The sequence below is a fragment of the Stenotrophomonas genospecies 5 genome, assembly GCF_054473825.1.
The window spans coordinates 57,672-504,229 of sequence record NZ_JBTMUW010000001.1 but is presented as its reverse complement, the minus strand read 5'-3'; the positions used below and the strand labels follow the sequence as shown (position 1 = coordinate 504,229).

Here is a 446,558-nt window from a genome sequence, read left to right as displayed (position 1 = left end):
TGGCGCCCGTAGCTCAGTTGGATAGAGTACCTGGCTACGAACCAGGCGGTCGGGAGTTCGAATCTCTCCGGGCGCACCATTACACCGAAACAGCAGGCCTCGGCCTGCTGTTTTTTTATGTGTGTTCTTCGGCAGGGCTGCGCCCTGCACCCGCCGAAGCCAAAGCCGGAGCAACAGCAACAGCGCGCGTTCCGTGGGATGGTGGGGTGGGTCCGGTTGCGGGAGTGTCCGCGGCATGGATGCCGCGGCCAAGCCCCCAGGGACGGGTTTACGGCGTCTCCCGCAACCGGACCCACCCCGTCCTGCCCCGGCAAGCCCGCTTCAGCTGTTGCTGTTGCCGTGTTCCCGCCCGTAGCGGGTGCAGGGCGCAGCCCTGTCGCACACCTACCCCCCGGCCATTGCCTGCCACCACTGCGACAGCAGCTCCGGCCTGCGCAGGCGCTCGCGCCACCAGCGCAATGCCGCGCCATCCTCACCGGTCCGCCAGGCCAACCAGAAGGTCTCCTCCGGCTTGTGTTCCTCGACCTCACGGATCACCAGTTCGCCTCGTGCCACGGCCGCGCGCGCGCACGGCTCGGGCAGAAAGCCGAAGCCCACGCCCTCGCATTGCAGTTTCAGCTTGCTGGCCATGTCGGGCACTGTCAGCATCTCCTGCCCCATCAGCAGGCCAACCGTACGGGGCAGCAGGCGCCGCGCCGAATCGGACACCGCGATCGCACAGTGCTCGACCAGCTGCTCACGTCCCAGCACGCCCGGCACTGCCGCCAAGGGATGATCCGGGGCAACCGCGAACACAAACTCGACCGTACCCAACGGCTCGACCACGTAGCCACCACCGCTCGGCCCCTCGCCCGGCGCGCCCACCAGCAGATCGGCACGCCGGTCCAGCAGCGCCTCCCAGGTGCCGGACAGCGCCTCGCCGATCAAGCGCAGGCGGGTCGGCGCCTCAGCGCCGCGAAATGCGGCGATGTCCGGACCCAGCAGCCAGGTGGGAAACACCGAATCCACTGCCAAGGTCAGTTCGGTTTCCCAGCCGGAGGCCACCCGGCGCACCCGCAGTTCCAGTTCGCGGGCCGCACGGAGCAGATGCCGGCCCTCATCCAGCAGCGCGCGACCGGCCTCGGTCGGCTCCGCACGCGGGCCCACCCGGTCGAACAGCTGCACGCCAAGATCCTCTTCCAGCTTGGCCACGGTGTAGGAAATGGTGGACGGCACCTTGTGCAGGGCCTTGCCGGCGCCCGCAAACGAACCACGGCGATCGATGGCGTCCAGGATCTGCAGGGCTTCGAGGCTGAGCTTGAGCATTCGAATTTTTCGATGATGGCTTTCAAAACTATCCGTTTTTCAAAGCACCGGCGCAAGCGGATACTTCTCTCCAACAGGGAAACACGGCGATCAATGCCCTGCCCCGCCCCATCGAAAACATCGAACAAGGAGATATCCCATGCTGCAGATCCGCAAGAGTGCTACCCGTGGCCTGGCCGAACATGGCTGGCTGTCCTCGCGCCACACCTTCTCGTTCGCCAACTACTACGATCCGCGCTATGTCAGCTTCGGTCCGCTGCGGGTGATCAACGAGGACAAGGTGATCGGCGGCCAGGGCTTCGGTACCCACAGCCACAGCAACATGGAGATCGTCTCCTACGTGCTGGGCGGCGCACTGGAACACAAGGACTCGATGGGCACCGGTTCGGTACTGCGCTACGGCGATGTGCAGCGCATGAGCGCCGGCAGCGGCGTCAGCCACAGCGAGTTCAACCACTCGGCCACCGAACCCGTGCATTTCCTGCAGATCTGGATCTTCCCGTACACGGAGAACATCACCCCGTCGTATGAGGAAACCCACTTCACGCCGGACAGCAAGCGCAACCAGCTGCGCCTGATCGCCTCGCCCGACGGTGCAGATGGTTCGCTGCGCATCCACCAGGATGCCCGCATCTTCGCCACCCTGCTCGACGGCAGCCACAAGCTGCACCACGCCCTGGGCAGCGGACGCGGTGCCTATGTGCAGGTCGCCCGTGGCCAGCTGCAGGTCAACGGCATCACCCTGGAAGCCGGTGATGCGCTGCAGATCAGCGACGAAGCGCAGCTGACGCTGGAGAACGGCAACGACGCCGAAGTGCTGGTGTTCGACCTGCCGCTGTGAAGTCACGCCCGCGGTGCCGACCGGTACCGCGGGCGACCTCTGGCCTCAACCGCCGACGGCGGCGCAGGCCTCCAGAATCAACGCAGTCACCTCGGCCGGTCTCGACGCCAGCGATGCATGGCTCGCATCCAGTTGCAGAAGACGCCGGGGCTGGATCCGATCGGCCATCATCTGCGGGTTCTGAACAGAAGCTCTCGTGGGGTCTGTCCATACGCGGCCACAGATCACCGTCGCGGTGCGGGGCGGGGTTCGATGCCGCCTCGCCCTTGTCGCGCTGCAATCGTATGCATGTCGGCCCCCCTCCGTTGGCACTTGCCGAACCGCCATGAAATCGCTTCCATGTCGGTTCACTGGAGCTTCCTACCGCGCATGACGCCTTCTTCCCCACGTGCCCAGCAGCACGCCACCCGCGCCGCCTTCTTCATTCCCGGTTTCGCCACCGCCGCGTGGGCACCGATGGTGCCCTTCGCCAAGGCCAGGCAGGGCTGTCCGACGCCGGTCTGGGCGCCGTGCTGCTGTGCCTCGGGCTGGGCTCGCTGCTGGCCATGCCGCTGGCCGGTGCGCTGACCGGTCGCTTCGGCTGCCGTCGGCTGCTGGTGGTCACCTGTGCACTCGTGCTGCTGGCACTGCCGCTGCTGGCGGTGCCGCCTTCGCCCTTCGTGCTCGGTGCGGCCCTGTTCGTGTTCGGCGCGGGCGTGGGTGCGATGGACTGCACGATGAACATGCAGGCAGTGGCCGTCGAACGCGAAGCCGGCCGGGTGATGATGTCCGGCTTCCACGCCTTCTACAGCATCGGTGGCTTTGTCGGCGCCGGCTGCATGACCGGTCTGCTGATCCTGGGCACACCGCTCTGGCTGGCCGCGCTGCTCGCGGCGGCGGCACTGCTGCTGGTAGCTGTGCTGTCGGCACCGCACTGGCGTCCGCAACGGATCCTGCACGAAGGCCCCTTGCTGGCACTGCCACATGGCGTGGTGCTGTTCATCGGCGTGCTGGCATTCGTGGTGTTTCTCGCCGAAGGCTCGATGCTGGACTGGAGCGCCGTGTTCCTGGCCGAGGTACGGCAGGTGCCTCGCGACCAGGCCGGCGCGGGCTTCGCGGTGTTCACTCTGGCGATGACAGCCATGCGCCTGTTCGGCGATGGCATCGTCGAGCGTCTCGGCCGCACCCGCACCCTTGTCATCGGCGGCATCACCGCTGCGGCCGGCTTTGCCGTGGCCACCCTGGTGCCATCGTTGCCGGTTGCCCTTGCCGGCCATGCGCTGGTCGGCCTGGGCTGCGCCAACATCGTGCCGGCACTGTTCTCGATGGCTGGCCAGCAGCGCGCGATGCCCGAGAACATCGCCATCACGGCTGTCACCACACTGGGCTATGCCGGCATTCTCGCCGGCCCGGCCGCGATCGGCGCACTGGCCCATGCCAGCAGCCTGGGCTTCGCGTTCCTCTGCGTGGCGGCACTGCTGATCGGTGTCGCGCTGTCGGCGCCCGCACTGGCGCGCCGGCTGTCCTGACGATGCATCAACCGCGTGCCGGCTCCGCTGCCGGCACATCGTGCACCAGCCACTCGGCCTGTGCCGGCAGCTGCGGCGCCGGGCAGGTGGACGGGGGGTGCCGTTCGTCGCGCGCCATCCAGTCGTCGACCACACCGGCCAACAGATCCAGCCGCAGCGGCAGGGTGATATGGTCCTCGCCGCGCATCTCGATGTAGTGCGCCCGCGGGTTGGCCTGCGCGAGTTCGCGCCCCTGGCTCACAGGAATGTGCTGGTCGCCCTGCCCGTGCAGCAGCAGCACACAGGCGCGCGTGTCGGCCAGCGCACGGGCCACATCCACATGGTCAAGATCGACATCGATGCGGCGGCTGGCCGCAGCAATCACCTGGTCGATGTCCTGTCCGCCATAGCGCCACCGCGCATATGAGGCCACGGCCTGTGCTTTCCACCCTTCCGGCTGCAGCGCCATCAGGTGCGGAATCATCGTGCGGATGGCTACGCCGGCATTGGCGAACGACTCCATCGCGACGACGCCGGCAACCTGGTCACCGAGCTTTTCAGCGGTGAACACCGCCGTCGCCGCGCCATAGGACACGCCGAACAGATACAGGGGCCCGGTGACTTCGCCGCGTGCGCGCAGCTCAGCGATCACATCGACCACGTCGTCCGATTCGTAGGTGCCATAGCCGGAGGGTCCAGCCCCGGACTGACCGTGGTTGCGCAGGTCGAGCGTGACCACGCGATAGCCCGATCCGGCCAGCTGCAATGACCACGGCAGCATCGAATCGCCGTTCATCATCCAGCCGTGCAGGAGCACCACGGTGCCACGCGGCGCCTGTGCCCGGAACGGCTGCGGCACCGACAGGCTGAGTCCGGTGTCCAGCGGCAGGCCATTCTCATGCCGCTGCGGCAGATAGCGATAGCGGGCGCCGTAGTTGCCCGGATCGAAAACGCGCCAGAAGATCGGCACGCCATCACGGCCCGGCGCGAAACCATGGCGATTGGGAATCCCGGCAATGGCCGCAGCGATGCGCGGCTGGTCAAGCAGCGTCGACACGCCGCCCGGCGCGACCAGGCGGTCGGCGAGCGAGGTGGATGCGGCATTCATCGAGGAAGAGCATGCAGCCAGCCACAGGCCGGCGCACGCCAGCAACAGCAGCAGCGGGCGCTTCATGGGCGATCAAGGAAGAAATGCGACAGCGTGGCAGCCTAGCGGGCACCGCGCTTGCCATCTATCGCGGCTCGATGACGGCTTGATGACAGCGCAGCATCGATTCAGCTTGGTGCAGGGCGCCTCCCGCGCCGCGGGTGCAATGAAGGCTGCATCTGCACGTCACCGTCACGTCACTGCCGCTGCCGACACTCCGGGGCTTCCCCCACTCGTGAAGGTCTGGTTTCGATGCCAACGCATGCGCGTATTCCCCGTATCTCGTTGCTTGCCCTGCTGATCGCGCCCACACTGGACGCCCTCGCCGAAGCACCGCAGGGAGAGGGTGACACGACACGTCGCAGCGACGCCCGCACGCTGGACCAGGTCCAGGTGATCGGCCAGGCAACCAGTTACGCCAAGACTGCGGTGCGCACGGAAACACTGAACCGGCAGCTGGTGATGAGCAGCGTCAACGACGCGCTCAACGAAGTGCCCGGCGTGGTCGTCAGCGAGGCCGATGCCACCGGTTCGTCGGTGTGGGGCACGCAGATCAGCATGCGCGGCTTCGTCACCAACCGCGATACGCAGCAGATCGGCACCACCATCGATGGCCTGCCCAATGGTGGCTCGGGCTACGGCGGTGGCTCCCTGGCCAATCGCTACATCGACACCCTGGACCTGGAAACGGTGGAGGTCAGCCAGGGCACGGCTGACATCTCCTCGCGCTCGAACGAGGCGCTGGGCGGCACCCTGAACTTCCTCACCGGCGATCCGCTGCAGGACAGCCGGCTGCGCTTCGTCGTCGGTGCCGGTGACAATGAAGCGCGCAAGTACTACGTGCGCTATGACACCGGCGTGCTTGGCGGCCACACCCGTGCCTGGGTCAGTGCATCCTCGGCGCGCGTGCACGATTGGATCGACGGCAGCGGCCGCACCCGCAACGACCATATCGCCGGCAAGTTCGTCACCGAACTGGACCGCTGGACACTCACCGGCTATCTGTCCTACAACGATGCCGACGAACCGGAGTACACCAGCGTTTCGCCACAGGGATTCGCCACCAATCCGGACCGCGACAACCTGGTCGGCACCCTGACCGGCATTCCCTATCTGGACCAGAACTTCCGTTCCGGTTCCCGTGCCCTGCGCGAGAACACCTTCGGTTACCTGCGCGCGGCCTTTGACGGTGGCAACGGCTTCAAGGCCTCGATGGCGGCCTACGGTCATCGCATGCAGGGTCGCGGCGACTGGCTGCCGCCGTACCTGGCGCAGGTCAGCGACGATGGCAGCGGTCGCCCCGAGTCGGAGTACACCGGCGGCAGCACCGTGTACGGCGGCAGCAACCGGGGCCAGATCTACTTCGTCAATCCCGATGGCAGCGCCGCCCAGCGTCTGGCCACCTGCACGCCGCGGCTGGGCTTCACGGCCGAGTATGATCCGGGCTGCTACGCCGGAAATGTGCTCGGCGCCCAGTCCTACCGCCACACCCACTACGACAACGACCGCATGGGCGTCACTGCCGACGTCGAGTGGCGGCAGACCTTCGGCAGCATCGACAACACGGTCCGCGGTGGCCTGTGGGTGGAAAAGCTGGACCGCTCCGCACGCCGCGACTGGCACCGGCTGCTCAACGTCGGGCAGGACATCGCCTTCGATCACCAGCCGTACTGGGTCCAGTTCGAAGACCGGTACAAGGTCGATGAGCAGATGTACTACATCGAGGACGTGGCCCGCTTCGGCCCCTTCAGCGCGCGCCTGGGCGTGAAGCAGTTCTTCGTGGACCAGTCCCGCCGGCGTGTGATCGGCGCCGCCGAGAACGTCACGTCCGATTCAAAGTCCGATCCGCTGCTGTCCACCGGCTTCACCTGGGCACCCGGTGTTCAGGGCATGGAACTGTTCGCAGGCTTCTCGCAGAACTTCGCGGCCATCCCCTCCGGCGTACTGGGCGAGACCGATCCGCAGCGCTTCCGCAACGTCGAGCCGGAGACCGCCGACAACATCGAACTCGGCATGCGCATCAGCCGCTGGCCGTTGACCGCCTCGGTCACCCTGTACAACATCAAGTTCGACAACCGCATCGTCTACCTGCCGGCCGGTTTCGTCAGCGGCATCGATTACCTGGGCGAGACCGACGGCGTCTACGAGAACTTCGGGGGCGTGGAGAGCAATGGCCTGGAAGCGGCGCTCGGATACGGCTGGGACAACGGCTGGCGGATCAACGCGGCCTATACCTACAACCGCTCGAAGTACCTCGGCAGCGGCGATTCCGCGCGTGACGCCCAGCTGGGCATCGTCGATGGCGCCAAGGTGATCGGCCAGCCCGAGCAGATCCTGGTGGTCTCGGCTGACTGGCAGGGCGAGAACTGGAACTTCGGCCTGTCAGGTCGCTATCTGGGAACGCGCTACCTCGATGCCGCCAACGCCAGCAGCCTCCCCTCGGCCACGGTGTTCAATGCCAACATCGGCTTTGATCTGCAGGGCCTGTCGCCACGCCTGAAGGGCATGGGTGCGAACCTGGTGGTGAGCAATCTCACCGACAAGCGGTATCTTGCAGGTGTCGACGGCCGCGACAGCGCCTTCATCGGCGCTCCGCGCACCGTCGGCATCTCCTTCCGCGTGGACCTGTGAGTGAACCCGTGACCGATATCGGCCGTCGCCGACTGTTGCAGGCCGGCCTTGCCGCCGGCCTTTCACCGCTGCTGCCGAGCATCGCCCGGGCCGCCGCGATCGCCCCCGATGCACGCACCCGGAGCCTGCAGGACCTGCAGCACATCGTGGTGTTCATGCAGGAGAACCGCTCGTTCGATCACTACTTCGGCACCCTGCCGGGCGTGCGCGGATTCGGTGATCGTTTCGTGGCCCCCGCCGCCCCCCTGGCGGGCGGTGGCGCTGCGCGCACCCTGTGGCTGCAACCCGATGCCAGCGGCAGCCGCGCGATCGCACCGTTCCCGCTGGATACCGCCGCGCACTTCGGCTACATGCGCGTCGAAGGCACGCCGCACACCTGGCCTGACGCGCAGCGTGCCTGGGACCATGGGCGCATGGGGCAGTGGCCCAAGGCCAAGCAGAATCACTCCATGGGCTACTTCCAGCGCAGCGACCTGCCCTTCCAGTTCGCACTCGCCGATGCCTTCACCGTCTGCGATGCCTATCACTGCGCGATCCAGGCCGGCACCAACCCGAACCGGGTGTTCCTGTGGACCGGCCACAACGATCCCTTTGCCCGCGCCGGCGGCCCGGTGATCGCCAACTCCCACGACAACTTCCCGGAGCACGGCGGCCATCCGGCGTCCTACCAGTGGACCAGCTACGTCGAGCAGCTGCAGCAGGCAGGGGTGTCCTGGCAGATCTACCAGGACATGGCCGACAACTTCACCGACAACCCGCTGGCCGGATTCGAGACCTTCCGGCAGGCGTACCGCGCTGCACCGGGCCACGATCCACAGCTTCGCGCCCGCGGGGTCAGCACGCGCGGGCTGGCACAGCTGCGCCAGGATGTGGTCGACGGGCAGTTGCCACAGGTCAGCTTCATCATCGCCGACGCTGCCGGCAGCGAACATCCCGGCCCCTCCAGCCCGGCGCAGGGCGCGGCCTACACCGCGCGCGTGCTCGACGCGCTGACCGCCGACCCGGAGGTCTGGAGTCGTACCGCCCTGCTGTTGATGTTCGACGAGAACGACGGCTTCTTCGACCACGTGCCGCCGCCCGCCCCGCCTTCACCGCTGGCGGATGGCTGGGCCGGCGCATCGTCGGTCGGCACCGAAGGCGAATACCATCGGCATCCTGCGCCTGGCGACGAGAAGTACGACGCCGCCGAGCTGCGTGGCCGCCCCTATGGACTGGGCCCACGCGTGCCGTTGTATGTGATCTCGCCCTGGAGCCGGGGCGGCTGGGTCGATTCGCAGGTGTATGACCACACCTCGGTCCTGCGTCTGATCGAACGCCGCTTCGGTGTGCCCGCACCGGGCATCTCACCGTGGCGGCGCGCGGTCTGTGGCGATCTGACCCACGCGTTCGATTTCGCCCAGCGCGATACCCGCCCCTTCGTGCAAGCGTTGCCTGACGTCGATGCGGTGGCCGCGCGCGCGGCGGCCCTGCCGGGCCGGACCGTGCCTGCCCTGCCGGAGGGGTTGCACCCTGCACGCCAGGAAGCCGGGGTAAGACCGGCACGCGCCCTGCCCTATCGGCCGCAGGCCCGGATCACCGCATTGGCCGCCGGAAGCATCGATCTGCAGCTGGCCTGCGAAGGAGCGGCAGCGGTACTGCATGTCTACGACCGGCTGCGCCTGGACGCGATTCCGAGGCGTTACACGCTGGTGCCGGGCACGCCCGTGCAGGCGCGCTGGCCGCTTGCTGCCGATGGCCGCTTCGACCTGTGGCTGCTGGGCCCCAATGGATTCCATCGCCACTTCCGCGGCGATGCCACCTCCCCGATGTTGCTGGCGGATGTGGAGCGCGCCGATGGTCAGCTTCGCCTGCGTCTGCGTAACCCGGGCAATGAACCCTGCCGGGTCCGCGTGCAGGGAGGCGCCTATGCCGGGCACATGCCCGACCAGACGCTGGACATCCCCGCGCGCTCGGAAACATCGCTGGCCTGGGATGCAGCCCCCACCGCAGGGTGGTACGACCTGCATGTCAGCGCTGGAAGCGGTGCGCTGCGCCTGGCAGGGCGCGTCGAGGATGGCCGCCCCGGCACCAGCGATCCGGCGATGGGCAGTGAACCCTTGCGGTTCCAGCACGATTGAGGTCGAGGACGAAACCCGGCAGGCCGCGTCCTGCCCCATCGAAACCGACGGAATCGGGACTGCGCGTCATTGATCTGCGATGCAGCAGTCCGCGTACACCTGCGTCGCCCGCTCGCGCGCAGCCTCGCGCTGTGCGGGGCTCAACTTCGCCTGCAACTCCTGCAGGCTCCTCGCCGGCATATGTGCCGGATTTGCCTTGGCAGCGGCCAAGGCATATGCATAGGCATTCACGCCATCGTAGGCGGTGATTCTTCCCTTGTCGTACGCGCTGGACAGGTGACTGACCGCATCGAGGCTTCCCGTTGCCGCAGCATCATGGAGATGGCGCATCGCACTCTCCCGCCATCTGACCAGGGATTCCGGATTCGCAAGCCACTCCGACGGAGGGCCGATGACGGTCTCGGGATCGGCCGCGTAAAGCAGCTTGGCTTCGATTGAACCCTGCGAGGCGGCCCTGGCAAGCCATGCTCCATGATAGAAGGCAGGCGCAGCTACCAAAGACGCACACTCGCCCAGACGACGCTCATCATTGACCAACGAGGCAGGATCCGGCGTCATGCCCGCATTACGAAGGAAATCGAATGACGCGACCGGATCGTGCTTGATCAGGTTCCTGCACTCGCGCACCGTCAACTCCATCAGATAGCTCGCATCCGCATCACCGGCGTCGGAACGCCGCTTCATCACCCTCATGTACTCAAGCGCATCGCCCGGCGGCCGCCGCTCACGGTTGCCGGCAATCTCGTATGCCTTCGGACCTACCCGGCGGAAGACCTGGGGATTCGGCGGCTGCGGACCCGTTCGCGCAGCGGCACGACTCTGCTTTGAAGGCACGGGTGCGACGTCAGTGCGGCCTTGCGTGTGAGGCGTGTGAGGCGCGTGCGCCGCAATCGCCTGCGGCATGGAATCCGCGCGGCCCCACAGGACATAACCGCCGGTCAACACGACAGCTGCCACGCCGCCCACGATCAGAGCGCGCTTCAAGGAAATCTGCATCCGCACTTCCCGTCCCATCGATCGCCGATCCGTCGGCGTACCGGCTCAGCACATCAGAACCTGCAATCCAAGTCCAGCAATCAGCGCAGACTCGATTCCTGCGGGTGATGGGCAACGTGCTGCACGGGAGAATTCCGGCCACAAAAAAGCCCCTGTCTCCAGGGGCTTTTCTGAGTATCTGGCGGAGTGAGAGGGATTCGAACCCTCGATAGAGCTTTTGACCCTATACTCCCTTAGCAGGGGAGCCCCTTCGGCCACTCGGGCATCACTCCGGGGATTTCACCGCAGGGGTGCGTCGCACCTCAGCGGGGCGTGAATCATAACGTTAATCACGCGCGAAGGTAAAGCCTTATTCCGCAGAATTTTCACCACCGGCGCTGCCGGCTTCGTCACCACGCTGGATGCGCTGGTAGATCTCTTCGCGATGCACAGCGACGTCCTTCGGCGCAGTGATGCCGATACGTACCTGGTTACCCTTGACGCCGAGCACGGTGACGCTCACCGAGTCACCGATCATCAAGGTTTCGCCGACGCGGCGAGTCAGGATCAACATTTTTGTAAGTCTCCATGGAACCGTGTGGAAGGGTATCCCCCACCGGCTTGACGCTTCGTCAAGAAGCGCTACCACGACAAAGGGAAAAGATTCGCAATGGTACCGTCAGCCGTCCCGCTCCTACAAGAAGGGGGACGGCAGGCTTCATCACAGGCGGGGGCTGACCCATTCGACGACGGCAGCCAGTGCAGTGGCAAGGGCGGGCCCGTCCTCGCCACCACCCTGGGCGAGGTCCGGGCGTCCGCCGCCCTTGCCCCCGATCTGACCGGCGATATGCGACAACAGTTCCCCGGCCTTGACCCGGCCCGTTGCACTGCCGTTCACGCCGGCGACCAGGGCGGCCTTGCCGTCCTGGGCACCTGCCAGCACGATCACCGCGTCTCCCAGCTGCTGCTTCAGGCGGTCCACGGCATCGCGCAGCGCCTTGGCGTCGAAGCCCTCCAGGCGGGCCGCCAGTACCTTCACGCCCGCGACCTCGACCGCCTGGCTGGAAAGGTCGGCGGTCGCACCCGCGGCAACCTTGGCCTTCACCGCTTCCAGTTCACGTTCCAGCTGCTTCTGGCGCTGGCCAAGCGCCCGGATCTTCTCGACCACGTCGGCAGCACTGCCACCCAGCAGCTCGGCCGCCTCGGACAACCGCGCCTCTTCGGCATCGACGTAATCCAGGGCGCCCTGACCGGTGACCGCTTCGATGCGACGCACGCCCGCGGAGACACCGCCTTCCGAGGTGATCTTGAACAGGCCGATATCACCGGTGCGCTTGACGTGGGTGCCACCACACAGTTCGGTGGAATAGTCGCCCATTTTCAGTACCCGGACCTGTTCGCCGTACTTCTCTCCGAACAGTGCCATTGCGCCGAAATCGAGTGCTTCCTGCATGCCCATGGAGTGCACTTCGGCAACATTGTTGGCACGCACCTGCTGATTGACCTTGCGCTCGATCACGGCCAGTTCTTCGGCACTGATCGGCTGGAAATGCGAGAAATCGAAACGCAGGCGGTCCGGCGCCACCAGCGAGCCCTTCTGCTGCACGTGCGTACCCAGCACTTCGCGCAGGGCCGCGTGCAGCAGGTGGGTGGCCGAGTGGTTGAGGATGGTGGCGCCGCGGCGCTCACCGTCGACCTCGCCAGCCAGCACATCGCCCACCTTCAGGTCGCCTTCGGTCAGGGTACCGACATGGCCGTGGAACTGGCCCGCGAACTTCTGGGTGTCTTCCACCGCCAGCCGCAAGCCGTTGCCGGTCATTACGCCGGTATCGCCGACCTGGCCGCCGGACTCGGCATAGAACGGCGTCTGGTTGGTGATGACGATGACGGCATCGCCGGCACTGGCCGACTGTACCGGACGCCCCTCCTTGAGCAGCGCCAGCACGGTCAGGTCACTGGCCTGCAGGCGGTCGTAGCCCAGGAACACGGTCGGGGTGAGCGTCGCCACCAGCTCGGCCGGCAGGGTCACGCCACCGCCGAACTTGCCCGCGGCACGCGCGGTCTCGCGCTGCTGTTCCATCGCCGCATCGAACCCGGCGATATCGACCGTCAGGTCACGCTCGCGGGCGATGTCCTGGGTCAGGTCCAGGGGGAAGCCATAGGTGTCGTAAAGGCGGAAGGCGTCACTACCCGGGATCACGCCATTGCCGGCCCTCGCCGCAACGTCTTCGAAGATTTTCATGCCGGCGTCGAGCGTCTCGGCGAACCGCTCCTCCTCAGCCTGCAGCGCGCGGGTCACGGTGTCCGCTGCCGCCGGCAGCTCCGGATAGGCCTCGCCCATCTGTGCAACCAGCGTCGGCACCAGCTTGCTGAAGAACGGCTGGCGCACACCCAGCATCCAACCATGGCGCAGCGCGCGGCGGATGATACGGCGCAGCACATAGCCCCGTCCTTCGTTGGAAGGCAGGACGCCATCGACGATCAGGAACGAGCAGGCGCGGATGTGGTCGGCAATCACGCGCAGCGACTTGTTCTCCAGGTCGGAGGTACCGGTCAGCTCGGCGGCCTTGCGGATCAGAGCCTGGAACAGGTCGATCTCGTAGTTCGTGTGGACATGCTGCAGGATCGCCGCAAGACGTTCCAGGCCCATACCGGTATCCACGCACGGCGCCGGCAGCGGCACCAGAGTGCCGTCCGGCTGGCGGTCGAACTGCATGAACACCAGATTCCAGATCTCGATGAAGCGGTCGCCATCCTCATCCGGCGACCCCGGAGGACCGCCGGCAATGTGGTCGCCGTGGTCGTAGAAAATCTCGGTGCACGGACCACACGGGCCGGTGTCGGCCATCTGCCAGAAGTTGTCCGAAGCGAACGGCGCGCCCTTGTTGTCGCCGATCCGCACGATGCGCTCTTCCGGCACCCCCACCATGTCGCGCCACAGTTCGTAGGCTTCGTCGTCGGTCTGGTAGACAGTCACCAGCAGGCGCTCGGCAGGCAGCTTCCAGACCTGGGTCAGCAGCTCCCACGCCCACGCAATCGCGTCCTTCTTGAAGTAGTCACCAAACGACCAGTTGCCCAGCATTTCAAAGAAGGTGTGATGGCGGGCGGTGTAGCCGACCTGGTCAAGATCGTTGTGCTTGCCACCCGCGCGCAGGCAGCGCTGGACATCGGCCGCGCGCACGTAGCTGCGCTTCTCGGCACCGAGGAACACGTCCTTGAACTGCACCATGCCGGAGTTGGTGAACAGCAGGGTCGGATCGTTGCCAGGCACCAGCGGTGCCGACGGCACGATGGTATGGCCTTTGCCCTTGAAGAATTCAAGGAAATCGCTGCGGATCTGGGAGGTCGTGAATTTGGCGGGTGCGTTCATTGGGGGCTGGCAGTCTGCGGGCCGGCGGACCCGGACCACCGGCCGCCTGGGCCAGGGTCGCGACGGACCGCCGAAAACCTAAAGGGTATCAGGCCCGGCGCCGCCAGTCTCAATCGTCAGGGTCGTAGCGGGTCGCACGGCGGATGCTGTCACCGTCGAAGCCCCGCCGCGCCAGCAGATCTGCCGCTTTGCGGCGCTGCGCCAGGTCCTGTGGGCCGGCCTCGCCAAAGCGGCGGCGGACCAGATCACGGGCGTTCTCCTGCCAGTCGCCCTCGTAGCTGTCCATCGCTGCGGCAATCGCGGCACTGTCCAGCCCATGGGTCCCCAGTTCGGCACGCACATGGATGGGGCCGTAACCGGTGTTGGCCCGCATGCGTACCAGGTTCTCGGCAAACCGGGTGTCGTCCTGCCACCCCGCCTCGGTCAGCTTGGCGACCGCTGCCTGCGCGGCTTCGTCTTCGATACCCCGCGCAGTCAGTTTGCGGGTCAATTCCTTGCGTGAATGCTCCCGGCGGACCAGCAGGCCCAGTGCCCGCTGCACCGGAGTCTGCTCGCGAGGCCGGCGCTTTCGGCCTGTCGAGGTAGGTTCGTCGCTGTCGGACATCAATCCCTCCAGGGGTGGCGCCGTCCCTGGCACCCTGCCCATCCTGGGCGGTTCGAACCTGCGGGGTAGAGCGACGTCACTGACGGCGTCACCCTACCCCACAGCAAGACTTACTCGTCGTCGCCTTCGTCGTCGCCTTCCTCGCGGACGGCCTCGGACGGCTGGAATTTCTCGCGCAGCTCGGCTTCGAGCTTGGCGGCGACGGTCGGGTTGTCACGCAGATAACCGCGGGCGTTGTCCTTGCCCTGGCCGATGCGCTCTTCGCCATAGCTGTACCAGGCACCGGCCTTCTCGACCAGCTTGGCATCCACGCCCATGTCGATCAGTTCACCTTCACGGCTGATGCCTTCGCCATACAGGATCTCGGTGATTACCTGCTTGAACGGCGGGGCCAGCTTGTTCTTGACGACCTTGATCTTGGTCTGGTTACCGATGATTTCATCGCCCTTTTTGATCGCACCGATGCGGCGGATGTCCAGGCGGACCGAGGCATAGAACTTCAGCGCGTTGCCACCCGTGGTGGTCTCCGGGCTCTGGCCCGGCATCATCACGCCGATCTTCATGCGCAGCTGGTTGATGAAGATCACCAGCGTGTTCGAGCGCTTGATGTTGCCGGTCAGCTTACGCAGCGCCTGGCTCATCAGGCGGGCCTGCAGACCCGGCAACTGGTCGCCCATCTCGCCCTCGATCTCGGCCTTCGGGGTCAATGCCGCGACCGAGTCGATCACCAGGATGTCCACCGAGCCGGAACGGACCAGCATGTCGGCGATTTCCAATGCCTGTTCACCGGTATCGGGCTGCGACAGCAGCAGGTCGTCCACGTTCACGCCAAGCTTGGCGGCATAGATCGGGTCGAGAGCGTGCTCGGCATCGATGAAGGCAGCGGTGCCTCCCATCTTCTGGCACTCGGCGATGGCCTGCAGCGTCAGCGTGGTCTTGCCCGAGGACTCCGGTCCATAGATTTCCACCACGCGGCCCTTCGGCAGCCCCCCGATGCCCAATGCGATGTCGAGCATCAGCGAACCGGTCGGGATGGCTTCGACGGGCTCGACCACACGGTCGCCCATGCGCATCACCGAGCCCTTGCCGAACTGCTTTTCGATCTGGCCCAGAGCAGCAGCCAATGCGCGCTTCTTGTTCTCGTCCATCGTATTGGTCCTTGCAGAGGTCATTTCGTTGGGGGTGCTGTCTTTGGGGGTCTTCTTTGCCATGGGTTCACTTTAAAGCGGACGTATCGCACAGGCTGAGATTCTGCCCGGCGCTTTGAAAAGAATTATCGGACATCCGTACCAACCTCGGTGGAACCAGAGAATCGCCACAAAAGACCGCGGGGTAACGCACCTTCGAACACTTCAGCGATTCGGCCGCAACAGGCCGCAGTACAGGCCTTCGATCGAAAAGTCCTGGTCGGGAAGCACTTCGATCGGCTTGTAATCGGGGTTCCGGGGCAACAGCCGGATACGGTCCTTCGCGATCTTCAGCAGCTTGACGGTGATCTCATCATCGATGCGCGCCACCACGATCTGCCCCGAATGGGCGTCTCGGGTGCGGTGCACGCCGATCAGGTCACCATCGAAGATGCCTTCGTCGATCATCGAGTCACCCTGCACCTTCAGCAGGTAATCCGGCGCGGGCGAAAAGAACACCCGGTCCAGCACCACGAAATCGTCCGAGCCGATATCCGCGCCGATAGGGAGGCCGGCGGCGACCCGCCCCAGTACTGGCAGCCGCAGCACGCTGTCGGGCAGCCCGGGCTCGGCCAGGGTCTCCACGGGGGGAGCCTGCACCAGGCGGATGCCCCGGGCCTGGCCGGGAATGCGGCGGATCGCTCCCGCCTGCTCCAGCGCCTCCAGGTGGTACTGGGCCGCGCGTACGCCCTTGAAGCCGAACGCACGTGCGATTTCAGTCTGCGACGGCGGCGCGCCTTCGCTCTCGATACGCTCGGCGATCAACTGCAGGATCGCCTGCTGGGTGTCGGTCAGGTCCATGGTTAGTAGTATTACTACTAACCGCGGGAACTGCAAGTGCCGGACACGACAGGGCAAAGCATGCCGGGCGATACCGCGGCGAACGACACTCAGTCGTGCCTGCCACTTCTCCAGATGGAAAACAGGATCCAGACGCCGCAGATACCGGCCCCGACGAATCCGGAGACCCCGAGTGCCAGCAGCCAGCGGCTGGAAACCCCACCGACGCTGTGCATGACGATCGATGAGCCGATGATCAGCGCTGCAGTCACGATGCCCATCACCATGCGATTGGCCGCACGGTTCACCTGCTCGCCAAAGCCCTGCAGCGCACTGGTCTCGACCTTCAGCTGCAGGCGCCCACGGCGCGCCGCCTGCACCAGCTTGCGCAGATCGCGCGGCAGATCGCCGGCGAAGTCGATCATTCCCAACAGGCTGCGCCGGCCGCGTTTGAGCAATGCCCGCGGCGCGTAGCGCTGCAGTACCACCCGCTCCAGGAAGGGGCGTGCGGCACTGGCCATGTCGAAGTCCGGGTCGAGCTGCCGGCCCATGCCTTCCAGGGTGAGGAACGCCTTGATCATCAGTGCGAGGTCGGCCGGCAGGGTCAGGCTGTAGCTGCGCAGCAACTGGGTGATGTCGCCCAGCATCAGGCCGATGCGCAGATCCTTCAGCGGCACGCCACGGTACTGGTCAACGAACTGGCTGATGTCGTGCTGCAGCCGGTTCTCATCCACCTCCACGCCCCCGGCCCAGTCCAGCAGGACGTCGGCCACCCCCTGCGGGTCCTGTTCGACCAGCCCGTGCAGCAGTTGCGCAACCTGGAAGCGACGCACTTCGGACAGTGCCCCGACCATGCCGAAGTCGATCACGCCGATGCGGCCGTCACGCAGATAGATGATGTTGCCCGGGTGTGGATCGGCGTGGAAGCTGCCGTCCTCCAGCACCATCTTCAATACGATGTTGGCACCGCGCCGCGCCAGTTCGCGACGGTCCAGCCCTGCTGCGTCCACGCCGGCAAGATCGCGGCCCGGAATGCCGTCCACGAAGTCCTGCACGTTCAGGCTTTCACAGGTCCACTGCCAATGCACGCCGGGAACAAGGATGTCGTCGCGACCTTCAAAGTTGCGTGCGATGCGCTCCGCGTTGCGGCATTCGGCCGCGAAATCGAGTTCGCGCCGCAGCGATACGGTGAACTGCTGCACCACCTCTGCCGGCCGGTAACGGCGCAGATCCGGAAGACGCGCCTCGACGATTTCGGCCAGCCGTGCCAGCAGGCGCAGGTCGGCTTCGACCACGTCACGGATGCCGGGACGACGCACTTTCAGCACCACTTCGCGGCCGTCCAGCAGGCGCGCGCGATGGGCCTGCGCCAGCGAGGCCGCCGCCATCGGTGTTTCGTCGAGGAAGGCGAATACCTGCTGCGGAGGCGCGCCCAGATCGGCCTCCAGCTGCGCGCGGATCTGCGCATAAGGAAGGGCCGATACCGCATTCTGGAGTTCGGAAAGCTCGGCGATCCACTCCGGCGGCAGCAGATCGACACGGGTCGCCAGCACCTGTCCGAGTTTGACGAACGTCGGACCGAGGTCCTGCAGGGCGCTGCGCACCCGCACCGGCGCGGTCATCCGCAGCAGATGCTGGCGGTCCTCGTTCCAGTGCAGCAGGCGCCCGGCACGCTCCAGCACCGTGGCCAGGCCGATCCGGCGCACCACGTCGCCGAAGCCATAACGGATCAGGACCGCTGCAATTTCCTGCAGCCTCCCCAGGTCACGGACGGTGCCCAGCGTTTCCCACATCATGCGTGCTCCGGACGATTACCGCAGCAGCATGTCACAGCTGGGCGTCGATACCGTGCAATGCCGCAGCGACGGTTTGCCTGCGGATGGCTTCGCGGTCGCCATCGAACTGGAACAGTTCCGCCCGGGCGTATCCGCCGCGGCGCTTCCAGCCGATCCAGACGCTGCCGACCGGCTTGTCCGGGCTGCCGCCACCAGGACCGGCAATGCCGGTAACCGCCACCGCGATGCCGGCACCAGAGTTGATCAGGGCGCCGGACACCATCTCCAGCACCGTTTCGCGGCTCACCGCACCGAACTGCTCCAGCGTCTGCGCACGTACCCCCAGCAGGCGCTGCTTGGCTTCGTAGCTGTAGACCACCATGCCGCAGTCGAAAAACGCCGAGGAACCGGCAATGTCGGTCATGGTCTTGGCGATCCAGCCGCCACTGCAGCTTTCAGCCGTCACAAGCTGCAGCGAGGCCTGCTGCAGGCGCTGCCCGAGTGCGGCAGCTTGGGCGTTGAGGTCGGCGTCGGTAGGGATGGACATCGAGATGACAGTGGGGTGAAGAACCCGCCTGTTGTACCGCAGATCGCAGACGCGTGTCGCGTCCCGGCCGGTACGCGCCCGACTACGCAGCGGCGCGCACCGGGATTGTGCGGCGCTATCTCACCATTCCGGCAGCTTTTCCGGCAGCAGGGCACGGATCGGCCCGCCATCAATGCCCGCCGCGAGTTTTTCGGCTTCGGCAATCGGAAGATCGACCTGCAGCAGCCAGCCCTCCTCGTCTGCCTGCTCGCTGCGGATCACTTCCAGCTGATGCAGGCGCGCGCGCAGGCGGCCCGCATCCGGCGGCAGGCGCAGCTCCCCGGTCACATGCTGCAACCCCAGGCGCTTGCCCAGCACCGTCTGCAACAGCTCCAGGCCCTGCCCGTCACGCGCGGAGATCCAGACCCGCTCGCGGCGCGACTCGTCCGGCACGCCATCCTGACCATCGTGGCGCACTTCGGCGCCCTCGATACGGTCGATCTTGTTGAACACCAGCAGCTGCGGCAGATCACCCGCACCGACCGCAGCCAGCACCTCGTCGACCTGGGCGATGCGCTCCTCGCGGTGCGGATCGGCCGCATCGACCACGTGCAGCAGGAAATCGGCCTCGCGGGCCTCGGACAGGGTCGAGCGGAACGCGGCCACCAGGTCGTGCGGCAGGTCACGGACGAAGCCGACGGTGTCGGCCAGCACGACGTTTCCACCCGGCACAGCGATGCGGCGCACCGTCGGGTCCAGGGTCGCGAACAGCTGGTCGGCCGCATAGGCCTCGGCGCCGGTCATCGCGTTGAACAGGGTCGACTTGCCGGCATTGGTGTAACCGACCAGGGCCACACGCGGCAGTTCGCTGCGCACGCGCGCACGGCGCATCTGGGTGCGCTGGACTTCGACCTTCTCCAGCCGCTTCTGCAACTGCTCCACCCGCTTCTGCAGCAGACGGCGGTCGGTTTCCAGCTGGGTTTCACCCGGGCCGCGCAGGCCGATCGAACCACCGCGCTGGCGCTCCAGATGGGTCCAGCCGCGCACCAGCCGCGTCGCAAGGTGACGCAGCTGCGCCAGCTCGACCTGCAGCTTGCCTTCGTGGCTGTGAGCGCGCTGCGCGAAGATGTCCAGGATCAGCCCGGTACGGTCGATCACCCGGCGCTCCAGGAAGCGTTCCAGGTTGCGTTCCTGGCCGGGGCTCAGCGCATGGTTGACCAGCACCAGATCGGCGCCGGTGGCGTCGGCTGCTGCCTTGATCTCATCCAGCTTGCCGCTGCCGATCAGGGTCGAGGGATTGGGACGGTCCAGGCGCGCGGTGATCGTGGCAGCGATGCTGGCCCCTGCCGAGCGGGCCAGATCACCGAACTCTTCCAGCACGTCGTCTTCCAGCTTGCCGAAGTGCGGCTGGATCAGCAGGGCATGTTCACCCTTTTTCGAGCGGTCAAACATTCACCGCTCCGGTCTTACTCGTCTGCTTCATCACCTGCCTGACCACCTTCACCCGACTGCACATAACCACCGCCCGGCCCAACCTTCACATTGCGTGCCGGCACCACGGTGGAGATCGCATGCTTGTAGACCATCTGGCTGACCGTATTGCGCAGCAGGACCACGAACTGATCGAACGACTCGATCGTGCCCTGCAGCTTGATGCCGTTGACCAGGTACACCGAAACCGGCACGCGCTCGCGCCGCAGTGCATTCAAGAAAGGATCCTGCAGCGATTGCCCCTTGGACATTGCTCACTCCTGATTATTGTTCTTATTGGGTTGCCGGCGGCCGCCGCGGCCCCCGAGCCGCCCGCCGGACAGTGATGTTACACGGCTGGCGGCGGTTCAGCGTGCGACGAAGGTCGACACTGCGTCGGCCAGCCGCTCGTGGTCGATATGGGGGTCGAACCAGCGCGCGTCAAGCTCACCGCGCAGCCAGGTCAGCTGCCGCTTGGCCAGCTGGCGGGTGGCGAAGATCGCCTTGTCGCGGAAGCCGCCGGCATCGATCCGGCCGTCCAGATGCTCCCAAGCCTGGCGGTACCCGACCGCACGCACCGCCGGCAGGTCCAGCGGTGCCGCGACAGCGGCCATTTCCGGCATCGCGCGCAGATCGCGCACTTCGTCGAGGAAGCCCTGGGCCAGCATGGCATCGAAGCGGGCCTCGATCCGCCGGTGCAGGATTGCCCGGTCGTGCGGCGCCAGGACCAGCTTCAGGGTGCGTACCGGCAGCGGCGCCACGCCGGGCCGGCGCTGCCACTCGCTGATCGGCGTTCCCGTCAGCCGATAGACCTCCAGCGCCCGCTGGATCCGCTGTGGGTCTGTCGCATGGATGCGGGCAGCAGCGGCGGGGTCCACCTTCGCCAGTTCGGCATGCAACGCGGCCCAACCGCGCTCGGCGGCCTCGGCTGCCAGCGTGGCGCGCAGGGCCGGGTCGGCCTCCGGCATGGGCGACAGTCCCTGCAGCAGGGCGCGGAAGTACAGGCCGGTGCCCCCGGCCAGGATCGGCATCCGTCCACGCGCAACGATGTCGGCGACGACGCGGCCGGCGTCGGCGGCGAACTCCGCCGCTGAGTAGGTCTGCCACGGATCACGCAGGTCCAGCAGGTGATGCGGCGCCTGTGCGCGCTCGGAAACGTCGGGCTTGGCCGAACCGATATCCAGATGGCGATAGACCAGCGCCGAGTCAACGCTGACGATCTCGCCATCCAGCTGCCGGGCCAGGGCGATCGCGGTGGCCGTCTTGCCACTGGCGGTGGGCCCCATCACGGCAATCGCCAGCGGCCGCCGGTCAACCCCCATCAGTCTTCGTCCGGCCAGCTGATCGTCGGCCGGGTGTCATCGCGTGGCGCCGGCACGGCGTCCACCGCCTGCCAGATCTTCAGTGCATCGACGGTGGCGGCGACGTCATGCACACGCACGATACGCGCACCGCGCTGCACGGCAATCAGGTGCGCGGCCACCGACGCCGCCACCCGCTCGGCCGGCGCGTCACGCCCGGTCAGCTCGCCAAGGCTGCGCTTGCGCGACAGGCCCGCCAGCATCGGCACACCCAGTTCCAGAAAACGCTCCGAACGCGCCAACAGGGTCATGTTGTGCGCGGTGTTCTTGCCGAAGCCGAAACCCGGATCGATGACCAGATGCTTCTTCGCGATGCCGGCCATCTCGGCGGCGAACAGGCGCTGCACGAGAAACCCGTGGACTTCGGCAACGACGTCGTCGTAGTGCGGATCGGCCTGCATGTTGCCCGGCTCGCCCTGCATGTGCATCAGCACCACCGGCACGTTGGCCGCAGCGGCCGCTTCCAGCGCGCCGTCCTGGCGCAGGCCGAAGATGTCGTTGATCATGCCGGCGCCGGCGGCCACCGCCGCGCGCATCACCTCAGGCTTGAAGGTATCGATGCTGATCGGCACGGAGGTACGCGCTGCAAGCTGCTCGATGACCGGAACGATGCGGCGGAGCTCTTCCTCCACCGATACCGGTACAGCGCCGGGACGGGTCGATTCACCCCCGATGTCGAGCAGGTCGGCGCCCTCTTCCACCAGCTTCAGGCCATGCGCGACTGCGGCCTCCGTGGTGTCATGGTGCCCCCCGTCAGAGAACGAATCCGGGGTGACGTTGACGATGCCCATGACCCGGGCACGGTCCAGGCGCAGGATGCGACCGGCGCAGTCGAGCTGGGGCGAGGTATCGAACATGGGCAATCCTGCAGGGACAACGGCGGGTAGTTTAGTTCGGCAGGGCTGCGCCCTGCACCCGCAGAGGCCAGGGCGACAACAACAGCCAGAGCAACAGCTGGTTTGCTGATGAAAGGCGGGGCCGGTCCGGTTGCAGGGCGTCAGCCCTGCGGAAACCCCTCAACGGCGGCGGCGCTTGCGGTCCACGTACAGGGTCCTGGCAATGCTCAGGACGATGCCGATCGCAATACCCACCACGCAGCCCAGCAGCAGATTGTCGGCCCCCAGGCCCACACCCACGCCGACCACGGTGGCGATGACCATCTCGACGGTGTGGGAAATCGGTTCGGGCTTCGGGGCGGACATGCGGGCTCCAGCGTCAGATCGGTTCTTCGGGGTGGGCCGAGGGCCCGGAAACGACAAAGCCGGGTTGCCCCGGCCTCGTCTGATGTCACGTGCGGCGGGGCCGTCAGTGCGATTCGGCCGGACCGGCGATCGGCGGCAGCGGACGGGCATCACCGCCCTTGTCGTTGCTGCCACCGTCCTTGTTCGACTTGTTCCAGCCCGCCGGCGGCGGCGGCTCGCGACCTTCCATGATGGCGTCGATCTGCGGCGCGTCGATGGTCTCGTACTGCAGCAGCAGCTGCGACATCGTGTGCAGCTTGTCGATGTTGTCGGTCAGCAGCTGGGTGGTGCGGGCGTAGGCCTTGTCGAGGATGTTGCGCACTTCCTCGTCGATGCGGCGCGCGGTGTCGTTGGACACGCTCTTGTGCTGCGTCACCGAGCGGCCCAGGAAGACTTCGTCGTCCTCCTCGCCATAGGCGATCGGACCGAGTTCTTCGGACAGGCCCCACTTGGTGACCATGTTGCGGGCCATCTTGGTGGCGCGCTCGATGTCGTTGGACGCACCCGTGGTGACCTTGTCGGTGCCGAAGATCAGCTCTTCGGCGACGCGGCCGCCGTACAGCGAGCACAGCTGCGACTGGATCGCCACGCGGTTCATCGAGTACTTGTCGCCCTCAGGCAGGTACATGGTCACACCCAGGGCGCGGCCGCGCGGAATGATCGTGACCTTGTAGACCGGGTCGTGCTCGGGCACCAGGCGGCCGACGATGGCATGGCCGGCTTCGTGGTAGGCGGTGAGGGTCTTCTCCTCCTCGCTCATGGCCATCGAACGGCGCTCGGCACCCATCAGGATCTTGTCGCGGGCACGGTCGAAGTGGTCCATGCGGACTTCCTTCTCGTTGCCACGCGCAGCAAACAGGGCTGCCTCGTTGCAGAGGTTGGCCAGGTCCGCGCCGGAGAAGCCCGGGGTACCGCGCGCGATCACCAGCGGCTCGACGTCGTCGGCCAGCGGCAGCTTGCGCATGTGCACCTTCAGGATGTGCTCGCGGCCCTTCACGTCGGGCAGACCGACCACCACCTGGCGATCGAAGCGACCCGGGCGCAGCAGCGCCGGGTCCAGCACGTCCGGACGGTTGGTCGCGGCGATCACGATCACGCCTTCGCCACCCTCGAAGCCATCCATCTCGACCAGCAGCTGGTTCAGGGTCTGCTCGCGCTCGTCGTGACCGCCGCCCAGGCCGGCACCACGGTGGCGGCCGACGGCATCGATCTCGTCGATGAAGATGATGCACGGGGCGTGCTTCTTGGCCTGCTCGAACATGTCACGCACGCGGCTGGCGCCGACACCGACGAACATTTCCACGAAGTCCGAACCGGAGATCGAGAAGAACGGCACCTTCGCCTCACCGGCGATGGCCTTGGCCAGCAGCGTCTTGCCGGTACCCGGCGGGCCGACCATCAGCACGCCACGCGGAATCTTGCCGCCCAGCTTGGTGAACTTGGACGGGTCGCGCAGGAAGTCGACCAGTTCGCCCACTTCCTCCTTGGCCTCGTCGCAGCCGGCGACATCGGCGAAGGTGACCTTGATCTGGTCCTCGCCCTGCAGCTTGGCGCGCGATTTGCCGAAGGACATCGCGCCCTTGGCGCCGCCGCCGCCGCCCTGCATCTGGCGCATGATGAACAGCCAGAAGCCGATGATCAGGATGACCGGCAGGAAATTCATCAGGATCGCGCCCAGGGAGATGCCGCTGGAGGGCTCCTCCTGCACGATCTCGACGTTCTTGGTGCGCAGCACGTTGATCAGGTCGCGATCGAACGGCGCGGTGATGGTGGACGACTGTCCACCCCGGGTGGTGTAGGTGATCTGGCTGGTGCCGCCGCGCATGTCGCCGCCGAAGGCGACCTTCTGCACGTTGCCGCTGTCCACCTGGTCCAGGAACTGCGAATAGGACGCACCCTGCGCACCGGCCCCGGAGGACTTGGGCGAGAAGCTCTGGAAGACCACCATCAGCACGACGGCGACGACCACCCATAGCAGGAGGTTCTTGGTCAAGTCGTTCATCCTCATTGGCTCCGGTGTTCCTCTCAGTGCGGGCGTTGCGTTGGGGTTGAAACTTACGTTGCGAGCTTACTTCATGTGGGCGCGTTTGCCCTGACCCAAGGCGTACACCTCGGGAGAGCGTTTGCGCGACGCTTCCGGCTTGCGGATGGAGACCTTGTCGTAGCGACGGCGCATTTCACGCACGTAGTCGTCAAAGCCCACACCCTGGAACAGCTTGATCAGGAACGCCCCGCCGGTCTTCAGGTGGTTGTCGGCGAAGTCCAGCGCCAGCTCCGCCAGATGCATCATCCGCGGCTGGTCGACCGCGTCCATGCCACTTTTATTGGGGGCCATGTCCGACAGCACAAGGTCCACCGGCTCGTCCCCGAGCATGGCTTCGAACTGAGATAGGACGGCTTCTTCCCTGAAGTCACCGTGAAGGAACTCCACACCCGCCAGCGGCGGCATCTCCAGGATGTCCAGCGCCAGCACGCGGCCGGTGTCTCCCATCTGTCTCCGAACCTGCTGAGACCATCCGCCAGGGGCGGCACCGAGGTCCACCACGACCATGTTCCGCTTCAGCAGGCGGTCACGTTCAAGCAACTCTTCAAGCTTGTAGGCCGCCCGCGAGCGCATGCCTTCGGCCTGCGCCTTCTTCACGAAGGGGTCGGAGAAGTGTTCCTTGAGCCAGCGCTGGCTGCTTTTGCTGCGGGTTGCCATTGGAAATAGGGGCTGATGGGGCCGTCATGATACCCTGATCCCCCCATTCAACCGTCTTTTCCTGCATGTCCATCGCCCTGACCGCCTCCCAGACCCGTTTCCTGCGCGGCCAAGCCCACGACCTGAAGGCCCTGCTGCAGACCGGCGGCAAGGGAGTGACCCCGGCCTTCATCGCGGAGCTGAACGAAGTGCTGGAGCGCCACGAGCTGGTCAAGGTCAAGGTCGCAGCCGAGGACCGCGAGGCCCGGGACGCGATGATCGGCGAGATCGTCGAAGCCACCGACAGTGCGCTGGTGCAGCGCATCGGTCACGTTGCCGTGCTGTATCGCCCGAGCAGGGAGCAGCGCCAGATCGTGCTGCCGCGCGGCTGATCGCGCTACCGCCATGCAGCTGAACCACGAGCCGCCCGATTACGCCTACAGCCTGCGCGCTGCCGATGGCCGCTCGGCCAAGGTCAATGACACGGTGCTGGCCAGCAGCTTTCTGCTGACGCCGGACCAGCTGGTCGAACATTGGCCTGTCGCCGATGCGGCGGCGCTGACGGTGGCCGACCTGGAACCGGTGCTGGCACTGAGTCCTGCATTGATCGTGCTGGGAACCGGCGAGCGGCAGGTGTTTCCGTCGGCTGCGGTGATGGCCGCCTGCCTGTCGCGCGGGATCGGCCTGGAAGTGATGAACAACCCTGCCGCGGCGCGCACCTTCAACATCCTTGCCGGCGAAGGCCGCAAGGTGGCGGCCGCGTTCATCCTGGAAGGTTGAGGACCACCGCCGGGCATGGCCCGGCGCTACCTTGATGCGCATACGCCGGGCATGGCCCGGCGCTACCTTGATGCGCATACGCCGGGCATGGCCCGGCGCTACCTTGATGCACGTACGCCGGGCATGGCCCGGCGCTACCGTACCTGCCTGCGCTAGCGCGCTGGCAGGTACTGCTGCGGATCGACCGGCTTGCCGTTGTAGCGGATTTCAAAGTGCAGCATGTCGCGATTCGCGCCGGTGCGCCCCATCTCGGCAATCTGCTCACCCGCCTTCACGCTCTGTCCCTCGTTGACCAGGCGCTTGCGGTTGTGGCCGTAGGCCGACAGCCACTGGTCGCTGTGCTTGATGATGATCAGCTCGCCATAGCCGACCAGTCCGGCGCCCGAGTACACCACCACACCGTTGGCGGTGGCCTTGACGGCCTGCCCGCTGGTGCCGGCAATGTCGACGCCCTGCTTGGTTGCGTCGCCTGCCACGTAGCGGCCCACGATCGCGCCATCGGCTGGCCAGCGCCAGGCGATGTTGCTCTTCACCGGACCGGCCGGTGCCGTGGCCGGTGCCGTGCTGCCGCCGCTGCGCGGCGCGGTGACCACGGTGGTCGGTGCGCGGCCGCTGCTGGCCCCCGGCGGATACAGGCGGATGACCTGCCCCGGATAGATCGTCGACGGGTTGTCCAGGCTGTTCCACGCGATCAGATCGGCCGGGGTGATGTCGTGGATGCGGGCCAGCGCGTAGATCGTGTCGCCCTTGCGCACGACCACGGTCTGCCCCGGCTTGGCCACCGAAGTCTTGGGCGTAGTGACCGCCGCCCCGCCACCACTGCCATTGGGCCGCACCACCGTGGCAGTGCCACAGGCAGCCAGGCCGGAAACCAGCAGCACCAGCGCGCCGACGCGCACTCCCTTGCTCAGACGATCAGCACTCATGCGAACTTCGACCTCCATACAAGCCAGGCGATCAGCACCACCACCAACGCGGTGGCGATCCAGCCCAGCGGTTCAATCCAGCGACGCAGCGCCGCTTCGGCGCGCGCTCCACCGATGCGGATCACGGCAGCGAGCACATACACGCGCTTGCCGCGTCCGATCAGCATGCTCAGCAGGTACTGTGGCATCGGTACGCCGACGATACCCGATGCCCACGTGAAGACCTTCATCGGGATCGGCATGAAGCCGCCCAGGACCAGGAACGTGAACACCGCCCACGGCGATTCGGCCATCTTCTCCTGCACGGTGGTGATGCCCTGTTCGATTGCCGGCAACATGCCCAGCACTTCGAACAATGGCTTGATCGCCTCGAATGCGAAGTGACCCAGCGCATAGCCGACCACGGCACCGACCATCGAACCGGCCAGGCTGAGGGTCGCGAACCACCAGCCGCGCCGGGGTTGAGCCACGCACATCGGCGCCAGCATCACTTCCGGCATCACCGGAAAGATGATCGCCTCGAAAAAACTCAGCACCGTCAGGTAGGTCGGCGCGCGTTCGTGCGCCGCCCACTTCATCGCCCGCTCGTACAGCGGTCCGAAAATCTTCATGCAACCCTGCTCCGTGGATTCAATCCAGCATGCCAGACAGCAGCGGCACGAAGGTGACCGGTGCCAGCACGCGCTGTTCGACGCTGCCGTCGGCCCTGCGGTCCAGCTGCACCAGCGACTGTGCACTGGCACCGCCGACCGGCGCCACCAGCCGGCCACCTTCGGCCAGCTGCTCGATCAGTGCGTCGACCAGCGCCGGGGCCGCAGCTGTGACGACGATGGCATCAAACGGGCCGTGCTCGGCCCAGCCGACACGGCCGTCATCGTGCTTGGTGCGGATGTTCATGCCGAGTGCGCGGAACCGCTTGCGGGCCTGCCGCAGCAGGTCGCCGATGCGCTCCACGGTGTAGACCTCCAGACCCAGTGCACCAAGCACGGCGGCCTGGTAGCCGGAGCCCGTCCCCACTTCCAGCACCCGCTTGGGCGCCACCTGCACGACCGCTTCGGTCATCCGGGCCACCACCCAGGGTTGCGAGATGGTCTGGCCGTGGCCGATCGGCAGCGCGGTGTCTTCATAGGCCCGCGAGGCCAGGGCCTCGTCGATGAACAGATGGCGGGGCACCACCCGGATCGCGTTCAGCGTGGATTCGTCGACGATGCCGGCTTCGCGCAGGCGATCGACCAGACGATCGCGGACGCGCTGTGACGTCATGCCGATGCCGACGGCTTCCGGTTGCAGGCGCAGGCGTGGGCTCATGCCGGCTGGTCCAGCGCGGCGCTGAGACCGCCGACCCAGCTGGCCACTTTCTCAAGCGCCTGATAGCGGGTCAGATCCACCTGGATCGGGGTGATCGAGATATGCCCGGTACGCACCGCGTGGAAGTCGGTGCCGGGGCCGGAGTCCTGCTCGCGGCCCGCCGGACCGATCCAGTACACCTCGTTGCCGCGTGGATCCTTCTGCGGGATGCAGCCTTCGGCGCGATGGCGGTTGCCCAGCCGGGTGACTTCGAAACCCTTGACCTCGGTCCACGGCAGGTCGGGCACGTTGACGTTGAGGATGGTGTCCGCCGGCAGCGGGTCGGCCTTGAGGCGGGCGACGATTTCCACGGCGGCACGCGCCGCGGTCTCGAAGTGACGGGGATCGTGATTGCGGGTCACCAGGGACACCGCCACCGCGGGCAGGCCGAGGAAGCGCCCCTCCATCGCCGCCGAGACGGTTCCGGAATAGATCACGTCGTCACCCAGGTTGGCGGCGTTGTTGATGCCCGACACGACAATGTCGGGTTCGAACTCCAGCAGGCCGGTCAGCGCCAGATGCACGCAGTCGGTGGGCGTGCCGGCCACCGACACGGTGTAGTGATCGATGCGCTTGAGCCGGATGGGCAGGTCCAGGGTCAGTGAATTGCTGGCGCCTGAGCGATCGCGGTCGGGTGCGACCACCGTCACTTCGTGGCCGGCGTCACGCAGTACCGAGGCAAGCATCCGGATACCTGCGGCGTCGACGCCATCGTCGTTACTGACCAGAATTCGCATCTTCGATTTAACCGCTTGATTTTCCAAGAATTCGATTCCGTCACCGTGCGGTGTTGGCGGGACCGTCGTGCTTCCCTGCGGAAGCCGACGACCCTGCAGGGGCATCGTCTATTGTGCCGCATGCGAGCCGCAGGTCCTACCCTGCCGGCGGTCACGACTGGCCTCGCATTGCGATAGGCAGGCCCGCGTCACCGGTTTACCCTGTGCGCATGTCGCATCCAGAAGACGAAGACCCTGCCGCGCTCTTCCGCGCGGCCATCGGCGAAGTGACGCCGCTGCGCAAAGAGGCCGAACCCGCGCCGGCCGCTGCCCGGCCGAAGCCGCGCGCGCGCATGGCCGAACGCGACGAGGCCGAGGCCGCCGGCGAGTTCGCCCGGCTGTTGCGCGACAGCGCACCGCTGGAAGCCGGGGATGTGGCCAGCTACCGGCGCGACGCCCTTCCGCCGCGGCTGTTCCAGCGTCTCAAGCGCGGCCAGTACTCGGTGCAGGACGAGCTGGATCTGCATGGCGCGACCGCAGCGCAGGCCGAGGCCATGCTGCGCCAGTTCCTGCTGGAGGCGCACGCACATGAGTATGGCTGCGTGCGCATCATCCACGGCAAGGGACTGCAATCCGACGGTGGTGCGCCGGTCCTGAAGAATCTGGTCGACCGGCTGCTGCGCCTGCGCAATGATGTGCTTGCCTTCCATTCGGCGCCGACCAGCCAGGGCGGAACGGGTGCCGTACTGGTGCTGCTGTCCCGGCGCTGATGCAATCCGCTCAGGACTGCGCCGCGTCCTCGACCGGCCCGAGCTCGTGCAGGACCGCGGTGGCGTAGCAGCCCGGCGGCAGCGCGAACGACAGCTCAAGCACATCTTCCGCCAGCCACTGGTGCTGCAGCAGCGCAGGACGCAGGCGCAACGCGCGGCGCTCCTGCTTCAGCCGTGCCTCTTCCAGTCCGGCACGCAGCGCCTTCGATTCCTCGTCGTCGAGCGCGCGCAGTTCGAGCTCGCGGGCGGCGCCGGTACTGCGCAGCTCGCCCTCTCCCCACAACGGCGCGCTGGGATGGATATCGAACCCGGCCAGCCGCGCTGCCAGTGCATCGGTGTAAGGCTCCGGACCAAACACGCTGCGGCTGCCATCCAGCATCCACACCTCACCGTCCAGCGGCTGGTCCCAGACACCCTGCTCCACGCGTGCGGCAAGCACGCGATTGAACAGTGCCGAACGCGCAGCCGACAGCAGCAGCGAGCGCTGGTCCTTGCGCATGCGGCGGCCACCGAACATCGCCAGCGCTGCCGGAACGTTGCCGCCATCGCGGCCGAAACGCTGCTCGCCGAACCAGTTCGGCAAACCACGATCGGCAATCTGCTGCAGGCGTTCGCTGATTGCGACCGCATCGCCGTGTACCTGGCGCAGCACCAGCCTGAAACGATTGCCGGCCAGCGCGCCACGCTGCAGCTTGCGGTTGTGCCAGGTTGCATCGAGCACTTCGATATCATCGCTGGCCAGCAGCGCCAGATCCGGCGCGACGCGCTTGGGCAGATGCACACTGAAGCGCTGGGTGGTGACCGCGTGGCGATCCTTCATCCCGGCATAGCTGACCGCCATCTCCGGCAAGCCAGCCCACTTGGCCAGCACCTTGGCCACATGCACGGTGTTGGCACCGCGCTTGCGGACATGCAGCAGCAGATGCTCGCCCTCGCCCGTGGCCTCAAAGGCCGGCAGCTCGTCGACCTGGAAATCCTCCGGCGTGGTGCGGATGCGCGCCTGCAGCAGCGGCGCACCGAACGCGAGCGGCAGCGGAATCATGCCGCCACCAGCAGGACCACAGCCTGTGCCGCGATGCCTTCACCGCGACCGGTGAAGCCAAGCTTCTCCGACGTGGTGGCCTTTACGCTGACCGCATCCAGTGGCAGCTGCAACAGTGCCGCGATGCATTCACGCATTGCCAGCGCATGCGGCCCGACCTTCGGTCGTTCACAGATCACGGTGACATCGCTGTTGCCGACGCACCAGCCACGCTCACGCAGGAGAGCGTCGCAGTGGCGGACGAAGTCGCTGCTGTCGGCTCCCTTCCAGCGATCATCGCTGGGCGGAAAGTGCTGGCCGATGTCGCCCAGCGCCAGCGCGCCGAGCATGGCGTCACACAGCGCGTGCAGGATCACGTCGCCATCGCTGTGCGCGAGCACACCGTGGCTGTGCGGCACGCGCACGCCTCCCAGCATGATGTGGTCACCCTCACCAAAGGCGTGGACGTCGTAGCCCTGGCCGATGCGGACGGGCGGGAACGGAGCAGTGCTCATGGATGCAACCCTTGCAGCAGGGCCGCGCGGGCGTTCAGCCAGCGCGGCGGGAAAGTACGAATTCGAAGCGGTCCAGGTCGGCGGGCGTGGTGACCTTGAAGTTGTCCTCGCTGCCTTCAACCAGCAGCGGGCGCTGGCCCTGGCGTTCCATGGCCATGGCTTCGTCGGTGACGTCCACGCCGGACGCAGCGGCGTCGGTCAGCGCACGGATCAACTGATGGCGGCGGAACAGCTGCGGGGTCAGCGCGCGCCACAGGCGCTCGCGGGGCTCGGTGCCGTCGATGCCACCATCGTCACCGGCCCGCTTCAGGGTGTCGCGTACCGGCGCGGCAAGAATGGCCCCGACCGGATCGGTACGGCCAACCTCCAGCAGGCGACCCAGGTCGGCCAGCGACAGATTGGGCCGCGCGGCATCGTGCACCAGCACGAACTCATCGGCGCGGACGCTCTCCGGCAGCGCAAGCAGGCCGGCCAGCACGGAGGCGGCGCGGGTCGCCCCCCCCGTGCAGGTCAGCACCGGCTTGCCGGCCCATTCGCTCCAGCCCGGCCAATCCGCGTCATCCTCGCCGATCACCACCATCGCGCCGGCAACGGCCGGGTGGGCCAGCAGTGCCTGCAGGGTGTGGGCCAGCAGCATCTGCCCGCCCGCCTGCAGATACTGCTTGGGCAGTGGCGCACCGAAGCGGGCGCCACGACCGGCAGCGGGAACGACCACCCAGATCGCCGCGCTCATGGCACGTCCGCCGGGTGGTCGCCCGCCTGTTCGGGCATCGGCACCGGCGGCTGCGCCGGACGAACCGGCGCGTCGTCGACCACCCGGTAGAACTTCTCGCCGGGCTTGATCATGCCCAGCTCACTGCGTGCGCGCTCTTCGATGGCGGACTGGCCTTCCTTGAGGTCCTTCACTTCCGCAGCCAGCGCATCATTACGCTGCTGCAGACCTTCGTTGTCCCGTTCCTGGCCGGCAACCTGGGCTTCGAGCATCATCACTTCCCCCGAATTGCCCGGGCCGAACCAGAAACGGTACTGCAGCCATGCCAGCAGCAGGGCCAGCACCAGCAGCAGCCAGCGCCAATCGCGCATGGCCTCAGCGCTTCAGCGAAACGAACGCGTCACGACCGGCGTAACGCGCGCCGGCACCGAGGGCTTCCTCGATGCGCAGCAGCTGGTTGTACTTGGCCACGCGATCGCTGCGGCACAGCGAGCCGGTCTTGATCTGGGTGGCAGTGGTCGCCACGGCGATGTCGGCGATGGTGGTGTCTTCGGTTTCACCCGAACGGTGCGACACGACAGCGGCGTAACCTGCGCGGTCAGCCATCGCAATCGCTTCCAGGGTTTCACTCAGGGTGCCGATCTGGTTGACCTTGATCAGGATGGCATTGGCAGTACCGGAGTCGATGCCCTCCTGGAAGATCTTCGGATTGGTCACGAACAGGTCATCGCCCACCAGCTGCACCTTCTTGCCGATGCGATCGGTCAGCAGCTTCCAGCCCGCCCAGTCGTTCTCGGCCAGGCCGTCTTCGATGGTGATGATCGGGTACTGCGCGGCCCAGTCGGCAAGGAAGTCGACGAACTGCTCGGAGGTCAGGCGCTTGTTCTCGCCGACCAGGTTGTACTTGCCGTTCTCGAAGAACTCGCTGGAGGCCACGTCCAGACCCAGCAGCACGTCCTCGCCCGCGGTGTAGCCGGCCTTGCCGATCGCTTCGAGAATGGTGTCCAGCGCCTCGACGTTGCTGCGGAAGTCAGGTGCGAAGCCGCCTTCGTCACCGACCGCGGTGCTCAGGCCATGCCCCTTCAGCACCGACTTCAGCGAGTGGAAGATCTCGGTGCCGGCGCGCAGCGCTTCGGAGAACGAGGTGAAGCCGACCGGCAGCACCATGAACTCCTGGAAATCGACGTTGTTGTCGGCATGCGCGCCGCCGTTGATGATGTTCATCATCGGCACCGGCAGCGACGGGGTCACGCCGGTCCTGCCGGCCAGGTACTGCCACAGCGCCTGCTTACTGGATGCTGCGGCGGCGTGCGCGGCCGCCATTGAGACACCGAGCAGCGCGTTGGCGCCCAGACGGCCCTTGTTCTCGGTGCCATCAAGGTCGATCAGGCGGCGGTCCAGGCCTGACTGGTCGGTGGCCTCGAAGCCCTTCAGCGCGGCAGCGATGGTCGTGTTGACGTTGTCGACGGCCTTGCGCACGCCCTTGCCCAGGTAGCGGGTCTTGTCGCCGTCACGCAGCTCGACCGCTTCCTTGGTGCCTGTCGAGGCGCCGGAGGGAACCGCGGCACGACCGAACGAACCGTCCTCCAGGGTGACTTCGGCTTCCAGCGTGGGGTTGCCACGGCTGTCGAGGATTTCACGGGCGTGGATGCTGCGGATCGTACTCATGGTCGGGCCGGTTACCTGTATGGAGAGGGGGCGACAAAACGAATGCCGCGTGATTATCCCCGGCTGCCCGCCCGTTGCCAAATGGCGTGAACGGCGTCAGCCCCGGCTGGCCCCCGCCCCGGCAGCAGCAGCGATACCAGGAGCACCCGCAAAGCAGCGGCCATGGCCGGACAGACGGCGCCATGCCTGCGCCGCCAGCCTGAGCGCGATCAGGCCCCAGGGCCAATCGCGTGCAGACGTGCTCACATTCATCAGAGCACCCCGTAGGACAGCGCACCGAGCCACAGCGAAAGCAGGACAACCGCCAGCCCGGCGGCCACCCTGCCGCGATTCAGGCGCCAAGCCAGCACGGCGGCAGCGATGCAGCCGCCGGCAGTCAACAGCTCGCCGGCCAGCAGCGCCATGAAGTACGCCCGCAGATTGAGCACGCTGCTGCCATCACCCGGTGACCGCACGGACGCTGCGCCGATCAGCACCAGACCGAACACGCCCACCGTGAACAACCCCGCCAGGCCCAGTGCGATCAGGCCCCACGGCCACTGTTTCCAGTGCCGGCGGCGACGCTGGGTTTCCAGCGCCGTCCATGGGTCAGACTTCACGCGAAGCGTGAGAAACCGTGCTTCTTGGTCACCGCATCGAGCTCCATCAGCGTTTCGAGCAGTGCTTCCATCTGGTCCAGCGGCCATGCGTTGGGACCGTCGGAGAGGGCCTTGGACGGGTCAGGATGGGTCTCGGCGAACAGACCGGAGATACCCACCGCCACCGCGGCCCGGGCCAACACCGGCACATGTTCGCGCTGGCCGCCGGAGCTGGTGCCCTGCCCACCCGGCAGCTGCACCGAATGGGTGGCGTCGAACACCACCGGGCACCCGGTCTCGCGCATCACCGCCAGCGAACGCATGTCGCTCACCAGATTGTTGTAGCCGAAGCTGGCACCGCGTTCGCAGACCATGATCTGATCGTTACCGGTCGCCTTGGCCTTCTCCACGACCGGCTTCATGTCCCAGGGCGCCAGGAACTGGCCCTTCTTGATGTTGACCGGCTTCCCGGCCGAGCACACCTTGCGGATGAAGTCGGTCTGGCGAACAAGGAATGCCGGGGTCTGCAGCACATCCACGACCGAAGCCACTTCGTCCATCGGGGTGTACTCATGGACGTCGGTCAGCACCGGCACGCCGATCTGCTTCTTGACCTCGGCCAGGACTTTCAGCCCCTCCTCCATGCCCGGGCCGCGGAAAGCGGTACCAGACGTGCGGTTGGCCTTGTCGAAGCTGGACTTGAAGATGAAGTTCACACCGAGCTTGCCGGTGATCTCCTTCAGCTTGCCGGCGGTATCGAGCTGCAACTGCATCGACTCGATCACGCAGGGGCCGGCGATCAGGAACAGGGGCTGGTCCAGCCCCACTTCGAATCCACACAGTTTCATGGCGTTTCCTTAGAGTTGTCCGCTACATCGAACGGGCCGATGCACTTGGTTCAAGCGAGCAAGATGGGGCCTGGCGGGCCCCATCGCAAGTCAGGCGCGCGCTTCCTGCAACAACTGGCCACCGGCCTTGCGCTCGCGTGCCGCGCGGATGAAGCCGATGAACAGCGGGTGGCCGTCACGCGGCGTGGACAGGAACTCCGGATGCGCCTGGCAGGCCAGGAACCAGGGATGCGCATCGCGCGGCAGCTCGACCACTTCCACCAGGGTGTCGTCCATCGACTTGCCGGCGATCACCAGGCCGGCGTCTTCCAGCTGGGTGCGGTAACGGTTGTTGAACTCATACCGGTGGCGGTGGCGCTCGGCCACCACGTCCTTGCCGTACAGCTCACGCGCCAGCGTGCCCGGCTTCAGGCGCTGCTCCTGCAGGCCCAGACGCATGGTGCCGCCCAGGTCGCTCTTGTCGTCGCGCTTCTCGACGTCACCGGCAGCGGTGCGCCACTCGGTGATCAGGCCGATCACCGGATTTGGCGACTGGCGATCATTCTCGGTGCTGTTGGCACCTTCGAGGCCGACCACGTTGCGCGCGTAATCGACCACGGCCGCCTGCATGCCGTAGCAGATGCCGAAGTACGGCACCTGGTTCTCGCGGGCGAACTTCGAGGTCAGCACCTTGCCTTCGAAACCACGGTCGCCGAATCCGCCCGGCACCAGGATGCCATCGACATCGGCCAGCGCAGCCATGTCTGTGCCTTCCAGGTCCTGCGCTTCCAGCCACTTCAGATTGACCCGGGTGCGCTGGCGCAGGCCACCATGCTTGAGTGCTTCGCCGACCGACTTGTATGCATCCTGGTGGTCGACGTACTTGCCGACCACGGCGATGGTCACCTCGTCGAGCGGATGCAGCGTGGCGTCGACCGCGTCCTCCCACACCGACAGATCGACAGGACCGGCCTTGTCAGCGAGCTTCAGCTGGTTGACGACAATCTCATCCAGGCCCTGCGCATGCAGTCCCGAAGGGATGCGATACAGCACATCCACGTCCGGCACGCTGATCACGGCGCGTTCGGAAACGTTGGTGAACTGGGCGATCTTGCGACGCTCCGAATCGGGCACGGCCTGCTCCGAACGGCACAACAGCACATCCGGCTGGATGCCGATCGAACGCAGCTCCTTCACCGAGTGCTGGGTCGGCTTGGTCTTCAGTTCGCCGGCCGCGCCGATGTACGGCACCAGGGTGAGGTGCATGAACAGCGCCTTCTCCGGACCACGCTCGGTACGCACCTGGCGGATCGCCTCCAGGAACGGCAGCGATTCGATGTCGCCGACGGTGCCGCCGATCTCGACCAGGGCGACGTCATAGCCTTCGGTGGCTTCGTCGATGCAACGACGGATCTCGTCGGTAATGTGCGGAATGACCTGCACGGTCGCGCCAAGGTAATCGCCGCGACGCTCCTTGCGGATCACGTTCTCGTAGATGCGACCGGTGGTGACCGAATTCTTGCGGCTCAGGCGCGTCCGCACGAACCGCTCGTAGTGGCCCAGATCGAGATCGGTCTCGGCACCGTCGTCGGTGACATAGACCTCGCCGTGCTGGAACGGGCTCATGGTGCCCGGATCAACGTTGATGTAGGGGTCGAGCTTCATCATCGTGACCTTCAGGCCACGGGCTTCGAGAATGGCGGCCAGCGACGCAGCGGCAATGCCTTTGCCGAGCGAGGACACCACGCCGCCGGTTACGAAAATCAAGGGAGTCATGGCTGCAAGCATCCTGTCTGGAAATGGAAAACGACAGCGCCACGCACGCCCTGGGGGCGGACATGGCGCTTGAAGGGGGTTTTCCGGTTCGCTGGGGCAGCGAGGGAGGTGCCGATCCGTGCGGCGGCTGGCGCCAGACGGTAACCATCGCGCGAGGTCGGGGCAACCGCGCCGGTCACATCGACCGTCACCTGCGACCCGCATTGCTGGAGGCCACGCATGGCCGTGCCAGCCCATTCGCAAATGGTGGACACGCACTACTCCCGGAAAGCCATAGTTTACAGATAGATGGCCGCCAACCCAAGAGGCTTGTGCAGGCCGACCGAACGAAAAACGCCCCCTTGCGGGGGCGTGGCGTCGCCAGAAGCCCGCTTCTACAGGGCTTCCGTGGGAAAGGGAGGGTGCGCGTGCGCTCAGCGCTTCTTGCGCGCCTCTTCCTCTTCTTCCTGCTGCGGAACCGGCTGGCCCTTGGCCTTCAGCTCCGCATTGGCCTGCGCGCGGCGCTTGGCCTTGGCGTCGGCTTCGGCCTGTGCCTTGTCGGCCTGGTCACCCTGCTGCGGGGCCGGCTGGCCGGCGTTCTGCGCCATCACCAGCGGCACCGCAACGGCGGCAGCGGCCAGGATCGCAATGGTCAGCAACTTCTTCATGGAGTCCTCCTCGCGGTATGGCTGGGACATGGGGACGCTGGCGTCCGGATTCCAGCGGCTGCCATTTTACCCCCTCCCCGGTGGCGAGGCTGAACCGCAGGCGTGCAAATTCGCCGCCCAGACCGCACACTTGCGCGTCGCTCCGCGCTTTAGAACATAGATGAACGCCCGCTATAACGCCGCCGATATTGAAGTCCTGTCCGGCCTTGACCCGGTCAAGCGCCGTCCCGGCATGTATACCGACACCGCGCGCCCCAACCACCTGGCGCAGGAAGTGATCGACAACTCGGTGGACGAGGCCCTCGCCGGCCACGCCCGCTCGATCGAGATCACCCTGTACAAGGACGGCAGCGTGGAGGTCAGCGATGACGGCCGTGGCATGCCGGTGGACATCCATCCGGAAGAGAAGATCCCGGGTGTCGAGCTGATCCTGACCCGCCTGCACGCGGGCGGCAAGTTCAGCAACAACAACTACACCTTCTCCGGCGGCCTGCACGGCGTCGGCGTCAGCGTGGTCAACGCGCTGTCGACCCTGGTGGAGGTGCACATCAAGCGTGAAGGTGCCGAACACCGCATCACCTTCCGTAACGGTGACCGCGCCACGCCGCTGGAAGTGGTGGGCACGGTCGGCAAGAAGAACACGGGCACCCGCGTGCGCTTCTGGCCCGACCCGAAGTACTTCGATACGCCGAAGTTCGCGGTGCGCGCGCTCAAGCATCTGCTGCGCGCCAAAGCGGTGTTGTGCCCGGGCCTGACCGTGAAGCTGACCGACGAAGCCACCGGCGAAGTCGACACCTGGTACTACGAGGACGGCCTGCGCGACTACCTGAAGCTGGAGCTGGGCGAGCGCGAAATGCTGCCGGCCGACCTGTTCGTCGGCAACCTGAAGAAGGACACCGAAGTGGTGGACTGGGCCGTGGCCTGGCTGCCGGAAGGCGAGCTGGTCCAGGAAAGCTACGTCAACCTGATCCCGACTGCCCAGCACGGTACCCACGTCAACGGCCTGCGCACCGGCCTGACCGAGGCGCTCCGCGAGTTCTGCGACTTCCGCAACCTGCTGCCGCGTGGCGTGAAGCTGGCGCCGGAAGACGTGTGGGACCGCGTGTCGTTCGTGCTGTCGCTGAAAATGACCGATCCGCAGTTCAGCGGGCAGACCAAGGAACGCCTGTCCTCGCGGCAGGCCGCCGGTTTCGTGGAAGGTGCCGCGCACGATGCATTCAGCCTGCTGCTGAACCAGAACGTGGAACTGGGCGAGAAGATCGCGCAGATCGCCATCGAGCGCGCCAGCGCACGCCTGAAGACCGAAAAGCTGGTGGTCCGCAAGAAGGTCACCCAGGGCCCTGCCCTGCCGGGCAAGCTGGCCGACTGCATCAGCCAGGACCTGTCGCGTACCGAACTGTTCCTGGTGGAAGGTGATTCGGCAGGCGGCAGCGCCAAGCAGGCACGCGACAAGGATTTCCAGGCGATCATGCCGCTGCGCGGCAAGATCCTGAACACCTGGGAAGTCTCCTCCAACAGCGTGCTGGCCTCGGAAGAAGTGCACAACCTGGCCATCGCCATCGGCTGCGATCCGGGCAAGGATGACATCAGCGGCCTGCGCTACGGCAAGGTGGTGATCCTGGCCGACGCCGACTCGGACGGCCTGCACATCGCCACCCTGTTGACGGCGCTGTTCCTGAAGCACTTCCCGGCGCTTGTCGACGCTGGCCACGTGTTCGTGGCAATGCCACCGCTGTTCCGCATCGACGTGGGCAAGCAGGTCTTCTACGCACTGGACGAGGAAGAAAAGCGCTCCATGCTGGACAAGATCGAGCGCGAGAAGATCAAGGGCGCGGTCAATGTGACCCGGTTCAAGGGCCTGGGCGAGATGAACCCGTCGCAGCTGCGTGAGTCCACCATCCACCCGGACACCCGTCGCCTGGTGCAGCTGACCGTGGACGATCGCGAGCAGACCCGTTCGCTGATGGACATGCTGCTGGCCAAGAAGCGGGCGTCTGACCGCAAGGGCTGGCTGGAGACCAAGGGCGATCTGGCGTCGCTGGAAGTCTGACCCCAGCGCGGGCCGGGGCCGTTTCCTGTCGGGAAACGGCTCTGGCTGCATGGCCTGGCAGTACCGCTTCAGGCCGCCCACCGGGGCATTACACCCCCATCGGCAAACCCTGCGGGTCCATAATGCGCGCTCATCCGCGTGGACCACCGCATTGCCCAGCCACTCGCTGCTGTTCCCCGGCCTGCCGCTGCACAGCACGCGGCTGGTCCTGAGCCCGATCCGTCGTGATGACGCTGCTGCGTTGTTCACGCTGCAATCCAACCCGGCGGTGATGCGCTGGTGGAACCATCCTGCCTGGACACGGCCGGGCGAAGCCCGCGAACAGATCGACGACGACCTCGCCGCACACGCCATCGGCACCCAGCTCAAGCTGGCCGTGCGCGAATCGCTGGAAGGGCCGTTGCTGGGCATCTGCGTGGTGTTTGCCGTCGATCGCGATGCTGCGCGTGCCGAGATCGGCTATCTGCTGGCACCTGAGGTCCAGGGCCGGGGCTACATGCATGAGGCGTTGCAGCAGGTGCTGGCCTACCTGTTCCGGACGCTGCGCCTGCATCGCGTCGAAGCCGAGATCGATCCGCGCAATGCGGCCTCCGCGCACGTGCTTGAACGCCTCGGCTTCCATCGTGAGGGCCTCCTGCGCCAACGCTGGCGCATCCAGGGCGAGTTGGCCGACTCGGCTGTGTACGGGCTGCTGGCCGATGACGAAGCCGCGAGCGCCCTGCCCACTTGACCCAATCTGGCCGCAACCGACGACAACGCCCGGCCATGGCTTTGGACACATACGGCGCGGCACCCTGGAGGCCTAGCATCGAAACCCCCTTCCGCTGCCGATCCGGTGCCATGAAGTCCCTGCTGCACACTGCCGCGCTCTGCGTCGGCCTGCTCATTGCTCCTGCCAGCGTGCTGGCCGCCCCCGCCGCCGAATCCAAGCCCGACGCCAGGGACGACAAGATCGAAGCACCTGCGCTGCCGGCCGACGCCTCCACCCGCCAGAGCATCCGCCTGGCGGGCCGCACGCTCGACTACACCGCCACCGTGGGGACCCTGCCGGTACGTGACGAGAAGGGCAAGGTGATCGCCGATGTGGTGTTCACCGCCTACACGATGCCCGGCAAGGACCGGCCGGTGACCTTCGCGCTCAACGGCGGGCCCGGCGCGTCCTCGGTGTATCTCAATCTGGGCGCCATCGGCCCGAAGGTCGTGACCTTCGGCTCGGAGGGCGACAGCGCGTCGGCGCCGGCCACGCTGCACGACAATCCGGGAACGTGGCTGGACTTCACCGACCTGGTCTTCATCGACCCGGTCGGCACCGGCTTCAGCCGTGCCCGCATCGGCGATGACGAAGCCAAGAAGGCGCTGTACAACCCCAGTGCCGACATCGAGTACCTGTCGCGATCGATCTACGACTGGTTGCTGCGCAACCAGCGCATGGCGTCGCGCAAGTATCTCACCGGTGAGAGCTACGGTGGCTACCGCGGCCCACGCATCACCCACTACCTGCAGACGCGGCTGGGCGTTGCGATGAACGGCCTGGTGCTGGTCTCGCCGTACCTGAGCCCGACCCTGGAAGACAACGCCGACGTCTCGCCGATGGCGTGGATGCAGACGCTGCCGTCGATCGCAGCGGCGCACCTGGAGCGCCAGGGCCGCCTGACCGACGCGGCGATGCGTGAGGTGATCGAGTACACCCGCGGCGATTACGCCACCGCCCTGATGAAGGGCCGCAGCGATCCGCAGGCCACCGAAGCGATGCTGCGCCGGGTCACCGAGCTGACCGGGCTGGACCCGCAGTTCGTGCGTCGTGCCGGCGGCCGCCTGGAAACCCAGGCCTATCTGCGCGAAGTGTTCCGCGACAAGGGCACGCTGGGCAGCCGCTACGACTCGAACGTGACGGCGTTTGATCCGTTCCCGAACGATCCGGAACAGCGCGCCAACGATCCCCTGCTCGACAGCATCATCGCGCCGACCACCACCGCGATGGTCGACTTCGTCACCCGCGTGGTGGGCTGGAAGGTCGATGCGCGCTACCAGGCATTGAACTACGAGGTGAACCGGCTGTGGGACCGCAACGGCGACCTGCGCCAGGGTGCGGTGACCCAGCTGCGCCAGGCGGTGGCGATCGATCCGAATCTGCAGGTGCTGATCGCGCACGGCTGGAATGACCTGTCATGCCCGTTCATGGGCTCGATCCTGACCGTGGACCAGATGCCGGCGATGGGCAGCAACCCGGACCGCGTGCAGGTGCGCAGCTACCCGGGCGGGCACATGTTCTACAGCCGTGCCGACAGCCAGGCGGCATTCCGCAAGGATGTGCAGGCACTGTTCCAGCGCAACTGAGGGGTTCGGCCGGGTCGCGGCCCGGCGCCCGCTGACGGCAACGGCAACGGCAAAAGCCGGGTTTCCGTGGGCTGGCGAGGTTCCTGCTGCTGTTGGTGGGTGTCGACCTTGGTCGACACGCTGGATACGGAAAAACGATCTGCCCATGAAAAAAGCCCGCCGGAATCCGGCGGGCTTTTTCATTTCCGGGGTCAGATCCCTATCTGCAGGGAAAGGGCTCTGACCCCAGGGTTGCTGGCATCAGGTCCAGCCGAACAGCTCGAACAGCTTCAGGATCAGGTACGCACAGCCGCCTGCCGCCGGGATGGTCAGGATCCAGGCCCAGACGATGCGCTCGATCACGCCGAACTTCAGCGAACGCGGATTCTTGGCAAAGCCCACGCCCATGATCGCGGTGGAGATGCTGTGCGTGGTCGAGACCGGCATGCCGAAATGGGCGGCCAGGGTCAGGATGGTGGCCGAGCTGGTCTCCGCCGCGAAGCCGTGGATCGGATGCAGCTTGACCATCTTGTGGCCCAGCGTCTTGATGATCTTCCAGCCACCCGAAGCCGTACCGGCGGCCATCACCACCGCACAGGTCAGCACGATCCACATCGCGATGCCGTCACCGGCCTGCGCATCCGGGTGCATGAAGGCCAGCCAGGACGGCAGGTTGTCCAGTGCACCGGTGGCTTCGGCACCGATCAGGGTCATGGCGATGATGCCCATGGTCTTCTGTGCGTCGTTGTGCCCGTGTGCGAAGCCCATGTAGGCGGCCGAGACGATCTGCGCCTTGCCGAAGAAGGCATTGACCCAGCGCGGACGGGCCAGGCGGCCAATCGCACCACCGATCCTGGCCAGACCCGCAATCAGGCCCCACAACAGCACCATCACCACGATGCCCAGCAGGAAGCCGGCAATCGGCGAGGTGATCATCGGCACGAACACCTTCCACAGCAGGCCCTTGTTCTGCGCCCAGCTGCCGAGCCGCTCGGACCAGATCAGCGCATCCCAGTTGTTGTGGGCGGCCGCCAGGCCGGCGCCGCACAGGCCACCGATCAGGGCGTGCGAGGACGAGGACGGCAGTCCCTTCCACCAGGTGATCAGGTTCCAGATGATGCCGCCCAGCAGGGCGCACAGGATCACCTGCGGGGTGACATCGACCACGTTGGTGTTGAGCAGGCCCGACGCAATGGTCAGCGCGACCGCGGTACCGGTCAGGGCACCGATCAGGTTCATGAAGGCGGCGAGCATCACCGCCCAGCCGGGCGAGAGCACCTTGGTCGCCACCACGGTGGCGATGGAGTTGGCGGTGTCGTGGAAGCCGTTGATGAACTCGAAGACGAGCGCAGCCAGGATCACCACCAGGACGAGGGTCAACATGCGGCGGCGTCCGTCAGCTGTTCTTCAGCACGATCTGGTACGCCACCACGCCGGCCTCGCGGCAACGGTCGATGGCTTTTTCCAGGATCTCGAAGAATTCCTTGAGCAGGAACATCTGCAGGTTGTCCAGGCGCCCGGAATAGATGTCACGGTACAGCTCCAGCATCAGCCGGTCGGCCTCGTTCTCCAGCGAGCGCAGCTTCTCGTTGAGCGCGGTCATCCGGTCCAGGTTCATGTGGCGCAGGTCGGCCACCATCTCCACCACCACGCCGGCGGCTTGCTCCAGCATCGCCGCGCGCGGCGCGAAGTCGATGTGCTCCAGGTGGGTCGTGGCCAGCGAATAGCGATCGGCGAACTTCTCGATCTGCTTGGGGATCTTGTACAGCGCCGACCCCAGCGCTTCGATGTCTTCACGCTCGATCGGCGTCATGAAGCTGTCCACCAGCGCCTGGCTGATCTTGTCCGACGCCGCGCGCTCGCGCAGGCGGGCCAGCTTGAAGGCGTCCAGCGCGGGCTGGCGGTCGGCCTCGCGCAGCATGGAATGCAGCGCCTTGGCGGCGTCGGAGGCCGCGACGGCAGCCTCATCGAGCAGGGTGTAGAACTGTTTGCCGGAACCGAAAATGGTCTGCAGAGAGAACATTGAGAAACCTGTCAGCCGTCGCGGGAAGGACGGCACCGGACGGAATTATGACGGCTAGATGACCATCTCGGGTATCCCCGCCCCCTTTCCGGGGGTGGAACCCGCCAACCTGAACAGGCAGTTGCCACCTTGCCACGGCCCTTTGCTAAGATGCCACCGCGCCCTCGGGCGCACCTTATGGACGACGACCCTTATCCCCCAGCGCCGCGCCGGACTCTGCTCCTGAGCGCCTGCCGCCATCGCAAGCACCCGCCCTCCCTGCCACCAACCGGGGACGACGCCCGTGTTTGAAATGATCCTGATTGTCTTCGCGCTGGTTCTGTTGAACGGCTTCTTCGCCATGTCCGAGATGTCGGTCATGACCTCGCGCAAGAGCCGTCTCAAGCAGATGGCCGGCAGCTCCAAGCGCGCCGCCAAGGCCCTGGAGCTGTCCGAAAAGCCCGAGAGCTTCCTGTCCACGGTCCAGATCGGCATCACCGTCATCGGCGTGCTGACCGGCTACCTGGGCGGCGACGCCATCGGCGACGCCATTGCCGGCTGGCTGCAGGGCCTGATGCCCGGCTTCACCTACGCCTCCCAGGTCGGCACCACGCTGGCCGTGACCCTCATCACCTTCGTGACCCTGATCTTTGGTGAGCTGGTGCCCAAGCGGCTGGCCCTGACCCGCTCCGAGGCCATTGCCAGCCTGGTGGCCATGCCGATGAGCTGGCTGGCCAAACTGGCCTTGCCCTTCGTCTGGCTGCTGTCCAGGACGACCCAGCTGGTGCTGAAGGCACTTGGCCTGGGCAAGGACGAAGCCGCCTCGGTGACCGAAGAGGAGATCCGCATGCTGGTGGCCGAAAGCCACGAGGCAGGTGTGATCGACACCCATGAGCGCGACATGATGAACCGCGTGATGCGGCTGGGCGATCGCACCGCCGACAGCCTGATGACGCCGCGCAACCGGATCGCCTGGCTGGACACGCAGGCCGGCCTGGACCGCAACCTGGAAATCATGGCCGAGCATGAGTTCTCCCGCTATCCGGTCTATCGCGACAACGACATGGATGTGGTTGGTGTGCTTGAACTGAAATCGCTGGCGACCCGCATGGCACGCGGCGACAACGCGCTGTTCCAGACCCTGCGCGAGCCGTTGTACGTTTCCGAGTCCACCCATGCGATGAAGCTGCTGGAGATCTTCCGGGAAGAACAGCAGTCGATGGCGCTGGTCGTCGACGAATACGGCGAGATCCAGGGACTGGTCACCATCAGCGACCTGATGGGCGCAGTGGTCGGCCGCCTGCAGGCGGTGGAGAATGCCGACGAGGACGCACTGGTGGTGACCCGTGAGGACGGCTCGCTGCTGGTGGACGGCTCGCTGCCGGTGGACGACCTCCGCGAGCTGATCGGCAGCAACGAGCTTCCCGACGCCGAAGAGGGCGACTACTACACCCTGGCCGGCATGTGCATCCACTACTTCGGCCGCATCCCGCACGCGGGCGAGTACTTCGACTGGGCCGGCTGGCGCTTCGAGATCGTCGACCTGGACGGTGCACGTGTGGACAAGCTGCTGCTGCGCACGCTGTCGGACGAGCAGGCCGATGAGCTCACCGCCTGAGTCCGGCCCGCGCGACGCAGCACCTGCCTATCGCAACGAAGGCATCCGCACGCTGCTGGAAATGTTCGCCTGGGGTGATCCGGCCCAGCACATGAAGCTGGGCCAGATCCTGCAGGATCTGCAGCAGAGCGCCTTCGGCGTTTTCCTGTTCGTGGCGATCCTGCCGTCGTTCATCCCGATTCCGGGGCTGGGCGGTGCGGTCAGTGGCCCCCTGGTGATCCTGATCGGCCTGCAGATGCTGTGCTGCATGCGGCGCCCCTGGCTGCCGGGCTTCATTGCCCGCCGCGGGCCGAAGCGCGGCACCATGCACCGGTTCCTGGACCGCATCGACCGCCCGCTGCGGCGCTTGGACCGCATGCTCAAGCCACGCCTGCCACAGCTGCTCAAGCCGCTGCCGGCCCACGCGTTCACCGGCGCACTGCTGGTCCTGCTGGGCATCCTGCTGTCGCTGCCGATCCCGTTCACCAACTATCTGTTCGGCTTCCAGCTGCTGTTGTTCTCGCTGGCCCTGCTCGAGCGCGACGGCGCGCTGATGCTGGTCAACTGGATCGGATCATTGGCGGCAATCGCGTTCTTTGGTTTCAGTTCCGGCCAACTCGTGAGCTACACCGTCGAACTGTTCCAGCGCTGGTTCTGAACCGGGCCCATCAACGCAGGTCGACGAAACCGTTGTCGGCAAGCTGGCCTGGCTCATCCTGTACCGCAGACAGCACGAACGTCAGCGCCCTGCCCAGCAGCGTGCCCGGTCCATCCCAGTACTCGGCCGATTCAGCCTGCACGTGGATGAGCCGAAGGTTCGGATCGTCCTTGCCGCCGGGGAAGAACAGCTTCATCGCTGGCGACCACAGCGCTTCCACCTTGGCTCGATCGTCGACGATGCGCGCATTGCCCGCCACCGACACATAGGTGTTCTTCGACGTCGAGGCGTAGGCCACGTTGACCCGCGGATTGAGTGCGATCTCCGCCACCTTCGGGCTGTCGGCTGCGGTAGCGAACCAGAGGTCACCATCGAAGGCGACCTGCTGGGTACCAAGCGGACGGCTGTACAGGCGACCATCGACACCGACCGTGGTGAACATCGCCACCTCCACGTCCTTGATCAGTTCGGCCAGTTGGGCGATGTGTTCTGCGCGGGAATCCGACATGGGGAGCTCCAAGGGTAGGGAGCCCCCATCAGACGCGGAAGGTCTGCAATGCGCCGTGATGCAATCGTTCAGCCCGCGTGGCGATCGTGCCACGCCCGCATGGTCAGCTCGAACGAGCGCAGCCTCGCGCGATGGTCATACAGATTGGCGGTGAGCATCAGTTCGTCAGGTCGATGGCGTTCGACGAACGCGGCGATACCCTCGGCCACCTGCTGTGGATCACCCAGCACCGTGCACGCCAATGCCCGCTCGACACCCAGTTTCTCGTGCGGCTCCCAGAACGATTCGATGTCGTCGATCGGTGCCGGGATCTTTCCGGGACGCCCCCGGCGCAGATTGACGAAGCTCTGCTGCTGGCTGGTGAACAGGCGGCGCGATTCGGCTTCGCTGTCGCTGGCCACCACGTTCAATGCCAGCATCGCGTGCGGTTGCTTCAACGTGGCCGAAGGACGGAATTCGCGGCGGTAGACTGCCAGCGCCTCATCCATCGCGTCCGGGGCGAAGTGCGAGGCGAAGGCGTACGGCAGCCCCATCGATGCCGCCATGCGCGCACCGAACAGGCTGGAACCCAGGATCCACGTCGGCACCCGCAGGCCGCCGCCAGGCACGGCCTGCACCGCCTGACCGGGCTGGACCGGCTCGAAGTAATGCAGCAGCTCACGCACATCCTGCGGGAACTGGTCAGCGCTGTCGAAATAGCGCCGCAGCGCGCGGGCGGTCGGCTGGTCGGTGCCGGGCGCCCGCCCCAGCCCCAGATCGATGCGGTCCGGATAGAGCGAGGCCAGCGTGCCGAACTGCTCGGCCACCTGCAGCGGCGCATGGTTGGGCAGCATGATGCCGCCTGCACCGACACGGATGCGCTGCGTGCCACCGGCAACGTGCCCGATCAGCACGGCGGTGGCCGCGCTGGCGATACCGGGCATGTTGTGGTGTTCGGCCAGCCAGTAGCGGCGGTAGCCCAGCGCATCGGCATGCTGGGCCAGTTCCAGCATGTTGGAGAAGGCGGCGGTGGTATCGCTGCCCTCGCAGACCGGGGCCAGGTCGAGGATCGACAACGGGATCATCAGGCGGTTTCCGTCAAAAGATCCCCTCTGCATGGGGTCGGCCCGGCACGGCGGCCAGTGCCGGTGGCGGGACGCTGATTCCTGCCGGGCGGGTCAGCTCCCCAGGTGGACCGGACAGCCGTGCACGACCGGCGCCCGGGACAGCCGCTCAGAAGGCGCTGGGGCGTGGTTCCGGCAGCGGCTCATCCACCAGCGGCCTGAGCTCCGCATCCAGCGCCACCCGTTCGTCGAACACGAAACAGCGCCCGTCGTAGCCCTCGCCGCCCACCTCTTCGAAGTAGCCGAGAATGCCGCCATCGAGCTGCAGCACGTTGTCCATGCCGTCATTGAGCATCCACAGTGCGGCCTTCTCGCAGCGGATGCCGCCCGTGCAGAAGCTGACCACGGTGCTGTCCTTCAATGCGTCGCGGTGCGGCGCCAGGGCCTCCGGCAGATCGGTGAACTTGTGGATCGGCAGCACCAGCGCGTCCTTGAACGTGCCGTACTCCACCTCCTGCAGATTCCGGGTATCGAGCATCACCACCGGCTTTCCCGCATCGTCGTGGCCCTGCCGCAGCCAACGCTGTACGGTGGCCGGATCGACCGCCGGCGCGCGTGGATAGGCCAGCGGCTGGCCGTCATCGCGGCGGAAACTGATGATCTCCGGCTTCACTCTGGCCTTGAGCCGCGCGAAGGGCTGATGCTCGCTGAAGCTGGTCTTGACCCGCATTCCGGCCAGACGCGGATCCTCACGCAGTGCCGCGTAGAAGCCCTCGATGGCGGGCGGGGCGCCCGCCAGGAACAGATTCAGGCCCTCGCCCGCCACCAGGATCGTGCCGCGCAGCCCAGCCGCTTCGGCACGCGCCAGCAGTTGGTCGCACAGAACCTCGGGGGCGTCGATGGCAGTGAAATGATAGGCGGCGGTATTGGCGATCATCCGCGCATTTTAGCGCCTGGCCGCCATCGGGTCAGGACCCGGGGTCGATGATCGGCGGCTGGAGCGCCCTACCCCCGCAGCAGCATGAACGGCAGCAGCACCAGGGCAGCAGCGCCCAGCATCGCCAGCAGTACCAGCACGACATACAGCGGCCGGCGCCGCAGCAGGCTGCCGAAGGTCTCGGCCGTGCCATCACGCAGGGCCTGCTCACGCTCGGCCCGGATGCGTGGCGCGCGCTCGGCCTGGTACTCGGCCATCAATGCCTTGGCGCGCGCATGATCGCCGTCCTCGCGGAGCCACAGCCCGCCATTGGAAATGCCCCAGGGACTGGGCTCGGTGCGGTACCAGGCGATGCCGTGGCGATCCAGGAGCGTGCAGACGTCGGCGTATTCGTCATCGCCGACATTGCGCAGATTGAGCAGGAGTTTGGCCATGGCGCCATGATACCCGGCGCCGATGCGCTACCCTTGCCGCCCTCGCCCTGCGCCCGACGGAGATGCCCGATGCGCCGACTGCTGCTTCCCCTGTTGCTGTCCCTTGCTGCTGCCGGCTGCTCGATGGAGCCGTCCGGCCCACCACCGGGAGGCACGCTGACCACCTTCGAGCGCATCGACACCCAGCCCGGTACCGGGGCCGAAGCGGTGGCGGGCCGGAAGGTCACCGTGCACTACACCGGCTGGATCTACGACAACCGCACCGAGAGCAAGCATGGCAAGACATTCGACAGCTCGGTCGGACGCGGCCAGCCGTTCACCTTCGTGCTCGGTGCCGGCCAGGTCATCCGCGGCTGGGATGAAGGTGTGGCCGGCATGAAGGTCGGCGGCAAGCGCACCCTGATGATCCCCCCGGACCTGGGCTACGGCAGCCGTCGCGCCGGCCCGATCCCGCCGGGCTCCTCGCTGGTGTTCGATGTCGAGCTACTCGATGTCCAACCCTGATCGACATGCGCCGCGCCGCGTGGCTGTCGTCGGTGGCGGCCCGGCAGGGCTGTTCGCTGCCGAGCGCCTGCGCGCCGCCGGCCTGGAGGTGGACCTCTATGAAGCCAAGGGTTCCCCAGGTCGCAAGTTCCTGATCGCCGGCAAGGGCGGGCTCAACCTGACCCACTCCGATGAGCGCCCGCTGTTCGACAGCCGCTATCGCGAGCAGGCCGGTGAAGTCGGCGGATGGCTGGACGGGTTCGACGCGCAGGCACTGCGCGACTGGGCCGCCGATCTCGGCGTGGAGACCTATGTCGGCAGTTCGGGCCGCGTGTTCCCATTTGATCGCAAGGCTGCGCCCCTGCTGCGCGGCTGGGTGCGCCGCTTGAAGGAGCAGGGCGTACGCCTGCACGTGAATCACCGCTGGTGCGGATGGGCCAGCGACGGCGCGCTGCGCTTCAACACCGAAGACGGCCACCTCGACGTGCACGCTGATGCCACCGTGCTGGCGCTGGGCGGCGGCAGTTGGCCGCATCTCGGCAGCGACGGTGCCTGGGTGGCACCGCTGCAGGCGCGCGGCGTGGACATCGCGCCGTTACAGGCCGCCAACTGCGGGTTCGACGTCGACTGGACGCCCCTGTTCGCCCAGCGCAATGCCGGTGCCCCTTTGAAACCAGTGGTGGCGCATTGGATCGACCTGACAGGCCAACCACGGTCACTGCAGGGCGAATGCGTCGCCAGCGACTATGGCATCGAAGGCAGCCTGATCTACGCGCTGTCGGCCGACCTGCGCGAAACCATCAACCGCGAGGGTTGTGCGCCATTGTGGCTGGACCTGGCACCGGGCCGCGATGAAGCACGCCTGCTGGCCGATCTGTCGCGTCCACGCAAGGGCCGCAGCTTCGGTGAACACCTGCGCCGCCAGGCCGGGGTGGACGCAGTGAAAGCGGCACTCGTGTTCGAGCACCTCGGCAAGGATGCGGGCCACGATCTTGCTGCGGTCGCAGCGACGCTCAAGCGCCTGCCGCTGAAACTGCTGCGCCCGCGGCCGATGGCCGAGGTGATCAGCACGGCCGGAGGGGTAAGGCTGGACGCGCTCGATGCAGGGCTGATGCTGCGTGCCCTGCCCGGCGTGTTCTGCGCTGGCGAAATGCTGGACTGGGAAGCGCCGACCGGCGGCTACCTGCTGACGGCCTGCTATGCCAGTGGCCAGCGCGCCGCCGAAGGCGTGATCCAGTGGTTAGCCACACGCTGAATCGCCTGCGGTAGCAGCGGGCGTGGCTCGGCGCTACCGGAAGCAGCGCCTCACCACGGCCTTCGCATGCGTACAGAGGCGAGTGGTACCCCGCTGGGATGGGGATAGCTTTCCTCGCGTTCGCGGATGAAACCCTGCCGCTGATAGAAGGACACGGCATTGAGCGAGGCCGACAGCACCACCTCGCGCCCCGGATCGGCCAGCGCCAGCAGACGCTGCATCAGCGCCTGGCCGATACCCTGTCCGCCACGATCCGGATCGACGAACAGCGCATCCACCTCATTGCCATCGATATCCAGCACGCCAAAGCCGAGCAGCTCGCCCTGCCCGCCTTCGGCCACCACACAGCCGCCCTGCGACAGCAGCCGCGGATACTGCGCCGGCGGCAGCGACGCCGCCCAGGGTGCGATCACCTCCGGCGGATAGTGACTGCTGCAGGTCTCGCGCACGCACCGCGTGCGCAGGGCCCACAGCGGCGCGACATCGTCGATCGTACCGGTCCTGAACTGCATGCAACCTCCGTATGGAACTTCATTACCGCGACTTGCTGGCCCTCAGCGCCTGGATCCGCGCCGGCGGCTGGAATGAATCACTGCGCGCGTCTGCCCAGAACGCATGGAATACCGCGTGATCCGGCACCCGCCGCAGCAGTTCTCCCGGCTCCAGATAGCGATACAGCGTCGCCAGCGAGCGGATCTCCACCGGCGACACGCGGCGCAGGATGTGCTCCGGCCCCAGTTCGGCCGGATCATTCAGGCCGGCCGCGCACAACAGCTCCTTCAGGGCATGCAGCGTGTGCTCGTGGTAGCTGTGCACGCGCGTGGCCTTGTCAGGCGCGTCGAGGTGCTTCCAGCGCGCCGGGTCCTGCGTGGCGATGCCGGTCGGGCACTTGTCGGTGTGGCAGCTCAACGACTGGATGCACCCCAGTGCGAACATGAAGCCACGACCGGCATTGCACCAGTCCGCGCCGAGCGCGATGGTCCGGGCAATGTCGAATGCGCTGGTGATCTTGCCGGCCGCACCGATGCGGATGCGCTCGCGCAGGTCCAGCCCGACCAGGGTGTTGTGGACCAGCAGCAGCGCCTCGTGCATCGGCACGCCCACATGATCAACGAACTCGGCCGGTGCCGCGCCCGTGCCGCCCTCGGCGCCATCGACAACGATGAAGTCCGGCAACAGGCCGGTCTCCTGCATCGCCTTGGCGATGCCGAACCACTCCCAGGGATGGCCGATGGCCAGCTTGAAGCCGACCGGTTTGCCACCGGACAGTTCGCGCAGGCGGGCGACGAACTGCAGCAGTTCGACCGGCGTGGAAAACGCCGAGTGCCGCGACGGAGATACACAGTCCACCCCCATCGGCACGCCACGGGTCACGGAGATCTCGGCCGTCACCTTCGGCGCGGGCAATACGCCGCCATGACCGGGCTTGGCCCCCTGGGACAGCTTGATCTCGATCATCTTCACCTGGTCATGGGTGGCGTTGGCGACGAACCGCTCTTCGCTGAAACCGCCCTTCTCGTCGCGGCAACCGAAGTAGCCCGAGCCGATCTCCCAGACCAGATCGCCGCCCATCTCACGGTGGTACGGCGAGATCGAGCCTTCGCCCGTATCGTGATAGAAGCCGCCACGGCGTGCGCCTTCGTTGAGCGCGCGGATCGCGTTGGCCGACAGCGAGCCGAAGCTCATCGCCGAGATGTTGAACACACTGGCCGAATAGGGCTTGGCGCAGCCTGCGCCGATCAGCACACGGAAATCGTGCCGGGCGATGGTGGTCGGTGCCAGCGAATGGTTGATCCATTCGTAGTCCACCGCATATGCACTACGCAGCGTGCCGAACGGCACCGTATCCATCTCGTTCTTGGCACGCTGGTAGATCAGTGCACGCTGCTGGCGCGAGAAGGGCACGTCTTCCAGATCACTCTGCACGAAATACTGGCGGATCTCCGGGCCGATCGATTCCAGCCCGTATCTGAAGTGCGCCATGACCGGATAGTTGCGGCGCAGGGTGCTGCGCTTCTGCAGCAGATCCCAGGTCCCCAGCGCCACCATCGCGGCGGTCAGACCGACGCCCCAGTACCAGGCAGGCCATATCGTGGCCAGCCACAGGCAGACGGGGAACATCAGGATGGCGAGCAGGTAGACGATATACCGGTGCATGGCGTTCCTTGGTTGCAACTGCAGCCGAGTCTACCGCGCCCGCCATCATCAACGCCTACAGGCGATCGTCGACCACGCTGCGCGGCCAGGCCGATTTCACGTCATACACCAGGCCGCCGGGCGCCAGCAGGCCGCGGATGCGGGCTTCATCCATCGCCTTGAAACTGGCATGCGCCACTGCCAATACGACCGCGTCGTAACAGCCGGCCTTCGGCTCGGCCAGCCACCGCACACCGGCATCGGCCAAGGCCGCCGGGCCCACCCATGGATCGCTGACATCGACCTGGGCGCCTGCGTCTGCCAGGCGCTGCGCCAGCTCCAGCGCACGACTGTTGCGCAGATCGGGGCAGTCTTCCTTGAAGGTGACGCCCAGCACCAGCACGCGCGCCTGGGCCGCGGTCCGCCCGCGCTCGGCCAACATGGCCAGGACGCGCATGGCCACGTGCTCGCCGACACGGTTGTTGACCTGCCGCGCGGTGTGGATGAGGTCCGGGTGGTAACCCACACTTTCCGACTTGTGCAGCAGGTAGTAGGGATCCACGCCGATGCAGTGGCCACCGACCAGACCGGGACGGAACGGCAGGAAATTCCACTTGCTGCCCGCGGCGTCCAGCACGTCCTGGGTATCGATGCCGAGACGGTCGAAAATCAGCGCCAGCTCGTTGACCAGGGCGATGTTGACGTCGCGCTGGATGTTCTCGACCACCTTGGCCGCTTCGGCCACGCGCATCGATGGCGCCGGGAAGGTGCCTGCGTCGATGATGCGGCGGTACAGCCCATCGACCACCGACGCCACCTCCGGTGTCGAACCCGAGGTGATCTTGCGGATGTCGGCCAGACGGCGCTGGCGGTCCCCCGGGCTGACCCGCTCCGGACTGTAGCCGCAGTAGAAATCTTCGTTGAATCGCAGGCCCGAACCCTGCTCCAGCAAGGGCACGCAGACTTCCTCGGTCGTGCCGGGATAGACCGTGGACTCGTAGATCACCAGATCGCCGGCGCGCAGATGGCTGGCGATCAACCGCGTCGCCGAGCGCAGGGGTTCCAGATCGGGCTGCTCGTAGGCATCGATGGGCGTCGGCACGGTGACGATGTACACGTTGCACTCGTCCAGCCGCGCAGGGTCGCTGCTGTACTCCAGCTGGCGTGCAGCGGCGAGTTCCCCGGCCTCCACCTCCAGCGTGTGGTCCTGGCCCGCGCGCAGCTCGGCGATGCGTTCGGGGTCGATGTCGAAGCCGAGCGTCGGCTGTTCCCGGCCGAATGCCACGGCCAGTGGCAGGCCCACGTAACCCAGGCCGATCACCGCGAACCGGGGCGCTTCCGCCGCCGACACCGGCACGCTCATCAATGCACCCGCCATGCCGGCAGCGGCGGATCGCCCACTGCCGCCGCTTCGGCCATCACGCTCATTCGCTGCCCACTCCGGGAAGTCTTCGCAAGAGGGCTACAGCGTAACGGTGTCAGGACCTTGTCGCCAAGGTCAGGAGCCCAGTGCGACCGCGGCAGGCTCCAGCTCGCCATCGGCCCCGGTCCAGGCCTGCAGCAGGTGCTCGAACCCCACGCTGCCCAGCGTCAACCCCGGCCACGCCTCACCGACGATCTGTGCCAGCAGCTCCGCCTCGATGCGTCGCGTCCCCATGTTCCAGCGGGGGAACGCCCGCTGCGGCACGGGCGCCCGGCACAGCACCTTCAGCTGGGTATGGCTGCGGGCATTGAGGATGCGCGGGAACACCGAATCGATACCATCCTCCGGACCTTCGAGATACTGCAGGAAGCGTGCACCGTCGAACATCAGCACCCCGGTGACGCCAGCCACGCGATTGAACGCCGTGGCATCGGCCAGCAGGCGGTCAAGATCGGATGTCCGCAGATCGGCGCGGGCATCGCTGACGTAGGCGATCGCGTAGAGCGACATCAGGTGGCTCCCCCCCTGGGGACGATGGTCGGGACTATGGCATGAATGGGCGATACAGTTAAGCACGCCGTGCGATGCCCGGCCGCCGGTGCTGGAGCCCCCGCTGGGCTACAATCGGCGCCGCACTGCAGGCCCGGATGGCGAAACTGGTAGACGCATCGGACTTAAAATCCGCCGACCGCAAGGTCATGCCGGTTCGATTCCGGCTCCGGGCACCAAGGCTTTCGCGACATTCGGTGGCCTCCATTTCGCTCCGCAATTTTTTCGTCGCTCCGCAATCAGCTCAAACCGCATGATGCCAATCGACCAACGCATGACGCATGCGTCTGGATGTCGCGGGTAGATCAGACACCCCGCCGCAGCTGCTGCAGCGCCGCCCTCACCCGCGCCTTCTGAGGATCCCTCGCCCTGGGCTTGATCGCTGCCGGCGGCTTGCGCGGCTCCAGCGCTTCCTTGATCCGTGTCAGATCCAGCGCCCCAGACTCAGCCAGGCGGCGCGCCTGTTGCTGCTGCGCACGCGTTGGCGGCAGGCCAGGCAATGGCGGCGGCAGTTGGATCGGAGTGCTGTCCGTCAACCGGGCGACGGCCTCGCGCAGAGGCAGATCGGGATAGAGCCTGGCCGCGCACCAGCGCTCGGCGTACCGCTTCGCCTGGCGGACGCTCGCGGCGCGCACTTCCTTCACCTGCCACATCTTTTGGCCTTCCATCCACAGGCGCACGCCAGCACCGCCATCGGGGGCAACGCCGGCCGTTTCCCGGCCGTTGTACCAGAGCGCCCAGCGCTCACCTGTCTGGACCCATCCGCACGGGATTGGGGCGGTGCGGAAACCATGGTGGCCGTGCGAGGGAAGCATGGCCGCAAGGATACGACCGGTGGTCGCAGATTCTGCGAACGCGGCCGACATCTGCCTGAATCGTTCGGGCTGCCAATTGTTAAGGCCTGCATCGGCAGTTTGACGAAATCGTCAATTTCCCCGAACTGCAGGGCCGAGCAAGGTTCGGCCCTCTCCGTAATCCGTCACTGCTTGCGCGGCTCAGGCTTGCAGCACCTGTCGCGCCCGGTCCAAGAAGTATTCGCGGACGGAAGGGTCATGGATCTTGTCAGCGGCATGGAAGCTGGCATCTGCCAACCGGGCCTCGTCCGCGACCAGGCTTGCCAGGAACTCGTCAGCGATTTCGCGACTGTGGATTTCGAACTTTTCGATCATCTGCATGCTCCGTTGTTGGGAGCGCAGAACGTAGACCTAGCGGACTCGCGAGTCAACGAAAAATCTATTATTTCGCTATATTTTTCAATAGCTTGTAACACAACCATACCAGCAGTGTTATGCGCACAGGACGAGACCGTAACGCCGGCGCTGGAAGCTCTGCACGCCATGAGCACGACCGGCCGGGCTACGCTCCGGCCATGTGCGGCCGATTCGTCCAGCTCCCCGTCGTCAACTTCGGCCAGGCCGAGCTGGCTGACCTTGCCCCGGGCCTGGCCGAGATCCAGCCCACCTACAACCTCGCCCCGACGCAGCGGGCGTCGGTGATCCTGGACCGCGGCGAAGGCCGGCAGGTCACCCGGCTGGCGTGGGGCCTGCTGCCGTTCTGGGCCAAGGCCAAGGGCCTGCAGGGCTCGACCATCAACGCCCGCATCGAGACCGTGGCCACCAAGCCGGCCTTCCGCACGGCGTTCAAGAAGCGCCGATGCGTCATCCCGATGGCCGGCTACTACGAGTGGTCGGTCAGCCCGATCGATGGGAAAAAGGATCCATGGTTCATCCACGCGACCGAGCCGCTGCTGGCTGCCGGCCTGTGGGAGGACAGCAGCCCGCTGCTGCCCGACGGCAACCTGGGAACCTTCACCGTCATCACCGGGAACAGCAGCGGCGTGTCGGCCGACATCCACGACCGCATGCCGGTGTGGCTGCCGGCCAGCCAGATCGATGAGTGGATGGCCGCCAGTCCCGACAATGCGATGGCGATGCTACTGGCCAGCGAGCCCCCATCCATGGAGGCGTACCGCGTCAGCCGTGAAGTGAACACTCCCAGGAACAACCGTGAGGACCTGCTACAGCAGGTCGCTTAGCCAAATCGGGGGGAACCTCTGCACCTCCTGAGACTCGTTCCTTTTCTCACGGGCCAATATGCATGATAGTCTTCGTATTTTCACGAACCCATAACACCTAGACACGGGGACAAGGAAGTGAAGGTTCTCATCAGCAGTGCTGTTGCGCTTTGCATTGGCGTATCCGGCGGCATTGCCGCGCCAGCGATAATCTCAAAGGCAAAAAGTGCCCGCGACCAGTGGGACAATACCGTAGCGAAGGAATGGCCAGCCGAGTTCGTTGTCCAAACAACCAGTAAAGGTCAGAAGCTCTTTGCTCACGCACCAAAGGAGTTAGGAAAGCGTCCTTTGGTCATAAGCCTTCACACTTGGTCAGGCAGCTATGATCAACATGATCAGCTCGCGCCTTACGCAGCCGCTAACGGCTGGAACTATGTTCACCCTCAGGTGCAAGGGCCCAACAATCATCCCGGGGCTTGCCTGAGTGACGCCGTTCTGGCTGACATTGAAGATGCATACGACTGGGCGATTGGCAACATGGATGTAGATGTTTCCAACGTCGTAGTCGTAGGCGTGTCAGGCGGCGCGTATACCGCCCTAGGATCGATGCTGAAAAGCAAAATTCCTGCAAAAGCTTATTTTGCCTGGGTGCCAATTACGGACTTAGCCGCTTGGAGGAACCAATCCGCCAAACGTAACCAGAAGTATTTGGCAGATATTGAGGCATGCGCAGCGGTTGCTGGTGCATACTCATTGGATGAGGCAAGGCGTCGTTCACCAATGAACATACCACTGGTTGAAGGACGCAAGTACCCCCAGCTGCATCTGTTTGCTGGACTTCATGATGGATTCAACGGCTCGGTTCCTACGTCGCACTCAATTCTTTTCTACAACCGACTAGCCAAGCACTATGGTGCCAGTGAGAGCGATCTCGTCAACGCGGAGCAGATGGCCGCAATTACCACCTTGGCATCAGAAGTCGAATCAGAAGATTTAATTGGGGATCGAGACATCCACCTCCGTCGCACGGTGCCAGGCGTTTCTTTGACAGTCTTCGATGGAGGCCACGAAATGCTAGTGGCCTACACCGCTGAGACAATTGCGCGAACGATCTCAAACTAGATTTCGATCCCGCTGGTCGCGAGCGATGCCTTGACCGAGGCGTACATGTTCTGGATCGTGACCTGCGCCAGCACCCGGTCGAACCAGTACGCCGACAGCGCGCCGCGCACGCTCTGGTTCAACGTGCCCGCCGAAGCGCCCAAGATTCGGTGCGTGGCGATGCTGGCCGGCAGGGTGGCGTTGGTCACCTCCGCCATGCTGCCCGTGCGCGGCCGGTACAGCCGCAGGATGCTGGCACCTGCACCGGGACGGTTGTCGAAGGTGCCGACCACCATTTCCCAGCGGTCACCGCCATCCTTGGGCAGGCTGGCCGCGTAGTTGGTGCTGCCGGCGCGCGCCAGGGCGACCAGGTTCCCGCCGCTGCTGACACCGATGCCGGCGGAGTCACCGCCCGAAGTGTTGGCGTTGCCCATCAGCGTCTGGTTCACGCCGCCAGCGGTCTGCCGGAACACCGACATGAACGACAGCGGCAGGTTGGCGGCCGCAGGCACGTACAGCGCGGTGCCGGTGGCCACCGAGACTGATTGCGAGTCGACCTCGTAGGAACCCCCGTTCGAGAGCTGCGCATCCAGCCCTGCCGCGATGCGGTTGTTCAGTGCGAAGTTCAGCGTCTTGGCCAGACGGAAGTGGCCGTCCGGCACCACGCCACCCCAATCGATCGGCGGTTCCAGGTCGAGGATGATCGTGTCCGGGAACGAAGCGGGCGCGGCGTACTGGCGAATGATGGTGGGCATTGGGTCGTCCTCACAGATAGTTGTACTTGCAGGCCAGGGCCAGCGGCGGGTTGGCGGAAAGGTGGAAGCCGCCGTCGTTGACGGTCAGTAGGCTCCTGGCGTCTGGGTCGTACCAAATGCCCTCAATTGCCTGAGATCCCTTCAGCGTGTGCGTTTCCAGCAGGGCCATCGTGTCGGCGTCATAGACCAAGGCCTGGCCGTCGACGCCGTTGGCGCCCACCGTGGCCCACAGGCGATTTCGCCCCTGTTCGTAGTGCAGCTGGTCGGCCTGCGGGTGGATGCCCGTCTGGGTGCGAAGCACCGAGCCGTCCGCGCACGACACCAGCCGGATCGTGCTGGTGCCCTCGTCCGGGGTGTAGATCGCATCCAGGTCGGGCCGGTAGGCGATGCCGTTGAGGGTGTGCGACACCACGATCTCGTCCAGCAGCTTCACGCCCGCCAGGGTGATGTGGCGGATGATCTTGTTCGTCTTGTCGGCAAACCAGATCGTGTCGTCCGAGGTGTCCCAGGCCACGCCCTGAATCGACTCGATGCCCGGGAAGGCAGCCGTGTTGCAGGGAAGCTCCCAGAGGATCCGCCGCATGTCCGGCGAGGTGCACACGATCGAGCACAGGAACGGCGCCGTCTGGCCACCCGAGCTTCCCTCATAGGCGCGACCGTCGTTGCCGACCAGCCTGCAGCCCAGCCACTTCCCCGTGCTGATCACATCCAAGCCGGTGCAGGTCCAACCGCCGCTGGGATTCTCGCCGTGCGCGCCGTTGGGAAGCGATGTCTGGTCCACCAGCACGAACTGCGTCGGCTCGGGCGTTCCGCTCGGCCACTGCGACCCGTCGGCCCAGAGAATCCGGCCCACTCGCCCTACGCTGTCGATCTCCACCAGCAGCGCGTTCTCCAGGGAGCCCGCAAGCCCCTGCGCCCACTCCTGGTAGTTCCCGTGCCAGTCGATGCGACCGTCCACCGCCGCGGTGCTGGAGTCCACCATTGCCACCGTCATGCCGCCCACCTTCGTTCGCAGAAATTCCCGGGTGCCATCGGCATGCACGGCAAAGGCGACGTTGCCAGCCATATCGCTATCGATCTCGATGTATCCCCCTGTGATGGTAGACACGAGCCGTCCGGCAACCTCAGCAACTTCCTGTTTGTCAGCCTTTTGCGTCAGTACATCCTCAGAAACCCACTGCAGCCCAGCCTCGACCATGATGTAGCGGCCGCTGTTCGGCACCTCCTGGCCCGATACGGGGTCGGTGTGGCTGCCGGTGTCACCGATCACCGCTACCTGGCGGTTCAGGGGGATGCTGCCCGCTCCCGCCGCAGCGCTGGCCGCAGCCCAGGTGGGGAACTCGATGGTGCTGCCGTTGGCCAGGAACTCATTGAAATCCGCCTCAATCCCGTTCCAGCTGCGGCGGGTCACGCCCCGACGGTCAACCCACGTCCGAGCTGATCCGTTGATGCCGGCATCCAGGTTCTCGGCGTTGTCGTACAAATCCAGGGGCGAGGGCGAGCCCACCGGATTGCCGGTGTTGTACTTGGTCATCTGGGTGCGTCTCCAGGAGTGCTACGGCGCGGTGGCGTCGTCGTATTGGTAGAAGGCGGGGTCGTACTGCAGGGCGGTCAGCTCTACCGAGCCGTCCTCGCCGGGCGTGAGGTCGGCCAGAACGGCGTCGTACCCAGCGCGCGTGCTGTCGCAGAAGATCAGCTCCGGCGGGTCAATCGTCGGGTCGTCCATGATCCAGGTGTTGAACGCGTGTTCACCTGGCAAAGCGGAGGCGGCGATGGTGAGGCGGTGGTCATCCACGCGCGTCGGGACGATCACATTCGACAGCGTGCCGTCCTGGAAGCGCACCAGGCACCGCGGGGCCGGCAGGCTCCAGTCCAGGTATTCGCCCACCTCGATCAGCAGTTGGGTTCCCTCGAGCCGTGCCGATTCGATCATGGCGCTGATGGTGCTCGATCCCGGAATGTCGTCGAACAGCTTCACGCGATCGCCGTACTGATAGACCAGGCCCATCATTTCCGTCTTGGTCTTGTACGTGAGACGCTGACCTTGGTGCTTCATCAGGCGCCGCATACCGATCCGATACGCGCGATCGCGTGTTCCAACGCCCTGCAGCTCGTAGGTCTCCACCTTCCACGGCTCAGTCACACCGGGCAGCCGGCATTGCACCGTCTCGGCCGCCCACGTCACCTCATCGATGTAGGTCACGTCCACGCCGTCATAGTCATCCGGCCCAGGCGCGATGAAAGACGTGGTCAGCGGCTCCAGCTGGCGCTGCGGCGAGATACCGCCGCGCCAGGCCTTGACCCCTTCCCTGCCCGCCGAGCACATCGAGTCGATCAGCAGGAAGTAGCCCATGCCGGCCTGCGCTGCCAGCTGCAGCATGTCCAGAGCGCTGGTCCCGGACTTCTCCGCGCTCAAGTCGAAGAACTCTCCCCGCGGCGTCCAGTAGGTTTCCTCCAGGTGCTGCAGCGTGTCCATGTCGATCTGGTCACTCGGCAGGCCCAGGGAGCGCATCACATGAATCATCGCGCCACTGATGCTGCGCGCGGCGCCTTCGTCGTACAGGCGCGTTGCCTCCACGTTGAACCGCCTGTCCGTCTGGGCAGCCAGCTTCGTGCCGGTGGTCACCGTAAGGCCAATGGTGGTCAGGTCGTCGTAGCGTGTCGGCCGCTGCGAGAGCCGCGCGCGCAGCCCCTGCCAGAAGCACGCGTCCCGGGCCGAGTTGCCACCACGCTCGGTGACGCGCCGCACGCGCACCTCGATCTGCCCCGGCGTCACCAGTTCGATCCGCTCAGTGAAGCCCAGCGCGTCCTCGGACGTGGCCGTGTAGACGTGAGTGCGCACAGACCATGCGTCGCCAGATCCGAACACCCGCCAGGCCACCCGCACCGTCACGGTGAACGTGCGCTTGTTGCCCTTGTCCGTGTACCAGATCAGGCCGCCCGGAAAGTTGAAGTCGTACTCAAACGCGTCGGTGGTCTCCCCACTCGGGCACACCAGGAACGGCCCGAGCCATTCCTCTCCCTCCTGGAATCCGGTCGCCCGGTAGTCGGTTGCCGTGCGGGTGGTCCAGCCCGGCCAGCCGGTATCGATTACGCCCCCCTCGGTCAGGCGCTGCACTGTCAAGGTGAGGCCGGACACTGAGTCGATGCGGTACTCACTCTGACCCCGCGACATTGCCAAAGACACAGTGCCCGGAGGCAGACCACCGAACGCGGTGCCGGCGGCGCTGTCATACGCCAGCGTCACCCGCGGGAACGTTGCCGGTGTCCCGCCCGTGGTTGCCTCGCCAGACGTGGCGGTCGGGCTGCTGCCAAACACGGCCGCCGGCAGGCCGCTGTAGGTGATGCTCCCACCGACATAGGGGCTCGACGCCTCGGCAATGGTCACCACACCGCCAGACTGGGTTGCCACCAGGCCGCTGTCCACGAGCTGGTCGTTGATTGCAGTCAGCAGCACGCCGATGGTGATGTAGTCGGCCACCAGGGCGATGCTGTAGGTCGTACCGCGCCAGGTGATTCCGAAGGTGACAGGAGAACCGCTGAAATCGAAGCTGCTGGCTGCCGCAGATCCTGTCACCCGCGCCGGGCTGCCACCTTCACCGGGAACCGCCGGAGACCCGGGAACGTAGCTCGCTACGAACAGCGCATAGTCCGCGCTGTTGTAGGTCAGCAGCACCGGCATCCCCACGTAGGGAGCCAGCTCATCCACCGCACTGCCGGCGATGATCGAATACAGGCCGCTTGTGGTTGCCGTAAACGTGGCAGCCACCTTCAGGGTCAGCACCGCGCCAACCGTCCAGCTGGCAGGCACGGACGTCGCAGGGCGCTCCTTCCCGTCCGCGTCGGTGACGGTCGCGTTGTTCAGAGTGATCACATTGCCGGACACCGTTACCGAGTCCGCGTTGATACCCGTGGCCACGTCCGCTGTGTCGCTCAGATCCAGACCCGCCGTTCCCGAAGCCGTCGCGCCAACCTCGGTGGAGTTGACCCAGTTCTCAGAGCGAACGTCTCCGCCCACGTCGGCGCCCGGTGGATAGATGGTCATCTCGACATCGCTCCCGAAGGAGCTGATCGGCGTGTTCCCCAGCCGCGCTGATCCCACCGGGATGATGTGGCTGCCCTTGCCGACGCAGACGAACATGTGGGTTCGGTAGGTGTTGCCGCCGACGAACCGGGAGACCGGCTGCACCAGATAGTCGGCCCACACCCGGCAACGACCCATCACCTCGCGGATGGGGCTACCCAACCGCGCGGAATTCGCCCGCGCCGTGTCGAGGCTGAGGCTGTCGCCTTGCCCGAACCGGCTTCCTGATGGCAGGTTTGACGCCATGTAGATGGCGTAGGCCGCCACGACGGCCACCACGACCCAGTACACCACTGCGGCGGCACCCTCGTAGTGAGGCACTGGGTAGATGCGGACATCTGCATCCGCATCGATCCATGTCGAGCCCCATGCCTCTACGGGTACGGTGGCACCGTAAACTTCCACCTCGATTGGCTGCTCACCATCGCCGGTGTATCCGCGCACCTTTGACCGCAGCCAGCTGTCGACGGTTACCCGGCCGTGCTGGTGCGTTTCCAGCGCCTCGCCGGGCATCCGCGAAGGGAACACCCGGATCACGCGTAATACTCCACCCGGTTGAACCGGCGTTCGAAGCGCGCCACCGGCAGCACGGTCACGTTCCGGCCATCGTTGCACTCCAGCGTGCACATTCGGCCCTCAACCTCCACCAGCACGGCCACATGCGTCACCATGCTGCCTTCGTAGCAGAACGCCACAGCGCCCTCCACAAGGTCGCTGCCGGCGTGCTGCAGGACGGCCTGCTGCGCCAGCTCGGGCAGGTCCTCACGGGTCGCGCCGGGATGCTCGTCCCAGGCCGGGAGGCCAAGGTCGCGCCGGACCTCGTTGACCACGCCATAGCAGTCCAGCTCGGGAAACACGCGGCCACCGCTGACCCAGACCACATCCAGGTACTTTTCCAGATCGATGCTCATGAGATGTAGCGAAGCCCAGGATGTTGGGACAGGTTGAAGCGATCGCGAGGCCACGCGGTGTCCAGGATGTTCATGAACCCGGCGGTCACCTGGACCTCCGTGGCCGACCACTGCCCACCCTTGATGACCATGGACAGAGGCCGCTTGATGGGGGCCAGCAGATCGCTGCTCAGGTAAACCCGCAGGGTGACTGTCATCGCTTGCTTCGACGCCAGTGCTGCACGGATCCTGCTGCTCACCACACCGTCGATGTTGGTCAGCGCAAAACGCAGATCCTGAACGCCGTCCGCGTTTCGGGCAGGCTTTGCCACGTCCATGCCGCAGGCCTTGAACGTGACCGTCTCGCCTGTCTCCAGCACCGCCCGCAGATCCTCCCAGCCCTTTGTCAGGTAGTAGGTATCGCTGCCCGCCGAGATGGCCAGAGTCTCGTGCTCGATCTCGATGCCCCCGGAGGCATACAGCCGTTCCAGAATGCTCATGGCTGTGGCCACTCCCTGTTTGCTGCCAGATCGATCACGCTGGCCCGCAGGAATCCGTCCGGGAACTCCGTCCACCCGTCCGCAAGAAGTGGACGCAGGTACAGCTCGAGCGGTGCGGTGAACATCCAGAGGTTGCCGTTGGTCAGCGTGGGCCCGTCGTAGATGTCAGTGAACCGGGCTTTGTAGTAATCCATGCCCAGAGGACTGCGAAGCCGGCACGCGAACCACGCGACACCATCTGACAGCTGTTCCTGAAACCACTTCTCGAACAGAGCCGCCTGCTGGTCGTTGAGTAACCAGCGCACTTCGGCCTGGCTTGGCGTCGCAGTGTACGCGCGCCGCGGCAGCGAGCGCCCGCTCACAAAGGTTGATCGGATCAGTGGAGACACGTGGCGCAGGCCGTACCCCTCGCGCAAAGGCTCCGGCAACCACTTCGGCTGCATGATCAACGCCATTAGCCGACCTTCCTTCTGACGTTCCAGTTCGACCGCATCGCCCGTGACTGGGGACCTGTGCCGGACGTGGTGTCGGCAACGCGGTCCTGACGCGCCAGCATCACCGCCCGGGTTACTGTCTGCTCCTGCATCAGCCTCTCCCGCTCGCTGATGGAGCCGTTCACATTGAAGTTGAACTCGTAGTTGTCGCCGCGCCCGCCACTGACTGAATCTCGCGACACCCGATCCAAGGTCGCATCCAGCTTCGCGCTGGTTGCTGCGGTGGTAACCCGCTCGCCCTTCTGCAACAACCAGGTGCCTGTCTCGGGCACGCTATCAATACCGTCGTGAGCCATACCCACGGCAGATACCTCACCGACGAGATTGGCAACAGCCGCAGCTGCGGCGGCCATTGCAGCCAGGTTTGCGGGGAACGGGAGGCCGCTCGAAAGCGCCGAGCTGACAGCATCCTTTGCGGCGAGGGCAGCCTTGGCCACCGAGAACGCCTTGCTGATCGCGAAAGCAGCTCGGTAGATGCCAGACTGCTCGCCGAAGCCAGCGCGCATCACACCCGCGACGGCAGACAAACCCTGCTCCGCAGCTGTCAGGCCAACCTGCCACCTAGCCTTGTCCAGTTCGTCCAGCCTTGCCTGATGCGTGGCAGCCAACGCCGCCTCTTGGCTGTCCCATTGATCATTCAGATCAGCACGGGCCTTCCTGTACTCATCCAGGGCCTCAAGCTGCGCAGCGTAACGCTTGTTCTCCTCCTCGACAGCCTTGTCGATCTTGGAGAACTCACCGCTGGCGCCACCGTACAGAGCGTCCGGGCCGCGGTACTCGCTACCCACCGATCCGCCCACCTGCTCGATCGCCTTCCCGGCTACCTTCGCGAACTCCGGGTCGTTTGCGGCGCCCACGGCAGCGGCAGCCTGGAGAACCTTCAGTCTGTCGCGCGCCAACTCAACGCCCAAGGAATCCTTCTTGTTGAGCTCTTCCTTCAGCTTGACGAACGCCTCAGTTGCCTTAGCAGCTTCCTCGTTCGCTGACTTCACCCCTGCCAGCCTATCGATCTCCGTCGCCAGCGCGCGCAGTCGCCCCTGCTGGGCAGCGTTCAGGCCCTGGAGGCTGCCCTGGACCATTTCAAAGTTCAGGCGCTGCAGCTCGGTGGCCCGCCCCGAACGATCTGCACTGGTATCGAACAGCTCGATCTGACGCCGCAACTGCAACCCGGTTGATTCATAGGCCTGCTGCAGCTGCTTCTCAGCGGCAAGACGCTTCTTCGCGTTCTCAGCGTCGGCTGCGGCCGCAGTGGCCGCAGCGCGAGCGGCGGCATCGCCGGTGACTCCATCCGGAACAGACGCAGCAGCAGTAGCTATTTTAGCGGCCTGCTCCATCATTCGCTGGCCCTCGGCCAGCTTCCTCTGCTCCGCCTCAATCTCGCCACGCAGGCGCTGAATCACCGTCTCTGGACGCGACAAGAGGTCCGATGGGATCAGCTCACTGGCGTTGAGCGTCGACAGGCCAAGCGTTCGCCGCCCGTTCTGCACGGCATCGATCGTCCGTTGCAGGCGCTCGATACGCTCCTGAACGCGAATCACATCGGTGGCGTCGGGGCCATTAAAGCGGGCCGCCAGCTCTTCGGCGACGAATTTCGCCACATTGCCGGTGGTGGCTGCGAACTGCGCCAGCGTTCCGATTGCCTCGACCGCACCGGAGATCAGGTTGTTGAACCCCTCCCTCGTGGCGGGATCGTTCAGCGTGGCGATCAGCTCGTTGACCGCATCGGTTGCGCCACGGAGACTGCCGTCGCCGGCAGTAGTGATGTCGTTGAGGGTATTCCCCAGCGCCTGCAGTGCGCCTCCGAAGGTGTCCCGAGCGGCCTGCGCGGCGCCAGCGTAGGACTCTTCGAGGATCTCCAGGATCATCACCTGGGCCTCGCCTTCCTTGCCGGCCTTCACCAGCTCGTCGATCGTGCCGCGCACTTCCTTCGTGAAGGCCGCGCCGAACCCCTGCTGCGCCAGCGCGGCGGCGGCCTTGCTGGGCGATTCCAGCGCGCGGCCGATGGTCTCGGCGGACTGGGTGACGCTGATGCCAAGTCGTGCTGACTGATCGATGACCGCCTGCATGGCGCGGGGGATGTTGGAAGCCAGGATGCCCGAGTAGGACAACAGGCGGGTCTGAGCCTCCACGATCTCGCCACCACTGAACGTGGACTTGCTGGACAAGGTATCAGCCATGTCCAGCAACTGCTGGCGGGTGTATCCGGCCGCCCCTCCCGTAGAACGGATGATGGCGTCAAGCTGTGCCACTTCTCGCTCGGCCGCAATGGTATTGCGGCCGATCATCACGACCGCCGCTGCGATCGCCGTGCCCAGCGCAACACCAGCGAGCTTCGCCTCTGCTTCGACCTTCTTGCGCCACTTCTCTGCCCGGCGCTCGGACTTGTCCAGGCCGGACGCAAAGCCGCCGACCTCGGCGATCACGTCGATGGTCAGCGTACCAAGGGACCGGGACATAGCTCTCTCTGCTGCAGGGGCTGGCCGGCGGCCAGCCAGGTTGATGCGCACCCGATGGCGTGGCTACCACTGCTTCATCGCCTCCTCGAGGCTGATGGGCTCGGCATCCACGTGGGGCATGAAGTCAGTGGGCTTGAATGCAGCGCTGCCTGGCTTGCGGTTCGAGTTGGCGAACAGCGCCGCCATCATCCCTGTCGCTGCATCCATCCGGCTGCCCAGGTTCAGGCTGCCGCGCCGGGCTCGATAAACGCTCCAGAGCTGGAACTCCCGGATGGAGAGGCGCTCCTTCGCCTCCCCGATGCTGCGGCCGCCAATCCCGTTCAGGACCAGCTCGCACCACAGCTCATCCTCCGGGGTCAGCTCGTAGCTTTTCCCAGGTTGTTCACCTCGCCGATGGCCATCAACAGCGCCACCGACAGGTTGCCGTCCAGGGCACCGCGCTCCGGATCGGCCTCTCCGGTGATATCGGCAACGGTGAACACTGCCTTGCCGTCCTGGTCGCAGATGCTGGCCGCGATGCGGCCGGCCACGCCGTCGTGCTTGTTCGTGGCCGACAGCACGTCCGACACGGCCGCCTGGAAACCCAGCGGGCGCACGTACACCGTGGCGGTCAGTTCCTCGTCGCCCTGTTTCCAGCGGATTTCCTTCTCCACCGGGCGGCCGGTGAACGCGCCGACCTTCTGCAGGCCGGCCACGCTCAGGTTGACAGTGCGTGCGGCGGCCGGCTTCTTGGCTCCCCGGCTCACGGCGTTTCGGCCTTACGCAGCCAGACGCCCGAGCCGCTTCGCTGCATGGTCGCCGCGGTGGTGACCACCGCATTGCCCTGGAAGTCGAACGGGAAGTCGCTCACGTAGGCCTGGAAGGTGTACCAGGTGCGGGTGTTAGGCAGGACCAGTTCGGCCACGGTGGAGCGCTCCGCCGTGGCCGCGGCGCCCGTGCCAGCGCCGCCGCTGAATGCAACAGTGGGGACACTGGTATAACCGGTGCCGGGGTTGGTGATGTTGACGCCGATCACCGAGCCCGAATCGACAATGGCCGTGGCCGTTGCACCGCTGCCGCCACCACCGGTGATGGTCACGGTCGGTGCCGACGTGTAACCGGTGCCGCCGTTGGTCACTTCGATGGTCGAGATGCTGCCGACCTGCTGAACGGTGGGTTCGATGTCCACCCCATCGGACCAGCCGATGGCCCACTGGATCGGGTCGCCGCCGTCCACCTGCTCGGCCAGCTGCCAGAACAGGTAGTGGCTCTCGTTCTTCGGATCGGCGTTGATGGTCACCGACGCCTGGCCAGGCGTGCGCAGGCCCTTCTTGTAGGTGCGCGTGTTGGTCTCGGACAGGCAGGTGTCGTCGATCTGGTCCGCCGGCGCGGTGCCGGGGTTGAAGGCCGTGATGCACTCGATCTCACGGACAGTGCCGTTGATCAGGCCGTACAGCTGGGTTCCTTGGGTCAGGATGCTCATCGTTTCTCCTGCGGGCAATAAAAAGCCCCGCAGTGCGGGGCGTGGGTGGGGATGTAGCGGGCGTTACCGAGGGACCAGCCAGTCCACATCGAATGACAGGCGCAACAGCTTAGTTTCGGGGTCAAGCACCTGGCTGCCCCAGCGGGTGATGTACCCGCGAGGTTCGAAGGCATCGCGCAGGGCGGTAGCGCCCTCGACCAGTGATGCTTCGTCCTTCGCATACACGTCGACCTGCGTGGTCAGCGCGTCCACGTCAGGGCGCTGGGCCAAGTAGTTCTCGGGGCTACCGCCTACCGTCTGCCAAACCGCATAGGGCAGCGCAGGCGGCTTTTCGATCAGGCCGAACGGGTAGACACGGGTCGGTGCGTCCCCAAATGCCAGCCGCACCGCTGTGGAGGCGATGCACAGCGGAAAGATGGGGGGGATCATGCCGCCCCCTGCTTCGCCAGCACGCGGTCCAGCGCCTGGTTGAAGCTCCGCGCGAACACGTCGACGGCCTTCTGGCCGGCCTGATACGGCACCGGCCTGAAGATCGGCTGCGCAGCCATCTTCGAGGTGCCGAACTCCAGCAGGCGCCAGTACCAGGTGATGCCGCCGGGGTTGCTCGTTCCCTGCTGAGCGGCGCGCCCAGCCTGTGCGCCGCCCAGAACGCCGACACGGAACGCCAGCACACCGTCCTGCTTGAACGCGCGTGCATTCCAGCGCACCGCGACGTTCTTCCAGATGGCGGTCTCGGTCTCGTGGTCATCCACGCGTCGGGCGTTGCTCTGCGCCTGGTCGCGAAGCACGTTGGCAGCGCGGCGCAGGGCGGCGCGGCCGCCTTTGTAGTTCACCTCTCGCTTCACCTGCGCCATCTTGTTGCGGATGCCGTCCAGGCCGCTCACGTCGAATCGGATGCCATCAGCCATCGTTGACACCCTCGCTGCACGGAAGCGTGAGGTACTCCAGGCCACTGACCGGGTCGGGCAACACACCATGGATGTTCAGTATCTTGCCCCGGAACAGCACCCGGCACTTGTCGGTCACGTCATTGCGGTGGCGGATGGTCACCCGCAACGTGACCTCGCTCTCGACCGCCTTCCCTGCCACGAATTCGCGGGCCGACAGCGGCGACACTTCCGCCCACACATCGGCCAGCAACTCCCAGCTGACGGTCTGCGCGCCGGTCGCAGGCGACTGCCCGTAGACCTGACGCTGCAGCTGCACCCGGTGGCGCAGCCGGCCGGCGGCGATCATCGCGGCTTCCCGCTCAGGTAGTTGCCCGAGCCCGCCTGTTCCGCCTCGGCGCCCTCACTGTCGCAGAGGTAGTCCACCAGCCGGTTAACCGCCATGGCGTTCTCCATGTCGGCCTTGGTCTTTTCCTGCAGCGCCGCCACCAGCTGGTGCGTCGCCTCGGTCTGGGCTCGCAGCGCGGCCAGCAATTCGCTTTGCTCGTTCATTCGCTTCTCGCATCCATTTCATGAGCCAGGCGCGACGCCGCGCGCAGCCGGAGCAGGCCACTTCAGACGCCGAGCCCGACCCGGTACGGCCACAGCAGGCTCCGGGGACCATCCTTCATCTCGGAGACGATCGTCCCGGTGATGACGCTTTCTCGGTTGGCGTAGAGATGGCCGAGCGTGAGCAGGATCGCCGCACGAATGGAGTCGTTCACCACCATGGGCTCACAACCGGCCGTACCGGCCAGAACAGCGGCCGCCATGCTGGCGGCGTCAGGGAACACCTTCCGGTTCATGAACTCCTGCGCCGCCTCCTCGGCCGCGCCGCCGTATAGCTCCAGCATTGCGTCGTCGGCGCTATCGGCCCGGCAGTGCTGCCGGGCCTGCTCGATGGTGATCAGCTGCATGGCTCAGGCCTGGGCTGGCGTCGCCGCCTTGATGGCGGTTTCGATGGCATCAATCACGGTGGCACGGGCCTTCTCGCCTTTGGCCCGCTCAGCAGCGAGCGCGGCTTCGAGGGTGGCACGATCCGTGACACCGGCCAGCGCGGCGATGACCTTCTCGACCTTCTGCCGCACCAGGGCTGCGCCAGGTTCAGGTGCCGTCGGAGCCACCTTGTTGGCCGGCGCGGGAGCCATCTTGTTCGACGGCAGCGGTGCGGCCTTCCCTTCGGCTCCTTGCGGAGCGATCAAGCCCAGTATCAGCAGCTCCTTCGCACGCGTATCCGGCCCGGTCCAGGGCTTACCGCGCTTCTGGTATCCCCCCTCGGCGTTGGGGTCATTGAACCCCTTCTTGGCGATGTACTTCATGGAATTCTCCTGTGGCGGGCCCGAAGACCCGCCACTTACTTGCACCAGCAGAGGTGCCCTATTTACGGGGTCGGATCTTCGAAGGTGCCGTGCACGAAGGATTCCGGGCGATAGACAGCCAAGGCCAGGCGCTCCTCAGCGCGGATGGTCACCATGTTCTTGCGGAAGTTGTCGCCGTCCTCGGTGGAGACTTCGACGGCAGCATCCTCACGGTCGAAGACCTGGGCTGCGATATCGAACGCACCAACCAGGAATTCGCCCTCCGGCACTGCGGTGGAGTCCACCACCGGAAGCTTCCACATGCGCGGCTGACCACCCTCCACCACGTTCACCCAGATGTAGCGGCCCTGCTCGTCCTTCTGCAGCTCGATGTCCGCCCAGTCCACCGGGTTCAAGGCGATACCGCTGGCGCGGTACTCCGCCACGCGGACCTGCAGGATCGCGCGACGCAGGATGTCAATCTTGGTGTCGCCGGCCTTGCGCAGTGCCTCGTTGAACGCCGTCGCCTGGGGGATCAAGCCGAGCAGGTTCTGGCCGGTGCCGTCGCCTGCCAGCAGCTGGGCTTCTTCCACGTACTTCAGGCCGTAGATGGCGCGGCCGTTGATGTAGCTCTGCAGCAGCGGAACATCGGCCAGAACCTGCTTGGAAGCCAGGAACCAGTGGGCCAGGGTCTTGACCGTGGTGGTCTTCAGCTCGAACGACAGGTCGGACTGCGGCTTCAGCGCGGTTTCCGCCACCGGTGCCGCCATGTTCTGGAAGCCCGATTCCTGCACGAACTCGATCGCGTTGGAGCCCGTGCGACCCGGCATGATGAGGTCGCGGATGGTGAAGGGACGATCCGGGCCGGCAATGATTCCCGGAACCCGCGTCGGCTGAATGGCGGCGCCCACGCCACCGGTGCCAGTGGTGGCGCTGGTGATCGCGGTTACCGCCTTCAGGTTCATACGGGCGATGCCACGCCCCTTGGCAACCAGGTCGTTGAAGCCCTCCTGCTCGGTGAACTGCTCACCGATGCTCTTGAGGTCAACGGGATCGTTGGCCGAGAAGCGACGCGCCAGCTTCTGTTCCACTTCGAGCAGGCGAGCATTGATCTCGATGCCACCCTTGGAAAGCAGTTCCAGCACGCCCTTGGTGTCGTCCAGGATCTTGCCGTGCTCCTTGATCTCGTTGCTGGCCTTCTCGGCAAACACCTTGATCTCGTTGTCGCGTTCGTTCAGCTGGTTGATGAGGCCCTTCAGTTCAAGCGTGTCGTCCAGGGTCTGGGCGTTCTTCATTTCGCGGCCAATCGAGTTGGCCAGTGCGGTGTAGCGGGACATATGTGTGTTCCTCAGAAAGTCGGGAGGGTGAGCCGCCCCAGAACTGGGACAGCCGTGTAGTCTTCAGTCGCCTTGCTCCCGGACTCGCTCCGGTCCAGCAGATGCTTCAACCCGCGGTTGGCGATCACCGCAGATTGGCTTTTCGAGAACCCTGCCTCACGCAGGATCTGCTCAAACTCAGGCATGGTCGGCAGCGACCCATGTGCCAGCTTCGACTTGATGGCATCGATGCGGGCGTCATCGTTTGCCGGGAAGGTGACCAGGCTGATTTCCACCAGATCAACCTTCTTGAGCGTGCGGACGCGCTCCTTTTCATCCCAGCTGTCCTCACGGACGTAGTAGCCGATGGACAGGCCCGACACCGCGCCGGCCTTCATCAGCGCGTGCGCCTCCTTGGCGCGAGCCACCCCGTCGATGATGAGCTGGCCCTCGACCTTGAGCCCGTGCGCATCCTCCACCAGGCCGGTGTACACCCCGATTGGCTCACCGCTGCGGTGCTGCCACAGCACCGGCACTGGCCGGCCCTTGGATTTGATCTCTGCCAAGCTCTCGCTGAATGCTCCAGGCGCAACCACCTCGCGGTAGGAATCGACCGTGCCGAACACCGAGCCGTAGCCAGAGAAAAGGCCGCCATCGCTGACGGCCTTCACGGAGAGATCAAAGTCCCTGATCTTCAGGGCTGCGCTTTTTCGATTCATGTCGTCTTCCCGTCGTCAGATTGCAGCCAAGCCATCAGTGCCGATCGGGCCTGCTGGTCACCTGTGTTGGAGCCCAGCATGTCGATGGGCAGAAGGTTGGATTGCACAGTCAGTTCAGCGGCCTTGCCACCCTTACGCTCGAGGTTCTCGCGCTCACGACAGTCGTCTCGCGAGTAGATGCCGTTCTGTACCATCGTGCTGTAGAAGGAGGCCCTGGCCGCACTATCGGCCCGCAGGAGGCCCTCCACCGCGAACTCGGCGAAGTACTTGGCTCGTTCGACAGGAGCCATCAGATCCTTGCGAATCGACTGTTCGATGCGCCGCAGCCACGGCGCAAGGGAGAAGGTCAAGAACCCGATCATCTGTTGCTCGATTCCAGTGCCCCAGCTGGTGGATTTCTCCGCGTGCCCTACCATGAACGGGGGAACGCCAAACCACCTGCAGATTTCCTCAACGTTGAACGCCCGGGTAGCCAGTAGCTGAGCATCTTCCGGATTCATGGGAACCTGCTGGTACTTCATGCCAGCCTCAAGCAGCATGGTCTTACCGGCATTCATCGCCCCCGCAAACTCGGCTTGCATGTTCTCGCGGAAGGTGGCCCTGTTCTTTTCGCTTAGGATCTGATCGGTGGTCAGCACGCCCCCAACGTTCATCCCGTTGGCGAACACCTTCGACGACGCCTCGTCTGCGGCCATGGCCGCGCCGAAAACTTGGGCGCCGGCTTGGATGGAAGAGATCCCCATCGACCCGTCCGTACTGAAACCACGGATGTGCCACATTCTTTCTTCGGAGATCACGCGCTGACGACCATCGGTGCCCGAGTACCGATACTCAAGCTCACCGGTTGAAAGTCGCCTAACAGCCATTCGCTGTGGCTGCAGAAACTCCAGATTCACCAAGCGTCCGGAGCTGAGCGTCTTCTCTGCGTAAGCATTTCCCCAAAGTAGCAGGCTCACCATGACGACCTCCCAGAACTGCACAGCTGTCATGTCAGCATTTGGCTGGTTGTGCAGGATCTCGTAGAGGGGGTGGTTGTTGGCTGCCACCCTGGTGCCGTCGGGCTTTCGTTCAAAGAACCCAACCGGAAGTGTTGCAATGACCTGGGCAAGTAGCCGCACACATGCCATGGCCGCAGACAGCTGCAGAACCGTGCGCTGGTTCACGGTCTTTCCAGCGCTTGAACCACCGCCGGACCATGCAGCCCAGAACGCTTCATCGGCGAGGCCGGTAGGCACCCCGAGCCACCGGAGAACCGATGACTTGATCTTGCCGGGACCCTTCTGCTTTGCGTCCTTCGTCATCTTCACACCACGATTGGATTTGAGAAGAAGCCGTCCAGGTCGCCCTGGCCATCTTCAGGAGTAATGGATAAGCCAATCGCCATCAGCAGCGCGGTCATGTCGTCGATCTTTTCGCTCGATCGCTTCTTGTCGGGAGCCATATTCATGTTCTGGTCCCGCCGCGCCACCAGGTTCGACGCACACCAGGTCAGAACCGGGTCTCCGTCATGGACCAGGCGCTTGCTCACATAGGCGCGCTCAAGCTCCTGCATGGCTGGGTGGTATGACTTCGGCCCCTGAATGAACTGGACCATCGGAACACCGGCGGCTAGCAGCCGGCCGACAACCTCTGTCGCGTTCCAGCTATCGAAGGCGATCGACTGCACGTTGAAGCGAGCAACAACGTCCAGGATCGACCTTTCGATGTGAGCGTAATCGGTGACCTCTCCCTCAGTGGTTTCAAGGTGCCCCGAGGCGACCCAGCCCGCGTAGGGGACAGTTCCTCGCTCAGTCCGCTGCTTAACCGCCTCCTCTGGAACCCAGCGACGGCCCCAGGTGATGATCTTTCCATCCACGCGCCAGACCAGCCGGAACGATGTCAGGTCGCTGGTGCTGGCCAAGTCCAGGCCGCCCCAGCATGGAACGTCCTTCAGCGCCTCTAGGTCGACAACTCCAGTGCAGGCCGCCCACTTGCGGAGCGCCACCCAGCCATTTGCCGCGGAGGCCGGCCGATTCAGCCGCTTGATCTGGAACTCAGCCAGCTTGGAAGGCATGGCCTTGGCCTCGACCGCCTCCTTTCGGATCGCGCCCAAGAGGTGAGGATTTACCTCGATCAGAGGGTTGGCCTTTCGCCAACTCGCCTCGTCGAAATCCTCGTCCTCTTCGTCGACCGCGTAGAAGACAGCCAGATAGTGATCGGCGGTGTGCTTGAACACGCCGGCGAGCAGCTGCTTCACGAACTGCCTGATCTCTGCCCAAGGGCCGGGATTGGTGTAGCCCTCAGTAGTGGTGAACAGCCAAAGCGGATTGCGGCGTGCACCCGCTGCAGACTGGAGAACGTTCAGCAGGTCCGGCGTCTTGTGAGCGTGGATCTCGTCCAGTCCAACGTGGGATGGGTTCAATCCGTCCTGCGTGCTTGCCTTCGCGTGGATAGGCTTGAAGCTGGCGCCAATCTCCATGCGGCTGATCGACTTGGCCCAGGTCTCAAGGCCATAGGCCTCCCGAAGGTCCGGCGTCTTCTCCACCATCCGCTTGGCAACGTTGAAGATGATCGACGCCTGCGGAAAGGTCGTAGCGGCCGAAATGACCTGGGCGCCTTCCTCGTTCTCGCAGCACTGGCAGTACAGGAGAATCGCCGATGCCAGGGTGGACTTGGCATTCTTTCGTGCCACCGCGAACAGCGCCGACGTGAAGCGTCGCGTGCCATCAAGCTTCCTGAAACCGAATAGCTGGACCACGAAGAAGACATGCGACCTGTGCAACCGGATCTCTGCCGTCTCCCACGATCCCTCTACGTGAGGCAGCAGCTCAATGAAGCCGCAGGCATGGGCTGCATGCTCCGATGAAAACGTGAACGGAGCGCCTCGCTTCTTAGCTCGGTTCAGGTCATCCAGAAACCGCTTGGCTGCTTGACGAATCAGCAGCCCGAACGCTTTACCCTTTCGGTCCTCCACTGCCTCCTGTGCATAGTCGATGGCCACCGCAACGTAGTCAGACGGGTCCGGCCTTGGCCGACGCCGAGGGCGCGCGGCCGCGGTAGGCTTCGCCGGCTTCTTCCTACTTGCCGGGCGTCGCGAGGGCGCCGAACTTGTTGCCGGGCTTTTTCTCGACACCACCAGAACTCACCTTGCGTCTGCTCGCCGGCGTCATCCCGAACTCGGACATCAGCGCCTTCAGCGCGGTCTGTTCAGCGGCTGTGATATCCACCCCTGCCATCTGCTTGGCGACTTGGACCTGCCAGGCGTAGCAGAGCTGCTGCAGTGCATACAGGTCCACGGTCTGGAGAACCTTGGCTGCCACCAGCTGGGGTCCCAGGTCATTCCACATTGCAGCCCCGTTGACGTTCAGGTGCTGCGGCGGGTCGGGGAACACGTCGATCAGGTCGAACTCGGGAGCGTCCGGCGCCTCACGGTCCGGCCGGGCGGTTCCGGCAATCACCTTGAGGGCCGGAGCGGTCGGCTTCCGTCCTCTCATTTTTCAAATCTCAATTTTGACGGTGCGAAAAAAACGTTGGGCGCACGGTCAGGGAGGCGTACCGCCCCAACTTTTGACCCTCCCCCCGACCCTTCTACGGTTGTTGCGATTCATTCGCGTCTACGCGCGCATTTCGGAGTCGGCTTGGCGCCTCGGTGCCAGTTGCCGAACCCGCCATCGTCGGTCGCGGTCTTGCGGTCGTGGCAGGTCTTGCAGAGGGGCTGCCAGTTGTCCGTGTCCCAGAACAGCGCCTGGTTGCCCTTGTGCGGGGTGATGTGGTCGACCACCGCCGCGACAGTTACGTGGCCCGACCGCTGGCACTCAGCGCAGAGCGGGTGCCTGAGCAGGAACGTCGCGCGGGCGCGCTGCCATCGGCTGCCATAGCCTCGCTCAGCCGTGGTCTGCCTCACTGCCTCTGGCGGCACGTGCACCGCCGCCTGCCGTGGCATGGCGTTGTGCTTCGGCGCGCGGCGTGGCATCAGCCTGGTCCGGGGCTTCGGTCCGCCTCGATCACCGCTTGGCAGGCACGGACGTGGTCGTCGGCGTCTCGTCCGATTTGAACAAGAGCGCCCGCGACCTCTGCTCGTAGTTGGGCGTGCGCATCACGTTCGACGGCGCCGGCGACGGCTTGGGACAGGAGGCTGGTACTGCAGGTGGCGAGGTCGTCGCGCAGCTGGAGGCTGCCATCACGCACGCCAGCAGCAACAGCAGCAGGGACGGCCGTGGCCGTGGTGCGGTCTTCTTCATACTTGGCTCCGATGCTGGACAGCGCTTCGGCCTGGCTGTGCTCGATGGCACGGGTCTCGGTGAGCTGCTTGACCTGCCCGGCACTGGCCCCTGCCGCCTGCCGGGCTTCCTTGGTCTCGGCCCGGTCACCGCGCCAGGCCCAGCCGACACCGAACATGCCGGCGGACCAGGCGACAAACACCAGCAGATAGATGGCGTTGCGGTTCACGTCAGGCCCCTGGACCCTTGCGGGTCATGCCGAAGAAGTAGCCAATGACCATGCCGGTAGCGTTGTTCAGCCCACCGATCAGCATGCCGAACGAGTCCTTGTTCTCCGGCGGGATGGCCACCGCAATCAGCGCGGCCATGGCCATGCCCAGCAGAAACAGCACTAGCACGGCGATGCCGACGCGCGCAGCGCCGATGTTGCGAGTCGCGAAGGTCATGCAGCGCCTGCCAGTGAATGGATTTCCTCCAGCGCCCAGTGGTAGAGCTGCTGGTCGATGATGGTCACGCGGGTCAGGCGCTTGCCGCGCACGACCTTGACGGCCACCTGGGTGGACTGCTGCACAGCGAGCAGCACGAACGCAATGCGCTGCTTGGTCGGGTCTGGCTCCTGCAACACCGCCAACGCATCGCTGACCATCTCGCGGATCGCCAGCAGCAGCTCGGCGGTCGGGCTCTTGGCCTTTTGGTTCTCCAGCACCACCAGCACACCCTGCAGCTGACTGACCGGCGAGAGCCGGGCGGCCTTCTTCTTCGAGGTCATGCGGACAGAGCCTTCAGCGCGCGTGCGTAGCGGGCCCTTCTGTCGGCGGCACCGATCTGCCCACCGTTGACTCGCTCCGTGATCTCATCGAAGCGGCTAGCGTCCGCCAGCTTGTTCAGGGATCGGGCATCCCAGAATGCACCCGCCGCTAGAGCGCCCCATTTCGGCTGCTCCAGCGCCTCGGGTTGCGCTTCAAAGTCTGGCACGCCCTTGATGCCCTTCGCCCGCAAAGCGTCGCGGATGGCCGCGTAGTTGGCTCGGCCGGTGTTCTGGATAGGGCCTCGACCACGATAACGGTAGCCATCGCCACTCGCCTCAGAGCCGTTGCCCAGGCGGTTGGCATACGCGTTGTTGCCGATCGCGACCGGCTTCCGCTCCAGCGCGCGCGCCAGTTCGTTCGGCTTCCTCGGCTTGGCCTTGGGGTTGACTGCGTAGCGGCTGGGCCAGGTGTCGGCCATGCCCTGCGCACCGTAGTTCAGGTTCTCGACGGTCCGCGTCAGGCTGGCCGATTCGTGACCTACCTGCGCCAGGAACGCTGCCACCCGCTTCGGGGTGCTGATGCCGAACGCCGTGCAGGCGTCGGTCAGGGGCTGGGCCCATTGGGCGGCGACGGCGGCGCTGCAGCCGACCGCCTGCTGGATTGTCGAGGCGGTCAGAATCATGGCTGGTCCGGAAACAGAAAGCCCGGCTCAGGGGCCGGGCATGGTCGCGTGCGATGGTAGGAATTTACGGCCGTTTATGTGGAGCGCGCAACTCCACAGCTACTCGATGCTTCTCAATCGCCGCGGCGAGCTGTCTGGCGCGCGCCTGCTCGGCCTCCCTTCTCCTTTCCAGGACCGAGCGAGAGACGGTAGACAGATCGATCTGGCGCAGGTTTCTGCCGTCGACCTGTTCAATCAAGTCGTTCATAGCCGTCTCAAGCACCCCCTTGCTTTCCTCGCCCCATTCGAATCGGAACCACTCGCCGACTGTCGAGTACTCGCGCAGGTGCAGATGCATCGCCCCCTCAGCCGCCCGGGCCAGAGCTGTTGAACGGCAGGTGAAGGCCATTGCTCGCAGCAGCGGCAGCGGACAGGCCGTCTGGATGGAAACCAGCCTCGACTCAGGATGGCTGCTCATCCCAACCTTTACGTACATAGGCCCTGAGCCATCACGCGCCATGACGATGTACACATCGCACGTAGAGTCAGGCTTCTTCCGCCACCCCGGATTCGGTTGCACCGAGAAATTCACGTGCAGCGGGTTCATCACGCCGCATCCCTTGAAAGAGTCATCACAAACTGCCTCTCAGCACCCGCCATCGCATCGCTCATCTTCACGAGAATCCATTCATACACCACGCGCCACCTGCGCGGATAGTCCGATGGGTCGCAGCCGATTGCCAGGGCACGGCGCCTGTCGGGGTTCGGTTCAAGCCCAGTGCCACGGCACTCCTTGCACATCGTAACCTTTGCCTCTTCCATGCTGTATTGCCGTCCGCCACAGGCCATGCACTTGTTGCCGCCCGATAGCTCAACGATGGCTGCCCGAGCGATGGCTGGTAGATGGTCAGCAGTGTTCTTGGGCCAAGTCGCTGCCCGTGCCATGGCCAGCTCCGAACGACAACGGGCCACTTCGTTCCGCTGAGCCGTGGTCGGCGACCTGCCAGCGAATGACACGGCTGCCTCGGCCAGCTGAAGATCCAGGTGCACCTCCGTCAGCTTCCGGGCCTGTCTCGCAAGCTCGGGCATGACGAGCGAAAGGATGGCGTCCCTCAAAGCGCCCTGCCTGAGTGCCGCGCCATCCGGCCACCAGCACGCCTCCAGCAGCTCCCGGCCAAGGCCGGCAGGCACCATCCCCAGCGCCGCGGCAATGTCCTGGTTCGTCAGGTCGGGCTTCCCGCCGCCCCGGCCGATGTCGAACTTCACCGTGCTCGGCCCCAGCCGCGCCATCGTCTCTCGTGGATTCATGCCCGTTCCCCTGTTGTTGATTGGCCGGCCGCCGCCGGCCCGCCCGTAATCCGCACCACCACCTGGCCGCCTGGGCGGCGCTCGTCATGCACGAACAGGTGCGCCTGGAATCGCCCGTCGTTGATGCCAAGCAGCTGGGCGATCCCGTCCCGGTACGGCTTGCACCGTCCCGTCATGTTGTCGTCGTCCGGCAGCTTCTTGCCCGGCGCCTGGTAGCAGTCGATCCACAGGTGCAACTTGCCGGGCGGCAACTGCAGCGCGCGCCACCCAGCCTCGTGCGCCAGCACCACCGCCGTCTGTCGGGCGTGCTTCGTCGCCCGGGCCTTCACGCGGAAGTGGACGCGCGCGTTCGGCGACAGATCCTTGCTTGGCCAAGGCAGCGCCAACTCCAGCGCGCGTGCTTCAGTAGCCATTTCGGTTCGGGTCCAGTGGGAGGATGGCAAACCCCCTGCTCTCCAGCTCCCTCAGCAGGACAAGGCCACGATCGATGTGGTCCCCAGCCGACGCCTTCGACGCTGTTGAGCAAGCCTCACCGATTCGCCACGCGTCCAAGTTACCTGGCTGCCGCTGGGTGTAGGTATATGGCTGATCTCGGCTCACGCGCTCACCCCGGCCTGGCCCTGCATCTGTAGTGATTCCCGAAATGCGGCTCGCCAGCGAAACGCCGTTGCCCGGCTGATCCCGAAGTCCGCCCTAAGCTGGGCAATCGACGGGAGGCGGTCGCCGTACATGCGGACCATCCGCAGCGCGGCAGTAAGCGTGATGTTCTGTCTGCCCCATTCCGGCCAACCGGGCTCGCGGTTGTGGTGGTGATCAGCTGGCTGGCGGTTCATGGCACCTCCGGGCGAGCGGCGAGCATGGCCGTCCATATCTCCGCAAAGGATCCGTCGGCGGCCAAAGTCGCCCAGGCGGCTTTCGCCATCGAACTCGACAGATGCACCGGCACCAGCACGTAGCCCTCGGGCGGCGGCAGGGCCGCAGCTTCGCGACCGCTTCCGGTTTCAAAGCCGAAGCGCAGCAGCTGCCCGATGATGCGCAGCTCAAGCTCGTAGCTCTCCAGGTCCTCACCCTCCCGAACGTTCTCGGCTTCCTGGTGGTGACCCCACTCGTCCAGGCAACTGGCCAGCAGCTCCCGCGCCCGCTTCTCGATGGCGTCCATCACTTCACCCCCAGCGCAGCGCGCGCCTTGGCATACTTCGAACGCAGGCGAGCCGCTGTCTCCGGGTCCAACAGAGCCAATCGCGACTCGTCGCTGTTGTCGGCGATATCTGCCAGCTTCACCTTGAGCGACAACGGGTTGTGTCGAATGTTCCAGTAGTAGAACGCCTCGCTCTTGTTCACGCCGCGCGTCAGATCGAACACAGCCTCCACCACTGCCTGCGGGAACAGCAGGACCTGAGTCGCGAAGGCCGGCTGGTCCTCTAGTACGTCGTGGAGCCAAGCCACCATTTCAGCGACGTCATCGCCGGCGACCGCAGCCGCCACCCGACGCACATGCTCGATGTATGGCCGGCCGGCCTTGTCCGTTTGGGTGGCATGTGCCTCTTCCGCGAGCCAGCGCGCCTCATTCACCAGTGCGTTTTCCATTAGGGCACCACCGGTCCGGCCGGCTCGGCCGCATAGTGCGTGATCTTGGGGTTGCCACCCCGCCAGCTTCCGAACACCGGTCGCTTGCTTACCGAATCCCACAGCATCAGCCGCTTGCCGCCCAGCCGTGCCTCGGCGATGGGTCTCCAGTCGATACCGGACGTGGCGCGCTGGTTCCACGAGGCGCTCGCTGCAGGTCGAGGATCGTCCATCAGCGGGAGGTGAGGGGCTCCGTTGCAGCCGCACCCTTCGCAGCCGACTGCAACCACGCGGTCACCCTCGCCGTCCAAGAAGTCGACAATGTGGACGCGAGCGGAGCCGCAGAACGGGCAAGGCTTCAGCGCGGAACCGGTCATACTCGCTGCTCCCAGCTGGCCGTCAGGCGCTGCACCTGCCCGCCGCGCGCGACGAACTGCTCCACCGTCTCGGCCGGCCGCTGGCCCGCCTTCTCCTTCCCCCACGGCTTCGCCGGGGCCAGGTCCGCAAGGAGCGCCACACGCGCTCGGTTGATGGTCATCTTGTCCGGCGCTCGCGGCCCAGCGGACTCGGCGGCCCGCAGCCGCTCCTTGTACGCCTTGGCGATCTCCCGATCCCGCTCCCTTCGCCGCTCCGGGCTCATTGGCAGTCGCCGCATCTCGGCGCCGGTGCGCTCATAGACCCCGGTCCTTCCCTCCCCGATCTTGCGCAGGTAGCCCGCGTCGACCAGATCCAGCAGCGTGCGGCGGACCTTGCCCCGCTCAACGTGGCCCACCACGCCCAGACGGTCGGCCACCTGGACTCCGGTGATCTGCAGGCCGGGAGCGGCTTCGAACAGCGCTCTGGAGCGGCCGGCGTATGTCTTGCTCCTGTCCATCATCGTCATGCCCTCAGTTCGTTCACGTAGGTCTGATTCGCGATCAGCTCGTCGTCGGAGCCGTACGTCTCGTGGAAGGTCCGCGAGCCATCCATCAGGCTCGGGCCGTAGATCTGGCGCATCGTCGCGAAGGTGTTGCCCTCCATCGGATGCCGCATGTGGTGCCACTTGCAGAGGCCGTAGCCCTCCATGTGGCCGCGCCGCACGTTCCCGCTTTTGGCGTGGTTGTAGTCGCAGCCGTAAACCACCAGCTCCGGCTCCAGCAGCCCCTGCATCTGCAGCGCCAGGCAGGCCATGCACGGGCCGGTCTTGGCCAACTCGATGCGGGCGCTCTCTTCCCTCGTCGGTGGCGGTGCCTTCGACCACATCAGCGCGCGCCTTTCTCGCCTTGGTCGGCCATGCGCCAGCCGTGCTGCCATGCCTCGGCCTTTTCGGTGAAGTGACCGATCTGCTTGGCCAGCCCACCCTCCGGCTGGTCATGCCAGACCAGGTGCGGGTTGTCGCTCAGGCGCTGACCGTTGAGCCGCGCGGAGTAACCGGCGTTGATCTCCCTAGCGAACCTGCTGCGCGTGCTGTAGTTGGAAAAGTCCATCAGCGTCTGTTCCTCGTCGTGCTGCGGCGTGCCGCGCTCAGTTCCCGGTCCTGCTTGTCCCACCCGGCCTGCCAGCGGCGCCGCCGCGTCAGGCCATCGATCCCCATCTCGTACCGTGGTGCTGACTCCCGGCCGCGGCAGGCGCACCGCGCCCAGCGGCCGGCCTGCTCGGCCTGGGCCAGCTCCGCCTCAGTCACCATCGAAGTTCAGCTCTGCCGCAGCCCGCTCCATCGCAGCGCGCGCCGATTCCCGATCACGCACCGGCCGCACGCCGTGCTTCTCCTGCTCGATAGCCAGCACCGGTTCCGGCACCGGCTTGCCATCCACGACGTGCTGCACAGCGCGCGTGTAGGCCTCCTCCAGCATCCGCCGCTGCTGCGATCCGTGGTCGGCCGATGCGTAGACGTGCAGGTCCAGCAGCGAACGCACCAGCACGGTGAAGCCGCTCTGCGGCCGGCCCGGCGCCATCTCCCGCTCCACGGCCGCCATGACCGGAATGTCCAGACACATCGTCAGGAACCTCGGCGGGTTAGGCGGCCACTCGCGGCCCTCGGTCAGGCAGCAGGCCATGCCACGCGCGTGCTGTGCCCGGCTGCGGCCCTTCAACACCTGGAACCACGTACCAGCGGCGATGGTCAGGCTGCCGTCCTTCTTGAACGGCGCCGCGCCGTTCTCGCGCTCCCACTTCCCCGGGAACATGGCCGTCATCTGCTTCCAGAACTCCCACAGGTAGGCCGACTGCTGCTCGCTCAACGGCTCAGCCGACGACAGCGAACTCGGCGTCGACAACATCGCCTGACCCGAACCCAGCGCCGCCACCGTGGCCACCGTCTCCGCGTTGGGCGTAGAACTGCTGCTCGAGCTGCTCGGTGCGGTCGGCAGAACCGTGTTGAGGGCTTGCATGGGTTGCTCCGGAGTTGCGGGTTGTGGTCGACAGATCGCGTTGAAGCCAAGACGCCTCGAAGCCTCGCCAGCCGCGGGTGCAGCACTTGCTGAGGCAGTCGTCGACGGTGAACCCCATGGCGGCTGCCCGATGCAGTTCGCGGCCGAAGTTGGCCAGCACCGTCGGGGTCACCGACGCGCGGCAGGTCCGACGGTGGTGCAGCCAGTCGGCCAGAACCTGCGGCGACGGCTCGGACGGCCAGGTGGTGAAGTCCAGCGGCGCGGCGCTGGCGGCAGACGCGCTTGCGCGCCGCTTTTGCTTCTTAGGTTCCTTTCCTGGTTCTATTCCTGGTTCGTGTGCAGCTGGTGCACTACCCTGGTGCACCTCGTTCACCACCGGAGGAACGTCCTTCACTACCCCGTGGTGAACGTCCTTCACCACCAGATAGGGGTCGTTCTCTGGCTCCTTCGGCTGGGCTTGCACGCCAAAGTGGAAGTTGAGCAGGTACTGATTCGCCAGCCGCACGTTGCCGTTGGCTCGCGCCAGGATCGTGATGTAACCGGCCTCGGCCAGCTTCTGGATCTGGTCAATCACCGAACGTCGGGAAAGCCCGCAGTCCTCAGCCAGCTTGTCGTGGCTCGGTCGGCAATGCCCCGTGTCCTTGTTGTGGCGCTCGGCCAACATCAGCAGCACCAGCTTCTGGGTGCTGGTCACCTTCTGACGTGCGGCCCAGGCGAACGCTTCGAAGCTCATCTCATACCGCCAGCTGAAGGTTCTGACCCGGAGCCACCGGCCACCAGGTGCACGCAGTGCGGCCACTGACCGAGTACGGCTTGTTCGGGCCGCGCCAGACGCGCCCCTCTTTCATCAGCTCCGGCAAGCGGCGGGCGAGCATGTAGCGGTCAAGGCTCGTGGCCTGAGACAGCTCGTTGCTGGTCATGCCAGGATGGGCAGTGACCGCGCCGGCAGCCTGGTCCTGCTGGGCGGCCTGCAGGCCGCTCCTTACCACGTATGCAGCGGCGGCGTGGCTGGTCTCGATATCGGTGGAGCGAGCAGGGGTGTTCATTGGCTAGCCTCGAGGAAGAGGCTGTCGATGATGAGGACAGAGAACGCTTCGTTTGTCGCGTAACTGGCTCGAATTGGACCGGGGTTAGACATCAGCGGCCCCTCCCCTTCCGACCCTTCGAGGCCGCGCGAGCGACGTTCCGCTCCAACCGGTGCGCCATCGTGCGCAGAGCCCGCACCTCGCTCACCATCAGCTCGGCTTCGTCGCTATCGATCCGGCGGTCCAGCATCGCCTCGACGGCAGTCCCCGACAGACGGCCAACGCGAGAAGTGATCTCCAGCAGCTTCGTCTGGATGGCGCCGATCTCATCCGACCAGCCACCCTCCGGCGGCGGCGGAACCGCGTCGACGGCCATGCCGAACTGGCCGGCCAGCGCCTGCATCCACTCTAGTGCGTACTCGCAGCCGCCCGCCTTCTCCTGCATCCACTCGGTCAGCAGTTCGGCGTGTTCGATCGTCAGCGATTCGCCCTCCAGGCCGCGCAGCTTCGCGCGCAGCGTCTCCGGGTGCATCGACTTGCCGCGGCGGTCGGCCAGGTAGGCAGCCGCGTCGGCCACACCGCCGGGCGTCTTGCGCACGGAGTTGTAGAGCACGTCCAGCCAGTTCAATGAGGAGGTTCGGCAAGTCATGGGTCACCTTGGGATGACTGGTGTTTCAAGGTTTTTCAGAGAATTGCGGCGGCGCATCATGTGCGCCATGGAGATCAACAACTCACGGACGACGGGCGTCGCCCTCCTTGCGCTACGCTGGCGTTTCCACACGAACAGCCCGCAGGGAGGGCGACATGATCGATATCAAGGAACTGCACACGGACGTTCTGGCACTGAAGGTGGTCGTTACGGCTCTGGCCACCCGGCTGAATCACGACGACGAGTTCATTGCGACGGCAAAGGCGGAGTTGAAGCGCCTGAGCGCATTCGCCGCAGACGACCGGCAACGCGAACTGCTCACCGAGTCGGTCAAGAACCTCATCTACGGGTAACCACTTCGGCCCGGGAGTTCTTCGAGAGTTCTTCGAAGAACTCCCGGGAAGCGCGCTCACCACGGGCACGCGCTTCCAGTTCTTCCAGCGACGGACGATTGATCCAGTTCCGCAGCCACAGGCGCGGATTCCACTTATCGGGCAAAGAGCGCATATCAGGCAGCCTCCACGGGGATGATTCGGTTCTCGTCCGGGTCCTGCGGCGCGCTCGGCGCCTGCGGTGGTTCCTGGACGCCCAGCAGGCGCTGGATCTCCGGCAGCGCCGGCAAGACGCTCTCCTCCGGCCAGCCCTCCACCTGCTCCAGGGGCAGGCCCAGCACCTTGGCCAGCTGCTTGTCAGACTGCAGGCCGAGCTTCGCGCGCAGCGCGCGCTTGCTCATCCGGGTGTCCACCTCGCTGCGGATCTGTTCGGCCACCGTCGGTTGCGGCTCGTCTCCCGGCCAGATGTCAGGCCGCAGGTCGGTCAACGACACCGAGCCGGCGCTTTCGAGGTGCAGCTGGCGAACCAGCGCGCCGTCAAAGCGTTGACCGGCGCTAAGCGCCTTCCGGAGGTAGCCAATCGTTGTGCCTGCACGACGGGCGAATTCCGCTTGTTCAAGCGGAACGAGGGTTTTCAGGTAGGCGCGCAAGGTCTCCATGCAGGCCAAATTACCATATGGTAAAGCCATGTCAATACCGTTTGGTAAATTACCTTTCGGTAACTGAAACTCCACGGATGAAGACAGACACCGCCACAGTGGCGTTGCGCAGGCGCCGCCTGAAGCAATGGATCGACGAGCGCTACAAGGGCGTCCAGGCCGCCTTCGTTGCGGATTCGGGTATCAACCAGGGCGAGGTCTCTGGGCTGCTTAAGAACAAATCGTTCGGCGAGAAGCGCGCTGCCAGCCTTGAAGCCGCCGCCGGCATGCCAGCTGGCTACCTCAGCGAAGAGGGAAGCTCGAGCGACGACACTCCAGTCGCTGAGCCTGAGACCACATCCGGGTACGTTCGCTTCGACTTGTTCGAGGGGGGCGCGGGGATGGGTGCAGGGATGATCAATCAGGATTACCCGGAGGTCGTCAGGACCTTAGAGGTCGCGGAGTGGGTTGTCCGGCGCCAACTGGGCTTCCTGCCGGCCGCGGGCCGAATCCGGCTGATCACTGGTCGTGGCCGCTCGATGCAGCCGAAAATTGAGGACGGCGACATCGTGTGGATCGACACTGCTTGCGACTACTTCGACGGCGACGACTACTACCTCATCAACATCGGCGGTGAAACGCAGATCAAGATGCTGCAGAAGCGCGGCGACGGTCTCTACGTCGTGAGCGCGAATCCCGACTTTCCGCCGTATCGAACCGATCCGAGCGAAGTTAGCATTCTGGGACGAGCCTTGATCCACGCTGGCCTTCGCAGCTTCTGAATCACAAACGTCAAGGACGATCACATGGCATTGGTAAGGTGCGGGGAGTGTGGGAAGGAAGTCAGCAGCCAAGCGGCCGCCTGCCCAGGCTGCGGATGTCCATTGCAGCAGACGCACCCGTTCAAACGCGGCGCTAAAGGAAGTCCGAAGCACTATGGGTGCGGGACGCTGATCGTCGGCATCATCATGCTCTGGGCTGTCGTGTCGTGCTGGCGATCAGTAACGGACGACACTCCCTCGCCTGCGCGGCCCAAGGCTCTGAATGCAGCCGATCAACCGGAGAACCGAGCCGTGCGGGAGCGCGCGGTTAAAGAGATCCGCCAGCTCGGACCGGTCAGCAATGTTGAATGGGTAGATGGCGACCTGACGATTGCCGTGCCTCCCGGCGGTGAGGGCTGGGACGCCCTGGCCGACAGCGCGTGCACCTGGCTTCGCGCCGGCGGATTTGTTGGTGCAACTCACGTTGTGGTGCTCGATGCCATGGCACTGCGGAACAAGCGCTGGAAACAACTCGCCCGAGTTACCTGCGGCTAAGCCGCCACTCGCTGAACGAAATCCAGCACGTTCATGATTTCGAGTAGAAATATTACCTTTTGGTATTGACTAACCATTACTGTTTAGTAATTCTGTCTCCGCGCCGCCCATGAAGCCCCATCCCGGGGCCGGCGGCAGGAGACCTCCATGCAGCGCCGCAAACGGCCCCTGTGGGCACTCATCCTCAGCATCTATGCGCTCGGCGCCCTCGCCCTCGGCGCGGGCGTTGGCTACGGCCAGCGCCTCTTCGGGCAGGGGTGCTGACCCATGGCAGCACTCACCATCACCAGCCGCGGCACCGCCCGCGCCGAAGCGCGGCCTGCTGCCGGGACCATTGTCGTCAAGGTCGGCAATGAAGCCCTGATGAGCCTGACCTCGGCCGAAGCGCGTGACCTGGCCGAACACCTGGCCGTCTGCGCCGACGCGATCGACGAAGGCGCGACCGAAGTCGCCACCATCGCCCGCTCCAAGCCGCTGGCTCTCCAGCAGGGGGTGGCCGCGTGAGCGCCGTCATCGTCTGCCACTCCCCCACCCAGCGCGCGGCTGCCGCCGCCGGCATCGTCGCCCGCGCCGGGCGCCGCTGGGGCCTTCTCCCCTATCAGGTCGTCGTCGCGGCCAGCATCGCCGCCAATGCCGTCCTGCGGCACGGTCAGAGCGCTGCAGGCGCAGTCGCCGCCGTCCGCCGCGCGGCGCGCGCACAGGCAGGTGCTGCATGAGCGCCCCTGTCGATGTGCTGGCGGTGATGGACATTGCCGCAACCTCCATTGAGCACAGCGGTGGCGATGTCGCGTACCTGCGCCAAGCACGCGCCGCAGTCGCCGAGCTGATCGAGGCGGCCAAGTATCTCCACATCGTGACTGCTGGTCTAAGCGGGAACGTGGACGCCAACGAACGCGCCGCGCTTGCCGCAGCCCTCGCCCGCGTCAAAGGCGGTGCCGCATGACCGCCATCCCCAGCGTACCGGCCGCCATGCAGACCCTCACCCTGCCGCGTGGCGAGGACCTGCAGCGCGCTGATGCCTCGCCGCCCAGCAAGTTCACCGGTTTTGTGATCGGTCCATTCTTCTGCCACCACGTCTACAGCGACGACGAGTCGACCATGATGGGAGACCGCACCACCGGCGAGCTGGGCGACTGGCAGGTCACGCACGTGGCCACCGGAGCGTGTGTGCAGCGCGGCCTACCGACCCACTACCGCGCCATCTGGTTGGCCGAGAAGCTGTCTGCCTTCCGCGACTTCACCCTGCCGTCGTTCCAGGCGATCAAAGACGCCCTGGCGCCGCATCAGGAAGAAATCGCCTCGCTGCGGTGGGAAGCCAAGAACGGCAACTGTCAGCGCGCCTGCGGTTTCAGCTTCACGGGGGTGCAGCCATGACCGATCACGACTTCTTCGCCGCCATGGCCGTCGGCATCCCGCCCATCACCCCGCCTGTCGGCCCGGCGCCCGCGCCGGCCGAACCCGTCGCTGAACCGGAGACCGAGTAATGCGCCACCTCATCCTGCCCTTCTTCTGCGCCTTCGTCGTCGGCCTCCTGCTCGCCCTGCTCGTGTGCGCCCTGCGCACCGGTGCCGACAGCTTCACCCTCGGCGCCTCCATCGGTATCGGCTTCTTCGCCTGGCGCGGGTTCGAGGACACGAAACGCGTGTGGCCCCTGATGCGCGCCGACCGCGAGCGAGCCGCAGAGCGGCGGCGGCGCGAAGCGCAGCAGAACCCCCACCCGGTCACCGACGACCTGCACTGAGCCCCTGCCCTGCGCTCGCCCCCTGTAGCGCAGGGAACCCGCGCCGGCCGGGTTCCACCAGCCGGCAACCCATACCAGGAGTCCAGCGTGCGTAACCAGCTCGACATCTTCGATCACGACCCCGCCCGCATGGCAGCGGCCAACCGCGCCGCCGCCGAGCGCGCACTGCACGACGTGCAGTTCACCGCCACCGTCCGGCAGGAGCGCCACGAGTACTACGTGGGCGAAGCCGAACGCTGGGAGCACCTCGCCGCGCACAGCGCGCGCGCCATCAGTAACAAGGAACCGCAGGCATGACGAAGGAACGCCCCATTCTGTTCAACGGCGCCATGGTGCGCGCGATCCTGGCCGGCCGAAAGACACAGACCCGTCGCGTGGTGAAGGTTCCGCCCGCATTCGACTTCATCGGCGGTGCCGGAGACGACCAGCACGACCCGAGAAACTGGGGTGCGGAGGACGAGAACGCTCTGTGGTGGGCGCTGGCGGCTGGCCCGGACACCGACCGCGTTCTGGCCTGCCCATTCGGCCAGCCCGGCGACCGGCTGTGGGTACGTGAGACCACGGTCAACGTGGAGGATCACGGATACGTTGGGCCGGTGTACGTGGAGTCTGAGGAAGGCCGAACTGTCCTCAACTCTGGACTGGCCCCTGATCCTGACGATTGCACCGATGTCGAGCCCGAGGAGCTGCGCCTGCGTCCCTCGATACACATGCCGCGTTCCATGTGCCGCCTGGTGCTGGAGATCACAGACGTGCGCGTGGAGCGGCTGCAGGCCATCAGCGAGGCCGATGCCATCGCGGAAGGGCTCACGCAGACCAAGGCCGGCGGATGGCTGCCCGGCCCCTGCGACCACCCGGAATGGGCATTCCACCTGTTGTGGAACCAGGTCTACGGCGAATCGTCGTGGGACAGCAACCCGTGGGTATGGGCCATCACCTTCAAGAGGATCGAAGCATGAACACCACGATGGCAGACGGCGCAGAGCAGCGCCTCGACGCACAGATCGCCGAAGCGCTCTTCGACCAGCCGGGCATGAGCAAGATGGACGTAGCCAACCGCGTGCGCGAGCTGCGCGGGGATGGGCCGGCTCTGCTGGGGCCGCGAGAGGCTGGGCAGGACGAGCGGGCGCGGTTTGAGGCTTGGTGCGAGCAGCACAACTACAGCAGGTCTCCAGCGCAGAACAATTGCGGAATCACGGTCCCCGAGCGATACGGCCATCCCAAGGTGCAACTCGCGTGGGAAGCATGGCAAGCCGCCCTCTCCGCCCAGCCCTCCCCGGGTGGTCAGGATGCGACGGTAAGGGATGACATGGTGCAGGCGTTCAAGGCCGCGCTGGCTCGCGCGCAGCTGCCGGGGAAGAACCGCACGTACTTCCTGAAAGACTCGGAGCTGCCTTCAATCCTGAGCGAAGTCCTCGCCGCCCGCCAGCCGGAAGGCGCAACCGTAAAGAATTCCTTGACCGTTGCCGCCCTCCAGCCGGTAGATGGCGACGACCTGTCATGCGCCCATCTGGCCGGTCGATATGACGCCCGCCAGCCGGTGGGGGAATCCATGTGGGTAGAGATTCGTCGGGAAGGCGACCGGACGTTCCCGCGCGTGATGAAGAGGGATCATGCCGAAGCGTTCCTGCGTACCTGCAATGTCGGGCCACTTCCGACGATCCACGCCCTCTACGCCGCCCCGCCCGCGCAGGCCGATCAGGAATATCTGGAGAGTTTGGATCGCGCCCTGGAAGGTGTCATCGACCAGCGCGACCGCTATCACGAGGTAGCAGACGACCTCGCCGGTCACATCGCGGCTATCACTGGCGTGGATATCGGCGAACACAGCAGCGCTAACTGCCCCTGGCAGAATGCCATCGAGGCGGCGGAGGAGTACCAGCCCGCGCAGGCCGTGAACCTGGAGCAGACCTTCCAGGCCGGCGTCTCCGACTGGATGGACAAGTGCTTCCTGCCGTCGCTCTACAGCAACATGACCGAGCGCGGCGACCGCCTGCTGGAGGAAGTGCTGGAGCTGCTGCAGGCTCATGGCTACGATCCGGCACGCGTGCCCACGCTGGTCGACTACGTGTTCAGCCGCCCGGCCGGCGATCCGGCGCAGGAGGTCGGCGGCGTGATGGTCACACTCGCCGGCTACTGCTGGGTGGCCGGGCTGGACATGCATGTGCACGGCCACGCCGAGCTTGCTCGCATCAGCCATCCGGAGGTGATGGCGAAGATCCGTGCAAAGCAGGAGGCAAAGAACGCCCTGCACTTCGACACGCCGCTGCCGGGTGACGCCGGTGCTAGCACTACTGAGGAATGGCCGCGCGAGGGCGACCTGGTTCGATACGGCGAAGGCTCGTCCGCGCTCGCCATCCGCCTTGGACCGCATGCCGGCGGCTGGCATGGCTATCAGTGCTGCGGTGGCTACACCTTCTTCACCAAGGCATACAGACCCAGCCGTGCCGACATGGACACGTGGCTGGACTGCGCCAAGTACCGCGATGAGCGCACGAGGGACGCCGATATTCGCGTCGCCCAGCAGCTGGAGCAGTTCGACAGCCAGGCGGTGCAATCGTGAAGGCCGGGCTGCGCGATGCGTCGTTCTACGCCTGCCCGAGCGGCCACGGGCATAACCCGCGCCCGCCAAAGTGGCACGCCATCGTGGACCGCCCCGGCAACAAGTGGGGGGCAGACCGTGGTCCCGCTTGCGGTATCCCGTTCCACACAGAGTGGAGCGAAACGGAGGCTGAAGAAATTTCGGAGCGTCAAAGGTGCACGAAACCGGGCTGCAAGGAGGCGTTCGCCGCGTTCGACAGCCAGGCGGGCGGCAATGGCCAGCCGGAGCTGCCGGCATGATCGGCGCATGCGAAGTTCTGTCCCACGAGCCGTCGATTCCAACGCGCTCACGGGAACACCACCCGGCCGAGCATGCCTACCGGGACCAGTGGCACCTACTGGTGCGGGCGCAGTGTGATGACCACTGGGATCTGGACGATGAAGAACAGCTCGCCGGCCCCTTGGGGAGAATCCTCCACGACATGCCGGTGCTGCTGACCGACCGCCATTCGCGCATCGCTGCAACCTTCATCACCTGGCTGGGCACCAACGTCGGCGGGTCCATCATTTGGCACCTGCGGGTGAGGGGTTCTACACCCAAGGAACCTCTCTTCTATGACCGCAGCGTGCTCAGGAAATGGCACGAGCAGAATCACCGCCATTCGTTTTGCAACCGGGGCTTCCGGTCATCCGACTACCTGACCAGCGCGGATTGGGAGAAGCCGACGGTCTGCCGGGATGCGCTGGAGATTGAGGTGTTCGATCACCTGGCCAACTGGCTTGGCTCCGCCGACGGTCGCCAGTTCGTCGCCGCCGCTGAGGCGCGGGCAGTGGCATACCGCAAGGGGCTGTCTGTCGATGATGTCCTGACGATCCAGGCTGGTGGCAAGGAGGCGGCTGCCCATGGCTGACCAGCTGCTCACCGCTGCACAGGCCAAGCACACCGCGCGGGTTTTCATCACGGAATGCCGTGCCCGCCGGAACGCCCACGGGTGGTGGTTCGCCTTCAATTCCGCACAGCGTGCCCGGCGCCGCGCCGAATCCTTCGCTCCGCCGCCGGCCGCGCCAGCATCGCCGGCACAACTGGATCTGTTCGTATGACCGCACCCCTGCCAGTCTCCCCGGCTTCCGCTGTCGAAGCCACCAAGGCGTCGTCGCCCGTCGCCGCGGTCATCGCCGAGATGCGCCGCATCGATCCAGCCGGCGGCCTCGTGGCCGCTGACCTGGTGCGCACCTGGGCCGACACGCTCATGACCGAACTGTACTCCGCCACCCCGGTGCGCTGGGAGTACCGCCACAAGACTGACCACGCCCCGGGCTGCTGGATGCAGGCCGACGCTGGCCATGTGTACGGCGGCCACCAGCGCGGGCTCGTCGTGCGCGCTCTGTTCGAGACGCCGCGCGTAATCCAGCCCGAGAAGATCCACCACTTCGAACGGCGCGTATGCGTCCGCTGCGGCGAGAGTGAGGACTGGGCTGGCCCGGATTGCTTCCCGCCCGACAAGCCGGTCGACCCGCGCACCCTGCTCCCATTCGATCCGCAATGGCTGGTCGAGCCGTTGGAATGGCTCAGGGATGCCCACCCCACCCTCAATCAATACGAACGGCGCAGGCGGGCGGAGCAAGCCGCCTTCCTGCTGGAGAAGCTCGTCGCCCATATCGAGGAGTGCAAAAAGCCATGACTCAGGAACACATCAGCCACCCGGAAGGCTTGCCCAATTGCGCCGCCGGCCATCGCGCGCGCCACATCCACGACAAGCGCTGCGCCTCCGCTGGCGGTGGTCACCTGATCGAGTGCGCCTGCAGGTCGACCAGCAAGCATGCTGATCCCGACAAGGCCATCGCAGCGTGGCGACGGCTCAACCGGCCGGCACGCAGCGCGCGGCCGGCTGCAGTGGCTGCTGGAGCCGACAACGTCCTGCAGTTCCAGCTCGGCCTGGATGATCGCAAACCCAAGAACCAGCGCGCGGCTCTGGCTGCAAACTGAAGGAGAAAGCTATGGCCAAGAAGAACAAGGCCGCCCCGGGCGCGGGGGCGCTGTGCCTGTCCCGGGAAACGATGCGGGAACTGTGCGACACCCCGTACAAGGATCGTCAGCTTGCGTTCCTGGTGCTGAACGGGATCCCGCACTACAAAGGCTTGGACGGGTGGCCGCGCGTGCTGTGGGCCGCGCTCGAAGGGGGCGACGACGTGGAGACCGAGAAGGTCACGCCCGTCGCTGGCTGGCAATCGAACAAGGTGGCATGACGATGGGGCGCAAGCCGAACAAACCGGGCGCGATTCCGCGATTCCGGCCGCGCAAGCAGAAGTCGGGCGTGGTGCACTACTACTACGACCTGGGCGGGAAGCCGCGCAAGGAGCTGCCGCTGGGCAGCAACTACGCGCTGGCAATCAAGAAGTGGGCCGAGCTGGAGGGCACCCGCGAGGCCCAGGCCGTGGCGGTCATTACCTTCCGCCACGTGAGCGATGCGTACCGAAAGGAGGTCATCATCCGCAAGGCTCCCCGGACCCAGATCGACAACGGCCATGAGCTGGCCAAGCTGCTGGAATACTTCGACGACCCGCCGGCGCCGCTGGATGCCATCCAGCCCGTGACGGTTCGGCAGTATCTCACCTGGCGCACGAAGGGCGGCAAGGGCATGGTGCGCGCCAACCGCGAGAAGGCGCTGCTCTCGCACATCTGGAACTTCGCCCGCGACAAGGGCTACACCTCCCTGCCCAACCCCTGCGCCGGCATCAAGGGCTTCAAGGAAACCGGGCGTGACGTCTACATCGAGGACGACCAGTACCAGGCGATCCGAGCGGCCGCCGACGTGGTCGTGCAGGACGCCATGGATCTTGCCTACCTGATCGGCCAGCGACCGGCCGACGTGCTGTCGCTGACCGAGATGGATGTGCGAGATGGGGTCATCAACATCCGACAGGGGAAGACAAAGGCAAAGCTGCGCATCGCAGTCGAGGGCGAGCTGGCGGTGCTGCTGGAGCGGCTGCGCGCACGCAAGGCTGGCCACGCCGTGCGCAACACCCTGCTCATTGTCAGCGAGCGCGGCGAAGCGGTCAGCGTGACCAGCATGTCCAGGCGCTGGGCGAAGGCCTGCGAGATTGCCGGGATTGAGGGCGTCCAGTTCCGCGACCTGCGCGCGAAGGCGGCGACCGACAAGGCCGAGTCGTCAGGCGATATCCGCAAGGCACAGCAGCAGCTGGGCCACACCACGGTATCGATGACCGAGCACTACACGCGCAAGCGCCGCGGCCACAAGTCCACGCCGACGCGCTGAAATTCCGCTCCGCAACGGCATAGGCGCGCTTGTGCGCCAAGGGTTTCGAGGCGCCATGATTGCACTCATTGCGGAGCGGAAATCACCCTGAAACCCTTGTGGCACAGGGAATTCTGTGCGGACTTAAAATCCGCCGACCGCAAGGTCATGCCGGTTCGATTCCGGCTCCGGGCACCAGGGCTTTCGGGCAGAATGCGACACGCAGTGGCGTGAACCTCCCGACCGCTCAGATCGCGCGCGAATAGCGCGGCTGCTCGTGCGCTGCACGCAGATGGGGATCGAAGCACATCGCCAGCAGGCGCAGAAGCGGCCGGCCGCGTTCGCTGGCACGGACCACGCCATCGCGATACTCGACCAGGCCATCGTCCTGCAGCCGTCGAACGGCGCACAGGTCCTCGGCGAAGTAGTCGTCGAACACGATGCCGTGGCGATCGCCGAGCGCGCGTCCATCGACCTCTCCCTGGCACATCAGCTGCTGGATCAGGTCTGCGCGCAGCTGATCGTCGGCGCTGAGCGCCACGCCACGCCAGACCGGCAGCTGGCCCTGATCGACCGCACTCTCCCAGGACGGCAGGTCGCGTGGGTTCTGGCTGTAGGTCGCACCGATATGACTGATCGCGCTGACGCCGAGGCCCAGCAGGTCGGTATCGGCATGGGTGGTGTAGCCCATGAAGTTGCGATGCAGCTGGCCAGCGCGCTGGGCGCGCGAAAGATCCTCTTCCGGCAGCGCGAAATGATCCATGCCGATGTACTGGTAGCCCGCTGCGGACAGCTGCTGCACGGCAAGTCCCAGCAGCTCAAGCTTGTCCTCCGGCGAGGGCAGCGCGCGCTCGTCTATCTGCCGCTGCGCGCGGAACAGATGCGGAAGGTGCGCGTAGCCATACACCGCCAGTCGGTCCGGTCGCAGTGCAAGCACCTGCTCGAGAGTGCGGCCGAATCCTTCCTGGCTTTGTCCCGGCAGCCCGTAGATGAGATCCACGTTGACCGAGCGCATGCCGCTGTCACGACAGGCACGCAGGATGTCCAGGGTCTGCTGTACACCCTGCACACGGTTGATCGACGCCTGGACCGAGGGATCGAAGTCCTGCACGCCCAGGCTGGCGCGATTGAAGCCCAGCCGTGCCAGCATCGCCACGTCACGCGTTTCGATGAAGCGTGGATCAAGCTCGATCGAGAAATCGCGCTCGGCCGAGCAGCTGAAGTCAAAACGCCGGCGAAGGCCGTCGATCAGCGTGGTCATTGCCTCGGCATCCAGGAAATTCGGCGTTCCGCCCCCCAGGTGCAGCTGGATCACCTCACGGCCTTTCTGGAACTGCGGCGCCAGCAGATCGGCCTCGGCCAGGACCCGTGAGACATAGCTGTGGCCACGGCTTCGATCACGGGTGATCACCCGGTTGCAGCCGCAGTAGAAGCACGGGCTGGAGCAGAACGGGACATGCACGTACAGCGACAGCGCGCGCGCCAGCAGGTCGCTGTCCGCGATCGCCTGGCGCAGTGCGGGCGCGCCGAAACCATCGTGGAAGTGCGGAGCGGTCGGATACGAGGTGTAGCGCGGTCCGGGCCGGTCATGCCGGCGCAGCAGATCGGGGTCGAAGGTCCAGGCCAGGCCGCCGGCAGCGGGAGAGAACGTGTCCATGCCGCCAGCATCGCGCCGGACAGTCAGTGCCGCCTTGACCCAGATCAATCCCGCGCAGGAACGCCCAGCACCGGCAGCGCCACCTGCGGCCAGCGCAGCATCTGGTACCGGCGCCAGAACGTTTCCGCAATGCGCGCGGCCACATCATCGGCCAGCGCCTGCATCGGTGGATTGCCGCATTCGGCGGTGGTGCGCCGGAACAGCGCGAGCCAGCGGTCGAACAGGTCCTTGTCCAGGGCGATGGCCATGTGCTTGGACATGGGCGATCCCTTGAAGCGACGCGTTCCCCTGAGCATTGCGGACCAGAAATCCACCAGTTGCGCCAGATGCCCGGGCCAATCGTGCACATGCGCGTCGAACACGGGGCCCAGACGCTCCTCCTCACGCACGCGTGCATAGAAGTCGTGGACCAGACGGGTCACGTCCTCTTCGGTACACAGCGCGGGCGAGGCGACAGGAGGGACGAGTGATGGCGTAGCGTTCATCAGAGGCACCAGGCGATTGCCGGCAGAGTGCGCCAACCGGCCGGCACCGCCGTTGATCCAGATCAATGTCGGCGCACGTGCGCGCGCCTAGGCTGACATGCCTGCAGGAAACATGCCCTGCGGATGCTGCGCCAGCCATGGCGGAGTATACGCGCCGCCCCCTTCCCGACCCGCGACCGCATGAATACACCCACTTCGTCCCCGCGTCAGCGCCTGATCCAGCATTGGGGCGCCATCCTCTGGCCCAGTTTCATCGCCGCCGGGCTGGCCAGCGTGGTGTTCTTCGCTTTCGTCGACCCGTTGCGCCTTCAGGCCATCAGTTTTCCGGGCACGGCGATCAGTCGCGAACTCGGCTACACGGTCGGCTTCTTCATGTTCTGGGCGGTGACGGCGCTGTCCAGCGCGATCACCGGATATCTGCTGCGGCCGATGCCGGCAGACGCAGATGATGAGCTGCCTCTGGGATGAACGCACTAAGGCCCCCTTCCCCACCGTGGCGATGGCGTGGCGCACTGCGGCTCGGTGTGCTGGTTGGCTTCCTTGGGCTGCCCTGGTTGCGCTGGGACGGCCGCCAGGCGCTGCTGCTGGACCTGGACGCACGTCGCTTCGACCTGTTCGGCTGGACCCTGTGGCCCGACGACGTTGGTCTGCTGCTGGGCCTGCTGCTGGCGCTGGCGATGGCACTGGCGCTGTTGACCCACCTCGCCGGCCGCATCTGGTGTGGCCATGCCTGCCCGCAGACGGTGTGGAGCTACGCCTTCAGCCTGATCGACAGCTTTCTTGCCCAACGCCTGCCACGCGCCCTGGCGCGTCCTGCCACGCAGGCCGCATGGTTACTGCTGTCGCTATGGACCGGCATCACCTTCGTGGGATTGTTCAGCCCGATCACCGGCCTCGTCACCGCCAGTGTCCAGGGCGGCTGGAGTGGCTGGGAAACCTTCTGGGTGCTGTTCTACACGGCAGCCACATGGGGCAACGCCGGCTTCCTGCGGGAGCAGGTCTGCCGTTCGCTGTGCCCCTTCGCGCGCGCACAGCCGTTGCTGGTCGACCCGCAGACCCCCCGGATGCTGTATGACGCGCGCCGCGGCGAACCCCGCGGGCCCCGGCCCGCTGGCCTTGGCGGCGTGATCGGCCGCGGTCGCGGGCTGCTCGATCCGACCTCCGCGCAGGACTACGTGTTCCGCGCCGCGCACCCATGGCTGGCCGGCCCCATGCCCACCTTCAGCGCCGACCGCCTCGGCGACTGCACCGATTGCGCGGCCTGTCTCCACGCCTGCCCGATGCAGCTCGACATCCGCCAGGGCCCGCAGGCCGACTGCCTGGCCTGCGGCGCCTGCCTGGATGCCTGCGAGCAGCAACAGTCCCGGGCCGGTTTCGGTCCGGGACTGATCCGCTACTGCAGCCCGCAGACGATGGCAGGGCAGCCGCGGCGCGGGTGGCGACCGCGGACCGTGGTCCTGGCATCGTTGCTGCTGGTGCTGCTGAGCGCTGGCGCCTGGCACCTGCTCTGAATCAGCGCGACCCGTTGGCGTGCGGAGGCACCAGCTGGGCACGCCGTACGATTCCGAGCTGCTCGATGATCAGCGCCATTTCATTGGTCACTTCCGTGCGCTCGGTCCCCTGCGGGACAAGCCGGTCCAGCACCTGCTGGTACGTGTCCCAGAAGGCAGGGCCGCATCCGTGTTTGTGATAGCTGGCTTCCAGTTCGCGGCGTACCCGTTCAGCCAAGCCATGCATGCCGTATTCCATACGACCTCCGTTGGACTTGTCCTGCATCGTTGACGGTCTACCGACTCACTTGCGTGCTGAAAGACTCCCGGGCTTCACGACCGGTTGACCTCAATTAGTCACAGATTTCACGACAGGTCAATTACATGCGGCGACTTTTTCGATTGAAATTATTAATCGTTCACATAACGGTCTGTGATCGGCACAGGCAAAAGAAGGGGCCGATCCCGACGCCGTGGTGCCTCCGTCGCCAGGGCAGCTTCGTGGCGCGATCAATCGCAACGCGGGTTTCGATCAATTTTCCCTATATTGATAAGCATGCTTAACACATACCGCAAAGCATGCTAAATACGACATTTACAGACGCAACCTAGCTTGATTCGTCTTCAGAGGCCTCAGCCCAAGGGAACAGGTCGGGATGGCGCTGGTGGAGGATGAACTGTCGCAATGGAGGAATGGGCGCTTCCTGGGGCCATTGCGACACAGCGGATCGCGTTATGCCAAAGAACTGCGCCAGCTCGGCGTCGGTCTGGAATCCCAGGCGCGTGCGCACCTGCCGTTTGCTCCAGAAATCGGTCATGGTCGGTCCTGTCGTTAACCAGACTTATTCTTGCGGCAAGGATTCTTTCGCTTCCACGCGTTAAGCTGGCTTGCATAGATGAATACTCTCGGCCAACGACTCGCCATTGCCATGAAGAAAGCCGGGCACCCACGCCCGGCCGATCTGGCCCGCGCCGCCGCTTCAACGACGGCGACCATCAGCAACTGGCTCAACGACCACGTCAGCCCCTCACATGTGAAGGCCGAACAGCTGTTCCGGATCGCCGACGCAGCCAAGCTGGATGCACGCGAACTGCTGTACGGCATCCATGGGCGGGGCGTCGGCGAACGCACCAGCTATTACATGCCCAGCGAAGCACACCTGGATGTCTGGCAGGATGCCTATGAACTGGTGAGCGTGCTGGTCGCCGAGAAGGGCCTGGAGATCGACCACCGGCGCCACGCGGCACTGGATCTGCTGGCATTTGAACTGTTGATGGATGGCGTCAGCCGCAGCAGGGTGGCGCGCGTGGTGATGACCTCCCTGCCCTGACCGGGTCGGCGCTGGTAGCATGGGGACCGATGGGGATGGGGCTCCCCCGATAACCGCCAGGCATGGCTGATGGCTCCTGCTGTGACGAACCGGGCGTTCGTCGATGGCAGGCCGTGCCCGCCATCGCGTTCGCCTCCGCATCTGCGAACACGTACTCGAGGCCCGCCATGCAAGCACTGAACAATTACGTCCTGGTCTTCCTGGGAGGCGGCGCCGGCGCCTGCCTGCGCCATGCCTGCAACCTGATCGGCACGCGGTTCGCCGTCGGCAGTCCATGGCCCTGGTCCACCTTCCTGGTCAACATCAGCGGCGCCCTGCTGATGGGGGCGGTCGTCGAGGCCTTCGCCCTGCGCAACGGCGCATCGCCGCAGCTGCGGCTGCTGCTGACCACGGGCATCCTGGGGGGCTACACCACCTTCTCCACCTATTCGCTGGAGATCGGCCTGCTGCTGCAACGGGGGCAGCACGGACTGGCCGCGCTGTATGCAGGGGGATCGATCGCACTGGGACTGGCCGGCCTGTTCGTGGGCATGAAGCTGGCCCGCCTCGCGCTGGGCTGAACGCTCAGGCCGCGGAGGTCCGCACCTGCCCCCGCCACTGCCGGGGCGATTGCCCGGTGTGCGCCTTGAACGCACGCGAAAGCGCCGCTTCACTGCCGTAGCCCACCTCGTCGGCAATCCGTTTCAGCGGTCGGCCCTGGCGCAGGGCCTGCTGCGCCAGGCCTACGCGCCAGCCCTGCAGGTACTGGCCGGGGGTGGTGCCCATCGCCTCACGGAAGCTCGCCGCGAATACGCTGCGCGACATTCCTGCGACGTCGGCGAGGTCTTCCAGCGTCCATGCCTGCGACGGCGCCTCGTGCATCGCGACCAATGCCAGACGCAGGCGCGGATGACCGAGGCCAGCAAACAGACCGCCGCGCATCTCACCGCCTTCCATCAGCTGCCGCAGCACCTGGATCATCACCACCTCGAACAGACGATTGACCATTGCCGCACGGCCACAACGCTGCTCGAACGCCTCCTCGAACAGCATTTCCAGCACCGCATCGCTGCCGTGCAGGTCCGCCAGTGGCAGGCAGATGAAATCAGGCAATGCGGCACTGATCGGATTGAGCCGGCCGCCTTCGAAATGCAGGTTGGCGCAGGCCATGTCGGCGCCGAGGTGCGGGTCGGTCTGGAAACGGTGGGGCATCGGCCTCGGGTATAGCAGCAGGCTGGGCACCTCGACCTGCACGGTCTGTTGTCCATGGCTGACCTGCACCGGTCCACGCCGTACCAGATGCAGCTGGCCGGCTTCGTCCTCCCCTTCCAGGCTGTTGATGCCGCACAGTGCACCGGCGTGGAAGACCGACGCAGTGACCGCGAAACGCTCAAGCAGGACGGCGAGGCGATCCACCATGTCGGACTCCAGGGCAAGCAGAAGGGGGAGGAACCTGCAGATCGTATCGAATTCGGCGTCATTGTGTGCGGCGCTGGCCGCCGGCGCTGCGCGGCGCTATACAGGGGCCACCGTCCCGCGCATGGAGCCCACGATGTCGAACCGGATCGCCCGCGCCGTGTTGCCTCTGCTGCTTTTCGCCACCCATGCGCAGGCCGCTGCAACCGCAGACATTGAACAGCTCGGCTGGCTCTCCGGCTGCTGGCAGCTGGACGGGCAGCCACCTGGAGCCGGTGAGCAGTGGTCCACCGTGGCCGGCGGAACGATGTTCGGCAGCAGCCGCAGCCTGCGCGACGGGCGCACCGTGGGTTTCGAGTTCATGCAGCTGCGCCAGCACGACGATGGGCGGCTGGTGTTCACCGCGCTGCCCTCCGGCCGCAACGCTACTGATTTCAGTGCCGTCCGGGTGGAGGCCGACGAGGTCGTCTTCGAGAATCCGGCCAATGATTTCCCGCAACGGATCACCTATCGCCGCATCACTGGGCAGCGCCTGCACGCACGTATCGAGATCGCACAGGACGATCCGGCACAGGCCATGGATCTTCCGATGCACCGCGTCGCCTGCGGCGGGCCGGTGATGGCCCCCTGACCTGACGCATTGCAGCGGGCACGGCACCGCGGCCGGTTCTATGCTCGGCGTATCACCTGCCCGGATGAACACGATGCGCGCCCTTCTCCGACTGACCCTGGCACTGGCCCTGGCGTTGCCTTCCGTTCCGCTGCTGGCGGCGCCGCCCGCCCCGCCACGCATGCTCAGTGGCGAGCTGCAGGGTGCGCCGTGGCGCCTGGACATCCCTGCGGACTGGAACGGCGATCTGGTGATGCTGGCGCACGGTTACGAGCCGGTGGGCACGCCACGCGAATCGCCGATGGCCGCCAACGAGGCAACCGCACCTCTGCTGGCGGCCGGCTACGCGGTCGCACAGAGCGCCTACGCGAGCCAGGGGTGGGCGGTGGCCGATGCCATCAACGATGTGGAACGCCTGCGTCAGCACACGCTGGCCGGTTTGAAGGGCGTGCGCCACACCTGGCTGCTCGGTTTTTCGATGGGCGGTGCGGTGACCGTAGCCAGTCTCGAACGGCATCCGGCCCACTACGCCGGTGGTGTTTCGCTATGCGGCGCCAACCTGTCAGGCGAGCAGCTGGCCGGCGACCTGCTCACCACCGTGGTCGCGTTCGACTACTTCTTCCCGCATGCCGAAGGACTGCCTGCTGCTGGCCTGGCATCCAGCGAAGCCGCTTCGGTACCACAGGGCGAGCTGTACCAAGGCATCGCCAACGCCCTGCAACGCGCGCCGCACTCCGCTGCGCTGCTGGCCACACAGTTGCAGGTCGCGTCCGATGCGCTGCCCGGAACGATCAGCCTGCACGCCCTGGTCCTGCACGAACTGGCCAAGCGCAGCGGCGGCATGCCAGTCGGCAACATCGGCGTCGTCTATCGTGGATTCGGCGATGACGTCGCGTTCAATGCAGGGGTGCAGCGCATCGCTGCCGTTCCCGCAGCACAGGCGCGTGTGCGCGAAACACTCGGATTGACCGGGGCGCTGAAGCGGCCGCTGGTGATCCAGTTCAACAACGACGATCCCACCATCGCACCGCGCATGCAGGAGCGCTACCCGCAACTGGCCGCGCATGCGGGCGCGACGCCGTTGCCGCGCGTACTGCCCGCAGCAGGCACGGGCCACTGTGGCTTCTCCAGAGAACAGGTGGTCGCGGCCCTGAAGGCTGCCGCGATGCGCTAGCCGCCCAGCGTACCCATGGTGAAGGTGTAGCCGCTGCTCATCAGGAACTCACGCATGCGCATCTCGGCACGACGCGGCGATGCCAGGTTGGCAGGCCCGTACAGCGCGTAGACCACACCAGCCCCCTCGATGGCCTCGCGCCGGACCCCGCAGTGGCGGGTTTCCGAAGCGGTGCTCCAGCCATCGCGCAGGCGCTCCGGTCCGATCGATTGTCCGTTCATCAGCCGGAATGTCAGCCAGCGTACTTCCGTTGTGGGTTTGCTCATTGCCGATCCACCGCCTGTCCGCCACGCGCCATAGTCTCCCTGCCTGCCATTGCCGCGCCCGAAGGCCTCTGCACTGACCATACCCCCTTCCCATGTCGTAGGCGGCTGAGACTGGGACGTCAGGCACGTTTGGCAGCGCAGGATGACGGCGCAAAAAAAAAGCCCTGACCGAAGTCAGGGCTTTTCAATTGGAGGCCTCAAGCGGAATCGAACCGCTGTAAACGGATTTGCAATCCGGTGCATAGCCACTCTGCCATGAGGCCAACGTACTGCGCGCCAGGAATGGAGCCCCTGACATGACAAAACCCCGCGATGGGGCCTGTCGGAACATGGAGCGGGAAACGAGACTCGAACTCGCGACCTCAACCTTGGCAAGGTTGCGCTCTACCAACTGAGCTATTCCCGCATAGGCTGTCATGATACCGGAAGCCCGGAACTCACACCAGCGATTTCACACCTGATTTCACTTTTCTGACTGCGCGAAAAGCCTTGTGGCTCAACGGGCCCCGCCTTGCCAAGGGCGGGAGAAAAACAAGGCCCCAACCGGGGCCCTGTAGAATCTGGAGCGGGAAACGAGACTCGAACTCGCGACCTCAACCTTGGCAAGGTTGCGCTCTACCAACTGAGCTATTCCCGCAGATTCTTCGACCTGCGTCGAAGGAGCGCCATTGTGTCGAAGTTCCTTCACGCCGTCAACCGTCTTCCGATGGCGTGCGACGCGCGGCTTGGTCCACCGGGGCCCGCTGCCAGATCGCATACAGCGTTCCGACGATCTCCATTCCCTGCTCGAATGCCGAGAATCTGGCCTTCACCTTGCGGGGCCGGCGGCGCAGGTCGTCACTGGCCATCAGCTCGCCAGACCGGTCGGCAGATGCCGTCTGGGCCTTCTGCAGGTACTGCTTCTCGAGGTACTTCTCGATCCCGGGAAGGTTCGACAACAGATGCGCCCCGTTGTGCCAGGGCATCAGTACCGCAACCAGGTCGTTGCGTTCTGCGATCTGGATGGCGATGTCCAGGAAGGACTCCACGATGGACCGGAGACAATGCGTCGCAAGCATGTCTTCCATGGGATTGATCGCGCGGATGATGAGGCAGCTCCCGGAAGCGTGCAGGGACGGCACGACCTCGATGTTCACCATGGCCATGCCCGCCAATCGTCGCTGCCTCGGATCGAATACGACCAGGTGGGCGTGGCGCGCCTCCTGCCACATCGCAACGCGATCGCGTGAGCATAGATTGGCGGCATGCTTGGCGAAGTACGCCGCCGGGTGCTTGGTCAACGTCGCATGCAGATGCGTGCACGATCCGGAAGGGTCCGGGCGGCCATACCTGCCCTTCTCGCGCTTCACCCAGCGCACGCACACATCCAGAACGTTCTTGCGCATCTGCGCGAAGGCCTGATCCAGTGACATGACCGGTACCGTGCTGTCAGCGGACGGCGATGGCGGCAGCAGCCGCTGCAGCAGCTGCCTGGCGTCATCGGGAGCGAGGCTATGCAGAAAACGCTGAGCATGTTCGTCGAGGGCATCCGGCAATGCGCTGTTGAACAACCGATCCAGCTGCTCCAGGTACGCGCTGGTCTGCGCACCGTCCTCCGGCATGCTGGCGACCTCGCTGAAGGTGCTGCGCCGCCACTGGAGGATCTCCGGATCATTGCCTGCGGCAGCCAGCAGCAGGCCGAGATGGGCGGAGACCGACCACGGATCCCGCGCGGGATCCAGCAACCGCTTCGATCGCAGGTCACGGAACGTTCGCGGCCCCTCATCCGGGCCGTGCTGGAACCGCGTCGCATGTTCGCTGGCGCGTTTCAGTGCCAGCAAGCTGCTGCGCTCCAGCACGCCTGTGCGTTTTCTGATCGAGCGTTGCCAGGCCATCGGATGGAACGGCTCCAGCCTCCATCCATCCAGGTGCGACTGGAATCCGCGTGCCGCCGCCCAACTTCCACGGACGACATCGACGGACGTGCGGTAGACCATCGAAATGAGCTCCGCATCCACCTCGTCCAGCTCGGCTGACGTTGCTCCCTGCCCGGCCAGCAACTGCTCGACCGCGGGCTGTAACCGGGCCAGCCTGTCCTGCAGTGCTTTCATCGACGTTCCGCCTGCGCGAAGGACCGATGCGAGCAGAAGTCCGCCGGTTCCCTCCAGCATCGCGGGCAACTGCGGCAGGAGGCGCGCCATCTCTTCGCGACGCCGCGTGGCCAGCGCATCGTAGTAGCGCGCCATGGCATCTGCATCGACGTTTCTCTGCGGGCGCGGAACCACCTGGTGTGCCCGTCGTTCGACCACCTCCAGGACGCATCGATGGTTCTGCATCATGAAGCCGAAGTTGTGGCGCTGGAAGGCGTCATCCGCCAGCAGCCGACACAGTTCGGGATCGCTGCCGCCCCACCAGGTCACCCCGTGCAGGCCCCGGGTAGCGAAGTACCAGTCGCGCAGCGCTTTTACCGAATCCAGGCCTTTGTCTTCAACCAGGTAACGCAGCAGTCCCGGACCGAGGGACGCCAGCACTTCCAGCTTCCGCAGCTCTGCAAAATCAGCAGGCGCAATGGCCGAATGCAGGTACTGGAATGCGTCCAGGCTCCCCTGTGCAAGCATTCGACCCACCCATTCGACCAGGACATCGACGTCCATGCCCGCTGTGCGCCCCGCAATGAGGGTCAACCACGCGTCCAGGCGATCGGCGTCACCGACGCGATAGCAGGCCTGGAACGCAACAACGTGGCCCGCTGCACCGAGATCATGGCGAACCAGCACCTGCAGGAATCGATCCAGCCGGTCGGGCCGTCGCAGATACTGGCCGCAGGCGCCCAACTGCGTGAAGTCGAGGCAATGAGGTGCTGCCAGGAGAAGGTCGATGGCGGCCTCCACATCTTCGGCCGGGGCATCATCGCTCAGCTCGGCCAGCAACCGACAGCAAGTGGCAAGTGCATCAAGGCCTGCACCACGTGCGATCAGATGATGGGCGATCCAGTCAGGGGGTGGAGCATGAAACCCCAAGTAGCCGCGCAGCGTGTGGATATCTGCCGGTGTGCATGCGCCGGCTGCCCCCAGCACCCAGGCCCACGTCTTCGTCGGCGTGCGCCACAACAGATAACGTGCAGAATCGAATACCTCGTGCACCGGCGCAATGCCGGCACCGGCCAGCAGTGTCAGATTCGCGGCCAGACGCGCCGCATCAGATTCTTCCAGGTCGACATCATGAAGGCGCGCCAGGTGCGGCCGCGCAACGCCCGCAAGCATCAGCTGGCGCACAACGGAACGCACCGGCTCGCGCTGCGTTCGCCGCGGCCGCCAGCCGACGCTCCATGCCCTGTGCGCGGTGTGCGCGGACTGCAGCCACTGCAGCTCTTCCTTGTGCTGGATGATGCCTTCATCCACCATCCACCGCGCAAACCATCCAGGCGCTTCAGACCGTCCAGCACACCGGTCGAGGTCCGTCAGCCGACGGAGGCCCAGGCGATGGGCAGCGATGAGCCAGCCGGCATCCCGCAGCTGCAGCGCCCGCAGTTCTTCCCACGACGTGGCTTCGAAGCGGCGCAGGGCGATGTCCAGGCTGCGGCTGTACATGCGTGCTTCCGCATGCAGGAACAGCCGTGCGTGGAACTGGCAGTACACGTACTGGCGGCCCTCGAACGTCCGGATCCGCGACAGCGCGTGTCGCACGTACCTGAGCACCCACGGGAACGGCATGAACACCTGCACCAGAAGCGGCCACCCGCGGCCCTTGCCAGGATGCAGCGCGATGTCCGCCGGAATGCCCAGCGCACGGCGCGCCATGTCTTCCTCGGTGACCACAGTCCGGTCTTGCCCGCGCAGCGCATCGGCCACTGCGATGCGGAAGCCACGGATGCGGTTGCGCGGTGCTTCGGGCCGGTCATCCGTCCGCTCATCGTCGATGTCGTCGTGGAACGCACCCGCGGATCGTCCCCGGCAACCCTCCAGCATCCGATCACGGTACGCCCGGTAGGCGGTCTGCCCACCGTCCTGCCTCGTTTCGTGCACAGCCTCCATCTGCCAGCCCTTGCCCCGCTCCCTGCGTCACCCCGACGACTACAGCGGATGATATCCATTCGGCCCGGTCCGCAATGGCGGGCAGGAGGGTCCGGCCTGACCGGAAACGAAAAACGCCCCCTTGCGGGAGCGTTCTTTTTTGAATCTGGAGCGGGAAACGAGACTCGAACTCGCGACCTCAACCTTGGCAAGGTTGCGCTCTACCAACTGAGCTATTCCCGCAGATTCCGTTCGACCTGCGTCGAAGGAGCGCTATTGTGTCGAGATTGCAGCAATGCGTCAACAGAAATCTCCTCGGCGATTCCCGTTTTCCGTTCAGGTTCGGATGAGCGGAAAGCCCGGCAATCCAGGGCCGGCACAACATAAAAAAAGAGAGGCCAGAGGCCTCTCTTTCAGAATCTGGAGCGGGAAACGAGACTCGAACTCGCGACCTCAACCTTGGCAAGGTTGCGCTCTACCAACTGAGCTATTCCCGCTTGGGAGGCGAAATTCTACCCATTCTGGAAGGGGCGTCAAGGCCTTTTTTCAACCGCGCGCATCCAGCAACCAGCGCGCTTCGCAACCTGACGGGCATCCCGTGTGCCGCCGATCAACCGTTGCCCAGCTTCTTCTGTCGTGAGCGCTCGCGTGCGGCACGCTCGTCCTCGCGCAGGCTCGGCCAGGCCGCGTGCAGATACTGCAGGCCGGACCACAGCGTCAGCACCGCCGCGATGGCCAGCGTCCAGTCACCGATGTGGAAGATCGGCCAGCCCATCCAGATGTCCTCGACCGCCACGCTGGGCGCGACCGAGTACAGCAGGCACAGGAGCGCAACCATCTGCGCGGTTGTCTTCACCTTGCCGATCATCGCCACCCGCACCTTGGCACGCTGGCCAAGCTCGGCCATCCATTCGCGCAATGCCGATACCGCGATTTCGCGGCCAACGATGACGGCGGCCCAGAACGCCATCCACGGCGTCGGATGCCCCTGCACGATCAGGAACAGCGCCACCGCCACCATCAACTTGTCCGCCACCGGGTCGAGAAAGGCGCCGAACGCCGATTCCAGCTGATAGCGGCGGGCGATCCAGCCATCGAGCCAATCGGTGATCGCGGCCAAGCCGAAGATCGCCGCCGAAGCGAAGTTGGTCCAGGTGTAGGGCAGGTAGAACACCAGCACCAGCACCGGGATCATCACGATCCGCAACAGCGTCAGCCAGGTGGGCAGGGTCAACTTCATGCTTGCGCGCTTCTCTCTCTAATCGGCCGCATCGGGCGTGGCCAACCCGTGCAGGTTAGCGTAGATACGGGCCGCGAGGGCATCATTGATGCCTTCCACCTTGGCGATCTCCGCTTCACCGGCCGCCTTCAGGCCGACCAGCCCACCGAAATGCTTCAGCAGGCTGGCACGACGACGCGGGCCGATGCCCGGGATGTCTTCCAGCCTGCTGGTCATGCGCGCCTTCTGCCGGCGGCCGCGGTGACCGGTGATGGCGAAGCGGTGCGCCTCGTCGCGCACCTGCTGGATGAACTGCAGGGCGGGATTGGCGGCACCGGGGCGCAGCTCGCGGCCGTCGGGCATGACCAGCGCCTCATGACCGGCGCGGCGCTCCACGCCCTTGGCCACGCCCACCAGCAATACGCCCTCCACGCCCAGGTCGGCCAGCGCTGCCTGCGCCTGCGCCAGCTGGCCGGCGCCACCGTCGATCAGCAGCACGTCGGGCAGTACGCCCTGCTCTTCCACGGCACGGCGGAAGCGGCGGTCGATGGCCTGACGCATGGCGGCATAGTCGTCGCCCGGCTCGATGCCGCTGATGTTGTAGCGGCGATATTGGGCACGCACCGGACCGGCCGCATCGAAAACCACGCAGGAGGCCACGGTCGCCTCACCCAGCGTGTGGCTGATGTCGAAGCACTCCACGCGCTTGACCGGCTCGGCCAGGCCCAGCATCTCGCGCAGGGCTTCGCTGCGCACGTGCTGCGCGTTGCGGCTGTTGAGCTCGGTGGCCAGCGTCAGCTGCGCGTTGCGGCTGGCCAGCTCTACATAACCGGCGCGCTCGCCGCGCACGTTCCACTTCAGCTGCACCTTGCGCTCGGCCGAAGCAGACAGCGCGGCCATCAGCAGATCGGCATCCGGAATCTCGCGATCCAGCAGGATCTCGCGCGGTGGCTCGAACTCGATGTAGTACTGGGAGACGAACGCCGCCAGCACTTCCTGCGGGCTGTCCTCGCCATTGGTGCGGGGGAAGAACGGGCGGGTACCCAGGTTGCGCCCATCGCGGAATGCCAGCAGCAGCACGCAGGCCTGCGATCCCTGCATGGCCACGGCCAGCACGTCCAGGTCGGCGGCGCGGCCATCGACGTACTGGCGGGTCTGCATGCTGCGCAGCGACGAAATCAGATCACGCAGGCGCGCGGCCTGCTCGAACTCCAGTGCTTCACTGGCAGCCTGCATCTGCTCACCCAGTTCCCGGGTCAGCTCATCGCTCTTGCCTTCCAGGAACAGCGCCGCGCGGCGCACCGACTCGGCATACTCGCCTGCCGGTACCAGCTCGACGCAGGGGGCACTGCAGCGGCCGATCTGGTACTGCAGGCACGGCCGTGAGCGGTTGCGGAACACGCTGTCCTCGCAGCTGCGCAGCTTGAACAGCTTGTGCATCAGGTTCAGCGTCTCGCGCACCGCGGTGACACCCGGATACGGCCCGAAATAGCGGCCGGGGATCGCACGCGGCCCCCGGTGCAGGGCGATGCGTGGCCATTCCTCGCGGGTCAGCAGCACGTGCGGGTAGGTCTTGTCGTCACGCAGGGAGACGTTGTAACGCGGTGCCAGCGACTTGATCAGCTGGTTTTCCAGCAGCAGCGCCTCGGCCTCCGAGCGCGTGACAGTCACATCCATCCGCGTGATCTGCGAGATCATCGACATGATCCGCGCGTTCTTCGGGCTGCCATTGAAATAGCTGCCCACGCGGTTGCGAAGCGCGCGTGCCTTGCCGACGTACAGCAGGGTGTCGTCGGCGGCGTACATGCGGTACACCCCGGGGGCGGTACTGAGTTGGGCCGCGAAGGCCTTGCCGTCGAAGGCCGGGACGGGAACGTCGGTCATTCGCTGATCGGTACTTCGCTGAGTACACCACTGTCAGGGTCGAAACGCAGCACGGCGTGCGCGTCGGTCTCGGCGATCCACACCGCGCCCGCGCCCACGGCCAGGCCGGCCGGGCCATGCAGGCGCCGTGGCAACGGTTGTGTGGTCAGTTCGCCGCCGCCCAGGCGCAGCGTGCGCAGGCGACCGTTGCCGGTATCGGCAATCCACAGCAGCGGTGCGCCCGGACTCAGTGCAATCGCCTGCGGGAACTGCAGGCTGGCGTGGGCACGCGGGCCGTCGGCTTCACCGAAGCGCCATGTGCCCTGCCCGAGCAGCGTCTGCACCAGATCCCCACGCAGCTGCAGCGCGCGAATCGAAGACCCCAGCGCGTCGGCCACGTACAGGACCTGTTGTACTACGGCAAGCGCGGTGGGTTGCGCGAAGGCAGCCAGATGCCCACTGCCGTCACGCTCGTCGATCGCGCCACTGCCTGCGCGCCATTGCAGGCTGCGCTGGCCGAGGTGGTAGCTCCAGATCCGGTTGTCACCCGCCATGGCGATATGCAGCTGGTTGTCGGCGATGGCGAGGCCGACCGGATGATCCAGCGGCACCTGTCGCGGCTGGGCGACAGGCCCTTCCACCGGCGCGCCCGGGCGCCCATTGCCGCACAGGGTGTCGACCAGACCGGTCAACAGGTTGATCCGGCGGATGGCGTGGTTGCCGGTGTCGGCGACGTACAGGGCGTCGCGCTCGAGCACCAGTGCCTGCGGCCTGTGGAAGGCGGCCTCGGCCAGATTGCCATCCATGAAATCCGCGGTCCCCAGCCCGAACTGACGAAGCACGCGGCCGCCATGGCTGCATTCGAGAATGCGGTGATGGCCGCTATCAGCGATGTACAGGCGCTCGGTGCTGACCGCCAGGCCCAGCGGAAAGCGCAACGCATGCCGCGGCTCGGGGTGCAGCTCGTTGCCACCGCGCGGCGGGGCCGAGGGTGCACCCTCGCACAGTGCGTTCAGCGCGCGCTCGAGCTCGCCGGCAGAGCCCTGCCCGACCAGCCGCTGCCGCTCGCGTCCCTGCGCGTCGAGAAGGATCAGGGTCGGCCACGCGGTGACACCGAAACGGCGCCAGCCGTCCCAATCCGCATCCAGCAGTACCGGGGCGGTCAGGCCCTGGCGGCGCAGCAGTTTCAACGCGGCATCGGCATCGCGCTCGAAGTCGAAGCGCGGCACCTGCAATACCAGCGGCTGCAGCTTGCCCGGATGGCGCGACAGCCATTGGCCGAACTCGGCCAGGCGTTGTGCGCTCCAGGCAGAGGCAGCGTTGACGAACAGCAGCGCGACCGGCCGGCCGCGCAGTTCCGCCAGGGTGCAGGGGGTGGCATTGAGCCAGGTGGCGAACTCGGGCAGGTCCGGGACAGGCTGGGCGTTCATGCCCTGATTATGCCGGAGTCGACGTCATGCAACAGTCGTGCCACCGCACGTTCTGCCGCTTGGTCAACCAGGGTCCAGACCTGCTCGAAATGATCGCTGCCACCGGTGTACGGATCCGGAATGGCGGCCGCGCCCTGCCCGCCTGACCATGGCAGGTACAGGGCCAGGCGCTGGCGCTCCTGCGCGGTGGCCAGCCGCCCGGCATCACGCAGGTTGGCCTCATCGGCGCAGAGAATCCAGTCGAAGCGCTGGAAGTCATCGGCGCGCAGCTGGCGGGCACGCAGCCCGCTGATGTCAACGCCATGGCCGGCTGCGCAGGCGATCGCCCGCCGGTCCGGCGGCTCGCCCACGTGCCAGTCGCCCGTGCCGGCCGAATCGACCTGCACACGGCCGGCCAATGGGGATGCCTCCAGGCGCGCGCGCAATGCCCCCTCGGCCATCGGCGAGCGGCAGATGTTGCCCAGGCAGACGACCAGCAGCTTCATTGCGGGGTCATGGCCCGCAGCACCGCCTCGGCCCGCTCCAGGTCCTCCGGGGTGTCAATGCCAGGCGGAAACGCTTCAGGCGAGATGGCGACGCTGATCGGGAAGCCGGCTTCCAGCACGCGCAGCTGCTCCAGCGCTTCGATCTGCTCCAGCCGGCCCGGCGGCATCGCCGCGACCTGCTGCAGGAAGCCGGCGCGATAACCGTAGATGCCGATGTGACGAAGCCACTGGTGGCCTTCAGGCAGGGCCTCGCGGCTGCGTGCGAAACCGTCCCGGTGCCAGGCGATCGGGGCGCGGCTGAAGTACAGCGCCTCGTTGCGCACATTGCGCACCAGCTTGACCACGTTCGGATCGAACAAGGTCTCGGCGTCCTCAACCGTCGTAGCCAGGGTCGACATCGGCGCCGCGCCATCGACCAGCGCCTCGGCCACGGCGCGGATGCCGGCCGCCGGCGCGAACGGCTCATCGCCCTGCAGGTTCACCACCACGGTGTCGTCGTCCCAGCCGGCGATGCGCGCGCACTCGGCCAGGCGATCCGTGCCGGATGCATGCGATGCGGCGGTCATCGCCACCTTCACTTCGCCCAGGCCCGCCAGTGCGTCGGCGATCCGCTGATCGTCGGTGGCCACCCATACCTCGCGAGCGCCAGCCAACAACGCACGGCGCGCCACGTGCAGCACCAGCGGCTCGCCGCCGAGCAGGCGCAGTGGCTTGCCCGGCAGCCGCGAGGCGGCATAGCGGGCGGGGATGGCAACGACGAATTCAGTCATGCGGGCGGTACTCGGCAGGCTCGTTACAACGGGAATGTGGCCAGCGGCGCCTGATTGCAAGCGTCGCCCGGCCGCTCAGTTCGGTCGCAGCTTGTCCAGGCGATCGGTCAGCGCCACCCAGAACGCGGCAGGCAGTTCAGCGCGCAACGGCACGGCGTAATGCCAGTCATTGCCGAACGCGCGGCACTTCACCGCGTCCTTCTCGGTCATCAACACCGGCAGCTGGCTACCAAAGGACAGTTCCTGCGGCTGGTAGGCATGGTGATCGGCGAAGGCATGCGGCACCACGCCGATGCCGCGCGCGCGCAGCATGTCGAAGAAGCGCTGTGGATGGGCGATGCCCGCCACGGCATGCACGCGCTGGCCCTTGAAATAGCCCAGCGGGCGCGCACGCCCACCCGCGAGAGGCTGTGCGGTGTCGATATGCAGGGCCATCGGCCATTGACCGAATCCGCAGGCCTGCGCCGCGCCGTCCTCATCCGTCTGGCCCAGGTTGACCACGCGGAAATCGCACTCGGCAGCGCGGCTGACCGGCTCGCGCAACGGGCCGGCCGGGATCATCCGGCCGTTGCCGTAGCGGCGCTGCGCATCCACCACTTCGATTTCGATGTCACGGGCCAGCCGGTAGTGCTGCAGGCCGTCGTCGCAGACGATCACATCGCAACCGGCCTCGATCAGCGCACGGCCCGCCGCCACCCGATCGCGATCGACGCGCACCGGCACGCCGGTCTTCCAGGCAATCAGCACCGGCTCATCGCCGCCGGTTGCAACCGGCGTATCGGCCTTTACCCACTGCGCCTTGTCGGCGTTCTCGCGGCCATAACCACGGCTCGCCACGCCTGGCGTCCAGCCGGCCGCGCGCAGCCGCTCGACCAGGGCGATGGTCAACGGCGTCTTGCCGGTGCCGCCAGCGGTGATGTTGCCGACCACGATGACCGGCACCGGCAACGTGTGGCGCTTGCGCCAACCGCGCTGGTACAGGCGTCGCCGCAGCGCGGTGACGCCGGCATACAACGGAGCCAGCAGGCGCATGGGCCATGGAACCGAACTGCCGTCATACCAGTACGGCGGGGTCTGGGTACCCTTGCCTGCCATCAGTCCTGCCTTTCGCGGAACTGCATGCTGTGCAGGTGCTGGTACAGGCCACCCATGGCAAGCAGCTCATGATGGGTGCCACGTTCGACGATGCGGCCGTGATCCATCACCAGCACCTGGTCGGCGTGTTCGATGGTGGACAGGCGGTGGGCGATCACCAGCGTGGTGCGCTCCGGCATCAGTCGCTGCAGCGCGTCCTGCACCAGCCGTTCGGATTCATTGTCCAGCGCCGCGGTGGCTTCATCCAGGATCAGGATCGGCGCATCACGCAGGATCGCGCGGGCGATCGCCAGGCGCTGGCGCTGGCCACCGGACAGCAGCGCACCGTTCTCGCCCACCGGCGTCTGCAGCTGCTGTGGCATGCGTGCGATGAATTCCCAGGCATTGGCCGCTTCGGCCGCGGCACGGATCTGCTCGTCGGTCGCATCCATGCCATAGGCGATGTTGGCAGCGATGGTGTCGTCGAACAGCATGACCTTCTGCCCGACGATCGCCACCTGCCGGCGCAGGTCAGCCAGCGGATAGTCATCCAGGGGTACGCCGTCCAGCCGGATGACGCCACCATTGGGCTCGTAGAACCGTGGCACCAGCCGGATCAGGCTGGTCTTGCCGCTGCCGGAACGACCAACGATGGCGGTGACCGTTCCGGGCCTGGCAACGAAACTGATGTCATCCAGGGCGATGCCGCTGTCTTCGCGATAACGCAGCATCACGTGCTCGAACGACAGTTCACCGCGTACGCGCTGCACGACATGCGTGCCGTCGTCGCGCTCGACCGGCATGTCGATGATGCCGAACAGGCGCTCGGCCGCCGCGACGCCACGCGAGATCGAGGTCTGCACGCTGGTCAGGCGCCGCAGCGAAGGGATGATCGCCATCATCGAGGTCATCAGGCCCATGAACTGGCCCGCATTGAGCTTGCCGGCCAGTGCTTCGCGGGTGGACACCCAGACGATCACCGCCAGGGCCAGCGCAGCGAGGAACTGGACCACGCTGGACGCGGCGGCACGCGTCACTTCGACTTTCATGTTCAGCGCGAGCATGCGGTTGGCCAGGCGCGAGTAACGGGCGATCTCATGCGCCTGCGTGCCATGCACCTTCACTTCCTGCTGCGCGGCGAGCGACTGTTCCGCCGTCTGCGCCATCGTGCCCATGCCGTCCTGGATGCCGCGGCTGATGCGGCGGTAGCGCTTGCCGACATAGGACACGATGCCGCCGATCAGCGGCACCACCAGCAGCATCGCCAGGGTCACCTTCACGCTCATCTGCAGCATCACCACCAGCATGGCGATGATGGTCAGGGTGTCGGCGACCACGGTCTTCAGTGCGTCGGCGCTGGCCTGGGTGACCTGCTCGGTGTCGAAGTTGAGGCGGCTGACCATGACCGGCGTCGCCTCGTTGTCGAAGTGCGAAGACGGCAGGTGCAGGTACTTCTGCAGAACCTGCTCGCGCAGGTCGCGGACCACGCTGCGCCCGGTCTTGGCCAGCGTGTAGTCGCTGACCCAGGTGGCCAGGCTGCGCATCAGGAACAGGCCCAGGATGGTCAGCGGAAGGATCACCGCCATGCGCGGCTCCGGGTTGACGAAGCCCCGGTTGACCAGCGGCTCCATCAGCTTGGTGAAGTGATAGCCGGCCAGTGCCTCGACCACCATCGCGATGACCGCGGCCACCATGAACACCCAATAGGCCCGGGTATAGCCCAGCAGGCGTTTGTAGATCGGCCACACCGGCGCGTGTTTGGAACTCATGGACGCACCTCTGGCGCAGTGGCGATTGCAATACGGCGGAAACCGAGCTGACCAAGCGCATCCTGCGCGGTCACGACGGCCTGGTAGGGAGTACGCGCGTCGGCACGCAGCAGCACGGTCTGTTCGCGATCACTGCCCGCCACAGCGGCAATGGTCTGCTTGACCGACTCGACGTCGCTGCGCAGCACTTCCTGGTCATTGATGAAATAGCGGCCATCGGCATTGATCAGCACGCTCAACGAACGCGGTGGTTCATCGGTGTGCTGCTGGCTGGCGGTGGGCAGCTGCACCTGCAGCGTCGAACGCGCATCGAAGGTGGTGGTGACCACGAAGAAGATGATCAGCACCAGGATGACATCGATCAGCGGTACCAGATCGATATGCGGCTCATCCTGGGATCGGTCGTTGCCGATACGCATCGATCAGGCCTTCGCCGGGGCGGGCGCAGCGGCACGTGCAGCCGATGCCGGTGCGGGCGCCATCACGCCGGGACGACCATCGAGCGTATCCAGCAACGCGCTGGCTTCCTGTTCCATCTCCACTACGTAGCCGTGGATCCGGCCCTTGAAATAGCGATGGAACATCAGTGCAGGAATCGCCACGATCATGCCGGTAGCCGTGCAGACCAGGGCCTTGCCGATGCCACCGGCCAACTGGTTCACATCGCCCACGCCGTGGTCGAGGATGCCCAGGAACATCTGGATCATGCCGATCACCGTGCCGAGCAGGCCCAGCAGCGGGCCGGCCGAGGCAATGGTGCCGAGCGCGTTGAGGAACCGCTCCATGCGGTGTACCAGGTGGCGGCCGGTGTCCTCGATGCGCTCGCGGATCTGGTCGCGCGGACGATTGCGCGCTTCCAGCGCGGCGGCCAGCAGCGCTCCCAGTGGCGAGTTGGCACGCAGCGTCTGCAGATGGGCAGGGTCGAGCTTGCCGCGCGCAGCCCAGTTGCGCACTTCCTGGCCCAGCCCCGGTGGCAGCACTTCAGCGCGCCGCAGGGACCAGAAGCGCTCCAGGACGATTGCCAAAGCCAGTACGCCCAACAGCAGCAGCGGCACCATCGGCCAGCCACCGGCCTTGACCAGTTCCCACACGTTTCAACCCTCCGGCCCAGCGGCCGCCTGTTCGATCGGCGATAGGATAGCAGCCGACCGCGCCCGCCCAGCGGCATCCCACCACCGGGCCGCGTGGATGCGCTGTTCACGCAGCTGCAGGCCTTGTGCGCCAAGCCATATGCGGATCGCGCCGGATTCGGCCGTGGCCAGCACTTCGGCGCCCACCGCGCGCCAGCGCTGCACCACGTCACGTTTCGGGTGGCCAAAACGGTTCTGGTGCCCGGCCGAGATCACGGCCAGCCGGGGAGCCACCGCTGCCACCCAGGCCGGATCCGAACTCCCCCCGCTGCCATGATGCGGCACCAGGACCACGTCCGCGCGCAGCTCGCCGGGCGCCCGCTCCACCAGGCGCCGTTCGGTCGCCGCGCCGATGTCGCCGGCCAGCAGGATCACGCCATGTGCGCTGGCGATGCGCAGCACGCAGCTGTCCTCGTTGCCGGCCGTCGGCACGTCGGGCCCGGGATGCAGCACCTCGAAGTCCACCCCGTCCCATCGCCAGCGAACGCCGCGATGGCAGCTGCCGGCACCGTCGAGGCTGCTGCCTGGGGGTGCCAGCAGCTCCAGGTGCGGCAGCTGCCTGCGCAGCCGCGGCAGTGCGCCGGTGTGATCCAGATGGTCATGACTGAGCACCACGCGACCGGGCGGCACCTGACCCAGCGCACGTACGGCCGGCAGCAGGACCCGTTCGTCGCCATCGCCACCGATCGCAGGGCCGACGTCGTACCACAATGCATGCCGTGCCGTGCGCACCAGCACCGCCGTGCCCTGCCCGACATCGTGCACCAGCAGCTGCACCTCCCCGGCAGCCGGTATGTCACGTGACGGCCATGACAGCGGCAGGCACAGCAGCGCGCCGGCCAGCACGCCGCCGGCCCCGCGCGGCAGCAACCACCAGAACAGGCCCGCCAAGGCCGCTGGCACGGTCCACGCCGGAGCCTCGGCCAGCCACCACATCGCCTGCGGGTGGTCTGCCAGCGGCTGCAGGGCCTGCCAGCTGAGGTCGAACAGCCAGGACGCTGCGCGCCAGGGCCATCGTCCCGCCCCGCTGTACAGGGCATCCAGAGCGGTGCCAAGCAGTGCCAGTGGCACCACCAGCAGGCTCCACCACGGGATGACCGGCAGATTGACCAGAGGCCCCAGGCGCGCGGCGCCTCCGAACAGGGCCACGCACAGCGGCAGGAGGCCGAGACTGGCCACCCCCTGGGCCGCGAAGAAGGCCTGCAGGCGGCTCCCCACACTGTCGGCGCTTGCCGTCGGCAGGCACCACAGCAGCCAGAGCACGCCACCGAAGCTGAGCCAGAAGCCGGCCGACAGCACGGACAGTGGTGCTGGCAACAGCAGCACCAGGGCCGCCAGTGACACGGCCTGGACCACGTCGGGAGGTCGCCGCCCCCCGCGTGCCAGGGCGATCAGCCCGATCATCAACGCCGTGCGTACGGTCGGCAGTTCCGCGCCGGCCACCAGGGCATAGCCGGCCGCTGCCAGCGCGGCGGAACACGCAGCGGCCTGCGGACGCGGCCAATGACGGGCCAGCGACGGCAACAGCCACCACACTGCGCTGCACAGCAGTGCCGCGCAGCCACCCACCAGGCCCACGTGGAAGCCCGAGATGGCGATCAGGTGGGTCAGCCCCAGCGCACGCAACTGATTCCAATCGGTGTCGGACAGCCATCGGGTATCGCCCAGCGCGAGCGCGCGGATGAAGCGCGATGCGGGGCTGGGAACCTGCATTGCAATCGCATCGCTGCTGCGCTCGCGCCAGGCCAGCAGCCCCTCCGGCGCCTGCAGTTCACGCGCACTGCCCGCTGCACGCACCGTGCCGTGACCGGCAATGCCGGCCAGCACGGCATGACGTTCCGCGTCGAAGCCGCCAGGATTGATCCGCGAGCGTGGCGCCCGCAGCCGCAACGGCAACCGCCACTGCGCCCCCGCACGGACCTGATGACGGCCCCCACCCTCAACGCGCGTGCGGGTTCCGGGCCATGGATCGCTCCAGGTGATCTGCAGGCGCTTGCCCGCCAGTGCGGGATGCCCCGGTGCATCGCCGACCTGCAGGACGAAACGGGTATGGCCGCCCGCCGTTACCGGCAGATCGACGACGCGCCCGCTGACCACGGCATCGCGGACCGGCATGGCCGGCGGCAGTTGCTGCTGCAGCGTCCATTGACCATGCAGGGCCGCCCACGCTGCGCCGAACAGCAGCGCGGCAACCGCGCGGCCGCGCCACGGCAGCGCCCACCCCAGGCCGGCCACGGTGCTCGCCAGCGCGCAGCTCCAGAGCGGTGGCAACGCGGGCAGCAGCACGCACGCCAGGGCGCCGCTGACGAACGCGGCAGTGCAGACCCCGCCAATGGGAGCGGGCAACGGAGTATCGGCGGCCATCGCATCAGCCTGCCGCGTGCTGCCCCTGTCCTCCTATCAGGCAACGACCCGCGCAGCGGTCAGCGCCGCACGCTGCCGCGATGGAAATTGACCCGGAAGCTGGCGCCGCCGCCGACGGCTTCACCCACACTGACCGAGCCACCGTGATGCTGGACGATCTCCTTGACCAGGTGCAGGCCCAACCCGCTGCCACTGCCCGCCGCACGCAGTCGATGGAAGGGCTCGAAGATCGCCTCGCGGTCGCCGACCGGCACGCCCGCGCCCTGGTCGCTGACTTCCAGCAGACCGGTCCGGTCAAGACGTACGCAGATCGTGCCACGCCCGCCGCCATGAACGATGGCGTTGTGCACCAGATTGGCGATGACCCGCCCCAGCGCCAGGCTGTCACCGTGGATCCACACCGGCGTCTCTGGTGCGTCCACCTCGAAACCGTAGCCGGCGCCCACCACCAGCGGAGCCAGTTCGGCCGCCGCTTCGCGCACCACCAGGGCCAGATCCAACCGTTGCATCGCACTGGTGTTGCGATCCAGCCGCTGCAGATCCAGCAGGTGCTCGGCCACGTTGCCCAGGCGAGCAATGTCGGTCAGCAACTGCGATTTCAACTCGCCCTGCGGCAGCTGCGACAGGCGCGCCTGCACCACGGCAATCGGCACGCGCAGCTCATGCGCGGCATCAGCAAGAAACTTGTCACGCGCCGCATAGCCCTGCTGCACCTTGTCGATGGCATCGTTGAACGCCTCCACCAGCGGTGCTACCTCGGTCGAGACCAGCTGCGCGTCCAGCCGCGCGCCCGGCTGGCCGATGTCCAGTTCCTTGGCCTGCTGCGCGGAGCGTCGGACACCTCGCATCGCGCGGTGGATCACGGTCGGCATCACCAGCAGGGTGACCACGATCAGCGGCAGGAAGAACCACAGGCCAATCAGGCGCAGCACCATCAGCGCGCCATCCAGCAGGCCGCCCTTCGGTGCGCCCCCCACCATCACCGTGATGCGCCGCCCGTCCTCGTTGCGGATCATCACCCGCGCCACGTCCAGATAGGGCGGCACCAGTGAACCCAGTTCGGTGGCACCCAGCGTCGGCAGCCGCGCCAGCAGCGGCGCATGGATCGCCGGTACCTTGCCACGCTCGAGCCAGGCTCCCCGGTCATCGACGGCGGCGAACCAGAGGTTGCCACCGGCGCGCGCATCCAGCTTCTGCCAGCGTGCCTCGTCCAGCGCCAGGCCCCCATCCTGGCTGTGCACGGCCTTGGCCACCGCCTCGGCGGTGAACATGTCCATGCCCCAGGAATCCTTGTCACCCCAGGTGAGGATCAGTGCGACCACGGCGAACAGCACGGTGAACGCCTGCGCCAGAAACAACCGCCAGGCCAGGCCGAGGGTGATCGATCGGATCGGTCGCGCCATGTCAGGCCTCCGCCAGCAGGTAGCCGACGCCGCGGATGACATGGATCTCCACGCCAGCGCCCGCCTGTTGCAGCGCCTTGCGCAGTTTGGAGATGTGCGCATCCAGCGCGTTGGACTGGATCTCGTCATCGAAACCGTAGACCGCCGCCTCCAATGCGCTGCGCGTGACCGTGCGCCCCTGCCTCATCGCCAGCGCCTGCAGCACCAGCACCTGGCGGCGCGGCAGTGCCAGTGTCTGGCCCTGCACCTGCGCCTGCAGCGATTCGAAGTCGAATTCCAGCTGCCCAAGCCGCAGGCTGGGGGTGACCATCGCCGATGGCCGACGCGATACCGCGCGGATGCGTGCCATCAGTTCTTCGATCGCCACCGGCTTGACCAGATAGTCATCGGCACCGACATCCAGGCCCTCGACCTTGTCCGACAGCGTGCCCTTGGCGGTCAGCATGATCACCGCCAGATTCGGCCGCAACGTGCGTGCGGTGGCGACGAAGGTGGCACCATCGCCGTCCGGCAGCTGGCGGTCGAGCAGCATCAGCTGGTGCACCGGTTCGCGCAACGCGATGGCGGCTTCGGCGAGGCTGCCGACCACGTCGGCGACCACGCCCTGCCGCTCCAGCCCGGACTGCAGGGCCCGCGAGAGGTCGGGATCATCTTCGACCAGAAGAATGCGCATGGAGGTCTCTGCTGCGGGAAACGGTTCGGATCATTGTGCCAGCCAGGGCCCCGTCGCGCTCCGTATGCATCGACGCAATGTTGCGACAATGTTGACACCGCAGCATGCAGCCTCATCCCCTGCAAAGCTGTCGATCGATGCCCTTGTCGCCCTCTGCCCTGCTGCGCCCGATGCTGTTCTCCGCCGTGCTGTCGATGCCGCTGCTGGCCCAGGCGGCGGAACAGACACCCGGCGTGAAGGCCGGGATCACGGTCGGCGCGACATCGGGCGCCTACGCGCACTACGACGTCAAGCCATTGGTCGTGCCCGCCCTCTCCTGGCAGGGCGAGCGCTTCTTCGCCAGCCCCGGCTCGCTGGGCATGTACCTGTACAAGGGCGAGGGCCTGCGCCTGTCGGCGGCGCTCACACCCTACACGCTGCGCTTCAAGACCGATGACGTGAACGATCCACAGCTGCGCCGCCTGCACAGCCGGCAGATGTCGGCGATGGGAGGCATCAATGCCGAATACAGCGCCGACTGGGGTATCGTCGAAGCCAGTGTGATGCGCGAGATCAGCGGCCATGGTGGCGGCCTGGAATCAAGCCTGTACTACAGCTATCCGCTGCAGGCCGGTCGTTTCACCTGGGTGCCGAGGGCCGGAGTGGTGCATTCCAGTGCGCGCCTGCTCGATTACTACTACGGCATCAGCAACGAGGAAGCACTGCGTTCGGGCCTGGCCGCCTACAGCCCCGGCAACGCGACCTCGCCGAGCGTGCAGATCGCGGTCAGCACGCCACTGGGCAGCAGATGGCGCGCAACCGGCGTGGTGGCCAACCAATGGTTCGGCGATGCGGTCAAGGACAGCCCGATGGCGCGCCGTGGCAGCCAGACATCCGCCTTCATTTCCCTGATGCGTTCGTTCTGACCGAGCGCTCCCCGGACGAGGAATCCCCATGGCCTCACCCAGCCCCGCAGCCGATGCGCACGCGATCCTGCGCGCCCCCGATCTGGACAGCGCCGAACGCGCGTATCTCGGCCTTCTGCCGGACCTGGACCACGTCGATGCACTGACCCGTCGTGCAGTGGGCCTGTCGAAGGTAGCCGACGCGGCACGCGGCTACGCCCTGTCGATGACCCTGATCGGCCTTCGCCTGCAGGAACTGGAGATGGGTGAGCCCTGCACGACGGAGCACCGCCAGGCGACACTGCGCAGCCTGCGCCAGGCCTTCAGCGCCTGACCGCCCCCCAGAACGGCACCCGTCCGCAGCCGATGCGGGCCACGCGTGTCCGAGTGTGCGGCACGCCGGCACGCAGGTGCGCCATCAGCGGCAGGTCGTCCAGGCCAGCACTGCACACAGGATGGCCACCCAGACCACGGCCTTGAACGTGCCCGCCAGCATGTTGCCGCCGAACAACAGTTCGAGCAGCGGGTTGGGCCTGGAAACGGGAACGTGATCGCTCATTGCAGCTGCTCCTTGTGATGGCCGCGATTGCGCGGGCGCCGCAAGTCTACGCCTGCCCGGTGCGGATTCATCGGCGCCTGGCTGCGTTTGGCGGCTCAATCCGGGCGTTCGTCGCAGGCCGGCTGTGGTCCCGGCGGCGAAGTGCCAGTCTGCCTGCACTTTCCCGCTGGAGCACCGTGCCATGCCGATGCTTGCCCTGTTGCTGCTGTGCGCTGGCGCGTTCGGTCACGCCACCAGTGCCGACGAGCCCGTGCTGGTCGATCTGCCCCTACAGTCCGGATCATCGACGAGGGTGGCGCAGCCCGCCATGCAGCGCGAACTGGAACCTGCGAGCCTGCGGCTCTTCCACCTGCGCCAGGATCGACTGCTGCGGGTGGGACAGCAGTGCCTGTCGCAGGAACAGGCCGATGGCCATCGCGAAATCGTCGGCGAGGCACGCATGATCCAGCTGTGGGAGCGTATCGATGGGCACTGGCGGATACGGCGGACGCTCGTCATTGACCACCGGGCCACGCGGACGTGACATCACGCGGCCATTGCATGCGCCCATGAAAAAAGCCGGCGATGGCCGGCCTTTCGTATTACCACCGCTGCACCGGAAGGGCCGGGAGCCAGGTGGTGGGCGGTACAGGGTTCGAACCTGTGACCCCTACCATGTCAAGGTAGTGCTCTACCGCTGAGCTAACCGCCCATCGTGTTACTGCGGCCCGCCAGCGGGCCTCTTTACGTAAAAACCCGGCGCCAGGGCCGGGCTTTCAATTCACGACCGCCCTCTTTCGAGAACGTCGTGGTGGGCGGTACAGGGTTCGAACCTGTGACCCCTACCATGTCAAGGTAGTGCTCTACCGCTGAGCTAACCGCCCGTTTGGGGTCTGAACGTCCGCGAATGCGTCGGTGCAGGCCGCGTATATTACGGATGCCGGCCCGGAAGCGCAACACTTTTGTGAAGACGTGCGGCACTGTCGCGTTCAGCCCAGGCTGGCCTCCTTCAGCTGTCGGATCTGGTCGCGGACGCGGGCCGCGTCCTCGAATTCCAGGTCCTTGGCGTGCTGGTACATCTGCTGTTCCAGAGCCTTGAGACGCGCCGCCAGCTGCGCCGGCCCGAGCGCGCGGTAGTCGGCCACATCCTCGGCCACTCCAGGCCTGCCCTTGCCTTTTCCCTTGCGCGATTCCTTCTCGGCCGCTTCGGATCGGGCACCTTCCAGTACGTCGGTGATCGGACGCGCCACCGAGCGCGGAATGATCCCGTGCTCTTCGTTGTACTCGACCTGCTTGGCGCGTCGGCGGTCGGTCTCGTCGATCGCGGCCTGCATCGAACGGGTCACCTTGTCGGCATACAGGATGGCCTTGCCACGCACATTGCGGGCCGCACGGCCGATGGTCTGGATCAGCGAACCGGTGGAGCGCAGGAATCCCTCCTTGTCCGCGTCCAGGATCGCCACCAGCGACACCTCCGGCATGTCCAAGCCCTCGCGCAGCAGGTTGATGCCGACCAGCACGTCGAACTTGCCCAGGCGCAGGTCACGGATGATCTCCACGCGCTCGACGGTGTCGACGTCCGAATGCAGGTAGCGCACGCGGATGCCATGCTCGGTGAGGTACTCGGTCAGGTTCTCGGCCATGCGCTTGGTCAGCGTGGTGACCAGCACGCGGTCGCCGGCCTTGATGCGCTCGTTGGCCTCGCTCATCAGATCGTCGACCTGGGTGGCGACCGGGCGGATCTCCACCATCGGGTCGATCAGGCCGGTCGGCCGCACCACCAGCTCGGTCACTTCGTCGCCCGACTCGCGCATTTCATACGGGCCTGGCGTGGCCGACACATAGATGCTGCGCGGCGAGCGCGCCTCCCACTCTTCGAAACGCAGCGGACGGTTGTCCAGCGCCGAGGGCAGGCGGAAGCCGAATTCGACCAGGGTTTCCTTGCGCGACCGGTCGCCCTTGAACATCGCGCCGATCTGCGGAATGGTCACGTGCGATTCGTCAATCACCAGCAGCGCGTCGGCCGGCAGGTAATCGAACAGGGTCGGCGGTGGCTCGCCCGGGCCCTTGCCGGTGAGATGCCGCGAGTAGTTCTCGATGCCGTTGCAGTAGCCGACCTCGGCCATCATCTCCAGGTCGAACTGGGTGCGCTGGGCAAGGCGCTGCGCCTCGACCAGCTTGTTCTGTGCGTAGAGCTGCTCAAGCCGCTCCTTCAGTTCCACCTTGATGGTCTCGATCGCCGCGAGCACGCGTTCGCGGGTCGTCGCATAGTGCGTCTTCGGGTAGACGGTGAAGCGCATCAGGTTGCGCAGGGTTTCGCCGGTGAGCGGATCGAACATCGTGATCTTCTCGACCTCGCCATCGAACAGCTCGATGCGCAGCGCCTCGCTGTCCGACTCCGCCGGGAACACGTCGATCACTTCGCCGCGCACGCGGAAGGTGCCGCGCTGCAGTTCGTATTCGTTGCGGGTGTACTGCAGCTGCGTCAGATGATTGATCAGGTCGCGCTGGTCGATGCGCTCGCCCTTGGACAGGATCAGGCGCAGCGACAGGTAATCCTCAGGCGCACCCAGGCCGTAGATCGCCGACACGGTGGCCACCACGATCGCATCGGGCCTCGACAGCAGCGTCTTGGTCGCCGCCAGCCGCATCTGCTCGATGTGCTCGTTGATCGAACTGTCCTTCTCGATGAAGGTGTCCGACGACGGCACATAGGCCTCGGGCTGGTAGTAGTCGTAGTAGCTGACGAAATACTCCACCGCGTTGTGCGGGAAGAATGCCTTGAATTCACCGTACAACTGTGCGGCCAGCGTCTTGTTCGGCGCCATGATCAGCGTCGGCTTCTGGATCTGCTGGATGACATTGGCGATGGTGTAGGTCTTGCCCGAGCCGGTCACACCCAGCAGCGTCTGCTTGGCGATGCCGGACTCGAAATTGCTGGTCAGCTTCGCGATGGCGTTCGGCTGGTCGCCCGCCGGTGAATACGGCGAGACGAGTTCAAAACTGTCGCTCATGATGTTGCCAGATCCCGGGAACGGCCAGTATACGGGGCATCCGGTGACGGCCGGCTGAGGGGAAGCCGGACACCCCGACGCGCCAACCTCCAATGGAGACCGGCCGGCGGGGCCGGCAGGCTGGGGGCATGCTCCAGACCCTCTGCAAACACCCCGCGCGCAAGGCCCGGGGGCTCCACCTGCCTGAAATGCTGGTGGTCCTGATGATCCTGTGCGTACTGCTGGCTGTGGCCTGGCGCCCCTGGCAGCGCGCGATGCGCCAGCTGCAGGCCGAATCCCTGCGTGCCCAGCTGGTCGGCAGCCTGTCGCTGGCGCGCAGCACCGCCATCACCGAGGGACGCCCGGTCACCGTGTGCGGCTCCGGCGACGGCAGCCGCTGCGACAACCGCTGGAGCCAGGGCTGGCGCGTTCAGGTTGAGCCGCGGGTGGCCAGCGGGGGAATGACCACCCTGCTGCACACCCTGGAGAACCGCCATCGCCATGTGGAACTGCGGGCGAGCGACCATCGCGCCCACATCCGATTCCGCGCTGACGGGCGCAACGCCGGCACCAACCAGTCCATCGTGCTGTGCGTGCAGGGCCTGGAACACAGCCGCGTGATCATCAACATCCCCGGACGGATCCGGAGCCTGCGCCCACGCGTGCCTACGCCCTGCTGATCCGGCGCGGCCTGCCCCAACGAAAAAAGCCGCGATTGCTCGCGGCTTTCTCGAAACTGGCGCCCGAAGTTGGACTCGAACCAACGACCCCCTGATTAACAGTCAAGTGCTCTAACCGGCTGAGCTATTCGGGCGGGGTGCGCATTCTAGCCAATTCCAGAAGTGGGGTGCAAGCCCCTTCCACACTCGCCGCTGCCGTCTTACCAGCACTCCGGGTTGGTCTTGCTGTCCGGCGTCTTGCGGCCCGCCTGATCGAGTGTCAGCGTGCCGCACGCGTCCTTGTCCTGGCCGGTTTCCGGAACCGCCTGCAGGGTATAGGTCCCGGCGGTCGCCTTGCCGTCGAACGATATGGCATAGCGGGCCGAGCCCTGCCGCGGCGACTGGCTGAACGGCAGCGAGAATCCGTCGTAGCTGTTCTGCACGGTGTGATGCCGCTCGAGCAGCTGCGCGATCTCGACCAGGTCAGCCTTGGCCATCGCGCGGTGTGTCTTCAGCACATGTCGCTGGTAGGAAGGCAACGCCACAGCCGCAAGCACCGCGATGACGGCAACGGTGATCATCAGTTCGATCAGGGTGAAGCCCGTTACCTGCTGTTGTCTGCTGGATGTGCGCATGGCAGCTCCCGTATTCCTGGTAGTCATCGGATCTGGCGCCACGACTGGCGACCACAGGCACGCTGGCCATACGCAGTATCCGCGCCCGGCGTGTTCAGAGCCACGATGCAGCGGTCCAGCGATCCATCGACCGTGCACTTCGGATCGCTGGGATCGCAGCCCTTCAAGGTGGTGCTGTTGACATTGGTGGACAGCACGGGGGCACCGGTTGCGATGTCTCCGCCTCGGGTCAGCGCACCGGCACCGCAGTTGGCGCCGCACAGCGCGTTTCCGCCGACCTCGTCGGTCAAGCCGCTCATCGCCGGCTGGCCGGTCAGCATGTTCAGGCGATAGCGCCAGTTGGTGCCGCCGCCGGTGCCGCAGACCGCCTGCCCGGGCACATAGGTGGTGAACATCACCGCGCCGCCCTGCAGCGTCGGATAGCCGAAGAAGCGCTCACCCTCCACGTCGGAACCCACGATCAGGTCGACGTACCAGCCGCGCTTGCTCGCGTAGTCCACGCCGTTGCCCGACACGTCACGGAAGCCGGCACCATTGGCACTGACGGTCTGCCCCACCAGCGAATCACGGCTGGAAATGGCAGTGGAGAGGTTGTCCCAGAGCCCATACAGCGTCTGCACCGGCGAATTACGGGTCACTGCATTGTCGTCAGCGGTGAAGTAGCGACCGGTACCGAAGAACAGGCTGACGCCACCGCCCGGCCCCGCCGAGACTTCGATCGCGCCGGTGATCGGCTGAGCGACAGCGCTGCGCACCGCAGTGAACAGCGGCGTGCCGTTGAGGGCCACATTCCAGGCGCTGGGATCACCGCCACGCAGGTCGAAGCGCCACATGTTGCCCTGCATGTCGCCGCCATAGACGGTATCGGCCAGGCCACTGCTGTTGTGCAGCGCTACCGCGGTGACATGGTTGAGGCCATTGGCGACTGCATACTTGCCCGCCGTGGGGTACACGCGCTTGAGGATCTCGCCGGTGCGGATGTCGACCACATAGAGCACCGGTCGGCCGGTGCTGGAATTGACACCGTTGCCGAACAGGGCGACGAACCGGGGCGGACTGTCCGCGTTGGGGCCGGCGACGGGCACCACGACCGGCTTGCCCATGACGAAGCCCAGGTCCGACTCGGTCTTGCCGGAAATCTCCCACAGCACGTTGCTGGCGGTGAACCCGGTCGGATTGCTGATATCCAGGGCGAACACCGAACCGTTGCCCACTGCCGTGGCCGACGGCCCGCGCGACGCGCCGCCGCCGCCGGTCGAACCGACCAGTACCGTGCGCCATGCATCGCCGTAGTAGACGTCCGACGAGGTCAGTCCGCCGTCCACGTAGTAGCGATGTCCATAGGTGGGGTTGGCCAACTCCGCCATGTGCTGCAGCGAAGCCGATGGAATGAAGGCGAACTGCTCGCTGCCCGCCGAGGTGCCGGTGCTGGCATTGAAGCCATGCAGCATGCCGTCGTTCGCACCGACGTAGACCATCGAAGGTGGGCCACCGTTTGCGACCTTGGTCGCCAGGTAGGTCCGATAGCTCAAACCGAGCGTGGTCTTCCAGCTCACTCCCCCCTGCGCCTGCCACGAGGTGAAGCCGTAGTCGTCCTTGTTGGACACAATCTCCACGCTGGAATTGACGATATCGCCGAGCAGTGAGCTGCGCGGGCGGAAACCGCTCACCGGTGAGCCGCGCAGGTAACTGACCAGATCCGCCACGGTGTGCGAACCGAACCAGTTCGGCACCGTGTTGAGCCCCATGTTGCCGAGCTTCTCGGCGCGATCACGCCCGGGAACGTTGTCGGCGGTGAAATCGGCCGCTGCCACCGGCACCAGTTGGTTGGACGTGTTCACATAGGTGGGTGCGGTCGACATCACGATGGTCCGCCCGGAGGCGCTCATCTTGGTCGACGCACGCCACAGTTCAGCGCCGGCGCCTCCGGTGCTCGTGGTCTGGCTGGCGATGACATCACCGGTCCAGTCGTTCGAGCCCGACGGCACCGTGTAGTGCGCGGACACGGTGAAGGAGCCGGCGTTGACACGGGCGCCGGTGCCGCTGCCACCGACCGGGGCCTCGCCAGCCGCAGCGCTGTCGAAGATCGATTCCAGCGCGGACTTCAGCTTGGCCGGATTGCGTGCCAGGAAGTAGTTGTCCGGTACACCAGGCACCTTGCTGTCCCACTTCTTGCCTTCCGGCACGCCGTACTTGGCGGCGTACCACAGCGGGCTTTCCAGCTGCCCGGCCTGACCGGTACCCAGCTTGTAGCGCACCACGACCGCGCCGGTCCAGGTAGCCGGCGGATCGGCGCTGGTGCTCAACACCGAACCATTGCGGTTACCCGGACGCAGCACCAGCCGCTGCACGTTGTCAGCCGCATTGGAGCCCACGATCGTGTAGCCGGTCAGCATCGCGTTGCCTGCATAGGCGGACAGGTTCTCGATGCGGACCAGCACTTCGTCTTCGCCGACCTTGTTGCGAACGGCGTTGTTGTTGCATTCACCACTGTTGGAGCGCCAGCAGATGTTGCGGAATGGCGTCGTGCCACCGTCGCTGCAGGTGCTGCCTACGCAGTAGCTGAGCATGGAGACCACATCGTTGTCGTGGTCATTGCCCCACAGCGAATCCTCCCAGACCAGCGAGAAGCTGCCGGCCTTGCCATCGGCACGATAGTCACGGCCATAGACGTAGTTCGGCGATACCGCTGACCGCTTGGTACCAATGCCGACCGAGCCGAGGAAGCAGCTGCGCCAGCCGCCACTGTTGATACCGGCCCCTTCGCTGTTGTTGGCCTGGCACAGGGGCGCCAGGGTGATCTTGCCGTTGCCCACCGGAATCTCGAACTTCGGCAGGCTTTCGGCCATGGCCACGGTGTAGGTGGTGGCGGTCAGCTTGTAGGTGTTGGGTTTGTCCTGCACGCCCGGGCGCAGATCAGTCTCGGCAGCAGCTTTGGCCAACCCCGAGATCAGATAACTGCCTTCCGTGGACGGCACGTCCGGGCAGATGCCGCGCACGAGCGACAGACCGGTGACCTTGGCCGCCCGGCAGATGTCCTCATGGGTATTGATCGAGGCATAGCGCTCGGTCAGGCCCACACGGCCTGCCATGTAGCTGCCACCGGTGATCTTCTCCAGGTTGCCGATCGCATCGGTGGCCGCCGCTGCCGTGGTCAGGCCGTTGACCGTACCGATGTTGTCGCTGTCGAAGGACGGCAGGCCCGAGGACATCACCAGGATGTTGCAGGTGGCGCAGTAGGAGTTGCCGCCGTTGTTCGGCGAGCGGTACGGATCTTTCCACGCCACCGAATTGGGCAGGCCGCTGAGATCACCGGTGGCACTGTAGATCCCCTTCGTTTCACCCTTGATGTAGCGCAGCGCCTCGGCATACATCTCCGCCAGCGGATTGCCCCAGGCACTGCAGTTCTTGGACGCATTGCCTGGATCGGTCAGATTGCCGTTGCCGTTGAAACCCTGCCGATTGAGGATGCTGTAGGCGTTGCAGTCGTTCCAGTTGTCCTTCCAGTTCCACTGGTCGATACGGAAGTTGGAGATCGTATTGATGATGCCCTCTGCCCCGCCCGTCAGCGTGTTGCAGAACTGGCCATTGGACAGGTTGATCTCATCGCCGGCCGCACAGAAGGTCGTGCCGTTGCCGGCGATCTTGCCGATGTTGCGGCGGACCACGCCACCATCGCGCGGATTGACGTAGGTGCCGGTGACCAGACCAAACCGCAGTCGGCCACTTTCACCATAGGACTGCAGCAGTCCCGCCGGTTTCAGGTAGTCCCGGGTGCCGTCGTTGTACTTGCGGCAGAACGCCTCCTGGAAAGTTCCTGAACCGGTGGCGCAGACCTCGACGCGTACATTCAGATCAGTCGCCGAACCGGGGGAGTCATCCTTGCCCTCATCCGTGCGCCCGGTAATGCACTGCCGCCCGGCAGTCGAGGCCCATTCACCCCAGCTGCCGCTGGCAACACGCATCAGCGGCGCGCCGGTGGCACTGATGCTGGCGTTGCAGAACGACATGGTCGTCTTGTACGGGGTGAAGTTGTTGATGTCGGCGCCGCTGTAGACCTTGACCCAGGCATGCAGGTCGTTGGGAATCTGCGCCCGCTCCAGTACCGTCTTGCTGGCGGTATCGGTGATGCGATGGCCGCCGTACAGCACGTAGCGCATCACATCCAGGCGGCTCATGGTCGCCCAGTTGAGGAAGTTGCCCGACCAGGTACCCGAGCAGGTGTGCCTCTGCGTGCCGGTCGCCTGGGCCGTGGCCTTGAACTGGCTGCTGCTGTACGTGTAGCAGAGATTGGAGTCGAAGTACCCGGAGTAGTCGAATTTGTCCTGGTAAGTGGTGTCGAGCGTGCCGTCCTCGTCCAGATCGCTGTAGTCGCTGTAGGCCTTGTTGAACAGCTGCTCATCGCGCGACATCACCATCATCATCAGCGGCGGCTGTGTCTTCTTGCTGTAGAGCGGCTCCTGCGCGATGTCATAGTCGCCAAGCGCGGCGAACAGCGGATAGACCAGTGCGCCCACGCCCACCAGCACGGCAGCGGCGGTGCCTGCACGCAGCCACGGGGAGGAGACAAGGCGGGAGAATCGGCGCGGAGTATTCATGGAATGAAGATCGTGTCGATGACGGCGCTGGAAGAAGGATTGGCCGGATCGTCACTGGCCAACACGGTGATCTGGTAGATGTTCTCGGTCTCTTCGTTCTTGCGCCGCCCCAGGCCCAGCGGCCCGACCGGCACGCATTTGTCCAGGCGGCGGGTATTGATTGCCGTTGCCGTGGTCTTGCCATCGGCCCAGGTCGCCGGGTCGAACACCGGGCTGCACTCTTCCTGGTTGGCCTCGAAGATCTTGCCGCTGTCGATGACAGCCTGGATCGCCGCTTCCTGCGAACGTACATCGGCCTCGGCGTTCTGGAACGCCTGGTTCGAGCGCAGGTAGTTGGCGGCCATGCGTTCCTGCATGCCGGTCACCTGCATGCCGGCGATGCCGATCAGGGCCAGCAGGATCAACATGATCAGGGCGACATACAGCACCGCGCCGCGCTGTTGGCGGTGCGATGCGAAGGAGGGGGTGCGCGGGCGCGGATGCATGGTGGCCTCAGTTGCCGAAGAGGCGATTGCGGAGGGCGATGGTGGTCTGGTAAACGGCGCGCATGCGGCCGTCCTCGGGCGCGGTGAACGTGACGCCCATCGAGGTCAGCACCGCATTCTGGTCGGCCTGAGGGGCGGCCGAGGGATCGGGACTGGCCATCACCAGGCCCATCTGCACGGCACCCACGCGCCGCCAGGCGTTGATGTTGGGATTGGCCGATGCCTGCACGGTGGCCGCGGTGCCCTGGCGATCAATGAAGCCGGTCGGGTAGGCACTGGTCAGGCGACGATCCTGGCCGTACAGCAGCTGCATGTTCTCCACACCCTCCACCAGGGCCTCCGGCGCGCCGGCGACCAGCGCACCGTTGGGCGTGGCGTTGAAACGCACACGGTACAGTGAGGAACGTGCGCTGGCAGCGTCGTAGCCCACGTAGTACACAGCGCTTTCCGCACGATGCAGCATCGCCTGGCCTGCGGTCACCGGACGGATGAAGTTGCTCGCATTGTTCGGTGCATCGCCGAAGGTGATCGTGCCCCCTGCCTTGTCGATGCTGCGCGCCTGGAAAACGGTGGCGCTGGCGCAGTCGGCAGCGCCATACAGCCCGGAATCGGCAACGCCACTCTGCAGCACGGCGAGTCGCGCCTTGTCGAAACTGAAAACCGGCTGCGCGACGGTACCGCCGGAAGCCGTGACCGGCACGCCGTCCGGCATCAGGTATCGCAGGGCGACGATGTCGCTGCCGTTGACCCGGTTGGGCAGCGCCGCAGCGAATTCATCGGGCAATGCGGGCGTGTACGCGGTGCCGCCCGTCGCCGGAGTGGCCGGCAGCGTCACCGCATCGCCGGGTGCCGTATCGGTCGCCTCGTAGCCCTGGATGGATCGCTGGAAGTCCAGCGCCGGATGAGGCGTGGCCGCGAACGTCGTAAACAGCGAGACGCCATCCGGCGACTGCCGGGCCTGATCGTTGACGCAGCCGAAATGACCTGCCATGCGCAGTTCGCGCTGCAGGGTATCCATGGCGAAGCGACTGTTCTCCTGCACGCGCGCCAGGCCATCGGACAGCTGATAGGCAGCACGCGAGGCCGCGAACACCTGGACGACACCGAGCATGACGATCACGCCGATGGTCAGCGCGATCATCAGTTCGACCATGGACAGGCCGGCCATGCGCCGGGCCGGGGAAGGCGCGCGCATCACAGGCGGCTCCCGGCACTGAAGGTGGTATCGCTGGCGTCAGCGTTCCAGCGCTCGTCACCCCACGTCACGCTGACCGTGTACTGGGTGCCGGCACGTGCGACCTTGGCCGTGGCCCCATCCCCCAGCGCCTTGCCGAGACGGCAGGTCCAGTCCAGGGTGAACGCGTCCTTGCCGATGTCGTTGCCGACCGGTGGCAGGCAGTTCTTGGCCGCGGTGGTCGCCGTGTAGTCGCCCACGTAGGACGGTGCCATCGAGCGGTTCATCCGCAGCTGATCAAGCATTTCGTAGGTCAGGTTGGTCGCCTGGGTGCGATAGTTGGCGCTCTGCACGAAGCGTACGTTCATCGTCTGCAGCAGTGCGAAACCCAGCAAACCGACCCCCAGCACCAGGATCGCGATCAATACCTCGATCAGGCTGAAGCCGCCCTGTGCGTTGCGCGGGGAACGGAAACGGGGCGTTCTCACTTGCAGTCCTCCTTCAACAGACGCACCTGCCCGGTCGGGGACAGGCGAAGCGTGCGCTGCAGCGGCTGCTTGCCGCAGTTTTCCGGGCGCAGCGTCAGGTCGAGCGTGGCATTGGCGCGATTGCGGCCCCGCGGGTCGAAACTCACCGACAGGTCGGGCGTACCGACGGCGACCAGCGCCGAACGTCCGGGGCTGTAGCGCAGGACGGTTTCGCCGGCACTGAGCGCGCCGTCGCCGTTGCTGTCGGCCCAGACCAGCCAGCCATCGGTCCAGCTGTCGCCATCACAGGACGTGCCTCCGGCAGAGGCACACACGCCGCCGCCCCTGCGGTTCTTCACCGCTTCACTGCGGGCCAGCGCCATCGACGCGATGAGGTCATTGCTGGTGGTGGCGATGCGGTTGGAGCGGATGGTGCTCTGGAAGCTCGGAAACGCGATCGTCGCCAGCACGCCCAGCACGACCACCGCGATCATCAACTCAACCAGCGTGAAGCCGTTCTGCCGGCGCAAAGACATGTGGACGCTCCCCAGCGTATTGATCGCCACCATGGGCCATCACCCTGCCGCCAGCAAGCGGCGGCAGGATGAACGGTCAATCCGGGGCGACGGGCGTCAAACGCTTGACGAACCGCCCTTCCCCACCGCTGCCGGCGCGATCCCCATCGCGCCGGCACGGTCTCAGGCCAGCACCTGGTAACAGGGCTGGTACTCGCCGGAGATCTTCATCCGGCGCTGCTCGACGAAGGCGCGCAGCAGCGCGTCCAGGGCCTGCATCATGTCCGGGTCACCGTGGATCTGGAACGGCCCGAACTGCTCGATGCGGCGCATGCCATCCTCCTTCACATTGCCGGCAACGATGCCGGAGAAGGCACGACGCAGGTCCGCCGCAAGGGCATGCGGCGCACGCCCATGGTGCAGATCCAGTGCAGCCATGGCCTCATGCGTCGGCACGAAGGGCTGCTGGTACTCCCACGGAATCTCGATGGACCAGTTGAAGAAGAACGAATCCTTCTGCGCCAGGCGATGCTCGCGCACGCGCTTGATGCCGGCGGACATCTTCCTGGCCACGGCAACCGGGTCGCCGATGATGATCTCGTAACGCTCGGCGGCAGCATCGCCCAGGGTCAGCCGGATGAAGCGGTCGATCTGCTCGAAATACGGCGCAGCCACGGTCGGGCCGGTCAGGATCAGCGGGAACGGCAGGTCCCTGTTCTCGTCGCGCAGCAGGATACCGAGCAGGTACAGGATCTCCTCGGCGGTGCCGACACCACCGGCAAACACGATGATGCCGTGGCCGATGCGGACGAACGCCTCCAGGCGCTTCTCGATGTCCGGCATGATCACCAGGTGGTTGACGATCGGGTTGGGCGATTCCGCAGCGATGATGCCCGGCTCGGTCAGGCCGATGTAGCGCGTCACCGTCTTGCGCTGCTTGGCGTGGGCAATCGTGGCCCCCTTCATCGGGCCCTTCATCGCACCTGGTCCACAGCCGGTGCAGATGTCCAGGCCGCGCAGGCCCAGCTCGTAGCCCACCTGCTTGGTGTACAGGTATTCGTCGCGCGAGATCGAGTGACCGCCCCAGCAGACCACCAGGTTCGGGTCACCGGGGTTGAGGATGCGGGCGTTGCGCAGCAGGCCGAACACCGCGTTGGTGATGCCTTCGGAGGACTCCAGTTCGGCCGCGTAGGCCGGGCCCATTTCGATGGCCATGTAGGCGAGGTCGCGGACCACGGCAAACAGCAGCTCGGCCACGCCGCGGATGATTTCGCCATCGACGAAGGCCATCGCCGGCGCATTGACCAGGTCGATGCGCACGCCACGATCCTGCTGCGCGACCTGGATGTCGAAGTCGGGATAGAGATCGCGCGCCGCGCGCGGATCATCCGATGCGCTGCCGCTGGTCAGCACGGCCAGCGCGCAGCGGCGCAGCAGCTCGTGCATGCCGCCGCCGGAGGCGTCGCGCAGGCGCGCCACTTCTGCCCGCGACAGCACATCCAGCCCACCGCGCGGGTAGATCCGCGCGTCCTGTACCGGCAGCGCACGGGCTGCCTTTTCGTTCGTGGTCATATCCAACGTTTCGCTTCCTTCAAGGTTTCCGACTGTACTGCCGCCCCCTTAAAAAGCAAAACGGCCGGGAATCCCGACCGTTGGATATGTGCTGACCGCGTTCGCCATTCCGGGACCGCATCTGCGGCATCGGCGCCGCGCACGAACCCGGATGCTACGCCGATGTCGTGGCCACTGCAAGAACTTTTACCCGAACGGGAAACGGCCGGGTTACCCCGGCCGTTTCCGTCTACTGCGTGATGTTCCGACGGATCAGAACTTGTACTTCAGGGTCAGCTGCATCGACCAGCGCGACACGGCAGTGTTGCCCTTGTCGTTGTTGTTTTCCTGGATCGCGGGGTTGTCGGTGGAACCGGTGAACGAGTACACGTACTTGCCGGTCGCCGGGTCGATACCCGCGTAGTTGGCGACGCGACGGGTGGCGTAGAAGCCGTAGTCGTCGATCAGGCCCCACTTCTTGTTCAGCAGGTTGCCGACATTCATGATGTCCAGCGCGATCTCACCCTTGTGGCTCTTCACGAAGCCCGGGAACTCCTGGCTGATGCGGACGTCGAAGGTGTTGATCCACTTGGCACGGTGCGAGTTGGCCGGGACCACGCTGCCACGGTAGGCATCGAGCTCCGGATTCTGCGCCAGCCAGTTGAAGAAGTCCTGCTCCATCTGCGCGCTCTGCACGAAGCGACCACCGACCACCGAACCGAACAGCACGTCACCCGGGCCGCTCGGCACATAGAACAGATCGTTGGTGGTAGCACCGTCGCCGTTGGCATCGTTGTAGAAGATGTAGCTGTACGGACGGCCCGAACGACCTTCGTAGAACAGGCCGACGCGGGTGGCGTTGTCACCGAAGAAGTTGTGCTTCCACTCCAGGGTGCCGGTGATGCGGTCCTTGATCGCGTAACGCGAATCGTAGGCCACGTCTTCGTTGGCGTTGAAGATCAGCGTGTTGTTCCAGTTCGAGGTGTTCTGCGAGCTGGTCAGCGGGCTGACTTCCTTGGACTTGGTATAGGTGTAACCCAGCGACCAGCCCCAGTTCTCGGTCAGCGGCTTGGCCAGCGAGAAGGTGGCCTGCGTACCACGACCCTTGTCGGTGTTGCGCATGACCAGCACGTCGCCGATGTCGCTCGGACGGTTGGCACGGTCGGTGGCACGGTTGGTGCCGGTGGTCATGCCGAAGTTGGTGCCACCCGACATGCGGCTGTTCGCCGGATTACGGCCATTCGCATCCCAGTAGATCGCACGACCGTCCTGGCCGTAAGCGGTCGGCGCCGAAACGTCGAGACGGTCGAAGTAGATGCCGTCCTTGACCTTGGTCATCAGCACTTCGGCCGACGCCACGATGCCGTACCACGGCAGCTCATGGTCGAACGCCAGGTTGGCCTTCCACACCGACGGCAGGCGGGTGCCCGGGGCGATGATGTCGACGTTCTGGCGCGCAGCTGCGGGGCCACCAGCCGGAATGTACGGATTGTTGCCGTCCGGGGTGAAGCCGCTGGTCAGGTTGCGCTCATCGTACTCGATGTAGTTCAGGCCGGTGTTCTGGTAGGCACCCGCCAGCCACACGTTCGGGGCAGCGCCACCGAACAGGCCCACGCCACCACGCAGCTGGGTCGGGCGCTCGCTGTCGAAGGTGTAGTTGAAGCCGACGCGCGGCTGCACCAGGTTCTTGTCGACCAGCTGGGTGTTGTTGAAGCCGTACAGCTGCTCGATGCGCGGGTTGTACAGGCGCTGGCTGCTGAAGTCAGGCATGTCGACGCGGACACCGAACATCAGGCTCAGGTTGTAGTTGATGGCCCAGGTATCCTGGACGAACACACCGGTGTTCTTCAGGGTGAAGTCTGCCGGGATATCACTGCGGCTGCCGCCGGCGCGCGGGGCACGCAGCTGGTAGCGCGCGATGCGACCGTTCAGGAAGTCCTCGACGCTGTTGAACTCGTAGACGCCGTTGAGGTTGCGGCCGTAGAAGTTCATCAGGTCGTTCTTCGAGTAATCGAAGCCGAACTTGACGGTGTGATCGCCGATGTACCAGGTACCGGCACCGAAGGCGCTCAGTTCCTTCGATTCCACGATGTTGACGTGCGTGTTCTGCTCGGTACCGACGTACAGCGAGTCGTTACCCGAACGGATGCGGATCTGCGGCATGTCGACCAGCGGAACGCGGTTGGCCGAGTAATCCTTGTGCGAGACCTTGAACTCGGTCGAGAAGTTCTCGGACCAGTCGCTGAACAGTTCGCCCATCCAGGTTTCGTATTCGGTCGGCTGCTGGTACCAGAAGTTGCTCAGCGAGATCGCACTGGTGCTGACCTGCGGGAAGCGGACGACGTTCTGCTCCATCTTGTTGTAGCGCAGGGCCGCACGGTGGTTTTCATTGATGTTCCAGTCCAGCTTGACCGCGTACTCTTCGATTTCGGTCTTGCTGTTCGGTGCCGTCAGGCTGCCCGGGTCATAGCCGAGTCCACCCAGGAAATTCTGGACGTCGGTGATCTGCTGCTGGGTGATGGTGCCCTTGCCGATCGGGGTGTCGCTCAGGCTGATGCCAGCGGCCGAACGCTCGTACTTCTCGTAGTTGCTGAAGAAGAACAGCTTGTCCTTGACGATCGGGCCGCCGAAGGTCATGCCGTAGGTCTTCTCGTCCTCGAAGCCGTTGAACTTCTCGCCACGCAGTTCCTCGCGGACCATGTCCTTGTCGCGGTAGGAACCGTAGACAGTGCCATGGAACTCGTTGGTACCCGACTTGGTCACGGCATTGATCACCGCACCGGTACCACCGGCGATGGTGGTGTCGTAGTTCGCGAGATCGATGTTGATTTCCTGGATGGCATCCATCGACACCGGCTGACGCTCGGTCGGCAGGTTGTTGGAGCCCAGGCCGAACGGATCGGAGGCACTGATGCCGTCGATACGGATCGCGTTGTAACGGGTGTTCTGACCGCCAGCCGAGATCGCGCCGTCAGCCTTGCTGACCTGCGAGATGCGCGGGTCCAGGCGGATGTAGTCCTGGATGTTGCGGTTGGCCGACGGCAGCGCGTCCATCGTTTCGCGGGTCACGTTCGAGCCGGTACCCATCTTGGTGGCGCTGAAGATGTCCAGGCCGCCCGCGGTGGCGACAACATTCACGGCGTCCAGGTTGGTGGCCGCCACGTCGCCGGTCAGGTTGGCATTGACGGTGTTGACCTGGTTCAGGTTCAGGTAGACACCCTCTTCGGTCTTGGTGCCTTCACCCGGCTTGGTGATGGTGATGGTGTACGGACCACCCACGCGCAGGCCGCGCGCGTTGTAACGACCCGACGCATCGGTCGTGGCGCGCGAAACGGTGCCCGACTCGGTGTGGGTGATGGTGACTTCAGCACCGGCGACAGGCTGGCCAGCGGCGGACACGACCTGGCCGCCGACACCTGCAGAGGTGCTCTGGGCGAAGGCGGGAGCGGCAGCAAGTGCGGCCACGAGACCAAGGGTGAGCTTGGACATCCGGAGTGGGTGGGTCATCTAGGGTAGCCTCGATACGAGTTGGCGATGGCGGAAAAAAGACGCATCCAAGCGGCCTTGCGGGTGGCCGACTGGACAGTGATCTGGGGTTCCCGACCGTGTTGGCTGAAGGCAGCCATAACGGTTAACACTAGATTAACACGCTACGCCATCAATGTGACGGTTGTGCGACAAACGGCACCGGATCGCAACGCAATCATGACGGGATCTTCATCCCGCCTTACGTCGCCCTTCACTCTGCCGGGCGTGCGCTGCCTGCATCCAGGATCTGCCCCCGCCAGGCCGAGCCGGCACTGGACAGCAGGGTCACGGCCGCGGCCGCGGCGGCCTCGGGCCCCTGCGCAGCCGGGTCCTGGTCGATCGAGTAGGCGCGGGCGCGCAGGGCCGTGCGCAGGGGCCCCGGGTACAGGCCGCTGACCCGGACCTGACTGCGGCCCAGCTCATCATGAAGGCTGGCGATCAGGCCGCGCAGGCCATGCTGGGCGGCGCCATAGCCTCCCCAGTAGGCCTGCCCCACCCGTTCCGGGGCATCGACCGTGAACACCAGCGCCGCATCCTCGCGCTGGCGCAGCAGCGGCAGGCAGGCCTGCGCCAGCCAGGCGGGTGCGGTCAGGGTGACGTGGACGGCGCGGGCGAAACTTGCGGGGTCGGCCAGTTCGAACGGGGTCAAGCCCGGAAAGTGGGCGGCGCAGACAAGTAGCCCGTCCAGTCGCCCCAGCTCCGTCTGCAGCGCTTGGGCGAGGTCGGCGTAGTCATCGGGACCGGCCCCTTCCAGATCCAGCGGATACAGCAGGGGCTCGGGACCGGCTGCCTGCACCTGGGCGTAGACCCGGTCCAGCCGGCGCGGCTTGCGCCCCAGCAGGACCACGGTCGCGCCTGCGCTGGCGGCGGCCACTGCGGCGGCACTTCCGAGGCCACCACCGGCACCGGCCACGAGCACCACGCGGTCCTGCAACGGGCGGCCATCGAGCGCCCCGTTGGTCGGTGACGTCGATGGCGGCGCACTCATCCCAGGGTCGCCTCTTCGACGATGCGCTTGAGCTCGCCGGATTCGAACAGCTCCATGATGATGTCGCAGCCGCCGATCAACTCCCCGTTGATGAACAGCTGCGGAAACGTCGGCAGGTTGGAGAAACGCGGCAGGTTCGCGCGGATTTCCGGCTCCTCCAGCACATTGACGGTGCGCAGGGAGACGGCGCCGGCAGCCATCAGCGCCTGTACGGCGCGGCTGGAGAAGCCGCACGTCGGGTATTGCGGGGTGCCCTTCATGAACAGCACGAGCGGGTAACGATCGACCTCGGCCTGGATTTGCTGCATTACCGCCACAACCACACTCCTTGCTTCGCCGGACAAACCGACCGCGATGGTCGGCTAGACTGCCCAAGGTAGCCGCCATTGTAAGCGGATGGAACCGGCTGCCGCCGCCCCTCTGTCCACGAACCTGTCCATGCCCGTCGAACTGCCTGCCCTGCCCTACCTGTCCGGCTCCCTGCAGCCCCATCTTTCCGCGCAGACCGTGGAACTGCATCACGGCGCGCACCATCGTGCCTACGTCGATGCGGTCAATGCCGGCATCCACGGCACCGAATGGGAAGAGGCCTCGCTGGAGGAGATCGTCCGTCATGCCCAGGGCGCCCTGTTCGACGCCGCGGCCCAGGCCTGGAACCACGGCTTCTATTGGCAGTGCCTGCGCCCGCGCGGCGGCGGTGAGCCACAGGGACGGCTGGGCGAGCTGGTCAAGCGCCAGTTCGGCGACGTGCAGCGCCTGCGCGAGGAGTTCAACCGTACCGCGCTGGGCCTGTTCGGCTCCGGCTGGGTGTGGCTGGTGCAGCATCCCGGCGGCCAGCTTGGCATCCAGGCCACCCGCAACGCCGGCACCCCGCTGACCGGCGACAGCACGCCGCTGCTGTGCTGCGACGTGTGGGAACACGCGTACTACACCGACTACCAGAACGACCGCACGCGCTACCTGGAGGCATTCTGGCAGCTGGTCAACTGGGAATTCGCCGAGAGCCGGCTGCGCTGAGAGCATCCGCCGGGCGTGGCCCGGCAGCACCGGGCCATGCCTGGCGACACGGCGGGCATCAGGCGCTCTCGTGCGCCGCCACCGCATCCATGACCCGGGCCGAGTACACCAGTGCCGCGCCCGCGTTGAGCGAAACCGCCACCCCGAGCGCCTCGGCGATCTCCTCGCGGCTGGCGCCCTGCTTGAGCGCGGCATCGACGTGCACCGTGATGCAGCCGTCGCAACGGGTGGTCACGGCGACCGCCAGCGCGATCAGTTCGCGGGTTTTTGCATCGAGATGGTGGGTCTGGGCACCGGCATTGGCCAGAGTGGCGTAACCCTTGATGGTATCCGGCGAGAGCTTGCCGATCTCGCCGATACGGCCCTTCAGTTCCTTGCGGTATTCGTTCCAGTCGAGCATGACGATGACTCCGGGGAAAGGAGCCTTACGCTATCACCCTGGTTGATGCGCCGATGCGTGCATCGGCGCGTCACAGCGTTGCGCTTCCGCGTCGCGGTCAACCGCGCAGTGCCCGCACCGCCGGTGCGACCTGCAGCTGGCGCCCCAGTGCCTCGCCCACCTGTTCCAGCGCCGTGGCCAGTGCGCCGGCCTGGTCGTCGCGCAGCGTGGCGTGGCCCACCTTGCGGCCTTCGCGGGGCCGCTTTCCATAATCGTGCCAGTGGCCGCTGGCCTGGGCCAGCACCGGCGCCGGGTCCGGCATCTCGCCCAGCCAGTTGAGCATGCAGGCGTGGCCGAGCATGCGGGTACTGCCCAGCGGCAGGCCCAGCACGGCGCGAAGATGATTCTCGAACTGCGAGGTCTCGCTGCCTTCGATGGTCCAATGGCCGGAGTTGTGCACGCGCGGCGCCATCTCGTTGGCCAGCAGTTCGCCGTCGCGGCAGAACAGCTCCAGAGCGAACACGCCCACGTACTGCAGATGCTCGGCCAGCCGTCGGGCATAGCCGATGGCGGCATCCTGTTCGGCGGCCGACAGCACAGCAGGCGCCACACTGGCCGAAAGCACGCCATCCACATGCCAGTTGCCGGTCACCGGCCAGGCCTGGAAACCGCCGTCACGGCCGCGCACGGCCACCACGCTGACCTCGCGCTGGAAAGCCACAAAGCCCTCCAGGATCAGGCCGGTGTGCTCGACCTGGGCGCCCAGGGCCTGCCAGGCAGCGTCGATGTCAGCTTCGCTGCGCAACCGGAACTGGCCCTTGCCGTCATAGCCGAGGCGACGGGTCTTGAGGATGCACGGCAGGCCGAACGCGGCCGCCTTCGCGGCGAGCTCCTCGCGGCTGCGGATATCGGCGAACGGCGGCAGCGGAATGCCCAGCTGCTGGAACAGCGTCTTCTCGCTCAGGCGGTCCTGCGCTACAGCCAGCGCTGCGGGCGGCGGATACACCGGCACCCGCTCGGCCAGCCACTGCGCACTGTCCGCGGGCACATTCTCGAAGTCGAACGTCACTACATCGACTTTGGCGGCGAAGTCCGCCAGCGCCTGGCGGTCATCGAAGGCACCGACGGTGAGCGGTGCCAGCGGCCCGCTGCAGGCGTCCGCCGCCGGATCGTACAGTTCGAAGCGCAGTCCCAGCGGCGCACCGGCCAGGACCATCATGCGGGCCAGCTGGCCGCCGCCGAGGATGCCGACAGTCAGGTTCATTGGCGCGGGTCGTCGTGGGCCATCACATCTTCGGTCTGGCGCGTGCGGAAGGCATCCAGCGCCTGGCCGATGGCCGGCTGGTCGCTGGCCAGCATCGCGGCGGCGAACAGCGCGGCGTTGGAGGCACCCGCATTGCCGATGGCGAAGGTAGCCACCGGAATGCCGGCCGGCATCTGCACGATCGACAGCAGCGAGTCCATGCCATTGAGCGCCTTGGACTGCACCGGCACGCCCAGCACCGGAACCGCGGTCTTGGCCGCGATCATGCCCGGCAGATGCGCGGCACCGCCGGCGCCGGCGATGATCGCGCGCAGGCCACGTCCACCCGCCTGTTCGGCATAGCTGAACAACACATCCGGCGTCCGATGGGCGGACACCACCTTCACTTCAAACGGAACACCCAGGGCCTCAAGCTTCTGGGCGGCGTGCTGCATGGTTTCCCAGTCGGAGCGGGAACCCATGACGATGCCGACGAGCGGCGCGTTCGGATTGGGGGTCATTGGCCGTCACCTGCCTTAAAGACGTATTCTAGCCGTCTTCCACGCAAGACGAAGAACCATGGATCGCAAGCTGCTCGACCTGCTGGTGTCGCCGGACACCCGCCAGCCCCTGTCCCTGCTGGATGGCAAGGGCCTGGAAGCCCTCAACAAGGCGATTTCCGCCGGCGCGGTGAACAAGGCCGACGGCAACCCGCTGGCACAGCCGCTGCGCGAGGCCCTGGTCACCCGTGACCGCAAGCAGGTGTTCCGGGTCGACGACGGCATCCCGGTGCTGCTGGCCGAGGAGGCCATTCCAACCGCGCAGATCGCTGACTTCCCGGCCGCATGAGCATGCTGCCGACGCCGGATGCGGCCGTCGTCGCCGCCGATGTCGCCCGCGCGCTGGCGGAGGATCTGGGCAGCGGCGACGTCACCGCCGCCCTGCTGCCCGACCAGGCTGACAGCGCCTACCTGCTGTGCAAACAGGATGCGGTGATTGCCGGCCGGCCGTGGTTCGATGCCACCCACCGCGCGCTCGACCCGGACGTGCGCATCGAATGGCGCATCGCCGAAGGCGAGTCCGTCACTGCCGGTACGGTACTTGCGCTGCTGCACGGACGCAGCCGCAGCCTGGTCAGCGCCGAGCGCACGTCGCTGAACTTCCTGCAGACCCTGTCCGGCACCGCTACCACCACGGCGCGCTACGTGGCCGCCGTGGCCGGCACCGGCACGCGCATTCTCGACACCCGCAAGACCCTGCCCGGCCTGCGCCTTGCACAGAAATACGCAGTGCGCTGCGGAGGCGGGGAAAACCATCGTTTCGGCCTGTACGACACGGTGATGCTGAAAGAAAACCATATTCGTGCCGCCGGTTCGCTGGCCGCTGCGGTGGCGGCCGCGCGTCGGCAATGGCCACGGTTGCCACTGGTGGTCGAGGTCGAAGACCTGACCCAGCTGCGCCAGGCGCTGGAGTCCGGCTGCGAGCGCATCCTGCTCGATGATTTCAGCCCCGACCTGCGCCGTGAAGCCGTACGCATCACCGCCGGCCGCATTCCGCTGGAGGTGTCGGGCAGCGTCGGCCTTGGCGGCCTGCGCTCGATCGCGGAGGACGGCGTGGACTGCATCTCCATCGGCGGCCTGACCAAGCATGTACAGGCCATCGATCTGTCACTGAAGCTGGGCCCACCGCCGGGTTGAGGCCCGGTAACGCCTGACGCAACCGCGTTGCCCGCCGGGCATGGCCCGGCGCTACCGGACGCGTCATGCACTGGGGAGCGCCGGGCCATGCCCGGCCGACATTGACGGATCCACCCGGCGTTCACGACGGCGCTGCGACGCTGCGCGCATCCCCCACTGGAGCCGCGCATGCGCCGGATGCTGTTGCCTGCCTGTCTGCTGCTCGCGTCAATGCCCTTGTCCGCCGCAGCGGCCGAGGCCTGTGATGTCCCGCCGCGCTTCGGCCTGAGCCCCTTGGCCATTGCCATCCGCAACGCGGCATGCAACGAGCATCGGCTGTGGTTCCGCCCCTTCATCGACCGCGATGGCCGCGCCGCCAGCCTCAGCGTCACGGAAGCCGAGAACGAGCATCTGGCCGACAACGGCCTGATTGCCTGGCAGCGCGTCTCCCACTACTGGCGTGACAGCGGGACGCTCAACGCCATGGGCAGCATCGCCGGTGCCAGCAGTTGTGCCGCACCACTGGGCTCGCGCTATACCGACAGCGACTGCCGTGCCTTCCTGATCGACAATCCCTGGTCGGCTGCCTTCATTTCCTGGGTGATGGTGCGCGCCGGGGTCCCCGGCTTCAACACCTCGCCGCGCCACATCGACTACATCCGTGCTGCCTACCAGGGTGGCCCTTCCGGCGTGCCTTACCGGCTGGCCGATCCAGCCACGGCTAAGCCGGCCCCCGGTGATCTTCTGTGCTTCCTGCGCGACCGCAGCACCACGCTCAGCTACAGCGGACTGGTACAGGCGCTTGGCAATGGCTCGGTCGGCCATTGGAAGTCGCACTGCGAAGTGGTGGTCGCGGCCAATCTCGGCGGTGACCAGACCTTGTACCTGGTGGGCGGCAACGTCATGAACACCGTGGCGATGCGGCTGCTGCCGCTGGATCGGACCGGACTGATCCAGTTGCCTGCGGCCCGCGAACGCGACAGCACCGGCATCGAGCCCAGCTGCACGCCGGGGCGCGAGGACGAATGCAGTTTCAACCGCCAGGACTGGGCCGCACTGCTGCAGCTGACTGCGACCGCGCCGTTGATCGCACCGGCACCGGCACCGGCACCGGCAGCGGCAACGCCACCGATGACCACAGCGCCCGCAGTGCAGCCGGCTTCCGGTGATCCGCAGCGGATGAACTGAATCTTCTGCTTGATCCAGCAGGCATTCGCCGCCATCTTTGCCGCATCGACACCTGACGCCTAGGAACCATGCCCACCCTGCTGCTGTTGCTGATTGCCGGCGCCATCGTCTACTTCTTCTGGAACGCTGCCCGCTCCGCCGCCGAGCGCGCGGTCGAGCTGGGACGCAACGCCTGCCGCGCCGCCAATGTGCAGTGGCTGGACCAGGCGGTGCATGCCACCGGCCTGCGCCTGTCGCGCGGCGAGGATGGCCGGCTCGGTTTCGAGCGCACCTTCAAGTTCGAATATTCCTACGATGGCATCGATCGCCATGTGGGCCGGATGGTGCTGCGCGGCGATCAGCTGGTGTCGTTCACCGGCCCTGGCGCGGCGCGGATCAGCCAGATCCGGCCGGATGTGGACGATGCCGAGGATGTCTGATCCCGGACATCCACGCGTGGCGTGGATCTTCCTGATCCGGGATCGGTAGCGCCGGGCCATGCCCGGCGACCAGGTCTGTAGAACGGCAAGGCGCAAAGTTGCGCTGGACGCTCCTGCTACTTGACCACGCGCAGGTTCGGCCGGCCCTTCGGCGGCGGTCCTGCCGGCGGCGTATCCTCCGGCGGCGTGTCGTCGTCATGCAGCACTTCGTCGCCGGTCGACGCCGGTTCGCTGCCCGGAATGTCATCCGGCAGTGCCATGCCCTGCCCGGTCTCGCGGGCGTAGACGGCCAGCACGGCGCTGATCGGCACCTGCACCGGGTAGCTGGTACCGGAGAAGCGCGCCGAGAAGCTCACCATCTCGTTGTCGATCATCAGGCGCACTACCGCGCGTTCGGCGATGTTGAGCACCACTCTGCCATCCTTGACCGCCGAAGGCGGCACCTGCACGCCGGGGACGCCGGCGTCGACCAGGATGTGCGGGGTCAGCTGGTTGTCATTGATCCATTCCACCAGTGCCCGCAGCAGGTACGGGCGGTGGCTGGTCATGTGGAAGAAGTCTTCGGTCATGCGTGAAGTGTACGCGCCCGACGCCCCGACCGGGGCGGATCGCCTGCACGCCGGTCGGCGTGCAGACGGGAAAGCAGCGGCCGGCTCAGACGGGCAGGTCGCGCAGCTTCTTTTCCTGCTCGGTCAGGCTGCGCACGAACCCCGGGTGGCGGAAGATGCGGTTGCCGTAATCCTCGATGGCCTTGCCGTCCTTCGGCAACGGCACATCCAGTGACTGCAGGCGCCAGATGATCGGCGCCATCGCGCAGTCGGCCAGGCTCATTTCCGGGTTCAGGAAGAACTTGCTGGCCTTGAACAGCGGCAGCGACGCGGTCAGCAACTCCTTCAAGCGCTTGCGCCCGGCCTCGGCCTGGGTCTTGTTGCCCAGCTGGATGGCCTGCACCTGCGGCACCCAGTCGTGCTCGATGCGCAGCATCGCCAGGCGGATGCGTGCACGTGACAGCGGATCGACCGGCATCAGCGGCGGATGCGGATAGCGCTCGTCAAGGTATTCGCTCACCACCGAAGCGGCGTACAGCACCAGTTCGCGCTCGACCAGGGTCGGCACCGAATGGTACGGATTGAGGTCGATCAGGTCTTCGGGCGGATTCTGCGGATCGACCGCAACGAAATCGAACGTCACACCCTTGGCCGCAAGGACCAGGCGCACACGGTGGCACAGTACATCGTCGTTCGAGGAAAACAGCGTCAGTGTATTGCGCATGCGTACGCTCGCCGCCATCAAAGGCTCTCCTACGACAGGAGACCGCCTGCCGCATCGGCGCCGCCAGCACCGTGCCGGCGGTCGACTTCTCCCCGAGTGTGCAACCGACCATCACAAAAGCCAATAGGCCCAGCCAACGGCCGGCGGCAGAATCAGTGAACGTCCTTCCAGTATTCCTTCTTCAGCAGGTACACCAGGAAGGTCAACAGGGCCAGGAACAGGATCACCCACACGCCCAGCTGCTGCCGCTTGAGCGCAGCCGGTTCGCCGGCGTATTCGAGGAAGTTGGTGATGTCCCGCACGGCCTGGTCGTACTGGCCGGCATCAACCGAGCCGGGGCTGTCGATGCGCAGCCCGGTCACCGGCGGGTCCATGCCTGGCCCTTCGGCCTTGCCGTGCACGGCATGCTGCAGGCCCTGCATTTCCCAGAGCGGGTTGGGCATGGAGGCGTTGGCGAACAACGCGTTGTTCCAGCCCAGCGGGCGGCTGCTGTCGAGATAGAACGACTTGAGGTAGGTGTAGACCCAGTCGCTGCCCCGCACACGCGAGATCAGGCTCAGGTCCGGCGGCATCTTGCCGAACCACTTCTCGGCCTGCTCCTTGGGCATCGCCACCGGCACCGGATCGCCGATTGCCGCACCGGTGAAGTTGAGGTTGTTCATCACCTCTTCCTCGGTCAGCCCCAGGTCCTGCGCCATCCGCGAGTAGCGCAGGTACTTCAGCGCGTGGCAGCTGGAGCAGTAGTTCATGTACAGCTGCGCGCCGCGCTGCAGCGATGCGCGGTCACCGAGGTCGTTGCCGGCCTGCAGCAGCTTGGTGCCGCCTTCGGCAGCGGTGGCCAGGAAACTGCCCAGCATCAGGGCGGCCGCGAGGGCCAGCCGGACCATCCAGCGCTCAGTCATGCGTGGTCACCCTCTCCGGTACCGGCTTGGTCTTGTCCAGCCTTGTCCATAGCGGCATGGTGATGAAGAACGCGAAGTACAGGAAGGTCAGCACCCGCCCGATGTAGGTCTCGTGCACGTCCGTACCCGGACCGGAACCGATCACGCCCAGCCACACGAAGCACACGGCCAGCATGCCCAGCATCACCTTCGAGATCCAGCCGCGGTAACGCACCGACTTCACCCGCGCCTTGTCCAGCCAGGGCACCAGGAACAGGATGGCGATCGCCGAGAACATCACCAGCACGCCACCGAGCTTGTTCGGCACCACGCGCAGCATCGCGTAGTACGGGGTGTAGTACCACACCGGTTTGATGTGTTCCGGGGTCACCAGCCGGTTGGCCTCGGTGAAGTTGTCGTGCTCCAGGAACAGGCCACCAAAGCCGGGGGCGAAGAAGATGATGAAGGCGGCGATGATCAGCAGGAAGCCGGCGCCGACGCCATCCTTGAGCGTGTAGTAAGGATGGAAGGGAATGCCATCGGCCGGTGCATTGGGCGACCAGCGGTTGCCCTTGGGCCCCTTCTTGATCTCCACGCCATCCGGGTTGTTGGACCCCACTTCATGCAGCGCGCCCAGGTGCAGCACCACCAGCAGCAGCAGCACCAGAGGCAGTGCGATCACGTGCAGCGCGAAGAAGCGGTTGAGCGTGGCATCGCTGGGCAGGTAATCGCCCATGATCCACTCGGTCAGGCCATTGCCGATCACCGGAATCGCGCCGAACAGCGAGATGATCACCTTGGCGCCCCAGAACGACATCTGGCCCCACGGCAGCACGTAGCCCATGAAGGCCTCGGCCATCAGCACCAGGTAGATCAGCATGCCCAGGATCCACACCAGCTCGCGCGGTTTCTGGTAACTGCCATACAGCAGCCCGCGGAACATGTGCAGGTAGACCACGATGAAGAACAGCGATGCACCGGTGGAGTGCATGTAACGGATCAGCCAGCCCCACTCGACATCACGCATGATGTATTCGATGGAGCCGAAGGCCTCCGCCGCGCTGGTCTTGTAGTGCATCGTCAGGAAGATGCCGGTGACGATCTGGTTGACCAGCACCAGCAGCGCCAGTGAACCGAAGTAGTACCAGATGTTGAAGTTCTTCGGCGCGTAGTACTCGCTGACGTGCTTGCGGTAGATCGGCATCAGCCCCGGCGCGCGGGCGTTGACCCAGTCGGCGACGCCTGTCGCGGTACGGCTCAGGATATTGGCCATCAGGCTGCCCCCTCCGGATCGACACCGATGATGAGCGTGTTGTCGTCCTGGTAGTGGTGCGGTGGCACCAGCAGGTTGATCGGCGCCGGCACGTCCTTGAAGACGCGGCCGGACATGTCGAAGCGCGACTTGTGGCAGGGGCAGAAGTAGCCGCCCTTCCACTGCGGGTCATACGGTTCGGGGCGGATCTCGGCCACCATCTCCGGCGAGCAGCCCAGATGCGTGCACAGGCCGACCAGTACCGACACATCGGGCTTGATCGAGCGCAGCTCGGGATTCTGCTTGAGCACGTAGGCGGGCTGCTGGTCCTTCTCGCCGGACTCCGGGTCCTTGAGGCGGTCGTCGAGCCCATGCAGCGCGTCGAGGATCGCCTTGGACCGTTTGACGATCCAGATGGGCTGGCCGCGCCATTCCACGATCAGGCGCTGGCCTTCCTGCAGGGCACTGATATCGGCCACCACCGGTGCTCCCGCGAGCTTCGCGCGGGCACTGGGGTTCCACGATTTGATGAAAGGAACTGCGGTGAATCCGACGCCGACGGCGCCAACCACGGCTGTGGTGGCAGTAAGAAAACGCCGACGTCCGGTATTGACTGGATCGTGTACCCCATCGTTGGCCATCCGGCACTCCGATATTGATTAGGTAGCTTTAAGGCTGCCAGCGGTCTGGTGGGGGCCAGAGCCGCATTGAATCATGGGCGAGTGTAGCGGAACCGTTACGCGCCACACAACGCATTGCAACAACTCTTTGCACCGTGTGCCGATCGGCAGCCGGCGATGGGCCGTCAGTCGGCACCGGCACCGGCCGGACTACTGGTGACTCAAGGCACTGCGGTAACGCTCGGCCAGCTGGCCCACCCGACGCACGTAGTACTGGGTTTCGCTGTAAGGGGGCACGCCACCGTGGCGGTCGACCGCACCTTCCCCGGCGTTGTAACCGGCGGCGGCCAGGGTGAGGTTGCCGTTGAATCGCTTCAGCAGCCACGACAGGTACTGCACCCCGCCACGGATGTTCTGGCCCGCATCGTAGGAATCACTGACCCCGAAGCGCGCGGCAGTCGGCGGCATCAGCTGCATCAGGCCCTGCGCACCGGCGCGGCTGAGTGCGGTCGGATTGTAGGCCGACTCGGCATGGATGATCGCCCGGACCACCGCCTCCTCCACGCCGAACTCGCGCGCGGCCGAAGCGATCTCGGCCTGGAAGGCCGTCGTGTTCAGACGCACGGTGCCGAAGTCCACGCGCGGGTTGGCCCCACAGGCGTAGCAGCGCTCCATGAAGCTGTAGCGGATGGTGCGCACCGGCCCCAGGTGGGCAACCTGGCTGGGCCGCGCACTGGTGTAGTGGCGCACCCCATCCTTCATATAGGAATAGACCTGGCCACTGACCATGCGCCCGGTGCGGGACGTGCCGGCAGCAACCGCCGGAGTCGAAGCAGGCGCCGGTGCAGCCGGCACGGGCACGGCTGCACTGGCGGCCACCGCCACCGGATTGCGCTCGATGCTGGCCACGGTGGCCGGCACAGGCCTGGCAACAGTCGCTGCCGGGCGGGCCGGGCGGGCGGCCTCCCGGCTGTAGCTGATGGTGCTGCATTGGGCACCGGCCACACGCTTGCTCACATAGCTGGTGACCCCGTCTGCCCCCTGGCACTTGTACAGGGTGCCGGCGCTGGCCGGCGCAGCGGTCAGCGCAGCGATGATGATCGCCGTTGTCCCCAGTCTCCCCTTCATGGCCGCGAGTGTCCCAGCTTCGCCCCGCGTTGCCAAGCGGTGCGGCTCAGCCTGTGATGTCAGGCACAGCCAGCAGCTGCGCCAGCCCGCCCAGGCGCTGCGCCAGTTCCTGGCGCAGCGCCGGCGGCGTGGTCCACAGCTCCAGCGGCACCCGGTCGAGGCTGAGAATCTGCGCCAGCATCATGCCGCGGCTTTCCGCGCCCATGCGCAGCAGGCAGTGATCGGCACCCTCGGCTTCGAGCACGCCACACCAGGGGGGAATGCGACCTTCCAGCTCGGTGTGGCTGCCGGCCAGGCGCAGCACCGCCTGCAGTGCGAACGGCGCCTGGCTGACCGCCTGCCGCACCATCACATCGGGCGGTGCGGGCGTGCGCCGATGCAGGCCGGGCTCGGCCAGCGCGCGCACCGCGCCCATCCGGTCCACCCGCAACGTGCGCCAGTCCTGGCGGCCCAGATCCCAGGCCAGCATGTACCAGCGACGTCCGTAGTTGACCAGATGCTGGGCCTCGACCTCGCGCTGGGTCACCGCGTCCCGCGCGCTGCGGTACTCGAAGGCCAGCCGGGTTGCCTGGCGGCAATGCTGGGCCAGGCGCCCCAGCAGACGTGCGTCGGTGGAAGGCAGATCCGACAGCGTCGCGGTGGCGGCGTGCACCTCGCCGGCCTGCTGGCGGCGGCGGGTCGGCACCAGTGGATCGAGCTTGGACAGCAGACCGCGCGCGGTCTCGTCGATGCCGGCCACCGTGGCCGAGGCCGCACGCAGGGCGATGGCCAGGGTCGTCGCCTCCTCTTCGTCCAGCAGCATCGGCAGTACCGGTGCGCCCGCCCCCAGCTGATAGCCGCCCCCTACCCCGGCCGATGCCCTGACCGGATAGCCCAGCTCACGAAGGCGCTCGATGTCGCGGCGGATGCTGCGCCGGTCCACCCCCATGCGCTCGGCCAGCTCAGCCCCCGACCACTGTCGGCGGGCCTGCAGCAGGGCGATCAGGCGGAGCAGGCGATGGGCGGTATGGCGCATGAGGGATCGAGGACAGAAGTCGTCCGCAATAGTGCCCCAGCATGGGCCCCAGTTCACCCCTCTGCTGCAAGGAGCACTGCCATGACGTCCCGCCAGATCACCCTCTATCACGCTGCCCGTTCACGCTCGAGCGGCGCCGTGGCCCTGCTTGAAGCCCTGGGTGCCGACTACCGCCTGCATGTGCTGGACCTGAAAGCCGGCGCCAACCTGGCCCCGGCCTACCTGGCCATCAACCCGATGGGCAAAGTGCCGGCGATCATCCATGAGGGCGCGCTGGTGACCGAGCAGGTGGCGATCTACCTGTACCTGGCCGATCTCTACCCCGAAGCCGGCCTGGCGCCGCCGATCGGCTCGCCGCTGCGCGGCCCCTACCTGCGCTGGATGGCTTTCTACGGCGCCTGTTTCGAGCCGGCGATGATCGACCGCGCGATGCGCCGCGACCCGCCCCCGCAGTCGATGTCGCCCTACAACGACGCCGAAACCGTCCTGCAGGTGATCGAGGCGCAGCTGGCGCAGGGGCCTTACCTGCTGGGTGAGGAAATGAGCGCCGCCGACGTGCTGTGGGGCAATGCCCTGAAATGGACCACCGATTTCGGGCTGGTGCAGCCCGCCCCCGCCACGGCGGACTACATCGCCCGGATGGGCGCATTGACGGCCTTCGACCGCTCGCGGCAGATCGACGCGGAGCTGATCGCGGCGTAAGGGCGCCCGCCGGGCACGGCCCGGCGCTACCGGGCGCGGCAGGGGCCGTGCCCCATGAGCGTGCACCGCGGCGGGAGGCGCAGGATGCGGGTAGAATTGCCCGCTTTCCCGCCACCCGAATGGATTAAGCGCCATGACCGGGACGCCAGACGTCTTTCCGCCCGCCACGCCGGGCGGCACCCCGCTCGTTGCCCTGCCCTCCGCTCCGCGCACGCCGGAGCAGATCAAGGGCAAGCTGTACATCAAGACCCACGGTTGCCAGATGAACGAGTACGACTCGGCCAAGATGGCCGACGTGCTCGCCGCCAGCGACGGCCTGGTGCTGACCGACACCCCGGAGGATGCCGACGTCATCCTGGTCAACACCTGTTCCATCCGCGAGAAGGCGCAGGAGAAGGTGTTCAGCCAGCTCGGCGTCTGGAAGGGGCTGAAGAACCAGGGCCGCGAGGTCATCATCGGCGTCGGTGGCTGTGTCGCTTCGCAGGAGGGCGAGGCCATCATCAAGCGCGCGCCGTTCGTGGACCTGGTGTTCGGCCCGCAGACCCTGCACCGGTTGCCGGAGCTGATCCGTGCGCGTCGCGAGCAGAAGCGACCGCAGGTGGACATCAGCTTCCCGGAAATCGAGAAGTTCGACCGCCTGCCGGAGCCGCGCGCTGAAGGCGCGTCGGCGTTCGTGTCGATCATGGAAGGCTGCTCGAAGTACTGCTCGTTCTGCGTGGTGCCCTACACGCGCGGCACCGAAGTCAGCCGTCCATTCGAGGACGTGGTGGTGGAAGTGGCACAGCTGGCCGCGCAGGGCGTACGCGAGATCAACCTGCTCGGCCAGAACGTCAACGCCTACCGTGGCCCGTATGGCGATGGCGAGTTCGCCGATCTGGGCCTGTTGATCCGCACCATCGCCGAGATCGATGGCGTCGGCCGCATCCGCTTCACCACCTCGCACCCGCTGGAGTTCAGCGACTCGCTGGTGGACGCGTTCCGCGATGTGCCGCAGCTGGCCAACTTCCTGCATCTGCCGGTGCAGGCCGGCAGCGACCGCGTCCTGTCGGCGATGAAGCGCGGCTACACCGCGCTGGAGTTCAAGTCGAAGATCCGCAAGCTGCGCGCGGTGCGCCCGGACATCTCGATCAGTTCGGACTTCATCGTCGGCTTCCCCGGCGAGACCGAGGCGGACTTCGAGAAGACCATGAAGCTGATCGAGGACATCGGCTTCGACCACAGCTTCTCCTTCATCTATTCGCGACGCCCGGGCACTCCGGCCGCCGACCTGGAAGACACGCTCAGCGATGCCGAGAAGCATGCGCGGCTGTCGCGCCTGCAGGAACGAATCAACGCGCACGCCGCCGGCATTTCCGCGAAGATGGTCGGCACCGTGCAGACGGTGCTGGTGGAAGGTCCTTCGCGCAAGAACCCGAACGAGCTGACCGGCAAGACCGAGAACATGCGCTCGGTGAACTTCCCGGCACCGGCACGCCTGATCGGTCAGTTCGTGGATGTGGTGATCACCGAGGCATTGACCAATTCGCTGCGCGGGCGGGTGGTGACGGAAGGCTGATCGCCGGGGCGGGGGGAGCCATGTACGGCTTGCCCCCACACAGCAGTCGTGGTGATTTTCTCACCACGCCACGCATACCCTCTGTGCAGAAGGCTCTGCGTCACCTATCCACAGGTTGATTGCGCGTCGTTCCACAGTGATTGTGGAAAAGCGGCGGGTCTCAGGGGCGAGCCCGCCGGGCCTCGTTGCTGGCCGCAACCTTCGCTTAGCGGGTCTGCTCTGAGCCTCAGAAGGACGCACCGCGCTACTCGCTCAGGAATCCCAGCTTCGTCGTCCCGAATCCGTACCGGGTCTCCATCAGCTTCTTCACCGGTCCCATGCCCTCTATGATCATCCTGCCGTCCGGCGTCCCGCAGCGTGTGCCCACCTGCGTCCTGCCGTACTGCAGTTCGGCTTCACGACTGCGCTTGGGACGGGGATCGGGCTCCCACCAGGGGAAATGGGCATACGGCTTGTTGGTCGAGACTTCATGGCGCCAGCACACGAACGAGAGCGTCTCGTTGCCTGCTGCGTCATAGTCGTAGACGCGGTAGGAGCTGTAGCCGCTGGTCAGCGGCGTGAGCTTCAACACACCCTTCTCTACGTATGCACGCAGGTTCTCGGTGTAGCCACCGCTACCGGGAACCGGGCCGAACAGGATCACCCGCGTGAGCCTGCCGTTTGCGTCGTAGTTTTCCTGGCGATTCAGATCCAGCGTGCGCCACTGGCGTTCGTGGGGCTGCTTGGCACCCGGTCCGAAGACCTCGAAGATCCGTCGATGCGAGCGATGGCGATATTCCCGGACGCGGGTGTAGTCGGTGATTCCCTCGAACAGCCCCTTGGCGATTTCTGGTGGCACACGCTCGCCGGGGAAAGTGTAGTTGAGCTTCCCACCTCCATCTCGACTGCGTTGCTCAAAGCTGGGCGTTGCGTCGGACGGAACGATGGAAAAGGACCTGCTCTGGATACCAGTAATGCCTTGCTTATCACTCATCTGAAACGAAGCACCAACGCGGTGCAGGAAATTGGCACCACTGAAGAACAAATCTCCTTGTGCGTACCAAGCACCATCCGTCGCCTCGGTTCCGAAGCCAAGGTCTTCTTGCCCTTCATCCTCTCCGAGCTTGCGCGTAGCCCTCTTGGTCATATCCGAAGCCAAGAAACCATCAGGCCGATAGGAAAAGTACCTCGTAACTTTCCTTACCGCCTCATCGCGAAGCCGTGAACACTGGAATCCCGGCTTATCCGAGACAATCGACCCAGAGCTCTCATTCGCTACTTCTATGCGGCCATCACCATCATAGAGCGCACAGAACGTTGTCGCCCTATGCCCTTTCGCGTCAGTTGTATGAATCGACGTCAATTGACCGACCGAATCATAATCGAGCTCATACGTCTTGTGCAGCTCGAAATACGGATACACGGGCCTCACCGCAGGATGCAGACGCTCAGGAGGTGCTTCGCCAATCAACTTGGATTCCCGCCTTCTCCATTCCTCAGCTCGGCAAATCCGTTGCGCTTGGCCACCGCTTTCCAAGTAGTAGACCGAACCACCATTCGAGTCGAATGGCTCATTCTTCAACTCAGTCAGGTCAGGACCAGTCCTGATCCTTATGTAAGGTTCCGCCTCGTTCGCGCGACTGAGACTGGCGCCCACTGCATCTCCTCCGCCAACCAAGCTCGGCCTGAACTTAACCACCAATCCGTTGCCCTGAAAGCGGCCATCGTCTTCATTGATTGAAATACAACCTGCATGCGCAGCTTGCACAGCGCACAGAGCACCAACCGCAAGCAGGGCTTTCAACAGCAAGCGCTCAATCACACCTTCTCTCCTTGACTCAAAGCAGCATGTCGAATCGAATATGCCAATTCACTTGAACTGCCTCCCTCAACAGGCACGGCTGCAATGATCTCGCTCGGCATCGTGGCAACCGGATCGTCCATGCTGCTCCCCCAAAGCAGCGGCATGGTGACCCAGAAGCCTTTGATCCGTGGGCGTCCAGGCTCGCCCCGGAGAAAGTCTGTTGCCCTACGCACATCGTGCCGACCTACTACACCGGTCACATAGTCGTTAACGACACTAGGCTCCTCCATGAAGTCTGGCTGCAGGTCAGGTGGTTGCGCATACAACATGCGTTTGACGTGCCCCTTGTCATTCAAGCCTGCGGCGGGAAATCCATGAAGCACGGAGTCGTAGCGAGGGAACGAGTCGCGGGGGACATTGGTGAATACACGCTGATAAGCGCCGGAATTTGAATCGGCAAGATTTCTGATGCTTCTCCACGTCTCGGCACTTGCTGGCCTGTCCACCGTCAAGGCTGGCACGTTCTTGTTGAACCAAGGCAGATACGTCCGCGCCGCTTCCGCTGCAGAGTATGACTGCTTCTTTTTCTCCGGCAGCTCTTGAATCTCCTGCCCCAGAAACTTCCTCCACAACTTCAACCGCAGCTCCCGAGCAAACGTTCGGGTTATTACCTGCACGCCGTTGCCCAGATCCATCCGCTTCGCCTCGCCATCAACGATCACCGCGGCGATCTCGGTATCGCCCGTCCCCAGCAGACTGCGGTCATTGCAGTTCGCGCTGCCGATGATCGCCACCGCGTCATCAACGATCAGCAGCTTGGAATGCACATAGCACTGCTCGGTCACCACATACAGGGAGGGGCCATGCTCGGAGCCGATCGTGTGCGGCGGCAGATGATCGCTTCTGCGCGTTTCGGCCAGCACGCCGTAGCTGCGCAGATTCATCACCGACAGGTATTCCTTCCAGCGCCCGGCCTTGACCTCGGCCTGCAGGTCGGCCTCCTCCACGCTGGCCTCGCGGATGTCCTTGTCGCGTGCGATCAATGATCGGCAGATGCGCCGGATCAGGCTGTCGTCACCACGCAGCAGGGTCTGCTGCACCCAGTACTGCTGCTTCACCACGGCACCGTCTGCCAGGCTGCCCTCCGGGTGCACCGGCAGGGTGATGTACACATGGAAGCCTTGCCGGGCCAGGATCGCACGGCGGATGCGCGCGGCCAGGGCGGCCACCAGCGGGTTGCTGGCTGCCGACTTCACTCCCTGCCTGCGCTCCACCACATCCTGCACGATGTCGGCCCTGCCTACCGGGCCGCTCATGGCCACACCGCGTTCCACGTGACCAAGCTTCGCCTTTTCGGCATCCGTCGCATCCCGCCGCTCCCCGCCCTTCACTGCGGTTTCCACCACGCTGCCCGGATCCGCGTCGGACCAGCCACAGTCGGAAATGAGGAACTGCGTTTCCAGATAGATGTAGGCACTGGCCGATGCGATGCAGTTGACCATTGCGTCGAGAATGGAGTGCATCGGCTGCTCACGCTCCCAGTACGGCTGCAGGCAGCTGGCGTCGTCCAGGTTCAGGCCGAGTTCCCTGCACCCCTTCTTCTCCAGCGCATGCAGGGCGGTGCCCGAGGAACGCACGATCTGCACGCTGATCTTTCCCGCCGTGCCGGGCACCGTCAGGTCACCGAACACCGCCTGCATGCCCCCCATGGACTGCAGCCACTGATCGCTCAATGGCGTCAGTTCCATGCCACGCGCCAGGGTGGTCTGCTCGGGCAGCGCTGTGTCGAGCCATTCATTGGTCATGCGAAGGCCAGTATTCAGACCCTTGCGCAGCAGCGAGCCGATGGTCCGGTCGCCGCGCTGGTTCTGCCAGACCATGGCATTCCAGCGGTGCATGAAGTTGCTGCAGATATCGAACACGGCCGGGCCCGCGATCTGCGCGTGCACGTCCTGCCAGGGCATGCGAGGCTGGCGGCCACTGTCGAGCAGCCGCTGGGTGCGATCAACTGGTGTATTGATCCACTGCACCAGCGATTCCCAGTCTCTCTTCGCCTTGTCGATCTTTGCTTCTATTTCGCTGAGTCGGCCTTCGATGTCCGCGCGCAGGCTGCGCGGATCGAGCAGGTAGCCCACCGCTTTCTCTGCGGTCTGGAAGGGGCGCAGCGCTGCCGCCCGGATGTCGTTCTTCTGCTGGTCGAGCCAGCTGCCGAACTTCTTCGCCTGGATGGCGCTGAAGCCTGCCACTGCACGCCCTGCTGCGGCTGCCGCCTCGACCGGATTCAGTTTGATGGCTTCGTCGGCGGCACGGTTCGACGCGGCAATGACATCTGCATATTCCTTGCCGATCTCCTCCAGTGTCGTCTGGATGGCCAGGAACGTGCGCGCGACGGTGCGCTTGACCGCCATCCCCTCTTCCATGCCGGGGATGATCCACTCGGCGATCTTCCTGAGGCCTTCGCGCTCAAGCGCGTCGGGTACGCCCAGCTTGTCCGCATAGTCCTGCAGTTCGGCCAATGCGGCACCGGCATCCCACTGCGCCTTCATCTGGTCCAGTGCGATGGCCATGCCAGGCACATACGCCTGTGCGAAGCCGGGACGGACGCGGCCTGCCGCATCCGGGCTGGTATCGGGCTTGTCCAGCGTGAGCTCCGTCTCATCATCCGTCATGCTCCGATACTTGCTCAGGCAGTTGTTGTAATGGTCATTGATCACGTGCAGCGTCGGGTCGCAGACCACGTCGAAGTTGCCGTCGTCCCAACGGCCATGGGCGACGTCGAGTCCTCCGACGAAGCCGATGCGTCCGTCTACCACCAGGATCTTCTGGTGGTGCGAGAAGGCGATGTTGAAGGCATCGGTGCGGCCGGTCGCCGGGTTGTGCAGGCCCACCTGGACCTGCCCGGGCGTCTTGTCATCCTGCATCTTGTACAGCGCCGTGCGCACCTCGTTCTCGTGGGTGTAGGCGGCCGCCTCCACGCTGTCGTAGAGCAGTACCCGCACATCCACGCCGCGCTGGTTGATAGCGTCGAACAGCAGCTCGCTCAGCCGCGCGGAGTGCGCGTCGCCGCGCGCGTCCATCTCGGTATCGAAGTTCATCTGCCAGTCGGCGATGAAGATGAACTTCTGTGCGCCGCGGATGGCATCGGCCATCGCCTTCATGGCCGAGCGCCCGTCGGTGAACGCGTCGACGCGGTTCCCGTGCCGCACCGGCGCGAACTGACGGTCCGGTGGTGCGTAGTAGTCGCCGCTGGTCGTGCCTTTCTGGCCATCCCTGCAGATGAGAGAGGCGCTCTCGACCCTGCCCCATGCGTTGGCGTCTGCCATGATCAGATCTCCTTGCGCCGGGCCGGGCTGGCGTCGATGTGGGACTGGAACTCGTACTCGGCGCGCTGCCGGTAGGCATGCAGTGCGGCATCGTCAGGCAGGTCGGCCAGACTCTTGCCATAGTTGATCGCCTCCAGCGTGTCCAGGGTTGCCCGCACCCCCGGGGAGCTGCTGTATGGCCGGGGCCGCTGCAGCGGGATCACGTCGATTCCGTGTACCAGGAACAGGCAGCCGGGATGGCGGCCTGCGTCACTCCAGATCCTTGCGCACAGCACATCGTCCAGGCTGACATCACCCTGTGCGTCGGCCTCACCTTCGGCCAGGGTCTCAGCCCAGCGTTCCGGCAGCAGGGCGCTGTCACGCTGCTCATCGTCCAGGGCGCGGTGCGTGCGCACGATCCTCCAGGGCTGCCCGCCCAGCGGCGCACCCTGTGGGCCCGGGATGTCCTGCAGCCTGAAAGCAAGCTTCGGAACCTGCCCGTCCGGCGCGCTGGACGGCATGTCCGGCAGGGGACGGGTCAGCTGCGCCGGGCCAACGAAGGTGCGCTGCCCGGCCTGCACGGTCACCGTGCCGGGGCAGACCAGCACCAGGTTGCCATCTTCCAGCGTAATGCTGGCGCCACCGGCGGTGGCGATGTGCAGGGTGCGCGGTGCGGCAAGCTCCACAGCCCCTTGCCCGCTCGCTGCACGCACGGTGCTGCGCGCCTGCAGGTGGATCGTTTCGGACTGGGCCCGGATGTCCAGTACCTCCTGCCCAGCGACGATGGTCAATGCCGCATCACCAGCAAAGCTGCGGCCACTGGCCGCCAGCATGCCCACCGCCTGCGCCGCGTGCAGGCGCGCACCGCCGGCCACGTTGGCATCGGTGTGCCCGCCACTGGACAGTGCCACATTCCGGGCACCGCCCCAGTGCAGTGCCTGCCCGGCCACCATCATCAGACCGGCCTGCCCATGCAGGCCCAGCGTTGGCTGGCCGGTATGCGGAACATCGCCGGGCGCGGGGCGGCCCTCCTCATCGGCGCTGGCCTGCGCATAGGAAAGTCCGTTCACACTGGCCCGCGCAACCCGTTGCAGACCTGCCACGCCGGTGCTGTCCTCCCGTACTGCGTGGCTGTCCAAGCCAGCCGTGCCGTGCATCGTAGCCGCGCCATGGCTGGACGCGGCCAGGAGGGCGGCCTGCTGCAGCAGCGCGCCGGCCGCAGCCACTTCGCCTGCGGGTGACAGCGCAGCGTGGCCACGCGCGGTCAACCAGACGCCCCGTTCGGCACGCAGCGCGCCCCACGCGTCCGTGCGCAGTTCCGCGCCTTCTCCGCGCAGGGAACCACGATGTTTGTCAGCCATGTGCAGCAGATGACCAAGATTCAGCTCGCTGCTGGCGTGGCTGCTGGCCAGCTGCACGCGCAGCTGTGCGTCGGAATCATCGAAGGCCAGCCGGTTGTAACCCGTTCCGGACCATTCCCGTGACTGGATGCCCCATACCGCCCCGGCATGCCGGTGCTGGTCCTGCCCCGGTGCCATCGCGTGCCAGACAGGCGCATGGCCGCCGGCCGCATTGCCCTGTGCGCTCGGGCGGGAGTCGGTGGCATGCCCGAACAGGCCGCCGCTTTCGTCTGCGGCCGCTGCTCCGGCCGGGGTGCGCGCAACGCCCGCCTCGCCACGGCCGTTGTACAGCGCGCCCAGCACCAAGGGCTGATCGATGTTCCCGTCCAGAAAGCCGATCAGCACCTCCTGGCCGACACGCGGCAGGAACTGTGCACCGACGCCCGGTCCAGCGTAGCGCTGCGCGACCCGCAGCCAACAGGTCGTACCGGCATCTGTGGCGTCCTGTAGATGCAGACGTACCCGTACCCGGCCCAGGTGATCGGCGTACAGAGCGGCATCATCACGGCCATCGCCGGCGATCACCGTAGCGGTCTGATGGCCTGGCGCGAGCGGCCGCGGGTGGATGCGTTCGCCGGTGCCGTCGGCCAGCACGGGCCGCCACGGTCGATTCCGATCGACGGCGCGGAAGCGATTGGCATAACCCAGGGGCGCGGTTGTCTCCAGCGCCACGCCGGGTATGGCTGAACCGGCCTCAAGCCAGCGGGCCGGTGCCGCAGCGCGTGGTTGCTCCGCCCCCTGCGTGATCGGCGGCGGATTGCACCCGTAATGCAGTAGTTCCGTCGGCAGCAGGCTCGGCGTCGAACCAGCGCTCGCGGCCAGAACGCGGATGAAGCGACCGACCTGCAGGCTGCGTACGCTGCCTGCCGCCAGCCAGCCTGCACTGCCGGCCTCGTGCGCTTCAGCTGCTCGCCGCGCGCGACGATACCCCTCATCGGCGCCAGCCAGGGCGTGGGTGCCCACCGGCTCATAGACCTCGCGCGGGCTGTGCCCGGCTTCCTGCAGTGGCATCTGCACATGTCGGACGGTGGCCGCAGGGCCATCGTCGGTGACAAGCGAGAGCCGGCTGCTGCCCAGCCGACGCCACCTGCCCAGCTGCTGCAGGGCATCTGCGCGCTCGGTGGCGTCGTCACGGTGGAAACGGATACCGCCGTCTCGGGCCGATTGTGGATTCTCAGGTTGCACGCTGCTGTCGGCGAACAGCACGAGCGTCAATCCGCCGCTACTGTCGCTCTCGAACGTGCCCGCAATGCCTTCATCGGCCAACAGCCGCTGAACAAACTCAAGGTCCGGCTCCCGATACTGGATGCAGCAGTCGCGCACGGGTGCGGCGGCCAGAGCGGCCAGGGCATCGTCGCTCCAGCGCCAGCGGGCCAGTCCGCTGTGCGTGCCGAACACGTCCTCGACGATGTCCCGGACGGTCCGCTGCTGATGGACACGGCTGCGCCGCGCATGCCGCAGGAACCACGTCCATGGCACGAGATGCAGCCGATAGCGCGCCAGACCGCCGTCTGCGCCAAGGAGGTGAGCGGCGGCGATGTAGCCGCAGCGATGGTGGTCCTGGCCATCATCGAGGCAGGTGACCAGCGCGGCGCTCAGTCCCGGCCAGTCAGCGCATGCCAGGCCCGCATCCGGATGCACGGCATCTACCCAGTAATCGAAACCGTTGACCAGGCTTTCGTGGCCCCACCACTGTTCGACGAACAAGGGAGGCAGGCCCTCAGCCTGCAGCCGATGCAGTTGCCCGTTCGACCCGAGCCCCGCCAGCGGCGCGTGCGCAGCTGCCGTATGTGAAACATCCATGACCTCTCCCTGGCCGGGCGCTCCGCCCCGACGCTCAATGCCTGTGAACCTTCCGGTGGCCACCGCTGCTTCCGGTTTCCGTTCCCCACCCGGCCGTGACGCTTTTTTCACCACCGGCGCAGGAAGCTTGTGGCACAAGCATTGCGAACGTCTATCCACAGGTTCCCGCAGGCCCGATCCACACCCCGTGTGGAAAACCGCGTCGCAGCCCCCGTACTGGCCGTGTGCGCCCCCGCGCGCTACCCTTGTTTCCCCTTGAAGACACTGTGGTGGAAGGCTTCCGCCCCACCTCCAGCAATGAAAAACATCGAGCATCGAGACTTCACCCTGTCGCCGGAAGACAACGCGCGCCTGGCCAACCTGTGCGGCCCGTTCGACGGCCATTTGCGACAGATCGAACTGAAACTCGGCGTGGAGATCGCCAATCGCGGCTTCGTGTTCCGCATCAGTGGACCGAAGGAAGCCAGCGTGGAAGCGCAGAAGCTGATCGAGGCCCTGTACGCCGAAGCCGGCGAGACCACCTTCGACAACCACGCCATCCACCTGCGCCTGGCCCAGGCCAACGTGGAGCAGATCGCCGAACGCTCGTACGAAGCACAGGACGTGGCGATCCGGGTCAAGCGTGGCACCGTGCGCGGTCGCGGCGCCAACCAGGGCCGCTACCTGCACCAGATCGCCACCCATGACATCAACTTCGGCATCGGCCCGGCCGGTACCGGCAAGACCTTCCTGGCCGTGGCCAGCGCGGTGGAAGCGCTGAACGAGTCGCGCGTGCAGCGCCTGATCCTGGTGCGGCCTGCGGTCGAGGCCGGCGAGAAGCTCGGCTTCCTGCCCGGCGACCTGACCCAGAAGGTCGATCCCTACCTACGGCCGCTGTACGACGCCCTGTACGAAATGATGGGCGTGGAGAAGGTGGTCAAGCTGCTGGAGAAGAACGTCATCGAGATCGCGCCGCTGGCGTACATGCGTGGCCGCACGCTCAACGATGCGTTCGTGATCCTGGACGAGGCGCAGAACACCACCATCGAGCAGATGAAGATGTTCCTGACCCGGCTGGGCTTCGCCTCCACCGCCGTGGTCACCGGCGACCTGACCCAGACCGACCTGCCCAAGCATCTGAAATCGGGCCTGCGCGATGCCATCGACGTGCTGCGCGATGTCGAGGGCGTGAGCTTCACCTTCTTCGAATCGCGCGACGTCGTCCGCCATCCGCTGGTGGCCCGCATCGTCAGTGCCTACGACCGCCGCGACCTGCATCAGATCCAACCCGGAGCGACATCATGACCCGTGGTCCCGTACGGCTGGACGTCGCCGTCAGTTACGCCCTGCCCCGCGCCGGACTGCCGGCCGCGGTGAGCTTCCGCAGGTGGGTTGCCGCGGCCCTGAAGGGGCGGATCCGCGAAGCCGACCTGGCGATCCGCGTGGTCGATGCCAAGGAGGGGCAGTCGCTGAACCGCCACTACCGCGGCAAGGACTACGCCACCAATGTGCTCAGCTTCCCGGCCGAAGTGCCCGAAGGCCTGCCCAAGGGCGTGAAGTTCCCGCTGCTGGGCGACCTGGTGATCTGTGCCCCGGTGGTCGAGCGCGAGGCCGGTGAGCAGGGCAAGGCGCTCAACGCCCACTATGCGCACCTCACCGTGCACGGCGTGCTGCACCTGCTCGGCTGGGACCACGAAGACGACAAGGAAGCCGAGGCGATGGAGCAGCTGGAACGCGAGATCCTGGCCGAGCTCGGCATCGCCGACCCTTACGCCGGCGAGCGCTGAGCCCGTCGCCCCCCTGACCGGAAGGCAGCCGAGCCCAGGCTCGGCGCCACCACGGAGTGCCGCTGTGTTCCTGCCCCTGCTGCTTGCCACCTCTGCGTCCGCCGCTCCGCTGGACCTGCCGGCACTGATCGAATGCCGCCAGGACGTGGCCGCCCATGCCGCGCTGGCACCGCTGCTGGCCGACCCGCTGAAAGCGGTCGCCAGCGGCCTGCAACCCCTGCCGCAGGGCAACCGGTTCCTGAGCGAGTACCGTCTGGCGCAGCCCATCACGGTGTTCGGCACCCGCACGGACCGGGTCGCAATGGCCGGTGCCAGCATCATGGCCATCCTCGATGAGGCCGACCCCCGGCCACTGGCCAGGCGGCTCGGGCTGGAGACCGGATACGACCAGGACGGCAAGTTCATGGCGGGGCGCGAACTGGTCAGCCGTGACGTGACCGACCCGACCACCGGCGAGGCGCAGATCGAGTCGATCATCCTCAGTGTCTCAACGGTGGCCTCCCACCCAGGCCGGACGCTGGCCGGCTGCACCTACAGCCTGGACCTGCCCGAAGCACCGGCGTCCCGGCCTGAACTGGCGCCGCCCCCGATCACCGGCCCCGGCAGCGGGGGGCGCTGACAGGCCGCTACATCCTGCTAGACTGGCGCCAACGCCCGGCATGCCGGGTGCCCTTTTTCCAGAGATGTCTGAAGACGACAGTAGTAGCTCCCTGCAGGAGCACAGTGAAAAGAAGCGCGGCTGGCTGGAACGCCTGACGTCCGCGTTCTCCGGCGAACCCCATACCCGCGACGAGCTGGTCGCTGTCCTGCACACCGCGCAGGAAGAGGGTCTGATCGCCGCCGATACCCTGAAGATGATGGAAGGCGCCATTTCGGTGGCCGAGCTGACCGTGGGCGACGTGATGATCTCGCGTTCGCAGATGGTCTCGCTGCCGGTCGAAGCGCCCTTCCTGGAACTGATGAAGCAGGTGGTCGAATCCGGCCATTCGCGCTTCCCGGTGCATGGCGAGAACAAGGACGACATCCTCGGCATCCTGCTGGCCAAGGACCTGCTGCGCGGCGTGGTTGCCGACCACGGCCCGGCTAACGTACGCGAACTGCTGCGCCCGGCGGTGCTGATTCCTGAAGCGAAGAAGCTCAACGTGCTGCTGAAGGAGTTCCGCCTGTCGCGCAACCACATGGCCATCGTGGTCGACGAGTACGGCGGCGTCGCCGGCCTGGTCACCATCGAGGACGTGCTGGAACAGATCGTCGGCGACATCGATGACGAGCACGACGAAGCGGAGGATCCGTCGGCACAGATCGCGATCCAGGCCGACGGCCAGTACGTGGTCGATGCCCTGACCCCGATCGGGGATTTCAACGAGCGCTTCGGTGCCACGTTCTCCGACGAGGACTACGACACCATCGGCGGCCTGGTCACGGAAGCGGTCGGTCACCTTCCGGAGATCGGAGACGAACTGGCGCTGGACCGCTTCATGTTCCGTGTCGCGCGTGCCGATGCGCGCCGGGTACAGGCCTTCCACGTGACGGTGCTGCCACCGGACGCGCAGGACGACGCTTGAAGCGGCGCGGGCTGATCCTCACCCTGTGGCTGGCGCTGTGCATGCTGGCCACGGCCGTGCCTGCCATCGCCTTCGCGCAGGCGACGGCTACAGTCGCCGGAACCCCGGCGCCGCGCATCGGCGTGGTGACGATGCAGCCCGGCACGGTGTTCTTCGAGCGTTTCGGTCATGACGCCATCGTGGTGCTCGATCCGGCCAGTGGTGAGGCAACGTCGTACAATTTCGGCTACTTCGATCCGTCCGAGGATGACTTCATCGGTCGTTTCGTGCGTGGCGACATGATGTATTACCTGGTGGCGCTGCCCCTTCAGCAGGACCTGTCGTACTACGACGAGACCGGCCGCGGAGCGAGCGTGCAGTGGCTGGATCTGCGCCCGGACCAGGCGCGCGCACTGGCCGCCGACCTGGCCGAGCGGGCCAGGCCGGAGAACGCGCGCTACCATTACGACTACTACACCGCCAACTGCGCGACGATGGTGCGCGACACGCTGGACAAGGCGCTGGGTGGTGGACTGCATGCTCAGCTGTCCGGACGCTCGCGCGGTAATACCTACCGCAGCGAATCGGTCCGCCTGGCCTCGCCCGCGCCGTGGATGTGGCTGGGCTTCGACGTGGGCCTGGGCCCGTTCGCCGATCAGCCGCTGTCACGCTGGCAGGAAGCGTTCGTGCCGATGCGCCTGGCCGAAGCCCTGCGCCAGGCGCGCAACAGCGACGGTCGTCCGCTGGTGCAGTCCGAGCAGGAACTGCTGCCGCACCGCATCGATCCGGAGCCCAAGGAATTCCCGCGCCGCTGGTGGCCGTGGCTGCTGTGCGGCCTGGCCATCGCTGCCGGCGTGCTGGCGTTGCGCAACCGGCCGCGCCTGCTGGCCGGACTGGGACTGCCGTTGTGGCTGCTGTGTGCCGTCGCAGGTGGCCTGCTGGTGTTCCTCTGGGGCTTCAGCACCCATTACGCCGCCTGGGCCAACCGCAACCTGCTGCTGCTTTCGCCGTTGTGCGTGCTGCTGCTGCCGGGCGCGGTCCGGCTGCTGCGCCGTCGCCCGCCGGGCCGCATGTTCACGGTCGTGCTGTGGCTGGTGGCACTGCAGGCCCTGGCCGCGCTGGTCCTGCACTGGCTGAGCCTGCAGGCACAGTACAACGTGCAATGGATCGTGCTGCTGCTGCCGATCCATGCTGCCCTGGCCTGGGTGCTGGGGCGCGATCGTCACTTGTCGGATACGCGGCACTGACGCACGATGGCGGGCATGTCACTGCCCGCCTCCGCTGCCGCACCTGCTTCGGCCAATCCCGCCTGCGTCATCAACTGCGTTCACTACGATGAGCAGGGCGTCCGCCATGACATCAGCCTGGACGCCATCAGCGACGTCATCGCCAGCGGCAACGGCTTCGTCTGGGTCGGCCTGTTCGACCCCAATGAAGACGTGCTGCTGAAGCTGCAGGAGGAGTTCTGCCTGCACGACCTGGCGATCGAGGACGCGCGGAATGCGCACCAGCGGCCGAAGGTGGAAGCCTACGGCAACTCGCTGTTCGTGGTGATGACCACCGCGCAGATGGTCGATGAGCGCATCCAGTACGGTGAAACCCACGCCTTCCTCGGGCCGCGTTTCCTGGTGACCGTGCGCCACGGTGCTTCGCTGTCGTATGCACCAGTACGTGCCCGGGTGGAACGCGAGCCGCAGCTGCTGAAGATGGGTCCGTCGTATTGCCTGTATGCCGTCACCGACTTCGTGGTCGACAACTACCTGCCGATCACCAACCGCTTCCGCGACACGCTGGAGCTGCTGGAGAAGGACATCTTCGCCGAGAGCTACAAGCGCAGCACCGTGGTGCGCCTGTACGAGCTCAAGCGCGAGTTGAACAAGATGCGGATGGCCGTGGCCCCCTTGCAGGACGTGCTGGCGCAGCTGCGCCGCTACCAGGGCGAATTGATTCCGGACGAAGTGAAGCTCTACGTCCGCGACGTGCATGACCATGCGGTGCGCATCAGCGACGTGATCGATACCCTGCGCGAGATGCTGGGTACCGCACTGAGCGTGAACCTCTCGCTGGTGACGCTGGCGCAGGGCGAAACCGTGAAGCGGCTGGGTGCGTGGGCGGCCCTGCTGGCGGCGCCGACACTGATCACGAGCTGGTACGGCATGAACTTCAGTCACATGCCGGAGTTGAGCCAGCCATGGGCGTACCCGCTGATGATCGTCGGCGTGGGCGGTGTCTGCGTGGGCCTGTACCGGTTGTTCAAGCGCGCGCGGTGGTTGTAGAGCCGAGCCCAGGTTCGGGCTCGGCTGCTTCTTTACCGTGGCACACGGAATGCATCATCAGGCCACGTAGACGGTCTTGATGTTCATGAACTCATGGATGCCATGGTCCGCCAGTTCGCGGCCGAAGCCTGACTGTTTGCTGCCGCCGAACGGCAGCCGCGCGTCACTCTTGACGATGGCATTGACGAAGGCCGCACCGCATTCCATGCGCTGGGCGAAGGACTCGCCACGCACCGGGTCTCCGGTCCAGACACTGCCGCCCAGCCCGAAGCGGGTGTCGTTGGCCACGCGCAGCGCTTCCTCTTCATCCTTGACCCGGATCACCGCAGCCACCGGCCCAAACAGTTCCTCGTCGTAGGCGGGCATGCCCGGCCCGACCTGGTCCAGCACGGTGGCCGGATAGCCGGCATGCGTGCCCGCAATCGGCTCGCCGCCCAGCAGCACCCGCGCCCCCTTGGCCACACTCGCCTGCACCTGCTTGTGCAGCTCGTCGCGCAGGTCCGCGCGGGCCATCGGTGCCAGCGTGGTCTCGCGCTCGCTGGGGTCGCCATACCGGCGCTGACCAGCGGCCTCGACGAAGCGGCGGGTGAATTCATCGGCCACGCGCTCCACCACGATGAAGCGCTTGGCAGCGATACAGGTCTGCCCACTGTTGTCGAAGCGTGACTTCACTGCGGCCGCCACGGTCTTGTCGAGGTCGGCATCGTCCAGCACCACGAAGGCGTCGCTGCCCCCCAGCTCCATCACCGACTTCTTCAGCTGGCTGCCCGCATTGGACGCGATCGAACGCCCGGCGCGTTCGCTGCCGGTCAGCGTCACCGCCTTCACCCGCGCATCGCGCAGCACCTCGGCCGCCTGGTCGTTGTCGATGTGCAGAACGTCGAACACACCGGCCGGGAGGCCACCGTCGCGGCACACCGCCAGGATCAGGTCCGCACACTGGGGCACGTTGCTGGCGTGCTTGAGCAGCGCCACGTTGCCGGCCATGAAGGCAGGCGCAAGGAAGCGGAACACCTGCCAGACCGGGAAGTTCCATGGCATCACCGCGAACACGCAGCCGATCGGCTCGTAGCGCACGTAGCTGCGCTGTGCCTCGGTATCGATCAGCTGGGGCCTGAGGTAGTCGGCGGCGTGATCGGCGTAGTACTCGCAGGCCGCCGCGCATTTGTCGACCTCGGCCAATGCCTCGGCCTTCAGCTTGCCCATCTCGTGCGTCATCGCCTGCTGCAGCTCGTCACGCCGCGTGCGCAGCTGCGCGGCGATCCCTCGCAGGATGGCACCCCGTTCCTGCAGCGAACGTGCGGCCCAGCCCGGGAATGCGTCGGCCGCGGCCTGCAGGCGCTGCTCGACGTCGGCAGCGCCCATCAGTTCATGGCGGTAGGTCACCTGGCCGGTGGTGGGATCGATGATCTCGACAGTCATGGGGGATCTCCTTCAGGCAGATCCCCAGTGTGCGCCCTTGCCCGTGAGCCGCGCGTTGCCGGATCAGCCGTTGTCCTGCCGCGCCAGCTGCAGGTCGCGCTGGCGACGCTTCTCGGCGCGCGCGTTGATGTACCAGCCGATCACCGCCGCGATCGACACCGCCGATACCAGCAGCGTGGCCAGCGCATTGATCTTCGGGCTGATGCCCATGCGGACCGAGGCGAAGACCTTCATCGGCAGTGTTGTCGAGCCCGGCGTGGCGACGAAGCTGGCCACCACCACGTCATCCAGCGACAGCGTGAAGGCCAGCAGCCAGCCCGCTACCAGTGCCGGGGCGATGATCGGCAGCGTGATGCGGGTGAACACGGTCAGCCGGCTGGCCCCCAGGTCCATCGCCGCTTCTTCCAGCGACAGGTCCATTTCCTGCAGGCGCGAAGACACCACCACGGTGACGAAGCACAGGGTGAAGGTGACGTGGGCGATCCAGATGGTCGCCAGTCCACGCGCCGGGAAGCCCGGAATGGCCCCCATCGAGGCCAGCAGCGCCATCAGCGAGAAACCCAGGATCACGTCCGGCATCACCAGCGGCGCGGTGACCAGCGCGCCGAACAGCGGCTTGCCGCGGAAACGCTTGAATCGGGTCATCACCATGGCCGCCAGCGTACCGAGCACCGTGGCGGTGCAGGCGGTCCAGAACGCCACCACCAGGCTGGTCCACATCGCGTCCATCAGTGCACGGTCGGCGAACAGATCGCTGTAGGCGCGGGTGGAGAAGCCCGCCCATACCATCGCCAGCCGCGAACTGTTGAACGAATAGAACATCAACAGCAGGATCGGCAGGTACAGGAAGGCGAAGCCGAGCAGCAGCACGCCCAGACCCAGGCCCTTGGCGGTACGCGGGCTCATGCCTGCTTCCCTTCCAGCAGGCGCTGCTGGGAACGGTTGAACAGCAGGATCGGCACCAGCAGCAGCAGGATCATCGCCACCGCCATCGCCGAGGCGCCCGGCCAGTTGCGGTTGTTGAAGAACTCGTTCCACAGCTGCCGGCCAACCATCAACGTCTCCGATCCGCCGAGCATCTCAGGGATGACGAACTCGCCGACCGCCGGAATCATCACCAGCATGCAGCCGGCGATGATGCCGGCCCTGGACAGCGGCAGGGTGATGCGCAGGAAGGCCTGCCACGGCTTCGCACCGAGATCGTAGGCCGCCTCCAGCAGGCGGTGGTCATGCTTGACCAGGTTGGCGTACAGCGGCAGCACCATGAATGGCAGATAGCAGTAGACGATACCGATATAGGCCGCGGTCGGCGTATCGATCAGCTGCAGCCTGGGCAGCCCCATGCCGGTCATCAGCGTCTGCAGACCGGTGAACTGCAGGAACTGGTCGAGCAGGCCGTTGCGGTCCAGGATCGCCTTCCACGCGTACACGCGGATCAGGAACGAGGTCCACGACGGCAACACCACCAGCATCATCGCCACGTTGCGCGCCGCCGGCGACAGCCGGGCGATGGCATAGGCCATCGGGTAGCCGATCAGCAGGGTCAGGAAGGTGGAGATCGCTGCGATCTTGATGGAACTCAGGAACGCCTGGGCGTAGATCGAATCGCGGAACAGCGCCAGATAGTTCTCGAGGTTGAGCTTGAGCGAGAACCCGCCGTCCACGTACTGCAGCAGCCAGGTGTACGGCGGCGAGCCGACACGGCTGTGCGAGAAGCTGATCATCAATACGATCAGGAAGGGCACTGCGAAGAACAGCAGCAGCCACAGATACGGGACACCGATCACCGTGGCGCGCAGTCCCGGCAGCCAGCGCTTCAGCCCGGCGACACTCATGAGGTCAGCACCACGCCGTCATTGTCGCGCCAGTGCACCCACACGCTGTCACCCCAGGTCAGGCCATCGCTGGCCCAGCGCTGCGAATTGGCGAAGTTGGCCAGCACCTTGGCTCCACTGGGAAGGCGCACGTGGTAGACCGAGTGACTGCCGAAGTAGGCGATGTCCTCGATCACACCCTGTGCCTTGTTGGTGTGCCCTTCCGGCTCGTCCTTGCCGATCATCACCTTTTCCGGGCGCAGCGCGAATGCGACCGGCTGCCCTTCATATCCAGTGATGCCATGGGCGATGTAGATCGGCGCCGGGAACAGCGGCGATCGTACGGTCACATACTCCGGCAGGTCCTCGTCGATCACGCCGTCGAACAGGTTCACCGAGCCGATGAACTCGGCGACGAACCGGTTGGCCGGCTGCTCGTACACTTCGTCCGGCTTGCCGACCTGCTGGATCCAGCCCGCATCCATCACCGCGATGCGGGTGGCCATGGTCATCGCTTCTTCCTGGTCGTGGGTGACCATCACGCAGGTCACGCCCGACGATTCGATGATGCTGACCAGTTCCAGCTGCATCTGCGAGCGCAGCTTCTTGTCCAGTGCACCCATCGGCTCATCCAGCAGCAGCAGCTTGGGGCCCTTGGCCAACGAGCGTGCCAGCGCCACGCGCTGCTGCTGTCCGCCGGACAGCTGATGCGGCTTGCGCTTGCCGAGGTGGCCCATCTGCACCAGCTCCAGCATTTCGCCGACGCGCCTGCCGATCGCATCCTTGCCCAGCCCGTCCTGCTTGAGGCCGAACGCGATGTTCTGCTCGACCGTCATGTGCGGGAACAGGGCGTAGGACTGGAACATCATGTTGACCGGCCGCTGATAGGGCGGCAACGCGTCCAGACGCTGCCCATCAAGGGTGATACTGCCCTTGGTGGGTGTCTCGAAGCCGCCCAGGCAGCGCAGCAGGGTGGATTTGCCGCTGCCGGAGCCGCCCAGCAGGGCAAAGATCTCGCCCTTGCGCACATCCAGATAGACGTCGTCGACGGCGACGAAACCGTCGAATTCCTTGCGCAGGTCACGAATGGAGAGATAGCCGGGCGCACTCACCGAATCAACGGCGGCGGCTTCCGGCTGGGCTTCAACGGGCATGGGGGCTCCGGGAGCGGGCGGTGGACAGCGGGCGCCATTCTACCGGCCAGGGGGCGATGACGGTATGACGGGGTATGGCGAGCGGCCGTTGCCCGCCGGGCATGGCCCGGCGCTACCGGAGCCAGGCCATGCGGGTAGCGCCGGGCCATGCCCGGCGGAGAGGATCAGCGAACAGCCACCGGCGGCGCCTCCTGCCAGCCCAGCCCCAGGCTCTTCTGCAGCGCCACGTACCGCACCAGCAACTGCAGCCGCGCCTGGGCGGCGGCATCCTGCGCCTGCAGCCGCTGGCGCTGCACGTCCAGCAGATCGATCTGCGAGGTGGCACCCGCCTGTCGACGCTGGCTCATCAACGCCAGCGAACGGTCCGCCGAAGCCTCGGCGCGGACACTGGCCTGCAGTTGCTGCCGGGCCGCACCGAAGCGCGCCAACGCGGTGTTGGCATCCTGCAGTGCAGCCAGCACCGTGCCCTCGTAGGCCGCCAACCGGGCCTCATTGCCGGCCCGAGCCTGGGCCACACGGGCCTTGTTCACGCCGAAGTCGAACAGCGACCAGCGCAGGAACGGGGCGACGATGGTGGCGGCTGAATCCCGCCCCAGGTCGGAAACCGAGGTGGCGCCCGCGCCGATGCTGCCCAGCAGGGTCACCTGCGGAAAATACGCCGAGATCGCCTGGCCGATCTGCGCCGAGGATGCCGCCAGCTCGCGCTCAGCCTTGCGCACATCCGGCCGGCGCTGGATCAACGCGCCCGCATCGTCCACCGGGACGCTGGCCGGCAGCACCGGCAGCGGCTGGTCTGCCGCCAACCGCGCATCCAGCGCCCCCGGCTCGCGGCCTACCATCAGGGCCAGCACATCCCGGGCTTCGTCGGCCTGTGCCTGTAGCGGCGGCAGCGCAGCCTGCTGCTGTTGCAGCTGGGCCTGCGCGCGCTCCACCTGCAGGTCCGAATCCGCACCGCGTTGGCGACGCTGACGGGTCAGCTGCAGGCTTTCATCGGCGGCTCGGAGGTTGTGCTCGGCCAGGGCGATACGCTCGCGGCTGCTGCGGTAGCCGAGGTAGACCTGGGTCAGTTCCGCGGCAAGCTGCACCTGCGCATCGGCCAGTGCTGCGGCGTTGGCCTCGGCTTCGGCGGCGGCCTGCTCGGCCGCGCGGCGTCGGCGGCCGAACAGGTCCAGTTCCCAACTGGCGTCGAAGCCCGCCACGTACAGCTCGGTGTCCAGATCGATATCGGCGAACTGCTGGCGCAGCTGCGCCGCCTCCTGCGGACGGCCGTTGGCCTCGGCCACGCCGGCGATGTTCTCGCCCAGACCGCGCACGCTGTTTTCCAGCGAATCCGGTGCCTTGATGTTGGCGTAGCCCGCCGCCGCGCCCACGCTGGGCAGCTGCTCGGCGCGGCGCTGTCGCTGCAGCGCGCGCGAGGCCAGCAGCTTGGCTTGGGCGGCGCGCAGGTTGGGGCTGTTGCGCAGCGCTTCGTCCACCAGCTGGTCCAGCAGCGGATCGTTGAGCGCGCGCCACCACTGGCTGGGCGGGCTGGCGGGCTGCACGCCGGCCTGCACCGCGCGTGGAAGCTGTGCCTGCGCGGTAGCGACCGTGGCCACGTCCGGTTTCACGTAATCCGGCCCCACCATGCAGCCCGCCAGCAGCAGCGGCAGGGTGGCCGGACATAGCCGGCGCAGAAGGAGGGAAACGGGCAAGGTCGTCGAAGTCATCAGTGCATCGCCAATGGAACGCCCTTGGGCAGGGGCTTGAGCAGGAAGACCAGCGGCAGGGTGGCCACCACGATCAGGCCGAAGATCCAGAACAGGTCGTTGTAGGCCATCACCATCGCCTGCATCTGCACCGTCTGCGCCAGCACGGCCATCGCCTGGGTCGCGTCGCCCAGCTGCTGGCCGTAGGCATGCAGCGCGTCCTGGGCGATGGTCGAGTTTGCAGTAACGCTGCTGCCGATCGCATCGATGTGCAGGGTGGTGCGGCGTTCCTGGAAAGTGGAAATGATGGCCAGCCCGATCGAGCCGCCGAGATTGCGCGCGGCGTTGAACAGGCCGGACGCATCGCTGGTGTACTCGCGCGGCACCGAGGTGATGGCCGCCTGGTTCAACGCCATCATCGCCAGCGCCAACCCACAGCCCTGCAGCAGCTGGCCTATGACGAAGTGCGGGCCGATGCTGTCCGGAGTCAGCCCCAGATTGACGAAGCAGGCAGCGGCGAAGCACAGCATGCCGCCGAACACCATGATGCGTACGTCGACCGTTTCCAGCATCTTCGGCATCAACGGCATCAGCAGGATGGTCGGCAGGCCGGCCAGCAGCAGCACATAGCCGGCCTGTTCGGTGTTGTAGCCGGCAATGATCGCCAGGAACTGCGGGATCATGTACATGACCCCGAACAGGATCATGCCCACCGCCATCACCATCACGAACACCGCGCCGAAGCTGCGCTGGAACAGGATGTTGAGGCGGATGACCGGGGCCTTGCTGGTGAACTGCGACAGCGCGAGCAGCGCGAAGCCCAGCACCGAGACGATGCTGAGAACCACGATCATCGTCGATTCGAACCAGCGCTCGCGCTGGCCGTCTTCCAGCACCACGGTAAGCGCGGACAGGCCGGCGGTCATGCCGACGATGCCCAGCCAGTCTGCGCGCAGCAGCCCACCCCAATCAGACGTTTCATGCGGAAGGCCGAGCAGCAGCAGGGCAACCAGGCCGGCGCAGATCGGCACGTTGATGAAGAACGCGTAGTGCCAGCTGACGTTCTCGGTCAACCAGCCGCCCAGCAAGGGGCCGATCACCGGGCCCAGGATGACGGTCATGCCGAACAGCGCCGTGCCCAGCGGCTGCTGCTTCGGCGGCAGCCGCGTGCCGACGATGGTCAGCGCGGTCGGGATCAGCGCACCACCGGCAAAACCCTGCCCTACCCGTCCGGCGATCATCATCGGCAACGAATCGGCCAGGCCGCACATCACCGAGAACGCAGTGAACAGCGTGGCGCAGATCAGCAGGAAAGTGCGCAGGCCCAGCGTGCGCACGAACCAGCCGGTCAGCGGAATCATCACGATTTCCGAGACAAGGAAGGCTGTGGAGATCCAGGTGCCTTCGGTGCCGCTGGCACCCACTTCGCCCTGGATGGTGGGCAACGCAGCGTTGACGATGGAGATGTCCAGCGTAGCCATGAACGAACCGATGGTGCCGGCCGCCACGGCCAGCCAGGCCGCGGCATCCGCCTTGCCTCCGGCGGCAGGTGCTGCATGGGCACGGGTGGCGTTCATCGCGCCGGCGCGGCCATGGCCTCGGCCTCGTCCTGGGTGCGCTCGCGCGCATCCTTTGCATTGCGGGTATCGACGGTCACTTCCACCGACATGCCCGGCACCAGCACCTTGCGTGCTTCAGCACCTGCGTCCACCCGGATGCGCACCGGCACGCGCTGCACGACCTTGGTGAAGTTGCCCGTGGCGTTCTGTGGCGGCAGCAGCGCGAACTGCGAGCCGGTACCCGGCGAAATGCTCTCCACCGTGCCGCGCAATGGGGTGCCTGGCAACGCATCGACCTTGATTTCGGCCGCCTGGCCGGCGCGCATCAGGCCCACCTGGGTTTCCTTGAAATTGGCGACGAGGTACAGCGAAGCAACCGGCACGATGGTCATGGTGCGGGTACCGGCAGCAACAAACTGGCCGACCTGCACGGTCCTGTTGCCGACACGGCCATCGATGCGGGCGCGCAGCTCGGTGTCCTCAAACGCCACTCTGGCCTGCGCAGCGTCGGCCTGCGCCTGCTTCAGTCCGGCCTGGGCCTGCTCGAGCTGGGCCTGGCTGGCTTCGATCTGGCTCTGCGCGCCCTGGATCTGTGCCTTGGCCGCATCGTACTGGGCCTGGGCGCGCTCGACATCGTGGCGCAGGCTTTCAACGTGTTCATGGGTGTCCGCACCACTGGCCGCCAGCGGGGTGAAGCGCGCCAGCTCTGACCGGCCGAAACGCAGCGAGGCGGCGGCCGCGGTGAGCTGGGTGCGTGCCTGCAGCAGGCTGGACTGCTGGCCCTGCACCCCAGCGGCAGCAGCGGCGATGTCGGCTTCGCGCACGGCGATCACGGCCTCGGCCTGGTCCAGCGTGGCACGGTAGGTGCGCGGGTCGATGCGCAGCAGCGGTTCGCCGGCCTTGACCCACTGGTTGTCCTGCACCAGCACTTCGGTGACGTAACCGTTGATGCGCGGAGCGACCGCGACAGCGTCGGCCTGCAGATAGGCGTTGTTGGTGTCCTGCAGGTAGCGGCCGACCAGCAGGTGGTAGATCAGCCAGGCAACCAGGGCGATGACCACGACGACGCCGATGATGGCCAGCGTCCAGCGCACCTTGGGGTTCTTCAGCGGCGAGGGCTTGTCCTCGGTGGAAGGCGTTTCGTCAGGGGCGGCGTCGGCGCGCTGGGGCTGTTCGGTCATTGTCTGAAGGCGGTGGTCGGTGCCATACGGGACGGTAGGGGAAGCGATGCGGAGGCAAGGTGAAAAAAAAAACGGAGGCCATTGGCCTCCGTTTCCTGTGCGCTGACGTCTACCCGCATCCGCCGGGCATGGCCCGGCGCCACCGTCATCTCACCTGCCGGTCTTCACCTCGGTCCACAGACGGGTGTACAGCTTGTCCGTCTCCGGGGTGTTGATCGAATAGGTGAACATCTTCGCGGCCACATCGGCCGGCGGGTAGATGGTCGGGTCGGTACGGATCGCCTCGTCCACCAGCGGAGTCGCGGTCGGCACCGGGTTGGCGTAGTGGATGAAGTTGGTATTGGCCGCAGCGACCTTCGGCTCCAGCAGGTAATTGATGAACTTGTAAGCGGCCTCCGGATGCTTGGCGTCCTTCGGGATCGCCAGCATGTCGAACCACTGCGGTGCGCCTTCCTTCGGAATCGAATAGGCGACATGCACGCCGTTGCTGGCCTCCTCGGCGCGGTCGCGGGCCTGGATGATGTCGCCCGACCAGCCGACCACCAGGCAGGTGCCGCCGTTGGCCAGCGAACCGACGTACTGCGAGGAGTGGAAGTTCTGCACGTACGGGCGGATCGACTTCAACAGGTCGGCCGCCTTCTGCAGCTCGGCCGGATCGCCGCTGTGCGGGTCCAGGCCCAGATAGTGCAGTGCGATCGGGATCATGTCGGCCGGCGTGTCCAGGATGGTCACGCCGCAGTCCTTCATCTTGCTGATGTTCTCCGGCTTGAACACCAGGTCCCAGCTGTTGGCGATGTCGGTGCTGCCGCCGAAACGCTCCTTCAGCATGTCCACGTTGTAGCCGATGCCGGTGGTGCCGACCATGTACGGCACGCCGTAGCGGTTGTCCGGATCCTGGGTGGCGATGCGCTTCATCACCGCCGGGTCCAGATTGGCCAGGTTCGGGATCTTGCTCTTGTCCAGCGGCAGGAACACGCCCGCCTGGATCTGCCGGCCGAAGAAGTTCAGCGTCGGCACCACCACGTCGTAGCCGCTGTTGCCGGCCAGCAGCTTGGTCTCGACCATCTCATCGCTGTCGAACACGTCGTAGGTCACCTTGATCCCGGTTTCCTTCTCGAAGGTCGGGATGGTGTCCTCGGCAATGTAATCGCTGTAGTTGTAGACGTTCAGGACCTGGCTGTCCTGACTGCCACCGTTGCCACCGCCACAGGCGGCGAGCATGGCGGAGGCCAGGCCGAGCGTGAGGATACGCAGCTTCATCGGGTGCTCCAGAATGCGGGGAGGGGGGCCGGCTCGGGCCGGCGACGGATGCCAGCCTACCCCCCGGCGGCGGATTTTTCTATTCCACGCTTTCACACGTTCAGCAGCAGGAACTCGCGCTCCCACGAGCTGATGACACGGAAGAAGGTCTCGTACTCCTTGCGCTTGACCGAGATGTAGGCCCGGCAGAAGCGCTCGCCCAGCAGCGCCTGCAGTTCGCCGCAGCGCTCAAGCCCGTCCAGCGCTTCGCCCAGCGAGCGCGGCAGGTTGTAGCCCAGCTCCTTGGCGCTGCCGGTGACCGGCGCATCCGGCGCCAGCCGCTCGCGGATGCCGAGCAGGCCACAGGCCAGGGTGGCGGCCATCGCCAGGTAGGGATTGGCGTCGGAGCCCGCGAATCGGCTCTCCACCCGCATGTTCTCCGGTGTATCCAGCGGCACGCGCAGGCCGCAGGTGCGGTTGTCGAAGCCCCAGTGCACGTTGCTCGGCGACACCTCGCCGAACACCAGCCGGCGATAGGAATTGACGTTCGGCGCGAAGAACGCCATCGCCTGCGGCGCATACTTCTGCAGCCCCCCAAGATAATGGCCGAACACCGGGCTGAACTCGCCTTCGGCATCGGTCTCACCGGCGAACACGTTGCTGCCATCGCTCACCCGCACCAGGCTCTGGTGGATGTGCATGGCGCTGCCCGGTTCGTTCTCCATCGGCTTGGCCAGGAAAGTGGCGTACACGCCGTGGCGCATCGCCGCCTCGCGCATGGTGCGCTTGAACAGGAAAACCTGGTCGGCCAGATCCATCGCATCGGCGTGGGTGAAGTTGACTTCCAGCTGTGCCGCGCCGGATTCGTGGATCAGCGTGTCCACGTCCAGCTTCATGGCATCGGCGTAGTCGTACATCAGGTCGAGGATGGGGTCGAACTCGTTGACCGCATCGATCGAATACGACTGCCGCGCTGTTTCCGGGCGACCGGAGCGGCCGGCAGGCGGCAGCAGCGGGAAATCCGGGTCGGTGTTCTTCTGCACCAGGAAGAACTCCAGTTCCGGCGCCACCACCGGGCGCAGGCCCAGCTCGGCGTAGGCCGCCAGCACGCGCCGCAGCACATTGCGCGGCGCCAGCTCATGCGGCTCGCCATTCTTGGTGTAGCAGTCATGGATGATCTGCGCGGTGGCATCGGCGGCCCACGGCACCATGCGCACGGTGTCCGGATCCGGGCGCAGCATCATGTCCGAGTCCGACGGCGAGGTCAGTTCGTAGTAGTCATCCGGAAACTCGCCGGTGACGGTCGTGGCGAAGATGCCCTCGGGCAGGCGGGTACCGTAGTCGTGCGAGAACTTGTCGGCGGGAATGATCTTGCCGCGCGCGTTGCCGGTGATGTCGGGCACCAGGCATTCGACTTCGGTGATACGCCGCTCCTTCAGCCAGCGCAGCAGGCTGCTCTCCTGCGGTGCGGGGGGCGTTGCCGTCTTGCGCGGGCGCGTTCGGGAACTCATCGGGAATCCAGTTGGTTCTGTTGATGCTGCCGGCAAGCTTGGCCGAACGCACGGAAAATAGCGTGATAGAACGGCGCCTGCATGACGCGCCACTCCGGGTGCCACTGTACGCCGAGCACGAAGCGGTGGCGCGGGCTGCGTGCCGCCTCGACCAGCCCATCATCGGCGCGGGCCTCGACCTGCAGGCCGCTGGCCAGGCGGGCAATGCCCTGGCCGTGCACCGAATTGACCTGCACCCTCCCCTCGCCGTGCCAGTCCGCCAGCCACCCATCCGCCACCAGTGTGACCGCGTGGGACGGCCCGTACTGCACGTCCACGGGCGCCTGCGGATCTTCGCGATGATCGGCCAGCCCGGGTACCCGATGGACCTGTGGATGCAGGCTGCCTCCCAGGGCGACGTTCAATTCCTGGAAACCACGGCAGATCGCCAGCACCGGCAGGTCCATCGCCAGCGCCTCGTGCAGCAGTGCGAAGGCATTGGCATCGCGCGCAGGATCATGCGCATTGCCGGGCCAGCTGCGGCCACCGTCGTAATGCTGCGGCTCGATGTTGCTGACCGCACCGGTCAGCAGCAGACCGTCGAGGCCCTGCAGCCAATCGCGCGCCGGCAGCGGCGGCTGCAGGCTGGGCAGCACCAGCGGCGTGACCTCCGCCGCCTCGGCCAGGGCGCGGACATACTTCTCGCCGGCCACCGCAAAGCGATGATGGCCAAGCACCGTACTGTCGGTGGGCAGGCCCACCCAGGGCAGGCGACGCATGGGGAAACTCCTTGGCGTGCAGACACGTTACCCGCAGGTGCGCGAGTGCGGCAAGTCGTCGCCATCACGCGCGAGGTGCCAAGTATCGGCGAAACTGGGGGCGTGAACGCCGATCAACCTCCTCCGCCCCGTCTTCCCACCCTGCGCCTCCGGGGCCCGCAGTGACGTCCGCCTTTCCAGCCAGCTGGTATGCCGCCAGCCTGCCGGAGCCGGCCGCCCTGCCTCCGTTGCAGGGCGACGTGCAGGCCGATGTCGCAGTGCTCGGTGCAGGCTACACGGGCCTGACGGCGGCGCTGGAACTGGCCTCACGCGGCCAGCACGTGGTCCTGCTGGACGCCCAGCGGATCGGCTGGGGCGCGTCCGGTCGCAACGGTGGCCAAGCGCTGGTGGGCTATGGCTGCGAGGTGGACGAACTGGAACGGCAGCTGGGCCGGGACGATGCCCGCCATCTGTTCGACTGGTCACGTGACGCCGTGCAGGCCATGCGCACCCGCATCGACCGCTACGGCATCGACTGCCATTGGCGTGAGGGCCACGCCAGCGTCGCCATCCGTGCCCGCCACGAGCGCGAGCTGCGTACCCACTGCGAGCACCTGCAACAGCAATACGATTACCCGATGCAGTGGTGGGATCGGCAGACACTGCGTGGGCAGCTGGACAGCCCGCGCTATCGCGCGGCCATGTTCGATCCACTCAGCGCGCACCTGCACCCCCTGGCGTATGCGCGCGGCCTGGCCGACGCAGCGCGCGCGGCCGGGGTGGTCATCCACGAGAACTCTGCGGTCACCCGCGTGCAGCGCGGGCCTCGCCCGGCCCTGCACACCGCGCACGGCAGCGTCAGCGCCGCGCATCTGGTGATCGCCGGCAATGCCTGGCTGCAGGGCCTGCTGCCAGTCCTGGAGCACCGCATCATGCCGGTAGGCACCTATATCGGTGCCAGTGCGTGCCTCGGCCCCGAACGGGCCCGCGCCCTGATCCGTAATGACATGGCAGTAGCAGACACTGCCTGGGCGCTGGACTATTTCCGCCTGAGCCACGACCATCGTCTGCTGTTCGGTGGCCGCGCCAGCTACTCGGCGCTACCGCCGCCCGGGCTGCGCGGAGTGATGCAGCGACGCATGCACGCGGTTTTTCCGCAGCTGGCCGACGTCGCTCTCGATCAGGTCTGGGGCGGCTATGTCGACATCACCCGCAACCGCGCCCCGCATTGGGGACGACTGGACGGCAATCTGTACTTCGCGCAGGGATTCTCCGGCCACGGCGTGGCGGCAGCCGGACTGGCGGGTGACGTGATCGCCGCGGCAATCGCCGGCCAGAGCGAGCGCCTCGACGTGTTCCAGCGCCTGAAGCACGCGCCGTTCCCGGGCGGGCGCCTGCTGCGCATGCCGCTGCTGGTGGCTGCGATGTCCTGGTATAGGCTGCGGGATGCGTTGTGGTAGCGGGACCCTTTCAAGCCACATAATCGGGACAGGAGTTGGGGAGCACGTGGATGCAGTGGTGGAAGGACGGCCTGCTGGTGAGGATCCGGGTCAGCCCAGAGGGGCTGGCGCTGGCGCTGGTCTACGCCCTCGCCTGCTGGGGCGCTCGCAAGCTGTCACTGGACCAGTTCTTCCTGCCTGCTGGCGTACGAGTGGCCGCACTGCTGTTGTGTCCGCCTCGTCTGTGGCCCTACCTGCTGATTGGTGAATACGCCTACTTCGCTCATCTGCGCATCCCTCTGCTCGACAAGTACAGCCTGGCCTGGGTGATCCTGGCCTCAGTATTCCTGATGCCTGCGGTGATGCTGATCGTGCGCCTGCACCGAAAGCTGCTTGCGCGCACCACGATCCTCGGCGTGATCTCGATCGCGGTATGCGCCGCGACGATCATCAGCCTGCTCAACCTCGGAATCTCGTACCTGCTCTGGGAGCCGTTGCATAACGCGTCATTTATCACCAACGTATTGCGCTATGCGCTGGGCGACTTCACCGGGATCGTCATCCTGGCGCCACTCGCACTGCTCTGGATCCGTCGCGCCGAGGAACAATGGACACCCCAGTCCATTGCTGCCACAGTCGGAGCACTAGTAGCCATGCTAGGCATTGGCCTGCAGGCGACGCCGGTACCCGCCTCGATCACGGCCCCTGGCTCGCTGCAGTTGTTGTTGATCCTGCCCATTCCCGCAATCGCCCTGACCTGCCTGCTGGGATGGCGCGGTGCGGCCATCGGTGTCGCCGCCGTGAACATGATTCTTGGTCTGAGCACCCCTTCTGACCACCCCGCATCATTCGATCAGGCGACCTTTGCCACCCAGCAGGCCATGGCCATCGCCAGCGTCGCCCTGTTGTTGCTGGGTGCGCGCATCACGCATTTCCAGAGCCAGCATCGCCTCCGCGAGGAAGACGGCAGAGCAGCCCTGCAGCTTGCACGGAATTCACATCTGGCCAGCGAGATGGACCTGCGTGAGCGCGCGGCCCATCTGCGCCAGCTGGGCGATGGCATGGACCTGTCGCTGAACGAAATGGTGAATTGGCTGCACGCGCAGGGTCATCACGCTGTGGCCGATAGCCTACGGCATACCTCGGAGGTGCATTCACGTCTGTTCAGGGCCCAGGCCAGCATGATCTATCCCGCCGCTCTGGAACGATTGGGCTTGTATGTGGCCTTGCAGGCGGGTGGTGTGCGTGAGACTTGGGACGCCACACATCGCATCGGGCAACCCCGGCTGATGGGGGATCCCTGCCAGCTCAGCCCTGGTCTGCAGCTGGCAGCCTATCGCTCGATCGTCGAAGCGGTTTCGATCCTCCTGGGCAGCGAGAAGGGACAGCTCGTGGTCCGCGCCCGCTGCGGGCGACGTGCCGGTCACCGCGGTATCGTCATTGTGATCGAGGCGATTGATCCTCACCAGATGCTGTCAAAGGCAACCCTCGATCTTGCCACGTCCCAGTTGTCGGCTCGGATAATCGCCTACTGTGGTGCGCTGCATTGCAGCCGCAGGAGAATCAGGTTGATGCTGATTGAAACATTCGATGTATCACCGGGCGGAGAGGCTCCGGTCTGGGGAGCGGGTGTACCTACCGGACTGCAGCCGCCCGGGACGGCCCCCAATTCTTGGTAGCCCGGTGAAAAATGCGATAGATATCACAACCTTGTCGTAACATTCTTCAAGTCTCCTTTTCGTACGTCCGCATCACGGATAGAAGGGTGAGATTGCGCCCATCTGAATCTATCGATACTGTCGCGCTGAAAGGAGTGCGTCATGTATCGACTGGATAGCGATAGTGTTCGACGAGCAGGGGAGGCTTGGGTTTGAAGTGGCTGAGAAGTGGCTTTGAGCTGAGTTTCCGTATCCGGCCGGCCGGCCTTGCGCTGGCGGTACTCTACGCTGTCGCGTGCTGGACCACCTGGCACCTTTCCGTCGATCAGTTCTTCCTCCCGGCTGGAATCCGCGTTGCGGCGCTCCTGCTGACCCCGAAGCGAATGTGGGCCTATCTGGTCCTTGGCGAATATGCCTATTTCGCCCATATGCGCTATCCGATGGTTGAAGACTACGGAATGGCCTGGGTCATTTTCGGATCTGCATGCCTCATACCGGCGGTGGCGCTGATCGTTCATCTTCATCACAAGCTGATTGCTTCCACCACCGAAAGCTGGCTGCTTTCGATCGCGGCATCGGCCGCGCTGGTGGCCACTGCTCTCAAGCTCGGTCTGATTCACATGCTGTGGCCAGCTCCACCGAGCATGCCGTTCTACACGAACGCGATGCTCTACGTTCTCAGCGACTACATTGCAATCCTTACGGTCGCGCCCCTGGCGCTGCTCTGGATACGCCGACACAGCGACTACGACTGGACGACCTGGCGACGCCGACCGACCATCGCAGCCCTCACTTTGCTGGGCATGCTGGGCGCCCTGCTGATCCAGGTCAGCACAGAGGACAACTCGGCGCGAGCAACGCTGCAGTTGTTGCTGGTGCTGCCAGTCATCGCGCTCACGTGCATGCACGGATGGCGAGGGGCCGCTGTGGGCGTTCCTCTGATGAACATCATCCTCAGCCAGACCATGCCGACCACCGGTCTCCCAGGCTCATTCGACGAGACCACCTACTTCACCCAGCAGATCATTGCCATCACCAGTACCGCACTCATCGCGCTGGGGCCGCGCATCACCCATCATTACAATCAGCGCACACCTGCAGCGATGTCAGCATCGCGGGTCAATGCACTCTCGCGGTCGGCGCATCTTGCCAACGAGCAGGACCTGCGCGAACGAGCGCTGGGTCTGCGCCAGATTGCAGATGACATCGAAGAGGCTCTGGGAGAGACCGTGCAACAACTCAGGGCCCATGGCCATGAAGTTCCTGCCTCCGACTTGCTCCACACCTTCTCGCAACGCTCACGGCGATTCCGTGAACTGACCAGTATGGTCTATCCCACGGAGCTTGAGCATGCAGGCCTTTATGTCGCCTTGCGTGCCGGGGGACTCAGCGAAACCTGGAACGCCAGCCATCGGGTCGTCCGTCCAATGCTTGGCGGGGATCCATGCCAGCTGAGCATGGGCCTGCAACTCGCCGCGTATCGCACCTTTGCCGAAGCCGTATCCCTGTTCCTGAAGGACGAAACCGGCCAAATCCAGATCAGCGCCCGCTGCGGTCGCTACAGAGGCATGCACGGTATCGTACTGAGGGTCGCGTTGCTGGACCGACATCGCGGACTCAACTCGCGAACCATGGAAAGCGCCATTGATCGACTTTCGGCACGCGTGCACGCCTATTCGGGAAGCGTGCGATGCCGGGGCCACCGCATCACCATAGTGTTGCTGGATACTGCAGGCGAGGCCGAACGCGGAGCACTTCCATACAAGCGAAACGACATATGCGAGACGCCTGCGCGGCAGTGATCAAAGGCGGACGATAGCCCATGCGGCGCCTGTGGCTTGCCCCTCGGTGATGTTTCCTTCCGCTGCGAAGCAAGCCACAGGCAGGCAACCTGTATTCAGCCCGTCACTTGTTACTGACCCCGCTCTCGACGGACCAGACTGCCCCATGCCCCTCTCCATAGACCACCAGAGAAAAATCAGGCCCGCGGAAGACCACACTGCGGCGAGCATTCTTCGGTATCGCCAGCGGCTTGGACGGCAACGACACGCGAGCCACAGTCTTGCCAGCCGGCAAGACCCAGAACGTCGATTCGATGTTGGCAACGATCAGATTGACCTGGTCGGTCAAATCATTGACCTGGTAGTACGACACCCCATCCCGCTCGAAAGCGTAGACAAGCCATGCGGGGTCCGAACTCAGATCGAGCGCCGCAGGCTGGCTCTCACCCAACCCGGCAGTCGCCAGTTCTATACCTTGCCCTCCGCCCGGGCAGCATGCAAACGACAAAGCAGGAACGACCAGCAGCACAGCAGCGGCGCTCGACTTCGATAACCGGGAAAATCTCACAGGCGTCTCCATGATTGAAAGGTGGACAACACCAAGGCAATACAGGCGCAGCCTTGGCTCTTGGTGCAATATCCCCTGAATGCCCCCTGGCGACGTGAACAGTAACAGGACACGCCTACCAGCCAGCATACTTGCACCACTCACATCCGCGCCGTTCACGTCAGTCACCCTACGCGGACACGAGCAACGGCGGAGTTTATTCCAATACCGTTGCACACCCCGCGAAGTACCGCTACTTTCGCTGCTGGACCGTTATCGCCCCGAGGGAATGTGAGCGTCGCTCGCGTACCAGCCCATCCGAGATGGAGCGCCGTGAAGAACAGGGCACTAGCCGGCATTCCAGTGCACCCGGCGGGGCTTCTCTTGGCCGCCGCGTACGCCATTGCCTGCATATGCGCCCGACAGTTTTCCCTGGACCAGTTTTTCCTTCCCGCCGGCATCCGCGTGGCAGCGCTGTTGATCGTTCCACTGCGCCAATGGCCTTATGTATTGCTGGGGGAATGGGGCTACTTTGCATATCTGCGCGTCCCCACGATCGACGAGTACGGCCTGGAATGGGTCATCCTGGCGTCCACGCTGCTGATGCCGATGGCGATGCTGATAGTTCAACTCCATCGGAGAAAGGCCATATCCGAGGCAGCCACCGGATTCTGGCTGCTGTCCCTTTCAATCTCGACAGCAGTTGCGGTCACCGGCGTCAACCTGAGCCTTTCTCGCCTGCTGTGGCCAGTTCCTCCTCCGGATACCCTGCTGGATGCTGCCGGAAGAGTCGTATTTGGTCATTTTGCCGCGATCATTACCATGGCGCCCCTGGCCCTTCTGTGGGCCCGGCGGCGCTCCGGTTCTCCATGGCAGAAGTGGTTGCTCGCCCCATCCCTCGCGGCTATCGCCCTGATGCTGGGCTTGGGGCTGTGCATGCAGCTGATTTCGACGGATGCCCATTCGACCCGTACCCACCTTGCGCTGCTGGCGGCACTCCCCGCCATCGCCCTGACCTTCATGCATGGATGGCGTGGCGCTGCCATCGCGATTCCACTGTTGAACCTTCCACTTCATTTGGCCACGCCCAGCAGCGGCCTGCCAGCCTCGTTCGATCTGGGAACGTTTTCCACCCAACAGAACATGGCGGTGATGAGTGTCGCGCTGCTCGCGCTCGGGTCCAGCATCAGCTACCACCATCAGCGCGCCCGATCCCGCGATCTGGCCGAAGAAACGACGCTGCGCCTGGCACGCAGTTCCCACCAGACCAGCGAGCGCGAGCTGCGTGAACGGGCCGCCCATCTGAAGCATCTGGGCGAGGGCATGGACAGTTCGCTCAACGAGATGGTCAGCTGGCTGAAGGCTCAGGGACATCATGCCGTGGCAAACAGCCTGCAACACGCGTCATCCGTGCACTCACGTCTGTTCCGCGAGCAGACCAGCATGGTCTACCCCACCGGATTGGAACAGGTAGGTTTGTACATCGCGCTGCAAGCTGGCGGTCCATGCGAAATCTGGAACAACACTCACCGCGTCATTCCGCCCAAGCTGGCGGGCAACCCCTGCCAGCTGACCGTGGACCTGCAACTGGCCATCTACCGTTCCTTGATCGAGGCGGTGTCACTGCTGCTGGAACTTGAGACCGGCCAAGTCTGCGTACGCGCCCGAAGTGGCCGGTCGGGCGGACGTCGCGGCATCGTTGCTGTCGTGAGCCTGCTCGATCGTGGTTGCACGCTGTCGGCGCGCACCACCGACCAGGCCGTCGAGCGCTTGGCCGGTCGAGTCCTTGCTTATGGCGGCAAGGTTCACTGCCGTGGCAATCGGCTGCGACTGGTCCTGCATGAATCGATCACCCACGCGGCGCCAACGGCAGCCTGACACGGAGTCTGGCCCAGCGCGCAACGTTCACCACTAAAGTTACGGCCGAAACCGCCGCTACCCGTGCCAAGACTTCCCTGACGTGAGCCTCCGCATCATGCCCGTCCTGCCGCAGGCCGCCGTCGATGGCGACCTCGCCGATCCGCTTCCGCAGCGGATCCTGCTGGTCGAAAACTCCCGTGCCTTCACCGGCATGCTGCGCGAGGCGATCGAACAGCGCCTGGAGCTGCCCGTCGTGGTCGCTTCCACCCTGGCCGATGCCGACCGCCTGCTCAATGAGAGCGGCGGCTGGTTCCTGGTCCTGACCGGCCTGGTTCTGGCCGATGGCGACAGGGACGCGGTGGTCGAATTCTTCCTGAAACGCGATCTGCCCACCGTGGTGGTCAGTGGCGTGTATGACGAGGATCTGCGCAAGCGCGTGCTGCAGCAGCAGATCATCGACTACGTCCTGAAGAACACGCCCGGCAGCATCGACTATCTGGTGTGGCTGGTGCAGCGCCTGGAACGCAACCGTCGCATCGCCGCGCTGGTGGTGGACGATTCGCCCTCGGCACGCGGCTATGCGGCCGCGCTGCTGCGCATGTACGGCCACGAAGTGTACGAGGCTGCCGATGGCAATGAAGGCCTGGCGGCGATCGAGTCCCATCCTGCGATCCGGCTGGCGGTGGTCGACCAGGAGATGCCCGGCATGCAGGGCGTGGAATTCACCCGCCGCCTGCGCACCCTGCGCTCGCGCGACAAGGTGGCGGTGATCGGCATTTCCGGCAATACCGACGCATCACTGATTCCGCGCTTCCTGAAGAACGGCGCCAACGACTTCCTGCGCAAGCCCTTCTCGCGCGAGGAATTCTTCTGCCGCGTGTCGCAGAACGTGGACCAGCTGGAGCTGATCGGCACCCTGCAGGATCTGGCCACCCGGGACTTCCTGACCGGCCTGCCCAACCGCCGCTGCTTCCTGGAACAGAGCCAGCGCCAGCTGCCCCAGCTGCAGACCCATGGCCAGAGCGTGGCGGTGGCGATGATCGACATCGATCACTTCAAGCACATCAACGATACGCACGGCCATGAGGCCGGCGATGACGCCCTGCGTGCCGTGGCCGGGGCGGTGGCCGTGCATGCGCGCAGCCAGGACTTGATCGCGCGCTTCGGCGGCGAGGAGTTCTGCCTGCTGGTGCCGGACATGGAGCAGGACGAGGCAATGCTCTACTTCGAGGAACTCCGCCAGCGCATCGCGGCGCTGGAAGTGGATATCGGCACCGCCACACTGCGCATGACCGTCAGCATCGGCCTGTGCTGCCTCCGCCCGCAGCGCGATGCGCTGCATCGCCTGATTTCCGAGGCCGACCGTCAGCTGTACCTGGCCAAGGCCGGTGGCCGCAACCGGGTCAGCTGCACCACCATGGGCAGCCCGCTGCGTCCGCGCGAGCCCGCCCTGCCCTGATCGATCCGCTTTGATCCAGATCAACGCTGCCTGCCGGCAGCAGCCCTACAGTCGGCCCCGACATCACGCATGAAGGGGAGCCGGGGATGGCATTACTGGTCTGGCAGGACGATCTGAACATCGGCATCGATGTGATCGACCAACAACACCGCCGCATCATCGAGATGCTCAATCACCTGCATGTGGCCCAGGCCAGCATGCAGCGTGCCGCTGTCGGCGAAGTGATCGACGAGGTGGTTGATTACACCATGTCGCACTTCGCGTTCGAAGAAGAGCTGATGGAGGAAGCCGGCTATCCGTTCTGCGCTGCCCACAAGCGCGTGCATGAGGTCTTCATCAAGCGCGTGGCCGAGTACCGGCTGCGGTTCCAGGCCGGCGAGGACATCAGCGACGAGCTGCGCACGATGCTCTCGCGCTGGCTGTTCAACCACATCCGCGGCGACGACCAGGCCTACGCCGAACAGGTCAAGTCACATCTGAACCAGTTCACCCGTGAACACCAGGGCGGGGGCTGGCTGGGCCGCACGCTCAAGCGGATCTTCGGCTGATCAGCGCACGCGACGCTGCAGTGCCACCAGCGCGGCCAACGTCGCAATCGCGGTCAGGCACAGGTAGTAGCCGACCGCGACCAGGCCGAAGCGCTCGGCCAGCCAGGTCGCCAGGTACGGAGCGGGCGCCGCGCCGAGAATGCCGGCCAGATTGAACGACAGCGATGCGCCGGTATAGCGCACTTCGACCGGATAGATCTCGGCCAGGAATGTGCCGCAGGGGCCATAGGTCAAGCCCATCAGGAACAGACCCAGGCACAGGAAGCCCAGCACCAGCCACGGGCTGCCGGGCTGGAACAACGGCGCAAACAGCAGGCCGAAGCCCAGGATCAGCAGGCTGGCCACGATCATCGTCCGGCGGGTGCCCCAACGGTCGCCGTAGCGCGCCGACAGCGGGATGCCCAGCGCGAAGAACAGCATGGCGGCCATCTGCATCAGCAGGAACTGCTCGCGGCTGTAACCGAGTACCGCCGTGCCATGGCCCAGGCTGAATACCGTCATCAGATAGAACAGCACGAAGGTGGCGAATGCGCCCAGCGTACCCAGCAGCATCGGCACGGGATGGTCGCGCAGCACCGTCCACATCGGCAGCCGCACCGGCGCTCTGCGTTCCAGTGCCTTCTGGAAGTCCGGCGTCTCATGGATGTTCAGGCGCACCCACAGGCCCAGCCCGACCAGCAATGCGCTGGCCACGAACGGAATACGCCAGCCCCACTGCAGGAAGTCGTCCTGCCCCATGCTTCGGCCCAGCACCAGGAAGATGCCTGCCGACAGCAGGAAACCGAGCGGCGCGCCCAGCTGCGGGAACATGCCGTACCACGCGCGCTTGCCCGGTGGTGCGTTCTCGGTTGCCAGCAGCACCGCCCCGCCCCACTCGCCGCCCAGCCCCAGCCCCTGGCCGAACCGGCACAGCGCCAGCAGCGCCGGAGCCCACAGCCCGATCTGCGCATGGGTCGGCAGCAGGCCGATTGCGACAGTCGACAGTCCCATGGTGAGCAATGCCGCGACCAGGGTGGCCTTGCGGCCGATGCGGTCGCCGAAGTGGCCGAATACCGCCGAACCCACCGGCCGCGCGATGAACGCCACGGCGAACGTGGCCAGGGATTGCAGCAGCGCGGCCTGGTCACTGCTTTCCGGAAAGAACAGATGCGGGAACACCAGCACCGCGGCGGTGGCGTAGATGTAGAAGTCGAAGAACTCGATGGTCGTGCCGATCAGGCTGGCCAGCAGTACACGGCGAGGGGAATTCACGGGTGACGCGGCAGCGGTGATCGTCGACATCGGCAAGGCAGGCAATCCGGATCGTCCGATTCTGCCACGCATGACCCGGCAGGCGTGACGATGGTTTCAGCCGACACGGATGCAGCCACACGCGATCCGATGTGTTCAGGGCGGCGGTGCTGCCGCTCCCTTCGGGGCGCGGCCCGCTGCTACAGCTGGATCCAGGTGGCCTTGATCTCGCTGTACTTGTCGAAGGCATGCAGTGATTTGTCGCGCCCATTGCCGGACTGCTTGTAGCCCCCGAAGGGGGCGGTCATGTCACCGCCGTCCCAGCCGTTGACCCAGACGCTGCCCGCGCGCAGCTGCCGCGCAACCCGGTGTGCCCGGCCCAGGTCCCGCGTCCACACGCCCGCCGCCAGGCCGTAGCGGCTGTCATTGGCCAGGCGCACCGCTTCGGCCTCGTCGTCGAAACCCAGCACCGCCAGCACCGGACCGAACACCTCCTCGCGCGCCAGGGCCTGTTCCGGCCGGACCTGGTCGAACACGGTCGGCTGCACGTAGCAGCCGCCTGCTTCCACCTCGGCGCGGCGTCCCCCCAGCAGCAGGCGCGCTCCGTCAGCTTCGGCCATGACGATGTCCGCCAGTACCTTGTCCACATGCGCGGCATCGACGAGGGCACCCATCGGTGCGTCGGCCTCCAACGGGTGACGCGGCTGCATGCGCTGGCCATGGGCGATCACCCGATGCACGAACTCCTCGCGGATCGAACGCTGCACCAGCAGCCGCGAGCCGGCGGTGCAGACTTCTCCCTGGTTGAAGAAGATGCCCTGCGCCACCCCCTTGGCCGCCCGCTCCAGGTCGGGCGCATCGGCAAACACGATATGCGGGCTCTTGCCGCCGCACTCCAGCCAGACCCGCTTCAGATTGGAGCGCCCGGCATGCTCGAGCAGCTTGGCGCCGGTGGCGGTGGAGCCGGTGAAGGCCAGCACGTCGACATCCCTGTGCAGCGCCAGCGGCTCGCCCACGCGGGCACCATCGCCCGGCAGAACGTTGAGCACGCCATCAGGCAGACCGGCCTCGCTGGCCAGCGCTGCCAGCCGCAACGCCGTCAGCGGCGAGCGCTCGGAAGGCTTGAGGATCACCGAATTGCCCATGGCCAGCGCCGGCGCGATCTTCCAGCAGGCCATCAGCAACGGGAAGTTCCACGGCACGATGGCGCCGACCACACCCGCAGGCTCACGCGTGACCAGGCCCAGCTCCTGGGGGCCGGTCGGTGCGATCTCTCCGTACAGCTTGTCCACCGCCTCTGCGGTCCAGGCCAGGCAACGCACCACGCCCGGCAGGTCGATGCGCCGTGCATCGCGCACCGGCTTGCCCATGTCCAGCGTTTCCAGCAGGGCCAGTTCGTCGGCATGCGCTTCCACCAGCGCCGCCAATGCCAACAGCACGCGCTTGCGTTGCGCAGGGCTCACCTGCGACCAGTGGCCGGCCTCGAAGGCGCGCCGTGCCACCTGCACGGCACGCTCCACGTCCTGCGCGTCGCAGTCGGCGACGGTGCCAAGCACGCGGCCGTCGATCGGGCTGACGCAGTCGAAGCGGGCACCGCTGGCGGCATCCACGTAGCGGCCCGCGATGAAGGCCTGGCCGGGAATGGAGAGCTGGCCGGCCAGCGCCTGCCAGTGGCTGCGGTCGGGGAAATCGGCCATGACAGGATCCTGCAGTGCGTGTCGTTCCGGTTATACCGGTGCCGCCGCGACCTCGCCGTGACAGGCCATGCCCCGTGTGCACGGCGGGCATGGCCCGGGCGATGACGGCTGCGCTACAGTCCCTGCATCGGACCCGACGGAACCGGCATGAAGAACCCCGCGAGCGACGTGCACGAGCTGGCCATCCAGCGCCCCGACTCCCTGGAGGCGTACTGGATGCCCTTCACCGCCAACCGCCAGTTCAAGGGCGCGCCGCGCATGCTGGTACGGGCCGAAGGCATGCATTACGAAGACGTGGACGGGCGCCCGGTTCTCGATGGCACCGCCGGCCTGTGGTGCTGCAATGCCGGCCACGCCCGCCCGCGCATCGTCGAGGCGATTGTCGAACAGGCACGCACCCTGGATTACTCACCCGCCTTCCAGATGGGTTCGCCACCGGCATTCGCGCTGGCGCAGCGCCTGGCCGCGCTGGCTCCGGCCGGGCTCAACCACGTGTTCTTCACCAACTCGGGCTCCGAGGCGGTGGATACCGCAATGAAGATCGTGCTGGCCTATCACCGCCAGCGCGGCGAAGGCCAGCGTACCCGTTTCATCAGCCGCGAGAAGGCTTATCACGGTGTGGGCTTCGGCGGCATGGCGCTCGGCGGCCTGCCCAACAACCGCCGCCAGTTCGGCCTGCAGCTGGCGGGCGTGGACTATCTGCGGCACACCCTGGATCTGCAGCGCAATGCGTTCAGCAAGGGCCTGCCGCGCCAGGGCGCGGAACTGGCCGACGATCTCGAGCGGCTGATCGGCCTGCACGACGCGTCCACCATTGCGGCCGTGTTCGTCGAGCCCATCGCCGGTTCTGCGGGAGTGATCCTGCCTGCGCCCGGCTATCTGCAACGGCTGCGGGAGATCTGCGACCAGCACGGCATCCTGCTGGTGTTCGACGAGGTCATCACCGGTTTCGGCCGGGTCGGCATGCCGTTCGCCGCGCAGCGTTTCGGCGTCACGCCGGACCTGCTGACCTTTGCCAAGGGAGTCAGCAACGGCGCGGTTCCGCTGGGTGGCGTGCTGGCCAGCGATGCGGTGCACGCCGGCCTGATGCAGGGCCCGGCACAGGCCATCGAGCTGTTCCATGGCTATACCTATTCGGGGCACCCGCTGGCCTGCGCGGCAGCCCTGGCCACACTCGACGTCTATGCAGAGGAGCGCCTGTTCGAGCGCGCCATCGAACTGGGCGAGTACTGGCAGGAGCGGCTGCACGCCCTGCAGGGGCTCCCCAACGTGATCGACATCCGCAACTTCGGACTGGTCGGTGCGGTCGAGCTGGCCCCGCGCAAGGATGCTCCGGGCAGCCGTGGTCACGAGGTCTACCGGCGCTGTTTCCACGACGGCGGACTGCTGGTGCGCTGTACGGGCGACATCATCGCGCTGTCGCCGCCACTGATCGTGGACAAGCCCCAGATCGACCAGATCACCAGCACTCTGGGCGAGATGATCCGGGCCACCGCGTAAGCCCGGGCCGGCGACAGCAAGCAGGTACAATGGTCGGTTCCGTTCCTGCCCGTTGCCGTGCCCATGGACATCGTCGTCAAAGAAGAACTCAAGGCCTACATCGACCCGCTCACGCCCGACGAACATGAGGCGCTGGAGCGCAGCATCCTCGCCGAGGGCTGCCGCGATGCACTGGTACTGTGGGGCGATGTCCTGGTGGATGGCCATAACCGCTACGGCATCTGCCAGAAGCATGGCCTGCCGTTCAACACGGTGCAGAACAGCCGCTTCCAGAGCATGGAGGACGTGCACCTTTGGATGATCGAACAGCACCTGGGCCGCCGCAGCGTGTCCGATTTCCAGCGCGGCGTGCTGGCCCTGCGCAAGCGCGACATCCTGTCGGCACGCAAGCAGATCGAGCAGGCCCAGCTGCAACGCGAAAGCGATGGCACCGCCGCATCGGCCGACGATGCCGGTGAAGACAGCCCACCGTGGGAACCCGCGCCGAAACTCAGCCGTGCGGAACTGGCCCGCGAAGCGAAGCTGAGCACCAGCCAGGTCGGGATGATCGAACGCATTCACGCACAGGCCGCCGCCGAAGTCGTGGAAGCGGTCAAGGCCGGCGTGATCTCGATCAGCGCGGCCGCGGCCGTGGCCGACCTGCCCGAGGAAGAGCAGCGCGCGGCAGCCGCAGGCGGCAAGGACGAACTGAAGCAGGCCGCCAAGCGCGTACGCGAGTCCAAGCGCAAGCCGCGCGCGGCGAAGCCAGAACCGGCGGAAATGGCGTTCGAGGAGCCCAGCGAGGACGAGATCGCCCTGCGCGATGCGGAAGTGCTGTCCGCGCTGGAGCAACTGGGTGAGGATGCGCCGGCGCTGCGCCGACGCGTCGTCGCGCTCACTCGCGAGAACGATGCCCTGCGCACGCAGCTGGCGACATTGCGCAGGCAGCTGGAAGCGCTGTAACGAATGGGTAGCGCTGGGCGATGCCCGGCGAGCGCAGCGGGCCCTGAAAAGCCGCCAGGCATGGCCCGGCGCTACCGATGCGCCGGCATCATCCGGTGGCGGTTAGACTGCCGCCATGACGTCCGCAATCGATCCGCGCCGCGCCCAGCTGCGACGCCTGAAAGCCATCGCCCTGGGCCTGCTGGTGTTGATGTTGGCCGGTTTTGCGGTCAGCCACTGGCAGGGCGAGCGCGGCGCCTGGGCCTGGGTATCCGCCTTCTGCGAGGCGGCAGCGGTGGGCGCGCTGGCAGACTGGTTCGCGGTGGTCGCCCTGTTCCGCAGGCCGATGGGCCTGCCGATTCCCCATACCGCCATCATTCCGCGCAGCAAGGAGCGCATCGGCGACAGCCTGGCGCTGTTCGTGCGCGATCAGTTCCTGGAACCACAGGTGCTGCTGGCCAAGCTGAAGGTGTTCGATCCGGCTGGCCGTCTCGGCAGTTGGCTGGCCGAACCGGCACGCGCACGCATGCTGGCCGACATGGCACGCGGCTGGGCGTTGCAGGCACTGGACTTCTTCGATGAACGCGCCGTGCGCCGGCAGCTGCACGCGTTCGTGGTGCAGCAGTTGCGACAGTGGAACGCGGCATCCACCGCCGGCGAGCTGCTTGCCCTGCTGACCGCCGACGGGCGCCACCAGCGTGTGCTGGACGAGGGCCTGCAGAGACTGGGACGCTGGCTGGAGCAGCCGGAAGTGAAGGAGCGCGCGTCGCAGCTGATCGTGCGCTACATCCAGCGCGAATGGCCGACGCTCTCAAGCACGGTGAACTGGGTGAAACCCATCGACGAGATCGGTGACAGCCTGGCCGAGCGGCTGGCACGCGCCGTGCTGGAGGAGCTGCAGCAGGTACTGGCCGAGCCGCAGCATCCGCTGCGGCAGGATTACGAGGCGTGGCTGGGCAACTACGTCCAGCGCCTGCGCGAAGACCCGGCGCTGGCCGAGCGCATCGAACAGCTCAAGCAGGAGATGATCGACCATCCTGCCCTGCAGGAGTACGTGCAGGGGCTCTGGGCACGCATCCACGCCAGTCTGCGCGCCGACCTGCAGCGCGAGGATTCGGCGCTGGTCGGCCACCTGCAGCGCAGCCTCGCCTCGCTGGGAAGCACCCTGCAGTCCGACCCGGCACTGCGCGATGCACTGAACCAGCATCTGCTGGAAGGCGCACAGCGCCTGACCGGGCGACTGCGCGAGGGGGTCACCACGCACATCGCACAGACGGTCAGGGGCTGGGACGAGCGCCATCTGGTCGAGCAGCTGGAACTGAGCGTCGGCCGCGACCTGCAATTCATCCGCTTCAACGGCACGCTGGTTGGCGGCCTGATCGGCCTGCTGCTGCACGCGGCAACGGTGGTGTTCCGCTTCTGAGCTGCGGGTCCGCTGACCTGCTGCGTGGGCACGGAACGACTCCTCTTTCGTCACGCAGCCTTGATTAACAGAATGCGAATGCCTATCATTTACTGATCGGTGGTGCGCTTGGCCGCACGGGCAAGGAAGACCTGTCCGGTGCCCATGTACAGCCCTGACCTCCGGCTGCCCGTCTGCGCGGGCAGCGCTGCATTGATGGGACACGCTGGGCGACGTGCGCGGGGCGCAAGGGGGCCGCAGGCGCGTTCGATCCCCTCCCCGACCGACAGGACCACCGTGGACCGCTCGCCCGCAACCGCCAGCTCCCGTGTTTTCTTCCGCAACCCGCGCTGGGGCATCCTGTCGCGCTCGCTGGCCGCGATCTTCGGTGGCTATGCGCTGGCCTCCATGACCGGCGTGTTCTGTGCCGTCGTCCTGCCGGGCGCGCGGGGCCAGACCGTGCTGACCGGCATGCTGCTGGCCATCCTGGTTGCCGCCTGTGCCGCGCTGTGGGCATTCGCCACCCGCAGTGCCCTGCGTGCGTGGATCGGCATCCTCGCCCCTGCCCTGCTGATGGCCGGCATCGCGCGGCTGATGGGAGCCTGGGCATGAAGAACGGATTCCGCCAGTCGATGGCCTGGCTGCACACCTGGACCGGCCTGCTGGTCGGCTGGCTGCTGCTGCTGATCTTCATGGCCGGTACCGCAAGCTACTACCGTGAAGAGATCAGCCGCTGGATGCGCCCGGAACTGCCGGCCAGCACCGTCAGCATCGATGTGGCCGCGCAACGCAGCGTGAACTACCTGCAGACCCATGCGGCGCAGGCCCAGACCTGGTTCGTGACCCTGCCGCAGCCGCGCAACCCGGCCATGCAGCTGTTCTGGCGCCTGCCACCCGAGCTGGCCGATCCAAGCCGTGGCCGCCGCGGTGCCTTCGGCGATGCCACGCTCGACCCGAACACCGGCGACGAACTGAACGCCCGCCAGACGCGCGGCGGAGATTTCTTCTACCGCCTGCATTTCGACCTGCACTACATCCCGGTGCTGTGGGCCCGTTACCTGGTCGGCTTCTGCGCGATGTTCATGCTGGTGGCCATCATCACCGGGGTGATCACCCACAAGAAGATCTTCAAGGACTTCTTCACTTTCCGCAAAGACAAGGGCCTGCGCTCCTGGCTGGATTTCCACAATGTCAGCGCGGTGATGGCGCTGCCTTACCACGCGATGATCACCTACACGGGCATCGTCACCCTGATGATCATGTACCTGCCCTGGGGCGTGAAAGTGGCCTACCCGCAGGATGAGGACAAATTCTTCAGCGAAGCCTTCGGTGGCCTGCCTGAAGTAACCGCGCCGGCCGAAGGCCGCGCCGCGCCACTGCCGATCGCCCGCCTGCTGGACGATGCGCGCACCCACTGGCATGGCGCCGAAGTGGCCGGCTTCACGGTATCCAATCCGGGCGCGCGCAACGCGGTGATCGACATCCGCCAGCGTGACGGCAAGCGTCTTTCCATCGACACGCCTTCGCTGCGTTACGACATGGTGGACGGCAGGCTGCTGGAACAGACCCCGGCCTCCGGTGGTGCCACCGCCACCCGTGGCGTGCTGTACGGCCTGCACCTGGCGCGCTTCGCCGACTGGGGGCTGCGTGCGCTGTTCTTCCTGTCCGGCCTGGTCGGCTGCCTGATGGTGGCCAGTGGCGTGGTGCTGTGGGCAGTGAAGGAACGACCGAAGCACGCCAAGAGCGGGCGTACCGGCTTCGGCCTGCGCCTGGTCGATGCGTTGAACATCGGTACCGTAGCCGGCCTGCCGATCGCCTTTGCCGCCTACTTCTGGGGCAATCGGTTGCTGCCGCTGGATCTGGCCGATCGCTCAAATGCCGAAGCCAACGTGTTCTTCTATGCGTGGGGCGGCGCCCTGCTGGCCGCGTTCGTCTGGCCGAAACGGATGATGTGGACGTGGCAGCTGTACCTGGGCGCAGCCGCATTCGCGCTGGTTCCGGTGGTCAACGCGCTGACCACCCACGCCCATCTGGGCATTACCCTGCGCAGCGGCGACTGGGTGCTGGCGGGCTTCGACCTGTCGATGATCGCCTTCGGTGCGATGCTGGCGCTGTGCGGCTGGCGCATGCAGCGCTGGACGCCACCGCTGTCTGCGGCCGAGAAGAAAAAACGTGCCGCAGCAACCGTTGCGCCCAGGGCACCGACCGAAGCCACCGAAGTGGAGGCCAGCGCATGATGCTGCTGGCGCTGGCGCTTTCCTTCTCTGCGTTCACCGCGTTGTCGCTGGCGATGGAAAGGCACCAGCACGATCTGCACGGCAAAGCCGCCGCCGTTCCGGCACGGCGCACCCAGTGGCGGGTGCTGGGCTGGTCGCTGCTGGCGGTCACCTTCGCCCTGTGCGTTGCCGACCATGGCTGGGCCATGGGCCCGGTGCAGTGGCTGGGCGTGATGACGGTGGGCGGCGTGACGCTGTCGTTCGGGCTGTATCCCTACCGCCCGCGGTGGATCGTGCCGCTGGCGATCACCCTGCCGTTGCTGGGCCTGGTGGTGGCGCTGGCATAGCCGGTAGCGCCGGGCCATGCCCGGCGAACCTTCAACCCAAACGCTTCAACTCCCACGCACGGTGGATGCGTGCGTTGCGCTCGAAGTCCGGACCGATGGTACGCGCAGTGATCTCACGGCACTGGGCGAACTCGGCGATCGCGTTCTCTTCCAGCTTGAAACGGCGGAAGTTGTTGGAGAAGTACAGAACGCCTGCCGGTGCCAGCCGTGCCACCGCTGCACGCAGCAGCCGCAGCTGCTCGCGCTGCACATCGAAATCATCGGCGCGGGCGGAGTTGGAGAACGTCGGCGGATCGCAGAAGATCACATCGTACTGTCCGCGGTCGGCTTCCAGCCAGGCCATCGCATCGGCCTGCACCAGAAGATGCTGGTTGCCGCCCTGACCATTCAGGGCCAGGTTGTCGTAGCACCATTGCAGGTAGGTAGCGGACAGGTCGACACTGGTGGTGCTGGCCGCGCCGGCCACGGCTGCCTGCACGCTGGCCACGCCGGTGTAGCAGAACAGGTTGAGGAAGCGCTTGCCACGCACCTGCTCGGCCATCATCCGGCGCAGCGGACGATGGTCCAGGAACAGGCCGGTATCGAGATAGTCGAACAGGTTCACCTGCAGCAGCGCATGATTCTCGCGCACCACCACGAACTCGTCGCGCTGCTCGAAACGGCCGTACTTGCTGCCGCCCTTGCCACGCTCGCGTGACTTCATCGATACCTGTTCGGGCGGCACGCCGAATACCTCACGCGCGGCGGCCAGCAGTTCGTTGCGGCGGCGGCGCACGTCGTTCTCGGGAATCGCCGCCGGTGCAGCGTATTCCTGTACGTGCAGGAAGGTACGGCGCTGTCCACCGTCCTCTTCGTAGACATCGATGGCCGCCGCGTATTCCGGCAGGTCCGCATCGTAGGCGCGGAAGCAGGTGATGTCCTCGCGCGCGCGCCAGCTCTTGAACTTCTTCAGGTTCTTGCGCAGGCGGTTGGCCACCATCTGCGCACCTTCGCTCAGCTCCCGCGGCTGTGCCGGATCACGCCCCGGCACCGCGATCGGGTCGCAGACGATCAGCGCGCATTCCAGCGCGCCATTGAACATCTGGTACTTCTTGGCCGCACGAAGACCCGTGGCGAAGGCCAGCTCGTCGTTGCCGCACAGCAGGCTGGCGCGCCACTGCGGCACCGCCTTCTGCAGCGCGTTGCCCAAGGCGCGGTACAGCGCCGGATCGGCGGCCAGGCGCTCGTCGTAGGGCGGGTTGCAGACCACCGCACCGATCTCCTGCTCCGGCGAGGTGAGCTCGGATACGTCGGCGCGGGTGAAGCGGATGGCGTGGGCCACGCCCGCCACTTCGGCATTCTCGCGTGCCGCTTCGATCGCCGTCGGATCGATGTCGCTGCCGTGGATCACCGGCTTCAGCGCGGCCAGGCCGGTGGCCTCGCGCTCGCGCGCTTCGCTCTGGATCGCCTTCCAGGCCACCTTGTCGAAGCCCAGCCAGCGGCTCGGCGGCAGGCTGCCGTGGCGCATCAGTCCCGGCGCGACGTCGGCCGCCATCAGCGCGCCTTCGATCAACAACGTGCCGCTGCCGCACATCGGGTCCAGCAGGCCACCACCGGCGGCATGCAGACGTGGCCACTGCGCCCGCAGCAGCAACGCGGCCGCCAGGTTCTCCTTCAGCGGTGCTTCGTGCGCGGCCCCCCGCCAGCCACGGCGGTGCAGCGGGCCGCCGCCGAGGTCGATCGACAGCGATGCACGGCCCTTGCGCAGCGACAGGTTGACGCGCACATCCGGCAGATCAGTGTTGACCGACGGCCGCTCCAGGCCCTCATCGCGCATGCGGTCGACGATGGCGTCCTTGATCCGCTGCGCGGCAAAGCGGGCGTGGGTGATCTTGTCGCCGGACACATGCGCATCCACCGCCAGGGTCATCTCCGGCTTGATGTGCTCATGCCACGGCAGCGCACGCACGCCGTCATACAGCGCCTGCTCGTCCGGGCATTCGAACTCGTCGATCGGCCACAGTACGCGGCTGGCCAGACGTGACCACATCACGATCCGCAGCGCCTGCTCCAGCTCGCCCTCGGCATTGACGCCGGCAATGGTGGCAGTGGCCTTGTCCAGGCCCAGGGCCGACAGTTCATCGGCAAGCAGGTATTCCAGGCCCTTGGCGCAGGAGACGAAGAATTTCACGGGATCGGTTCGCAGGTGGTCGGGCGCGGCAGGGGAGCCGCGCCAGTCGGAAAGGAGGGCCGTGGGCACGGCCGGCAGGCCCGCGCCGGGGGCGGCGGGGCTGCCATTGTAGTCAATGCGGGCCGGCGCGCCGTGCGCCCCGGCTTCACAGTTGGCGCAGCAGGCGCTCGAAGGCGTGTGCGGATGCCTCCACGTGCCGCTCCAGGCGGTGGCCATCGTCCACCAGCAGCAGCTGTGCCGAGCGCGCCTGCGCCCAGGCGATCACCCCGGCGGCAGGCACAACATCATCGTGCCAGGCCTGGACCACGGTGGTGGGGACCGCTGCGGCGTCCAGCGCCGGCATGGGCCCCATGGTGGTCGGCGGGACCATCAGGAACAGGCCCGCCACCGGTACCTGCAACGAGGCGATCGCAGAGATGTAGGCGCCCAGGCTGGAACCCGCCAGTACCAGCGGCCCTTGTGCCGCCGCATGTGCAGCGCGTTCCAGCAGGCGCTGCAGACGCCCCGGCACGTCACCGACGCGGCTCACTTCGCTCATCGCGTCCAGATCGGTGTAGTCCGGCCGCTCATGGGTCCAGCCCAGGCGCTGGGCGACCTCGGCCAGTGCCGTGACCTTGGTGGCCTCCGGCCCGCTCTCGAAGCCATGGGAGAGGATGCAGTGACCGCGGCTCATGCGCACGCTCCGCAGGCGCGCACCGACAACGAAAGAGAATGCAGGTTCATTGCGCAATGCTAGCATCGCCGCATGCCCAACCCGCTCCTGCCCGGCCTGCTGCTGCAGCCCCTGCCCTATCACGACCTTCTGCCGCTGCGCGCGCCGGACACGCTGGAGATGGTGGTGATCCACTGCACCGAGCTGCCCGACCTGGCCACGGCCCGTGCCTATGGCGAGCGGGTGCTGTACGACAGCGGCGCCGGCAACAGCGGCCATTTCTACATCGACCGCGACGGCAGCGTCGTGCAGTACGTGGCCCCTGAGCGCGTGGCCCACCACGTCCGCGGCATGAACGCACGGACGCTGGGCATCGAGCTGGTCAACAGCGGGCGCTACCCCGACTGGTTCGACAGCCGTCACCAGGCGATGGACGAGCCGTACACCGAGCCGCAGCTGCAGGCCCTGGAACAGCTGCTGCTGGCCTTGGTGGCGCGCTACCCGTCACTGCAGCGGATCGCCGGCCACGACCAGCTGGACCGGGAACAGGTGCAGGCCAGTGACGATCCGACGTTGAGCGTGGCCCGCAAGCGCGATCCGGGGCCGTTGTTTCCGTGGGCTCGGGTGCTGGCGAAGGTGCCCCTGCAATCGATCGGGTAACCGGCAGGACTGCCGCCTGAAGGGGGCAGATCCGTTCTGCGCGGGAAAACGGATCTGACCCCGGTTCTGTCTCAGGTACCGCTGGCGACCGGTCGGCTGCTGTCGCTGACCCAGCCGCTCCAGGAATCGGCATAGATGCGCGCCCCGGACAGGCCCGCCGCTTCCATCGCCAGCAGCAGATGGCACGCCGTCACGCCGGAACCACACATCAGTACGACCTGCTGCGGATCGCGATTGCCGATGATGCCCTGCAGCTCGGCACGCAGCTCCTGCGTATCGCGCATGCGGCCATCGAGCACATTGGATGCGAACGGGCGGTTGACCGCGCCGGGCACGTGGCCGGCCACCGGATCCAGCGGTTCGACTTCGCCGCGGAAGCGCTCTCCCGCGCGGGCGTCCAGCAACCAGCCCGGCGCATGCTTGAGCCGGGCGGTGATCTCGTCGGCATTGGCGATCTGCGCGGTGTCAAAGCGCCCCGGATAGGCCGGCTGGGCCGGAACCTCGCTCGCACCGGTCGCCAGCGGCAGCCCCGCTGCCTGCCAGGCCGCAATGCCTCCATCAAGCACCGCCACCCGCGCGTGGCCCATCAGGCGCAGCAGCCACCACAGGCGCGCGGCGGCCATGCTGCCGTCGCTGCCGTCGTAGACCACCACCTGGGTCTCCGGGGCGATACCCCAGCGACCCAGCCGTGCGGCGAACTCGTCGCTGTCCGGCAGCGGGTGGCGACCGTGGCCGGCACGCGTGAGGTCGGACAGATCCCGGTTGAGGTCGGCGTACACCGCACCGGGGACATGACCGGCCAGGTACTGGCCCTCGCCCGCCTGCGGATCGCCCAGCGACGCGCGCGCATCGACCACACGCACGGCGGTGCTCGCCGTTGCACGGGCGTCGACCACGCGCACGTCCTCGCCCAGTGCAGCGGCGAGGGTGGCGACATCGACCAGGGTGGTCCACGGCGGATCGATCGGCTTCATTGCACTTGCTCCAGGCGGCGACGCAGGTTGTAGAGAATGGCCGCCGTCGCCCCCCAGATCCGCTGGCCAGGCCAGCCGTACTCGAGCACGTGACGGATGCGGCCACGATGGTTGATTTCGACCTGGCGCAGGTTGTCGGCCGCCATCAGGTAATCCAGTGGCACCTCGAACACCTCGGCCACTTCACTGGGCTGCGGCACGGGCACGAAATCCGGATCGACCACCGCCACCACCGGGGTGACACGGTAACCGGTGATGGTCACGAACGGATCGAGGTAGCCCAGCGGCTGCACCTGCGCAGGCGCCAGCGCGATTTCTTCCTGGCTTTCGCGCAGCGCTGCGGCCAGCGCATCGCGATCATCCGGCTCGGTACGGCCGCCGGGAAAGCCGACCTGGCCGCCGTGCTGTCGCAGGGTTTCAGTGCGACGGGTCAGGATCACCTGCGCGCCGTTGGCACGCGGCACGATGCCGGCCAACACCGCCGCTTCCACCGGCGGACCCGGCGGCAGCAGGTCGATCAGTTCACTGCGGTTCCAACCGTCACCGGCGGGCGGGGCGGCCAGCGGATGCAATGCGCGCAACAGGCGATCATGGTCGGCCAGCGAGCCGTGCAGCGATTGCTGCAGCTGCTCGCGCAGCGGCAGCACGCGATGCAGGATGTGGCTGCGTTCGCTGTCGCTCATCGACGACCACCGTGTGATCTCGTCGATGTGCCGCCGGCAACCGCGGCACAGCCGGTTGCCATCCAGCTTGCACGTTCCGATGCAGGGGCTTGCGACAACACGCGCCGGGTCTTCCGTAGTTTGCACGTTGCAACAGTAGCGCGATTGCGCTGAATTTGCGCGGGCTGAAGATGCGGCATGCGGTCCTTCGCCGCGCGCCTTCGCCGAGCATGGCCCGATGCTGCCGGCCGCGCGCGGCGCAAACAAAAACGCGCCGGTGGGATCACCGGCGCGTTGATGTTGATGCGGAGGCTTACTTGACGCTGACCAGCTTGATCTCGAACTGCACGGCAACGTTCGGCGGGAACGGGGTGCGCGGGTCGGCACCGTACGCCTGGTCCGGCGGCAGGGTGACTTCCCACTTCGAACCCGCCGGCATCTGCAGCAGGGTCTCACGCATGGCCTTCATTTCGACTTCGCTGACCTTGATCGACGGAATCTGCTGGGCCGGGCGGGCCTCGGTCGGGCGCTGGCCGTACGGGAACGGACCGGCAACTTCCAGCTGCACGGTGCTGGCCTGGGTCGGCTTGGCACCCTTGCCGGCTTCGATCACGCGGTACTGGACGCCGCTCGGCAGGGACTGCACGCCGGCCTTGGCCTTGTTCGCCGCGATGAACTGATCGCTCTTGGTCTTGTTTTCGGCAGCGGCCTTTTCGTACTCGGCCTTGGCGGCCTGGGCACGACCCTGCTCGCGCTTCTGGAACGCTTCAACGGCCGGCTTCAGCTGCTCGGCGGTGATCGCCGGCTGCTTCTTGGCGTAGGCGTCCTGCAGACCCTTCACCACCGAGTTGATGTCCAGCTGCTCACCACGACCGGTCAGCTCCGCCAGGTTGTTGCCGTAGTCGTAACCGAAGTAGTAGCTCAGCTTGCCCTTTTCGGACGAGACGTCCTGGGCGAAGGCATTGCCCGTCAGGGCCAGGGCCGCGACGGCGACCGCGATAGAACGCAACTTCATCAAACAGTTCTCCAGGGGTGGTAACTCAGGGACGTTCTGCGCCGCCCTGAGGCGACGGGTTAGGATAACGGCCACAACGTGTAACCGCTACTCACCACGCAGGCTATGACCTGTCTGCGCGGGCAGAGTTCAAAATCACTCTTTTTTAACGTTCCAGGAGTTTCACCGTGGCCGATGACCTGATCGCTGTCACCGACGATGGCGCCATCCGCACCGTGACCGTCCAGCGCCCGGACAAGCTCAATGCCCTCAATGCCGCGACCCTGCAGGGTCTGGCCGATGCGTTCAGGGACGCCGCGGCCGACCCCGAGGTGCGTGTGGTGGTGCTGACCGGTGCCGGCCAGAAGGCCTTCGTCGCCGGCGCCGACATCGCCGAGATGAACACACTCAGTGCGGTTCAGGGACGTGATTTCTCCCTGCTCGGCCAAGGACTGATGCGTCAGATCGAACGCATGCCCAAGCCGGTCATCGCCCGCGTCAACGGTTTTGCCCTGGGCGGCGGCCTGGAACTGGCGCTGGCCTGCCATCTGCGCGTTGCCGCTGACTCGGCCAAGGTCGGCCAGCCGGAGATCAATCTCGGCCTGATCCCCGGCTTCGGCGGCAGCCAGCGCCTGCTGCGCCTCTGCGGCCGGGCTGCCACCCTGGAACTGTGCCTGCTGGGTGCGCCCATCGATGCCGCCCGTGCGCTCGCGCTGGGCATCGTCAACGAGGTGGTGCCGGCGGCCGATCTGGACACCCGTGTGCAGGACATCGCCCGGCAGCTGGCACGCTCGGCGCCCCTGGCGTTGCGCGCCCTGCTTGATGCGGTCCACGTCGGCGGCGAGTGCAGCCTGGAGGCGGGACTGGAGTACGAAAGCGCGCAGTTCGGCCTGCTGTTCGCCACCGAGGACATGCGCGAAGGCACCGGTGCCTTCCTGCAACGCCGTCCCCCCGCCTTCCAGAACCGTTGACCCCATGGCATCCCGACCCAACCCCGCGCTGCTGTTCGCCCGGGTCCAGGCAGACGATCTTGATGGTGCCCTGCAGGCCGGTCTGATGGACTATGTCGCCAACGAAGGCGACACACACGAGGTTCCCGGGCACCCGGAACTGCCGGAGGTGCTCAGCCAGGCGCGGCAGCAGCTGCAGCGCGCGTGGGCCGCACGTGACCGTTACCGCGCACGCGCGGTGCGCCTGGCCCGCCGCGACGCCGAACGCGATGCGCGTCGCACGCCGCGCCCGGCGCCGGACGTGAAACCTGCGCTGCCCGCCGCCGCGGCCGCCATCCTCGCCCGTGCCAAGGCACGCGCCACCGGCAAGGAGCGCTGATGGCCACCGCGAAGAAGGCCGCCCGCGCGCCAGCGCGGCGTGGCAGCAGCATGCCGCGCGCCGACGTGGTGGAAATGTTCACGCGCCTGCGCGAACTCAACCCGCATCCGAAAACCGAACTGGAATACAGCTCGCCGTTTGAACTGCTGGTGGCGGTGACCTTGTCGGCGCAGGCCACCGATGTCGGCGTCAACAAGGCCACGCGCCGCCTGTTCCCCGTTGCCAACACGCCCGCGCAGATCCTGGCGCTGGGCGAGGACGGACTGAAGAAATACATCGCCACCATCGGCCTGTTCAACGCCAAGGCGAAAAACGTGATCGCCACCTGCGCGATCCTGCTGGAGAAACATGGCGGTGAAGTACCACGCGAACGCGAGGCACTGGAAGCCCTGCCCGGTGTCGGCCGCAAGACCGCCAACGTCGTGCTCAACACGGCTTTCGGCGAACCTGTGATGGCGGTGGATACGCACATCTTCCGCGTTGCGAACCGCACGGGACTGGCGCCGGGAAAGAACGTGCGCGAAGTCGAGGACAGGCTGGTCAAGGCGATTCCTGATGAATTCCTGCTCGACGCACATCACTGGTTGATTCTGCACGGACGCTACGTCTGCAAGGCACGCAAGCCGGACTGCCCGGGTTGCGTGATCGCTGATCTGTGCCGCTTCAAGGACAAGACACCGGCCCCCTGAGGCATCCCCGCAGCGCCTGCGGGTAAATGCCATCGCAGCGCAATCCCCACGTCATATCGGCCCGGCATCAATGCCGGGCCCAGTCGTGGCAAGGGTCGCGGCGGACAGACTGCGCGCGGAAACTGTCACATTTACGCAATCTTTACCTTCTAGCCTGCGCGCATCTTCCCACCTGCCTGCAAGGCTCCTCTCCATGAAACTGCATCACCAACTCCTGACGGTGGCCGTGGCCGCTGCGCTCTATGTGCCGGCTGCCCACGCTGAAGTCGCCATCGACGTGATCGGCGGTTCGGAAATCACCTTCGAAGGCCTGGTCCAGGCCGACGGCAACTGGTTCCACAACGACGTCGTGGACCTCAATGGTGGCGATGCCGGCAACGGCAAGGACAGCGAGTTCGAGCTGCGCCGCGCCGAGCTGGTGCTCAAGGGCAAGGGCCCGGGCAACGTGGAGTGGGTGCTCGGCTACGACGCCAAGGCGGACAAGTTCCTCGACACCAACGTGAAGTACAAGCTGCTGGGCAATGCCAACCATTTCATCCAGGTCGGCCAGTTCAAGCAGCCCAACAGTCTGGAAGAGCTGTCCAGCACCAAGAACAACGACTTCATCTCCAAGGCCGCGGTCACCAACACCTACGCGATCGCCCGCCGCCTGGGTGGCGCCTACAGCTACGGCCAGGACAACTGGTCGGTCACCGCCAGCGCCTTCGGCCGCGAGCTGACCCGCAACCTGGCCCATGGCAGCGGCTACGGTGCGCGTGGCACCTGGGCTCCGATCAACGAGAAGGGCCAGGTCCTGCACTTCGGCCTGAGCTACGTGGACTACGACGCCGACGCCGACACCCTGCGCGTGCGCGCACGTCCGAACGCCGACCTGGCCACCGCCCGCCTGATCGACAGCGGCAACCTGACCGACACCGACCGCGTCAGCACCGTCGGCGCCGAAGCCATGTACTTCCAGGGCCCGTTCAAGGCCCAGGCCGAGTACTACACCAGCAAGGCCAAGCGCTACGACCACGACAACTACACCAGCGACGGCTACTACATCAGCGGCCTGTGGAATGTCACCGGCGAGACCTGGAGCTACAAGGGTGGCACGCCCGGCACCGGCCTGCCGAACAACCCGGCCAGCGGCCAGTGGCAGCTTGGCGTGCGCTACGACCACATGGACCTCAACGACGGCAACCTGGCCGCGAACCCGGTCGCCGGTCGCCCGCCGATCGTCGATGGCGTGCTCGGCGGCAAGATGGATGTGTGGACCGTCGGCGCCAACTGGTACTGGCGCTCGAACTTCAAGCTGATGCTGAACTACGTGAAGGTCGACAGCAAGAAGTACAGCTCCAGCGCCCGCGGCTTCGTCAATGACGATCCGAACATCCTGGAAGCCCGCGCGCAGTTCTTCTGGTAAGAGCCCGCGTCATCGCATCACGCACCGGCAAGGGCACGACTGCGGTCGTGCCCTTGCCACGTGCGGTGACGCCTGTAACGCAGCGCGATCCCCTCATCCGATGTCACACCGGCGTCATATGACAGACCTTTCCGTGTCACGGAATGGTTATGGAATGTGCACCGATACGTTGGGCAACCGCCCTTCGACCACCCCAGGAGTCTCTCCCGTGATCCACGCCTTCAAGTCGCGCGCCGCTGTCGCCATCCTGGCCGCGTCGTCCGTGTTCGCCGCCAATGCTGCCGATGTCACCGGCGCGGGCGCCTCCTTCATCTACCCCGTGATGTCCAAGTGGTCGGCGGACTACAGCACCGCCACCGGCAAGAAGGTCAACTACCAGTCGATCGGTTCCGGCGGCGGCATTGCCCAGATCAAGGCAGCGACCGTCGATTTTGGTTCCTCCGACGCGCCGCTGAAGCCGGAAGAACTGGCTGCGGCCGGCCTGGCCCAGTTCCCGTCGGTGATCGGCGGCGTGGTGCCGGTGATCAACGTCGCCGGCGTCGCACCGGGTGCGCTGAAGCTCGATGGCCCGACCCTGGCCAACATCTTCCTGGGCAAGATCACCACCTGGAACGATCCGGCCATCACTGCACTGAACCCGGGCCTGACCCTGCCCAGCGGCAAGATCACCATCGTGCACCGCTCCGACGGTTCGGGCACCACCTTCAACTTCGTCAACTACCTGTCCAAGGTCAGCCCGGAGTGGAAGAGCAAGGTCGGTGAAGGCACCTCGGTGCAGTGGCCGGCGGGCATCGGTGGCAAGGGCAACGAAGGCGTGGCCGCCTACGTCAAGCAGATCAAGGGTGGCATCGGCTACGTCGAGCTGTCCTATGCGCTGCAGAACAAGATGTCGTACGCGGCAATGAAGAACGCCGCGGGCAAGATCGTGCAGCCGTCGGACGCCTCGTTCTCGGCCGCCGCTGCCAGCGCCGACTGGGCCAATGCCCGTGACTTCTACCTGGTGATGACCAATGCCCCGGGTGCCGATGCGTGGCCGATCACCGCCACCAACTTCATCCTGGTCCGCAAGCAGCCGAAGAACGTCGCCGGTGCCAAGGCCACGCAGGAGTTCTTCCGCTGGATCTACAGGAACGGCGACCAGCAGGCCAAGCAGCTCGATTACGTGCCGCTGCCGGACGCCCTGGTCCGCCAGATCGAGACCTACTGGACCCAGAACCTGAAGTACTGAGCAAGACCTCCCCCGCAGGAGCGGGGCCGGCGGGTCCTCTCTCCCCCGCCGGCCCCACCGGGCGCGAGATCCTCGGGATCTCGCGCTCTTCTCGTTTGTGGGGTCCGGCCTGCCGTCGCAGCGGGGCGTGGGGCACGATCCTGCACCGGCCCGGGGCAACCCTGCCGGTGCGCAGATCGGGCGGCCGCGGCGGTCTCCGGGGATGTCCGCAGTGGGCGACGACCCTGTGAAACCCTTGTCGAAACGTGATCCAGGACACCTCTGTCATGGACGTCATACGGCTGTAACAAAAACATCATTTCATAGCCGCATCCGCCGACGCCGTCGGCTCTTCCCCGCTATGGAGTCACCATGAAACTGCACTCGGCCGGCCTCGCCGCCCTTTCCCTGGCCATCGCCCTGGGCCTGTCGGCCTGCGGTGGCGACAAGCAGGCCGCGCAGCAGCCGGCCGCCGACGGTGCCGCTGCCCCGGCTGCCGCCGGTGCGAAGGTGACCGCCGAAGTCTCCGGCGCCGGCGCGTCCTTCATCTTCCCGCTGGTGTCGAAGTGGTCGGCCGACTACAACGCCAGCACCGGCGCCAAGATCAACTACCAGTCCATCGGTTCCGGCGGCGGCATCGCCCAGATCAAGGCCGGCACGGTCGACTTCGGCTCGTCCGACAAGCCGCTGAGCAGCGAGGAGCTGGCGCAGGCCGGCCTGGCCCAGTTCCCGTCGGCCATCGGCGGCGTGGTGCCGGTCGTCAACATCGAAGGCCTGGAAGCCGGCAAGCTGCGCCTGAGCGGTGCCCTGCTGGCCGACATCTTCCTCGGCAAGGTCAAGACCTGGAACGACCCGGCGATCGTCGCTGCCAACCCTGGCGTGACCCTGCCGGACGGCAAGATCACCATCGTCCACCGTTCGGACGGTTCGGGCACCACCTTCAACTTCTCCAACTACCTGTCCAAGGTCAGCCCGGAGTGGAAGAGCAAGGTCGGCGAAGGCACCTCGGTGCAGTGGCCGGACGGTGTGGGCGGCAAGGGCAACGAAGGCGTCGCCTCGTACGTCAAGCAGATCAAGGGCTCGATCGGCTACGTCGAACTGGCCTACGCGCTGCAGAACGCCATGCCGTACACCTCGCTGCAGAATGCCGCCGGCACCTGGGTGCAGCCGAACGCGGAGACCTTCGCCGCTGCGGCCGCCAGCGCCGACTGGGCCAGCGCCAAGGACTTCAATCTGGTCATCACCAATGCTCCGGGTGAGCAGGCGTGGCCGATCACCGCCACCAACTTCATGCTGATGCAGAAGCAGCCGAAGGATGCCAAGCGCAACCAGGACACCCTGGCCTTCTTCAAGTGGGCCTTCGAGAACGGCCAGGCCCAGGCCAACGAGCTGCACTATGTGCCGCTGCCGGCCGAACTGGTCACGCAGATCGAGGCCTACTGGGCGACCGAACTGAAGTGATGGACCCGACGGTGCCCGCCGCGTGCGGGCACCGTGTCTTCCACGCCGTGCCGCCCCGCCCCTTCCTGGCCCTGCCGTCCCCATGAATGCCATCGCCCAGCCTGTAGCCGCCCCGTCCACGCGTGACGCGCGTGATGCCCGCAACGACAAACTGTTCCGATGGGTGCTGGTCGGCACCGTCATCTTCGTCCTGATCGCCCTGGCCTGCGCGGCTCTGTCGATGCTGTGGGGCGGCCGTCATGCCCTGCAGATGCAGGGCCTGAGCTTCTTCTTCTCTTCCGACTGGAATCCGGTCGAAAACAAGTTCGGTGCGCTCGCTCCGATCTACGGCACCCTGGTCACCGCGCTGATCGCGATGGTCATCGCCGTGCCGGTCAGCTTCGGCATCGCCTTCTTTCTGACCGAAGTGGCGCCACGCTGGCTGCGGGGGCCGGTCGGCACCGCCATCGAACTGCTGGCAGGCATTCCCTCCATCATCTACGGCATGTGGGGCCTGTTCGTGCTGGTACCGGTGATGACCGAGTACGTCACCCCGTTCCTCAACGAAACGCTGGGCGAATGGCCGGTCATCGGCCCGATATTCCAGGGCCCACCGCTGGGCATCGGCATGCTGACCGCCGGCTTCGTGCTGGCCATCATGGTCATCCCGTTCATCTCTTCGGTCATGCGCGAGGTGTTCCTGACCGTACCGACCCGCCTGAAGGAATCGGCCTATGCGCTGGGGTCGACCAAGTGGGAAGTGAGCTGGGACATCGTGCTGCCCTATACCCGTTCGGCGGTGATCGGCGGCGTCTTCCTCGGCCTTGGCCGCGCACTGGGCGAGACCATGGCCGTGGCCTTCGTGATCGGCAACAGCGTGCGCCTGTCGCCGTCGCTGCTGGAGCCGGGCACCACCATCGCCGCCCTGATCGCCAACGACTTCGGCGAGGCCACTGAAACCTACCGCTCGGCGCTGCTGCTGCTTGGCTTCGTCCTGTTCATCGTCACCTTCGTGGTGCTCGCCATCGCCCGCCTGATGCTGATGCGCCTGGCCCGCAAGGAGGGCAACTGATGTCCACCACCGCTGACTCGCTGTACCTGCGCCGTCGCATCGGCAATGTCGTCGCCATCGCGCTGTCCTGCGCCACCGCGCTGTTCGGCCTGTTCTTCCTGGGCTGGATCCTGTTCACCCTGGCCGCGAAGGGCCTGGCCGGCATCAACCTGGACCTGTTCACCAAGATGACACCGCCGCCCATGCAGGAAGGCGGCCTGGCCAACGCCTTCTTCGGCAGCGCGGTGATGTGTGCGCTGGCGATCGGCATCGGCACCCCGCTGGGTGTCCTGGCCGGCACCTGGCTGGCCGAGTACGGCAATGCCCGCAAGGCTGGCACCGTGGTCCGCTTCGTCAACGACATCCTGCTGTCGGCCCCGTCGATCGTGCTGGGCCTGTTCGTGTACACCCTGTACGTGATGCAGACCGGCGGCCAGTTCTCCGCCTTCGCCGGCGCGCTGTCGCTGGCCTTCATCGTGCTGCCGGTGGTGGTGCGTACCACCGACGAAATGCTGCGCCTGGTGCCCTCGCAGATGCGCGAAGCGGCGCTGTCGCTGGGCATCCCGCAATGGAAGGTGATCGTGCAGGTGCTCTACCGCAGCGCCTCGGCCGGCATCATCACCGGCATCCTGCTGGCGCTGGCCCGCATCTCCGGTGAGACCGCACCGCTGCTGTTCACTGCCTTCGGCAACCAGTACTGGAACAGCAACGTGTTCCAGCCGATGGCCTCGGTGCCGGTGGTGATGAACCAGTTCGCCGGCAGCCCGTACGAATCCTGGCAGGTGCTGGCCTGGGCCGGTGCCCTGGTGCTGACCGTCTTCGTGTTGCTGGTCAGCCTCGCCGCCCGCGGCCTCCTGCTGCGCAACCGCATCTCCCATGACTGACCTTTCCGTGGAAACCACCATGAACGATCTTTCCAATGCCGTGCCGATGCAGCGCATCGCCGTGCCGGCCTCGCACGAGAACCTGCATACCCCGGCTCCGGTCAAGCTCGCTGCGCGTGGCCTGGACTTCTACTACGACAAGTTCCACGCTCTCAAGGGCATCAACCTGGAGATCCCGGAAAAGCGCGTCACCGCGCTGATCGGCCCCTCCGGTTGCGGCAAGTCGACCCTGCTGCGCATCTTCAACCGCATCTACGCGCTGTACCCGAAGCTGGAAGCACGCGGCGAAGTGCTGCTGGACGGCGAGAACATCCTGTCGCCGAAGTTCCCGATGAACCGGCTGCGCAGCAAAGTAGGCATGGTGTTCCAGAAGCCGGTGCCGTTCCCGATGACGATCTTCGAGAACGTGGCCTACGGCATCCGCCACCACGAGAAGCTGTCCAAGGGTGAGATGAGCGACCGCGTCGAGCAGGCACTGCGTCAGGGCGCGCTGTGGGACGAGGTGAAGGACAAGCTCAACCAGAGCGCGCTGGGTCTTTCCGGTGGCCAGCAGCAGCGCCTGTGCATCGCCCGCGCCGTCGCCCTGCGCCCCGACGTGCTGCTGCTGGACGAACCCACTTCGGCACTGGACCCGATCTCCACCAGCCGCATCGAGCAGCTGGTGGAAGAGCTCAAGAACGATTACACCATCGTCATCGTCACCCACAACATGCAGCAGGCCGCCCGCGTATCGGACTACACCGCCTTCATGTACCTGGGCGACCTGATCGAACATGACCGCACCGAAGTGATCTTCTCGCAGCCGTCCAAGCAGCAGACCGAGGACTACATCACCGGTCGCTTCGGCTGACCGGACCGCGGCTTCTTCACAGACAACGCCAGTCGGGCATGGCCCGGCTCTACATGACGGAACAACCATGAATCTTCCCAACGACCACATCGTCAAGAGCTACGACGAAGAGCAGCAGCGCCTGGTGGCCGAAATCGTGCGCATGGGCGAGATGGCCGTCGCCCAGCTCGAAGCATCGATGGACGTGATCGAGAAGCGCGATGAGAACGCCGCCCATCGCATCATCGCCAACGATGAGGCGATCGATGCACTGGAGCAGCAGATCAGCCACGACGTGATGCGCCTTGCGCTGCGCGGCCCGATGGCGCGCGACCTGCGCGAAATCCTTGCGGGCCTGCGCATCCCCGCCGACATCGAGCGGATCGGCGACTACGCGGCCAACGTTGCCAAGCGTTCGATCGCACTGGGCAAGGTGCCGCCGCTGCCGCAGATCCAGGGCCTGCGCGCCCTGGGCCGGCTGGCCGCACAGCAGGTGCGCCGCGCCATCGCGGCCTACCGCGACAATGATGCCGAGGCGGCGCTGGCCCTGCGCGAGGATGACGCGCGCCTGGATGCGCAGTACACCGCGCTGTTCCGCGAACTGCTGACCTACATGATGGAAGATCCGCGCAACATCACGCCGTGCACCCACCTGCTGTTCATGGCCAAGAATCTGGAACGCGTGGGCGACCACGCCACCAACATCGCCGAGAACGTCTGGTTCCTCGTGCATGGAGAGCAGCCGCTGCCGCCGCGCGAGAAGCGCGACGAAACCTCCAGCACCGGTCAGCCCTGACGCTGCACTGCAACACCGGAGTCGACTCCAGAGTGGCCGCTGTCCGCGCGACAGCGGCCTTTCTTTTTGGGCCTTCCAGCATTTCCAAAGGCGCCGCGCCTGCCTGGCAAGGCCCCGCCCCCTGACTGCGCGGAAAATCTCACGAAAATTTGAGTTCTCTGCGAGGATTCGTTGAGTAGGATCGGCGCACGATCGCTTCCACCGGCACCCCTGCCGGCCACCCGGGCACCCGCCCACACCACCCAGGAGCACAACCGATGAGCAGTACCAACAAGACCCTGTCCCTGCTGACCGCTACCGCCCTTGTCGCCGGCCTGGGCATGACGGCCAGCGCTTCGGCTCTGAGCATGAGCGATCTGGCGCAGGGCTATCTGGTGGCCGGCCAGGCCGCCAAGGCCACCGATGCCAAGGCTGCCGACGCGCGTACCGGCGACGCCGCCAAGCATGCCGAAGGCAAGTGCGGCGCCGATGGCAAGAGCGCCGAAGGCAAGTGTGGTGGCGACAAGGGCAAGGCCGCCGCCGGCAACGATGCAAAGGCCAAGAGCACCGGCGACAAGAAGGCGGCCGAAGGCAAGTGCGGCGAAGGCAAGTGCGGTGGCAAGCACTGACGTCCGCGCCAGCGCTGTCCACCGGCGGTCGCCGCTTCCCGCGGCGGCCGCCGGGTTGGGCCTGCGCCGCGCGCTGCTGCAGGCGCTGCGCGAGGCACCGGCCGGCGACTTCGACTTCCTCGAATGTGCGCCGGAAAACTGGATCCACGTAGGCGGACCGGCAGGCGATGCACTGGCCGAACTGGCGGCGCGGCATCCGCTGAGCTGCCACGGCCTGTCGCTGTCGCTGGGCGGCAGTGCACCGCTGGACACGCAGCTGCTGGCACAGGTTGGCCGGTTCCTGGACGAGCACCGCGTGCCGCTCTACAGCGAGCACCTGAGCTACTGCAGCGACGACGGCCATCTGTACGACCTGCTGCCGATTCCGTTCACCGATGAAGCCGTGCGCCATACCGCCACGCGCATTGCCCGTGTGCAGGACCTGCTCGGCCGGCGCATCGCGGTGGAGAACGTGTCCTACTACCTGGCACCGGAACCGTCCATGGACGAACTGTCCTTCACCAACGCGGTGCTTGCCGAAGCGGACTGCGACCTGCTGCTGGACGTCAACAACGTCTACGTCAACGCCTGCAACCATGGCTACGACGCCGACACGTTCATCGCCGGCCTGCCGGCACAGCGCATCGTCTGCCTGCACGTGGCCGGGCACCTGGATGAAGCGCCGGACCTGAAGATCGACACCCATGGCAGCGCCGTGATCGATCCGGTCTGGGAGCTGCTTGCACGTACCTATGCGCGCATCGGCCCCCGCCCCACCCTGCTCGAACGCGACTTCAACTTCCCCCCATACGCCGAGCTCCAGAGCGAGCTGCAGACCATCCGCCGCCTGCAGGCCGACCCAGCCGGAGGCAGCACGCATGGCTGAAGCGCCGGAACGGCTGCGTGCGCAGCAGCACGCGTTCACCGCCCATCTGCGCGACCCGGACACCGTGGCCGCGCCGGCCGGCATGGAGCCGCAACGCGTAGCGGTGTACCAGCGCCTGCTGTTCAACAACCTGCTGGGTCTGTTGAGCAACGGGTTCCCGGTCTGCGTGCGCCTGCTCGGTGAACCGGGCTGGAGTGCCCTGGTGCGCAGCTACTTCGCGACGCATCGCTGCCGCAGTCCGCTGTTCACCGAACTGGCTGCCGAGTTCGTGCAGTGGCTGCAGGCACAGCCGCAGCTTCCGCATCCGGCGCTGGCCGAGCTGGCCCACTACGAGTGGGTGGAAACGGCGTTGTACCAGTTGCAGGCCGAGCCGCTGCCGGTGGCCGGCGCGATCGATCCGCGGGTGGTCGCCCTGCAGCGTTCGCCGCTGGCCTGGCCCTTGCTGTATCAATGGCCGGTCCACCGGCTTGGCGCGGACGATGCGCCGCGCACGGCTCCGGCCGAGCCGACCGGCCTGCTGGTCCGGCGCGATGCTGACGGTGAGGTGCGTTTCGCCAGCCTCAGCCCACTGGCGGTGCATCTGCTGGCCCGCATCGGCGAGCAGCCCGGCGCCGATGGCAACACCTACCTGCGGCAGCTGGCACTGGCACACGGGCTGGAGGAGCACGCGTTGGACGAGGCCGGTGCCGCCCTGCTGCAACAGTTCCTGCAAGCCGGCGTGATCGGCCCGATCACGCCGCCGCCCTGACGCCCCACTCCCGGAGATTCCCGATGAACTACCCGATCCTGGCCACCGCGCGTGGCCAGCTGGACCGTCTCGCCCCCTGGTTGGCCCCGCTGGGCCTGCGCGCACTGCTGGCCTGGGAGTACTTCGAATCCGGCCTCGAGAAACTGCACGGCCAGAACTGGTTCGCTGACCTGCAGCAGGCCTTTCCGTTTCCATTCGACCACTTGCCGGCCGCGCTGAACTGGCAACTGGCCACCTGGTTCGAACTGCTGGGTGCCGCCTGCCTGCTCGTCGGTTTCGGCACCCGCTTTGCCGCTGCCAGCCTGCTGGTGCTGACCGTGGTGGCGACCCATGCGGTGCACTGGCCGATGGAATGGCACTCGCTGGGCGACCTCGCCATGGGGTATGCAATCAGCGACCAAGGCTTCGGCAACTTCAAACTGCCCGTGCTGTTCATGGCGATGCTGCTGCCGTTGCTGTTCGCTGGCGCCGGCAGGCTGAGCGTCGATGCACTGCTGGCCCGGCATGGCGCTGGCGGGGGCACCTGGGCGGGAGCCGGTCCGCGATGCCGCTGATTGGCGCGCCGCCCGCAACGCCCCATCCGGCTGCGCGCACCGGGCGCTCAGGAACGCTCTGCTAGAATCCACGCATGACCGACCCCACCCCCGCACCTGACGTCGCCCCCGTTTCCGCAGTACCGCAGGCGCAGCGTGCGATGTCACAACGCTTCCGTGGCTTCCTGCCGGTGGTGGTGGACGTGGAGACCGGCGGCTTCGACGCCCAGCGCAACGCGCTGCTGGAGATCGCGGCGGTGCCGATCGAGATGGACGAGAACGGCCTGCTCTTCCCCGGGCAGACCGCCAGCGCGCATGTCGTGCCGGCCGAAGGGCTGGAAATCGATCCGAAGTCGCTGGAAGTCACCGGCATCATCCTGGATCACCCGTTCCGGCTGGCCAAGGAAGAGCGCGCCGCGCTGGACCATATCTTCACCCCGGTTCGCGCCGCAATGAAGAAGTACGGCTGTCAGCGCGCAATCCTGGTCGGCCACAACGCGCATTTCGACCTCGGTTTCGTCAATGCCGCCGTCGCCCGGACCGGGCACAAGCGCAATCCGTTCCACCCCTTCAGCGTATTCGACACGGTGACGCTGGCCGGCATCGCATACGGGCAGACGGTGCTGGCACGTGCTGCCAATGCGGCGGGACTGGGCTGGGATGCCAACGAAGCGCATAGCGCGGTGTACGACACCGAGCAGACGGCACGGCTGTTCTGCACGATCGCCAACGCCTGGCCGCGGTAACCGTCAGCGCCCCTCTCGCCGCGCAGGCGTGGGTGCCGACCGTGGGCCGGCACCGCCGGCGCGTCAACCGATGCTCGTGCGATCCCGCCCGTCGCTCTTGGCACGGTAGAGCGCGCGGTCGGCGCGCTGGTACAGCAGGGCCGGGGTGCGGTCTTCGGCCTCCAGTTCGACCAGTCCCGCACTGAAGGTCACCCTCAGCCCATCCACGCCCGCCCAGTCCGGGTGGTCATGGAACAGCCCCCGCAACCGCGCGCACAGCTGCGCGGCTTCCTCCAGCCGGGTGTCGTTGAGCAGCAGCGCGAATTCTTCGCCGCCCGTGCGCGCAGGCAGGTCCGAGTCACGACAGGCCGTGGCGATCACCCGCGCCACCTCGACCAGTACCGCATCACCGGTACTGTGGCTGTAGCGATCGTTGACAGCCTTGAAGTGATCGATATCCAGCACCACCAGGCATAGCGGGTGGCCGCTGCGCTGCGATCGTGCGAAGTCACGCGCCAGGGTTTCATCAAAGCCGCGGCGGTTGGCCAATCCGGTCAGCGCATCCTCCCGCGCCTGGCGCTCGAACGCTTCGGCCTGCCGTGCGAGGCGTTCGGCCAGCTCGGTCTTCTCCTGGTTCACCGCCTGCAGATGGACGGTCTGGGCCTGCAGGTCGAAGGTGGCCTCGTCCACGCGGCGAGCCAGACGCAGGTTGCTGGCCTTCAGCTGCTGCAGCAGGAAGCGGTACAGCGCCACCAGCCCGGCCAGCAGCAGGATGCCGCCCAGCGCCTGCACGCTGCGCCGTTGCCACCAGAACGGCTCCACGCTGAAGCTCCATACGGCTTCCTGCTGGCCCCAGGCGCCACTCGGGTGCGCGGCGGCCACGTGCAGCGTGTAATCGCCCGGTGGCAGGCCAACGAACTCCACGCTGCGCTGTGGACCGCGCTCGACCCAGCCGCTGTCCAGTCCATCCAGGCGCGTGCGGTAGCGGATCCGGTCCGACATCAGGTAGCTCAGGCCGACATAGCTCACCGCGAGGCGACGACCACCGGGAATCAGATTGCGTTCGGCGCCCTCCCAGTGCACCGGCGCGCCGTCCACCTGCACGTTCTCGATCGCCGCTGGCGGTGCCCGCCGTTCGCGGAAGCGCTGCAGGCGCTGCGGATCGACCGTACTCAGGCCCCCTGCGGTGACCACCCAGAAGGTGCCATCCTGGCGCAGGATCGCCGAGGGGCCGGAGCTGCCGTTGGCCTGTGCATTGGCCATGCCGTCGATCTCGTTGTAGCGCTCCACGCTCACCCGCGGCGTGCGGCCGTCGGCCACGGCATTGAGAGTCGCCATGTCGGTGCGCAGCACGCCACGGTTGCTGCTGATCCATACGTTGCCCAGCCGGTCGGGCACCAGCTGGAACACCGCGTCGACCGGCATGCCCTGCTCCAGGCCGACGCGGGCCAGCCGCCCGCCCTGCCAGCGGTACAGGCCACGATCACTGCTGATCCACATCGCGTCACCCAGCTGGTGGAAGCCGAACACACTGCGTCCGCCCCCCAGCGGCGCCAGATCGATCGCCTGCACACGGTTGCCGCGCAGCACGCGGATGCCCTCGATCGTGCCGATCCACAGGTTGCCCTGGTGATCGTGTTCCAGCGCTGTGATCAGCCCGGTCGGCATGCCCGCCACCGGCGACACCTGCACCCGGTCGCCCTCGATGCGCACCACTCCCTTCTGCGTTCCGGCCCAGACCGCCCCGCTCGAATCCACGCTGATCGCGCGGATGTTGCCACCCGGCATGCCATCGTCGGCGGCGTAGTTGTGGCGCAGGCGGCCGTCCCGGGACAGGCGGTAGACGCCGTCACCGAAGGTTCCCACCCAGAGATCGCCGTCCGGCCCCTGCGCCAGGCTCAGCACCGACGGCGCCTTGCCACCGCGGTTGTGCAGCGGCATGGCCTGGAAACGGCCATCGCCATTGTGTCGATCCAGGCCACTGGCACTGCCCACCCACAGCTGGCGGTCACGATCTTCCAGCACGGTGCGCACGTAATCGCCGCTGAGCCCATCGCGCTCGGTGTAGCTGCTGAACAGGGTCTCGCGCAGGCGGTAGAGGCCGCCGTTGGCCCCCACCCAGATGCTGCCCTCGTCATCCTCGCGCAGGCTCACCACGCGCCCGCCCGGCAGGCTCAGGCCCGCAGGCAGCCGCTCCAGTCCATGCGAGGAAATCCGCAGCAGCCCCTGGTTCTCGGTGCCCAGCCAGAGATCACCGTGGCGGTCCTGCAGCATCGAGGTCAGGTGCAGCTGGCCCGGCAGCCGGTGCACCAGCACCAGCCGGTCATCCTCGACCCGGTACAGGCGCTCGCCCGCCACGATCCACAGCGCACCGTCCGGCGCCCGGTACGGCCAGGACAGGCCACTGCCCGCGCCCAGCCCCCAGGCGGCGGGCGCGCGCTTCAGCACGCCATCGTTGTCACGCAGTACCAGGCCATCGAGCGTGCCGACCCAGACCCGATCCTGCGCATCCACCACCAGTTTGGTGAAGCTCATCGCCATCGGCAGATCGGCAGCCGGCGCCTGATAGACAAGGCCTTTGTCCGGCGCGAGATAACCCAGGCCCTTGCCTTCGTAGAGCAGCCACAGGCGCCCCTGGCTGTCCATCTGCATCGACTGGATCAGTACCTGCGGGGTATCCGGCTGGTGCTCCCACACACGCCACTGGCCATCACTGCCACGTCGGCTGACATTGCCGCGCGAGTCGCTGATCCACAGCCCGCCCTGACGGTCGACGAACAACGCGCCGATGCCGTTGTCGCGCAGCCCGGGCCGCGTGCTGCGGTCGTACACGGTGAAATCCAGGCCGTTGTAGCGCACCAGGCCTTCCCAGGTGGCAAACCAGAGATGGCCTTCCGGCGTCTGCGCGATGTCGCGCAGCGAGTTGTGCGGCAGGCCGTTGCGCGAGGTCCACACATCGATGGCGTAGTCGCGCAGCGGCGGTGCACCGCTCTGTGCATGCAACGGCAATGCAGCAGCCAGCAGCAGCCACAGAAGGCTGTGTCGCAGCACCGCCCTCCAGTCCCACGCGTGACGCTCCACCCAGCGCCCGTCGTCCCCCTGCCCGCCCATCACCGCAGCAGTGGCGGCCGGGTACTGCGGCCAGGCGGGGCGGCAGGTGGAAATGCCCAGGCAGCGCGGGGCGGCGTGCCGACGGGAACAGGCTGGCTCATCGGGGGGCGTCTGGGGAGATGCGCGAATGATAGGGCAAACGCCAGCCCGCCGCGCCTGCCCAGCCGTGCCCCCCCCTCCCCCGGGCAGCAACGGCGGGCTTTCTGGCTCACCCGTGCAGGCGGTACGGATTTCTGGCGGAAGGGCGTGGTCCGGCACACCTTCCCGAGCCCAGGCGGTGACCACAGGCAGGACCAGAAGACCCCTCGCCTGGCGCCTCTGCGGAGGGACAGCTACGTCCTGTCGCCAGCACGACGCCTGTAATGGGCCACCAGATCCGGCGGGTAGTACTCGTGGTCGCGGAAGCTCGCATCGTCGATGTCGAACAGCATCACGACCAGCGCGGCCTCGAAGGCCCAGTAGCCCATGTAGCCGCTGTCGTCGTCACGATGATTCCCGTGCCAGTACACGTTGCGGCTGCCTGCATACCAGCCGTCCAGGAACTTCTTTACGAGCCCGGGCCGGTCCGAGGGTGAGGCGATTGCTTCCATGAGCGGAAGGTACTGGCGATACAGCACCTGCCTCCCCAGAACTCTTTCATCTTCAACCAGCAGTATCGCGATTTCGTCAAAGAGTCGATCCTTTCCCGCATTCCCAATCAGCGTGAGGGCCCTCGCAAGGTAGGTCGAGCCCATACCGGCGCTGACCGCGATCGCCAGCCACCAGAGGTGATCGACGTAGTGATCTTCACGAAGATCCTCGAACTGTGCGCGATAGTTCTGGTCCTCCAAAGGCAATTGATCGCACTGATGCAGAAGCTGCCCACGCGAAACAAGCAGCTGGTTCAGGTCATCATGAAGCGAAACAATAGCGTCGCCCCTTGAGAATCGCATGACCAACCGACGAAGGATGCGACCGGACACATCCGACGCGCCGAGAACACATCCCCTGGGAGGATAGGCTCGAGTCGCGATTGAATGATCAATACGCGCCACCTCCACGGAGTCATAATCGATCCAATCCGTGAAGTACGGCTCCAGCATCCGGGTGTCACGCTGCGCACTCATGCGCCATCGTCCCACGGGCCGATCAAAGAAACGGTGTCGCCGATTTTTTCATCACCAATGTATGTCAGGCGGCGGATCCGGGTAGCTGTAGGCCCCATCGATGCCATTCTCTCCCGGACGATACACGCCATCGGTCTTTCCCACTGGCGTCAGGCCCTTGCCCAGCATCGCCTGATGCGCCATCGCCTCGCCGAACGCGGCGCCTGCGGCGCGCGTGCGCCGCCCTCGCCATCCATGTGGCCGCTGAGCACTCGGTATCGGGTAGGGGCGCCGTAGTGGCGATGCAGCACCACCTCACCTCCGGCGACCGCGTCGCGGGCGACGAAGCCGCTGGCTGATCGCATCGCCGCCGCGCTCGATTCGTCCCCGCACCCGGTGCGAGCATCTGAGCCGCCTGACCATCAGATACCTGCGCCAGCACGACGCCTGTAATAAGCCACCAGATCGGCCGGGTAGTACTCGTGGTCGCGGAAGCTCGAATCGTCGATATCGAACAGCATCACGACCAGCGCGGCCTCAAAGGCCCAGTAGCCCATGTAGCCGCTGTCGTCGTCACGGTGATTCCCGTGCCAATAGAGGTTGCGGCTGCCCGCATACCAGCCATCCAGGAACTTCTTTACGAGCCCCGGTCGGTCCTGGATCGATGCGACGGCCTTTGCTAGCGGAAGGTACTGGCGATACAGCACGTGATTGGCAGCGGGTCGGCCTGTGTCTCCCAATGCAATCGCAACTCTGTCGAAAAGCTCGTCTTCCCCGGCGTGCTTCATCAAGCCAAGTGCACTTCGCACATAAGAGCCCTCCATACCCGCGGCAACCGAGAATGCCAACCACCAGAGGTACTTTGTGTACCTGTCCGGCCGAAGATCCTCCCACACTGCACGAATCATCTGATCCTGTGCGCCCAAGGCATCGGCGCACAGATCAACGCGCCGCCTTGCAAGCAGCAATTCTTCCAGCCCCCCCAGTACTTCAACCAGATCGTCGCCACGCGAGTAGCGCATGACCATTATCTGAAGGAGCAGGGAAAACACGGAACTCGATGCATTGGCGCGTCCGACGTCGGTGTACCTGTGTGAATCAATACGATCAACGACCTCTGCAACCTCATCCAGCCGGAACTCGATGATTCCAGAGAAATATGCCTTGGATTTCCTGCTATCGCGCATCATCGGTCCAGTTCAACTGGCGTCAGGCCCTTGTCCAGCATCGCCTGATGCGCCCTCGCCTCACCGAACGCGGCACCTGCGGCGCGCGTGCGCGGCCCTCGCCATCCATGTGGCCGCTGGGCACTCGGTATCGGGTAGGGTCGCCGTAGCGGCGATGCAGCACTACCTCACCTCCGGCGACCGCGTCGCGGGCGACGAAGCCGCTGGCTGATCGCATCGCCGCCGCGTTCGATTCGTCCCCGCACGCGGTGCAAACATCTGAGCCGCCTGACCATCAGGTTCATGCGCCCGATTGACGCCTGTAATAGGCCACCAGATCGGCCGGATAGTACTCGTGGTCGCGGAAGCTCGAATCGTCGATGTCGAACAGCATCACGACCAGCGCGGCCTCGAAGGCCCAGTAGCCCATGTAGCCGCTGTCGTCGTCATGGTGGTTCCCGTGCCAGTACACGTTGCGGCTGCCTGCATACCAGCCGTCCAGGAACTTCTTTACGAGCCCGGGCCGGTCCGAGGGTGAGGCGATTGCTTCCATGAGCGGGAGGTAGTGCCGATACAGTAATTGATCGGGGATGGAACTTTTTGCTCCGCCCGACGCAACGGCAACGCTGTCGAGAAGTTTGTCCTTCCCCGTATTGTCTATCAATACCCACATTTCATGCAGATAGTCGCGCGAAGCTCCAACTGCAACCGTGAATGCCAACCACCAAAGGTACTGGACGTATCTATCCAGTCGCAGATCCTCCCACAGAGATCGGATTGCTTGGCCTTCCAAAGGAAGTCCGTCTGCGCATCGCCTGATCCTGACTCTAGCGGCGAGAACCTCGTCCAGATCCGCAGACAGGCCACCGATGTCATCACCCCTCGAGTAACGCATCACCATCACTTGAAGCTGCTTGGTAAAAATGCTGCCTGAGCACTTGAGCGCCCCCTCAGGAGGATAGCGCCCTTCTCGAATACCAGACACGAAGCCAAGAATGGATCGCGACTGAAAAGCTATTTTTTCCGAGAAGTAGTCATATGACTTCTTGGTATCCCGCAACATCGTAAGCCACCGATTAGATTGATGTTGGACCGACAACGCGTCCGTTGACGTCAAGTTCGTAGAAGTCTGCCGTGCCATCCTCCGAAGTGCGGATCAATACGCTCTTGACCCTCCCACGCGCCGTCGAATCTCTGATTCTGTCCCCTTCCACTTCACCCACTTTTGCATCCAAGCGTTTATCGATCCATTCACTATCCATCTGCCGCGTACCGTCCCTGTACGGTCCACCCAACCGGCCCGTGTTGTACTTCGCTTCGGTGATCACATAGTCGGGCGGCGGATCCGGGTGGCTGTAGACCCCATCGATGCCATTCTCTCCCGGACGATACACGCCATCGGTCTTTCCCACTGGCGTCAGGCCCTTGTCCAGCATCGCTTGATGCGCCCTCGCCTCACCGAACGCGGCACCTGCGGCGCGCGTGCGCGGCAGCCGGGTTTCCACCACCCCATCGGCGTCCGGCGCCCGGCTTTCCGTGTGCCGACGCTTGCGCAAGCGCAATGCCCGCGCCAATGCGGTGAACGCCTCGCCCAGCTCGTCCAGCAGCGCTGCCAGACGCTGCCCCAACCGCCCGATCCGGGCCGCCCAGGTTGCGCCGCCATAGGCCGTTCCCGCCGTGCCTGCGCTGAACGCGCCCAGCAGCACGCTGATCACGACATCGAGCGCAAACTGGCTGCCGTAGCGCTGGGTCAGCTCCTGCAGCTCGTCTGGCGGCACCGCCTTCGCCCAGTCCGCGGGGAACGCCGCCAACAGCTGCCAGGTCGGGCCGTCGTCGAACAGCAGGATCAGCTGCTCCTTGATCGCACTGGCCTTGTCCAGCACCTGCTCGCCTGCTGCACGATGCCCCGCGATGCGTGCATCCAGCCCGTCCCAGTCGCCCGTCAGCAGCAGTCCGCTCAGTTCGCGCAGTTCCGCATCGGCCTTGAAGCGCAGCACCGCCAGCTGCCACACCGCTTCCACGCTGCCGCTGGCCCAGTCCCATGTGCCTCTGGCCTGGCCTTCGATGCGATTCAGTTCCATCAGGAAGGCCTGATGCGCAGCGCTGGCCCTGTTCCATTGCCGCCAGTCCGTAGCAAAATCCTGCCGGGTCTGCTGCACGATGCGCTGCAGGGCCGCGCGAAGGCGTTCGCGGCAGGCCTCGATCTCAGCCGAGTCGGTGCTGTCGGCCTCGTGCTGGTAGATCACCTGCACCGGCCCCACGCTTACCTGCGGCAGGCGTGCACGACCTTCGTCATCGAGATGGCCGCTGAGCACGCGGCCATCGGACAGGGTCGCCCGGTAACTGACACCGCGCGCGGGCGTGCAGTCCAGGTCGCCGTAGTGGCAATGCAGCACGACCTCGCGCGTAGCGACCGCATCGCGGGCAACGAAACCGCTGGGCGGCGGCGTGGCGTTCCACAGGCCCACTGCTGCCGGCGCGGCAGGCGCCGCGGAGACCGACGCACCGCCTCCGCCTCCGCCTCCGCCGTCAACCACATACACCAGCGACTGAGCACCTCCGAGCAACCTGCAGCCACAGGCCAGCGAATCGCCTTCGCGCGCGATCGGCTTGCCGTCGAGGATCAGCGTCGGGTCACCGGTGACGATCTCGAACGCGCCGCCATGCTTCGGGCACGTTGCCTTGTCGCCCACGCAGGCGACGGCCTTGCCTTCGATATCCGTATTCGACGATCTGGTCAGCACCCGCCCGCCGCCCGTGGTGGCGTCGCCCACCACGATCCACATCCGTGCCATCTGCCATCCGCAAGGAACTTCGATGGCTTCAGGTGACCGGCCGCACGCAGCGCAGGCAATTCAACGCTGACGCAATTGCCTCGACTGCCTGTAAAACGCCTTGCAGCGCAGGCAATTACCGTGGGTGACGCATTCGCCCTATCGTGCTGCAGGCAGGGCTATCGCGTCAGTTTTGCGTGGGGCCTGCCGGAACGCAGCTCCCACCGCGTCTGCTCAGCCTGCCCGACCCGGCGCCACCACCTGTGCACTGGCCGGCCATTGCACCACGGCTTCCAGTCCGCCCTCGGCACGGTTGCGCAGCCACAGCCGCGCGCCGTCCTTCTCGGCCAGAGCGCGCGCAATGGTCAGGCCCAGCCCGGCCCCACCGGTTTCGCGCGAACGCGAGGTCTCCACCCGCACGAACGGGTCGAATACGGCTTCCAACTGGTCGTCGGCCAGGCCGGGGCCATCATCGGCCACCACCACGGTGATGCTGCCGCCGCCCCGCTCGATGCGCACCCGCACGCGCTGGCCGTACATCACCGCGTTGTCCACCAGGTTCGAGAACAGGCGGTGCATCGCCAGTGGCCGCAGCATCAGCACCGCATCACTCCTGCCCTCGAAGACGACATCGGCACCACCTTCTGCGGTGTCCTCGACGATGCTCTCCAGCAGCGAATCCAGGTCCAGTGCAGCGCGCTGCTCGGCGCTCTCGGCACTTCGGGCCAGTTCCAGGCCTTCGCGGACCAGTGCCTGCATCGCAGCCAGATCGCCGATCAGGCGCTCGCGCAGTGCCTCATCGGTCACGTTCTCCAGCCGCAGGCGCAGGCGGGTCAGCGGTGTCTGCAGATCGTGGGTGATCGCCGCCAGCATCTGCGTACGCTCGGCCAGGTGTCGCTGCAGGCGGTGCTGCATGGCATTGAAGGCCTCGGCGGCGCGCTGTACTTCACGCGGGCCGCGCAGCGGCAGCGGATCGCGCTGCAGGTCGTCGCCAAGATCCTCGGCGGCGGCGGCCAGCTCCTGCAGCGGTGCGCTGGCCATGCGGGCCACGATGTAGGCCAGTACCGCGATGGCCAGCACAAGCAGGGTCAGGAACAGCGGGTCCACGGCCAGGATGCCGTTGTGGGCCACCGCCGGGGAATCCAGTGCCAGCTTCAGCAACGTACCGTCGTTGAGGGTGACGTCCACCGCGCGGCATTTGGGCGGGATGAACGCCGGATCGCGCTCGCGAGGATGCTTGCGGTAGCCGGGCGGCGGCGGTGGCAGCAGTTCCTGCAGCCTGGGAATGCAGGAGCGGAACGAAGTGAAGTGCACCTGCGCCCGCGCGACCGGGCCCGGGCGGTCCTCCAGCACTTCCATCAGCGCAGCATCGGCACGTCCCACGCGCGCACCGGACTGCAGCGCGCGCACGCTCGGCCCGCCCACTTCCAGCAGGCGCTCGCGCAGCTCGGGATTGCCGTCGAGCAGATTGACGTAGCCCTGCAGGCGATCGGCGATGCGGTTGAGGTTCTGCCGCTCGAACTCCTGCTGCCGCTTGGAGGTGGCCAGCATGGTCGCGCCGATCGCCGCCACCGACATGCCCAGCAGCAGGATCACGAACAGCCGCCCGACCATCGAGGACAGAAAGTGGCGCAGGCGATTCATCGCGGCTTATTCCAGGTTGACGGCCGAGGCGAGGACATAGCCTTCGTTGCGCACGGTCTTGATCAGCCCGTCGGGACCACCATCGTCACCCAGCTTGTTGCGCAGGCGGCTGACCTGCAGGTCGATCGCGCGATCCTGCGCCTCATAGTTACGGCCGCTGCTGAGCGCGACCAGCTGCTCGCGCGACAGGACCTTGTTGGCATGTGCGATGAACACCCGCAGCAGGCGGAACTCCGCGCCGGACAGCACCACCACGCGCCCGTCCGGATCGACCAGGTGGCGGTGCTCCAGATCGAACACCCAGCGCGAGAATCGTGCACGGCGCACCGCCAGTGGCTCCAGATTGGCCGGCAGGGCTTCGGTACGGCGCAGCACGTTGCGGATGCGCGCCAGCAGCTCGCGCGGCTCGAACGGCTTGGCCAGATAGTCATCGGCGCCCATTTCCAGGCCCAGCACGCGATCGATCGGTTCCGCGCGGGCGGTCAGCATGATCACCGGCGTGTTCGAGCGTGCCCGCAGGTCACGGCACAGGGTCAGGCCATCCTCGCGCGGCAGGTTGAGGTCGAGCACGATCAGGTCCACGTGTTCGCGCTCCAGCAGCTGGCGCATGCTGGTGCCGTCGGCCGCCGTGCTGACCTGGTAGCCGGCGCGGCCGAGCTGCTCGGCCAGCAGGGTGCGGATGTCGTTGTCGTCGTCGACGATCAGCAGTCGATGCATCGGGTTTTCAGTCTCCATGTCGCGGATCATCCCGTGTCGGGAGCTGAACCGCATCCTGGCCAATGCGTACCACTGTATCCACCCGCGGGCCGGATACCTGTCGATACGCGCTTTCGCCGACAGTGTTACACACAGACACACCCTGAGGATTGAGCGGTTGATCGCCCGGTCTTCACAATGCCCACCATCGCCGCCATCGCGGCACCGAGAGTGAAGCCACCACGTGATCCGCCGCCTGTTGCCCGCAACCCGCCGGGGCCGCCTGATGCTGGCCGCCCTGCTCGTCCTGATCGCTGCCGTGGCCGCCTGGTGGCTGCTGCGCAAGCCGGCCGCTCCGGCCCTGGCCACCACCCCCGTAGGCCGTGGCGACATCGAACAGACCGTCGAGGCGACCGGCGTGATCGACGCCTACAAGCTGGTCAGCGTAGGTGCGCAGGCCTCCGGCCAGATCAAATCGCTGAAGGTGCAGCTGGGCGATACGGTGAAGGAAGGCGACCTGATCGCCGAGATCGACGCCACCACCCAGCAGAACCAGGTGCTCAACGCACAGGCCTCGCTGGACCAGGTGATCGCGCAGCGGGCGGTGCAGCAGGCGACACTGCGCCAGGCCGAGCTGGAATTCGCACGCCAGCAGCAGATGCTGGCCGCCGAGGCCACCTCCCGCCAGGAGTACGATGCCGCCGAAGCACAGCTGAAAACCGCGCGCGCCCAGCTGCAGTCCTACGAGGCACAGATCAAGGGTCGCGAAACCGAGCTGGGCACCGCCCGGGCCAACCTGGCCTACACCCGGATCACCGCGCCGATGGACGGCACCGTGGTCGCCGTGGTGGCCGAGGAAGGCCGCACGGTGAACGCCAACCAGACCGCGCCGACCATCGTCATGCTGGCGCGCCTGGACGTGGTGACGGTCAATGCCGAGGTGTCCGAGGCGGACGTTGTGAAGATCAAGGCCGGCATGCCGGTGTACTTCACGACGCTGGGCGACCCGGACCGGAAGTATCACGCCACGCTGCGGCAGATCAATCCGGCACCGGCATCGATTGCCAATGAAAGCTCGTCCAGCTCCAGCAGCTCTTCCAGTTCCAGCTCCAGCAGCGCGGTGTACTACAACGCCCTGTTCGACGTGGAGAACCCGGACGGCACCCTGCGCATCGACATGACCGCGCAGGTGTCGGTCCTGCTCAAGCAGGCCAAGGGCGTGCTGATGGTACCGGCGGTGGCACTGGGGCCGAAGACCCGCGACGGCGAGCGCGTGGTACGGGTGGTGGATGATCGGGGCCAGCCACAACCGCGCAAGGTCAAGGTCGGCATCAACAACGGTGCATCGGCTGAAATCCTCTCAGGTCTGCAGGAGGGCGAACGCGTGGTGGTCGGCGAGGCCAGCGCAGCGGCAGCGTCTGCGGGCGGCGGCAACCGGGGAGGCATGCAGATGCGCGTCGGCGGCCCGGGCATGGGCCCGCGCCGATGAGCACGACGGCGCCGTTGCTGCGCCTGCGTGACCTGCGACGCGAGTTCCCGGCCGGCGACGACGTCATTGCCGTGCTGCGCGACGTCAACCTGGACATCCACGCTGGCGAAATGGTCGCCATCGTCGGCCAGTCTGGTTCGGGCAAGTCCACCCTGATGAACATCCTCGGCTGCCTGGATCGCCCCACCCGGGGCAGCTACCAGGTGGCCGGCCGAGAAACCGGCCGGATGCAGCCGGACGAGCTGGCCGAACTGCGGCGCGGGCATTTCGGCTTCATCTTCCAGCGCTACCACCTGCTCGGTGACCTGGATGCACGCGGCAACGTGGAAGTGCCGGCGGTATACGCGGGCAGCCCCGGCCCGGTACGCAACGCGCGGGCCGAGCAGCTGCTGCAACGGCTCGGGCTGGGCGATCGCATGCATCACAAGCCGGGCCAGCTGTCCGGTGGCCAGCAGCAGCGTGTGTCGATCGCGCGTGCATTGATGAACGGCGGGGAGGTGATCCTGGCCGATGAACCCACCGGCGCCCTGGATACGAAATCCGGCGAAGAGGTGATGGCAATCCTGGGCGAGCTGCATGCCGAGGGACATACCATCATCATCGTCACCCACGACATGAGCGTGGCCGAGCATGCCCAGCGCATCATCGAGATCCGCGATGGCGAGATCATCGCCGACCGCGCCAATCCTGATGCGCCGTCCTACCGCGCGCGACGCGAGGCCAGCACCGGTGTTGCCCACGGCAACAGCTGGCGCGCAGCGCGCGACCGTTTCACCGAAGCGTTCCGCATGGCCCTGCTGGCGATGAACGCGCATCGCCTGCGCACGTTCCTGACCATGCTCGGCATCATCATCGGCATTGCTTCGGTGGTCTCGGTGGTCGCGCTCGGCAACGGCTCGCAGCAGCAGATCCTGCAGAACATCAGCGCGCTGGGAACCAACACCATCGATGTGTATCCCGGCCGCGGTTTCGGCGACATGCGCTCTGCGCGGGTACAGACGCTCAAGGCCAGCGATGCCGATGCGCTCTCACGGCAGAGCTACGTGGACAGCGCCACGCCCAGCGTGTCGACCTCGGTCACCGCGCGTTACCGCAACCAGTCCTCCACCGCCCAGGTCAGCGGCGTTGGCGAGCAGTTCTTCCGGGTGAAGGGCGTGACCCTGCTCAGTGGCAGCTTCTTCGATGCCGATGCGGTGCGAGGGCTGGCCCAGGTCGCGATCATCGACGAGAACACCCAGACCCAGTTCTTCCCCGGCGTCGATCCTGTCGGCCAGGTCATCCTGCTCGGCAACGTGCCGGTGCGGGTGGTCGGTGTCGCCAAACGGCAGAGCTTCGGCTTTGGTGGCAGCACCAGTCTCAGCATCTGGGTGCCGTACACGACCGTGATGTCACGCATGCTGGGCCAGAGTCACGTCTCCAGCATCACCGTGCGCGTGGATGACGCCACGCCGATGGACGCCGCGCAGGAGGCGATCACCCGCCTGCTGACGATGCGCCATGGTACCGAGGATTTCTTCCTCAGCAACAGCGCCGAAATCCGCGAGACCATCGAGCAGACCACACGCACGATGACCCTGCTGATCGGCGCGATCGCCGCCATCGCACTGCTGGTTGGAGGCATCGGCGTGATGAACATCATGCTGGTCTCGGTCACCGAGCGGACCCGCGAGATCGGTGTGCGCATGGCCGTGGGTGCCCGGCAGAGTGACATCCGCCAGCAGTTCCTGATCGAGGCGGTGCTGGTGTGCCTGCTCGGAGGCCTGCTCGGCGTCGGCCTGGCGCTGCTGCTGGGCTCGATGATCGGACGTTTCGCCAGCGACTTCCAGGTGCTGTTCTCCACCGCTTCGATCATCGCCGCATTTGCCTGTTCCACCCTGATCGGCGTCGGCTTCGGCTTCCTTCCCGCGCGCAATGCCGCGCAGCTCGACCCGGTGGAGGCCCTGGCCCGCGAATGAAGATGATGCCCATGCTCCCCTTTCCTGCTCCCTCGCGCCTGCTGCTGGCCGGCGCCGTACTGATTGCCCTGTCCGGCTGTGCCTCGGTCGGCCGTTATCCGGTTGCCGATCCCGACGTGGCTGCTACTTATGGGCGTGGCGATGCCGCACGCAACGCACCGGTGGACGCTCCGCGCAGCAGCCTGGATACGCCTGCCCGCGACATCCGAGAGGATGTCTGGTGGAGCGGTTTCGGCGATGAACGTCTGGACCGGCTGGTAGCCCGGGCGCTGGCCGCCAACAGTGACCTTGCCGCCGCCGGCCTGGCCGTGCAGCGTTCCCGCCTGCAGGCCGGGCTCGCCAGCAACGCGCTTTGGCCACAGCCGTCCTCGTCGGGCGTCAGTGGCAGCGGCAGCCGTGCCACCGACCAGGCCGACGACTGGCGCCGCAGCTATTCCACCGGCGTTTCGCTGGCCTGGGAAGTCGATCTGTGGGGCCGGCTCAGGACCCAGCGCGACATCGCACGCTGGGAGGCTGAAGCCACCGAGGAAGATCGACAGAACACCGCCCTGCTGGTGATCGGCGATGCCATCAGCCAGTACTGGGCGTTGGCGTATCTCAACCAGTCGATCAGCACCGGCCAGGCCAACCTGGAGCGGCTGGAACGCACCCGCGAACTCGTCCAGGCCCGTTTCGACGCCGGTGCGGTTTCGCGCCTGGAAGTACGCCAGGCCCTGCAGAACCTGCAGTCGCAGCGCGCTGCGCAGAGTGCGCTGGAACAGCAGCGCGTGGAAGTGCGCAATGCGCTGACCGTGCTGCTCGACGGCACCCCCTGGCCGCAACAGGACGAGCCGCAGAACCTGCTGCAGGCACGCAGCCCTGCCATCGCTGAAGGCCTGCCGGCGGACCTGCTCGCTCGCCGTCCCGACCTGCGCGCGGCCGAGCTGCGGCTGCGCAACAGCCTGAAGACGATCAAGGTCACCGCCACCCAGTACTACCCGGCGTTGAGCCTGACCGGCAGCCTCGGTTCCAGCGCGACCTCGCTGGGCGATGTCCTGCGCAATCCGGTGGCCACGCTCGGTGCCGGCCTGTCCCTGCCCTTCCTCAACCTGCAGCGCGCACAGCTGGATACCGACGTGGCCGGTACCAACTACCAGATCGCCGCGACCGGGTTCCGCAAGACGCTGTACACCGCGCTGTCGGAAGTGGACAACGCGCTGTCGGCACGCGAGCAGCTGGCGCGCCAGGTGGCGGCGTCGCAGGCCTCGTATGACGAGGCGGTGGAAGTGGAACGCATGCAGGAAGTGCGCTACCGCGTCGGTGCCACCGACCTGCGGACCTGGCTGGAAGCCCAGCAGACCCGGCGCGATGCGGAGTTGTCACTGGCCCGCGTCCGGCAGAGCCAGTTGACCAACGATGTGACGCTGTTCAAGGCGCTGGGCGGCAGCGCGGGGTAGCGCCGGGCCATGCCCGGCGGCGTGGAGCGCGGCACGCCATGAGCATGGTCGGACTGGATCCGCCGGGCATGGCCCGGCGCTACCACGGGACGATCAGCCGCGCTGGCGCACGGCCTCGAACAGGCTGACACCCGCGGCGACCGATACGTTCAGGCTCTCGATCTCGCCCGGCATCGGGATCTTGACCAGTCCATCGCAGTTCTCGCGGGTAAGGCGGCGCAGGCCGTCGGCTTCACCCCCCAGCACCAGGGCGATGTTGCCCTTCAGGTCCAGATCGTACAGCGACGCGGTCGCTTCACCGGCCAGGCCGTAGATCCACACGCCCTGCTTCTGCAGATCCTTCAGGCAGCGCGACAGGTTGGTCACGGCCACCACCGGGATACGGTCGGCGGCGCCGGCCGAGGTCTTTCGCACGGTGGCATTCACCGTCGCCGACTTGTCCTTGGGAATGATCACCGCAGTGGCACCGGCCGCCGCGGCCGAACGCAGGCAGGCGCCCAGGTTGTGCGGGTCCTGTACCTCATCCAGCACCAGCAGCAGGGCCCGGCCTTCAGCGGCAGTGACCAGGCCTTCCAGTTCATTCTCGCTGTAGGTGCGCGCAGCGGCATAGCGCGCGGCCACGCCCTGGTGGCGGACTGCACCGCCAACGCCGTCCAGCGCCTGCGCGGTGACCCGGCGGACATCGATCCCCTTGCGGCGCGCGTTCTCTTCGATTTCGGTCAGGCGTGGATTCTTCGCACCGGCCTCGACCAGCACTTCGCGGACGTTCTCGGCGTCGTTCTCGATGGAGGAGGCGACGGCGTTGACGCCGACGATCCACTGGCTGTTCTTGCTCATGCGGGCGGGACCGGAAAGGGGGTGGCTATGGTAGAGCATCGGCGACGGCCGCGCTTCGCGCTCGCCGGGCAGGGCCCGGCGCTACCCGCCGTTCACCCTTCGGCTGAACGGCTGCGCGGCGGCCAGTGTGGCGTGTCGTGGTCGGGATGCTGGTGGGAAACGATCGCAGCCAGGAAGTCCAGTGCCGCCACGTCCTCCTCCGTGCGGCGTGCCGGCAGGGTGCCCAGGGCATCGACGAAGGGCAGCTTGCGCTCGACACCATACTGGATCGTCGGCGGCAACCGTTCCGGCTGATCAAACGCCCCCGCCGCCACGGCCATGCCGTCGGGGGCTTCATAGGTCAGCGGCGTGCCGCAGTCGCCGCAGAAACCGCGCCGGACCACGTTGGAGGAGTGGAAATAGCGCGGCTGGCCGCGGGTCCAGCTGAACTGCACGCCGCGCACCGAGACCAAAGGCGCGTAATACGCGCCAAAGGCCTTCTGGCACATCCGGCAGTGGCAGATCGAACTGTCGGACAGCTCACCGCGCACCTGGAAGCGGATGGCACCGCACTGGCAGCCGCCGCTGTACTCGGGTTGGCCCTGCATGCTGCTTTCCTCCGGAACGGGCTCTACGGATCAGTACATCTCTTTCCTGCGCTTGGCCGGTTTGCCGCGTTCGGGCAGCGGCGACAGTCCTGCCTCTTCTTCCTCGCCCTTGTGTTCGACCAGCCGGAAGTCGATCTTGCGCTCTTCCATGCTGGCCTTCAGTACGAGGATGCGCACGCGGTCACCCAGCCGGTAGCTGCTGCCACGACGTTCACCGGTCAGTGTCTTGCGGGTCGCATCGAACTTGTAATAGTCCTGCGGCAGCTGGGTGACATGGACCAGGCCCTGCACCTTGGAATCGTCCAGTTCCACGAACAGACCGAAGCTGGTCACGCCACTGATCACGCCATCGAACTGGCCGCCGACATGCTTCTCCATCCACGCGGCCCGGTAACGCTCGTCGACCTCGCGTTCGGCCTCGTCAGCGCGGCGCTCGCGTTCGGAGCACTGCAGCGCCAGCGCTGCCATCTCGCGTGCGGTGTAGGTGAACTTGTCCAGCGGCTTGCCCGACAACGCATGCTTGATCGCGCGATGCACCAGCAGATCGGGATAGCGGCGGATCGGCGAAGTGAAGTGCGCGTACGCCTCCAGCGCGAGCCCGAAGTGACCGTGGTTGTCCGGACTGTAGACGGCCAGGCTCTGGCTGCGCAGCAGCACCGACTCCAGCAGGGTGGCATCGGGACGGTCGCGGATCTTCTTCAACAGCTTGGTGTAGTCACCGGGGCGCACCTTCGACCACGGCGGCAGGCTCAGCTTGAACTCCTTGAGGAATTCCAGCAGGTCGGCGTACTTGGTCTCCGGCGGCTTCTCGTGGACGCGGTACGGCGCTGGCACATGGCGCGACAGCAGGTACTTGGCCGCCTCCACGTTGGCGGCGATCATGCATTCCTCGATCAGCTTGTGCGCGTCGTTGCGCACCAGCATGCCGGCCTGGGTGACTTCGCCACGATTGTCCAGCACGAAGCGCACTTCACTGCTCTCGAACTCGATGGCCCCGCGCTTTGCACGTGCCTTGGCCAGCACCTTGTACAGCTGGTGCAGGCGCTGCACCTGGGGCAGCAGATCGCCGATGGCGGCCTTCGCGCCGGCATCGTCCTCGCCCACGGCCTGCCACACCTGGGTGTAGGTCAGGCGTGCGTGCGAATTCATCACCGCTTCGTAGAAGCGCGAGTGGACGACCTGGCCATCGCGGTCGATCTGCATGTCGCAGACGAAGCACATGCGGTCGACCTTGGGCATCAGCGAGCAGATACCGTTGGACAGGGTCTCCGGCAGCATCGGCACGACGAAGCCCGGGAAGTACACCGAGGTAGCGCGCTTCTGTGCCTCCTCATCCAGCGGCGTGCCCGGACGCACATAGTTGGAGACATCGGCGATGGCCACCACCAGGCGGAAACCCTCCGCGTTCGGCTCGCAATACACCGCATCGTCGAAGTCCTTGGCATCCTCGCCATCGATCGTCACCAGCGGCGTGCGACGCAGGTCGACGCGGTCGCCGATCATCGCCGGCTCGACCACCAGCGGCACCGCGGCGGCCTCGTCCAGCACCTCCTGCGGAAACTCGAACGGCAGCTCGTGGCCGTGGATGGCGGTCTCCACCACCAGCGAGGCGGTCAGCTTGTCACCCAGTACCGCGATGATGCGGCCGATCGGCGGACGGCGGCTGTCCGGCGCCTGCGTCAGTTCGCAGACCACCAGCTGGCCATCACGCGCACCTCCGGTCTGATCAGGCGGCACCTGCACGTTGCGCTGCACGCGCTTGTCATCAGGCACCACGTAATTGATGCCCATCTCGATGCTGAAGCGACCGATCAGACGGGTCATGCCGCGCTCGAGCACGCGGGCGATGCTGCCTTCGCGGCGGCCGCGATGATCGATGCCGGTGACACGCGCCAGCACCTTGTCGCCGTGCATCACCTTGCGCATTTCATAGGGCGGCAGGAACAGGTCGTCACCGCCCTCGACCGGGCGCAGGAACCCGAATCCTTCCGGATTGGCGATCACCACACCGGTGACCAGGCTCAGCGCCTGCACCGGCGCGAAACCTCCACGGCGGTTCTGCACCAGCTGGCCATCACGGACCATCGCACCCAGCCGGCGCGACAGCGCTTCGGCCCGGTCCGGCGCGGTCAGGCCCAGGCGGGCACCCAGCTCCTCGGCAGTCTGCGGCCCTTCGCAGCGCTCCAGCAGGGCCAGAATGGCCTCGCGGCTGGCGATGGGCTGTTCGTACTTCTCGGCTTCGCGGGACGCGTAGGGATCCTCGATCACCTTGCCGGCCGGCGGCAGCTTGCGGCCCGGCGCCGGTCCCGGGGCGTCGCCGCCACGGCCCGGGCGACCGCGCGGCGGTGCGCCGCCACCACCCAGTTCCGGGAACCAGCCCGGCAGTGGCTTGCCCGGCTGGGAGGTACGGGCTGCACCCGTCTTGGCGCCCTTCTTCGGGGCCTGGCTGCGGGACTTGCTCCCGCCCTTGCTTGGTTTTTTGGTAGTCATCGCCCTCCATGGTAGCCGCTGACGGCGTGCAGAACCGGTCAGCGACCCGCTTGCAGGCGCCACGTGAAAAAACTCCGCGAAGTCGTTGACAGCCTGCGGATTCATCTTCACAATTGCGCCTCTGGAACGCCCAGGTGGCGGAATTGGTAGACGCACTAGTTTCAGGTACTAGCGGGTAAAACCGTGGAGGTTCGAGTCCTCTCCTGGGCACCAACGAAAAATCTCCTCGCCTCGGCGGGGATTTTTTTTGCCCGCGTTTCCTGCCGTCGTTCCGCAGCGTGGCCGGGCGTTCACAAGGGTGTTGACACCCCCGTCACGGCACCCCATAATCTCGCTCCTCGACGCCCAGGTGGCGGAATTGGTAGACGCACTAGTTTCAGGTACTAGCGGGTAAAACCGTGGAGGTTCGAGTCCTCTCCTGGGCACCACGTCGAGACTGAGAAAAACCCGCGAAAGCGGGTTTTTTCATGTCCGGGCGCCAGCCAACGGGATCAGAACAGCGGTCGCAGCACCAGCTCCAGGCCCAGCAGCAGCAGGAAGCCCAGGAAGCACACGCGGAACACCCGCGCACTGATCCGCTGCCGGATCACCTGCCCCAGCCACATGCCCGCCAGCGCCGGCAACACCGCCAGCGCGCTCAATCCCAGCTGCTGCACACCGAATGCGCCGTGCAGCACCAGCCCGCCCGTCAACGAGAGGGTCGACACCGTGAACGCCAGGCCCAGCGCCTGCACCAGCTCTTCGCGCTGCAGCCCCAGCGACTGCAGGTACGGCACCGCCGGCATCACGAACACACCGGTCGCCCCGGTCACCACGCCTGACAACGCCCCCACCAGCGGCCCCAGCCAACGCTCACGCCGCTGCGGCACACGGAATACCGGCGCAACCAAGGCGTACAGCGCATACACCACCAGCGCCACGCCCAGCGCCACGCGCGACCACGTGCGGTCGACCCGCACCAGCAACGTCGCCGCGCCCAGGGTCACCACCACCACGGCCAGCATCATCGGCCACAGGCGTCGCACGATCGGCCCCAGTGATGGCCCGGCCAGCAGTTGCCAGGCGTTGGTGACGAAGGTCGGAATGAACAGCATCGACGCCGCCGCCACCGGCGACAGCGCCCCTCCCAGCAGGCCCATCGCCACGGTCGGCAAGCCCATGCCGGTCACGCCCTTGACCACCCCCGCCAGCATGAACACGGCGACCAGCAGACCATAGAAGAATGTCGTCTCACTCATGCCGTCATTGGAACCGGCGCGCCTTCCGCGCACAATGCGGCTTATGCGCCCCACCCTTCGGCTGACCCGAAGGCAGGCGGCACGCAACGAGGGCCGTGACATGCGGATGGACATCGCCGACCTGCGCCTGTTCCTGGCGGTGGCCGACGCCGGCAGCATCACCGCAGGCGCCGCGCAGGCGAACCTGGCGCTGGGCTCTGCCAGCGAACGCCTGCGCGCGATCGAGAACGACGCCGGCACCGCGCTGCTGGTGCGTCACCCGCGCGGCGTGAGCCTGACCGAAGCCGGGGCCGCCCTCGCCCACCACGCGCGCCAGATCCTGCATCAACAGGCACAGCTGCGGGGCGAACTGCAGGCCTTCGCGAAGGGCGCGCGCGGCACCCTGCACCTGTATGCCAACACCGCCGCACTGACCAGCTACCTGCCTTCCCGGTTGGCTCCCTGGCTGGCCGAACGCCCACGCCTGCACGTCGAACTGCACGAACGCACCAGCCCTGAAGTGGTCCGCGCCCTGACCGCTGGCCAGGCCGAAGCGGGAATCATCAGTGATGCGGTCGAGGCAACCGGCCTGCAACGCCATGTCGTTGCCGAGGATCCCCTGGTGATGCTGCTGCCCGCAGGCCATCGTTTCGCGGCCCGTCGCACGCTGGCCTTCGCCGATGTGTCCAGCGAAACCTTCGTCGCGCTGGCCGATGGCAATGCGCTGCAGACCTACATCGAAGCGCAGGCACGCGACATCGGCCGTCGGTTGGACGTGCGCATCCGCATGAAGACCTTCGAAGGCGTGTGCATCATGGTGGGTCACGGCATCGGCGTGGGTATCGTGCCGCGCACCATCGCCCGCCAGCACCGCCGCGCGACACAGGCGCTGGCGGTGCCCCTCGCGGATGCGTGGGCACAGCGCCGCCTGTGTGCCTGCTTCGCCGACTGGACACGGCTGTCGACAGCGATGCGCAGCCTGCTGCTGCACCTCGGCGTGGAAGCGGAGAAAAAAGCATGAAATGGTGTTGACACATCCGATGCCGTACCGCAGAATTCCCCTCCTGAGTCGCCCAGGTGGCGGAATTGGTAGACGCACTAGTTTCAGGTACTAGCGGGTAAAACCGTGGAGGTTCGAGTCCTCTCCTGGGCACCACGACTCATGATGATGAAACCCGCGAAAGCGGGTTTTTTCGTTTCCGGAATCCGCAACGTCAACGCAAGGGCGATGCCTTCCACGCGTTGCGCGAACGCCGCCTGGCAGAACTCACCACAGACAAAAACCCCGCCTTGCGGCGGGGTCGACATACAGCGCCGTGTTTGCGGGCAGTTTCAGTGCCCGCCACCGGCCGCTGCACCGGCACCGGCACCGAACGGCGGCTTGGCCAGCCACAGGAAGGTGATGATGGCCAGGAAGATCCAGCCCAGCAGGAAGAAGATGTCGTTGAAGCCCATCTGCGATGCCTGGTGGTTGATCATGGTGTTGAGCACCGCTGCACCATGCTGCAGGTCACCCTGCCCCATCGCCGCAACCTGGTCCTGCATGCCCGGCTGATAGGCCGAAATGTGTTCGGTCAGATCGGCGTGGTGCACCTGCGTGCGACGTGCCCACAGCCAGGTGGTCAGCGACGCTGCAAAGCTGCCGCCCAGCGTGCGCAGGAACGTGGCCAGGCCCGAACCCGCGGCAATTTCGCGACCATCCAGATCCGACAGCAGGATCTGCAGCACCGGCATGAAGAACAGCGCCACGCCGATGCCCATGATCAGCTGCACGCCGGCCACGTGCTGGAAGTCCACCTGCAGATTGAAGCCCGAGCGCAGGAAGCTGGTCATCGACAGGAACACGAAGGCGATGGTCGCCAGCATGCGCATGTCGAAGCGCGAGGCATACTTGCCCACGAACGGCGTCATGATCACCGGCAGCACGCCGATCGGCGCCGTCGCCAGCCCTGCCCAGATCGCCGTGTACCCCATGTCGCGCTGCAGCCACTGCGGAATCAGCAGGGCCACGCTGAAGAATGCGGCATAGGCCACCACCATCGCCAGCGTGCCGGCGCGGAAGTTGCGGTGGCGGAACAGTTTCAGGTCGACGATCGGGTCCTTGTCGGTCAGTTCCCAGATCAGGAACACCGTCAGCGCCACGACCGCCACGCAGGCCAGCACCACGATCCGGGTGGAGGAGAACCAGTCCTCGTCGTTGCCCAGGTCGAGCACCAGCTGCAGTGCGCCGACGCCGATCACCAGCGTGATCAGGCCGACGTAGTCCATCTTCGGCTTCTCCACGTGTTCCGGACGGCCCTTCAGCTGGTTGCCCACCACCAGCGCGGCGAAGATGCCCAGGGGCACGTTGATCAGGAAGATCCATTCCCAGCTGTAGTTGTCCGTGATCCAGCCCCCGAGGATCGGCCCGCAGATCGGCGCGACCACGGTGATCATCGCCAGCAGCGCCAACGCCTGCCCGCGTTTCTCGCGTGGATAGATCGAGACCAGCAACGACTGCGTGATCGGATACATCGGGCCGGCCACGAAGCCCTGCAGGGCGCGCGATACCACCAGCATGCCCATGCTCTGCGCCAGGCCACACAACAGCGAGGTGATGACGAAGGCCAGCGTGGCCCAGACGAACAGCTTGCGCTCGCCGAAACGGCGGCTGAGCCAGCCGGTCAGCGGCAGTGCGATGGCCGTGCTGACCGCGAACGAAGTGATGACCCACGTCGCCTGCTGCGAACTGGCGCCGAGATTGCCGGCGATGGTCGGCAGCGAGACGTTGGCGATGGTGGTGTCGAGCACCTGCATGAACGAGGCCATCGCCAGGCCCACGGTGCACAGGGCCACGCTCGGCGGCAGGAACCCGGCGGCCGCACCCGGCGCCGCCGGTGCGCCCGGGCTTCCGGGCGCGGCTGGAGCTTGGGCGGACATGGCGACCTCAGCCCACCTTCGACTGCTGCGGCACGTTGCCCTGGATGATCGAGTGGATCACCTCGTCGGCATCATGCAGCTGCTTGGCATAGACGTCGGTGTCGAACACCGTGCCCTTGGCCGGGGCGCTCGGCAGCACCTCGCCCTTCTGGTCGCGCAGGCTCACCTCGGCCTTCATCGACAGGCCGATACGCAACGGATGTTCGGCAAGCTGCTTGGCATCGATGGCGATGCGCACCGGAACGCGCTGCACGATCTTGATCCAGTTGCCGCTGGCGTTCTGCGCCGGCAGCAGCGAGAACGCCGAGCCGGTCCCCAGGCCCAGGCTCTGCACGCGGCCCTTGTACTTCACATCGCCGGCGTACAGGTCAGACTTCAGCTCCACTTCCTGGCCCAGGCGCATGTGGCGCAGCTGGGTTTCCTTGAAGTTGGCCTCGACCCACATCTGCTCGGTCGGCACCACGGCCATCAGTGCGGCACCCGGCTGCACACGCTGGCCCACCTGCACCGAGCGACGGGCCACATAACCGGTGACCGGCGCGACGATGCCGGCGCGGGCATTGTTGAGGTAGGCCTGGCGCAGCTGCGCGGCGGCCGCCTGCACGTCGGGCTGGGTGGCGATCACCGTATCGTCGACCAGCGCACGGTTGCGCTCGACGGTCTCGCGCGAACCGGCCACCGCTGCTTCCGCCGCCGCCAGCTCATCGCGGGCATGGGCGAGTTCTTCGTTGGAGATGGCACCGGTGGCGGCCAGATCCCTGCGGCGGGCGAAGTCCTCGCGCACGCGCTTCAGGGTCACCTGACGGGCATTCAGGTCTGCCTGCGCGCCTTCCACGCTGCGATACAGGCCACGGGTCTGGCGAACGGTCTTGGCCAGGTTGGCTTCAGCCTGCTGCAGGGCCACGGACGTATCGGCCGGGTCCAGCTGCACCAGCAGCTGGCCACGCTCCACGCGCATGCCGTCATCGGCATTGATGGCGACCACGGTGCCTGCCACCAGCGGGGTGATCTGTACAAGGTTGCCCTGCACGTAGGCATCGTCGGTTTCTTCGAACCAACGGCCGAACATGAAATACCACAGCGCCAGTGCGGCAAGCAGCAGCACGACGATGACGAACAGGCCCCGCAGCAGGTTGCTGCGGCGGTTGGAGGCGGCCGGGGCCGCAGTGTCTTGGGTCTGGCTCATGGCGGGGATCTTCAGGAATGCGAGGAATCGGAATGGGAGGCAAGCGGCGCGCGATCGGCATCACTGGGCTGGAAGCCCCCGCCCAGCGCTTTGCTCAGGCGCACCGAGGTCTGCACCTGCTGCGACTGCAGGCTGGCCAGCTGCTGTTGTGACTGCAGCAGGGTGGACTGTGCGGACAGCACATCCAGGTAGCTGCCGATGCCGGCGCGGTAACGCTGCCCGGCCAGGTCGAACGCTGCACGCGCCGTGTCCACGGCCTGCTGCTGCGACTGCGCCTGCTGCGCCAGCGAGCGCACCGCATTGACCTGGTCGGCCACGTCGCGCAGTGCGTCAAGCACCGCCTGGTTGTAATTGGCCACCGCCAGGTCGTACTGCGCATCGGTGTCGGCCAGGTTGGCGCGCAGCTTGCCGCCTTCGAAGATCGGCAGGCTCAGCGCCGGGCCGATGTAGGCGAAGGTGGAACTGCTCTGCAGCAGATCGCCGACATTCGGCGCAACCACGCCGGCCAGGGCGGTCAGGTTGAGGCTCGGGTAGAACTTCGTCCTGGCGACCTTGATCTGCTTGTTGGCCGCTTCCACGCGCCAGCGTGCGGCGACGATGTCAGGACGACGGCCGAGCAGCTCGCTGGGCAGCACGCCTGGCAGCTGCAGGGCCGTCGGATTCAACGGATGCGGACGCTCGATCGTCAGGCCACGGTCGGGGCCCTTGCCGACCAGGGCAGCCAATGCGGTGCGGGCGGCGTCGATACGTTGCTGCGCGGCCTGCACCTGCTGTTGCGCGGCGGGCACGCGGGCTTCGGCCTGGCGCACCTGCAGATCGCTGTCGATGCCAGCGCGGCGACGCTGCCGGGTCAGTTCCAGCGACTTCTGCGACCGCGTCAGTTCTTCCTCGGCGACATCGTCGAGCTGCCACGCGTAAGCAAGGTCCGCATAGGCCTGGGCGATGCCGGTGGACAGGTTCAGGCGTGCGGCCTGGGCCTCCACGGTGGCGGCATGCGCGCCATCCACGGCCGCTTCCCAGGCGGCGCGCTTGCCGCCCCACAGGTCGATGCCGTAGCTGAAGTCGAAAGCGACCTGGCTGCTGCCTGCGTAGTGGCCACCGATCTCGTCGCCGGCCATCGACTCGGGCAGGCGAAGCCCGGTATAGCCGCCGGAAACGGAGAGACTGGGCAGGCGGTCAGCGCGTGCGGTACCGACCTTGGCCTGCGCCTGGCGCAGACGTGCGTCGGCGGCGTCCAGGCTCGGATGACCGGCCAGGCCTTCGGCGATCAGCGCGTCCAGCTGCGCATCGCCCAATGCCTTCCACCAGTCCTGTGCGGGGAAGCCGGTGGCACTGAGATCGGTGTCGGCCAGGGTGCGCTCGCTGTGCAGGCTGTCCACATCGAGCAGGCGGGCCTGCGGTTCGAGGCCGCGGCTGCTGGCACAGGCGGCCAGCGCCAGCGCCAGCGCCGACAGCAGCAGCGCGCGCCCGGACCGGCGGAATGAGGAATGCGGGATCGGGTTCATGGGGTCGTCAGGGAATCGCGGATTCGGGTCAGGAGGGACAACAGCAGCGTGCGCTCGTCGGCGGACAGATCGCGCAGGGCGTAATCCATCACCGCGTCGCCGCGCAGCTTCAAGCGCGCCCACAGTGCGCGGCCTTCATCGGTCAGCACGATCTGCAGCGCACGGCGGTCCTGCGCATGTGCCTCGCGGCGAACGCAGCCCAGGGCTTCCAGCTTGTCCAGCAGGCGGGTGACGGCACTGGGTACCTGGTCGATGGCCTGGGCCAGTTCGTTGGCGGTACAGGGGGCCATGTTCGAGAGCACCTTCAACCCGATGTAGTGGGTGAAGCCGATGCCCAGGTCTTCTTCGGCCATGGACGCGTCAAGCTCGCGGACCAGGCCGTCGCGCACCTGGCGCAGCAGCAGGCCGAAGCTGGGGGGAGTGGTTGCAGGACAGATCATGGGAGTGCATTCTCTTCCAAAAAAAATATTTCTCAATGGAAATATTCGATCTGGCATCGAATGCTGTGTTGCAGCAGCGGGCTGGATCAGTGAAGGCGCCTACCTTAATGGCGCCCCAGGATGGCCCGGTAGTACCATCAAGCCAATGAATGACACATTCCAGCCAGCGGACAGGATGAACAAGGAGCACATCGCGCCGGCCGGGCAGCTGCTGCACAACGAGGCGCTGGACTGGTTCGAGCGCAACGATGGCCCGCCGGTCGTCGGTTTCCGCTTCGACAGTCCGCAGGGGCTCGCCCGTGAAGTCGACTGGCACCATCACCAGCGTGCGCAGCTGATCTGTGTCGAGCGCGGCCTGCTGACCACCCGCACCTCGCATGGAACGTGGTCGCTGGCGCCCGGTTCGGCCGGCTGGATGCCGCCCCTGGAACCGCACACGGTCGCCCTGGACGGCCCGCTGCGTGGCTGGGGCATGGCGCTGGCCGCGCCGGCCTGCACTGCCCTTCCCGCCGCCCCCTGCGTGCTGGGCCTGTCCAGGCTGGCGCAGGCACTGGCGGACCGGATCTGCGGCTGGTCGCTCGACCAGGTCGCCACGCCCGAGCACCAGCACATCATCGAGGTTCTGCTGGATGAGATCCGCACCGCACCGCGCCAGCGCATGCACCTGCCGATGCCGCACGATCGGCGCCTGCTGAAGATCGCCTCGCAGCTGCTGGCCGATCCCTCCGACGAGCGCAGCCTGGCCGAATGGGCGCATTGGGCCGGGCTTTCGCCGCGAAGCCTGACCCGCCACTTCCGCGACGAGACCACGCTGAGCTTCGCGCAGTGGCGCCAGCAGGCCCGTCTGTCCGAAGCGCTGCGGCAGCTGACCGATGGCCGCAGCGTGGCCGATATCGCCCATGCGCTGGGCTTCAGCAGCGCCAGCGCCTTCGTCACCGTGTTCCGCCGCCATTTCGGCCTGCCGCCCGGGCGCTACCTGGCGCGGGCCGGGAATGGACTGGAAACCGGCCTGGACCCTGCGCGCGGCTTGGCATCCCCGGCCGCATCCGGATAATCACAGGATTGCGAGCGGCGACCGCCGTCGCCGCCTCCCGACATAGGTAACAACGCCGCATGACCGAACTTGCCCGCCCCGTGTTCCACGGATTCGAACAACTGCCGTTGCGCGAGTACGCCGAACGCGCCTACCTCGACTACTCGATGTACGTGGTCCTGGACCGCGCCCTGCCGTTCGTCGGCGACGGCCTGAAGCCGGTGCAGCGCCGCATCATCTATTCGATGAGCGAGCTGGGGCTGAATGCCGCGTCCAAGCCGAAGAAGTCCGCACGCACCGTCGGTGACGTCATCGGTAAATACCACCCGCACGGCGACAGCGCGTGCTACGAGGCGCTGGTGCTGATGGCCCAGCCGTTCTCCTACCGCTATCCGCTGATCGAGGGCCAGGGCAACTTCGGCTCCAGCGACGACCCGAAGTCGTTCGCGGCGATGCGCTACACCGAATCCAAGCTGACCCCCATCGCCGAAGTGCTGCTGGGCGAGCTGGGCCAGGGCACCACCGACTGGGCGCCCAACTTCGATGGCACGCTGCAGGAGCCGACGTGGATGCCGGCCCGCCTGCCGCACCTGCTGCTCAACGGCACCACGGGCATCGCCGTGGGCATGGCCACCGATGTGCCGCCGCACAACCTCAACGAGATCGTCAGCGCGCTGCTGCACCTGCTGGACGATCCGGATGCCACCGTGCGCGACCTGTGCGAGCACGTGAAAGGCCCGGACTATCCCTCCAGCGCCGAGATCATCACGGCCGCCAACGATCTGCGCACCCTGTACGAGACCGGCAACGGCAGCGTGCGTGCGCGCGCGACGTTCAGCCGTGAAGCCGGCAACATCGTGGTCACCGCACTGCCGTTCCAGGTATCGCCCTCGAAGGTGATCGAGCAGATCGCCGCGCAGATGCGCGCCAAGAAGCTGCCGTGGCTGGAAGACATCCGCGATGAATCCGACCACGCCAATCCGGTGCGGGTGGTGCTGGTGCCGCGCTCGAACCGCGTCGATGCCGAGCAGCTGATGGGCCACCTGTTCGCCACCACCGACCTGGAGCGCAGCTACCGCGTCAACCTCAACGTGATCGGGCTGGACGGCCGTCCGCAGGTGAAGAACCTGAAGATGCTGCTCAGCGAATGGCTGACGTTCCGCAGCAACACCGTCACCCGCCGCCTGCAGCATCGCCTGCAGAAGGTCGAACGCCGCCTGCACCTGCTGGAAGGTCTGCTGGTGGCCTTCCTCAACCTGGACGAGGTGATCCATATCATCCGTACCGAGGACGAACCGAAGGCCGCACTGATCGCGCGCTTCGGCCTGTCCGAAGAACAGGCCGAGTACATCCTGGAGACCAAGCTGAAGCAGCTGGCCCGCCTGGAGGAAATGAAGATCCGCGGCGAGCAGGACGAGCTGGCCAAGGAACGCGAGAAGATCATCGGCATCCTCGACAGCAAGGCCAAGCTGAAGAAGCTGATCCGCGACGAGCTGCAAGCCGATGCGAAGAAGTTCGGCGACGAGCGCCGCTCGCCGCTGGTCCAGCGCCAGGCGGCGCAGGCCATCGACGAGACCGAACTGGTGCCGAGCGAGCCGATGACGGTGGTGCTGTCGCAGAAGGGCTGGATCCGCGCCGCCAAGGGTCATGACGTGGACGCGTCGGCCCTGTCCTATCGCGATGGCGATGCGCTGCAGGGCGCCGTGCGCGCGCGCAGCACCCAGCAGGTCGCATTCCTGGACAGCGAAGGCCGGGCCTATTCAACGGCGGTGCACACCCTGCCTTCTGCGCGGGGCAACGGCGAGCCGCTGACCGGCCGTTTCTCGCCGGCGCCCGGCACCAGCTTCGTCACCCTGGCCAGCGCCGAGCCGGACGCACGCTTCGTGCTCGCGTCCAGCCATGGCTACGGCTTCGTCACCCGCTTCGAGAACCTGATCGGCCGCAACAAGGCCGGCAAGGCGATGCTGAACCTGTCCGCCGGCTCGTCGGTGCTGCCGCCGGCGGTGGTCGCCAATGTCGAGAGCGACCGCATCGTGGCGGTGACCAGCTCGGGCAACCTGCTGGCGATTCCGGCCAGCGATCTGCCCGAACTGGACAAAGGCAAGGGCAACAAGATCATCGAGATCCCCAAGGCCAAGCTGGCCACGGAACGCGTGGTCGCCATCGTGGCGATCGGGCCGGGGCAGACCCTGCAGGTGCGCGCCGGCCAGCGCACGATGGGCCTGAAGTTCAACGAGCTCGATGCCTACCTCGGCGCGCGGGCGACCCGCGGCCACCTGCTGCCGCGTGGCTGGCAGAAGGTCGAAGGCCTGTCAGTGGAATGACGCAGCGGGGTCGGATCCCTTTCCAACGGAAAGGGCTCTGCCCCCAGCTCTGCCCGCCGGGCATGGCCCGGCGCTACCGAAACGCAGCACCAGACACGAAAAAGCCGGGGCATTCCCCGGCTTTTTCGTTGTCGGCTGGCGGGCGGTGGAGCGGCTGGCGGGCGAAGGCTGGCGAGCGATGCTCCGGTGCTGGCGGGCGACGGTACCGGTTCAGTGCGCCGGGGCGCCGCTGCCGTCGATCTTGCTCAGCTGGTACAGCTCCAGGCCGATGCGCTTGATCAGGCCCAGCTGCTGCTCCAGCCACCAGGCGTGGTCCTCTTCGGTGTCCTTCAGCTGCGCCAGCAGGATGTCGCGGCTCACGTAGTCGCCCTTCTCTTCGCACAGCTTCATGCCGGCGGCGAGGTTGTTGCGCACGGCGTACTCGGTGTCCAGATCCTTCTGCAGCATCTCCTCCACCGTCGTACCCGGCTCGGTCAGGTGCGGGCGCATGTCAGGATCCCCGCCAAGGAACAGGATGCGGCGCAGCAGCGCGTCGGCATGCTGGGTCTCTTCCTCCATCTCGTGGTTCAGGCGCTCATACAGCGCGAACAGGCCCTGGTCCTCGTAACGGCGGGAGTGGATGAAGTACTGGTCACGCGCGGCAAGCTCGCCGCGCAGCAGTTCCTTCAGGCAGGCGATGACGTCCGGGTTGCCTTTCATGGGGGCTCCTGTGAATCGATGCGGCATAGGGTGCCCCATTTCGGGATACGGTGATCTAATCGGAATCAGTCGCAGTTGCGCCTGCGGCTACAATCGGCCCCGGCGTTCGGAAAGGACCTGCAATGCGACGTAAATGGCGTTGGCTGCTCGGCGTGCTGATCGCCATCCTGCTGGTGGTGGCCCTGGCAGCGTGGCTGCTGCTGCGCGGCAGCCTGGCCGATCTGGAAGGTGAACATGCCCTGCCCGGCCTAAGCGCAGCAGTCACTGTCGAGCGCGACGCGCTGGGCGTGGTCACCATCACCGCGGGCAGCCAGGCCGACGCCATGCGTGCGCTCGGCCGTGTCCACGCACAGGAGCGCTACTTCGAGATGGACCTGATGCGGCGCAGCGCGGCCGGTGAACTGGCCGCGCTGTTCGGCCCGAAGGCCATCGAGGTGGACAAGCGCATGCGGGTTCATCGCCTGCGCGCGCGGACCGACGCCCATCTGGAGGCCGCCTTGCGCAGCAACGCCGCGGCGGTGAACGCGTATGTCGATGGGGTCAACCAGGGCCTGGCCGATCTCTCCGTGCGCCCGTGGGCCTACCTGCTGCTGCGGCAGGCGCCGCAGCCGTGGACCGCCAGCGACAGCGTGCTGGCCGGGCTGGCCATGTACGCCGATCTGCAGGATCCGGGCAACCGGACTGAACTGGCGCTCAGCCGCATCCAGGCGGTGGTGCCACCGGCGCTGCATGCGCTGATCGCGCACCAGGGCAGCGAATGGGATGCGCCCCTGTTCGGCGAGCCGCGCGGCAATGCCCTGCTGCCCGATGCAGGGCAACTGGATCTGCGCACGCTGGCCGCCTCGCCCGCCCCCGTGCCGGTGGAAGCCGGCGCAGTGGGCAGCAACAACTTCGCCGTGGCCGGCGCCCTCACTGCCGATGGCCGTGCGATCGTTGCCGACGACATGCACCTGGGCCTGCGTGCACCCGGCCTCTGGTTCCGCGTGCGCCTGCGCTATCCCGATCCGCAGGCGGCCGGTGGCCAGGTCGACATCAGTGGCTTCTCGCTGCCCGGTCTACCGGCCGTCATCGTCGGTAGCAACGGGCACATCGCCTGGGGATTCACCAACAGCTACATCGACACCGCCGATTTCCGCAACGAACCGGCCACTGCCCCGGTGACGGTGCATGAAGAGCGCATCGCCGTGGCCGGCCAGGATGACGTGGTGTTCCCGGTGCGCGAGACCGCCTGGGGGCCGATCCTGCACACCCACGCCGATGGCAGCGGCGACGCACTGCGCTGGGTCGCACATCTGCCCGGCGCGGTGCGCCTGGATTTCGCCGACATGGCCCGCGCGGGCGACCTGGACCAGGCCCTGCGCGTGGCCGACCGCGCCGGCATTCCTGCACAGAACCTGGTGATCGGCGACCGCAGCGGGCGCATCGCCTGGCGTCTGATCGGCGCCCGTCCGGACCGTGGCCCCGGATGTGCGGCGGCCGGCTACGCGCCAGCGCGCAATGACGCCTGCGCCCCCTGGTCGCTGCGCAGCGACGCTGCTCCCGCACTGATCGATCCCGCCAACCACCGTCTGTGGACCGCCAACGGCCGCGTGCTGGACGGCGCCGCACTGGCAGTGGCCGGCAATGGCGGCTACGACCTTGGCGCCCGCGCGCGGCAGATCCGCGACCTGCTGGCGGTCCAGGACCGTTTCGATGAGCACGACCTGCTGGCGATCCAGCTCGATGACCGCGCGGTAATGCTGCAACGCTGGTGGGCGCTGCTGCAGCAGATCACCGCACACAGCAGCGACCCTGCACTGCAGCGCCTGCATGCAGCCAATGCGCACTGGGAAGGACGGGCATCGGTGGACTCGGTGAGCTATCGCATCACCCGCGGCTTCCGTGGCAAGGTGCTCGATGCGGTGGAAGGTGCGCTGCTCGCGCCTGCCCGCGCACAGCTGGGCGCCGACTACCTGCCGCCGCGGCTGCCCGAGCTGGAAGGCGTGGTCTGGCCGATGCTGGAACAGCGCCCGGCACATCTGCTGCCACCCGGTATCGACAGCTGGGATGCGTTGCTGGCGAAGGCCGCACGTGAGCTGGAAGCAGATCTTGCCAGCCAGGGACCGCTGGCCCAGCGCCGCTGGGGAGAGCGCAACACCGCGTCGATCTGCCACCCGGTCAGTCGCGCCCTGCCCGCCTTCGCACGCCGCGCGTTGTGCATGCCGGCCGAGCCGTTGCCCGGCGACCGCGACATGCCACGGGTGCAGGCCCCGGATTTCGGTGCTTCGCAGCGGATGGTGGTCTCCCCCGGTCACGAAGCCGACGGCATCGTGCACATGCCCGGTGGCCAGAGTGGCCACCCGCTGTCCCCCTACTGGGGCGCGGGCCACGAAGACTGGGTGCATAGCCGCCCCTCGCCGTTCCTGCCGGGCAAGGCCCAGCACGTGATGACGCTGGTGCCGGCGAGATAGAGGGGTAGCGCCGGGCCATGCCCGGCGAGCGCGCAGCGCGGACGGACAGCAAAGCCGCCGGGCATGGCCCGGCGCTACCGGCTCAGGTGCGGCGGCGCTCGATCAGGTTCAACAACGGCCCGGTCATCGCAGTGGTCACCAGTGCCATGATCACCAGCACCGCGAACAGGCGATCCCCGAGCAGGCCCAGCTCATAGCCCAGGTTGAGCACGATCAGTTCCATCAGGCCGCGCGTGTTCATCAGTGCTCCCAGCCGCCATGCCTCGCGGGCAGGCAGGCCGGTGCTGCGGGCGGCACTGAATGTGCCCAGCAGCTTGCCGGCCGTGGCCACCGCGATCACCACCAGGCACAGCACGATGTCGCCGGCGTGCAGTGCGTCGGCGCGCATGCGCAGGCCGGTCATGGCGAAGAACAGGGGCAGCAGCAGGGTCACCGCGAACGGCTCGACGCGGGCCATCAGCAGTGCGCGCAGCGGCGCATTGGATGACACCGCCACGCCCGCAGCGAATGCACCGAACAACGCATGGATGCCCAGCATCTCGGTCACCAGCGCACTGGCCAGCGACAACAGCAGGATGCCCAGCAACCACCGTCCTTCGCGTCCTGCCACGACCTGCTGGCGGGCAAACCACGGTCTCACCAGGCCAAGCATCAGCACCACGAAGGCCACCACGCCCAGCAGGTTGAGGCTTGCCGGCAGCCAGCCACCGGCCTGTGCAGCCGCCACGATCAGCGCCAGCAGGCACCAGGCCGTGGCGTCGCCGAGTGCCGCGCAGGCAATGGCGGTCTGTCCCAGCGGCGTATGGGTGATGCCGCGATCGGCGAGGATCCGCAGCAGCACCGGGAATGCCGTGATGCTCATCGATATCCCGACGAACAGCGCGAAGGACGTGAAGCCCACGCCCTGCGGACCGTGCTGCGGGTACAGCCAGATCGCCAGGGCCACGCCCAGCATGAATGGCACGGCGATACCGGCATGGCTGACGGTGAACGCGAACCGCCGTCGTCCGCGCAGTGCGGCCAGGTCGAGTTCGGCACCGGCCACCAGCAGAAACATCAGCACACCCAGCTGGCTGAGCAGGCCCAACGGCGCCAGCGACGCCGCCGGGAACAGCGCGCCATGCAACTGCGGCAACAGGCTGCCCAGCACCAGCGGGCCCATCATCAGCCCTGCCGCCATTTCGCCGATCACCGCCGGCTGGCCGACGCGCTTGAGCAGCGCTCCCGCGCCCTTGGCCACCAGCAGCAGCACCAGCAGCTGCAGCAGGAACAGGCCCAGCGGCGATGACAGATGCCGGGCCCAGCTGCCTTCGTCGGCAACCGTGGCGCGTGCGACCGCTTCAGGCGCCGCCGGCCCGGCATACCGCGCCAGCAGCAGGCCGGCCAGCAACGGCAGTCCGGCCCAGGCCGCGTAGCGCCACCCCCATTTCATCGGCGGCGCCCGGCCCTCGCTCTGTACGTCCATGAACATTCCCCAATGTGCAGGGGGGCGATGATACGTCCTTGCCTGCGCCGACGCTGCGCGCCCGCCGGGCGTAGCCCGGCGCTGCCGGTCACGCCAGGGCCTGCTCGTGTACCCCGGCAATCGCCCGGCCGGACGGATCGGCCGCTGCGGCGAAACTCGCGTCCCAGGCAATCGCGGCCGGCGAGGAACAGGCGATCGATTTTCCACCCGGGACCGTTTCGGCCGCGGCCCTGCTCGGGAAGAACTGTTCGAACAGGTGGCGATAGTAGTACGCCTCCTTGGTCTGCGGCGGGTTGTGCGGGAAGCGCTTGTCGGCGGCGGCCAGTACCCGGTCGCTGACCTGCGCCTCGGCGTGCGCCTTCAATCCGTCGATCCAGCCGTAGCCGACGCCATCGCTGAACTGCTCCTTCTGGCGCCACAGGATGCTGTCCGGCAGATAGCCATCGAACGCTTCACGCAACACCGCCTTCTCGATACGGCGACCGCCGAAGCCGCTGCCGACCATCTTGTGCGCGGCGTCGATGCGCATCGCCACATCGAGGAAGTCGCGGTCCAGGAACGGCACGCGGGGCTCCACGCCCCAGGCCATCATTGACTTGTTGGCACGCAGGCAATCGTAGTTGTGCAGGGCATCGAGCTTGCGCACCAGCTCCTGGTGGAATTCGCGCGCGTCCGGTGCCTTGTGGAAGTACAGGTAGCCGCCGAAGATCTCGTCGCTGCCTTCGCCGGACAACACCATCTTCACCCCCATCGCCTTGATCCGTCGTGCCAGCAGGAACATCGGCGTGGACGCGCGGATGGTGGTGACATCGTAGGTTTCGATATGGCGGATCACCTCGGGGAGCACGTCGAGGCCTTCCTCGAAGGTGTACTCGAAGCCGTGGTGCACGGTGCCCAGCGCTTCGGCGGCGACGGCGGCGGCGGCCAGATCGGGCGATCCCTTCAGCCCGATCGCGAACGAATGCAGGCGCGGCCACCAGGCTTCGCTCTGGCCGCCATCCTCGATGCGGCGGCGGGCATAGCGGGCGGCGACGGCGGCCACCAGCGACGAATCCAGTCCACCGGACAGCAGCACGCCGTACGGCACGTCGCTCATCAGCTGGCGTTCCACCGCATGCTCGAACGCTTCGCGCAGCTCGGCCAGGTCGGCCTGGCGCCCTTCAACGTCCGCATACTCGCGCCAGGGCTGCTGGTAGTAGCGCACCAGTTCGCCACTGGCACTGTCGTAGTAATGACCCGGCGGGAACTGGGCAACGTCGGCACAGGTATCCACCAACGCTTTCATCTCCGAGGCCACACGCAGGCGCCCCTGCGCGTCGTGCCCCCAGTACAGCGGCACCACGCCGACCGGATCGCGCGCCACCAGTACGCGACCTGCATCGCGGTCCCACAGCGCGAAGGCGAAGATGCCGTTGAGCTGCTCCAGCCAGCGGGACGGCGAGCCTCCCTGCCGGTACAGCGCGTTGATCACCTCGCAGTCCGAGCCGGTCTGGAAGTCGTAGGGGTGGGCCAGCGCGGCCTTGAGCAGCTGATGGTTGTAGATTTCGCCGTTGACCGCCAGCGCCAGCTGACCGTCCGCCGACAACAGCGGCTGCGAGCCACCCGCCGGATCGACGATGGCCAGCCGCTCGTGCACCAGCAGTGCACCTTCATCAAGGTAGACGCCGCTCCAGTCCGGGCCACGATGACGCTGCCGCTGCGACAGCTCCAACGCATGCCGGCGCAGGGCGGGAAGATCATCACCGGCCTGCAGGCCGAAGATTGCGAAGATCGAACACATGGGGGAACTCCTGTTGTCGGTTCTACGAGGGGCAAGGTGTTCGACCGGCCATCCAGGCCCGGGTAGCGCTGCGCCCGGGCACAAAAAAACCCGCATCGGCCGATGCGGGTTTTCTGGTGTCCGGGCGTGTGTTGCTGTCTATCTACCCAGGGCGCAGTCCCGCATCGGCCGCGCACGATTATTCGCGCGCAGATTATTGCGGTTGTTGTTGACGGCGGTGGCCAGGCGGATCGACATGACCCGACCCTAACCCGGTTTCCGGGGCCGCGCAACAGTTGCGTTGGCAACCAGGTGCGTCGTACGCCGGGCATGGCCCGGCGCTACCGTCGGCCAAGGGCGGCGCCGGGCCATGCCCGGCGTCGTGCCTCACACCAGCAGGCGCTCGACCAGCCGCAGGTACAGGCCCGGCAGGGCCTCAAGCTCGTCCACACGCACGTTCTCGTCCACCTGGTGAATGCTGGCGTTGACCGGTCCCACTTCGATGCACTGCGCGCCCAAGGGCGCGATGAAGCGGGCGTCGGACGTTCCGCCACCGGTGCTTTCTTCCGGCGCACCGCCGATGTGATCGGCCAGCACGGCGCGCGCGGCGGCACGCAGCGTGCCTTCGGGCGTGTAGAACGGCTCGCCGCTGCGGTGCCACTTCAGCGTGTACTGCAGGCCGTGACGGTCCAGCACCGCGGTGATCTCCGCTTCCAGTTTCGGCGCATCCCAATGCGGGTTGTAGCGGACGTTGAAATCCACTTCCAGCTCGCCCGGAATCACGTTGTTGGCACCGGTGCCGGCATGGATGTTGGAGATCTGCAGGCTGGTCGGCGGAAAGCTCTCGTAACCCTCGTCCCAGCGCCGCGCACTCAGTTCGGCCAACGCCGGCGCCGCCTGGTGGATCGGGTTGCGTGCCTTCTCCGGGTAGGCCACATGGCCCTGCACACCCTGCACGCGCAACTTCGCCGACAGGCTGCCGCGGCGGCCGACGCGGAGCAGATCGCCCAGCGTTGCGGTCGACGAGGGTTCGCCGGTGATGCACCAGTCGATGCGCTGGCCACGCTCTGCGAACAGGCGCGCGACATGGCGCACGCCGTCGATCGCATCGCCCTCCTCGTCACTGGTCAGCAGCACCGCCAGCGTTCCCGCATGATGAGGGTGGGCTGCGGCGAACTGCTCGGCCGCGATCACGAACGCGGCTACGCTGCCCTTCATGTCGGCCGCGCCACGGCCGTACAGCACGCCATCGCGGATCTGCGGGACGAACGGCTCGCTCTGCCAGGCCTCGCGCGGTCCCGGTGGCACCACGTCGGTGTGGCCCAGCAGGACCAGCACCGGCGCACCGCTGCCATGGGTCGCCCAAAGATTGTCGACGTCGCCCAGGCGCAGGTGCTCGCAGTCGAACCCTGCACGCTGCAGCCGCTCCGCAAGCAGCGCCTGGCAGCCGGCATCGTCCGGCGTGACCGATGGCCGTGCGATCAGCTCGCTGGCCAGGTCCAGCACCGCGCTCACGCGCCACCCACGCCGAAGCGCGCCTTGAACCCGTTGTCGCTGAATCCCTGGCTGACCTTGCCGTCGGACGTCACCACCAGCGGGCGCTTGATCAGCTGCGGGTACTCGCGCAGCAGCAGCTTCCACTCGGCATCGGAGGCGGCCGCCTTGCGGTTGTCCGGCAGTTGCCGCCAGGTGGTCGATGACCGGTTGACCATCGCGGACAGGCCGCCCAGCTGCGCGGCCCACTCGACCAGCGTTTCCGGGCCGGGCTTGGTCTCGCGGTAGTCGACGAAGGTGTATGGCACGCCGAAGCGGTCCAGCCACTTGGTCGCCTTCTTGCAGGTATCGCAGTTCTTCAATCCGTAGACAGTGGTGCTCATGGCCATCGGCAATGCTGGAAAACAGAGGGGCAGAATCTCACAACAGACGCTCGGACACGACCCGGAACGGCACGCGTGGCAGGTGGAAGGCCAGCCCGTCGGGCAGCGCAACGCCCATCGCCTGCAGGCGTGGACACTGCAGCGTACCCTGCAGGTGCAGCGGCCGCAGATGGGTCAGCTCCACCGGCAGGTCGATGCGGGTGCTGGCCCAGTGCCCGTCACAGGTACGGGCGATGGCCTCGTCCTGGCAGGTCAGGAAACGCAGCAGGGCGTCATGGCCGGCAAAGGCCGCCGACCACGTGGCATCGTCCCAGCCTGCGGCAACCTGCCACTGCAGTCGAAGCGCCGGCGCGCTGCCGTGCCCACCTTCGATCAGGGTATGGCCGCCGCCATTGGCCTCAAGCACATGTGCGAAGCGCACGGAGAGATGAGGTTGCATGGCATCGCTGAAGGCACGCGCACCGGCGACGAAGGCCAGCTGATCCATCACGTTGCGGTCGAACAGCACGACCGGGGTGCCGTCCGGATCGTCGTCGCGGCGCAGGTACCAGCGCCAGTTGCTCTGCTGCGGCGATGGCATCAGCGCCCGCAGAGGGCCGGCCAGGGCCGGCCCGAAGTGGCCGTGGCGATAGCTGAGGATGGTGTAAGGCGTACGACCGGCATGGACCACGTAGTGATGGCCAGGCGGCGGTGACGGCGCATGACGCACATCGACCCACCAGCTCGCGTAGACCACGTCGCGCACATCGCTGGCCAGCGCCGGCATCGGCCAGCGCCGCGACAGCGCGCGGCGCAGCCGGGTCCAGCGCGGTGCGTGCAGCAGGCGCGGCAGCATCCGCGCGAACACGTTGTCGAACGGATGCCGGTAGATCGCGGACTGCGCCAGGTCGTCCGGCGCAGCCATCGTCAGTCCGCCAGGCCGCGCAGAAGATCGTTGACGCTGGTCTTGCTGCGGGTGCGGGCATCGACCTGCTTGACGATCACCGCGCAGTACAGCGAGTGCGTGCCGTCCTTGCTCGGCAGCGAGCCCGACACCACCACGCTGTACGGCGGGATGTAGCCGTAGGTGATCTCGCCGGTGGCGCGGTTGTAGATGCGGGTGCTCTGGCTGAGGAACACGCCCATGCCGATCACGCTGTGGTGGCCGACCACTACGCCCTCCACCACTTCCGAACGCGCGCCGATGAAGCAATGGTCTTCGATGATGGTCGGGCTGGCCTGCAGCGGTTCGAGCACGCCGCCGATGCCGGCGCCACCGGACAGGTGGCAATGCTGGCCGATCTGCGCACAGGAACCGACGGTGGCCCAGGTATCGACCATGGTGCCCTCGCCGACATGGGCGCCGATGTTGGTGAAGCTCGGCATCAGCACCACATCCTTGCCGAAGTAGGTACCCCGGCGCGCGATCGCGCCCGGCACCACGCGTACCCCGGCACGACGGAATTTCGCTTCGTCGTACCCGGCAAAGCGCGATTCGACCTTGTCCCAGAACGGGGCCGGACGGGCGTCGACCACTGCCATGTCATTGACACGGAAGTACAGCAGCACCGCCTTCTTCAGCCATTCGTTGACCTTCCAGCCCCCCTGCCCGTCCGGCTCGGCGACACGGAACTCGCCGCTTTCCAGGCCGTCGATCACGCGGTTGACCAGCACCCGGGTCGAGCCCTCCAGTTCATGCAGGGTCAGCGTCGCGCGGCGCTCGAAGGCGCTTTCGATGCCGAACTTCAGTTCTTCCACGCCCGGCGCGGCCGGCCTGCGCAGCGACTTGCGGGCGATGGTCTCGGCGCGCGCGGCTTCCGCGCTCTTGGCCGGGGCCTTCTTCGGCGCCGGCTTCTTCGCGGCAGCCACCTTCTTCACCGGGGCAACGGTCTTCTTTGCGGCCGTCGCGGCAGTGGTCTTTCGGGCCGCCGCGCTCTTGGCGGTCGCGGCGGTCTTCTTTGCAGGCTTGGTGGCCATCAGGTGGGGTCTCCGGCGTTTCGATCAGGGTCCAGGCAGGCCAGCATCGCGTCATGCAGCTGCTGCCGGGCGGGTTCGGTCAGGGGGAGGTCGTGTTCGTCACTGATCACGAAGGTGTCTTCGGCGCGTTCGCCGAACGTGGCAATGCGCGCGTCATGCACGCGCAGGCCCTGGTTGCGCAGCACGAACGCCACGTCGGCCAGCAGGCCGGGGCGGTCGGGTGCGACCAGGGCGAATCGGGTTGCGCCGGGCTCATCGCGGAACTCGATGCGCGGCACGAAGCGGAAGTGACGCAGCTGCCGCGGCACCACCCGCCGCGACGGGCGCAGACGGCCCAGGTCACCGGCCAGCGCCTCGCGCAGCGCAGCTTCCAGGTTGGCGCTGCTGCCATCGGCGAAGGTATCGGCGGGGCTGACCTCAAAGGTATCGAAGATGGTGCCCGCGGGGCCGTCCAGTACCCGTGCGCGATGGATGCCGTAGCCCTTGCGGTCCAGCGTCATCACGATGGCAGCAAACAGGCCGTCGCGATCCGGCGAATGCACGAACACTTCCAGCGCGGGGTCGTCGACGCTGATGCGGCGCACCTTCACCAGCGCCTGGCCCTGCTTCACCGGGACCAGCGCAGCGGCCTGCCAGGCCAGCTGCTCCGGACGCAGGCGGATGAAGCCTTCATCAGGCATGACGGCGAACTGGCGGTCGATCGTGGCGTCGTCATAGCCCTGTTCGCGTACCAGCGCGCGCACGCTGTCACGCGCCTCGGCAACGCGCTCGGCGGCCGGCACCGGATGCTCCAGGCCCTCGCGCAGTGCGCGCCGCGTGGCGAAGTACAGATCGGCCAGCAGCCGGTCCTTCCAGGCGTTCCACAGCTTGGGGCTGGTGCCGGCGATGTCGGCGCAGGTCAGCAGGTACAGGTAGTCGAGGCGGTCGCGGCTGCCGACCAGGGTTGCGAAACGATGGATCACGGCCGGATCGGCGATGTCCTGCTTCTGCGCTGTCACCGACATGCGCAGGTGCTGTTCGACCAGCCACGCCACCAGTTCGGTATCCGAGGCACTGAGCGCATGCGCCTGGCAGAACGCGCGCGCATCCACCGCTCCCAGCTCGGAATGATCGCCGCCGCGGCCCTTGGCAATGTCATGGAACAGCCCGGCCAGCAGAAGCAGTTCCGGCTTGCGCAGCCGCGGCCACACTTCATGCGCGATCGAGAAGCGCTCGTCGGCACGGCTGCTGGCGAACTGGCCGATATTGCGCAGAACCATCAGCGTGTGCTGATCGACGGTGTAGACGTGGAACAGGTCGAACTGCATGCGCCCGCTGACCTGGGCGAACGCGGGAATCCACTGGCCCAGCACACCCAGCCGGGCCATCCGCGAGAGCGTGTCGACCGGGCGCTGGCCACGCAGCAGCGCCATGAACTGCTCACGCGCATCGGCATCGGCCTGGTCATAGGCGGGCAGCAGCGGCAGCGACTCGGCCAGTGCGCGCGCGGTCAGCGAATGCAGGCCACGCACCTGCGGGTTGTTGGCCCAGCCGGCGAACAGGGCGAACACCTGGCCGATGTCGCCGCGCGGCCACGCCGCCTCGTTCGCCGCCAGATAGCCGCGGCGCAGCGAGAAACCCACGGTCAGCGGTTCCGGCAGCGCTTCGCCGTCGAACTGCTCCTCGAAGCGTTGCAGCAGGCGGTCGCTGATCCGGCGCACCACCGAAGCGGCGCGATAGAACCCCTGCATCATCTTCTCGACGCCCAGGTTCTCGGCGTCGTCCTCAAAACCCAGCCGCGCGGCCAGTGTCTTCTGGTAATCGAAGCGGAGGCGCTCCTCCGGCCGCCGTGCCACCAGGTGCAGGCCGAAGCGCAGGCGCGCCAGCACCGCGCGCTCGCGCTGGAGCGCCGCGGCTTCGTCGGCACCCAGATGGCCCAGCCCGACCAGCGCCTCAAGGTCGCGAACGCCGAACGCGCGCAGCGCCATCCACCCCAGCGTATTGAGATCACGCAGCCCGCCGGGGCCATCCTTCAGATCGGGCTCGAGGTTGTCGGCGGTATCGCCGAAACGCTGGTGGCGGTTGCGCAGTTCCTCCAGCTTGGCCAGGAAGAAGGTGCGCGCCGGCCACAGTCCGCTGTCGTCGTCGGTTGCTTCGCGCAGCGCCCGGCGCGCCGCATCGTCGGCCAGGATCGGGCGCGCTTCGATCAGCGCGGTCAGCACGGTCTGGTCGGCGGCCGCCTCGCGGCACTGCGCCGCCGAACGCACGGCATGGCTGACCGCCAATCCGCAATCCCACAGCAGGGCGAACAACCGCGCCAGGCCCGCTTCGTGGGCGAGCTGCGCTGGCGGCGCGCCGAACACCAGCAGATCGATGTCAGAACGTGGGAACAGCTCCCCACGGCCGTAGCCGCCCACTGCGAACAGGGACAGCCCGCTGTCGGACGGCAGGCAGCGCTGCCACGCCAGCCGGATCAGGTGATCGGCCGCGCGCGCGCGCAGCGCCAGCAGGCGCTCGATGTTGTCGCCCTGGTCGAAACGGCGGTACAGCCGCGCATCGGCCTGCTGCAAGGCCTGCCGTGCAGCGGAAGCCCAGTCCGGGTCGTTGAGCGACGCGGCCGGCGTGTCCAGCAGCGAACTCGCCGGCAGCATCCTCAGGAGACCTGCGATTCGCCCGGCGACAGGGTCAGCACGTCAACGCCGGTCTCGGTGACCGCGATCATGTGCTCCCACTGCGCCGACAGCTTGCGGTCCTTGGTCACCACGGTCCAGCCATCCGGCAGCACCTTGTTGTAGCGGGTGCCCTCGTTGATCATCGGCTCGATGGTGAAGGTCATGCCCGGCTGCAGCACCAGGCCCTGCCCCGGGCGACCGTAATGCACCACCTGCGGCTCGTCGTGATAGACCTTGCCGATGCCGTGGCCGCAGTACTCGCGCACCACGCTGAAGCGCTCGCCTTCGGCATAGCTCTGGATCGCGTGGCCGATGTCGCCCAGGGTCGCCCCCGGACGTACCGCGCGGATGCCGCGCCACATCGCTTCGTAGGTGGTCTCCACCAGGCGGCGCGCCATCACCGACGGTGTGCCGACGAAGTACATGCGACTGGTATCGCCGTGCCAGCCATCCTTGATGACGGTCACGTCGATGTTGACGATGTCGCCGTCCTTGAGCACCTTGCCTTCGCTCGGGATGCCGTGGCAGATGACATTGTTGACCGAGGTGCACACGGTCTTGGGGAAGCCGCGGTAGCCGACGTTGGCCGGAATGGCGCCCTGCACGTTGACGATATGGTCATGGCAGATGCGGTCCAGTTCCTCGGTGGTGACACCGGGCTTGACGTGGGGGGTGACGATGTCGAGCACTTCGCTGGCCAGGCGGCCGGCGATGCGCATCATCTCGATTTCCTGCGGGGTTTTCAGATTCACGCTCATGGCGCCCATTATCGCCGATCCGGCCGCAATCTGAACGAACGCCACCCAACTGGACGTTCCCGGCCATGCACAGTTCCGGCAAGGCGAGCGAAAGCGTGATCGCGCCCACATTCCGCAGCCCCTGTTTATCACGGATTACAGACACTTGGCGGTCCTAAGCTGGCGCCAGCGTCGCCGAAGCGGCCTCGAACGTGCCGCCTTCGCCTTGTTCAACGGACCTTCGGGTCAAGGAGGTTGTCCATGCGAATCCCACTGCGCTCCTCCCTTGCCGGGGCCATGACCGCGCTGCTGCTGGCCGGCCCGGCGCTGGCGGCCGATACCACCACCTTCAACGTCACCCTCGTGGTCACCAAGGCCTGCACGATCACGGCCGCGGCCGCCACCAACGTCGACTTCGGTACCGCCGCATCGACCACCGCGATACCTACCCTGGGCCAGGGCACGGTGACCGCCCAGTGCTCTGCGCTGACCCCGTATACGATCGCGCTGAACGCGGGTGCGAACGCCGGTACGGCCGGCGACGTCACCACCCGGCGCATGAAGAACACCGACGCGGCGGTGACCGCCAACAACTACGTCGGTTACCAGCTGTACCGCGACGCGGCACACAGCCTGGTCTGGGGGTCGACGACCGGCACCAATACCCAGGCCGGCATCGGCACGGGCCTGGCGGTCCCCTACATCGTCTACGGCCAGATCCTGAACCTGAGCACCAACAACGCGGCCGCCGGCAACTACCTGGATACGATCACCGCCACGATCACTTATTGATGGAGCACGCCTCCATGTCCCGACCCCGCCTGTGGCGCGCCGCCGGCGTGGCGTTGCTCGCCTGCCTGCTGGCCAGCGCCATGGCCACCTCCGCCGCCACCAGTCTGCAGGTCGCGCCCACCACCCTGCAGCTGGAGCCCCGTCAGCGTGCCGCCGAGCTGTGGCTGACCAACAGCGGGACCGCGCCGGTGAAGCTGCAGGTGCGGGTGTTCCGCTGGGTCCAGCAGGATGGCAATGAGCAGCTGCTGCCTGCCGATGGACTGCTGGCCACCCCACCGATGCAGGAACTGGCCGCAGGCCAGCAGCAGCTGGTGCGGGTGATGCGCACGGACAGCGAGGCACCGGCCTCCCAGCAGCATTACCGCCTGATCGTCGACGAAGTGCCGGACCTGGCCACCCGCGCCAGCGGCATGCAGTTCGTGCTGCGCTATTCGATCCCGGTATTCATCCAGCCGGCTGGGGGCACGCCGGCACCGCGCCTGCAGGCACGCCTGCTGCGGCTGGACGATGGTCGCAGCGGCGTCGAGATCGGCAATTCCGGCGACAGCTACGCGCAGATCGCCGACCTGGCGCTGGGCAGTGTCGAACGCCCGCGTATCGTCCACCCCGGCCTGCTGGGCTATGTGCTGCCCGGCCAGGTGATGCGCTGGCCCGTGGAGCGCACGGCTGTCGACCGGGACAACGACCAGATCACGGCCAAGATCAATGGCGAGTCGACGCAGACACCGCTATCGCCGCCACCGGCTCGCTGAGGCGGTGGTGGGCACGGTGCTCGCTGCCGCGTGGGTTCCCGCGGCTCCGGCCGCCGACGTGTCCGGCATCTCCGGCGTCTCCGCCGATGCCCTGCTGCCTCCCCCGACACCGCTGACGGCCAGCCAGACGCTGTACCTGGACGTCTCACTGAACAGCACGCCGCGCGGCCTGCTGCCCTTCACTGAAGCACGTGGCCGCCTGCAGGCCAGTCCGGAGGTGCTGCGCCAGCTCGGCTTCAGTGCCACCGGCGATGCACCGGTGTTTCTGGATCAGATCAGCGGCGTGGTCGCGCGCTACGACGCCCAGCTGCAGACACTGGCGCTGGATGTGCCGCTGGACCAGCTGACCCTGCCCACCACCCTGCTCGGCCGCCCGCAGGTGCGTACGCCGGCCGGCAGCGCCTCGCCGGGCCTGCTGCTCAACTACGACGTGTACGGCAGCCGCATCGAAGCACTCGGTAACCTTACCCTGAGCTCGGAACTGCGCCTGTTCGGCATCGGCAGCGGCACCTTCGAGAACACGGCGGTCACCCGTCGCTACCAGCAGCCGGACGACCGTCACTGGCGCAGCGAAAGCGTGCGCCTGGATACGCACTGGACACTGGATTTTCCCGAGTCGGCGACCACGCTGGAGATCGGTGATTTCTACAGCGGCTTTGTCGACTGGACCCGGCCGGTGCGCCTGGGCGGCGTGCAGGTCGGACGCAACTACGGGCTGCAGCCCTACCGCGTGCTGACACCGACGCCCGGCTTCCTGGGCGAGGCAGTGGTGCCGTCAACGGTGGAGCTGTACGTCGACGGGTTGCGCCAGTACAGCGGCCAGGTGCCGGTCGGACCGTTCCAGCTGGCGGCACAGCCGGGCATCAGCGGCACCGGCACCGCGCAGGTTGTGGTGACCGATGCCTTCGGCCGCATGCAGACGCTGGATTTCAGCTTCTATGGCACCCAGCAGCTGCTGGCCAAGGGCCTGTCGGACTGGTCGGTCGGTGCCGGACAACTGCGCGAAGCGTTCGGCGAACGCTCCTTCGAGTACGACAGCCGCACGGTGGCCAGCGCCAGCTGGCGTGGTGGCATCAGCGACACCTTTACCGGCGAAGCGCACGCCGAAGGCGGTGGCGGCCTGCTGCAGGCCGGCGTCGGTGGCTGGTGGCTGGCGGGCGAGGCCGGCGTGTTCAATGCCGCCTATGCGCACAGCCGCCTGCAGGGCCTGCAGGGCGGCCAATGGGCATTGGGCTACAGCTGGAACAACCGCCGCTTCAACTTCAATGTGCGCAGCGTACGCACCCACGGCGACTACCGCGATCTGGGCGCGCTGCAGGACAACCTGCCCCCGCGCATCAGCGAACAGGCCACTGCCGGTCTCGATCTGCTGGGGCTGGGAACGCTGAGCGCAAGCTACCTGCGGCTGCGCTACCCCGATGGCGACGACAACCGCTATGCCAGCCTGTTCTGGTCGCGCACCTGGAGCCAGCGCTGGTCGGCCTACCTCTCGGTCAACCAGAATCTGGACAGCAGCGACGACCGCAACATCTACCTGTCAGTGAGCGCGAGCCTCGGCAACAACCGCCAGGCCAGCCTCTCCAGCCAGCGCAACGGCGACAGCCAGGCCTGGGTGGCCGATATCACCCAGCCGGTCCCCGGCGATGGCAGTGCCGGCGGCATCGGCTGGCGCGCGCAGGTGCGCGGGGGCGACGAGGGCACAGGCGGCCTGGCCGAGGTCGGCATCCTCAACGACGTGGGGCGTTACGCGCTCGGCGCATCGCGCCAGGCCGGCATTGACTACGCCTATGCCAGCGCCAGCGGCAGCCTGGTGTGGATGGACGGGCACACCTTTGCCACCCGCGAGGTCTCCGACGCCTTCGCGGTGGTCAGCACCAGCGGCGTCGCCGGTGTCCCGGTACGGCTGGAAAACCGCCTGATCGGCGTCACCGACGACCGTGGCCTGCTGCTGGTCAGCCCCCTGCTGTCGTGGCAGCGCAACCGGGTCTCCATCGACACTCTCGACCTGCCGGCGGACATGCGCGCCGACCGCGTCGAGGACTGGGTGACGCCGCGCCAGCGCGCCGGTACCGGCGTGACGTTCCATCTGCGCTCGCGGCCGTCGCTGACCCTGGTCCTGCAGGACATGGCCGGACAACCGCTGGAGGTGGGCAGCGAAGTGCAGCTGCCGCAGGGTCGCCAGGCCACCGTCGGCTACGACGGCCTGCTGTACCTGGAGGACGTGGCGCCGGGCAGCGTGCTGTACATCACCACCAGCCGCAGCCAGTGCCGGGTGAAAGTACCGGCCACACCGGAAGTGGCTGCCAGCGGCGCCCGGCCCCGCCCGGCACCGGTACCGTGCATTCCCGAGGTGGCGCCATGAAGGTGCCCCTGCTCGGACTGCTGCTCGTGCTCGGCCTGCTGGCCGCCACACCGGCGCACGCGGCGGCGGTGTGCACGGCCACCGCCAACCCCACCCTGCCGTTCGGCAACGTCAACAGCAATGCCCCCGGGCCCACCTCGGCCACGCTGAACATCACCGTCACCTGCACGACGGCGGCGCTGAGCCTGCTGGCCACTACCGGCGTGCGCGTGTGCGTGGGCATCGGTGCCGGCAGCGGCGGTGGCAGCAGCAGCACCTGGCGGACCCTGCGCACCAGTACCGGTACCCCTCCCGACACCCTGAACTTCCAGCTCTACAACAATGCCGGCTACAGCCAGGTCACCGGCCTGGTTCCCCGCGGTACGCCGCCAGCGCAGGAGCTGACCATGGCCTACAACGTGCCGCTGGTGGTCGGCGGCAGCGGCGCGCAGTCCACCCAGCTGTTCGCACAGATCCCGGCCAACCAGGTGCTGGCCGCGGGCAACTACAGCAGCACCTTCAGCGGCGCCGACGTGGTGCTGACCTGGGCCTGGAACGAAGTGCTGCTCGGCAACGCCACCGTACCGGCCACCTGCAACGGCGGCGCCACCGGTACCAACAGCGCCAGCGCGGCCTTCAGCTTCACCGCGACCGCGACCGTGCTGCCACAGTGCGGCAGCTACCTCACCACCCCTCTGGACTTCGGCAACGTCACCGGCAGCATCACCAGCAACATCGACCGGACCGCCACCCTGACCCTGACCTGCCTGAAGAACACGGCATTCCAGATCGGCCTGGACAACGGCCAGAACAATCCCCCGGCCACCCCGACCCGGCGCATGCGCACCACCATCGGGGGCAGCAGTTACTACCTGGCCTATGAACTGTACCGCGACAGCGCACGCAACCAGCGCTGGGGCAACACGCTCACGGTCGATACCGCCAGCGGAACCGGTACCGGCAGTGCGCAGCAGCTGACGATCTACGGCCGGGTGCCGCCGATCACCGGCCAGCCGCCGGCAGGTACCTACAACGATGTGGTGCAGGTGACGATCACCTACTGACCGGTGCCGCGAGCACCTGCCCCTACAGATCCGGCGCGCCCGGCCGATAGCGTCCAGCAGGTATCCCGGCACGGTGGATGACAGGTGGTTCGCGCAGTTCCGATCCTGGCGATGATGCTCGCCGCCCCCCTGGCCTGGGCCGAGCCGGCAGCCCCGGTGCAGGTGCGCCTGGTCGTAGTGGAAGCCTGCCAGGGCGATGCCGGCGGCCGCGCGTGTGCCGTTCCGCACCAGCGCAGCGATGCCCCGCAGCTGCCGGCACAGCTGCGTGAACTCGCCCCCGCGCCAGCCTCGCCCACCGACGACGCTTCCGCCGCGCCGACATTCATCTACTGATGCCGATGCGCGCACTCCTTGCCCTGTTCCTGCTGCTGCCGGGGCTGCCTGCCGCCGCACTGGACCTGCTGCCCACGACCCTGCAGCTGCCCGCCGAAGGGGGCCGCACCGAACTCTGGCTGCACAACCCCGGCCCCGAGCGCTGGCAGGGCGAGGTGCAGATCCTGGCGTGGGAGCAGCAGCTGGACGCCGAACGGCTGCAGCCGAGCGACCGCATCCTGGCCAGTCCGACCCGACTGGATCTGACGCCCGGCGCCCGCCAGCGGGTCTGGCTGCTGCCCCGCAGCGCCGTACCGGTCGCCGCCGAGCAGGCCTACCGTATCGTGCTCGCCCCCGGCAGAAGCAGCCTGCCACGCTACTCGCTGCCGCTGTTCCAGGGTGCGGCTGCGCCGTCAGTGCGCCCGGCCGTGCGTGCCCGCGTCGAATCCAACGGGTCGCAGACTCATCTGCGACTGAACAACCCGGGCCGCCTGCATGCGCGCCTGGACGGGCTTTCATTCGAGTCCGCCGGCGGCCATCGCAGCGTGCTGCTGCCGGGCCTGGCCGGCTATGTGCTGGCAGGACGGGAAAGGCGCTGGACGTTGCCGGCACGCCGCGACGGCTATCTCGGCGGCCGCTTCCGGGCCCGCCTGCAGGACGGCCGGGAGGTCGTTCTGGACGCATGGGACCCGTCAATTGCGGTGAACCCGCCCGCCGGGCTATAATCGCCAGGATGTCCTGCCGCCCTGTGCGCTGGACCCCGTCCACACCGGACGTCACCGGTGAATCCACACCTGCTGCCCCCATCCGTGCCGGGGTGCTCCGCAAGGAGTTCGGCCACGGAGGCAACAGGGAAGCCCAACCCCGGAACCGATCGCGCTTCCACGCGTCCCGCATACCTATACCGCGGGCGGAATCGCTGGTTCCATATCAGGAGTACTGCAATGCCCCAGGTCACCATGCGTCAGATGCTGGAAGCCGGCGTCCACTTCGGCCACCAGACCCGCTACTGGAACCCGAAGATGGCTCCGTACATCTTCGGCGCCCGCGGCAAGATCCACATCATCAACCTGGAAAAGACCGTCCCGCTGTTCAACGACGCGATGAACTTCATCTCGTCGGTTGCCCAGAAGCGCGGCACCGTCCTGTTCCTGGGCACCAAGCGCAGCGCCCGCGAAACCATCAAGGAAGAAGCCGAGCGTTGCGGCATGCCGTTCATGAACCAGCGTTGGCTGGGCGGCACCCTGACCAACTTCCGTACCGTCAAGCAGTCGGTTGCCCGCCTGAAGGAACTGGAAGCCGGTGAAACCGACGGCACCTTCGAGAAGCTGGTCAAGCACGAAGTGCTGGGCCTGCGTCGCGAGCGCGACAAGCTGGAAGCCTCGCTGGGCGGCATCAAGGACATGAACCGTCTGCCGGACGCCATCTTCGTCATCGACATCGGCCACGAAGACATCGCCATCAAGGAAGCCAAGAAGCTCGGCATCCCGGTGATCGCCGTGGTTGATACCAACTACAACCCGGAGTTGGTCGATTACGCCATCCCGGGCAACGACGACGCCATCCGCGCCGTGCAGCTGTACGCCCGTGCCGCCGCCGACGCCGTGCTGGAAGGCAAGGCCGCTGCTCCGCACGCCGCCTCGGTGCGCGAGGAAGAGTTCGCTGAAGCCGCCGCTGAAGGCGAAGAGAAGCCGGCCCGTCGCGCTCCGGCCAAGAAGACCGCCAAGAAGGGCGACGAAGCCCAGGCCTGATCCAGGCCCCGGAGTGGGCCCCAGCGCCCACCCCTCCTGCATGCCGCCCTCGGCGCGTGACAGGACCATGTCATACGGGCCGGCCACCATGCCGGCCCAACCCCTTTCTTTCGTGAGGTAATCCCGTGGAAATCACTGCTTCCCTGGTCAAGGAACTGCGCGAGCGCACCGGCGCCGGCATGATGGAATGCAAGAAGGCGCTGACCGAAGCCGCCGGCGACATCGACGCTGCGGCGGAACTGCTGCGCAAGTCCGGCGCTGCCAAGGCCGACAAGAAGGCTGACCGCGTGGCCGCCGAAGGCCGTCTGGGCCTGGCACAGGACGGCGGCAAGGCCGTGCTGGTCGAAGTCAACTCGGAAACCGACTTCGTCGCCAACGACGTCAACTTCAAGACCTTCGTCGACGCCGTTGCCGCTGCCGCCCTGGCATCGGGCGCTGCCGACGTCGAAGCGCTGAAGACCGCCAAGCTGGCCTCCGGCGAGACCGTCGAAGAAGCCCGCGCCCTGGCCGTGCAGAAGCTGGGTGAGAACATCCAGATCCGCCGCATCGCCAAGGTCGACGGCAACAACACCGTGGGTGCCTACGTCCACACCAATGGCAAGGTCGGCGTCCTGGTGGACCTGGTCGGCGGCGACGCCGAACTGGCCCGCGGCCTGGCCATGCACGTGGCTGCGCTGAAGCCGCCGCACAACAAGGCCGCCGACGTTCCGGCCGACTTCGTCGAGAAGGAAAAGGAAATCGAACTGGCCAAGATGTCCGAGAAGGACAAGTCGAAGCCGGCCGATATCCTGGAAAAGATCATCAGCGGCAAGATCAACAAGATCGTCAGCGAAGTGACGCTGTACGGCCAGGCCTATGTGCTGGACGGCGACAAGACCGTCGAGCAGGTGGTCAAGGCCGCCGGTGCCGACGTCGCTGGTTTCCAGCTGCTGGTCGTCGGCGAAGGCATCGAGAAGGTGGTGGAAGACTACGCCGCCGAAGTTGCCAAGGCGATGCAGGTCTGAGTCCAGCCTTCCGGCTGTGAAGCGACCAGAAGGAGCCGCGGGGAACCGCGGCTCTTTTTTTATGCCGTCGGTGAACTTTGCGTTGCGCGCGAATCAGGCCGATACTCGGCGCAGGGAATCCTCAGTCACATAGCAGGATAGAAAGTCGCAGACTGTGATGAATTCCTAGGTATTCTTGCCCTAATGGAATTGAACGATCCGCCATGCCTCCCGAGCTGACAGCTGCCCTGGCGCTCTGCCGCAACCTTCCCTCGCCACCCGGTATTGCCCTGCGCATCATCGAACTGGCCCAGGATCCGGAAGCGGACATCGCCACCGCCGCCGACATCATCGCCATCGACATGGCGCTCAGCGCCCGCATGCTGCGCATCGCCAACTCGCCGCTGTATGCCAGCCGGCGTCGCATCGAGAATCTCGGCCAGGCACTGACCATGCTGGGCCTCAACGCCACCATCAGTCTGGCGCTGGGTTTCACGGTCACCCAGGGACTGACCGGCAGCGGTGCCGATCACGACCTGCGCCAGCGGGCCTGGAAGCGCAGCATCCTCAGTGCACTGGCCGCCAGCCAGCTTGGCCAGGCGCGCGGGCTGCGCCGCCTGGAAGAACTGATGCTGGCCGGACTGCTGCAGGACATGGGCGTGCTGTGCCTGGCCCAGGCCGAAGCCGAGCGCTACCTGCCCCTGCTGCGTGAAGCACGCGACAACCTCGACCTGGTTGCCCGCGAGCGCGACGTGCTGGGCTGCAGCCACGCCGATGTCGGCGCCTGGGTGGCCGAGCAGTGGGGCCTGCCGCGCTACCTGGTGGAGAGCATCAGCCACAGCGAAGACGAGGACGCCGCCGATTCGCCCTTCCAGGCGTGCGTGCAACTGTCCGGCGCGGTCGCCGACATCTGGCTGGACGGCGACGCCGACGCGGCCCGCGAACGGGCGCTGCAGCAGGTGCATGACCGCCTGGATCTGGACAGCGCCCGCTTCGACCAGGTCCTGGCCCGCATCAGCGATGCCCTGCCCGATATCGCCAGCCTGTTCGAAGCCGGCCTGAATTCTCCGGCGCGGGTGCACGAACTGATCGATCACGCACAGGAGCTGGCCACCCTGCGCAACCTGCGCGAACTGCAGGATGCCGACCAAGCACGGCGACGCGCCGATGAATTCGAGGCGCGCGCCAAGCGGCTGGCCGACCAGGCCCACCGTGACGCTCTGACCGGCGTACTCAACCGGCGCCAGCTGGAAGCGGTGCTGGAGCAGGAATTCCTGCGCGCCGGCCGACATGGCTGGCCGCTTTCGGTGGCCTTCATCGACCTGGACGACTTCAAGAAGATCAACGACGCTCACGGTCATCTGACCGGCGACGAGGTGCTGCGCGCCTTCGCCGGCAAACTGCAGGGCCAGCTGCGCAACAGCGACACCGTCGCCCGCTTCGGTGGCGAGGAGTTCGTGGCGCTGCTGCCCAATACCAGCGAATCGGTAGCGCTGGAGGTGATCCGGCGCGTACTGGCGAACATCGTCGCCACGCCGATGGCCGAACTCGAGGGAGGGCCGCTGTTCGTCACCTTCTCCGCCGGCGTGGCCACGCAGGGGGGCTACGAACGCTTCGCCGACGTGCAGGACCTGCTGCGCGCCGCCGATGACGTGCTGTATCGATCCAAGAACCTGGGCCGCAACCGGGTGATCGCCCGCTCCCCCGGCGCGCTGGGCCACGACGAACTGTCCGCCACTGCCGGCCTCGAAGCGGGCTGAACGGGACGCCCCGATGAGCGGGGCGATCCAGCCGATTTTGCGCCGCAGTGCACAAAACACTTTGGCCGGGCGCCGCATGCGCGTAGAATCGCCCGCGATTTCCACGCACCCGAGGTCCCCATGTCCAAGCTCGCCTATCGCCGCATCCTGCTGAAACTCTCCGGGGAGGCGCTGATGGGAGACGAGGACTACGGCATCGACCCGAAGGTCATCAACCGCCTGGCCCGTGAAGTGATCGAGGCCCAGCAGGCAGGGGCCGAAGTGGCACTGGTGATCGGCGGCGGCAACATCTTCCGCGGCGCCGGCCTGGCTGCCGGCGGCATGGACCGGGTCACCGGCGACCAGATGGGCATGCTGGCCACCGTCATCAACGCGCTGGCCATGCAGGACGCCCTGGAGAAGCTGGGCGCCAAGGCCCGCGTGATGAGCGCGATCAAGATCAACGACGTGTGCGAGGACTACATCCGCCGCCGCGCCATCCGCCACCTGGAAAAAGGCCGGCTGGTGATCTTCGCCGCCGGCGTCGGCAGCCCCTTCTTCACCACCGATTCCGGCGCAGCCCTGCGTGCGATCGAGATCGGTGCGGACCTGCTGCTCAAGGCCACCAAGGTCGATGGCGTGTACGACAAGGATCCGAACAAGCACAGCGACGCGGTCCGCTTCGACAGCCTGAGCTACGACGAAGTGATCCGCCGCGGCCTGGAAGTGATGGACACCGCCGCCTTCGCACTGGCCCGCGACAGCGATCTGCCGATGCGGGTGTTCGACATGGGTCAGCCGGGCGAGCTGCTGAAGATCCTCAGCGGCGAGAACATCGGCACCCTGGTCCAGGGCCGCGACCCGGCCTGAGCCTGAGCGCAAGGCGACGCCCGGGCCGATCCAGGCCCGGCAGCGTCCCGTATTCGCCTATAATCGCCCGATTCCAGTTACATCCAGGACCCGGGCGATGCTCAACGACATCAAGAACAACGCGCAGACGCGCATGGCCAAGAGCATCGACGCTCTGAAGCACACCCTCACCTCGATCCGCACCGGGCGTGCCACTCCGGCCCTGCTGGACCGCGTCACCGTCAATGCCTACGGCAATGCCAGCACCCCGCTGAACCAGGTCGCCTCGATCTCCAACGCCGACGCCCACTCGCTGCTGGTCACGCCGTTCGACAAGAGCATGATCAAGGAGATCGAGAAGGGGCTGTACAACGCCGAGTTCACCCCGAATACGCTGGGCACCGCGATCCGCATCAACATGCCGCCGCCGACCGAAGAGCGCCGCAAGGAACTGGTCAAGCAGGTGCAGAAGGAAGGCGAAGGCGCCAAGATCGCGATCCGCAACATCCGTCAGGACGCGAACAAGGAAATCGCCAAGCTGGTCAAGGACAAGGCGATCAGCGAAGACGAGAAGAAGCGCGGCGAAGACGATATCCAGAAGCTGACCGACAGCAACATCAAGGATGTCGACAAAGTCGTCGCGGACAAGGAAAAGGAACTGTTGTCGGTCTGAAGTCGATGCCTTCAGTCCCGCCTCCCCTGCCGGCCGCCCTGCCCCGCCACGTCGCCATCATCATGGATGGCAACGGACGCTGGGCACAGCAGCGCCGCCGCCCGCGCGTGATCGGCCACCGTGCCGGCGCGCGCGCGGTCAACCGCACCATCGAGCGCTGCCTTGAACTGGGCATCCCGGCGCTGACCCTGTTCGCCTTCTCCAGCGAGAACTGGGGCCGGCCGCAGGACGAAGTCGATGCGTTGATGAAGCTGTTCCTGGGCGCGCTCGACCGCGAAGTGGACGAGCTGCACCGCCGGGGCGTGCGCGTGCGCTTCATCGGCGAGCGCGAGCGCTTCGGCGCCTCGCTGGTCAGCCGCATGCAGCTGGCCGAACAGCGCACCGCCGGCAACACCACGCTGACCCTGTCGATCGCCGCCAGCTATGGCGGCCGCCAGGACATCGCCCGCGCGGCGCGCGCACTGGCTGCCGAAGTGGCGGCCGGTCGCCTGCTGCCCGAACAGATCGACGAGGCGCTGCTGGGCCGGCAGATGGCCCTGGCCGACCTGCCGGCACCGGACCTGTTCATCCGCACCGGTGGCGACACCCGCATCAGCAATTTCCTGCTGTGGCAGCTGGCCTACACCGAGCTGTGGTTCACCGAGGCACTGTGGCCGGACTTCGACGCCGCGATGCTGCAACAGGCGCTGGATGCCTATGCGGGCCGTGAGCGCCGCTTCGGCCTGACCAGCGCCCAGATCGCCGCCCTGGCCACTGAGACGTCCAGCCCATGACCAAGACCCGAGTCCTCGCCGCGCTGATCATGGCGCCGGTCGCCATTGCCGCGATCCTGCTGCTGCCGACGCAATGGCTGGCCGCCGCGGCCGCCGCCGTCCTGCTGATCGGCCTGTGGGAATGGCTGAAGCTGGCCGACGTTGAAGACACCCTGGCGCGCACCGTGCTGCTGGTATTGAACCTGCTGCTGATGGTGCTGCTGGTGTGGGCCGACGGCAGTACCCTGGTGCTGTTCCAGATCACCACGCTGGTCGGCGTCGCCTGGTGGCTGGCGGCGCTGGTCTGGCTGCGCTTCTTCAACTTCGGTGCACAGCCGGGCAGCCCCGCGCGCATCCTCAAGCTGCTGGCCGGTACACTGGCCATCGTGCCGGCCTGGGCCGCGCTGGTGCTGATCCACGCCGGCGGCGACCCGCCCGGCCGGCAGGGGCATCTGTGGCTGCTGGCCGCGCTGGCGCTGGTCTGGGCCGCCGATTCGGGCGCCTACTTTGCCGGCCGCCGCTTCGGCAGGCACAAGCTGGCCCCGCGCATCAGCCCGAACAAGACCTGGGAAGGCCTGGTCGGCGGCCTGCTGGCCGGCGTGGCCGTGGCCGTCGGCCTGGGCTGGCTGGCCGGTATCGACCTGGCCCACCTGCCGGGCCTGCTGATCACGTCCGTGGTCGCCGTGCTGGCCTCGGTGCTGGGCGATCTGTTCGAGAGCCTGATCAAGCGCCATGCCGGTGCCAAGGACTCGGGCAACCTGATCCCGGGCCACGGTGGCGTGCTCGACCGTGTCGACGGCGTCCTGGCAGCCGTGCCGGTGTTCGCGCTGGGCAAGGAAATCTTCGGATTCTGACCATGCATGCAGCAGCAGACCTGCGCCGGGTCGCCGTGTTCGGCGCCACCGGATCGATCGGTGCCTCCACCCTGGATGTGATCGCGCGCCATCCGCAGCGCTACCGGGCCACCGTGCTTGCCGCCGGCCGCCAGGTGCAGGCGCTGCTTGCGCTGTGCCGCCAGCATCAGCCCCTGCACGCGGTGATCGCCGACGAGGCCCTGTACCCTGCGCTGCGCGACGGCCTGCGCGAGGCCGGCCTGGCGACCCAGGCCCACGCCGGCCAGGCAGCGCTGGACCAGCTGGCCGCCAGTGACGCCTGCGACACCGTGGTGGCCGCCATCGTCGGCGCGGCAGGGTTGTCCTCGACCCTGGCCGCCGCCGCCGCGGGCAAGCGCATCCTGCTGGCGAACAAGGAATCACTGGTGCTGGCGGGCGAACTGCTGACCCGTACCGCCGAACGTGCCGGGGCCGAGATCATCCCGATCGACAGCGAGCACAGCGCCATCTTCCAGTGCCTGCGCTCGCGCGACGCCAGCCTCGAAGGCGCCGGGGTGCGCCGGATCCTGCTCACCGCCTCCGGTGGCCCGTTCCGTGGCCGCAGCCGCGCCGAACTGGCGCAGGTCACCCCGGCCCAGGCCGTGGCCCACCCGAAGTGGTCGATGGGGCCGAAGATCTCGGTCGATTCCGCGACCCTGATGAACAAGGGCCTGGAAGTGATCGAGGCCCACCACCTGTTCGCCGTGCCGGGTGAACGCATCGAGGTGCTGGTCCATCCGCAGAGCCTGGTCCATTCGCTGGTCGAATTCGTCGACGGCTCGACCCTGGCGCAGATGGGCCTGCCGGACATGCGCACCACCCTGGCCGTTGGCCTGGGCTGGCCGCAGCGCATCACCTCGGGCGTGGCCGGGCTGGATCTGCTGGCGCAGGGCCGGCTGGATTTCGAGGCGCCCGATACCGAGGCCTTCCCCTGCCTGGCGCTGGCCTGGCAGGCGATGCGCGCCGGTGGCACCGCCCCGGCGATGCTGAACGCCGCCAACGAAGAGGCCGTTTCAGCGTTTCTTCAGGGCCGGATCGGTTTCCTGACCATCCCGGCGCTGGTCGCTAACGCTCTTTCAACACTGCCGACCGAGCCAGCCGATACACTGGAGGTCCTGTTGTCCGCCGACCAGCGCGCACGCCTGCTGACCCTGAACGCCATCGACGCCGCCTGAACCGCCCGCCTGCCCAGCCCTGCATGACGACGCCGCCCCTGCCCGCCAACGTGAGCCTGCATGACTGACTTCATCGGATCGGTCTGGTGGATGATTGTCAGCCTGGGGCTGCTGGTCACCTTCCACGAGCTCGGGCATTACTGGGTCGGCCGCCTGTGCGGAGTCAAGGTGCTGCGCTTCTCTGTCGGCTTCGGCCGGCCGCTGTGGTCGCGGCGCGACCGGCATGGAACCGAATTCGCCATTGCTGCGATTCCGCTGGGCGGCTATGTGAAATTCCTCGACGAGCGCGAAGTCGAGGTGCATCCGCAGGAACGCGGCCAGGCGTTCAACCACAAGACGGTCTGGCAGCGCATCGCCATCGTCGCTGCCGGCCCGGTCGCCAACCTGCTGCTGTGCATCCTGCTGCTGTGGGCGATGTTCGTGATCGGCAAGCAGGACTATTCGCCCACCCTCGGCCGCACCAGCGGCATCGCGGCGACGGCGGGGCTCAACAGTGGTGACCGCGTGCTGCGCGTGGACGACCGCCCGGTCAGCACCCTGGGCGAGGCCAGCATGGCCCTGACCGCGGCAGCGATGGACCGTCGTGATGTCACGCTGGACGTGATCGACCGCAGCGATCAGGTGCATGCCCGTACCCTGCCGCTGTCGCAGCTGCCGGCAGGCTTCGATGAACGGCGGGTGCCGATCCTGGCGGGCCTGTACTGGCAGTCATGGCTGCAGCCCGCCCTGGTCGACAGGCTCACACCGGATTCCGTTGTTGCGGGCCAGCTGCAGCCGGGCGACCTCATCGTGGCCATCGACGGGCAGCGCATTGACAGCGTCGACCAGGTGATCGGCGAAATCCAGGCCCTGGGCCGCACCGGCGGCCCCGGCATGATCGAAGTCCTGCGTGGCGGCGAGCGGCTGGCACTGGAAGTGACTCCACGCCAGGGCAAGGACGGCAAGGGCGAGCCGGTCTGGCAGATCGGCGTCGGTTTCCCCACCACCTACAGCCCGGCCTACGACACCCTGCTGCGTTACGGGCCACTGGACGCGGTCACCGTGGCGGTGCGTGAAACCGGCCGGCTGGCCGCCGACTCGCTGGGCATGATGGCCCGCATCGTGACCGGCAAGGCCTCGCTGCAGAACGTTTCCGGCCCGGTCACCATCGCCCGTGTGGCCAATGTATCGGCCAAACGTGGGCTCGACTGGTTCCTGCAGTTCCTCGCGCTGCTGTCGCTGAGCCTGTGCATCATCAATCTGCTGCCGATCCCGATCTTGGACGGCGGCCACCTGCTGTATTACCTTATCGAGTTGGTCAAGGGCAGCCCGCTGAGCGAGCGTGCCATCGCCGCCGGCCAATACATCGGCCTGGCGTTGCTGGCCGGGCTGATGGGGTTGGCGTTCTACAACGACATCCTCGGCCTGGTCCCGCGATGAACTTTTCCACGTTGTTGCCGTCTACAGCGTCGGCATCCCGCACCAATGAAATCGACCTTCCTACCGGACGTGACATGACGCGACTCCCCAATCGCCGCCTGCTGGCCCTCGCCCTCGCCGCCGTCACCGGCGCTCCCGCCCTGGCCCAGGCAGCCGAGCCCTTCACTGTCAGCGACATCCGCGTCGACGGCCTGCAGCGCATCAGCTCGGGTACGGTATTCACCTACCTGCCGGTGGAGCGTGGCGAGACGGTCACCGACAGCAAGGTCGGCGAAACCATCCGCGCCCTGTACAAGACCGGCTTCTTTGAGGACGTGCAGCTGGACCGCCAGGGCAACATCCTGGTGGTGACGGTCAAGGAACGCCCGGCGATCAACAAGCTGACCGTGACCGGCAACAAGGACATCAAGTCCGACCAGCTGCTCAAGGGCCTGTCCGACATCGGCCTGACCGAAGGTGGCACGTTCGATCGCCTGAGTCTGGACCGCGTGACCCAGGAACTGCGCCGCCAGTACAACGACCGCGGCAAGTACAACGTCGAGATCACCCCGACGGTGAGCCCGCTGGACCGCAACCGTGTGGACATCGCCATCGCGATCAAGGAAGGCAAGGCGGCCAAGATCCGCCATGTCAACCTGGTCGGCACCGAGAAGTACGACAGCAAGGACATCCTGGAAACCTGGGAATCCAAGGAGCACAACTGGGCCTCGTGGTACCGCCGCGATGACCAGTACTCCAAGGAAAAGCTGTCCGGCGACCTGGAAAAGCTGAACTCGTGGTACCTCGACCGGGGCTACGTCGACTTCAGCATCGACTCCACCCAGGTGTCGATCAGCCCCGACAAGCGCGACATGTTCCTCACCGCCGGCGTGACCGAGGGTGAGCAGTACAAGATCTCCGAGATCAAGGTCAGCGGCGACACCATCCTCCCGCAGGAGGACGTGGAGCGCATGGTGATCCAGAAGTCCGGCGACACCTTCTCGCGGGCGCTGCTGGAATTCAGCTCGGACACGATCACCAACTCGCTGTCCAACATCGGCTACGCGTTCGCCAAGGTGAACCCGATCCCGACCACCAACCGTGCTGACCAGACCGTTGCCATCAACATGCAGGTGGTGCCGGGCCCACGCGTGTCGGTGCGTCGTATCGTCTTCCGCGGCAATACCCGCACCTCCGACGAGGTGATGCGTCGCGAAATGCGCCAGTTCGAGAACAGCTGGTACTCGCAGGCCGCGATCGACCGCTCCAAGATCCGCCTGCAGCGCCTGGGCTATTTCGAATCGGTGGATGTGGAAACCCCGGCCGTCAGCGGCAGCAACGACCAGGTCGACGTCGTCTACAACGTCAAGGAAACCACTTCCGGCAGCTTCGTGTTCGGCCTGGGCTACTCGCAGTCCTACGGCATGACCACCTCCGTGCAGCTGTCGCAGAACAACTTCCTCGGCGGCGGCAACCGCGTGTCGGTGGAAGCCTCGCGCAGCAGCTACCTGCAGCGCTATGGCTTCAGCTACACCAACCCGTACTTCACCGATGACGGCGTGTCGCTGGGCTACAACCTGTCCTGGCGCGAACTGGACTACTCCGACTTCAACACCGCGCAGTACAACAGCACCAACGGTGCCGCGCAGGTGGTGTTCGGCGTGCCGCTGACCGAAACCGACTCGGTCTCGCTGATGTTCGGCATCGACAGCAACCAGATCTCGACGTACCAGAACGCAACGCCGCAATCGATCATCGACTACATCAACGCCGTCGGCCGCCGCACCTTCCATGCCTGGCGCACCGAGCTCGGCTGGGCACGCGATTCGCGCAACGACTACTTCATGCCGACCCGCGGTACCTACCAGCGCATCGGCCTGGAGACCACGCTGCCGGGTTCGACCGTCGAGTACTACAAGCTGAACTACCAGATCTCCAAGTACTGGCCGATCATGCCGTCGCTGGTGATCAACACGCGTGCGGAAATCGGCTACGGCGACAGCTATGGCAAGGACACCTCGCGTGATCTCTGCTACACCGCGCCGACCGAGGCCAACCCGAACCCGACCCAGACGGTCAACTGCAACCCGGGCTCACCGGATTACAGGAAGACGGTGACCGCCAGCGGCCTGCCGTTCTACGAGAACTTCTACGCCGGCGGTACCAACTCGGTGCGCGGCTTCGAGGACAACACGCTGGGCCCGCGCGAAGTCACCATGGGCTATCCGGAGGGCCAGCCGCTGGGTGGCTCGCTGAAGACCGTCGGTTCGATCGAAGCCTACTTCCCGCGTCTGTTCGACAGCCCGTCGGCCCGCGTGTCGGCCTTCGTCGACTTCGGCAACGTCTACAACGGCGCCGACAACTTCAAGGCCAACGAACTGCGTGTGTCCACCGGTGTGGCCCTGCTGTGGCGCGCCCCGGTCGGCCCGATCTCGATCAGCTATGCGTTCCCGCTGAAGAAGGAAGACGACGACAAGATCGAGCGCCTGCAATTCACCTTCGGCGGGCAGTTCTGACGAACCGCCCTGCGGCTCATCAGAACTGCACGCGTATTCCTCCTATCCCCCGCGCCGCTGGCGCGCCCCCCTTAACAGAAGGGGGGCTCTCCACCAGACGGGGTACGAAGCGCCGGGCTCTGCCCGGCGTTTTCGTTGATGCAGATGACACTGCGCACTGCACGGGCCCTTGGCCGCGCTCGCGGGAGACTGTCCTGAGGCGGCGGGTGGGCCTGGCCAGGACCGTTGGCGCCATGGATGGCGCCATCGAGCACCATGGAGGGGCTTCTGCGTGTCCTGGCCAGGGCCACCCGCCGTCTCCCGCCCGTACCAGGCAGGCGCCACGCTCTGCCCCCGCATGACCGCAATGGCGTCACACGTTAAACTCCCGCCGTGAATACTCCCTCCTACACCGCCCAGCAACTCGCCGAGCAGTTCGGCCTGCAGGTCCATGGCGACCCCGCCACCGCCATCCATGGCGTGGCCACCCTCGCCCATGCCGGCCCTGGCCAGCTGACCTTCCTCGCCAATCCGCGCTACCGCACCCAGCTGGCCGACAGCCAGGCCTCGCTGGTGGTGCTGCGTGCCGACGATGCCGAGGCGGCTCCCGGCGCCGCGCTCGTGGCCAAGGACCCGTACACCACCTTCGCCAAGATCGCCGCGCTGTTCGACATCGCACCGACGCGCCCGCCGGGCATCCATCCCAGCGCCGTCATCGATCCCACCGCCCAGGTCGCAGCCAGCGCCCATATCGGTCCGTTCGTGTCCATCGGCGCCCGCAGCGTGGTCGGCGAGAACTGCATCATCGGCACCGGCAGCGTGATCGGCGAGGATTGCAGCCTGGACAACGGCTGCGAACTGATCGCCCGGGTCACCCTGGTCACCCGCGTCCGGCTGGGCAAGCGTGTGCGGGTCCACCCCGGCGCCGTGCTCGGCGCCGATGGCTTCGGCCTGGCGATGGACGCGGGCAGGTGGATCAAGGTGCCGCAGCTTGGCGGCGTGCGCATCGGCGACGACTGCGAAATCGGCGCCAACACCTGCGTGGACCGCGGCGCGCTGGAAGACACCGTGCTGGACGAAGACGTGCGCCTGGACAACCTGGTGCAGATCGCACACAACGTGCAGATCGGCGCGCACTCGGCCATCGCTGGCTGCACCGGCATTGCCGGCAGCGCCAAGATCGGACGTTACTGCCTGCTCGGCGGCCACGTAGGCGTGGTCGGCCACCTGGAGATCTGCGACAAGGTGGTGATCACCGGCAAATCGGTGGTGCGCAACTCCATCCATGAGCCGGGCGAGTATTCGTCCGGCACCCCGTTGACCGACAACCGCACGTGGCGCAAGAACGCCGCGCGCTTCAAGCAGCTCGATACGCTGGCCCGGCGCATCCTGGCTGTGAGCAAGGAGAAAGAATGAACGACACGCTGCAGCTTCCGATCGATGTCCTCCAGATCCAGGAGCTGATCCCGCACCGCTACCCGTTCCTGCTGGTGGACAAGGTCCTCGAGCTGGATGTGGACGCCAAGCGCATCCTTGCCCAGAAGAACGTGAGCATCAACGAGCCGTTCTTCCAGGGCCATTTCCCGGGCCGCCCGATCATGCCCGGCGTGCTGATCATCGAGGCACTGGCGCAGGCCGGCGGTGTGATGACCCAGCTCTCGCTCGGCCGCGATGCGCAGTCCAAGCTGTTCTACATGGTCAAGGTGGAGAACGCCCGCTTCAACAAGCAGGTGGTGCCGGGCGATGTGCTGCTGCTGGACGTGCAGATGAAGCGGCTGATCCGCAACATGGGCTGGTACTACGGCGAAGCCAAGGTCAACGGCGAAGTGGTGGCCTCTGCCGAGGTCATGTGCGCCGGTGCCAAGGGCTGAGCCATAACGGAGCCAGGAATGACTGACAACGCCCCACGGATCCACCCCACCGCCGTCATCGACTCGTCCGCCCGGCTGGCCGACGATGTGCAGGTCGGTGCCTTCACCCTGATCGGTGCCGATGTGGACATCGGCGCAGGCACGGTCGTCGGCCCACACTGCAGCATTCTCGGACCGACCCGGATCGGCCGCGACAACCGCTTCATCGGCCACGCAGCCATCGGCGGCGAGCCGCAGGACAAGAAGTTCGCCGGTGAACGCACCGAACTGGTGATCGGCGACCGCAACGTGTTCCGCGAGTTCGTCACCGTCAACCGCGGTACCGGCGGCGGCGGTGGCATCACCACGATCGGTGACGACAACTGGATGCTGGCCTATACGCATGTGGCACACGACTGCCACGTCGGCAACGCCTGCGTGTTCTCCAACAACACCACGCTGGCCGGCCACGTTACTGTCGGCGACTACGTGATCATCAGCGGCTTCGCCGGTGCCCACCAGTTCTGCCGCATCGGCGCCCACGCCTTCCTCGGCATGGGTGCGCTGACCAACGGCGATGTTCCGCCGTTCACCATGGTGGGCTCCGATTCGCTGGGCCGTCCGCGCGGCATCAACAGTGAAGGCCTGAAGCGCCGCGGTTTCGATGCCGAACGCATCTCCGCCATCAAGCGTGCCTACCGGACCCTGTACGTGGCCGGCCTGCCGCTGGCCGAAGCCAAGCAGCAGCTGGTGGAACAGGCGCGCGACAGCGAGGACGTGAAGTCCATGCTGGAGTTCATCGAACATGCAGAGAGGCCCCTGCTGCGATGAGCAGCACGTCCGGCCAGGCGCCGGCCGGCGCCGCTGTCATTCCGCTGGCCTCCCTGGCCGGCAGCGTGCCTGCACAGCGGGTGCTCAGCGAGCGGCCGCTGCGGATCGCACTGGTGGCCGGTGAGGCCTCCGGCGACCTGCTCGGTGCCGGCCTGGTGCGCGAGTTGAAGGCCCGCTTCCCGAACGCCGAGTTCGCCGGCATCGGCGGCGATGCCATGCGCAATGCCGGTTGCCAGACCTGGCACGATGCCAGCGAACTGGCGGTGATGGGGCTGACCGAAGTCCTGCGCCACCTGCCGCGCCTGTTGAAGCTGCGCTCGGCCTTCCGCCAGCGCGCGCTCGAGTGGCAGCCGGACGTGTTCATCGGCATCGATGCGCCGGACTTCAACCTGGGCATCGAGCGCTGGCTGAAGCAGCGTGGCGTGCGCACCGTGCATTACGTCAGCCCTTCGGTCTGGGCGTGGCGCGAGAAGCGCGCCGAGAAGATCGGCAACAGTGCCGACCTCGTGCTGTGCCTGTTCCCGATGGAACCCCCCATCTACGCCCGGCACGGAATCGACGCGCGCTTTGTCGGTCATCCGATGGCCGATGACATTCCGCTGCAGGGCAACCGCGACGAAGCCCGTGCCGCGCTGGGCCTGCCGGCCACGGCCAAGGTGCTGGCGGTGCTGCCGGGCAGCCGCCTGGGCGAGATCTCGCGCCTGGGCGAGCCGTTCTTCGAGGCCGCGTGGCAGGTTTCCGAACGGATTCCGGGGCTGCACGTCGTGGTGCCTGCCGCCAATGCCGCCTGCCGTCGCCTGATCGAGGAACAGCTGTCGCGTTCGGCGCTGCCGGTCGCCTACTCGCATGTGCTTGATGGCCAGGCCCGCGACGCCATGATCGCCGCCGACGTGGTGGTGCTCGCCTCCGGTACCGCGACCCTGGAAGCCATGCTGGTGAAGCGGCCGATGGTGGTCGGCTATCGCGTCAACGAACTGACCTACCGCCTGGTCAAGGCGCTGGGCCTGATCAAGGTCGACCGCTTCGCCCTGCCCAACATCCTGGCCGGCCAGGACCTGGCACCGGAGCTGATGCAGCACGACTGCACGCCGGACAAGCTGGCCGCCGCCATCCAGCAGTGGTTCGACCATCCGCAACGGGCCGCCGACCTGCAGGGAACCTATTCGCGCCTGCATGAACGCCTGCGCCGCAATGCCTCGGCACGCGCCGCCGACGCTGTCGGCGAGCTGCTGGTACGCGAGCTGGACAAGGCATGAGCCGCCGCCACGCCGCCGCAGCCAGCCTGGCCCTGTTCGACGGTTCACTGCGGGTTGAACCGGACCGCCTGGTCGCCGGTGTCGATGAGGCCGGCCGTGGCCCGCTGGCCGGGCCGGTCGCCGTCGCGGCGGTGGTATTCGATCCTGCCCGCCCGCGCATCAACGGCCTGGATGACTCCAAGCAGCTCACCGCCGCGCGCCGCGAGCAGCTGTACGATCGAATCATCGATCGCGCCCTGGCCTGGCATGTGGTGCTGGTGGACGTAGCAGCGATCGACCGCCTGAACATCTACCAGGCCACCCTGCAGGGTATGCGCGACGTGGTGGCGGCCGTGGCCCACGTGGCCGGCTTCGCCCGCATCGACGGCAACGTGGTTCCGAAGGGGCTGGTACTGCCGGCGCAGGCGCTGGTTGGTGGCGATGGCATCGACCGCGCGATCATGGCGGCGTCGATCCTGGCCAAGGTGTCGCGCGACCGGTACATGCAGGACCTGCACGTACAGCATCCGTACTACGGTTTCGACCAGCACAAGGGCTACGGCACTCCGGCCCACCTGGCGGCACTGCGTGAACACGGCCCCTGTGGCGAGCACCGGCGCAGTTTCGCCCCGGTGCGTGAATGCCTGGAAAACCCGGCGGCCGCGGCCATCGCCTGAACAACCGCCGCCGGGCATGGCCCGGCGGCATCGTGCGCCCACATTGCGGTGGTAGCGCCGGGCCATGCCCGGCGGCCTGTTCGCGCAATCGACGCGCCGTCAAGAGCTTGTCGCCTCCCCCTGCCCTCGCTACCCTGACCGGGCATTCCAGCGCTTCCCGACCCCGGCGACGAACTCCCGTCGGCACCCGGGGCCCCCGCGCTCCAACCTGGTCCGGCATGTCCAACTCCCGTTTCGTACATCTCCACGTCCACACCGAGTTCTCGCTGGCGGACTCGACCATCCGTGTGCCGGCCAAGCCGGACCAGGCCGACCCGAAGAAGGCCAAGCAGGCCAACCTGCTGTCACGCTCGGTCGAGCTGGGCCTGCCCGCGCTGGCGGTGACCGACCTCAACAATCTGTTCGCCCTGATCAAGTTCTACAAGGCAGCCGAAGGCGTGGGCATCAAGCCGATCGCCGGCGCCGACGTGATGATCGCCGAGGAGGGCCAGGACCCGTGGCGGATGACCCTGCTGTGCCGCGACCGCGAAGGCTACCTGAGCCTGTCACGGCTGCTGACCCGTGCCTGGATGGAGGGCCATCGTCCGGAAGGCGGCGTCGCCGTGCATCCGGACTGGTTGAAGGCGGGCAACGCCAACCTGTTCGCGCTGGCCGGGCGCGAGAGCCTGGCCGGGCGCCTGGCGCTGGACGGCAAGCACGACCTTGCCGAGCAGCATCTGGCCGACTGGCAGCGGGTGTTCGGCGATGGCCTGCACCTGGAGCTGACCCGCACCGGCCGCGATGGCGAGGAGGCCTTCAACCGCTTCGCGCTGATGGCCGCCGGCCAGCGCGGCCTGCCGGTGGTGGCCAGCAACGATGTGCGCTTCCTTGCACCGTCGGACTTCAGCGCGCATGAGGCACGTGTGTGCATCTCGACCGGCCGCGTGCTGGACGATCCCAAGCGGCCGCGCGAGTACAGTGACCAGCAGTACCTGAAGTCGGCCGAGGAGATGTGCGCGCTGTTCGCCGACATCCCCGATGCGATCGACAACACGCTGGCGCTGGCCGAGCGCTGCAACATCGAGATGCGGCTGGGCACCTACTTCCTGCCCAACTACCCGGTGCCGGACGACGAGACCCTGGATACCTGGATCCAGAAGATGTCGCGCGACGGCCTGGAAGAACGCCTGCAGAAGAATCCGCTGGCGCCGGGCAAGACCCGCGAGGAGTACTTCGAGCGCCTCGAATTCGAGCTCGATACCATCATCAAGATGGGTTTCCCCGGCTACTTCCTGATCGTGGCCGACTTCATCCAGTGGGGCAAGAACCAGGGCATCCCGATCGGCCCGGGCCGTGGTTCCGGTGCCGGTTCGCTGGTGGCGTGGGCGCTGAAGATCACCGACCTGGATCCGCTGCCCTACAACCTGCTGTTCGAGCGGTTCCTGAATCCGGAACGCGTGTCGATGCCCGACTTCGACATCGATTTCTGCATGGACCGCCGCGACGAAGTGATCGACTACGTCGCACGCAAATACGGGCGCGAACGCGTCAGCCAGATCATCACCTACGGCACCATGGCCGCCAAGGCCGTGGTGCGCGATTCCGGCCGTGTGCTCGGTTTCCCCTATGGCCTGGTTGACGGCGTCTCCAAGCTGATCCCGAACATCCTCGGCATCCACCTGAAGGATGCGCTCGGCAAGGGCAAGGAAGGCCCGGGCTCGGAGATGGCATCGGCCGAGCTGATCCAGCGTTACGAAACCGAAGACGATGTCCGTGACCTGATCGATCTGGCGCTGCAGCTTGAAGACCTCACCCGCAACGCCGGCAAGCACGCCGGTGGCGTGGTGATCGGCCCCGAGCCGCTGAGCGAGTTCTGCCCGCTGTACGCCGAACACGACGAGAACGGCATCGGCAAGAACCCGGTCACCCAGTTCGACAAGAACGACGTGGAAGAAGTGGGCCTGGTGAAGTTCGACTTCCTTGGCCTGCGCACGCTGACCATCATCGACTGGGCGGTGAAGGCGATCAACAAGCGCCACGCGCGCGCCGGCATTCCGCCGGTGGACATCGCGGCGATCCCGCTGGACGACGCACCGACCTACAAGGACATCTTCGCCAACGGCAACACCGGTGCGGTCTTCCAGTTCGAATCCTCGGGCATGCGCCGCCTGCTGAAGGACGCACGCCCCGACCGTTTCGAAGACCTGATCGCGCTGGTGTCGCTGTACCGCCCCGGCCCGATGGACCTGATTCCGTCCTTCAACGCGCGCAAGCACGGGCAGGAAGAAATCATCTATCCCGATCCGCGCACCGAAGCCATCCTCAAGGACACCTACGGCATCATGGTGTACCAGGAGCAGGTGATGCAGATGGCGCAGATCGTCGGCGGCTACTCGCTGGGTGGCGCCGACCTGCTGCGCCGTGCGATGGGCAAGAAGGTGCCGGCCGAAATGGCCAAGCACCGCGAGATCTTCCGCGAGGGTGCGGCCAAGGGCGGCGTCGACGGCCCCAAGGCCGACGAGATCTTCGACCTGATGGAGAAGTTCGCCGGCTACGGCTTCAACAAGTCGCACGCCGCTGCCTACGCGCTGGTCAGTTACCAGACCGCGTGGCTCAAGCGCCATTACCCGGCCGAGTTCATGGCGGCCACGCTGTCTTCGGACATGGACAACACCGACAAGGTGGTCGGCTTCCTCGACGAGGTGCGCAACCTCGGCCTGACCGTGCTGCCGCCGAAGGTGAACCAGTCCGCCTTCATGTTCGAGGCAGCCACGCCGGACACCATCCAGTACGGCCTGGGTGCGATCAAGGGTGTCGGCCAGGGTGCCTGCGAAGCGGTGGTGGACGAGCGGCTGCGGGGCGGAAACTACACCGACCTGCTCGATTTCTGTACCCGCGTCGGCTCGGCCAAGCTCAACCGGCGCACCCTGGAAGCGATGATCAACTGCGGCGCACTGGATGAGCTGGGCCGCAACCGCGCCTCGCTGATGCTGCAGCTGCCGGAAGTGATCAAGGCCACCGAGCAGATGGCACGCGAGCGCGCCTCCGGGCAGAACTCGCTGTTCGGTGGGCCGGACCCGAGCGCGGCGACGATCCAGCTGGACCTGCCGGAGGCCGAAGAGTGGCCCCTGCTGCAGCGCCTGAACGGCGAGCGCGACACGCTGGGCTTCTACCTCAGCGGCCATCCATTCGATCCGTGGCGCGACGACGTGCGCGATCTGGTCGGCAACGATCTGGGCGCGGTGGAAAAGATCTGGAGCGCCAACAGCGGCGGTGGTGGTGGCGGTGAGAAGCGGTGGCGGCCGGAAGTGCAGACCGTGCTGGCCGGCCAGGTGGTCGGCGTTCGCCGCAAGGGCGAAAGCCAGATCTTCATCCAGCTCGAGGACGGGCGTGGACGCGTGGAGTGCAGCGCGTTCTCCGACACCATGGCCGAGTTCGGCCACCTGATGACCAAGGACCGCATCCTGGTGGTCAAGGGCGGCCTGCGTGAAGACGAATTCAACGGTGGCTACGCCCTGCGCATCCGCCAGTGCTGGGATTTCGATGAGGTCTGCGCCAACTACGCTACGCGCCTGTCGCTGCGGCTGGACCTGCGCCAGCAGCGGCCGGTGTGGGAGCGCATCGATGCCCTGCTCGACCGCCATCGCCCCGGCCGCACGCCCCTGCGCCTGGACCTGCTGCTGAAGGGCCCGCACGGCGGTATCGCCGGCATGCTCGACGTGTCCGGACAGAGCGCCGTGCGCATCGACTCGAAGCTGATGGAAGCGCTGCGCGCCGACCCGGCCGTGCGCACCCTGAAGGTGCGCTACAGCCCGCCCTGGGCCAGCTGATCCCGCCCCGCCAGGTCCCGCGTCCAGCCGGCGCGGCCAAGGCAGCGCGCTGCCTGCCGGCCAGCCCCTCCGTACGCTCCAGACAGGGGCGTACGGGGAATTTCACCGGGTTCGGCTACACTTTCCTCCTTCTTTACACGACGGCTTCCGATGAATCCGAACTACCTCGACTTCGAGCAACCCATCGCCGACCTGGAAGCGAAGATCCAGGAGCTGCGCAACGCCAGTGCCGGTCCGGCGGTCAATGTCGAGGCCGAAGTGCACGCGCTGCAGGACAAGCTGCGCATGCGTACCGCACAGATCTTCCGCAACCTGACCTCCTGGCAGGTGCTGCAGCTGGCCCGCCACCCGTCGCGGCCCTACACCGCCGATTACATCCGCATCATCTTCGATGAGTTCCAGGAACTGGCCGGTGATCGCGCCTTTGCCGACGACAAGGCCATCATGGGCGGCCTGGCCCGCATCAATGGCCGCGCGGTGATGGTCATCGGCCACCAGAAGGGCCGCGACACCAAGGAGAAGATCAAGCGCAACTTCGGCATGCCCAAGCCCGAGGGCTACCGCAAGGCGCTGCGCCTGATGAAGATGGCCGAGCGTTTCGGCCTGCCGGTGCTGACCCTGATCGACACCGCCGGCGCCTGGCCGGGCATCGACGCCGAATCGCGCGGCCAGTCCGAAGCGATCGCGCGCAACCTGATGGAAATGGCCGAACTGAAGGTGCCGGTGATCTGCACCGTGATCGGCGAAGGCGGCTCGGGCGGCGCGCTGGCACTGGGCGTGGGCGACCGCACCGTGATGCTGGAGTACGCGGTGTATTCGACCATTACCCCGGAAGGCTGCGCCTCGATCCTGTGGAAGGACGCCGGCAAGGCCAAGGACGCGGCCGAACAGCTGGGCCTGACCGCCCCGCGCCTGAAGAGCCTGGGCCTGGTCGACAAGGTCGTGCGCGAGCCGACCGGCGGCGCCCACCGCAACCCGACGCAGATGGCCCGGCGCCTGAAGGCCGTGCTGCTGAACGAGCTGGACGCGCTGGACAAGCTGTCCACCGCGGAACTGCTCGAGCAGCGCTACAAGCGCCTGCGCAGCTACGGCACCTACGAGGCGGCGTAATCGCTGCTTCCGCTGCACGGTAACGGCTGAAGCCGGGCAATGCCCGGCTTCAGTGCCACATCCGTGTGGCGATACGTCCCTGTTCCTGCGCGTACGGGCCCGCCGTACGCCGATCTGCTTACCAGTTGTAGGACATGCCCAGCGTGGCGCTGACTTCGCGGTAGCCGGAGTCACCGCGGCTCACGTCCAGACCGCCCCAGCCCGTCCAGCCCTTGGTGAATTCCACCCGCGCGCCTGCACCCAGCGCGTAGCGGTTGCGCGGCACGTCGCTGTCCATGGCCACGTCATCGAACGCCATGCCACCCGTGCGGGCGTCGCGATACCAGTTGGCGGTCAGGTACGGGGTCACCACGGCGCCATGCGTGCTGGTCGATTCCGCTTCCAGGCGCAGGCCGAGGCGGCCGGACAGGCCACTTTCGCCCAGGCCACGCACCACGGTGCCGTTCTGCTCGGTATGTCGATCCGTGCTGACGTTGGTGTAGACCAGCTGCAGCTCCGGCTGCAGGCTGATCCTGCTGTCGCCCAGCGTGCCGAGGCCGAAGCGGTAACCCGCCTCCAGCGAACCCTGCCACAGGTCGCTGTCGTAGCGCTCGGCAGCCAGGCCATCGCCTTCCACCCGGTTGTTGAAGCGGCCGTGCTGCACCCAGCTGTCCACATAGGCACGACCAGTGTTCCAGCTGCCGTACACCCCTGCGGCCACGCCGGCGACCTTGCCGCGTGCCGCAAAGCCGGTCAGCGCCGAGGTGCTGGTGCTGTCAGCACGCCCACTACCGAGCATCACGCCCAGGCGGCCACGCCCTTCATCGAACAGCCCCACGTCTGCGCCCACCTGCACCACATGGCGCTGCGTGCGCAGATCCAGCTGCTCCTGCATGGCCCCCAGGCGCGCCTGCTGGCTGTCCACGCTTGCCCAGCCGTGCACACCCTCGGCAACGGCCGCATTGCCGTCGCGATCACTGCGATGCAGGCGGAACAACTGCCCTGCGGCGTACTGGTTGGCCAGGTACGCGCCGGTCTCCGGGCGCAGCACCGGCTTCGGATCCGGATTGATCGGACCGGTCGGGTCGCAGTCGGGCAGCGACGGATCCAGGTCACAGGGATCCGGCGGCGTCACCGGCAGTTCCGAACGCAGGTACCAGTTGCCGTCGGCCTCATCCTTGAACAGGAAGTACTCGTACTGCCCGCCGACCGCACGGCCGACCAGGTCGAACTGCGCGTCGGACGCGCCGTTGATCTCGATCAGCTCGATGCCCTTGTCGGTCTGCGCGCCCTGGCCGCCGGCGTTGAGCACCCGCACATTGGCCTGCCCGGTCGCATCACCGGCGATCACCAGGCGGTCGGTCTGCGAGTCGTCCTCGCCAAGCACCGTGTTGAATACCAGCGTGCCGCCGTTACCGACGAACTCGTCCAGGGACAGCGTGTTGAAGCCGCCCGCGCCGTCGCCCAGCTTGACCATGCTGCCCGCATCCAGCTGCAGACGGCCGACACTGCTGTCGCCGGTCAGCTGCCAGGTGCTCTGCTCCCCCACCGCCACCGAGCTCGCATCGACGATGCGGCCGATCAGCGTGGCGCGGTTGCGCAGCGAGACATCCAGCTGGCCCGTGTAGGAGGTGCGATCGGCAATGATGTCGCCGGTCAGCGCCGCGTTCTCCACGTTGAAGCGCACAGCAACGTTGCCGACCTGCCCCTCCTCGCCATGCTTGACCAGCAGCAGCGTGCCATCGCCGGCAATCAGGCGCGCACCGTTGCGGATGTTGATCTCGGCGGATTCGCCGTCGACGTCGGCATCGGGACTGCCCCAGTCGACATCGGGATTGACCCAGATCGCCGGGCCGGTCTGCGACTCCAGGGTGGAATTGTCGACGTTCAATACCAGGTTGTCCGCACCCCGATATTCGAAGTACATGACGGCGCCGTTGCGGCTGGCCCGGATCGTCGAACCGTTGACGATGTCAGCCCTGCCCGCGCCCATACTCAGACCGACGTTGTGGTACCAGGCAGTGCTGTCGCGGTGTGCCACCTTCAGGTGGGAATTGTCCATCAGAAGGTACACGTCGCCCTGTCCACCGCGGCGGTCCGGGAACAAGGCGATGGCACCACCGATGGAATCGATCCGCGTGTTGTAGAGGCGTGCCGACGAATCGACCGAGATGTTGAACTGGGTCATGCCCAGGTCGATGCGGCTGTTGCGCGCGATCAGGCTGGAACCCGATTGCACGTGAATGTTCTGATTGGCATTGCGGACCAGCACATCCGCACGCGTGAGCACGACGTTGGAGCCGTAGGTCGCATTGATGCCGTAAGTGGACGCGTCGGTCACCGTCAGGTTGGACCCATTGGTCACCTGCCATGCTTCGATCGGATCCCCCTGCACCACCTCGTGATCCTCGCCGTTGAGGTTGCCGGCCAACGCGTGCTGCGCCAACGGCAGGGCCAGTGCCAGCAGCAGGCACTGCGAGAGCGGACGCAGGGCAAGGGAACGCCCGCCTGCGGCGGAACGATGGGCATGTTTCATGATGGATCTCCAGAGGGGGCACGTATGCGGCACAGCGTGCGTGCAGTACCTGGCATTCCCATCCATGCCCACGCGGAGCAATGGCGGGACTGTTGCAGGCAGCCGCTGTGTCGAAGGCGCGCAGTATCTGGAGACGCACGGGCGGGGCCCATGCAATTTGTTGCAAGGCGCGCCGCTTGTCAGGTTACGCGGCGATTCATCTGGAGGTGCGCGATGTGCGCCGGCTCAGAAGGGTTTGGCCAGCACCAGCCAGACGATCGGAATGAAGGCCAGCAGCGGGATTTCGTTGATCCAGCGCAGCGCGCGCGAGGACGGCAGAGGCCGGCCCTTGGCGACGCCCTTGAGCAGGCGGCCGGTCCAGCCGAAGTAGACCAGCAGCAGCACCACCAGGCCGAGCTTGGCATGCAGCCAGCCGGCACCGCCCGGCGCGACCATCGTCGGGAAGTCCGGAATGACCCGGTAGCCCAGCCACAACACCAGTCCCAGGACGAAGGCCAGGCCGAACATCGAGTGGCCGAAACGGTACAGACGCAGGCCCATCAGCTGCAGGCGCTCGACCACCGCGGGTTGTCCCGCCGCCTCGGCCAGGTTCACCAGGATGCGCGGCAGATAGAACACCGTCGCCATCCACGCCACCACGAACACGATGTGGAAGGTCTTGACCCAGTAGTAGCTCTGCATGCGCTCGCTCCAGCGGCTGGCGTAGGTGGCGGCCATTCTCGCATGGCGTGCCGGTGTACCGGCTGCGGTCGGCGCGACCGATCGACGCACGGCGAGCGGCAACGCCGTACGATAGGCGCCGTTTTCAACGAAACCTCCTTCTGCGTGGACAAGACCTACGACGCCGCCTACTTCCAGCGCTGGTACCGCCGGGCCGACATCGGCGGCAGCGCCCGCCTCGCCCGCAAGGTGGCATTGGCGGTGGCCAGTGCCGAGTACTACCTGGAGCGGCCGATCCGCAGCGTGCTGGACATCGGCTGCGGCGAGGGGGCCTGGCGCGCGCCGCTGCGGAAACTGCGTCCGAAGGTCGAGTATCTGGGCTTCGACAGCAGCGAGTACGCTGTGCGTCGCTATGGCCGGACCCGCAACCTGCATCTGGCCCGCTTCGGCGACTTCGCCTGGCTGCGGCCGTGCGCGCCGGTGGACCTGCTGGTCTGCTCGGACGTGATGCATTACGTGCCCGACCGCGAGCTGCGCGCCGGCCTGGCGGGCGTGGCCGAGCTGACCGGCGGCATCGCGTTCCTGGAGACCTTCGCAGCCGAGGACGCGTTCGAGGGCGACCACGAGGGCTTCCAGGCCCGCCCGGCAGGCTGGTATCGCCGGACGCTGGCCCGGCACGGCCTGCAGCCGGCAGGGTCGCACTGCTGGCTCGGCCCCGCCCTGGCAGGCGATGCGGCCGCGCTGGAACGGATGTGAATCCGGATTCATTATTTTCAGCCAACTTAACCTGCGGGACACCCGGATGGGATATGCTGCGCGGCAACATATGACCATACATATTCGGTCGTCATGCTCTATCAACTGCACGAACTGACCCGCAACCTGCTCGCCCCCTGGGTGCACCAGGCCCAGGCCAACGCCAAGTTCTTCGCCAATCCCGGCCACTGGTGGTCGCAGATGCCGGGTGCCGAACGCCTGGCGGCGGTCAACGAACTGTTCCATCGCATCGGCAAGGATTACGAGAAGCCCGAGTGGGGCATCAACGAAATCGAGGTCGAAGGCGAACGCGTGCCGATCGTCGTGCACGAGGAAGTGAGCAAGCCGTTCTGCAAGCTGCTGCGCTTCAAGCGTCACAGCAACGAAGCCGACCAGCTGCACACCATGCTCAACCAGCCCTTCGTGCTGGTGGTGGCGCCGCTGTCCGGCCATCACGCCACGCTGCTGCGCGATACCGTGCGCACGCTGCTGCGCGACCATCGTGTCTACGTCACCGACTGGGTCGATGCGCGCATGGTTGCGGCCAGCGAAGGTGATTTCGGCCTGGACGACTACATCGCCTACATCCAGCAGTTCATCCGCCACCTTGGCGTCGAGCGCCTGCACGTGGTCAGCGTGTGCCAACCGACCGTACCGGTGCTGGCCGCGGTGTCACTGATGGCCAGCCGTGGCGAGCCCACCCCGCGCACGCTGGTGATGATGGGCGGTCCGATCGACGCACGCTGCAGCCCCACCGCGGTGAACAATCTGGCGACCCAGAACCCGCTGTCCTGGTTCGAGAACAACGTCATCCACAGCGTGCCGGCCGGCTACCCCGGCGCAGGCCGTCGCGTGTACCCGGGCTTCCTGCAGCACGCCGGCTTCCTGTCGATGAATCCCAGCCGCCATTTCAGCTCGCACTGGGACTTCTACGCTGACCTGGTCAAGGGCGATCTGGAAGACGCCGACGCGCACCGCCGCTTCTATGATGAGTACAACGCGGTGCTGGACATGCCTGCCAGGTACTACCTGGATACCATCCGCGTGGTCTTCCAGGACTTCCTGCTGCCGCGCGGAGAGTGGGTGGTCAACGGCGAAAAGGTCGACCCTTCGGCGATCCGCGATACCGCGCTGCTGAGCATCGAAGGCGAACTGGACGATATCGCGGGCCTCGGCCAGACCGAAGCTGCGCAGGCGCTGTGTACGGGCATCCCGGCCGAGCGCCGCGAGCATTTCATCGTCGAAGGCGCCGGCCATTACGGCATCTTCAGCGGCCGCCGCTGGCGCGAGGTGGTGTACCCGAAGGTACGCGACTTCTTCGCGGCGCACGCAGAAGCGCCAGCGGCAAAAGCGAAGAAGAAGAGCAACGTCACCCCGCTGCGCCGCAAGGCGGGCTGACCCTGCACCGGGGGTCGGATCCCTTTCCAACGGAAAGGGCTCTGACCCCGGCACCCCGCTCGAACGGGGTCAGAGCCCTGTTCTGCGAACAGGGATCCGACCCCTCGTCGCTTACAGGCGCACCAGCAGGTTCTTGGCGATCAGGCCATGCAGCTTGCCAATGCCGCGTGCCAGGTGCAGCGTCAGCAGCAGCAGCAGGGCACCCGCCGCGGCGACCACGATCCCGACCAGCGGCGAGGCAGCCATCGGCAGCACGTTCACGCCATCAACGTACACGCCCGGGATTTCCCCGCTGAAGATCGCTGCCACCGGCGCCCAGATCAGTCCCAGCGACAGCGACAGCAGCGTCACCGCGATGGTGAAGTAGACGATGCCCAAGGGCAGCATCAGCACGAAGTACAACAGGGTCAGCCAGGTGCGGCCGTCCGTGAACATGTCGCCGATACGCTGCAGCCAACTGCGGCTGCGGTCGGTATAGCGCGGCCGCCGCGGCATGCGCTCGCCCAGCAGCGCCTCGACCAGGCGCCCCTCCAGCAGTGCCAGCCCGCGCACCGAACCGAAGAACAGCACGGTCAACGGCACGCCGATGATCAGGATCAGCAGGCCGAGCGACAGCGACAGGCCGGTCACCACCCAGGTGAAGAAGAAGATGCCGGTGGCCAGCGACAGCAGCATGTAGAACAGCGCGCCATAGGTGTGCGGATCGGCCACCACGCCAAAGAAGCGCGACAGCAGCGAGCGCGGCACCGGCACCGGCGGTGCCGCGGCCGGTTCCACACCACTGGCCTCGGCTGCCACACGCAGCACCGGCGCGGTGTCGGCGCGCGGCGTGCGCAGTGCGCGGTTCACGGTGACTTCCGTTTCGCGGTAGATCTCCGCCACTTCATCCGGCGCACCGTAGCTGCCGGCCACATCGGCAATCACCTCCGCCTCGCTGCGACCGGGCTGGGCGGCCAGCTCGGAACGCAGGTATTCCTCGGCGTCATACAGCGCGTCCTGCACCATCGCCGGATCGGCGCCCTGCAGCGCCTCGCGCAGCTGCGCCAGGTACTGCGGGATGGTGGTCGGCAGGGCGCGGCCTGCCAGGCTCGGGTCGTTCATTGCGGTACCCCCTCCAACACGGAATCGACGGAATCACGGGTGGCCTGCCAGGCCTGGCGCCACTGCGCCAGCACTTCGCGGCCACGGTCATTGATGCGGTAGTAGCGCCGGGGCGGCCCGCTGCTGGAGGGCTCGACATGGCTCTCCAGCAGGCCGCCGCTCTCCAGGTTGCGCAGCACCGGGTACAGCGCGCTCTGCTTGCCACTCAGCACGCCCTCGCCCACGCGCTCCAGCTCCTTGGCGATGAGGTACCCGTACAGCGGCTCGCCGGTACGGGCCAGCACCGCCAGCAGGGCCAGCGACACGGTTCCGGCGCTGAGCTCCTTCTGGAACTTCTTCAGGTGGATGTCGTCTTCCGACATGCCCGGCCCTCCACTACGTTGAAGTCCACAGTAGTGCGAAGTTCGGTATAGCGAATGTGTCGTTAGTCATCCTGCCGGTTGGCGTGGCCCTGCGCCTCGCGCAGAATCGAGGGCTCGTTCATGTTCCGGGGTTTCCATGCCGCACCGTCGTCGCCTTGCCCTGACCGCCCTCGCCCTGGCCTGCCTGTTGCCCTCGCTGGCCAGCGCAGCGACGCCCTACCGCAGCCCGCAGCAGATTCTTGACGCCTCGGCCGCCAGCGATTGGCGCACCCCCGACCCGGCCAACCTGCTGTACATGGATCTGCCTGCCGGCCGGGTGATCATCGAACTGGCGCCCCAGTTCGCACCACGCCATGTCGCCAACATCCAGACGTTCGCCCACGAGCACTTCTGGGACGGCACCAGCATCTACCGTTCCCAGGACAACTTCGTCGTGCAGTTCGGCGATGCCGACGCCGATGACCCGGCCAGGGCCAGGCCGTTCGGCAGTGCCGCGCGCAAGCTGCCGGCCGAGTTCGAGCGTGCCAGCGCCGGCCTGAAGGTGAGCGTGCTGCCGGACCGCGATGGCTGGGCGGCGCAGACCGGTTTCGTCGATGGCTTCCCGGTCGGGCAGGATCCGCAGGCCGGCAAGGCCTGGCTGGCGCACTGCTACGGCATGCTGGGGGCCGGTCGCAACAACGACGAGGACAGCAGCATCGGTGCCGAACTGTACGTGGTGACCGGGCAGTCGCCACGTCAGCTGGACCGCAACATCACCCTGGTCGGTCGCGTCCTGAAGGGCATGGAACTGCTCAGCGCGATCCCGCGCGGCCCGGCGCCGATGGGCTTCTATGAAGACCCGAAACTGCGCACGCCGATCATTTCGATCCGCCGTGCCAGCGACGTGGTGGCCGCCGAACGCACGCCGATCCAGGTGTTGCGTACTGATTCAAAGACTTTCGCCGATACGGTGGAGGCGCGACGCAATCGCGTGGATGATTTCTACAAGCGTCCGGCTGGGCATATCGATCTGTGCAATGTTCCGGTGCCGGTGCGGTGATGGGTTCCTGCACGTGACGCGTGCTGAAGGTGCTTCACTGTTCATGAGCGTCACTTTTCTTTGTACGCAAAGAAAAGTAACCAAAAGAAACGTTCCGCCGACCGCGAGCCGATGCGCGTTGCGCATCGGTACCCTGCGCTCCTCGGCCCGTCGAGGGACGGCGCGGGAACTCGCTGCGCTCAGACACCCGCGCCTCTTCGCCCTCGCCGGACCTGCGGTGCTCGGCTCGCTCAAGGCGGACCCAGATCAAAGTCCACAGCTGCACCCAGCAGATCCACGTCAAGCGTGGATGCTGTTGCTGTTGCTGTTGCTGGTGATCTTGACCTTCAGTCCGCCTTGAGCGAGCCGAGCATCGCAGGGGAATCAGGGGCGGAGAGGTGCCGATGTCTGAGCGCAGCGAGTTCGGCACCGTCCCCTGATTCACCGAGAAGCGCAGGGGACCGACGTGCGAAGCACGGCGGCTCGCGGCTTGGCGGCGCGTTTCTTTTGGTTACTTTTCTTTTCGCGCGAAAAGAAAAGTAACACCCATGAACAGTGAAGCACCCTCAGCACGCGCCACGCGCAAAACGCCAACGCATCAGCCCTTCTGACTCACCGCCACGCTACCCAGAATCAACGCACCCGCAATCAGCATCTGCAGCGTCACCGGCTCACCCAGGAACAACCACGCGAACGCCGCACCGAACAGTGGAATCAGGTAGGTCACCGTGGATGCACGCGACGGGCCGATGCGGCCGATCAGACGGTAGAACATCAGGAACGCCAGCCCGGTGCAGGCCACGCCCAAGGCAATCGCCGCGCCCCACGCCTTGAGCGGAATCGCGGCCTGCGGCCAATGGCTCACCGCCATCGGCAGCATCCACAGCGAGGCGCAGGACAGCGTCGCCGCCGCCGCGGCAGCAGACGGCAGGCCCGCCATGTGCCGCTTCACCAGGTTCACCCCCAGTCCGTACAGCAGCGATGCCGCGGCGCCGGCCAGCACGGCCGTGCCGATGCCCAGGCCCGAGACCTTGGCCGTCGCCAGCACCACCACGCCGGCAAAGCCGACCAGCAACGCACCCGCGCGACGCACACCGATCTTCTCGCCGAAGAACAGGAAGGCGATGAGCGCGGCGAACAGGACCGTCATCGCATTGCAGATCGCACCGATCGCCGCCGGTGCGTGCTCGGCGGCGTAGGCGAACAGCACGAACGGCAACGCCGAGTTGACCAGGCCGATCGGCGCCAGCCACAGCCAGCGCCGCGGCGGGAACTGCGCCCGCGCGCGCCACAGGAACGGCAGCAGTACCAGTGCCCCCAGCAGCAGACGCACCTCGACCAGGGCGAACGGGCCGAACGATGGCACCGCCACCCGCATGAACAGGAACGAGCACCCCCAGATGGCGCCCAGCAGGGTCAACTCCAGCGGCGTGCGCCAGTCGCGCTCGGCCGCCTGTGGGACCGCATTCATGCCCTGCCTCCGTCCATCATCCACTCCTCGGTTGGTACAACAGGATCAGACGCAGACGCCCGCCGCACAAGCGCGTAGTATCGCTGCCAGCCACAAATATGGTTTGAGGCTGGACATGCAGCTACGCCCTTCCCTGCTCCCTGCCCTGGCCGTGTTCGCGGTCGCCGCGCGCCACCAGAACTTCGCCCAGGCCGCGCAGGAACTGCACCTGACCGCCAGCGCGGTCAGCCACCATGTCCGCCGCCTGGAAGAGGTGCTGGAAACCCGCCTGTTCCTGCGCCATGCCCGCGGCGTGCGGCTGACCGCCGAAGGCCGGCAGCTGGCCGACGCCGCCAGTGCGGCGTTCACCGATGTCGCCGCCGTCGCCCACAACCTGCATCCGGATGCGGACAGCGTGCCGCTGCGCATCACCACCCTGCGCTCGCTGTCGTACTGCTGGCTGCTGCCACGCCTGCCGCGCTTCACCCAGGCGCATCCGCACATTCGGGTGGAACTGCACACCGGCAGCGGCCTGGACCGCTACGACGACAACGGACCGGAGGTGGGCATCCGCTATGGCCTGGGCCAGTGGCCGGGGCTGCACGCGCAACACCTGATGGACGACAGCCTGTTCCCGGTCGCCTCGCCGGCGCTGCCGGGCGTGGAAGCCCTGCACGATCCGGCGCGCATCGCCGAGCTGCCGCTGCTGACCGATCTCTCGCCGCAGGGCTGGCGCGACTGGTTCCGTCATGCGGGCGTACGCCCGCCCTCGCCGCTGCCGCCGATGCACACCTTCGCCGACAGCACCGATGCGATGCGGGCCGCGGTGTATGGCATGGGCGCGGTGCTGGCGCGCACCCACATCGCCCAACCCTACCTGCAGCGCTACGAGGTGGTGCGGCTGCCTGGGCCCGCCCTGAAGGCCCGCTATGCGTATTACGTGGTGCATGCCGAAGGCCAGCCGCCCAGCCCTGCCGCACGCCTGTTCATCGATTGGCTGCTGGCCCAGGCACAGGACGACCGCACACCGATCCCGGCACTGCCCGACAGTCTGCTCGGCCGCGCGCCCACGCCCGGCTGACCAGGCCCTCACCCGGTCTTTGCCCATCGCTGGCTACGCTGCGGATACCTCCACAACGACCTGCATCTGCCATGGCCCTGCTGCGAATGCGCATTACTGGAACCGAAGACGACGCCCGTGCGATCAGCGACCTGCTGCTGGGCCTGGAAGGCATCGAACATGTCGAGGAAACCGACGATCTGATGCCACACATGGACGACGATGACTCCAGTTCGGCAGGACTGTCCGATGACATCGGTCCGGGCATCCACGAACTGGAGGTGGAGGTGGGCAACGAAAGCACCGCGCAGAAGGTTCGTGACGCGGTGCAGGAGCTTGCGCTGGAGCTGGACGTGTTCGTCGAATACGAGACCGACGAAGGCTGAGCATCGCCGGGCGTGGCCCGGCGAACCCGCGCGTTACGGCGTCCGACGGCGGCGACGCAACCCCGCCCTCACACCCCATCCTGCGATCAATGCCAGTACCGCGACCGGCAGCAATGCAGCCGCCGCACGGATCAGGAAGGCGATACTGGTACTGAGGATGCTGCCCGACTCGCTCAGCGCATCGCCGATCTCGCTGCGGCCGCGCTCGCCGGAGGTGGTACCGAAGTGCAGCGTCAGCAGCTGCGTATCGATGCGGCGACGCTGCTGCGCGGCGTCCTTGCTGGCCTGCTCCACCCCCGCCTCGATCTCCGACAGGCGCGTGCTGATCGCCAGCAGATCCTCGATCTTCAGACCGCCACGGTCCTGGTAGGCGAGCAGGCGTGCGTGTTCCTTCTCCAACCGTGCCTTGGTCAACGCGGTATCGGCCACCTGCTGTGCAAGATCCTCGGCGCGGGTGGTGCGCGACTGCAGTGTGCCGCCCTCGCCCGCCAGGCCGATCAGGGGCTCCACGCCCTTCGGCGCGATGCGCACACGGACCTCGCCGCTGGGCGAATCGCCACTGCGCTGGTCCACATGCAGCACCGCACAGTCGCCGAACTTCGCACTCTGGCAGGCCTGCGCGACCTGCTGGATGCGCGGCGCGATCGCTTCCGCGTCCAGCTGTACCTGTACGTCGTGTTCATAGGCCAGGAAGGCGCCTTCGGGCGACGCCACGGCTTCGGCTGTGGCACCACCGCCGCCGGCCGCGTGCTCCACCTTCGCGCAGGCCGCCAGGGCCAGCACGAGTGCCGGCACGGTCAATGCGCCCACCCATCCATGCCGGACCGTCACGCTGCGGCTCCGTCGTAGGAGGTCACCGACAGGCCGGCCAGGTCGACCTGCGGCAGGCAGCGTACGTTGACCGCCACCATGGCCGCACCGCTGCGCGGATCCACGGCCTCGCTGTACGGTGCAGTGCCGCACTCGCGGCAATGGTGGTGGTCGATGTGGTGCCTGTTGAACTGGTAGGTGGCCACATCGGCTGGATCGGTCTGCAGCTGGAATGCCTCGCGCGGCGCAAACCACAGCAGGCTGCCGCGGCGGCGGCATATCGAGCAGTTGCAGTCGATGACGTCGCTGATCGGGGCCTCGGCCTGCACCGTGAATGCGATCCTGCCGCAATGGCAGCTTCCCTGGTATTCCATGTCCTTTTCTCCGCTGGCGGGTCCGTGTAGGTGCCAATGGTAATCCTATGGCACGGGGACAAAGCAGCCCTGGCGGCCTATGCTCGGGGTTTGACCCCGTACAGGAACGCCGATGCGCCCGCATCTTCTTGCCCTCGCCCTGGTCGCCGCCCTCGCCGGCTGCCAGCAGGCCGACGCCCCGCCCTCCGGTTCCACCTCCGCCGCCAGCCAGCAGGCCGGTGACGCGGCAGCCGATGCGGCCTTTGCCGATCTGTCCAAGCGCGCCCTGGACACCTGGATGCAGTTGTCCCCGGTCAGCGCCACCCAGATCGGCGACCACCGCTACGACAGCGAGATCGACGACCTGAGTGCTGCCGGCCAGCAGAAGACTGTCGCCGCCTACAAGGCATTGCTGGGCGAGCTGGACAGGATCGACGTGGCCAAGCTGGGCCGGGAGAACCAGGTCGATGCCGCCATCCTGCGCAACCAGCTGCAGTCGGAAATCTGGAACGCCGAAGTGCTGCAGTCCGGCAAGTGGGATCCGCAGCTGTACAACGGCATCGCCGGCAGCGCGATCTACGGCCTGATGGCACGCGAGTTCGCGCCGCTGCCGGAACGGCTGAAGTCGGCCACCGCGCGCATGGAAAAGCTGCCGGCGATCTTCGCCCAGGCCCGCGAGAACCTCGATCCGGCGCGTGTGCCGAAGATCCATGCCGAGACGGTGGCCAAGCAGAACAAGGGCATTCTCAGCATCGTCGATACCTTCATCACCCCGCATATCGGCGAACTGCCGCAGGCCGACCAGCAGCGCCTGCAGGCCGCCATCGATGGCCTGAAGAAGGCCGTGGACGAGCAGCAGACCTGGCTGGACAAGACCCTCGTGCCGAACGCGAAGGGTGATTTCCGCATCGGTGCGGAGAAGTACGACCAGAAGCTCAAGTTCGCCCTCAGTTCTTCGCTGTCGCGGCAGGAGATCGGTGAGCGCGCGCGTGCCGAGCTCAAGCGCGTGCGCGAAGACATGTACGGCATCGCGCAGACGGTGCTGAAGGACAAGCCGGGCGCGCCGGAGATGCCGGCGCAGCCGACCGACGAGCAGCAGCAGAAGGCCATCGAGGCCGCGCTGGAACTGGCCTACGCCGACAAGCCGGCACGTGACAAGGTGGTCGACGACGCCAAGGCCGCGCTGGACCAGTCAACCGCGTTCGTGCGCGAGCACGACCTGATGACGCTGCCGGATGCGCCGGTGGACATCATCCTGATGCCGGAATTCCAGCGTGGCGTGGCCGTGGCCTACTGCGATTCGCCGGGCCCGCTGGACAAGAACCTGAAGACCTTCTACGCGGTGTCGCCGATTCCCGACGACTGGAACGACAAGCAGGTCGATTCCTTCCTGCGTGAGTACAACTCGCGCATGATCCACCTCCTGAGCATCCATGAGGGCACGCCGGGCCATTACCTGGAAGGCTGGCATTCGGCCAAGTTCCCCTCGACCCTGCGCGCGGTACTGCGGTCGGGCCTGTTCGCCGAAGGCTGGGCGGTCTACACCGAGCGCATGATGCAGGAGCAGGGTTACCTCGACAACGATCCGCTGTTCCACCTGGTGCAGCTGAAGTTCTACCTGCGCACGATCTCCAACGCCATCCTCGACCAGGGCGTGCACGTGGACAACTGGGATCGCGAGAAGGCGATGCACCTGATGACCCACGACGCGTTCCAGCAGGAGAGCGAAGCGGCCGGCAAGTGGGTGCGCGCGCAGCTGACCTCGGCGCAGCTGCCGACCTACTTCGTGGGTGCGCAGGAGCACTTCGACACCCGCAAGGCGATGCAGGACAAGCTGGGCGACAAGTTCAACCTGAAGGCCTACCACGACCAGATGCTGTCCTACGGCGCACCGCCGGTGCGCTTCGCCCGCCAGCTGATGCTGGACCAGCCCATCGAGTAAGCGGCTGCGCTGGATGTGGATGATGAACGGCCCGGGCAACCGGGCCGTTCTTCTTTGCGCCGCATCCACGCCCTGCGCGGAACGGCCGCAGCCGAAACGGCTACTGGTCGGCCGCCACGAACCCGCCGGTCTGCCGTGCCCACAGCCGCGCATACAGACCACCGGCCGCGATCAGCTCGGCATGGCTGCCGGTTTCCACGATCCGGCCCTGGTCCATGACCACCAGACGGTCCATGCGCGCGATGGTCGACAGCCGATGCGCGATCGCGATCACCGTCTTGCCTCCCATCAGTTCGTCCAGGCTGTCCTGGATCGCGGCTTCCACTTCCGAATCCAGCGCCGACGTCGCCTCGTCCAGCACCAGGATCGGCGCGTCCTTCAGCAGCACCCGGGCAATGGCGATGCGCTGGCGCTGGCCGCCGGACAGCTTCACCCCACGCTCGCCGACATGTGCGTCGTAGCCACGGCGCCCCTGCCCGTCCGCCAGCGTGTCGATGAACGCTTCCGCACGCGCCTTGGCGACCGCAGCACGCAACTGATCATCGGTGGCATCCGGGCGCCCGTACAGCAGGTTGTCGCGGATCGAGCGGTGCAGCAGCGAGGTGTCCTGGGTCACCACGCCGATCTGTTGGCGCAGGCTCTCCTGTGTGACATGCGCGATGTCCTGGCCGTCGATCAGGATGCGGCCGCTTTCCAGGTCATACAGCCGCAGCAGCACATTGACCAGGGTCGACTTGCCGGCACCGGAGGGCCCGACCAGGCCGATCTTCTCGCCCGGCTTCACCACCAGGTCCAGGCCGGCGATCACGCCGCCCTTCTTGCCGTAGTGGAAATGGACATCCTGGAAGTGCACGCCGCCCTGGGTGACCTGCAGCGGCACGGCGTCCTCACGGTCCTGCACGGTCAGCGGCTGGGCGATGGTGGTGATGCCGTCCTGCACCGTACCGATGTCCTCGAAGATGCCGTTGATGGTCCACATGATCCAGCCCGACATGTTGTGGATGCGGATGACCAGGCCCGTCGCCAAGGTGATCGCGCCGACGGTGATGTGGCCACCGTTCCACAGCCACAGTGCCAGGCCACAGGTCCCGGCGATCAGGAAGCCGTTGACGATGGCGATGGCCAGGTCCATGCCGGTCGTCACCCGGGTCTGCGCGCGGTGCTTGACCGCCAGCTCCTGGATCGACTCGGCCACGTAGGCCTGCTCGCGGCCGCCATGGGCGAACAGCTTCAGCGTAGGAATGTTGGTGTAGCCATCGACGATGCGACCCATCGCCTTGGAGCGTGCTTCCGAGGCGATCCATGCCCGCTCCTTCGCGCGCGGCACGAAGTAGACCATGATCACTGCATAGGCAATCAGCCACAGCAGCAACGGCATCATCAATCGCCAGTCGGCCTGTGCGAACAGATACAGCGCGGTGCCGGTATAGACCACGATGTACCAGAGCGAGTCGACCATCTGCACAGCGGATTCGCGCAGCGACGTCCCGGTCTGCATCACCCGGTTGGCGACGCTGCCTGCGAAGTCGTTCTGGAAGAAGCTCAGGCTCTGACGTACCACGTAGTTGTGCATCAACCAGCGCGAACGATTGCTCAGGCCTGGCACGATGGCCTGGTTGACCAGCAGGTTGTGCAGGCCGACCAGCACCGGGCGCGCGATCACGGTGATGAACAGCATCCAGCCCAGCTCATTGGCGTGACGTTTGAAAAAGCCGGCGCCGGGCTGCTCGGCGACCATGTCGACGATGCGGCCCAGGTAATCGAACATCGCCACTTCCACCAGCGCCAGCAGCAGGCCAGCAATCAGCGTGGCCAACAGCACCGGCCACACCGGCCGGAGGTAGTGCAGGTAGAACGGCAGCACCCTGCGCGGCGGCATGCGCCCGTCCACGGGCGGGAACACCGGAATCAGGGATTCAAACCAACGGAACATTGCATTCCCTCGCCTCTTGCAACCGACGGAGTATCCCATGCCGGATGTGTACGCCAACCGACGATGCGCGGTGCCGGTAGCGCCGGCCCGTGTTCGCCGGGCATGGCCCGGCGCTACCGATCATGCGGCGTCAGTTGACCGGGGTGAACAGCAGGTCCTGGAAGTCGAAGCTGAAATCGGTCAGGTCGGAGATCGGCTGCATGCGCACCTCGCGCACCTTGCCATCCGGGTCGAGACTGATGTTCACGAAGGCATCGGCATTGAGCGAACGGTCGTCCCAGCGCACGATGAAGGTGTCGTGCTGCCAGTGCTCCAGCCGGCCGCTCAGCTGCGCGGTCTTCATGAAGCGCAGGCGCAGCCCCTTGCCTTCCGTGCTGATCTGCATGTCGCCATACCAGCGGTCGCGGAAGGTGCCGGTGTAACCGGCCAGCGGCAGCGAGGGAGTGCTGCCCCTGACACGCGCTGCCTGGTGCTTGGCCCAGGCCTCATCGGCCTTGTCCTGGCCCTTGGCCACGGCCTTGGCATAGGCGTCCACCCAGTCGTGCTTCTCCGCACTCAGATAGGCATCGAGCACGCTCAGCGTGATCGCGTTGAACGCAGCGCCCACTTCCTGGTTGGTCAGCACCACGACCCCCAGCTTCTCGCCCGGCACCAGCGTCAGCCGCGAGACCATGCCCGGCCAGCCACCGGTGTGCCAGACCAGCTTCTGCCCGCGGTAATCGCTCAGGCTCCAGCCTTCGCCGTAACCGGCGAAGTTCGGCCGCGCCGGTGCCAGCTCCGGCACGCTCGGCGCCGGAATCGACTGCGGCGTGATCATGCGCCACATCTGCTGCTGGCTCTTCGCGGTGAACAGCGGGCTGCCATCGGCCAGCGCGCCCTCGGCCAGCTGCACCTGCATCCAGCGCGCCATGTCGTGCGCGCTGGAATAGATGCCGCCGGCCCCGGCATTGTTCGACCAGGTCAGCGGTGCGACGGTGCGCAGATCCTTGAAATCGTACTTGGCGTGTCCGACGGCCGCCTTGTCGCCGGGCCGCAGGTGGTCGGCGTTGTAGCGCGTGCCCGCCATGCCCACCTTGTCGAAGATGCGGGTCTGCAGGAACTGCTGGTAGCTCATGCCGGAAACGTGCTCGATCACCTGCTGGGCGACGGCGTACAGGATGTTGTCGTAGGCATAGCTCTCGCGGAATCCCCCTTTCAACGGCACCTTGCCCAGCCGCTCCACCACTTCGGCATTGCTGTAGGCGGTGGCCGGCCAGAACAGCAGGTCGCCCGCGCCCAGGCTGAGGCCGCTGCGATGCGAGAGCAGGTCACGGATCGTCATCTGCCCGGTCACGAACGGATCGGACATGCGGAACGACGGCAGGTGGTCAATCACCTTGTCGTCCATCTTCAGCTTGCCGTCCTCGGCCAGCAGGTTCAGCGAGGTGGCGGTGAACGCTTTGGTATTGGAGGCGATCGCGAACAGGGTATCGGCCTGCACAGGATCCGGCCTGCCCTGCTCACGCACGCCCCAGCCGCGTTCCAGCACCACCTTGCCGTCCTTGACCACGGCAACGGCGATGCCCGGCACGTCGAACTGCGCACGCACGCGCTCGACGGTCGCATCCAGATCCTGCAGCTGCGGGGGCGTTGCAGCATTCGCCATGGTCGTGCAGGCCAGCAGCACGGCTCCTCCAATCCAGGTATTCATCCAGAACCATCTCCGAGCAGGGGTCGCGGCCATGTGCAGGCCATCACCGGGGTTTCGCGGGATGGTAACGGTCGCCGGCGCATCGTGCCCTGTGCCATAGGAGGGGTGCCATGGACGAGAACGGCCGATCAAGCAGTGGATCCACCATCATTCCGTGCCTGCGCTACCGCGACGCGCTGGCGGCGATCGACTGGCTGCAGCGCGCGTTCGGCTTCCAGGCGCAGGCGGTGTACGCCGATGGCGACGTGGTGTTCCACGCGCAGCTGGTGTTCGGGCACGGCATGATCATGCTGGGTTCGACCAGCAACGACAGCGCGTGGTCGAAGCTGGCGGTGATGCCTGACGAAACAGGGGGCCGCCAGACCCAGAGCGCCTGCGTGATCGTCAGCGACGCCGACGCGCACTATGCGCGGGCCAAGGCGGCCGGCGCGCGCATCGTGATCGACATTGCCGACCAGGCATACGGCGGCCGTGGCTACGCCTGTGCCGATCCGGAAGGCTACGTGTGGTGGTTCGGCAGCTACGATCCCTGGCGCGCGGACCACCGCCAGTGACCGCGCCGGCACCCGCCCCCATCCGCTGCGGCATCGGCGGCTGGGTGTTCCCGGAATGGCGCGGCGGCATGTTCTATCCGCCCGGCCTGCCGCAGCGGGAGGAACTGGCGCACGCCAGCCGTGCCCTGCGCTGCATCGAGATCAACGGCACCTTCTATCGCACCCCGACCCCGGCCCAGTGCGCGCAGTGGGCGTCGCAGACTCCTGCCGGCTTCCGTTTCTCCCTGAAGGCACCCCGCTATCTGGTGCAGCGTCGCGACCTGTCCGGCACCGTCGAGGCCGCCGCGCCGTTCCTGCAGGCAGCGATCGCCCTGGGCGACCGCCTCGGGCCGCTGCTGTGGCAGTTCGATCCCCGCCATCCTGCCGATGCCGGGGCACTGGACGCGCTGATGGCCCAGCTGCCGAAGCAGCTCGATGGCGTGGCGCTGCAGCACGCTGTTGAAATCCGCAATCCGCAGGTGCACAGCGCATCCCTGGTCACTGCCGCGCGCAGGCACGGGGTGGCGTTGGTCATCGAAGACAGCGACGAAGCCCCGCTGCACGGCGACGTCACCGCCAGCTTCGTCTACGCGCGCATCAAGCGCAGCCAGGCCCGTCTGCTGCAGGGGCTGCCTGCCGCCACGCAGCAGCGCTGGGCCGAACGCGCCCGGCGCTGGGCCGTCGGCGAGCCGGTCGACGACCTGCCATGCCTTGCCGGATCCGCCCCATCGACGCCACGAGAGGTGTACCTGCTCTGCATCGGTGCCGGCAAGGCACGCAATCCGGCCGCGGCGATGGCCCTGCAGCGGCGGCTGGACGACCTGCTCGGGTCTCAGGGGCGGTAAACGCGGCCAGGATCGAGCTGCCGACGCCCAGCGGTCACCGCCTTGCCGCACAATAGGCGGATGAGCACGCCCGACACCCGCAAAGCACTTTGGCAGATCCACTTCTGTGTCCTGTTGTGGGGCGTCACGGCCATCCTGGGCAAGCTGATCACCTTGCCGGCGCTGCCGCTGGTGTGGTGGCGCATGCTGCTGGTGACGGCGATGCTGGCACTGCTGCCACGGGTGTGGCGCGGCCTGCGCACGCTGCCGTTGCGGGTGGTGGCCGGATACGCCGGCATCGGTGCGCTGGTCGCCCTGCACTGGCTGACGTTCTATGGTGCGGTGAAACTGGCCAATGCCTCGGTGGCGGCGACCTGCATCGCGCTGGCACCGGTGTTCACCTCGATCATCGAGCCGTGGGTGGCCAAGCGTCCGTTCCAGCTGCGCGAACTGGCGTTCGGATTGGCGGTTCTGCCGGGCGTGGCGCTGGTGGTGGGGGGCGTGCCGGATGGCATGCGGCTGGGGGTTCTGGTTGGCGCGCTGTCTGCACTGCTGGTGGCGGTGTTCGGCTCGCTCAACAAGCGCATGGTCAGCCACGCCGATCCGTTGACGGTGACTGCGCTTGAACTGGGGGCCGGCACCCTGACCCTGACCCTGCTTGCGCCGCTGATGCCCTACCTGCTGCCGGCCCTGGCCAGCCCGCTGTGGGAGGTGCCGGACCTGCACGACGGCATCCTGCTGCTGGTACTGGCGGGTATCTGCACCCTGCTGCCGTTCGCCCTCGCCCTGGTCGCGCTGCGCCACCTCAGCGCCTACACCGTGCAGCTGGTGACCAACCTGGAACCGGTGTATGCGGTGCTGCTGGCGGTACTGCTGCTGCGCGAGCAGCACGAAGTCACTCCCTGGTTCTACCTGGGCGTGGCGATCATCGTCGGTGCAGTCTTCCTGCATCCGCTGCTGAACCGCCGCAAGCCGTTGCAGCATCCGGAAATCCTCGGCACCGCGGAGGCCCGCAACGTCGCTGAATGAGCGGGCACGTCACCGCCGCGGCCAGTGCCATGCCGGCGCGTCCAGCAGGCCTTGCCCGCTCAGCAGCGTGCGGCCGTGTTCCTTGTGCAGATGCACGGAATGGCATGCGGGCGCCTGCTCCAGAGCGGCGATCAGGCGGCTGGCGTGCGACACCACCCACACCTGGCTGCGTGAACTGGCCGCCACGATCAGCCGCGCCAACGCAGGCAGCAGGTCAGGATGCAGGCTGGTTTCCGGTTCGTTGAGCACCATCAGCGGCGGCGGCCGCGGCGTATGCAGGGCAGCGGCCAGCAGCAGGAAACGCAGCGTGCCGTCGGACAGTTCGGCCATCGACAGCGGCCGCAGCAGGCCGGGCTGGTGGAACCGCAGCACCATCCGTCCATCCAGCACCTCGAATCCCACCGAAGCCCCGGGAAAGGCATCGTCCACCGTGCGAGCCAGCGCGACCGGGTCACCGTTTTCCAGGATGGTCACCCACGCTGCGGCCAGATCGCGGCCATCGTGGTGCAGCACCGGGGTACGCGTGGCCATCGCCGGCTGCCGTGCCGGGGCATCGGCATCGCTGCGGAAGTGATCGTAGAAGCGCCAGCGCCGGATGTAGTCGCGCAGGGCGAAGGTCTCCGGCATGCGCTGCGGATCAGCTACCTGGGTGAACAGGCTGTCGAACAGCGACAACCGGTCGTCCAGCACATCCCAGCCACGTGCATGGCGCTGCCGCACCATCCCGCCCCGGCGATCCACCAGCTGACTGGCTGTGCGCAGGAAGGGACCGGCCCAGATTGCTTCGGCCTTGATCTGCGGGTCCAGGGCGAATGCCGACAGGCTGGGCGGCGGGTAACCGAGGTCGATGGCGTAGCCGTAGTCATCGGTGGTGAAACCCAGTCTGAGGCCTACCGGCTCCTGTCGCGGCCCTCCCTGCAGCGGAATCTCGCCTGCAGCTACCCGGCGGTCGATCCTGCCGGGCCCTGCCCACAGCGCCGAGCCCAGCCCACCCTCGCGCGCCAGCGCTGAGGCCACCCCGCCCTGGGCGGTTTCAGCCAGCAGGCGCAGCGCCCGATACAGGCTGGACTTGCCGCTGCCGTTGTCGCCGGTGATCACGTTCAGCTGCTGCAACGGCAGCACCAGCGTATGCAGCGAGCGATAATTGGCGACGGCCAGGGTCTGCAGCATGGTGGTCATCCTTGGAAACAAGGCAACCATGGTGACCCGGAGCGTTCGCACCCGCTGCGACCCGGCGCCATGCAGCGATGGGGCCGCCGGTTGCGGACGGCCGGCTCAGTCCGCGAACTCCACGCGGTTGCGTCCGTTGCCCTTGGCCCGGTACAGCGCCGCGTCGGCACGGGCCAGGGTCTGGTCGACACTGTCGCCGGCGCGATGCATGGCCACGCCGATGCTGACCGTAACCGGAAAGCCGAGCGGCAGGTTGCCCACGGCCATACGCAGGAACTCGCACTGCACGCCTGCCGCGTGGAGATCCGTGTCCGGCATCACCGCCACGAATTCCTCGCCGCCATACCGCGCCGCCGTTCCGCCGCCGGCGAAATGCGCGCGCAGCAATGCCCCCAGTTCGGCCAGCACACGGTCACCGGTCGCATGCCCGTGGAAATCATTGATGCTCTTGAAGTGGTCGATGTCCAGCAATGCCACGCAAACCTGTCGTGGCTGGCCATCGGCATCGGCGAGGGACTCTTCCAGCGCGACCGCCATCGCCCGCCGGTTCGGAAGCCCGGTCAGTGCATCGGTACGGCTCTGTTCGGCCAGATCCGCGTTCTGTGCCAGCAGCACATCGTGATACTCGGACAACAGGCGTTCGTAGTCATCGCGTTCCAGCATGTGCTTCTGGATGTCCAGTGCAAAGCGGCGCAGCTCCATCACCAGCATCACCTGCCGTGACAGCGCACTGAGTGCCTCGGCCTTGGCCCGTTCCAGATGCTGCGGGCGCGCATCGAACACGCACAGCGTCCCCAGCGGCAGTCCGTCGGAACTGATCAGCGGTGCGCCGGCGTAGAAGCGGATGTGCGGATCGCCCACCACCACCGGATTGTCGTGGAAGCGCACGTCCTGCAGTGCGTCCTCGACCACCATCACCTCCTGCGGCTGCAGGATCGCATGGCCGCACATCGATTCGCTGCGCAGGGTCTCGGTGGCATCGATGCCCTGGATCGACTTGAACCATTGCCGTTCAACGTCGATCAGCGTGACGGCCGCCATCGACGTGCCGCAGACCGCCTTGGCGATCACCACCAGATCGTCGAACGATCTCTCGCGTTCCGAATCAAGGATGCGGTAGCGGTACAGCGCTTCCAGGCGAAGCGCTTCATTGGCGGGCTTGTCGGGCTTGATCATGCAGCGTCATGTTCCGGCAGGTCTCGGCGGAGTCTATCCGATGCGCGGCCGGGCCGACGTCCGACCGCTGTCGTTTACCAGTCCTGCTGCTGCGGCAGCAGGCCGTGCAGCTCCTGCTCGGTCAGGTTGCGCCACTGGCCCGGCTTCAGCGCACCGATCTTGATGTTGTCGATGCGGACGCGGCGCAGCTGGGTGACGCGGTAACCGAACTCCGCCGCCATCAGGCGGATCTGCCGGTTCAGGCCCTGCTCCAGGGTGATGCGGAACCCGAATTTGGCGATGCGCGAGGTGCGGCAAGGCAGGGTCATCTGGTTGTGGATGCGCACACCACGGGCCATGCCGCGCAGGAACTCGTCGGTGACCGGCTTGTTCACCGCCACCAGATACTCCTTCTGGTGGCCATTCTCGGCACGCAGGATCTGGTTGACGATGTCGCCATTGCTGGTCATCAGGATCAGTCCTTCCGACTCCTTGTCCAGGCGGCCGATCGGGAAGATGCGCTGCTCGTGGCCGACGAAGTCGACGATGTTGCCCTTCACCGAGCTTTCGGTGGTGCAGGTAACGCCGACCGGCTTGTTCAGCGCGATGTAGACGTGGCGGCGCGCGCCCGGCTTGCGTGCGGTACGGGCACGCAGCGGCTGGCCGTCGACCAGCACCTGGTCGCCCTCGCCGACCACGGCACCGGTGCCGGCCGGATGGCCGTTGACGGTGACCCGGCGGGCGGCGATCAGGCGGTCGGCCTCGCGACGGGAGCAGAAGCCGGTATCGGCGATATGTTTGTTGAGTCGGGTGGTCATCGCCCTATTATCCGGCATCACCGCCCTGTCAGGTTCATGCCGGTGCGGGTGGATCCAGTTCTTCGCCGTCGAACACCCGGTTGCGGCCCGCGCGCTTGGCCACGTACATGGCATGGTCGGCCCGCCGCAGCAGCGCGGCCAGGTCGTCCTCGCCCGGCCGCCACTGGGCCAGGCCGATGCTGGCGGTCACCTCCAGCCCCGGCACCTGCAGGGCCTGGCAGGCCTCGGTGATGCGCTGGCGCAGGCGCTCCAGCCGCGCCGCCGCCGCCTCGCGCGGCATGCCCGGCATCAGCAGCAGGAACTCCTCGCCGCCCATCCGCACCACCTGGTCCTGGCTGCGCACGGCGGCCCGCAGCGCACGGGCCACGGCGACCAGCACCTGGTCACCGACCTCATGCCCGTGGCGGTCGTTGATGTCCTTGAACAGATCAATGTCGAGGAAGCCGATCACCATCGGGCCACGCTCGCGATCCACCCGTTCCAGATGATGGCCGAGCTCGCGCAGGCCGGCGCGGCGGTTGGGCAGCCCGGTCAGGCCGTCGGTCTCGGCCAGCTGGCGCATCTCGTCACGCTGCTGGCGCAGGCGTCCCAGCCGCAGGTTCAGGGCGTAGGCCGCCATCATCAGCAGCCAGGTGATCGCCAGCTGCAGCGCCTCCACCCGGTACTCCAGCAGCCATTCCGCAGCACAGGCGTCGGCGCCGATCAGCACCAGCATCGGCGCCAGCGCCGCCAATCCAGCCAGTGCCCAGCGGTCGCCACGCCACCGCGCCCCTATCCCCATCAGCAGGGAGACGCCGCAGCCGGCCAGGTAGGTCACCTGCAGCCCCTGCGCGACCCATCCGAGCTGATCCCAGCGCAGCCACGGCACCAGCGCGGCTACGCCCAGCAGGGCCCACAGGACCATCTGCTGGAGCAGGCGTGACTTCGGCCACAACCGGTCGCCACCGTTCAGCCACCACAGGGCAGGCAGCACCAGTGCCTGGCTCGCTGCCGTCAGCGCCAGCAGCCACCAGGCGCCCCGCGTGCCGACCGGCAGCCACGGCTCCGGATAGCCGCTGAGGCCCCCTAGGATGGCCTGCCACAGCACCAGCACGCCGGTACCCGCGATATACACCAGGAAGGTGCGATCACGGGTGGTCAGATAGGCCATCAGCGCCGACAGCGCCAAGGCCAGCGCCACCGCGATGCAGGCCGCGCGGACCAGCAGCCGCGCAGTGTCGTTCTGCTGCACCGGGCTGGGTGCGCCGAGCCGCAGCGTCGGAACCCAACGATCCTTCAGCGGCGTCTGCCACGAGACCAGGAACGGCTCGTGACTGCCGGCCGGCGGCACCGCAACCAGGCCCACGCCGGCACGGAAACGCGAGTCGCGGGTACGCGCATCATGCATGTCGCCGCAGATCTCGCGGTCGCCGTGCCGTACCTGGACCTCGCCCGCGAACACATTGAACACATCCAGCGCCTGGGGTTCGCCCGACCAGCCCGCCGGCGGCGCCGGCACCCGCACCTGCTGGCGTGGCCCGGCCAGCATCTGCGCAGTACAGGCGCGATGGGGCGTAGGCTCGGCGGTGGCAACGCCCACCAGCAGGTAGTCGCGACCGTGCATCGCCGCACCGGCCTGCGCAGGCCACGGCATTGCCAACCACACCAGCAGCACGACCAGCACCACCCCAGTTCCGTACTGCCACTGCCTGACGACCACGCCACATCCTGTTCTGCTTACGCCCGCGCCCACTGCGCGTCGCCCCTGGCGTGCATTATCGCAGCCGTCCGTGGCATGCAGGTGTAGACAATCGTCGCGGACCAGCGTTCAGCCTGCGGCCGGCGGGCCCTTCACCGCCTTCAGCCTGACCGGCCGCAGGTCGGTCAGGGTCATCCGCTCCAGCGGCTGCGGCCGCTCGATCGCATAGCCCTGCAGCCCCTGCACCCCCAGCCGGGTCAGCGCCCCCGCCACTTCGCTGCTCTCCACCCACTCGGCCACGACCTCCATCTGCAGTTCGCGGCCCAGTTCGGTGATCGCGCGTACGGTCGCGTGACTGACCGGATCGACATCCATGTCGCGCACGAATGCACCGTCGATCTTCAGCATGTCGGCCGGCAGCTGGCGCAGGTAACCGAACGAGGACAGACCCGATCCGAAATCGTCCAGCGCCAGCCGGCAGCCACGCGCCTTCACCGCATCGATGAACGCCCGCGCCTGGCTCAGATTGCTGATCGCGGCCGTCTCGGTGATCTCGAAGCAGAGCTTGGACGCCAGTACGCGGTTGCGCTCCAGCAGGTCGCAGACGAAAGCCAGGAAGCTGGGTTCGGCGATCGACTGTGCGGACACGTTGACGTTGCACAGGCCGAGCTGGCGCACATGCGCCGGGCACACCTGCAGGTGCCGGAACAGCAGGCCGAGCACATGCCGGTCCAGTGTCACCGCCATGCCGTAGCCCTCCACCGCCGGCATGAACTGGCCGGGCAGATGCAGCGTACCGTCGCTGTCGCGCATGCGCACCAGCACCTCGTAGTGCAGATAGCCCGGGTCACCCACCCGGGCGATGCGCTGCGCGTACAGCAGCATGCGGTTCTCGGCCATCGCCCGGCTCACGCCCTGCAGGCGCTCGGCCTCCAGGCGCCGTTCGTCCAGCGCCATGCGGTCCTCGTTGAAACAGTGCACGCGGTTGCGACCGGCCTGCTTGGCTGCGTAACAGGCACTGTCGGCTGCGCTCATCAGCCAGTTGACATCGGGTGCCTCCTGGCTGACCTCGACCACGCCGATGCTGCAACTCAGCTGCAGGCTGCCTTCGCTGATCGGGAACGTGGCCTGGCCAAGATTGCGGATCACCCGCTGCAGCACGCGCTTGGCCTCATCCTGGCCCGCATGGGCCAGGAACACCGCGAATTCGTCGGCGCCCAACCGGCCAACCCAGTCGCCCTCGCGCACGGCGGCGACCAGATAGTCGGCGAAACCGCGCAGCATCTGGTCGCCAGCGGCATGGCCGAAGCTGTCATTGACCAGCTTGAAATGGTCCAGGTTGATGTAGCACAACGCATGCGTGCCCCCCTCGCTGCGCACCTGCAGCAGTGCACGCTCGAGCAGGCGCTCGATCTCGCGCCGGTTGATAAGGCCCGTCAGCGGATCGTGGCTGGCGTGGTGTTCGATCTCGCGGGCCAGCGCATGGTTCTGGCTGACATCCTCGACAATCGCGAACACCGACAGCCCGCCACCGGTGTTGCGCACGCCGGTACCGCTCCAGCGCCCCCATACCAGGCTGCCGTCGCGACGGCGGAAGCGCAGCTCGCTCGGCCGCAGCTGCCGCTCCCAGTCGATCCGGCCAACACCGTCGATGACCAGCTCTCCTTCCATCAGCAGGTCACCCAGCGACATCTGCAACAGCGCGTCACGGCGATGGTCGAGGATGTCCGCCATCGCCTGGTTGGCTTCCAGCACCCGGCCGCCGGCATCAAGCTTCAGCATGCCGACATTGGCCTGGTAGAAGGCTGCGCGGAAGCGGCTTTCATGCTCCGTCAGATCCTTGCCGACCCGTCGCGCCAGGGCGACGGCCATCAGGCTGATCGCCAGCACCGACAGGCCGCCGACAACCAGGGTCGCCATCCTTACCGCGGCAGCCATCCGCAGCAGCGCCTGCGAAAACGCCTGCGCCTGCACCTGCAGCCGCCGGTCGAGATCACGGAGCTGCTGCAGGTACCGGTCGCGCGCGGCGACCGGCAGTGGACCGTCGGCATGACGATGCTGCAGTTCATCGACCAGCCGGTGCACGGCCATCAGGTCGCCGTCGGTCGCCCGCCAGAGGGCGGTCGCTTCGCGGAAGGCGCCGAGGTCACGGGCATGACGGAATGAAAAGATCAGCCGCGGCACATCGGCGCGTGCGTTGCCGCCCTGCAGGAAGCCCTGTCGGGCACGCTCGATATCCGGTCTCGGCTGCTCCAGCGCCAGGCGTCCCTGCAGGTCCCCCATCGGCACGCGCAGGGCCTGGCGGGCGTCTTCCAGATCGCGGGCATCCCCCCGCGCCAGGTAGCGGCTGAGAGCGGCCGTGGCGTCCTGCTGGCCACGCGACCAGTAGCCCTGGCCGGCGATCCACGCCGTCGAAGCCGCCTGCAGTTCCTGGATCAGCGCCGACAATGCGACCAGCCCGATCGCCATGCCCGTCAACAGCGCAAACCTCAGCCCCAGCCCACGGGACATGGGTACCCGGCGGCTGTGAATGTCCGTGCCACTCCTACCCATCCCGGATCCCCCCGAATGTGCTGCGGTGACAACCTCCCTTCGAACCGGCCCAGCCTATGACCCTGAATGTGTGGGCGGTGCGAAACCGGGGCCCACAACGAGCAACGCCAGCCCGGGGGCTGGCGCTGTCGATCACGGCAGGTCTGGCTCAGTAGCTGCGCGGGCCGCGCGGCTTGAAGCCATCACGACGCGGCGGACGGCCGTCACGGTCGCCACCCGGACCACCCGGGCCACCTGGGCCGCCACGACGCGGGCCACCCGGGCCACCCGGACCCCGCTTGTCGAAGCGCGGCTTGAACGGACGCGGTGCCGGATTGATCTCTTCACCGGCGGCCAGCGGACGCATCTGCAGCTGCTGGCCGGACACCCACACCTTCTGCAGGTGGGTCAGCACGTCCTGCGGCATCTGCGCCGGCAGGTCCAGCAGCGAGAAGTCGTCGTGGATGTCGATGCGGCCGATGTAACGGCTTTCCAGGCCGGCTTCGTTGGCGATGGCGCCGACGATGTTCGCCGGCTTCACGCCATGCTGGTGACCGACCGAGATGCGGTAGGTCTCCATGCCCTGCTCCGGCGCACCGCGCGGCGGAACTTCACGGCGCGGACGCTGCTCGAACCCCCCTTCGGCGTCGTCACGGCGGGGACCACGCTCGAAGCGCGGGCCACGTTCGTTGCGGTCGAAGCGATCGCCACGCTCCGGACGGTCGCCCCGGTCGAAGCGCTCGCGCGGCGCACGCTCTTCCCGCGGGGCACGCACCGGCGGCTGCAGCAGGAACGGGGTGTCGCCCTGCAGCATCTTCGCCAGCGCGGCAGCAATTTCGATGGCCGGCACGTTCTGCTCGTTCTCGAAGCGCTCCAGCAGCTGGCGGTAGAAGTCCAGGCCGCCGGCGCCGAGCGTTTCGCTGATGCGCGAGGTGAACTTGTTGATGCGGGTATCGTTGACCGCTTCCACGCTCGGCAGCTGCATCTCTTCGATCGGCTGGCGGGTGGCGCGCTCGATCTGGCGCAGCATGCCCTTCTCGCGCGGGGTCGCGAACAGGATCGCCTCGCCGCTGCGGCCGGCACGACCGGTACGGCCGATGCGGTGCACGTAGCTTTCGGTGTCGTACGGAATGTCGTAGTTCAGCACGTGGCTGATGCGCTCGACGTCCAGGCCGCGGGCGGCAACGTCGGTGGCCACTAGGATGTCCAGCTTGCCTTCCTTCAGCATGGCGATGGTGCGCTCACGCTGGGCCTGCTGCATGTCGCCATTGATGGCGGCAGCGGCCAGGCCCCGGGCCTGCAGCTTGCTGGCCAGTTCTTCGGTACCGGCCTTGGTACGCGCGAAGATGATCATCGCGTCGAACGGCTCGACTTCCAGGATGCGGGTCAGCGCGTCCAGCTTGTGCATGCCGCTCACCCACCAGTAGCGCTGGCGGATGTTGGCCGAGGTGGTGGTCTTGGCCGCGATGGTGACCTCGACCGGGTCCTGCAGGTAGGTCTGCGCGATGCGGCGGATCTGCGGCGGCATGGTGGCCGAGAACAGGGCCACCTGGCGCTGCTCCGGCAGCTTCTTCAGCACGGCTTCGACGTCGTCGATGAAGCCCATGCGCAGCATTTCATCGGCTTCGTCCAGCACCAGGGTCTTCAGCTCGGACAGGTCCAGGGTGCTGCGGTCCAGATGGTCGATCACGCGGCCGGGGGTACCGACCACGATGTGCACGCCGCGGCGCAGGGCCGACAGCTGCTGGCCATACGGCTGGCCGCCGTACACCGGCAGCACGCGGAAGCCCGGGATCTTCGACGAATAGGACTGGAACGCTTCGGCGACCTGGATGGCCAGTTCGCGGGTCGGCGCAAGGACCAGCGCCTGGGGCTTGATCTGCTGCAGGTCGATGTTGGACAGTACGGGCAGTGCGAAAGCGGCGGTCTTGCCGGTACCGGTCTGCGCCTGGCCCAGCACGTCGCGGCCTTCCAGCATCGCCGGGATGGTGGCGGCCTGGATCGGCGACGGGGTTTCGTAGCCGATGGCGGTGACCGCCTGCATCACGGGCTCGGACAGGCCGAGCTGCGCGAACTGCAGCGGCGCTTGGGAATCTTGGGACATGGGGAACTCCGAAGGCACTGCCGTCTTCCTGGCAGTGCGATAAAAAAGGTGATGGTCCGCGCTTTGGGCGCCCTTCTTATCGCGTGCCCTGGCGCTGCTCGGTCGGAGGAGATTTCACTCGCTCAGAGCGGAATGATACCGCATTGATCCTGAACGAGGCGTACAGTTTTTCCCTTCGCGTGCCGCCAGGCCCCGTGCTGGCGCACAATACGCGCCCTCTTCCCGGCCCGGCCGCTGGCCTGCGCCCCTTCCCAGGAACCCCCGCTCCATGCAGATTCTCGAATTCGACCTCGACGGTGACTACGTCGAACTCAAGCAGCTGCTCAAGCTGGCCGACCTGGTCACCAGTGGCGGCGAGGCCAAGATGGTCATCAGCGAGGGCCAGGTACGGGTCGACGGCGAAGTTGAACTGCGCAAGGCCTGCAAGATCCGCGCAGGCCAGGTGGTCGAATTCGCCGACAGCCAGATCCGGGTGCTGGCGGCCGGCTGATCTGACCCTGTTCAGGCCACGCGCTGGGTCAGGTGCGAGGCGATCAGCTGCCTGAACGGTGCCACGCCCTGGGCGACACGCAGGCCCGCTGCCCGCAGCAGCCGCGCCGGGCGCCGATCATCGGTGTACAGGCTGGCGATCGCATTGGTCGCCTCGTACAGCGGTCGCGCCGCCATCCGATGGCCACGCTGGTAGCCGGCCAGCATGCCGGCCGCGGCGATGTCCGCACCGCGGCGCTGCTGGCCGGCGATGCCCCGCGCCAGGCGCTGGGCACTGGCCAGGCCCAGGTTGAAGCCATGGGCGGTGACCGGGTGCATGCCCACCGCGGCATCGCCGATCAGCGCCGAGCGCTCGCCTGCGAAATGGTGTGCATAGACACCCACCAACGGATAGGCCTGCGGCGTGGCGACCGGCTGCATGCCCCCCAGCCGATGCTCGAAGAAGCCGCTGACGGCCTCACCGAAGGCTACCTCATCCATCGCCAGCAGATCCTCGATCCGCCGCGGGGGCAGCGTGATCACCGCAGATGCCTGGCCTTCGTTGAGCGGCAGCAGCGCCATCGTACGACCGTAGCCGAACCACTCCCACGCGGTGTGGTGATGGTCACGTTCGACGCGCATGCGGCACACCAGCATCGACTTGCCGAAGTCGCGCATCTGCGCACCGATGCCGAGCATGCGCCGGGTTGCGGAGAAGCGGCTGTCCGCGGCCACCAGCAACCGCGCGTGCAGTCTGCTGCCATCATCCAGCGTGACCACATGGCCCTGCGCATCGGCCTGCACGCCCTTCACCTTGCGCCCGTCGAACAGTTCCAGGCCGTCCTGGCGCTGCACCGCGTCCCACGCCGCACGGCGGATCAGATGATTGGGCACCAGCCAACCCAGCGGCTGGCCATCGACCTGGCTGCTGGCGAAGGTCAGTGCGAATGGCGAGCCGCCGTTCATCACCTTGGCATCGCGCAGTTCGGAAATCTCGGCCTCCGGCAGCCGTGCCCACAGCCCCAGCTGCTCCAGGCTCTGCCGCGACGCGTGGGTCAGCGCGATCTCGCGGCCGTCGAACGCCGCTTCGGCGAGCGCCTGGCGTGGCTGCGCTTCGATCAGCCCGATCTGCAGCCCGCTGCCGGCCAGCGCGCGTGCGAAGCACAGTCCTGCCGGCCCCGCGCCGACCACCACCACATCCATCCTGCGCATGCGCGGCTCCCGCCATCGATCCAGTCGCAGCCAGCATAGCGCCGCAAAGCTGACCGGCCTTGATCTGGATCAGACCCTGCTCACAGCAGTGCGAACACCAGCGCCAGGATCGACAGCAGCGACACCAGCCACACCAGGCTGCGCACGTAGGGCACACCAGCGGCGTACAGCGGCAGGTAGACCACCCGTGCCCAGAAGTACGCCTGCGCGGCCAGTGCCGTGGTGTCGCTGCTGCGACCGGCCACCACCACCGCGATCGCGGCGGCGGCGAAGAACGGGAACGTCTCAAGGAAGTTGGACTGGGCCCGTTGCAGCCGCCCTGCCAGCGGGCTGAGTGGCCGGCCCTGTTCGTCGCGTGCCGACGCGTTCCACTTCATGCCCCGCTCGCGGGTCACCACCGTGGAGGTGGCGAAGATGTAGACAAACCCCAGCAGCGTCGACCACGCCAGCATTGTCAGTTCAGTTGCCATCATTCATCCACGGGGTGACAAGTTGATCGGAGGATTCCGCGCTAATTCGCATTATCACGCAGGCGGCTGATAATCCCATTCCAATAGCGTACCGCCTCAAAGTGCTGCCGTCTCGTCAACCAGATCTTGTTTTCAGGGCTGATCGGATCACCGCCTACAATAACGGGCTTGATCTCGAATAGCTCCATGCCTTTAGGACGCGAATGCTTATTCAGGTCAGTCATCTTGACCTGCCAATCGAGCAAATAGATCGGGAAGGTCGCTCGCCACTGAAATCACATACTGGCGACTCATGCCTATAAACGGGATCCGAACTATCGGCTTTGCCGCATCCAATGCGTCAAACCCATACCCCTCCCCTCCACCGTCGGAAGCGAACAGAAATATACCTGGCGCATATGTCTCGACCTCATATTCGCGATTGAAGTCGACCAACTCTTCCGCTTTCCAGAAGATCATGTAATTGTCGCCAATGAATCCTTCGCCACCGTCGTGCGACTTGAGGAATTCAATGTAACTCTCAGGCAGTGCCACTCCCAACTGCGTTGAGAGGCCATCCACCGCCGAAACGTCGGCCGGACCATTGAGCTGCCCCTCTGTCAATTGATACTTCATAGCTCTTTGCATAAGTTGGCCGCTGGCGATCCTCAGGGTCCCGGTGCGCGCAGGCTGTAACCGGCCAGGCGCCAGACCTGGTCCTCATCGAAGCGGAACGAGACCAGTTCGCGCACGGGCTGCGCACTGTTGGCGAAGCGGGTCGGGAAGCTGACATTGATGTACAGGCCTTCGGGCACGACGGCGCCGGCCGCGTACTTCACCCGGGTAATGGACGGTTGGCCGCGACCACTCAAGGCACCCAGGCGGGTGCGGTCGGCGGTCAGCTGGCTGATGAAGGCCGGCTTGGTCACCGCGCGCCGCGCTACGGCTGATGCGCCATCCCACAACTCGCCCGCGCGGTTGGCGTCGACCATCTGCGCGGCCCTCAGTGCGGCCGCCCCCATCTCCGCGTCCTGCTTCTGCACCTGCGCCTGCTGTGCCGGGCTGAGGGCCGGTGCGGGCGGCCGTGCCGCTGTCGCCGCTGTCGCCGGTGGCGCGGCGGCCGGCGCACTCGGCGCCGGGCGCGCCGGCGCCGGAGCCGGCGTGGCGGGCGCGGGCACCTGGGCGAATGCAGCAAGCGGCAACAGGGATAGCAGCAGGAGCACGCGCTTCATGGACACCACCGGTTCATCGGAAGGAACCGCAGTCTACGCCAGCCGGGTGAGGCGTTTGTCAGCGCAGCGGCACGCTGCCCTGGGTTGCTTCGGCATCGGCCTGTGAGGCCTGGGTCTCCGTCTCCACTGCCGGCTGTTCCGCCACCGGAACCTGCGGCGGAGGAGACGGTGGCAGCGTGGCCACGTCGATCTCCGACAGCGGGCTCTCCTCGGGGCAGACCGGATCGGGGAAACCGAACCGCTGCTTGAGCGACTGGCCGCAGCTGTTGATCGATTCCATGTCCGCACCGTCGCGCTTGCACTGCTGGTCGAAGGCGATCAGGAACGCGTCCTTGCGCTGCACGAAATCGTCGCCACACGCGCGCATCTGCTTGATCCGTTCCAGGTCATCCTGCACCGCATTGGTGCCATCCAGGCCGAACTGCCGCAGTTCCTCGGGGGTCAGCAGGCGCAGGCTGCGGTTGGGCACGGTCATCATCAGATCAGCAACGCCCACCGCCACACCGTTGCGCTGCAGATAATCCTTCACGTTGTCGTAGACCTCGTGCAGCTCGCGGTTGAGCTCGGCGCGCGAGGTCGCCTTGGAGCTGATGCGCATCATGCGGTGGATGCCGACCTTGCCGGTCAGCAGGCGGTTGTCGCCGGCCGCGAGCACGAACACGCAGGCGCTGTGGCAGATCGATCCTTCGCGCACCCAGATGGTCCAGCCCGATTCGCCGATGCTGTCGCCGGCAATGATCGCCGATTCGACCTGGCCACCACTGGAGTCGAGATCGAGGATGCGCTTGTGGATCTCCAGCGCGTCGGCCACCACGGCCAAGCGCCACATCATTTCGGCGAACCCGGGATTGATCTTGCCGTTGTAGCGCACCCGCAACAGGCCCCGTTCGGCACACGGCTGCAGCGCCTGGCTGATCTGCTCACGCTGCAGCCCGTCCAGCTCCACGCCGTCGCCGCCTTCGGCTGCGTAATCGGTGCTGCAGCTGACCCAGGCCCGGCCGTTCTCGAGCTGCGCCTGCGGCCACGGCCGATCAGCGCGGCTGCGCGGCGGGGACGGCGGCGGTGGGGCGTCGGCGGCATTGATCGACACCATGTTGTCGCCATCACTGGCCGGAGCCCGTGCCGCCTTGTCAGCCGCGGTCACGTTGCCCGGATTCTCCAACTGGCTGCAGCCCGCAAAGGCCAGGCACAACAGGGGCAACCAGCGGATCAAGGCGGACATCGGGCAACCGGATTTCGCAGGAACAAGGATCACAGTCTACCTGCCCGGCGCGCGCATTCAGCACGTGGCACTGAACCGGTTCTGACCCCGGATCGCGACCCGCTGCATCCATGTCCGAATCCGGCGAGTATCCGCGACATGAGCGGCCTAGACTGGGCGCATGAACACCGCCCTCGTCCTCGACACCGCTGCCTGCGACCGTGCCCGCCTCGCCCGCGACGCGCGCTTTGATGGCGTGTTCTTCACCGCCGTGCGCAGCACCGGCATCTACTGCCGGCCGGTCTGCCCTGCGCCGCCGCCGAAGCCGCGCAACATCACCTATTTCCCGAGTGCGGCCGCAGCCACTGCCGCCGGTTACCGGCCCTGCCTGCGCTGCCGTCCCGAACTGGCACCGCAGGCACAGCAGGCGCTGGCCGGCCAGGCCGTGCAGCGGGCGCTGGCGTTGATCCACGGCGGCTTCCTGCAGGAGCAGCCGGTCGCCGGACTGGCCGCGAAGATCGGCCTCAGCGCACGCCAGCTGCAGCGCCTGTTCGTGGAGCACCTGGGCGCCACGCCCGGCCAGATCCACGCCACCCACCGCCTGCTGCTGGCCAAGCAGCTGCTGACCGAAACCACCCTGCCGGTCACCGACGTTGCGCTCGCGGCGGGCTACAACAGCCTGCGCCGCTTCAACACCGCCTTCCTGCAGGGCTGCGGGATGGCGCCGACCACGCTGCGCCGCCAACATGTCCCGCTGGCCGCCGATGACGGTGGCCTGGTGCTGCGCCTGGGCTACCGGCCTCCGCTGGATTTTCCGCGCATGCTGGCGTTCCTGCGCAAGCGCAGCCTGCCGGGCATCGAACTGATCGGCGACGACAGCTACCAGCGCGTGCTCGGCACGCCTGAACGACCCACCCTGCTGCGGGTGACGGCTGATCCGAAGCGGCCGGAACTGCGCCTGCAGTTGGGTGCGGTCGATCCGCGGCTGATACCGGACATCGTGCGACGCGTGCGGCGGGTATTCGATCTCGATGCCGACCTGCAGCAGGTGCATGCCGCGCTCGGTGAAGAGCCGCTGCTGGCGCGCGGCATCGCCGAACGCCCTGGCCTGCGCGTGCCGGGCGGCTGGGATGGCTTCGAGGTGGCGGTGCGTGCCGTGCTCGGCCAGCAGGTCAGCGTTGCGGCGGCGACCACCTTCGCGCGCCGGCTGGTCGACGCGCATGGCGCCCACCTGCCGGGCATGCCGACGGAGTTCGACCGCCAGTTCCCCTCTCCCTCGGTATTGGCGGACGCCCCTCTGGAATCGATCGGTCTGCCACGCAGCCGCGCCGCCACCGTGCGCGCACTGGCCGCAGCCTGCGTCAGTGGCCAGCTCGACTTCGGGCCCGGCCAGGCACTGGAGGAGTTCGTCGCCCGCTGCGTGGCACTGCCCGGCATCGGCCCGTGGACGGCGCAGTACATCGCCCTGCGCGGCCTGGGCCAGCCCGACGCGTTTCCTGCAGGTGACCTGGTGCTGCAGCAGGTGCTCGGCCATGCCCAGGGGCAGCGCCTGAGCGAACGCGCCACCGAAGCGCGATCCCAGCCCTGGCGCCCCTGGCGCTCGTATGCGGTGCTGCATCTGTGGCATCTGTCCGGCACGTTCGTTGGAGAACCGACATGACGTTGTTGTTCGACCGTTTTGACAGCCCGATCGGCGAGCTCACCATCGCCGGCGACGAACGTGGCCTGGCCCACGTGCTGTTTCCTGAAAACCGCCACCCCGCGCGCGGACGCAGCGACTGGCACAATGCGCCCGGCGCGTTGCCCGAGGCCCGCGAACAGCTGCTGCAGTACCTGCATGGCGAACGCAGCACATTCGATCTGCTGCTGGCACCGCGCGGCACCCCGTTCCAGCTGCGCGTGTGGCACGCCCTGGCGTTGATACCGTTCGGCCAGACCTGGAGCTACCTGCAGTTGGCGCAGCACCTGGGCCAGCCCAGCGCGACGCGCGCGGTCGGCGCCGCCAACGGCCGCAATCCCCTGCCGATCATCCTGCCCTGCCATCGCGTGATCGGCAGCAACGGAGCGCTGACCGGTTTCGGCGGCGGGCTGGAGACCAAGGCAGCACTGCTGCGGCTTGAGCAACGCCAGGTACCGCTGTTCGCCTGATGGGAGATCGGGGTCAGATCCCTTTTCCCGTAGGAAAGGGATCTGACCGCGGACGGTCCTGGCACGCCGTGTCTTGGGCGCGTCATTACCTCGCACTATGATGGGCGGATGACTCCCGTACGCCTGACCTGCGCGCTGGCGCTGCTGCTGCCGTTGGCCGCCTGCACCACCGCACCCGCCCCGACCGCCACCGTCTCCACGCCTGCGGCGACGGCCGCACCACCGAAGCTGCTGCTGATCTCCATCGATGGCCTGCGTGCCGACGCGCTGGACCGCGGGCTGACTCCGAACCTGCAGCGGATGATCGACAGCGGCGTGCGCGCACGCTGGATGACGCCCTCCTATCCCTCGCTGACCTTCCCCAACCACTACACCATCGTGACCGGTCTGCGCCCTGACCATCACGGCATCATCCACAATGCGATGGACGACGCATCGCTGGGCAGTTTCGCGCTGAGCAACCGCGAGGCGGTCACCCGCAGCGACTGGTGGGGCGGCGAGCCGATCTGGGTCAGCGCCGAGAAGGCCGGCGTGCGTTCCGCGACCTGGTCCTGGCCGGGCAGCGAAGCGGAGATCAAGGGCGTGCGCCCCAGCCAGTGGCTGGCGTATAACGACAAGGAACCGTTCGAGCAACGTGTGCAGACCGTACTGGGCTGGCTGGCACGCAGCGATGCCGAGGCGCCGCGCCTGGCCACGCTGTACATGGAACACGTCGACAAGGCCGGGCATCACCATGGGCCGCAGTCGCAGCAGTACACGGCAGCCATCGTGCGGGCCGACCAGGTTGTCGGCCAGGTGCTCGACGGACTGCAGCAGCGTGGCCTGACATCCACCACCAATGTGATCGTGGTTTCCGATCACGGCATGGCCGCGGTGGGCGACGGCCAGGTGATCGCCACCGAGTCGATGGTGGACCCGGCCATCGCACGCAACGTCAGCCAGGGCCAGTCGGTCGGCTTCGCGCCGGTCGCGGGGCGTGAAGCCGAGGCCGAACGTGCCCTGCTCGGCCGCCATGCCCACTACGAATGCTGGAAGAAGGAGAACCTGCCTGCGCGCTGGCATTACGGCACGCATCCACGCATACCCGCCATCGTCTGCCAGATGGATGAAGGCTGGGACGCGCTGACCCGGGACTGGATCGCCAGGCGCGATCGTCGCGACGGCGGCTCGCACGGCTACGATCCGGCGCTGCCGTCGATGCGTGCGGTGTTCGTGGCGAGCGGCCCGTCGTTCCGCCAGGGGCTGCTGATCGACGGCTTCGACAACGTCGATGTCTATCCGCTGCTGGCGCACCTGCTGCAGGTTCCAGCCGCGCCGAACGACGGCAATGCCGAGACACTGAAGCAGACGCTGCGTTGATCGGGCGTCTCCGCCGGGCATGGCCCGGCGCTACTACGGCAATGGGGCGTCGGATGTCTCCGCCGGGCATGGCCCGGCGCTACCGTGCCAATGTGGGTAGCGCCGGGCCATGCCCGGCGAACGCGGCGGCCGCAACGACACGCATAAAAAAACGCGGCGCCAGGCGCCGCGTTCTTCGTTGACCCATCGGCCGGCCGATCAGGCCTTGGCGACGGCCTTCTTCGCCACGGCCTTCTTCGCCGGAGCCTTGGCCACGGTCTTCTTGGCGACCGGGGCAGCGGCGCCTACGGCGACCTTGCTCGCGGTGTGCGAACGGGCGTTGCCGTAGCTGGCGTTGTAGCGCTTGCCCTTGGCGGTCTTGCGGTCACCCTTACCCATGTCTTCAACTCCTCAAATGTGAAATCTGGTTACCCCGTGCTGACACGGGTTCGGCGGGGCCGCCTTGCTGGACGCCCCCGCGCACGATCGGAAAGCCTATCACGGAGCGCCTAGTGCGCGCAGCTGGCGTCGTGTACGTGGCTGTGGTTGAGCCGCAGATTGACCAGATGGGCAACGCCGACCAGCAGACCGCCAATGGTCATCACCACCGCGTGCGGCACGGCATTGTGATGCAGCGGGTCGTACAGCACCCCAGCCCACAGCGCGACCAGCCCGGGAATCAGGAACGCCAGCGCGCGCAGGGCGCCATGCCGGCGGTAGCCCCAGACAAGGCTGAACAGACCCAGCAGGGTCACGAACACGACCAGCGCCTGTTCAACGCCATCGCTGAGCCAGAACGACAGGCCCAGCGAAGGCGCTGCGGCCAGCAGCACCGGAATCACCGCACAGTGCACTGCGCACAGCATCGATCCGGTGGCACCGAAACGGTCGAGCAGATGGCGCAGGTGGGAGGAGAGGGACATGACTTCCAGCAGGGTCGGCGAATCGTTATGGAATAATATAACATCCCTTCCTGGTCCGCACGATCTCCTCTCCCCCTGTCCCGCGACGGGATACGTGCGCTTCACAATTGATACACAGTAACAAGGACTTCTCGATGCCCGCCCCATCCCTGCGGTTCAAGCCGCACACCCTCGCCCTGGCGCTCGCCGCGCTGCTGCCGTCCGCCGCATTCGCCGCAGCCGACGACGATGCGCACCGTGACCGCCACCTGACCGAGCTGTCGTCGGTGCAGGTCACCGCCTCGCCGCTGCAGGGCGACGCCGAGTCGCTGGCGCGGCCGGTCGAAGTGCTCGCCGGCGAGCGCCTGGACGAACAGAAGGCAGGCACCCTCGGCGATACGGTGGCCAAGCTGCCGGGCGTGCAGAGCACCTTCTTCGGCCCCGGTGTCGGTCGTCCAATCATCCGCGGCCAGGAAGGCCCGCGGGTGGCCGTGCTGTCCAACGGCATGGGCAACATGGATGCCTCCACCGTCAGCGCCGACCATGCCACCAGCATCGAACCGTTCCTGGCTGATCAGATCGAAGTGCTGAAGGGCCCGGCGACACTGCTGTTCGGCAGCGGTGCGATCGGCGGCGCGGTCAACGTCGTCGATGGCCGCATCGCCCGCGAGCTGCCCGACCGTCCGCTCAGCGGCCGCGCTGAACTGCGCGGTAACTCCGTCAATGACGAACGCAGCGGCATGTTCCGCCTCGACGGCGTCAGCGGCAACGTCGTGCTGCATGTCGACGGCCTGGTGCGCAACGGCGACGACTACCGCATTCCCGGCTACGCGGTGATCGACAGCCTGGAAGACCACCACGAAGACCATGACCACGACCACGCGGGCGAGGAAGGCGACGAGCCGCGCCGTGGCCGCCTGGACAACAGCTCCATCCGCACCCGGGCCGGTGGCGTGGGTGCCACCTGGCTGGGCGAGGGCGGCTACTTCGGCGTGTCGGCCAGCACCTATCGCACCAACTATGGCATCCCCAATGGCGCCCACGTCCACGCGGACGGCGACGATCATGACCACGATCATGATCATGATCACGGCGAGGAGGAGGAAGGCGGCGACGAGCATGACGTACGCATCGACATGGTGCAGAACCGCTTCGAGACCAAGGCCGGCATCTACAACCCGGTCTCGTTCCTGAAGAACATCAATGCCCGCGTGGCCTACACCGACTACGAGCATGTCGAGCTGGAGGCCGGCACGCCCTCCACACGCTTCACCAACCGCGGCATCGAAACCCGCCTGGAAGCCGTACAGCAGCAGGTCGGTGGCTGGGACGGCGCCTTCGGCGTGCAGTTCGGCAACAGCGATTTCGGCGCCAAGGGCGAAGAAGCATTCGTGCCGGACACCGGAACGAAAAACATCGGCCTGTTCGTGCTGCAGGAGAAGCAGTTCGGCCCGTTCAAGCTCGAACTCGGCGGGCGCCACGACCAGGTCAAGCTGGACCCGACCGGCGATTACCGCCGCCGGCAGTTCGATGCCACCAATCTGTCCGCGGCCGGCATCTGGAAGCTCAACGACGCGGTCGACCTGCGCATCGGCGTGGACAGCTCCGAACGTGCCCCCACCAATGAAGAGCTGTATGCCGCTGGCGCGCACATTGCCACCCGCTCGCTGGAAATCGGCGACGCCAACCTGAAGACCGAGCGCGGCCAGCGTGTCGAGCTGGGCATCCACACCCACAGCGATCGCCTGGACTTCTCCGCCTCGATCTACCAGACGAAGTTCAAGGACTTCATCTACCTGGCCGACACCGGCGTCACCGAAGGCCTGCCGGTGCGTGCATGGACGCAGCAGGATGCGGTGTTCAAGGGTGCCGAGGCGGAAGCCCTGGTGCATCTGTTCGAAGGCGTCGCAGGCGACTGGGATCTGCGCCTGTTCGGCGATTACGTGCAGGCCAAGCTGGACGGCAACGGCAGCCGCAACCTCGACATCGCGGTGCCGCACGGTGACCACAACCACAACTACACCGTGGAGCTGGCCAACACCGGCTACCTGCCGCGCATCGCGCCGGCCCGCGTTGGTGCCGACCTGCGCTGGGCGAAGGACGGCTGGCGCGCGTCGGTGGGCGCCGTGCGTTACAGCCGGCAGAAGGACGTGGCGCAGAACGAAGAGCCGAGCGACGGCTACACCCTGGTCGATGCGCACCTGGCCTACCGCTGGGATCGTAACGACAGCAACAGCTATGAGGTGTTCCTGGATGGCAGCAACCTGACCAACCGTGAAGTGCGCCCGCACACCTCGCTGCTGCGCGACTACTCGCCGCTGCCGGGCCGCGGTGTCGCATTCGGCATCCGTGCGTACTTCTGACCCCTCCAGCAGCAGGACGCCGTTCCACTGATCCCTGACGACGCTCGTTGTCGTTCTCTCCCGGGGGGCCTGCTGGCCCCCCGTTTTTTTTTTGGACCCGGTACGGCTTCGGACATGAGCCGCGCCGTGACGCTATCGATATGGCCTGGTGGCACCTCCCACCTGCCATGGATACGAATTCACACACCGATCACAAAGATGTGCGTAGGACAACAACCGGACAATCCCGTCACTCAATGTCTCGCACATCGGACACTTCTGTCCGAAAATGAACCCATGACCGCTCAACGCGCTGATGCCGCTGCCCGCCGTGCCCTCATTCTCGACGCCGCCGACCATGTGTTCGGGCAACACGGCGTCACCGCTCCGCTGGATCTGGTGGTCGAACGCGCCCAGGTGGGCCGGGCCACGCTGTACCGCAATTTTCCCGACCGCACCGCGCTGATCCAGGCCCTGCTGCAGCGTGCGGTCGACCGCATCCGCCGCCAGGTGGAGCAGCTGGGCGACCGTGACGACGCCCTGTTCGAGGTGTTCGAGGGGATGGCCCAGCGCATCATCGATTCACCTGCGCTGGCCGATTACTGGCGCGCCGTTGATTCGGACGTGCCCTCCATGCGCGCCGCGCGCGAGACCGTACGCGACCTGCTGGAAGCACCGATCCAGCGGGCCATCGCCGCAGGCCTGTGCCGTCCCGATCTGGAAAAAACGGATATTTCACTGATCTCCGGCATGCTGGGAGCGGCCCTTCGCGGCAAGACCCGTGACGAGCGCGCCCGTCTGGCCGGGCGTGCCCTGCAACTGCTGCGCGGAGGACTCCAGGGAGCAGCCAGCGGAGCACGCTGATGGTGCAGCCGTATCTGAAGCCGGTGCCGGACTGGGAGGAGCATGAGAAGCCGACCATGCCCGGATCGGCTTCGATGCCGTGGCACCCACCCTACCGGCGTGCAGCCTATGCCCTGGTGTCCCTGCTGGTGGCCATCACCGGCGGCCTCGGCAATGCGCTGGTCACCGCCAACCTGCCCTTCCTGCAGGGGCAACTGCAGCTCACCCCGACCCAGGGCAGCTGGCTGGTGGCCGCTTACGCGATGGTCAACGTCACCGCCAACCTGCTGGCCTTCAAGTTCCGCCAGCAGTACGGCATCCGCCTGTTCGCCGAGATCGGCCTGGGGCTGTATGCCGCGCTGGCCGTGCTGCACCTGTTCGTGGGCAGCTTCGAAACCACGATGCTGACGCGCGCGGCCAGCGGTTTCGCCGGTGCGGCGTGTTCGACGCTGGGTACGCTGTACATGCTGCAGGCGTTGCCGCGGCGCTTCACCGGCAACCTGCTGGTGATCGGCGTCGGTCTGTCGCAGCTGGCAGTTCCGCTGGCCTGGATCGTGTCGCCCGGCCTGGTCGATACCGGGCAATGGCACCAGCTGTATTCCTTCGAAGCAGGGCTGGCGCTGTGTGCGTTCGCGGCGGTGGTGGTGCTGAAGCTGCCGCCAGGCGTGCAGATCAAGGCCTTCGAGCCCATGGATTTCCTCACCTTCAGCCTGCTTGCCCCGGCGGTTGCGCTGCTGGTGGTGGTGCTGGCCCAGGGCTACACGCGCTGGTGGCTGGACACACCGTGGCTGGGCTGGGCGCTGGTCGCCTCGATCGCATTGTCGACCACCGCCTTCATCATCGAGCACTACCGGCGCAATCCACTGCTGCAGACGCGCTGGCTGGCCAGCCTGCCGGTACTGCACTTCATCGTGGGTGCGTTCCTCATCCGCTTCCTGACCACCGAGCAGTCCTACGGCGTGGTCAGCCTGATGCGCACGCTGGGCATGGGCCCGGACCAGCTGCGCCCCTTGTTCGTGGTGATTCTGGCAGGGGTTGTCACCGGCATCATCGGTACCGCCGTGACCTTCGGCCCGAAGCGGCTGATCCCGCAGCTGCTGATGGCGATCCTGCTGCTGGGTTCGGCGGCGTTCTTCGACCAGAACCGCACCAGCATGGACCGTCCCCACGATTTCTACCTCAGCCAGTTCCTGGCCTCGGTCGGTGCCGGGATGTTCATGGGCCCGCTGATCATGCTGGGCATCTCCGCCGCCCTGAAACAGGGTGTGGACCACATGATCACCTTCCTGGTAACGCTGTCGATCACCCAGACGCTGGGCGGGCTGGCCGGCTCGGCGCTGCTGGGAACCTTCCAGCTGCATCGCGAACAGCTGTATTCCAGCGCGCTGACCAGCCAGCTTGATCCCGCCGACCCGGTGGTGGCGCAGCGCCTGCGCATCCAGCAGCAGCTGTACGCCGCGCAGATCACCGATCCGGTGCTGCGCAGCGCACAGGGCACCGCGCAGCTGGCACAGACGACGCGCCGCGAGGCCAATGTCCGTGGGTTCAATGATGTGTTCACCCTGAGCGGCTGGCTGGCGATCGGCTTCCTGTGCTGGTTGCTGCTGCTGTCGCTGCGTACCGCCGTGCTCAAGCAGTGGCGCAAGCGCCATCCGCCCTCCTCCGCTGCGGCCTCCCCCGCAGCGCTCCGCTGAGTCCTTCGCCATGCCTCCCGTCCCGCCCCGTCCCGACGATGCCGACAACGTGACCCCACCGCCGCCGACCGACGCGGCACCTGCGCCCACGCCGGCTGAGCCGGCGGTCGCGCCGAAGTACCTCAAACCCAGCGCGCGCAGCGTGGCAGTGATGGTCGTGGTGGCCCTGCTGGGCATCGCACTGATCCTGCGCGCGTGGCACCTGTGGCCGTTTGCCAGCAGCGTGATGGTCACCGACAACGCCTACGTGCGCGGGCAGATCACGGTGATGGCACCCCAGGTGAATGGCTATGTGACCGAGGTGCTGGTGAAGGACTTCCAGCACGTGAAGAAGGGCGAACCCCTGCTGCGCATCGATGACCGCATCTATGCGCAGCGCGTGGCGCAGGCACAGGCCACGCTGGACAGCGCGCGCGCGGCGTTGGCCAACTCCGATCAGTCGCAGGCGCAGAACCGCGCGCAGATCGCTGCGGCCCAGGCCACCCTGTCCGCCGGCAAGGCCGAGCTTGAGCGCTCCCGCAACGAGCTGAAGCGGTACGAGCAGCTCGCCGCACAACGCCTGGTATCGATCAATGACCGCGACCGCTTCCGCACGACCCAGGCGTCGGCGCAGGCCAGCGTGCAGCAGTCGCAGGCGCAGATCCGCATCGCCGAGGAAACGCTGGTCTCCACCCAGGTGGCACGCAAGAGCCTGGAGGCACAGGTGGAAAGCGCACAGGCGCAACTGGAACTGGCACGCATCGACCTGGCCAATACCGTGATCCATGCGCCGCGCGACGGGCAGATCAGCGAGGCCAGCGTGCGGACCGGCCAGTACGTGGCCGCCGGCTCGCAGCTGCTGTTCCTGGTGCCCGACGCGCTGTGGGTGGTCGCCAACTACAAGGAGGGCCAGACCTGGCAGATGCGCATCGGCCAACCTGCGACGTTCGCCGTGGACGCGTTCCAGGGCCAGGTGCTGCGCGGCCATGTGGAGCAGATCGCCCCCGCCACCGGCTCGGAATTCAGCGTCCTGCGCCCGGACAATGCCAGCGGCAACTTCACCAAGGTGGTGCAGCGGCTGCCGATCCGGATCTCGATCGATCCGGGGCAGGAGCTGGCCGCGCGACTGCGTCCCGGCATGTCGGTGATCGCACGGGTGGATACGGCGGCCGAGCCTGCGCCGGCCCGGTAGGGTCGAGCTCGTGAAACGGGGTCAGATTCCTTTTGCCAAGGCAAAAGGGATCTGACCCCAATCCCACCGGCCGCTCAGCCTGCGCAGCGGGCGCAGAGTCCGTGCACTTCCAGCGTCTGCGCCTGCGGCTGGAAGCCGAGCTCCTTGGCCCGCTTCTCCAGCTGGCCGACGATCTCGCGGTCTTCCAGCTCCACCGCGCTGTGGCAGCTGTTGCAGATCAGGAACGGCACCGAATGCGCCGCACTGCTGGGGTGGTGGCAGGCCACGAAGGCATTCACCGATTCCAGCTTGTGCACGAAGCCATTGGCCATCAGGAAGTCCAGCGCGCGGTACACGGTGGGCGGGGCATCGGCGCCCACGCCCTTGCCGTTGCGCACCCATTCCAGCAGCTCGTAGGCCTTGACCGGCTTGCCGGCTTCGGCGATCAGCTTCAGTACGTTGGCGCGGATGGGGGTCAGGCGCAGCCCGCGTTCGCGCGAGACACGCTCGACCACCGCCACGAAATCCGATGCGTCATGGACGTGGTGGTGGGGGGCGGTACAGGCAGTGGCAGTCTTGGCGGGCATGCGCGTTCTCCGGTTCGGCCTGGCAAGGATGCCTCAGACCGTTGCTACCTTGGTAATGGCCGCGTCGATGCGTTTCAAGGCCTGCTCACGGCCGGCCAGGTACACGGTGTGGGAAATGTCAGGGCTGACCTGGGTACCGGTGATGGCCACGCGCAGCGGCTGGGCGACCTTGCCCATGCCGATCTCCAGCGCGGCGGCCGTGTCGTGCAGGGCCGTGCCGACCGCTTCGGCCGTCCATTCCGGCAGCGCCGCCAGCAGTTCACGGGCCTTGCCCAGGGCGACCTCGGCCCCGGCCTTGAAGTGCTTGGCCACTGCGGCTTCGTCGTAGTCGTTCAGCGGCTGGTACCAGACCACGGCCTTCTCGGCCATTTCCTTCAGGGTCTGCACGCGTTCACGCAGGGCGATCACCACGTCTACCGGTGCCGGGCCCGCCGCCACGTCCAGGCCCAGCTTCTGCAGCTGGTAGACCAGGTGCGGCACGATGTCGGCCGGCTCCACGGTCTTCAGGAAGTGCTGGTTGACCCAGCCCAGCTTGGCCATGTCCAGGCGCGACGCCTTGGAGTTGCAGTCCTTCACATCGAACAGGTCGATCAGTTCCTGGCGGGTAAACAGTTCCTGGTCACCATGCGACCAGCCCAGGCGGGCCAGGTAGCTCAGCAGTGCGTCCGGCAGGTAGCCGGCATCCCGGTACTGCATCACGTCGGCGGCGCCGGTGCGCTTGGACAGCTTGGCGCCCTGCTCGTCCAGGATCATCGGCATGTGGCCGAACTTCGGCACCGGTGCACCGATGCCTTCGTACAGGTTGATCTGGCGCGGCGTGTTGTTGATGTGGTCGTCACCGCGGATGACCTCGGTGATGCCCATGTCCCAGTCATCCACCACCACCGCGAAGTTGTAGGTGGGATAGCCGTCCGGACGGAAGATGACCATGTCATCCAGTTCGCTGTTGGCGATCTCGATCCGGCCCTTGATCAGGTCATCGAACACCACCGTACCCTGCAGCGGATTCTTGAAGCGGATGACGCGGTTCGGGTCGTCCCGGTACGGCAGGCCCAGCTCGCGCGCGGCACCGTTGTAGCGCGGCTTTTCCTGCCTGGCCATGGCGGCTTCGCGCATCGCGTCCAGCTCTTCCCGGGTTTCATAGGCGTAGTAGGCCTTGCCGTCGGCAATCAGCTGCTCGGCAACTTCCCGGTAACGGGCTACCCGGTCGGTCTGGTAGATCGGACCTTCGTCGTAGTCCAGGCCCAGCCACTCCATCGCCTCCAGGATGGCGTCGATCGCCCCCTGGGTGCTGCGTTCACGGTCGGTATCCTCGATGCGCAGCACGAACTCGCCGCCGCGGTGGCGGGCCTCCAGCCAGCAGTACAGCGCGGTGCGGGCGCCACCGATATGCAGATAACCGGTAGGACTGGGGGCGAAGCGGGTGCGGCAGGTCATGTGGGGCTCGAGGAACGGGAATTCCCCGATTTTACCACCAGCCCCGCGCCGGCACGGAGGGACGGACGGGGTCCGTCCCTCCGGCTCACGTCACGGCTGCGGCTCGGCCTTGCGCGGGAACGACTGCTCGCGCATCGCCGCGTTGTAAGCGAAGGAGGCCACGATGGCCGCTGCCTGCTTCAGATCTTCGGGCTCGGCGTGGTCCCAGGTGTCCAGATGGCTGTGGTGGACATTGGTGAAGTAATCCAGCCGGTCCTGGATGAACTGGAAGCCGGGCAGGCCGATGCGATCGAAGCTGATGTGGTCGGTGCTGCCGGTGTTGCGGGTCGCCACCGTGGTGGCGCCGACATCATGGAACGGGGCGAGCCAGGCCTCGAAGATCGGCATCGCCGCCAGGTTTTCCTGCGCGTAGATACCACGGAAGCGGCCGGAGCCGTTGTCCATGTTGAAGTAGACCTGGAACTTGCTGTAGTCGCGGGTCTTGCGCAGCGGTCCGGTGGGGTCGCGCAGCGAGGCCGGCAACGCCTTCTGCGCAGCGTCCACCGGTTCCGGGAACTGGCCGAAGTGCTTGGCGACGTAGGCCTGCGAGCCGATCAGGCCCTGCTCCTCGCCGCTCCACAGCGCCACCCGGATGGTACGCCGGGGCTTGGCACCGGTGGCCTTGAGGATGCGCATGGCTTCCATCATCACCGCCACGCCGGCCGCGTTGTCAGCCGCGCCGGTGCCGCTGTGCCAGGAATCGAGGTGCGCGCCGATCATCACCACCTCATCCGGCCTGCTGCTGCCCCGGATCTCCGCCAGCGTGTTGTAGCCGGGCTGATCGCTGTCGTCGGTGAAACGCGCGCTCACGTCCACCCGCAGGCGCACGGGCTGCTTGGCCTCCAGTGCACGCACCAGCGGATTGAAGTGCTCGGCGATCATCGCCAGCTCCGGAATGCCGACCGATTCCCCGGCCTTGCGCGAGCCACCACCGGCCACGCGGATGATGCCGTTGTCCCAGCTGCTGATGCTGATCGAGGCCAATGCGCCTTCCTCGACGAAGAAGGCGTTGACCTTGGCCGCCAGCGCCTGCCGCTCCTGGTACTCCTTCACCCGCTTGGCGCGCTCGGCGGTGGCGTCCTTGTCCTTGGGCAGGGTGAATTCCTGCAGTCCCTCCAGCGAGGTGGCGTCGTGACGATGCGAGTCCGGCTCGGTACCCCGCTTGTACTCGCGCGCCTCGCCGAGCAGCAGGATCTTCCCGCGCAGCTTGCCGCGGTACTTCTCGATGTCTTCCGGCTTCTTGATGTCCACCTGTACCAGCTCGCCCTCGACCGGTCCGCGGGTGCCCGGCGTCCAGGCCTTGGGCAGTGCGTGCAGCGGCATCACGCGGTCACCGAGCATCTCCACGCTGGCCGAGGTGAACTCCCAGCCACGGCCGAAGTCGTCGAACGCTTCGTCATGGACGTTGTCCAGTTTCCATTCGGTGAACTTGCTGCGGGTCCACGCGTTGGCACGCCCCATCGCCGGGGAGTTGGTCAGGCGCGGCCCGATGCGCTCGGTGAGATAGCTGAAGGTGTCCATCACCTGCGAGCGATGGAACGCCTCCTGGCGGATGCGGCTGACCATGTCCAGGTCCACCGGCTCGCGCTGCTGCGCCATCGCATTGCCGCTCATCGCCAGCGCAACCGCCAGCACACCCCACTTCAGCACATCCCACCCCTGCCCTTCGGCTCGATCATCAACCCCTCGAGTCTAGCCAGCGGGGGCGCTCGGCCCCCGTCCCATCGGTCATGGGCAGTGCAGACGCCTCATCCGCTCCAGCCCAGCCACAACTGGGCGCGCATGGGCAGCAGCAGCAACCAGTGCCGCCGGTCGATGCTGCTGCAACCGTAAACCGCAGCGTGCGTGGGCCAGTCGCCGGGCAGCCCGGCGATGCCGATCTCGGCCAACGCCCCCGGCCCGGCCTTCCAGGGCCGGTAGCGCGGCACCCTTCCACCCAGCACGCCACGTCCCTGCCGTGCACCGTCCAGCCACTCCAGCCCCTGCCCCAGCACTCCTTCGCAGGTGGCCGCCGCCAGCTGGAAGCGGACCAGGCCGGGGGCGATCCGCGCCCCCGGCAGGGCCGCCAGCACGCCATGCGCCTGCAGCAGTGCATCCACTTCGAGCAGGGCCGGAATGCCCTGCTGGGCTCTCAGCCGCAATCCCTGGCGCCATCCCATCGCGATCTCCTCACTTTGCTTCCGCGCCCAGCGCATACCAGTCCACGCGGCGGGTCACCCACATCGCCAGCGCCAGAATCACGAACAGCAGCAGCGAGCCCATCAGCAGCGCGTTGTTCTCCGAGACCAGCAGCCCGTAAAGCGCGCCATACAGCACGGTCAGCAGCGCGGCGAAGCCCAGACCGCGCTTCCAGTGACCGAGCACGTTGGCCAGGTACACCGCCTGCAGGCCGATGCAGGCCGCCGCCGAGACCAGATACGCCTTCCAGAAGGCGATGTGCTCGGACAGGCTGATCAGCAGCAGGAAGAAGATCGCCAGTGCCAGGCCCACCATCAGGTACTGCAGCGGGTGGATGCGCAGCGATTTGATCAGCTCGAACAGAATGAAGCCGACGAAGGTGAGCAGCACGAACAGCACGCCGTACTTGGAGGCGCGATCCGCCTGTGTGTAGGCGTCGACCGGATCGACCAGCGACACGCTGACCGCCTGCGACGCCACCTCGCCATCGCCGCGCAGCTGGCGCTGGGCATCGGAGGCCAGCGAGGACACCGCCCAGCGTGCGTCGAAGCCCTGCGCATCGACGCGGCGTTCGTTCGGCAGGAAGGCGCCGGCGAAGGACGGATGCGGCCAGCGCGACCGCAGTGCGATGCGGTTGTCATCGCCTACCGGCACGACCGACAGCATGCGGCTGCCGTCCAGCCGCAGTTCCAGCTCCACCGTGCTCGCTGCCAGCAGCCCGCCCTGCACCGCGGCAAAACCCGCCACGGGCGCATGCAGGCCACGCCCCAGTTCCGCAGCGGCGCCGACGCCCGGCAGCAGGCGTACCTGGCGGCCATCCACGCGCAGGTTGGGCGTGCCGACCAGACCACGCGCATCGGACACCCCCAGCGCCACATAGGGCTGGCCATAGGTGCGGCCTGGCTTGACCGGATAGTCGTCAGCCGCGAAAGAGGCCTTCAACTGGCCGTTCCAGCTGTACACCGGCACCTTGAACAGCCCGACCTCACGCTGGCTGGGCAGCATCTCGCCGCCAACGTCGAGCGAGGCCGGCATCTGCAGCCAGTGCCCTTCGCTGACCTGCACCTCGGTCTTCTTGTTGCCCTTGGCGTCGACGACTTCCACCTGCTGGCGCTCCACCCACGGCACCACCCGCACCGGCCCCACCAGCTGCTGCGCGCCGGCGCGGCTGTCAGCGACCCGCGCGAAGGCTTCGTCCCGGTATTGACTGCGCTCGTTGATCACGCTGCGGATCATCATCAGCGGAATCAGCAGCAGCAGGATCAGCCCGCCGACAATGGCGAACCGCAGCAGCATCTTCAGGGATTTCATGGTCCATCCTCGTTGGAGAGGGCTGCAGCATGGACCGTGACGGTGAGCGGGGTTTGTGGCGAATTTGAAGCGGATGTGAAGTCAGCGCCGCGTGCGCGGGCCGGGCATGCCCAGCGGCAACCACAGGCTGGCCACGGTCCCGCCGCCGTCGCGGGCCTGCAGCTGGACACGGCCATCGTGCAGGCGCGCCACTTCCTGCACGAACGGCAGCCCGAGGCCGGAGCTGCGGCGGCCACTGCCGGGACGGGCCAACGAATAGAAGCGCTCGAACACGCGGTCACGGGCATAGTCGGGAATGCCGGCCCCCCGGTCGGCCACCTGCAGGCGCACGCCGCCGTCCTCAACCTGTGCCTGCAGCACCACCTCCGTCCCCGATGGAGAGAAGGCAACCGCGTTGTCGACCAGGTTGTTCAGCGCCTGCCGCAGCAGATAGGCATCACCCTGAATGCTCAGATCCGCCACGGCATCAGTGCGTACCTCGACGCCGGCCGCCTGCGCGCGCACCTGCGCGGCTGCGACGGTCTGCTGCAGCAGGTCCGGCAGTGCGATCGGAGCACGCGTCTGCAGCCAGCCATGCTGCTCCACTTCGGCCAGCGCCAGCAGCTTGTCGATGGTTTCGGTCAACCGCTCCTGCTGCTCGAGGATGCTGCGCGCGAAGTGCGCACGGTCGGCATCGGCCATCGGTTCCTGCAGCAGCTCGGCGGCACCGCGTATCGCGGCCAGTGGGCTCTTCATTTCGTGCGTCAGCGACTGCACATACTGCTCGACGTAGGCCTTGCCTTCGAGTTTGCGCCGCATGGTCTCCAGCGCCTGGCCGAGATCACCGATCTCATCGCGGCGGCGGCGTGGCGGCGGCACCGGCTCACCGGCGGTGACCGCGCGCGCATAGCGGCTGAGCTGGCCCAGGCCGGTGGTCAACCACATCGTCACCAGCACCCCGACCAGCGCCGAGAGTCCTATCAGCCATGCGCCGCGTTCGATGATGGCGCGCTGGCTGGCCGCAATGAACGGATCGATGCTGCGGTTGGGCTGGGCCAGGGTGAGCACGCCGATGAGGGTGCGGCCATCGCCCGGGTCGTACACCGGCGCGGCCACATGCATCACGGTGTTGCCCTCCTCGCCCGGCGTCTCCGGGCTGGAGCGGGCGCCGTACTCGCCGCGCAGGGTGCGGTAGACATCGTTCCAGCGCGAGTTGTCACGACCGACGTCGCGGCCCTGCGAATCGTAGATCACGATGCCTTTCGCATCGGTGATCGTCACCCGGTAATCGAGGGCGCGCTTGGGAAAGCGCCACACCATCGCTTTCAGGTCACGCTGCCGCGCCTTGGCCAGGTTGCGGGTGAAACTGCCGCTGTTGATGGTGCCTGCCTTGACGTCCGCCGCCGCCATCTCGGCCAGCACGTTGGCTGCATCGACCAGGGTCGATTCCATCGCCTGGCGCACGCCCGGCTTCACTTCGTTGACGAACACGCGCATGACGAAGAACGCGGCGATGCCCACGATCAGGAAGAAGCCCAGGAACAGCTTCATCACCAGACGCATCGCTCACACCTCCAGGGCGTAGCCCAGGCCACGGTGGGTCCGGATCGGGTCGGTGCTGGCGCCGGCCGCGCGCAGCTTGGCACGCAGGGTCTTGACGTGCGTATCGACCGTGCGGTCGGCGCTGTCGGCACTGCTGTCCCAGCCGCGGTCCATCAGCTGGGCGCGGCTGAGGATGGCCCCGGGGCGTTGCAGCAGGGCTTCCAGCAGTGCGTACTCGTAGCGGGTCAGGTCCAGCGCCTGGCCGTGGAAGCGGACACGCCGGCCCTCGCGGTCGATGGCGAAGGCGCCATGCGTCTGCCAGCCCGCGTCGGTGTCGCTGGCAGCAGGCACCGCCCGCCGCAGCCGCGCGCGCACCCGCGCCACCAGCTCGCGCGGCGAGAACGGCTTGGCCATGTAGTCGTCGGCGCCCAGTTCCAGGCCCAGCACCCGGTCCAGCTCGTCGTTACGGGCGGTCAGGAAGATCACCGGCAGCTGCGCCTGCGGACCGGGCAGCGCACGCAGCCGACGACAGACCTCGAAGCCGCTCAGGTCCGGCAGGCCCACGTCCAGCACCACCACATCGATGCCACCGTCCCGCAGCCGCTGCAGGGCATCGCTGCCGAGCAGGCAGTGACTGGCCAGGTAGCCCTCGCTGCGCAGCGCGTAGAGCACGGTTTCGGCGATGGCGGCTTCGTCCTCGACCACCAGGACATGGGCAACGGGAGCTGTCATGGCGCGCAGCATAGCCGCTGCGGCCGCCGCCCCGTACACTGCCCGCATGAATTACCGCCATGCCTTCCACGCCGGCAACCATGCCGATGTCCTCAAGCACATCGTGCAGCTGGCCCTGATCGACAGCTTCAAGCGCAAGGACAGCCCGTTCTTCGTGCTGGACACCCACGGCGGCGCTGGCCGCTATCTGCTGGCCAGCGAAGAGAGCCGCAAGACGCTGGAGGCCGAATCCGGGGTCATGCGCCTGATGGCGCAGCCGAAGCTGCCGGACGTGGTCGAGCGCTACCTGAAGGCCGTGCAGGCCGACAATCCGGTCGGCGCGCTGACCAACTACCCCGGCTCGCCCCTGCTCACCGCCCAGGCCATGCGTGCGCAGGACCGGATGGCGGTATGCGAGCTGCAGGAAGACGAAGCAGGCACGCTCAAGGCCCTGTTCGCCCATGACAGCCGGGTCGGCGTGCACCCGGGCGACGGCTATGCACTGCTGCGCTCGCTGCTGCCGCCGAAGGTCAACGGCAGCAAGATCGGCCGCGGCCTGGTGCTGATCGACCCGCCCTACGAGGCCCAGGACGCCGAGTACCAGCGCATCCTGGCAGCGCTGGCCGAGACGCTGGCGCGCTGGCCGCAGGCCACCTGCGCGGTGTGGTTCCCGATCAAGCAGCGCCGCACGATCCTGCATTTCCTGCGCAAGGCCACTGCCTTGCCGGTCAAGTCGGCAGTGACCATCGAGTTCCTGGTACGCCCCGACGACTCACCGCTGCGCCTCAACGGCAGCGGCATGCTGGTGCTCAACGCCCCCTGGCAGTTCGACCGGGCGGTCGGTCCGGCCCTGCCGGCGCTGCGCCAGCACCTGGGTGAGCCCGGCGCCAGCACCCGCCTGGATTGGCTCAAGGCACCTGAATAATGGCCTTCACGAGGCTGTACGCCCGTGAGCCTTTTGTTCACGGAAGACAGCCCCGGTGATGCCACAATCGATGGACCACCAAGGAATCACCCGGTATGGCCACTCGCAACCGCATGCCGCCCTGGCATGAGATCTTCAAGGCTCCCAGCGGCCACGAGCTGCTGATCCGCCCCATCCGCCCGGAAGACAGCGCGCCGCTGCAAGCGGCCTTCAGCCTGTTCGGGCCGGAAGAAATCCGCGACCGTTTCCTGCAGGCGGTGACCGAGCTGTCACCGGAAACCACCCAGCGCCTGACCCATCCGAATCCCAAGACCGAGATCACCCTGGTCGCGGCCGAGTCCCTGCCCGCCGGTGAGGCCGTGGTCGGTGCGGTCGCCCGGGCCTCGATCATCCCCGGTACCCGCGAAGCCGAGTACGCGATCCTGATCAGCCGCTTCCTCATCGGCCAGGGCCTGGGCCGGCAGCTGATGCGCAAGCTGGTGAAGTGGGGTCGGGGCAAGTACCTGGATCGCCTGTACGGCGATGTGGCGGCCGAGAACGAGCCGATGAAGCAGCTGGCTGCCTCGCTGGGCTTCAAGCCCGTTCCGCACCCGAACGGCACCGAAGGGCTGGTACGCATGGTGCTGGAACTGGACAACTGACGGTGACGCCGGGCGCCGCCCGGCGATGCCGTTGCAGCCACTGCGCACGCCGGGCATGGCCCGGCGCTGCCCGCTCACGCAGCAATCATGGGGCGGGTGGAGGCTTCTGCTAAAATCCGCGGTCCATGTCGCGTACTTCATACCCCGCCCCGCCGCTGCCGCGCGCCGGCCAGCTCCGCGCCTGGTGGCGCGCCCCCGCTTCACCGACCGCCCTGGCCTGGTACCTGGCCCAGGCGGCGCGCGCGCATGACGCGCCGTTGCTGGTGGTTGCCCGTGACAACCACGGCGCCAACCAGCTCGAAGCCGATCTGCAGACCCTGCTGGGCAACGATCCCGCGCTGCCGGTGATCGCCTTCCCGGACTGGGAAACCCTGCCCTACGACCGCTTCAGCCCGCATCCGGACATCATCTCGCAGCGCCTGGCGGCCCTGCACCGCCTGCCTGCGCTCAAGCGCGGCCTGGTGGTGGTGCCGGTCCAGACCCTGCTGCAGCAGCTGGCCCCGCGCAGCTACGTGATCGGCGGCAGCTTCGACCTGAAGGTCGGCCAGCGCCTGGACCTGGAGGCCGAGAAACGCCGCCTGGAGAGCGCGGGCTACCGCAACGTGCCGCAGGTGATGGACCCCGGCGACTTCGCCGTGCGCGGCGGCCTGCTCGATGTGTTCCCGATGGGCGCCGACGAGCCCTTGCGGGTGGAGCTGCTGGACGAGGACATCGACTCGATCCGCGCCTTCGACCCGGAAAGCCAGCGCTCGCTGGACAGGGTCGAGTCGGTGCACATGCTGCCCGGCCGCGAAGTACCGATGGATGAGGCCAGCATCGGCCGCGTGCTGGCCACCCTGCGTGAGCGCTTCGATGTCGACACGCGCCGCAGCGCGCTGTACCAGGACCTCAAGTCCGGGTTGGCCCCGGCCGGCATCGAGTACTATCTGCCGCTGTTCTTCGATCGCACCGCCAGCCTGTTCGACTACCTGCCTGCCGGCAGCCTGCCGGTGGTGTGTGCCGGCGCCGGCGAAGCCGCCGACGCGTTCTGGGCACAGACCGGCGAACGCTACGAGCAGCGCCGCCACGATGTCGAGCGCCCGCTGCTGCCGCCCTCGGCGCTGTACCTTTCGCCTGAGCAGCTGCGCGAGCGGCTGAACGACGCGCCACGCATCGAAGTATGGGCCGCCGACCATGCACGCATCGCCGATGCACATGCGCTGGGCGACCAGCCCCTGCCGGCGCTGCCGGTAGCGGCCCGCGAAGCGCCCGCTGGCGACGCGCTGAAATCCTTCCTCGGCCACTACCCCGGCCGGGTATTGATCGCCGCAGATTCACCGGGCCGCCGCGAAGCCCTGCTGGAAGTGCTGCAGGCGGCCGAACTGAAGCCGCCGGTGGTTGCCGACCTGCCCGCCTTCCTCGCCAGCGATGTGCGCTTTGCCATCACCGTGGCGCCGCTGGAAGATGGCTTCGCCCTGGACGATCCGCGCCTGGCGGTCCTGACCGAACGCCAGCTGTTCCCCGAGCGCGCCGGCAGCACCCGCCGCACGCGCCGCGCCGGCCGCGAACCGGAAGCGATCATCCGTGACCTGGGCGAGCTGACCGAAGGCGCGCCGATCGTGCACGAGGATCATGGCGTGGGCCGTTATCGCGGCCTGATCGCGATGGACGTCGGTGGCATGCCGGGCGAGTTCCTGGAAATCGAGTATGCCAAGGGCGACCGCCTGTACGTGCCGGTCGCACAGCTGCATCTCATCAGCCGCTACTCCGGCGCATCCGCGGAGACCGCGCCCCTGCATTCGCTCGGGGGCGAGCAGTGGACCAAGGCCAAGCGCAAGGCCGCCGAGAAGGTGCGCGACGTCGCCGCCGAACTGCTGGAAATCCAGGCGCGCCGGCAGGCACGCGCCGGACTGGCCCTGCAGGTCGACCGCGCGATGTACGAACCATTCGCCGCCGGCTTCCCGTTCGAGGAGACACCCGACCAGCTGGCCGCCATCGACGCGACCCTGCGCGACCTCGCCAGCAGCCAGCCGATGGACCGCGTGGTCTGCGGCGATGTGGGCTTCGGCAAGACCGAGGTCGCCGTGCGCGCCGCGTTCGCCGCAGCCAGTGCCGGCAAACAGGTGGCGGTGCTGGTGCCGACCACGCTGCTGGCCGAACAGCACTACCGCAACTTCCGCGACCGCTTCGCCGATTACCCGCTCAAGGTGGAAGTGCTGTCGCGCTTCAAGAGCACCAAGGAGATCAAGGCCGAACTGGAGAAGGTCGCTGCCGGCACCATTGATGTCATCGTGGGCACCCACCGCCTGCTGCAGCCGGACGTGAAGTTCAAGGATCTGGGCATGGTCATCGTCGACGAGGAACAACGGTTCGGCGTACGCCAGAAGGAGGCGCTGAAGGCGTTGCGTGCCAACGTGCACCTGCTGACCCTGACCGCCACGCCGATCCCGCGCACGCTGAACATGGCCATGGCCGGTCTTCGCGACCTGTCGATCATCGCCACGCCGCCGCCGAACCGGCTGGCGGTACAGACCTTCATCACGCAATGGGACAACGCGCTGCTGCGCGAGGCCTTCCAGCGCGAACTGGCGCGTGGTGGCCAGCTGTACTTCCTGCACAACGACGTGGAGAGCATCGGCCGCATGCAGCGCGAGCTGTCCGAACTCGTGCCGGAAGCGCGCATCGGCATCGCCCATGGCCAGATGCCGGAGCGCGAACTGGAAAAGGTGATGCTGGATTTCCAGAAGCAGCGCTTCAACGTGCTGCTGTCGACCACGATCATCGAGTCGGGCATCGACATCCCCAACGCCAACACCATCATCATCAACCGCGCTGACCGCTTCGGCCTGGCCCAGCTGCACCAGCTGCGCGGCCGCGTGGGGCGTTCGCACCACCGCGCCTACGCCTACCTGATCACGCCTGACCGCCGTGCGATCACCCAGGATGCCGAGAAGCGCCTGGAAGCCATCGCCTCCATGGACGAGCTGGGCGCCGGCTTCACCCTGGCCACGCACGATCTGGAAATCCGCGGTGCCGGTGAACTGCTCGGCGAGGACCAGAGCGGGCAGATGGCCGAAGTCGGCTTCAGCCTGTATACCGAGCTCCTGGAGCGCGCGGTACGCAGCATCAAGCAGGGCAAGCTGCCGGACCTGGATGCCGGCGAGGAAGTGCGCGGTGCCGACGTCGAGCTGCATGTGCCGGCCCTGATTCCGGAAGACTACCTGCCGGACGTGCATACCCGCCTGACGCTGTACAAGCGCATTTCCAGCGCGCGCGACAACGATGCGCTGCGCGAGCTGCAGGTCGAGATGATCGATCGCTTCGGCCTGCTGCCGGACCCGGCCAAGCACCTGTTCGCGGTTGCCGAGCTGAAGCTGCGGGCCAACGCGCTGGGCATCCGCAAGCTGGACCTGGGCGAGAACGGTGGCCGCATCGTGTTCGAATCGAAGCCGGACATCGACCCGATGGCCGTGATCCAGCTGATCCAGAAGCAGCCGAACCTGTATGCGATGGAAGGCCCGGACAAGCTCCGCATCAAGCACCCGCTACCCTTGCCGGAAGACCGCTTCAATGCGGCCCGCGCCCTGCTGACGACCCTCGCCCCGGGTTGATTTCCCACCGCCACCACCCCGCACCGGCCCCACCCGGTGCGGGCGGACGACCATGCTGCCTGACGCCGTACCCGCCCCCGACCTGCTGCACGCACAGGCCTGCCTGATCGATGCCCTGGCCATGTCGCTGCAGATGCGCGATGCCTACACCCGCCATCACTGTGACCGGGTCGGCCGGCTGGCCCAGCGCCTGGCCGTGCACTGCGACCTGGACCAGGAGGCCGGGACGCGGGTCGCGCTGGCCGCGCGATTCCATGACATCGGCAAGATCGGCATTCCCGACGACGTGCTGCTGAGCCCTCGCCGGCACACCGAACAGGAGCGCGCGATCATGCGTGAGCATCCCGTGCGTGGCGAGCACATCTTCCTGACCACCGGCCGCAGCGATGCCGCCGCGGTGGCCAGGCTGATCCGGGCCCATCACGAGGCATTCGACGGCAGCGGCTATCCCGACGGCCTGCACGGCGAGCACATCCCGCTGGGCGCGCGCATTGTCACGCTCGCCGACGCCTACGATGCGATGACCAGTGATCGTCCGTACCGGGCGGCGATGGCGCACGGAACGGCACTGCGCATCCTCGATGACCAGGCCGGCGGCCTGATCGACCCCTACGTGCTGCAGCGCTTCCATCGCCTGCTGGCGCAGGAACCTGCGCTGGCCTGAGATCCGGCGCCACCGGGCGAACAGACAAAAGGCCCGGCTTGCGCCGGGCCTTTCGCATCACGCTTCACGTGTGATCGGTTACCAGATCACCACGCGCTTGTCGTCGGCACGCACCATCGCGTCACCGGCCTTGCACTGGAACGCAGCCGCGAACGACGGCATGTTCGAGGGCGCACCGTTGGCGCGGAAGTTGGCCGGCGCGTGCGGATCGGTGTTCAGGCGCACGCGCAGTTCGCCATCGGTGAAGTTGCGACGCCACACGGTGGCCCAGTTCATGAAGAAGCGCTGGTCCTGGCTGTAGCCATCGACCTCGACGTTCGCCTTCGGATCTTCCTTCAGCGCCATCTGCAGCGCGTCATAGGCAACGGTCAGGCCGCCCAGGTCGCCGATGTTCTCGCCCAGGGTCAGCTTGCCCTTCACATTCACGCCGGGCACCGCTTCGTAGCCATCGAACTGCGCGACCAGCTGGTCGGTACGTTCGGTGAACGCCTTGCGGTCGGCATCGGTCCACCAGTTGTCGAAGTTGCCGTTGGCGGCGAACTGGCTGCCCGAATCGTCGTAGCCGTGCATCATCTCGTGGCCGATCACCGCGCCGATGCCGCCGTAGTTCAGTGCCGGATCGGCCTTGGCGTCGAAGAACGGCGCCTGCAGGATCGCTGCCGGGAACACGATCTCGTTCTTGGTGGCGTTGTAGTAGGCGTTGACGGTCTGCGGCGTCATGCCCCACTCGGTCCTGTCCACCGGCTTGCCGATCTTGTCCAGCATGTAGCGGTAGTTGAACGCACGCGCCGCCTGCATGTTGCCGAGGTAGCTGTCGCCGTTGGTCTGCAGGCCTGCCCAGTCACGCCACTTGTCCGGGTAACCGATCTTCGGGGTGAAGCTGGCCCACTTCTCCAGTGCCTTCTTCTTGGTTTCCTCGCCCATCCACGGCAGCTGCTCCAGGCGCACCTTCAACGCCTGCGACAGGTTTTCCACCAGGTGCTGCATGGCCACCTTCGACTCGGCCGGGAATACGGCGTCGACGTACAGCTGGCCCAGCGCCTCGCCCATGCCGCCGTTGACCGACTCCAGCACGCGCTTCCAGCGCGGCTGCATTTCCTTCTGGCCACGCAGGGTGGTGCCATAGAAATCGAAGTTGGCCTTCTCGAACTGGCTGCTCAGGTACGGCGAGGCGTCGTCGATGGTGTGGAAGCGCAGGTAGGCCTGCCAGGTGCTGGCCGGCACATCGGCCAGCATCTTGTCCATCTCGGAGAAGAAGCCCGGCTGGGCCAGAGAGAACTTCTGCGCGGCCGGCACCTTCAGGGTGTCGAACAGCGCGGTCCAGCTGAAATTCGGGGTCAGCCTGTCGGCGTCGGCAGCACTGAGCGGGTTGTAGCGCTTGGCCGGGTCACGCATTTCGATGCGCGACATGGACGCCTTGGCCAGGCGGGTTTCGAAGGCCATCACGGCCTTGGCCTGCTCGGCGGCCTGCGCGGCGTCCACGCCGGACAGGGTCAGCACCTGCGCGATGTAGGCCACGTAGGCGTCGCGGATCTTGGCCTGCGCATCATCGAAGTAGTAGCCCTTCTCCGGCAGGCCGAGGCCGCCCTGGCCGACGTAGGCGATGACATTGGCCGAATCCTTGTAATCGGCATTGGCGAACAGCGAGAACAGCACGCCCTTGCCCTCGGCCTGGCTGTCGCGCAGGTACTGGGTGAGGGTGGCGGTGTCCTTCAGCGCGGCGATCTTGTCGAGCTGCGGCTGCAGCGGTGCCAAGCCCGCAGCCTCGATCTTCGCTTCGTCGTTGCCGGTCTTCCAGATGTCGCCGATCTTGGCTTCCACCGAACCGGTCTTGGCCTGGCTGGCGGCAGCCTGCTGTACCAGCGCATGCTGCACTTCCAGCGAGCGCTCGCGCAGGATTTCGAAGCTGCCCCAGGTGGTCTGGTCGCCCGGTACCGGATTGGCGTTCAGCCACTTGCTGTTGACGAAGCCATTGAGGTCGGTGCAGGCCGCGATGGCCGGATCGAGATCGGCGCTGTTGAGCGAGATCAGCGGCGTCTTGATCTGTGACAGGTCGAAGGCCGGCGTAGCGTCGGCACTGGTCGCCGGTGCAGTTTCGTTCTTGCCACACGCGGCCAGGGAGGCGGCGATGGCGATGGTCAGGCCCAGCGGGGCCAGGTTGCGGACGTTCATGAGGCTCTCCTGCGGGTAATTCCACAGGGTAGACGGGGACGCCCGCGGCAGGGACCGGCCAAAGGTCACAGAGCGCTCGTCATGTGGCGCCGAGCCCTGCTCTGCGCCACAAAAAGCGAAGGCCGGCGTGCGCCGGCCTTCCGATGGTTACCTGGCCTTGCCCTGGTTGGCCACGGCCTCAGCGGCCTTGCGCGCCGCTTCCGGGTCGCCCAGGTAGCGGAACGACTGCACGGTCAGGTCATCGTTCAGTTCGAACAGCAGCGGAATGCCGGTCGGAATGTTCAGCTCGAGGATTTCCTCGCGCGAAACATTGTTGAGGTACTTGTACAGCGCGCGCAGCGAGTTGCCGTGGGCGGTGACCAGCACCGTCTTGCCGTCCTTCAGCTGCGGCGCGATGGCGTCGTGCCAGTACGGCAGCACGCGGTCGAGGGTGGTGGCCAGCGATTCGGTACCCGGCAGCGCGTTGCGGTCCAGCCCGGCGTAGCGACGGTCGTGGATCGGATGGCCCGGGTCTTCCAGATCCATCGGCGGCGGCGGGATGTCATAGGAGCGACGCCACACCTTGACCTGCTCCTCGCCGTGCTTTGCAGCGGTCTCGGCCTTGTCCAGGCCCTGCAGGCCGCCGTAATGGCGCTCGTTGAGACGCCAGGATTTGTTCACCGGCAGCCAGTCCTGCTCCAGCTCGGCCAGGGCGCCCTGCAGGGTGTGGATGGCGCGCTTCAACACCGAGGTGTGGGCGACGTCGAACTGCAGGCCTTCCTCGCGCATCAGGCGGCCAGCGGCGGCCGCTTCCCGGCGCCCCTGCTCCGTCAGGTCGACATCGACCCAGCCGGTGAAACGGTTGTCCAGGTTCCACTGGCTCTGGCCATGGCGCAACAGTACGAGTTTACGGGTCACTGCAGGATCTCCAACGCGAGGAAAGGCAGGCCGCCATTGTAGCCCCGGGGCCGCTCACCGTGCCTTGGCGCGGCCAATGCGATGCTGTGATCGATGAATACCGTGATCGATCCCGGGCGCTGGCAGGGCAGCGTCGCCGCCGCACGCGAGCAACAGCTGCGGCTTGCGGCGCGGGTGGAGCGCAGCGACCGGCTGCCGGGTACCGTACGCTGGCTGGCCGGGCTGGACGTCGGCTTCGAGGACGACGGCCGCACCACCCGCGCCGCAGCCGTGCTGCTGGATGCCGCCACCCTGCAACCGGTGGCCCGGGAGATCGCCCGCATTCCCACGGTGATGCCTTACATCCCTGGCCTGCTCAGCTTCCGCGAGCTGCCCGCCCTGCTCGCTGCACTGGCCCTGCTGCCGCGTTCGCCGGACCTGGTCTTCGTCGACGGGCACGGCATCAGCCATCCGCGACGGCTGGGCGTGGCGGCGCACCTGGGCGTCGTCACCGATCTGCCGAGCATCGGCGTGGCCAAGTCGAAACTGGTCGGTCGCTTCGTCGAGCCCGCAGACGAGGCTGGCGCGCATACGCCCCTGCTCGATGGCGATGAACAGCTCGGCTGGGTGCTGCGCAGCAAGGTCCGCTGCAGGCCGCTGTTCGTCGCTGGCGGGCACCGCATCAGCGCCGATACCGCACTGCAGTGGGTGCAGCGCACGCTGCGTGGCTATCGCCTGCCGGAGCCGACCCGCCTGGCGGATCGGCTGGCGTCGCGACGGGACGCGTAGCGGCAGATCAGTGGTGCACGTGGCCGCGATGGCCCTGCGCGTCCTCGCCGTGGTCGTGATCGTGCCGCGCATCAGGTGCGGCCGCACTGGGCGGCGCGGGATCTCCGCATGCCTCTCCGCAGTGATCCGCTTCAATCTGCAGGGTCACATGCTCGATGCCGAAGTCATCGTGCAGGCGACCTCCCAGCTCACGGCGCAGCACGTCGGCGTCGGTACCGTCGCGCATCACGACATGCGCGGTCAGCGCCGGCGTGCTCGAGGCCAGTGCCCACACATGCAGGTCATGCACGTCCAGCACCGCGGCATGGCCGGACAGGCTGTCGCGGACCTTCGCCACATCCATGCCCTTGGGCACGCCTTCCAGCAGCACGTTGATCGCCTCGCGCATCAGCACATAGGTGCGTGGCAGCACCCACAGGCCGATCAGCACCGCCAGGATCGGGTCGATCGGCTGCCAGCCGGTCCAACGGATCAGCAGCGCGCCGACGATCACCGCCACCGAGCCGAGCATGTCGGCCCACACTTCCAGGTAGGCACCTTTGACGTTGAGGCTTTCACCGCTGCCGGCCTGCAGCAGGCGCATCGAGATCAGATTGATGACCAGGCCGGCGGCGGCGATCACCAGCATGCCGGTGGAGGCAATCTCCTGCGGTTCGCGGAAGCGGCCGACCGCTTCCCACAGGATGTAGCCGGCCACCACGAACAGCATCGCGCCATTGATCATCGCGCCAAGGGCTTCCAGCCGCGCATAGCCATAGGTGCGGCGCGCGTCCGGCGGACGCCGGCTCAAGCGCACCGCGACCAGCGCGATCATCAGTGCGAGCGCGTCGGTGGCCATGTGGGCCGCATCGGACAGCAGCGCCAGGCTGTTGGTCCAGAACGCGCCGACGACTTCGACGACAAGGAAGGTGGAAGTCAGCCCCAACGCCCACCACAACGGCTTCTCGTGGCGGATCTGGGACGGCAGGTGATCGTGGTCGTGGCCCATGCAACAGCTCCTGTGCGATGCGGTCAGGCTACGGCGTGGCTGCGGGGGAGACTATTACGATGTTTATAACATTGCAGCTGTGCGGCGCCGGTCGCGCCGGGCGTGGCCCGGCGCTCGCCGATTGCACCGGGCCATGCCTGTCAGGCACCGCGCGCGCTCAGAAGCCGAAACGCAGGCTGGCCCAGTATGCGCGGCCCGGTTCGTTGTAGGTCGCCGCACCGGCGTCGCTGCTGTTGGCTTCGCGGAACAGGCGTTTGTCGGCCAGGTTGTTCACGCCGAAACCGAAGCTGACCGTCCCGGTAACCCTGTAGCGCGCGCTCACGCCCCAGATGTTGTATGCCCCCCGATCCTGCAGCACCACCGACGGATCGCAGCTTCCGGTGCAGCGAGGATCGTTGTTGATGTTGGTGGTGGCCGGCTCCTGCCTGCCGTAGAAGGTGCCGGTGAGCAGCAGCGACAGCTTTTCGGTGGCCTGCCAGTCCAGCATCGTGTTGACCGTGTAGCGCGGTATCACCGACAGCGGCTGGCCGGTGCTCTTGTTCTCGTTCTCCACCATGTAGGTGAAGTTGCTGCTCCACTTCAGCCGGTCGCCCTGCTCGCCCAGCAGCGGCACCACCAGGTTGCCCTCCAGGCCCTGCACGATGGCCTTCGGTGCATTTTCCCAGCGGAAGATCCGGCCACGGGTATCGGCGGTGAGGCCGACCTGGGTATACCCGGCCTCGATCTTGTCCTTGTAGTCGTTGTGGAAGTAGGTCAACGAGGCCTGCCAGCCACTCTGCGGAGCCCATTCCACGCCCAGTTCCTTGTTCAGGCTGGTCTCGGCGTCCAGCTCCGCGTTGCCCTGCAGGTAGCAGCCCGCGCCCAGGCTCGGCAGTGCGTTGGGACAGCCGTTGCCACGGGTGTAGTACAGGTAGTCCGGATTGGACTGGTAGAGGTTGGGAGCCTTGAACGCGCGTGCGATGCCGCCCTTCACCACCCAGTCGCCATTGATGCGGAACTGCGCATTGAGGCTGGGGCTGGCGTTGTTGCCGAACTGGCTGTGGTGGTCGAAGCGCAGTCCCGGCGTCACGATCCAGCGTTCACCCAGGTAGATGTTGTCTTCGACGAAGACCGCCGTAGTCTGGGCATCGGACTTGCCGCGCGCGCGATCGGCCGACAGGCCCGGCAGGCCACCGCCACTGCTGCCGGACTGGCTCATCGAATACGGATCGGTCAGGCGGCTGTCGAGATGCTCGAAGCCCAGCGTCCAGACATTCTCCGCCGCGCCGATCGTGGTCGGGAAACTGACCTCGCCGTCGAGCTGGTAATTGCGCAGGCGGGAGGTGGACCAGTCGGTGCCGTTGAAGCTGCCCTCGGGGCCACCGGCCAGGCCTTCGTTGATGCGCGAATTGTTGACCGCTTCCACCGCAGCAGTAACGCGCGAGGTCACATCACCCCAGCGGCCACGATGGGTGATCGCCCCGGTGGTGCGGTACATGCGGTTGGTCTCTGCCTCGCTCTCGGCCAGCGCCGCCAGATCGACCGGCGTGGAGGTACCGGTGTTGCTCACGGCACGGTCGCCCGCATAGATGTTGCCCTGGCGGCTGGTACCGGCTTCGAATTCCACCACCTGGCCGGCGTTGATGTCCCAGCGCAGCAGCGCGTTGACATCGCGGTTCTTGACGCCCTCGCGGCCTGCGGGAGGTACGGTGCCCGGCGCGGTGGCGAACGCGCGATTGAGTTCGAGCGAATCCGCGTCGGTCCTGTTGAGGTTGCCATACAGGCGGAAGGACAACGCATCGGTCATCGGGCCGCTCAGCTGCAGGCCCACGCGCTCACTGCCACCTTCGGCACTGTGCTCGGGTACCAGTCCGTACAGGTCGACCGCTCCGGTCAGATCGCCCGTCGGGCGCTTGGTGATGATGTTGACCACGCCGCCGGAGGCGCCGGATCCATAACGCGCCGCTGCCGGACCGCGCAGCACTTCGATGCGCTCGATCATCTCCGCCGGCACCCAGTTGGTGTCGCCACGGGTATTGCGCTCACCGCTGCGGCCCATGCGCACGGCGTCGCGGGCGCCGACGCGTTTGCCGTCCACCAGGATCAGCGTGTTCTCCGGCCCCATGCCGCGCAGGTCGATCTGGCGGTTGTTGCCATACTGGCCAGACGCACTGTTGCCGGTGAGATTGACACCGGGCATGGTCCGCAGCAGCTCGGCGATGTCGTTGGCAGGAGGACGGCGCGCAATGTCCTCGGCGGTGATGGTCGATGTACCCAGGGCCTGACGCGCGATCTGCGAGGCGGTGACGTGCACCGTATCGATATCGGTCGCGTCGGTCTGCGCATGGGCACCCAGGGCACTGCCCGCAAGCAGGGCAGCAACGGCAAGCGCCAACGGGCGCGGCGGCGGAACAAGGACGGCAGACATCTTCAACACCTTCTGGCAGGGCAACGGGACCTCTGGCAAAGGGCTTGAGGCGACGACGGGGGGAGTGGGAGCGGCGCCGCACATCTTCCGCAGGCCGGTCCATGCGCGCATTCTCCCATCAATGCGATTGATTCTCAAATGCGTCAACGCAGTGCAAGCGCTTCGCAAATGTGCATGGGGCCAAGTACGCTCGTTCGCCGTACCCCTGCTGATGGGTACTACACAGGAGGCCGGTGGCCGCCGGGGTGACGCGCTGCCGGTGCAGCGGCATGCAGCGCCCACCATGCCAGCGCTGTCACCGCGATGCCTGCACCGAGCGCACAGACCCTGGTCCAGCCGTGGTGCGCCTGCATCCACGTACCGGCCGCAGCACCGGCGCCGCTGCCGACCGCGTAGAACAGCATGTACAGCGCCACCAGGCGACCGTGCTGTTCGGCAGGCGCGCGCAGCAGCAACGCCTGGTTGGACACATGCAGTGCCTGTCCTCCCAGATCGAGCACCACCACGCCCAGCAGCAGCCATGCCAGGGCGTGCGGCAGACCCAGCAGGGGCCACCACGCAAGCAGCATCAGCAGCAGCGCCCCCAGGCTCACCCGCAGGCAGAAACCCCGATCCATCCAGTGCCCCACCCGTGCAGCCAGCAGCGCACCGACCATGCCGGCCAGACCGAGCGCGCCGATGGCCGCGGTCGACCAGTTCATCGGTGATGCCGACAGGGGCAGCGGTACGGCCGCCCAGAACACGTTGAGGCCGGCGAACAGCAGCAGCGCCAGAGGGCCACGCTCGCGCAGCGTGCGATCACTGCGCAGCATCGTCATCATCGAGCCGAGCAGCGCGCGCCAGGCCGGCGGCTGCGAGGGAACAGGCACGGCAGGCAGGCGTCGCCACAGCAGCATCGCCAACGCCGCCATCATCACTGCTGACAGCAGGTACACCGCGCGCCAGCCGGCCAGGGCCGCCACCGCGCCGGATACCACACGCGCAGCCAGCAGGCCGATGAACACCCCGCCCTGCACCATGCCAACCACGCGCCCCCGCTGCCCCGACGGTGCCAGCGTGGCTGCATAGGCGATGAGTCCCTGGGTGAGCGCCGTCCCGAGCAGGCCCGCCAGCAGCATGCCCCCCAGCAGCCAGGCGGTACTGCGTGCTGCCGCCAGTCCCAGCAGCACCATCACCAGTGCCAGCAGCTGCACGCGCAGCAGGCGGCGACGATCGCCGCGGTCGGCCAGCGGCAGCAGGCCGAGCAGGGCCAGCACGCTGCCGGCCTGGGTGGCGGCAACCACAGCGCCGGCCGTCGCGCGCTCCATGGCGAAGGCCTGCGCCAGGCGCTCCAGCAGCGGCTGTGCGTAATAGACATTGGCCACACTGGCACCCGCCGCGATGGCCAGCAGGCCCAACAGGGCGCGCGGAAGGACGGAAACGGGCATGAATGTGGTTGCATATTGAAACTTGATGCACCCTATCGACAATGGTTTTAAAATGCAACCACATCGTCACGAGCCTTGCCCATGCATGCCGACAGCCCCTGCCCCGTTGCCCGCAGCGCCGATCTGCTCGGTGATCGCTGGGCCCTGCTGATCATCCGCGATGCCTTTGATGGCGTTACCCGCTTCAGTGACTTCCAGCGCAGCCTCGGCGCAGCGCGCAACATCCTAAGCGACCGCCTGCGGCGTCTGGTCGAGGCCGGGCTGCTGCTGCAGCAACCTGCCAGCGATGGCAGCGCCTACCAGCAGTACGTGCTGACGCCAGCCGGACGCGAACTTTTCCCGGTGCTGGTGGCGCTGCGCCAATGGGGCGAACGCCATCGTTTCGCAACGGGTGAAGCGCACTCGCAGCTTGTCGAGCGTGCCAGCGGAGCGCCCCTTCCCTACATGCAGCCGCATGACCACACCGGTACGCCGCTGCTGGCGGAACAGACCGCGGTCCGCAAGGTGGACATCCGCTAGCCCGAGCCTCGCGTGCCGTTCCACCTGAGCGCGATGCGCCGGATCGATGATCCGCCTCCCACGGCAAAGCCTGCGCGCCGCCCACGCATGCAGCGTGTAGCAATGCCAGCGTAGGATCACGGGCGGGCCCTGCGGCCCGCCCTTCCGTTGCTGCCTAGGACTCCGCCCATGCTCCGCCGTGCCCTGCCCCGATCCGCGTCCGTGCTTCTGCCCCTGCTCCTGCTGTGGGGCATGCCAGGCGCGCAGGGCCGCGAAGTCGCCGCGCCTGCCGCCCACGTCGAGGCCGATGGCCCCTACGTGTTCCGCAACGGCGATCAGCTGCAGGCCAAATGGATCTGCGCTGACGCTGTGCAGACCCGCTCGCTGGGCACCGCCACGGGGGCTGCCGATGTCGCGCCCCTGTGCGGCTACCCGCACAGCGTGCACGTGCTGCCACCGGTCGCGCCTTCGGTGTCGGAGCTGCCTGCGGTACCGCGCATCGTCGCCCTGTCCGACATCCACGGCCAGTACGACCTACTGGTACGACTGCTGCGCGCCCACCATGTGATCGATGCGCAGGACCGCTGGGCCCTCGGCCAGGACACCCTGGTGGTCGCTGGCGACGTGTTCGATCGCGGCCCGCAGGTCACCGAAGCGTTCTGGCTGTTGTATGGCCTGCAGCAGCAGGCGGCGGCCGCCGGCGGTGCGGTGCACTTCGTGCTCGGCAACCACGAGACCATGGTCCTGTACGACGACCTGCGCTATGTCAATCCGAAGTACCTGCGCAGCGCGCAGCTGCTCGGGCGCAGCTATCCGCAGCTGTACGGCGCTGATTCGGTGATCGGGCAATGGCTGCGGACGCGGCCGGTGCTGCTGAAGATCGGCGACACCCTGTTCCTGCATGGCGGCATCTCGCCCGAAGCGGTGGAACTGGCACTGCACCCGGCACCCACCAACGCCGCCTACCAGGCCTCGCTGGGATTGCCCAAGGCCGAAGTGAAGGCCGACCCCGCAACTGCACCGCTGTACGACGGCAAGACCAGCCCCATCTGGTACCGCGGCTACTTCGATGGGCGTCTCGATGCACGGGGCGTGCAGGACGTGCTCGACACGCTGCAGCTCAAGCGCATCGTGGTCGGCCACACGTCGATGCCGCATGTCAGCACGTTCCATGGTGATCGCGTGATCGCCATTGACAGCAGCATCAAGAACGGCGAGAACGGCGAGCTGCTGTTCATCGAGGATGGCCGGCTCAGCCGCGGTCTGCTGGACGGCTCACGGGTGCCGCTGGTCCAGGGTGAACCCGGCCTGCGGGACTGACCACGAAAGTGGCGGCACCCTGCCGGCGTACACTGCCGGCTCACCCCTGCGAGCCACCATGATGCGCCAGACCGTCATCCCGCAGCTGCGCATGCGCCACGCCGATGCCAGCCTGCCCTTCTACGTGCAGGGCCTGGGCTTCGTCGTCGACTGGGAGCATCGGTTCGAGCCGGGGTTTCCGTTGTTCGCCCAGCTCACCCGCGACGGCCAGACGCTGTTCCTCACCGAGCACAGCGGCGACTGCGAAGTGGGCGGCGCGGTCTACTTCATCGTCGAGGATGTCGACGCGCTGCACCGCGCCTTCAGTGCCGCGGGGGTACCGATCGAACAGCCGCCGCATGACACCAGCTGGGGCAGCCGCGAAATGCTGCTGCTCGATCCGGACCACAACCGCCTGCGCTTCGCCACCGCAACGGACTGAGTCCTCGCAGGCTTGAGAGGGATATACGAAACATATACGATACGTATATTCCTCTTACCTGGATCCGCCCATGGGCATCGTCAACATCGATGACACCCTGCACGACCAGCTGCGCCGTGCCTGCACCGTCTCCAGCCGCTCGATCAACGCCCAGGCCAGTTTCTGGATCCGCGTGGGCATGCTGTGCGAAATGAATCCGACGCTGAGCTTCCAGGACATCGTGGCCAGCGAACTGCGCGCCGCCGGCGTGCAGCCACAGCCGCTGGCACCCGCACGGGCCTGACGTGAGCATCATCAAGCGGCCCGACGAGATCGCGCTGATGGCCGAATCCGGCCGCCTGCTGGCACAGGTGTTCGCCGCGCTCGACAGATGGCCGCTGCAGGGTCGCAGCACGATGGAGATCAACGACTTCGTCGAACGGATGATCGTCGACGAGCTGCAGGCGCGGCCTGCCAGCAAGGGCCAGTATGGCTTTCCGTACGTGCTCAACACCTCCATCGACAACGTGGTCTGCCACGGCGTGCCCAGTACCGCAGACGTGCTGCGCGAGGGCCAGATCGTGAATCTCGACATCACCCTGGAAAAGAACGGCTACATCGCCGATTCCAGCACCACCTACCCGGTCGGCGCGGTCACCCCTTCCGCACGGCGGCTGGTGCGGACCGCCTACGAAGCGATGTGGAAAGGCATCGCCGTGGTACGGCCCGGCGCGCGCCTGGGCGACATCGGCCACGCCATCGCCCGCTACGCACGCCGCCACGGCTACAGCGTAGTCAAGGAATACTGCGGCCATGGCATCGGCCGGGAGATGCACGAAGAACCGCAGATCCTGCATTACGGCCATCCCAACACCGGCAGGGTGCTGGAAGAAGGCATGGTGTTCACCATCGAACCGATGCTCAACCAGGGCAGGCCGGCGATCCGCCAGCGCGCGGGCGAATGGCCGGTCTATACCCGCGACGGCACGCTGTCGGCACAGTTCGAGCACACCGTGGCCGTGACCCGCAAGGGCGTGCGGGTGCTGACGCTGCGCCCCGACGAGACGCCGTTGTGCGCGGTGGACGCGGCCTAGAGCGGACGCAACAGCAACAGGGTGGCGAGGCAGAACATGAAGATCGCCACGCCGGCATCCAGCACCCTCCACGCGCTCGGCCTGCGGAACACCGGCTGCAGCAGGCGCGCGCCATAGCCCAGCGTGCAGAACCAGGCCACGCTGGCCACGCAGGCACCGGTGGCGAACGCCCAGCGCAGATCGCCCGGATAGCGCGTGGACAGGCTGCCCAGCAGCACCACGGTATCCAGGTAGACGTGCGGGTTGAGCAGGGTGAAGGCCAGGCAGGTCAGCAGTACCTCGCGCCCGCTGCCGCCCTGCGCCTCGGCGGCGGCCAGCGCACTGCCACCACGCCACGCGCGTAGTCCCGCCTGCAGGCCATACCACAGCAGGAACGCCGCACCACCAAAGCGCAGCACCTGCAGCAGCAGCGGCCACTGCAGCACCAGCGCGCCCATGCCACCGATACCGGCCAGTATCAGCACGATGTCCGCGCCGGCGCAGGCCAGCACCACCTTTCCCACATGACGCTGCTGCAGGCCCTGCCGCAGTACGAAGGCGTTCTGTGCACCGATGGCGATGATCAGGCCGGCACCTGCGAACAGGCCGGCGGCGGCAGCGGCGATCCACATGGGGACAGGCCTGGCAGGGAGGGGACGCGCAGAGTGCGGCCGCCGCCCCTGTTTAGACAATCTGATTTTTCTTTATCCTGTGCAGAGAAACTGAAGAGGCACCGGCATGGATCTGCTACATCCACAACTGGCTGCGTTTGCTGCGGTGCTGGAGGAAGGCAGCTTCGACGCTGCAGCCCGACGCCTGTCGATCAGCCCGTCGGCGCTGTCGCAACGGATCAAGGCACTGGAGGACCGGCTCGGCCAGGTACTGGTGGTACGTCAGGCACCGTGCCGACCCACCGCCACAGGTGAAGCGCTGCTGCGCAGGGTGCGACCGATGCAGACGCTGGAGGCCGAGGCGCTGGCCGAACTGCTGCCCGAACGCGGCAGCGATGCCCCGCGCACACCGATCCCGTTGGCGGTCAACGACGACTCGCTCGATACCTGGTTCGTGCCGGCCATCGCCGAGCTGCACCAGCGCCATGGCTATCTGTTCGACCTGCGCATGGATGATCAGGACCACACCCTGCAGTTGCTGCGAGATGGCAGCGTGCTCGGCGCGGTCACCGCCGAAAGCCGGCCGGTGAAGGGCTGCAACGTGCATCCGCTCGGCGCCATGCGTTACCACGCCATCGCCTCGCCCGGCTTCGCCCGCCGGCACTTCAGCGAGGGCATGCAGGCTGCGGCGCTGGCACGTGCGCCGATGCTGGTGTTCAACCGCAAAGATGAACTGCAGTGGCGCTTCGTGCGGCGGCTGACCCGTGCGCGGCTGCAGCCACCGCTGCATTATCTGCCCTCCTCGACCGGCTTCGTCGAAGCCGCCGCGTGCGGACTGGGCTGGGGCATGGCCCCGGAAACCCTGGTGGGGCCTGCCGTGCATGCCGGCCGCGTGGTGGTACTGGAACCCCGCCGCTGGCTCGACGTGCCCTTGTACTGGCAGCACGCGGCCGTGCGCTCAAGCACGCTGCAGCACATCACCCAGGCATTGCGCACCGCGGCCAGCGGCGCCCTGCGTTGAGACCCACACGACGACCGCAGACCCCGGCTTCACGCGCAGACCACTAACGTTTGCTCACTTCTTAACTACAGGAACGGCATGCGTGTGAGCCGCCCACGGACGAGGATGCGCAGCGCGATGGGCGTCGCCGGCATGGCCTTTGCGGCCTGCTTGCCCTTTGCCACGTCAGCGCAGGCCATCACCGATACACCGGCATTGGACTGGGAACAGGCGCGGCAGCGGTTGGAACAGGTTTCCGACGCGCTGGCCGCGGCCGACGCCGCCGTCCGCAACAAGCAGGATCTGCAGGAGGCCACGCGCCTTCTGCGCCTGCCGGAGATCACCGGCGAGGTCCGCCGCCTGCAGTTCCAGAAGACCCTGACCCTGCCACTGGGCTCGCTGGCACCGGTGGCCGAGGCCTTTGGCATCGATTCCCCCCTGTCGTTCACCGAACGCGACTGGCGCACCCGCCCGGTCGTCACCGCTGTGCTGCCGCTGTACACCGGTGGCGTCATTCCTGCCGCACAGCGTGCCGCCAGCGCAGCCCACGAGCAGGCCAGCGCGGAACGCGAAGCACAGCGGCAGTCGTTGACCGTACAGCTGGCCCAGGCCTACTTCGGCCAGCGCCTGGCCGAGCAGGCGGTGGACGTGCGCCGTGACGTCCGTGATGGCCTGGAACGCCACCTGGCCGATGCGCTGAAGCTGGAGCGCGAAGGCTTCGCCACCCGCGCGCAGCGACTGCAGGCCACCGTGGCGCGCGACAAGGCAGAGCGCGAGTACCAGAAGACCGTCAACGACCTGGCCACGTTGAAGGCCGCGCTGGCCACCCTGCTGCGCAGTGGCGGAGAGGTGCAGCCGGTATCACCCCTGTTCGTGCAGCGCGTGCCGCTGGAGCCGGCCGCCAGCTTCGAGCGCATCGCGCAGGCACGGCAACCCCAGATCGCACGGCTGCGGGCCATGGTGGCGCAGGCCGAACAGGGCGTGCGCGTACAACAGGCCAAGCTCAAGCCGCAGATATTCGCCTTTGGCCAATACGACTTCCGTCGCCGCGACGAGATGCTGACCGATCCGGACTGGGCGTTCGGCATCGGCCTGAAGTACACCTTCCTGTCGCCGAACTCGCGACCGGCGCAGATCAGCGCGGCACGTGCGCAGCAGGAGCAGGCGGAAGCCGGACTGCGCGAAGCCGAGAACCAGGTCGCGCTCGGCGTGCGCAAGGCGTGGAACGAACTGGAAACGGCACGCCAGCAGTTCGTGCTGCTCGACAGCAGCATCGCCCAGGCACAGGAGAACCTGCGCCTGCAGGAGCTGGCATTCCGCGAGGGGCAGTCCACGTCGCTGGACGTCATCGATGCGCGGCTGGGTCTGGGAGGCGCTCGCGTGGAGCGTGCACAGGCCGCCTACCAGTACGATGTCGCGCTGGCACAGCTGCTGGAGATCAGTGGGCAGATGGACCGCTTCGAGGAATTCCGGCGTCGCGCAGATGAGGTGATCGACCATGAGTGACGTATTGCAGGATGAAGCGACACCACCAGGCAAGCGCCGGCTTGGCCGGATCCTGCTCGTGGTGCTGCTGGCAGTGGTGGCGCTGGGCCTGTGGCTCGCCTGGCGCAGCCCGGCCGACCAGATCCAGGGCATGGCCGACGCGGACACGATCAACGTCGCAGCGAAGATCACCGCCCGTGTCGCCGAGCTGAAGGTTCGCGAAGGTGACCGCGTGCAGGCCGGTCAGGTCGTGTTCCTGCTCGACAGCCCCGAAGTGACGGCGAAGGAACAGCAGGCACGCGGCGCTCTGGCCGCTGCGCAGGCGGTGGCCGACAAGGCTGCCGAAGGCGCACGTAGTGAGGACATCCGTGCTGCCGAAGCCAATTGGAAGCGTGCCGAAGCCGGAGCAACGCTGGCCGAAGCCACCTACCGCCGCGTGCAGAACCTGTTCAACGAAGGAGTGATGACCCGGCAGAAGCGCGACGAAGCACTCGCCCAGTCCACCAGTTCGCGCGAGCTGGCCCGTGCCGCCCGTGCCCAGTACGACATGGCACTGGCCGGTGCGCGGGAACAGGACAAGCGTGCCGCGCAGGGCCAGGTACAGCAGGCGCAGGGCGCCGTGGCCGAAGTGGATGCGGCCCGCGTCGAAGTGGAGGGCCGTGCACCGGTGGCCGGCGAGATCAACAAGCGCATGGCCGATCCCGGCGAGCTGGTACCCGCCGGCTACCCGGTATTCACCCTGGTCGACATCGACCGAATGTGGGTATCGATGAACCTGCGCGAGTCACAGATGCAGGGCCTGAAGGTCGGCAGCACGCTGCGTGGCAGCGTGCCGGCCCTCGGTGAGGACAGCGAGTTCAAGGTCTACTTCATCAACCCGGCCGGCGACTATGCCACCTGGCGTACCACCCGGCAGTCGTCCGGCTACGATGTCCGCAGCTTCGAGGTGCGGGTGCGCCCGGTACGCCGCATCGAGGGCTTCCGCCCCGGCATGAGCGTGCTGTTCGCATGGCCCCAGCACTGAGCCCTGGTGGCAACGGCTTTGCTGCTGCCTGGCAGCGCGAGCTGCGGGGTCTTGGTGGCAACCGTGCCGACCTGGCGCTGGTCACGGTGCTGCCGCTGCTGATGCTGGTACTGATGGCCTGGATGTTCACGCCATCGGTCATGCGCGATGTACCCATCGCCGTGGTCGACCTCGATCACAGCAGCGACAGCCGGCAATTGCTGCGCATGCTCGATGCCAGCCCGGGGGTCCGCGTCGCCCGCCAGCCCGCCGACATGGACACCGCGCGCTCGCAGCTGCGCAGCCTGGAGGTGTTCGCAGTGGTGCTGGTGCCGCGCGACGTGACCCGTCAGGCCCTGCGCGGCCGCCAGGGCACGGTGTTCGCCTATTACAACGCCACCTACATGACCACCGGACAATCGGCCGCGCGCGATATCGCCGATGCGGTGTCGGCCTGGAATGCACGCATGCTGCGCGAGCGCATCGGCCTGCAGGTGGGGCCCGCAAAGCTGCGCGCCGCCCCGATCGCCGTGCAGTCCGACATCCTCTACAACCCTGCACGCAGTTATGAGCTGTTCCTGCTGCCGCTGATCTTCCCGGCCGTCCTGTCGCTGGCGCTGGCACTGGCGGTGGCCGGAAGCGTGGGCCGGGAAATCCGCGATGGCACCCTGCCGGCCTGGCTCGGTGACACCCCGTGGGCCTCGATCGGCGGCAAGCTCGCGCCCTACGTACTGTTGTTCGCGTTGTACGGCACGCTGGGCGTCGGCTACCTCGCATGGCTGCGGGGGGACGGCATCGCCGGCAGTCTGCTCCTGCTGCTGGCTGCGCAGCCGGCGTTCTACCTGGCCACGGCCGCATATGCGTTGTTCTTCGTCGGCCTTGCCCGTGACATGGGTACCGCGCTGTCGGTGGTCGGCCTTACCATCGGCACAGCGCTGGCCTTCTCCAGTGCCACCTTCCCGGTACTGGATGGCCCGCTGTTCACCCGCATCTGGCACCAGCTGCTGCCACTCAGCGCGTACATCAAGGTGCAGACCGAGCAGCAGTTCGTCGGCGCACCGCTGTCCGTCTCGCTGTGGCCCTTGGCCACGCTGTTGTTGATGTCGGTGGTGGCCGGCGGCATCGGCAGCCTGCGGTTGATCGCTTTCGGCCGCACCCCGGAGGCCGCACGACCGGCCGGGGCCGACGCATGAGCGCGGTCTGGCGCAGCCTGCGGCAGACCCTGCTGGCGGTGCTCGGCGACCGCTATGCCATCGTGGTGATGGTCGGTGCAGTCATCCTGTACTCGTTCTTCTATCCCGCCGCGTACCGCCACCAGGTGGCCGGCAATCTGCCGGTGCTGGTGGTCGACCAGGATCACAGTGCCACCAGCCGCGAACTGCTGCGCATCCTCGATGGCCTGCGCGTGGCGCGCGTGGTTGGCCAGCCGGCGGATCTGGACAGCGCGCGCCGGCAGCTGGAAGCGGGGCATGCCGAAGGCATCGTGCTCATCCCCGCGAACCTGGAGCGCGACATCCTGCGTGGCCAGCCAGCCAAGCTGGTCCTGCTGGGCAATGGCGCCTACCTGGGACGCGCCAGCTGGGTGCTGGGCAGCATCGCCGATGCGCTGGGCACATTCGGCCGCGACGCCGCCGTGACCCAGGCGGCGTTCATGGGCGCGCCGCAGGCAGCGCCGGTCACTCTCGTGCAGCGGCCCCTGTACAACACGCAGGAAGGCTATGGCAGCGCCATCGTACCCGGCGTGGCCGAACTGATCGTGCACCAGACACTGCTGATGGGCATCGGCGTACTGCTGGGAGGGCGGCGTCTGGTGCTCGGCCGCCGGCTGCACTTCGATCTGCCGACCCTGGCAGGCATGGCGATGGGCTTCGGCCTGATCGGGCTGTTCGGCCTGTTCTACTACGCCGGCTTCACCGCCTGGGTACAGGACTACCCGCGCGGCGGAAATCCGCTGGGCCAGCTGCTGGGCGGCACGCTGTTCATTGCCGCCACCGTGGCCTTCGGGCTGTTCATCGGCAGCTTCTTCCGCACCCGCGAACGCGCCTTCCAGTACATCATCGCCACCTCCATTCCGCTGTTCTTCCTCGCCAACCTCTCCTGGCCGGCGGTGATGACGCCCCGCCCGCTGGTGTGGCTGGCGAAGCTGCTGCCGACCACCTCCGGCATCAATCTGATGGTGCGGTTGAACCAGATGGACGCACGCCTGGACGAAGTCAGCCGTGAACTTGCCACGCTCGCGGCGCTGCTGGTGATCTACGGCGGTCTTGCCATCTGGCGGCTGCATGGCAGGCCGTCGGGCGGGGTGCGCCCCTGAGCACAGACAAACGCCGGCACGGAGCCGGCGTTCGTTGCATCACTACGTGGAAGGGGAAAACGGCGATCAGCGGTAGACGCGCTCGCAGCGACGTTCCACCACCCGATCGCCGGTCTTCTGCTGGTGGTTGCCCTGGATCTGTCGTCCGGCGGCGCCGCCGGCGACTGCACCGGCGACGGTGGCGAGCTTCTTGCCATTGCCGCCGCCCACCTGGTTGCCCAGCAGGCCGCCCACCACCGCACCTGTGGCCGTACCGGCAATGCGGTTCGGATCGCGCGAGTTGCGCTGGACTTCAACGTTCCTGCATTCCACACGGCTGCCGTCGTTGAACTTGCGGCCTTCATCGCGGGGCCCGTAGGTCTGCGCACCCGCCATCGACGATGCCGCCATCAGGGTGCCCAGCACGAGCAGTCGGGTCGAGGTCTTCATGGCCAGCTCCTGTCTTCCGGGATGGGTCCAGTCTCCGCCTGCCGCTGGCAACTACGAGTGAAATCGGTGTCATCAGGACTTCATCGGCCATGCGTCGTTCATGAAGAGAACCGCGGCCATGGAACGATCCAGCGCCTGGCAGAGGCTCCCGTTCGGTCGCCGCGAAGGGAATCGGCCGCCTGCATCGGTGCGCCGACCCGCGCGGCCCCTCCCGGGGGCAGCGCGCATGCGGCTATGATCAACCGACAAAGGGCGCAGGCATCTGGACGTGGATGTGCAGGAATCAGAAAGCTTGAGGGTAGCGGTACTGGAGGACGAGCCTGCCCTGCGCGAGCGCATCATCCTGCCAGGCCTGGCGCGCTATGGATTCCTGGCGACCGGCTACGCCAGCGTCGCGGCCTTCCGCGCCGGAATGGAGAGACAGCCCGCCGACCTGCTCGTGCTCGACGTGAGCCTGCCTGACGGCGATGGCTTCAGCCTGGCGCGCGAAATGCGCCAACGACAACCGGGCCTCGGCGTCATCATGCTGACCAGCCTTGCCGATGTGAGTGATCGCATCCGCGGCCTGACCGAAGGTGCCGACGTGTATTTTTCCAAGCCGATCGAGATCGATCTGCTGGCGGCGGCACTGCACAGCCTGGCACGACGGATCGCCACGCCGGCAACAGCGAACCGGTCACTGCCCGGCTGGAGGATGAGTGAGGACCAATGGGGCCTGATCGCGCCCGACGGCACCTCGGCCGCGCTCACCCGCAGCGAGCGCAGCCTGTGCGCGGAACTGTTCCAGCACGCCGGGGCGCTGGTGTCACGCGAGCAGCTGATCCTGGCCATTGCAGATGATTCAGACGATTTCGATGCGCACCGGCTCGACGCCATGGTCTACCGGCTGCGCGTGAAGGCACGCAAGCGCTGTGGCATGGAACTGCCTCTCACGGTGGTTCATGGCCGGGGATACATGCTGAATCCTGCCGGGCGCACGGCAGGCTGATCAGGAACGTCGTTCCTTCGCCACAGATGCTCTCGACGCCGATGCCACCGCCGGCCTCTGTCACCAGCTCGTTCACGACCGCCAGCCCCAGTCCCGTGCCCGAATCCGCCGGCTTGGTGCTGAAGAAGGGTTCGAAGATCCGGGCCGCCACCTCGGCGCGCATGCCGCTGCCATTGTCACGCAGGTGGATGCGGACGCGATCTCCATCGCGGTCGATGTCGATCTCGAACCGCCCGTGATCGCTGAGCGCATCGCGGGCATTGGACGCGATGTTCAACAGCATCAGCTCGAACTGGCTGCGGTCCATCCGCACCGGCGCCGCTTCACCATCGCTGCGCACGGACAGTACGATCCCCGGCCCGAGCAACTGGCGCAGCATCGACTCAAGTTCCTGGACCGCCTGCGCGGCATCAAACACGACGGACTGCTCGCCATCACGACGGCTGAAACGGAGCAGCCGCCGGCTGATGGCCATGCCACGCCGCGCGGTCTCCTCCACGTCTGACAGGTGGCCTTCAAGCTGCACCAGACGCTGCCGGCTGCCTTCGCCGTCGTCTTCATGCCGCTGGTTGGCGAAGCCGACGATCACCGCAAAGATGTTGTTGAAATCATGCGCCATGCCGCTGGCCATGCGTTCGGTGATCTCCTTCTTCTGCGCATGGATCAGCTGGGCATGGGTGCGCTCGCGTTCGCGCATCTCTTCGGCAAGTTGCCGCCCGCGCTCGTTCGACTCGCGCAGGCTTTCGCGCAGAGCCTGGGTCGTCCGGTCGATCAGCAGAGTGACCAGCAGGTAGGTGAACAGCAGTGGGGGCAGGTTGTAGAACGCACGCGCGGGAGCGTCCGCGAAGACGCTCATCGCATCGCGTCCTGCACCCAGCACTACGCTGCCCACCAGGACCGCCAGCGTGGTCCACAGCGCGCCACGACCAAGCACCAGACCACTCAGCACGAGCACCAGCATCTGGGCGAGCTGGTCGGGCATCTGCCGTTGCAGGCCGTTAACGCCCAGATTGATCGTCGTGACCAGCAGCATGGCACCGATCAACAGCTTGACCGCCGCAGCGAACGCACCACGCCGCGTCAGTACCAGGCCGATCCATGCGGCGGCGCCGATCGAGAGGCTCATCGCCAACGAGGCATGCGTCGACCAGTGCACCTCGCTTGAGACCAGTTGGGACCAGGCCACGATCACCGCGAAGGCCAGGGTCGCCGGGATGGTCACCCCCAGGAAAAGGAGCAGCAACTGGATGACGCGCGCGTTGCGGCGGTCCACCGGGTCTTCGATCGGGGCCCGGTCCAGCCAGCGCAGGAATGAACGGAGCATGGGCGGCGTGAAGAGATGGCGAGAAACCGATCATATTTCTGTCAGGAGTTGCAGTCGACATGCCCCCTCGGTGGGCCTACGTTCATGTTGTCGGCGGGCGCCTACGCCACTGCCGTGACACGACGACTACACCGCCCCACTCGTCGACCCCCTGCGGGCAGCCACGACGAAGGGCCTGCACTCCAGATCGAGGATCAGAGCAATGAACCGGATTTACCGTATCGTGTGGAACGCCGCGCTGGGCCGGCAGGTGGTTGTGTCCGAAATCGCGTGCAGCCGGACGCGGTCCGGGCGCCGCCGCCAGGTCGCGGCGCTGCTGGCCACCGGCTCGCTGCTGGTGTCCTGCTCCGCCCTGGCCAGCGGGATCGTCACGGCGCTGGGCGTCGAGCAGGTGTCCGCGCCGGAGCAGATCGTGTACGCCGCCGATGTCGAGGCTGATCCAGTGCCCTACCTCGCCGCCACCGGCAGCGAGGACAGCAATGCCGGCGCCTACGCCGACGGCGACAACGCGCTGGCCGCAGGCGAGGCGAGCGCCGCGGTCGGGGAAGGCACGACCGCGCTTGGCGCCGGCAGCGTGGCCTACGCCAACCGCGCCACCGCGGTGGGCAATGAAGCGCTGGCCATCGCCGACTCGAGCACCGCGATCGGCGGCATGCTGGACATCGACTACCAGTCGCAGAACCCGTATGGCGTAGTGCTGTTCCAGCAGACCGCCGCCACCGGCGTGGCGTCCACGGCGCTGGGCGCCGGCGCGCAGGCCGAAGGTGACTTTGCCACTGCCGGGGGCGCCGGCGCCCTGGGCAGCGGCAAATCCAGCGTGGCGATCGGCGGCATTGCCGACGATCTGGAGGACCAGATCGGGGAAGGTTTTGCCGGCCAGCTGCTGCAGAACACGCAGGCCACCGGTCGCCTTTCGGTGGCCGTCGGCGGCGGCGCGCAGTCCACCGCCTATGCAGCAATCTCCCTGGGCGGGCTGGCCAGTGCCAGCGCTATCCGCTCCACCGCGATCGGCTACCGCGCGGTGGCCAGCGCATATGACGCCATGGCCGTCGGTGACCGGGCCCAGGCTCTGGGCGAGTTCTCCAATGCGTTCGGTTCGGGCGCACTGGCCCTGTACGACCTGACCGTGGCCGTGGGCAGCAATGCCCGGGCGGGCGCGCTCAACACCACGGCCCTGGGCGCCAACGCGCTGGCCCTGATCGAGGGCGCCACCGCAGTCGGTTATGGCGCCTGGGCCGCCGGCAAAGGCAGCGTGGTGGTCGGTGACGGCATGACCTGGAATGGCGATTTCTGGGGGGATACACCGCGGCTGTTCACCAACAGCGTGGCGATCGGCACGGATTCGGACGTGTGGGGCAGCGAGTCGGTGGCGATCGGCGGCGGTGCAACCGTGGGCGACCCGTCGTTCGTCGACGGCGTGACCCACCCCGTCGACCGCGCGGTGGCGCTCGGTGCAGGCTCTTACGCCGATCGTGACAACACCATCTCGGTGGGACGCGCAGGCAGCGAACGCCAGATCGTCAACGTGGCGGCCGGTACGGCGGCAACCGATGCGGTCAACAAGGCACAGCTGGATGCGGTGTCGGGTGCGCTCGGCAATTTCGCCGACAGTTTCGCAGCCATCGATGTGCAGATCGGCAGGCTGACCACCCGACTGGATGACATCGAGGCGGATGTCGGTGCAGGTCATGGCCGCAACGATCAGGTCGCCGTGGGAGGCGATTCCGCAGCCCAGGCGGGCGAAGGGACCAACGCTGTGGCAGTGGGATCCGGCGCGACCGCCAACGCGGACAACAGCGTGGCGCTGGGCGCCGGCGCCTACGCCCATGGACCCAACGACACGGCGTTGGGCGGCAACGCGCGGGTCAATGCCGACGGCAGCACGGCCGTCGGTGCCAACAGCCGCATCAGTGCCCAGGCCAGCAACGCCGTGGCCCTGGGTGAGTCGGCCTCCGTCAGCAGCGCTTCCGGCACCGCACTCGGCCAAGGTGCCAGCGTCACCGCCGACAACGCCGTCGCATTGGGGCGCGGCTCGGTCGCCGATCGCGCCGACACGGTGTCGGTCGGTGCCAGCGGTGCGGAGCGCCAGATCACCCATGTGGCCGCCGGTACCCAGGCGACCGATGCGGCGAACGTGGGCCAGGTCAATGCCGGTGTCAACGCGGCGAAATCCTATACCGATGCACGGTTCACCGCATTGAACGATTCCTTCGAAACCTATCGTACGGACGTGGACCGCCGCCTCAGCTCGGTCGATCGCCGCCTGGACCGCCAGGGTGCGATGAGCGCGGCGATGCTGAACATGGCGACCAACGCCGCAGGCACCCGCAGCGAACGCGGGCGCATTGCGGTCGGTGCGGGCTTCCAGAGCGGCGAGCAGGCGCTGTCGGTGGGCTATGCACGGAAGATCGGGGAACGCGGCTCCTTCAGTCTGGGCGGGGCCTTCAGTGGTGGCGAATCCTCCGCAGGCGTGGGCTTCGGCATCGACCTGTGACAGAGCGACACCGACCACTCCCGCTCCGACGCGCTTCACCCTTTTCCTGGAGACCCACCATGTCCATCCACACCTCACTGGCCGCTGCAATCGCTTCGGTGTTGATCACCACCAGCGCCGCCCATGCCGCACCACGCCTGGATACCAGCAAGGTGATCAAGCGCAACGTGGCTGCCGCCACATCGACCGCCCAGCCGTCGGTCGGCCAGCGCTTCATCGTCAAGACCACCGGCACCACCACCCAGTCACGCAGCCTGTTGACGCAGTCGCTCGCCAGCTCGGCGCAGCGTTCAGGCATCACCACGGCGGCTGCGGCGACGGCACGCGCAGCCGCCCGTCCGGCCGCCAGGGCCAGTGTCCTGCGCAACATGGCCGTACCTGGCTGGTACGTGGTGCAGACCTCACGCCGGCTCAACTCCGCCGAGACGGCAGCCTTCGTCCGCGAGCTGGCGGCCGAACCCGGCGTGACGTCGGTCGAAGTGGACCGGCTCTACCAGGCGCTCGACACCGGGCGCGGCATGGTGCAGCCGAAACTGATCCCGAATGATCCTCAATATGCCCAGCTGCAGTGGAACTTCCACGATCAGACCGGTGGAGTACGCGCCGACCAGGCGTGGGACATCTCCACCGGCGCAGGCGTCGTGGTGGCGGTGATCGACACCGGCGTCGTGGAAAACACGCCCGACCTGAAGGACAACGTGCTGCCGGGCTATGACATGATCTCCGACCGCTTGATCTCCCGTCGCGACACCGACGCCCGCGTCGCCGGTGGCTGGGACCAGGGCGACTGGATGGAAGCCAATTACTGCACCGCGCTGGGCGCGCCTCCGCACGCCGCCCGCGACAGCTCCTGGCACGGCACCCACGTCTCCGGTACCGTCGCGCAGCAGACCAACAACGGTGTCGGCCTGGCCGGTCTTGCCCACAACGCCAGGATTCTGCCGGTGCGTGTGCTGGGTTCGTGTGGCGGGTACGGCAGCGACATTGCCGATGGCATGTTGTGGGCGGTCGGTGCGACCGTTGCCGGCCTGCCGGTCAATGCCAATCCGGCAGAAGTGCTCAACATGAGCCTGGGCAGCAATGGGCCCGACGCCTGCCCGCAGATCTACCAGGACGCCATCGACGAAGTGAACCGACGCGGTGCGATGGTGGTGGTGGCAGCCGGCAACTCCAACGCCGATGCCGGCACCTACACGATGTCCTCCTGCAAGGATGTGATCAGCGTCGGCGCCACGCGTGTCACCGGCGGCAAGGCCAGCTACTCCAGCTGGGGCAACCGGGTGGATCTGTCCGCGCCAGGTGGCGGTGGAGGTGTTGATGGAGACCCGAACGGCTACATCTTCCAGATCGTCAACACGGGCACCACCCGCCCCACGACCGAGTTCGGCATCGGGGGATATACCGGCACCTCGATGGCATCGCCCCATGTGGCCGCGGCGGCAGCGCTGGTCCAGAGCGTGGCCACCACGCCGCTGCGCTGGGATCAGATGCGGGACCTGCTGAAATCCACTGCGCGTCCTTTCCCGGCCAGCATTCCCACCAGCACACCGATGGGCGCGGGAATCCTCGACGCCAATGCACTGGTAACCGCCGCGACCACCGAACCCTGCGATCCCACCGTCGAGAGCTGCACCCCGCCGAATGTGGAACTGAGCAATGCAGTCGAACTGCGCGGGCTGTCAAGCACCTCCGCAGAGCGGACCTACAGTTTCACCGCCCGGGCCGGCACACCGTTGACCATCATGACGCTGGGCGGCAAAGGCGACGTATCGCTGTATGTAGCGGCGCAGCGCGTCCCCAGCGCCTCCGATTACGATGCGAAATCAACCCGACCGACCAATTCGGAGTCGGTGCGGATCGGCTCGCCCTCGGCGGTCACCTACATGATCCGCCTAACGGGAACATATTCCGGGTTGACCCTGGTAGCCCGGCAGTAAGCCTCAAGGGCGGCGCCACTCCGCGCCGCCCTCGATGCCCGGGGTCCTTCGATGGAAAGCCTGCCCAGGAAACTCTCCTTGACTGATCGGCGCACGTTGCCGTCCCTCATCGGGGCGGTGACACGCCCCCTGCGGCCGCATGCGTTGTCCAGCCGCCACGGGCACTCCAGCGGGCTGCTGGACAGACATACCTTCACGATCGACTACACCACACGATCACCCCGGTTACCGGGCCGATCGCCCGTCGCCGTCCTCGTCGATGTCCTTGACCTGCCGAATGCCGAGCCCTGTCAGGCCTTCGGCATGGCCTCGCTGGAGACGCGGGTCAGGCAGGACGCAGCACGCATCGAGGCCGCCCTGGACGGCCAGGCGGACGTCCACCATATGGGCGGCAGCCGTTTCGCCTTCATCGTGGAGCTGCCCACCCGTGACGCCGTCGAGCGCCTGGTGGAAGCGCTGCACCTGCGCCTGACGCAGCCCAGGGAGGGTGCAGCGCAGCCCCTCCGGCCTCTCGTCCACGTCGGCCTCTGCCAGGCCGAAACCGGCAAGGACAGCGCCGACAACATCATCCGCGGGATGTTCGTGGGACTTCACTGGGCAGTGTCCAGCCAGGTCACCTACTGCTGGTACTCCGCCCCGCGCGATGAAAGTCTGCGGCGCGAGTATCACCTGCTTGCTGGCGCCCGCGACGGCCTGCGCCACGACGAATTCCATCTGCTCTACCAGCCTCGTTTCCGCGGGTCTGATCTCAGTGCGGTGTCAGCGGAGGCGCTGATCCGCTGGGATCATCCTCGGCTTGGCCCGGTCAGCCCTGCCGAATTCATCCCGGTATTCGAACGTAACGCACTGATGGAGAAGGTCACGGAGTGGGTCGTCGACCGAGCGCTGGAGCAGCTGTCATGCTGGAGACGCGACGGCATCACGCTGGGCCTGTCGATCAATCTGTCTGCACGGAATGTGGCCCGTGCCGGCATGGCCGATGCGCTGGTCGCCAGGATCCATGCCGAGGGGCTGCGCTGCAGCGACCTCGAAATCGAGATCACCGAAGGAGAATGGTTGAGGGTGAACTCCGTGCCCGGCGAGCAGCTCAGGCGGATGGCATCGGCGGGAATCCGCCTGGCATTGGACGACTTCGGCAGCGGCTACAGCAACTTCGCATACCTGACCGAACTGCCGATCCACACGCTGAAGCTGGACAAATCGCTGATTGATGGAATCTCGACCGACACGCGGGCCCGCCTGAAAGTCCGTGCCATCATCGGCCTGGCCCATGATCTGGGCTACACCGCCGTCGCTGAGGGGGCTGAAACCGCCGACCAGGTCACCACGCTGCGGGAGCTCGGATGCGACCAGATCCAGGGCTTTGCATTGTGCAGGCCCATCAGTGCGACCGAACTGACCGATAGACTCACTGTTGCACCCCACCTGCTCGAATGAGCCAGGCCTGCACCCGCGGATGGACTGCGCGGCGTGCGTTTGATCCCTTCATGGAAGCCGCCGAGAATCCCGGGGCAGTTGCCTGCTCCTGATCCATCCGAGAAGTCTGCCAGTGGCCAACACAGGTTCCTTTCTGCTTCGCCTTGTTCAGGGAGACCTGACCACTGAAGGAGCGCTGACACGCCTGCACGCCGTGCAAGCAACATGCCGTGCATGCAACCACACCTCGATGCTGAAGGCGGGCGCAGGCCTGACCGATCTGCGCGGCGCAGGGATCCTGGTCTGCCCCTGCTGCCACAACCGGCAGGCGGTCAGCCGCATGCGCTTCGAGGAGTTCGTCAAGCGTTTTCCCCGCGCGGACGCCATCGACCACCGTGCCCCCTCGCTTGCCACCGCTCCCGCGCACCACGCGTCACCGCAGCCGTTCCTGGAACTGGTGGTTGTTCGTGCCGGTGCGGCGCTGTTCGGGATCGATGTTGAATCGGCGGTGGAAATACGTGGTCCGGAGGCTCTGACCCGGGGTACGGACGGCCTGTCCAGCGTGTCCGTACGCGGGCAGACGGTGCCCGTCGTGGATCTTGGCCTTGTCACGGGCGGCACCCGCTGCGGTGCCCGCTGCCCGGCGATGCTGCTGGTGCAGGCTGGCGTCCAGCTTGTCGCCCTGGCGCTTGACGAGGTGCTCACCATCGAGAGTGTCCCGCTCGGCCACGTCCACCCCATCAGCAACGATGGGCAGGGATTGCCGCTCTGCAGCCACCGGGTCTGCCTGGCATCCAACCAGGAGGTTGCCCTCATTGATCAGAGCGTCGCTCTCACTCTCCAGCGGCGGCTCGCAGGTTCGCGGACCGATGCAGCGATCTTCCCCGGGAGGTCCGATGAACACTGAGACGCGGGATGCCTTGCTGCGCCTCCAGGGGGCCATGAACCGGATGCATGTCCGTGTGGCGGCACTGGAAGCGGCCACCGTTCTTCTGCTCCGCACGAACGCAGGCAATCTGGACGCGGCCGATGAATTCGAACGCAGCATCCGCCACTACCTCAGCGGCATGGACCTGCACCGGGAACACGTTTTTGCATTCGAGCAGATCGTCGAGCCTTGGCTCGGCATCCTGCGGGATCCGCTGGCCGGCATTCGCTCCCCTCCACCATCGGCCTGAACCGGAGGAGTGTGCGACTCAGCGCGTCTCGTCGGGCCGCCCGCCGATACGATGTCCTTGTGAGTCAACCACTGTTGCCTCCCCGAAGCCCATGGCGCGCACGGGTGCCTCGACACGGGACAGGTCACCCACCACGACCCACGTCAACCTGTCGGCATCCAGCGCGGCAGCAGTGGCCCGGACCTCGTTGAGATCGAGTTGTCGGAGAGCGCTGCTGCGCTGTGTGGTCCAATCGTCTGGCCGGTCGAACCGCACGATGTCTGCGATCTCCAAAGCGACGGCCTCCCGTGTCTCGAAACTGCCCGCCAGACGCCGCACCTGGCTGTCCCGGAAGCGTGCAACCTCGTCCTGTCTGGCAGGCGCCGGTCCGGACGCGTACTCCGCAATCTCACGCTGAATCTCCGCCATGGCCTCCGCCACGCGGTCGGACTGCACCGGCGCCACCACGCGCCAGGGTCGCGCTATCGGGGCATTGGCGGCACTGGAGATCACGCCGTAGGACCAGCCCTTGGCCTCTCGCAGATTCATGTTGAGGCGCGCGCTTGGCGATCCCCCCAGGACGGAATTGGCGACCTCGAAGGCCAACGTCCGGGGGTCTGAACTCGGCGCGACCAGCTGCCCGGCCACCAGGGTGGCCTGCAGAGCGCCAGGGCTGTCGACCAGAAACACCCGTGGCCTCGCCTGCGCGGGCAGGCGGTCGTCGATGCGCACCTCAGGGATCCCACCCGACCCGCGCCAGTCGCCCAGATGCCTCTCAAGGACCGGGATCAGCTCCTGGAGCGTCGTATCCCCGACCACGACAAGCGTGCCCCGCTCCGGTCGGATCCAGGCGCGGTGGAACTCCACGAGGTCATCGCGGCGCAAAGCCTCCACGGAGGCCACGGTGCCGCGTCCGAAGGCTTGCGCGTAAGGGTGATCCAGCCCGAACAGCAACGCAGGGAGAAGGCTCGTGGCCAAGCGTTGCGGGTTGGCCGCGTCCTCTCGAAGGGCGCCCTGCCTGCCCACACGCATGCGCTCCATTGCTGCCGGCTCAAAACGCGGTCGGCGCAACATGTCCGCGTACAGCGCAACCGAATCGTCAAGCGTGTCTCTGAGACCGACCAGGGTCACCGCGCCGCTGCCCACGTCGACACTGGAACCCAGCTCCGCCCCCAGCGATTCAGCGCGCGCCGCGAACGCCAGGGCATCGTAATCCCCTGCCCCCTCCGCCAGCATGCTGAACGCCATGTCTGCCAGACCCGCAGTTGCCGCGGGATCCACCGGGAACTGATACGACATGCGAACAAGCGGGACGTCCTCCCGTCGAGCCAGTATCACGTGGGTGCCGTTCGACAGCGCCGCCCGCTCGATCGCAGGGAATCTCAACTCCGGATAGCTTTCAGGAAACGGCGGCCCTGCGCTGCGATCCACGCCCGGTGCTGCAGCGCGATGGCTTTTGCCTGGGCTTTGCGCGTGGGACACCGCGTCAGCCGGCTCGGCCTCCTCAGCGAACGCAGCGCGGGCACCTGGAATGACCGTCAGGATGTGATCCCCCTGCCCCAGCCAACGGCGAGCGACGCGAACCAGCTGGTCGGGCGCGGCTGCTGCCACCACGTCAGCGGACCGCCGATAACAGCCTGCATCGCCTTCAAATACCTCACAGGCGGCGAGCACTTCCGCCTTGCCGTCCATCCCACCGTTACGCTCGATGCTCTTCACGAACTCGGCCCGCATCGCGGTCCGCGCACGTTGCACCTCATCGAGGGTGGGGCCTTCCTTCAGCAGACGCTGAAGCTCCACCTCGATGGCGGTTTCCACGGCCGACGGGTCGACACCGTCGCGCACGTTGGCGACGATCATGAAGCGCGATCCGAGCTGCCCCCCTGCCTCGGCCGTGACGTCAGTGGCAAGTTGATCGGAGTGCACCAGGCGCTTGCCCAGCCGGGAGGCATTGCCTCCTCCCAGAATGTGAGCCAACACCCGCAGTTGATCAAAGTCCGGCGTCCCACGAGCTGCGATGTTCCATGTGCGGTGAACGCGCGCTTGAGGGACCTGATCGGACAACGTTTCCCGGGTGGTGGAAGCCCGCTTGGCGACGTCCACGGGATCCCTTGTTACGTCGGGCGCCGCTGGGATATGCCCGAAATAGGACTCGACCTTCTTCCTGGCCTCTTCAACGCCGACATCGCCTGACAGCACCAGCACCGCGTTGTTTGGGCCGTACCAGGTCCGGAACCAATCCTGGACGTCGGCAAGTGTGGCCGCCTGCAGATCGCGTGCGGATCCGAAAGTCGAATGATGGTACGGGTGCCCCGGCGGGTAGCTTGACCGGGAGAGCTGCTCCCATACGAGTCCGTAAGGCACGCCACGCCGCTGCAGCTTCTCGTTCTCGACAATGCCCCGTTCGGTGTCCAGCGCCTTCTGGTCGATGGCACCCAGCAGATGACCCATGCGATCGGACTCCATCCAGAGCGCCAGGTCCAGCGCCGTCGATGGAACCACCTGCATGTAGTTGGTGCGCTCCGGTGTAACCGTGGCATTGACGTCGGTGGCGCCGACGCGTTGCAGCGGGCCGTAGTAGGCGTCGCGGTAATGCTCGGTGCCGCGGAACATCAAATGCTCGAAGATGTGCGCAAAACCCGTGCGACCGGCAGGCTCATCACCGGATCCGACCTGATACCACAGGTGAACTGCCACGATGGGGGCCTTCCGGTCGGTGTGCACGATGACACGCAGCCCATTGGGGAGCGTGAAGCGCTCGAAGGGGATGTCCATCGCGTGCGGAGCTGCAGCCGGAGCGTGCGACGCCGCTGCCATGTCGCGCGCCGCCACTGGCACCGTGAAAGCGCCAACTGCCAGCACCATCCAAAGCAGCCTCTTCGCACCACCTACGAAAGCGCCCATGCGTCCATCCCCCGCCAAGTCGTTGCCCATCCGCAAGCCTTGCAACACCACGTTGGCCCACCGGAGTTGTCTGGGGCTGCCAAGGTCCATTCCAGAAAAGCAGGCCTCACCCCTGCCTCTCCGCGCGCAGTGCCGCAATTGCGGATCCGATCTTAACGTCCAAACTGCTCGCAATGCCTGGAGACCATCGCTTGATACTCCGCCATGGGCGCCAGGCCCATTCGAGCGCGACGCTCGTCAAGCGTCCCAGGGGCTTCAACCGCGCGTGGTTCCCAACGCCCCGGGTCTGCACAACGCCCCTGCGTTCCATAGCGCTGGGGGTCGTGGGTGCGGTCCCAGAGGTAGGCGTAACTGGACGCTTTGACCTGCCCCGTCGCTACCAAGGGCTCCATGGCTTCCGCAACAGAGCGCTGGAACGCCGGATCCTTGTCGGCATGCTGGGCCAGCAGCCAGGCCGCGTCCGCCCCGTCCTGGCCCACCTGCGCCACGGTCGGCCAGCCATGGGCCGCAACGATCGCCTTCAGCCGAGCGGTGTGCACCGCATCGACGGCACTGAGCACGCTCTCCTCGCCCTCGGTGGTCAGCGGCAGATCCCGCACCGCCTGATCGGCATCCTTCATCCGCAGGAGCTCACCGCGCAGCTCGGGGTCAGTGGGCGTCCCACCGCTGGCAGCCAGGGGCGCGAAGAGGATTGCAATCACCCACAATGGACCGAATCGCCGCGTCACAGCTCCATCTCCTGCGTGATGTCTCAGCCGATAATGCCCAGTTGGCAGATTTGCCGGTAGGTCGGCTTAAACTTGGTGCGTCGGCGGCGCCGGGCATCTGCCTGCGTCGCAACAACCGTATCCATGGTCGATCCGCTGTGTGCCTGTCGCGCCATCAATGTGATCCTGTTTGAGTCACTGCCGCCGGCGTGGCCCCGGATCGACCGCTACAACCGGTAGGAAGCTCTCTTGCAAACCACTGATTCAAAAGCGAAACCGTCTGCATCGAAGGCCAGTGCAGAGCACACGCCCCTCATGAAGCATAGTGGGCGTATGCTTTCAAGCCATTGATTTTATATGGACTTTACTCAGGTCAGCCCTGGCGAGGAGCTTCATCTCTACAACGTTGCTACGCAGCCGCTCCGCGCTTCCGGCGAGATGACAGGGGCGATTGACAGCCCTTGATTGCATGCTATGGCTTGCAACGGGGCAGGGTTTCTTACTCCTTTTCCCTGCCCCACTAAGCCCCCGAGCTGCAGGCCTCCTCCCCCGGTTGTTCGGGGGCTTTTTTTTGTTTTCGCCCGCTTGCGCTTTCCCGAAAATCTACTACCCCTGAAAGCATCCATTGTTCTTTCTGGGAGGAAAGCATGCAGCCCCGCGTTACCATCGCCGCCGTTCTGGCCTGCCTGGCCTTGGCCGGTTGTTCGACTGTTCAACCCAAACCCAAGCCCAGCAGCCCCTGGGTTTTCCAAACCCCGAAGCCGCACGGCGCCATTTACCGGTTCTTCCACCCTAAAAGCGAAAGGACGTGGAAAGGGGTTTCCCCAGCGCTGCGGGAAAAGGTGGAAGCCGTCCAGGCCCAACTGGCCGCGGAAGGGTTTGATGTGCGGCCCGTGGAAGGGTATCGAAGCCCCGAGCGCCAGGCGGCCCTGCTTGCCTCCGGGTCTGGCGTGACCAGCGTTGGGGCATTCTCCAGCTGCCACAACTTCGGGCTGGCCCTGGATGCCGCCGTGTTCGTCAATGGGGAGCCCAGCTGGAACCTCGACGATGCCCATGTGATGGCCGGCTATCAACGCTTTGGGGAGCTGGCGGAGATCGTGGGGCTGAACTGGGGCGGCCGATGGACCAGCCCGAAAGACTATCCGCACGTCGAGCTGAAAGCCGAGTGCGGCCAAGCCAAGTGGGCCTACCGGCAGGGGCGCAAGCCGGGCGCGTTTCCTCCAGTGACCGGGACACCCTCTTCTGAAGTGCTTGCCCGTGCGCTGGCACCGGCTTGGTGTCCTACTGGCATGGAAACGGCGTGCTTGGCCTGGGGCAATGAAAACCGGATGGCCTGGAACTGGGCGCTCCCGGCGCGGGTTTGTTTTGCAACTTTCCCTAACACCTTGAAAAAGATCACCTGATCGACTTGCGGAAATGCAATCGCCTGTTATGGATGAAGTATCAGTCCATACTCCGGAGGGTTTCCATGTCTTCGCTTCGCGTTTCGATTTTAACGGCTTTGATGGGGGCCTCGTTGTTTGCCTCTCCATCGTTTGCTCAAACCGCCACGGGAACAGGGGCCATGGCTTCGGAGCCTAACTCGACGGCGACCGGGGAATACGCCCAAGCCTCAGCCCCGAATGCCACTGCAACGGGGGCTTATGCCAATGCCTCCGGGAACGGGGCCGTCGCCACGGGTGTTCAAGCCACCGCCTCCGCAGACAACGCGGTGGCGTCTGGCACCAATGCTCAGGCATCGGGCCAGAACTCGATGGCCATTGGCCAAGCCGCGAATGCCGCGGCAGCGAGGACTGTTGCCATCGGCACTTTGAGTTTTGCTGGTGGCGAAGATGCGGTAGCCGTTGGACAACAAGCCGTCGCGACCGGTGTTAAATCGTTGGCTCAAGGGGTGCAGGCGCAAGCCAGTGGGGATCTTTCCATGTCCTTTGGCTACTTCAGCCGTTCGCGGGGCAATGCATCGATTGCTCAAGGCACCTTGGCAGAGGCAAACGCTGACCATGCAGTCGCCATAGGCAGTTCTGCCGTTGCCGATGCATTTCAGTCACTTGCACTAGGCGTTGGGGCTGAGGCCCGAGCGCAGGATTGCGTCGCTTTGGGTTCTCATAGCCGTTGCTGGGCCAGCGACGAAGTCAGCGTGGGATCCACTTCTCAGGACGGGGGCCAGAGCACCCGCCGAATCACCAACGTTCGCGCCGGCACCTCGGACACCGACGTCGCAAACCTCGGACAGGTCCAACAGGCTACTCAAGCGCTGGGCGGTGGCGCCACGTTCGTCAACGGCAACTTTGTCGCGCCCATCTATCAGTTCCGCAGCGGTGCCACGCATCAAACCGTGGGAGCCGCATTGGACGATCTGGACGGACGCGTGACTTCGCTTGAGCAAAACCCAGGCAGCGGCTCGGGCACGCCAGGCCCGCGCGGCGCGGATGGGTTGAGCGCTTACGAGGTGGCCTTGGCCAACGGCTTCCAAGGGAATGAACAAGATTGGCTGGCAAGCCTGAAAGGGGAGCCAGGGGTCCAAGGGCCTGCCGGCACCGATGGGGTGGATGGAACCGCCGGGACCGGCTCGGGCTCGACTGTAAAGGCGGGCAAGAACGTCGAGGTGACCGACAACACGGACGGCACCCAAACGGTGGCGGTCAGCGACAACGTGCAGTTGTCCGACCAAGGCTCTGTCCAGGTCGGCAAGACCACGGTCAACGCCCAGGGCGTGACCGTCCAAGGCGGCCCTTCGGTGACCACCGCGGGCGTCAACGCGGGCAATCAGCGCGTGACCAGCGTGGCTCCGGGGCGCATCGAACAGGGCTCCACGGACGCCGTGAACGGTGGGCAGGTCTATGAAATGCAGCAGGTCTGGGATGACCGCTGGACCGACACCGACCGCCGTTTGCGGCACCAGGATCGCCGGATCAACGGTTTGAGCGCCCAACTGGGAGCGATGAGCCAGATGGCCACCGCTGCGGCCCAGAACGGGGGCACGGCCGTTGGCCAGGTGAACCTGAACGTGGGCGTGGGGTTCTCGGGTGGCAGTGCTGCAATGGCCGTGGGCTGGGGAGCACGAGTCAGCGAGAAGGTCAGCGTCTCGGCGGGCCTGTCCTTCGGCTCTGGCAACAAGCCGGTGGCCGGGTTCGGCCTGAGCATCAACCTGGGGCGTTAAACGATTGCGTGGTGGAAAACGGAGGTGATCGTATCTCGGCAAGGGCCCTTCGGGGCCTTTGTTCGTGGCGAGCCTTGACGAATCGGATCTTTCTTTTATGGGTATGTAGGTATACCCATCTTGGGAGGACCTTTGAACTGGAAACGCAATCAGAAATACCTGTCCCGCCCACGCCATCTCTACGGCTTGTTCTTTGACAACGGGTGCTGCTACGTGGGGCAGACCGTCGACTTAAACCAACGCGAGCAGCAGCACCGCAGCGCTCGTGGGGGCTGGCAGGGGCGCCGATTCTCGTTCGTGCCGCTGTCGAGCATGACCGGCACCCAAGCCGATGCGGAGGCTCACGAATACGCTTGGCGTTACAAAGCCTTTCAGCATGGCTGGCGAATCTATAGCAAGCCACCGGGCATTCTTATCCGCGATCCCCGCAGGCGCACCACTGGTTACATGAAGTCCTTGGCGGCGGGGTATGCGTGGCCCGAGGCGGTTCCGCGCCGCTCGGCGGGGGCTCCGTCGTCCCTGGCTTGGGGGCTCTTCAAATGGCTGTTCCTCTACCCCTTCCTTTTCGGCGTGGCGGTGATAGTGCTGCAGGCCGTGGTCATGGCCACCCTGTAAAGCAAGGGCCCCGGCGGAAGCCGCGGGCCGCCCTGCCCCACCCTCCATGCGCTTTTGCTCCATGCCGCTTTTGACGTTGCTTTGGTGTCAAAAAGAACGCGGCCAGTGGCCGCGCCTCTAAGCAAAAGCGGTGTGGAGAGAAAAGCACATGGGCGGCATGGCCGCCCAGCCTGCTGCTCACAACGAGAAGCCCTGCCTGTGTTTCGGGGACTGCGCCGGCAGCTTGGGAGAGGCCTTGCGCGCCCGCCGCAACGGCTCCAGCACTTCCAGCAGCCAACGGGCCTTGCGCTCGCCCTCGCTCCTCTGCGGTTTTGGGCGTTCCGCGTGCTCCTTCAGCAGCGCGTCGAGCTTGCCTTGGATGCGCGTTCGCTGAGCGGCTGGGCGTTGAGTGGTGGGGCGTGCAGCTGCCCCAAGGCGCTGGACAACCGGCCGTTGCGGATCGTCTTTTAGCCCCGCGTCCAGAACGGTCGCCTTCAATCGCTCCAACCCCAAGCGGGTGTTGAGTTGCTCCACGTCATCGTAGGTGCCATACAGCTTGTAGCTCCCTTTAGTCAAACGGGTAAAGGCCACCAGCGAACTGGCGTTGTCCATCATCCCAAGGTTCATAAGGTGGAACACTTCGCGCTTGCCCTGCCCTTGGCTCTTGTGGACGGTCACCGCGTAGTCGTGGACCACCGCCTTGTGCTCGTGCGTGTTCCACACCACCTTGCGCCCATTCTCCTTTGGGTTCTCCGAACGCAAGGTGCCGACGATATCGTAGCCGCCCGAGCGCGACGCTTTGATGGATTGGATGGTGGCCTGGGTGCCATTGACCACACCCAAGTCCTTGCGTTTGGCTGTGAACATCACCCGATCTCCCTCCACCAAGGCCAGATCGAACTTTCGTCCATTGACGCGCCCCTCCACCACCACCTCATCCGTGCCGATCTCGCCGCGTTCTTTGAGGCCTTTTCGAATCCCTGCGTTGAGAGCGCCGACCTCGGCCCGGCTGTGGGCCAGCACCAGCTTGTCGTCCAGCGCCGCTGGATTCTTGAAGTAGTCGTTCACCAGGCGCTCGATGCATTTCTCCTGCGAGTGGGCTTCCACGATGGAGTCCATCAGGCGCTCCTTCTGCTCATCGCCCAGCTCCAAGGTTTCGCGCCGGCTGCGGGTGCCCTTTTTCAGATCGACCACTTCACCGTTCTCGTTTTTGGCGTAGAACCCCATCGCCGTCTCGCGGTCCTCCTGCCGCGCCTGTCGGCGAATCTCGGTCAACTTCACATCGCCCACCGCTTGCTTGGTGAGCTGAAAACCGGACCCGGCCCCGATGGGCTGCAGTTGCTCGGCGTCGCCTTGAAGGATGACCTTGGATTTCGCTTTCTCTGCGTAGGCCAACAAGGCTCGGGTGTCGCGGGTGTCCACCATGCCGGCTTCGTCAATGACCAGCACGTCGTTGGGCTGGAGTTCGCGCTTGCCTTCGGCCAAGTCGTGAAGCATCTGTGCCATGGAGGTTGAGGGCATCCCTGATTCCACTTCCAACTTCTGGGCGGCTTTGTTCGACACGCACACCCCCAGCAGCACCATCCCCTCAGATTCCAGCGCTTCCTTGTAGAGCTCGGAAATCGTGGTCTTGCCGGTGCCTGCTAAGCCGCTCAAGTTTGCCACCCCGCCACTGCCGCGACAGATGTGGTTCACGGCCACCAACTGCTCTTGCGAGAGCTGGAAGCCCTTGGCTTTCTGGTAGTCCTCAATGACGCGATCCACCGTGGCCTGCGAAGCATGGTGCTGGGTCTCGTTGGCCCGGCGGTTGGCGATGTCCACCACCGCTTGCTCCGCTTGCAACATCCATGGCGCGCAGAACCGGTCTTCCGTGTGCTTGCGGGCCAGTGTCTGCCCCCGGTCTTCGTCTGCCAAGCGCTCGGCGTTGACCAGCACCAGCCCATTGTCTTGCTTGAACTGCTCAATGCGGGCATGGAGTCCGGCCGCGTCCAACTTGCCGGCGTATTCCATTCCCAGCACCCGCACCAAATCAATGTCGTTGAACACGGCTTCGTTCTCGTGGAGCAGTTCCAGCAGCTCGGCGTCGCTCTTGTGTTCCACCTTGTCCAGGTTCCCCCGCGCTGCTTTCAACGTCTCCGGCGTCAGCTCGAAGTCCTTCAAAGCCTCCTGCCAGTGCTCGACCAACTCCGTGTAAGTGGGCTCGTTCTTGTGCTTCCGCGTGGCCTTGTTCGCCTGTTGGGTGCTGACCCCATGCTGCTCCGCGTATTCGAGCAGGGCCTTCCGGCGCTTGCTGAAGTGGTCGATGACGTCCTGGTCGATGCCCGCAAGGCGTGCGTAGGATCGGTTGGTCTCCTTGCCGTCGTCGTCCAGTTCTCGGACGTGCTCGACCTGATAGCCCAACCCTTGAAGGTTCTTGTAGAGCTCCAGCTTGTAGATTTCATCCATGGCCCGGGCATGGCGATAGATTTCGACGGCATCGAAGGTCGATTCCTTGCCATCGGCTCCCAGCGCCACCCCATAAACGAGATGGTGGGTGTGCAGATCCATGTCGAGGTCACGCCCGGCGAAGTGCTGGTGGCTTGACCACACCAGGCCCTTCACGCCGATCACGTCCTTGCCGCCCTTTCCCCGTCGAGTCTCAACCATCTGTTCCAGCCGGTTCATCGCTTCTGCAGAGGCGGCTTGGTGCGCCTTGAGCACGGCATCGCGCCGTTCTGGCGACTCCATTGCAAAGAGAATCCCAACGTCCTTGGGCGCCGACACCGTGACGTCGTAGCCGACCCGGTGGCCGCCGACCACCACGACCTCGGGCTTGCCTTGGGCGTCCAGGACGGGATCCCCGTTCTTGTCCACCTTTGGCCGCACCTTGCCTTTCTGGCCTGCGTTCTGGCAAAGCGCCCTCCCTGTCTGGGGGGCGAATCCTTCGGCCAGCTTGCTCATGCTCTCCCGTGTTACCGCCGTGGACAAGAGATTGAGGTGCGCGGCCATCTTGCCGCCCCAGGCCATGGTGTCCTGCGCGTTCCCGTCTTTGTCGAGGTAATACTCGGTGAGCATCAGATACTCGACCACGGCCGCGCCGGACTTGCTGTCCGTGCCTTGAGCGGTCAATGCCGTGACGTTGAACATGGAGTCCTCCAGGAATGGGTATCCCTTCAGATCTACCAAAACCCAGCGACTCCACAACCCCACTACTTGCGGAAGATTGCTTCCAGCTCGTCGTCTGAAACGGCGCGGAGCTTCGGCGGCGTGGCACCACGTTTTTGCAGCTCCGCGGCGGCCTGATCGGCGGTCATCTTCAGCACCCGCTGGACCTCTGCAGCGCTCTGCGCGTCGCTCGGTGGCATGGGCTTTTGCTCCACCGGGCGCGCCCCCTGCTTCGTCCACCTCGCCCGCTTCTGCCCCTCTCGAACCTTGGGATAGCTCACACCCGGCCAGTCCAGCAACAACAAATCGCCCGTGGTCTGCACGATGGCCCGGATACCCCAACGTTCTTTGCCGTAAGCCTTTCCTTTGCGGAAGCCCAGATCGTCGGTGAGGCGCCCTGGCGGAACAACGGATTTCGACTCCTCGTGGACGGTCGCCTTGTCGTCATGCGTGCGCCAAGCCACGGTGCGCTTGCCCAGGTTCCGGGAGATCTTCTCTCGGGTCTCGCCAACCTGGAGCTGGCAAATAATGTGTGTGCCAACCAACCCAGAAAACGCCTGCGCGGTCTTGTCGCCGTAGACCTTCTCGACCTGTGACCAGTCTTGGACGGCCATACAAGCCACTACGCCTTTCGACCGACCTAGCGCCAGCAACGGCTCAATTTTGAGCTGGCCGACGGAGCTTAGCTCATCGAAAAAGAACCCCAGGAACCGACCGCTTTCATCATCTGGCAAGCTGGGCGAAATGATCTCGGGCACGGCCACGTTGATCATGGCGGAGATGTAACTGCGCGCCAACACCTCGTCCGGTCCGCTCTGGACGATCACTTGCTTCCTACCCTCATAAGAATCTTTGATCCAATCCAGCATGGAGAACATGCGGTCCGGCTTGCGCTCCGGCCAGGCCAGGGCCAGGCGCTCGATGACCGCGGTTCCATTCGCGAGGACGGCCATGCAGCTCGATGTGGTGTTGCTGTCGGGGTTGGAAATGAGAGCGGCGGCTCGGGGGTAGTAGAGCGACAGTGCTTTAGCCATCGGTTCAGCGGGACGGGCAACCAACGCGGCCAAGTCTGCCCACCCCCAGTTCTTGCCCTTCGTGGCCTGGAGTTCGCGCACGCACCCTTCCAGCAAGGCTTGCGCCGCAGACGCCCAGAATGCGCCGCTGCCCTCCTCCGGGGGGATGATGGATTGGGAAAACGCGGCAGCCTGGGTTTGCGTCGCTACGTCCTGGCCAACATCCCAAATCCAACTGCGCTTATCGAACGGACAGACAATCGCTGGCCGTTCAAAGATCGAAGTGAAGTCGCCCTTGATGTCGTAGATGAATGCCTTTTTGTCGAGCCGAACAACCTGTTCCAGCAGGTGCTTCAAGATGACTGACTTGCCCATTCCCACGCTACCGTAGATGAACATGTGACGGGCCAGCAGCTTCTTGCTGACAGTCCAGTCGGGGTGCAATGACAAGGCATGCAGCTCGCCCCGCTGCTCCTTCTTCGTCAGCGAGCGTCGGCGGGCCTCGGCCAGGGCTCGTTCCCCCTGCAGCAGTTCAGCGCCGGACACATGCCAGGTATTTGAGCGCGGGATTAACCCCCGACGCGTCACCCAAGCCGACGCCCACCCGGCCAAGCCCGCCGCGACGCCGACCCGTGCCAACGTGCCAAACGTGGCTTGCTCCTTGGCCACCTCCCAGAACGCCGCGGCAGGCTCTCGGAAGGAGATGGTGCCGGTGGCAACGTTCCCCAGCGCTGCCAGGCTGCCGGTGAGGGCCTGGCCGTAGTTCATGAGGGTGTGGCTGCTGGGCACCTGCCAGCCCAACCAAAGCGCGGCTGGGTAGGTCAGTGCGGCGATGACCGAACCGGAAAGCAACGCCTGGGGCCAATAACGGACTTCGCGGCTCGGCTCGATGCTCGACGGGACCGTCCAGCTCCAGCAGTCATAGACCGTGGACTTGCTCAAGTGCCTTCTCCCGGTGAGCGTCGCCCGGCTTGCGCCCCTCACGATCCAACTGCCCAGGATCCGCGCCTGCAGCCATGAGCTCCAGGCAGCACTGCGCGCGTTTGTGCTGGGCCGCCACATGTAGGGGAGTTTCCCCGCGGGGGTTGCCCAATGCTGGATCCGCGCCGGCCTCAATCAACCGACGAACGATGCCGGGGTGGCCGTGGCGCGCGGCGAGGTGTAGCGGCGTCTCGCCGTTGGCGTCGGGCACATTGGGCTCGGCATGCATGCGCAAACAGGCCTCCACCCCATCGAGGTTCCCGGTCGTGGCGTTCTCGCAAAGCCAGGTCTGCCAAGGGGCTCCGTATAGCCCCAAGTGCGGGGCATGCGCATGGGCTGCTGCCAGAACCTGGCTACCATGCATCGTGGTCAGCGCTCCTCCATAGGTTGCCTTGACGTGGTCCGCCGCCAACCGGGCTTGGGCATCGGGGACCTCAAACCGCCGGAGCAGTTGGGCGATGTCCAGAGGCGGCTGAGACGGCACCGGCAGTTCAGGCAGGGCTCGGAGGGTCTGGAGCTGCTTCGCTGCGGCACGGTTCGACTGAACCTGGTCGATGGATTCCCGCAGTTCTCTCAACAGCCCATCCCGCTGCTCGGCCGGGAGCAAGGCGTAAGCGGAGGCTAGGGGCTTGTGGCCCAGCACGCCTGCATGGATGGCTGCGTCGAGCGGGTGAGCGGACAGGTCCGGATCGACCTGAAGCAATGCGGCGTGGCCGCCCTGCCCCAACTCAACGGAAATGCGGTTCGAGAAACGGCTGGGGGTCAGCACCCAGTCAAAACCAGCGTCGGTTTGGGTGTCCAACCCGGAAACCTGGGCCTCTCGGCAGAACCGCGTGGCCAGATCCAACGCCTCCCGCGCGTCGGCGGCAGCGGCGGCCGCGTGATGCTTCCCGTAGAACTGGGCCAGCGTCAGAGGGTGGAGAATGGGATAAAGCAACGGCTCGTGGGGACGATTCAAGAAATCGCCCCCACCTGGGTTGCCTACTGGATTGTCGTGTTGGGGTTCCATCCCCTTTGCATACCGTCTTTTTCGGTTTTGGCAATCAGCAAGCGATCTTGATGATGAAAGCCGCGCCAACCAAAACCGCGGTTTGCAGGAAAAGCGAGACGGTGTGCAGATCCATCTGCTCCAAATCCTCCCTGAACCAGGCCATCAAGCCAGCAACCCTGCCACGTTGGCGGCCACGTAGCTCACCACCGAAAACGCACCCAACGTCAACAGCAGGTTTCCCACGTTGTCCACGGCGAACTCGTAAGCATCGGCAAAAATATACATAGGGACCTCCCCCGGTTGTGTTTGACTGATTACAGTCAACCACATCTCATAAAACTGGCAACCCTAAAAATCTCGATTGATCGACACTTTTGATGTTTAGTCAAATCTTTTTTCTCTCTTCCCCAGATGATCAACCCCCACCCCGTTTCTTGCTTTGAGCCGCTTTTGCCGTTTGCTTTTATGGGTAGATCGATCCACTCACAAACAAGGGAACGCGCCCAAAAAAAAGGGCCCCGAAGGGCCCTGGATGCGGCGCGGGGAATGGACCGTCATTGACGGTAGATGTTCTTCTGGACTTGGGCCTCGTGCTTGTCCCAGTCGAAGTTCGCCTCATAGCGCTTCATGAAGTCTGCTTCCTTCTTCGCGCTGGCGGCGTAGTGCGCGTAGCCCAACTTACCAGGCCCCATGGTTTGCTGCCGCTGGGCCGCAGTTAGCATGGGGATGTTTTCCCCCAAGGATTGCCCTCCGTCCTTCTGCTGGCGCTTCTGTCGCCATTCGTCCACGGTGCTGAACACCACTTGGGCGTGCTTGTCTTTGGGCGCGTCTTCAGCGCGCTGCTGCACCTGTGCGTGCAACCGCTCACGCGCGTCGGTGATCTCGTCGGGCTTGGCTTGCTTGGCCCAGTCCAACACGGCTTGTTGCTTCTCCTGGATATCGGCCTGGTCCTTCGCCAGCGACTGGTCGAAGGCTGCTTTCTTCTGCGGTTGGTGGTCGTTTGGACGCTCTCCGGCCAGCTTGGCTCGCCGTTTATCGCGAGCGCCCAGCAGGTCGTTCAAGGCATCGAGGTGGGCATTGCTCATAAAGTCCTCCTTCAAGGAAATGGGTGGTTAGGTCAGCATTGATCGATTTTGGGAAAGGGCAAGGGTTGCCTTGCCCTTCTTGGGCTCAGTCGTTGGGCATCATCTCGGCCAAGTCCGTGCGGCTCACGCCTGCCCGGCAGAGCGAGACAATCGCATTGCCGCGTGCAGCGGTCAGGGCCGGGTATTCCTCTTCCAGGAAGAGCGGCAGGACCTCCCGCTTGCCCCCTGTGGGCATGTCGATGTCCCGTGCCAGCTCCTCTTGGCCCACCGTGTCTTCAGCCCCGACGCGCCATTTGCGCCCCGTCGCCGGATCCACGCGAAGCGCGCTCAAGCGGCCTGCGCCCTGCATCAGCATTTGCTCGTAGGCCGCTGCGTAGGGGTGGTTCGGATCGTTGAGAACGCTGTGGCGGAAGTTGGTCAAGCCACCCGAGAAATCGATGCCACGCGTCGGCTCCTTGAAGGTGGTCAACTGAGCCTTGCCCAGCCGCTTCATCAAGTAGTTGCGTGTGACAAACGAGTGGTTGAGCGCGATGACCGATTGCATGGTGTTGGCCAGCAAATCGGCTTCGTTCTCCGACCCGTAGGTGTTGATAAGGCTGTCGTGGCCCTGCACCGCGATCACCGGCATCAACCCCAGGCTTCGGGAGGTGCTGAAGAGCAGCACGTCGTCCGAAGTCAGCAGCAAATGCGCCTCGTCCATCATCAGCAGCACGTCGGTTTGGCCCGGCAGCATTTCGCGCCACTTGTCGCCGTGCGCCCCGCGTGCCCGAATGCCGTTCATGACACGCTGCTTGAGCAACCGCTGCATCATGTCGCCCGCTTCGCCGAACTGGGTGGGGGGCAGGAACAAGCCCACGAACTTCCCGTAAAGCGCCTGAGAGACGTCCACTTCCCCACGTTCGACGGAATGCCACGGGATGTCATCTGCCGTCCGGAGCTTTTCACCCCGAAGCAGTTTTTCGATGAGCCCCCGCGAGTTCAACGTGAAGGACTGGCGCTGCTCTTTATGCATTGCAGGAACGCCCAGCAATGCCCATTCCAGCGAGCTTTGCAGCTGGGACATGGGACGCAGCAAGTCGGGATGGACGGTCTCGGACCGGGTGGCCAAGCGGTTGTGGTAGTCCCGGGAGTAGGCGGCATAGGCCTCCCGCTCTTCGTCAGTGCTAGACGTATCCGGGCGCTCCAACCCCAACCAGTTCACCAACTCCAGCACGCGAGCGCTGGCAATCTCCCCGCCACGCGGCGTCGGCACCACCTGCTCAACCATCGCCAACAGCTTGGCATGGTGGAATGGGGTGTAGAACCAGTTCCGGGAAGCCTCCGCCACAATCGCGTAAGTGCCCATTTGCTCTTCCACGCGAGCCAGCACCGCTTCCAGGTCTTCCAACCCCAAGCCACGCTTCTCCAACTCCTCCCGCTCCAGCAGCATCATCAACCGGGCGTGCTCCAACCCTTCCAGCTTGGCGATGCAGAAGTCTCGGTAGGCCTGCTCGTGCTCGCATGCGGCCTTCAGGATGATGCCGGTGTGGAAGAGGAACGCGTCGCCGCCGTCGCTCCAGAGCTTGGACTTCTCATCGACCTTGCCACCGGTCGCGCCGCGAAGGGCCTTGGTGATTTGATCCGGCTCCAGGCCCTCGTAGGGGGCCACCGACATGCCTGCGCGCACGACGATATCAAACGCGTCCTTGCCCAGATCGGAGATGATCGCGCCGTCCTTCGCGTCGAGGATGAGTGCTCCACCCCCGCTGCGCTTAGCCTCGAGAACGGCTTCGCCCGCGGCGCTCTCCTTCAGTTCCTTCCGCACTCCTAAGGCCAATGCGGACTTGCGATAGCGACGGGCCAACGGCCGCAGCACACTGAAGGACTTGCCCGAACCGATGCGCCCGTAGACGATCAGGCCTTGGGTCAGGTCGCGCCAGGACAGCATCATCACCGTGCCCTTGTCCGGCGCAAAGCCATGGCCGCGGTCGTTCAGGTGACCAGACGCTCGACCCACCTTCAAAAGCGGGGTCTTGTCGCGCAACGCTTCGGCAGCCTGCTGCTCGCGGGCCTTCACGTGGGACTTGGACAGGGCACCCTGGGTTGCCAGGTTGTTGTCCAAGTTTTGCAGGTAGAGGCGAGCGGCCGTTTGGACGAAGTTGCCTTCCGTGAACTGCAAGGCATACATGGCCGCGATCACAAACGCCACGGCCACGCCCATTCCATCGGGGAGAAGGGAGCCAATCCCCACCAGGGCCAAGATCACAAGCATCCACTTCATCATCTGAATGAAGCGCTCAGCGGTTCCCCCCAGCACGCCCCGGTGGGGATGCGAGGCCGCACTCAGGAAGGCCGCGAACAACAGCAGGCCAGGAATAGTCAAGATCAAAAGAACGATGCCAGCCATTTTGGCAAAGCCCGCAGCGGCCGCCATCACCTCCGTTAACTTGCTCATGGGGTCAGCCGCTGCTTGCTGGGCCTGCTCGACGCTGGCCGCGTCCACGTGGAGCGCGGACGACAACGCCGCCGAAGCGGTTGCAATCAGCACGGGCAGCACCATCAGGGCCAGGCCCTTGAAGGCTTCCTTCATCCCTTCCGCTTGCTTCAACGCAACAAAGTAAGGAATGGCAGCCAGCAGCACCACGTAACTAAAAGCGCCAATGAGCGAACCCAAGAAGTATTGAACCGCACCAATCAGCGGGAAGGCCAGATACATCAGCGAGGTTGCAGTGCTGTCGCCGCCCAGCGCCATGTCGTCCCCCAGCACGAAGCCTTCGGCACGACGTCCTTCCTTGGTGATGATCATGCGGGCCTGGGTGTTGCGCAGATCCTCCGGAACCTTCGGCCACCACGGATGGAACTGGTCCAGATCCAGTTCTTCGGGCACAACCAGTGCCATCTCTTTCTCGTCGAAAACCGCGCCCGCTTGGACCGCCATATCTACATCCTCTGGGGGAACGTCCAGCACGCGGCTCTTCACGCGGTCGCTCACGTCAAAGCGCCCGACCAAGTTTTCGTAGCGGTCATTGCCGTCCAGAATGATTTGCTCCAGCGTGCTCGACGCTTGATCGTCCTTCTTGAACAGCTTGCGGCCAATACCGACCGTCCAATCCATCAGCGATAGCAACATGCTCAGTGCCTCCCGTTGTTGTTGTTGTTGGTTTGAGATAGCGCCTGACACGCCACGATTTCCTGAGGCGTGATGGTGCCGCTCGTCCATTTCTTTTTGCACTCGTTCAACGACAACGAGGGCGCAAGTTGGATCGCCGCCGGCGAAGGGCGTGTCCCTTTCGCTTTGTTGACGACCAATGCCCCAAAGCAAAGGGCCACGCACGCGGCGGAGGTGACAAGAAAGCCGGCTTTGGACACATGTTTTTCGCTGGCGTGCCGAACCTGGCTGGCGCGCAGGGCGTCCATCCTCCAGGCATCAAAGTCCTCATCGTTTGCCACCGGCATCTTCCGGTCCGCCCGCAGGTAGTAATACGAGGTCAGGACGTTTTCCCTGCAATCGGAGAGCCCAAAGCTTTCTGGGTTACCAATGAAGAAGCGCCCATGCAGGTTGAGCCACTTCGATCCGAAGTGGAGCTTTCCGGGCTTTCGATACTGCGTAAACAACCACCCAAACATTTTTCCCCCCATCTTTCATGGATACACATTCTTTCTAGCAAGGCTTTCGATAAGCGCAAGCACTTCACCTGATCTTTTCTGCCCACGCGTCGATATCGCTGTTGGCTTGGTCCTGCCAATCGTTTTTCGGCTCGGGTTTAGCAACAGGCTTGGGGGCCGACTTGGGCTTTGCAGCCGGTTTCGAAACCGGCACCGGCTTTGACGCCGGGGCAGTTGCCGGGGTCTGGGCCTTAGGTGGCTCTGCCAGCACCGGGGCTTCCACAACCGGGGCAGCGACCGCGGCCTTCTCTTCCACCGGGGCAGTCACGGGCTTGGGCTCCTCGACCTGGGGCGGCGCGGATACAACCGGAGCAACTGGCACGGTGACGGGGGCCGGGGCAGTCACTGCTGCAGCCGGTTTGTCTTGGAGCGGAACGGTTTCGCTGGAGCGGTGAGTGGTCCACCACGCCAACGCCCCACCCAGCACAAGGACGGCCACGCCCGACCCAGCCAGAAGTTGCCAACCCTTCTTGTTGCTGTCCTTCGCAGCCGCCTCACCGGACGGCTTGGCGGGGCTGGCCTTGGGGGCTTCCGGTTTCACCGGGGCCCGGGTCACCGTCGCCTTGGGGGCCGCTACCGGGGCTTGAGCCGGCTTGCTCGGAGCAGAGGCCGGAACAGACGGGACCACCCGCTCGACAGGTGCTGGAGCGGCAGGCGTTGCGTCCACGGCTTCACTGACGGCAGGCGCAGGAGCGCTGACCGGCTCTTTGATGACAGGCGCGGGGCCTGCTTCTGGTTCTGGTGTCGGCTCGGGAACCACCTCCTCAACAACCGGCTCGGGCTGGGCAGTCGCTTCTTGCTCGACCAACGCTTGGGCGCGCTCGGCCTCCAAGCGCGCGTTCTCGGCGGCTTCGGCTTCCCTGCGCGCCTTGGCCTCTTCCGCACGCCGGGCCAACGCTTCTTGCGCCTCTCGCCCCTTCTCAGCGGCGACCGAGGCCGCTTGCTTGGTTTTGTCTGCCAAGGCTTTGCCAAAACTTGCAGCCAGCCGGCCTGCGGTTTTCAAGTTTTCTTTTGTCGCATCGCTGACGAGCTTCTCCGCGTCCGTGGGCGCGGTGGTCTTGGCTTGTGCTGCTTTGGCGAGCAGCTCGCGCTGCTTGCGTTGTTTGATGAGTTCTTCGGGTGTCATGGTTCCTCCCAGGCGCTTGAAAAAGATTTGAGCCAGGGGGCTTTCGCCCCCCAGCTCTCGGTTGGCTTAGCGAACGTCGGGGATCGGCGAAACCGTGATGGCGTAATCGCCCCGGCCGCACTGGTCATCGACCGTGGCGCTCCGAAGCGCGCCGCGCTTTGCCAGCTCAACGACCGGCACCTGGCACACGGCGGCATCGGCACCACTGAAGCCAACCGTCAGCTTTTCTTTGCTCGCCTTGAGCAACGCGACCAGCTTGTCCAGCGTGGCGCCGGTCTTGGCACTCACCGGCTGCATGTCAGCGGCCGGGTAACGGATGACCAGCTTGTCCAGGGCCTCGGCCTGGCCGTCCTTGGCTTCAACGGTCTTGGTATGCACCTGAGCATCCAGCCCCGCAGCCTTGGCAGCGTCTGCCACTTCCTGGGCTTCCTGGACCTGCGCGCGATACGACGCAACACCGCCAACAACCGCGCCTGCAGCGCACGCCGTCAGGGCCTTGTCTTTCTTGCCGGTCAGCAGAGCGATGCCTGCACCGGCAGCGCAGCCAATCCCGCCCGCCTTGAACAGGCGCAGCTTGTCGGTCTTCTTCTGGGGTTCGGGCTGGGGGGTGTCCTGGGCAAACGAAAGCCCCGGAGCCAGCAACGCGGCGATGGTGAGAGTGAGGATGAAACGCTTCATGGGTATGCCTCCTTATGAGGTAGTTGGGAAAGGGGTTAGTAGGGCTTGGGAGGCAGGAACGCCGGATTGGTTACCGGCCCACGGCTTGCTGCTTTGGTGGCCGGTTGCTTGGAGAGGGTTTCGGCGTCGGGTTCTTGCTGCGCCAGGAACTGGGAAAACGCTTGAAGGGTTTTCACCACCAGCTCCTCGTTGGCCTGGAGCGCCGCGCTCTGCTCTGCTCGCAAGTCCGCCAGCGCGCTTTCTAGGGCAAGGGCATTCCGCGTTTCGGATTCGCGCACCACGGCCCGGATGTCGTCCAGGGCGTCGCGGGTGTCCAACCCCTGCACCACGCCCCGGTTCTTTTCCAAGACCGCCAGGCGCAAATACTTGTTCAAGGAAACGCCTTGCTCTTTCGCGCAATACCGCGCGCTCTCCAACTCATCGGGAGCGATGCTGAAAGATTTGGTTGGAAGCGACGGACGACCCACTTAACCCCCTGCAATGAAAATCCACACCCATGGATTAGCAAAGGATTTAAGAAGCGCAAGTGGGCTAAGCCGTTTTTCTTCTGTTTTTCTGGGGTTCCTGCCATTTTTCAGCCGAACGGTTGGCCAAGTTGTTAGCCAAGACTGAAAACAAGGCGCAGCAAGGCCTGGGCGGGTGGAAAGGCGCAGCGTTTCTAGCCAAGCCGGAAAAACACTTCAGTGCGACTTGTGTATGGCCTACTCCCTTCACCCTTCGGAAAACCTTGAACGGTGAATGGGCAGCCAACCTCTTCCCTCGCAGTCCTCCCCAAGTTTTTGCTCCCCCGCTCTTGCCCTTCCGCTTTTCCCCGGTAGAAGTTTAGGAAAGCCCCAATCCTCAACCCAACCGGAGCCCCCTATGCCCCTCACTCCCGCCACGCCCAGCCGCTCAAAAAAGTTTTCGCCAGCCCCCGTAGCCTGCCTCCCCACCCATCCAGCTCCCCACCTCTCCACCGACGCCGCACCCCCTGTCTCAGAAATCGGGGACCGCCGTTTCCCCCACGCCCCAGCCCTGTCCCAGTTCGTTTTAGTCAAGCGGAGGCCAGCATGGGATCGCGTGAGTGGTTGGGTTCAGTCACGCTGCTCGGGTGTTCTGAAAGCCCTGCCTCCATCTGTTTTAGTCAACTTTGCTCGGGGGTTCTGGAGGACGACTGCAGGGGCTATTGGTTTTGGTTCGGGTGCCTGGAAAGCGTTGACCCCATCCGTTTTAGTCAAGCGAGTGGCCTCGGTTGAAGTTCACTGCCCCCCGGTATTCGATCAGCGGTTGGGGGGCCAGTGCTGGTCTGGAAATGTTTCGGGCAAGCGGGCTCTGGGTTTTGGATCGGCGGTCGCTGGGGAGGTTCGACAGGCTCGGCAAAGCGTTTTAGTCAAATCTTTTTCAAACTCCTGCAACGCCCCACTGCCCCTGTTCTGCGATCCGGTTGCTGGGCCTGCGTTGAACGGCTGGGGGGTGTTCCGTGTTTGAGCTGACCCCCTTCTTGGATGCCATTGCTCAAGCCGATGCCCCGCTGGAAGGCAAGGCCAACGGGTGGCAACGCAAGGCTGTTTTGGCCGAGTTCGGCAACGCCTGCGCCTTCTGCTCCGCTCCGCTCGACCTGGCCTCTCCCAAGTCTTGGACGGCTACGCCACTGGTGCCCGCGCAACTGGGCGGCCCCGTCAGTGTCGTGGAGAACTGGGTGCCTGCCTGCCGTCCCTGCGTTGCTGCCAAGGGCCTGCGAGATATCGTGTGCTGGAAAGAGTGGCAAGCGTCGGCGACCCCTGACCGCGTGGCGCTGCTGCTGGAACGTCGGCGCTCTGCGTTGCTGTATGCAGAGAACCACTTCACCCCGTTGAGCCGCCACTCGAAGCGTGAGCGGCTGCTGGCAAACCTGTCCGCCCGTTTCGACAAGCCCCGCTTCCGCGTCTACGCCTGGTCGGGTGAGGTGGATGGGGAGCGCGTTGGCCTGGTGGGCTGGAGCACGCGGTCAGGCGATGCCTTGGCACTGAGCGAGGCCCTGCTGGCGTTACGAATGAGGGACGGGGGCGAGGTGGTGGCAGAGGGCCAGGTGACCCTTCTACGGCTTCCGGTGGACGCGTTCCTGCGGGCCGTGTGGGCGCTCATCGAGGCCCATGGGATCGTCGTGCCGTTGGATGTGCCAAGCGATGGGCCGCTCAATGCAGATGACTGGCGGGAATGCTGGCGACACCGAGTCATGGACCCGGTCAGCAACCACAAGCGGGTTCCGATGACCAGCAGCCAGGCGCTGCCTCATGCTCCCCGCGTGCTGTCCACCAACCCGGATTCCGTTCGCCGGCTGGCCCAGCTGCGGGCCGCCCGCCGTGCTGACCGGGTGGAGGAGGCGGAGCTGCTGTATCGCGAGGCGATGGCCCGAAAGAGCAAATACCTGGAGCGTGTCAGACGCGGCTTGGAGGCCCCGATGCCGCTGGACGAATACCGGGCGTGGAGCGATGAGGTGAGGCAGCTGGGCGTGGACTGGGTGAAGCTAAAGAACTAAAGCCGCTCTCTCGCTATCATTGCCTCAGAAGCGGCACGGTGGGCATCGATTGAGTGCCCCGACAAAGGAATCGTCAAGGGACTACGAAATGGCAATCAGTCAGCAAGTGATTCATGGCTTGAACATCACGAAGCTCAAGGGAATCTTGGCTTTGGATGAGATTCGATTCGACGAGAAACCGCTCACTGCAATCCTCGGGCCGAATGGTTGCGGCAAGTCAACGGTATTGCACGCGCTCGCTTGCTGTTATAGGCCACCCGAAGGATCGGACGGCAAGAGCTGGCAGTTTCGGGAGTTCTTCACTCCCACATCCGATTCAACGTGGGCAGGCAGCTCGCTGATCATGCATCATTCATTTAGAGACGGCTTGACTGAGCATAAAGACATCAGCACCGAATACAGAAAGAAGGCGGACAGGTGGTCCCCTCGCTATTCGAGGCGCCCGGAGCGCGACGTTTACTTCATCGGAATAAAGTCCTGCGTTCCTCGCATTGAGGAAGAGACCTATAACTCAGCCATCAACTATCAAACAGAGGTGCACGCTGACGCCACGCTCATAAAAGCAAAAATGGGTGTAGTGTTCAACCGTGCCTATACCGAGCTCAATGTTCACAAGGCGCATGCCGGACGAAAATACAATGGCCTTGCACTCGATGGCAACAGGTATTCTGCGCTTGCCATGGGAGCGGGCGAGCAGAGAGTTCTGGAAATCCTATCCGTCGTCTTCAAAGCGCCGAAGTATTCACTCATCCTGATTGATGAGGTTGACCTCCTACTACACACCGCCGCGTTGACTCGCTTGATGCAGCTCCTACATGATCGAGCTAAAGAAAAATCGCTCCAGATAATCTTCACAACCCACAGAGAGGCGATTCTTGACCTCACGAAGATTGCCAGCATCAAACACCTACACACGGTCAAAAATCAGAACAAGACGTATTGCTTCTCAAATACGAAGCCTGAGGCACTCCACCGACTGACCGGGGAACGGGATCGGCCGCTTGAGGTTTTTGTCGAAGACGAAATGACCTTGACAATCGTGGAACACGAGCTTTTTTCGCTGGGAATGAAGCGCTATGCAAACATAACATCCTATGGCGCGGCGACAAACTGCTTCACCCTCGCTGCTGGATTGATGCTGTCCGGAGCACACAGCGTCGAATCTCAGCTGTTCTTGCTGGACGGTGATGTTTATGCAAGCGAACACCAGCGACGGGAACGTGTCAACGCGGTTCTAACTGGAACCGAAACCAGCGCGTCGGAGCGCCGTGAGCGTTGCCTCGAAGGCATCAGAAAACTTATCCCGGCGAATGATGCAGCTGCGGCGCCGGAGACGCAGCTGCATTGGATGATCCGTAGTCTGCCACCACAAGATGACATTGAAGGAACTGAGATCATTGAACTCGCACAAGGTATAGAAGCAGTCGATGATACGCACTCCTTCATCGAGCTGATTATTAGCACACTTAACATCAACAGGGCTGCCGGCCTATCGCGCATAGTTGATGTCGCTTCAAGGTCGCCGCATTGGCAACTCTATGTGTCGGAACTACGGGAATGGCTGGAGCTTAGGCAAGCCAGTGTTATCGAATCAGATACCAAGCCCTTGCCAGCAGTAATACCCTCCCCCTCTGCGGAGTAAGCAAAAACGGCTGCGATGGCCTTGCAGCATTCTTCACCAGCTCTGCTCCAAACACCGATCTACAAGTTGCCGCATCGCCTCGCCCAGCGAGATCCCCGCCGTTCGGGCATCCCGCACCAGGCCCTGGGCCACCTCTTCAGACACCTTCGGGTCCGGCAAAATCGCGCCGTAACGCTTCCCATCCGGCCCATGCTTGGCACGGACTCGGGGCCCGAACGGCTGCCGGATGTCGGCATGGGTGGCCACCAGGGCAGCCAATGCACTGCTGGCCGTGAGCCCCTGCTGGCGAGCGAGAGCCCGGAATGCGGCCGCCTTGGCCGGGGCAATGCGAACCGTGGGCAGCCGGCGCGGGGCCGGCTGCTTGGGTCGGATGGCGTAGGGGTTACGAACCACGAGCGATCTCCTGCAAAACGCTATTGCTCCTCTTTTTTAAATCTTCTTTGTGGAGCTTGAGAAGCTCTCGCATATCTAGGACATGCGCATCGCTTTCAATCAGAACGTTGGATGCATCGACGTAGATCAGCTCTTTCTTCGGTCCAGACAACCGGCGCGGGGCCGGTTGCTTGGATTGGATGGCATAGAGCTTAGGCATCTTCATCCTCGCCCTCCTGTCCGTAGGCCCAAACAAAACGCGTTTCATCCACGATGCGCATGTTGCGCCAGCCCAGTTTCTGCTCCAGATCTTCCATGCCGGCTTCGGCTTCGGCGAGTGTCGAGTATTCCGCGTTGTCGATGGGCTCCCAGTTGCTGCTCCAGCTGTTGGTGGAGTAGTCAGCTTCGATGGTGAAAGTGTTTTTTTGCATGGCGGTTACCTTTTTGGCTTTTTCGGTCAGCGGTATTGCTTTCCTATAAATCCAGGTTACGACAGGCCCTGAAAATGTAAACTCAAAAACAACACATTTATTTGACTAAAGTGTAGAACTGACGGGCAACCGCAGAAAACACAAAAACCCTGAAACGCCTCACGTTTCCAGCCAAGCACCGGGCCCGGCGGAAGCCGAGGCCCCACCCGCCTTTCCCCAACACGCTTTTGCTCTAGCCGCTTTTGCCGTCGCTCTTTCCACCCGCCGCCAGCCATAAAAAAGGCGGCCGATGGCCGCCTGTCTTTCACTACCACCCCAGGGATGGCGTAGGACCTGCTCATAGCTCTGCCATGATTTCCTTGTGATCCAACGCCTCGGAAACCTCGGCCAGGGTGGCATACCCGCAAAGACTGTCTTGGTATTTCCCGTCCGAAAGCTCCCACCGCGGCATGGCTTCGCAGTTGTTGGCGGCTTCCATTTTGACGTGGAGCCCAGCTTCGGAGAGTCGCAGTCCCAAACGGGCGGCGCGGTTTTCGAGGGTTTGGCGGCGAGGGGTTTTCATGATGAATCCTTGTTTGGTTTTCAGGTCAGCGGTATTGCCTCCCTACAAATCCAGGCTACGACAGAGCGTAAAAATGTAAACCCGAAAACAACACATTTATTTGACTAAAGTGCAGAAGTGACGGGCAACCGCAAAAGACACGAAAACCCTGAAACGCCTCACACTTCCAGCCAAGCACCGGGCTCGGCGGAAGCCGAGGCCCCACCCGCCTTTTCCCCATGCCGCTTTTGCCGTTGCTCTTTCCACCCGCCGCCAGCCATAAAAAAGGCGGCCGATGGCCGCCTGTCGTTCACTACCAACCCAGGGCTACCGTTGTTTCCTCGCCCGCCCCACAATCGCCTTCCGGACCTGTTTCCGCACCGGATCCAGGTCGTCGGTCGCCGTCGCCACCACCAAGCGCCGCTTGCTCCTTTTTAGTTCCTGGCAGGCCCAGGACGCCAAGGCGATGATCGCAGTGGTGATCACCGGGCTCTCTTCTCCCGTCAAATCCTGGAGCTGATCGCGGAGCTTGGGCGGCACGGTCACCATCGTTCGCTCGGTCCTGACGCCGTTGACGTCCCGGTAATCGAACATCTGGCTACCGCGGCCCACTTCGAGATACACCTTCTTCCCCGACCGAGTAAACGGCTGCTCTTCGCTGTAGTCGAAGTAGGTCTTCCGCCCAGGCGCGTCCCCTGCAGCCACCATCAGCTCTGCCAGCTGCTCTTCGGAAATCTGGTCCAGATCAATGAGCGGCGCATACGTGCGTTGCGGCTTGGCGTGGACCACTTTCGCGGCCTTGGACAGGTCTTTGCGGGCTTTGGCAACGGCGTTCTTGGCGGGGGTCTTCTTGGCAGCCATGAGGTCCGGCAGGGGCAGCATTGGGATGTCCATCATGCATTCCCCCGGCCCGGGTTGGCCAATCTTTTTTGGATAGCCTGACCTACCCGCAATATATCTTCTCGGGCTTTAGCCACGCCCGCGCCGCGCATGGAAAAGACGGTCTCCCCCAGCTCATAGAAGCTTCCCAGCGCAGCGCGCTCGGGGATGACGATGGCCCCGGCCAGCTCCGGGTCTTCCAGCCGCCGGCGGTGTTCAGCCCGCTTGATGTTGACCCGGTTGGCCACCGGCAGGAAGGCCTTGCCCTGCTTCCGGAGGGTCTCGATGGTATGCAGGTAGACGACGTAACTCCCGCCGTCGAGCAGAGTGGGAACGATGTAGAGGTCGCCATCCGGAAGCTGATCTTTCACTGGGGCGCTGGGCGGCAGGTCTTGGATTTCCAAGTCGAACCCGGGGGAGGCCGAACGGCCCACGGTGAATGGGGTTTCGTCGGAAAGCGCGGCCCAGGCAACAGAACAGCAGTGCGGATCTCGGTCGTTCACCAAAACTCGGTGTTGGGAGGCGAAGAGCGCAGCAAGATTGAGCGAAAGCGTCGTTTTTCCAACGCCCCCTTTGAAACAACAGACGACGAGACGCATGATAGAGATCCTTTTATGGGTAGGTCATGCAACACACTAGGCTGCAAACCTAATCCCGCAAGGGCCTCTGCATCCAGAGGGTTTTCGCCGTGCAGACGTCCGGGATTCAGCGACCCAGGCCGCGGCGGGAGCCGTGGCCCTCCCCGCCCCTTCTCCCACGACGCCTTTCGGCGGCGAGTAGCCGCCGGCACGCGCTTCAAACCTCTTCAGCGACCGGTTGCTGAGTCTTGATGAACGCTGGGTGGTAGCGGTGAAGGTGGGTGTTCATCAAATCCGCGGTATGGCGTGCGAACCATGCCTGCATTGCCGGGCACAGAACGCCCCCGCAGGCCTCCGCCAGGCTTCGGCCGGCTGACACCTGGCGCCGCTCCAGCTTCCCAGTGTGCCCCCGTCGCACCACGAACCGCTCCCCGATCTGAACCAGCGGATTGGCCCCGGCGTCCATAAGCGCCTCAATCATTGCCGCATAACGCGTCGCCAGGACCGGGTCCGACTGGATGGCCTTGGAATACATGAGGGAGGCGACGGCCAACGCGGTGATACCAGGATCGCCGGCCACGCCAGCGTCCAGGTCGGGCGTCCCCTTGAGTGTGCGCAGCCACCCATAAAACGCCAGCGGGTCGTTGGTTTGGATGGCCCTGATGAGGCTTTCAGTCCCGGCACTCATTGCCCACCTCCCAAAACCCCGATGAGCACCAGGGCCACCAGCACGTAGAACGGCACCAGCACGATGCTCCACCACGCCTTGGAAACCTGTTGCAGAACGCTTCCTTGGCGATGCTCCGCCGGCAGTTGATAGAAGCGCACCAGGGCGCGCCCAGCGGCGATGGGGTTGGCGACCAGGTCCTGGTAGAACACCGTGGTGCCCAGGAGACCGACAAACAGCAGGGCCATGTTCAAGAGGCTCATGCGAACCGCTCCTCTTCCTTCTTCCAACGCCGCTCGTGGCGAGCGCGGGTGGCGAGGCGCTGGAGACGCCGGTGCTTGTCGGCCAGTTGGTTCAGACCGTTGGTGCGGTCCAGGAACCGCGCGGCGGTGTGGAGCTGGAAATGCGCCAGGTCGGTGCTGGCGGGCTCTCGGGGATGAATCTTCATGGCTTCACTCTCTTTTTGTGAGTAGGTCGGCTTACCCATTAAACCGCTCCTACACCACGATCCAACCACTCCCCCAATCTTTGTCAACCCATTGATTTGAAAGATTTTTGACTAAAATCAAGAACTGCTTTTAGGGCTTGTCAAAACGCGGTTGTGTCGCATGCTGAAATGCATGACACCGCAAGCCCGCCCTCGCCGTCGTTCTCCCGCCCCAGGCTTTGGCCTGGTCGAGTTGCTGCTCGCATTGGGGGTTGCCACCGCAGTGGGCGCCGCCGCGTTTTGGGTCTACCCCCGCGTCACCACTCGGGTCAACGTGGCGTCGGACGTCGAGAACGTTCGGGACCTGGCCAGCCGCGTTGATCGGTCCCATGGCGTCATTGGCTCGTTCCGCGGCGTCAGCACGTTGAACGTGCTTGAAGATGGGCTGGCCCCCACAGACTTCCGCCAAGGCAGCGCAGCGACTATGAGCAACGCGTGGGGCGGCGCAGTGACCGTGTCCCCGGCCACGGTGCGCCTGGCAGGAGATGCCTTCACCGTGGGGCTGTCTGGGCTTCCTGCGCGGGCCTGCGTGCCGTTCGTCTCCGCCATCGCAGGCGACGCGAACGTGCGGGACGTGATCGTGGGCAACACCAGTGTTTTGCTGAGCAACCGAGGGAGCCTGGACGTCCCCGGCTTAGGATTGGCGTGCGGGGTCGATGGGGCCGTGGTCGAGATCGTCTATTACTCGGGCATGGTGGCTGGGTCGTCGGTCGCCGTGGTGCCCACGCTTCCCCTGCCCTCCACGCCCGCCGTCCCTGGCCCTTCAACGCCGACCCCGGCGGGGCCCGTCACTGGTGCGCCCAGCGTGAGCGATGCGGTGCCGGGCGTTCCTGGGAACGTGTCGCCAAGCCCTGCAGTTGCTCCTTTCCCGGCTCTTCCACCGCTTCCTGTTGCGCCCAGCGTTCCGGTGCCTCAGCCGCTCCCAACGCCGGTCCCCACCCCGGCTCCGCCGGCCTTGGTGCCGTGCCGGCAATCGGAAAGCTCGGCGGCCCGGGCGAGCTGTCCGGCGGGCACGTGGGGCACAGAGACGGTGCGCACGCGCCAGGTCTGCGCTCCCGGCGACGTGTATCCAAACTCAGACGCTGCATGGGAGCATCCCGAGGCCTGGGTTCAATCCCAGAGCGTGGTGGCCGTGACGGCGAGGGATTGCCAGGCCTGCCCTGGAGCCGCCCAAGAGGAACGGGATCAATGGCTGCCCACTTCGCAAGCCTGCCCGTCAGGCCAAACCGGCACGCATACCTGGGAGCGGCAGCAGGTCAGATCGCGGGACGTGTTCACCCACTGCCCGTTTGGCACCACGACCCTGCCCGGGCCCACTTACGGCGGCTGGTCCCACTGGGTGGATACCGGGGCTCGTCGCTACGAGGTCAACACGTGCAAGCCCACGGCCGCTCGCTGCAGCGATGGGAGCTTGCAGGTTGTGGCGTGGCACTCGGCCGATGGGCAGGACGTGCCGCCGCCCTCGGGTTCGAGTGGCATTTCTTACTGGTATCCCGACGCCGTGGTGCGCCTGACAGCAGCGGAGAAAGCAAAGCTCGACTGGGCCATCAACCACGTGCCCATCCACCGGGTCGAGACGCCTGCACCGATGCCCGGCAACTGGCCCGCCAACGTGAGCGAGTCGGCTTTCTATGAAGAGCAATGCAACGCGCTTTCGGACGCTGGGAACATCCGTTATGCCTACTCCTACGATTTTGAGTGCGTCTCCAACATGGGCATGCACTACTGCGACTACAACTGGACCAGCGGCGGCACCTCTTTGGCCGTGTGCCGCCAGGCCTGCGCGTCCGATCTGGTCGGCAAGAGCAACAACCCCTATCGCTGGGAGTGGCCTGAGTCCTCGGTGGTGGCTTCGACGCCCTACACCACCTGCACGGGCCAGCCTGGATGCACGCCCAACGGCGGTTTTGGCACCCAGCAAGGCCTGCCGGCGTGCAACGAGCACAACGTGGGCCAGACCATCGCTTTCAACTGGTATCGCCAGTTCTACAACCCCGTGCGGGTGGATTACCAGTCGCTGACGCTGACGTGCAGGGGACCTGTGAGCTAGCGGCCAGAGGCAATCGTCGGACACGCACGGAACAGTGCACTACTCAGCTGGGGGCACGAACGATGCTTGGCTGGGCGTCCCCATGACCTTCTGGACAAGCTCGTAACCAGAGACCTCCTCATAACGGGAGGGTATTCTTGCTTTGAGCCCATGAAGGCGCCGATTCGCCGTCAATGCGAGCTGGTTGTAAGTGGTCGCCGTGACGCGTCCACGCTGGGCTCCGTTGTATTCCCGGTTAGTGACGGTCGAGATATTGGATGCGACCGAATGACCGACCACGAAGGCATGGAAGAAGGGAACCCCTTCGATGCCTCCGCTGGAGACAAGCTCATCGACATACTCAGCCGCTTGATTCATCTCTTTGCGACCGATTTCAGAGCGCCCTTTCTTTAGCTCAATGAGTAGGACATCGCGCATCATCACCAGCTGATCCCTGGCAGTATCGAAAGTCTCCGTCCCAACAACAGAGAGTGTCGCATCGGATAGGACGACAATGTCAGGGCGTTTCGCTGCATTGGCAAACGCCTGTCCACCCTTTCTGACTTTGAACAAGCTGGTGGCGACGGTGCGCAGGGTATTGTTCGACGCATACTCCGAGCTATCGAACTCAGGACCAAACAGCCAACGCGCCTGCGTCACGAGCGGGTGGAGGGTGTGCAGCTCGTCAGCCTCCGGGTCGCCGCTGAGCTTCTCCATGGCCGCAATGATGGACAACCGACTGTCGATCTCGTCCAGAACGGTAAGTGCATCCTCCACCGTCCACTGCCCCAGCAACCTGTCGAGCCCGTCGATGTCGTGCTCACCCAGCTGCATCAGTTTGTCGAGGAAGCTTGAACCGCTTCGTGCCTTTTGAATCTTTATGACTGCCTTGACGACCTTGTTGAGCGTTTCAGGCGGTATGCCTGGTTGGTCATGCACCACCGCCTTCGTGAACTGCGCCACTTCAAGCATGGAACGCCTAGGCAGCGTGCGCAGATCCTCTCGATTCTTGTAGAGTGCGTCCTCTGAGTTTTCTTCAATCAAGTGGGCCGATAACTTTTCGACCATTTCCTGCGCATACCCGTTGGCCGCTTCGAAAAGGCGATCGGTGCGCTCGGTATTCTTGAACTTCGACCAGTCTGGTTCGACTTCGGACAGCCACTCTGCCCCACACTCGATCACGATGGCATAGCGCTTCGCAAAGCGCACCCGCCCATCCAGAACGGCCATTGGCCCAACGGTCCAACTCGGCAGCCCCACCAACCGATTGCTCACCCAGAATGCCACGCCTTGGTAACGCGTGGATTTGGCCGTGCGCGTTGTGTCCACCACATACGCGGTGACGCCAAAGCCTGGTTCAACCTGAATCTTGCGCTCTTCTAGAAGGCCCTCATGCTCAGACAGAGGGACGGACTGGCCGTTCACCGAAACGATGAACTGCGGATCGTGTAGGAAACGTCCCGACAAGACCGTTCTGATCCGATCTGGATCCGGGCGGTGGCGTTCAACCTCTACCAACAACCGGGTGCCATGGCCGGAACGGGTGCCTGTTTCATGGCTCTGGATGTAGAACGGGGACGGCTGATTTCGAGTGCCGATCACGAAGGTTGAGAGAACGCCGTTCGTCCAAGTTTCGACCGTGTAATGATCAGAGAAGCACAGAAGGCCATGGCGACCAATGCCGTTGCGCCCGAAGGCCATGCGCACCCAATCGCGACGCCCCGACGGAAACTGGACGTTCGCCCCTTGGCTTCGATGCCGGTTGTATCCCAAGGTCATCCAGCGCTTGCGAAACTGATCCTCGGTCATTCCATGGCCATCATCTTCCACCGACAGCAAGCCACCTGTTTCCTCCGGGATGATCACGGCAACCTTAGCCGCTCCCGCATCCCATGTGTTGGCCACCAACTCGGTTAGCGCTACATCTGGGTCATAGCCAATCCGCCCGAGTGACCGCAGCACGTAGTCTTCTTCAAAGAGAGCTTCGTTGGCTGCTTTGCCCTTCTTAGCCATGGGGATGTCCGCTAAATGCTTGATTGGTAATGGTTGCAAGACTATGCCGCCTTCTGCCGACTTTGGCAAAAAAGCTAAGCCCTACCCATCTCACCTGCCGCGACGCCAGCGGGCGCGTGTTAGCTGGGGAGTGCGGTTCTATCCCACGCGCGCTTGACCCACCCCAACACGACGGCCAGCACGCCGATCAGGAACACGCCATACAGCCACGCGCCGTAGAACGCCATCGCGGCCACCTCTCCATACACGGGATGCTCTGCATACTTGAACCCCAGAACGGCGGCCGCCACCACCGTCACCACGCCCAACCCGCCACCGAGCAGCGCCCCTTTCAGGAACCCATGTTTCCGGAAATACGGCATCCGCCCCGTGCGGACGTGCCAGTCCCAGAGCCGCTGAGCGCGGATGTGAAGCGCCAGGCAAAATGCCAAAAACGCGAAGACGAGCGCACCGGGCACACAACAGACCACGCCGATGAAGAAGTCGCGCTTCATCACCTCCAGGCCGGCCGCCAGCCCAACCAGGCCCAACGGGCCCAAGATGACGCTAGGGAGGATCAGCGCGGATGGGCCCGGCGGCGCATACACAACTTGCTGCGGCGGATAGCGGTTCATATGGTCCTCCCCTGTTGGATGGCTGCACGCTTGATCGGGACCGGCGTGCAGTCAAGCGGCGGACTGCGGCCCGTTTAGCCCGCAGACGTCCCTTCGTCCTTCACTTCCACAATCTGCCAGCCCTCGCCTTGCGGGCGGAACAGGGCCCGCAGCTTCGGCTTGAGGGTGCTCGGCTCGGGCTTGGTGGGCTGGCCACCGATGTAACCCAACGCCTTCACGGACCCTGCCACCAAGCACTCTTGATCCCCATTGGGCTTTTTCTCGCAATCGAGCTCCAGGCCATCCGCATCGGTGACCTCAAACTTCCAGGTGCGCTGGAGGGTTGCCTGTCTTCCCTGTTCGGTGAAGAAGCCTTCCACGACCTTCACCCCGTCCTCCTTCGTGGGGCCCTTGTCGCCAGAGCAGGCCGTCAGGGTCAAAAGTGCCGCTGCTGCGGCCACGATCAGTGCGTGCTTCATGTCATGCGTCCTTGTCTTTGGAAGGGGTGATGCCGATGATCTGGTTCTTGTAGCCGATCTCGAGGCGGTCGATTTGGAGAACGATGTCGGGCAGGCCGTTGGGCTTCAACCTGCCCTCCACGACCTTGAAAAAGATTCGGTCTCCCGTGGCGTCGCGCCCCACCCGTCGCAGCTCGGCCGCGTCTTCCGGCTTCAATCGCAACGCGGCGTGGTAGCGCCCGCCATGCTCGACCCCGACCACCGCACTGCCCTTGCCCAACGGCGAAGGGCCGATAACGGCCGTCGGAAGAAAGTCAGGCGAGCGGGGATACCAGTCGTGGTTCATGACCAGCACGTAGGCGTGGAGAATGTTGGTCTTGGGGTCGATCTCCACGTCGATGTAGGGCCGCAGGTAGAACGCATCGGTAGAGGCGATCTGCCGCGCCTTGGCCTCAAACGCAGAGGCCGGATCGCCCTGCAGGCCTACGCGTTTGAACTGGTGCCCCCATGAGCCAATGCAGTGGGTTCGCATCGCCGGTGCCAGGGCAGCGCCGGCCTTGGCCTGGGCAAAGAGGTTGTCTTCGCACATGCCGAAACCGGCCGACGCGGTGGCCGCCAAGCCCCACCGGATCCGGGTGTAGCCGTCGAGCACTGGAGGGTCGCCGTCGTCCCAGTAAGTGCCTGCCGGCTCCAGGTAACGCTTGGTCGCCGGGGCCGAGGCGGCGTCCTTGCCCGCCTGCATCAACCCCTTGCCAATCCTTCCCAAAATGCCGTCCTGGGCGGTGGCCGTCCCGCTGGCCAACGCCAGGCACACGGCCACGGCTGCAATCGCTTGCTTCATGCATCCCCCTGATCCCGGCCACCATGGCCTTATTTGCCATTTTGGCAAATGCGGTGCAGCATGGGAAGCGGCAGACTTGGGGATTGTTCCCGGTTCGTGATCGCCCATGCCTGCCCCTCTCGCCCCAGCTCACACGTTTGGCCGCCGCTTGCGCGAGGCCCGGCTGGCCAAGGGCCTGACGCAAGCACAGTTGGGGGCCGTGCTTGGGTTGGACGAGGAAAACTCCGCCGCTCCCAGGGTTTCTCGTTACGAGAGAGGAGATCGCGTGCCGGATCCTGCAACGATGGAAAAGCTGGCCCAAGCACTTGGCATGCCGGTCGCCTATTTCCATGCCACAAATGATCTAGTGGCAGAGACGTTGCTGGTGATGTCGCGGCTTGAACCCGAACAGCAGCGAGAGCTGCTGACGAAGGTGAGGGATTACGCCCAGAGCCGTGGCGTGGCCATCCTCCCGAGTAGCGACAACGATCTCAGGGAAGAGAAGACATGCTGAAACGACTTCGACGCTGGTGGCTGCAGCGGGATGCGCCAAGCCCGATGGCACCGGAGCAGTTGCAGGCGCTGATGGACATCAACCTTCTGGAAATCCAGTTGGCCGCGTTGGACGCCCTCAAGTCCTCGACGCCAGCCGCGGAAGCGGCCAGGCTGCGATCCCATGCTTGGCTCGCGTCGATGCGTGGGCAAGGCCCGGTCGGGACGCCGAACTGGAGCGAACTGCGGGCTGAAGCGCGAGCACTGAACCGTGATCTGGCAGCCGCCCTGGCTGCCGCCCAGATCGATGCCCCCTCAGAGGCCTGATCCCTACCGTTCGGGAAAACCATTTCCCCATCCCCTACGACCATCACCGACTTGCCTCCAAATGTGACCCGCGTCACTATTGCGGAAGGGGAACGGAGCCTTCCTGGCTCTGGCCATTCACAGGGGAAGTGACCGATGGCGAACAAGAATGGGGCCGCTGCGCCTACGACTCTGGAAGAGTGGTTGAATGGCCGCCCAAGCTGGCTGCGCATGGCCGCTTCCACGGTGATCCAGCACCGCCGCATGCCGAACGAAGAGGAGATGGAGGCGCTGGCGGATCACTGCCTGGCCGAGGCAGCCAAGAAGCTGGATGCTCCCCACCCGGCGTTGGCACCGGGAACCATCTTGGGGACACCCACCGCCGCTGAGCTTCGCATCGACTCGGTCTCCTCCATCTGCGGCGTCAATGCCCTTGGCGAGGACGCGGCATTGGACCTCAGCCAAGGCCAGATGACCGTGGTCTACGGACCCAACGGGGCCGGGAAATCGGGCTACGCCCGTTTGATGAAGCACGTTTGTGGCGCGCGGGCCAAGGGATCTATCCACGGCAACGTGTTCAAGCAGAATCCCGATGCTGCCTCTGCCCTGATCAAAGTCACGGCGACCCGATCCGACGGCACGACATCGTCTGCTGATCTCACTTGGCAAGCATCCGACGGCCCCCACGCGACATTGAAAGCGGTGCCGGTCTTCGACTCAGCCACAGCGCTGGAGTTCGGAGACAGCGCCACCACCGCCACCCATCTTCCCCGAGCTATGCGGTTCGTCGGGATGCTCATCCACATCTCAGACGATCTCGCCACCCAGTTGAAGGCCCGTGCAGCCAAGCTCACCAGCAAACTGCCCAACATCCCGGAAGATCACGCCCAGAGCAGCGTCGCGACGTTTCTTCGCACGCTGACGGCGAAACTGACCGAAGAGGACATCAACAAGCGTTGCGCCTTCCCCGCGGCACTGAACGATGAGCGTTTGGCGCTGGAGACCGCACTGGCCCAGGCGAACCCTGAAGTGGCCCACGCCAAGGCCGTCGGAGAGCTAGAACGCTTGTCGCAGATGGCCACAAGCATCTCGGCATTGAAGGAGAGCTTGAACGGCGAGAAGGCCCAAGCCCTCTTGGATGCCCGCAGCAATGCAGAGGTCAAGCGCCAGGCCGCCACCGCCTATGCCACGGCCTTCCTCAATGGGCTGCCGCTCAAAGGCGTCGGAGACGCCGTGTGGCGAACCCTTTGGGACGCTGCAAAGGCGTATTCGACAGGTCTTGCCTACCGTGACCACCCTTTCCCCCACGTTGGGGACGAATCCCGTTGTGTCCTCTGCCAGCAACCGTTGGGAGACGACGGCAAGGCCCGCTTGGCCAGCTTTGAAAGCTACCTCAACGACACCCTGCAGACAGAAGCTAAGAGCGCGGAAGACGCGCTGACGGCGCTGAAGAAAGCGTTGCCCAGTCCTCTCACCGATGTCGCTTGGCAGGCCCAGTGCGCCGCTATTGGCTTGGAAGCCGCCCAAGCCACTGAGCTGCTTGAGGCCATCCATGCGAGATTGAAAGCCATGGCAGAGGCCACGGCGGCTCCGGCGGTGGAGTGGTCGGTGTGGACCAACGCCTACGATCAGAAGGTCAAGACCACCAGCGCTGATCGCGATGCGCTCGCGGGCTTGCTGGACCCGACGGGGCGGAAGGAGAAAGAAACCCGCCTAGCAGAGCTGAAAGCACAACAGTGGCTATCGGAGCAGCGCGATGCGGTATGGGCCGACGTGATCCGCCTCAAACGCGTGGGAACGGTGGAGGCTGCTGTTCGGTCTACCTCAACCAGCCAGTTGACGACGAAAAGCAATGACATTGGCGAGTCGGAGTTGGCCAAGGGCTATTGCGACCGCTTCAATGCCGAGTTGAAGGCGTTGGGGGGCCATTCGCTGCCCGTCCGCATGTCGTATCGATCCCAAGGCAAAGGGGCGTTCACGTTTTACGTTGAGCTGAAGGACGCGCAAGGCGCCCAGAAGAATCGGGAAATCCTGAGCGAGGGCGAGCAACGCATCGTGGCGTTGGCGGCCTTCCTGGCCGACGCGACAGGGCTTGAACGGGGCATGCCGGTGATCTTCGACGACCCCATCTCCTCCCTGGATCAGCGCTTTGAGGAGGCGGTCGCCAAACGCCTGGTAGATCTGGCCGAGCGTCGCCAGGTAATCGTGTTCACACACCGGTTGTCGCTGATGGTCCTCCTTCAGAGCGCCGCCAAGCAGCGGGCCAACCTCGATCAGTCTACGGTCAAGGTCGCGGTTGAATCGATCGCCCGCGATGGAAGCAGGACCGGCATGCCGGCACAGATCAATACGTTCTCTCTGAAGCCACAATCCGGCTTGAACCAAATGATCAGCAGCATCGGACAGCTTAAGAAGCTTGATCCGCCGCTAAAAGAACTTGCCCTGAAGACCGCCTGCAGCAACTTCCGAATCTTGGTTGAGCGCTCCGTAGAGGACGAACTTTGTTCGGGCATCATCAACCGCTATCAGCGCGAGATCAACACGCGCAACAAGCTACAGCGGCTCAGCGCAATCACTCCGACAGACTGCGCACTGATCGACGGCATGATGACCAAGTATTCTGCGTTTGAGCACTCTCAATCCATTGATACACCAACGTGGCTTCCAGAGCCGGACGAGCTCCTTAAGGACGTGCAAGACATGCTCGAATGGTGCAAGAAGTTCAGTAAGCGAGCGGAAGCGGCGGCGAAACCCAAGGCGTAGGCCGGGCCACCCTTTACTGCGGGCTCACGGTCATCAGAAGCGCCGCTTGGCAACGACTCCCCCGGCGACTGGCAGCGCTTGATGCAACTCGTGCGCGCGAAGAAACGCGTGCAGCCACTCTTCCGCGTCTTTGGCGCCGGTCAGTTCCCGAACCACCACGCCTGCGACGCAATCCCCAGTGACGGCGAACGGGTCGTTGTTTAAATCGCTGCTGGATAGAGGGGAATGGAAATCGGCCCCCTCGTGGAACGCCTGAAGCAGCTGCTGCCTGGCAGCAATATCCCGGCGCGCCGTCCATGCGAGGCGAACGAGCTCGGATGGTGGCCAGGGCGGAGGGATCATCAGAACTCGTAACCGTCCGGCACGCCCGAGGGGATGCCCTGCATGGGGCCCGAGTAGCCCACCTGCTGAACCAGGTTCTGGGCGGTTTGCGACATGCGATCCAGGCGTTCCGGGACTTGGTCCAGGGCGAACAGAACCATGCCAAAAATGGCGATGTTGAGCAGTTTGTTGAAAAGTTTGCGCACGAGCGGGGTCCTCCGTGGTTGTCAGGGGTTCTGGTTTCAAAAAAGTTGGTGGTGTTGGGCGATGCCGAACAAGCAAAGCGCCCAGGTGGCCGCAATCGTTGGAGGAGCCAGGCAAAGCGGCACGCCGAGGGCGATGTCCGACAGCTTGGCCTTGGGGTCGGTGACCATCTCCCATCCCAGCTTGGCCGCCCCCATCCCCGACATGGCGTCGAACAGGAATCGCAGGAGCGCTGAGGTGGTGGCGACGGAGGACCGGGCGGGCGCTTGGGTTTGGCTGCGGGTATTCATCAGAGCGCATCCAGTCGATCAGCAATGGCCAATCCGGCGACCAATCCAGCCAAGAGGCAAAAAGCAAAGAACGTCAACATGGGTTTTCCTTTGGTTAAAGAGCATCGGCGCCCTTCTCTGATCTCAAGGTAAAAGAAAACCAACTTTTCGCAATAGATTGACCCTACATTTTCCTGACTAAAACAAAAAACTGACGGACAACCGCAGAAAATACAAAAACCCTGAAATAACTCACATTTCCAGCCAAGCACCGGGCCCGGCGGAAGCCGAGGCCCCTCCTGCCTCTTCTCCACGCCGCTTTTGACGTTGCTTTTTCTCCTCAAGAGCTCAAAAGAACGCGGCAAAGCCCCGCCTGAAAAGCTCCCTCTGGCGAGGAAAGACCCTGGGCCGGGGCTCCCGTCCCAGCCTCCGGGTGGCTGTCCTTGGCCCCATCCCCCAAAAGGCAGTCCGATTCGTCAGGCGCTGGCGTGGATGCATCGCCAGACCAACTGGCGAAGGGCTTCTGTCTGACGAATGCCGATTCGGTTGGCGTCGATGAGCAAGGCCATAGCGACATCGGGAGCCACCTGCACACTGGGAAGCGCGGTTTTATAGCGCTCTCGCCCCTTTGCCTCTCCGGCCCACGGCGTCGGGCATCGAGGGGAAAACGGTTCTCGAATCTGGGCGTGTTGCTCGATGAGTTGAGCCAGTGCAGCGCGCATGCTCAGGCCTTGCGCGGCGGCCAGGGCTTGAAACGCGGCTTTGCTGGGCGCGTCAATCCACGTTTCATGGATGGTCTCCACAAGTGGCATGTTGTTCCGCTTGGGTTGTAGCGTGTAGCGGCTCATCCGCTCCTCCTCTTCTCCTTCAGGTCTGCTCTTACATACAACCCCGAATCCATAAAAACGAGGGCCATCTCACGAAACGAAACGCCCGCCGGAAACTCTTGACTCCAGACCACAATCCCATCTTTGAGGTAGCTGTATTCCTGGCGAGTCACTACGCCAAAGCCATCTTCTGAGTCGCACATGTATTTGACCCGGTGGCGGTAACCGGCGTTCTCGATTTCAATCAACTCTTTCATTCGAACCCTGCTTGTGAGGGCCAGAGGACGTAGCGCCTTGTCATGCGGTCCTCCGGCTGGGCTTGGCCATCCATCCTTGGGCGGCCGCTTCTTCAGCGGTCAGCAACGCGGAAGTGCCCAAGAAGCGTGTGAGCTGGTAATGGCCGATGGTGTGCGGATACCGCTGGAGGTGGGCGTGCATGGCTTTGTCGAAGTAGCACGTGGACCCCGAGCGGCGTTGATAGGCGAAATAGCGGCGGCGACGCGTTGCTGGGGGCTTCATGCCGAACCCCCGCAATCGTCGCAACGCTGCATTTCTGCCGGATACGTTGAGAAGGGGTAGGCCCCTTTCTGCCCCACTTCCCCGCAGCACCCACACTGCATGAGCCCCCGAGCCGTTTGGCAAATCGCGGCCTCCGGGCCTTGCCAAACCACGCCGACAACGACGGCTTCCCAGGAGCTGCCGCTCCCGGCAACCACAGTGAGCCTGTCGCCGTTCCGAACATTCGGGGCGGGCACCCGGGCGCCCCATTCGCCCGACTTGAGTTGGAGGGGCCTGGCGTGGTGGTGGGCCATTAGAAGACCCCCCGATAACCAAGGGCAACAAAGCCTGACCGGCCAATAGCGCAAGCAATCATTAGAAAACCTTTGAAGAGGGGGCACTCCCTCACTACCCACTCAAACTAAGCCCCCTCAAAAAAATCGCAATACTTTCACCCTGCGTTTTATCGACTAAATATCAAAACTGCCGGAAGGGCCGCGAATCGCTGAAAAACCCTGAAACGCCTCACATTTCCCGCTCAGCACCGGGCCCGGCGGAAGCCGAGGCCCCACCTGCCTTTCTCCCAATGCGCTTTTGCTTCATGCCGCTTTTGACGTTGCCTTTTCTCTCCAAGAGCTCAAAAGAACGCGGCCGGGGCCGCGCCTGAAAAGCCCCCTCCGGGGAGGTTAGGACATGGGCCGGGGCTTCCGCCCCAGCCTGCGCGTGGCTGCCATTCACTGAACGCCCACAAAAAAAGCCCCGGTTTCCCGGGGCTCTATCTGCAACGCTGTAATGCCGGTCAGGCTTTATACGGGTGCGCCGGCCATTCTTGGTCCGGGTTCTTCTTCTTCCACGCCTTGCCTTCAGCAGTTTCGGCCCACGCAAGGAATGCCTTGGGCTGCCGCCCGGTGCCAGCCCACGTGGTCCCGTCCGGGATCTGGAACTTCGGGGCGCGACTGATGCCGGCGCTTGCAGAAACCGCCTTGCGTGGCTCAAGCAGCGCCTTCAGATCGTTCTTCTGCTTCGTCGTGTAATGCTGCGCAAACTGCTGCAAGGTCTCGTAGACTCCTGCAAAGCTGGCCCCGGCTTCGGCCGCCAGCGCGTCGCCTTCGGCCTTTTCCATTTCGGCCACCAAGGCCTCCGCTTCAGCCTTTTTCTTGCGGATTTCTTCGAGCGTCAGTGCCACGGTTTTCCCTTGGATTTGGTCAAACCCCGATCCTGCCGTTTTGCGAGATTACTGTAAACCCTCAACGGCCCAACCCCGGCTCTCCAGTGGCGACTGCCACGGGGCTTCACCCTCAAAAGTCACTGAGGGCATGCCTTCCGCCGGCCACTGGAGCAAGCCCTTGGCGGTTCAGGGGACCGGCCGTGCCCACCTCCACGTTCCACCATGCAATGCCGCAATGTCCAGGGGCAACCGGGCGCCGGCAAAGCCTTGGGCAGCGGTCCCGCGATCCGGGCGTTCAGGCGGTCAACCAGGTGCAAGGCGTGCTTGTGGAAGATGACGTGGATGTTGCCGTTCTTAAACCGCCCGCCCAGGAACGGCTTCAGCAGCTCCCCACCTCGTGCGTCACCAAGAACCCTTCGGAGCCCCGTGTCTCATCGGATGCAGCCTGCTGGGTGGCGCGATTGGCCTTCATGGCCATCGTCTCGGCCCAGACACGCAATCCGATGTCCTGCAGAAGGATATCTTCCCTCTTTCTCGCGGTCGATTCGATGATCCAGTGGCGGCCATACGCGCCATGCATCAATGGCGCCCCTGGCCATCCTTTCCGGGCGACGGTCATGGCCAGTCCGGCGATCAACCGAACGTCAAAGCATCGCCTCGTTTCTTCCTCGGATAGTTCCAAGCGCGGAGCAAGCAATGCATCTCGGGCCTTCGTATCGGCCTGTATGACCCGCTCAAGCTCTGCTGGGGTTGGAGCCCCCATGCGCGTCCACACTTGCGCTGGCGAGCATGCCTTGACCCAGTTCCAAGCGCTTGCGGTGTCGTCAGACGGATCAGCCGGGTGCAGGTAGAGCCGACTTTCAAACACGGCCCGGAGGGTTTCCGGGTGCTTCCACTGGCGACCGTGGATGTAGTGTCCGCAAGCCAGGATCTTGTCGCACACGGGCACCACCACGGGTGCTGGCACGGTCAGAAATCGTTCAACGCCCGCCGCACTATTTCGGCCACGCTGACCTGCACCGATCCGCTTTTTCCGGCGGTTGCGCCATTGGTCGGCCCTCGGAATCGGTGGCCGATACCATCAATCGCGCGGACATGAAACTCTACGACCGCCGAAAGCGGGAACGGCAGTGAGCCTGCCCTCAGATCCGGGCATGGGGCCAGTTGTGGGCTGCCCTCCTTACGCCGATGATCGCCTTTAGCGTAGCAAGCGGCCCTTCAGTGCCGCCCAATCTCACCGATGGAGAGGGCAACATGGATAAGCGGGTGTGCTTTGATTTCGAGATTGATTTCAGCAACGGGGGCGGGATTCAGGGCCAAGGCTTCCGGCTGGACATCGCCGGTGATGACATCACCGATGAGGCGTTGGCCGACTACATCGTGCGCGACATGCGCCTGCTGATGGTGGGCGAGGTTCGCATCCTCAACAAGGAAATCATTGAGGAGCCTCATAAGCGCCCGGCGCACGGCCAAGACGGTTCAACTGTCCACGACCCAAAGGACGGGTGAGCGGCCATGCATCCTGATGTTCTCGGCTGGACTGCAACCGCCGTGTTGATAGCCACGTTGGTCCGGCAAATGATCAAACAGTGGCAGTCTCCCCATCCGGAAACGGTCTCCAAATGGCTGTTTGTCGGTCAGATGACCGCGTCGACCCTGTTCACCGCCTACAGTGCACTTTTGGGGTCAACGGTGTTTGTGGTGACCAATGCCCTGCTGCTGTTCACGGCCGTGGTGGGACAGGTCCTGGCTTGGCGTCGACGTCGGCGAACCGGCGCGCCGCCTCCCTGCTGACCCAGTATTGGCTGCACCAAGGAAGGCCGTCGTAGGCGTTTAGCAGCCACTCTTCGTCAGATCCCAAACGGACGTCGCCTGACATGCTCGACCCGGCCTCCGACCGTGACCAGCGTCGAGATGGCCCAGTCGCTGGAAGCGGACACGGGCGGAAGCAACAAGATCTCAACGCCGGCCCCCATCGCCGCGCCTTTCCATACCTCCACTGTGCCATCCTCGCTGGGACTGCGGTGGAGGCCCCAATCCGAGGCGAAATCCGTCAGCGCTTGCCGTCCATGTATCCTATCGAGCGCGCTGCAAAGCGAATCATACTGAGCACTCCTCACTCCCCTCCCCCTTGCATCGTTTTCTAACCTGCGCTTCACCATCCATCCCAGACTACTTCATGGCAGACATGAAGATCGAAAGCCAGTCTGAATCCCTCAGGAGAACGCCAGCTTTCTGACGGGGCAGCCTCCGATCCATTACCTGAAGCTGGGACCAGGGACGACCGCCTAAGCCGATTCAGGCAGGGTTGCGCGGCTGCCCGTCGTCTATCAACAACACCGTGCGGCAAGCGCGCGCCAACTGCAAGGCAGCCGACATGTCCGCATAGCTTCGATAGGGAGAAAATGCGCCGGGCGGGCCCGACACGCGATCGCCCTACTGGTTGGTTCAGAACAGCTCCGTCTGAGCCGGTGGGTAGACAAGCGCTGGCCCGACGGCCTGCGCCATCGGGTTCAGCGGATGCGGTTTGGGTTCGGCGTGGGACACGATGTGCAGCACCTCATGGCCCCGGTGCGTCAGCAGGTCGGAGATGAGACGTCGGTGGCAACGCCACCACGGTGCCTCCGCGCACATCAGCGCGGTCCGATGTTCGCCCCCCAGTGCAAGCACCTTCGATAGCCCGCCGGCGAACTCGGCGGTCGCCATGTGGTCTGCGTAGCCCTGAAACGCGGCGTTGTCCCACGCACCATTGGGCGAATCCGGCTGCACCTTGCGCCGCCCGCCCAGTTCAGGAATCCAAAGATACTCCACGCCGTGCGCTGGCAGCGTTTTAGCCATCTGCTCGGATGCGAACCAAGGGTGACGACGCGATCCTGGGAAACGACGCACGTCCGCGATCGCCGAGATGCCTTGTGCGAACAGCAGGCGTAAGAACTCGTCCCAAGGTCGAGTGGAATGCCCGATGGTCCAGACGGTCACCGGGGTCGGAGCGGGAGCATCGCACTGCATGAGGCTCATTGGACAGGAGCCGGCATCAAGCCCGCGTGCTCATCACGTGCTCGGCAGCTGCCAACGACGCTCGCGTCTGCCCGTCTACGCTCGGACACGACCGCGGGGATAGCGGCTAGTCGTTTCGGGCCCATTTCGACAAGTTCTGCTTCAACGCATCGATGCCCTCCCAGGGATCCTTGCGGCGACGTTTCAGCTTGCCCGGCACGTCCTTGATCGTGAACGCGTCAGCCCGTTTGAGCTTGGGCAGCTCGCTCCACGCCAGAGGCATCGCGACAGGCGCGCCCGGTCTACCCCGCAGGGAATACGACGCGACGGCGGTGGCGCCTCGACCGTTACGCAGGTAGTCGACAAAGATCCGCTTGTTTCGAAGGGCTTTGGTGGCGGTGGCCAGGAACCGTTGAGGTTCCGACTGGGCCAGCGCGTCGGCGAAGCCTTTGGCGAAGCGCTTGGTCAGGTCCCAGTCGCACCCCGGGTTGAGGGGCACCACGACATGAAGGCCCTTGCCTCCGGATACCCGCAGGAAGGACTCCAGCTCCAGTCGGCCCAGAAGCTTCCGGATGTCACTGGCGGCCTTTTTTACCTCCGCGAATGGCACGTCTGGGCCCGGGTCTAAATCGAACACCACCCGGTCGGCGCGGTCGGGCTCCTCCGCGTGGCTTCCCCACGGATGGAACTCCAGGGCATTGAACTGGACCAGCTCCAGCAAGCTGGCCGCGTCGCGCACTACGAGGTAGTGGGCGTTGATGCCGCTGTCCTCCTTCAGCTTGACCGAGTCCACCAGCTCCAGCCCGGCGGTGTGGTGCTTTTGGAAGAAGCAAGGCTTGCCAGTGCCGGCGGGACAGCGAATGATCGACAAGGGCCGGTTGATCACCTCGGGCAGCAGGTGATCCATCACTGCCGAGTAGTAATCCCAAACGTCTTGCTTCGTATAGCCGTCGCCAGGGAAAAGGACCTTGCTCGGGGAGGACAGTTTGGGGGGCACGCGTTCGACTTGAGGCGTTGCGGCGGTCTTGCGGGCAGAAGACGCCGCCGATGCCCGTTTGCCACGGGCCGGTTTCGCCGGGGCGGCGCGATCCGAATCCGCCAAATCATTCACTTCCTTGTCGGCCCGCACGGCTTTCAAGGAGGCTTGGCGCAGCAGCTGCTGTCCGCCGATGCCGCGAAAGAACACCTCCACCACGAAGCGCGGCTCGAACCAGGTGGCAGAGCGAAGATCGGTGTCCTCGGTGGGCACATGGGCCGTCGGCTTCTTGCCTCCCCCTTGGATCCTCTTGCTTACCTCGTTGATCAACGCGTCGGAGAACCCGGTGCCCACCCGGCCCACGTAGAGCCAACCGTGTTTGGCGTCGGGCTTGGCCAGTAAAAGCGAGCCAAAGCCGCTGCGGCTGCCCTTGGGGGCCGTGTAACCGACCACGGCGAACTCGTCGCTGGCCAGCTGCTTGGTCTTGCGCCAGTCGTCGCTGCGGCCGAGGTGGTAGCCGCGATCGGCGCGCTTGGAAATGATGCCTTCAAAGTGCTGTTCGCCAGCCAGGCGGTAGGCTTCGTTGCCGTCGCCTTGGACGTGAGAGCTGAAGGCCAAGTGGCCGGCCTGGCCCGCCAGCAGCTCCTGCAGGAGCGCCTTGCGCTCCAACAGAGGTGCTGCGGCCACGTCCACGCCATCGATGTAGAGCAGGTCGAAGAGCGCGTAGGCCAGCGCGCCTTGCCGCTCCCCGGACAATGTCGCCTGGAGCAGGTTGAAGTCCTCCTTGGTGCCCGATCCGGCGATGAGTTCGCCATCCAAGGCAGCAGAGGTAAGGCCCAACTCCGCCACGGCGTCGCGTATCTCGGGGATCTTGTCGGTCCACTCCAACGCGTTGCGGGACCAGAGCCGGACGGCCCCATCGGCGACCGTTGCGAGGATCCGATACCCGTCCCACTTGATCTCATGGACCCATTGGCCGCCCTGCGGCGGGGCCTCCCCCAGCTTGGCCAACTGGGGCTCGAAGGGGCCGGAAGGCGGAGCCGCCTCTTTCGCTTTGGGCAGGGCCAAGGCCTTCTTGGCCCAGTTCTTCCGTCGCGCACGCTTTGCAGGGAGGGCTTTGAGCTTCTTCTTGTCGGCTTTACCGCCGCCGGCCCTCCTGATGTCTGCCGTTGGGGCCGCCGACACATCGGCGAGCAGATCGTCCGCTTCCAGATCGCTCGCATACGCATCGTCGTCCTTGAACAACAGCCACTGCGGCTGACGGGCAGGCTTGCCGGAGCGGACCAGGTGCCACCCGCCTTTGAGCTTGGTGCCAAACAGCTCGAAGCGCAGGTGACCCTTGGCAAGTTGTGCCTCTGGGTCTCCTTGGGTGGCCCAGACGCCGTGATCAAACTGGGCCACGTGCCCACCACCGTATTGCCCTTTGGGGATCTCGCCTTCGAAGCTGGCGTAGTCGACGGGATGGTCTTCTACTTCCACGGCCATGCGCTTGACCTTGGGGTCGTAACTGGGGCCTTTGGGGACGGCCCAACTCTTCAGGGCGTCGCCGATTTGCAGCCGGAAGTCGTAGTGCCGGCGGCTGGCGTGGTGGAGTTGGACCACGAAAATGGCGCGCTGCCCTTGGGGCAGCGCTTTGCCAGGCTCCGGCTCCTTGGTCTGGTCAAAGCGGCGCTTGCGGCGGTATTCGACCAAGGACATGACGGCTCCTCGTTACTTGCCCAGGTGCTTGCGAACGGCCGCAGCGGTGGGGCCCACGGCTTTGACGGCGGCCCGGAGCTCGTCGGCGGACACGCCCAGCGCCTTGGTCCAATACTGGAGCTCGTAGTCTTCGTTGACGTTGATGCGGTCGCGGTCCGGGCTGCCGGTGTTCTTCTTGTCGTCGCTCATGGGATTCTCCTTGGGTGATCAGGCGCTCTTTCGAGCCTTCTTGGCGGGGGACTTCTTTGCGGCTTTCTTTGCTGGGGCCTTCTTAACGGCGGCCTTCTTGGCAGGCTTGCGGTCTTTGGTGGAGGGCTTTGAGGCGGTCTTCACCGGCGTTGCCTTCGCCGGGGTGCGCTTGTTGGTTTCCAAGCTCTTCTGGAGCAGCGCCATGAAGTCCACCACGTTGGTCGCCGAGTCCTCGCGATGTTCCGGTTCCTCGAAGGTGGTCGTGGCTCCGGCCTGCTTGACCCGCTTCTTGATGATGTCGGACAGGCGCTCGCGGAACTCGTCCTGGTAGCTGTCCGGCTCCCAGTCAGAGGTCATGCTCTCAATCAGCTGCTTGGCCATTTCGAGCTCTTTGGGCGCAACCCGGTAGTCCGACGCCCCCCCTGCGGCAGTTTGTATTCGTCCGGAGCCACCAACTCCTGCGGGTAGCGAAGCAGGATCATGATCAACGCATCGCCTTCGGGCATCACCGCGCAAATGTATTCGCGCGTGCGGATGACCACCCTGGCGATGCCCACCTTGCCGGTTTCCTTCAGGGTCTCTCGGAGCAGGACATAGCCCTTTTCGGCCTTCTTGCCGGGCACCAAGATGTAGGGCTTTTCGAAGAACCTCAGCCCGATGCTCTCGGCGTCGACAAAGGCCTCCACGTCGATGGACTCGTGCGTCTCGGGGGCGGCCGCGGCGATGTCTTCTTTCTCTATGACGACGTAGCTGCCCTTGTCGTATTCAAAGGCTTTGACGATGTCCTTCCAAGGCACTTCTTCGCCGGTTTCGGCGTTGACCCGCTCGTAGCGAATGGGCTTTTTGTTTCGTGCGTCCAACATGCGAAAGCTCAGATCCATGCGACGCTCGCCGGACATGAGGGACACCGGAACGTTGAGCAGCCCGAAGGACAACGAACCACTCCAGATGGGCCTGGGCATGCCAGCCGCCTCCAATCCTAGGGCCTTTCGTTGTAGGCCCGCCCGCGTCGGCCGGGCGTGAACCCGGCCGGCGCGGCGCAGCGGTTACTTTTTGGCTTCGACGCCCGGCGTGGCGTCGCGCACCATGAACTCTTCGGTCACCTCGGGCAGGTGGGCCGCCAGCCAGTCGGCCATCGCCTCTTCCTGCACGAGGATTTCTTCGCAGATCCGGGCCGTTTCTGCATCGCCCACCGTCTTCGCTGCGGCGATCAGGGCCGTGTAGGAGGCGATCTCGAAATGCTCGAAGACGTAACCGGCCATCGCGCCTTTGACGATCTCGTCGGAGGCCGTCATGCCGCCGACGGCCTGACCGAAGGCTGCCATCTTGCCCATCACGTCCTTGAGGGTCGACGGCGAGCCGCCCAAGCGCTTGATGCACCCTTCCAGCCGTTCGCGCTGGCCAATGGTTTCCTGAATGTGCTCTTCAATGCGCGCCTTCAGCACTGGGTAGTGCTCGATCCGCGAAGCCTGCCCCTTCAGCATGGTTTCGGCTTGCTGTTCCATCGCGTGTGCGTCGCGCAGCCAGTCCAACAGGTTCTCTTTGAGCTCTGCCATGGATGTCCTCCTCTCGTGTCGGGCGAAGCCTTACCGTATCGAGGCTGGGATGCGGATCAAGCGATCCCCGAGTGAAGGCTTGGCGAACGGCGGAGCATCTCAGACCGGCGGTGCGTGGGCCTGGAGATCGATGGCCCTCGTGGTGAACGGCGCGCATGCAACGCATTCGCAGGCCATTGACCGCTCCCGCCACATGCTGAACGCTCCTCAGCGCCAGGCCATCCTCATGACCCGTTCCGCGCTTTTGCTCGTCTTCTTGGCCCCCTCCCTCGCCTTCGCTCAGCAGGGGGACGGAACCGACGTCCAAGCCAACGTCCATACGTTCAAACCCGCCAAGGTAGATGCGACGCCCGAGCGCGTTCAGGCCCTGACGGTGCCCAGTGGCTTCCAAGTGCGTCCCCTGGCGCAAGGCCTTCAAAATCCCCGGATCATCGCCGTGGGACCAGATGGGCGGATTTATGTCTCACGTCGAGATCAAGGCGACGTGCTGTTGCTGGAGGATGCCAATGAAGACGGAGCCTTGGACGCCGAACCGAAGGTGGTCTTCTCACGTCCAGGAGCGCACGGGCTGGCCATCGCCAACGGGCAGCTGTATGTCGCCACGGCCAACGACGTGTATCGCGCCCCCATACACCCGGACGGGACGTTGGGTCCAGAGGAACGGATCATCAACGACCTGCCGGATGGCGGCCAGCACCCCAACCGCACGCTGGCCTTTGGCCCCGATGGGATGCTCTACATCAGCGTGGGCTCGTCCTGTAACGCGTGCAACGAGACTGATCCCGAGCATGCGGCGCTGCTGAGGTCCTCGCCGGATGGCAAGAGCCGTTCCATCTTCGCCAGTGGCCTGCGGAACACCATCGGCTTTGCTTGGGATCCCAAAACAGGGGAGCTGTGGGGGATGGATCACGGCATCGACTACTTGGGCAACGATGAGCAGCCCGAGGAGCTCAACCGCATTCAGAAAGGAAAGAAGTATGGTTGGCCCCACATCTGGGGCAAGGGCGGGGTGAATCCCCAGAGCACGCCGCCAGGGCAGATCAGCAAACAGCAATGGGCGGCGACGAGCGAACCCATGGTGCTCGGCTACACCGCCCACGCGGCCCCCATGCAGATGCTGTTCTACACCGGCCAGCAGTTCCCGGCAGCTTACCGGGGGGACGCCTTCGTGACGATGCGCGGTTCCTGGAACCGCAAGCCTGCGTCGGGCTACGAGGTGGTGCGGGTTCGTTTCAACGCCGGCAAGCCGGTCGGGTTTGAGCCCTTCTTGACCGGCTTCCTGGTCGACAACGGCCAGGCGCATATCGCAAGGCCCGTCGGTCTGGCGATGACGAAGGGCGGTGCACTTTTGGTCGGCGACGATGCCAACGGCGTCATCTACAGAGTGACTTACGGCCCAGGCCAAGCGTCCGCCTCCCCCGCGACCGCAATGCCTAGCGGGCCCTTGATGGCCCAAGTCAATCAAGGCTCGGGCGTGCCGTTGGCCAAGGATCGGATCGGCAAAGCCGCCACGTTCGAGTTCCGCTCCCCGGCGTTTTCCTCGGGCCAAGCATTGCCTCCCCGCTTCAGCGCGTATCACGACGATGCATCGCCCGCTCTTTCTTGGAGCCCGATGCCTGGTGCCAAGTCCTATGCGCTGATCATGGAGGATCCGGATGCAGCCAACGTCAAACCCTTCGTTCACTGGGTCGCTTACAACATCCCAGCCACCGAGCAATCGCTGCCCGAGGGCCTGCCGGTCGATCCGCGGCTTCTGAAACCGGGGGGGATGCTGCAGGGGGCGAACAGCCGAGGATCGGTGGGCTATTTCGGCCCCAAACCGCCTGTCGGTGATCCCCCGCACCATTACCACTTCCAGCTGTTGGCCTTGGACACCGTGCTTGATTTAAAGGCCGGGGCAACTCGGGACGAGGTGCTGAAGGCCGCGAAGGGCCACATCCTAGGCGTGAGCGAGACCGTGGGCACCTACCAGCAGGTCGAGGCCCCGCTGAAATAAAAAAGGGACCCGAAGGTCCCGACCGGTGCCCAAGGCCCGGAAACTCAATGAACCTCCAGTTCCTGGCAAAGGGACTGGAGGGCGGCGGCGATCTCTTTCAGGCGGAACGGCTTTTCAAGGAAGGGCGTGCCTTTGAAGCGTTCGGGCAGCCGGTTGGCCCCAAGGCCGGTCGTAAACAGGAACGGCACCCCCAACTCGACCAAGCGATCGGCCACGGGGTAAGACTCGACCCCGTTCAAGTTGACGTCCAGCACCGCCACATCGAAAGCGGCTTCCTCGGCGCATGCCAAGGCTGTGGGCAAGTCTTCCGCCGTCTTGGAGACGTCGTAGCCGACTTGGGCAATGGCCTGCTCCAAGACCATCATGAGGGTGGGTTCGTCCTCTACAAGAAGAACCCTTACTGCTTTGCCGTCCAATCCCATGACTTTCTCCCTACAAGCGCTCTGAGTGGATGTGCCACGATTGAACAGTGTGGCCCGAGGGCTCGCCCGATTTGTGAAAAGGGCGTAAAAGGATGACGGCCGTCGCTCTTCTACACTGCGCACTCTGTCGCCCTTCGGTGGCCCTGCCGAAAGGATGACCTATGAACCAACCAGCGAAAGCGAAAATCGATTTGAGGGACGAGAGCCGGCAGTTTGCCCTGCTGGTGAACTCCGTCACCGACTACGCCCTTTACATGCTCGACCCCAGCGGGGTGATCCAGACCTGGAACCCGGGTGGGCAACGAATCAAGGGCTACCAGGCTGCCGACGTGGTCGGCACCAACTTTTCCCGCTTCTACCTGCCCGAGGAGGCCCAAGCCGGCCTACCAGAGCGAAACCTGCGGACCGCGGCCTTAGAAGGGCGCTACGTCGCCGAGGGCTGGCGATTGCGGCAGGACGGGACCCGCTTTCGTGCCAGCGTCGTGATCGATCCCATCTGGGAAGACGGGGAACTGGTGGGGTTTGCCAAAATCACCCGCGACATCACCCAGCGCCACGAAGCGCAGGAGCAGCTGCTCCAAGCCCAGCGCGATCTCCTGCAGGCGCAGAAGATGGAGGCCATCGGGAAGTTCACGCTCGGCTTGGCCCATGATTTCAACAACCTGTTGACGATCGTGGCCAACTGTCTGGATCTCATCAGCCTGCGGGTGAAAGACGGAGGCGTGGCCAAGCTCATCGATACCGCGCAGCGGGCCGCCGAGCGCGGGGCCCTTCTGACTCGGCAGTTGCTGACCTTCGGCAAGGGACAAACCTTGGTGCCAGAGGCCGTCGACTTGGCCGCCTTGATGGCCGAATGCGAAGCGATGCTGCGCCGCTCCGCCGGCGACGCGATCGCATTGACCGTCGAAGTTTCCCGGGGCCTTCCGACCCTGTCGCTGGACAAGGCACAGCTGGAGGCCGCAATCCTTAACCTTGTGTGCAACAGCCGCGACGCCATGCCGAAGGGCGGAACGATCCTCATCACGGCCTCTGCGCGGCAAACCCGTGATCCTACGTTGCCCAACACCAGTGAAAGACCTTACATCTGCCTGAGCATCCGAGACGACGGTTCAGGGATTGAGGCGGACCAGCAGGCCAGGGTATTCGAACCGTTTTTCACCACCAAACCCATTGGAAGGGGCAGCGGGTTGGGCTTGAGCCAAGTGTTTGGCTTCACGGCCCAGTCCGGCGGGTTCACCGAGCTCCAGAGCGAGCTTGGGAAGGGAACCCGCGTTAGCCTTTGCTTCCCCGCACCAGAGCATTGAGATGCCGATCCACGTGTTGTTTGTTGAAGACGAAGACGATCTCCGCAGCGTCGTCGTAGAGGCTCTGACCTCTCAGGGCTTCCAAGTCACTCCCGCCAGCAACGGGGATGAGGCCCTCGTCCTCCTGCGCGGCGACGCCAGGTTCGCGGTGGTAGTGACCGACTTCAACATGCCAGACAGCGCCGACGGGCTGGAGGTCGCGGCGGAAGCCGCGGTTGCTCAACCCCAGGCCCGCGTCATGCTCGCGTCTGGCCTTCAACGCTCGCAGCTGCCCCCGCTGCCCGAGACGGTTCGATTTCTCCCGAAGCCTTACCGCTTCCGACAGCTTGTTACGGCGATCCACGAAGACTTGGGCTGCACGTAGGGGGCGGATTCCTTGCGCGGCCAGGCGGTCGCCACTGGTTCATCTTCCTACCAGTGCGCGTCTGCTCACTAGGAACAGCAGCCGGTCGATCGCCGTTGCGTTCAACGCTTCTCCATCCCCCCGCACCTTGAAACCGGCCCAGTCGCCCACTGCGACCTCGCTCAGCTCTTTGACTTCCACAGGCAACCAGCGCATAGGCCAATAAGGCAAGCGGCGATCCATGATCGTCCCGCTTTGCAGCTCGATCAGGTCGTGATGGCTCGAAGCACCGAGCACCCTTGAGAACACCACGTCCAACCCGTCCGGGGGGCCCTCCAAGTATTGGAGGAAGCGCGTCCCGTCGAACAAGAGCACCCCACTGACACCTGCGTCCCGGTTAAATCGAGTTGCGTCGTCGACCAGCTCCTGGAGCTTGCCGCTCCGGAGGCCAAGCAGATCGCCGCGCAACGCGTCGGATGCCTCGCTGACATACACCACGGCCCTGATGGGCATTGGGCGCTCCTTCTCAACTTGTCTGGCCATCCCCCCTTCCACGAACTTTAGTCCCGCCCACGCATTTAGGCAATCGCGTTGGGAGATAGCGCCTACCGGCGGCTGTTAACGTGATCCCGAGTTCCAATCGAGTAACCTTTGATTATGGCCCTTTACAACATCGCGGAACGTTTAAGCACGGCTAAAGAACTAATCAGCAGGGGCGATGACGCGTCATTGATCTACGCCGCGCTGGAACTACGATTCTGCCTGGAATCCGTGGCGTATCAGAACTTGGCTGCATATGGTGAAGACGTTTCCACCGAGCTTGCTCGCGAGTGGCGACCGGACCAGATCATCAAAATGCTGGCCGCCTTCGATCCGAACTCTGATCAAACGGCCAGCTTCTCCATCTCGGTAACGCCACCGCCCAAAGACCTCGATTTTGCCTCAAGTGACTTGAAGGCCGCTTTCAAGGACAAGGATTTCTTGCCGATCGGCGAGGCCAAGCGCATTCCTTGGGGCAAGTTTCGCAGTTACTACAACTCGTTGGGGAGCTTTCTCCATCTGCGCAAAGATCTGACGAACGCACGGCCGAAGATCGAAAGGCTCCGTGTTCTCATCGCTGAGCTGGAAGAGGTTGCGAGCTCGACGCTGATCGCTGCCAGCAAGGATCTCGCGACGGGCAAATGCGTCGACTGCGGCCATGTGCTCATTCTCGGCCCGGCCGAGCAAGCGGGGGACAAGCCCGTTTTCTGCCCGAATACCAAGTGCAACTCGAGCTATTTGGCCATCAAGGGGGACCCGGAGCGGCGGGTGCAGAAGGTCGAAGCCCTGGGGCTGCGCTGCGAATGCGAGGCCATCGTTCCTATCTTGCCAGAGAGGCTTCTCAAGCCTGCGGTTTGCCCGGCTTGTGGGTCGACCGTTTGCGCAGTCATTGCTGCAAAGGCAAGGGTGCTAGGGGCGCCGCCGACTCGCGAGGGAGATCTGAGCGGCTAGTTGCACCTTAACTTCGCCACTTCATCCACGCCCGGCAGGGGCGACGGCAGCACCGCTTTGCACACGCCAGAGACCTCGACGGCCATCCCCGGCTCGGGGTGCTCCAAGTAGAGCGCTCCGTCGTAGCCCACCATGGCTTGTTCGTTCGGCGTAGATGCCAGGGTGCCCGCCGCGATGCTGGCCCCGGTCAGGGTGAAGGCCCGGGCGTTCTGCGTCAGCACGGGGAAGGTCACCCGCACACCGCCTTGCCGGGGGGCCACGGCTTGTTTCTCCGTCTCCCCGATCTCCACGCCCACGGGCAGGTCTTTGTCTTTGAGGCTCACCGTGGTGGGCAGCAAGGAGGGAACGTCGGTCACCAAGACGCGGCCTTGCTTGTTGGTCTGGCCGACCGGCGCTCCGTTGACCCGCACCGGCAAGCCCGCCTGACCCGGCACGTCCACGACCGCGAAGCTGGCGTAGGCCGGACGCCCGAAAGCCACGCCGCGGTGGTCCAGGAACACAGAGCCGGAGAAGTTGGCCGCCACCTGGGTTTGCCCGTCGTAGCGGTCCAGCATGATCCGGGCGTCGCCGTAACGCGTCATGGCATCCGCCGTGGCCCGGGTGCTGCGCAGGTCGCCGTCGGTGTGCTCTGCAGCCAAGCGAAGGCTGCCCTCGGTGCGGTAGGTCGCCCGGGTGGTCAGGGCATCCTGGCCTGGGGCCTGGCGGGCCCGCACGCCCACGCTGGCCTTGCTGCCGAAGCGGTAGGTGAAGCTGGCGGCCACTTGAAGATCGTCGCCTTGGAGGTCTCGGAGCACGTTGGCGGACACCTGGCCCGCGGCGCCCAGGTTTGCGCTCACGCCCAAGGAAGCGAAGGCCAGACTGGAGCGCCCCGTGTCGATGGCGCTGTAGGTGCCGCGCACGGTGAAGCGGCGATCCGGGCGGTAGGAGATGCTGGCTTGGGTGCGCGAGGCGATGGGCAGCGCCGTCTCGCTCTGCAGTCGCCAGAACCCGTCGTTTTCCTCATGTTCCAGCCGCACGCCAAACGTGGGCCCTCGGTAATCGTAGGCAGCAGCCCAGCGCGTCCCGCCGTCGCTTGAGCGCCCCACCTCGCCGTCGAGCACGCCCCAGGTGCCTGGGGCCCAGGTGCTGCCCACGGTGACGTTGCCCTTGCCGTTCTCGTTTACCTGGCCACCGGCTCGGACGGTCCAGCGGTCGTTGACGCCCCTGGCCCAGGAAGCACTGACGCCGGCCGTGCCATAAAGATTTTCGTCTTCGCGGACTTGGCCAACAGCGATTTCCCACGCGGAGAGGCCCCGACGCAGCAGGGTTGGGGCGACGTAGAGGCGTGCAGTGGAAACGGCGGTCTGGCGGCCGTAGGCGTCACGCACCACTACAGCCGTTTGGCTGGCTCCCAATGCCACGTTTCGCCCGTCCACGGTGAAGGGGCCGGCCTTGACGTCCTGGCGCGTGATTTCGGCTTGGTTGGACAGGACCTTGACCTGCCCCGGATCCAACGCGATACCCCCCAAGGTCGGGACGGGCCACGTCGGCGTGAGCGGATCCAGCGCTGCCGGGTCCTTCGCGAGGCGAATGCCGCCCAGCGCCACCGGGCCGATGCGGGGCGTGGCGTAGACATCGCCGGCTTGCCAAGTCCGTTGGCGCGGCAGGTCGTCTTTCTGCCAAGCGGTCATGCCGCGGCGCATGCCAAACCCGTTGGGGGATTGGTTGAGCTGCCCGGTGGTGGAGACCACGCCCCAACGCCCTCCGGTGCGCGCGTCCAGTGCCAAGGACGTCGCTTGTTGGCCGCCTGCAATCTGGGTGGCGAGGTTGTAGTTGACCAAGACGCCCCCGATGGCGGGCGACACCTGAGAAACCGGAGTGCCGTGCTGGCTGAGCTGCTGCGCCGGCTTGCGGTCAGCCGGAATGGTGAGCTGGACGGTGGCGTTCTCGGGGGTGTAAGCCACGGTCACGCCCAAGGCTTGGTCGGTCAGGTCCTGGCCCTCCTCGCCCGGGCGAAGGGTCACGCCGAGCTGCTGCCACGTCACGGCTTCTGCCACCCAGGCCCCGTTTTTCTGCCAGAGCAACACCGGGTCCTTGGCGGGCAGCCCGTTGGCCTGGATCGGCGCTGCAAGCACCGGCTCCAACCCGTCTGGGATGGCCGCGTGCGCGCTGCCGATGGACAGGGTCAGCGCGAGGCCCAGGGCGCTTCCCCGCCGCACGTGTCGCCCTCAGTTCACGGGGACGGCGACGGGGGACCCGTTGACCGTGATCGAGAGCGAGGCCGCTTTCAAGCCGGGCTTGAGCTCAACCAGCTTGCTCTGACCAGGGAGCACCCACCCCAGCGCCCCTTCGCGCCACGCCGGCATGCCTTGAGGACCGACGGCGGTCAGGCGCGCGGCGGTCGGACCGGTGTTGGTCAGCAGAAGACCGTTGGCGGTCAGGCGGGCCGTGAGCACCGGAGGACCGGCCTTGGCGTCTTCAAACCCCACCGGCAGGTTCTGGTGGATCAACAACTGCACCTGGCCCGCCGTGGACGGCTGGGGCAACTGGCGCAGCAGCACGCGGTAGTAGCCGGGCGTGCCGACGCCTTGGGTGCGGACCAACCGCACGGCCCGGCGTGACCCAGGCGGGATTTCGACAATGGACGGTGCCGCGATCACCGCCTTGGCGGGGCCGGTCACGTCCTGCCCGCTGGGATCTTGGGACCAGTCCAGCACCGTCACCTGAAAGCGCTCGGGGGTTTCCCCATGGTTTTCCAAGGTCAACGCCCCTGCCTTTTCTCCAGCCGGGGCCACGATGCTTGTGGGAAACAACGACACATTTCCCGCCCACGCAGGAGCGGCGCACAGCATAAACAATGGAACCACCAACAAACGCTTCAACATCATTCCTCCAAATCGATCACCTCCTTTGATCCAACCAAAACATTTAAAGTTGTCAACCCACCCTCAAAAGAAAACCCCCGGAGATATCCGGGGGTTTGGTAGAAACCCTTTGAGGGTCAGTAAGTCAGGGTGACCGCAATGGTGTCGGAGAAGGTCCCGCCGGGCACCTTGTTCAAATCGTAGAAGGCATAACCGATGCCAATCATCTGCTGCTCACCGGTTCCCACGCCCTCCCAAGCATCGGCCCCACTGCCCCACACTTGGCTGGCACCAGGATCTTTGAAGAGGCCGTAGGCGACGAAGTTTCCGGCCCCATCGGACACGGCGCGGTGATTGGGACGCGCGATGGCCGCCCCGTAGTTCAACCCATCGCCAGGCACGATGCTGAAGGCGGTGCCTTGGTTGCAGCGAACCATCAACGCACCATTGGAATAGCCCTGCGTGCCGGACGCCAAGCCGTTGTATTCACCGCCGCCCAGCTGGGTCACGAGCAGGCTGCACTCGTTGTTCACGGTCGCAGAAATCATCAGGTCTTCGGTGACGTCAGCGGCGGACGCCGAAGTGGCAGAAAACGCGGCCATCAAGGCCAGAGAAAAAGAAAGGGTCTTGCGCATGAAAAATCCTCCTCGGATTTAGGGAAAGGGAAAGTGGCCCGGATTGGGCTTGCTTCACCAATACTCGATAAATCCATTTGCGCAAGAGGATCTGCTGACAAGATTTTGCGGATCCCCTCCAAGTGCTTGCACCGAAGACACGAGTTAGCTAAAAAGCAATCGCCGGTCGCAGAAGCGTCGGTGTTGTGCCCGCATAGCCAATAGGCTCCGGGTGCCCGAGGTCCACCCAATGGGGGCGCGGGAATCTTTTTTTGATTCCGGAGCCATCCATGACGACCAAGCGCCTCAAATCCATCCGCACATCCGCCTTCCATGCCCAGTCTGGCCGCTGCTTCTATTGCGGCCTTCCGATGTGGCTCGCGGCTCCTTCAGAGCTTGGGCTGAAGCCCAGCAAGGCCCGAGCCTTTCAATGCACCGCCGAGCACCTGGTCGCCCAGCAGGACGGGGGCCGAGACGTATCCGGGAACGTGGTGGCCGCACACGCCCGGTGCAACCAGTGCAGGCACAAGCGAACGGGACCAGCTCCTTCCGCTGAAGCGTTCCGGGCGCTGGTTCAAAAGCGCCTGGCAGTGGGAAGATGGTGGTCCAGACTGCCGCCAGGGATTGCACGTGCTTCTGTATGACCTCATCAAGCTCTACGAACCTTCGTTTGATCCGGCCCGCACCAAGGTTCACTTGGCCCGAAACAATAAGATCGAAGATCCGATCGATGTTTGGCTGGACGGCCGGTTTGACGACTGGCAGTGCTGGCAGCGGCAGCGGAACTTTGACCGGGACATGGTCTTGTCCCTCATCCAAATCCCCAACACCTACCGTTGGATGTTCGCCGGCCTCTTCCGATCCGTGGGAAGCAGGCCCGATGTGGATGCCAACGGAACGCCCCACGTTGACTACACCTTGGAACGCATCGACAGCACACTTGCGTTAGAAGGGCGCCTCTTCGTGACGGGGAAATACGTCAGCCGCACCTCCTATCTGAGAGGCGAGACCCTCTCTGGGGACATGGTGGTGCACGAACTCCTGGCAGAAAAGCTGGGAGACGGAGAGTTTCCTGGCTTCGGGCAAGTGGACATCGACAAAGACACCTTGGACCGTATCGTCGCCAGCGGCAACAACTCTTGGCGTGCCGCTCTTTCCAGTGTCAAAGGCATCTATCTCTTAACGGACAGCAAGACCGGCCTGCTCTACGTCGGAAAAGCAGACGGCGACGCCGGCATCTGGGGACGCTGGTGCCAGTATTCGAGCACAGGGCACGGCTGGAACAAGGCCTTGGTCCAAGAGTTCGGCATCAAGGCCACTGACCGTCAACGGGATCTCCGCTTCTCGATCCTCGAAGTCATGGACCGGCGCTCCCAAGAGAGCCAAATCGACAAGAGGGAGTCGCACTGGAAGCGGATCTTGATGTCCCGCAACGGCTACAACCGCAACTAGCAATGTTCAGCTGAGCCGCAGCGAACCGTCATGTTGTGATCGTAAGCGGCATGCCCGAGGCACGCCGTTTTGGGCACAGGACGCTCTTTCAGACAGGCAGGCGCTCGGCGATCCAATCCATCCATCCGGATTGTGCAGCCGTCGCATTGGCACTCAAGGCTCCACGCCCGGGGGCTGCCCCACGGCCGCGGCTCGCACCTCTTGAAGGCGCAGGGACAGCTTGCTGGCAGAGACCTTCCCTCCGCGACTGCCGCGCGCCTCGCGGACAATCGCCAGGGCCATGACCACGGCTTGGAGGAGATCCGCTTTCGTCCGCCCCTGCTCGCTCCACTCGCCCGGAAGGGCGGTCAATGCAGCGACCGCGTCCTTCCCTGACAAGTATTGGACGCACGTCAAGGCGGACCAATGAAGCCCAAACTCGGTGCGCAGTCGCGTTCCAGCCTCCTCTTGCAAGAGCGTCCCGTCCGCCATGACGAGCAACACGTGTGCAGCGGCCAACGCCTTGGCACGGGCATTCGCAGGGCCTTTGTCCACGGGATTAAGCAGCCGGCTTCGGCTTAGCCTGCTTGGCAGGTTTCCGAATCGGCTTTGCCTTCCCTGCCTTCTTGGCGACTTTCCCCACCCTCGCAGCTCCCTTAGACGCGGCCTTCTTCACCTTCCCAGCGGCGGGCGGGAACTTGGCCCCAGGGTTGGCTTGCGCCCACGCCTTGCCGTCGGCCGACTTGGCCCATGCCGTGAACGCCTTGGGTGCCAGCCCTCGGCCTGCCCAAGTCTCTCCCGTCGGGAGTCGATACTTGGGGGCGACTTTGCCGAGCTTTCGGCCTTTCAGGGGCCCAGTAGAGGCTTTGGGGGCTCGCGCCGGCTTGACGTCGATGGCCTCGCCGATGAGCTTGGCAACTTGGCGCCGCTGGCCGGGGCTGAGAACCTTCGCATACTTCTGAAGCACCGCGATGGCCTTGGGCACCTCACCGTCGCGTTTCTCCACCAGCCGCTTTTGGGCTTCGAGTTGCTTGATTTCCGCGTTGATCGACTGGAGAGTGGTCAAGGCCAAGGCAAATACTCCGTTGAGGACAAGCAAGGGTTATAGCCCATTGGCGGGACAAGGGCCAACGCAGGACGCGCCCTTCGGCCAACTTCCATCCACCGAAACCAGCCTCGCGCGGCAGATCAGCGTGCGTCCGGCCTCGACGCTCTTGGTCAAAAAGCTTTAGAAGAAGACCCCTAGCGGTCGGGTGGACTGGATTCAGGCGTGTTAGCTGGTCATCGAAACGGCCATCGAGCCCCTCCCGTAGCGCTGGGCGATCGCCAGGCTGCCTGCCTTGCATTCGAGACTCGTCGAGTTGCCCAGCGGCGTCGCGGTGCCGACTTGGACGGATGCCTTATTCACCTCCTCATATTTGGCGATAACGGGTGGGCATACGGCGAATAGTGCAGCGACGAGCCAAAACTTCTTTCAATCTCATGATCAATCCCCCTGCTAACCGTCGCCCGGCGGCGCTCACCCCTTCAGCGCTGGTCGGGATAGGCATTTCCAATCGTCACCCCTGAGCTAAGATGAGACATGATCACGGTCCGACAGCGAAATGCCGAAAAGGCGGGGTTTGGATACGAGAAGGTCCGCCTGAAATGCGGCCCCGGCCCGAAACAGTGGATGTGCCCACAAATGAGCCAGCCGCTTTCGGTCGAAAAGGCGGCCCTGTCCCACTTCGCCCAGCAAGGATGGCGAGGGTTCAGCGGCGAAGGCGGCCTTTTGCTGACCCTCATCAAAGCCATGTCGTTCCAGAACCTTGGATACGACGAGCGCACGCGCTACGTCGAGGCGCTCTATACGCTGGCCGCAGAACCATCCTACGGACGATCCTACACCGTTGCCGAGTTGCTCACGAATCTGGCCCGCGCAACCGCCGGTCAAGTGGCGGCTAACTTTGACCAAATGGCGTCTCGGGGTCCACACATAGAGCAAACGGCGTGGGGGCATTCGTCCGACACCTCGTCAGTTCTCGATGTGTTTCCCGGCCTGGAGCGCTGGATGCTATTGGAACTGTTTGAAGTTGCCGGCTCCGATTTGCTTCACCGCATTGCCACCATTTTCGCCTCCAACCCCTACGAATACCGCCGCGGCTGGCCGGACATCACGATGTGGAGGGAACGGCAACTCCGCTTCGTGGAGGTCAAAGCTCCTGGCGACTCGCTGGGCAAGAGTCAGAAAGTCATTGCCCAAACCTTCGCCGTCCCATTGGGCCTGAACTTCACGCTCCTTGATGTCGTGGTGCCACCAGCGGTGCCCTAGCCCACAGCATTGACGCTCGCGCGCGAAACCAGGCCGCAGCACTCTCCCGCCGACTTTGGCTCGCCAAGGAAGAGTTCGCGGGCGCGGCATGGCGGCCAAAGGGCAAGCAAGCCCATCCGGAAACCGGCTTGGTCGCTCAAGCAGGATGCATTGTGTCCGGCATAAACTACGAGGTGTGACCAGCTAGTTAGGGTGAATGGATGAACCAGGTTAGGAAGCGATGGAATAACGACGAAACGCGTGGACAGGTCGAACGAATCTTTGGCCGCGATCAGTTAGAGAAGGTGCGTTCTTGCCTACAGGCACTCAATGAGCGCATTTACTTCAGCGAATACCACTACAGGCAAGCCAACTATTTCATCAAGAAGCCGATGGAAGGCCGAACCAGCGACGAGGCCATGTTGGTTTTTTTGGGCGTATTTGACGAAGACGACGAGCCCGGGGCCTGGGAACACTTTCGCTTTTCCCACGCCCATGCATTTGCTTGCGTCCAGAACCTTCACTCTCTCCCCGACCACCTGGCCTACTTCGCCTACTGGGCATTAGGAATGGACTTGGATGAAAAAACTCGTATCCAGCGCTTGCGAGACATCACCCGAACGGAGGTGAACAAACGCCTTCCTGACCCACTGAAAGAGGTTTATAGCCAACTCGTTGCGGACGAAAGTTTCGTCTACATCGATGACCTCAACAACCATTCCAAGCATCGATCCTTGATCAAAGTTTCCTATCAAACGAAGTTTGAGATAGATCAGGTAAAGGAACATGGCTTGCAGTTCGGCGAGTTCACCTTCAGAGACAGATCCTATCCCGCCCGCTGGGTGCTGGAGACGCTGCGAAAAGAACATAACCGTCAAAGCAAGTTCATCGTGGCGTTCGGCAACGAACTGAACGCCACGCTCCAAGCCATGCCGGCACGGGTGGGCGAAACTCACATTCGCTCTGCCAGACTAACGATGGTCATGCCGCCCAGCGCGCCTGCGGGGAAATCCTCGCGCGCTCCAGGCCGATGCAACCTCGTTCGAAGGCCCTCATGGAAGTGATGGAACGGGCCTACGCGAAGTTTGGCCGCGGGTCGATGGCGTTCGCCTCGTCGGCCGAGCTAGTGCGTAGTGGAGCGCAGCGCCGCCAGGTCTAGGCGATGAACCAGGCGGCCTTGTCACCGGCTTACACGACTCGATGGGATCAACTCCTCAAGTCTCGATAAGTCCTACCAAGGAATGTCGTCGTCTTCATCGCTACTCGGATTGACCAGATATGGGACTGATGGCGACATCATCTCCAGCAGCCGCTCGCCCTGGGCCAGTAGGTGGTCGTAGGTCATCACCGATATTCCGTGCAAGCGGCGATTCAAGCCATGCAGCGAACGCTGCTGCACGTCGCTCCAATCGTGCGACCGCCCAATAACGATGGTTGCTCGCGGGTGGTAAGCGACGACCTCCTTGTGGTCCAGCAAGCCGTGCTTCGCATGTTCGTGCAAGATGTCCAGGTATCGATGGCACTGCCCAATGGCCTTAGAAACATCAGCGGAGAAGTAGTAGTTCCGATGTGCCGAGTCATAGACAAGCACGTCTTTGTCGGGCCGCTTCAGTTCAACGATGTCTCTGTAGCCAGCAATGACGTTTGGCAACAGCAAGTCAAGACTGTCGCCCGATGAAATGTTTCGCACCTCGTCCCGCATGACGTAGGCATTCCCGAACGCCCAGCAATGCTTTTCGCACCAAGCCTGATACACCTGCTCGCCAACTTCACGCCCTAGGTTTGAGCGTAGTTCTGCGACAGCCGAACGCATCTCACTTAAGCGAATCGAACCACGAAGCGCGGCGCTCAACTCGTGTGTAAGCTCGGCGGTCGATAGATGCTGAACGAGTTCTGGTTGAGAAAGCACCTTGGTCAGCGCCCCCACCAACTCCTCCGGATCGTGTTCGGAAAGGTTGGCTTCGCCGTTGGAGACCTTGATGAGAATGAACTCACCCGTTCCTGATTGTGCTGCAACCGGCAGGTGGGTCTGAAGGTATTTCAGAAGCTGCAGAGATGACGCCTCCGTCAATGTGAGCGTCTTCGCCTTGTCCTCAACCCAGGGCTGATTTTTCGACTTAACGAAGCCCTCAAGCTTGAGCGAGAACTCGGTGCGATCGCTATGCGGAATGAACCACGCAAGCGCCTGGAGCTTGCTCTTTGTGGTCTCGTTCAAGACGACGGGAGGCGCATAGTCCAGCTTCCCACTGCTGGCTGCCTTCCTGACAATCCTATGCACCTTGTTTGCGTCTTGCATGCTTCGCCCCCTTAGCCGTTGATTACGTCCCTGAGCTGTTCGGTCACGCTGTGGCCCTTCTCGTCCCTCAGCTGGGCCATGAGGTAAATCCCCCTGCCCTTGCTCTTGGTGGCCCAAAGCTCACCGATCATGCGCTTCTCCCTCTCGGAGTCCGCCGTGTATCGGTCGCCGCCCTTGTATTCGACGACCAGCAGGCGACCGTCCTTGAGCTTTGCTACAAAGTCAGGGTAGGTCCGCTGCTTGGACGTCGGCATCCAGAACTGGCTCTTGTCCACTAGGTTGCGGACCCAAAACTCCACCTCGTCCAGCTGATCGATGGCCTGGGCGCAGAGAAACTCCTCCCCCACCTTGCCCCCGGCGGTCTTCCATTGAAGATCGCCCACGAAGGGGTAGTAGTGCTTGCGGAAGCGATACGTGCCGCCTTGGTAGTAGGAGTGCGCCGGATACTGGGTCATGTCCGCCGGATAGGTGAACATGGCATCGGGCTCGTCGCTGACCACGATGTCGGCGTCGGCACCGAACAGCGCTTGCTGGAAGCCTTCCTTGAGGGCTGCGGCCTTGGCGATCTGGAGCTGCTCGCCGAGCTTCCGTCGGAGAACGAACTGGCCATTGAGCAGTTGGGATAACGAGAAGCCGCGATCTTCGGACAGCCCTCCGATGGACCGGCGCAACCACTCCCGCAGCACGGGCTGCTTGACCGCCGGATCGCGGATCTTCTGGTCCAGCCAGCCGACCAAGTCCGCTTGAGTGCGGTCCTTGGCGAAGCCTGGCAAGTAGGTGTTGACGTCGTCATCAATCGGCGTGTAGCTGACCTTCTCGTCCACCAAATCAACTTCAAAGGTCTTGCTATCTGCGTTGAACTTGAGGCTGGTCAAGTCCGGGGGATAGGCCAGCAAGTCCCAGGTGAAGCCCGGCGGCGTGGCGCCGCTCTCCACGAACTCCAACTCGCCCTGCTCCATGACCCCAAGCCGCGGCACGCTGAACACCGTGCCGTTCTGGCTAGGGGCTTTGACGGCCTTGGCAGCGATCTGATGCCGCTGGATCGTAGCCGTCGCTTCCTCGCGCTCCTTGGTTGGCACAGCCTTGGTGATCGCTTCCACGGTGGACTCGTCCACCTCGCCCGTGATCTCCACCAAGCCCCCCTTACCCTCTTCGTTCGGAGTGAACACCACGCTGGCCTGGTCCCGAGCAGGGATCCCAGTAAGATCCGGCTGTTTGCTCACAGCAATGGTGGCCCTGGGCGTCACGGGCACCGGATTGACCTTGCCGCCTTGCAAGTCCAAGCCGGGACCAGGGGTGGGATCCGGCAGCACCGCCCCCACGGCCTCCAGAGGGTTGAACCCGATGTCGATGAGCGACTTGGTGAGCTCTGCGGCAGCCAGATTGAACGCCGCAGTGGTGACGTGCGCGTAGGCCTTGTTCATGGCCTCCTGCTTGCGGCGGGTGGCATACGGCATGCGCAGCACGCGGCCCAGCAGCTGCTGGATGTCCTTGTCGCTCTTGACCTGGGCCACCGAGCAGAAGACGTAGGCAAAGGAGCAATCCCACCCTTCCTTGAGCGCTTGCTTGGTGATGATGACCTCGATGGGGCAGTCCTTGGCGAACAGGTCCACGCCGTCGATCTCGCGCTGATCGCCCGTGGCGATGGCAATCGCCTTCTCGGGCACCTTCTCGTTGTCGATGAGGTGCTTCTTGACCTCCTCGACCGTGGCAGTGCCCTTGGCGTTCTCAGCCTGAATCAGCAGGATGGGACGGATGTAATCCGGCTCGCCCAGCGCGGTCTTGCCCAACTCGTTGCGGCGGGCCACAGCGCTGCCCACGGCGACTTCCCATTGCCCGACGTGCTCCTTGAGCACGACTGGGAACTTGATCATGTCCGCGCCCTTGAGCTCAAAGGCACTGACGCTGACCAGCACATTGCTTTTACTGGCTTCCGGGGTTGCGGTGAGCTCCACCACGACCTTGGCACCCAGGCGCTCGTAGACCTGATAGGACAGGGGCGTGTTGGCATTGTGGGCTTCGTCGGTGATGACCAACGGACCGTGAAGTTTCAGCAGATTGGCAAAGGACGCGATGGCCTTTCCCGCCTTGTTCTGCTCCAAGTAGGGCAAATCGGACACGCTGCCGGCGAAGTGAGGCTCCAGATCTTCGTGGTGCTCGTAAACCTTGCGGCCTTCCTGGTTCTCCACGCGCAGGGCCGCCATGGTCGAAATGACCACGCACACCTTGGTGCCCAAGTCAGCGGGGCGGATGTGGGTGAAGTCTTCCACGTCGAACACCGCGACCTTGCCCCCAAACGCCTCGTCCAGCTCCTGGCGATAGGGGTGGCGGGGGTTCTTGAAGGCTTCCAGCGTCTGGGTCTTGATCTGGGTGGTGGGCACCATCCACATGACCAGCGGGAACTCGCGCTCGAGGTAGGCGTCGCCTGCCGCCTGGATGATGTGCGCGCCCATAACCGTTTTGCCGCCGCCAGTGGGGATGCGAAGGCAGACGTAGGGCGAGGCTTCCATACCCGGCATGGGCTTGTAGTGGGCGATCAGACCGGCATCCACGTTCTTCTCAAACGCGGATGCGGGGCCGGTCAGCCTGGCGTCTTCTAGGAACTGGGCCAGGCTGCACAAGGCCCGCTGCTGATACACCTTGAGAGAAAGAGCCATACTTAGCGTGCCTTGATGTCGTAGGGGGTTTGCTTGAAGGTGATCTGGAGCTCTTCCAGCCGCTCCTTGGGCAAGTCGCAGGACTCGCCGTAGATCACCTTGGGCCCGTCAAATGGCTGCAGGCCTTTCACCACCCGCTTGGTCAGCACGTTGCCGCCGGTCTTGCTCTCGTCGCCCAAGATGCCATTGAACAGCAGGTAATAGCCGATCCCATGGTGCTCACCCAGGAACGGTTGCTTCGAGGCACGTGTGGAGCGTGCGGTGCCCGTTTCGGCAAACCAGACGTGGGCGGCCAAGTGTTCGAACTTGATGCCCTCGCGGATGTGGCCCGCATCATCGAACACGGGCACACCGAGCTTGTAGAAGCGGAAACCACCGCCGCCTTTCCAATCCACCGCCTCGGAAATCCCTCCTGCTTCACCGTCCACTACTTGCTTCAACCGTGGCTGGCAATGCGTGCGGGCATGCTCGCCCATCTCAACACCAATCCACCGCCGCCCCATCTTCTGCGCAACTGCTGCAGTAGTGCCAGAACCAAGGTAGCTATCAAGAACCAGATCTCCAGGTCTAGTGGCTATCTCCAGAACACGCTTGAGCAACTTCTCGGGCTTGGGCGTTGCGAATACACCTTCCCCAAAAAGCAAAACACTCTCTTTCTTTGCATCCTGGGTGTGACCCACTTCCTCCCATGACCAGAAGGTTTGAGGAACACGTCCCTGTTTGACTTCCGACAGGAACCGCTTCAGAGCAGGCACATTGTTACCGTCCTTCCCCCACCAGATGCGGTTGTCCTTATCCAAGTCATCCATCTTGGCCTTCGAGATAGCCCAGTAGCGACCTTTGGGAGGCCCCGAAATCTCGCGACCGCCTGGTGTTGTCAATCCGTATTGCCCGAGACTATAGGGGTTACGAGCAGTCAAGTTGTCAGGTCGCCAAGCGCCTCTCGGATCGTTGTCCGGATTCTTGTAGATTTTGTCTTGGCTATCACTTCGCTCGACTAAGTTTGGAACCCACTTAGTTGCTTGCTTCCCGTAGACCAACATGTGGTCATGATCAACAGAAAAATGCCTTGCAGAGCTTTTTGGGGCGTAGTTCTTCCGCCAGATCAGGTTGGCGATGAAGTTCTTTCGTCCGAAAACTTCATCCGCAATCACCTTAAGGTAATGGGCTTCATTGTCATCCAGGGTGATCCAAAGGGATCCATCCTCTGAGAGCAGTTCACGAAGCAGCTCGAGCCGCGGATACATCATCGACAGCCACTGAGAGTGCTCGACGTTATCGTCGTATTGTTCGAAGGCGCTCTTGGTGTTGTAAGGCGGATCGATAAAGATGCACTTCACCTGCCCTGCGTAGTAAGGCAGCAACGCCTTCAACGCATCCAGGTTGTCGCCCTCGATCAGCATGTTCGGAGAGTCGACCTCCCCATAGGACAAGCTGGCCACCGGCTCCAAGAGTCGATAGGGCGTCAGGGCGGAACGGGTCAGGTCTTCATCACGGTTAGACCAGTTGAGCAGCGGCATCGAATACATCCCATCGAACAGGCACCAAGTATCGTTCAGAGGGTGCATTTCGGCCAATGCTCCAAAGCCTAACGGCGGCTAAGCCTTTGATCGAAAATGACCTTCCCGTGATCGGAGCCTGATCGCGAACTATATGTTGGGCCACGTAACGACCGCCGGGCCAAGAGGCAACTAGGCTACGGACGGCTGAGGCCCACCTTCCCGCAGTAGCGATAGACAGCCGAGCTGCTCACCCCAAGCTCCCGCGCCAACTGAGCCCGGCTGACCTCCTTTAAGCGAGCCCGAACCTGGTCCAGGCCCAGCCCCTGCAAGCTGCGCTGCTCCGGCCCTTTCAGGACACGCCCCAAGCGAAGGGCTCGGCGGTCCAGGCCGATGGTGGCCGGCGACAAGCCCAAGCGCTGGGCCACCTCGGCCGAGGTCAGCCCGGCTCGGACCAGCCGCTGCACCTGCTGGCGACGCTCAGCGAGCTCGCGGGCTTGGCGGTCCCGGAACGCCTGCCGTCCGGAGCCGGCCAGGCGGTGCCGCCGGACAAAGCGGTTCACGGCTTGGTGGGTGACGCCCAGGCGTTGGGCCAGGGCGCGCTGGCTCACCCCTTCGTCCAGCCAGGATTGAACCTGGGCCGGGGAGCGGCCGCCGAGGAAGCCTTTGCGTGGAATCATGATGGAGTGGCCTGACGACGTCGCCCATCGCGCGGCGCTTTGAGACCTGCTCTTTTCATGTAAACAGATATAGACGACGCGCTGACCCCAAGATGCAGAGCCACAGCGTTGGCCGTCTGGAATCGGGCGAGCAGGATCTCGACCTCTGCTCGACTCAAGCCCGAGAGGGTCATTTTCTCCGCCGGTTTACGCATGCCCGGAAGCTTCAGCGGTTTGCGGTCGGTCGATGGTGTAGTGGCCTGGCGGCATCGCCCGTCCCGTGGCGCTTTGAGGCCGGCTCTCTTCATGTAAGAGGACACATGCGCCCCACTGGTTCCGAGATGCAAAGCCACTGCCTTGATGGTCTGGAATCGAGCAAGAAGGGCCTCTATCTCTGCTCGACTCAAGCCCAAGAGGGTCATTTTCTCTGCCGGCAGACGCACACGCGGCAGCTTCAGCGCTTGGCGGTCGGCCGTTATGCATGCGTATGGCACGGCCAACTGTTGCGCCATTTCAGACACCGATAGGCCGGCCTCGCTCAACCGGCGCACCTCTTTGCGCCGAGCCAGAACAACCGCCTTCTTTCCGTTTTGCGGCATGTCCAGTTCGTATTTCTTGCAAAACAGGCTAACCGCTTGCTGCGTGACGCCGATCCGAGCCGCCACACGGGTGCGGGTGCCCAGTTCGTGGAGCAGGCTCAGCACTTCCTCAACCGAGTGCCCTGCAATGCTCCTCGGTTGTCGTTGGCAGACCGGCAACCGCAGTCCAAGGGCTTGAGCATCTTTCTGCACGGTGTAAACAGCCACCCCGAGGAACCTTGCGATGTCCTTTCGTGCCATGCCGGCCTGAATGCAGGCGCGGACCGCATAGCGGCGTTGGCTCACATAAGCCCGGTAGCGCTCCGAGGGCATGGCATCCGCAGGATCCACACGCTGAGCGTGCTCGATTTGCTCCGCTTCGCCATGTGCGTTGCGGTGCGCGGCCAGGGCGTCGTCCACGTCCTTGCTGAAGGGCGTGTTGCGTTGGGCTGCGTCGTAGATGGCCCGGATGTCTGCGGGCATCGGCAACAGCTCGATGCCATCCGGCCCGGGAAGAACGCCTGGGGCAAACAAGGTGGAAGGTTCGCGTGTCATCGGCCCACCCAGTAGCCCAGTCCAGCGCTAAGCAAGGTAGCCACGTATAGAACGGCGTCCTCAGCGCTGGAGATGTTGAGGGCCATTACCACGGCCACGAATGCAAGCGTGAGGACGCAGCCCGTGAAGATCCCCCCATAAATGGCGAAACCAAAGTAAAGCGACGCGCTCCGCTCGCCGCTCCGGATGAAGGTCAGCGATTGCTTCACCGTCGGGTAAGTCAGCGCGGCCACAAAAGAGGTAACCGCCGCCGAGCAAAGAAACACTGCAAGGACCAGAATGGAAAGGAAAAGCATCGTCAACGCACTCATCCGCGCGACCTCCCCTTGCCCCAGAAAAAGGCCAGCAGGGAGAGCACCGCGACCGTGCCGAGTGCAAACAGGCCTCCCCCGGTGGCGAGCTGGTGCCAGACGCTGAAGGTGGCTTGGGCCAAGAACGCGGCGATGACCACCATCCCAACTCCAAACAGCCCGCCATGGATCACGACGCGGCCGTGCGTGCGAGCGTCTCGCTCACCGCCCCTCACCCGTTGCCAGGCTGCCTTGGCGTCGGCAAAGCGCTTGAACGTCCAGAGCGGAATCAGGACCATGAGGCCAAGCAGGGTCAGCAAAAGGATCGCGCTCACCATGGGCGGCCTCCCGCTTCGCTCTTCAGCGGGCGTGCCTGGAAGGTGAGAGGTTGGCCCCACTGGCTGGGCTTGAGATTCCATGCCATTGGCAGGTGATGCAGCTCGCGAGGTTGCGCAGGGGAGCAGTCCATGCCATCCAGGACTAGATGCCCGCATTGCTTGAAGTCTTCGACGGTCAATGAGGCAGCGGAGCGCTTACGAGGAAATGCGTTCCACTTCATCAGCGCTGCCCTTCAATCGGCACAACGCGGCTTTT

The 446,558-nt window shown here is 65.9% G+C and carries 429 protein-coding genes, 14 tRNA genes, 3 pseudogenes and 1 riboswitch (1 of these 447 only partly in view); of the genes and pseudogenes, 179 read left to right on the top strand and 267 right to left on the bottom strand.

From position 1 onward, the window contains the following. Positions 1–2: 2 nt before the first annotated feature. Positions 3–79 (top strand) — tRNA-Arg (locus tag ACX9OW_RS02465). Between the two features lie 305 nt (positions 80–384). Here the strand turns inward: ACX9OW_RS02465 and ACX9OW_RS02460 are convergent. Further along, positions 385–1,305 (bottom strand): LysR family transcriptional regulator, encoded by a 921-nt coding sequence (locus ACX9OW_RS02460; protein ID WP_053520376.1) that lies wholly within the window; start codon positions 1,303–1,305, stop codon positions 385–387. A 139-nt stretch (positions 1,306–1,444) separates the two neighbouring features. On the opposite strand from ACX9OW_RS02460, the gene ACX9OW_RS02455 reads away from it, so the two are divergent. Both ACX9OW_RS02455 and ACX9OW_RS02450 read left to right on the top strand, forming a co-directional pair. Further along, a complete protein-coding gene (locus ACX9OW_RS02455) occupies positions 1,445–2,146 on the top strand; it encodes a pirin family protein (RefSeq protein ID WP_459061875.1) in 702 nt (233 codons plus the stop codon). A gap of 369 nt (positions 2,147–2,515) precedes the next feature. Next, positions 2,516–3,654: pseudogene (locus ACX9OW_RS02450) on the top strand (MFS transporter). A gap of 7 nt (positions 3,655–3,661) precedes the next feature. On the opposite strand, the gene ACX9OW_RS02445 reads toward ACX9OW_RS02450, so the two are convergent. Continuing rightward, positions 3,662–4,807 (bottom strand): alpha/beta fold hydrolase, encoded by a 1,146-nt coding sequence (locus tag ACX9OW_RS02445; RefSeq protein WP_111186073.1) that lies wholly within the window; start codon positions 4,805–4,807, stop codon positions 3,662–3,664. 225 nt (positions 4,808–5,032) lie between these two features. On the opposite strand from ACX9OW_RS02445, the gene ACX9OW_RS02440 reads away from it, so the two are divergent. Continuing rightward, positions 5,033–7,411 carry a TonB-dependent receptor gene (locus ACX9OW_RS02440; protein WP_128989483.1) on the top strand — a complete coding sequence of 793 codons (2,379 nt, stop codon included), beginning with the start codon at positions 5,033–5,035 and terminating at the stop codon, positions 7,409–7,411. An 8-nt stretch (positions 7,412–7,419) separates the two neighbouring features. Further along, complete coding sequence (locus tag ACX9OW_RS02435; protein ID WP_459062457.1) at positions 7,420–9,528, top strand: phosphocholine-specific phospholipase C; 2,109 nt, start codon at positions 7,420–7,422, stop codon at positions 9,526–9,528. Between the two features lie 66 nt (positions 9,529–9,594). On the opposite strand, the gene ACX9OW_RS02430 is transcribed toward ACX9OW_RS02435, so the two are convergent. The 16 genes from ACX9OW_RS02430 to rlmE all read right to left on the bottom strand — a co-directional run bounded on the left by ACX9OW_RS02430 (position 9,595) and on the right by rlmE (position 25,518). After that, complete coding sequence (locus tag ACX9OW_RS02430) at positions 9,595–10,524, bottom strand: hypothetical protein (RefSeq protein ID WP_459061874.1); 930 nt, start codon at positions 10,522–10,524, stop codon at positions 9,595–9,597. Positions 10,525–10,703: 179 nt separating this feature from the next. Next, a tRNA-Ser gene (locus ACX9OW_RS02425) sits at positions 10,704–10,796 on the bottom strand. Positions 10,797–10,873: 77 nt separating this feature from the next. Continuing rightward, the gene (gene csrA / locus ACX9OW_RS02420) at positions 10,874–11,077 is read right to left on the bottom strand and encodes a carbon storage regulator CsrA (RefSeq protein ID WP_053520007.1); all 204 of its coding nucleotides are present in this window, start codon (positions 11,075–11,077) and stop codon (positions 10,874–10,876) included. A 147-nt stretch (positions 11,078–11,224) separates the two neighbouring features. Then, positions 11,225–13,873: an alanine--tRNA ligase gene (gene alaS / locus ACX9OW_RS02415; RefSeq protein WP_459061873.1), complete on the bottom strand. Its 2,649-nt coding sequence runs from the start codon at positions 13,871–13,873 to the stop codon at positions 11,225–11,227. A 109-nt stretch (positions 13,874–13,982) separates the two neighbouring features. Further along, positions 13,983–14,477, bottom strand: a complete 495-nt coding sequence (gene recX / locus ACX9OW_RS02410) for a recombination regulator RecX (RefSeq protein WP_111186069.1) — start codon at positions 14,475–14,477, stop codon at positions 13,983–13,985. Between the two features lie 110 nt (positions 14,478–14,587). Further along, positions 14,588–15,625, bottom strand: a complete 1,038-nt coding sequence (gene recA / locus ACX9OW_RS02405; protein ID WP_053520004.1) for a recombinase RecA — start codon at positions 15,623–15,625, stop codon at positions 14,588–14,590. A gap of 204 nt (positions 15,626–15,829) precedes the next feature. Beyond that, positions 15,830–16,465, bottom strand: a complete 636-nt coding sequence (lexA, locus tag ACX9OW_RS02400) for a transcriptional repressor LexA (RefSeq protein ID WP_074901220.1) — start codon at positions 16,463–16,465, stop codon at positions 15,830–15,832. Positions 16,466–16,554: 89 nt separating this feature from the next. After that, complete coding sequence (gene ubiB / locus ACX9OW_RS02395) at positions 16,555–18,237, bottom strand: 2-polyprenylphenol 6-hydroxylase (RefSeq protein WP_459062456.1); 1,683 nt, start codon at positions 18,235–18,237, stop codon at positions 16,555–16,557. A gap of 34 nt (positions 18,238–18,271) precedes the next feature. Beyond that, the gene (locus ACX9OW_RS02390) at positions 18,272–18,766 is read right to left on the bottom strand and encodes a CinA family protein (protein WP_053520002.1); all 495 of its coding nucleotides are present in this window, start codon (positions 18,764–18,766) and stop codon (positions 18,272–18,274) included. 120 nt (positions 18,767–18,886) lie between these two features. After that, a complete protein-coding gene (gene hflX / locus ACX9OW_RS02385) occupies positions 18,887–20,197 on the bottom strand; it encodes a ribosome rescue GTPase HflX (protein WP_346479943.1) in 1,311 nt (436 codons plus the stop codon). 14 nt (positions 20,198–20,211) lie between these two features. After that, positions 20,212–20,487: an RNA chaperone Hfq gene (gene hfq / locus ACX9OW_RS02380; protein ID WP_004152891.1), complete on the bottom strand. Its 276-nt coding sequence runs from the start codon at positions 20,485–20,487 to the stop codon at positions 20,212–20,214. A gap of 96 nt (positions 20,488–20,583) precedes the next feature. Beyond that, positions 20,584–21,537: a tRNA (adenosine(37)-N6)-dimethylallyltransferase MiaA gene (gene miaA / locus ACX9OW_RS02375; RefSeq protein WP_065181258.1), complete on the bottom strand. Its 954-nt coding sequence runs from the start codon at positions 21,535–21,537 to the stop codon at positions 20,584–20,586. Then, the gene (gene folP, locus ACX9OW_RS02370) at positions 21,537–22,433 is read right to left on the bottom strand and encodes a dihydropteroate synthase (protein WP_065174930.1); all 897 of its coding nucleotides are present in this window, start codon (positions 22,431–22,433) and stop codon (positions 21,537–21,539) included. The genes miaA and folP overlap by 1 nt, the downstream gene beginning before the upstream one ends. A gap of 159 nt (positions 22,434–22,592) precedes the next feature. Further along, positions 22,593–22,778: a hypothetical protein gene (locus ACX9OW_RS02365; RefSeq protein WP_053519738.1), complete on the bottom strand. Its 186-nt coding sequence runs from the start codon at positions 22,776–22,778 to the stop codon at positions 22,593–22,595. A 103-nt stretch (positions 22,779–22,881) separates the two neighbouring features. Next, a complete protein-coding gene (ftsH, locus tag ACX9OW_RS02360; protein ID WP_053519737.1) occupies positions 22,882–24,819 on the bottom strand; it encodes an ATP-dependent zinc metalloprotease FtsH in 1,938 nt (645 codons plus the stop codon). 66 nt (positions 24,820–24,885) lie between these two features. After that, positions 24,886–25,518 carry a 23S rRNA (uridine(2552)-2'-O)-methyltransferase RlmE gene (gene rlmE, locus ACX9OW_RS02355; protein ID WP_065181256.1) on the bottom strand — a complete coding sequence of 211 codons (633 nt, stop codon included), beginning with the start codon at positions 25,516–25,518 and terminating at the stop codon, positions 24,886–24,888. A gap of 65 nt (positions 25,519–25,583) precedes the next feature. Here rlmE and yhbY point away from each other — a divergent pair, with 65 nt between their 5' ends. The 3 genes from yhbY to ACX9OW_RS02340 are packed head-to-tail and all read left to right on the top strand — an operon-like array spanning position 25,584 to position 26,433. Continuing rightward, positions 25,584–25,889 (top strand): ribosome assembly RNA-binding protein YhbY, encoded by a 306-nt coding sequence (gene yhbY / locus ACX9OW_RS02350; RefSeq protein ID WP_053519735.1) that lies wholly within the window; start codon positions 25,584–25,586, stop codon positions 25,887–25,889. A gap of 13 nt (positions 25,890–25,902) precedes the next feature. Beyond that, on the top strand, positions 25,903–26,277 hold the full coding sequence (locus ACX9OW_RS02345; protein ID WP_053519734.1) for an Mth938-like domain-containing protein: 375 nt from the start codon (positions 25,903–25,905) through the stop codon (positions 26,275–26,277). 15 nt (positions 26,278–26,292) lie between these two features. Further along, positions 26,293–26,433, top strand: a complete 141-nt coding sequence (locus ACX9OW_RS02340) for a hypothetical protein (protein WP_459061872.1) — start codon at positions 26,293–26,295, stop codon at positions 26,431–26,433. On the opposite strand, the gene ACX9OW_RS02335 is transcribed toward ACX9OW_RS02340, so the two are convergent. The 4 genes from ACX9OW_RS02335 to surE are packed head-to-tail and all read right to left on the bottom strand — an operon-like array spanning position 26,430 to position 29,287. After that, on the bottom strand, positions 26,430–27,203 hold the full coding sequence (locus ACX9OW_RS02335; protein ID WP_053519733.1) for a peptidoglycan DD-metalloendopeptidase family protein: 774 nt from the start codon (positions 27,201–27,203) through the stop codon (positions 26,430–26,432). The two genes, ACX9OW_RS02340 and ACX9OW_RS02335, sit on opposite strands and share 4 nt — an antisense overlap. After that, entirely contained in the window at positions 27,200–27,814 is a 615-nt protein-coding gene (locus tag ACX9OW_RS02330; protein ID WP_053519732.1) for a YqaA family protein, read from the bottom strand. The genes ACX9OW_RS02335 and ACX9OW_RS02330 overlap by 4 nt, the downstream gene beginning before the upstream one ends. Positions 27,815–27,833: 19 nt before the next feature. Continuing rightward, positions 27,834–28,511 carry a protein-L-isoaspartate(D-aspartate) O-methyltransferase gene (locus tag ACX9OW_RS02325; RefSeq protein ID WP_053519731.1) on the bottom strand — a complete coding sequence of 226 codons (678 nt, stop codon included), beginning with the start codon at positions 28,509–28,511 and terminating at the stop codon, positions 27,834–27,836. Then, positions 28,508–29,287: a 5'/3'-nucleotidase SurE gene (gene surE, locus ACX9OW_RS02320; protein ID WP_053519730.1), complete on the bottom strand. Its 780-nt coding sequence runs from the start codon at positions 29,285–29,287 to the stop codon at positions 28,508–28,510. Before surE ends, ACX9OW_RS02325 begins: the two co-directional genes overlap by 4 nt. 209 nt (positions 29,288–29,496) lie before the next feature. On the opposite strand from surE, the gene ACX9OW_RS02315 reads away from it, so the two are divergent. Further along, a complete protein-coding gene (locus ACX9OW_RS02315; protein ID WP_065181254.1) occupies positions 29,497–30,036 on the top strand; it encodes a Smr/MutS family protein in 540 nt (179 codons plus the stop codon). Between the two features lie 10 nt (positions 30,037–30,046). Here ACX9OW_RS02315 and truD read toward each other — a convergent pair whose 3' ends face one another. The 9 genes from truD to ACX9OW_RS02270 form a co-directional block, all read right to left on the bottom strand. After that, positions 30,047–31,078, bottom strand: coding sequence for a tRNA pseudouridine(13) synthase TruD (gene truD, locus ACX9OW_RS02310; protein ID WP_053519728.1), 1,032 nt, complete (start codon positions 31,076–31,078; stop codon positions 30,047–30,049). After that, positions 31,075–31,572 carry a 2-C-methyl-D-erythritol 2,4-cyclodiphosphate synthase gene (gene ispF / locus ACX9OW_RS02305; RefSeq protein ID WP_197570955.1) on the bottom strand — a complete coding sequence of 166 codons (498 nt, stop codon included), beginning with the start codon at positions 31,570–31,572 and terminating at the stop codon, positions 31,075–31,077. Before ispF ends, truD begins: the two co-directional genes overlap by 4 nt. Positions 31,573–31,606: 34 nt before the next feature. Beyond that, positions 31,607–32,305: a 2-C-methyl-D-erythritol 4-phosphate cytidylyltransferase gene (gene ispD / locus ACX9OW_RS02300; protein WP_053519726.1), complete on the bottom strand. Its 699-nt coding sequence runs from the start codon at positions 32,303–32,305 to the stop codon at positions 31,607–31,609. After that, positions 32,302–32,655, bottom strand: coding sequence for a cell division protein FtsB (gene ftsB / locus ACX9OW_RS02295; protein ID WP_053519725.1), 354 nt, complete (start codon positions 32,653–32,655; stop codon positions 32,302–32,304). Before ftsB ends, ispD begins: the two co-directional genes overlap by 4 nt. 4 nt (positions 32,656–32,659) lie before the next feature. Continuing rightward, the gene (gene eno / locus ACX9OW_RS02290; RefSeq protein ID WP_053519724.1) at positions 32,660–33,952 is read right to left on the bottom strand and encodes a phosphopyruvate hydratase; all 1,293 of its coding nucleotides are present in this window, start codon (positions 33,950–33,952) and stop codon (positions 32,660–32,662) included. A gap of 251 nt (positions 33,953–34,203) precedes the next feature. Continuing rightward, positions 34,204–34,551 carry a hypothetical protein gene (locus tag ACX9OW_RS02285; RefSeq protein WP_053519723.1) on the bottom strand — a complete coding sequence of 116 codons (348 nt, stop codon included), beginning with the start codon at positions 34,549–34,551 and terminating at the stop codon, positions 34,204–34,206. Continuing rightward, positions 34,548–35,378, bottom strand: a complete 831-nt coding sequence (kdsA, locus tag ACX9OW_RS02280; RefSeq protein ID WP_053519722.1) for a 3-deoxy-8-phosphooctulonate synthase — start codon at positions 35,376–35,378, stop codon at positions 34,548–34,550. The genes ACX9OW_RS02285 and kdsA overlap by 4 nt, the downstream gene beginning before the upstream one ends. A 90-nt stretch (positions 35,379–35,468) precedes the next feature. Continuing rightward, entirely contained in the window at positions 35,469–37,133 is a 1,665-nt protein-coding gene (locus ACX9OW_RS02275) for a CTP synthase (protein ID WP_065174923.1), read from the bottom strand. A 413-nt stretch (positions 37,134–37,546) separates the two neighbouring features. Then, positions 37,547–37,780 carry a hypothetical protein gene (locus ACX9OW_RS02270; RefSeq protein WP_053519720.1) on the bottom strand — a complete coding sequence of 78 codons (234 nt, stop codon included), beginning with the start codon at positions 37,778–37,780 and terminating at the stop codon, positions 37,547–37,549. 160 nt (positions 37,781–37,940) lie between these two features. Between ACX9OW_RS02270 and parE the strand changes: the two genes are divergently transcribed. The 3 genes from parE (at position 37,941) to ACX9OW_RS02255 (ending at position 42,167) form a co-directional block, all read left to right on the top strand. Further along, entirely contained in the window at positions 37,941–39,830 is a 1,890-nt protein-coding gene (parE, locus tag ACX9OW_RS02265) for a DNA topoisomerase IV subunit B (RefSeq protein ID WP_053519719.1), read from the top strand. Between the two features lie 151 nt (positions 39,831–39,981). Then, positions 39,982–40,560 (top strand): GNAT family N-acetyltransferase, encoded by a 579-nt coding sequence (locus ACX9OW_RS02260; protein ID WP_053519739.1) that lies wholly within the window; start codon positions 39,982–39,984, stop codon positions 40,558–40,560. A gap of 110 nt (positions 40,561–40,670) precedes the next feature. Beyond that, positions 40,671–42,167 carry a S10 family peptidase gene (locus tag ACX9OW_RS02255; RefSeq protein WP_459061871.1) on the top strand — a complete coding sequence of 499 codons (1,497 nt, stop codon included), beginning with the start codon at positions 40,671–40,673 and terminating at the stop codon, positions 42,165–42,167. Positions 42,168–42,407: 240 nt separating this feature from the next. Here ACX9OW_RS02255 and ACX9OW_RS02250 read toward each other — a convergent pair whose 3' ends face one another. Both ACX9OW_RS02250 and ACX9OW_RS02245 read right to left on the bottom strand, forming a co-directional pair. Next, positions 42,408–43,529 carry an inorganic phosphate transporter gene (locus ACX9OW_RS02250; RefSeq protein WP_053519810.1) on the bottom strand — a complete coding sequence of 374 codons (1,122 nt, stop codon included), beginning with the start codon at positions 43,527–43,529 and terminating at the stop codon, positions 42,408–42,410. A 13-nt stretch (positions 43,530–43,542) separates the two neighbouring features. After that, on the bottom strand, positions 43,543–44,169 hold the full coding sequence (locus tag ACX9OW_RS02245) for a DUF47 domain-containing protein (RefSeq protein WP_004152833.1): 627 nt from the start codon (positions 44,167–44,169) through the stop codon (positions 43,543–43,545). A gap of 292 nt (positions 44,170–44,461) precedes the next feature. On the opposite strand from ACX9OW_RS02245, the gene ACX9OW_RS02240 reads away from it, so the two are divergent. Continuing rightward, a complete protein-coding gene (locus ACX9OW_RS02240) occupies positions 44,462–45,766 on the top strand; it encodes a hemolysin family protein (RefSeq protein ID WP_065174920.1) in 1,305 nt (434 codons plus the stop codon). After that, positions 45,750–46,403 carry an exopolysaccharide biosynthesis protein gene (locus ACX9OW_RS02235; protein ID WP_459061870.1) on the top strand — a complete coding sequence of 218 codons (654 nt, stop codon included), beginning with the start codon at positions 45,750–45,752 and terminating at the stop codon, positions 46,401–46,403. Before ACX9OW_RS02240 ends, ACX9OW_RS02235 begins: the two co-directional genes overlap by 17 nt. 10 nt (positions 46,404–46,413) lie before the next feature. Here ACX9OW_RS02235 and ACX9OW_RS02230 read toward each other — a convergent pair whose 3' ends face one another. The 4 genes from ACX9OW_RS02230 to ACX9OW_RS02215 form a co-directional block, all read right to left on the bottom strand. Continuing rightward, positions 46,414–46,911 (bottom strand): pyridoxamine 5'-phosphate oxidase family protein, encoded by a 498-nt coding sequence (locus ACX9OW_RS02230; RefSeq protein ID WP_053519807.1) that lies wholly within the window; start codon positions 46,909–46,911, stop codon positions 46,414–46,416. A gap of 68 nt (positions 46,912–46,979) precedes the next feature. Then, positions 46,980–47,975, bottom strand: a complete 996-nt coding sequence (locus tag ACX9OW_RS02225; RefSeq protein ID WP_053519806.1) for an LLM class flavin-dependent oxidoreductase — start codon at positions 47,973–47,975, stop codon at positions 46,980–46,982. Between the two features lie 148 nt (positions 47,976–48,123). After that, a complete protein-coding gene (locus tag ACX9OW_RS02220; RefSeq protein ID WP_459061869.1) occupies positions 48,124–48,891 on the bottom strand; it encodes a sulfurtransferase in 768 nt (255 codons plus the stop codon). Between the two features lie 68 nt (positions 48,892–48,959). Further along, positions 48,960–49,325 (bottom strand): DUF6164 family protein, encoded by a 366-nt coding sequence (locus ACX9OW_RS02215; protein ID WP_053519804.1) that lies wholly within the window; start codon positions 49,323–49,325, stop codon positions 48,960–48,962. A 69-nt stretch (positions 49,326–49,394) separates the two neighbouring features. Between ACX9OW_RS02215 and ACX9OW_RS02210 the strand changes: the two genes are divergently transcribed. Then, positions 49,395–49,829 (top strand): FKBP-type peptidyl-prolyl cis-trans isomerase, encoded by a 435-nt coding sequence (locus ACX9OW_RS02210; protein ID WP_053519803.1) that lies wholly within the window; start codon positions 49,395–49,397, stop codon positions 49,827–49,829. After that, positions 49,816–51,063, top strand: a complete 1,248-nt coding sequence (locus tag ACX9OW_RS02205; RefSeq protein ID WP_459061868.1) for a TIGR03862 family flavoprotein — start codon at positions 49,816–49,818, stop codon at positions 51,061–51,063. Before ACX9OW_RS02210 ends, ACX9OW_RS02205 begins: the two co-directional genes overlap by 14 nt. 50 nt (positions 51,064–51,113) lie before the next feature. Here the strand turns inward: ACX9OW_RS02205 and ACX9OW_RS02200 are convergent, their stop codons facing one another. The 4 genes from ACX9OW_RS02200 to ACX9OW_RS02185 form a co-directional block, all read right to left on the bottom strand. Continuing rightward, a complete protein-coding gene (locus ACX9OW_RS02200) occupies positions 51,114–51,575 on the bottom strand; it encodes a GNAT family N-acetyltransferase (protein WP_459061867.1) in 462 nt (153 codons plus the stop codon). 22 nt (positions 51,576–51,597) lie between these two features. Beyond that, a complete protein-coding gene (locus ACX9OW_RS02195) occupies positions 51,598–53,220 on the bottom strand; it encodes an FMN-binding glutamate synthase family protein (RefSeq protein WP_053519800.1) in 1,623 nt (540 codons plus the stop codon). 55 nt (positions 53,221–53,275) lie between these two features. Next, positions 53,276–54,562 carry a nucleotide sugar dehydrogenase gene (locus tag ACX9OW_RS02190; protein ID WP_053519799.1) on the bottom strand — a complete coding sequence of 429 codons (1,287 nt, stop codon included), beginning with the start codon at positions 54,560–54,562 and terminating at the stop codon, positions 53,276–53,278. A 135-nt stretch (positions 54,563–54,697) separates the two neighbouring features. Next, positions 54,698–55,132 carry a BLUF domain-containing protein gene (locus ACX9OW_RS02185; RefSeq protein WP_253119718.1) on the bottom strand — a complete coding sequence of 145 codons (435 nt, stop codon included), beginning with the start codon at positions 55,130–55,132 and terminating at the stop codon, positions 54,698–54,700. A 131-nt stretch (positions 55,133–55,263) separates the two neighbouring features. Between ACX9OW_RS02185 and ACX9OW_RS02180 the strand changes: the two genes are divergently transcribed. After that, positions 55,264–55,350 (top strand) — tRNA-Leu (locus ACX9OW_RS02180). Positions 55,351–55,476: 126 nt separating this feature from the next. Here the strand turns inward: ACX9OW_RS02180 and ACX9OW_RS02175 are convergent. Beyond that, positions 55,477–55,986 (bottom strand): hypothetical protein, encoded by a 510-nt coding sequence (locus tag ACX9OW_RS02175; RefSeq protein WP_459062455.1) that lies wholly within the window; start codon positions 55,984–55,986, stop codon positions 55,477–55,479. Between the two features lie 180 nt (positions 55,987–56,166). Next, on the bottom strand, positions 56,167–56,340 hold the full coding sequence (locus ACX9OW_RS02170) for a hypothetical protein (protein ID WP_459061866.1): 174 nt from the start codon (positions 56,338–56,340) through the stop codon (positions 56,167–56,169). A gap of 200 nt (positions 56,341–56,540) precedes the next feature. Between ACX9OW_RS02170 and ACX9OW_RS02165 the strand changes: the two genes are divergently transcribed. Both ACX9OW_RS02165 and ACX9OW_RS02160 read left to right on the top strand, forming a co-directional pair. Beyond that, positions 56,541–57,206 (top strand): SOS response-associated peptidase, encoded by a 666-nt coding sequence (locus ACX9OW_RS02165; RefSeq protein ID WP_459061865.1) that lies wholly within the window; start codon positions 56,541–56,543, stop codon positions 57,204–57,206. 117 nt (positions 57,207–57,323) lie between these two features. Then, on the top strand, positions 57,324–58,307 hold the full coding sequence (locus ACX9OW_RS02160) for an alpha/beta hydrolase family protein (RefSeq protein ID WP_459061864.1): 984 nt from the start codon (positions 57,324–57,326) through the stop codon (positions 58,305–58,307). Here ACX9OW_RS02160 and ACX9OW_RS02155 read toward each other — a convergent pair. The 40 genes from ACX9OW_RS02155 to ACX9OW_RS01960 form a co-directional block, all read right to left on the bottom strand. After that, a complete protein-coding gene (locus ACX9OW_RS02155; RefSeq protein ID WP_459061863.1) occupies positions 58,304–59,041 on the bottom strand; it encodes a hypothetical protein in 738 nt (245 codons plus the stop codon). The genes ACX9OW_RS02160 and ACX9OW_RS02155 overlap by 4 nt on opposite strands. 10 nt (positions 59,042–59,051) lie before the next feature. Next, the gene (locus ACX9OW_RS02150; RefSeq protein ID WP_459061862.1) at positions 59,052–60,575 is read right to left on the bottom strand and encodes a YncE family protein; all 1,524 of its coding nucleotides are present in this window, start codon (positions 60,573–60,575) and stop codon (positions 59,052–59,054) included. Positions 60,576–60,596: 21 nt separating this feature from the next. Continuing rightward, positions 60,597–63,662: a host specificity factor TipJ family phage tail protein gene (locus ACX9OW_RS02145; RefSeq protein WP_459061861.1), complete on the bottom strand. Its 3,066-nt coding sequence runs from the start codon at positions 63,660–63,662 to the stop codon at positions 60,597–60,599. Next, positions 63,659–64,036, bottom strand: a complete 378-nt coding sequence (locus ACX9OW_RS02140) for a nitrite transporter (protein WP_263174779.1) — start codon at positions 64,034–64,036, stop codon at positions 63,659–63,661. Before ACX9OW_RS02140 ends, ACX9OW_RS02145 begins: the two co-directional genes overlap by 4 nt. Then, positions 64,033–64,515, bottom strand: coding sequence for a DUF1833 family protein (locus ACX9OW_RS02135; RefSeq protein ID WP_459061860.1), 483 nt, complete (start codon positions 64,513–64,515; stop codon positions 64,033–64,035). Before ACX9OW_RS02135 ends, ACX9OW_RS02140 begins: the two co-directional genes overlap by 4 nt. After that, the gene (locus tag ACX9OW_RS02130; RefSeq protein WP_459061859.1) at positions 64,512–64,970 is read right to left on the bottom strand and encodes a hypothetical protein; all 459 of its coding nucleotides are present in this window, start codon (positions 64,968–64,970) and stop codon (positions 64,512–64,514) included. The genes ACX9OW_RS02135 and ACX9OW_RS02130 overlap by 4 nt, the downstream gene beginning before the upstream one ends. Continuing rightward, positions 64,970–67,465, bottom strand: coding sequence for a phage tail length tape measure family protein (locus ACX9OW_RS02125; RefSeq protein WP_459061858.1), 2,496 nt, complete (start codon positions 67,463–67,465; stop codon positions 64,970–64,972). Before ACX9OW_RS02125 ends, ACX9OW_RS02130 begins: the two co-directional genes overlap by 1 nt. Positions 67,466–67,528: 63 nt before the next feature. Beyond that, positions 67,529–67,738, bottom strand: coding sequence for a phage tail assembly protein T (locus ACX9OW_RS02120; RefSeq protein ID WP_459062454.1), 210 nt, complete (start codon positions 67,736–67,738; stop codon positions 67,529–67,531). An 83-nt stretch (positions 67,739–67,821) separates the two neighbouring features. Next, entirely contained in the window at positions 67,822–68,211 is a 390-nt protein-coding gene (locus tag ACX9OW_RS02115; RefSeq protein WP_459061857.1) for a phage tail assembly chaperone family protein, TAC, read from the bottom strand. After that, positions 68,208–68,927 carry a phage tail tube protein gene (locus ACX9OW_RS02110; protein WP_459061856.1) on the bottom strand — a complete coding sequence of 240 codons (720 nt, stop codon included), beginning with the start codon at positions 68,925–68,927 and terminating at the stop codon, positions 68,208–68,210. Before ACX9OW_RS02110 ends, ACX9OW_RS02115 begins: the two co-directional genes overlap by 4 nt. A 63-nt stretch (positions 68,928–68,990) precedes the next feature. Further along, entirely contained in the window at positions 68,991–69,356 is a 366-nt protein-coding gene (gene gp17 / locus ACX9OW_RS02105) for a tail completion protein gp17 (protein ID WP_459061855.1), read from the bottom strand. Continuing rightward, on the bottom strand, positions 69,353–69,835 hold the full coding sequence (locus ACX9OW_RS02100) for an HK97-gp10 family putative phage morphogenesis protein (RefSeq protein ID WP_459061854.1): 483 nt from the start codon (positions 69,833–69,835) through the stop codon (positions 69,353–69,355). Before ACX9OW_RS02100 ends, gp17 begins: the two co-directional genes overlap by 4 nt. Further along, positions 69,828–70,163, bottom strand: coding sequence for a phage head closure protein (locus tag ACX9OW_RS02095; protein WP_459061853.1), 336 nt, complete (start codon positions 70,161–70,163; stop codon positions 69,828–69,830). Before ACX9OW_RS02095 ends, ACX9OW_RS02100 begins: the two co-directional genes overlap by 8 nt. After that, positions 70,160–70,366: a hypothetical protein gene (locus ACX9OW_RS02090; protein ID WP_459061852.1), complete on the bottom strand. Its 207-nt coding sequence runs from the start codon at positions 70,364–70,366 to the stop codon at positions 70,160–70,162. Before ACX9OW_RS02090 ends, ACX9OW_RS02095 begins: the two co-directional genes overlap by 4 nt. A gap of 62 nt (positions 70,367–70,428) precedes the next feature. Further along, positions 70,429–70,770, bottom strand: coding sequence for a head-tail connector protein (locus ACX9OW_RS02085; protein ID WP_459061851.1), 342 nt, complete (start codon positions 70,768–70,770; stop codon positions 70,429–70,431). A gap of 3 nt (positions 70,771–70,773) precedes the next feature. Next, positions 70,774–71,172 (bottom strand): hypothetical protein, encoded by a 399-nt coding sequence (locus ACX9OW_RS02080; RefSeq protein ID WP_459061850.1) that lies wholly within the window; start codon positions 71,170–71,172, stop codon positions 70,774–70,776. A 62-nt stretch (positions 71,173–71,234) separates the two neighbouring features. After that, entirely contained in the window at positions 71,235–72,488 is a 1,254-nt protein-coding gene (locus ACX9OW_RS02075; RefSeq protein WP_459061849.1) for a phage major capsid protein, read from the bottom strand. Positions 72,489–72,499: 11 nt separating this feature from the next. Beyond that, positions 72,500–73,186: an HK97 family phage prohead protease gene (locus tag ACX9OW_RS02070; RefSeq protein ID WP_459061848.1), complete on the bottom strand. Its 687-nt coding sequence runs from the start codon at positions 73,184–73,186 to the stop codon at positions 72,500–72,502. Further along, entirely contained in the window at positions 73,183–74,487 is a 1,305-nt protein-coding gene (locus ACX9OW_RS02065) for a phage portal protein (RefSeq protein ID WP_459061847.1), read from the bottom strand. The genes ACX9OW_RS02070 and ACX9OW_RS02065 overlap by 4 nt, the downstream gene beginning before the upstream one ends. 2 nt (positions 74,488–74,489) lie before the next feature. Further along, positions 74,490–76,166 carry a terminase large subunit gene (locus ACX9OW_RS02060; RefSeq protein WP_459061846.1) on the bottom strand — a complete coding sequence of 559 codons (1,677 nt, stop codon included), beginning with the start codon at positions 76,164–76,166 and terminating at the stop codon, positions 74,490–74,492. A gap of 76 nt (positions 76,167–76,242) precedes the next feature. Further along, positions 76,243–76,659, bottom strand: a complete 417-nt coding sequence (locus ACX9OW_RS02055) for a P27 family phage terminase small subunit (RefSeq protein WP_263174819.1) — start codon at positions 76,657–76,659, stop codon at positions 76,243–76,245. A gap of 110 nt (positions 76,660–76,769) precedes the next feature. After that, complete coding sequence (locus ACX9OW_RS02050) at positions 76,770–77,138, bottom strand: HNH endonuclease (protein ID WP_459061845.1); 369 nt, start codon at positions 77,136–77,138, stop codon at positions 76,770–76,772. Further along, positions 77,138–77,614 carry a lysis system i-spanin subunit Rz gene (locus tag ACX9OW_RS02045; protein ID WP_459061844.1) on the bottom strand — a complete coding sequence of 159 codons (477 nt, stop codon included), beginning with the start codon at positions 77,612–77,614 and terminating at the stop codon, positions 77,138–77,140. Before ACX9OW_RS02045 ends, ACX9OW_RS02050 begins: the two co-directional genes overlap by 1 nt. Position 77,615: 1 nt before the next feature. Next, entirely contained in the window at positions 77,616–77,831 is a 216-nt protein-coding gene (locus tag ACX9OW_RS02040; protein ID WP_043034789.1) for a hypothetical protein, read from the bottom strand. Beyond that, complete coding sequence (locus ACX9OW_RS02035) at positions 77,828–78,154, bottom strand: hypothetical protein (RefSeq protein WP_459061843.1); 327 nt, start codon at positions 78,152–78,154, stop codon at positions 77,828–77,830. Before ACX9OW_RS02035 ends, ACX9OW_RS02040 begins: the two co-directional genes overlap by 4 nt. Beyond that, positions 78,151–78,816, bottom strand: a complete 666-nt coding sequence (locus ACX9OW_RS02030; RefSeq protein WP_459061842.1) for a glycoside hydrolase family 19 protein — start codon at positions 78,814–78,816, stop codon at positions 78,151–78,153. Before ACX9OW_RS02030 ends, ACX9OW_RS02035 begins: the two co-directional genes overlap by 4 nt. Positions 78,817–78,880: 64 nt before the next feature. Then, the gene (locus ACX9OW_RS02025) at positions 78,881–79,402 is read right to left on the bottom strand and encodes a GIY-YIG nuclease family protein (protein WP_459061841.1); all 522 of its coding nucleotides are present in this window, start codon (positions 79,400–79,402) and stop codon (positions 78,881–78,883) included. Beyond that, positions 79,402–80,103, bottom strand: a complete 702-nt coding sequence (locus ACX9OW_RS02020; RefSeq protein ID WP_459061840.1) for a hypothetical protein — start codon at positions 80,101–80,103, stop codon at positions 79,402–79,404. Before ACX9OW_RS02020 ends, ACX9OW_RS02025 begins: the two co-directional genes overlap by 1 nt. After that, positions 80,100–80,516, bottom strand: a complete 417-nt coding sequence (locus ACX9OW_RS02015) for a hypothetical protein (RefSeq protein WP_459061839.1) — start codon at positions 80,514–80,516, stop codon at positions 80,100–80,102. Before ACX9OW_RS02015 ends, ACX9OW_RS02020 begins: the two co-directional genes overlap by 4 nt. Before the next feature lie 183 nt (positions 80,517–80,699). After that, on the bottom strand, positions 80,700–80,936 hold the full coding sequence (locus ACX9OW_RS02010; RefSeq protein WP_459061838.1) for a hypothetical protein: 237 nt from the start codon (positions 80,934–80,936) through the stop codon (positions 80,700–80,702). Continuing rightward, positions 80,933–81,262, bottom strand: coding sequence for a hypothetical protein (locus ACX9OW_RS02005; protein ID WP_459061837.1), 330 nt, complete (start codon positions 81,260–81,262; stop codon positions 80,933–80,935). The genes ACX9OW_RS02010 and ACX9OW_RS02005 overlap by 4 nt, the downstream gene beginning before the upstream one ends. Then, positions 81,262–81,690, bottom strand: a complete 429-nt coding sequence (locus ACX9OW_RS02000) for a phosphohydrolase (RefSeq protein ID WP_459061836.1) — start codon at positions 81,688–81,690, stop codon at positions 81,262–81,264. Before ACX9OW_RS02000 ends, ACX9OW_RS02005 begins: the two co-directional genes overlap by 1 nt. Next, on the bottom strand, positions 81,690–82,046 hold the full coding sequence (locus tag ACX9OW_RS01995) for a Lar family restriction alleviation protein (RefSeq protein WP_459061835.1): 357 nt from the start codon (positions 82,044–82,046) through the stop codon (positions 81,690–81,692). The genes ACX9OW_RS02000 and ACX9OW_RS01995 overlap by 1 nt, the downstream gene beginning before the upstream one ends. Further along, complete coding sequence (locus ACX9OW_RS01990) at positions 82,043–82,552, bottom strand: hypothetical protein (RefSeq protein ID WP_277381599.1); 510 nt, start codon at positions 82,550–82,552, stop codon at positions 82,043–82,045. Before ACX9OW_RS01990 ends, ACX9OW_RS01995 begins: the two co-directional genes overlap by 4 nt. Next, a complete protein-coding gene (locus ACX9OW_RS01985; RefSeq protein WP_277381598.1) occupies positions 82,549–82,911 on the bottom strand; it encodes a Ref family recombination enhancement nuclease in 363 nt (120 codons plus the stop codon). The genes ACX9OW_RS01990 and ACX9OW_RS01985 overlap by 4 nt, the downstream gene beginning before the upstream one ends. Next, complete coding sequence (locus ACX9OW_RS01980; RefSeq protein WP_459061834.1) at positions 82,911–83,135, bottom strand: hypothetical protein; 225 nt, start codon at positions 83,133–83,135, stop codon at positions 82,911–82,913. Before ACX9OW_RS01980 ends, ACX9OW_RS01985 begins: the two co-directional genes overlap by 1 nt. 189 nt (positions 83,136–83,324) lie before the next feature. Then, positions 83,325–83,927: a hypothetical protein gene (locus tag ACX9OW_RS01975; protein ID WP_459061833.1), complete on the bottom strand. Its 603-nt coding sequence runs from the start codon at positions 83,925–83,927 to the stop codon at positions 83,325–83,327. Next, a complete protein-coding gene (locus tag ACX9OW_RS01970) occupies positions 83,893–84,771 on the bottom strand; it encodes a helix-turn-helix domain-containing protein (RefSeq protein WP_346475488.1) in 879 nt (292 codons plus the stop codon). The genes ACX9OW_RS01975 and ACX9OW_RS01970 overlap by 35 nt, the downstream gene beginning before the upstream one ends. 1 nt (position 84,772) lies before the next feature. Continuing rightward, positions 84,773–85,084 carry a winged helix-turn-helix domain-containing protein gene (locus ACX9OW_RS01965; RefSeq protein ID WP_459061832.1) on the bottom strand — a complete coding sequence of 104 codons (312 nt, stop codon included), beginning with the start codon at positions 85,082–85,084 and terminating at the stop codon, positions 84,773–84,775. A gap of 91 nt (positions 85,085–85,175) precedes the next feature. Continuing rightward, positions 85,176–85,691 carry a phage regulatory CII family protein gene (locus ACX9OW_RS01960; RefSeq protein WP_346475490.1) on the bottom strand — a complete coding sequence of 172 codons (516 nt, stop codon included), beginning with the start codon at positions 85,689–85,691 and terminating at the stop codon, positions 85,176–85,178. Between the two features lie 176 nt (positions 85,692–85,867). Here ACX9OW_RS01960 and ACX9OW_RS01955 point away from each other — a divergent pair, with 176 nt between their 5' ends. Next, a complete protein-coding gene (locus ACX9OW_RS01955; RefSeq protein WP_346475491.1) occupies positions 85,868–86,065 on the top strand; it encodes a hypothetical protein in 198 nt (65 codons plus the stop codon). Positions 86,066–86,220: 155 nt separating this feature from the next. Here ACX9OW_RS01955 and ACX9OW_RS01950 read toward each other — a convergent pair whose 3' ends face one another. Further along, positions 86,221–86,703, bottom strand: a complete 483-nt coding sequence (locus tag ACX9OW_RS01950) for a hypothetical protein (protein ID WP_459061831.1) — start codon at positions 86,701–86,703, stop codon at positions 86,221–86,223. Between the two features lie 77 nt (positions 86,704–86,780). Between ACX9OW_RS01950 and ACX9OW_RS01945 the strand changes: the two genes are divergently transcribed. From ACX9OW_RS01945 to ACX9OW_RS01865, 17 genes are all read left to right on the top strand, one after another. Continuing rightward, positions 86,781–87,464 (top strand): S24 family peptidase, encoded by a 684-nt coding sequence (locus ACX9OW_RS01945; protein WP_459061830.1) that lies wholly within the window; start codon positions 86,781–86,783, stop codon positions 87,462–87,464. A 102-nt stretch (positions 87,465–87,566) separates the two neighbouring features. After that, entirely contained in the window at positions 87,567–87,998 is a 432-nt protein-coding gene (locus ACX9OW_RS01940; protein WP_459061829.1) for a hypothetical protein, read from the top strand. 267 nt (positions 87,999–88,265) lie between these two features. Then, entirely contained in the window at positions 88,266–88,502 is a 237-nt protein-coding gene (locus tag ACX9OW_RS01935; protein WP_459061828.1) for a hypothetical protein, read from the top strand. Continuing rightward, the gene (locus tag ACX9OW_RS01930; RefSeq protein ID WP_459061827.1) at positions 88,499–88,714 is read left to right on the top strand and encodes a hypothetical protein; all 216 of its coding nucleotides are present in this window, start codon (positions 88,499–88,501) and stop codon (positions 88,712–88,714) included. Before ACX9OW_RS01935 ends, ACX9OW_RS01930 begins: the two co-directional genes overlap by 4 nt. Then, positions 88,711–88,941: a hypothetical protein gene (locus ACX9OW_RS01925; protein ID WP_459061826.1), complete on the top strand. Its 231-nt coding sequence runs from the start codon at positions 88,711–88,713 to the stop codon at positions 88,939–88,941. Before ACX9OW_RS01930 ends, ACX9OW_RS01925 begins: the two co-directional genes overlap by 4 nt. Next, positions 88,938–89,372 (top strand): hypothetical protein, encoded by a 435-nt coding sequence (locus ACX9OW_RS01920; RefSeq protein WP_459061825.1) that lies wholly within the window; start codon positions 88,938–88,940, stop codon positions 89,370–89,372. The genes ACX9OW_RS01925 and ACX9OW_RS01920 overlap by 4 nt, the downstream gene beginning before the upstream one ends. Positions 89,373–89,481: 109 nt before the next feature. Further along, the gene (locus ACX9OW_RS01915) at positions 89,482–89,739 is read left to right on the top strand and encodes a hypothetical protein (protein ID WP_459061824.1); all 258 of its coding nucleotides are present in this window, start codon (positions 89,482–89,484) and stop codon (positions 89,737–89,739) included. Positions 89,740–89,826: 87 nt separating this feature from the next. Beyond that, complete coding sequence (locus ACX9OW_RS01910) at positions 89,827–90,036, top strand: hypothetical protein (RefSeq protein WP_459061823.1); 210 nt, start codon at positions 89,827–89,829, stop codon at positions 90,034–90,036. Beyond that, positions 90,033–90,698: a hypothetical protein gene (locus tag ACX9OW_RS01905; protein WP_459061822.1), complete on the top strand. Its 666-nt coding sequence runs from the start codon at positions 90,033–90,035 to the stop codon at positions 90,696–90,698. The genes ACX9OW_RS01910 and ACX9OW_RS01905 overlap by 4 nt, the downstream gene beginning before the upstream one ends. Beyond that, positions 90,695–92,302, top strand: coding sequence for a hypothetical protein (locus tag ACX9OW_RS01900; protein WP_459061821.1), 1,608 nt, complete (start codon positions 90,695–90,697; stop codon positions 92,300–92,302). Before ACX9OW_RS01905 ends, ACX9OW_RS01900 begins: the two co-directional genes overlap by 4 nt. Then, positions 92,299–92,580, top strand: coding sequence for a hypothetical protein (locus ACX9OW_RS01895; RefSeq protein WP_459061820.1), 282 nt, complete (start codon positions 92,299–92,301; stop codon positions 92,578–92,580). Before ACX9OW_RS01900 ends, ACX9OW_RS01895 begins: the two co-directional genes overlap by 4 nt. Then, entirely contained in the window at positions 92,577–93,191 is a 615-nt protein-coding gene (locus ACX9OW_RS01890) for a hypothetical protein (RefSeq protein ID WP_459061819.1), read from the top strand. Before ACX9OW_RS01895 ends, ACX9OW_RS01890 begins: the two co-directional genes overlap by 4 nt. After that, positions 93,184–93,381 carry a hypothetical protein gene (locus tag ACX9OW_RS01885; RefSeq protein ID WP_459061818.1) on the top strand — a complete coding sequence of 66 codons (198 nt, stop codon included), beginning with the start codon at positions 93,184–93,186 and terminating at the stop codon, positions 93,379–93,381. Before ACX9OW_RS01890 ends, ACX9OW_RS01885 begins: the two co-directional genes overlap by 8 nt. Next, the gene (locus ACX9OW_RS01880) at positions 93,378–93,962 is read left to right on the top strand and encodes a hypothetical protein (RefSeq protein ID WP_459061817.1); all 585 of its coding nucleotides are present in this window, start codon (positions 93,378–93,380) and stop codon (positions 93,960–93,962) included. Before ACX9OW_RS01885 ends, ACX9OW_RS01880 begins: the two co-directional genes overlap by 4 nt. Then, on the top strand, positions 93,959–94,267 hold the full coding sequence (locus ACX9OW_RS01875; protein ID WP_459061816.1) for a hypothetical protein: 309 nt from the start codon (positions 93,959–93,961) through the stop codon (positions 94,265–94,267). The genes ACX9OW_RS01880 and ACX9OW_RS01875 overlap by 4 nt, the downstream gene beginning before the upstream one ends. An 11-nt stretch (positions 94,268–94,278) precedes the next feature. Then, positions 94,279–94,527, top strand: a complete 249-nt coding sequence (locus tag ACX9OW_RS01870; RefSeq protein ID WP_277381577.1) for a DUF4224 domain-containing protein — start codon at positions 94,279–94,281, stop codon at positions 94,525–94,527. Between the two features lie 2 nt (positions 94,528–94,529). Then, positions 94,530–95,558 carry a tyrosine-type recombinase/integrase gene (locus ACX9OW_RS01865; protein WP_277381576.1) on the top strand — a complete coding sequence of 343 codons (1,029 nt, stop codon included), beginning with the start codon at positions 94,530–94,532 and terminating at the stop codon, positions 95,556–95,558. A 226-nt stretch (positions 95,559–95,784) separates the two neighbouring features. Here ACX9OW_RS01865 and hemN read toward each other — a convergent pair whose 3' ends face one another. Next, positions 95,785–97,194 carry an oxygen-independent coproporphyrinogen III oxidase gene (gene hemN, locus ACX9OW_RS01860; protein WP_459061815.1) on the bottom strand — a complete coding sequence of 470 codons (1,410 nt, stop codon included), beginning with the start codon at positions 97,192–97,194 and terminating at the stop codon, positions 95,785–95,787. 44 nt (positions 97,195–97,238) lie between these two features. Beyond that, a complete protein-coding gene (locus tag ACX9OW_RS01855) occupies positions 97,239–97,679 on the bottom strand; it encodes a group III truncated hemoglobin (RefSeq protein ID WP_065175929.1) in 441 nt (146 codons plus the stop codon). A 180-nt stretch (positions 97,680–97,859) separates the two neighbouring features. Here ACX9OW_RS01855 and ACX9OW_RS01850 point away from each other — a divergent pair, with 180 nt between their 5' ends. Together ACX9OW_RS01850 and ACX9OW_RS01845 are read left to right on the top strand one after the other, a co-directional pair. Beyond that, positions 97,860–98,147, top strand: coding sequence for a hypothetical protein (locus tag ACX9OW_RS01850; protein WP_053520310.1), 288 nt, complete (start codon positions 97,860–97,862; stop codon positions 98,145–98,147). Next, on the top strand, positions 98,144–99,190 hold the full coding sequence (locus ACX9OW_RS01845) for a 4Fe-4S dicluster domain-containing protein (protein WP_459061814.1): 1,047 nt from the start codon (positions 98,144–98,146) through the stop codon (positions 99,188–99,190). The genes ACX9OW_RS01850 and ACX9OW_RS01845 overlap by 4 nt, the downstream gene beginning before the upstream one ends. A 1-nt stretch (position 99,191) precedes the next feature. Here the strand turns inward: ACX9OW_RS01845 and ACX9OW_RS01840 are convergent, their stop codons facing one another. Continuing rightward, entirely contained in the window at positions 99,192–99,428 is a 237-nt protein-coding gene (locus ACX9OW_RS01840; protein WP_019337197.1) for a hypothetical protein, read from the bottom strand. A 349-nt stretch (positions 99,429–99,777) separates the two neighbouring features. After that, positions 99,778–99,987 carry a helix-turn-helix domain-containing protein gene (locus ACX9OW_RS01835; RefSeq protein ID WP_053520301.1) on the bottom strand — a complete coding sequence of 70 codons (210 nt, stop codon included), beginning with the start codon at positions 99,985–99,987 and terminating at the stop codon, positions 99,778–99,780. Between the two features lie 111 nt (positions 99,988–100,098). On the opposite strand from ACX9OW_RS01835, the gene ACX9OW_RS01830 reads away from it, so the two are divergent. Next, positions 100,099–100,500 (top strand): hypothetical protein, encoded by a 402-nt coding sequence (locus ACX9OW_RS01830; RefSeq protein WP_053520302.1) that lies wholly within the window; start codon positions 100,099–100,101, stop codon positions 100,498–100,500. Positions 100,501–100,522: 22 nt separating this feature from the next. Then, positions 100,523–100,586, top strand: a riboswitch (Fluoride riboswitch). An 81-nt stretch (positions 100,587–100,667) separates the two neighbouring features. Further along, positions 100,668–101,060, top strand: a complete 393-nt coding sequence (gene crcB / locus ACX9OW_RS01825) for a fluoride efflux transporter CrcB (RefSeq protein WP_053520303.1) — start codon at positions 100,668–100,670, stop codon at positions 101,058–101,060. Positions 101,061–101,064: 4 nt separating this feature from the next. Here the strand turns inward: crcB and ACX9OW_RS01820 are convergent, their stop codons facing one another. Then, a complete protein-coding gene (locus tag ACX9OW_RS01820; RefSeq protein WP_065175878.1) occupies positions 101,065–101,898 on the bottom strand; it encodes an AraC family transcriptional regulator in 834 nt (277 codons plus the stop codon). A 133-nt stretch (positions 101,899–102,031) separates the two neighbouring features. Here ACX9OW_RS01820 and ACX9OW_RS01815 point away from each other — a divergent pair, with 133 nt between their 5' ends. Beyond that, the gene (locus tag ACX9OW_RS01815) at positions 102,032–102,526 is read left to right on the top strand and encodes a DUF6265 family protein (protein WP_459061813.1); all 495 of its coding nucleotides are present in this window, start codon (positions 102,032–102,034) and stop codon (positions 102,524–102,526) included. 73 nt (positions 102,527–102,599) lie between these two features. Next, entirely contained in the window at positions 102,600–103,679 is a 1,080-nt protein-coding gene (locus tag ACX9OW_RS01810) for an alpha/beta hydrolase (RefSeq protein WP_459061812.1), read from the top strand. Here ACX9OW_RS01810 and ACX9OW_RS01805 read toward each other — a convergent pair. From ACX9OW_RS01805 to ACX9OW_RS01715, 19 genes are all read right to left on the bottom strand, one after another. Then, positions 103,676–103,945 (bottom strand): hypothetical protein, encoded by a 270-nt coding sequence (locus ACX9OW_RS01805; RefSeq protein ID WP_053520307.1) that lies wholly within the window; start codon positions 103,943–103,945, stop codon positions 103,676–103,678. The genes ACX9OW_RS01810 and ACX9OW_RS01805 overlap by 4 nt on opposite strands. A 189-nt stretch (positions 103,946–104,134) precedes the next feature. Next, a tRNA-Cys gene (locus ACX9OW_RS01800) sits at positions 104,135–104,208 on the bottom strand. A 67-nt stretch (positions 104,209–104,275) separates the two neighbouring features. Then, positions 104,276–104,351, bottom strand: a tRNA-Gly gene (locus ACX9OW_RS01795). A 155-nt stretch (positions 104,352–104,506) separates the two neighbouring features. Beyond that, positions 104,507–104,582 (bottom strand) — tRNA-Gly (locus tag ACX9OW_RS01790). Between the two features lie 55 nt (positions 104,583–104,637). Beyond that, positions 104,638–107,949 (bottom strand): hypothetical protein, encoded by a 3,312-nt coding sequence (locus tag ACX9OW_RS01785; RefSeq protein ID WP_459061811.1) that lies wholly within the window; start codon positions 107,947–107,949, stop codon positions 104,638–104,640. 155 nt (positions 107,950–108,104) lie between these two features. Then, positions 108,105–108,180 (bottom strand) — tRNA-Gly (locus ACX9OW_RS01780). Positions 108,181–108,358: 178 nt separating this feature from the next. Next, a tRNA-Gly gene (locus tag ACX9OW_RS01775) sits at positions 108,359–108,434 on the bottom strand. A 113-nt stretch (positions 108,435–108,547) separates the two neighbouring features. Continuing rightward, positions 108,548–109,177, bottom strand: a complete 630-nt coding sequence (gene pgsA, locus ACX9OW_RS01770) for a CDP-diacylglycerol--glycerol-3-phosphate 3-phosphatidyltransferase (RefSeq protein WP_053519958.1) — start codon at positions 109,175–109,177, stop codon at positions 108,548–108,550. A gap of 18 nt (positions 109,178–109,195) precedes the next feature. After that, complete coding sequence (gene uvrC / locus ACX9OW_RS01765; RefSeq protein WP_053519959.1) at positions 109,196–111,040, bottom strand: excinuclease ABC subunit UvrC; 1,845 nt, start codon at positions 111,038–111,040, stop codon at positions 109,196–109,198. Continuing rightward, a complete protein-coding gene (locus tag ACX9OW_RS01760) occupies positions 111,037–112,449 on the bottom strand; it encodes a hypothetical protein (RefSeq protein ID WP_322523491.1) in 1,413 nt (470 codons plus the stop codon). The genes uvrC and ACX9OW_RS01760 overlap by 4 nt, the downstream gene beginning before the upstream one ends. Next, complete coding sequence (locus tag ACX9OW_RS01755) at positions 112,446–112,934, bottom strand: low molecular weight protein-tyrosine-phosphatase (RefSeq protein ID WP_065175871.1); 489 nt, start codon at positions 112,932–112,934, stop codon at positions 112,446–112,448. The genes ACX9OW_RS01760 and ACX9OW_RS01755 overlap by 4 nt, the downstream gene beginning before the upstream one ends. Further along, entirely contained in the window at positions 112,931–113,704 is a 774-nt protein-coding gene (gene kdsB / locus ACX9OW_RS01750; protein ID WP_053519962.1) for a 3-deoxy-manno-octulosonate cytidylyltransferase, read from the bottom strand. Before kdsB ends, ACX9OW_RS01755 begins: the two co-directional genes overlap by 4 nt. 75 nt (positions 113,705–113,779) lie before the next feature. Then, entirely contained in the window at positions 113,780–114,799 is a 1,020-nt protein-coding gene (gene lpxK, locus ACX9OW_RS01745; RefSeq protein ID WP_053519963.1) for a tetraacyldisaccharide 4'-kinase, read from the bottom strand. Further along, positions 114,799–116,547, bottom strand: a complete 1,749-nt coding sequence (gene msbA / locus ACX9OW_RS01740) for a lipid A export permease/ATP-binding protein MsbA (RefSeq protein ID WP_053519964.1) — start codon at positions 116,545–116,547, stop codon at positions 114,799–114,801. Before msbA ends, lpxK begins: the two co-directional genes overlap by 1 nt. After that, positions 116,544–116,966: an ExbD/TolR family protein gene (locus ACX9OW_RS01735; RefSeq protein WP_065181236.1), complete on the bottom strand. Its 423-nt coding sequence runs from the start codon at positions 116,964–116,966 to the stop codon at positions 116,544–116,546. Before ACX9OW_RS01735 ends, msbA begins: the two co-directional genes overlap by 4 nt. 3 nt (positions 116,967–116,969) lie before the next feature. Continuing rightward, positions 116,970–117,638 (bottom strand): MotA/TolQ/ExbB proton channel family protein, encoded by a 669-nt coding sequence (locus tag ACX9OW_RS01730; protein WP_053519966.1) that lies wholly within the window; start codon positions 117,636–117,638, stop codon positions 116,970–116,972. 3 nt (positions 117,639–117,641) lie between these two features. Beyond that, positions 117,642–120,041 (bottom strand): DNA internalization-related competence protein ComEC/Rec2, encoded by a 2,400-nt coding sequence (locus tag ACX9OW_RS01725; RefSeq protein WP_459061810.1) that lies wholly within the window; start codon positions 120,039–120,041, stop codon positions 117,642–117,644. Between the two features lie 59 nt (positions 120,042–120,100). After that, complete coding sequence (locus tag ACX9OW_RS01720) at positions 120,101–121,444, bottom strand: sensor histidine kinase (RefSeq protein WP_053519968.1); 1,344 nt, start codon at positions 121,442–121,444, stop codon at positions 120,101–120,103. A 1-nt stretch (position 121,445) separates the two neighbouring features. Next, complete coding sequence (locus ACX9OW_RS01715; RefSeq protein WP_065175867.1) at positions 121,446–122,117, bottom strand: response regulator transcription factor; 672 nt, start codon at positions 122,115–122,117, stop codon at positions 121,446–121,448. 137 nt (positions 122,118–122,254) lie between these two features. Here ACX9OW_RS01715 and ACX9OW_RS01710 point away from each other — a divergent pair, with 137 nt between their 5' ends. Together ACX9OW_RS01710 and ACX9OW_RS01705 are read left to right on the top strand one after the other, a co-directional pair. Continuing rightward, on the top strand, positions 122,255–123,022 hold the full coding sequence (locus ACX9OW_RS01710; RefSeq protein ID WP_262218356.1) for a MipA/OmpV family protein: 768 nt from the start codon (positions 122,255–122,257) through the stop codon (positions 123,020–123,022). A 28-nt stretch (positions 123,023–123,050) separates the two neighbouring features. Then, positions 123,051–123,335 (top strand): hypothetical protein, encoded by a 285-nt coding sequence (locus tag ACX9OW_RS01705; protein ID WP_065175865.1) that lies wholly within the window; start codon positions 123,051–123,053, stop codon positions 123,333–123,335. A gap of 84 nt (positions 123,336–123,419) precedes the next feature. On the opposite strand, the gene ACX9OW_RS01700 is transcribed toward ACX9OW_RS01705, so the two are convergent. Further along, positions 123,420–123,560 carry a hypothetical protein gene (locus tag ACX9OW_RS01700; RefSeq protein ID WP_181452099.1) on the bottom strand — a complete coding sequence of 47 codons (141 nt, stop codon included), beginning with the start codon at positions 123,558–123,560 and terminating at the stop codon, positions 123,420–123,422. Between the two features lie 181 nt (positions 123,561–123,741). On the opposite strand from ACX9OW_RS01700, the gene ACX9OW_RS01695 reads away from it, so the two are divergent. Then, entirely contained in the window at positions 123,742–124,083 is a 342-nt protein-coding gene (locus ACX9OW_RS01695) for a hypothetical protein (protein ID WP_065181234.1), read from the top strand. 93 nt (positions 124,084–124,176) lie between these two features. On the opposite strand, the gene ACX9OW_RS01690 is transcribed toward ACX9OW_RS01695, so the two are convergent. The 3 genes from ACX9OW_RS01690 to uvrB all read right to left on the bottom strand — a co-directional run bounded on the left by ACX9OW_RS01690 (position 124,177) and on the right by uvrB (position 126,553). Further along, a tRNA-Val gene (locus tag ACX9OW_RS01690) sits at positions 124,177–124,251 on the bottom strand. A gap of 97 nt (positions 124,252–124,348) precedes the next feature. Further along, positions 124,349–124,423, bottom strand: a tRNA-Val gene (locus tag ACX9OW_RS01685). 105 nt (positions 124,424–124,528) lie between these two features. Next, on the bottom strand, positions 124,529–126,553 hold the full coding sequence (uvrB, locus tag ACX9OW_RS01680) for an excinuclease ABC subunit UvrB (protein ID WP_053520440.1): 2,025 nt from the start codon (positions 126,551–126,553) through the stop codon (positions 124,529–124,531). 128 nt (positions 126,554–126,681) lie between these two features. On the opposite strand from uvrB, the gene ACX9OW_RS01675 reads away from it, so the two are divergent. After that, entirely contained in the window at positions 126,682–127,212 is a 531-nt protein-coding gene (locus ACX9OW_RS01675) for a GspH/FimT family pseudopilin (protein ID WP_065175863.1), read from the top strand. A gap of 57 nt (positions 127,213–127,269) precedes the next feature. On the opposite strand, the gene ACX9OW_RS01670 is transcribed toward ACX9OW_RS01675, so the two are convergent. The 11 genes from ACX9OW_RS01670 to grxD form a co-directional block, all read right to left on the bottom strand. After that, positions 127,270–127,346: transfer RNA gene (locus ACX9OW_RS01670), tRNA-Asn, on the bottom strand. A 66-nt stretch (positions 127,347–127,412) separates the two neighbouring features. Next, positions 127,413–127,826, bottom strand: coding sequence for a type IV pilin protein (locus tag ACX9OW_RS01665; RefSeq protein ID WP_053516619.1), 414 nt, complete (start codon positions 127,824–127,826; stop codon positions 127,413–127,415). 23 nt (positions 127,827–127,849) lie between these two features. Further along, positions 127,850–132,424, bottom strand: coding sequence for a pilus assembly protein (locus ACX9OW_RS01660; RefSeq protein WP_445393724.1), 4,575 nt, complete (start codon positions 132,422–132,424; stop codon positions 127,850–127,852). Further along, positions 132,421–132,909: a pilus assembly PilX family protein gene (locus ACX9OW_RS01655; RefSeq protein WP_053516616.1), complete on the bottom strand. Its 489-nt coding sequence runs from the start codon at positions 132,907–132,909 to the stop codon at positions 132,421–132,423. Before ACX9OW_RS01655 ends, ACX9OW_RS01660 begins: the two co-directional genes overlap by 4 nt. 7 nt (positions 132,910–132,916) lie before the next feature. After that, complete coding sequence (locus ACX9OW_RS01650; RefSeq protein ID WP_065175861.1) at positions 132,917–134,104, bottom strand: PilW family protein; 1,188 nt, start codon at positions 134,102–134,104, stop codon at positions 132,917–132,919. After that, positions 134,104–134,571, bottom strand: a complete 468-nt coding sequence (pilV, locus tag ACX9OW_RS01645) for a type IV pilus modification protein PilV (RefSeq protein WP_053516615.1) — start codon at positions 134,569–134,571, stop codon at positions 134,104–134,106. Before pilV ends, ACX9OW_RS01650 begins: the two co-directional genes overlap by 1 nt. Next, positions 134,568–135,086, bottom strand: coding sequence for a GspH/FimT family pseudopilin (locus ACX9OW_RS01640; RefSeq protein WP_065175926.1), 519 nt, complete (start codon positions 135,084–135,086; stop codon positions 134,568–134,570). Before ACX9OW_RS01640 ends, pilV begins: the two co-directional genes overlap by 4 nt. A gap of 162 nt (positions 135,087–135,248) precedes the next feature. Continuing rightward, complete coding sequence (ppnN, locus tag ACX9OW_RS01635) at positions 135,249–136,637, bottom strand: nucleotide 5'-monophosphate nucleosidase PpnN (protein ID WP_065175860.1); 1,389 nt, start codon at positions 136,635–136,637, stop codon at positions 135,249–135,251. 252 nt (positions 136,638–136,889) lie between these two features. Beyond that, positions 136,890–140,123, bottom strand: a complete 3,234-nt coding sequence (locus ACX9OW_RS01630; RefSeq protein ID WP_074901106.1) for a TonB-dependent receptor — start codon at positions 140,121–140,123, stop codon at positions 136,890–136,892. A 232-nt stretch (positions 140,124–140,355) separates the two neighbouring features. Then, positions 140,356–141,132 (bottom strand): SDR family NAD(P)-dependent oxidoreductase, encoded by a 777-nt coding sequence (locus ACX9OW_RS01625; RefSeq protein ID WP_459061809.1) that lies wholly within the window; start codon positions 141,130–141,132, stop codon positions 140,356–140,358. Next, positions 141,129–141,449: a Grx4 family monothiol glutaredoxin gene (grxD, locus tag ACX9OW_RS01620; protein WP_053516610.1), complete on the bottom strand. Its 321-nt coding sequence runs from the start codon at positions 141,447–141,449 to the stop codon at positions 141,129–141,131. The genes ACX9OW_RS01625 and grxD overlap by 4 nt, the downstream gene beginning before the upstream one ends. Positions 141,450–141,570: 121 nt before the next feature. On the opposite strand from grxD, the gene ACX9OW_RS01615 reads away from it, so the two are divergent. Then, positions 141,571–142,149: a superoxide dismutase gene (locus ACX9OW_RS01615; protein WP_459061808.1), complete on the top strand. Its 579-nt coding sequence runs from the start codon at positions 141,571–141,573 to the stop codon at positions 142,147–142,149. Positions 142,150–142,207: 58 nt separating this feature from the next. Here ACX9OW_RS01615 and ACX9OW_RS01610 read toward each other — a convergent pair whose 3' ends face one another. The 3 genes from ACX9OW_RS01610 to purE form a co-directional block, all read right to left on the bottom strand. Further along, entirely contained in the window at positions 142,208–142,549 is a 342-nt protein-coding gene (locus ACX9OW_RS01610; protein WP_053516609.1) for a carboxymuconolactone decarboxylase family protein, read from the bottom strand. Positions 142,550–142,646: 97 nt separating this feature from the next. Further along, the gene (locus tag ACX9OW_RS01605; RefSeq protein ID WP_053516608.1) at positions 142,647–143,792 is read right to left on the bottom strand and encodes a 5-(carboxyamino)imidazole ribonucleotide synthase; all 1,146 of its coding nucleotides are present in this window, start codon (positions 143,790–143,792) and stop codon (positions 142,647–142,649) included. After that, on the bottom strand, positions 143,789–144,292 hold the full coding sequence (gene purE, locus ACX9OW_RS01600; RefSeq protein WP_053516607.1) for a 5-(carboxyamino)imidazole ribonucleotide mutase: 504 nt from the start codon (positions 144,290–144,292) through the stop codon (positions 143,789–143,791). The genes ACX9OW_RS01605 and purE overlap by 4 nt, the downstream gene beginning before the upstream one ends. Before the next feature lie 58 nt (positions 144,293–144,350). Here purE and ACX9OW_RS01595 point away from each other — a divergent pair, with 58 nt between their 5' ends. From ACX9OW_RS01595 to ACX9OW_RS01580, 4 genes are all read left to right on the top strand, one after another. Continuing rightward, complete coding sequence (locus ACX9OW_RS01595) at positions 144,351–144,620, top strand: Trm112 family protein (protein ID WP_005408847.1); 270 nt, start codon at positions 144,351–144,353, stop codon at positions 144,618–144,620. After that, entirely contained in the window at positions 144,617–145,468 is an 852-nt protein-coding gene (gene nadC, locus ACX9OW_RS01590; protein WP_111186038.1) for a carboxylating nicotinate-nucleotide diphosphorylase, read from the top strand. Before ACX9OW_RS01595 ends, nadC begins: the two co-directional genes overlap by 4 nt. 168 nt (positions 145,469–145,636) lie before the next feature. Then, complete coding sequence (locus tag ACX9OW_RS01585; RefSeq protein ID WP_346475514.1) at positions 145,637–146,635, top strand: DUF2272 domain-containing protein; 999 nt, start codon at positions 145,637–145,639, stop codon at positions 146,633–146,635. A 68-nt stretch (positions 146,636–146,703) separates the two neighbouring features. Next, positions 146,704–147,054, top strand: coding sequence for a DUF3301 domain-containing protein (locus tag ACX9OW_RS01580; protein ID WP_053516603.1), 351 nt, complete (start codon positions 146,704–146,706; stop codon positions 147,052–147,054). A 116-nt stretch (positions 147,055–147,170) separates the two neighbouring features. Here the strand turns inward: ACX9OW_RS01580 and ACX9OW_RS01575 are convergent, their stop codons facing one another. From ACX9OW_RS01575 to ACX9OW_RS01545, 7 genes are all read right to left on the bottom strand, one after another. Next, positions 147,171–147,623 (bottom strand): ClpXP protease specificity-enhancing factor, encoded by a 453-nt coding sequence (locus ACX9OW_RS01575; protein WP_053516602.1) that lies wholly within the window; start codon positions 147,621–147,623, stop codon positions 147,171–147,173. An 85-nt stretch (positions 147,624–147,708) separates the two neighbouring features. Next, a complete protein-coding gene (locus tag ACX9OW_RS01570; protein ID WP_053516601.1) occupies positions 147,709–148,344 on the bottom strand; it encodes a glutathione S-transferase N-terminal domain-containing protein in 636 nt (211 codons plus the stop codon). Positions 148,345–148,478: 134 nt separating this feature from the next. After that, the gene (locus ACX9OW_RS01565) at positions 148,479–149,228 is read right to left on the bottom strand and encodes a cytochrome c1 (RefSeq protein WP_053516600.1); all 750 of its coding nucleotides are present in this window, start codon (positions 149,226–149,228) and stop codon (positions 148,479–148,481) included. Next, positions 149,221–150,480, bottom strand: coding sequence for a cytochrome b (locus ACX9OW_RS01560; protein ID WP_053516598.1), 1,260 nt, complete (start codon positions 150,478–150,480; stop codon positions 149,221–149,223). The genes ACX9OW_RS01565 and ACX9OW_RS01560 overlap by 8 nt, the downstream gene beginning before the upstream one ends. After that, positions 150,480–151,100, bottom strand: coding sequence for a ubiquinol-cytochrome c reductase iron-sulfur subunit (petA, locus tag ACX9OW_RS01555; protein WP_053516597.1), 621 nt, complete (start codon positions 151,098–151,100; stop codon positions 150,480–150,482). The genes ACX9OW_RS01560 and petA overlap by 1 nt, the downstream gene beginning before the upstream one ends. A 189-nt stretch (positions 151,101–151,289) precedes the next feature. Beyond that, positions 151,290–152,207 (bottom strand): lytic transglycosylase domain-containing protein, encoded by a 918-nt coding sequence (locus tag ACX9OW_RS01550; protein WP_459061807.1) that lies wholly within the window; start codon positions 152,205–152,207, stop codon positions 151,290–151,292. A 46-nt stretch (positions 152,208–152,253) separates the two neighbouring features. Continuing rightward, entirely contained in the window at positions 152,254–153,222 is a 969-nt protein-coding gene (locus ACX9OW_RS01545; protein WP_459061806.1) for a helix-turn-helix transcriptional regulator, read from the bottom strand. 81 nt (positions 153,223–153,303) lie between these two features. Between ACX9OW_RS01545 and ACX9OW_RS01540 the strand changes: the two genes are divergently transcribed. Both ACX9OW_RS01540 and miaB read left to right on the top strand, forming a co-directional pair. Further along, positions 153,304–153,924, top strand: a complete 621-nt coding sequence (locus ACX9OW_RS01540; RefSeq protein ID WP_053516594.1) for a glutathione S-transferase family protein — start codon at positions 153,304–153,306, stop codon at positions 153,922–153,924. 133 nt (positions 153,925–154,057) lie between these two features. After that, positions 154,058–155,479, top strand: coding sequence for a tRNA (N6-isopentenyl adenosine(37)-C2)-methylthiotransferase MiaB (gene miaB, locus ACX9OW_RS01535; RefSeq protein WP_065176220.1), 1,422 nt, complete (start codon positions 154,058–154,060; stop codon positions 155,477–155,479). Positions 155,480–155,723: 244 nt separating this feature from the next. On the opposite strand, the gene ACX9OW_RS01530 is transcribed toward miaB, so the two are convergent. From ACX9OW_RS01530 to ACX9OW_RS01520, 3 genes are all read right to left on the bottom strand, one after another. Beyond that, entirely contained in the window at positions 155,724–157,280 is a 1,557-nt protein-coding gene (locus tag ACX9OW_RS01530) for a hypothetical protein (RefSeq protein WP_459061805.1), read from the bottom strand. Further along, on the bottom strand, positions 157,277–160,150 hold the full coding sequence (locus tag ACX9OW_RS01525; protein WP_459061804.1) for a phospholipase D-like domain-containing protein: 2,874 nt from the start codon (positions 160,148–160,150) through the stop codon (positions 157,277–157,279). The genes ACX9OW_RS01530 and ACX9OW_RS01525 overlap by 4 nt, the downstream gene beginning before the upstream one ends. Positions 160,151–160,587: 437 nt before the next feature. Then, positions 160,588–163,767: a type VI secretion system Vgr family protein gene (locus ACX9OW_RS01520; protein ID WP_459061803.1), complete on the bottom strand. Its 3,180-nt coding sequence runs from the start codon at positions 163,765–163,767 to the stop codon at positions 160,588–160,590. Between the two features lie 297 nt (positions 163,768–164,064). On the opposite strand from ACX9OW_RS01520, the gene ACX9OW_RS01515 reads away from it, so the two are divergent. The 6 genes from ACX9OW_RS01515 (at position 164,065) to ACX9OW_RS01490 (ending at position 169,353) form a co-directional block, all read left to right on the top strand. After that, positions 164,065–165,051 carry a PhoH family protein gene (locus ACX9OW_RS01515; protein WP_459061802.1) on the top strand — a complete coding sequence of 329 codons (987 nt, stop codon included), beginning with the start codon at positions 164,065–164,067 and terminating at the stop codon, positions 165,049–165,051. After that, a complete protein-coding gene (ybeY, locus tag ACX9OW_RS01510; RefSeq protein WP_053516586.1) occupies positions 165,048–165,533 on the top strand; it encodes an rRNA maturation RNase YbeY in 486 nt (161 codons plus the stop codon). Before ACX9OW_RS01515 ends, ybeY begins: the two co-directional genes overlap by 4 nt. Positions 165,534–165,597: 64 nt before the next feature. Further along, complete coding sequence (locus tag ACX9OW_RS01505; RefSeq protein ID WP_053516584.1) at positions 165,598–166,152, top strand: hypothetical protein; 555 nt, start codon at positions 165,598–165,600, stop codon at positions 166,150–166,152. Positions 166,153–166,216: 64 nt separating this feature from the next. Next, positions 166,217–167,098 (top strand): HlyC/CorC family transporter, encoded by an 882-nt coding sequence (locus ACX9OW_RS01500; RefSeq protein ID WP_053516583.1) that lies wholly within the window; start codon positions 166,217–166,219, stop codon positions 167,096–167,098. Continuing rightward, the gene (locus ACX9OW_RS01495; protein ID WP_459061801.1) at positions 167,095–168,324 is read left to right on the top strand and encodes a lipoprotein N-acyltransferase Lnb domain-containing protein; all 1,230 of its coding nucleotides are present in this window, start codon (positions 167,095–167,097) and stop codon (positions 168,322–168,324) included. The genes ACX9OW_RS01500 and ACX9OW_RS01495 overlap by 4 nt, the downstream gene beginning before the upstream one ends. 6 nt (positions 168,325–168,330) lie before the next feature. Continuing rightward, positions 168,331–169,353, top strand: coding sequence for a magnesium and cobalt transport protein CorA (locus ACX9OW_RS01490; protein WP_053516581.1), 1,023 nt, complete (start codon positions 168,331–168,333; stop codon positions 169,351–169,353). Between the two features lie 57 nt (positions 169,354–169,410). Here ACX9OW_RS01490 and ACX9OW_RS01485 read toward each other — a convergent pair whose 3' ends face one another. From ACX9OW_RS01485 to ACX9OW_RS01440, 10 genes are all read right to left on the bottom strand, one after another. Further along, a complete protein-coding gene (locus ACX9OW_RS01485; RefSeq protein WP_459061800.1) occupies positions 169,411–170,775 on the bottom strand; it encodes an NAD-dependent succinate-semialdehyde dehydrogenase in 1,365 nt (454 codons plus the stop codon). Positions 170,776–170,838: 63 nt separating this feature from the next. Then, positions 170,839–171,681, bottom strand: coding sequence for an ABC transporter permease subunit (locus ACX9OW_RS01480; RefSeq protein WP_005415928.1), 843 nt, complete (start codon positions 171,679–171,681; stop codon positions 170,839–170,841). Then, the gene (locus ACX9OW_RS01475; RefSeq protein ID WP_053516578.1) at positions 171,678–172,610 is read right to left on the bottom strand and encodes an ABC transporter permease subunit; all 933 of its coding nucleotides are present in this window, start codon (positions 172,608–172,610) and stop codon (positions 171,678–171,680) included. Before ACX9OW_RS01475 ends, ACX9OW_RS01480 begins: the two co-directional genes overlap by 4 nt. Next, a complete protein-coding gene (locus ACX9OW_RS01470; RefSeq protein ID WP_459061799.1) occupies positions 172,607–173,743 on the bottom strand; it encodes an ABC transporter ATP-binding protein in 1,137 nt (378 codons plus the stop codon). The genes ACX9OW_RS01475 and ACX9OW_RS01470 overlap by 4 nt, the downstream gene beginning before the upstream one ends. Positions 173,744–173,907: 164 nt before the next feature. After that, positions 173,908–175,449, bottom strand: a complete 1,542-nt coding sequence (locus tag ACX9OW_RS01465) for an efflux transporter outer membrane subunit (RefSeq protein WP_459061798.1) — start codon at positions 175,447–175,449, stop codon at positions 173,908–173,910. Then, entirely contained in the window at positions 175,449–177,005 is a 1,557-nt protein-coding gene (locus ACX9OW_RS01460) for a DHA2 family efflux MFS transporter permease subunit (RefSeq protein ID WP_253119062.1), read from the bottom strand. Before ACX9OW_RS01460 ends, ACX9OW_RS01465 begins: the two co-directional genes overlap by 1 nt. Beyond that, positions 177,002–178,168, bottom strand: a complete 1,167-nt coding sequence (locus tag ACX9OW_RS01455; RefSeq protein ID WP_459061797.1) for an HlyD family secretion protein — start codon at positions 178,166–178,168, stop codon at positions 177,002–177,004. Before ACX9OW_RS01455 ends, ACX9OW_RS01460 begins: the two co-directional genes overlap by 4 nt. 150 nt (positions 178,169–178,318) lie before the next feature. Further along, entirely contained in the window at positions 178,319–179,428 is a 1,110-nt protein-coding gene (locus tag ACX9OW_RS01450; RefSeq protein WP_065176209.1) for a polyamine ABC transporter substrate-binding protein, read from the bottom strand. Between the two features lie 92 nt (positions 179,429–179,520). After that, positions 179,521–180,918 carry a glutamine synthetase family protein gene (locus ACX9OW_RS01445; protein WP_065181214.1) on the bottom strand — a complete coding sequence of 466 codons (1,398 nt, stop codon included), beginning with the start codon at positions 180,916–180,918 and terminating at the stop codon, positions 179,521–179,523. Continuing rightward, on the bottom strand, positions 180,915–181,676 hold the full coding sequence (locus ACX9OW_RS01440; RefSeq protein WP_197601205.1) for a gamma-glutamyl-gamma-aminobutyrate hydrolase family protein: 762 nt from the start codon (positions 181,674–181,676) through the stop codon (positions 180,915–180,917). The genes ACX9OW_RS01445 and ACX9OW_RS01440 overlap by 4 nt, the downstream gene beginning before the upstream one ends. 161 nt (positions 181,677–181,837) lie before the next feature. Here ACX9OW_RS01440 and ACX9OW_RS01435 point away from each other — a divergent pair, with 161 nt between their 5' ends. The 3 genes from ACX9OW_RS01435 to ACX9OW_RS01425 all read left to right on the top strand — a co-directional run bounded on the left by ACX9OW_RS01435 (position 181,838) and on the right by ACX9OW_RS01425 (position 186,554). Next, complete coding sequence (locus ACX9OW_RS01435; protein WP_459061796.1) at positions 181,838–183,115, top strand: NAD(P)/FAD-dependent oxidoreductase; 1,278 nt, start codon at positions 181,838–181,840, stop codon at positions 183,113–183,115. 50 nt (positions 183,116–183,165) lie between these two features. Next, entirely contained in the window at positions 183,166–184,773 is a 1,608-nt protein-coding gene (locus tag ACX9OW_RS01430) for an MASE1 domain-containing protein (protein WP_253119057.1), read from the top strand. Between the two features lie 185 nt (positions 184,774–184,958). Further along, on the top strand, positions 184,959–186,554 hold the full coding sequence (locus tag ACX9OW_RS01425) for an MASE1 domain-containing protein (protein WP_253161719.1): 1,596 nt from the start codon (positions 184,959–184,961) through the stop codon (positions 186,552–186,554). A gap of 103 nt (positions 186,555–186,657) precedes the next feature. Here ACX9OW_RS01425 and ACX9OW_RS01420 read toward each other — a convergent pair whose 3' ends face one another. Beyond that, on the bottom strand, positions 186,658–187,101 hold the full coding sequence (locus tag ACX9OW_RS01420; protein ID WP_253119053.1) for a hypothetical protein: 444 nt from the start codon (positions 187,099–187,101) through the stop codon (positions 186,658–186,660). A gap of 312 nt (positions 187,102–187,413) precedes the next feature. Here ACX9OW_RS01420 and ACX9OW_RS01415 point away from each other — a divergent pair, with 312 nt between their 5' ends. The 3 genes from ACX9OW_RS01415 to ACX9OW_RS01405 all read left to right on the top strand — a co-directional run bounded on the left by ACX9OW_RS01415 (position 187,414) and on the right by ACX9OW_RS01405 (position 190,947). Then, positions 187,414–188,958 (top strand): MASE1 domain-containing protein, encoded by a 1,545-nt coding sequence (locus ACX9OW_RS01415; RefSeq protein WP_253161720.1) that lies wholly within the window; start codon positions 187,414–187,416, stop codon positions 188,956–188,958. Between the two features lie 97 nt (positions 188,959–189,055). Beyond that, entirely contained in the window at positions 189,056–190,399 is a 1,344-nt protein-coding gene (locus ACX9OW_RS01410) for a diguanylate cyclase (RefSeq protein ID WP_459062453.1), read from the top strand. 86 nt (positions 190,400–190,485) lie between these two features. Beyond that, positions 190,486–190,947, top strand: coding sequence for a bacteriohemerythrin (locus tag ACX9OW_RS01405; protein WP_053516564.1), 462 nt, complete (start codon positions 190,486–190,488; stop codon positions 190,945–190,947). On the opposite strand, the gene ACX9OW_RS01400 is transcribed toward ACX9OW_RS01405, so the two are convergent. After that, positions 190,948–192,228 carry an MFS transporter gene (locus ACX9OW_RS01400; RefSeq protein ID WP_279941843.1) on the bottom strand — a complete coding sequence of 427 codons (1,281 nt, stop codon included), beginning with the start codon at positions 192,226–192,228 and terminating at the stop codon, positions 190,948–190,950. A 149-nt stretch (positions 192,229–192,377) separates the two neighbouring features. Further along, on the bottom strand, positions 192,378–193,874 hold the full coding sequence (locus tag ACX9OW_RS01395) for an aldehyde dehydrogenase (RefSeq protein ID WP_459061795.1): 1,497 nt from the start codon (positions 193,872–193,874) through the stop codon (positions 192,378–192,380). Between the two features lie 147 nt (positions 193,875–194,021). Between ACX9OW_RS01395 and aptA the strand changes: the two genes are divergently transcribed. The 6 genes from aptA to ACX9OW_RS01365 all read left to right on the top strand — a co-directional run bounded on the left by aptA (position 194,022) and on the right by ACX9OW_RS01365 (position 200,260). Continuing rightward, positions 194,022–195,374 (top strand): omega-aminotransferase AptA, encoded by a 1,353-nt coding sequence (gene aptA / locus ACX9OW_RS01390; RefSeq protein WP_065174732.1) that lies wholly within the window; start codon positions 194,022–194,024, stop codon positions 195,372–195,374. A gap of 63 nt (positions 195,375–195,437) precedes the next feature. Next, positions 195,438–196,316, top strand: coding sequence for a ParB N-terminal domain-containing protein (locus ACX9OW_RS01385; protein WP_459061794.1), 879 nt, complete (start codon positions 195,438–195,440; stop codon positions 196,314–196,316). Between the two features lie 115 nt (positions 196,317–196,431). Next, a complete protein-coding gene (locus tag ACX9OW_RS01380) occupies positions 196,432–197,718 on the top strand; it encodes a DUF445 domain-containing protein (RefSeq protein ID WP_128987861.1) in 1,287 nt (428 codons plus the stop codon). A 276-nt stretch (positions 197,719–197,994) separates the two neighbouring features. Next, entirely contained in the window at positions 197,995–198,309 is a 315-nt protein-coding gene (locus ACX9OW_RS01375; protein ID WP_053518219.1) for a DUF3649 domain-containing protein, read from the top strand. After that, a complete protein-coding gene (locus ACX9OW_RS01370) occupies positions 198,306–199,934 on the top strand; it encodes a PepSY-associated TM helix domain-containing protein (RefSeq protein WP_253119048.1) in 1,629 nt (542 codons plus the stop codon). Before ACX9OW_RS01375 ends, ACX9OW_RS01370 begins: the two co-directional genes overlap by 4 nt. Then, positions 199,931–200,260 (top strand): DUF3325 domain-containing protein, encoded by a 330-nt coding sequence (locus tag ACX9OW_RS01365; protein WP_197571507.1) that lies wholly within the window; start codon positions 199,931–199,933, stop codon positions 200,258–200,260. The genes ACX9OW_RS01370 and ACX9OW_RS01365 overlap by 4 nt, the downstream gene beginning before the upstream one ends. Before the next feature lie 31 nt (positions 200,261–200,291). On the opposite strand, the gene rlmKL is transcribed toward ACX9OW_RS01365, so the two are convergent. Then, positions 200,292–202,430 carry a bifunctional 23S rRNA (guanine(2069)-N(7))-methyltransferase RlmK/23S rRNA (guanine(2445)-N(2))-methyltransferase RlmL gene (gene rlmKL, locus ACX9OW_RS01360; RefSeq protein ID WP_065181385.1) on the bottom strand — a complete coding sequence of 713 codons (2,139 nt, stop codon included), beginning with the start codon at positions 202,428–202,430 and terminating at the stop codon, positions 200,292–200,294. A gap of 145 nt (positions 202,431–202,575) precedes the next feature. Continuing rightward, complete coding sequence (locus ACX9OW_RS01355) at positions 202,576–203,103, bottom strand: alpha/beta hydrolase (RefSeq protein ID WP_053518227.1); 528 nt, start codon at positions 203,101–203,103, stop codon at positions 202,576–202,578. A gap of 72 nt (positions 203,104–203,175) precedes the next feature. Between ACX9OW_RS01355 and ACX9OW_RS01350 the strand changes: the two genes are divergently transcribed. Beyond that, positions 203,176–203,742 (top strand): N-acetylmuramoyl-L-alanine amidase, encoded by a 567-nt coding sequence (locus tag ACX9OW_RS01350; RefSeq protein ID WP_065174726.1) that lies wholly within the window; start codon positions 203,176–203,178, stop codon positions 203,740–203,742. A gap of 71 nt (positions 203,743–203,813) precedes the next feature. Here ACX9OW_RS01350 and ACX9OW_RS01345 read toward each other — a convergent pair whose 3' ends face one another. From ACX9OW_RS01345 to ACX9OW_RS01335, 3 genes are all read right to left on the bottom strand, one after another. Further along, positions 203,814–204,716 carry a sulfurtransferase gene (locus ACX9OW_RS01345; RefSeq protein WP_459061793.1) on the bottom strand — a complete coding sequence of 301 codons (903 nt, stop codon included), beginning with the start codon at positions 204,714–204,716 and terminating at the stop codon, positions 203,814–203,816. After that, positions 204,713–205,525 (bottom strand): CoA pyrophosphatase, encoded by an 813-nt coding sequence (locus ACX9OW_RS01340; RefSeq protein ID WP_053518213.1) that lies wholly within the window; start codon positions 205,523–205,525, stop codon positions 204,713–204,715. The genes ACX9OW_RS01345 and ACX9OW_RS01340 overlap by 4 nt, the downstream gene beginning before the upstream one ends. Positions 205,526–205,691: 166 nt before the next feature. After that, entirely contained in the window at positions 205,692–206,393 is a 702-nt protein-coding gene (locus ACX9OW_RS01335) for an FKBP-type peptidyl-prolyl cis-trans isomerase N-terminal domain-containing protein (protein ID WP_005408797.1), read from the bottom strand. A gap of 167 nt (positions 206,394–206,560) precedes the next feature. On the opposite strand from ACX9OW_RS01335, the gene ACX9OW_RS01330 reads away from it, so the two are divergent. The 15 genes from ACX9OW_RS01330 to rnt all read left to right on the top strand — a co-directional run bounded on the left by ACX9OW_RS01330 (position 206,561) and on the right by rnt (position 219,502). Beyond that, positions 206,561–207,343, top strand: coding sequence for an enoyl-CoA hydratase/isomerase family protein (locus ACX9OW_RS01330; RefSeq protein WP_065181203.1), 783 nt, complete (start codon positions 206,561–206,563; stop codon positions 207,341–207,343). Positions 207,344–207,347: 4 nt separating this feature from the next. Next, a complete protein-coding gene (locus ACX9OW_RS01325; RefSeq protein WP_053518210.1) occupies positions 207,348–207,701 on the top strand; it encodes a hypothetical protein in 354 nt (117 codons plus the stop codon). Continuing rightward, a complete protein-coding gene (gene nth, locus ACX9OW_RS01320; protein ID WP_459061792.1) occupies positions 207,701–208,390 on the top strand; it encodes an endonuclease III in 690 nt (229 codons plus the stop codon). Before ACX9OW_RS01325 ends, nth begins: the two co-directional genes overlap by 1 nt. A 193-nt stretch (positions 208,391–208,583) precedes the next feature. Then, positions 208,584–209,795 carry an OprO/OprP family phosphate-selective porin gene (locus ACX9OW_RS01315; RefSeq protein ID WP_053518208.1) on the top strand — a complete coding sequence of 404 codons (1,212 nt, stop codon included), beginning with the start codon at positions 208,584–208,586 and terminating at the stop codon, positions 209,793–209,795. A gap of 208 nt (positions 209,796–210,003) precedes the next feature. Then, complete coding sequence (gene pstS / locus ACX9OW_RS01310) at positions 210,004–211,023, top strand: phosphate ABC transporter substrate-binding protein PstS (RefSeq protein ID WP_277381551.1); 1,020 nt, start codon at positions 210,004–210,006, stop codon at positions 211,021–211,023. A 351-nt stretch (positions 211,024–211,374) separates the two neighbouring features. Beyond that, entirely contained in the window at positions 211,375–212,463 is a 1,089-nt protein-coding gene (gene pstS / locus ACX9OW_RS01305) for a phosphate ABC transporter substrate-binding protein PstS (RefSeq protein WP_065174721.1), read from the top strand. 82 nt (positions 212,464–212,545) lie between these two features. Beyond that, the gene (gene pstC / locus ACX9OW_RS01300) at positions 212,546–213,514 is read left to right on the top strand and encodes a phosphate ABC transporter permease subunit PstC (protein WP_053518204.1); all 969 of its coding nucleotides are present in this window, start codon (positions 212,546–212,548) and stop codon (positions 213,512–213,514) included. Continuing rightward, positions 213,514–214,377, top strand: a complete 864-nt coding sequence (gene pstA, locus ACX9OW_RS01295) for a phosphate ABC transporter permease PstA (protein WP_053518203.1) — start codon at positions 213,514–213,516, stop codon at positions 214,375–214,377. Before pstC ends, pstA begins: the two co-directional genes overlap by 1 nt. Positions 214,378–214,396: 19 nt before the next feature. After that, complete coding sequence (gene pstB, locus ACX9OW_RS01290) at positions 214,397–215,227, top strand: phosphate ABC transporter ATP-binding protein PstB (RefSeq protein WP_053518202.1); 831 nt, start codon at positions 214,397–214,399, stop codon at positions 215,225–215,227. A 67-nt stretch (positions 215,228–215,294) separates the two neighbouring features. Further along, positions 215,295–216,002: a phosphate signaling complex protein PhoU gene (phoU, locus tag ACX9OW_RS01285; RefSeq protein WP_053518201.1), complete on the top strand. Its 708-nt coding sequence runs from the start codon at positions 215,295–215,297 to the stop codon at positions 216,000–216,002. 257 nt (positions 216,003–216,259) lie between these two features. Further along, positions 216,260–216,610: an HvfA family oxazolone/thioamide-modified RiPP metallophore gene (locus ACX9OW_RS01280; RefSeq protein WP_277381550.1), complete on the top strand. Its 351-nt coding sequence runs from the start codon at positions 216,260–216,262 to the stop codon at positions 216,608–216,610. After that, entirely contained in the window at positions 216,597–217,475 is an 879-nt protein-coding gene (locus ACX9OW_RS01275) for an HvfB family MNIO-type RiPP peptide maturase (RefSeq protein WP_111185743.1), read from the top strand. Before ACX9OW_RS01280 ends, ACX9OW_RS01275 begins: the two co-directional genes overlap by 14 nt. Further along, positions 217,468–218,223 (top strand): HvfC family RiPP maturation protein, encoded by a 756-nt coding sequence (locus ACX9OW_RS01270; RefSeq protein WP_277381549.1) that lies wholly within the window; start codon positions 217,468–217,470, stop codon positions 218,221–218,223. Before ACX9OW_RS01275 ends, ACX9OW_RS01270 begins: the two co-directional genes overlap by 8 nt. Before the next feature lie 23 nt (positions 218,224–218,246). Beyond that, positions 218,247–218,777 (top strand): HvfX family Cu-binding RiPP maturation protein, encoded by a 531-nt coding sequence (locus ACX9OW_RS01265; RefSeq protein ID WP_065181198.1) that lies wholly within the window; start codon positions 218,247–218,249, stop codon positions 218,775–218,777. A gap of 140 nt (positions 218,778–218,917) precedes the next feature. Further along, the gene (gene rnt, locus ACX9OW_RS01260) at positions 218,918–219,502 is read left to right on the top strand and encodes a ribonuclease T (RefSeq protein ID WP_053518226.1); all 585 of its coding nucleotides are present in this window, start codon (positions 218,918–218,920) and stop codon (positions 219,500–219,502) included. A gap of 63 nt (positions 219,503–219,565) precedes the next feature. Here rnt and ACX9OW_RS01255 read toward each other — a convergent pair whose 3' ends face one another. From ACX9OW_RS01255 to ACX9OW_RS01225, 7 genes are all read right to left on the bottom strand, one after another. Further along, positions 219,566–222,592 carry a two-component regulator propeller domain-containing protein gene (locus tag ACX9OW_RS01255; RefSeq protein ID WP_459061791.1) on the bottom strand — a complete coding sequence of 1,009 codons (3,027 nt, stop codon included), beginning with the start codon at positions 222,590–222,592 and terminating at the stop codon, positions 219,566–219,568. A 332-nt stretch (positions 222,593–222,924) separates the two neighbouring features. Further along, the gene (locus ACX9OW_RS01250) at positions 222,925–223,698 is read right to left on the bottom strand and encodes a PoNe immunity protein domain-containing protein (RefSeq protein ID WP_459061790.1); all 774 of its coding nucleotides are present in this window, start codon (positions 223,696–223,698) and stop codon (positions 222,925–222,927) included. A gap of 401 nt (positions 223,699–224,099) precedes the next feature. Next, positions 224,100–224,867: a PoNe immunity protein domain-containing protein gene (locus tag ACX9OW_RS01245; RefSeq protein WP_128987823.1), complete on the bottom strand. Its 768-nt coding sequence runs from the start codon at positions 224,865–224,867 to the stop codon at positions 224,100–224,102. A 277-nt stretch (positions 224,868–225,144) separates the two neighbouring features. Further along, entirely contained in the window at positions 225,145–225,906 is a 762-nt protein-coding gene (locus ACX9OW_RS01240; RefSeq protein WP_459061789.1) for a PoNe immunity protein domain-containing protein, read from the bottom strand. A 13-nt stretch (positions 225,907–225,919) separates the two neighbouring features. Then, positions 225,920–227,638: a PAAR domain-containing protein gene (locus ACX9OW_RS01235; protein ID WP_459061788.1), complete on the bottom strand. Its 1,719-nt coding sequence runs from the start codon at positions 227,636–227,638 to the stop codon at positions 225,920–225,922. 213 nt (positions 227,639–227,851) lie between these two features. Then, positions 227,852–229,261, bottom strand: a complete 1,410-nt coding sequence (locus tag ACX9OW_RS01230; protein ID WP_053518188.1) for an ATP-binding protein — start codon at positions 229,259–229,261, stop codon at positions 227,852–227,854. A 6-nt stretch (positions 229,262–229,267) separates the two neighbouring features. Then, complete coding sequence (locus tag ACX9OW_RS01225; protein WP_053518224.1) at positions 229,268–229,996, bottom strand: response regulator; 729 nt, start codon at positions 229,994–229,996, stop codon at positions 229,268–229,270. Positions 229,997–230,201: 205 nt separating this feature from the next. Here ACX9OW_RS01225 and ACX9OW_RS01220 point away from each other — a divergent pair, with 205 nt between their 5' ends. The 3 genes from ACX9OW_RS01220 to ACX9OW_RS01210 are packed head-to-tail and all read left to right on the top strand — an operon-like array spanning position 230,202 to position 234,837. Further along, positions 230,202–231,446 carry an efflux RND transporter periplasmic adaptor subunit gene (locus ACX9OW_RS01220; RefSeq protein WP_111185757.1) on the top strand — a complete coding sequence of 415 codons (1,245 nt, stop codon included), beginning with the start codon at positions 230,202–230,204 and terminating at the stop codon, positions 231,444–231,446. Further along, positions 231,443–233,401 carry a MacB family efflux pump subunit gene (locus ACX9OW_RS01215; RefSeq protein ID WP_065174714.1) on the top strand — a complete coding sequence of 653 codons (1,959 nt, stop codon included), beginning with the start codon at positions 231,443–231,445 and terminating at the stop codon, positions 233,399–233,401. Before ACX9OW_RS01220 ends, ACX9OW_RS01215 begins: the two co-directional genes overlap by 4 nt. Continuing rightward, the gene (locus ACX9OW_RS01210; protein WP_459061787.1) at positions 233,398–234,837 is read left to right on the top strand and encodes an efflux transporter outer membrane subunit; all 1,440 of its coding nucleotides are present in this window, start codon (positions 233,398–233,400) and stop codon (positions 234,835–234,837) included. The genes ACX9OW_RS01215 and ACX9OW_RS01210 overlap by 4 nt, the downstream gene beginning before the upstream one ends. Positions 234,838–234,930: 93 nt before the next feature. Here ACX9OW_RS01210 and rlmB read toward each other — a convergent pair whose 3' ends face one another. From rlmB to rnr, 3 genes and pseudogenes are all read right to left on the bottom strand, one after another. Next, positions 234,931–235,674, bottom strand: coding sequence for a 23S rRNA (guanosine(2251)-2'-O)-methyltransferase RlmB (rlmB, locus tag ACX9OW_RS01205; protein WP_053518184.1), 744 nt, complete (start codon positions 235,672–235,674; stop codon positions 234,931–234,933). Positions 235,675–235,766: 92 nt separating this feature from the next. Next, positions 235,767–236,261, bottom strand: coding sequence for a GFA family protein (locus tag ACX9OW_RS01200; protein ID WP_459061786.1), 495 nt, complete (start codon positions 236,259–236,261; stop codon positions 235,767–235,769). A gap of 30 nt (positions 236,262–236,291) precedes the next feature. Continuing rightward, positions 236,292–238,520: pseudogene (rnr, locus tag ACX9OW_RS01195) on the bottom strand (ribonuclease R); the annotation flags it as partial. 359 nt (positions 238,521–238,879) lie between these two features. On the opposite strand from rnr, the gene ACX9OW_RS01190 reads away from it, so the two are divergent. Next, positions 238,880–238,964: transfer RNA gene (locus tag ACX9OW_RS01190), tRNA-Leu, on the top strand. Between the two features lie 130 nt (positions 238,965–239,094). Next, positions 239,095–239,179 (top strand) — tRNA-Leu (locus ACX9OW_RS01185). A gap of 63 nt (positions 239,180–239,242) precedes the next feature. Here the strand turns inward: ACX9OW_RS01185 and ACX9OW_RS01180 are convergent. Continuing rightward, positions 239,243–239,989 (bottom strand): sulfite exporter TauE/SafE family protein, encoded by a 747-nt coding sequence (locus tag ACX9OW_RS01180; protein ID WP_164150820.1) that lies wholly within the window; start codon positions 239,987–239,989, stop codon positions 239,243–239,245. A gap of 100 nt (positions 239,990–240,089) precedes the next feature. Between ACX9OW_RS01180 and ACX9OW_RS01175 the strand changes: the two genes are divergently transcribed. After that, positions 240,090–240,989, top strand: coding sequence for a LysR family transcriptional regulator (locus tag ACX9OW_RS01175; protein WP_459062452.1), 900 nt, complete (start codon positions 240,090–240,092; stop codon positions 240,987–240,989). A gap of 50 nt (positions 240,990–241,039) precedes the next feature. After that, a tRNA-Leu gene (locus ACX9OW_RS01170) sits at positions 241,040–241,124 on the top strand. Between the two features lie 176 nt (positions 241,125–241,300). On the opposite strand, the gene emrB is transcribed toward ACX9OW_RS01170, so the two are convergent. Genes emrB through emrR form a run of 4 tightly spaced genes read right to left on the bottom strand, consistent with a single transcriptional unit; the run spans position 241,301 to position 246,018 of the window. Further along, positions 241,301–242,887: a multidrug efflux MFS transporter permease subunit EmrB gene (gene emrB, locus ACX9OW_RS01165; protein WP_053518356.1), complete on the bottom strand. Its 1,587-nt coding sequence runs from the start codon at positions 242,885–242,887 to the stop codon at positions 241,301–241,303. 7 nt (positions 242,888–242,894) lie between these two features. Then, positions 242,895–244,073, bottom strand: coding sequence for a multidrug efflux MFS transporter periplasmic adaptor subunit EmrA (gene emrA, locus ACX9OW_RS01160; protein WP_053518354.1), 1,179 nt, complete (start codon positions 244,071–244,073; stop codon positions 242,895–242,897). An 11-nt stretch (positions 244,074–244,084) separates the two neighbouring features. After that, the gene (emrC, locus tag ACX9OW_RS01155; protein ID WP_459061785.1) at positions 244,085–245,578 is read right to left on the bottom strand and encodes a multidrug efflux transporter outer membrane subunit EmrC; all 1,494 of its coding nucleotides are present in this window, start codon (positions 245,576–245,578) and stop codon (positions 244,085–244,087) included. Further along, a complete protein-coding gene (gene emrR / locus ACX9OW_RS01150; RefSeq protein WP_180875662.1) occupies positions 245,575–246,018 on the bottom strand; it encodes a multidrug efflux system transcriptional regulator EmrR in 444 nt (147 codons plus the stop codon). Before emrR ends, emrC begins: the two co-directional genes overlap by 4 nt. Before the next feature lie 145 nt (positions 246,019–246,163). Here emrR and ACX9OW_RS01145 point away from each other — a divergent pair, with 145 nt between their 5' ends. Both ACX9OW_RS01145 and parC read left to right on the top strand, forming a co-directional pair. Further along, positions 246,164–247,072, top strand: a complete 909-nt coding sequence (locus ACX9OW_RS01145; protein ID WP_459061784.1) for a helix-turn-helix domain-containing protein — start codon at positions 246,164–246,166, stop codon at positions 247,070–247,072. A gap of 59 nt (positions 247,073–247,131) precedes the next feature. Continuing rightward, on the top strand, positions 247,132–249,375 hold the full coding sequence (gene parC, locus ACX9OW_RS01140; RefSeq protein ID WP_053518348.1) for a DNA topoisomerase IV subunit A: 2,244 nt from the start codon (positions 247,132–247,134) through the stop codon (positions 249,373–249,375). A 210-nt stretch (positions 249,376–249,585) separates the two neighbouring features. On the opposite strand, the gene bfr is transcribed toward parC, so the two are convergent. Next, entirely contained in the window at positions 249,586–250,074 is a 489-nt protein-coding gene (gene bfr, locus ACX9OW_RS01135; RefSeq protein ID WP_053518345.1) for a bacterioferritin, read from the bottom strand. 122 nt (positions 250,075–250,196) lie between these two features. On the opposite strand from bfr, the gene ACX9OW_RS01130 reads away from it, so the two are divergent. Beyond that, positions 250,197–252,524 carry a penicillin acylase family protein gene (locus ACX9OW_RS01130; protein ID WP_459061783.1) on the top strand — a complete coding sequence of 776 codons (2,328 nt, stop codon included), beginning with the start codon at positions 250,197–250,199 and terminating at the stop codon, positions 252,522–252,524. Between the two features lie 82 nt (positions 252,525–252,606). On the opposite strand, the gene ACX9OW_RS01125 is transcribed toward ACX9OW_RS01130, so the two are convergent. The 8 genes from ACX9OW_RS01125 to map (ACX9OW_RS01090) all read right to left on the bottom strand — a co-directional run bounded on the left by ACX9OW_RS01125 (position 252,607) and on the right by map (ACX9OW_RS01090) (position 262,990). Then, a complete protein-coding gene (locus ACX9OW_RS01125; protein ID WP_459061782.1) occupies positions 252,607–253,995 on the bottom strand; it encodes a cation:proton antiporter domain-containing protein in 1,389 nt (462 codons plus the stop codon). 82 nt (positions 253,996–254,077) lie between these two features. Further along, positions 254,078–255,769 (bottom strand): asparagine synthase B, encoded by a 1,692-nt coding sequence (gene asnB, locus ACX9OW_RS01120; RefSeq protein WP_445393750.1) that lies wholly within the window; start codon positions 255,767–255,769, stop codon positions 254,078–254,080. A 366-nt stretch (positions 255,770–256,135) separates the two neighbouring features. Next, entirely contained in the window at positions 256,136–257,263 is a 1,128-nt protein-coding gene (dapE, locus tag ACX9OW_RS01115) for a succinyl-diaminopimelate desuccinylase (RefSeq protein WP_459061781.1), read from the bottom strand. Continuing rightward, complete coding sequence (locus ACX9OW_RS01110) at positions 257,260–257,631, bottom strand: arsenate reductase (protein ID WP_180875666.1); 372 nt, start codon at positions 257,629–257,631, stop codon at positions 257,260–257,262. Before ACX9OW_RS01110 ends, dapE begins: the two co-directional genes overlap by 4 nt. A 31-nt stretch (positions 257,632–257,662) precedes the next feature. After that, positions 257,663–258,529 carry a hypothetical protein gene (locus ACX9OW_RS01105; protein WP_445393751.1) on the bottom strand — a complete coding sequence of 289 codons (867 nt, stop codon included), beginning with the start codon at positions 258,527–258,529 and terminating at the stop codon, positions 257,663–257,665. 2 nt (positions 258,530–258,531) lie between these two features. Then, on the bottom strand, positions 258,532–259,581 hold the full coding sequence (dapD, locus tag ACX9OW_RS01100) for a 2,3,4,5-tetrahydropyridine-2,6-dicarboxylate N-succinyltransferase (protein ID WP_053518332.1): 1,050 nt from the start codon (positions 259,579–259,581) through the stop codon (positions 258,532–258,534). Then, a complete protein-coding gene (locus tag ACX9OW_RS01095) occupies positions 259,581–262,193 on the bottom strand; it encodes a [protein-PII] uridylyltransferase (protein WP_414488209.1) in 2,613 nt (870 codons plus the stop codon). The genes dapD and ACX9OW_RS01095 overlap by 1 nt, the downstream gene beginning before the upstream one ends. A gap of 20 nt (positions 262,194–262,213) precedes the next feature. After that, a complete protein-coding gene (gene map / locus ACX9OW_RS01090) occupies positions 262,214–262,990 on the bottom strand; it encodes a type I methionyl aminopeptidase (RefSeq protein ID WP_111185881.1) in 777 nt (258 codons plus the stop codon). 240 nt (positions 262,991–263,230) lie between these two features. Here map (ACX9OW_RS01090) and ACX9OW_RS01085 point away from each other — a divergent pair, with 240 nt between their 5' ends. The 23 genes from ACX9OW_RS01085 (at position 263,231) to ACX9OW_RS00975 (ending at position 290,429) form a co-directional block, all read left to right on the top strand. Then, complete coding sequence (locus ACX9OW_RS01085; protein ID WP_053518329.1) at positions 263,231–263,761, top strand: Csu type fimbrial protein; 531 nt, start codon at positions 263,231–263,233, stop codon at positions 263,759–263,761. Next, entirely contained in the window at positions 263,761–264,513 is a 753-nt protein-coding gene (locus ACX9OW_RS01080) for a fimbrial biogenesis chaperone (protein ID WP_065174701.1), read from the top strand. Before ACX9OW_RS01085 ends, ACX9OW_RS01080 begins: the two co-directional genes overlap by 1 nt. Positions 264,514–264,520: 7 nt before the next feature. Further along, positions 264,521–266,875, top strand: a complete 2,355-nt coding sequence (locus ACX9OW_RS01075) for a fimbria/pilus outer membrane usher protein (RefSeq protein WP_164150838.1) — start codon at positions 264,521–264,523, stop codon at positions 266,873–266,875. Beyond that, a complete protein-coding gene (locus ACX9OW_RS01070; protein WP_459061780.1) occupies positions 266,872–267,918 on the top strand; it encodes a Csu type fimbrial protein in 1,047 nt (348 codons plus the stop codon). The genes ACX9OW_RS01075 and ACX9OW_RS01070 overlap by 4 nt, the downstream gene beginning before the upstream one ends. Before the next feature lie 84 nt (positions 267,919–268,002). Next, positions 268,003–268,251: a hypothetical protein gene (locus ACX9OW_RS01065; protein WP_229765838.1), complete on the top strand. Its 249-nt coding sequence runs from the start codon at positions 268,003–268,005 to the stop codon at positions 268,249–268,251. Positions 268,252–268,256: 5 nt separating this feature from the next. Beyond that, the gene (locus tag ACX9OW_RS01060; RefSeq protein ID WP_459061779.1) at positions 268,257–268,955 is read left to right on the top strand and encodes a fimbrial biogenesis chaperone; all 699 of its coding nucleotides are present in this window, start codon (positions 268,257–268,259) and stop codon (positions 268,953–268,955) included. A 219-nt stretch (positions 268,956–269,174) separates the two neighbouring features. Continuing rightward, positions 269,175–269,981 (top strand): 30S ribosomal protein S2, encoded by an 807-nt coding sequence (gene rpsB / locus ACX9OW_RS01055; RefSeq protein ID WP_053518321.1) that lies wholly within the window; start codon positions 269,175–269,177, stop codon positions 269,979–269,981. A 125-nt stretch (positions 269,982–270,106) separates the two neighbouring features. Next, positions 270,107–270,985 carry a translation elongation factor Ts gene (gene tsf, locus ACX9OW_RS01050; protein WP_053518318.1) on the top strand — a complete coding sequence of 293 codons (879 nt, stop codon included), beginning with the start codon at positions 270,107–270,109 and terminating at the stop codon, positions 270,983–270,985. A gap of 203 nt (positions 270,986–271,188) precedes the next feature. Then, positions 271,189–272,724 carry a sensor domain-containing diguanylate cyclase gene (locus ACX9OW_RS01045; RefSeq protein WP_053518316.1) on the top strand — a complete coding sequence of 512 codons (1,536 nt, stop codon included), beginning with the start codon at positions 271,189–271,191 and terminating at the stop codon, positions 272,722–272,724. Positions 272,725–272,844: 120 nt separating this feature from the next. After that, positions 272,845–273,573: a UMP kinase gene (gene pyrH, locus ACX9OW_RS01040; RefSeq protein WP_053518314.1), complete on the top strand. Its 729-nt coding sequence runs from the start codon at positions 272,845–272,847 to the stop codon at positions 273,571–273,573. 97 nt (positions 273,574–273,670) lie between these two features. Next, positions 273,671–274,225, top strand: a complete 555-nt coding sequence (frr, locus tag ACX9OW_RS01035; protein WP_053518312.1) for a ribosome recycling factor — start codon at positions 273,671–273,673, stop codon at positions 274,223–274,225. Between the two features lie 5 nt (positions 274,226–274,230). Next, entirely contained in the window at positions 274,231–274,998 is a 768-nt protein-coding gene (gene uppS, locus ACX9OW_RS01030) for a polyprenyl diphosphate synthase (protein WP_065174698.1), read from the top strand. Next, positions 274,995–275,831, top strand: a complete 837-nt coding sequence (locus tag ACX9OW_RS01025) for a phosphatidate cytidylyltransferase (protein WP_053518308.1) — start codon at positions 274,995–274,997, stop codon at positions 275,829–275,831. The genes uppS and ACX9OW_RS01025 overlap by 4 nt, the downstream gene beginning before the upstream one ends. 2 nt (positions 275,832–275,833) lie before the next feature. Continuing rightward, positions 275,834–277,024, top strand: a complete 1,191-nt coding sequence (dxr, locus tag ACX9OW_RS01020) for a 1-deoxy-D-xylulose-5-phosphate reductoisomerase (protein ID WP_053518306.1) — start codon at positions 275,834–275,836, stop codon at positions 277,022–277,024. A 60-nt stretch (positions 277,025–277,084) separates the two neighbouring features. Continuing rightward, on the top strand, positions 277,085–278,443 hold the full coding sequence (rseP, locus tag ACX9OW_RS01015; protein ID WP_053518305.1) for an RIP metalloprotease RseP: 1,359 nt from the start codon (positions 277,085–277,087) through the stop codon (positions 278,441–278,443). 74 nt (positions 278,444–278,517) lie between these two features. Further along, positions 278,518–280,938 (top strand): outer membrane protein assembly factor BamA, encoded by a 2,421-nt coding sequence (gene bamA, locus ACX9OW_RS01010; protein WP_197601086.1) that lies wholly within the window; start codon positions 278,518–278,520, stop codon positions 280,936–280,938. A gap of 372 nt (positions 280,939–281,310) precedes the next feature. After that, positions 281,311–282,333, top strand: coding sequence for a UDP-3-O-(3-hydroxymyristoyl)glucosamine N-acyltransferase (lpxD, locus tag ACX9OW_RS01005; protein ID WP_053519892.1), 1,023 nt, complete (start codon positions 281,311–281,313; stop codon positions 282,331–282,333). Further along, positions 282,330–282,788, top strand: a complete 459-nt coding sequence (fabZ, locus tag ACX9OW_RS01000; protein ID WP_053519893.1) for a 3-hydroxyacyl-ACP dehydratase FabZ — start codon at positions 282,330–282,332, stop codon at positions 282,786–282,788. The genes lpxD and fabZ overlap by 4 nt, the downstream gene beginning before the upstream one ends. Before the next feature lie 18 nt (positions 282,789–282,806). Then, positions 282,807–283,598, top strand: a complete 792-nt coding sequence (gene lpxA, locus ACX9OW_RS00995; RefSeq protein ID WP_459061778.1) for an acyl-ACP--UDP-N-acetylglucosamine O-acyltransferase — start codon at positions 282,807–282,809, stop codon at positions 283,596–283,598. Further along, positions 283,595–284,854 carry a lipid-A-disaccharide synthase gene (gene lpxB / locus ACX9OW_RS00990; RefSeq protein WP_053519895.1) on the top strand — a complete coding sequence of 420 codons (1,260 nt, stop codon included), beginning with the start codon at positions 283,595–283,597 and terminating at the stop codon, positions 284,852–284,854. The genes lpxA and lpxB overlap by 4 nt, the downstream gene beginning before the upstream one ends. Then, on the top strand, positions 284,851–285,510 hold the full coding sequence (locus ACX9OW_RS00985; RefSeq protein ID WP_346480039.1) for a ribonuclease HII: 660 nt from the start codon (positions 284,851–284,853) through the stop codon (positions 285,508–285,510). Before lpxB ends, ACX9OW_RS00985 begins: the two co-directional genes overlap by 4 nt. A 218-nt stretch (positions 285,511–285,728) precedes the next feature. After that, positions 285,729–289,319, top strand: coding sequence for a DNA polymerase III subunit alpha (gene dnaE, locus ACX9OW_RS00980; RefSeq protein ID WP_262219285.1), 3,591 nt, complete (start codon positions 285,729–285,731; stop codon positions 289,317–289,319). A gap of 150 nt (positions 289,320–289,469) precedes the next feature. Next, a complete protein-coding gene (locus ACX9OW_RS00975; protein ID WP_164150798.1) occupies positions 289,470–290,429 on the top strand; it encodes an acetyl-CoA carboxylase carboxyltransferase subunit alpha in 960 nt (319 codons plus the stop codon). A 118-nt stretch (positions 290,430–290,547) separates the two neighbouring features. On the opposite strand, the gene ACX9OW_RS00970 is transcribed toward ACX9OW_RS00975, so the two are convergent. Both ACX9OW_RS00970 and ACX9OW_RS00965 read right to left on the bottom strand, forming a co-directional pair. After that, positions 290,548–292,944, bottom strand: a complete 2,397-nt coding sequence (locus ACX9OW_RS00970) for an autotransporter family protein (RefSeq protein WP_459061777.1) — start codon at positions 292,942–292,944, stop codon at positions 290,548–290,550. Positions 292,945–293,169: 225 nt separating this feature from the next. Beyond that, positions 293,170–293,625 (bottom strand): CopD family protein, encoded by a 456-nt coding sequence (locus ACX9OW_RS00965; protein WP_053519905.1) that lies wholly within the window; start codon positions 293,623–293,625, stop codon positions 293,170–293,172. A 144-nt stretch (positions 293,626–293,769) separates the two neighbouring features. Between ACX9OW_RS00965 and ACX9OW_RS00960 the strand changes: the two genes are divergently transcribed. Next, positions 293,770–294,360: a class I SAM-dependent DNA methyltransferase gene (locus ACX9OW_RS00960; protein ID WP_065181170.1), complete on the top strand. Its 591-nt coding sequence runs from the start codon at positions 293,770–293,772 to the stop codon at positions 294,358–294,360. Between the two features lie 93 nt (positions 294,361–294,453). Beyond that, the gene (locus ACX9OW_RS00955) at positions 294,454–295,758 is read left to right on the top strand and encodes a polyhydroxyalkanoate depolymerase (RefSeq protein ID WP_459061776.1); all 1,305 of its coding nucleotides are present in this window, start codon (positions 294,454–294,456) and stop codon (positions 295,756–295,758) included. A 111-nt stretch (positions 295,759–295,869) separates the two neighbouring features. On the opposite strand, the gene ACX9OW_RS00950 is transcribed toward ACX9OW_RS00955, so the two are convergent. Next, a complete protein-coding gene (locus tag ACX9OW_RS00950; RefSeq protein ID WP_053519901.1) occupies positions 295,870–296,859 on the bottom strand; it encodes a sensor domain-containing protein in 990 nt (329 codons plus the stop codon). Next, positions 296,856–297,221 carry a PadR family transcriptional regulator gene (locus ACX9OW_RS00945; RefSeq protein WP_111185797.1) on the bottom strand — a complete coding sequence of 122 codons (366 nt, stop codon included), beginning with the start codon at positions 297,219–297,221 and terminating at the stop codon, positions 296,856–296,858. The genes ACX9OW_RS00950 and ACX9OW_RS00945 overlap by 4 nt, the downstream gene beginning before the upstream one ends. A gap of 136 nt (positions 297,222–297,357) precedes the next feature. On the opposite strand from ACX9OW_RS00945, the gene ACX9OW_RS00940 reads away from it, so the two are divergent. Beyond that, entirely contained in the window at positions 297,358–298,260 is a 903-nt protein-coding gene (locus ACX9OW_RS00940) for a peptidylprolyl isomerase (RefSeq protein WP_459061775.1), read from the top strand. Positions 298,261–298,837: 577 nt separating this feature from the next. On the opposite strand, the gene ACX9OW_RS00935 is transcribed toward ACX9OW_RS00940, so the two are convergent. Then, complete coding sequence (locus tag ACX9OW_RS00935; protein WP_065174688.1) at positions 298,838–299,710, bottom strand: DMT family transporter; 873 nt, start codon at positions 299,708–299,710, stop codon at positions 298,838–298,840. Positions 299,711–299,825: 115 nt separating this feature from the next. Here ACX9OW_RS00935 and ACX9OW_RS00930 point away from each other — a divergent pair, with 115 nt between their 5' ends. Continuing rightward, entirely contained in the window at positions 299,826–300,770 is a 945-nt protein-coding gene (locus ACX9OW_RS00930) for a LysR substrate-binding domain-containing protein (RefSeq protein WP_053518793.1), read from the top strand. A 71-nt stretch (positions 300,771–300,841) separates the two neighbouring features. Then, positions 300,842–301,135: a hypothetical protein gene (locus ACX9OW_RS00925; protein WP_053518791.1), complete on the top strand. Its 294-nt coding sequence runs from the start codon at positions 300,842–300,844 to the stop codon at positions 301,133–301,135. A 33-nt stretch (positions 301,136–301,168) separates the two neighbouring features. Here the strand turns inward: ACX9OW_RS00925 and ACX9OW_RS00920 are convergent, their stop codons facing one another. After that, complete coding sequence (locus ACX9OW_RS00920) at positions 301,169–301,966, bottom strand: DUF4349 domain-containing protein (protein ID WP_459061774.1); 798 nt, start codon at positions 301,964–301,966, stop codon at positions 301,169–301,171. Then, a complete protein-coding gene (locus tag ACX9OW_RS00915; protein ID WP_459061773.1) occupies positions 301,963–302,319 on the bottom strand; it encodes a GFA family protein in 357 nt (118 codons plus the stop codon). The genes ACX9OW_RS00920 and ACX9OW_RS00915 overlap by 4 nt, the downstream gene beginning before the upstream one ends. Before the next feature lie 112 nt (positions 302,320–302,431). Between ACX9OW_RS00915 and ACX9OW_RS00910 the strand changes: the two genes are divergently transcribed. Beyond that, complete coding sequence (locus ACX9OW_RS00910; protein WP_459061772.1) at positions 302,432–304,240, top strand: DUF885 domain-containing protein; 1,809 nt, start codon at positions 302,432–302,434, stop codon at positions 304,238–304,240. Positions 304,241–304,340: 100 nt separating this feature from the next. Here the strand turns inward: ACX9OW_RS00910 and smrA are convergent, their stop codons facing one another. Together smrA and ACX9OW_RS00900 are read right to left on the bottom strand one after the other, a co-directional pair. Continuing rightward, positions 304,341–306,173, bottom strand: a complete 1,833-nt coding sequence (smrA, locus tag ACX9OW_RS00905) for a multidrug efflux ABC transporter SmrA (protein WP_459061771.1) — start codon at positions 306,171–306,173, stop codon at positions 304,341–304,343. A gap of 130 nt (positions 306,174–306,303) precedes the next feature. Further along, positions 306,304–307,863, bottom strand: coding sequence for a serine hydrolase (locus tag ACX9OW_RS00900; RefSeq protein ID WP_128990035.1), 1,560 nt, complete (start codon positions 307,861–307,863; stop codon positions 306,304–306,306). Positions 307,864–307,973: 110 nt separating this feature from the next. Here ACX9OW_RS00900 and ACX9OW_RS00895 point away from each other — a divergent pair, with 110 nt between their 5' ends. The 3 genes from ACX9OW_RS00895 (at position 307,974) to ACX9OW_RS00885 (ending at position 310,249) form a co-directional block, all read left to right on the top strand. Beyond that, positions 307,974–308,417, top strand: coding sequence for a VOC family protein (locus ACX9OW_RS00895; protein ID WP_128990037.1), 444 nt, complete (start codon positions 307,974–307,976; stop codon positions 308,415–308,417). 68 nt (positions 308,418–308,485) lie between these two features. Continuing rightward, positions 308,486–309,241: a DUF72 domain-containing protein gene (locus ACX9OW_RS00890; protein WP_258391145.1), complete on the top strand. Its 756-nt coding sequence runs from the start codon at positions 308,486–308,488 to the stop codon at positions 309,239–309,241. 60 nt (positions 309,242–309,301) lie between these two features. Beyond that, positions 309,302–310,249, top strand: a complete 948-nt coding sequence (locus tag ACX9OW_RS00885; protein WP_459061770.1) for a DMT family transporter — start codon at positions 309,302–309,304, stop codon at positions 310,247–310,249. A 9-nt stretch (positions 310,250–310,258) separates the two neighbouring features. On the opposite strand, the gene ACX9OW_RS00880 is transcribed toward ACX9OW_RS00885, so the two are convergent. The 6 genes from ACX9OW_RS00880 to ACX9OW_RS00855 form a co-directional block, all read right to left on the bottom strand. Then, on the bottom strand, positions 310,259–311,419 hold the full coding sequence (locus ACX9OW_RS00880; RefSeq protein ID WP_459061769.1) for an AAA family ATPase: 1,161 nt from the start codon (positions 311,417–311,419) through the stop codon (positions 310,259–310,261). A 105-nt stretch (positions 311,420–311,524) separates the two neighbouring features. Further along, complete coding sequence (locus ACX9OW_RS00875) at positions 311,525–312,595, bottom strand: sensor domain-containing diguanylate cyclase (RefSeq protein ID WP_065174678.1); 1,071 nt, start codon at positions 312,593–312,595, stop codon at positions 311,525–311,527. Between the two features lie 74 nt (positions 312,596–312,669). After that, positions 312,670–313,392, bottom strand: a complete 723-nt coding sequence (locus ACX9OW_RS00870; protein ID WP_053518769.1) for a pseudouridine synthase — start codon at positions 313,390–313,392, stop codon at positions 312,670–312,672. A 34-nt stretch (positions 313,393–313,426) separates the two neighbouring features. Continuing rightward, entirely contained in the window at positions 313,427–315,025 is a 1,599-nt protein-coding gene (locus tag ACX9OW_RS00865; protein ID WP_459062451.1) for a sensor domain-containing diguanylate cyclase, read from the bottom strand. A 174-nt stretch (positions 315,026–315,199) separates the two neighbouring features. After that, positions 315,200–317,623, bottom strand: coding sequence for a putative bifunctional diguanylate cyclase/phosphodiesterase (locus tag ACX9OW_RS00860; protein WP_459061768.1), 2,424 nt, complete (start codon positions 317,621–317,623; stop codon positions 315,200–315,202). A gap of 148 nt (positions 317,624–317,771) precedes the next feature. Next, positions 317,772–319,706, bottom strand: coding sequence for a DEAD/DEAH box helicase (locus ACX9OW_RS00855; RefSeq protein WP_111185813.1), 1,935 nt, complete (start codon positions 319,704–319,706; stop codon positions 317,772–317,774). Between the two features lie 268 nt (positions 319,707–319,974). Between ACX9OW_RS00855 and ACX9OW_RS00850 the strand changes: the two genes are divergently transcribed. Continuing rightward, the gene (locus ACX9OW_RS00850; protein ID WP_014036469.1) at positions 319,975–320,196 is read left to right on the top strand and encodes an RNA-binding S4 domain-containing protein; all 222 of its coding nucleotides are present in this window, start codon (positions 319,975–319,977) and stop codon (positions 320,194–320,196) included. Positions 320,197–320,207: 11 nt separating this feature from the next. On the opposite strand, the gene ubiM is transcribed toward ACX9OW_RS00850, so the two are convergent. The 6 genes from ubiM to ACX9OW_RS00820 form a co-directional block, all read right to left on the bottom strand. After that, positions 320,208–321,386 carry a 5-demethoxyubiquinol-8 5-hydroxylase UbiM gene (ubiM, locus tag ACX9OW_RS00845; RefSeq protein WP_459061767.1) on the bottom strand — a complete coding sequence of 393 codons (1,179 nt, stop codon included), beginning with the start codon at positions 321,384–321,386 and terminating at the stop codon, positions 320,208–320,210. 80 nt (positions 321,387–321,466) lie between these two features. Beyond that, positions 321,467–321,856, bottom strand: a complete 390-nt coding sequence (locus ACX9OW_RS00840) for an MAPEG family protein (RefSeq protein ID WP_459061766.1) — start codon at positions 321,854–321,856, stop codon at positions 321,467–321,469. A gap of 41 nt (positions 321,857–321,897) precedes the next feature. Next, positions 321,898–322,080 carry a hypothetical protein gene (locus ACX9OW_RS00835; RefSeq protein ID WP_459061765.1) on the bottom strand — a complete coding sequence of 61 codons (183 nt, stop codon included), beginning with the start codon at positions 322,078–322,080 and terminating at the stop codon, positions 321,898–321,900. Then, positions 322,073–322,471, bottom strand: coding sequence for an SMI1/KNR4 family protein (locus ACX9OW_RS00830; protein ID WP_459061764.1), 399 nt, complete (start codon positions 322,469–322,471; stop codon positions 322,073–322,075). Before ACX9OW_RS00830 ends, ACX9OW_RS00835 begins: the two co-directional genes overlap by 8 nt. A 32-nt stretch (positions 322,472–322,503) precedes the next feature. Further along, positions 322,504–323,067, bottom strand: a complete 564-nt coding sequence (locus ACX9OW_RS00825) for a DUF4019 domain-containing protein (protein ID WP_253119000.1) — start codon at positions 323,065–323,067, stop codon at positions 322,504–322,506. A 58-nt stretch (positions 323,068–323,125) separates the two neighbouring features. Further along, positions 323,126–324,289 carry a COG3904 family protein gene (locus tag ACX9OW_RS00820; protein ID WP_197572446.1) on the bottom strand — a complete coding sequence of 388 codons (1,164 nt, stop codon included), beginning with the start codon at positions 324,287–324,289 and terminating at the stop codon, positions 323,126–323,128. A 160-nt stretch (positions 324,290–324,449) separates the two neighbouring features. Here ACX9OW_RS00820 and ACX9OW_RS00815 point away from each other — a divergent pair, with 160 nt between their 5' ends. The 3 genes from ACX9OW_RS00815 (at position 324,450) to ACX9OW_RS00805 (ending at position 327,775) form a co-directional block, all read left to right on the top strand. Continuing rightward, positions 324,450–325,928 (top strand): DNA-3-methyladenine glycosylase 2 family protein, encoded by a 1,479-nt coding sequence (locus ACX9OW_RS00815; RefSeq protein WP_111185821.1) that lies wholly within the window; start codon positions 324,450–324,452, stop codon positions 325,926–325,928. Further along, positions 325,925–326,416: a methylated-DNA--[protein]-cysteine S-methyltransferase gene (locus tag ACX9OW_RS00810; RefSeq protein WP_065181155.1), complete on the top strand. Its 492-nt coding sequence runs from the start codon at positions 325,925–325,927 to the stop codon at positions 326,414–326,416. Before ACX9OW_RS00815 ends, ACX9OW_RS00810 begins: the two co-directional genes overlap by 4 nt. A 108-nt stretch (positions 326,417–326,524) precedes the next feature. Next, positions 326,525–327,775: an alkaline phosphatase family protein gene (locus tag ACX9OW_RS00805; protein ID WP_459061763.1), complete on the top strand. Its 1,251-nt coding sequence runs from the start codon at positions 326,525–326,527 to the stop codon at positions 327,773–327,775. 198 nt (positions 327,776–327,973) lie between these two features. On the opposite strand, the gene ACX9OW_RS00800 is transcribed toward ACX9OW_RS00805, so the two are convergent. Both ACX9OW_RS00800 and ACX9OW_RS00795 read right to left on the bottom strand, forming a co-directional pair. After that, positions 327,974–328,153 carry a 30S ribosomal protein THX gene (locus ACX9OW_RS00800; protein ID WP_004150462.1) on the bottom strand — a complete coding sequence of 60 codons (180 nt, stop codon included), beginning with the start codon at positions 328,151–328,153 and terminating at the stop codon, positions 327,974–327,976. A gap of 110 nt (positions 328,154–328,263) precedes the next feature. Continuing rightward, the gene (locus ACX9OW_RS00795) at positions 328,264–328,677 is read right to left on the bottom strand and encodes a MerC domain-containing protein (RefSeq protein WP_053518754.1); all 414 of its coding nucleotides are present in this window, start codon (positions 328,675–328,677) and stop codon (positions 328,264–328,266) included. 134 nt (positions 328,678–328,811) lie between these two features. Between ACX9OW_RS00795 and ACX9OW_RS00790 the strand changes: the two genes are divergently transcribed. The 4 genes from ACX9OW_RS00790 (at position 328,812) to ACX9OW_RS00775 (ending at position 334,706) form a co-directional block, all read left to right on the top strand. Next, positions 328,812–331,019 (top strand): TonB-dependent receptor, encoded by a 2,208-nt coding sequence (locus ACX9OW_RS00790; protein ID WP_065174668.1) that lies wholly within the window; start codon positions 328,812–328,814, stop codon positions 331,017–331,019. Positions 331,020–331,295: 276 nt separating this feature from the next. After that, positions 331,296–331,862 (top strand): TetR/AcrR family transcriptional regulator, encoded by a 567-nt coding sequence (locus tag ACX9OW_RS00785; RefSeq protein WP_053518751.1) that lies wholly within the window; start codon positions 331,296–331,298, stop codon positions 331,860–331,862. Then, positions 331,862–333,535, top strand: coding sequence for an MFS transporter (locus ACX9OW_RS00780; protein WP_346475548.1), 1,674 nt, complete (start codon positions 331,862–331,864; stop codon positions 333,533–333,535). The genes ACX9OW_RS00785 and ACX9OW_RS00780 overlap by 1 nt, the downstream gene beginning before the upstream one ends. A 10-nt stretch (positions 333,536–333,545) precedes the next feature. After that, positions 333,546–334,706, top strand: coding sequence for an HlyD family secretion protein (locus tag ACX9OW_RS00775; RefSeq protein WP_074900901.1), 1,161 nt, complete (start codon positions 333,546–333,548; stop codon positions 334,704–334,706). A 74-nt stretch (positions 334,707–334,780) separates the two neighbouring features. Here ACX9OW_RS00775 and ACX9OW_RS00770 read toward each other — a convergent pair whose 3' ends face one another. The 7 genes from ACX9OW_RS00770 to creB form a co-directional block, all read right to left on the bottom strand. Further along, complete coding sequence (locus tag ACX9OW_RS00770) at positions 334,781–335,272, bottom strand: Fur family transcriptional regulator (RefSeq protein WP_053517393.1); 492 nt, start codon at positions 335,270–335,272, stop codon at positions 334,781–334,783. A gap of 33 nt (positions 335,273–335,305) precedes the next feature. After that, entirely contained in the window at positions 335,306–336,709 is a 1,404-nt protein-coding gene (gene gltX, locus ACX9OW_RS00765) for a glutamate--tRNA ligase (protein WP_053517391.1), read from the bottom strand. 90 nt (positions 336,710–336,799) lie between these two features. Beyond that, on the bottom strand, positions 336,800–338,398 hold the full coding sequence (locus ACX9OW_RS00760; protein WP_111185835.1) for a M20/M25/M40 family metallo-hydrolase: 1,599 nt from the start codon (positions 338,396–338,398) through the stop codon (positions 336,800–336,802). 98 nt (positions 338,399–338,496) lie between these two features. Continuing rightward, positions 338,497–338,907, bottom strand: a complete 411-nt coding sequence (locus ACX9OW_RS00755; protein WP_459061762.1) for a hypothetical protein — start codon at positions 338,905–338,907, stop codon at positions 338,497–338,499. Positions 338,908–338,917: 10 nt separating this feature from the next. Beyond that, positions 338,918–340,237, bottom strand: a complete 1,320-nt coding sequence (gene creD, locus ACX9OW_RS00750) for a cell envelope integrity protein CreD (protein ID WP_065181151.1) — start codon at positions 340,235–340,237, stop codon at positions 338,918–338,920. A gap of 81 nt (positions 340,238–340,318) precedes the next feature. Next, the gene (creC, locus tag ACX9OW_RS00745) at positions 340,319–341,779 is read right to left on the bottom strand and encodes a two-component system sensor histidine kinase CreC (protein WP_197571881.1); all 1,461 of its coding nucleotides are present in this window, start codon (positions 341,777–341,779) and stop codon (positions 340,319–340,321) included. Between the two features lie 3 nt (positions 341,780–341,782). Continuing rightward, entirely contained in the window at positions 341,783–342,502 is a 720-nt protein-coding gene (gene creB, locus ACX9OW_RS00740; RefSeq protein ID WP_080375257.1) for a two-component system response regulator CreB, read from the bottom strand. 34 nt (positions 342,503–342,536) lie between these two features. Between creB and ACX9OW_RS00735 the strand changes: the two genes are divergently transcribed. The 4 genes from ACX9OW_RS00735 (at position 342,537) to ACX9OW_RS00720 (ending at position 348,289) form a co-directional block, all read left to right on the top strand. After that, positions 342,537–343,394 (top strand): 23S rRNA (adenine(2030)-N(6))-methyltransferase RlmJ, encoded by an 858-nt coding sequence (locus tag ACX9OW_RS00735; RefSeq protein ID WP_053517399.1) that lies wholly within the window; start codon positions 342,537–342,539, stop codon positions 343,392–343,394. Positions 343,395–343,489: 95 nt separating this feature from the next. Next, complete coding sequence (locus ACX9OW_RS00730; RefSeq protein ID WP_053517384.1) at positions 343,490–344,035, top strand: GNAT family N-acetyltransferase; 546 nt, start codon at positions 343,490–343,492, stop codon at positions 344,033–344,035. Between the two features lie 125 nt (positions 344,036–344,160). Beyond that, on the top strand, positions 344,161–347,625 hold the full coding sequence (gene mfd / locus ACX9OW_RS00725) for a transcription-repair coupling factor (RefSeq protein WP_459061761.1): 3,465 nt from the start codon (positions 344,161–344,163) through the stop codon (positions 347,623–347,625). 52 nt (positions 347,626–347,677) lie between these two features. After that, on the top strand, positions 347,678–348,289 hold the full coding sequence (locus ACX9OW_RS00720) for an HD-GYP domain-containing protein (protein ID WP_065181148.1): 612 nt from the start codon (positions 347,678–347,680) through the stop codon (positions 348,287–348,289). Positions 348,290–348,367: 78 nt separating this feature from the next. Here the strand turns inward: ACX9OW_RS00720 and ACX9OW_RS00715 are convergent, their stop codons facing one another. Both ACX9OW_RS00715 and gpmA read right to left on the bottom strand, forming a co-directional pair. Beyond that, positions 348,368–350,461, bottom strand: coding sequence for a M13 family metallopeptidase (locus tag ACX9OW_RS00715; protein WP_459061760.1), 2,094 nt, complete (start codon positions 350,459–350,461; stop codon positions 348,368–348,370). A 147-nt stretch (positions 350,462–350,608) separates the two neighbouring features. Further along, positions 350,609–351,358 carry a 2,3-diphosphoglycerate-dependent phosphoglycerate mutase gene (gene gpmA, locus ACX9OW_RS00710; RefSeq protein WP_053517379.1) on the bottom strand — a complete coding sequence of 250 codons (750 nt, stop codon included), beginning with the start codon at positions 351,356–351,358 and terminating at the stop codon, positions 350,609–350,611. A 93-nt stretch (positions 351,359–351,451) separates the two neighbouring features. On the opposite strand from gpmA, the gene nfi reads away from it, so the two are divergent. Beyond that, the gene (gene nfi, locus ACX9OW_RS00705; protein ID WP_065174657.1) at positions 351,452–352,126 is read left to right on the top strand and encodes a deoxyribonuclease V; all 675 of its coding nucleotides are present in this window, start codon (positions 351,452–351,454) and stop codon (positions 352,124–352,126) included. Between the two features lie 7 nt (positions 352,127–352,133). On the opposite strand, the gene ACX9OW_RS00700 is transcribed toward nfi, so the two are convergent. The 3 genes from ACX9OW_RS00700 to ACX9OW_RS00690 form a co-directional block, all read right to left on the bottom strand. Beyond that, complete coding sequence (locus ACX9OW_RS00700) at positions 352,134–353,114, bottom strand: cation diffusion facilitator family transporter (protein ID WP_053517376.1); 981 nt, start codon at positions 353,112–353,114, stop codon at positions 352,134–352,136. Positions 353,115–353,271: 157 nt separating this feature from the next. Continuing rightward, positions 353,272–355,521 carry a TonB-dependent siderophore receptor gene (locus tag ACX9OW_RS00695; protein ID WP_065174656.1) on the bottom strand — a complete coding sequence of 750 codons (2,250 nt, stop codon included), beginning with the start codon at positions 355,519–355,521 and terminating at the stop codon, positions 353,272–353,274. 218 nt (positions 355,522–355,739) lie between these two features. Further along, positions 355,740–356,948 (bottom strand): MFS transporter, encoded by a 1,209-nt coding sequence (locus ACX9OW_RS00690; RefSeq protein WP_197600857.1) that lies wholly within the window; start codon positions 356,946–356,948, stop codon positions 355,740–355,742. Between the two features lie 81 nt (positions 356,949–357,029). On the opposite strand from ACX9OW_RS00690, the gene ACX9OW_RS00685 reads away from it, so the two are divergent. From ACX9OW_RS00685 to map (ACX9OW_RS00665), 5 genes are all read left to right on the top strand, one after another. Beyond that, on the top strand, positions 357,030–357,467 hold the full coding sequence (locus ACX9OW_RS00685; protein WP_111185849.1) for a winged helix-turn-helix transcriptional regulator: 438 nt from the start codon (positions 357,030–357,032) through the stop codon (positions 357,465–357,467). 231 nt (positions 357,468–357,698) lie between these two features. Beyond that, positions 357,699–358,766, top strand: coding sequence for a metallophosphoesterase (locus ACX9OW_RS00680; protein ID WP_459062450.1), 1,068 nt, complete (start codon positions 357,699–357,701; stop codon positions 358,764–358,766). A 61-nt stretch (positions 358,767–358,827) separates the two neighbouring features. Continuing rightward, the gene (locus ACX9OW_RS00675; protein WP_459062449.1) at positions 358,828–359,187 is read left to right on the top strand and encodes a bleomycin resistance protein; all 360 of its coding nucleotides are present in this window, start codon (positions 358,828–358,830) and stop codon (positions 359,185–359,187) included. 70 nt (positions 359,188–359,257) lie between these two features. Beyond that, complete coding sequence (locus ACX9OW_RS00670) at positions 359,258–359,470, top strand: ParD-like family protein (RefSeq protein WP_053517372.1); 213 nt, start codon at positions 359,258–359,260, stop codon at positions 359,468–359,470. 7 nt (positions 359,471–359,477) lie between these two features. Continuing rightward, the gene (map, locus tag ACX9OW_RS00665; RefSeq protein WP_065174740.1) at positions 359,478–360,260 is read left to right on the top strand and encodes a type I methionyl aminopeptidase; all 783 of its coding nucleotides are present in this window, start codon (positions 359,478–359,480) and stop codon (positions 360,258–360,260) included. Here the strand turns inward: map (ACX9OW_RS00665) and ACX9OW_RS00660 are convergent. Next, positions 360,257–360,871 (bottom strand): LysE/ArgO family amino acid transporter, encoded by a 615-nt coding sequence (locus ACX9OW_RS00660; RefSeq protein WP_459061759.1) that lies wholly within the window; start codon positions 360,869–360,871, stop codon positions 360,257–360,259. The two genes, map (ACX9OW_RS00665) and ACX9OW_RS00660, sit on opposite strands and share 4 nt — an antisense overlap. A 106-nt stretch (positions 360,872–360,977) precedes the next feature. Between ACX9OW_RS00660 and ACX9OW_RS00655 the strand changes: the two genes are divergently transcribed. From ACX9OW_RS00655 to ACX9OW_RS00635, 5 genes are all read left to right on the top strand, one after another. Beyond that, complete coding sequence (locus tag ACX9OW_RS00655) at positions 360,978–361,871, top strand: LysR family transcriptional regulator ArgP (RefSeq protein WP_459040532.1); 894 nt, start codon at positions 360,978–360,980, stop codon at positions 361,869–361,871. A 78-nt stretch (positions 361,872–361,949) separates the two neighbouring features. Next, positions 361,950–363,356, top strand: a complete 1,407-nt coding sequence (locus tag ACX9OW_RS00650; protein ID WP_053517367.1) for a TolC family protein — start codon at positions 361,950–361,952, stop codon at positions 363,354–363,356. Further along, a complete protein-coding gene (locus ACX9OW_RS00645; protein ID WP_193395630.1) occupies positions 363,349–364,359 on the top strand; it encodes an HlyD family secretion protein in 1,011 nt (336 codons plus the stop codon). Before ACX9OW_RS00650 ends, ACX9OW_RS00645 begins: the two co-directional genes overlap by 8 nt. Beyond that, positions 364,344–365,531 carry an ABC transporter permease gene (locus ACX9OW_RS00640; protein WP_053517365.1) on the top strand — a complete coding sequence of 396 codons (1,188 nt, stop codon included), beginning with the start codon at positions 364,344–364,346 and terminating at the stop codon, positions 365,529–365,531. Before ACX9OW_RS00645 ends, ACX9OW_RS00640 begins: the two co-directional genes overlap by 16 nt. Beyond that, positions 365,528–366,652, top strand: a complete 1,125-nt coding sequence (locus tag ACX9OW_RS00635) for an ABC transporter permease (RefSeq protein WP_459061758.1) — start codon at positions 365,528–365,530, stop codon at positions 366,650–366,652. The genes ACX9OW_RS00640 and ACX9OW_RS00635 overlap by 4 nt, the downstream gene beginning before the upstream one ends. Before the next feature lie 66 nt (positions 366,653–366,718). Here the strand turns inward: ACX9OW_RS00635 and ACX9OW_RS00630 are convergent, their stop codons facing one another. Further along, positions 366,719–367,081, bottom strand: a complete 363-nt coding sequence (locus ACX9OW_RS00630; protein ID WP_081284341.1) for a glycine zipper 2TM domain-containing protein — start codon at positions 367,079–367,081, stop codon at positions 366,719–366,721. A gap of 292 nt (positions 367,082–367,373) precedes the next feature. Here ACX9OW_RS00630 and ACX9OW_RS00625 point away from each other — a divergent pair, with 292 nt between their 5' ends. Beyond that, the gene (locus tag ACX9OW_RS00625; protein ID WP_227255210.1) at positions 367,374–368,069 is read left to right on the top strand and encodes a response regulator transcription factor; all 696 of its coding nucleotides are present in this window, start codon (positions 367,374–367,376) and stop codon (positions 368,067–368,069) included. Here the strand turns inward: ACX9OW_RS00625 and ACX9OW_RS00620 are convergent. Next, positions 368,011–369,393 carry a sensor histidine kinase gene (locus tag ACX9OW_RS00620; protein ID WP_459061757.1) on the bottom strand — a complete coding sequence of 461 codons (1,383 nt, stop codon included), beginning with the start codon at positions 369,391–369,393 and terminating at the stop codon, positions 368,011–368,013. The genes ACX9OW_RS00625 and ACX9OW_RS00620 overlap by 59 nt on opposite strands. A 202-nt stretch (positions 369,394–369,595) precedes the next feature. On the opposite strand from ACX9OW_RS00620, the gene ACX9OW_RS00615 reads away from it, so the two are divergent. The 5 genes from ACX9OW_RS00615 (at position 369,596) to ACX9OW_RS00595 (ending at position 376,418) form a co-directional block, all read left to right on the top strand. Then, positions 369,596–371,887, top strand: coding sequence for an ESPR-type extended signal peptide-containing protein (locus ACX9OW_RS00615; protein WP_111185865.1), 2,292 nt, complete (start codon positions 369,596–369,598; stop codon positions 371,885–371,887). Positions 371,888–371,946: 59 nt separating this feature from the next. Beyond that, on the top strand, positions 371,947–373,824 hold the full coding sequence (locus ACX9OW_RS00610; protein WP_164150750.1) for a S8 family peptidase: 1,878 nt from the start codon (positions 371,947–371,949) through the stop codon (positions 373,822–373,824). A gap of 51 nt (positions 373,825–373,875) precedes the next feature. Next, positions 373,876–375,261 carry an EAL domain-containing protein gene (locus ACX9OW_RS00605; RefSeq protein ID WP_459061756.1) on the top strand — a complete coding sequence of 462 codons (1,386 nt, stop codon included), beginning with the start codon at positions 373,876–373,878 and terminating at the stop codon, positions 375,259–375,261. Between the two features lie 229 nt (positions 375,262–375,490). After that, positions 375,491–376,147, top strand: a complete 657-nt coding sequence (locus ACX9OW_RS00600; RefSeq protein ID WP_459061755.1) for a chemotaxis protein CheW — start codon at positions 375,491–375,493, stop codon at positions 376,145–376,147. Next, entirely contained in the window at positions 376,137–376,418 is a 282-nt protein-coding gene (locus ACX9OW_RS00595) for a hypothetical protein (protein ID WP_146256219.1), read from the top strand. Before ACX9OW_RS00600 ends, ACX9OW_RS00595 begins: the two co-directional genes overlap by 11 nt. An 18-nt stretch (positions 376,419–376,436) precedes the next feature. Here ACX9OW_RS00595 and ACX9OW_RS00590 read toward each other — a convergent pair whose 3' ends face one another. Both ACX9OW_RS00590 and ACX9OW_RS00585 read right to left on the bottom strand, forming a co-directional pair. Next, positions 376,437–379,262: a M16 family metallopeptidase gene (locus ACX9OW_RS00590; protein WP_459061754.1), complete on the bottom strand. Its 2,826-nt coding sequence runs from the start codon at positions 379,260–379,262 to the stop codon at positions 376,437–376,439. Positions 379,263–379,453: 191 nt separating this feature from the next. Next, entirely contained in the window at positions 379,454–380,029 is a 576-nt protein-coding gene (locus ACX9OW_RS00585) for a DUF6624 domain-containing protein (protein WP_459061753.1), read from the bottom strand. 626 nt (positions 380,030–380,655) lie between these two features. Between ACX9OW_RS00585 and ACX9OW_RS00580 the strand changes: the two genes are divergently transcribed. The 3 genes from ACX9OW_RS00580 (at position 380,656) to ACX9OW_RS00570 (ending at position 383,783) form a co-directional block, all read left to right on the top strand. Next, a complete protein-coding gene (locus ACX9OW_RS00580) occupies positions 380,656–381,411 on the top strand; it encodes a M15 family metallopeptidase (RefSeq protein WP_459061752.1) in 756 nt (251 codons plus the stop codon). Positions 381,412–381,476: 65 nt separating this feature from the next. Continuing rightward, positions 381,477–383,168, top strand: a complete 1,692-nt coding sequence (locus ACX9OW_RS00575) for a YadA-like family protein (protein ID WP_459061751.1) — start codon at positions 381,477–381,479, stop codon at positions 383,166–383,168. A 132-nt stretch (positions 383,169–383,300) separates the two neighbouring features. Continuing rightward, complete coding sequence (locus ACX9OW_RS00570; protein WP_459061750.1) at positions 383,301–383,783, top strand: GIY-YIG nuclease family protein; 483 nt, start codon at positions 383,301–383,303, stop codon at positions 383,781–383,783. A 177-nt stretch (positions 383,784–383,960) separates the two neighbouring features. Here ACX9OW_RS00570 and mobF read toward each other — a convergent pair whose 3' ends face one another. From mobF to ACX9OW_RS00520, 10 genes are all read right to left on the bottom strand, one after another. Then, a complete protein-coding gene (mobF, locus tag ACX9OW_RS00565; protein ID WP_459061749.1) occupies positions 383,961–386,888 on the bottom strand; it encodes a MobF family relaxase in 2,928 nt (975 codons plus the stop codon). A gap of 62 nt (positions 386,889–386,950) precedes the next feature. Next, complete coding sequence (locus ACX9OW_RS00560; RefSeq protein ID WP_459061748.1) at positions 386,951–388,861, bottom strand: type IV secretion system DNA-binding domain-containing protein; 1,911 nt, start codon at positions 388,859–388,861, stop codon at positions 386,951–386,953. Further along, positions 388,839–389,858 (bottom strand): ankyrin repeat domain-containing protein, encoded by a 1,020-nt coding sequence (locus ACX9OW_RS00555; RefSeq protein ID WP_459061747.1) that lies wholly within the window; start codon positions 389,856–389,858, stop codon positions 388,839–388,841. Before ACX9OW_RS00555 ends, ACX9OW_RS00560 begins: the two co-directional genes overlap by 23 nt. 195 nt (positions 389,859–390,053) lie before the next feature. Beyond that, positions 390,054–390,176, bottom strand: coding sequence for a hypothetical protein (locus ACX9OW_RS00550; RefSeq protein ID WP_255211731.1), 123 nt, complete (start codon positions 390,174–390,176; stop codon positions 390,054–390,056). 269 nt (positions 390,177–390,445) lie between these two features. Continuing rightward, positions 390,446–390,976, bottom strand: a complete 531-nt coding sequence (locus ACX9OW_RS00545; protein ID WP_049441887.1) for a hypothetical protein — start codon at positions 390,974–390,976, stop codon at positions 390,446–390,448. A gap of 85 nt (positions 390,977–391,061) precedes the next feature. Next, the gene (locus tag ACX9OW_RS00540) at positions 391,062–394,085 is read right to left on the bottom strand and encodes a TraM recognition domain-containing protein (protein ID WP_459061746.1); all 3,024 of its coding nucleotides are present in this window, start codon (positions 394,083–394,085) and stop codon (positions 391,062–391,064) included. A gap of 2 nt (positions 394,086–394,087) precedes the next feature. Beyond that, positions 394,088–394,582 carry a hypothetical protein gene (locus tag ACX9OW_RS00535; protein ID WP_459061745.1) on the bottom strand — a complete coding sequence of 165 codons (495 nt, stop codon included), beginning with the start codon at positions 394,580–394,582 and terminating at the stop codon, positions 394,088–394,090. Between the two features lie 64 nt (positions 394,583–394,646). Then, a complete protein-coding gene (locus ACX9OW_RS00530; protein ID WP_343368495.1) occupies positions 394,647–395,747 on the bottom strand; it encodes a hypothetical protein in 1,101 nt (366 codons plus the stop codon). Between the two features lie 66 nt (positions 395,748–395,813). Further along, on the bottom strand, positions 395,814–396,425 hold the full coding sequence (locus ACX9OW_RS00525; RefSeq protein WP_323162912.1) for a hypothetical protein: 612 nt from the start codon (positions 396,423–396,425) through the stop codon (positions 395,814–395,816). 35 nt (positions 396,426–396,460) lie between these two features. Then, on the bottom strand, positions 396,461–396,799 hold the full coding sequence (locus ACX9OW_RS00520; protein WP_323162913.1) for a hypothetical protein: 339 nt from the start codon (positions 396,797–396,799) through the stop codon (positions 396,461–396,463). Between the two features lie 1,085 nt (positions 396,800–397,884). Here ACX9OW_RS00520 and ACX9OW_RS00515 point away from each other — a divergent pair. Both ACX9OW_RS00515 and ACX9OW_RS00510 read left to right on the top strand, forming a co-directional pair. After that, the gene (locus tag ACX9OW_RS00515) at positions 397,885–398,922 is read left to right on the top strand and encodes a hypothetical protein (RefSeq protein ID WP_024957694.1); all 1,038 of its coding nucleotides are present in this window, start codon (positions 397,885–397,887) and stop codon (positions 398,920–398,922) included. Between the two features lie 88 nt (positions 398,923–399,010). Beyond that, complete coding sequence (locus ACX9OW_RS00510) at positions 399,011–400,564, top strand: ATP-dependent nuclease (protein ID WP_024957695.1); 1,554 nt, start codon at positions 399,011–399,013, stop codon at positions 400,562–400,564. 33 nt (positions 400,565–400,597) lie between these two features. Here the strand turns inward: ACX9OW_RS00510 and ACX9OW_RS00505 are convergent, their stop codons facing one another. From ACX9OW_RS00505 to ACX9OW_RS00465, 9 genes are all read right to left on the bottom strand, one after another. Next, positions 400,598–400,957: a hypothetical protein gene (locus ACX9OW_RS00505; protein ID WP_024957696.1), complete on the bottom strand. Its 360-nt coding sequence runs from the start codon at positions 400,955–400,957 to the stop codon at positions 400,598–400,600. Then, positions 400,947–401,162, bottom strand: coding sequence for a hypothetical protein (locus tag ACX9OW_RS00500; protein ID WP_024957697.1), 216 nt, complete (start codon positions 401,160–401,162; stop codon positions 400,947–400,949). The genes ACX9OW_RS00505 and ACX9OW_RS00500 overlap by 11 nt, the downstream gene beginning before the upstream one ends. After that, positions 401,149–401,367, bottom strand: a complete 219-nt coding sequence (locus ACX9OW_RS00495; protein WP_024957698.1) for a hypothetical protein — start codon at positions 401,365–401,367, stop codon at positions 401,149–401,151. Before ACX9OW_RS00495 ends, ACX9OW_RS00500 begins: the two co-directional genes overlap by 14 nt. Before the next feature lie 337 nt (positions 401,368–401,704). Beyond that, positions 401,705–401,929, bottom strand: coding sequence for a hypothetical protein (locus tag ACX9OW_RS00490; RefSeq protein ID WP_046433416.1), 225 nt, complete (start codon positions 401,927–401,929; stop codon positions 401,705–401,707). A 306-nt stretch (positions 401,930–402,235) separates the two neighbouring features. After that, positions 402,236–402,790, bottom strand: a complete 555-nt coding sequence (locus tag ACX9OW_RS00485; protein ID WP_323162916.1) for a hypothetical protein — start codon at positions 402,788–402,790, stop codon at positions 402,236–402,238. An 11-nt stretch (positions 402,791–402,801) separates the two neighbouring features. Continuing rightward, the gene (locus ACX9OW_RS00480) at positions 402,802–403,386 is read right to left on the bottom strand and encodes a ParA family protein (protein WP_180862701.1); all 585 of its coding nucleotides are present in this window, start codon (positions 403,384–403,386) and stop codon (positions 402,802–402,804) included. Positions 403,387–403,582: 196 nt separating this feature from the next. Next, a complete protein-coding gene (locus tag ACX9OW_RS00475; protein ID WP_180862700.1) occupies positions 403,583–404,053 on the bottom strand; it encodes a hypothetical protein in 471 nt (156 codons plus the stop codon). After that, positions 404,050–404,295 carry a hypothetical protein gene (locus ACX9OW_RS00470; protein WP_180862699.1) on the bottom strand — a complete coding sequence of 82 codons (246 nt, stop codon included), beginning with the start codon at positions 404,293–404,295 and terminating at the stop codon, positions 404,050–404,052. The genes ACX9OW_RS00475 and ACX9OW_RS00470 overlap by 4 nt, the downstream gene beginning before the upstream one ends. Continuing rightward, on the bottom strand, positions 404,292–404,519 hold the full coding sequence (locus tag ACX9OW_RS00465) for a hypothetical protein (RefSeq protein ID WP_099596025.1): 228 nt from the start codon (positions 404,517–404,519) through the stop codon (positions 404,292–404,294). Before ACX9OW_RS00465 ends, ACX9OW_RS00470 begins: the two co-directional genes overlap by 4 nt. Positions 404,520–404,652: 133 nt before the next feature. On the opposite strand from ACX9OW_RS00465, the gene ACX9OW_RS00460 reads away from it, so the two are divergent. Next, positions 404,653–406,569: a type 4 pilus major pilin gene (locus ACX9OW_RS00460; RefSeq protein WP_197570724.1), complete on the top strand. Its 1,917-nt coding sequence runs from the start codon at positions 404,653–404,655 to the stop codon at positions 406,567–406,569. A 39-nt stretch (positions 406,570–406,608) separates the two neighbouring features. On the opposite strand, the gene ACX9OW_RS00455 is transcribed toward ACX9OW_RS00460, so the two are convergent. The 4 genes from ACX9OW_RS00455 to ACX9OW_RS00440 all read right to left on the bottom strand — a co-directional run bounded on the left by ACX9OW_RS00455 (position 406,609) and on the right by ACX9OW_RS00440 (position 410,453). After that, a complete protein-coding gene (locus ACX9OW_RS00455) occupies positions 406,609–408,561 on the bottom strand; it encodes an ATP-binding protein (protein ID WP_114618598.1) in 1,953 nt (650 codons plus the stop codon). A gap of 119 nt (positions 408,562–408,680) precedes the next feature. Then, the gene (locus tag ACX9OW_RS00450; RefSeq protein ID WP_231353029.1) at positions 408,681–409,175 is read right to left on the bottom strand and encodes a hypothetical protein; all 495 of its coding nucleotides are present in this window, start codon (positions 409,173–409,175) and stop codon (positions 408,681–408,683) included. Between the two features lie 74 nt (positions 409,176–409,249). Further along, entirely contained in the window at positions 409,250–409,633 is a 384-nt protein-coding gene (locus ACX9OW_RS00445; RefSeq protein ID WP_050483551.1) for a hypothetical protein, read from the bottom strand. 1 nt (position 409,634) lies between these two features. Continuing rightward, positions 409,635–410,453, bottom strand: a complete 819-nt coding sequence (locus tag ACX9OW_RS00440; protein WP_114618596.1) for a hypothetical protein — start codon at positions 410,451–410,453, stop codon at positions 409,635–409,637. 106 nt (positions 410,454–410,559) lie between these two features. Here ACX9OW_RS00440 and ACX9OW_RS00435 point away from each other — a divergent pair, with 106 nt between their 5' ends. The 3 genes from ACX9OW_RS00435 (at position 410,560) to ACX9OW_RS00425 (ending at position 413,993) form a co-directional block, all read left to right on the top strand. Beyond that, entirely contained in the window at positions 410,560–410,946 is a 387-nt protein-coding gene (locus tag ACX9OW_RS00435) for a helix-turn-helix domain-containing protein (RefSeq protein ID WP_024958708.1), read from the top strand. Further along, positions 410,940–411,251, top strand: coding sequence for a hypothetical protein (locus tag ACX9OW_RS00430; RefSeq protein WP_136191685.1), 312 nt, complete (start codon positions 410,940–410,942; stop codon positions 411,249–411,251). Before ACX9OW_RS00435 ends, ACX9OW_RS00430 begins: the two co-directional genes overlap by 7 nt. A gap of 135 nt (positions 411,252–411,386) precedes the next feature. After that, positions 411,387–413,993, top strand: a complete 2,607-nt coding sequence (locus ACX9OW_RS00425; protein WP_459061744.1) for an AAA family ATPase — start codon at positions 411,387–411,389, stop codon at positions 413,991–413,993. 33 nt (positions 413,994–414,026) lie between these two features. Here ACX9OW_RS00425 and ACX9OW_RS00420 read toward each other — a convergent pair whose 3' ends face one another. The 7 genes from ACX9OW_RS00420 to ACX9OW_RS00390 form a co-directional block, all read right to left on the bottom strand. Then, positions 414,027–414,335, bottom strand: coding sequence for a hypothetical protein (locus ACX9OW_RS00420; protein ID WP_032960290.1), 309 nt, complete (start codon positions 414,333–414,335; stop codon positions 414,027–414,029). Further along, positions 414,335–414,520, bottom strand: a complete 186-nt coding sequence (locus tag ACX9OW_RS00415; RefSeq protein WP_032960292.1) for a hypothetical protein — start codon at positions 414,518–414,520, stop codon at positions 414,335–414,337. The genes ACX9OW_RS00420 and ACX9OW_RS00415 overlap by 1 nt, the downstream gene beginning before the upstream one ends. Before the next feature lie 36 nt (positions 414,521–414,556). Beyond that, positions 414,557–414,808, bottom strand: a complete 252-nt coding sequence (locus ACX9OW_RS00410) for a hypothetical protein (protein WP_049419319.1) — start codon at positions 414,806–414,808, stop codon at positions 414,557–414,559. Positions 414,809–415,263: 455 nt separating this feature from the next. Continuing rightward, the gene (locus ACX9OW_RS00405) at positions 415,264–415,635 is read right to left on the bottom strand and encodes a hypothetical protein (RefSeq protein ID WP_146033387.1); all 372 of its coding nucleotides are present in this window, start codon (positions 415,633–415,635) and stop codon (positions 415,264–415,266) included. Further along, positions 415,632–415,871: a hypothetical protein gene (locus ACX9OW_RS00400; RefSeq protein ID WP_040008402.1), complete on the bottom strand. Its 240-nt coding sequence runs from the start codon at positions 415,869–415,871 to the stop codon at positions 415,632–415,634. The genes ACX9OW_RS00405 and ACX9OW_RS00400 overlap by 4 nt, the downstream gene beginning before the upstream one ends. Positions 415,872–416,911: 1,040 nt before the next feature. After that, positions 416,912–417,298 carry an H-NS family nucleoid-associated regulatory protein gene (locus ACX9OW_RS00395; RefSeq protein WP_102944364.1) on the bottom strand — a complete coding sequence of 129 codons (387 nt, stop codon included), beginning with the start codon at positions 417,296–417,298 and terminating at the stop codon, positions 416,912–416,914. A 361-nt stretch (positions 417,299–417,659) separates the two neighbouring features. Next, positions 417,660–418,223: a hypothetical protein gene (locus tag ACX9OW_RS00390; RefSeq protein ID WP_139726863.1), complete on the bottom strand. Its 564-nt coding sequence runs from the start codon at positions 418,221–418,223 to the stop codon at positions 417,660–417,662. Between the two features lie 311 nt (positions 418,224–418,534). On the opposite strand from ACX9OW_RS00390, the gene ACX9OW_RS00385 reads away from it, so the two are divergent. Then, positions 418,535–418,789 (top strand): cyclase, encoded by a 255-nt coding sequence (locus ACX9OW_RS00385; protein ID WP_099470351.1) that lies wholly within the window; start codon positions 418,535–418,537, stop codon positions 418,787–418,789. 6 nt (positions 418,790–418,795) lie between these two features. Further along, on the top strand, positions 418,796–419,074 hold the full coding sequence (locus ACX9OW_RS00380) for a hypothetical protein (protein WP_139726861.1): 279 nt from the start codon (positions 418,796–418,798) through the stop codon (positions 419,072–419,074). Between the two features lie 654 nt (positions 419,075–419,728). Here the strand turns inward: ACX9OW_RS00380 and ACX9OW_RS00375 are convergent. From ACX9OW_RS00375 to ACX9OW_RS00355, 5 genes and pseudogenes are all read right to left on the bottom strand, one after another. Continuing rightward, positions 419,729–420,298 (bottom strand): DUF488 domain-containing protein, encoded by a 570-nt coding sequence (locus ACX9OW_RS00375; RefSeq protein ID WP_080473117.1) that lies wholly within the window; start codon positions 420,296–420,298, stop codon positions 419,729–419,731. 106 nt (positions 420,299–420,404) lie between these two features. Continuing rightward, entirely contained in the window at positions 420,405–422,951 is a 2,547-nt protein-coding gene (ligD, locus tag ACX9OW_RS00370; protein ID WP_459061743.1) for a DNA ligase D, read from the bottom strand. Positions 422,952–422,963: 12 nt separating this feature from the next. Then, positions 422,964–423,140 carry a DUF3606 domain-containing protein gene (locus ACX9OW_RS00365; protein ID WP_008266817.1) on the bottom strand — a complete coding sequence of 59 codons (177 nt, stop codon included), beginning with the start codon at positions 423,138–423,140 and terminating at the stop codon, positions 422,964–422,966. An 18-nt stretch (positions 423,141–423,158) separates the two neighbouring features. Beyond that, positions 423,159–424,102: pseudogene (gene ku / locus ACX9OW_RS00360) on the bottom strand (non-homologous end joining protein Ku). A gap of 84 nt (positions 424,103–424,186) precedes the next feature. After that, positions 424,187–424,696: a ferritin-like domain-containing protein gene (locus ACX9OW_RS00355; protein WP_024957537.1), complete on the bottom strand. Its 510-nt coding sequence runs from the start codon at positions 424,694–424,696 to the stop codon at positions 424,187–424,189. 130 nt (positions 424,697–424,826) lie between these two features. Here ACX9OW_RS00355 and ACX9OW_RS00350 point away from each other — a divergent pair, with 130 nt between their 5' ends. Then, positions 424,827–426,692: a YbhB/YbcL family Raf kinase inhibitor-like protein gene (locus tag ACX9OW_RS00350; protein ID WP_197570720.1), complete on the top strand. Its 1,866-nt coding sequence runs from the start codon at positions 424,827–424,829 to the stop codon at positions 426,690–426,692. Positions 426,693–426,736: 44 nt separating this feature from the next. Here the strand turns inward: ACX9OW_RS00350 and ACX9OW_RS00345 are convergent, their stop codons facing one another. Continuing rightward, entirely contained in the window at positions 426,737–427,114 is a 378-nt protein-coding gene (locus ACX9OW_RS00345) for a response regulator (RefSeq protein ID WP_180864876.1), read from the bottom strand. A 161-nt stretch (positions 427,115–427,275) separates the two neighbouring features. On the opposite strand from ACX9OW_RS00345, the gene ACX9OW_RS00340 reads away from it, so the two are divergent. Further along, a complete protein-coding gene (locus ACX9OW_RS00340; RefSeq protein ID WP_099596004.1) occupies positions 427,276–428,418 on the top strand; it encodes a two-component system sensor histidine kinase NtrB in 1,143 nt (380 codons plus the stop codon). Position 428,419: 1 nt separating this feature from the next. Beyond that, positions 428,420–428,782: a response regulator gene (locus ACX9OW_RS00335; RefSeq protein WP_024957534.1), complete on the top strand. Its 363-nt coding sequence runs from the start codon at positions 428,420–428,422 to the stop codon at positions 428,780–428,782. 39 nt (positions 428,783–428,821) lie between these two features. Here ACX9OW_RS00335 and ACX9OW_RS00330 read toward each other — a convergent pair whose 3' ends face one another. Beyond that, on the bottom strand, positions 428,822–429,274 hold the full coding sequence (locus tag ACX9OW_RS00330; protein ID WP_049422543.1) for a BLUF domain-containing protein: 453 nt from the start codon (positions 429,272–429,274) through the stop codon (positions 428,822–428,824). 144 nt (positions 429,275–429,418) lie between these two features. Here ACX9OW_RS00330 and ACX9OW_RS00325 point away from each other — a divergent pair, with 144 nt between their 5' ends. Beyond that, a complete protein-coding gene (locus ACX9OW_RS00325) occupies positions 429,419–430,252 on the top strand; it encodes a hypothetical protein (RefSeq protein WP_099596003.1) in 834 nt (277 codons plus the stop codon). Here the strand turns inward: ACX9OW_RS00325 and ACX9OW_RS00320 are convergent. From ACX9OW_RS00320 to ACX9OW_RS00310, 3 genes are all read right to left on the bottom strand, one after another. After that, positions 430,249–432,450, bottom strand: coding sequence for a fimbria/pilus outer membrane usher protein (locus ACX9OW_RS00320; protein WP_459061742.1), 2,202 nt, complete (start codon positions 432,448–432,450; stop codon positions 430,249–430,251). The genes ACX9OW_RS00325 and ACX9OW_RS00320 overlap by 4 nt on opposite strands. 9 nt (positions 432,451–432,459) lie before the next feature. Further along, positions 432,460–433,119, bottom strand: coding sequence for a fimbrial biogenesis chaperone (locus ACX9OW_RS00315; protein WP_459061741.1), 660 nt, complete (start codon positions 433,117–433,119; stop codon positions 432,460–432,462). 113 nt (positions 433,120–433,232) lie between these two features. Continuing rightward, positions 433,233–433,730, bottom strand: a complete 498-nt coding sequence (locus ACX9OW_RS00310) for a Csu type fimbrial protein (protein ID WP_008266871.1) — start codon at positions 433,728–433,730, stop codon at positions 433,233–433,235. A gap of 269 nt (positions 433,731–433,999) precedes the next feature. Between ACX9OW_RS00310 and ACX9OW_RS00305 the strand changes: the two genes are divergently transcribed. Both ACX9OW_RS00305 and ACX9OW_RS00300 read left to right on the top strand, forming a co-directional pair. Continuing rightward, entirely contained in the window at positions 434,000–434,353 is a 354-nt protein-coding gene (locus ACX9OW_RS00305; RefSeq protein WP_459061740.1) for an HNH endonuclease, read from the top strand. After that, positions 434,340–435,161, top strand: a complete 822-nt coding sequence (locus ACX9OW_RS00300) for a GIY-YIG nuclease family protein (RefSeq protein ID WP_459061739.1) — start codon at positions 434,340–434,342, stop codon at positions 435,159–435,161. Before ACX9OW_RS00305 ends, ACX9OW_RS00300 begins: the two co-directional genes overlap by 14 nt. 538 nt (positions 435,162–435,699) lie before the next feature. Here the strand turns inward: ACX9OW_RS00300 and ACX9OW_RS00295 are convergent. Next, positions 435,700–436,212 carry an H-NS family nucleoid-associated regulatory protein gene (locus tag ACX9OW_RS00295; protein WP_459061738.1) on the bottom strand — a complete coding sequence of 171 codons (513 nt, stop codon included), beginning with the start codon at positions 436,210–436,212 and terminating at the stop codon, positions 435,700–435,702. A gap of 510 nt (positions 436,213–436,722) precedes the next feature. Here ACX9OW_RS00295 and ACX9OW_RS00290 point away from each other — a divergent pair. From ACX9OW_RS00290 to ACX9OW_RS00280, 3 genes are all read left to right on the top strand, one after another. Then, positions 436,723–437,451 (top strand): VRR-NUC domain-containing protein, encoded by a 729-nt coding sequence (locus tag ACX9OW_RS00290; RefSeq protein ID WP_459061737.1) that lies wholly within the window; start codon positions 436,723–436,725, stop codon positions 437,449–437,451. 200 nt (positions 437,452–437,651) lie between these two features. Next, positions 437,652–438,494 carry a hypothetical protein gene (locus ACX9OW_RS00285; protein ID WP_459061736.1) on the top strand — a complete coding sequence of 281 codons (843 nt, stop codon included), beginning with the start codon at positions 437,652–437,654 and terminating at the stop codon, positions 438,492–438,494. Positions 438,495–438,592: 98 nt separating this feature from the next. Continuing rightward, entirely contained in the window at positions 438,593–438,658 is a 66-nt protein-coding gene (locus ACX9OW_RS00280; RefSeq protein WP_459062448.1) for a DUF4113 domain-containing protein, read from the top strand. Positions 438,659–438,661: 3 nt separating this feature from the next. Here ACX9OW_RS00280 and ACX9OW_RS00275 read toward each other — a convergent pair whose 3' ends face one another. The 8 genes from ACX9OW_RS00275 to ACX9OW_RS00240 form a co-directional block, all read right to left on the bottom strand. Then, on the bottom strand, positions 438,662–439,726 hold the full coding sequence (locus ACX9OW_RS00275) for a Shedu anti-phage system protein SduA domain-containing protein (RefSeq protein WP_423665717.1): 1,065 nt from the start codon (positions 439,724–439,726) through the stop codon (positions 438,662–438,664). An 11-nt stretch (positions 439,727–439,737) separates the two neighbouring features. After that, complete coding sequence (locus ACX9OW_RS00270) at positions 439,738–442,383, bottom strand: DEAD/DEAH box helicase (RefSeq protein WP_459061735.1); 2,646 nt, start codon at positions 442,381–442,383, stop codon at positions 439,738–439,740. 2 nt (positions 442,384–442,385) lie between these two features. Beyond that, the gene (locus ACX9OW_RS00265; protein ID WP_459061734.1) at positions 442,386–443,903 is read right to left on the bottom strand and encodes a site-specific DNA-methyltransferase; all 1,518 of its coding nucleotides are present in this window, start codon (positions 443,901–443,903) and stop codon (positions 442,386–442,388) included. A gap of 176 nt (positions 443,904–444,079) precedes the next feature. Continuing rightward, a complete protein-coding gene (locus tag ACX9OW_RS00260; protein WP_459061733.1) occupies positions 444,080–444,562 on the bottom strand; it encodes a hypothetical protein in 483 nt (160 codons plus the stop codon). Continuing rightward, positions 444,559–445,674: a hypothetical protein gene (locus ACX9OW_RS00255; RefSeq protein ID WP_459061732.1), complete on the bottom strand. Its 1,116-nt coding sequence runs from the start codon at positions 445,672–445,674 to the stop codon at positions 444,559–444,561. The genes ACX9OW_RS00260 and ACX9OW_RS00255 overlap by 4 nt, the downstream gene beginning before the upstream one ends. Beyond that, the gene (locus ACX9OW_RS00250; RefSeq protein ID WP_459061731.1) at positions 445,671–445,985 is read right to left on the bottom strand and encodes a hypothetical protein; all 315 of its coding nucleotides are present in this window, start codon (positions 445,983–445,985) and stop codon (positions 445,671–445,673) included. The genes ACX9OW_RS00255 and ACX9OW_RS00250 overlap by 4 nt, the downstream gene beginning before the upstream one ends. Next, a complete protein-coding gene (locus tag ACX9OW_RS00245) occupies positions 445,982–446,302 on the bottom strand; it encodes a hypothetical protein (protein ID WP_459061730.1) in 321 nt (106 codons plus the stop codon). The genes ACX9OW_RS00250 and ACX9OW_RS00245 overlap by 4 nt, the downstream gene beginning before the upstream one ends. A gap of 220 nt (positions 446,303–446,522) precedes the next feature. Beyond that, on the bottom strand, positions 446,523–446,558 hold the 3' portion of the coding sequence (locus ACX9OW_RS00240) for an outer membrane lipoprotein (RefSeq protein ID WP_114618573.1). 444 nt of this gene lie beyond the right edge of the window; the window shows 36 of its 480 coding nt (coding positions 445–480); its start codon lies beyond the right edge, outside the window; the stop codon is at positions 446,523–446,525.

Coding starts and splice junctions, on each gene's coding strand:
- ACX9OW_RS02460 (WP_053520376.1), bottom strand. CDS start 1,305: ATGCTCAAGCTCAGCCTCGAAGCCCTGCAGATCCTGGACGCCATCGAT.
- ACX9OW_RS02455 (WP_459061875.1), top strand. CDS start 1,445: ATGCTGCAGATCCGCAAGAGTGCTACCCGTGGCCTGGCCGAACATGGC.
- ACX9OW_RS02445 (WP_111186073.1), bottom strand. CDS start 4,807: ATGAAGCGCCCGCTGCTGCTGTTGCTGGCGTGCGCCGGCCTGTGGCTG.
- ACX9OW_RS02440 (WP_128989483.1), top strand. CDS start 5,033: ATGCCAACGCATGCGCGTATTCCCCGTATCTCGTTGCTTGCCCTGCTG.
- ACX9OW_RS02430 (WP_459061874.1), bottom strand. CDS start 10,524: ATGCAGATTTCCTTGAAGCGCGCTCTGATCGTGGGCGGCGTGGCAGCT.
- csrA (WP_053520007.1), bottom strand. CDS start 11,077: ATGTTGATCCTGACTCGCCGCGTCGGCGAAACCTTGATGATCGGTGAC.
- alaS (WP_459061873.1), bottom strand. CDS start 13,873: ATGAACGCACCCGCCAAATTCACGACCTCCCAGATCCGCAGCGATTTC.
- recX (WP_111186069.1), bottom strand. CDS start 14,477: ATGTCCGACAGCGACGAACCTACCTCGACAGGCCGAAAGCGCCGGCCT.
- recA (WP_053520004.1), bottom strand. CDS start 15,625: ATGGACGAGAACAAGAAGCGCGCATTGGCTGCTGCTCTGGGCCAGATC.
- lexA (WP_074901220.1), bottom strand. CDS start 16,465: ATGGACCTGACCGACACCCAGCAGGCGATCCTGCAGTTGATCGCCGAG.
- ubiB (WP_459062456.1), bottom strand. CDS start 18,237: ATGTGGGAAACGCTGGGCACCGTCCGTGACCTGGGGAGGCTGCAGGAA.
- ACX9OW_RS02390 (WP_053520002.1), bottom strand. CDS start 18,766: ATGTCCATCCCTACCGACGCCGACCTCAACGCCCAAGCTGCCGCACTC.
- hflX (WP_346479943.1), bottom strand. CDS start 20,197: ATGTTTGACCGCTCGAAAAAGGGTGAACATGCCCTGCTGATCCAGCCG.
- hfq (WP_004152891.1), bottom strand. CDS start 20,487: ATGTCCAAGGGGCAATCGCTGCAGGATCCTTTCTTGAATGCACTGCGG.
- miaA (WP_065181258.1), bottom strand. CDS start 21,537: ATGGGGGTTGACCGGCGGCCGCTGGCGATTGCCGTGATGGGGCCCACC.
- folP (WP_065174930.1), bottom strand. CDS start 22,433: ATGTTCGATACCTCGCCCCAGCTCGACTGCGCCGGTCGCATCCTGCGC.
- ACX9OW_RS02365 (WP_053519738.1), bottom strand. CDS start 22,778: ATGTCCGCCCCGAAGCCCGAACCGATTTCCCACACCGTCGAGATGGTC.
- ftsH (WP_053519737.1), bottom strand. CDS start 24,819: ATGAACGACTTGACCAAGAACCTCCTGCTATGGGTGGTCGTCGCCGTC.
- rlmE (WP_065181256.1), bottom strand. CDS start 25,518: ATGGCAACCCGCAGCAAAAGCAGCCAGCGCTGGCTCAAGGAACACTTC.
- yhbY (WP_053519735.1), top strand. CDS start 25,584: ATGTCCATCGCCCTGACCGCCTCCCAGACCCGTTTCCTGCGCGGCCAA.
- ACX9OW_RS02345 (WP_053519734.1), top strand. CDS start 25,903: ATGCAGCTGAACCACGAGCCGCCCGATTACGCCTACAGCCTGCGCGCT.
- ACX9OW_RS02340 (WP_459061872.1), top strand. CDS start 26,293: ATGGCCCGGCGCTACCTTGATGCGCATACGCCGGGCATGGCCCGGCGC.
- ACX9OW_RS02335 (WP_053519733.1), bottom strand. CDS start 27,203: ATGAGTGCTGATCGTCTGAGCAAGGGAGTGCGCGTCGGCGCGCTGGTG.
- ACX9OW_RS02330 (WP_053519732.1), bottom strand. CDS start 27,814: ATGAAGATTTTCGGACCGCTGTACGAGCGGGCGATGAAGTGGGCGGCG.
- ACX9OW_RS02325 (WP_053519731.1), bottom strand. CDS start 28,511: ATGAGCCCACGCCTGCGCCTGCAACCGGAAGCCGTCGGCATCGGCATG.
- surE (WP_053519730.1), bottom strand. CDS start 29,287: ATGCGAATTCTGGTCAGTAACGACGATGGCGTCGACGCCGCAGGTATC.
- ACX9OW_RS02315 (WP_065181254.1), top strand. CDS start 29,497: ATGTCGCATCCAGAAGACGAAGACCCTGCCGCGCTCTTCCGCGCGGCC.
- truD (WP_053519728.1), bottom strand. CDS start 31,078: ATGATTCCGCTGCCGCTCGCGTTCGGTGCGCCGCTGCTGCAGGCGCGC.
- ispF (WP_197570955.1), bottom strand. CDS start 31,572: ATGAGCACTGCTCCGTTCCCGCCCGTCCGCATCGGCCAGGGCTACGAC.
- ispD (WP_053519726.1), bottom strand. CDS start 32,305: ATGAGCGCGGCGATCTGGGTGGTCGTTCCCGCTGCCGGTCGTGGCGCC.
- ftsB (WP_053519725.1), bottom strand. CDS start 32,655: ATGCGCGATTGGCGCTGGCTGCTGCTGGTGCTGGCCCTGCTGCTGGCA.
- eno (WP_053519724.1), bottom strand. CDS start 33,952: ATGAGTACGATCCGCAGCATCCACGCCCGTGAAATCCTCGACAGCCGT.
- kdsA (WP_053519722.1), bottom strand. CDS start 35,378: ATGAAACTGTGTGGATTCGAAGTGGGGCTGGACCAGCCCCTGTTCCTG.
- ACX9OW_RS02275 (WP_065174923.1), bottom strand. CDS start 37,133: ATGACTCCCTTGATTTTCGTAACCGGCGGCGTGGTGTCCTCGCTCGGC.
- ACX9OW_RS02270 (WP_053519720.1), bottom strand. CDS start 37,780: ATGAAGAAGTTGCTGACCATTGCGATCCTGGCCGCTGCCGCCGTTGCG.
- parE (WP_053519719.1), top strand. CDS start 37,941: ATGAACGCCCGCTATAACGCCGCCGATATTGAAGTCCTGTCCGGCCTT.
- ACX9OW_RS02255 (WP_459061871.1), top strand. CDS start 40,671: ATGAAGTCCCTGCTGCACACTGCCGCGCTCTGCGTCGGCCTGCTCATT.
- ACX9OW_RS02250 (WP_053519810.1), bottom strand. CDS start 43,529: ATGTTGACCCTCGTCCTGGTGGTGATCCTGGCTGCGCTCGTCTTCGAG.
- ACX9OW_RS02245 (WP_004152833.1), bottom strand. CDS start 44,169: ATGTTCTCTCTGCAGACCATTTTCGGTTCCGGCAAACAGTTCTACACC.
- ACX9OW_RS02240 (WP_065174920.1), top strand. CDS start 44,462: ATGATCCTGATTGTCTTCGCGCTGGTTCTGTTGAACGGCTTCTTCGCC.
- ACX9OW_RS02235 (WP_459061870.1), top strand. CDS start 45,750: ATGAGCTCACCGCCTGAGTCCGGCCCGCGCGACGCAGCACCTGCCTAT.
- ACX9OW_RS02230 (WP_053519807.1), bottom strand. CDS start 46,911: ATGTCGGATTCCCGCGCAGAACACATCGCCCAACTGGCCGAACTGATC.
- ACX9OW_RS02225 (WP_053519806.1), bottom strand. CDS start 47,975: ATGATCCCGTTGTCGATCCTCGACCTGGCCCCGGTCTGCGAGGGCAGC.
- ACX9OW_RS02220 (WP_459061869.1), bottom strand. CDS start 48,891: ATGATCGCCAATACCGCCGCCTATCATTTCACTGCCATCGACGCCCCC.
- ACX9OW_RS02215 (WP_053519804.1), bottom strand. CDS start 49,325: ATGGCCAAACTCCTGCTCAATCTGCGCAATGTCGGCGATGACGAATAC.
- ACX9OW_RS02210 (WP_053519803.1), top strand. CDS start 49,395: ATGCGCCGACTGCTGCTTCCCCTGTTGCTGTCCCTTGCTGCTGCCGGC.
- ACX9OW_RS02205 (WP_459061868.1), top strand. CDS start 49,816: ATGTCCAACCCTGATCGACATGCGCCGCGCCGCGTGGCTGTCGTCGGT.
- ACX9OW_RS02200 (WP_459061867.1), bottom strand. CDS start 51,575: ATGCAGTTCAGGACCGGTACGATCGACGATGTCGCGCCGCTGTGGGCC.
- ACX9OW_RS02195 (WP_053519800.1), bottom strand. CDS start 53,220: ATGCACCGGTATATCGTCTACCTGCTCGCCATCCTGATGTTCCCCGTC.
- ACX9OW_RS02190 (WP_053519799.1), bottom strand. CDS start 54,562: ATGAGCGTGCCGGTGTCGGCGGCGGAAGCGCCCCGGTTCGCGGTGATC.
- ACX9OW_RS02185 (WP_253119718.1), bottom strand. CDS start 55,132: ATGTCGCTCTACGCGATCGCCTACGTCAGCGATGCCCGCGCCGATCTG.
- ACX9OW_RS02175 (WP_459062455.1), bottom strand. CDS start 55,986: ATGCTTCCCTCGCACGGCCACCATGGTTTCCGCACCGCCCCAATCCCG.
- ACX9OW_RS02170 (WP_459061866.1), bottom strand. CDS start 56,340: ATGATCGAAAAGTTCGAAATCCACAGTCGCGAAATCGCTGACGAGTTC.
- ACX9OW_RS02165 (WP_459061865.1), top strand. CDS start 56,541: ATGTGCGGCCGATTCGTCCAGCTCCCCGTCGTCAACTTCGGCCAGGCC.
- ACX9OW_RS02155 (WP_459061863.1), bottom strand. CDS start 59,041: ATGCCCACCATCATTCGCCAGTACGCCGCGCCCGCTTCGTTCCCGGAC.
- ACX9OW_RS02150 (WP_459061862.1), bottom strand. CDS start 60,575: ATGACCAAGTACAACACCGGCAATCCGGTGGGCTCGCCCTCGCCCCTG.
- ACX9OW_RS02140 (WP_263174779.1), bottom strand. CDS start 64,036: ATGAGCATCGATCTGGAAAAGTACCTGGATGTGGTCTGGGTCAGCGGT.
- ACX9OW_RS02135 (WP_459061860.1), bottom strand. CDS start 64,515: ATGAGCATTCTGGAACGGCTGTATGCCTCCGGGGGCATCGAGATCGAG.
- ACX9OW_RS02130 (WP_459061859.1), bottom strand. CDS start 64,970: ATGGCGTTGATCATGCAGCCGAAGTGGTTGCCGGAGCCTTTGCGCGAG.
- ACX9OW_RS02125 (WP_459061858.1), bottom strand. CDS start 67,465: ATGTCCCGGTCCCTTGGTACGCTGACCATCGACGTGATCGCCGAGGTC.
- ACX9OW_RS02110 (WP_459061856.1), bottom strand. CDS start 68,927: ATGAGCATCCTGACCCAAGGAACCCAGCTGTACGGCCTGATCAACGGC.
- gp17 (WP_459061855.1), bottom strand. CDS start 69,356: ATGATCCCCCCCATCTTTCCGCTGTGCATCGCCTCCACAGCGGTGCGG.
- ACX9OW_RS02100 (WP_459061854.1), bottom strand. CDS start 69,835: ATGGCTGATGGCATCCGATTCGACGTGAGCGGCCTGGACGGCATCCGC.
- ACX9OW_RS02095 (WP_459061853.1), bottom strand. CDS start 70,163: ATGATCGCCGCCGGCCGGCTGCGCCACCGGGTGCAGCTGCAGCGTCAG.
- ACX9OW_RS02090 (WP_459061852.1), bottom strand. CDS start 70,366: ATGAACGAGCAAAGCGAATTGCTGGCCGCGCTGCGAGCCCAGACCGAG.
- ACX9OW_RS02085 (WP_459061851.1), bottom strand. CDS start 70,770: ATGCAGCTGATCACCATCGAGCAGGCCCGGCAGCACTGCCGGGCCGAT.
- ACX9OW_RS02080 (WP_459061850.1), bottom strand. CDS start 71,172: ATGAAGTACATCGCCAAGAAGGGGTTCAATGACCCCAACGCCGAGGGG.
- ACX9OW_RS02075 (WP_459061849.1), bottom strand. CDS start 72,488: ATGTCCCGCTACACCGCACTGGCCAACTCGATTGGCCGCGAAATGAAG.
- ACX9OW_RS02070 (WP_459061848.1), bottom strand. CDS start 73,186: ATGAATCGAAAAAGCGCAGCCCTGAAGATCAGGGACTTTGATCTCTCC.
- ACX9OW_RS02065 (WP_459061847.1), bottom strand. CDS start 74,487: ATGACGAAGGACGCAAAGCAGAAGGGTCCCGGCAAGATCAAGTCATCG.
- ACX9OW_RS02055 (WP_263174819.1), bottom strand. CDS start 76,659: ATGAGAGGACGGAAGCCGACCGCTCCGGCCCTCAAGGTGATTGCCGGA.
- ACX9OW_RS02050 (WP_459061845.1), bottom strand. CDS start 77,138: ATGCCACGCCGCGCGCCGAAGCACAACGCCATGCCACGGCAGGCGGCG.
- ACX9OW_RS02040 (WP_043034789.1), bottom strand. CDS start 77,831: ATGACCTTCGCGACTCGCAACATCGGCGCTGCGCGCGTCGGCATCGCC.
- ACX9OW_RS02035 (WP_459061843.1), bottom strand. CDS start 78,154: ATGACCTCGAAGAAGAAGGCCGCCCGGCTCTCGCCGGTCAGTCAGCTG.
- ACX9OW_RS02030 (WP_459061842.1), bottom strand. CDS start 78,816: ATGATTCTGACCGCCTCGACAATCCAGCAGGCGGTCGGCTGCAGCGCC.
- ACX9OW_RS02025 (WP_459061841.1), bottom strand. CDS start 79,402: ATGAACCCGCTGCACGTGAATTTCTCGGTGCAACCGAATCCGGGGTGG.
- ACX9OW_RS02020 (WP_459061840.1), bottom strand. CDS start 80,103: ATGAATCCACGAGAGACGATGGCGCGGCTGGGGCCGAGCACGGTGAAG.
- ACX9OW_RS02015 (WP_459061839.1), bottom strand. CDS start 80,516: ATGGCTACTGAAGCACGCGCGCTGGAGTTGGCGCTGCCTTGGCCAAGC.
- ACX9OW_RS02010 (WP_459061838.1), bottom strand. CDS start 80,936: ATGAACCGCCAGCCAGCTGATCACCACCACAACCGCGAGCCCGGTTGG.
- ACX9OW_RS02005 (WP_459061837.1), bottom strand. CDS start 81,262: ATGGACGCCATCGAGAAGCGGGCGCGGGAGCTGCTGGCCAGTTGCCTG.
- ACX9OW_RS02000 (WP_459061836.1), bottom strand. CDS start 81,690: ATGGAAAACGCACTGGTGAATGAGGCGCGCTGGCTCGCGGAAGAGGCA.
- ACX9OW_RS01995 (WP_459061835.1), bottom strand. CDS start 82,046: ATGACCGGTTCCGCGCTGAAGCCTTGCCCGTTCTGCGGCTCCGCTCGC.
- ACX9OW_RS01990 (WP_277381599.1), bottom strand. CDS start 82,552: ATGACGATGATGGACAGGAGCAAGACATACGCCGGCCGCTCCAGAGCG.
- ACX9OW_RS01985 (WP_277381598.1), bottom strand. CDS start 82,911: ATGTGGTCGAAGGCACCGCCACCGACGAGGGAAGAGAGCGCCCGCATC.
- ACX9OW_RS01980 (WP_459061834.1), bottom strand. CDS start 83,135: ATGGACTTTTCCAACTACAGCACGCGCAGCAGGTTCGCTAGGGAGATC.
- ACX9OW_RS01975 (WP_459061833.1), bottom strand. CDS start 83,927: ATGTTGTCGACGCCGAGTTCGCTGTCGTCGGCTGAGCCGTTGAGCGAG.
- ACX9OW_RS01970 (WP_346475488.1), bottom strand. CDS start 84,771: ATGAGCTTCGAAGCGTTCGCCTGGGCCGCACGTCAGAAGGTGACCAGC.
- ACX9OW_RS01965 (WP_459061832.1), bottom strand. CDS start 85,084: ATGAACACCCCTGCTCGCTCCACCGATATCGAGACCAGCCACGCCGCC.
- ACX9OW_RS01955 (WP_346475491.1), top strand. CDS start 85,868: ATGATCGATATCAAGGAACTGCACACGGACGTTCTGGCACTGAAGGTG.
- ACX9OW_RS01950 (WP_459061831.1), bottom strand. CDS start 86,703: ATGGAGACCTTGCGCGCCTACCTGAAAACCCTCGTTCCGCTTGAACAA.
- ACX9OW_RS01945 (WP_459061830.1), top strand. CDS start 86,781: ATGAAGACAGACACCGCCACAGTGGCGTTGCGCAGGCGCCGCCTGAAG.
- ACX9OW_RS01935 (WP_459061828.1), top strand. CDS start 88,266: ATGGCAGCACTCACCATCACCAGCCGCGGCACCGCCCGCGCCGAAGCG.
- ACX9OW_RS01925 (WP_459061826.1), top strand. CDS start 88,711: ATGAGCGCCCCTGTCGATGTGCTGGCGGTGATGGACATTGCCGCAACC.
- ACX9OW_RS01920 (WP_459061825.1), top strand. CDS start 88,938: ATGACCGCCATCCCCAGCGTACCGGCCGCCATGCAGACCCTCACCCTG.
- ACX9OW_RS01915 (WP_459061824.1), top strand. CDS start 89,482: ATGCGCCACCTCATCCTGCCCTTCTTCTGCGCCTTCGTCGTCGGCCTC.
- ACX9OW_RS01905 (WP_459061822.1), top strand. CDS start 90,033: ATGACGAAGGAACGCCCCATTCTGTTCAACGGCGCCATGGTGCGCGCG.
- ACX9OW_RS01900 (WP_459061821.1), top strand. CDS start 90,695: ATGAACACCACGATGGCAGACGGCGCAGAGCAGCGCCTCGACGCACAG.
- ACX9OW_RS01890 (WP_459061819.1), top strand. CDS start 92,577: ATGATCGGCGCATGCGAAGTTCTGTCCCACGAGCCGTCGATTCCAACG.
- ACX9OW_RS01885 (WP_459061818.1), top strand. CDS start 93,184: ATGGCTGACCAGCTGCTCACCGCTGCACAGGCCAAGCACACCGCGCGG.
- ACX9OW_RS01880 (WP_459061817.1), top strand. CDS start 93,378: ATGACCGCACCCCTGCCAGTCTCCCCGGCTTCCGCTGTCGAAGCCACC.
- ACX9OW_RS01875 (WP_459061816.1), top strand. CDS start 93,959: ATGACTCAGGAACACATCAGCCACCCGGAAGGCTTGCCCAATTGCGCC.
- ACX9OW_RS01870 (WP_277381577.1), top strand. CDS start 94,279: ATGGCCAAGAAGAACAAGGCCGCCCCGGGCGCGGGGGCGCTGTGCCTG.
- ACX9OW_RS01865 (WP_277381576.1), top strand. CDS start 94,530: ATGGGGCGCAAGCCGAACAAACCGGGCGCGATTCCGCGATTCCGGCCG.
- hemN (WP_459061815.1), bottom strand. CDS start 97,194: ATGGACACGTTCTCTCCCGCTGCCGGCGGCCTGGCCTGGACCTTCGAC.
- ACX9OW_RS01855 (WP_065175929.1), bottom strand. CDS start 97,679: ATGAACGCTACGCCATCACTCGTCCCTCCTGTCGCCTCGCCCGCGCTG.
- ACX9OW_RS01850 (WP_053520310.1), top strand. CDS start 97,860: ATGAATACACCCACTTCGTCCCCGCGTCAGCGCCTGATCCAGCATTGG.
- ACX9OW_RS01845 (WP_459061814.1), top strand. CDS start 98,144: ATGAACGCACTAAGGCCCCCTTCCCCACCGTGGCGATGGCGTGGCGCA.
- ACX9OW_RS01840 (WP_019337197.1), bottom strand. CDS start 99,428: ATGGAATACGGCATGCATGGCTTGGCTGAACGGGTACGCCGCGAACTG.
- ACX9OW_RS01835 (WP_053520301.1), bottom strand. CDS start 99,987: ATGACCGATTTCTGGAGCAAACGGCAGGTGCGCACGCGCCTGGGATTC.
- ACX9OW_RS01830 (WP_053520302.1), top strand. CDS start 100,099: ATGAAGAAAGCCGGGCACCCACGCCCGGCCGATCTGGCCCGCGCCGCC.
- crcB (WP_053520303.1), top strand. CDS start 100,668: ATGCAAGCACTGAACAATTACGTCCTGGTCTTCCTGGGAGGCGGCGCC.
- ACX9OW_RS01820 (WP_065175878.1), bottom strand. CDS start 101,898: ATGGTGGATCGCCTCGCCGTCCTGCTTGAGCGTTTCGCGGTCACTGCG.
- ACX9OW_RS01815 (WP_459061813.1), top strand. CDS start 102,032: ATGTCGAACCGGATCGCCCGCGCCGTGTTGCCTCTGCTGCTTTTCGCC.
- ACX9OW_RS01810 (WP_459061812.1), top strand. CDS start 102,600: ATGCGCGCCCTTCTCCGACTGACCCTGGCACTGGCCCTGGCGTTGCCT.
- ACX9OW_RS01805 (WP_053520307.1), bottom strand. CDS start 103,945: ATGAGCAAACCCACAACGGAAGTACGCTGGCTGACATTCCGGCTGATG.
- pgsA (WP_053519958.1), bottom strand. CDS start 109,177: ATGAAGTTGACCCTGCCCACCTGGCTGACGCTGTTGCGGATCGTGATG.
- uvrC (WP_053519959.1), bottom strand. CDS start 111,040: ATGACCGACGTTCCCGTCCCGGCCTTCGACGGCAAGGCCTTCGCGGCC.
- ACX9OW_RS01760 (WP_322523491.1), bottom strand. CDS start 112,449: ATGAACGCCCAGCCTGTCCCGGACCTGCCCGAGTTCGCCACCTGGCTC.
- ACX9OW_RS01755 (WP_065175871.1), bottom strand. CDS start 112,934: ATGAAGCTGCTGGTCGTCTGCCTGGGCAACATCTGCCGCTCGCCGATG.
- kdsB (WP_053519962.1), bottom strand. CDS start 113,704: ATGACTGAATTCGTCGTTGCCATCCCCGCCCGCTATGCCGCCTCGCGG.
- lpxK (WP_053519963.1), bottom strand. CDS start 114,799: ATGGCAGGCAAGGGTACCCAGACCCCGCCGTACTGGTATGACGGCAGT.
- msbA (WP_053519964.1), bottom strand. CDS start 116,547: ATGAGTTCCAAACACGCGCCGGTGTGGCCGATCTACAAACGCCTGCTG.
- ACX9OW_RS01735 (WP_065181236.1), bottom strand. CDS start 116,966: ATGCGTATCGGCAACGACCGATCCCAGGATGAGCCGCATATCGATCTG.
- ACX9OW_RS01725 (WP_459061810.1), bottom strand. CDS start 120,041: ATGGCCGCCGATACTCCGTTGCCCGCTCCCATTGGCGGGGTCTGCACT.
- ACX9OW_RS01720 (WP_053519968.1), bottom strand. CDS start 121,444: ATGGCGCGACCGATCCGATCGATCACCCTCGGCCTGGCCTGGCGGTTG.
- ACX9OW_RS01715 (WP_065175867.1), bottom strand. CDS start 122,117: ATGCGCATTCTTCTGGTCGAAGATGATCCCGACCTCTCGCGGGCCCTG.
- ACX9OW_RS01710 (WP_262218356.1), top strand. CDS start 122,255: ATGCCCTTGTCGCCCTCTGCCCTGCTGCGCCCGATGCTGTTCTCCGCC.
- ACX9OW_RS01705 (WP_065175865.1), top strand. CDS start 123,051: ATGGCCTCACCCAGCCCCGCAGCCGATGCGCACGCGATCCTGCGCGCC.
- ACX9OW_RS01700 (WP_181452099.1), bottom strand. CDS start 123,560: ATGAGCGATCACGTTCCCGTTTCCAGGCCCAACCCGCTGCTCGAACTG.
- ACX9OW_RS01695 (WP_065181234.1), top strand. CDS start 123,742: ATGCCGATGCTTGCCCTGTTGCTGCTGTGCGCTGGCGCGTTCGGTCAC.
- uvrB (WP_053520440.1), bottom strand. CDS start 126,553: ATGAGCGACAGTTTTGAACTCGTCTCGCCGTATTCACCGGCGGGCGAC.
- ACX9OW_RS01675 (WP_065175863.1), top strand. CDS start 126,682: ATGCTCCAGACCCTCTGCAAACACCCCGCGCGCAAGGCCCGGGGGCTC.
- ACX9OW_RS01665 (WP_053516619.1), bottom strand. CDS start 127,826: ATGCGCACATCCAGCAGACAACAGCAGGTAACGGGCTTCACCCTGATC.
- ACX9OW_RS01660 (WP_445393724.1), bottom strand. CDS start 132,424: ATGAATACTCCGCGCCGATTCTCCCGCCTTGTCTCCTCCCCGTGGCTG.
- ACX9OW_RS01655 (WP_053516616.1), bottom strand. CDS start 132,909: ATGCATCCGCGCCCGCGCACCCCCTCCTTCGCATCGCACCGCCAACAG.
- ACX9OW_RS01650 (WP_065175861.1), bottom strand. CDS start 134,104: ATGCGCGCGCCTTCCCCGGCCCGGCGCATGGCCGGCCTGTCCATGGTC.
- ACX9OW_RS01640 (WP_065175926.1), bottom strand. CDS start 135,086: ATGTCTTTGCGCCGGCAGAACGGCTTCACGCTGGTTGAGTTGATGATC.
- ppnN (WP_065175860.1), bottom strand. CDS start 136,637: ATGACCACGAACGAAAAGGCAGCCCGTGCGCTGCCGGTACAGGACGCG.
- ACX9OW_RS01630 (WP_074901106.1), bottom strand. CDS start 140,123: ATGACCCACCCACTCCGGATGTCCAAGCTCACCCTTGGTCTCGTGGCC.
- ACX9OW_RS01625 (WP_459061809.1), bottom strand. CDS start 141,132: ATGAGTGCGCCGCCATCGACGTCACCGACCAACGGGGCGCTCGATGGC.
- ACX9OW_RS01615 (WP_459061808.1), top strand. CDS start 141,571: ATGCCCGTCGAACTGCCTGCCCTGCCCTACCTGTCCGGCTCCCTGCAG.
- ACX9OW_RS01610 (WP_053516609.1), bottom strand. CDS start 142,549: ATGCTCGACTGGAACGAATACCGCAAGGAACTGAAGGGCCGTATCGGC.
- ACX9OW_RS01605 (WP_053516608.1), bottom strand. CDS start 143,792: ATGAACCTGACTGTCGGCATCCTCGGCGGCGGCCAGCTGGCCCGCATG.
- purE (WP_053516607.1), bottom strand. CDS start 144,292: ATGACCCCCAATCCGAACGCGCCGCTCGTCGGCATCGTCATGGGTTCC.
- ACX9OW_RS01595 (WP_005408847.1), top strand. CDS start 144,351: ATGGATCGCAAGCTGCTCGACCTGCTGGTGTCGCCGGACACCCGCCAG.
- nadC (WP_111186038.1), top strand. CDS start 144,617: ATGAGCATGCTGCCGACGCCGGATGCGGCCGTCGTCGCCGCCGATGTC.
- ACX9OW_RS01585 (WP_346475514.1), top strand. CDS start 145,637: ATGCGCCGGATGCTGTTGCCTGCCTGTCTGCTGCTCGCGTCAATGCCC.
- ACX9OW_RS01580 (WP_053516603.1), top strand. CDS start 146,704: ATGCCCACCCTGCTGCTGTTGCTGATTGCCGGCGCCATCGTCTACTTC.
- ACX9OW_RS01575 (WP_053516602.1), bottom strand. CDS start 147,623: ATGACCGAAGACTTCTTCCACATGACCAGCCACCGCCCGTACCTGCTG.
- ACX9OW_RS01570 (WP_053516601.1), bottom strand. CDS start 148,344: ATGGCGGCGAGCGTACGCATGCGCAATACACTGACGCTGTTTTCCTCG.
- ACX9OW_RS01565 (WP_053516600.1), bottom strand. CDS start 149,228: ATGACTGAGCGCTGGATGGTCCGGCTGGCCCTCGCGGCCGCCCTGATG.
- ACX9OW_RS01560 (WP_053516598.1), bottom strand. CDS start 150,480: ATGGCCAATATCCTGAGCCGTACCGCGACAGGCGTCGCCGACTGGGTC.
- petA (WP_053516597.1), bottom strand. CDS start 151,100: ATGGCCAACGATGGGGTACACGATCCAGTCAATACCGGACGTCGGCGT.
- ACX9OW_RS01550 (WP_459061807.1), bottom strand. CDS start 152,207: ATGAAGGGGAGACTGGGGACAACGGCGATCATCATCGCTGCGCTGACC.
- ACX9OW_RS01545 (WP_459061806.1), bottom strand. CDS start 153,222: ATGCGCCATACCGCCCATCGCCTGCTCCGCCTGATCGCCCTGCTGCAG.
- ACX9OW_RS01540 (WP_053516594.1), top strand. CDS start 153,304: ATGACGTCCCGCCAGATCACCCTCTATCACGCTGCCCGTTCACGCTCG.
- miaB (WP_065176220.1), top strand. CDS start 154,058: ATGACCGGGACGCCAGACGTCTTTCCGCCCGCCACGCCGGGCGGCACC.
- ACX9OW_RS01520 (WP_459061803.1), bottom strand. CDS start 163,767: ATGGATGTTTCACATACGGCAGCTGCGCACGCGCCGCTGGCGGGGCTC.
- ACX9OW_RS01515 (WP_459061802.1), top strand. CDS start 164,065: ATGAAAAACATCGAGCATCGAGACTTCACCCTGTCGCCGGAAGACAAC.
- ybeY (WP_053516586.1), top strand. CDS start 165,048: ATGACCCGTGGTCCCGTACGGCTGGACGTCGCCGTCAGTTACGCCCTG.
- ACX9OW_RS01500 (WP_053516583.1), top strand. CDS start 166,217: ATGTCTGAAGACGACAGTAGTAGCTCCCTGCAGGAGCACAGTGAAAAG.
- ACX9OW_RS01490 (WP_053516581.1), top strand. CDS start 168,331: ATGGCGGGCATGTCACTGCCCGCCTCCGCTGCCGCACCTGCTTCGGCC.
- ACX9OW_RS01485 (WP_459061800.1), bottom strand. CDS start 170,775: ATGACTGTCGAGATCATCGATCCCACCACCGGCCAGGTGACCTACCGC.
- ACX9OW_RS01480 (WP_005415928.1), bottom strand. CDS start 171,681: ATGAGCCCGCGTACCGCCAAGGGCCTGGGTCTGGGCGTGCTGCTGCTC.
- ACX9OW_RS01475 (WP_053516578.1), bottom strand. CDS start 172,610: ATGAGTGTCGCCGGGCTGAAGCGCTGGCTGCCGGGACTGCGCGCCACG.
- ACX9OW_RS01470 (WP_459061799.1), bottom strand. CDS start 173,743: ATGCCCGTTGAAGCCCAGCCGGAAGCCGCCGCCGTTGATTCGGTGAGT.
- ACX9OW_RS01465 (WP_459061798.1), bottom strand. CDS start 175,449: ATGACTTCGACGACCTTGCCCGTTTCCCTCCTTCTGCGCCGGCTATGT.
- ACX9OW_RS01460 (WP_253119062.1), bottom strand. CDS start 177,005: ATGAACGCCACCCGTGCCCATGCAGCACCTGCCGCCGGAGGCAAGGCG.
- ACX9OW_RS01455 (WP_459061797.1), bottom strand. CDS start 178,168: ATGACCGAACAGCCCCAGCGCGCCGACGCCGCCCCTGACGAAACGCCT.
- ACX9OW_RS01450 (WP_065176209.1), bottom strand. CDS start 179,428: ATGAAGCTGCGTATCCTCACGCTCGGCCTGGCCTCCGCCATGCTCGCC.
- ACX9OW_RS01445 (WP_065181214.1), bottom strand. CDS start 180,918: ATGAGTTCCCGAACGCGCCCGCGCAAGACGGCAACGCCCCCCGCACCG.
- ACX9OW_RS01440 (WP_197601205.1), bottom strand. CDS start 181,676: ATGCGTCGCCTGCCCTGGGTGGGCCTGCCCACCGACAGTACGGTGCTT.
- ACX9OW_RS01430 (WP_253119057.1), top strand. CDS start 183,166: ATGCAGTGGTGGAAGGACGGCCTGCTGGTGAGGATCCGGGTCAGCCCA.
- ACX9OW_RS01410 (WP_459062453.1), top strand. CDS start 189,056: ATGCCCGTCCTGCCGCAGGCCGCCGTCGATGGCGACCTCGCCGATCCG.
- ACX9OW_RS01405 (WP_053516564.1), top strand. CDS start 190,486: ATGGCATTACTGGTCTGGCAGGACGATCTGAACATCGGCATCGATGTG.
- ACX9OW_RS01400 (WP_279941843.1), bottom strand. CDS start 192,228: ATGTCGACGATCACCGCTGCCGCGTCACCCGTGAATTCCCCTCGCCGT.
- ACX9OW_RS01395 (WP_459061795.1), bottom strand. CDS start 193,874: ATGGCCGATTTCCCCGACCGCAGCCACTGGCAGGCGCTGGCCGGCCAG.
- aptA (WP_065174732.1), top strand. CDS start 194,022: ATGAAGAACCCCGCGAGCGACGTGCACGAGCTGGCCATCCAGCGCCCC.
- ACX9OW_RS01385 (WP_459061794.1), top strand. CDS start 195,438: ATGGACATCGTCGTCAAAGAAGAACTCAAGGCCTACATCGACCCGCTC.
- ACX9OW_RS01380 (WP_128987861.1), top strand. CDS start 196,432: ATGACGTCCGCAATCGATCCGCGCCGCGCCCAGCTGCGACGCCTGAAA.
- ACX9OW_RS01370 (WP_253119048.1), top strand. CDS start 198,306: ATGAAGAACGGATTCCGCCAGTCGATGGCCTGGCTGCACACCTGGACC.
- ACX9OW_RS01365 (WP_197571507.1), top strand. CDS start 199,931: ATGATGCTGCTGGCGCTGGCGCTTTCCTTCTCTGCGTTCACCGCGTTG.
- ACX9OW_RS01355 (WP_053518227.1), bottom strand. CDS start 203,103: ATGAGCCGCGGTCACTGCATCCTCTCCCATGGCTTCGAGAGCGGGCCG.
- ACX9OW_RS01350 (WP_065174726.1), top strand. CDS start 203,176: ATGCCCAACCCGCTCCTGCCCGGCCTGCTGCTGCAGCCCCTGCCCTAT.
- ACX9OW_RS01345 (WP_459061793.1), bottom strand. CDS start 204,716: ATGAAGCCGATCGATCCGCCGTGGACCACCCTGGTCGATGTCGCCACC.
- ACX9OW_RS01335 (WP_005408797.1), bottom strand. CDS start 206,393: ATGAAGTTGCGTTCTATCGCGGTCGCCGTCGCGGCCCTGGCCCTGACG.
- ACX9OW_RS01325 (WP_053518210.1), top strand. CDS start 207,348: ATGGCATCCCGACCCAACCCCGCGCTGCTGTTCGCCCGGGTCCAGGCA.
- nth (WP_459061792.1), top strand. CDS start 207,701: ATGGCCACCGCGAAGAAGGCCGCCCGCGCGCCAGCGCGGCGTGGCAGC.
- ACX9OW_RS01315 (WP_053518208.1), top strand. CDS start 208,584: ATGAAACTGCATCACCAACTCCTGACGGTGGCCGTGGCCGCTGCGCTC.
- pstS (WP_065174721.1), top strand. CDS start 211,375: ATGAAACTGCACTCGGCCGGCCTCGCCGCCCTTTCCCTGGCCATCGCC.
- pstC (WP_053518204.1), top strand. CDS start 212,546: ATGAATGCCATCGCCCAGCCTGTAGCCGCCCCGTCCACGCGTGACGCG.
- pstA (WP_053518203.1), top strand. CDS start 213,514: ATGTCCACCACCGCTGACTCGCTGTACCTGCGCCGTCGCATCGGCAAT.
- pstB (WP_053518202.1), top strand. CDS start 214,397: ATGAACGATCTTTCCAATGCCGTGCCGATGCAGCGCATCGCCGTGCCG.
- phoU (WP_053518201.1), top strand. CDS start 215,295: ATGAATCTTCCCAACGACCACATCGTCAAGAGCTACGACGAAGAGCAG.
- ACX9OW_RS01280 (WP_277381550.1), top strand. CDS start 216,260: ATGAGCAGTACCAACAAGACCCTGTCCCTGCTGACCGCTACCGCCCTT.
- ACX9OW_RS01270 (WP_277381549.1), top strand. CDS start 217,468: ATGGCTGAAGCGCCGGAACGGCTGCGTGCGCAGCAGCACGCGTTCACC.
- ACX9OW_RS01265 (WP_065181198.1), top strand. CDS start 218,247: ATGAACTACCCGATCCTGGCCACCGCGCGTGGCCAGCTGGACCGTCTC.
- rnt (WP_053518226.1), top strand. CDS start 218,918: ATGTCACAACGCTTCCGTGGCTTCCTGCCGGTGGTGGTGGACGTGGAG.
- ACX9OW_RS01255 (WP_459061791.1), bottom strand. CDS start 222,592: ATGGGCGGGCAGGGGGACGACGGGCGCTGGGTGGAGCGTCACGCGTGG.
- ACX9OW_RS01250 (WP_459061790.1), bottom strand. CDS start 223,698: ATGAGTGCGCAGCGTGACACCCGGATGCTGGAGCCGTACTTCACGGAT.
- ACX9OW_RS01245 (WP_128987823.1), bottom strand. CDS start 224,867: ATGATGCGCGATAGCAGGAAATCCAAGGCATATTTCTCTGGAATCATC.
- ACX9OW_RS01240 (WP_459061789.1), bottom strand. CDS start 225,906: ATGTTGCGGGATACCAAGAAGTCATATGACTACTTCTCGGAAAAAATA.
- ACX9OW_RS01235 (WP_459061788.1), bottom strand. CDS start 227,638: ATGGCACGGATGTGGATCGTGGTGGGCGACGCCACCACGGGCGGCGGG.
- ACX9OW_RS01230 (WP_053518188.1), bottom strand. CDS start 229,261: ATGAATCGCCTGCGCCACTTTCTGTCCTCGATGGTCGGGCGGCTGTTC.
- ACX9OW_RS01225 (WP_053518224.1), bottom strand. CDS start 229,996: ATGGAGACTGAAAACCCGATGCATCGACTGCTGATCGTCGACGACGAC.
- ACX9OW_RS01215 (WP_065174714.1), top strand. CDS start 231,443: ATGAGCACGACGGCGCCGTTGCTGCGCCTGCGTGACCTGCGACGCGAG.
- ACX9OW_RS01210 (WP_459061787.1), top strand. CDS start 233,398: ATGAAGATGATGCCCATGCTCCCCTTTCCTGCTCCCTCGCGCCTGCTG.
- rlmB (WP_053518184.1), bottom strand. CDS start 235,674: ATGAGCAAGAACAGCCAGTGGATCGTCGGCGTCAACGCCGTCGCCTCC.
- ACX9OW_RS01200 (WP_459061786.1), bottom strand. CDS start 236,261: ATGCAGGGCCAACCCGAGTACAGCGGCGGCTGCCAGTGCGGTGCCATC.
- ACX9OW_RS01180 (WP_164150820.1), bottom strand. CDS start 239,989: ATGAGTGAGACGACATTCTTCTATGGTCTGCTGGTCGCCGTGTTCATG.
- ACX9OW_RS01175 (WP_459062452.1), top strand. CDS start 240,090: ATGCGGATGGACATCGCCGACCTGCGCCTGTTCCTGGCGGTGGCCGAC.
- emrB (WP_053518356.1), bottom strand. CDS start 242,887: ATGTCCGCCCAAGCTCCAGCCGCGCCCGGAAGCCCGGGCGCACCGGCG.
- emrA (WP_053518354.1), bottom strand. CDS start 244,073: ATGAGCCAGACCCAAGACACTGCGGCCCCGGCCGCCTCCAACCGCCGC.
- emrC (WP_459061785.1), bottom strand. CDS start 245,578: ATGAACCCGATCCCGCATTCCTCATTCCGCCGGTCCGGGCGCGCGCTG.
- emrR (WP_180875662.1), bottom strand. CDS start 246,018: ATGATCTGTCCTGCAACCACTCCCCCCAGCTTCGGCCTGCTGCTGCGC.
- ACX9OW_RS01145 (WP_459061784.1), top strand. CDS start 246,164: ATGAATGACACATTCCAGCCAGCGGACAGGATGAACAAGGAGCACATC.
- parC (WP_053518348.1), top strand. CDS start 247,132: ATGACCGAACTTGCCCGCCCCGTGTTCCACGGATTCGAACAACTGCCG.
- bfr (WP_053518345.1), bottom strand. CDS start 250,074: ATGAAAGGCAACCCGGACGTCATCGCCTGCCTGAAGGAACTGCTGCGC.
- ACX9OW_RS01130 (WP_459061783.1), top strand. CDS start 250,197: ATGCGACGTAAATGGCGTTGGCTGCTCGGCGTGCTGATCGCCATCCTG.
- ACX9OW_RS01125 (WP_459061782.1), bottom strand. CDS start 253,995: ATGTTCATGGACGTACAGAGCGAGGGCCGGGCGCCGCCGATGAAATGG.
- asnB (WP_445393750.1), bottom strand. CDS start 255,769: ATGTGTTCGATCTTCGCAATCTTCGGCCTGCAGGCCGGTGATGATCTT.
- ACX9OW_RS01110 (WP_180875666.1), bottom strand. CDS start 257,631: ATGGCCATGAGCACCACTGTCTACGGATTGAAGAACTGCGATACCTGC.
- ACX9OW_RS01105 (WP_445393751.1), bottom strand. CDS start 258,529: ATGGCTGCGCCGGACGACCTGGCGCAGTCCGCGATCTACCGGCATCCG.
- dapD (WP_053518332.1), bottom strand. CDS start 259,581: ATGGCCACCAAGCCTGCAAAGAAGACCGCCGCGACCGCCAAGAGCGCG.
- map (WP_111185881.1), bottom strand. CDS start 262,990: ATGAGCGTGAATCTGAAAACCCCGCAGGAAATCGAGATGATGCGCATC.
- ACX9OW_RS01085 (WP_053518329.1), top strand. CDS start 263,231: ATGCGAATCCCACTGCGCTCCTCCCTTGCCGGGGCCATGACCGCGCTG.
- ACX9OW_RS01080 (WP_065174701.1), top strand. CDS start 263,761: ATGGAGCACGCCTCCATGTCCCGACCCCGCCTGTGGCGCGCCGCCGGC.
- ACX9OW_RS01070 (WP_459061780.1), top strand. CDS start 266,872: ATGAAGGTGCCCCTGCTCGGACTGCTGCTCGTGCTCGGCCTGCTGGCC.
- ACX9OW_RS01060 (WP_459061779.1), top strand. CDS start 268,257: ATGCGCGCACTCCTTGCCCTGTTCCTGCTGCTGCCGGGGCTGCCTGCC.
- rpsB (WP_053518321.1), top strand. CDS start 269,175: ATGCCCCAGGTCACCATGCGTCAGATGCTGGAAGCCGGCGTCCACTTC.
- ACX9OW_RS01045 (WP_053518316.1), top strand. CDS start 271,189: ATGCCTCCCGAGCTGACAGCTGCCCTGGCGCTCTGCCGCAACCTTCCC.
- pyrH (WP_053518314.1), top strand. CDS start 272,845: ATGTCCAAGCTCGCCTATCGCCGCATCCTGCTGAAACTCTCCGGGGAG.
- frr (WP_053518312.1), top strand. CDS start 273,671: ATGCTCAACGACATCAAGAACAACGCGCAGACGCGCATGGCCAAGAGC.
- uppS (WP_065174698.1), top strand. CDS start 274,231: ATGCCTTCAGTCCCGCCTCCCCTGCCGGCCGCCCTGCCCCGCCACGTC.
- ACX9OW_RS01025 (WP_053518308.1), top strand. CDS start 274,995: ATGACCAAGACCCGAGTCCTCGCCGCGCTGATCATGGCGCCGGTCGCC.
- dxr (WP_053518306.1), top strand. CDS start 275,834: ATGCATGCAGCAGCAGACCTGCGCCGGGTCGCCGTGTTCGGCGCCACC.
- rseP (WP_053518305.1), top strand. CDS start 277,085: ATGACTGACTTCATCGGATCGGTCTGGTGGATGATTGTCAGCCTGGGG.
- bamA (WP_197601086.1), top strand. CDS start 278,518: ATGACGCGACTCCCCAATCGCCGCCTGCTGGCCCTCGCCCTCGCCGCC.
- fabZ (WP_053519893.1), top strand. CDS start 282,330: ATGAACGACACGCTGCAGCTTCCGATCGATGTCCTCCAGATCCAGGAG.
- lpxA (WP_459061778.1), top strand. CDS start 282,807: ATGACTGACAACGCCCCACGGATCCACCCCACCGCCGTCATCGACTCG.
- lpxB (WP_053519895.1), top strand. CDS start 283,595: ATGAGCAGCACGTCCGGCCAGGCGCCGGCCGGCGCCGCTGTCATTCCG.
- ACX9OW_RS00985 (WP_346480039.1), top strand. CDS start 284,851: ATGAGCCGCCGCCACGCCGCCGCAGCCAGCCTGGCCCTGTTCGACGGT.
- dnaE (WP_262219285.1), top strand. CDS start 285,729: ATGTCCAACTCCCGTTTCGTACATCTCCACGTCCACACCGAGTTCTCG.
- ACX9OW_RS00975 (WP_164150798.1), top strand. CDS start 289,470: ATGAATCCGAACTACCTCGACTTCGAGCAACCCATCGCCGACCTGGAA.
- ACX9OW_RS00970 (WP_459061777.1), bottom strand. CDS start 292,944: ATGAAACATGCCCATCGTTCCGCCGCAGGCGGGCGTTCCCTTGCCCTG.
- ACX9OW_RS00965 (WP_053519905.1), bottom strand. CDS start 293,625: ATGCAGAGCTACTACTGGGTCAAGACCTTCCACATCGTGTTCGTGGTG.
- ACX9OW_RS00955 (WP_459061776.1), top strand. CDS start 294,454: ATGCTCTATCAACTGCACGAACTGACCCGCAACCTGCTCGCCCCCTGG.
- ACX9OW_RS00950 (WP_053519901.1), bottom strand. CDS start 296,859: ATGAACGACCCGAGCCTGGCAGGCCGCGCCCTGCCGACCACCATCCCG.
- ACX9OW_RS00945 (WP_111185797.1), bottom strand. CDS start 297,221: ATGTCGGAAGACGACATCCACCTGAAGAAGTTCCAGAAGGAGCTCAGC.
- ACX9OW_RS00940 (WP_459061775.1), top strand. CDS start 297,358: ATGCCGCACCGTCGTCGCCTTGCCCTGACCGCCCTCGCCCTGGCCTGC.
- ACX9OW_RS00935 (WP_065174688.1), bottom strand. CDS start 299,710: ATGAATGCGGTCCCACAGGCGGCCGAGCGCGACTGGCGCACGCCGCTG.
- ACX9OW_RS00930 (WP_053518793.1), top strand. CDS start 299,826: ATGCAGCTACGCCCTTCCCTGCTCCCTGCCCTGGCCGTGTTCGCGGTC.
- ACX9OW_RS00925 (WP_053518791.1), top strand. CDS start 300,842: ATGGCCCTGCTGCGAATGCGCATTACTGGAACCGAAGACGACGCCCGT.
- ACX9OW_RS00915 (WP_459061773.1), bottom strand. CDS start 302,319: ATGGAATACCAGGGAAGCTGCCATTGCGGCAGGATCGCATTCACGGTG.
- ACX9OW_RS00910 (WP_459061772.1), top strand. CDS start 302,432: ATGCGCCCGCATCTTCTTGCCCTCGCCCTGGTCGCCGCCCTCGCCGGC.
- smrA (WP_459061771.1), bottom strand. CDS start 306,173: ATGTTCCGTTGGTTTGAATCCCTGATTCCGGTGTTCCCGCCCGTGGAC.
- ACX9OW_RS00900 (WP_128990035.1), bottom strand. CDS start 307,863: ATGAATACCTGGATTGGAGGAGCCGTGCTGCTGGCCTGCACGACCATG.
- ACX9OW_RS00895 (WP_128990037.1), top strand. CDS start 307,974: ATGGACGAGAACGGCCGATCAAGCAGTGGATCCACCATCATTCCGTGC.
- ACX9OW_RS00890 (WP_258391145.1), top strand. CDS start 308,486: ATGTTCTATCCGCCCGGCCTGCCGCAGCGGGAGGAACTGGCGCACGCC.
- ACX9OW_RS00885 (WP_459061770.1), top strand. CDS start 309,302: ATGAGCACGCCCGACACCCGCAAAGCACTTTGGCAGATCCACTTCTGT.
- ACX9OW_RS00880 (WP_459061769.1), bottom strand. CDS start 311,419: ATGCTGCAGACCCTGGCCGTCGCCAATTATCGCTCGCTGCATACGCTG.
- ACX9OW_RS00875 (WP_065174678.1), bottom strand. CDS start 312,595: ATGATCAAGCCCGACAAGCCCGCCAATGAAGCGCTTCGCCTGGAAGCG.
- ACX9OW_RS00870 (WP_053518769.1), bottom strand. CDS start 313,392: ATGACCACCCGACTCAACAAACATATCGCCGATACCGGCTTCTGCTCC.
- ACX9OW_RS00865 (WP_459062451.1), bottom strand. CDS start 315,025: ATGCCGTGGCCTGCGCAGGCCGGTGCGGCGATGCACGGTCGCGACTAC.
- ACX9OW_RS00860 (WP_459061768.1), bottom strand. CDS start 317,623: ATGGGTAGGAGTGGCACGGACATTCACAGCCGCCGGGTACCCATGTCC.
- ACX9OW_RS00855 (WP_111185813.1), bottom strand. CDS start 319,706: ATGTCCCAAGATTCCCAAGCGCCGCTGCAGTTCGCGCAGCTCGGCCTG.
- ACX9OW_RS00850 (WP_014036469.1), top strand. CDS start 319,975: ATGCAGATTCTCGAATTCGACCTCGACGGTGACTACGTCGAACTCAAG.
- ubiM (WP_459061767.1), bottom strand. CDS start 321,386: ATGCGCAGGATGGATGTGGTGGTGGTCGGCGCGGGGCCGGCAGGACTG.
- ACX9OW_RS00840 (WP_459061766.1), bottom strand. CDS start 321,856: ATGGCAACTGAACTGACAATGCTGGCGTGGTCGACGCTGCTGGGGTTT.
- ACX9OW_RS00835 (WP_459061765.1), bottom strand. CDS start 322,080: ATGACTGACCTGAATAAGCATTCGCGTCCTAAAGGCATGGAGCTATTC.
- ACX9OW_RS00830 (WP_459061764.1), bottom strand. CDS start 322,471: ATGAAGTATCAATTGACAGAGGGGCAGCTCAATGGTCCGGCCGACGTT.
- ACX9OW_RS00825 (WP_253119000.1), bottom strand. CDS start 323,067: ATGAAGCGCGTGCTCCTGCTGCTATCCCTGTTGCCGCTTGCTGCATTC.
- ACX9OW_RS00820 (WP_197572446.1), bottom strand. CDS start 324,289: ATGTCCGCCTTGATCCGCTGGTTGCCCCTGTTGTGCCTGGCCTTTGCG.
- ACX9OW_RS00815 (WP_111185821.1), top strand. CDS start 324,450: ATGAACACCGCCCTCGTCCTCGACACCGCTGCCTGCGACCGTGCCCGC.
- ACX9OW_RS00810 (WP_065181155.1), top strand. CDS start 325,925: ATGACGTTGTTGTTCGACCGTTTTGACAGCCCGATCGGCGAGCTCACC.
- ACX9OW_RS00805 (WP_459061763.1), top strand. CDS start 326,525: ATGACTCCCGTACGCCTGACCTGCGCGCTGGCGCTGCTGCTGCCGTTG.
- ACX9OW_RS00800 (WP_004150462.1), bottom strand. CDS start 328,153: ATGGGTAAGGGTGACCGCAAGACCGCCAAGGGCAAGCGCTACAACGCC.
- ACX9OW_RS00795 (WP_053518754.1), bottom strand. CDS start 328,677: ATGTCCCTCTCCTCCCACCTGCGCCATCTGCTCGACCGTTTCGGTGCC.
- ACX9OW_RS00790 (WP_065174668.1), top strand. CDS start 328,812: ATGCCCGCCCCATCCCTGCGGTTCAAGCCGCACACCCTCGCCCTGGCG.
- ACX9OW_RS00785 (WP_053518751.1), top strand. CDS start 331,296: ATGACCGCTCAACGCGCTGATGCCGCTGCCCGCCGTGCCCTCATTCTC.
- ACX9OW_RS00780 (WP_346475548.1), top strand. CDS start 331,862: ATGGTGCAGCCGTATCTGAAGCCGGTGCCGGACTGGGAGGAGCATGAG.
- ACX9OW_RS00775 (WP_074900901.1), top strand. CDS start 333,546: ATGCCTCCCGTCCCGCCCCGTCCCGACGATGCCGACAACGTGACCCCA.
- ACX9OW_RS00770 (WP_053517393.1), bottom strand. CDS start 335,272: ATGCCCGCCAAGACTGCCACTGCCTGTACCGCCCCCCACCACCACGTC.
- gltX (WP_053517391.1), bottom strand. CDS start 336,709: ATGACCTGCCGCACCCGCTTCGCCCCCAGTCCTACCGGTTATCTGCAT.
- ACX9OW_RS00755 (WP_459061762.1), bottom strand. CDS start 338,907: ATGGGATGGCGCCAGGGATTGCGGCTGAGAGCCCAGCAGGGCATTCCG.
- creD (WP_065181151.1), bottom strand. CDS start 340,237: ATGAAATCCCTGAAGATGCTGCTGCGGTTCGCCATTGTCGGCGGGCTG.
- creC (WP_197571881.1), bottom strand. CDS start 341,779: ATGCGTCTGGTGATGAAGCTGTTCCTGGGCTTCTTCCTGATCGTGGGC.
- creB (WP_080375257.1), bottom strand. CDS start 342,502: ATGCTGCGCGCCATGACAGCTCCCGTTGCCCATGTCCTGGTGGTCGAG.
- ACX9OW_RS00735 (WP_053517399.1), top strand. CDS start 342,537: ATGAATTACCGCCATGCCTTCCACGCCGGCAACCATGCCGATGTCCTC.
- ACX9OW_RS00730 (WP_053517384.1), top strand. CDS start 343,490: ATGGCCACTCGCAACCGCATGCCGCCCTGGCATGAGATCTTCAAGGCT.
- mfd (WP_459061761.1), top strand. CDS start 344,161: ATGTCGCGTACTTCATACCCCGCCCCGCCGCTGCCGCGCGCCGGCCAG.
- ACX9OW_RS00720 (WP_065181148.1), top strand. CDS start 347,678: ATGCTGCCTGACGCCGTACCCGCCCCCGACCTGCTGCACGCACAGGCC.
- ACX9OW_RS00715 (WP_459061760.1), bottom strand. CDS start 350,461: ATGAACGTCCGCAACCTGGCCCCGCTGGGCCTGACCATCGCCATCGCC.
- nfi (WP_065174657.1), top strand. CDS start 351,452: ATGAATACCGTGATCGATCCCGGGCGCTGGCAGGGCAGCGTCGCCGCC.
- ACX9OW_RS00700 (WP_053517376.1), bottom strand. CDS start 353,114: ATGGGCCACGACCACGATCACCTGCCGTCCCAGATCCGCCACGAGAAG.
- ACX9OW_RS00695 (WP_065174656.1), bottom strand. CDS start 355,521: ATGTCTGCCGTCCTTGTTCCGCCGCCGCGCCCGTTGGCGCTTGCCGTT.
- ACX9OW_RS00690 (WP_197600857.1), bottom strand. CDS start 356,948: ATGCCCGTTTCCGTCCTTCCGCGCGCCCTGTTGGGCCTGCTGGCCATC.
- ACX9OW_RS00685 (WP_111185849.1), top strand. CDS start 357,030: ATGCATGCCGACAGCCCCTGCCCCGTTGCCCGCAGCGCCGATCTGCTC.
- ACX9OW_RS00680 (WP_459062450.1), top strand. CDS start 357,699: ATGCCAGGCGCGCAGGGCCGCGAAGTCGCCGCGCCTGCCGCCCACGTC.
- ACX9OW_RS00675 (WP_459062449.1), top strand. CDS start 358,828: ATGCGCCAGACCGTCATCCCGCAGCTGCGCATGCGCCACGCCGATGCC.
- ACX9OW_RS00670 (WP_053517372.1), top strand. CDS start 359,258: ATGGGCATCGTCAACATCGATGACACCCTGCACGACCAGCTGCGCCGT.
- ACX9OW_RS00660 (WP_459061759.1), bottom strand. CDS start 360,871: ATGTGGATCGCCGCTGCCGCCGCCGGCCTGTTCGCAGGTGCCGGCCTG.
- ACX9OW_RS00655 (WP_459040532.1), top strand. CDS start 360,978: ATGGATCTGCTACATCCACAACTGGCTGCGTTTGCTGCGGTGCTGGAG.
- ACX9OW_RS00650 (WP_053517367.1), top strand. CDS start 361,950: ATGCGTGTGAGCCGCCCACGGACGAGGATGCGCAGCGCGATGGGCGTC.
- ACX9OW_RS00645 (WP_193395630.1), top strand. CDS start 363,349: ATGAGTGACGTATTGCAGGATGAAGCGACACCACCAGGCAAGCGCCGG.
- ACX9OW_RS00640 (WP_053517365.1), top strand. CDS start 364,344: ATGGCCCCAGCACTGAGCCCTGGTGGCAACGGCTTTGCTGCTGCCTGG.
- ACX9OW_RS00635 (WP_459061758.1), top strand. CDS start 365,528: ATGAGCGCGGTCTGGCGCAGCCTGCGGCAGACCCTGCTGGCGGTGCTC.
- ACX9OW_RS00630 (WP_081284341.1), bottom strand. CDS start 367,081: ATGAAGACCTCGACCCGACTGCTCGTGCTGGGCACCCTGATGGCGGCA.
- ACX9OW_RS00620 (WP_459061757.1), bottom strand. CDS start 369,393: ATGCTCCGTTCATTCCTGCGCTGGCTGGACCGGGCCCCGATCGAAGAC.
- ACX9OW_RS00615 (WP_111185865.1), top strand. CDS start 369,596: ATGAACCGGATTTACCGTATCGTGTGGAACGCCGCGCTGGGCCGGCAG.
- ACX9OW_RS00610 (WP_164150750.1), top strand. CDS start 371,947: ATGTCCATCCACACCTCACTGGCCGCTGCAATCGCTTCGGTGTTGATC.
- ACX9OW_RS00605 (WP_459061756.1), top strand. CDS start 373,876: ATGGAAAGCCTGCCCAGGAAACTCTCCTTGACTGATCGGCGCACGTTG.
- ACX9OW_RS00600 (WP_459061755.1), top strand. CDS start 375,491: ATGCTGAAGGCGGGCGCAGGCCTGACCGATCTGCGCGGCGCAGGGATC.
- ACX9OW_RS00595 (WP_146256219.1), top strand. CDS start 376,137: ATGAACACTGAGACGCGGGATGCCTTGCTGCGCCTCCAGGGGGCCATG.
- ACX9OW_RS00590 (WP_459061754.1), bottom strand. CDS start 379,262: ATGGTGCTGGCAGTTGGCGCTTTCACGGTGCCAGTGGCGGCGCGCGAC.
- ACX9OW_RS00580 (WP_459061752.1), top strand. CDS start 380,656: ATGCAGCCCCGCGTTACCATCGCCGCCGTTCTGGCCTGCCTGGCCTTG.
- ACX9OW_RS00575 (WP_459061751.1), top strand. CDS start 381,477: ATGTCTTCGCTTCGCGTTTCGATTTTAACGGCTTTGATGGGGGCCTCG.
- mobF (WP_459061749.1), bottom strand. CDS start 386,888: ATGTTCAACGTCACGGCATTGACCGCTCAAGGCACGGACAGCAAGTCC.
- ACX9OW_RS00550 (WP_255211731.1), bottom strand. CDS start 390,176: ATGTATATTTTTGCCGATGCTTACGAGTTCGCCGTGGACAACGTGGGA.
- ACX9OW_RS00545 (WP_049441887.1), bottom strand. CDS start 390,976: ATGAGCAATGCCCACCTCGATGCCTTGAACGACCTGCTGGGCGCTCGC.
- ACX9OW_RS00540 (WP_459061746.1), bottom strand. CDS start 394,085: ATGTTGCTATCGCTGATGGATTGGACGGTCGGTATTGGCCGCAAGCTG.
- ACX9OW_RS00535 (WP_459061745.1), bottom strand. CDS start 394,582: ATGTTTGGGTGGTTGTTTACGCAGTATCGAAAGCCCGGAAAGCTCCAC.
- ACX9OW_RS00530 (WP_343368495.1), bottom strand. CDS start 395,747: ATGACACCCGAAGAACTCATCAAACAACGCAAGCAGCGCGAGCTGCTC.
- ACX9OW_RS00525 (WP_323162912.1), bottom strand. CDS start 396,425: ATGAAGCGTTTCATCCTCACTCTCACCATCGCCGCGTTGCTGGCTCCG.
- ACX9OW_RS00510 (WP_024957695.1), top strand. CDS start 399,011: ATGGCAATCAGTCAGCAAGTGATTCATGGCTTGAACATCACGAAGCTC.
- ACX9OW_RS00500 (WP_024957697.1), bottom strand. CDS start 401,162: ATGAAGATGCCTAAGCTCTATGCCATCCAATCCAAGCAACCGGCCCCG.
- ACX9OW_RS00495 (WP_024957698.1), bottom strand. CDS start 401,367: ATGCAAAAAAACACTTTCACCATCGAAGCTGACTACTCCACCAACAGC.
- ACX9OW_RS00490 (WP_046433416.1), bottom strand. CDS start 401,929: ATGAAAACCCCTCGCCGCCAAACCCTCGAAAACCGCGCCGCCCGTTTG.
- ACX9OW_RS00485 (WP_323162916.1), bottom strand. CDS start 402,790: ATGCTGCCCCTGCCGGACCTCATGGCTGCCAAGAAGACCCCCGCCAAG.
- ACX9OW_RS00480 (WP_180862701.1), bottom strand. CDS start 403,386: ATGCGTCTCGTCGTCTGTTGTTTCAAAGGGGGCGTTGGAAAAACGACG.
- ACX9OW_RS00475 (WP_180862700.1), bottom strand. CDS start 404,053: ATGAGTGCCGGGACTGAAAGCCTCATCAGGGCCATCCAAACCAACGAC.
- ACX9OW_RS00470 (WP_180862699.1), bottom strand. CDS start 404,295: ATGAGCCTCTTGAACATGGCCCTGCTGTTTGTCGGTCTCCTGGGCACC.
- ACX9OW_RS00465 (WP_099596025.1), bottom strand. CDS start 404,519: ATGGGTAAGCCGACCTACTCACAAAAAGAGAGTGAAGCCATGAAGATT.
- ACX9OW_RS00460 (WP_197570724.1), top strand. CDS start 404,653: ATGACACCGCAAGCCCGCCCTCGCCGTCGTTCTCCCGCCCCAGGCTTT.
- ACX9OW_RS00455 (WP_114618598.1), bottom strand. CDS start 408,561: ATGGCTAAGAAGGGCAAAGCAGCCAACGAAGCTCTCTTTGAAGAAGAC.
- ACX9OW_RS00450 (WP_231353029.1), bottom strand. CDS start 409,175: ATGAACCGCTATCCGCCGCAGCAAGTTGTGTATGCGCCGCCGGGCCCA.
- ACX9OW_RS00445 (WP_050483551.1), bottom strand. CDS start 409,633: ATGAAGCACGCACTGATCGTGGCCGCAGCAGCGGCACTTTTGACCCTG.
- ACX9OW_RS00440 (WP_114618596.1), bottom strand. CDS start 410,453: ATGAAGCAAGCGATTGCAGCCGTGGCCGTGTGCCTGGCGTTGGCCAGC.
- ACX9OW_RS00435 (WP_024958708.1), top strand. CDS start 410,560: ATGCCTGCCCCTCTCGCCCCAGCTCACACGTTTGGCCGCCGCTTGCGC.
- ACX9OW_RS00430 (WP_136191685.1), top strand. CDS start 410,940: ATGCTGAAACGACTTCGACGCTGGTGGCTGCAGCGGGATGCGCCAAGC.
- ACX9OW_RS00425 (WP_459061744.1), top strand. CDS start 411,387: ATGGCGAACAAGAATGGGGCCGCTGCGCCTACGACTCTGGAAGAGTGG.
- ACX9OW_RS00420 (WP_032960290.1), bottom strand. CDS start 414,335: ATGATCCCTCCGCCCTGGCCACCATCCGAGCTCGTTCGCCTCGCATGG.
- ACX9OW_RS00410 (WP_049419319.1), bottom strand. CDS start 414,808: ATGAATACCCGCAGCCAAACCCAAGCGCCCGCCCGGTCCTCCGTCGCC.
- ACX9OW_RS00405 (WP_146033387.1), bottom strand. CDS start 415,635: ATGAGCCGCTACACGCTACAACCCAAGCGGAACAACATGCCACTTGTG.
- ACX9OW_RS00400 (WP_040008402.1), bottom strand. CDS start 415,871: ATGAAAGAGTTGATTGAAATCGAGAACGCCGGTTACCGCCACCGGGTC.
- ACX9OW_RS00385 (WP_099470351.1), top strand. CDS start 418,535: ATGGATAAGCGGGTGTGCTTTGATTTCGAGATTGATTTCAGCAACGGG.
- ACX9OW_RS00380 (WP_139726861.1), top strand. CDS start 418,796: ATGCATCCTGATGTTCTCGGCTGGACTGCAACCGCCGTGTTGATAGCC.
- ACX9OW_RS00375 (WP_080473117.1), bottom strand. CDS start 420,298: ATGAGCCTCATGCAGTGCGATGCTCCCGCTCCGACCCCGGTGACCGTC.
- ligD (WP_459061743.1), bottom strand. CDS start 422,951: ATGTCCTTGGTCGAATACCGCCGCAAGCGCCGCTTTGACCAGACCAAG.
- ACX9OW_RS00365 (WP_008266817.1), bottom strand. CDS start 423,140: ATGAGCGACGACAAGAAGAACACCGGCAGCCCGGACCGCGACCGCATC.
- ACX9OW_RS00355 (WP_024957537.1), bottom strand. CDS start 424,696: ATGGCAGAGCTCAAAGAGAACCTGTTGGACTGGCTGCGCGACGCACAC.
- ACX9OW_RS00350 (WP_197570720.1), top strand. CDS start 424,827: ATGGCCCTCGTGGTGAACGGCGCGCATGCAACGCATTCGCAGGCCATT.
- ACX9OW_RS00345 (WP_180864876.1), bottom strand. CDS start 427,114: ATGGGATTGGACGGCAAAGCAGTAAGGGTTCTTCTTGTAGAGGACGAA.
- ACX9OW_RS00340 (WP_099596004.1), top strand. CDS start 427,276: ATGAACCAACCAGCGAAAGCGAAAATCGATTTGAGGGACGAGAGCCGG.
- ACX9OW_RS00335 (WP_024957534.1), top strand. CDS start 428,420: ATGCCGATCCACGTGTTGTTTGTTGAAGACGAAGACGATCTCCGCAGC.
- ACX9OW_RS00330 (WP_049422543.1), bottom strand. CDS start 429,274: ATGCCCATCAGGGCCGTGGTGTATGTCAGCGAGGCATCCGACGCGTTG.
- ACX9OW_RS00325 (WP_099596003.1), top strand. CDS start 429,419: ATGGCCCTTTACAACATCGCGGAACGTTTAAGCACGGCTAAAGAACTA.
- ACX9OW_RS00315 (WP_459061741.1), bottom strand. CDS start 433,119: ATGATGTTGAAGCGTTTGTTGGTGGTTCCATTGTTTATGCTGTGCGCC.
- ACX9OW_RS00310 (WP_008266871.1), bottom strand. CDS start 433,730: ATGCGCAAGACCCTTTCTTTTTCTCTGGCCTTGATGGCCGCGTTTTCT.
- ACX9OW_RS00305 (WP_459061740.1), top strand. CDS start 434,000: ATGACGACCAAGCGCCTCAAATCCATCCGCACATCCGCCTTCCATGCC.
- ACX9OW_RS00290 (WP_459061737.1), top strand. CDS start 436,723: ATGATCACGGTCCGACAGCGAAATGCCGAAAAGGCGGGGTTTGGATAC.
- ACX9OW_RS00285 (WP_459061736.1), top strand. CDS start 437,652: ATGAACCAGGTTAGGAAGCGATGGAATAACGACGAAACGCGTGGACAG.
- ACX9OW_RS00275 (WP_423665717.1), bottom strand. CDS start 439,726: ATGCAAGACGCAAACAAGGTGCATAGGATTGTCAGGAAGGCAGCCAGC.
- ACX9OW_RS00270 (WP_459061735.1), bottom strand. CDS start 442,383: ATGGCTCTTTCTCTCAAGGTGTATCAGCAGCGGGCCTTGTGCAGCCTG.
- ACX9OW_RS00265 (WP_459061734.1), bottom strand. CDS start 443,903: ATGCCGCTGCTCAACTGGTCTAACCGTGATGAAGACCTGACCCGTTCC.
- ACX9OW_RS00260 (WP_459061733.1), bottom strand. CDS start 444,562: ATGATTCCACGCAAAGGCTTCCTCGGCGGCCGCTCCCCGGCCCAGGTT.
- ACX9OW_RS00255 (WP_459061732.1), bottom strand. CDS start 445,674: ATGACACGCGAACCTTCCACCTTGTTTGCCCCAGGCGTTCTTCCCGGG.
- ACX9OW_RS00250 (WP_459061731.1), bottom strand. CDS start 445,985: ATGAGTGCGTTGACGATGCTTTTCCTTTCCATTCTGGTCCTTGCAGTG.
- ACX9OW_RS00245 (WP_459061730.1), bottom strand. CDS start 446,302: ATGGTGAGCGCGATCCTTTTGCTGACCCTGCTTGGCCTCATGGTCCTG.